The organism is Rothia aeria (assembly GCF_016726365.1).
Lineage (GTDB): Bacteria > Actinomycetota > Actinomycetes > Actinomycetales > Micrococcaceae > Rothia > Rothia aeria.
In genome coordinates this window covers 115,343-576,715 of the sequence record NZ_CP068102.1, presented here as the reverse complement: position 1 = coordinate 576,715, position 461,373 = coordinate 115,343, and the positions used below count along the sequence as shown (strand labels likewise).

Annotated in this window: 376 protein-coding genes, 9 tRNA genes, 1 other RNA gene, 3 pseudogenes, 1 CRISPR repeat array and 2 riboswitches (1 of these 392 running past the window's edge); of the genes and pseudogenes, 219 read left to right on the top strand and 170 right to left on the bottom strand. The window is 55.8% G+C overall.

The window, feature by feature from the left end; all coding sequences use genetic code 11:
• The first annotated feature begins 154 nt into the window (after window positions 1-154).
• On the top strand, window positions 155-715 hold the full coding sequence (gene nrdR / locus I6I94_RS02410; RefSeq protein ID WP_201620838.1) for a transcriptional regulator NrdR: 561 nt from the start codon (window positions 155-157) through the stop codon (window positions 713-715).
• A gap of 101 nt (window positions 716-816) precedes the next feature.
• Here the strand turns inward: nrdR and ppgK are convergent, their stop codons facing one another.
• Window positions 817-1,608 (bottom strand): polyphosphate--glucose phosphotransferase, encoded by a 792-nt coding sequence (gene ppgK, locus I6I94_RS02405; RefSeq protein ID WP_006888834.1) that lies wholly within the window; start codon window positions 1,606-1,608, stop codon window positions 817-819.
• 131 nt (window positions 1,609-1,739) lie between these two features.
• Window positions 1,740-2,636: a type I methionyl aminopeptidase gene (gene map, locus I6I94_RS02400; protein WP_037235648.1), complete on the bottom strand. Its 897-nt coding sequence runs from the start codon at window positions 2,634-2,636 to the stop codon at window positions 1,740-1,742.
• 223 nt (window positions 2,637-2,859) lie between these two features.
• Between map and I6I94_RS02395 the strand changes: the two genes are divergently transcribed.
• Window positions 2,860-3,042, top strand: a complete 183-nt coding sequence (locus I6I94_RS02395) for a hypothetical protein (protein WP_023134599.1) — start codon at window positions 2,860-2,862, stop codon at window positions 3,040-3,042.
• Window positions 3,043-3,155: 113 nt separating this feature from the next.
• On the opposite strand, the gene panB is transcribed toward I6I94_RS02395, so the two are convergent.
• The 5 genes from panB to I6I94_RS02370 all read right to left on the bottom strand — a co-directional run bounded on the left by panB (window position 3,156) and on the right by I6I94_RS02370 (window position 8,863).
• Entirely contained in the window at window positions 3,156-4,052 is an 897-nt protein-coding gene (gene panB, locus I6I94_RS02390; RefSeq protein WP_128087638.1) for a 3-methyl-2-oxobutanoate hydroxymethyltransferase, read from the bottom strand.
• A gap of 43 nt (window positions 4,053-4,095) precedes the next feature.
• Window positions 4,096-5,604 carry a hypothetical protein gene (locus tag I6I94_RS02385; RefSeq protein WP_201620836.1) on the bottom strand — a complete coding sequence of 503 codons (1,509 nt, stop codon included), beginning with the start codon at window positions 5,602-5,604 and terminating at the stop codon, window positions 4,096-4,098.
• 282 nt (window positions 5,605-5,886) lie between these two features.
• A complete protein-coding gene (locus I6I94_RS02380) occupies window positions 5,887-6,864 on the bottom strand; it encodes a TPM domain-containing protein (protein ID WP_128087640.1) in 978 nt (325 codons plus the stop codon).
• Complete coding sequence (locus I6I94_RS02375; RefSeq protein ID WP_128087641.1) at window positions 6,857-8,233, bottom strand: TPM domain-containing protein; 1,377 nt, start codon at window positions 8,231-8,233, stop codon at window positions 6,857-6,859. Before I6I94_RS02375 ends, I6I94_RS02380 begins: the two co-directional genes overlap by 8 nt.
• A gap of 183 nt (window positions 8,234-8,416) precedes the next feature.
• Window positions 8,417-8,863 (bottom strand): hypothetical protein, encoded by a 447-nt coding sequence (locus I6I94_RS02370; protein ID WP_128087642.1) that lies wholly within the window; start codon window positions 8,861-8,863, stop codon window positions 8,417-8,419.
• Window positions 8,864-9,278: 415 nt separating this feature from the next.
• Here I6I94_RS02370 and I6I94_RS02365 point away from each other — a divergent pair, with 415 nt between their 5' ends.
• The 7 genes from I6I94_RS02365 to I6I94_RS02335 all read left to right on the top strand — a co-directional run bounded on the left by I6I94_RS02365 (window position 9,279) and on the right by I6I94_RS02335 (window position 16,988).
• Window positions 9,279-10,619: a glutamine synthetase family protein gene (locus I6I94_RS02365; RefSeq protein WP_006888867.1), complete on the top strand. Its 1,341-nt coding sequence runs from the start codon at window positions 9,279-9,281 to the stop codon at window positions 10,617-10,619.
• Window positions 10,620-10,678: 59 nt separating this feature from the next.
• Window positions 10,679-14,098, top strand: coding sequence for a bifunctional [glutamine synthetase] adenylyltransferase/[glutamine synthetase]-adenylyl-L-tyrosine phosphorylase (locus I6I94_RS02360; RefSeq protein ID WP_236588903.1), 3,420 nt, complete (start codon window positions 10,679-10,681; stop codon window positions 14,096-14,098).
• Window positions 14,099-14,130: 32 nt separating this feature from the next.
• Window positions 14,131-15,267, top strand: coding sequence for a hypothetical protein (locus I6I94_RS02355; RefSeq protein WP_201620835.1), 1,137 nt, complete (start codon window positions 14,131-14,133; stop codon window positions 15,265-15,267).
• A 287-nt stretch (window positions 15,268-15,554) separates the two neighbouring features.
• The gene (locus I6I94_RS02350; RefSeq protein ID WP_128087645.1) at window positions 15,555-15,854 is read left to right on the top strand and encodes a hypothetical protein; all 300 of its coding nucleotides are present in this window, start codon (window positions 15,555-15,557) and stop codon (window positions 15,852-15,854) included.
• A 124-nt stretch (window positions 15,855-15,978) separates the two neighbouring features.
• Complete coding sequence (locus I6I94_RS02345) at window positions 15,979-16,302, top strand: DUF5713 family protein (RefSeq protein ID WP_094758003.1); 324 nt, start codon at window positions 15,979-15,981, stop codon at window positions 16,300-16,302.
• 168 nt (window positions 16,303-16,470) lie between these two features.
• Window positions 16,471-16,725, top strand: coding sequence for a type II toxin-antitoxin system Phd/YefM family antitoxin (locus I6I94_RS02340; RefSeq protein WP_128087646.1), 255 nt, complete (start codon window positions 16,471-16,473; stop codon window positions 16,723-16,725).
• A gap of 2 nt (window positions 16,726-16,727) precedes the next feature.
• Window positions 16,728-16,988 (top strand): Txe/YoeB family addiction module toxin, encoded by a 261-nt coding sequence (locus I6I94_RS02335; protein WP_128087647.1) that lies wholly within the window; start codon window positions 16,728-16,730, stop codon window positions 16,986-16,988.
• Window positions 16,989-17,081: 93 nt separating this feature from the next.
• Here the strand turns inward: I6I94_RS02335 and hrpA are convergent, their stop codons facing one another.
• Complete coding sequence (hrpA, locus tag I6I94_RS02330) at window positions 17,082-21,521, bottom strand: ATP-dependent RNA helicase HrpA (RefSeq protein WP_128087648.1); 4,440 nt, start codon at window positions 21,519-21,521, stop codon at window positions 17,082-17,084.
• Between the two features lie 253 nt (window positions 21,522-21,774).
• Here hrpA and I6I94_RS02325 point away from each other — a divergent pair, with 253 nt between their 5' ends.
• Window positions 21,775-22,638 (top strand): N-acyl homoserine lactonase family protein, encoded by an 864-nt coding sequence (locus I6I94_RS02325; protein ID WP_128087649.1) that lies wholly within the window; start codon window positions 21,775-21,777, stop codon window positions 22,636-22,638.
• A 75-nt stretch (window positions 22,639-22,713) separates the two neighbouring features.
• Window positions 22,714-23,190, top strand: coding sequence for a helix-turn-helix domain-containing protein (locus I6I94_RS02320; RefSeq protein WP_236588902.1), 477 nt, complete (start codon window positions 22,714-22,716; stop codon window positions 23,188-23,190).
• A 24-nt stretch (window positions 23,191-23,214) separates the two neighbouring features.
• Here I6I94_RS02320 and I6I94_RS02315 read toward each other — a convergent pair whose 3' ends face one another.
• A complete protein-coding gene (locus I6I94_RS02315) occupies window positions 23,215-24,201 on the bottom strand; it encodes an alpha/beta hydrolase (protein WP_236588901.1) in 987 nt (328 codons plus the stop codon).
• 91 nt (window positions 24,202-24,292) lie between these two features.
• Complete coding sequence (locus tag I6I94_RS02310; RefSeq protein WP_236588900.1) at window positions 24,293-25,270, bottom strand: NADP-dependent oxidoreductase; 978 nt, start codon at window positions 25,268-25,270, stop codon at window positions 24,293-24,295.
• Window positions 25,271-25,569: 299 nt separating this feature from the next.
• Between I6I94_RS02310 and I6I94_RS02305 the strand changes: the two genes are divergently transcribed.
• The 3 genes from I6I94_RS02305 to I6I94_RS02295 are packed head-to-tail and all read left to right on the top strand — an operon-like array spanning window position 25,570 to window position 33,628.
• The gene (locus I6I94_RS02305) at window positions 25,570-28,209 is read left to right on the top strand and encodes a DUF6493 family protein (protein WP_128087652.1); all 2,640 of its coding nucleotides are present in this window, start codon (window positions 25,570-25,572) and stop codon (window positions 28,207-28,209) included.
• On the top strand, window positions 28,210-30,867 hold the full coding sequence (locus I6I94_RS02300) for a DUF6493 family protein (RefSeq protein WP_201620834.1): 2,658 nt from the start codon (window positions 28,210-28,212) through the stop codon (window positions 30,865-30,867).
• A gap of 49 nt (window positions 30,868-30,916) precedes the next feature.
• Entirely contained in the window at window positions 30,917-33,628 is a 2,712-nt protein-coding gene (locus tag I6I94_RS02295; RefSeq protein WP_201620833.1) for a DUF6493 family protein, read from the top strand.
• A gap of 64 nt (window positions 33,629-33,692) precedes the next feature.
• Here the strand turns inward: I6I94_RS02295 and I6I94_RS02290 are convergent, their stop codons facing one another.
• Complete coding sequence (locus tag I6I94_RS02290; RefSeq protein ID WP_094758010.1) at window positions 33,693-34,310, bottom strand: TetR/AcrR family transcriptional regulator; 618 nt, start codon at window positions 34,308-34,310, stop codon at window positions 33,693-33,695.
• Window positions 34,311-34,411: 101 nt separating this feature from the next.
• Window positions 34,412-34,915 carry an HXXEE domain-containing protein gene (locus tag I6I94_RS02285; protein ID WP_236588899.1) on the bottom strand — a complete coding sequence of 168 codons (504 nt, stop codon included), beginning with the start codon at window positions 34,913-34,915 and terminating at the stop codon, window positions 34,412-34,414.
• A gap of 220 nt (window positions 34,916-35,135) precedes the next feature.
• Between I6I94_RS02285 and I6I94_RS02280 the strand changes: the two genes are divergently transcribed.
• Complete coding sequence (locus I6I94_RS02280; protein WP_037235596.1) at window positions 35,136-36,377, top strand: ABC transporter permease; 1,242 nt, start codon at window positions 35,136-35,138, stop codon at window positions 36,375-36,377.
• Window positions 36,377-38,161 carry an ATP-binding cassette domain-containing protein gene (locus I6I94_RS02275; RefSeq protein ID WP_201620832.1) on the top strand — a complete coding sequence of 595 codons (1,785 nt, stop codon included), beginning with the start codon at window positions 36,377-36,379 and terminating at the stop codon, window positions 38,159-38,161. Before I6I94_RS02280 ends, I6I94_RS02275 begins: the two co-directional genes overlap by 1 nt.
• 70 nt (window positions 38,162-38,231) lie before the next feature.
• Here I6I94_RS02275 and I6I94_RS02270 read toward each other — a convergent pair.
• A tRNA-Arg gene (locus I6I94_RS02270) sits at window positions 38,232-38,304 on the bottom strand.
• Window positions 38,305-38,347: 43 nt separating this feature from the next.
• On the opposite strand from I6I94_RS02270, the gene argS reads away from it, so the two are divergent.
• The 9 genes from argS to I6I94_RS02225 all read left to right on the top strand — a co-directional run bounded on the left by argS (window position 38,348) and on the right by I6I94_RS02225 (window position 51,437).
• Complete coding sequence (argS, locus tag I6I94_RS02265) at window positions 38,348-40,012, top strand: arginine--tRNA ligase (protein WP_201620831.1); 1,665 nt, start codon at window positions 38,348-38,350, stop codon at window positions 40,010-40,012.
• 181 nt (window positions 40,013-40,193) lie between these two features.
• The gene (gene lysA / locus I6I94_RS02260) at window positions 40,194-41,708 is read left to right on the top strand and encodes a diaminopimelate decarboxylase (protein WP_201620830.1); all 1,515 of its coding nucleotides are present in this window, start codon (window positions 40,194-40,196) and stop codon (window positions 41,706-41,708) included.
• Between the two features lie 205 nt (window positions 41,709-41,913).
• Window positions 41,914-43,197 (top strand): homoserine dehydrogenase, encoded by a 1,284-nt coding sequence (locus I6I94_RS02255; protein WP_023134621.1) that lies wholly within the window; start codon window positions 41,914-41,916, stop codon window positions 43,195-43,197.
• Between the two features lie 79 nt (window positions 43,198-43,276).
• A complete protein-coding gene (gene thrC, locus I6I94_RS02250; protein ID WP_023134622.1) occupies window positions 43,277-44,377 on the top strand; it encodes a threonine synthase in 1,101 nt (366 codons plus the stop codon).
• Between the two features lie 174 nt (window positions 44,378-44,551).
• Window positions 44,552-45,532 carry a homoserine kinase gene (thrB, locus tag I6I94_RS02245; protein WP_128087659.1) on the top strand — a complete coding sequence of 327 codons (981 nt, stop codon included), beginning with the start codon at window positions 44,552-44,554 and terminating at the stop codon, window positions 45,530-45,532.
• Window positions 45,533-45,920: 388 nt separating this feature from the next.
• Complete coding sequence (gene rho, locus I6I94_RS02240) at window positions 45,921-47,894, top strand: transcription termination factor Rho (RefSeq protein ID WP_128087660.1); 1,974 nt, start codon at window positions 45,921-45,923, stop codon at window positions 47,892-47,894.
• A gap of 170 nt (window positions 47,895-48,064) precedes the next feature.
• Window positions 48,065-49,147 carry a peptide chain release factor 1 gene (gene prfA, locus I6I94_RS02235; RefSeq protein ID WP_128087661.1) on the top strand — a complete coding sequence of 361 codons (1,083 nt, stop codon included), beginning with the start codon at window positions 48,065-48,067 and terminating at the stop codon, window positions 49,145-49,147.
• Window positions 49,148-49,198: 51 nt separating this feature from the next.
• Window positions 49,199-50,149, top strand: a complete 951-nt coding sequence (gene prmC, locus I6I94_RS02230; protein WP_201620829.1) for a peptide chain release factor N(5)-glutamine methyltransferase — start codon at window positions 49,199-49,201, stop codon at window positions 50,147-50,149.
• A 76-nt stretch (window positions 50,150-50,225) separates the two neighbouring features.
• Window positions 50,226-51,437, top strand: coding sequence for an L-threonylcarbamoyladenylate synthase (locus I6I94_RS02225; RefSeq protein WP_201620828.1), 1,212 nt, complete (start codon window positions 50,226-50,228; stop codon window positions 51,435-51,437).
• A gap of 128 nt (window positions 51,438-51,565) precedes the next feature.
• Here I6I94_RS02225 and I6I94_RS02220 read toward each other — a convergent pair whose 3' ends face one another.
• On the bottom strand, window positions 51,566-52,636 hold the full coding sequence (locus I6I94_RS02220) for an NAD-dependent epimerase/dehydratase family protein (protein WP_006888890.1): 1,071 nt from the start codon (window positions 52,634-52,636) through the stop codon (window positions 51,566-51,568).
• A gap of 227 nt (window positions 52,637-52,863) precedes the next feature.
• Here I6I94_RS02220 and I6I94_RS02215 point away from each other — a divergent pair, with 227 nt between their 5' ends.
• The 13 genes from I6I94_RS02215 to I6I94_RS02155 all read left to right on the top strand — a co-directional run bounded on the left by I6I94_RS02215 (window position 52,864) and on the right by I6I94_RS02155 (window position 65,885).
• Window positions 52,864-54,807 (top strand): glycosyltransferase, encoded by a 1,944-nt coding sequence (locus tag I6I94_RS02215; protein WP_201620827.1) that lies wholly within the window; start codon window positions 52,864-52,866, stop codon window positions 54,805-54,807.
• Window positions 54,807-56,711, top strand: a complete 1,905-nt coding sequence (locus I6I94_RS02210) for a polysaccharide biosynthesis protein (RefSeq protein WP_126499863.1) — start codon at window positions 54,807-54,809, stop codon at window positions 56,709-56,711. Before I6I94_RS02215 ends, I6I94_RS02210 begins: the two co-directional genes overlap by 1 nt.
• Before the next feature lie 51 nt (window positions 56,712-56,762).
• On the top strand, window positions 56,763-57,869 hold the full coding sequence (locus I6I94_RS02205) for an MraY family glycosyltransferase (protein WP_236588898.1): 1,107 nt from the start codon (window positions 56,763-56,765) through the stop codon (window positions 57,867-57,869).
• 299 nt (window positions 57,870-58,168) lie between these two features.
• The gene (locus I6I94_RS02200; RefSeq protein WP_153269372.1) at window positions 58,169-58,339 is read left to right on the top strand and encodes a hypothetical protein; all 171 of its coding nucleotides are present in this window, start codon (window positions 58,169-58,171) and stop codon (window positions 58,337-58,339) included.
• Window positions 58,340-58,381: 42 nt separating this feature from the next.
• On the top strand, window positions 58,382-58,636 hold the full coding sequence (locus I6I94_RS02195) for a hypothetical protein (RefSeq protein WP_006888914.1): 255 nt from the start codon (window positions 58,382-58,384) through the stop codon (window positions 58,634-58,636).
• A gap of 97 nt (window positions 58,637-58,733) precedes the next feature.
• Window positions 58,734-59,525 carry a F0F1 ATP synthase subunit A gene (gene atpB / locus I6I94_RS02190; protein WP_006888864.1) on the top strand — a complete coding sequence of 264 codons (792 nt, stop codon included), beginning with the start codon at window positions 58,734-58,736 and terminating at the stop codon, window positions 59,523-59,525.
• 130 nt (window positions 59,526-59,655) lie between these two features.
• On the top strand, window positions 59,656-59,865 hold the full coding sequence (atpE, locus tag I6I94_RS02185; RefSeq protein ID WP_006888883.1) for an ATP synthase F0 subunit C: 210 nt from the start codon (window positions 59,656-59,658) through the stop codon (window positions 59,863-59,865).
• A gap of 49 nt (window positions 59,866-59,914) precedes the next feature.
• Complete coding sequence (locus tag I6I94_RS02180; RefSeq protein ID WP_023134631.1) at window positions 59,915-60,475, top strand: F0F1 ATP synthase subunit B; 561 nt, start codon at window positions 59,915-59,917, stop codon at window positions 60,473-60,475.
• Window positions 60,475-61,287 carry a F0F1 ATP synthase subunit delta gene (locus tag I6I94_RS02175; protein ID WP_126926524.1) on the top strand — a complete coding sequence of 271 codons (813 nt, stop codon included), beginning with the start codon at window positions 60,475-60,477 and terminating at the stop codon, window positions 61,285-61,287. The genes I6I94_RS02180 and I6I94_RS02175 overlap by 1 nt, the downstream gene beginning before the upstream one ends.
• A 145-nt stretch (window positions 61,288-61,432) precedes the next feature.
• Entirely contained in the window at window positions 61,433-63,058 is a 1,626-nt protein-coding gene (gene atpA / locus I6I94_RS02170; RefSeq protein ID WP_037288058.1) for a F0F1 ATP synthase subunit alpha, read from the top strand.
• 81 nt (window positions 63,059-63,139) lie between these two features.
• Window positions 63,140-64,084 carry a F0F1 ATP synthase subunit gamma gene (locus I6I94_RS02165; RefSeq protein ID WP_006888889.1) on the top strand — a complete coding sequence of 315 codons (945 nt, stop codon included), beginning with the start codon at window positions 63,140-63,142 and terminating at the stop codon, window positions 64,082-64,084.
• Between the two features lie 62 nt (window positions 64,085-64,146).
• A complete protein-coding gene (gene atpD / locus I6I94_RS02160) occupies window positions 64,147-65,610 on the top strand; it encodes a F0F1 ATP synthase subunit beta (RefSeq protein ID WP_128087663.1) in 1,464 nt (487 codons plus the stop codon).
• 2 nt (window positions 65,611-65,612) lie between these two features.
• Window positions 65,613-65,885: a F0F1 ATP synthase subunit epsilon gene (locus tag I6I94_RS02155; RefSeq protein WP_128087664.1), complete on the top strand. Its 273-nt coding sequence runs from the start codon at window positions 65,613-65,615 to the stop codon at window positions 65,883-65,885.
• Between the two features lie 197 nt (window positions 65,886-66,082).
• On the opposite strand, the gene nucS is transcribed toward I6I94_RS02155, so the two are convergent.
• Together nucS and I6I94_RS02145 are read right to left on the bottom strand one after the other, a co-directional pair.
• Window positions 66,083-66,796, bottom strand: a complete 714-nt coding sequence (gene nucS, locus I6I94_RS02150) for an endonuclease NucS (protein WP_128087665.1) — start codon at window positions 66,794-66,796, stop codon at window positions 66,083-66,085.
• 56 nt (window positions 66,797-66,852) lie between these two features.
• Entirely contained in the window at window positions 66,853-67,260 is a 408-nt protein-coding gene (locus I6I94_RS02145; RefSeq protein ID WP_126926522.1) for a hypothetical protein, read from the bottom strand.
• A gap of 135 nt (window positions 67,261-67,395) precedes the next feature.
• Between I6I94_RS02145 and I6I94_RS02140 the strand changes: the two genes are divergently transcribed.
• From I6I94_RS02140 to I6I94_RS02130, 3 genes are all read left to right on the top strand, one after another.
• Window positions 67,396-67,869 (top strand): hypothetical protein, encoded by a 474-nt coding sequence (locus I6I94_RS02140; protein WP_201620826.1) that lies wholly within the window; start codon window positions 67,396-67,398, stop codon window positions 67,867-67,869.
• 46 nt (window positions 67,870-67,915) lie between these two features.
• Window positions 67,916-68,245: an ATP/GTP-binding protein gene (locus I6I94_RS02135; RefSeq protein ID WP_126853834.1), complete on the top strand. Its 330-nt coding sequence runs from the start codon at window positions 67,916-67,918 to the stop codon at window positions 68,243-68,245.
• 71 nt (window positions 68,246-68,316) lie between these two features.
• Window positions 68,317-69,123 carry an alpha/beta hydrolase gene (locus I6I94_RS02130; RefSeq protein ID WP_201620825.1) on the top strand — a complete coding sequence of 269 codons (807 nt, stop codon included), beginning with the start codon at window positions 68,317-68,319 and terminating at the stop codon, window positions 69,121-69,123.
• Window positions 69,124-69,246: 123 nt separating this feature from the next.
• On the opposite strand, the gene I6I94_RS02125 is transcribed toward I6I94_RS02130, so the two are convergent.
• Window positions 69,247-70,608 (bottom strand): AI-2E family transporter, encoded by a 1,362-nt coding sequence (locus I6I94_RS02125; protein ID WP_201620824.1) that lies wholly within the window; start codon window positions 70,606-70,608, stop codon window positions 69,247-69,249.
• Between the two features lie 188 nt (window positions 70,609-70,796).
• Here I6I94_RS02125 and I6I94_RS02120 point away from each other — a divergent pair, with 188 nt between their 5' ends.
• From I6I94_RS02120 to I6I94_RS02100, 5 genes are all read left to right on the top strand, one after another.
• A complete protein-coding gene (locus I6I94_RS02120) occupies window positions 70,797-71,783 on the top strand; it encodes a tetratricopeptide repeat protein (protein ID WP_128087668.1) in 987 nt (328 codons plus the stop codon).
• A gap of 195 nt (window positions 71,784-71,978) precedes the next feature.
• Window positions 71,979-72,878: an ABC transporter ATP-binding protein gene (locus tag I6I94_RS02115; RefSeq protein WP_126853832.1), complete on the top strand. Its 900-nt coding sequence runs from the start codon at window positions 71,979-71,981 to the stop codon at window positions 72,876-72,878.
• A complete protein-coding gene (locus tag I6I94_RS02110; protein ID WP_128087669.1) occupies window positions 72,854-74,506 on the top strand; it encodes a transporter in 1,653 nt (550 codons plus the stop codon). The genes I6I94_RS02115 and I6I94_RS02110 overlap by 25 nt, the downstream gene beginning before the upstream one ends.
• A gap of 201 nt (window positions 74,507-74,707) precedes the next feature.
• Window positions 74,708-75,010, top strand: a complete 303-nt coding sequence (locus I6I94_RS02105) for a DUF3039 domain-containing protein (RefSeq protein WP_037235529.1) — start codon at window positions 74,708-74,710, stop codon at window positions 75,008-75,010.
• Window positions 75,011-75,271: 261 nt separating this feature from the next.
• A complete protein-coding gene (locus I6I94_RS02100; RefSeq protein WP_006888849.1) occupies window positions 75,272-77,059 on the top strand; it encodes a DEAD/DEAH box helicase in 1,788 nt (595 codons plus the stop codon).
• 24 nt (window positions 77,060-77,083) lie between these two features.
• Here the strand turns inward: I6I94_RS02100 and I6I94_RS02095 are convergent, their stop codons facing one another.
• The 3 genes from I6I94_RS02095 to I6I94_RS02085 form a co-directional block, all read right to left on the bottom strand.
• Complete coding sequence (locus I6I94_RS02095; protein ID WP_131555866.1) at window positions 77,084-77,746, bottom strand: hypothetical protein; 663 nt, start codon at window positions 77,744-77,746, stop codon at window positions 77,084-77,086.
• A 161-nt stretch (window positions 77,747-77,907) separates the two neighbouring features.
• Window positions 77,908-78,636, bottom strand: coding sequence for a DUF6891 domain-containing protein (locus tag I6I94_RS02090; protein ID WP_037235520.1), 729 nt, complete (start codon window positions 78,634-78,636; stop codon window positions 77,908-77,910).
• Between the two features lie 180 nt (window positions 78,637-78,816).
• Complete coding sequence (locus tag I6I94_RS02085; RefSeq protein WP_006888887.1) at window positions 78,817-79,488, bottom strand: hypothetical protein; 672 nt, start codon at window positions 79,486-79,488, stop codon at window positions 78,817-78,819.
• A 457-nt stretch (window positions 79,489-79,945) separates the two neighbouring features.
• On the opposite strand from I6I94_RS02085, the gene I6I94_RS02080 reads away from it, so the two are divergent.
• On the top strand, window positions 79,946-80,416 hold the full coding sequence (locus tag I6I94_RS02080; protein WP_201620823.1) for a hypothetical protein: 471 nt from the start codon (window positions 79,946-79,948) through the stop codon (window positions 80,414-80,416).
• A gap of 90 nt (window positions 80,417-80,506) precedes the next feature.
• On the opposite strand, the gene I6I94_RS02075 is transcribed toward I6I94_RS02080, so the two are convergent.
• Both I6I94_RS02075 and I6I94_RS02070 read right to left on the bottom strand, forming a co-directional pair.
• Complete coding sequence (locus I6I94_RS02075; RefSeq protein WP_201620822.1) at window positions 80,507-81,082, bottom strand: hypothetical protein; 576 nt, start codon at window positions 81,080-81,082, stop codon at window positions 80,507-80,509.
• A 60-nt stretch (window positions 81,083-81,142) separates the two neighbouring features.
• Window positions 81,143-81,853 (bottom strand): DUF6891 domain-containing protein, encoded by a 711-nt coding sequence (locus tag I6I94_RS02070; RefSeq protein WP_128087672.1) that lies wholly within the window; start codon window positions 81,851-81,853, stop codon window positions 81,143-81,145.
• Window positions 81,854-82,607: 754 nt separating this feature from the next.
• On the opposite strand from I6I94_RS02070, the gene I6I94_RS11380 reads away from it, so the two are divergent.
• Together I6I94_RS11380 and I6I94_RS02060 are read left to right on the top strand one after the other, a co-directional pair.
• Complete coding sequence (locus tag I6I94_RS11380; protein WP_236588897.1) at window positions 82,608-84,098, top strand: S8 family serine peptidase; 1,491 nt, start codon at window positions 82,608-82,610, stop codon at window positions 84,096-84,098.
• Window positions 84,099-84,336: 238 nt separating this feature from the next.
• Window positions 84,337-85,203 carry an S-layer homology domain-containing protein gene (locus tag I6I94_RS02060; RefSeq protein WP_006888950.1) on the top strand — a complete coding sequence of 289 codons (867 nt, stop codon included), beginning with the start codon at window positions 84,337-84,339 and terminating at the stop codon, window positions 85,201-85,203.
• Window positions 85,204-85,316: 113 nt separating this feature from the next.
• Here the strand turns inward: I6I94_RS02060 and I6I94_RS02055 are convergent, their stop codons facing one another.
• Complete coding sequence (locus I6I94_RS02055) at window positions 85,317-85,943, bottom strand: isochorismatase family protein (protein WP_094758035.1); 627 nt, start codon at window positions 85,941-85,943, stop codon at window positions 85,317-85,319.
• A gap of 58 nt (window positions 85,944-86,001) precedes the next feature.
• On the bottom strand, window positions 86,002-87,300 hold the full coding sequence (locus I6I94_RS02050) for a nicotinate phosphoribosyltransferase (RefSeq protein ID WP_037235502.1): 1,299 nt from the start codon (window positions 87,298-87,300) through the stop codon (window positions 86,002-86,004).
• A gap of 151 nt (window positions 87,301-87,451) precedes the next feature.
• Here I6I94_RS02050 and clpS point away from each other — a divergent pair, with 151 nt between their 5' ends.
• The 11 genes from clpS to I6I94_RS01995 all read left to right on the top strand — a co-directional run bounded on the left by clpS (window position 87,452) and on the right by I6I94_RS01995 (window position 100,545).
• Window positions 87,452-87,793 (top strand): ATP-dependent Clp protease adapter ClpS, encoded by a 342-nt coding sequence (gene clpS / locus I6I94_RS02045; protein ID WP_128087674.1) that lies wholly within the window; start codon window positions 87,452-87,454, stop codon window positions 87,791-87,793.
• Window positions 87,793-88,353, top strand: coding sequence for a DUF2017 domain-containing protein (locus I6I94_RS02040; protein ID WP_006888872.1), 561 nt, complete (start codon window positions 87,793-87,795; stop codon window positions 88,351-88,353). Before clpS ends, I6I94_RS02040 begins: the two co-directional genes overlap by 1 nt.
• A gap of 221 nt (window positions 88,354-88,574) precedes the next feature.
• Window positions 88,575-89,597 carry a glutamate racemase gene (gene murI, locus I6I94_RS02035; protein ID WP_128087676.1) on the top strand — a complete coding sequence of 341 codons (1,023 nt, stop codon included), beginning with the start codon at window positions 88,575-88,577 and terminating at the stop codon, window positions 89,595-89,597.
• A 4-nt stretch (window positions 89,598-89,601) separates the two neighbouring features.
• The gene (locus I6I94_RS02030; protein WP_006888911.1) at window positions 89,602-90,495 is read left to right on the top strand and encodes an MBL fold metallo-hydrolase; all 894 of its coding nucleotides are present in this window, start codon (window positions 89,602-89,604) and stop codon (window positions 90,493-90,495) included.
• A 39-nt stretch (window positions 90,496-90,534) separates the two neighbouring features.
• Complete coding sequence (gene rph, locus I6I94_RS02025) at window positions 90,535-91,272, top strand: ribonuclease PH (protein ID WP_006888939.1); 738 nt, start codon at window positions 90,535-90,537, stop codon at window positions 91,270-91,272.
• Window positions 91,273-91,314: 42 nt separating this feature from the next.
• Window positions 91,315-91,983, top strand: a complete 669-nt coding sequence (locus I6I94_RS02020) for a non-canonical purine NTP pyrophosphatase (RefSeq protein WP_094758039.1) — start codon at window positions 91,315-91,317, stop codon at window positions 91,981-91,983.
• A 139-nt stretch (window positions 91,984-92,122) separates the two neighbouring features.
• Window positions 92,123-93,352, top strand: coding sequence for a peptidase E (locus I6I94_RS02015; RefSeq protein WP_201620821.1), 1,230 nt, complete (start codon window positions 92,123-92,125; stop codon window positions 93,350-93,352).
• A gap of 37 nt (window positions 93,353-93,389) precedes the next feature.
• On the top strand, window positions 93,390-94,496 hold the full coding sequence (locus I6I94_RS02010; RefSeq protein WP_128087677.1) for an ADP-ribosylglycohydrolase family protein: 1,107 nt from the start codon (window positions 93,390-93,392) through the stop codon (window positions 94,494-94,496).
• A gap of 77 nt (window positions 94,497-94,573) precedes the next feature.
• A complete protein-coding gene (locus I6I94_RS02005; RefSeq protein ID WP_128087678.1) occupies window positions 94,574-95,833 on the top strand; it encodes an exonuclease SbcCD subunit D in 1,260 nt (419 codons plus the stop codon).
• On the top strand, window positions 95,815-99,030 hold the full coding sequence (locus tag I6I94_RS02000; RefSeq protein WP_128087679.1) for an AAA family ATPase: 3,216 nt from the start codon (window positions 95,815-95,817) through the stop codon (window positions 99,028-99,030). The genes I6I94_RS02005 and I6I94_RS02000 overlap by 19 nt, the downstream gene beginning before the upstream one ends.
• 42 nt (window positions 99,031-99,072) lie before the next feature.
• Complete coding sequence (locus tag I6I94_RS01995; RefSeq protein WP_201620820.1) at window positions 99,073-100,545, top strand: hypothetical protein; 1,473 nt, start codon at window positions 99,073-99,075, stop codon at window positions 100,543-100,545.
• A gap of 142 nt (window positions 100,546-100,687) precedes the next feature.
• Here I6I94_RS01995 and I6I94_RS01990 read toward each other — a convergent pair whose 3' ends face one another.
• The 8 genes from I6I94_RS01990 to bcp form a co-directional block, all read right to left on the bottom strand.
• Window positions 100,688-101,335: an MBL fold metallo-hydrolase gene (locus I6I94_RS01990; RefSeq protein WP_128087682.1), complete on the bottom strand. Its 648-nt coding sequence runs from the start codon at window positions 101,333-101,335 to the stop codon at window positions 100,688-100,690.
• A 20-nt stretch (window positions 101,336-101,355) separates the two neighbouring features.
• Complete coding sequence (locus tag I6I94_RS01985; protein ID WP_201620819.1) at window positions 101,356-102,447, bottom strand: S-(hydroxymethyl)mycothiol dehydrogenase; 1,092 nt, start codon at window positions 102,445-102,447, stop codon at window positions 101,356-101,358.
• Window positions 102,448-102,599: 152 nt separating this feature from the next.
• A complete protein-coding gene (locus I6I94_RS01980; protein ID WP_128087683.1) occupies window positions 102,600-103,475 on the bottom strand; it encodes an alpha/beta fold hydrolase in 876 nt (291 codons plus the stop codon).
• A gap of 215 nt (window positions 103,476-103,690) precedes the next feature.
• Entirely contained in the window at window positions 103,691-104,977 is a 1,287-nt protein-coding gene (locus I6I94_RS01975; protein ID WP_201620818.1) for a YihY/virulence factor BrkB family protein, read from the bottom strand.
• A gap of 166 nt (window positions 104,978-105,143) precedes the next feature.
• Window positions 105,144-106,625 (bottom strand): malate:quinone oxidoreductase, encoded by a 1,482-nt coding sequence (locus tag I6I94_RS01970; RefSeq protein ID WP_037287148.1) that lies wholly within the window; start codon window positions 106,623-106,625, stop codon window positions 105,144-105,146.
• Window positions 106,626-106,791: 166 nt separating this feature from the next.
• Window positions 106,792-108,849, bottom strand: a complete 2,058-nt coding sequence (locus tag I6I94_RS01965; RefSeq protein WP_201620817.1) for an ABC transporter substrate-binding protein — start codon at window positions 108,847-108,849, stop codon at window positions 106,792-106,794.
• 381 nt (window positions 108,850-109,230) lie between these two features.
• Window positions 109,231-109,315 (bottom strand) — tRNA-Leu (locus I6I94_RS01960).
• Between the two features lie 114 nt (window positions 109,316-109,429).
• Window positions 109,430-109,906, bottom strand: coding sequence for a thioredoxin-dependent thiol peroxidase (bcp, locus tag I6I94_RS01955; RefSeq protein ID WP_037235465.1), 477 nt, complete (start codon window positions 109,904-109,906; stop codon window positions 109,430-109,432).
• Window positions 109,907-110,131: 225 nt separating this feature from the next.
• Between bcp and I6I94_RS01950 the strand changes: the two genes are divergently transcribed.
• Window positions 110,132-110,204: transfer RNA gene (locus I6I94_RS01950), tRNA-Lys, on the top strand.
• 164 nt (window positions 110,205-110,368) lie between these two features.
• On the opposite strand, the gene I6I94_RS01945 is transcribed toward I6I94_RS01950, so the two are convergent.
• Window positions 110,369-110,881 (bottom strand): hypothetical protein, encoded by a 513-nt coding sequence (locus I6I94_RS01945; RefSeq protein ID WP_023134655.1) that lies wholly within the window; start codon window positions 110,879-110,881, stop codon window positions 110,369-110,371.
• Window positions 110,882-111,335: 454 nt separating this feature from the next.
• Here I6I94_RS01945 and I6I94_RS01940 point away from each other — a divergent pair, with 454 nt between their 5' ends.
• The 6 genes from I6I94_RS01940 (at window position 111,336) to metG (ending at window position 118,798) form a co-directional block, all read left to right on the top strand.
• A complete protein-coding gene (locus tag I6I94_RS01940; protein WP_006888665.1) occupies window positions 111,336-113,156 on the top strand; it encodes an acetolactate synthase large subunit in 1,821 nt (606 codons plus the stop codon).
• Window positions 113,156-113,656: an acetolactate synthase small subunit gene (ilvN, locus tag I6I94_RS01935; RefSeq protein ID WP_006888652.1), complete on the top strand. Its 501-nt coding sequence runs from the start codon at window positions 113,156-113,158 to the stop codon at window positions 113,654-113,656. Before I6I94_RS01940 ends, ilvN begins: the two co-directional genes overlap by 1 nt.
• A gap of 194 nt (window positions 113,657-113,850) precedes the next feature.
• A complete protein-coding gene (ilvC, locus tag I6I94_RS01930) occupies window positions 113,851-114,879 on the top strand; it encodes a ketol-acid reductoisomerase (protein ID WP_006888679.1) in 1,029 nt (342 codons plus the stop codon).
• Between the two features lie 308 nt (window positions 114,880-115,187).
• Window positions 115,188-116,021: a YwqG family protein gene (locus tag I6I94_RS01925; RefSeq protein WP_006888660.1), complete on the top strand. Its 834-nt coding sequence runs from the start codon at window positions 115,188-115,190 to the stop codon at window positions 116,019-116,021.
• Window positions 116,022-116,233: 212 nt separating this feature from the next.
• Entirely contained in the window at window positions 116,234-117,043 is an 810-nt protein-coding gene (locus I6I94_RS01920; RefSeq protein ID WP_006888685.1) for a YwqG family protein, read from the top strand.
• Between the two features lie 207 nt (window positions 117,044-117,250).
• Complete coding sequence (gene metG, locus I6I94_RS01915; RefSeq protein WP_006888672.1) at window positions 117,251-118,798, top strand: methionine--tRNA ligase; 1,548 nt, start codon at window positions 117,251-117,253, stop codon at window positions 118,796-118,798.
• A gap of 161 nt (window positions 118,799-118,959) precedes the next feature.
• On the opposite strand, the gene I6I94_RS01910 is transcribed toward metG, so the two are convergent.
• The 7 genes from I6I94_RS01910 to I6I94_RS01880 form a co-directional block, all read right to left on the bottom strand.
• Window positions 118,960-121,692 carry an FtsX-like permease family protein gene (locus tag I6I94_RS01910; RefSeq protein ID WP_006888684.1) on the bottom strand — a complete coding sequence of 911 codons (2,733 nt, stop codon included), beginning with the start codon at window positions 121,690-121,692 and terminating at the stop codon, window positions 118,960-118,962.
• Between the two features lie 2 nt (window positions 121,693-121,694).
• Complete coding sequence (locus I6I94_RS01905) at window positions 121,695-122,456, bottom strand: ABC transporter ATP-binding protein (RefSeq protein ID WP_006888653.1); 762 nt, start codon at window positions 122,454-122,456, stop codon at window positions 121,695-121,697.
• A gap of 435 nt (window positions 122,457-122,891) precedes the next feature.
• Window positions 122,892-125,774, bottom strand: a complete 2,883-nt coding sequence (locus I6I94_RS01900; protein WP_006888661.1) for an ABC transporter permease — start codon at window positions 125,772-125,774, stop codon at window positions 122,892-122,894.
• Complete coding sequence (locus I6I94_RS01895; RefSeq protein ID WP_006888662.1) at window positions 125,774-126,535, bottom strand: ABC transporter ATP-binding protein; 762 nt, start codon at window positions 126,533-126,535, stop codon at window positions 125,774-125,776. Before I6I94_RS01895 ends, I6I94_RS01900 begins: the two co-directional genes overlap by 1 nt.
• Before the next feature lie 199 nt (window positions 126,536-126,734).
• Window positions 126,735-129,524 carry an ABC transporter permease gene (locus I6I94_RS01890; RefSeq protein ID WP_006888668.1) on the bottom strand — a complete coding sequence of 930 codons (2,790 nt, stop codon included), beginning with the start codon at window positions 129,522-129,524 and terminating at the stop codon, window positions 126,735-126,737.
• A gap of 112 nt (window positions 129,525-129,636) precedes the next feature.
• Window positions 129,637-130,356: a response regulator gene (locus tag I6I94_RS01885; protein WP_006888659.1), complete on the bottom strand. Its 720-nt coding sequence runs from the start codon at window positions 130,354-130,356 to the stop codon at window positions 129,637-129,639.
• A 42-nt stretch (window positions 130,357-130,398) separates the two neighbouring features.
• Window positions 130,399-131,673, bottom strand: a complete 1,275-nt coding sequence (locus tag I6I94_RS01880; protein WP_006888683.1) for a sensor histidine kinase — start codon at window positions 131,671-131,673, stop codon at window positions 130,399-130,401.
• A 157-nt stretch (window positions 131,674-131,830) separates the two neighbouring features.
• Between I6I94_RS01880 and I6I94_RS01875 the strand changes: the two genes are divergently transcribed.
• The 8 genes from I6I94_RS01875 (at window position 131,831) to I6I94_RS01840 (ending at window position 138,774) form a co-directional block, all read left to right on the top strand.
• Window positions 131,831-132,895 (top strand): 3-isopropylmalate dehydrogenase, encoded by a 1,065-nt coding sequence (locus I6I94_RS01875; protein ID WP_006888682.1) that lies wholly within the window; start codon window positions 131,831-131,833, stop codon window positions 132,893-132,895.
• A gap of 245 nt (window positions 132,896-133,140) precedes the next feature.
• Window positions 133,141-134,238: a branched-chain amino acid aminotransferase gene (locus tag I6I94_RS01870; protein WP_006888658.1), complete on the top strand. Its 1,098-nt coding sequence runs from the start codon at window positions 133,141-133,143 to the stop codon at window positions 134,236-134,238.
• Between the two features lie 185 nt (window positions 134,239-134,423).
• Entirely contained in the window at window positions 134,424-135,221 is a 798-nt protein-coding gene (locus I6I94_RS01865) for a glycosyltransferase (RefSeq protein ID WP_006888686.1), read from the top strand.
• A gap of 64 nt (window positions 135,222-135,285) precedes the next feature.
• Entirely contained in the window at window positions 135,286-136,041 is a 756-nt protein-coding gene (locus I6I94_RS01860) for a fumarylacetoacetate hydrolase family protein (protein ID WP_006888677.1), read from the top strand.
• Between the two features lie 85 nt (window positions 136,042-136,126).
• Entirely contained in the window at window positions 136,127-137,635 is a 1,509-nt protein-coding gene (gene gltX, locus I6I94_RS01855; RefSeq protein WP_006888664.1) for a glutamate--tRNA ligase, read from the top strand.
• A 177-nt stretch (window positions 137,636-137,812) separates the two neighbouring features.
• Window positions 137,813-138,097 carry a hypothetical protein gene (locus tag I6I94_RS01850; protein ID WP_006888663.1) on the top strand — a complete coding sequence of 95 codons (285 nt, stop codon included), beginning with the start codon at window positions 137,813-137,815 and terminating at the stop codon, window positions 138,095-138,097.
• A 2-nt stretch (window positions 138,098-138,099) separates the two neighbouring features.
• On the top strand, window positions 138,100-138,432 hold the full coding sequence (locus tag I6I94_RS01845) for a hypothetical protein (RefSeq protein WP_006888675.1): 333 nt from the start codon (window positions 138,100-138,102) through the stop codon (window positions 138,430-138,432).
• Between the two features lie 266 nt (window positions 138,433-138,698).
• A tRNA-Gly gene (locus I6I94_RS01840) sits at window positions 138,699-138,774 on the top strand.
• 166 nt (window positions 138,775-138,940) lie between these two features.
• On the opposite strand, the gene I6I94_RS01835 is transcribed toward I6I94_RS01840, so the two are convergent.
• Window positions 138,941-141,925, bottom strand: coding sequence for a CRISPR-associated helicase/endonuclease Cas3 (locus I6I94_RS01835; RefSeq protein WP_006888657.1), 2,985 nt, complete (start codon window positions 141,923-141,925; stop codon window positions 138,941-138,943).
• Window positions 141,926-142,269: 344 nt separating this feature from the next.
• Between I6I94_RS01835 and casA the strand changes: the two genes are divergently transcribed.
• The 9 genes from casA to I6I94_RS01790 all read left to right on the top strand — a co-directional run bounded on the left by casA (window position 142,270) and on the right by I6I94_RS01790 (window position 157,330).
• Window positions 142,270-143,985, top strand: coding sequence for a type I-E CRISPR-associated protein Cse1/CasA (gene casA, locus I6I94_RS01830; RefSeq protein ID WP_006888655.1), 1,716 nt, complete (start codon window positions 142,270-142,272; stop codon window positions 143,983-143,985).
• Complete coding sequence (gene casB / locus I6I94_RS01825) at window positions 143,978-144,601, top strand: type I-E CRISPR-associated protein Cse2/CasB (RefSeq protein ID WP_051122103.1); 624 nt, start codon at window positions 143,978-143,980, stop codon at window positions 144,599-144,601. The genes casA and casB overlap by 8 nt, the downstream gene beginning before the upstream one ends.
• Window positions 144,602-144,618: 17 nt before the next feature.
• Window positions 144,619-145,752 carry a type I-E CRISPR-associated protein Cas7/Cse4/CasC gene (gene cas7e / locus I6I94_RS01820; protein WP_006888673.1) on the top strand — a complete coding sequence of 378 codons (1,134 nt, stop codon included), beginning with the start codon at window positions 144,619-144,621 and terminating at the stop codon, window positions 145,750-145,752.
• 2 nt (window positions 145,753-145,754) lie between these two features.
• Window positions 145,755-146,459: a type I-E CRISPR-associated protein Cas5/CasD gene (gene cas5e / locus I6I94_RS01815; RefSeq protein ID WP_039955221.1), complete on the top strand. Its 705-nt coding sequence runs from the start codon at window positions 145,755-145,757 to the stop codon at window positions 146,457-146,459.
• Window positions 146,456-147,121, top strand: coding sequence for a type I-E CRISPR-associated protein Cas6/Cse3/CasE (gene cas6e / locus I6I94_RS01810; protein WP_006888676.1), 666 nt, complete (start codon window positions 146,456-146,458; stop codon window positions 147,119-147,121). The genes cas5e and cas6e overlap by 4 nt, the downstream gene beginning before the upstream one ends.
• A gap of 120 nt (window positions 147,122-147,241) precedes the next feature.
• Window positions 147,242-148,165, top strand: coding sequence for a type I-E CRISPR-associated endonuclease Cas1e (cas1e, locus tag I6I94_RS01805; protein ID WP_408015302.1), 924 nt, complete (start codon window positions 147,242-147,244; stop codon window positions 148,163-148,165).
• The gene (gene cas2e, locus I6I94_RS01800) at window positions 148,162-148,509 is read left to right on the top strand and encodes a type I-E CRISPR-associated endoribonuclease Cas2e (RefSeq protein WP_052186548.1); all 348 of its coding nucleotides are present in this window, start codon (window positions 148,162-148,164) and stop codon (window positions 148,507-148,509) included. Before cas1e ends, cas2e begins: the two co-directional genes overlap by 4 nt.
• Window positions 148,510-148,600: 91 nt before the next feature.
• Window positions 148,601-154,244: direct repeats of the CRISPR family, unit length 29 nt; unit sequence GTGTTCCCCGCATACGTGGGGATGAGCCC.
• Between the two features lie 602 nt (window positions 154,245-154,846).
• Window positions 154,847-156,988 (top strand): YncE family protein, encoded by a 2,142-nt coding sequence (locus tag I6I94_RS01795; protein WP_201620816.1) that lies wholly within the window; start codon window positions 154,847-154,849, stop codon window positions 156,986-156,988.
• Window positions 156,989-157,257: 269 nt separating this feature from the next.
• A tRNA-Glu gene (locus I6I94_RS01790) sits at window positions 157,258-157,330 on the top strand.
• 64 nt (window positions 157,331-157,394) lie between these two features.
• Here the strand turns inward: I6I94_RS01790 and msrA are convergent.
• Entirely contained in the window at window positions 157,395-157,916 is a 522-nt protein-coding gene (msrA, locus tag I6I94_RS01785; RefSeq protein WP_023134692.1) for a peptide-methionine (S)-S-oxide reductase MsrA, read from the bottom strand.
• 102 nt (window positions 157,917-158,018) lie between these two features.
• On the opposite strand from msrA, the gene I6I94_RS01780 reads away from it, so the two are divergent.
• Complete coding sequence (locus tag I6I94_RS01780) at window positions 158,019-158,915, top strand: Nif3-like dinuclear metal center hexameric protein (protein WP_128087697.1); 897 nt, start codon at window positions 158,019-158,021, stop codon at window positions 158,913-158,915.
• Between the two features lie 168 nt (window positions 158,916-159,083).
• Here I6I94_RS01780 and I6I94_RS01775 read toward each other — a convergent pair whose 3' ends face one another.
• From I6I94_RS01775 to I6I94_RS01760, 4 genes are all read right to left on the bottom strand, one after another.
• Window positions 159,084-160,862 carry an S-layer homology domain-containing protein gene (locus tag I6I94_RS01775; protein WP_128087698.1) on the bottom strand — a complete coding sequence of 593 codons (1,779 nt, stop codon included), beginning with the start codon at window positions 160,860-160,862 and terminating at the stop codon, window positions 159,084-159,086.
• A gap of 497 nt (window positions 160,863-161,359) precedes the next feature.
• The gene (locus I6I94_RS11375; protein ID WP_236588895.1) at window positions 161,360-165,028 is read right to left on the bottom strand and encodes an S-layer homology domain-containing protein; all 3,669 of its coding nucleotides are present in this window, start codon (window positions 165,026-165,028) and stop codon (window positions 161,360-161,362) included.
• A 387-nt stretch (window positions 165,029-165,415) separates the two neighbouring features.
• A complete protein-coding gene (locus tag I6I94_RS01765) occupies window positions 165,416-167,836 on the bottom strand; it encodes an HtaA domain-containing protein (RefSeq protein WP_201620815.1) in 2,421 nt (806 codons plus the stop codon).
• Between the two features lie 373 nt (window positions 167,837-168,209).
• On the bottom strand, window positions 168,210-168,998 hold the full coding sequence (locus I6I94_RS01760) for a YaaA family protein (protein WP_201620814.1): 789 nt from the start codon (window positions 168,996-168,998) through the stop codon (window positions 168,210-168,212).
• A gap of 53 nt (window positions 168,999-169,051) precedes the next feature.
• On the opposite strand from I6I94_RS01760, the gene rnpB reads away from it, so the two are divergent.
• Window positions 169,052-169,472, top strand: an RNA gene (rnpB, locus tag I6I94_RS01755) — RNase P RNA component class A.
• Between the two features lie 29 nt (window positions 169,473-169,501).
• Here the strand turns inward: rnpB and def are convergent.
• The 4 genes from def to orn form a co-directional block, all read right to left on the bottom strand.
• Window positions 169,502-170,074 carry a peptide deformylase gene (gene def, locus I6I94_RS01750; protein WP_094758069.1) on the bottom strand — a complete coding sequence of 191 codons (573 nt, stop codon included), beginning with the start codon at window positions 170,072-170,074 and terminating at the stop codon, window positions 169,502-169,504.
• Window positions 170,075-170,110: 36 nt separating this feature from the next.
• Complete coding sequence (locus tag I6I94_RS01745) at window positions 170,111-171,268, bottom strand: acyl-CoA dehydrogenase family protein (protein ID WP_128087699.1); 1,158 nt, start codon at window positions 171,266-171,268, stop codon at window positions 170,111-170,113.
• Window positions 171,269-171,359: 91 nt separating this feature from the next.
• Window positions 171,360-171,432: transfer RNA gene (locus I6I94_RS01740), tRNA-His, on the bottom strand.
• 109 nt (window positions 171,433-171,541) lie between these two features.
• On the bottom strand, window positions 171,542-172,180 hold the full coding sequence (orn, locus tag I6I94_RS01735; protein ID WP_037237428.1) for an oligoribonuclease: 639 nt from the start codon (window positions 172,178-172,180) through the stop codon (window positions 171,542-171,544).
• A 170-nt stretch (window positions 172,181-172,350) separates the two neighbouring features.
• Between orn and mptB the strand changes: the two genes are divergently transcribed.
• Both mptB and I6I94_RS01725 read left to right on the top strand, forming a co-directional pair.
• Window positions 172,351-174,135 carry a polyprenol phosphomannose-dependent alpha 1,6 mannosyltransferase MptB gene (mptB, locus tag I6I94_RS01730; RefSeq protein WP_201620813.1) on the top strand — a complete coding sequence of 595 codons (1,785 nt, stop codon included), beginning with the start codon at window positions 172,351-172,353 and terminating at the stop codon, window positions 174,133-174,135.
• Window positions 174,136-174,447: 312 nt separating this feature from the next.
• Window positions 174,448-174,520: transfer RNA gene (locus tag I6I94_RS01725), tRNA-Arg, on the top strand.
• A 144-nt stretch (window positions 174,521-174,664) separates the two neighbouring features.
• Here the strand turns inward: I6I94_RS01725 and I6I94_RS01720 are convergent.
• Complete coding sequence (locus I6I94_RS01720; RefSeq protein ID WP_006887900.1) at window positions 174,665-175,501, bottom strand: HNH endonuclease family protein; 837 nt, start codon at window positions 175,499-175,501, stop codon at window positions 174,665-174,667.
• 437 nt (window positions 175,502-175,938) lie between these two features.
• On the opposite strand from I6I94_RS01720, the gene I6I94_RS01715 reads away from it, so the two are divergent.
• The 27 genes and pseudogenes from I6I94_RS01715 to lgt all read left to right on the top strand — a co-directional run bounded on the left by I6I94_RS01715 (window position 175,939) and on the right by lgt (window position 204,452).
• Window positions 175,939-176,550 (top strand): single-stranded DNA-binding protein, encoded by a 612-nt coding sequence (locus I6I94_RS01715; RefSeq protein ID WP_128087701.1) that lies wholly within the window; start codon window positions 175,939-175,941, stop codon window positions 176,548-176,550.
• A gap of 257 nt (window positions 176,551-176,807) precedes the next feature.
• The gene (gene rplS, locus I6I94_RS01710; protein WP_006887925.1) at window positions 176,808-177,155 is read left to right on the top strand and encodes a 50S ribosomal protein L19; all 348 of its coding nucleotides are present in this window, start codon (window positions 176,808-176,810) and stop codon (window positions 177,153-177,155) included.
• Window positions 177,156-177,178: 23 nt separating this feature from the next.
• The gene (gene lepB / locus I6I94_RS01705; RefSeq protein WP_201620812.1) at window positions 177,179-177,811 is read left to right on the top strand and encodes a signal peptidase I; all 633 of its coding nucleotides are present in this window, start codon (window positions 177,179-177,181) and stop codon (window positions 177,809-177,811) included.
• A 112-nt stretch (window positions 177,812-177,923) separates the two neighbouring features.
• Complete coding sequence (gene lepB / locus I6I94_RS11370; protein ID WP_236588894.1) at window positions 177,924-179,675, top strand: signal peptidase I; 1,752 nt, start codon at window positions 177,924-177,926, stop codon at window positions 179,673-179,675.
• A 9-nt stretch (window positions 179,676-179,684) separates the two neighbouring features.
• Window positions 179,685-180,476: a ribonuclease HII gene (locus tag I6I94_RS01695; RefSeq protein WP_128087703.1), complete on the top strand. Its 792-nt coding sequence runs from the start codon at window positions 179,685-179,687 to the stop codon at window positions 180,474-180,476.
• Window positions 180,466-180,768: pseudogene (locus I6I94_RS01690) on the top strand (DUF2469 domain-containing protein); the annotation flags it as partial. The gene I6I94_RS01695 and the pseudogene I6I94_RS01690, both read left to right, overlap by 11 nt.
• Window positions 180,769-181,274: 506 nt before the next feature.
• Window positions 181,275-181,706, top strand: coding sequence for a YraN family protein (locus I6I94_RS01685; RefSeq protein ID WP_201620811.1), 432 nt, complete (start codon window positions 181,275-181,277; stop codon window positions 181,704-181,706).
• Complete coding sequence (locus tag I6I94_RS01680) at window positions 181,706-183,247, top strand: YifB family Mg chelatase-like AAA ATPase (protein ID WP_128088197.1); 1,542 nt, start codon at window positions 181,706-181,708, stop codon at window positions 183,245-183,247. The genes I6I94_RS01685 and I6I94_RS01680 overlap by 1 nt, the downstream gene beginning before the upstream one ends.
• 62 nt (window positions 183,248-183,309) lie before the next feature.
• Window positions 183,310-184,863: a DNA-processing protein DprA gene (dprA, locus tag I6I94_RS01675; protein WP_128087705.1), complete on the top strand. Its 1,554-nt coding sequence runs from the start codon at window positions 183,310-183,312 to the stop codon at window positions 184,861-184,863.
• 144 nt (window positions 184,864-185,007) lie between these two features.
• Window positions 185,008-186,075 carry a tyrosine recombinase XerC gene (locus I6I94_RS01670; protein ID WP_128087706.1) on the top strand — a complete coding sequence of 356 codons (1,068 nt, stop codon included), beginning with the start codon at window positions 185,008-185,010 and terminating at the stop codon, window positions 186,073-186,075.
• A 213-nt stretch (window positions 186,076-186,288) separates the two neighbouring features.
• Window positions 186,289-187,188 carry an ACP S-malonyltransferase gene (locus I6I94_RS01665; protein ID WP_201620810.1) on the top strand — a complete coding sequence of 300 codons (900 nt, stop codon included), beginning with the start codon at window positions 186,289-186,291 and terminating at the stop codon, window positions 187,186-187,188.
• A gap of 40 nt (window positions 187,189-187,228) precedes the next feature.
• A complete protein-coding gene (locus I6I94_RS01660; RefSeq protein WP_128087707.1) occupies window positions 187,229-188,254 on the top strand; it encodes a beta-ketoacyl-ACP synthase III in 1,026 nt (341 codons plus the stop codon).
• 232 nt (window positions 188,255-188,486) lie between these two features.
• Window positions 188,487-188,729, top strand: a complete 243-nt coding sequence (locus I6I94_RS01655) for an acyl carrier protein (protein WP_006887911.1) — start codon at window positions 188,487-188,489, stop codon at window positions 188,727-188,729.
• A gap of 95 nt (window positions 188,730-188,824) precedes the next feature.
• Window positions 188,825-190,096 carry a beta-ketoacyl-ACP synthase II gene (fabF, locus tag I6I94_RS01650; RefSeq protein ID WP_128087708.1) on the top strand — a complete coding sequence of 424 codons (1,272 nt, stop codon included), beginning with the start codon at window positions 188,825-188,827 and terminating at the stop codon, window positions 190,094-190,096.
• A 338-nt stretch (window positions 190,097-190,434) separates the two neighbouring features.
• Window positions 190,435-192,294, top strand: coding sequence for a YncE family protein (locus tag I6I94_RS01645; protein ID WP_201620809.1), 1,860 nt, complete (start codon window positions 190,435-190,437; stop codon window positions 192,292-192,294).
• A 7-nt stretch (window positions 192,295-192,301) separates the two neighbouring features.
• A riboswitch (FMN riboswitch) is annotated at window positions 192,302-192,440 on the top strand.
• Window positions 192,441-192,587: 147 nt separating this feature from the next.
• Window positions 192,588-193,307 (top strand): nicotinamide riboside transporter PnuC, encoded by a 720-nt coding sequence (pnuC, locus tag I6I94_RS01640; RefSeq protein WP_201620808.1) that lies wholly within the window; start codon window positions 192,588-192,590, stop codon window positions 193,305-193,307.
• Window positions 193,307-194,557: a bifunctional diaminohydroxyphosphoribosylaminopyrimidine deaminase/5-amino-6-(5-phosphoribosylamino)uracil reductase RibD gene (gene ribD / locus I6I94_RS01635; protein WP_201620807.1), complete on the top strand. Its 1,251-nt coding sequence runs from the start codon at window positions 193,307-193,309 to the stop codon at window positions 194,555-194,557. Before pnuC ends, ribD begins: the two co-directional genes overlap by 1 nt.
• A gap of 120 nt (window positions 194,558-194,677) precedes the next feature.
• Window positions 194,678-195,964, top strand: coding sequence for a 3,4-dihydroxy-2-butanone-4-phosphate synthase (gene ribB, locus I6I94_RS01630; RefSeq protein ID WP_128087712.1), 1,287 nt, complete (start codon window positions 194,678-194,680; stop codon window positions 195,962-195,964).
• On the top strand, window positions 195,961-196,758 hold the full coding sequence (locus I6I94_RS01625; protein ID WP_006887888.1) for a GTP cyclohydrolase II: 798 nt from the start codon (window positions 195,961-195,963) through the stop codon (window positions 196,756-196,758). Before ribB ends, I6I94_RS01625 begins: the two co-directional genes overlap by 4 nt.
• Window positions 196,759-196,815: 57 nt before the next feature.
• The gene (ribH, locus tag I6I94_RS01620) at window positions 196,816-197,289 is read left to right on the top strand and encodes a 6,7-dimethyl-8-ribityllumazine synthase (protein WP_037237396.1); all 474 of its coding nucleotides are present in this window, start codon (window positions 196,816-196,818) and stop codon (window positions 197,287-197,289) included.
• A 91-nt stretch (window positions 197,290-197,380) separates the two neighbouring features.
• Window positions 197,381-198,970, top strand: coding sequence for an anthranilate synthase component I (locus I6I94_RS01615; protein WP_128087713.1), 1,590 nt, complete (start codon window positions 197,381-197,383; stop codon window positions 198,968-198,970).
• Window positions 198,971-198,979: 9 nt separating this feature from the next.
• Window positions 198,980-199,681: a Trp biosynthesis-associated membrane protein gene (locus tag I6I94_RS01610; RefSeq protein WP_128087714.1), complete on the top strand. Its 702-nt coding sequence runs from the start codon at window positions 198,980-198,982 to the stop codon at window positions 199,679-199,681.
• A gap of 131 nt (window positions 199,682-199,812) precedes the next feature.
• Window positions 199,813-200,067, top strand: coding sequence for an HGxxPAAW family protein (locus I6I94_RS01605; protein WP_037237388.1), 255 nt, complete (start codon window positions 199,813-199,815; stop codon window positions 200,065-200,067).
• Between the two features lie 98 nt (window positions 200,068-200,165).
• The gene (trpC, locus tag I6I94_RS01600) at window positions 200,166-200,969 is read left to right on the top strand and encodes an indole-3-glycerol phosphate synthase TrpC (protein WP_201620806.1); all 804 of its coding nucleotides are present in this window, start codon (window positions 200,166-200,168) and stop codon (window positions 200,967-200,969) included.
• Window positions 200,970-201,093: 124 nt separating this feature from the next.
• On the top strand, window positions 201,094-202,434 hold the full coding sequence (gene trpB / locus I6I94_RS01595; protein ID WP_128087716.1) for a tryptophan synthase subunit beta: 1,341 nt from the start codon (window positions 201,094-201,096) through the stop codon (window positions 202,432-202,434).
• Window positions 202,435-202,437: 3 nt separating this feature from the next.
• Complete coding sequence (gene trpA, locus I6I94_RS01590; RefSeq protein WP_126499942.1) at window positions 202,438-203,289, top strand: tryptophan synthase subunit alpha; 852 nt, start codon at window positions 202,438-202,440, stop codon at window positions 203,287-203,289.
• A gap of 11 nt (window positions 203,290-203,300) precedes the next feature.
• The gene (gene lgt / locus I6I94_RS01585) at window positions 203,301-204,452 is read left to right on the top strand and encodes a prolipoprotein diacylglyceryl transferase (RefSeq protein ID WP_236588893.1); all 1,152 of its coding nucleotides are present in this window, start codon (window positions 203,301-203,303) and stop codon (window positions 204,450-204,452) included.
• Window positions 204,453-204,769: 317 nt separating this feature from the next.
• On the opposite strand, the gene I6I94_RS01580 is transcribed toward lgt, so the two are convergent.
• The 3 genes from I6I94_RS01580 to I6I94_RS01570 all read right to left on the bottom strand — a co-directional run bounded on the left by I6I94_RS01580 (window position 204,770) and on the right by I6I94_RS01570 (window position 206,498).
• On the bottom strand, window positions 204,770-205,060 hold the full coding sequence (locus I6I94_RS01580) for a hypothetical protein (RefSeq protein WP_201620805.1): 291 nt from the start codon (window positions 205,058-205,060) through the stop codon (window positions 204,770-204,772).
• 40 nt (window positions 205,061-205,100) lie between these two features.
• Complete coding sequence (locus I6I94_RS01575) at window positions 205,101-205,691, bottom strand: hypothetical protein (RefSeq protein ID WP_201620804.1); 591 nt, start codon at window positions 205,689-205,691, stop codon at window positions 205,101-205,103.
• 279 nt (window positions 205,692-205,970) lie between these two features.
• Window positions 205,971-206,498, bottom strand: a complete 528-nt coding sequence (locus I6I94_RS01570; RefSeq protein ID WP_094758091.1) for a hypothetical protein — start codon at window positions 206,496-206,498, stop codon at window positions 205,971-205,973.
• 674 nt (window positions 206,499-207,172) lie between these two features.
• On the opposite strand from I6I94_RS01570, the gene I6I94_RS01565 reads away from it, so the two are divergent.
• From I6I94_RS01565 to I6I94_RS01545, 5 genes are all read left to right on the top strand, one after another.
• Window positions 207,173-207,541: a hypothetical protein gene (locus I6I94_RS01565; protein ID WP_128087720.1), complete on the top strand. Its 369-nt coding sequence runs from the start codon at window positions 207,173-207,175 to the stop codon at window positions 207,539-207,541.
• 22 nt (window positions 207,542-207,563) lie between these two features.
• A complete protein-coding gene (locus I6I94_RS01560) occupies window positions 207,564-208,013 on the top strand; it encodes a hypothetical protein (protein ID WP_201620803.1) in 450 nt (149 codons plus the stop codon).
• A gap of 16 nt (window positions 208,014-208,029) precedes the next feature.
• Entirely contained in the window at window positions 208,030-208,191 is a 162-nt protein-coding gene (locus I6I94_RS01555) for a hypothetical protein (protein WP_201620802.1), read from the top strand.
• A gap of 9 nt (window positions 208,192-208,200) precedes the next feature.
• Window positions 208,201-208,824: an SMI1/KNR4 family protein gene (locus I6I94_RS01550; RefSeq protein ID WP_201620801.1), complete on the top strand. Its 624-nt coding sequence runs from the start codon at window positions 208,201-208,203 to the stop codon at window positions 208,822-208,824.
• 436 nt (window positions 208,825-209,260) lie between these two features.
• Window positions 209,261-209,569 (top strand): hypothetical protein, encoded by a 309-nt coding sequence (locus tag I6I94_RS01545; RefSeq protein WP_201620800.1) that lies wholly within the window; start codon window positions 209,261-209,263, stop codon window positions 209,567-209,569.
• Here I6I94_RS01545 and I6I94_RS01540 read toward each other — a convergent pair.
• Entirely contained in the window at window positions 209,566-209,868 is a 303-nt protein-coding gene (locus I6I94_RS01540) for a hypothetical protein (protein ID WP_201620799.1), read from the bottom strand. The genes I6I94_RS01545 and I6I94_RS01540 overlap by 4 nt on opposite strands.
• Window positions 209,869-210,187: 319 nt before the next feature.
• Between I6I94_RS01540 and I6I94_RS01535 the strand changes: the two genes are divergently transcribed.
• The 13 genes and pseudogenes from I6I94_RS01535 (at window position 210,188) to I6I94_RS01480 (ending at window position 215,689) form a co-directional block, all read left to right on the top strand.
• Entirely contained in the window at window positions 210,188-210,505 is a 318-nt protein-coding gene (locus tag I6I94_RS01535; protein ID WP_197702296.1) for an RHS repeat-associated core domain-containing protein, read from the top strand.
• 113 nt (window positions 210,506-210,618) lie between these two features.
• Window positions 210,619-211,029, top strand: a complete 411-nt coding sequence (locus I6I94_RS01530) for a hypothetical protein (protein ID WP_201620798.1) — start codon at window positions 210,619-210,621, stop codon at window positions 211,027-211,029.
• Between the two features lie 138 nt (window positions 211,030-211,167).
• Window positions 211,168-211,377 (top strand): hypothetical protein, encoded by a 210-nt coding sequence (locus I6I94_RS01525; RefSeq protein WP_201620797.1) that lies wholly within the window; start codon window positions 211,168-211,170, stop codon window positions 211,375-211,377.
• A 421-nt stretch (window positions 211,378-211,798) separates the two neighbouring features.
• Window positions 211,799-211,879 carry an HNH endonuclease gene (locus I6I94_RS11570; protein ID WP_371518427.1) on the top strand — a complete coding sequence of 27 codons (81 nt, stop codon included), beginning with the start codon at window positions 211,799-211,801 and terminating at the stop codon, window positions 211,877-211,879.
• Between the two features lie 117 nt (window positions 211,880-211,996).
• On the top strand, window positions 211,997-212,308 hold the full coding sequence (locus I6I94_RS01515) for a DUF7716 domain-containing protein (RefSeq protein WP_201620796.1): 312 nt from the start codon (window positions 211,997-211,999) through the stop codon (window positions 212,306-212,308).
• A gap of 242 nt (window positions 212,309-212,550) precedes the next feature.
• Complete coding sequence (locus I6I94_RS01510; protein ID WP_201620795.1) at window positions 212,551-212,754, top strand: hypothetical protein; 204 nt, start codon at window positions 212,551-212,553, stop codon at window positions 212,752-212,754.
• Window positions 212,755-213,024: 270 nt separating this feature from the next.
• Window positions 213,025-213,294: an RHS repeat domain-containing protein gene (locus I6I94_RS01505; protein ID WP_279756226.1), complete on the top strand. Its 270-nt coding sequence runs from the start codon at window positions 213,025-213,027 to the stop codon at window positions 213,292-213,294.
• A 352-nt stretch (window positions 213,295-213,646) separates the two neighbouring features.
• Window positions 213,647-213,949, top strand: coding sequence for a hypothetical protein (locus I6I94_RS01495; RefSeq protein WP_201620794.1), 303 nt, complete (start codon window positions 213,647-213,649; stop codon window positions 213,947-213,949).
• Between the two features lie 17 nt (window positions 213,950-213,966).
• Window positions 213,967-214,098 carry a hypothetical protein gene (locus I6I94_RS11515; protein WP_269090146.1) on the top strand — a complete coding sequence of 44 codons (132 nt, stop codon included), beginning with the start codon at window positions 213,967-213,969 and terminating at the stop codon, window positions 214,096-214,098.
• 78 nt (window positions 214,099-214,176) lie between these two features.
• Window positions 214,177-214,482 (top strand): annotated as a pseudogene (locus I6I94_RS11565) (PAAR-like domain-containing protein); the annotation flags it as partial.
• A gap of 106 nt (window positions 214,483-214,588) precedes the next feature.
• A pseudogene (locus tag I6I94_RS11560) lies at window positions 214,589-214,669 on the top strand (DUF6531 domain-containing protein); the annotation flags it as partial.
• Between the two features lie 30 nt (window positions 214,670-214,699).
• Window positions 214,700-215,098, top strand: a complete 399-nt coding sequence (locus I6I94_RS01485) for a hypothetical protein (protein WP_201620792.1) — start codon at window positions 214,700-214,702, stop codon at window positions 215,096-215,098.
• A gap of 252 nt (window positions 215,099-215,350) precedes the next feature.
• The gene (locus tag I6I94_RS01480) at window positions 215,351-215,689 is read left to right on the top strand and encodes a hypothetical protein (protein WP_023134258.1); all 339 of its coding nucleotides are present in this window, start codon (window positions 215,351-215,353) and stop codon (window positions 215,687-215,689) included.
• Between the two features lie 61 nt (window positions 215,690-215,750).
• On the opposite strand, the gene I6I94_RS11360 is transcribed toward I6I94_RS01480, so the two are convergent.
• Window positions 215,751-215,888, bottom strand: coding sequence for a hypothetical protein (locus tag I6I94_RS11360; RefSeq protein WP_236588892.1), 138 nt, complete (start codon window positions 215,886-215,888; stop codon window positions 215,751-215,753).
• A gap of 72 nt (window positions 215,889-215,960) precedes the next feature.
• On the opposite strand from I6I94_RS11360, the gene I6I94_RS01470 reads away from it, so the two are divergent.
• The 9 genes from I6I94_RS01470 (at window position 215,961) to I6I94_RS01430 (ending at window position 222,115) form a co-directional block, all read left to right on the top strand.
• On the top strand, window positions 215,961-216,500 hold the full coding sequence (locus I6I94_RS01470; RefSeq protein WP_197702300.1) for an RHS repeat-associated core domain-containing protein: 540 nt from the start codon (window positions 215,961-215,963) through the stop codon (window positions 216,498-216,500).
• A gap of 27 nt (window positions 216,501-216,527) precedes the next feature.
• Complete coding sequence (locus I6I94_RS01465; protein WP_126853757.1) at window positions 216,528-216,866, top strand: hypothetical protein; 339 nt, start codon at window positions 216,528-216,530, stop codon at window positions 216,864-216,866.
• 44 nt (window positions 216,867-216,910) lie between these two features.
• Window positions 216,911-217,348 carry a hypothetical protein gene (locus I6I94_RS01460; RefSeq protein WP_051344439.1) on the top strand — a complete coding sequence of 146 codons (438 nt, stop codon included), beginning with the start codon at window positions 216,911-216,913 and terminating at the stop codon, window positions 217,346-217,348.
• Between the two features lie 152 nt (window positions 217,349-217,500).
• Window positions 217,501-218,442 (top strand): DUF6531 domain-containing protein, encoded by a 942-nt coding sequence (locus I6I94_RS01455; protein ID WP_197702301.1) that lies wholly within the window; start codon window positions 217,501-217,503, stop codon window positions 218,440-218,442.
• Window positions 218,443-219,012: 570 nt separating this feature from the next.
• Window positions 219,013-219,627 (top strand): DUF6707 family protein, encoded by a 615-nt coding sequence (locus I6I94_RS01450; RefSeq protein WP_128087724.1) that lies wholly within the window; start codon window positions 219,013-219,015, stop codon window positions 219,625-219,627.
• A 462-nt stretch (window positions 219,628-220,089) separates the two neighbouring features.
• Window positions 220,090-220,416, top strand: coding sequence for a hypothetical protein (locus I6I94_RS01445; RefSeq protein ID WP_126926482.1), 327 nt, complete (start codon window positions 220,090-220,092; stop codon window positions 220,414-220,416).
• Window positions 220,417-220,713: 297 nt separating this feature from the next.
• Complete coding sequence (locus I6I94_RS01440) at window positions 220,714-221,007, top strand: hypothetical protein (RefSeq protein WP_126926481.1); 294 nt, start codon at window positions 220,714-220,716, stop codon at window positions 221,005-221,007.
• A gap of 406 nt (window positions 221,008-221,413) precedes the next feature.
• Window positions 221,414-221,713 carry a hypothetical protein gene (locus I6I94_RS01435; protein ID WP_126926480.1) on the top strand — a complete coding sequence of 100 codons (300 nt, stop codon included), beginning with the start codon at window positions 221,414-221,416 and terminating at the stop codon, window positions 221,711-221,713.
• Window positions 221,714-221,854: 141 nt separating this feature from the next.
• Window positions 221,855-222,115: a hypothetical protein gene (locus tag I6I94_RS01430; protein WP_126926479.1), complete on the top strand. Its 261-nt coding sequence runs from the start codon at window positions 221,855-221,857 to the stop codon at window positions 222,113-222,115.
• Window positions 222,116-222,122: 7 nt separating this feature from the next.
• On the opposite strand, the gene I6I94_RS01425 is transcribed toward I6I94_RS01430, so the two are convergent.
• Complete coding sequence (locus I6I94_RS01425) at window positions 222,123-222,482, bottom strand: hypothetical protein (protein ID WP_126926478.1); 360 nt, start codon at window positions 222,480-222,482, stop codon at window positions 222,123-222,125.
• A gap of 180 nt (window positions 222,483-222,662) precedes the next feature.
• On the opposite strand from I6I94_RS01425, the gene adhP reads away from it, so the two are divergent.
• Window positions 222,663-223,691 (top strand): alcohol dehydrogenase AdhP, encoded by a 1,029-nt coding sequence (adhP, locus tag I6I94_RS01420; protein WP_126926477.1) that lies wholly within the window; start codon window positions 222,663-222,665, stop codon window positions 223,689-223,691.
• A gap of 85 nt (window positions 223,692-223,776) precedes the next feature.
• Here the strand turns inward: adhP and I6I94_RS01415 are convergent, their stop codons facing one another.
• Window positions 223,777-225,291 (bottom strand): GH25 family lysozyme, encoded by a 1,515-nt coding sequence (locus tag I6I94_RS01415; protein ID WP_126926476.1) that lies wholly within the window; start codon window positions 225,289-225,291, stop codon window positions 223,777-223,779.
• Between the two features lie 1,326 nt (window positions 225,292-226,617).
• Entirely contained in the window at window positions 226,618-227,193 is a 576-nt protein-coding gene (locus tag I6I94_RS01410; RefSeq protein ID WP_037289029.1) for a flavodoxin domain-containing protein, read from the bottom strand.
• A gap of 343 nt (window positions 227,194-227,536) precedes the next feature.
• On the opposite strand from I6I94_RS01410, the gene pyk reads away from it, so the two are divergent.
• Complete coding sequence (gene pyk, locus I6I94_RS01405; protein WP_126499968.1) at window positions 227,537-229,018, top strand: pyruvate kinase; 1,482 nt, start codon at window positions 227,537-227,539, stop codon at window positions 229,016-229,018.
• A gap of 167 nt (window positions 229,019-229,185) precedes the next feature.
• Here the strand turns inward: pyk and I6I94_RS01400 are convergent.
• A tRNA-Leu gene (locus I6I94_RS01400) sits at window positions 229,186-229,265 on the bottom strand.
• 183 nt (window positions 229,266-229,448) lie between these two features.
• On the opposite strand from I6I94_RS01400, the gene I6I94_RS01395 reads away from it, so the two are divergent.
• The gene (locus I6I94_RS01395) at window positions 229,449-230,063 is read left to right on the top strand and encodes an ANTAR domain-containing response regulator (RefSeq protein ID WP_006888011.1); all 615 of its coding nucleotides are present in this window, start codon (window positions 229,449-229,451) and stop codon (window positions 230,061-230,063) included.
• 76 nt (window positions 230,064-230,139) lie between these two features.
• Here I6I94_RS01395 and I6I94_RS01390 read toward each other — a convergent pair whose 3' ends face one another.
• Together I6I94_RS01390 and I6I94_RS01385 are read right to left on the bottom strand one after the other, a co-directional pair.
• Window positions 230,140-230,367, bottom strand: a complete 228-nt coding sequence (locus I6I94_RS01390; RefSeq protein ID WP_006888017.1) for a hypothetical protein — start codon at window positions 230,365-230,367, stop codon at window positions 230,140-230,142.
• A 25-nt stretch (window positions 230,368-230,392) separates the two neighbouring features.
• The gene (locus I6I94_RS01385) at window positions 230,393-230,863 is read right to left on the bottom strand and encodes a hotdog fold thioesterase (protein ID WP_023133349.1); all 471 of its coding nucleotides are present in this window, start codon (window positions 230,861-230,863) and stop codon (window positions 230,393-230,395) included.
• 134 nt (window positions 230,864-230,997) lie between these two features.
• On the opposite strand from I6I94_RS01385, the gene I6I94_RS01380 reads away from it, so the two are divergent.
• The gene (locus I6I94_RS01380) at window positions 230,998-231,429 is read left to right on the top strand and encodes a nuclear transport factor 2 family protein (protein WP_236588891.1); all 432 of its coding nucleotides are present in this window, start codon (window positions 230,998-231,000) and stop codon (window positions 231,427-231,429) included.
• Window positions 231,430-231,513: 84 nt separating this feature from the next.
• On the opposite strand, the gene I6I94_RS01375 is transcribed toward I6I94_RS01380, so the two are convergent.
• The gene (locus I6I94_RS01375; RefSeq protein ID WP_233129282.1) at window positions 231,514-232,836 is read right to left on the bottom strand and encodes a dicarboxylate/amino acid:cation symporter; all 1,323 of its coding nucleotides are present in this window, start codon (window positions 232,834-232,836) and stop codon (window positions 231,514-231,516) included.
• Window positions 232,837-233,136: 300 nt separating this feature from the next.
• On the opposite strand from I6I94_RS01375, the gene I6I94_RS01370 reads away from it, so the two are divergent.
• The 3 genes from I6I94_RS01370 to rpsA all read left to right on the top strand — a co-directional run bounded on the left by I6I94_RS01370 (window position 233,137) and on the right by rpsA (window position 239,300).
• Window positions 233,137-234,348, top strand: a complete 1,212-nt coding sequence (locus tag I6I94_RS01370; protein WP_128087727.1) for a YncE family protein — start codon at window positions 233,137-233,139, stop codon at window positions 234,346-234,348.
• Between the two features lie 162 nt (window positions 234,349-234,510).
• Window positions 234,511-237,492 carry a DNA polymerase I gene (gene polA, locus I6I94_RS01365; RefSeq protein WP_201620791.1) on the top strand — a complete coding sequence of 994 codons (2,982 nt, stop codon included), beginning with the start codon at window positions 234,511-234,513 and terminating at the stop codon, window positions 237,490-237,492.
• 353 nt (window positions 237,493-237,845) lie between these two features.
• Window positions 237,846-239,300 carry a 30S ribosomal protein S1 gene (gene rpsA / locus I6I94_RS01360; RefSeq protein ID WP_006887293.1) on the top strand — a complete coding sequence of 485 codons (1,455 nt, stop codon included), beginning with the start codon at window positions 237,846-237,848 and terminating at the stop codon, window positions 239,298-239,300.
• Window positions 239,301-239,406: 106 nt separating this feature from the next.
• Here rpsA and coaE read toward each other — a convergent pair whose 3' ends face one another.
• The gene (gene coaE / locus I6I94_RS01355; RefSeq protein WP_128087728.1) at window positions 239,407-240,024 is read right to left on the bottom strand and encodes a dephospho-CoA kinase; all 618 of its coding nucleotides are present in this window, start codon (window positions 240,022-240,024) and stop codon (window positions 239,407-239,409) included.
• A gap of 40 nt (window positions 240,025-240,064) precedes the next feature.
• Between coaE and I6I94_RS01350 the strand changes: the two genes are divergently transcribed.
• The 5 genes from I6I94_RS01350 to I6I94_RS01330 all read left to right on the top strand — a co-directional run bounded on the left by I6I94_RS01350 (window position 240,065) and on the right by I6I94_RS01330 (window position 246,273).
• Window positions 240,065-240,754, top strand: coding sequence for an IMPACT family protein (locus I6I94_RS01350; RefSeq protein WP_128088198.1), 690 nt, complete (start codon window positions 240,065-240,067; stop codon window positions 240,752-240,754).
• Window positions 240,755-240,892: 138 nt separating this feature from the next.
• Window positions 240,893-242,110, top strand: coding sequence for a hypothetical protein (locus I6I94_RS01345; protein ID WP_128087729.1), 1,218 nt, complete (start codon window positions 240,893-240,895; stop codon window positions 242,108-242,110).
• Between the two features lie 285 nt (window positions 242,111-242,395).
• Window positions 242,396-244,567 (top strand): excinuclease ABC subunit UvrB, encoded by a 2,172-nt coding sequence (gene uvrB, locus I6I94_RS01340; protein WP_128087730.1) that lies wholly within the window; start codon window positions 242,396-242,398, stop codon window positions 244,565-244,567.
• Between the two features lie 208 nt (window positions 244,568-244,775).
• Window positions 244,776-245,519 carry a hypothetical protein gene (locus I6I94_RS01335; protein ID WP_023133300.1) on the top strand — a complete coding sequence of 248 codons (744 nt, stop codon included), beginning with the start codon at window positions 244,776-244,778 and terminating at the stop codon, window positions 245,517-245,519.
• A gap of 76 nt (window positions 245,520-245,595) precedes the next feature.
• A complete protein-coding gene (locus I6I94_RS01330) occupies window positions 245,596-246,273 on the top strand; it encodes a hypothetical protein (protein WP_037287612.1) in 678 nt (225 codons plus the stop codon).
• Between the two features lie 26 nt (window positions 246,274-246,299).
• Here I6I94_RS01330 and I6I94_RS01325 read toward each other — a convergent pair whose 3' ends face one another.
• Window positions 246,300-246,698 carry a winged helix-turn-helix transcriptional regulator gene (locus I6I94_RS01325; protein WP_037234289.1) on the bottom strand — a complete coding sequence of 133 codons (399 nt, stop codon included), beginning with the start codon at window positions 246,696-246,698 and terminating at the stop codon, window positions 246,300-246,302.
• A 205-nt stretch (window positions 246,699-246,903) separates the two neighbouring features.
• Between I6I94_RS01325 and I6I94_RS01320 the strand changes: the two genes are divergently transcribed.
• Window positions 246,904-247,506, top strand: a complete 603-nt coding sequence (locus I6I94_RS01320) for an NAD(P)-dependent oxidoreductase (RefSeq protein ID WP_037234293.1) — start codon at window positions 246,904-246,906, stop codon at window positions 247,504-247,506.
• A 139-nt stretch (window positions 247,507-247,645) separates the two neighbouring features.
• On the opposite strand, the gene I6I94_RS01315 is transcribed toward I6I94_RS01320, so the two are convergent.
• From I6I94_RS01315 to I6I94_RS01305, 3 genes are all read right to left on the bottom strand, one after another.
• Window positions 247,646-249,079, bottom strand: a complete 1,434-nt coding sequence (locus tag I6I94_RS01315) for an alpha/beta fold hydrolase (protein WP_238693465.1) — start codon at window positions 249,077-249,079, stop codon at window positions 247,646-247,648.
• A 160-nt stretch (window positions 249,080-249,239) separates the two neighbouring features.
• On the bottom strand, window positions 249,240-250,547 hold the full coding sequence (locus I6I94_RS01310) for a hypothetical protein (RefSeq protein ID WP_201620790.1): 1,308 nt from the start codon (window positions 250,545-250,547) through the stop codon (window positions 249,240-249,242).
• A 926-nt stretch (window positions 250,548-251,473) separates the two neighbouring features.
• On the bottom strand, window positions 251,474-254,080 hold the full coding sequence (locus I6I94_RS01305; RefSeq protein WP_201620789.1) for a DEAD/DEAH box helicase: 2,607 nt from the start codon (window positions 254,078-254,080) through the stop codon (window positions 251,474-251,476).
• A gap of 222 nt (window positions 254,081-254,302) precedes the next feature.
• Here I6I94_RS01305 and I6I94_RS01300 point away from each other — a divergent pair, with 222 nt between their 5' ends.
• Window positions 254,303-255,028, top strand: a complete 726-nt coding sequence (locus tag I6I94_RS01300; protein WP_128088199.1) for a hypothetical protein — start codon at window positions 254,303-254,305, stop codon at window positions 255,026-255,028.
• 26 nt (window positions 255,029-255,054) lie between these two features.
• On the opposite strand, the gene I6I94_RS01295 is transcribed toward I6I94_RS01300, so the two are convergent.
• On the bottom strand, window positions 255,055-256,335 hold the full coding sequence (locus I6I94_RS01295) for a metallophosphoesterase (RefSeq protein ID WP_037234307.1): 1,281 nt from the start codon (window positions 256,333-256,335) through the stop codon (window positions 255,055-255,057).
• Between the two features lie 158 nt (window positions 256,336-256,493).
• Here I6I94_RS01295 and I6I94_RS01290 point away from each other — a divergent pair, with 158 nt between their 5' ends.
• From I6I94_RS01290 to I6I94_RS01280, 3 genes are all read left to right on the top strand, one after another.
• Entirely contained in the window at window positions 256,494-258,350 is a 1,857-nt protein-coding gene (locus I6I94_RS01290) for an ABC transporter ATP-binding protein (RefSeq protein WP_128087731.1), read from the top strand.
• The gene (locus I6I94_RS01285; protein ID WP_172425666.1) at window positions 258,343-260,133 is read left to right on the top strand and encodes an ABC transporter ATP-binding protein; all 1,791 of its coding nucleotides are present in this window, start codon (window positions 258,343-258,345) and stop codon (window positions 260,131-260,133) included. The genes I6I94_RS01290 and I6I94_RS01285 overlap by 8 nt, the downstream gene beginning before the upstream one ends.
• A gap of 91 nt (window positions 260,134-260,224) precedes the next feature.
• A riboswitch (TPP riboswitch) is annotated at window positions 260,225-260,348 on the top strand.
• 97 nt (window positions 260,349-260,445) lie between these two features.
• Complete coding sequence (locus I6I94_RS01280; RefSeq protein ID WP_128087732.1) at window positions 260,446-262,089, top strand: bifunctional hydroxymethylpyrimidine kinase/phosphomethylpyrimidine kinase; 1,644 nt, start codon at window positions 260,446-260,448, stop codon at window positions 262,087-262,089.
• A gap of 122 nt (window positions 262,090-262,211) precedes the next feature.
• On the opposite strand, the gene I6I94_RS01275 is transcribed toward I6I94_RS01280, so the two are convergent.
• The 9 genes from I6I94_RS01275 to I6I94_RS01235 form a co-directional block, all read right to left on the bottom strand.
• Window positions 262,212-265,628 carry a DEAD/DEAH box helicase family protein gene (locus I6I94_RS01275; protein WP_201620788.1) on the bottom strand — a complete coding sequence of 1,139 codons (3,417 nt, stop codon included), beginning with the start codon at window positions 265,626-265,628 and terminating at the stop codon, window positions 262,212-262,214.
• Between the two features lie 117 nt (window positions 265,629-265,745).
• Complete coding sequence (locus I6I94_RS01270; protein WP_128087735.1) at window positions 265,746-266,309, bottom strand: PIN domain-containing protein; 564 nt, start codon at window positions 266,307-266,309, stop codon at window positions 265,746-265,748.
• Between the two features lie 12 nt (window positions 266,310-266,321).
• Window positions 266,322-266,759, bottom strand: a complete 438-nt coding sequence (locus I6I94_RS01265) for a helix-turn-helix domain-containing protein (RefSeq protein ID WP_128087736.1) — start codon at window positions 266,757-266,759, stop codon at window positions 266,322-266,324.
• 334 nt (window positions 266,760-267,093) lie between these two features.
• Window positions 267,094-268,284 (bottom strand): restriction endonuclease subunit S, encoded by a 1,191-nt coding sequence (locus I6I94_RS01260; protein ID WP_201620787.1) that lies wholly within the window; start codon window positions 268,282-268,284, stop codon window positions 267,094-267,096.
• Window positions 268,284-269,792, bottom strand: coding sequence for a type I restriction-modification system subunit M (locus I6I94_RS01255; protein ID WP_128088201.1), 1,509 nt, complete (start codon window positions 269,790-269,792; stop codon window positions 268,284-268,286). The genes I6I94_RS01260 and I6I94_RS01255 overlap by 1 nt, the downstream gene beginning before the upstream one ends.
• A 217-nt stretch (window positions 269,793-270,009) precedes the next feature.
• Window positions 270,010-270,567 (bottom strand): NAD(P)H-dependent oxidoreductase, encoded by a 558-nt coding sequence (locus I6I94_RS01250; protein WP_023133314.1) that lies wholly within the window; start codon window positions 270,565-270,567, stop codon window positions 270,010-270,012.
• A 190-nt stretch (window positions 270,568-270,757) separates the two neighbouring features.
• Entirely contained in the window at window positions 270,758-271,552 is a 795-nt protein-coding gene (locus I6I94_RS01245) for a slipin family protein (RefSeq protein ID WP_006887346.1), read from the bottom strand.
• Between the two features lie 268 nt (window positions 271,553-271,820).
• Window positions 271,821-272,633, bottom strand: coding sequence for a transposase (locus tag I6I94_RS01240; RefSeq protein ID WP_037234512.1), 813 nt, complete (start codon window positions 272,631-272,633; stop codon window positions 271,821-271,823).
• A gap of 2 nt (window positions 272,634-272,635) precedes the next feature.
• Complete coding sequence (locus I6I94_RS01235) at window positions 272,636-275,047, bottom strand: nitric-oxide reductase large subunit (protein ID WP_006887179.1); 2,412 nt, start codon at window positions 275,045-275,047, stop codon at window positions 272,636-272,638.
• Between the two features lie 444 nt (window positions 275,048-275,491).
• Between I6I94_RS01235 and I6I94_RS01230 the strand changes: the two genes are divergently transcribed.
• From I6I94_RS01230 to I6I94_RS01125, 22 genes are all read left to right on the top strand, one after another.
• On the top strand, window positions 275,492-276,172 hold the full coding sequence (locus I6I94_RS01230; protein ID WP_128087739.1) for a lysophospholipid acyltransferase family protein: 681 nt from the start codon (window positions 275,492-275,494) through the stop codon (window positions 276,170-276,172).
• Window positions 276,173-276,262: 90 nt separating this feature from the next.
• Window positions 276,263-278,242, top strand: a complete 1,980-nt coding sequence (uvrC, locus tag I6I94_RS01225; RefSeq protein WP_201620786.1) for an excinuclease ABC subunit UvrC — start codon at window positions 276,263-276,265, stop codon at window positions 278,240-278,242.
• 71 nt (window positions 278,243-278,313) lie between these two features.
• Window positions 278,314-279,198 (top strand): RNase adapter RapZ, encoded by an 885-nt coding sequence (gene rapZ, locus I6I94_RS01220; RefSeq protein ID WP_201620785.1) that lies wholly within the window; start codon window positions 278,314-278,316, stop codon window positions 279,196-279,198.
• Complete coding sequence (locus I6I94_RS01215; RefSeq protein ID WP_128087740.1) at window positions 279,198-280,262, top strand: gluconeogenesis factor YvcK family protein; 1,065 nt, start codon at window positions 279,198-279,200, stop codon at window positions 280,260-280,262. The genes rapZ and I6I94_RS01215 overlap by 1 nt, the downstream gene beginning before the upstream one ends.
• 124 nt (window positions 280,263-280,386) lie before the next feature.
• Window positions 280,387-281,403: a DNA-binding protein WhiA gene (gene whiA, locus I6I94_RS01210; protein ID WP_128087741.1), complete on the top strand. Its 1,017-nt coding sequence runs from the start codon at window positions 280,387-280,389 to the stop codon at window positions 281,401-281,403.
• Window positions 281,404-281,815: 412 nt separating this feature from the next.
• Complete coding sequence (gene gap, locus I6I94_RS01205; protein ID WP_006887191.1) at window positions 281,816-282,820, top strand: type I glyceraldehyde-3-phosphate dehydrogenase; 1,005 nt, start codon at window positions 281,816-281,818, stop codon at window positions 282,818-282,820.
• A gap of 129 nt (window positions 282,821-282,949) precedes the next feature.
• Entirely contained in the window at window positions 282,950-284,173 is a 1,224-nt protein-coding gene (locus I6I94_RS01200; RefSeq protein ID WP_128087742.1) for a phosphoglycerate kinase, read from the top strand.
• A 275-nt stretch (window positions 284,174-284,448) separates the two neighbouring features.
• Window positions 284,449-285,225, top strand: coding sequence for a triose-phosphate isomerase (tpiA, locus tag I6I94_RS01195; RefSeq protein WP_006887348.1), 777 nt, complete (start codon window positions 284,449-284,451; stop codon window positions 285,223-285,225).
• Window positions 285,226-285,569: 344 nt separating this feature from the next.
• Complete coding sequence (locus I6I94_RS01190; RefSeq protein ID WP_006887200.1) at window positions 285,570-287,225, top strand: BCCT family transporter; 1,656 nt, start codon at window positions 285,570-285,572, stop codon at window positions 287,223-287,225.
• Window positions 287,226-287,551: 326 nt separating this feature from the next.
• Window positions 287,552-287,977, top strand: a complete 426-nt coding sequence (locus tag I6I94_RS01185; RefSeq protein WP_006887308.1) for a hypothetical protein — start codon at window positions 287,552-287,554, stop codon at window positions 287,975-287,977.
• Between the two features lie 152 nt (window positions 287,978-288,129).
• Window positions 288,130-288,378, top strand: a complete 249-nt coding sequence (gene secG, locus I6I94_RS01180; protein WP_280928063.1) for a preprotein translocase subunit SecG — start codon at window positions 288,130-288,132, stop codon at window positions 288,376-288,378.
• Between the two features lie 199 nt (window positions 288,379-288,577).
• On the top strand, window positions 288,578-289,957 hold the full coding sequence (locus I6I94_RS01175) for an SWIM zinc finger family protein (protein ID WP_201620784.1): 1,380 nt from the start codon (window positions 288,578-288,580) through the stop codon (window positions 289,955-289,957).
• Window positions 289,958-290,022: 65 nt separating this feature from the next.
• Window positions 290,023-292,539, top strand: coding sequence for a DUF6493 family protein (locus tag I6I94_RS01170; protein ID WP_201620783.1), 2,517 nt, complete (start codon window positions 290,023-290,025; stop codon window positions 292,537-292,539).
• Window positions 292,540-292,583: 44 nt separating this feature from the next.
• Window positions 292,584-295,247, top strand: coding sequence for a DUF6493 family protein (locus tag I6I94_RS01165; RefSeq protein WP_201620782.1), 2,664 nt, complete (start codon window positions 292,584-292,586; stop codon window positions 295,245-295,247).
• A gap of 22 nt (window positions 295,248-295,269) precedes the next feature.
• Window positions 295,270-297,936 (top strand): DUF6493 family protein, encoded by a 2,667-nt coding sequence (locus tag I6I94_RS01160; protein ID WP_201620781.1) that lies wholly within the window; start codon window positions 295,270-295,272, stop codon window positions 297,934-297,936.
• Window positions 297,926-300,568 carry a DUF6493 family protein gene (locus I6I94_RS01155; protein ID WP_201620780.1) on the top strand — a complete coding sequence of 881 codons (2,643 nt, stop codon included), beginning with the start codon at window positions 297,926-297,928 and terminating at the stop codon, window positions 300,566-300,568. The genes I6I94_RS01160 and I6I94_RS01155 overlap by 11 nt, the downstream gene beginning before the upstream one ends.
• Window positions 300,569-300,618: 50 nt before the next feature.
• Window positions 300,619-303,234 carry a DUF6493 family protein gene (locus I6I94_RS01150; protein ID WP_201620779.1) on the top strand — a complete coding sequence of 872 codons (2,616 nt, stop codon included), beginning with the start codon at window positions 300,619-300,621 and terminating at the stop codon, window positions 303,232-303,234.
• 83 nt (window positions 303,235-303,317) lie between these two features.
• Window positions 303,318-305,729 (top strand): DUF6493 family protein, encoded by a 2,412-nt coding sequence (locus tag I6I94_RS01145; protein ID WP_201620778.1) that lies wholly within the window; start codon window positions 303,318-303,320, stop codon window positions 305,727-305,729.
• 77 nt (window positions 305,730-305,806) lie between these two features.
• The gene (locus I6I94_RS01140; RefSeq protein ID WP_201620777.1) at window positions 305,807-308,281 is read left to right on the top strand and encodes a DUF6493 family protein; all 2,475 of its coding nucleotides are present in this window, start codon (window positions 305,807-305,809) and stop codon (window positions 308,279-308,281) included.
• A gap of 42 nt (window positions 308,282-308,323) precedes the next feature.
• Window positions 308,324-310,906 (top strand): DUF6493 family protein, encoded by a 2,583-nt coding sequence (locus I6I94_RS01135; protein WP_126926458.1) that lies wholly within the window; start codon window positions 308,324-308,326, stop codon window positions 310,904-310,906.
• A 17-nt stretch (window positions 310,907-310,923) separates the two neighbouring features.
• The gene (locus I6I94_RS01130; protein WP_126926457.1) at window positions 310,924-313,461 is read left to right on the top strand and encodes a DUF7825 domain-containing protein; all 2,538 of its coding nucleotides are present in this window, start codon (window positions 310,924-310,926) and stop codon (window positions 313,459-313,461) included.
• A gap of 328 nt (window positions 313,462-313,789) precedes the next feature.
• Window positions 313,790-316,054, top strand: a complete 2,265-nt coding sequence (locus I6I94_RS01125) for a TerD family protein (protein WP_126926456.1) — start codon at window positions 313,790-313,792, stop codon at window positions 316,052-316,054.
• 136 nt (window positions 316,055-316,190) lie between these two features.
• Here the strand turns inward: I6I94_RS01125 and I6I94_RS01120 are convergent, their stop codons facing one another.
• The 5 genes from I6I94_RS01120 to tkt form a co-directional block, all read right to left on the bottom strand.
• Window positions 316,191-317,165 (bottom strand): 6-phosphogluconolactonase, encoded by a 975-nt coding sequence (locus I6I94_RS01120; RefSeq protein ID WP_126926455.1) that lies wholly within the window; start codon window positions 317,163-317,165, stop codon window positions 316,191-316,193.
• Window positions 317,158-318,144: a glucose-6-phosphate dehydrogenase assembly protein OpcA gene (locus I6I94_RS01115; protein WP_126926454.1), complete on the bottom strand. Its 987-nt coding sequence runs from the start codon at window positions 318,142-318,144 to the stop codon at window positions 317,158-317,160. Before I6I94_RS01115 ends, I6I94_RS01120 begins: the two co-directional genes overlap by 8 nt.
• Window positions 318,141-319,694, bottom strand: coding sequence for a glucose-6-phosphate dehydrogenase (zwf, locus tag I6I94_RS01110; protein WP_037234360.1), 1,554 nt, complete (start codon window positions 319,692-319,694; stop codon window positions 318,141-318,143). Before zwf ends, I6I94_RS01115 begins: the two co-directional genes overlap by 4 nt.
• Window positions 319,695-319,832: 138 nt before the next feature.
• A complete protein-coding gene (gene tal, locus I6I94_RS01105; RefSeq protein WP_201620776.1) occupies window positions 319,833-320,939 on the bottom strand; it encodes a transaldolase in 1,107 nt (368 codons plus the stop codon).
• Between the two features lie 143 nt (window positions 320,940-321,082).
• On the bottom strand, window positions 321,083-323,188 hold the full coding sequence (gene tkt / locus I6I94_RS01100; RefSeq protein ID WP_201620775.1) for a transketolase: 2,106 nt from the start codon (window positions 323,186-323,188) through the stop codon (window positions 321,083-321,085).
• Window positions 323,189-323,621: 433 nt separating this feature from the next.
• On the opposite strand from tkt, the gene I6I94_RS01095 reads away from it, so the two are divergent.
• Window positions 323,622-324,608 (top strand): heme o synthase, encoded by a 987-nt coding sequence (locus I6I94_RS01095; RefSeq protein WP_037287433.1) that lies wholly within the window; start codon window positions 323,622-323,624, stop codon window positions 324,606-324,608.
• A 75-nt stretch (window positions 324,609-324,683) separates the two neighbouring features.
• Here the strand turns inward: I6I94_RS01095 and I6I94_RS01090 are convergent, their stop codons facing one another.
• The 3 genes from I6I94_RS01090 to I6I94_RS01080 all read right to left on the bottom strand — a co-directional run bounded on the left by I6I94_RS01090 (window position 324,684) and on the right by I6I94_RS01080 (window position 327,701).
• Entirely contained in the window at window positions 324,684-325,739 is a 1,056-nt protein-coding gene (locus I6I94_RS01090) for a COX15/CtaA family protein (protein WP_128087756.1), read from the bottom strand.
• A gap of 106 nt (window positions 325,740-325,845) precedes the next feature.
• Window positions 325,846-326,667, bottom strand: a complete 822-nt coding sequence (locus I6I94_RS01085) for an ABC transporter permease (protein WP_128087757.1) — start codon at window positions 326,665-326,667, stop codon at window positions 325,846-325,848.
• On the bottom strand, window positions 326,664-327,701 hold the full coding sequence (locus I6I94_RS01080) for an ABC transporter ATP-binding protein (protein ID WP_128087758.1): 1,038 nt from the start codon (window positions 327,699-327,701) through the stop codon (window positions 326,664-326,666). Before I6I94_RS01080 ends, I6I94_RS01085 begins: the two co-directional genes overlap by 4 nt.
• A gap of 305 nt (window positions 327,702-328,006) precedes the next feature.
• Here I6I94_RS01080 and I6I94_RS01075 point away from each other — a divergent pair, with 305 nt between their 5' ends.
• From I6I94_RS01075 to I6I94_RS01055, 5 genes are all read left to right on the top strand, one after another.
• Entirely contained in the window at window positions 328,007-328,867 is an 861-nt protein-coding gene (locus I6I94_RS01075; protein ID WP_006887202.1) for a helix-turn-helix transcriptional regulator, read from the top strand.
• Between the two features lie 127 nt (window positions 328,868-328,994).
• Window positions 328,995-330,452: a Fe-S cluster assembly protein SufB gene (gene sufB / locus I6I94_RS01070; RefSeq protein ID WP_006887152.1), complete on the top strand. Its 1,458-nt coding sequence runs from the start codon at window positions 328,995-328,997 to the stop codon at window positions 330,450-330,452.
• A complete protein-coding gene (sufD, locus tag I6I94_RS01065; protein WP_006887205.1) occupies window positions 330,452-331,726 on the top strand; it encodes a Fe-S cluster assembly protein SufD in 1,275 nt (424 codons plus the stop codon). Before sufB ends, sufD begins: the two co-directional genes overlap by 1 nt.
• 22 nt (window positions 331,727-331,748) lie before the next feature.
• Entirely contained in the window at window positions 331,749-332,507 is a 759-nt protein-coding gene (gene sufC / locus I6I94_RS01060; RefSeq protein WP_006887263.1) for a Fe-S cluster assembly ATPase SufC, read from the top strand.
• 39 nt (window positions 332,508-332,546) lie between these two features.
• On the top strand, window positions 332,547-332,876 hold the full coding sequence (locus I6I94_RS01055; RefSeq protein ID WP_006887140.1) for a metal-sulfur cluster assembly factor: 330 nt from the start codon (window positions 332,547-332,549) through the stop codon (window positions 332,874-332,876).
• A 134-nt stretch (window positions 332,877-333,010) separates the two neighbouring features.
• On the opposite strand, the gene I6I94_RS01050 is transcribed toward I6I94_RS01055, so the two are convergent.
• Window positions 333,011-333,475 (bottom strand): HD domain-containing protein, encoded by a 465-nt coding sequence (locus I6I94_RS01050; RefSeq protein ID WP_081481231.1) that lies wholly within the window; start codon window positions 333,473-333,475, stop codon window positions 333,011-333,013.
• A gap of 174 nt (window positions 333,476-333,649) precedes the next feature.
• Between I6I94_RS01050 and I6I94_RS01045 the strand changes: the two genes are divergently transcribed.
• From I6I94_RS01045 to I6I94_RS01035, 3 genes are all read left to right on the top strand, one after another.
• A complete protein-coding gene (locus I6I94_RS01045; RefSeq protein WP_128087760.1) occupies window positions 333,650-334,480 on the top strand; it encodes a DUF4253 domain-containing protein in 831 nt (276 codons plus the stop codon).
• Between the two features lie 78 nt (window positions 334,481-334,558).
• Complete coding sequence (locus I6I94_RS01040; protein ID WP_201620774.1) at window positions 334,559-335,386, top strand: DUF4253 domain-containing protein; 828 nt, start codon at window positions 334,559-334,561, stop codon at window positions 335,384-335,386.
• A gap of 74 nt (window positions 335,387-335,460) precedes the next feature.
• Window positions 335,461-336,303, top strand: a complete 843-nt coding sequence (locus I6I94_RS01035; RefSeq protein ID WP_128087763.1) for a DUF4253 domain-containing protein — start codon at window positions 335,461-335,463, stop codon at window positions 336,301-336,303.
• Window positions 336,304-336,426: 123 nt separating this feature from the next.
• On the opposite strand, the gene I6I94_RS01030 is transcribed toward I6I94_RS01035, so the two are convergent.
• Window positions 336,427-337,428 carry a GNAT family N-acetyltransferase gene (locus tag I6I94_RS01030; protein ID WP_128087764.1) on the bottom strand — a complete coding sequence of 334 codons (1,002 nt, stop codon included), beginning with the start codon at window positions 337,426-337,428 and terminating at the stop codon, window positions 336,427-336,429.
• A 245-nt stretch (window positions 337,429-337,673) separates the two neighbouring features.
• On the opposite strand from I6I94_RS01030, the gene I6I94_RS01025 reads away from it, so the two are divergent.
• Window positions 337,674-338,504 carry a DUF4253 domain-containing protein gene (locus I6I94_RS01025; protein WP_128087765.1) on the top strand — a complete coding sequence of 277 codons (831 nt, stop codon included), beginning with the start codon at window positions 337,674-337,676 and terminating at the stop codon, window positions 338,502-338,504.
• Between the two features lie 34 nt (window positions 338,505-338,538).
• On the opposite strand, the gene I6I94_RS01020 is transcribed toward I6I94_RS01025, so the two are convergent.
• From I6I94_RS01020 to I6I94_RS01010, 3 genes are read right to left on the bottom strand one after another with little or no spacing between them, the layout of a single operon-like run.
• Complete coding sequence (locus tag I6I94_RS01020) at window positions 338,539-339,201, bottom strand: energy-coupling factor transporter transmembrane component T family protein (RefSeq protein ID WP_128087766.1); 663 nt, start codon at window positions 339,199-339,201, stop codon at window positions 338,539-338,541.
• Entirely contained in the window at window positions 339,194-340,012 is an 819-nt protein-coding gene (locus I6I94_RS01015) for an energy-coupling factor ABC transporter ATP-binding protein (RefSeq protein ID WP_128087767.1), read from the bottom strand. Before I6I94_RS01015 ends, I6I94_RS01020 begins: the two co-directional genes overlap by 8 nt.
• 5 nt (window positions 340,013-340,017) lie before the next feature.
• Window positions 340,018-340,620, bottom strand: a complete 603-nt coding sequence (locus tag I6I94_RS01010; RefSeq protein ID WP_201620773.1) for a biotin transporter BioY — start codon at window positions 340,618-340,620, stop codon at window positions 340,018-340,020.
• 259 nt (window positions 340,621-340,879) lie between these two features.
• Between I6I94_RS01010 and I6I94_RS01005 the strand changes: the two genes are divergently transcribed.
• On the top strand, window positions 340,880-342,478 hold the full coding sequence (locus I6I94_RS01005) for an ABC-F family ATP-binding cassette domain-containing protein (RefSeq protein ID WP_006887339.1): 1,599 nt from the start codon (window positions 340,880-340,882) through the stop codon (window positions 342,476-342,478).
• 704 nt (window positions 342,479-343,182) lie between these two features.
• On the opposite strand, the gene I6I94_RS01000 is transcribed toward I6I94_RS01005, so the two are convergent.
• The 4 genes from I6I94_RS01000 to I6I94_RS00985 form a co-directional block, all read right to left on the bottom strand.
• A complete protein-coding gene (locus tag I6I94_RS01000) occupies window positions 343,183-343,908 on the bottom strand; it encodes a metal-dependent hydrolase (protein ID WP_128087768.1) in 726 nt (241 codons plus the stop codon).
• Window positions 343,909-344,264: 356 nt separating this feature from the next.
• The gene (locus I6I94_RS00995; RefSeq protein WP_128087769.1) at window positions 344,265-345,227 is read right to left on the bottom strand and encodes an SURF1 family cytochrome oxidase biogenesis protein; all 963 of its coding nucleotides are present in this window, start codon (window positions 345,225-345,227) and stop codon (window positions 344,265-344,267) included.
• Between the two features lie 67 nt (window positions 345,228-345,294).
• Window positions 345,295-345,522, bottom strand: a complete 228-nt coding sequence (locus I6I94_RS00990; protein WP_006887165.1) for a hypothetical protein — start codon at window positions 345,520-345,522, stop codon at window positions 345,295-345,297.
• 31 nt (window positions 345,523-345,553) lie between these two features.
• Window positions 345,554-345,997, bottom strand: coding sequence for a DUF3099 domain-containing protein (locus I6I94_RS00985; protein ID WP_052029820.1), 444 nt, complete (start codon window positions 345,995-345,997; stop codon window positions 345,554-345,556).
• A gap of 241 nt (window positions 345,998-346,238) precedes the next feature.
• On the opposite strand from I6I94_RS00985, the gene fabG reads away from it, so the two are divergent.
• The 6 genes from fabG to I6I94_RS00955 all read left to right on the top strand — a co-directional run bounded on the left by fabG (window position 346,239) and on the right by I6I94_RS00955 (window position 351,353).
• Complete coding sequence (gene fabG / locus I6I94_RS00980; RefSeq protein ID WP_006887323.1) at window positions 346,239-346,955, top strand: beta-ketoacyl-ACP reductase; 717 nt, start codon at window positions 346,239-346,241, stop codon at window positions 346,953-346,955.
• Window positions 346,956-347,007: 52 nt separating this feature from the next.
• Window positions 347,008-347,751 (top strand): SDR family oxidoreductase, encoded by a 744-nt coding sequence (locus I6I94_RS00975; RefSeq protein ID WP_006887106.1) that lies wholly within the window; start codon window positions 347,008-347,010, stop codon window positions 347,749-347,751.
• A 116-nt stretch (window positions 347,752-347,867) separates the two neighbouring features.
• Window positions 347,868-348,653, top strand: coding sequence for an ABC transporter ATP-binding protein (locus I6I94_RS00970; RefSeq protein ID WP_128087771.1), 786 nt, complete (start codon window positions 347,868-347,870; stop codon window positions 348,651-348,653).
• 73 nt (window positions 348,654-348,726) lie between these two features.
• Window positions 348,727-349,596 carry a TrmH family RNA methyltransferase gene (locus tag I6I94_RS00965; protein WP_128087772.1) on the top strand — a complete coding sequence of 290 codons (870 nt, stop codon included), beginning with the start codon at window positions 348,727-348,729 and terminating at the stop codon, window positions 349,594-349,596.
• Window positions 349,597-349,769: 173 nt separating this feature from the next.
• Entirely contained in the window at window positions 349,770-350,030 is a 261-nt protein-coding gene (locus tag I6I94_RS00960; RefSeq protein ID WP_006887159.1) for a type B 50S ribosomal protein L31, read from the top strand.
• Between the two features lie 174 nt (window positions 350,031-350,204).
• Window positions 350,205-351,353, top strand: coding sequence for an LCP family protein (locus I6I94_RS00955; protein ID WP_201620772.1), 1,149 nt, complete (start codon window positions 350,205-350,207; stop codon window positions 351,351-351,353).
• 115 nt (window positions 351,354-351,468) lie between these two features.
• On the opposite strand, the gene I6I94_RS00950 is transcribed toward I6I94_RS00955, so the two are convergent.
• Window positions 351,469-352,731 (bottom strand): hypothetical protein, encoded by a 1,263-nt coding sequence (locus tag I6I94_RS00950; RefSeq protein ID WP_128087773.1) that lies wholly within the window; start codon window positions 352,729-352,731, stop codon window positions 351,469-351,471.
• 268 nt (window positions 352,732-352,999) lie between these two features.
• Window positions 353,000-355,663, bottom strand: coding sequence for an aminopeptidase N (gene pepN, locus I6I94_RS00945; RefSeq protein ID WP_201620771.1), 2,664 nt, complete (start codon window positions 355,661-355,663; stop codon window positions 353,000-353,002).
• Window positions 355,664-355,904: 241 nt separating this feature from the next.
• On the opposite strand from pepN, the gene I6I94_RS00940 reads away from it, so the two are divergent.
• The 8 genes from I6I94_RS00940 (at window position 355,905) to I6I94_RS00905 (ending at window position 362,908) form a co-directional block, all read left to right on the top strand.
• Window positions 355,905-355,993, top strand: a tRNA-Leu gene (locus I6I94_RS00940).
• A gap of 248 nt (window positions 355,994-356,241) precedes the next feature.
• Window positions 356,242-357,090: a hypothetical protein gene (locus I6I94_RS00935; RefSeq protein WP_128087774.1), complete on the top strand. Its 849-nt coding sequence runs from the start codon at window positions 356,242-356,244 to the stop codon at window positions 357,088-357,090.
• 93 nt (window positions 357,091-357,183) lie between these two features.
• Complete coding sequence (locus I6I94_RS00930) at window positions 357,184-358,584, top strand: amidohydrolase (protein WP_201620770.1); 1,401 nt, start codon at window positions 357,184-357,186, stop codon at window positions 358,582-358,584.
• Window positions 358,585-358,853: 269 nt separating this feature from the next.
• On the top strand, window positions 358,854-359,813 hold the full coding sequence (locus tag I6I94_RS00925) for an L-lactate dehydrogenase (RefSeq protein WP_037234409.1): 960 nt from the start codon (window positions 358,854-358,856) through the stop codon (window positions 359,811-359,813).
• Between the two features lie 104 nt (window positions 359,814-359,917).
• Window positions 359,918-360,199, top strand: coding sequence for a hypothetical protein (locus I6I94_RS00920; protein WP_023133090.1), 282 nt, complete (start codon window positions 359,918-359,920; stop codon window positions 360,197-360,199).
• 7 nt (window positions 360,200-360,206) lie between these two features.
• Complete coding sequence (gene recO / locus I6I94_RS00915; protein WP_201620769.1) at window positions 360,207-360,962, top strand: DNA repair protein RecO; 756 nt, start codon at window positions 360,207-360,209, stop codon at window positions 360,960-360,962.
• Window positions 360,963-361,014: 52 nt separating this feature from the next.
• Window positions 361,015-361,800: an isoprenyl transferase gene (locus I6I94_RS00910; RefSeq protein ID WP_201620768.1), complete on the top strand. Its 786-nt coding sequence runs from the start codon at window positions 361,015-361,017 to the stop codon at window positions 361,798-361,800.
• A 19-nt stretch (window positions 361,801-361,819) separates the two neighbouring features.
• On the top strand, window positions 361,820-362,908 hold the full coding sequence (locus tag I6I94_RS00905) for a quinone-dependent dihydroorotate dehydrogenase (protein ID WP_201620767.1): 1,089 nt from the start codon (window positions 361,820-361,822) through the stop codon (window positions 362,906-362,908).
• 63 nt (window positions 362,909-362,971) lie between these two features.
• On the opposite strand, the gene I6I94_RS00900 is transcribed toward I6I94_RS00905, so the two are convergent.
• Window positions 362,972-363,613 carry a DUF3043 domain-containing protein gene (locus tag I6I94_RS00900; protein ID WP_006887204.1) on the bottom strand — a complete coding sequence of 214 codons (642 nt, stop codon included), beginning with the start codon at window positions 363,611-363,613 and terminating at the stop codon, window positions 362,972-362,974.
• Window positions 363,614-363,712: 99 nt separating this feature from the next.
• Between I6I94_RS00900 and I6I94_RS00895 the strand changes: the two genes are divergently transcribed.
• The 5 genes from I6I94_RS00895 to I6I94_RS00875 all read left to right on the top strand — a co-directional run bounded on the left by I6I94_RS00895 (window position 363,713) and on the right by I6I94_RS00875 (window position 368,945).
• A complete protein-coding gene (locus tag I6I94_RS00895; protein ID WP_201620766.1) occupies window positions 363,713-365,119 on the top strand; it encodes a M20/M25/M40 family metallo-hydrolase in 1,407 nt (468 codons plus the stop codon).
• Between the two features lie 212 nt (window positions 365,120-365,331).
• On the top strand, window positions 365,332-365,688 hold the full coding sequence (locus tag I6I94_RS00890; protein ID WP_006887213.1) for a HesB/IscA family protein: 357 nt from the start codon (window positions 365,332-365,334) through the stop codon (window positions 365,686-365,688).
• A 245-nt stretch (window positions 365,689-365,933) separates the two neighbouring features.
• Window positions 365,934-366,824: an aa3-type cytochrome oxidase subunit II gene (ctaC, locus tag I6I94_RS00885; RefSeq protein WP_037234421.1), complete on the top strand. Its 891-nt coding sequence runs from the start codon at window positions 365,934-365,936 to the stop codon at window positions 366,822-366,824.
• A 12-nt stretch (window positions 366,825-366,836) separates the two neighbouring features.
• On the top strand, window positions 366,837-368,540 hold the full coding sequence (gene ctaD, locus I6I94_RS00880) for an aa3-type cytochrome oxidase subunit I (protein ID WP_006887357.1): 1,704 nt from the start codon (window positions 366,837-366,839) through the stop codon (window positions 368,538-368,540).
• A gap of 3 nt (window positions 368,541-368,543) precedes the next feature.
• Complete coding sequence (locus I6I94_RS00875; protein ID WP_006887290.1) at window positions 368,544-368,945, top strand: cytochrome c oxidase subunit 4; 402 nt, start codon at window positions 368,544-368,546, stop codon at window positions 368,943-368,945.
• 472 nt (window positions 368,946-369,417) lie between these two features.
• Here I6I94_RS00875 and qcrB read toward each other — a convergent pair whose 3' ends face one another.
• The 4 genes from qcrB to ctaE are packed head-to-tail and all read right to left on the bottom strand — an operon-like array spanning window position 369,418 to window position 373,715.
• A complete protein-coding gene (gene qcrB / locus I6I94_RS00870) occupies window positions 369,418-371,079 on the bottom strand; it encodes a cytochrome bc1 complex cytochrome b subunit (protein ID WP_006887101.1) in 1,662 nt (553 codons plus the stop codon).
• Window positions 371,079-372,188: a cytochrome bc1 complex Rieske iron-sulfur subunit gene (gene qcrA / locus I6I94_RS00865; protein ID WP_006887145.1), complete on the bottom strand. Its 1,110-nt coding sequence runs from the start codon at window positions 372,186-372,188 to the stop codon at window positions 371,079-371,081. Before qcrA ends, qcrB begins: the two co-directional genes overlap by 1 nt.
• A 44-nt stretch (window positions 372,189-372,232) precedes the next feature.
• Window positions 372,233-373,027 (bottom strand): cytochrome bc1 complex diheme cytochrome c subunit, encoded by a 795-nt coding sequence (gene qcrC, locus I6I94_RS00860; RefSeq protein ID WP_006887239.1) that lies wholly within the window; start codon window positions 373,025-373,027, stop codon window positions 372,233-372,235.
• 49 nt (window positions 373,028-373,076) lie between these two features.
• Window positions 373,077-373,715, bottom strand: a complete 639-nt coding sequence (gene ctaE, locus I6I94_RS00855; protein ID WP_006887270.1) for an aa3-type cytochrome oxidase subunit III — start codon at window positions 373,713-373,715, stop codon at window positions 373,077-373,079.
• A 241-nt stretch (window positions 373,716-373,956) separates the two neighbouring features.
• Here ctaE and trpD point away from each other — a divergent pair, with 241 nt between their 5' ends.
• Window positions 373,957-375,033: an anthranilate phosphoribosyltransferase gene (gene trpD / locus I6I94_RS00850; protein ID WP_128087778.1), complete on the top strand. Its 1,077-nt coding sequence runs from the start codon at window positions 373,957-373,959 to the stop codon at window positions 375,031-375,033.
• Window positions 375,034-375,139: 106 nt separating this feature from the next.
• Here the strand turns inward: trpD and I6I94_RS00845 are convergent, their stop codons facing one another.
• Window positions 375,140-375,487 carry a DUF3054 domain-containing protein gene (locus I6I94_RS00845; protein WP_201620765.1) on the bottom strand — a complete coding sequence of 116 codons (348 nt, stop codon included), beginning with the start codon at window positions 375,485-375,487 and terminating at the stop codon, window positions 375,140-375,142.
• A gap of 292 nt (window positions 375,488-375,779) precedes the next feature.
• Here I6I94_RS00845 and I6I94_RS00840 point away from each other — a divergent pair, with 292 nt between their 5' ends.
• The 3 genes from I6I94_RS00840 to I6I94_RS00830 all read left to right on the top strand — a co-directional run bounded on the left by I6I94_RS00840 (window position 375,780) and on the right by I6I94_RS00830 (window position 378,004).
• Window positions 375,780-376,430 carry an NfeD family protein gene (locus tag I6I94_RS00840; RefSeq protein WP_236588888.1) on the top strand — a complete coding sequence of 217 codons (651 nt, stop codon included), beginning with the start codon at window positions 375,780-375,782 and terminating at the stop codon, window positions 376,428-376,430.
• An 89-nt stretch (window positions 376,431-376,519) separates the two neighbouring features.
• On the top strand, window positions 376,520-377,500 hold the full coding sequence (locus I6I94_RS00835; RefSeq protein WP_051121976.1) for an SPFH domain-containing protein: 981 nt from the start codon (window positions 376,520-376,522) through the stop codon (window positions 377,498-377,500).
• Between the two features lie 162 nt (window positions 377,501-377,662).
• Window positions 377,663-378,004, top strand: coding sequence for an RNA polymerase-binding protein RbpA (locus tag I6I94_RS00830; protein ID WP_006887345.1), 342 nt, complete (start codon window positions 377,663-377,665; stop codon window positions 378,002-378,004).
• Between the two features lie 100 nt (window positions 378,005-378,104).
• Here I6I94_RS00830 and I6I94_RS00825 read toward each other — a convergent pair whose 3' ends face one another.
• The 6 genes from I6I94_RS00825 to I6I94_RS00800 form a co-directional block, all read right to left on the bottom strand.
• Window positions 378,105-379,697 carry an APC family permease gene (locus I6I94_RS00825; RefSeq protein ID WP_201620764.1) on the bottom strand — a complete coding sequence of 531 codons (1,593 nt, stop codon included), beginning with the start codon at window positions 379,695-379,697 and terminating at the stop codon, window positions 378,105-378,107.
• A 286-nt stretch (window positions 379,698-379,983) separates the two neighbouring features.
• Window positions 379,984-381,324, bottom strand: a complete 1,341-nt coding sequence (gene gabT, locus I6I94_RS00820) for a 4-aminobutyrate--2-oxoglutarate transaminase (RefSeq protein WP_201620763.1) — start codon at window positions 381,322-381,324, stop codon at window positions 379,984-379,986.
• A 177-nt stretch (window positions 381,325-381,501) separates the two neighbouring features.
• On the bottom strand, window positions 381,502-382,929 hold the full coding sequence (locus I6I94_RS00815) for a gamma-aminobutyraldehyde dehydrogenase (protein ID WP_201620762.1): 1,428 nt from the start codon (window positions 382,927-382,929) through the stop codon (window positions 381,502-381,504).
• A 127-nt stretch (window positions 382,930-383,056) separates the two neighbouring features.
• Window positions 383,057-384,529 carry an NAD-dependent succinate-semialdehyde dehydrogenase gene (locus tag I6I94_RS00810; RefSeq protein ID WP_201620761.1) on the bottom strand — a complete coding sequence of 491 codons (1,473 nt, stop codon included), beginning with the start codon at window positions 384,527-384,529 and terminating at the stop codon, window positions 383,057-383,059.
• A gap of 55 nt (window positions 384,530-384,584) precedes the next feature.
• Window positions 384,585-385,475, bottom strand: coding sequence for a universal stress protein (locus I6I94_RS00805; protein WP_128087780.1), 891 nt, complete (start codon window positions 385,473-385,475; stop codon window positions 384,585-384,587).
• A 93-nt stretch (window positions 385,476-385,568) separates the two neighbouring features.
• Complete coding sequence (locus tag I6I94_RS00800; RefSeq protein ID WP_201620760.1) at window positions 385,569-387,011, bottom strand: flavin monoamine oxidase family protein; 1,443 nt, start codon at window positions 387,009-387,011, stop codon at window positions 385,569-385,571.
• Window positions 387,012-387,200: 189 nt separating this feature from the next.
• On the opposite strand from I6I94_RS00800, the gene I6I94_RS00795 reads away from it, so the two are divergent.
• Entirely contained in the window at window positions 387,201-387,893 is a 693-nt protein-coding gene (locus tag I6I94_RS00795) for a TetR/AcrR family transcriptional regulator (protein WP_236588887.1), read from the top strand.
• Window positions 387,894-387,996: 103 nt separating this feature from the next.
• Here the strand turns inward: I6I94_RS00795 and I6I94_RS00790 are convergent, their stop codons facing one another.
• From I6I94_RS00790 to leuS, 22 genes are all read right to left on the bottom strand, one after another.
• Entirely contained in the window at window positions 387,997-388,731 is a 735-nt protein-coding gene (locus I6I94_RS00790) for a polyprenol monophosphomannose synthase (RefSeq protein WP_023133068.1), read from the bottom strand.
• A 174-nt stretch (window positions 388,732-388,905) separates the two neighbouring features.
• Window positions 388,906-389,991 carry an amidohydrolase gene (locus I6I94_RS00785; protein WP_201620759.1) on the bottom strand — a complete coding sequence of 362 codons (1,086 nt, stop codon included), beginning with the start codon at window positions 389,989-389,991 and terminating at the stop codon, window positions 388,906-388,908.
• A gap of 39 nt (window positions 389,992-390,030) precedes the next feature.
• The gene (locus I6I94_RS00780) at window positions 390,031-392,931 is read right to left on the bottom strand and encodes a DEAD/DEAH box helicase (RefSeq protein ID WP_201620758.1); all 2,901 of its coding nucleotides are present in this window, start codon (window positions 392,929-392,931) and stop codon (window positions 390,031-390,033) included.
• 140 nt (window positions 392,932-393,071) lie between these two features.
• The gene (gene tatC / locus I6I94_RS00775) at window positions 393,072-393,956 is read right to left on the bottom strand and encodes a twin-arginine translocase subunit TatC (protein WP_006887189.1); all 885 of its coding nucleotides are present in this window, start codon (window positions 393,954-393,956) and stop codon (window positions 393,072-393,074) included.
• A gap of 198 nt (window positions 393,957-394,154) precedes the next feature.
• Window positions 394,155-394,397 (bottom strand): Sec-independent protein translocase subunit TatA, encoded by a 243-nt coding sequence (gene tatA / locus I6I94_RS00770; RefSeq protein ID WP_006887266.1) that lies wholly within the window; start codon window positions 394,395-394,397, stop codon window positions 394,155-394,157.
• A gap of 20 nt (window positions 394,398-394,417) precedes the next feature.
• Complete coding sequence (locus I6I94_RS00765; protein ID WP_006887286.1) at window positions 394,418-394,756, bottom strand: hypothetical protein; 339 nt, start codon at window positions 394,754-394,756, stop codon at window positions 394,418-394,420.
• 38 nt (window positions 394,757-394,794) lie between these two features.
• On the bottom strand, window positions 394,795-396,849 hold the full coding sequence (locus I6I94_RS00760; RefSeq protein ID WP_201620757.1) for a helix-turn-helix transcriptional regulator: 2,055 nt from the start codon (window positions 396,847-396,849) through the stop codon (window positions 394,795-394,797).
• Between the two features lie 130 nt (window positions 396,850-396,979).
• Window positions 396,980-397,375, bottom strand: a complete 396-nt coding sequence (locus I6I94_RS00755) for an FKBP-type peptidyl-prolyl cis-trans isomerase (RefSeq protein ID WP_006887121.1) — start codon at window positions 397,373-397,375, stop codon at window positions 396,980-396,982.
• A gap of 106 nt (window positions 397,376-397,481) precedes the next feature.
• Window positions 397,482-398,651, bottom strand: coding sequence for an FKBP-type peptidyl-prolyl cis-trans isomerase (locus tag I6I94_RS00750; protein ID WP_006887258.1), 1,170 nt, complete (start codon window positions 398,649-398,651; stop codon window positions 397,482-397,484).
• 145 nt (window positions 398,652-398,796) lie between these two features.
• Complete coding sequence (gene pafA / locus I6I94_RS00745; RefSeq protein WP_023133061.1) at window positions 398,797-400,263, bottom strand: Pup--protein ligase; 1,467 nt, start codon at window positions 400,261-400,263, stop codon at window positions 398,797-398,799.
• 66 nt (window positions 400,264-400,329) lie between these two features.
• The gene (locus I6I94_RS00740; RefSeq protein WP_006887166.1) at window positions 400,330-400,524 is read right to left on the bottom strand and encodes a ubiquitin-like protein Pup; all 195 of its coding nucleotides are present in this window, start codon (window positions 400,522-400,524) and stop codon (window positions 400,330-400,332) included.
• A 61-nt stretch (window positions 400,525-400,585) separates the two neighbouring features.
• A complete protein-coding gene (dop, locus tag I6I94_RS00735; RefSeq protein ID WP_128087787.1) occupies window positions 400,586-402,292 on the bottom strand; it encodes a depupylase/deamidase Dop in 1,707 nt (568 codons plus the stop codon).
• Window positions 402,293-402,299: 7 nt separating this feature from the next.
• Entirely contained in the window at window positions 402,300-404,171 is a 1,872-nt protein-coding gene (gene arc / locus I6I94_RS00730) for a proteasome ATPase (protein WP_201620756.1), read from the bottom strand.
• A 94-nt stretch (window positions 404,172-404,265) separates the two neighbouring features.
• Window positions 404,266-405,297 carry a tRNA (adenine-N1)-methyltransferase gene (locus I6I94_RS00725; RefSeq protein WP_126500045.1) on the bottom strand — a complete coding sequence of 344 codons (1,032 nt, stop codon included), beginning with the start codon at window positions 405,295-405,297 and terminating at the stop codon, window positions 404,266-404,268.
• Between the two features lie 54 nt (window positions 405,298-405,351).
• A complete protein-coding gene (locus I6I94_RS00720) occupies window positions 405,352-406,326 on the bottom strand; it encodes a PAC2 family protein (protein WP_201620755.1) in 975 nt (324 codons plus the stop codon).
• Window positions 406,327-406,612: 286 nt separating this feature from the next.
• Window positions 406,613-406,876 carry a 30S ribosomal protein S20 gene (gene rpsT, locus I6I94_RS00715; RefSeq protein WP_023133056.1) on the bottom strand — a complete coding sequence of 88 codons (264 nt, stop codon included), beginning with the start codon at window positions 406,874-406,876 and terminating at the stop codon, window positions 406,613-406,615.
• A 193-nt stretch (window positions 406,877-407,069) separates the two neighbouring features.
• On the bottom strand, window positions 407,070-407,732 hold the full coding sequence (locus I6I94_RS00710; protein WP_023133055.1) for a type II toxin-antitoxin system PemK/MazF family toxin: 663 nt from the start codon (window positions 407,730-407,732) through the stop codon (window positions 407,070-407,072).
• A gap of 42 nt (window positions 407,733-407,774) precedes the next feature.
• Window positions 407,775-408,782, bottom strand: coding sequence for a DNA polymerase III subunit delta (gene holA, locus I6I94_RS00705; RefSeq protein ID WP_201620754.1), 1,008 nt, complete (start codon window positions 408,780-408,782; stop codon window positions 407,775-407,777).
• Between the two features lie 88 nt (window positions 408,783-408,870).
• On the bottom strand, window positions 408,871-410,703 hold the full coding sequence (locus tag I6I94_RS00700) for a ComEC/Rec2 family competence protein (RefSeq protein ID WP_201620753.1): 1,833 nt from the start codon (window positions 410,701-410,703) through the stop codon (window positions 408,871-408,873).
• 119 nt (window positions 410,704-410,822) lie between these two features.
• The gene (locus tag I6I94_RS00695; RefSeq protein WP_128087791.1) at window positions 410,823-412,196 is read right to left on the bottom strand and encodes a helix-hairpin-helix domain-containing protein; all 1,374 of its coding nucleotides are present in this window, start codon (window positions 412,194-412,196) and stop codon (window positions 410,823-410,825) included.
• 179 nt (window positions 412,197-412,375) lie between these two features.
• Window positions 412,376-413,323 carry a DegV family protein gene (locus I6I94_RS00690; RefSeq protein WP_128087792.1) on the bottom strand — a complete coding sequence of 316 codons (948 nt, stop codon included), beginning with the start codon at window positions 413,321-413,323 and terminating at the stop codon, window positions 412,376-412,378.
• Window positions 413,324-413,478: 155 nt separating this feature from the next.
• Entirely contained in the window at window positions 413,479-415,980 is a 2,502-nt protein-coding gene (gene leuS, locus I6I94_RS00685) for a leucine--tRNA ligase (protein WP_371518431.1), read from the bottom strand.
• A 257-nt stretch (window positions 415,981-416,237) separates the two neighbouring features.
• Between leuS and I6I94_RS00680 the strand changes: the two genes are divergently transcribed.
• Window positions 416,238-417,191, top strand: coding sequence for an alpha/beta fold hydrolase (locus tag I6I94_RS00680; RefSeq protein WP_172425674.1), 954 nt, complete (start codon window positions 416,238-416,240; stop codon window positions 417,189-417,191).
• Window positions 417,192-417,239: 48 nt separating this feature from the next.
• Window positions 417,240-418,406: a glycosyltransferase family 4 protein gene (locus I6I94_RS00675; RefSeq protein WP_128087794.1), complete on the top strand. Its 1,167-nt coding sequence runs from the start codon at window positions 417,240-417,242 to the stop codon at window positions 418,404-418,406.
• Here I6I94_RS00675 and I6I94_RS00670 read toward each other — a convergent pair.
• The 19 genes from I6I94_RS00670 to pyrR form a co-directional block, all read right to left on the bottom strand.
• A complete protein-coding gene (locus I6I94_RS00670) occupies window positions 418,403-420,295 on the bottom strand; it encodes an ATP-dependent nuclease (protein WP_201620752.1) in 1,893 nt (630 codons plus the stop codon). The two genes, I6I94_RS00675 and I6I94_RS00670, sit on opposite strands and share 4 nt — an antisense overlap.
• Window positions 420,292-421,341 (bottom strand): DNA cytosine methyltransferase, encoded by a 1,050-nt coding sequence (locus I6I94_RS00665; protein WP_201620751.1) that lies wholly within the window; start codon window positions 421,339-421,341, stop codon window positions 420,292-420,294. The genes I6I94_RS00670 and I6I94_RS00665 overlap by 4 nt, the downstream gene beginning before the upstream one ends.
• A gap of 79 nt (window positions 421,342-421,420) precedes the next feature.
• Entirely contained in the window at window positions 421,421-421,762 is a 342-nt protein-coding gene (locus tag I6I94_RS00660) for a hypothetical protein (protein ID WP_236588886.1), read from the bottom strand.
• A 329-nt stretch (window positions 421,763-422,091) separates the two neighbouring features.
• Window positions 422,092-423,360 carry an AAA family ATPase gene (locus I6I94_RS00655; RefSeq protein ID WP_236588885.1) on the bottom strand — a complete coding sequence of 423 codons (1,269 nt, stop codon included), beginning with the start codon at window positions 423,358-423,360 and terminating at the stop codon, window positions 422,092-422,094.
• Window positions 423,305-424,396, bottom strand: coding sequence for a leucine-rich repeat domain-containing protein (locus I6I94_RS00650; protein WP_126926430.1), 1,092 nt, complete (start codon window positions 424,394-424,396; stop codon window positions 423,305-423,307). Before I6I94_RS00650 ends, I6I94_RS00655 begins: the two co-directional genes overlap by 56 nt.
• A 60-nt stretch (window positions 424,397-424,456) precedes the next feature.
• Complete coding sequence (locus I6I94_RS00645) at window positions 424,457-425,263, bottom strand: RNA ligase family protein (RefSeq protein WP_128087798.1); 807 nt, start codon at window positions 425,261-425,263, stop codon at window positions 424,457-424,459.
• A gap of 307 nt (window positions 425,264-425,570) precedes the next feature.
• Complete coding sequence (locus I6I94_RS00640) at window positions 425,571-427,961, bottom strand: primosomal protein N' family DNA-binding protein (RefSeq protein ID WP_201620750.1); 2,391 nt, start codon at window positions 427,959-427,961, stop codon at window positions 425,571-425,573.
• Entirely contained in the window at window positions 427,961-429,169 is a 1,209-nt protein-coding gene (gene metK, locus I6I94_RS00635) for a methionine adenosyltransferase (RefSeq protein ID WP_128087799.1), read from the bottom strand. Before metK ends, I6I94_RS00640 begins: the two co-directional genes overlap by 1 nt.
• A 104-nt stretch (window positions 429,170-429,273) precedes the next feature.
• Window positions 429,274-430,596, bottom strand: a complete 1,323-nt coding sequence (locus tag I6I94_RS00630; protein ID WP_201620749.1) for a bifunctional phosphopantothenoylcysteine decarboxylase/phosphopantothenate synthase — start codon at window positions 430,594-430,596, stop codon at window positions 429,274-429,276.
• A gap of 17 nt (window positions 430,597-430,613) precedes the next feature.
• Window positions 430,614-431,072: a DNA-directed RNA polymerase subunit omega gene (rpoZ, locus tag I6I94_RS00625; protein ID WP_128087801.1), complete on the bottom strand. Its 459-nt coding sequence runs from the start codon at window positions 431,070-431,072 to the stop codon at window positions 430,614-430,616.
• Window positions 431,073-431,257: 185 nt separating this feature from the next.
• Window positions 431,258-431,827, bottom strand: coding sequence for a guanylate kinase (gmk, locus tag I6I94_RS00620; RefSeq protein WP_128087802.1), 570 nt, complete (start codon window positions 431,825-431,827; stop codon window positions 431,258-431,260).
• A complete protein-coding gene (mihF, locus tag I6I94_RS00615; protein WP_006887219.1) occupies window positions 431,827-432,186 on the bottom strand; it encodes an integration host factor, actinobacterial type in 360 nt (119 codons plus the stop codon). Before mihF ends, gmk begins: the two co-directional genes overlap by 1 nt.
• A gap of 841 nt (window positions 432,187-433,027) precedes the next feature.
• Window positions 433,028-433,879, bottom strand: coding sequence for an orotidine-5'-phosphate decarboxylase (pyrF, locus tag I6I94_RS00610; protein ID WP_128087803.1), 852 nt, complete (start codon window positions 433,877-433,879; stop codon window positions 433,028-433,030).
• The gene (gene carB / locus I6I94_RS00605) at window positions 433,876-437,214 is read right to left on the bottom strand and encodes a carbamoyl-phosphate synthase large subunit (protein ID WP_128087804.1); all 3,339 of its coding nucleotides are present in this window, start codon (window positions 437,212-437,214) and stop codon (window positions 433,876-433,878) included. The genes pyrF and carB overlap by 4 nt, the downstream gene beginning before the upstream one ends.
• Window positions 437,215-438,408 carry a glutamine-hydrolyzing carbamoyl-phosphate synthase small subunit gene (gene carA / locus I6I94_RS00600; RefSeq protein ID WP_126853601.1) on the bottom strand — a complete coding sequence of 398 codons (1,194 nt, stop codon included), beginning with the start codon at window positions 438,406-438,408 and terminating at the stop codon, window positions 437,215-437,217. It lies immediately after the preceding gene.
• A gap of 110 nt (window positions 438,409-438,518) precedes the next feature.
• On the bottom strand, window positions 438,519-439,064 hold the full coding sequence (locus tag I6I94_RS00595; protein ID WP_128087805.1) for a PH-like domain-containing protein: 546 nt from the start codon (window positions 439,062-439,064) through the stop codon (window positions 438,519-438,521).
• Between the two features lie 64 nt (window positions 439,065-439,128).
• Window positions 439,129-440,430, bottom strand: coding sequence for a dihydroorotase (locus I6I94_RS00590; protein WP_128087806.1), 1,302 nt, complete (start codon window positions 440,428-440,430; stop codon window positions 439,129-439,131).
• Window positions 440,431-440,454: 24 nt separating this feature from the next.
• Window positions 440,455-441,456, bottom strand: a complete 1,002-nt coding sequence (locus tag I6I94_RS00585) for an aspartate carbamoyltransferase catalytic subunit (RefSeq protein WP_037234497.1) — start codon at window positions 441,454-441,456, stop codon at window positions 440,455-440,457.
• Window positions 441,453-442,067 (bottom strand): bifunctional pyr operon transcriptional regulator/uracil phosphoribosyltransferase PyrR, encoded by a 615-nt coding sequence (gene pyrR, locus I6I94_RS00580; protein ID WP_128087807.1) that lies wholly within the window; start codon window positions 442,065-442,067, stop codon window positions 441,453-441,455. The genes I6I94_RS00585 and pyrR overlap by 4 nt, the downstream gene beginning before the upstream one ends.
• 187 nt (window positions 442,068-442,254) lie before the next feature.
• Between pyrR and I6I94_RS00575 the strand changes: the two genes are divergently transcribed.
• Complete coding sequence (locus tag I6I94_RS00575) at window positions 442,255-443,100, top strand: hypothetical protein (protein WP_128087808.1); 846 nt, start codon at window positions 442,255-442,257, stop codon at window positions 443,098-443,100.
• 62 nt (window positions 443,101-443,162) lie between these two features.
• On the opposite strand, the gene nusB is transcribed toward I6I94_RS00575, so the two are convergent.
• The 20 genes from nusB to hisS form a co-directional block, all read right to left on the bottom strand.
• Window positions 443,163-443,573 carry a transcription antitermination factor NusB gene (gene nusB, locus I6I94_RS00570; RefSeq protein ID WP_006887232.1) on the bottom strand — a complete coding sequence of 137 codons (411 nt, stop codon included), beginning with the start codon at window positions 443,571-443,573 and terminating at the stop codon, window positions 443,163-443,165.
• Window positions 443,573-444,136, bottom strand: a complete 564-nt coding sequence (gene efp / locus I6I94_RS00565) for an elongation factor P (protein WP_006887304.1) — start codon at window positions 444,134-444,136, stop codon at window positions 443,573-443,575. Before efp ends, nusB begins: the two co-directional genes overlap by 1 nt.
• Before the next feature lie 116 nt (window positions 444,137-444,252).
• Window positions 444,253-445,380 (bottom strand): 3-dehydroquinate synthase, encoded by a 1,128-nt coding sequence (aroB, locus tag I6I94_RS00560; protein WP_128087809.1) that lies wholly within the window; start codon window positions 445,378-445,380, stop codon window positions 444,253-444,255.
• Complete coding sequence (locus tag I6I94_RS00555) at window positions 445,367-446,482, bottom strand: shikimate kinase (RefSeq protein ID WP_236588884.1); 1,116 nt, start codon at window positions 446,480-446,482, stop codon at window positions 445,367-445,369. Before I6I94_RS00555 ends, aroB begins: the two co-directional genes overlap by 14 nt.
• On the bottom strand, window positions 446,470-447,687 hold the full coding sequence (aroC, locus tag I6I94_RS00550; RefSeq protein ID WP_037233519.1) for a chorismate synthase: 1,218 nt from the start codon (window positions 447,685-447,687) through the stop codon (window positions 446,470-446,472). The genes I6I94_RS00555 and aroC overlap by 13 nt, the downstream gene beginning before the upstream one ends.
• A 90-nt stretch (window positions 447,688-447,777) precedes the next feature.
• The gene (locus I6I94_RS00545) at window positions 447,778-448,704 is read right to left on the bottom strand and encodes a shikimate dehydrogenase family protein (RefSeq protein ID WP_094757831.1); all 927 of its coding nucleotides are present in this window, start codon (window positions 448,702-448,704) and stop codon (window positions 447,778-447,780) included.
• A gap of 192 nt (window positions 448,705-448,896) precedes the next feature.
• Window positions 448,897-450,117 (bottom strand): endolytic transglycosylase MltG, encoded by a 1,221-nt coding sequence (gene mltG, locus I6I94_RS00540; RefSeq protein ID WP_023133020.1) that lies wholly within the window; start codon window positions 450,115-450,117, stop codon window positions 448,897-448,899.
• On the bottom strand, window positions 450,114-450,674 hold the full coding sequence (ruvX, locus tag I6I94_RS00535) for a Holliday junction resolvase RuvX (protein ID WP_128087810.1): 561 nt from the start codon (window positions 450,672-450,674) through the stop codon (window positions 450,114-450,116). Before ruvX ends, mltG begins: the two co-directional genes overlap by 4 nt.
• A gap of 6 nt (window positions 450,675-450,680) precedes the next feature.
• Window positions 450,681-453,362, bottom strand: a complete 2,682-nt coding sequence (alaS, locus tag I6I94_RS00530) for an alanine--tRNA ligase (RefSeq protein WP_128087811.1) — start codon at window positions 453,360-453,362, stop codon at window positions 450,681-450,683.
• Window positions 453,363-453,465: 103 nt separating this feature from the next.
• A complete protein-coding gene (locus I6I94_RS00525; RefSeq protein WP_006887176.1) occupies window positions 453,466-453,945 on the bottom strand; it encodes a hypothetical protein in 480 nt (159 codons plus the stop codon).
• Window positions 453,945-454,352: a DUF948 domain-containing protein gene (locus I6I94_RS00520; protein ID WP_006887336.1), complete on the bottom strand. Its 408-nt coding sequence runs from the start codon at window positions 454,350-454,352 to the stop codon at window positions 453,945-453,947. Before I6I94_RS00520 ends, I6I94_RS00525 begins: the two co-directional genes overlap by 1 nt.
• A 298-nt stretch (window positions 454,353-454,650) precedes the next feature.
• The gene (gene rpsD, locus I6I94_RS00515; protein ID WP_037233535.1) at window positions 454,651-455,283 is read right to left on the bottom strand and encodes a 30S ribosomal protein S4; all 633 of its coding nucleotides are present in this window, start codon (window positions 455,281-455,283) and stop codon (window positions 454,651-454,653) included.
• Between the two features lie 259 nt (window positions 455,284-455,542).
• Window positions 455,543-456,190, bottom strand: coding sequence for a hypothetical protein (locus tag I6I94_RS00510; protein WP_201620748.1), 648 nt, complete (start codon window positions 456,188-456,190; stop codon window positions 455,543-455,545).
• A gap of 20 nt (window positions 456,191-456,210) precedes the next feature.
• Entirely contained in the window at window positions 456,211-457,665 is a 1,455-nt protein-coding gene (locus tag I6I94_RS00505) for a replication-associated recombination protein A (protein WP_128087813.1), read from the bottom strand.
• A 58-nt stretch (window positions 457,666-457,723) separates the two neighbouring features.
• Window positions 457,724-457,945, bottom strand: a complete 222-nt coding sequence (locus tag I6I94_RS11555) for a type II toxin-antitoxin system RelE family toxin (protein WP_408015308.1) — start codon at window positions 457,943-457,945, stop codon at window positions 457,724-457,726.
• A gap of 43 nt (window positions 457,946-457,988) precedes the next feature.
• Window positions 457,989-458,201 carry a type II toxin-antitoxin system RelB family antitoxin gene (gene relB / locus I6I94_RS00495; RefSeq protein ID WP_128087815.1) on the bottom strand — a complete coding sequence of 71 codons (213 nt, stop codon included), beginning with the start codon at window positions 458,199-458,201 and terminating at the stop codon, window positions 457,989-457,991.
• A 71-nt stretch (window positions 458,202-458,272) separates the two neighbouring features.
• On the bottom strand, window positions 458,273-458,707 hold the full coding sequence (dtd, locus tag I6I94_RS00490; protein WP_128087816.1) for a D-aminoacyl-tRNA deacylase: 435 nt from the start codon (window positions 458,705-458,707) through the stop codon (window positions 458,273-458,275).
• A 33-nt stretch (window positions 458,708-458,740) separates the two neighbouring features.
• Window positions 458,741-459,268, bottom strand: a complete 528-nt coding sequence (locus I6I94_RS00485) for a P-loop NTPase family protein (RefSeq protein WP_128087817.1) — start codon at window positions 459,266-459,268, stop codon at window positions 458,741-458,743.
• 153 nt (window positions 459,269-459,421) lie between these two features.
• Window positions 459,422-461,200, bottom strand: a complete 1,779-nt coding sequence (aspS, locus tag I6I94_RS00480; RefSeq protein ID WP_201620747.1) for an aspartate--tRNA ligase — start codon at window positions 461,198-461,200, stop codon at window positions 459,422-459,424.
• Window positions 461,201-461,342: 142 nt separating this feature from the next.
• Window positions 461,343-461,373, bottom strand: the final stretch of a protein-coding gene (gene hisS, locus I6I94_RS00475; RefSeq protein WP_128087818.1) for a histidine--tRNA ligase. 1,337 nt of this gene lie beyond the right edge of the window; 31 of the gene's 1,368 nt are visible here — the last part of the coding sequence; the start codon falls outside the window, past its right edge — the gene reads right to left on this strand; it ends in the stop codon at window positions 461,343-461,345.

Sequence of the window (461,373 nt, the reverse complement as noted above, 5' to 3'; positions counted from 1 at the left end):
ATGAGGTCGGCAGGGGCTTGGCTCTGCTCAAGCGGATGCGTTCAGGGCATATATACAGCAAACTATGCGGTTAGGGTCCCCTGTAGCGGGGTACACTGGGAATAAGTATGCTCACAGTGGGCGGTTATACCCCGTCCGACCGAGGAGGCTCCCTGTGTATTGCCCCTACTGCAAACACACCGATTCCCGAGTGGTTGACTCCCGCACCACCGATGACGGTGCCGCAATCCGCCGCCGCCGTCAGTGCACCGACTGCGGGCGCCGGTTTACCACGGTCGAAACAACCAGTATTTCTGTTATTAAACGCTCCGGGGTTACCGAGCCGTTCGACCGCGCTAAAATCGCTTCGGGTGTGCGTAAAGCCTGCCAGGGCAGGCCGGTCGGTGAGGATGACCTGGCGAAGCTCGCCCAGGAGGTAGAGGAACGTATCCGCGCCAAGGGGCTTGCCGAAATTAACGCGCATGAGGTGGGGCTGACTATTCTAGAGCCGCTATCGAAGCTGGATGCGGTGGCGTACCTGCGGTTCGCCAGTGTGTATCAGGCGTTTGAAAACCTTGAAGATTTTGAGGGGGCCATTGCTTTGCTCCGTAAAGATGCTGTGGGGGATGCGCTGCCCGAGGCTGAAGCACCTGCACCGAAACCCCGCAAGGCCAAGACGGAGACGGCCAGCACCAAAAAACCTAAAGAGGTTCCTCTGCAGGATACCCTGTTATAGGGCCACCCTACACCACGTATACTAATGTGCCCTACCGGTTGGAACTTGAACACCGGTAGGGCACACCTCTTTCTTATTGGCAGGTTTTCTCGGCGGGCTCTTTACGCCTCCCCGCGGCGTTGACGTTCGGGCAGCATACCGCCAGCCCACAGTGCCGCCCCCACAATACCGGCATTATTGCGCAGGGTTGCCATGACCATGGGGGTGCGAATCTCGTCCTCAAAATAAGGCATGAACTTTTCGGGGTTCTTCGAGATACCACCGCCGATAATGAAAAGGTCGGGGGAGAACAGTGCCTCAACATGCTGGAAGTACCGGCGCAGACGTTTACTTGCGTACTTCTTCCAGGAAAGTTCATGGACTTCGCGTGCCCGGGCGGACGCGCGGGATTCTGCATCGTGCCCGTCAATTTCAAGGTGCCCAAGTTCGGTGTTCGGCACCAGCACACCGTTATTAATGAGGGCGGAACCAATACCGGTCCCCAGGGTGATAACGGCGATGAGCCCCATCTTGTCTCGCCCCTGCCCGTAGGTGGCTTCGGCAAGACCTGCAGCATCGGCATCATTAATGCCGTAGACAGCTCTTGAATCCAGGGCGTCACTGATGAGCTGCTCAAGGTTAGTGTTAATCCAGGTCGGATCAACATTCGCGGCGGAGAACACCACACCGTTCTTCACCACAGCGGGGAAATCAACGCCAATAGCCGAGTGAGGTTCAGGCGCTAAATCGCGGGATTGAAGCTCATCAACAATCTGACGCGCCACCTGGGCAATGGCCTGCGGGGTTGCCGGTTGCGGGGTGGGGATGCGGAAACGCTCAGACACCAGGTTGCCGGTGCGCAGATCAACGATCCCGCCTTTCATCCCGGTGCCGCCAATATCAATACCGATCATTAGGTCTTTCGGCGTGGGCGCCGGGATATCGACATACTCTACTGACTCTTCGGCTGCGGAATTTGCCGCTGTACTCTTGCTCATGGGTTTCTCTTTCCTTGTTGTGTCTGCGTTATGAAGGGAATGCTGAATTAAGGCAGGGTGAGAACATCCACGCCGTCTGATGTGACAACCATGGTGTGCTCAAACTGGGCGGTACGTTTACGGTCACGGGTGACCACGGTCCAATTGTCGTCCCACAAATCCCACTCAATGGTGCCTAGGGTCAGCATGGGCTCAATAGTGAAGATCATGCCTTCTTTAATCTCGGTGTCGTAGGCGGGCGCCGCATCGTAGTGGGGAATAATAAGGCCTGAATGGAATTCGCGGCCTACACCGTGCCCGGTGTAGTCACGCACCACACCGTACCCAAAACGCGCCGCATATTTTTCAATCACGCGGCCAATAACGTTAATCTGACGGCCCGGTTTAACTGCTTTCATCGCACGGTTAAGGGCCTCTTCGGTGCGTTCAACCAACAGGCGGGACTCCTCATCAACGTTGCCCACCAGCAAAGTCTTATTGGTATCGCCGTGCATTCCGTCAAGGTAGGCGGTGACGTCAAGATTCAGAATGTCGCCGTCCTCAAGCACCGTAGAATCGGGAATGCCGTGGCAGATCACCTCATTCAGCGAGGTACACACCGACTTCGGGTAGCCGCGGTAGTCCACGGTGGAGGGGTAGGCGCCGTGATCACAAATATACTCATGAACCAGCACATCAATCTGGTCGGTTGTTGTCCCCGGGACGGCAATCTTCGCCGCTTCCACAATGGCACCGGCGGCGACCTTACCGGCTGCACGCACCCTCTCAACCTCTTCAGGGGTGTACATATTTGAATCGTTGCCCTCATTGGCGGTGGGTTTCCCCACGTACTCGGGACGAACAATGTCTGCCGGTACTTTACGCATGGGGGTGATGGTGCCGGGGGCCAAGCACCCTACGGGTGCGGTACCCGGTTCTGCGGGAAGATTATGAGAAGTAGCCATACCTAATATTTTAGCGGCGCCCACCCGCACTGGGACCGGGCAGACACCCAAATCCTGAACCTTTTGCCAACTGGTGTATTATTTTCCGCGCTGTTTTCAGCGGTGCGGGGGTAAACACATGCGAAGCGAGCACGGATAAGATACCGTGAAAGGTACATACCGTACATATAGATACACTCATGTAGTGTGAGACTAAGGAGAGACTGTGAGCCTGAAAAATGATATGACCCCCGGCCCCCACGAGACCGAATACTGGTACAACACCTCCACTGGGGAGGTTGAAGAAGGGCAGCAGAGCAAGATCACTCACCTGTGGGGCCCTTATAAGACCCGTGAAGAGGCGGAACACGCTATGGAAACCGCCCAGAAACGCAACGAAGAATGGGATAACCAGTGGAAGGACTAGACCCCACCAGCGGTAGGGGTGTCCCTCAATGATGCGTTAAATATTTCCGGCTGGCCCATACACATGATGCGTACGGAACCAGCCGGAAAAAACATGCTGGCTGTGGGCTGGCCTTAGTTGAATGTGTGCTCATCGGCCGGGAATGAGCCAGCCCGTACCTCAGAGCGGTAAGCGCGAGCTGCATCCTCCAGCAGCTGCCCCACTTGGGCGAACTGCTTCACGAAAGTAGGCATCCGCCCTTGACGCACGCCCATGGCGTCCTGCCACACCAGCACCTGCCCGTCAGCAGTATTACCCGCACCAATGCCGATGGTGGGTACCGCACCCACTGCCTGGTTAACACGTTCAGCAGTTTCTGCGGTTACCATCTCCATGAGGATGCAGAAAGCGCCAGCAGCGGCGAGTGCCCGGGCGTCTTCAACTACCCGGTCGGCGGTACCGTGACGGCCCTGAACCCTGAAACCGCCCAGGGCGTGCTCAGCCTGCGGGGTGAACCCCACGTGCGCAACTACCGGGATGCCAGCGGTTACGAGGGCTTGCACCCAGTCGGCCATGCGCGCATCGGCCTCAATTTTTACGGCGTGCGCCCCGCCTTCTTTCATGAGGCGCGCCGCAGAAGCAACCGCCTGCTGCGGCGACTGCTCGTAGGTGCCAAACGGCAGATCGGCGACCACCATTGCCCGTTTCGCCCCGCGTGATACTGCGGCCACCATCGGGATTATCTCATCAAGGGTGATGGCTAGGGTGGAGTCGTAACCAAGCATCACATTCGCGGCCGAGTCACCAATAAGAAGCATCTCAATGCCTGCGCGGTCAAAAACCTGCGCTGTGGAAAAGTCGTAGCAGGTGAGCATTGAGAACTTCTCACCCTCAGCCTTAGCCCGCTCCAGGTGGATGGTGCGGATTTTTTTCACCGTATCAAGGCTAAAGGGCGTTTGGGCCATGCCGGGTGTCTCGGCAGTGTTCGTTACAGTGGACGTTGCATAGGGTGCGTTTTCGTTCTCACTCATGCCTATAGTTTATCCTGCCTAACCCCTGGCACCGGTACCTGCGTTAGCGTTTAGTGAACGCCGCGCGTGCCGCCTCTAGGGCACTGGTAGAACGCTGGTATCGTTCTGCCAGCGGTTTCTTGCGTGTCGATAGAGGCTGAGTAGCTCTCTGGTACAGCCACTGAGCGCGTTCCAAGCGGTTTGCTGAGGCAGGTTTTGTCTTCTGCTTATCTTGCACGGGTTGCGTTTTGGTGCTTATGCGCGCGCATGCGATATACTGCTCGGCCAGCGCCACATGTGCACCTATTAGGTTTTCCTGGGTTTTTGTGCGCGCCTTTGAACCGATGAGTTTCTGCTCCTGGGCCAGCAGGGAGGCGGTGTCCTCCAGAACGCGGAACATATAGTCTAGCGGCGCGAAATCTTCGGTTTCTAAACGGTCGCGCAGGGTGCGGCGAAGCGCCGCCCGCTGTTGTTCGGCAACCGAAAAATTATGGGAAACTTCCTCAGATAAGAAAGCATCCAGCAGGGTATTTGCCGCCGTCTCACATTCGCGCACGGCCAGAGGCAAACGCCCCAAAACTTCCAGAGATTCAAAGAGAGAATCGAGAAGATCATTCGCCTCATCCACCCAAGAGCGTAGCTCTTTGAGCTTCTTCCGGGTCTTGGGGGTATTCACCGGCTGGTCGGTTGTGGAGGATGCTTCTGCCAATTCTGTGTGCTCATTGCTGGCACGTTTCAGCAGCTTTTCAGCACGGTTATTCATGGCTTGCAGATCGTTAAGTGGCAGGCCCCGGTACGCCAGCAGGGCACGTTCTATGAGCGCAGCAGCTTGGGTGCGGCGGTTGTGGGCCGCGGCAATAGCTGCGCCTAGGGTATCTACCTCATCCTTCACTACGGAACCTTTAGGTGTGGGCCCACGCTTTGAGGGTGCTTTTGACGTATCCTCATGTTTTTGCGTCTTGTGCGTGCGCTGTTTTCTTCTCGCCCAGAGGTAGCGGAAGATAATCCATGCGCCGTAGGGAGCAAAAAGTATGGCTAGTGCGGTGAGGATAATCCCTACCTTCCGGGATTCGTTCCCGGAGGATTGTGAGGAAGTACCTGGTTTTACACCGATATCGGCTTCAGCCGATGCTTTAGCGGAGGCCTCTTGATCCCTCTGATAACGGGCGAGCTGGGGAGGCTCTTCCCTGCCGGGGGAGCCAAAAAGAGTTGAAGCATTTATTCCTGCCTGCTCGATGGCGTCACTATTTCTATGATGCCGTGCCCAATCGGCGGCAGATTTATCGATCTCCGCATACTTGTACAGGTATTGCGCATCCTCATCACTGAGCCACGAGGGGTCTTTAGCCACCAGAGAGATCTGATAGTTATCGGCGGTTGCTATCAGTAGTACTGCATGATCGGGGGCGTTATTACGCTGCAGAAAATCACGCCCCCACCGTATGCGTTCCGCCTGCAACTCTTCATCACTGCGTTGCTGGCCGGACTGTTGTTTGGGGCTGCCGCCGTCAGTATTATCGATCACCACAATATACAGGTGACCGTTGTACTTGGTGGCAATTTTTTGCGTCATACTCTCAAGATATTTAAGGTCATTGTCGGTGAGAATAAGACCGGTGCGGTCAATAACTGCGTGCTGAGAATCCAGTGGGGCGGAGAAAACCTCTGTCGCCTGTGCAACACCGGGGGACAATACACCAGCGGCTACAGTACAGGTGGCACCTAAAAGCACTGTGAGCACAGCAGAAAAGAGCAGACGCAATAACTTTAACCCTGTTCTTACCACGGGTACCTCACTATCAGGCTGCGGTTACAAAACCTACGAATACGAGACATAGCTATGGCCACCCGCATACTAGTCTTCCGGTTTGTTGCGCCTGCGACGACGCATCCACACGTAGCCAATAACCCCTGCCGCAGCTACAGCGCCGAGAACCGCAAGAATCACTGCACTGTTTGGTGAATCTTGTGAAGAACTTCTCTGCGCCGCCTCAGCACTGGGGTTGGGGCTCCACTTACCGCCCGCGCCCGGGCCCTCCCCGAAACCCGGGTTATACGCGGGGCCGAACGCGTGCGGGGAGGGCCGTGCCGCAATAATGCGGTCGTACAGGCCGTCTTTCTGAAGTGCAGCTTCGAGGCTGGTAAGAGTTGCATCCCACTTTCCCTCATGTACAGTGCTCTCAATGGAGGGCACCCCGTCTGCCGGGTGCTCGGAGTATAGTTTTTGAGCTTCATCATTCTGCAAAGGACCGTGTGGAGAATGGTAGAGGCTCGCTTGATGGGTGTCCGTTTCTACCACCAGCAGCGCATCATAGGCGTCAAGATGATTCTTCTGAGTAAACTGATACGCCCACAGCATCCGTTTCTTATCTTCCGGGGTTTGACCCGCAGGCTTCGGGGCGGCATTGGGGGATGCACTCGAGGGAGCCGAGGGAACCTCTGTAGGGGAAGCATCCGGCACCGCAGTTTTTACAAACACAATATAAAAACGGAACGGGCGTTTTGAATGAATATTTGTCAGCTTTTGTGAGGCCTCCTGTACCTGCTGCTGGCTCAGCACGTCCGCCTTATCAACAATAGGGTGCGAGGGGTCAAACCGGTGCTCGAAAACGCTTTCAGCATGGGCGGCAGGTGCTGCGGGAGAGGGGAGGAACAGTGGGGCGCCTGATCCACCCAGCCCAAGAGCCACAGCTAAGGCAATTTGAGTGATTCGCTGTGACCACCGGGAACGGCACACGCTGCCCGCGCCCGCACGCGTACATGTGAGCGGGGCGTCCTGCGGATTGCGGTGGGAAGAATAGTGAGCAATAACTCTGTTCAATAAGCTACTCATTAAGACTGTATTTCTCCCAGTTTTCTATGGCCAATTTGTCGATATTCGGAATATTAGTGCGTGATTGGTCGGGCTTGTTGCTATCTTCCAGTGTGTTACTTTTTGGTGTGCCAGCAAAAATACGGGATAAGCCGCGATATACCTTAATAATAAAATTGCCGAACCCTATAATAGCGGCGCATATAAACGCGATAAAAAGACCAATAATTAAAAATACTAATACGGTATCTAAAAATCCGTTACTTTCTTTAGGAGCAGCTTTTGTCTTGGCGTCCAGCGATTCTTTTCTGATGCCTTCTAAGGCGGCTCTTATAATACCCCCGAAATCGTTGTAGTTTGATTTCTCTTTAACGTAGTCATTATTAATCTTATGTAATGAGTTATCGCTGATGAAGCCGCTGTCATTAGTGGTTACCAAGCATTTTCGCGGATCATCACGTGTCCCATCTCCCTGGCAGACAAGCACCGCAGTGCGTGCGGGGGCGTTATTAACGCGTAAGAACTCTTTGCCCCACTCCTGTAAATCTGATGGGTTTTCTGGTTTGGTCAGCAGCACAACATACAGCTGGGCGTCGTTGTTTTTATTAAAACTTATAAGTTCGGGCCATAATTTCGGGTCGGTGAGTGAGTACGATGTGAGACTAAAGACTGGGTCTTCAGGATTAAGCTCTGTTTTCATAACAGACTGGCCCGCTGCTGTGGGCGAAGGTGTAGGTGATGGGGTAGGCGTGGCTGTTTGCGGAGCGGGCTGAATATTATATTTATCTGGGTACCCTGTGCTATTGTCAAAAGCTTTAGCCATAGCCTGTGCTATACCCGTAAAATCACGTTTTTCAAGGAGCGGGTTTATTATTTTATTTCTTATTTCAGAGCCCTCAGTGGCACCCAGATAATGCATATTAAGAGAGTGGAAACTGGCTTCTGGGGTGGCGTTTTTATCACCAGTACCCTGCGGGTCCAGCTCTATGAGAAGCAGCGCAGTTTTATCATCGGGGCCTGCACCATTCTGCCGCAAAAATTTATGCCCCCAGTTGTCAGCCCATTCCGGGGCGGCCCTGTCAATCACCACAACCTGCAACGAGACCCCGCGTCGCGCGGAGACATCCGCAAGAGGAACACTCATCTGTTGGATTTGTTCCGTACTGAGCACACCTGTTTTATCAACGACTGGATGCGCGGGATCCAGCCGTGAGTCAAAAGTGCGGGTGCCTACTACAGCAGAAGAAGCAGACGGAAGAACAACACTGGTCACCACGGTATGCCCAACACCTAGTACAGCAGCGAGCGCCATTGCCAGAAAGGTGCGGTGCGTCCTGCGGAATGTGCGGCGGATGCGCTCAGTGCACGTGTGGGTAGGGAAAGTATTCACTAGCGCTTGTTCCTCACAAAAGTTCGGAGAATAAATACTTTAAATAAGTATAAAGTACGTTGATTCTGCGTTGGTTGCGAGGGTTACCCCCCCCGCGTGCTGTCTGCAAAGTAGTGCTGGGTCTGCGGTGCAGCTCTGGCGGGCGGCACCCTCCCGCTATTCCTAGAAGAAATGAGTGCGTGGCTATGCGGCGAAACCTTCTCGTGTGGCCTCGGAGAGCACATACTCCAGCTCTTGCAGGATCGTATGGTTCTTATACCCCAAATGAGGCAGCAGCTCCCGGCACCAGTCAAAGTGATCCCAAATATCCGTATTTGCTTTATCCCAGAAGAGCTGGTGCATGAACCGGATGGCCGCTGATTTGCGAAGAGGAGCATATGTTAGGTTGTGTGAATCTAGATATTTCCAGATAAGCACCCGGGCGTTCTCAAGGGCTTGAGGTGATACGTTTCCTGCGTGCCAGTACCCTTCGGCAGCCTCAAGATGTGCCCTGAGTTTTTCGGGGATTTTATGCTCGATTCGGGGGATAAAACGGAAGCAGAACTCAATGTAGATTCTGTATGCTTCCTGCTCCGTAAAGTTCCCTTCTAGGCCATCAATAATATCTAAGATACGCTGCTCGTCAGCCACGGGTTCCCTCTTTTTCCTCGTTTAGTGCGGGAGCTTAGTAGTGTATGGGTATGAGGATTTAGCGCATTTTCCAGACTGAGTTTTCCTAGAGCTCCGCGCACGTTCCGCATATTCTACAGGCCCTATTGTATGCGCATCAGAGAAGAAACCCGGGGCGGACAGTTGCGCACGAATTGAGGTGGCGGGAATTAGAAACGTGAACTGGTGGCTGTGGCTGCCTGCGCAACGATGGGAACCTGCACACCGCAGAGGCAACACGGGCGCACAGAATTTACATAAACGAAACCTGTACCCTGGGCGTTCCGCCGCAGAACCCGATAGGCTAGAGGAGAGACAAAACCGTGACAGCGCACGCGTGTGCGCCCGGTACCGCTCACCGCCGACTCAACGACCGCCCGGATCGAGGGAGAAACATATGGACCGTCAGCAGGAATTCGTGATGCGCACCATTGAGGAGCGTGACATCCGCTTTATTCGCCTCTGGTTCACCGATGTGGTTGGCACCCTCAAATCTGTGGCGCTCGCCCCCGCCGAGGTTGAAAGCGCCTTTGAGGAAGGGCTGGGGTTTGATGGCTCGTCCATTGAGGGCCTCTCCCGGGTGTACGAGTCAGACATGCTGCTGCAGCCTGACCCCTCAACATTCCAGATCCTGCCGTGGCGCGGCGCCGAATCCCACACCTCCCGCATGTTCTGCGACATCCTCACCCCAGATGGGGAAGCGAGCGCATCCGACACCCGCGGCGTTCTTAAACGCACCCTGAACCGTGCCGCCGAAATGGGGTTCACCTGCTACACCTCACCCGAGATCGAGTTCTACCTCCTTAAATCCACGGAGCTGGGGGCTGACGGGTTCCCCGTCCCGGTGGACTACGAGTCGTATTTCGACCACACACCCGGCGGGATTGTGCAGGATTTCCGCCGTAATGCGGTGACCATGCTGGAAGAGGTCGGCATTTCGGTGGAGTTCAGCCACCACGAAACCGGCCCCGGGCAGAACGAGATCGACCTGCGTCACGCCGACGCCCTGCAAACCGCCGATAATGTAATGACATTCCGCACCGTCATTAAAGAGGTGGCGTTTACCCGAAACATGTACGCCACATTCATGCCCAAGCCTTTCACCAAATATGCTGGCAGTGGGATGCACACCCATTTCTCCCTGTTTGAGGGGGACACCAACGCATTCTTCGAGGCGGGTGCCGAATACCGGCTCTCAAAAACGGGGCGGCATTTTATTGCCGGGGTACTCAAGCATGCCCCCGAATTCACGGCGGTCACCAACCAGTTCATTAACTCGTATAAGCGCCTGTGGGGCGGCGGGGAAGCACCCAGCTACGTTTCGTGGGGGCACAATAACCGGTCTGCGCTGGTGCGGGTTCCGCTGTATAAACCAAACAAGATGCAGTCGGCCCGCATTGAATACCGCGGCCTTGACTCGGCCTCTAACCCGTACCTGGCGTATGCGGTGATTCTTTCTGCCGGGCTGAAAGGCATTGAAAACGAGTATGAGCTGATGCCAGCGGTGACCGAAGATTTGGCGGCAATGACAACCGCTGAACGCCGCGCCATGGGGTACCACCCGCTGCCAGCGTCGCTGCGGGAAGCCATTAACCTGACCGAGGACTCCGAGTTCATGGCTGAGGTGCTGGGGGAGCAGGTGTTTGAGCATTTCCTGCGGAATAAGCGGGCCGACTGGGAAGACTACCGGGCACAGGTGACCCCGTACGAGCTTAAACACAACCTGGGCATCCTCTAACGCTGCTTGCGGGCAGGCTATGAGGGATGCGTCGGGTACTACGTACCGGGAAGGTGAGTATGAATCAAGCGGAACCAGAGCATACACCCCAGAACGGGCGGGAAACGCACCCCAGAGGCACCGCATCTGGCACCGAGAGCCACCTCACCGGTGCTGCCCATGCGGTGGGAGCGGCAGATGCAGCCGACGCTGATTTATCTAAACCCGCTGATACCGAGCAGGCTGAGGAGCAGCGCCGCACCCGCACACGGTTGCGGGCGCAAATGGTCAGTGCGGGTTTCTATGACTCCGGCAAAAGCGAACGCTGGCTAGAGGCCCCTGAGCTTGCCTCCGTGGACCGGGTAAACCTGTTCGCGGGGCTGCGGTACGCGCCTTCACCGGATACCGCCCTACCAGCGTTAGTGCGGCTGATTGAGAAACACCCGCCGGTTGCTGAACGGGCTAACTGCGGCGAAAAACAGATGGGTCTGTTCCGGCTGCTGGGCGCATCCCAGGCGGTGGGAGATTTTCTGTACCGCCACCCGCAGACGATCGACCCGCTCTTTGACACTGATACGGTGCGCGGCGAGACGGAGCTGGTGGCGACTGAACACCCGAAAACGGTACTAGATACCCCCGAAACAGACACGCCGAATAAAACACCGGAACGGGCGCAGAAGAGCCCCCTTCCCCAGAGCGCCCCGCTTAATACCCCGTACCGGTCCCGTCTGCTACACGCCGTCGGTGCCGACCCGGACGCTGAACGCCCGCGCGCCCGTGCAGAGCTCACCGGCAAAGACGGGTACGTGGCTTTACGGGTGGCCTACCGTGCGGAGCTGGCAAAAATAGCGCTGATTGATGTGTGCTCACCCGACCCGGTGGAGCTCATGCCCACCATTGGACGGCACCTTGCTGACCTTGCCGCCGCCGCCCTAGAGGGGGCGCTCGCTATCGCCCGCACCGAAGTCGCTGAAGGCGCTGGCGGGGGGCTGTGCGCCGCCCCCGCGCGTGGCGCATCCGTGGATGCCCTGGATCTGGCAATTATTGGCATGGGCAAGTGCGGGGCACGTGAACTGAACTATATTTCTGACGTGGACGTGGTGTACGTGATCGCCCCCGCACCCGCCAGTGACCTGCCCGAGGGGGTGGAGCCGCTCACCGAGCAGGAGTGCGCGCAGATCGGCACGGAACTGGTGCACACCCTCACGAAAGTAATCATGGCCCCAGCCCCGGAGCCGCCCCTGTGGGAGGTGGACGCGAACCTGCGCCCCGAAGGTAAGGACGGGCCGCTGGTGCGCACCGTCGAATCCTACGTGAGCTACTACAAGCGGTGGGCGGAGAACTGGGAGTTCCAGGCGCTGCTGAAAGCCCGCCCGGTTGCAGGTTCGGCGCACCTGGGGCGGCGTTTCGCCCACGCGATCGACCCGTTCGTGTGGGACTCAGCGGCGCGGGAGTCCTTCGTTGAGTCGGTGCAGGCGATGCGCGCCCGCGTGACCGACAATATCCCCTCAGCGCAGGTGGAACAGCAGATAAAGCTCGGCCCCGGCGGGCTGCGTGATATTGAGTTCACGGTTCAGCTGCTGCAGCTGGTGCACGGGCGCACCGACCCCACGGTACGCACCAAATCCACCATCGAATCTTTAGAAGCGCTGACCGGTTCAAGCTACATTAGCCGCGCCGACGCGCAGACATTCGCACTCTACTACAAGAAACTGCGCCTGCTGGAGCACCGCATCCAGCTGTCCCAGCTGCGCCGCACCCACCTGATGCCCGCCAAAGAGCACGAGAGGCGCGCCTTGGCCCGTTCGCTTGTTTCCCCGGAGAGGCTGGGTACTCTCTCGGCGGAGCAAATGTATAAGGCGTGGCAGAAACTCAAACGGAACGTGCGTTCCCTCCACGAGCGTGTCTTCTTCCGCCCGCTGCTGGCGGCGGTCTCAACCTTGAGCCGTGACGAAGTGGTGCTCACAGAATCAGCTGCCCAAGACCGCCTGGCTGCGCTCGGGTACCGCGACCCACGCGGAGCTATGCGGCATATTCAGGCGCTCACCAGCGGGGTGAGCCGCCGCGCCGAAATTCAGCGGCACCTGATGCCCGTGCTCCTGGGGTGGTTTGCTGACGGGGTGGACGCGGACGCCGGGCTGCTGGGGTTCCGCATTGTTTCTGAGTCGCTGGGAACCACCAGCTGGTACCTGCGCATGCTGCGCGATTCACCTGCCGCTGCGGAGCGGTTGTGCCACATACTTTCAAGCTCCCGGTACATCACCGACCTGTTGGAGGATGCGCCCACCTCCATCACCTGGCTCGATAAGGTTGCCGACCTGCAGCCGCTGGGTGCGGCCGCGCTCAAAGCCGAGATAGCCTCGCTGCTGTCGCGGCATGACGACTCCGCGGAGGCGATGCGCGCCGTACGGTACCTGCGCCGCCGCGAAATTCTGCGCATCGCCATGGGGGACGCCCTGAACCTGCTGGGCGTGCAGCAGGTGTGCACCGGGCTTGCGACCGTGGACGAGTGCACCATCGGCGCGGCGCTCGCCCTAGCCGAGCGTGAGGAAATAACGGCGAAAGAACGTGAAGAAGCCGCCGGGATTAGGGAAATCCCCGAGGAGGAACCGGAGAACCCGCTGCTGACTGAGATCACGGTGATCGCCATGGGCCGCCTGGGTGGCGCCGAGAACGGCTTCGGTTCCGACGCGGACGTGATGTTTGTGCACCGCCCCGTGGAAGGAGCCGGTGAAGAGGAAGCCCAGTCGCAGGCGAACCGTATTGTAAACAGGCTGATGCAGCTGATTAAACAGCCGGTACGCCCGGCAATCCGGGCCGAACGCCCGCTTGAGGTAGACGCAGATTTGCGCCCGGAAGGTAAGCAGGGGGCGATGGTGCGCTCGCTGGATTCGTACCGCGCCTACTATGAGCGCTGGGCGGAGACTTGGGAGTTTCAGGCGCTTCTGCGGGCGCGCCCGATTGCTGGTTCTGAGGAGCTGGGGCGTGCGTTTATTGAGCTGATTGACCCGTACCGGTACCCGCGTGAGTTCACGGCTGAGCAGGCGCAGCAGGTGCGGCGCATGAAGGCGCGCGTGGAGCATGAGCGCATGCCGCACGGGGCAGACCGCACCCGGCAGCTGAAACTGGGGCGCGGCGGGCTCTCTGACGTGGAGTGGCTGGTTCAGCTGATTCAGCTGCAGCACGCCCATGAGGTGCAGGGGCTGCGCACCACCTCAACCCTGGAGGCGCTGAACGCCGCCGTGGAAGCAAACCTGGTGGCTGCCGAAGACGCCGAAGTACTGCGGGACGCTTGGCTGCTGGCGACCAAGATTCGCGGCGGCAATGTGCTGCGTGGCGTGCGCCAGTCTGATTTGCTGCCCACCCTGCGCGATGCCCTGGAGGCGGTCGCCCGCTGGAGCGGCTACTCCCCAGGCAGCGCCCGCCAACTGGAAGAAGACTATTTACGAGTTACCCGAAATGCCAGGAAAGTTTACGAAAGGCTTTTCTTTGAAGGGTAAGAACAGAACCTAAGAAGAAAATGAGGAGAGAAATGTTTGGACGTAACCGAGAAACTGAGAAGCAGTTAGCAGAGATTGTTAGAACTTTAAAAGACATGAATGATAATATCAGAGGTGCTTCGGGATACCAAGATACCTATTTAGAGCTAATAGATTGTGAGGAAAATAAAGATGAAGATAGGGATGAGGAAAATAATTCACCCGAGAAGTCTATGAAGAAAAAATATAATGTTAATGATATTTTAGAGAGGTTGGTGAAAATTTCTGGTCTTTTTATTGCAGTGTCTGCTGTAATTTCAGTTATAAATATTGCAGTATGGTCGTTGATATCATCAGGGTTTAATGTAAATACAAGTTTTTACCTACTGTCAAAAGGTGTTGGAGGCGCATTTAATTTTCAATCCATAGCTATCTTCCCTGCTCTTACGACTATATTTATTCTCCTAAATGTTTATTTATTTAATAAGAGTGTAGATGGTAACCGTGGCCTGAAGGCCAATCTCCTTTTCTTATGGTTTGCAAGCGGAGTCTTCAATATATTGTTGGTTGCTGGAATATTTTTAAAAACACCGAATCTTTTTAAAGAGGGTATTTTGGATCTAGAAACGTCATGGGGTAGAATCTTGCTAGCTTTTGGTTTACTAGCTATACCTTTCTCTTCTGCGTATGTCATGTATGCTTTGTTTTTTGGAGATTTAGAATCTGAAGATAAAACGTACCAATCTGATAAACCTATAGATCTTTCAAAAATTATTTGTTATTCCGGTAGCATTGTAATTATTCTATCATTTATGTGGCCAGTGCATTTATACTATAAAGGTTATGGGTCTGAATGCTTTGAGGTTTCAAATAATTCAGTAAGTGATAGAGTTTTGAGAAACATTCCTGAAAATAATCTTACAGATGATCAAAAGAATAAAATTCGAGAATCTTTAAAAGAATCCTGGTCTGTGCTTGGTGAAGAGGGGGAGAAATTTTCTATTTTTGTTACCCGTGAAGATAAAGATACTATTGACGGGGTATTATTTAAAAGGTTTGCTGAGACAAAAGATGAAGAAGGTCAAGTTGTGAAAAAATGGCTTGAAGAACGTTCCAGTGGGAAAATTATTACTATAAATCGGAAAGCTATTAAATCCCGTAATCCTCAGGTTTGCTCATCGGAAACTTAACGATCTCGTAGATTCTGTTGCCCGTTTTGAAACGCAGAAGGGTACAATACAGTAACTTTTTGAAGGCCCAGTTCAGGGTATTGCTAACAATGCGGGCGTAGGAGTGCAAACAGCCTTAACGTACCTCTCCCACCCATCAGGAACTCGGTCTCCCAGAGCAGAAGCTTCCTCTGCGTCTGCGTGCCGTATCCTTAATAGACACGTTCTGTGGCGCCGTCCAGCCGTTGGGTTGCCGCCTCGAACATGCCTAAATTATTCACCAAATATGTTGATAGGAAGGCGCTGTTATGGATACGAATATTGAGCACATCATCAAAGTAGATGAGATTATCCACAGCATGGGCGCATTGCAGGCCCTCAAGCGTAAGCTCCAGGACGGGGAACGCGACTCCGAGAAGCTGGGGGAGGCATGCGACCGTATCGTGGCCGCCACCCAGAAGGTTATTAGCGAGTCTGGGGAAGAAGGGGAGGCTATCGCCGAGCTGCTGCGTGACTCCGTTTCAGACACCGTCTACTTCTTCCTGGAAGAGCACAACCTTGACGACGATTTCGATATCCGTGCATTCGTCACAGCCCGCAACTGGTAGGTTGCCCGCCCCTCACAGAACCCGTGATGACCGAGCCGGTTGCCCGCCGCATTTAGCGCATGGGATTATAAAGCTCAGCCCCGGTAACCGCCGGGGCCACACCTCACAATTTTGAAGGAAAACTATGCTGAAAAATGATGACTACGTCTACGATATGCGCGACGACGACTATTACCCGCCCCACCTGGTGCAGAAAGTCGCTGACGAGCTGCGGAAATTTGATGAGCTTTTGGACGCGGGCGAACGTGACCCGCAGAAAATCCAGGCCCGCGCCGACGAAGTCACCAAGAACATTAACACCCTCGCAGATGAGTTCGATGAGGCAGACAGCGAGATTGAGACCGTTGCACGCGAGTCTATCGCTGAGACCTTCTACCTCATCCTCAAAGAGTACGGGCTTGAGGAAGACTTCGATATTGAAGAGCTCATCGCAGAGCGTGACTGGTAAATTACACGTACTTTACAGATAGGGCCTCGTCGTCTCAGAGGTTGCTCAAGGGCAGTAACCTGAGCGGCGAGGCTTCGGGCTGCCTCAACCCTAGCGAGCACAGTTTTCTTCCTTGCACTATATCTCTATTAAAAGTACGCTATCCTGTACATAAAAGGAGATGAGCTTATGAAAACCATGTCTTACACCGAGTCTCGGGCTCGGTATGCTGAAGTACTTAACCACGTTGAGGACCACCGCGAAGAGGTTGTTATTACTCGATCGGGGCACGAGCCGGCAGTTATACTCTCCTTGTCTGAATATGAATCTCTTCAAGAGACTGCCTACCTTATGCGTTCCCCTGCTAATGCACGTCGTCTTATGGAATCCATCTCTCGTCTTGAAGCTGGTCTTGGGGCTGAACATCAGCTGATTGAGGAATAGTTGTGAGAATTATTTTTGACGATTCAGCGTGGAGTGACTATCTCTGGTGGCAGGTGCAAGATCGGAAGGTTCTCAAGCGCATTAATCTACTGATCAAAGATGTTGAACGAAATGGTAATGAAGGTATAGGGAAGCCTGAAGCTCTCAGACATCAATTTTCAGGCTGGTGGTCACGCAGAATTACTGATGAACACCGTCTCGTATACAAGCTTACTGACGATTCTATTGTCATAGCTTCATGCCGATACCACTATGGGGTATAGGTTCTATCTCGGAAGGGGCTGTGCGCATTCAGAAGCGATATTTTCTGAATGCGCACAGCCCTTCTAGATAGGATTCGCGAGGCAGACGGGAACCTATTTCTTCACCTGCTCCAGCGCCTCACGTTGAGCCTTGGCGATGCGCTTCTCTGAGACCGTGTACGCCGTGCCGAGTTCCTGGGCGAAGAAGCTCACACGCAGCTCCTCAAGCATCCAGTTCACGCGGGCGAGCGCATCGGGAATAAGAGTCCCCTCGGGCAGCGACTTGACGGCGGAATCGTAGGAGTCCTCCAAATCCTGCACCGTGAGCATGAGCTGATTGTCTCGGTTTAGGTTCGGCCCCAGCTTGGTCAGACGGATCTGCGCGGCCTTCAGGTAGCGCGGCAGGTGAACCAGCTGATCGTACCCGGTGTTCGCCACGAATTCGGGGTACACCAGGTTATCAAGCTGCCCCTTTACGTCTGAGACGGCGTGCATGGTGCTCAATGAGGTTGCTTTCTTAATGGCTTTGCGCAGCGCCGCCGCCTCTGAGAGGATTTCGGCAACCAGTTTGGTGACCTCAAAGACGGTATCGATCAGCTCGGCGCGCACATGCTCGAACAGCTCCCGGTATTCGGCGCGTGTGAACACGGGCGTGTGCGGCACCAGCTTGTCGAGCGCGGCAACCGTGCAGTCCCGAATCAGTTCGTCAATCGAGCCGTGCGGGTTCTGTGTGAACACGATCTTCTCTTTATTTGACAGGTGATCGCTCACGTACCGTTCGGGGGAGGGCACCTGCAGCTGCAGAAGACGAATAATACCGCGCCGCTGCGAATGTACCTGCTCGGCTTCGGTGGGGAAAATACGGATGCCCACACTCGTTTTTTCGTCCACCAGCGCCGGGTATCCGCTGACCGCCTGGGTTGCAATAATGCGCTGCACCTTGCGCGGAATCTCCTCGCCAGGAAAGTCGGTCAGACCCGTGGTTTCACGGATAGAATCTTGAGAGCCTGCGCCCTGAGCGGCGGTTTTCCCAGGTTTTGCGCCCGAGCCTGTGCTGTTTTTCTTCGCGCCCTGATGCGCCGAACCGGTCTGCGATGAGGCACTCTGTGCGGAGTTCCCGCCCGCGAGCGCCGCCATCTTCGCCACCGTATCCTCCGAAGCGCCCAGCGAATCCGCTAGGGCTGAGCGAATCTGCGCATGGAGTTTTTGCTGCAGTTCACGGATATCTTTGCTTTCGCCCAGAATCTTATTGCGGGCATCGCGCACCTGGAACGTGAACTTCAGATGATCCGGCACGGAGTCCCAGTCGAATGCATCCGGCTCAACCACCACGCCGCGCAGACGACGCAGCACCAGCGCGAACGAGGGCAAAAGCTCGTCAGTCGCGGGGGAGTAGTCCGCCTCTAGAGACTCCAGTGCCATGCGTGCAACATCCGGGGCGGGCACAAAATTACGGCGAATCGCCTTCGGCAGCGATTTAATGAGTGCCGTTAAAAGTTCATGGCGCATTCCCGGAATCTGCCAGCGGAACGGCTCGGGGGTCAGCTGGTTCAAGAACAGAATCGGTACCTGAACCGCCACGCCGTCGCGTTTTGCCGCATCCGTGCGGGCACCGCCCACCCCTGCCCCCGGGGCGTATTCGTACCGCAAATCCAGGGTGAGTTCGCCGCCGTCGGTACGCTGCACCCACTGGCGCGGGAACTGCGAATCGTCATAATCGGCGGCATCCTCATTAATAAGGTTTTCCGGGTTGAAATCGAGCAGGTTATCGTTCTCTAAACGCGCGTGCTTCCACCATTTATCGAAGGAACGAACGTCCGTCACATGCTCGGGGATGCGCGCATTATAGAACTCGAAAAGCACGGCGTCATCCACTCGCAGATCGCGGCGGCGCAGGCGGGCCTCAAGCTCCTCAACCTCAGCCAGGGCACGCAGGTTGCGCTTGTAGAACTTGTGCTGGGTGCGCCAGTCGCCCTCCACCAGGGCGGAACGAATAAAAATCTCACGTGCAGCGGCGGCATCTACCCGGGAATACTGCACGGGACGGTCGGCATAAATCGTCAGCCCGTACAGGGTGCCCTTCGTATACGCCACGGCGGCACCTCGGCTTGCCGACCAATGCGGCTCGGAATACTGCTTTTTCAACAGGTGCCCGCCCACTTCTTCAACCCACTGCGGCTCAACCGCGGCGTTTGTGCGTGCCCACAGCCGGGAAGTCTCCACAAGCTCGGCAGAGAGCACCCAGTCAGGGTTCTGTTTGAAAAGCCCGGAACCTGGGAAGATAGCGAATTTTGTGCCACGCGCCCCCAGATATTCGCGCGGACCACGCGGGGCTTTGCCGTAGGTTTTCTCACGCTCCTCTTTAGCGCCCACATGCGAGAGCAGACCCGAAAGCAGGCTCTTATGAATCTCAACCTCACGCCCCGACGCGTCAATATCGCGCCCGTTCGACACGCGGATATTCGCGGTGCGCCCCATCTCACGCAGCTGAGCGAAAAGATCCTGCCACTCACGAATACGCAAAAAGTTAATAAACTCGCGGTGGCACATTTTTCGCAACTGCGAAGAGGAAAGCTCAGCCTGGCGCTCATTAATGTACTGCCACAGCAGCAGGAACGACGAAAAATCAGATGTATCGTCCGTGAAACGGGCATGCATCTCATCGGCGGTGCCACGCACCTCAGCTGGGCGTTCACGCGGATCCTGAATCGTCAAAGCGGCAGCAAGAACCATCATCTCTTTAGCACAGTCACGGCGCGAACCCTCAATAATCATGCGCGCCAAACGCGGATCGACCGGGAACGCACTCATTGCACGCCCCGTAGCGGTCAGCGTCGAGGCAGCACGATGATGCTTCCCCCTCTTATCCGTGCGCGCCGGTTTTTCAGAAAGCGCCCCAAGCTCACGCAGCAGATTCACGCCGTCATTAATCGCGCGTGATGCGGGTGGCTGCACAAACGGGAAACGTGCAATATCGCCGGGCTCACGCACCACGCCGATCGCAATCATCTGCAAAATAACGGCCGCCAGGTTCGTGCGCAGAATCTCCGGGTCGGTAAACTCGCTGCGCGACGCGAAATCCTCCTCAGAATACAGCCGAATCGCAATACCATCGCTCACACGGCCGCACCGCCCCGAGCGCTGGTTCGCGCTCGCCTGAGAAATCCGCTCAATCGGCAGGCGCTGCACCTTCGTGCGCGCCGAATACCGCGAAATGCGGGCGGTACCGGTATCGATCACATACTTGATACCCGGTACCGTCAGCGAAGTTTCTGCAACGTTCGTCGCCAGCACGATGCGCGGCCGACTCCCCGGCGTAAACACACGATGCTGCTCCGCGAGAGACAGACGCGCGTACAGCGGCAGGACCTCGTAGTTCATACGTGGGGACTTAGCGACCAAAGACTCCAAAGCATCGTGAGCATCGCGAATTTCGCGCTCGCCCGAGAAGAAAATCAGGATATCGCCAGGTGCTTCCTTCGACAGCTCCTCGACGGCGGCAAGGATTCCATCGGTTGGGTCACGGTCTTCGTCGCCTTCATCTTCATCAGCGTAGCCGTCCCCATCGAGTGGTCGGTAGCGAATCTCCACCGGGTAGGTGCGCCCCGAAACCTCAATAATCGGGGGAGCATCATCGGGAAGAATCTGCTCGGCAATCTCACGCTCCTCATCGCTAAGAGAATCGTCTACCACACCCTTACCGGGCACGAAACTCGGTGCGAAATGCCTCGCAAACCGTTCAGGGTCAATGGTTGCGGAGGTAATAATGACCTTCAAATCCGGGCGCTGCGGCAGAATACGCTTCAGGTACCCCAGAATAAAATCAATATTTAGGCTGCGCTCATGCGCCTCGTCAATAATGAGCGTGGAGTACTTGCGCAGCAGCTTATCGTGCTGAATTTCGGCGAGCAGAATACCGTCGGTCATGAGTTTGATAGCGCTGTTCTCGCCCACCTCAGAGGTGAAACGCACCTGGTAACCCACGGTCTCACCAATTTTCTGCCCCAGCTCTTCAGCGATGCGCTCCGCCACCGAACGTGCGGCAAGGCGTCGCGGCTGGGTGTGCCCAATCATGCCTTTTTCAGCAAGACCGAGTTCCAGGCACATCTTGGGCAGCTGCGTGGTCTTACCCGAGCCGGTCTCGCCAGCCACAATGATGACCTGGTGATCACGAATGGCCGCCTTAATGTCTTCGCGGCGCTCGCTGACGGGCAGCTCTTCGGGATAGGTGATTACGGCGGGAATCAGCGGGTTATAGGGGCGCTGTTCGGCCCGGTCCCGGTGGTTCTTGCGGCGCTCATGTTTGTGTGGATTTTTGGGGCGTGAAGCGTTATTTTTACGCGAAGAATTCTTGTGGGCATTACGCCGTTTTGAGCTTGGCTCTGTTGTGGAAGCATCGCCGGGTTTCTCATCGGATGTTTGGGATGTGCGCGCGGGCTTTTGAGGTGCGCGCATCGGCGCCGCATGAATAGTAGCCGCCCTGCTCGCCATACTGGGCGCGGTTCGAGTGGTCTTAGGAGTATCTGTGTGTTCGGTGGGTTTCTGCTCAGACATATCGTTACTAGTTTACTCTTCTGCCGCCAACCGTAAATCAGCGCACCTTCACAGCATCGTGCCCCTCTCGCCGCCCTTTAAGAACGGAGCTTGGGCGCATCAATGAGTCTTAGGTGCCCTGCCGATTGTGAAGAAGCAGAAAACTGCAACTGTTTTCAACCGACTTTGGTATGTTTCGCCCATCGGAATACCCGCCGCCGAACAGGCCAAAAACGCCCCGTATGGGTAGGGGTTACGCGTAGCATATGGGGCTATGACTGAGGTTCAACTAACTATTCTGCATACCGGTACCGTGCTCGTCGATCAAGCGCTGCCGTACCACCGCGACACTGACCCGCCACTGGCATGGACCCACCTGCTGCGGCCTCAAAGCGCCCTGGTGGACATTCCGGTCAGTTGCTACTTGATTGAAAACCAGCACGGGCTGACGCTCATTGATACCGGCTGGCACACCGATAACCGCACCCGCTGGGGCCAGATGAAGAATCTGCGTCACCAGTACCCCGTGAATAAAGCAAACCTGCCTGCTGGCCAAGCTATTCATGAACAGCTTGAAGAGCGCGGAATCCGCCCACACGACCTTGACCTTGTGCTCATGAGCCACCTGTACTGCGACCACGCGGATGGGCTTCGTCTGGTCAAAGAAGCCCCGCGCATTCTGGTGTCTGAGGCTGAGTTCCGAGCCGCTCAGAAAGACCGTATACGATACCTGCCGCACCAGTGGAAGGGCGTTAACCTGCAAACCTATACATGGAATTCTCGCGTAGGGGAGAGGCAGGCGTACGACCCGTACGGTGACGGTTCGGTGGTGATGGTGTCCGCGCCGGGGCACAGCCCCGGGCTGACGGCTACACTCGTGCGCGGTACCGACACCGTACCTAATGCGGAACCGGGTGTTATTGGCAACGACTTACGCAAATATATTCTGCTGACTTCGAATGTGGGATTTGGCCGTCCCTCTTTTGAGGAGCGTCTGCGTCCTGGGGTTGTGACCGATGCCAAGGCGGCGTTTAGTTCCCTCGACTGGGCGTGTGCCGCCGGTGCCGACCCGCGATGCATCGCCATGTACGCCAACCACGACCCGGAGGTTGACCCCGGTACTCGGGTGCTGAGGTAATAGTGGGCGCAGCATCTGCATAATAAATATTGAAGGTATCATCCCATATTTCGAAAATTTCGAATATATGATAAAGTGGAGGCACAGAAATATCGTAAATTGGCGAGAGAGTGTGATCGTATGAGCACCAGAGGGCAGGGGCGATATTACGAAGAGGAGCCCGATCCAGCTGGCCAGCACAGCACACCTAGCGAACTATTCGACATGCTTTTAAACGCCCAGCGTAAACGGGACGCTGAGCACCACACAGAAGAAACCGATACCCTCTACATTGCAAATAGCAAAGGGGAAAAAATACCCCTGAGCCCTGATATGTACGCGCCGCTGGAAACCATTCTGCGGGCACAGCTGGAACACAAAGCAGTCACGCTTGTACAACAGGATAGAATGATGACCACCCAGGAAGCCGCCGATTATCTGGGAATGTCACGCCCCACGCTTGTTCGGCTTCTTGAAGATGGGAAAATCCCCTTCGAAAAACTGAAAAAACACCGCCGTGTAGCGTTTGCCGACGTAGAAACATACCGGGCGCACCGGATGAATAAAAAGTAGGGCATAACCCTGCTCGTACCTTAATTATTTCACCCGGTTAAGGCGGCTTACGCTGACTCCGTGGGACGTTTCGGTACTGTCTGTGGGCATATGCTGTTGCAGAAACTCCAAAAACTGTGCGGTAATCCTCGGGCTGAAACAGCCCGGGTCCGCATGCTCCGCACCGGGAACTAGCACCAGATTGGTGGGTATTCCGTGCGCCTTTAAAGCGTTAAAGACGCGCACCGACTGCTGATACGGCACGCACGAATCGGCTATGCCATGCGCCAAAAACAGGGGCACGCGCGGGCACCGCTGGCCCGCAGCCCGCACCATATCAAGAGGATGCGCCCGCGCCCAGTTCACCCGGGCTGGAGCATCCGCCGCAGTATCAGCCGGAACCGGATACACACTACCCAGCAGGCGCCACTCAGCGCCATCATCATCACGATGCGCCAGTCGGCACCCCGCCAACGGCCTATCGCTAAAAATCGTGCGCACATCACTCACCCCGTAGAACGACCCCGCACACACCACCGACGCTGAAACATCAGGGTAGGCGCTAGAGCCAAAACCCAGATAATACTCGGCCAGCTCAGCATCCAGAAAACCTGATGCGGCGCTATCGGCTGCGAACGCGCAGAGCATCGCCAAATGCCCGCCCGCACTGCCCCCAGCGATAGCGATACGCCCAGCATCCACCCCAAACTGGGCCGCATTCGCCCGGAAAAACCGAACCGCCTCAGCCACATCATGCAACGGGGCAGGGAACAAACCCTGATGCGAATACCGGTAATTCACCGAAGCAACCGCCCACCCCGCCCGCTGAAACAGCGCCCTCATGGCACCCTGGGCGCGAGAAATATCGCGTAAACCATGGTTATCACCAAACCGCCAGGCACCGCCGTGCACCCACACCAAAAGGGCAGAGCGAGCGTCGGAAGCCGCGGGTGAGACAGCGGGGAAGAAATCGTAGGCAAACGCTTGCCGCTGCTCAAAAGGGAACGAATCCGGGCGGTAAAAACCAGTCACATAATCAGGCATACCACCATTAAACGGCCTCCAAGCCTTAACCACCCAACCGTTCACCCACACCGGAGCGTACAAGCACTAGCCGCAGCGCCTACGGAACGAGCACCACCTTACCGCGCGCGTGCCGTTGTTCAATATACTCGTGGGCCGCCGCAGCCTCAGCCAGTGGAAACACCCGGTCAAGGTGAACCCGCAGTGTGCCCTCCTGCAGATAATGCGCGATCTTAGTAAGCTGCCCGGCATCAGGGTGTACCGTCAGCCACTGTGCCGTGAAACCGCGCTCCCTCGCCGCCTCCAAAGGGTCGGGGCTGGTGAGCGTCACAATACGCCCCGCCGGTGCGAAAATACGGTCGGCGGGGGCCAGCACATCCAACGAGTCCAGGAACGTCTGCGCGCCGGTTGAATTCAGCACCACATCAATATGCTCACCATCGTCGGCAAGAGCTTCACGAAAATCTTCCGAGGTGTAGTCAATACACACCGCACCCAGGGACTCCACGAATTCACGGTTCCGCGCAGATGCGGTGGTGTACACCTGAGCCCCGGCAGCTGCCGCCAGCTGAATCGCCATATGGCCCACCCCGCCAGTGCCAGCATGAATGAGGATGCGCTCGCCTGCAGCAAGGCGCGCCACCTCAAAAAGCGCCTGGTATGCGGTGAGGGCGGCAAGGGGAGCGGCCCCCAACTGCTCCATTGGAACATTATCTGGGGCATGAGCCAGCTGGTAGGCGGGAACCAGGGCGTACTGCGCGTAGGTGTTCCCCAGAACCGGGAAATTCACCATCCCGAACACTCGATCACCCACTGCGAACCCGGTGTAGTCACCCGCAACGGCGGTTACCACCCCGGCAATATCCCAGCCCAGAACTACCGGTTTGCTGGTATCTGCCAGCTGCGCGGCGGGGCCCAGCCCTTTACGGGTGGTGGTATCAATCGGGTTCACACCCGCCGCCTGAACCCGTACCACCACATGCCCGCGCACCGGCTCGGGGACGGGAACCTCCGCAAGGTGCAGCACCTCAGGCCCACCCCACTCCACGAGCTGCACCTGCTGCATGGTATCTGTCACGGTTACCTCCCTAGATGTTCTGTTACTGAACCTATTACCCAATTCTCTCAGCGTCACAGCGGTAAGAGCCAGCAGAACCATGAGAAAAATAGACAAGAGCCGTGCCGCCGTCGCGTATTAAACGCTCGGATACAAGCAGCAATAATACGCCGACTAGGGGCTTTAGAAAGGGCTGTGATTAGTGGCGGCTAGACCCGGCGCATCCGCAGCTAAAAGGCCGTACTATTGGTGTACAACAACCAACCACCAGGGAGCGAGAATTGCCTGAAAGACCATCTGAAACGGCGAATGCAACAGCTATGAGCGTTAAGGAGCGCACTGCCGCGATCCGCATGATTCTCACCGGCTCAGATACCGAGAACTGGCATATGCTAGAGACCTACTTGACTGAGACAATGGAAAAAGACCGAACCGCTATCGCCCGCAGTCTTGGTGGGATGTACGGGCTGTATGAGGCTGAAGGCCCCACCCTGCGGATGCTGTACCTGTGGGCGGCGCTGGCTTCCAACCCTGAGTATCTTGCCGGGGGCGGCTGGGCAGATACCCTGGATTACTGGGGGAAACAACGTAGAAAAACCGCCTACCCCGTATACACACCCGCCGTCATGCGCGCTGATGAGCAAGCCCTCAACCGTGCGGTACACGCCTACACTGCTGGTCTTATATCGCGAGGGGACATTGCGAAACGATTAGAGACGATCTGCGCGTCTGTGTGGAACAGACGCGAATGGGTGTGGCGGGTATGCCGCACGCTCGCTGGGCACCTCACCCCGGACCGGTACCCGCTGCCTTATTTGCGGATGGTGCGTAACTATATATCTGGTGACGGGCTGAACCTGCAGCCGCAGCCCATGGCGGAGCGTATTGTGCGTATACTCACGGACGATGAGGCGCTGCGTGAGAAAGAATTCTGGGCGTTTTTTACCGTCGAAGGGATGGGTGATGAGCAGTCCCTTGAGCATCGCAACGATACGGCACTCATCTGGGATGCTGCGCGTGCGAAAGAAGCCCGAGAGAAGATTAAAAACGCCTACCTGTGTGCGTTGAGTGAGCTGTGTGAGCGTATTCCCGGGTTCCGTGACCGCCTGCTGGAGGCCACTCTCACGGGAATACTCAGCGACTTTTCGGCCCGCAACGTCGCGTGGTACGTAAATATTCACCGTTACCTAAAGCCCACCAGCACTGAGATTTCGGTGCGAGAACCACGCTACGCGGCGCTTCTTACTGTGCCCTCCGGGGCGGCTGTTGCCCTGGGGCAGAACGCCTATAAAACCCTCATGAAAACCGGGGAGCTGGGGGAGGTAAACGGGCTGATAGAAGCAAGCCGAACAGTACTTGCCCGCACCGATAAGAAAAGCGTTAAAGCGCAGCTGAGCCTGCTCCGCTCACTTAATAATTATGCAAAGAAAAATGGGCTTTCTGAGGTTCCCCAGAAAGTATCTGCACTAGTGAACGAGTTTCTGCCATCGTTTCCGGTAGATACGGCTGAGTCCGCTAAAAGACTCATCATAGCCGCCGATAATAGCCCCGCAGATAGCGAAACAGAGGCTCCTGGCACAGAGAATGCCCCGGCTGAAGCCCCTATTGTTCCCGGACCACGTACCGTACCGCTACCGGATAACTATGCGCCTGAAGCCCCTGTTACTGACGCCGCCGAACTCAACGAACTAATGATTGAACACCTGCTTAATGCTGGCAACGGGGCAGATCTGCCGCGTATTCTCGACGCGATCATCACCTTAGGCATTGACGCAATAAGCGCACCAACTCTGACCCGCATTAAACGCCTAGCAGGAACCGGGCAGACAACAGGCCAGTGGGAGCTCGTCCCGTACGGAACGCTCCTAGCGTGCGCGCTCGCTACAGTGACCGTGAACGCTAGCGAACCTGAGCACGCTAGCTGGGGTGCTCTAATAGCTGCCATGACTTCAGGCCGGGGAAAGACGCTAACCGCCGCATCTCATCTGCCGGATCGTGCAGCAAGCACCCTGCTCATCCGCGAACTAGACCGGTTCACCCGTCAGGTCGCTGGCGGGCAGGCAACAGTACCGTTCATGCGGCAAGTTCCCCAGCAGCAGCGCCAATGGACGCGTAAACGGTATAAATTATCGTCGCTGGCGCGTGCCTGGGAAGGGCACGGGTGGAAAGCCCCGCTGTGGTTTGCCCCAGCCATTAAAGCCGGAAAAAATATTAGCCCCGTGGAGTCCGCTCTTCTGGGCGGCCCGTTCACCCGCACCAACGGCAATTTCGGGGTGGCCGACTACGTTGATTTTAAAGGCGAGCAGCGGGTGTATGAGTGGATGGTGTGGGCCCTGCACCATAACCTAGACACCCTCGCGGCGCACGCACATATGAGCCTCATCGCTGGGATGAACTACCCGCACCGCCCTGAGATTCGGCTTTTTCTGAATACTTTTGAACGCACCAGGTGCATACCGGGTGAGCCTGTATATTCGGCCTTGGGGTACGCCTGTCGGGCTAAAAACGATGCCGACCGTGCTGCTGCCGCGGAGGCGATTGCTGGGCTGTGCGCCTCGAACCTGCTTGACCCGCACGTGTTTGCCGAACAGCTCAAACTGCTCATGGCTGATGGGGCGATGATTGTGGGGCGCCTTGCCAAAACCCTCGACGATGCGGCGCAGCTGAACGAGCTGGCCGGGTACCGGGTGCTTCAAACCCTGCACGCTATGCTGCAGGAATCCACCGACGTGGTAAATGAGTACCCGCTGGTTGCTCTTCTGGCCCAGTTGTGCGTGCAGTACGGTGTGAGCGTGCCAATACCCGATCGTCTGATCCCGGCACCGAAATCCCGCGGCACGGTGGCAACAGCGCTGCGTACCATTCTGGCTCTTGAACCGCACCCCACCGAACTATTGGTGAAAGCGGCGCAGCAAGCAGAGGCAGCGAACAGGCTGCAATACGATGATGAGGACAAATAAATGACCGGCCCCGTGCATCTGCCGCCGCATACCTCACAAGTAAAAAGCCTGGCCGAGATGATTCGTGCAATCCTTGCTGCACCAAAGACCGGGAACTGGCTGGGCCTAGACGAGATCCTGGCGGGGACGGGCGAGAAAGAACGCTCCGCTGTGCTGCGCACCCTAGGTGGGTTTACCGCAGTGTATGAGAGGGAAGGGCCAACCCCGCGTATGTTCTATCTGCGGGCGGCTTTGGCGGGGCGTAAGAAAGTGGGTGAAATATTCACGTGGCCCTCCGCCAACGACCCATGCACTTCGTGGATTGCCCGGCACCCAGGCACTAATTACCCGGTATACTCCGGGGAACAGCTATGCACAGATGCGTCAGTACGGGAAGCAGCAGTTGAAGCATTCGCTGCGGGTATTCTGCATCGTGGGGGCGCGTGGGTTCAGCGAGTAATGGACGATATGCTCGGGGTGAGAAACCTGTGGGCACTGCACATCATGCGCCTGCTCATGCGGGACGTACCAGCCGAACGGTACCACCCCAACTATTTACCAACAATCCGCGATTATCTGCGTCGCCCCTACTATGGGGAACCCAAAAAACGTGAGTCCCGCCCGGAACGTATCGCCCGCATCCTTACCACAGATGAGCGGCTGTACCAGCGGGAATTCTGGGAATTTTTCTCCGTTGAAGGTATGGGAGATACGCGCCGGTTCGCAGAGATCGGTTCAGATGTTCGTGGTATGAACGCGCGAAAACGCGCCGAGGCGTGCAGCAGGGTCGAGCACGACTTCATGGCCGCATTCGATATTCTGTACCATCAGGTGCCGGGTTTCCGTGACCGTCTCTTAGATGCCGCGCTCGCCGGGATGCTCAGTGACTTCTCGGCGCGAAACATCACGTGGTACGTGAATATTCATCGGCACCTGAACCCCGATAGCCGTGAGCTTTCCCAGCGGGAAGGAAGCTATGCGGCGCTTTTAGCAGCACCGTCTGCGGTAACGGTGAGTGTGGGACAAAACGCCTATAAGAGCCTCATACAATCAGGGAGCCTAGAGAATATGAGCGGGCTCCTTACAGCGAGCGAAGCGGTACTGAGCCGAGCCGATAAAAAGAGCGTCACAACCCAGCTGAGCCTGCTCCACACCCTGAATAGCTATGCAAAAAAGCACGGCTATGCAGAGGTACCTGAGAAAGTCAGCGCACTAGTGGCAGGACATCTGCCAACATTCCCCGTAGACCTCGCCGAGAAGGCACAAAAACTTATAATACCGGGGGAGGCGCAGAGTGCAGGCATCACGGGTGCTATAAAAACAGATGCTGATTCACTGGAAATACCCGCCCCACGCACCACACCAATACTGCATTATTATGCACAAAAGGCGGCTGTCCCATGTGTAGCCGAGCTGAACGAGCTTATCGCTGAACACCTCATTGATGCCGGAAACGGGGCGGATCTGCCGCGCATCATTGACGGAGTTATTACGCACGGTATAGGCGCGGTAGACGCGCAGAATCTTGACCGTATTCGGCAGCTGGCCCGCCAAGAATACGTGGGCAGCTACCGTGAGCACAACAACCGTGCAGACGAATGGGCCGAAGCTCACCTGTGGGATAACATTCCGTACAGCTCCCTGATGGCGCTTGCCCTCGCCAAAATCGCGGGGCTGCCCATGCCAGCGGGTACCGCATGGGATAGGCTCATAGCCCATATGGCAGTCGGCGGGGACACCGGGCTGTTCCTGCCCAACCGCGCCCTCAGCACCGTGCTCATCCACGAGCTCAACCGGTTCGTTGAATGCAGCATCGCAGGCGAAGAAGGCGCCCCGTTAATGGTTGCGGTACCCCCGCAACAGCGGTCGTGGGAACGCAGACGCTACCGGATCCCCTCATTAGGGTACGGCAGGGATGAGAACCGCGAAGCCGCATGGTGGTTTGCCCCAGTACCGCAGGCCTACCGCAAAGACCCAGTCGTGAATGCGCTCCTGGCGGGTACCGCAGATCGTAGAGACGGTAACTTCGGGATCCACGACGCTATGGTTTTTAATGGCCGCCAGCGGGTGCGCGAATGGGCGGGGTGGATGCTTCAGCACAATATTGATACCTACGCGGCCCACGCCCACATGGAGCTGGCCCACGGTATGCAGCCAGTATTGTTTCTACGCTCTCTTGAACACACCGGACGGGTGCTGCAGGAACCCGTTTATTCTGCATTAGCGCACGCCTGCGGGGCGGCGGAGGCCGAAGGAAGAGCCGCCGCTGCTGAGGCACTTGCCGGGCTGTGTGCTTCGAACCTGTTTGACCCGCAGTTTCTCGCGAAAGAGCTGATACTCCTTTTTGATGAGAAGGCGATTATTGCATCTCGTATCGCGAAAACCCTTGACGATACGGCGCAGCTGAGCGCCCTAGCCGGGTACCGGGTGCTTCAGACTCTAGCTGCGGTAGTAACGGGGGAAACTACGATTCCTAGAGGGCATCAGCTGACCGTTCTGCTGGCTCAATTGTGTACGCAGTACGGTGTGAGCGTGCCAATACCTGATCGTCTGATTCCCGCGCCGAAAGCCCGCGGCACGGCTGCAGCGGCGCTGCGTACTATTCTGGCTCTTGAACCGCACCCCACCGAACTATTGGCGGAGGCGGTGCATCAGGCAGAGGCAGCGAACAAGCTATAACTAGCACCAGCCCAGCCCCAAGTACCACTGAATAAATATGAGGAAGATTATGGCCGGTAATACCACCGCAGAACCGGGTCTTGTCACCCCACCTAGCCAGAGCCGCTTCGAGGCGTTACGTACCGCTCTAACCAATAAAAACACCGAAGACTGGCACACGCTCGATAGCATCCTAGCTGACGCAGACGAAAAAGAACGCGCCGCCATCATGCGTGCCCTAGGCGGGTTTGCTGCGGTGTACGAGGCTGAAGGGCCAACCCTGCGCATGGTTTATCTGCGTGCAGCCGTTGCACGCCGCGACCACGTGACATACCCGAAAGGGATATTCGCGCGCTCTACCGGGCAGGAAGCCACAGACGACCGTTGGGTGAAACACCACCCAGACCCCGGGTACCCACTCTACCCCCAGGAGAGCTTTCACACCGACGCAGCGGCACGGCAGAAAGCGGGTGAAGCGTTTGCGGCGGGGATTATGAGCCGCGGCGGAACCTGGGTTAATAAAGTTTTTGAGGACATCCACTGGTGCCACGACCTGTGGAGCCTGCACATTATGCGCCGCCTCATGCGGGATGTACCGCCCGAACAGTACCACCCGGAGTATCTGCGTGAGATCAGGTACTACCTGTGCCGCCCCTACCAGGATGAACCGTTCACCCGTGAATCACACGCGGAACGTATAGTGCGTATTCTCACGGAGGATGAGGGGCTGCGTGAGAAGGAATTCTGGGCATTCTTTACCGCCGAAGGGATGGGGGACACTCAGGCAATACTCACCTCTTCCACCGGCACCCGCGCCGGCGATGCACAAGAAAACCAGCTGCTCGAAAGCCAGCTCGTGGCTGCCTTCGATAGTCTCTGTGCGAGGCTGCCGGGGTTCCGTGACCGCCTCTTAGACTCCACACTGACGGGGATGCTCAGCGATTTCTCGGCACGTCATATTGCCTGGTACCTGAATATTCAGAAGCATCTTGCCCCCACCGTGGGCGAGATACTTGCCCGCAAAGATAACTACCTGAGCTTGCTCAGCACCGAACCTGGAGCAGCTGTCGCCTGGGGCCAAGCCGCCTATAAAACCCTCCTAGCTGAGGGTGCACTCGATAACCCGTATGAGCTGATAAGCGCCAGCGGGGCCGTGCTGAGCCGCGCCGATAAGAAAAGCGTCAAAGCCCAGCTGAGTCTGCTCCGCACCCTGAATAACTATGCCAATAAGCACGATTACTTAGAGGTGCCTCAGAAAGTGTCTGAGCTGGTGCGGGGGTCTCTTCCGTCGTACCCAGCGGATATTGCTCAGAGTGCCCAAAAACTCATACTTGAGAAGCCTTCGGGGGAGGTGCCGAACCATACGCAGGGCAGGTGCAAGGCGGCACCACGGGGCGCTGAAATCCCTCATATTCCTGCCCCACGCACCGCACCGTTACCGGATAACTATGCGTCCGGTGAGCCTATTACCGCCCCGGTGGAACTTAACCGGCTTCTTACGGAGCACCTCAGCGAAGCATCCGGGGAAACACACGGCATGGGCGCAGGTGAAGAGCTGGCGCGTATCCTTGACGGAATTATTGTCCTGGGGGCAGAGGCGATTGATAAGCAGAACCGGGAGCTCATGCGCCGCACAATACGTGAGATTCAGGATATTCACACCCCGGAGGCGAACTGGAGTGTTAGCTCGTGGGGGTTTCTCTGCCGGTACAACGTGATTCTTGGGCTCGCGCTCGCCGAGCTGGCTGAGGTTAAAGATAATGACGGCGCCCTTTGGCAGGAGCTTATTGCTACTATTACCGGCGGCACCATGACAATTACCCGACATGCCCGTCTTGAAAACCGGCGGGTGAGCCTGCTGCTGATCTTTGAGATGATGCGTTTTATTGACGAAATGCGCTCAGGCTCCGCAGCCGCCCCGTTCATGCGCCCCATACCTGCACAGTCCCGTCCCTGGACGCGGATACACTACCCGCAGGCGCATCTGGACATATGGTGGGACTCAACGCGGGATGAACAGGAGCTGCCCATCTGGGAAGCCCCCATGATGACCGAAGAGCAGGGGGTAGGAGCCATGCAGTCGGCGGCCCTTGGCGGCCCGTGCACCCGCATTGACGGCAGCTGCGATACGCACGAGAGGGAAGAATGGACGCACACCCAGCACGTGCCTGAATGGTTCGCCTGGCTTATGCAGCATAACCCGGATACCTATGCCGCTCACTCTCACATTCGCTTAATGCGCGCCCTGACCCAGAACCGGGTGCCAGAGGTTCAGCGAACCATGTGGCTGCTTGAAGCTAGCCGCCAAGTGCCAACGGCTCCGGTGTACTCCGCGTTGGCTCTTGCCTGCAGTGCGAAGAGTGTCGAAAACCGGGCGGCTGCGGCGGAGGCGATTGCAGGCTTATGCGCCTCGAACCTTTTTGACCCCGCCGGGTTTGCGCACCAGGTGCGGCTGCTGCTGGCGGAGAAGCTGCTGACGGCCGGGCGCCTTGCTAAAACCCTTGAGGATGCGGCGCATATGAGTGCCCTGAGCGGGTACCGGGTGCTGCACGTTTTGGCTGAGCTGCTGAATGAGATAAAGCCCGCCCACCAGCTCCTTGATCTGCTGGGGAAGCTCTGCGTGCATTACGGGGTGGCGGTGCCGGTTCCTGAGCATCTTACCCCCGCACCGAAAGCACGTGGTGTTGCAGCATCCGCCCTGCGTACTATTGCTGCCGTTGAGCCGCATGCTACGGATTCCCTCATAGCTGCCGCTGACGAGGCTGCTGCGGCAGAAGCATAGAAAACACAGAATAGGGTAACCGCCACGAAGCGGCACTAGCTGTGCTTCGTGGCGGTACAGCCATCTATTCCAAGGGGCCGCGCATATATGTATCGAGAGTGGGGCCAATGAGCCGCGCCGTCTGCTCAATAGAGAGCTCGGTCAGGGGCGGAATCTTCAAAATGTACCGGGTGTAAATCAGCCCAAAAATCTGGGTCCCTGCGAGGGCAAGCCGCGTTGTGGCGTTTTCCACCGGAAGCTGCGGGGCGAGGCGCTCTAAAAGTTCTTCGTTAACAAAGCGGAGGAAAACCTTTTGCGATTCTTCGTGGGTGCCAAGGCTGCGCAGCAGCCCGGTGAAGGCGGGCCCTATGGTGGGGGTTTCGAGGGTGGTGAGTACGGCGCGTATATAGTGCGTGCCGGGTGAGTCGGTTGCCTCCGGGCGGTATTCCGAGAGAATATCGGGTAGCCCGCGGGAGCGGAATACCTCAGAAATAGCGGCGGTGAAGAGGTCTTCTTTGGTGCCGAAATAGTAGTGGATGAGCTTCGCATCAACACCTGCGGCTGTGCCGATTTTACGCATAGTGGTGGCCTGGTACCCGTGTTCGCTAAAAAGCTCGGTGGCGACCTGCAGAATGTGCTTTCGTTCAACCCCTCCCGCTCTGGGGCCGCGGCGGGGCTTGGGATTCTTCTTAGGTGAACTCACGGCTTGACCTTCCCGCTCTTGTGTGGTGGTTTGAGCCTAACAGCGGGGGAGCGCTTGCGCAACCAGAAAGAGCGGTTAAGCGTATTACGCAATTTTTTGGATTAACGTTTCAATCTTTCCCGAGAGCCGGTAAAGCATCTGTAGGTTAATAAGAACCCCAGAGTGCTCAAGACCACGGTCAAAATAACTAATGCGAGGTAATCGATATGCTGGGTAGCAAAGATAGCGTATAAGGTAATAGCGTTAAACGGCATGGTAAATACTGCGGTCCTGCTGCCCGGCGCCCACCCCGGGAAGACTATTGCCTCACGAATATGGATGACGAGGTGCAATGTGTAGGCGATAAACATAGCTGCCACGACCTCAGCAGAATCAAGGATGATCCCGGTACAAAGGATGAGGCAGGCAACAACGAATTCTTCAGCGATCATGGCCGCAATAGCCGCGGTTGAGGGGTAATGATCTTGCCCTGCCACGAAAAGCTCGTCGTGATACCGGTTATTATCGGCATGTTTATCAATATAGCGGCGCACAAAAATAATCTCTTCAAATTCGTGCACCATAAACAGCACAAGGGTGATTAAAGCAAAACCGCTAATAGTCATTGCAGCCTCCCGAGTTTCCCGTGTAATTTCATGCTACAACCATGGGCGCACGGGGGAGAAGGGGACAGCGGGTGCTGCTCTGTGCCTCAAGCCGTGGTTTTACATGTTGTCTTCTTTGCTGCTCTGGTGGTTTGGGTATTACTGCGAGGGTACTTGCGCAATGGGATGGGGCAGCTGTAGGGTTAATTTCATCAACTGATGAAATAGGGAGGTGGGGGTAATGACAGCCCTCATTGTGAAAGAATTTCGGGAGTTGGCACGTGACCGCCGCACCCTGGCGATGCTGGTGATTTTGCCGGTAATCCTACTGATTATTTTCGGTTACGCGGCAAACCTATCCGTCGATAAGGTGTCGGTGGCTGTCATTGGTTCGCAGGCAGAATCTTTCGCCCATAAACTCGACACCTACAGTGCCGCACGGGATAAGCTTGACATCACCCAGATAGAACACACCCGCGGCGGGGAAGACGCAGAGCAATTACTGCGCGACCGAAAAGCCGACGTTGTGGTTGTTGCCGACCGGCCGGACACCTCGGACAAACCCATCTCAGAGCAGATGCGGGTCTACACCGACGGCAGTAACCTCTTTGTTGCGCAGACGGCGCAGGGTGCCTTCGTGCAGATATCGGCTGAGGACGCGCAAAACCGCATAACGGAAGCAAAATCCGCGTACCGCAATGCAGCCGCACAAGCACAAAAAGCGCAGCGTGACCACACAGCCTCACCCGCGCAAGGGCCCTCAGCAGCCCCAGCGGGGCCAGGGGCAGCACCATCAGACTTTACGAGCATGGAGAGCCCTAAACTAGACCCAGATGACCTCGTGACGGTACTGTTCAACCCGGAACTAAAAACATCCTGGGTGATGGTGCCAGGGCTTATTGGGCTGATTCTATTGTTCATCGGTACGGTCATTACCAGTATCGGGTTAGTGCGTGAGCGAGAAACCGGCACACTGGAACAACTGGCGGTCATGCCGCTTCGGCCCTCCTCCATTATTCTGGGCAAAATCGTCCCCTATTTTATGGTTGCCGTAGTCGATATGGCGGTGGTGACCATGCTCGGTGTGTGGCTTTTCGGGGTGCCCTTCAACGGCAGCCTGTGGCTGTTCAGCCTTGCCGCCCTCATATTCCTCTTCGTGGTGCTCGGTATTGGTGTGTTTATCTCCTCCATCTCCCAGAACACCGGGCAGGCCATCCAAATGGCGATTCTTTTTATGGTCCCGCAGGTGCTGCTCTCGGGACTGATTTTTCCCTTGACCTCCATGCCGCTAGGCGTGCGGTGGATAGGCTACGCCCTGCCTCTGACCTGGTTCCGTGAAATTGCTCAGGGCATTATGCTCCGCTCCGTAACCCTAGAAGGTATCTGGCTACCTTTTGTCATTCTGGCGGCTATGGCGGTGGTTGTTTTCGGTGCCGCAACGGCCCGGATGCGGTACATTCTCACCCACGGAGGGGCACGCTAATGGAACCCGTGACTATCAACCTTGAACAAGCCACAGTGCGTTTTGGAGACAAAACAGCTCTTGATAATTTCACGGGCGAGTTCACTCCCGGAACGGTAACAGCGCTGATCGGCGGGGACGGTGCCGGTAAAACCACGCTCCTTAAACTGCTCGCCGGAAGGCTGAGGACGCACAGCGGGAACAACAGCGGGTATGCCGTTGACCGGCACAACGTGGGGTACCAGCCCGCAGACTCTGGCGTGTGGCGTCATCTCTCAGTTGCTGAGAATATCGAGTTCGTAGCGCGTACCTACGGGCTCAGCCCAGATAAGGCCCGCACCCGCTCCGAAGAACTGCTCACAAAAGCCGGGCTAGACCACGTACCCAACCGGCTGGCTGGGCGGCTCTCGGGCGGGATGCGGCAAAAACTCGGGGTGGTGCTTGCAACACTGCACCAGCCCGGCCTGGTGCTGCTTGATGAACCAACTACGGGCGTGGACCCCATCAGCAGGGCAGAACTGTGGAGCCTGATCGCGGCCACTGCTGCGGAGGGGGCAACCGTCATCTTCGCCACCACCTACCTTGATGAAGCCGAACGCGCCACACGGCTGTTCCTGCTGGATCATGGGACCCTGCTGGGTGTTGGGACCCCCGACGAAGTGATAGCAGATGTACCCGGCTCAATCTGGCAGGCACCGGTGAGCCTGGAGCCCGCGCAGCAAGTACTTGCCCACCCATCCGCATGGCGCCGGGCACATACCGTCTACTGTTGGAGTGAAGACGCGCACCCCGCCCATCCTAAGGGTTTCACCCCCGCCCCTAAAGATTTAGAGAACGCAAGCATTGCGTTGCTGCTGGGAAAGACTTCGGGTGATCATGATTTAAATACCCTACCTACCGGGGTTGAGCGCAGCGGAAACCCCCAAATAGCAGAAAGTTTCGACAGCGGCGATACCCTCGTGCTGGCGGATCATATAGTCCGCGACTATGGATCTTTCAGGGCGCTTAACGGAGTATCACTGAGTGTGCGTCCCGGTGAAATTGTCGGGCTCCTCGGGGGCAACGGAGCCGGTAAAACCACGCTCATGCGGATTCTGCTCGGTCTGGAAACCGCCACCGCAGGTGAGGCGACACTCTTTGGGCAGAGCCCATCACTTGGCAGCCGCAGGCGCATCGGGTACGTGGCGCAGGGGTTGGGGCTGTACCCCTCACTGTCAGCCCTGGAAAACCTGGAATTCGCGGCTTCAGTTCAAGGGGTCGCCGTGAGCAAACAGGCCCGCAGCTTCGCAGAACGCTACGGCCACGCTCCCGTGACTACTCTGCCGTTAGGCGCTAAACGCACTCTCGCGTATCTTGCCGCTATAGGGCACAACCCCAAACTTCTCGTGCTTGATGAGCCCACCTCCGGTATGGACGCGCTCACCCGCGCCCGCCTCTGGGAAAACCTACGTGCCCTGGCTGATAACGGTACGGGCATTCTGGTAACAACCCACTACATGCAGGAAGCCGCCCAATGTGACCGCCTTGTCATGCTTGCTGCCGGCAAGGTAACTGGCACCGGAACCGTTGACGAGATCACCGCCGGGCACAGCTCGCTCGTGGTGAGCGCCAAACGCTGGGAAGAAGCCTTTAAACTGCTTCAGGATGCAGGCATTCCCGCACTCTTGGACGGCCGCACCCTACGCCTACCCGGTGCTGGGCGCGGCCCCGTCACCACGGCCCTTCAGCCGCTCGGGGAACAGGTTCATCTGCAAGAAGGCACCGCAACCCTTGAAGAAACCATGCTGCTAGATGCGGAGCCCTAACGACAGGCAGCTTTTAACGCTTAAAACAAATGCGGTCTGTCTAAATTACTGTTTAGACAGACCGTTTTTGTGCCCTTGAAAGGATTCGAACCTTCGACTTCTTGCTCCGGAGGCAAGCGCTCTATCCACTGAGCTACAAGGGCGAACCTCATCTATCCTAGCAGAGTATTGCTAAACTATTAACTTATGACTCCAGAAGAACTCTCAGACGCTATCACTCACGTTCTTAAAGACACCATTGCCGCCGGTCAGCTGACCCTCGTTGATGGTGCCGACCTGCCACAGGTTCGTGTGGAGCGCCCCAAATCGCGTGAGCACGGCGACTGGGCCACCAACCTCGCGCTGCAGCTTGCTAAAAAAGTCGGGAAAAACCCGCGTGAAGTAGCCGTCATCCTCGCAGAGAAAATCGCCCATACCCCTGGAGTTCTGCGGGTAGATATTGCTGGCCCCGGCTTCCTCAATATCACCCTGGATGCGGCAGCGGCAGGCACACTAGCCGCAACTATCGTAGAAGCAGGCGAATCCTACGGTACGAGCGATAAGTTCGCGGGGAAAACCATTAACCTCGAGTTCGTTTCGGCTAACCCCACCGGCCCCATCCACCTGGGCGGAACCCGCTGGGCGGCTGTGGGTGACGCGTTGGCGCGTATGCTCAACGCCGAAGGGGCGAACGTGGTGCGCGAATACTACTTCAACGACCACGGAACCCAAATTGACCGGTTCGTCAACTCACTATTGGCCGCCGCCAAGGGAGAGCCTACCCCTGAAGACGGCTACGCGGGCGACTATATTACCGATATTAAAGATCAGATTCTCGCCCAACGCCCAGATGCGCTTGATGCCGAGAATCCCGCAGAGATTTTCCGTGAAATCGGAACCGAGCTCATGTTCGCGCAGATTAAAGAGTCCCTGCACCGTTTCGGCACCGACTTTGATGTCTTCTTCCACGAAAACTCGGTATTTGAGTCTGGTGAAGCCGACCGCATCATTGAGCAGATGAAACAGGACGGTCAGCTTTTTGAAGCTGAAGGCGCCTGGTGGATGCGCACCACCGACTACGGCGACGACAAAGACCGTGTGGTCATTAAATCTGACGGCAACCACGCCTATGTGGCTGGCGATATCGCCTACTATAAAAACAAAATGACCCGCTCCGAAAACCCCGCCGACGTGGCTATTTATATGCTTGGCGCAGACCATAGCGGCTATGTGGGGCGGCTGAAAGCTATCGCCCAGATCCTTGGGTACCAGCCCGAGCAGATTGAGGTCATGATTGGGCAGCTGGTGAACCTCGTTAAAGACGGTAAACCCGTGCGCATGTCAAAACGTGCCGGTAATGTCGTCACCCTCGAAGACCTAGTAGAGGCTGTGGGGGTGGATGCGGCACGCTATGAGCTCACCCGCTACTCAGTGGACAGCACTATCGACATTGACCTAGACCTGCTGGTGCAGAAAAGTAACGATAACCCGGTCTACTATGTGCAGTACGCGCACGCCCGCGCATGCGCCGTTGCACGTAACGCCGCCGATGCCGGGGTGGATACCGCAGCCGGGGTGGATACCGCGCTGCTGGATTCCCCTGCGGACACGGAACTGCTTGCAGCACTGGGGCAGTACCCTGCGGCCGTGCGCACCGCCGCCGAATTCTATGAGCCGCACCGTGTTAACCGTTATCTCGAAAACCTGGCAACCGCATACCACCGCTGGTACGGTATCTCGCGTGTGGCCCCGAAGAGCGATGAGCCGGTGACCGATCTGCACCGCACCCGTTTGCTTCTCAACAATGCAGCCCGGCAGGTGCTCGCCAACGGATTGGGTCTGCTGGGGGTCACCGCCCCCGAACGTATGTAACGCCAACCGACCAGAAGCTGCGTACCCCGCCAACACGATGACGGGGCACGCGGCTTTTGTATATTGGTTTATCCGCTATCTGAACACCGCCCATCAGCAGCATCGTGGCGGCGCGGCGTTCCGATATAGTGGTGATGGCATCACGAATCTGTGACCGTGACATAAGACCTGAGGACTATGCATGAGCGACGCGCAATCCCTGTACGCCCCCAACTGGCTTACCTGCCCTGACCATCCCGCCGAGCTGAACCGCACCATCTGGACTGACTCATTTCAGCGTAATTACGGGGGAGAGCTCACCATCGACGGCATTGCAGCGAGTGAGCTTGTCGAAGAGTTCGATACCCCGCAGTACGTATTTTCGGAAGACACATTCCGTGCCAGGGCACGCGGGTACCGCCGGGCATTCGAGGATGCCTTCGCCCGGCACGGGGCGCAGGCGAGTGTCTACTACGCGGGAAAGTCATTTTTGTGCACCGCCGTGGCGCGGTGGGCGCATGAGGAAGGCTTGTGTCTTGATACGGCGTCGGGCGGGGAACTGGCGATTGCCCTGCGGGCGCAGGTTCCCGGGCAAGATATTGCGCTGCACGGTAATAACAAGTCGTATGACGAGATTAAACGCGCTATTAAACACGGGGTAGGCCGCGTGGTGGTGGACTCCATTGATGAGCTCAAACTCATCACAGATGTGTACGCTGAGCTGTGCGCAGAAAGTGTCGCAGAGGGGCTGGAGCCGTATCCGGCGGTTCCCGTGCTCATCCGGATTACGCCCGGTGTGCACGCCTCCACCCACGAATCTATTGCCACGGCGCATGAAGACCAGAAATTCGGGATGTCGCTTCAGCCGGGAACCGCACGTCTGGCCGGGTTGGAGGCCGACGAACTTGAGTATTGGTCAACCACCGAGGACGAATCCTACGCGATGCTCGCCGCCGGTATTCTCGCCGTCACGGATTCCCTGGAATTCCGGGGTATTCACTGCCATATAGGTTCGCAGATTTTTGAGGCTCAGGGTTTCGAGCAGGCGGCAGATACTGCCCTCACTTTTATGCATGCTGTGAACCAGAAATACGGTCTTAGCCTGCCTGAGCTTGACCTGGGCGGCGGCTACGGTATCGGTTATACCGAGGCCGATACCCCGCGCAGTATTGAGCAGATTACTGTCTCGATTGCGGATGCAGTCGCGGCAACCTGCGTACGTCTTGGCCTGGCGATTCCGCATATGTCTTTTGAGCCTGGCCGCTCGATTTCCGGTCCCTCGGGGGTGACGCTCTACACCGTCGGGACCATTAAAAACGTGAGTATTGAGGATGAGCACGGTCAGATTCGAGTGCGCCGGTATGTCTCGGTGGACGGCGGTATGAGCGATAATGCGCGCCCGGTTCTCTACGACGCCGACTACACGGTTACCCTGGCAAACCGCGCCCCGGCGGGAGAGCAGGTGCTTTCACGTGTGGTAGGTAAACACTGCGAATCGGGTGATATTGTGGTGCGGTACTGCTATCTTCCTGCTGACCTTCAGGCGGGGGATATTCTCGCGGTGCCAGCTACCGGGGCGTACTGTTATGTGCTGGGATCGAACTATAACTACCTGAGCCGCCCGCCGGTTATTGCTACGTCGGCGGGGGAGGCGGCGCATCCTATTATTCGTCGACAAAGCGAAGATGAGATGCTCGCTCTGGACACGGGCTTCTAGCGCGGGCGCCGCAAATCTTTTCCGTGCGATGACCCCGCAATCGCGAGTTCGGCCAGGAAGCCGCGTAATATAACGACACCCCCGTAAATGGCGGTAATGTTGGCGTCTTGACCGCGCCCAGGTGCCGCTCTCTTGATACAGTTGATGATGACGTTGCCCGTTTGTACAGGCGCGTTCACCACTCGGTCAAAATGTAGGAGATAACGTGACTGACACCATTAAGGTTGCTCTGCTCGGCGCTGGGAATGTGGGTTCCCAGGTAGCGCGTATTTTCAGTGAGGATAGCGCGGTTCTCAAAGAACGGATAGGCGCGCCTGTTGAGCTGATTGGTATTGCCGTGCGTGATACTGCGGCTAAACGCCACTGGGATGCCGACCCAGGGCTGTATACCACCGACGCAGACGCCCTGATTGATGCCGCCGATGTGGTGATCGAGCTGACCGGCGGTATTGAGCCCGCACGAACCCGAATTCTGCGTGCCCTAGAGGCCGGTAAATCGGTGGTTTCGGGTAATAAAGCGCTTCTGGCAAAACACGGTGTTGAGCTTCAGGCTGCTGCCGATAAGTCCGGTGCACAGCTTTCTTATGAGGCAGCGGTCGCCGGTGCGATTCCGATTCTGCGTCCCCTGCGTGATTCTTTGGCAGGCGATACCGTCACACGTGTGCTGGGCATTATGAACGGCACCACCAACTACATCCTGGATCAGATGGATACCACCGGCGCAACCTTTGCCGATGCGCTCAAAGACGCCCAGGAACTTGGCTACGCCGAAGCAGACCCCACCGCCGACGTTGAAGGCCACGATGCCGCATCAAAGGCGGCTATCGTAGCCTCATTGGCGTTCCATTCTGATTTCACCATTGATGACGTTCACGTTGAGGGTATTACCGCTGTAAGCGCCGATGACGTTGCCGCCGCAGATGCCGACGGCTATGTGATTAAACTTCTGTCCGTTTGCGAACGCGATGGTGAGGGGGTCAATATCCGCGTGGCTCCTACGCTTATTCCGCGGCAGCATCCGCTGGCGGGTGTTCATGGTGCGTTTAATGCCGTGTTTGTGCAAGCACAGAACGCAGGCGAGCTGATGTTCTACGGCCCCGGCGCCGGTGGGGCACCGACCGCTTCCGCCGTTCTGGGTGATTTTGTATCGTTAGCGCGCCGCCTGGTACTGGGCGGTCCGGGTGTGCCCGAGTCCTCTTACGCGCAGCTGCCCGCTACCGGATTGGGCGACATTATCTCCCGCTACTCGGTAGGCATGCTGGTTGACGACAAACTGGGCGTGCTCGCAAACATTTCCCGTATTTTCGCCGAACACGGCATTTCGGTGGATTCTTTGCGTCAGTCTACTCCGCAGGACGGTGCCGCACAGATTCGCCTAGTAACGCACTCCGCCAAAGACTCTGACCTGCGCCGCGCGATCGCGGTGATCGACGGCTTAGACACCGTGCGCGAGATTATTTCCGTGATTCGCGTCGAGTCCGGTAAATAGATCAGGAAGACTAGAATTTCAGCGCGGAAATTCGCAAGTCCGCGCGAGTAACACCACCAGCAGAAAGTAGGAGAATCCCATGGCACATGTGTGGCAGGGCGTCATTAACGAATACCGCGACCGTCTCCCGTTCGGGGACGACGTAAAACCGGTAACTCTAGGCGAAGGCGGAACCCCGCTGATTCACGCACCGGCACTATCAGCGCAAACCGGCAATACGGTATACCTCAAATTTGAGGGGATGAACCCCACCGGGTCTTTCAAAGACCGCGGCATGACGAGCGCTATTACCGCCGCTAAACACGAAGGCGCGAAAGCTGTCGTGTGCGCTTCGACCGGTAATACCTCAGCGTCGGCAGCGGCATATGCGCTTCAAGCGGGGATGCGCTGCGCGGTACTCGTGCCGGACGGCAAGATTTCAATGGGCAAACTCTCGCAGGCCATCGCCCACGGCGCCGATATTATTCAGATCGACGGAAACTTCGATAACTGCCTCGAAATTGCCCGTAAACTCAGCGAGAATTACCCGGTATTCTTGGTGAACTCGGTGAACCCCTACCGCATTGAGGGGCAGAAGACCGGCTCTTTTGAGGTCGTCGACACCCTGGGAGACGCCCCCGACTATCACCTGCTCCCGGTAGGTAATGCGGGCAATATTACCGCTTATTGGAAGGGATACAAGGAGTACTCAGAACCCTACACGAACCGTGACGGCAAGATCCTGGAGCCGGTCGCCACCAAGCGACCCATCATGTGGGGTTTCCAGGCAGCCGGCGCGGCGCCGATTGTTGCAGGGCACCCGATTGACACTCCCGAAACGATTGCGACCGCGATCCGCATCGGCAACCCCGCCTCATGGGAGAAAGCTGAGGCGGCACGTGATGAATCCGGTGGTGTGATTGAGGCTGTCACCGATGAGGAGATTCTTGAGGCGCACCGCTGGCTCTCTTCCCGCGAGGGCGTTTTCGTTGAGCCCGCATCAGCCGCTGGCGTTGCAGGTCTGCTCAAGAAACACCGCGCGGGTGAGGCCCCCGAAGGCAAGACCATTGTCATTACGGTGACGGGTCACGGCTTGAAGGACCCGCAGTGGGCATTGGAACCGGTCAATGGTGCGAAAGTCGAACCGACCAAGGCAGCCTTCGACGTTGTGGCTGTGGCAGATATTCTTGACCTGAATTAGACCACCGCCCCCTTGAGGAAGGCGCCTCCAGTATCCGCATAGCGGATACGGCGGGGCGCTTTTCTATACCGCATTACATGCAATGCTAGGATAAAATCCGTAATACACCACAATGTTTGTGTTCGGGACAGAAACCCCTAACACACCCCACAACGCCCCGAGTACGAGGTCCCCATGTCACTCAATTCGATACCCCTTACTCTCACCGACATTCCGGTGGGTAAAACCGTCACCGTCAAGGTTCCCGCTTCAAGCGCCAATCTCGGCCCCGGGTACGACACCCTGGGACTTGCCTTAGGGTACTATGACGAGCTGACGGTTGAGCGTATCGCCGAAGGGCTGGAATTCGAGCTGTCGGGCGAAGGTAGCGATACGGTGCCACGCAACGAAAACCATCTGGTGGTTCGGTCAATGCGCACCGTCTTCGAAAAGGTCGGGCTGGATGAGCTTCCTGCCCTTAGACTGACGGCGCACAACCGTATTCCGCACTCGCGCGGCATGGGATCATCCGCCTCCGCTATTGTTGCGGGTGTTGCGGCGGCCTCAGCGCTACTGCCGGAGTATGCTCGGTTAAGCCGCGACCAGATTTTCCAGATCGCCTCGGATGTAGAGGGGCACCCCGATAATGTTGCCCCGTCGGTGTACGGTTCGCTGTCAATATCCTGGGGTGAGCTGGGGGACTGGCACTCACTGATCGTGCCGGTGCATCCCACCATTGTGCCTGTGGTTGCGGTGCCTGATTATGAGGTCTCCACCAAACTTGCGCGCTCGCTGATTCCCGCTGAGATTCCGCATGGGCAGGCGGCGGCCAACTCTGGCCGGGCGGCACTGCTGATTCAGTCGCTTGCGCAGGCGCCGGAGCATCTCATGGACGCGACTGTGGACTACCTGCACCAGGGGTACCGTGTGCCCGCGATGCAGCCGAGCGCGGCTCTGGTGGCGTATCTGCGTGAGCAGCAACTTCCTGCTGTCATCTCGGGTGCTGGGCCCACCGTTCTCACGTTTGCGCACGGTGCCAAGGAGGCCAGCCGGGTGTGTGAATTCGTTGAGAAGTTCATGGCGGAGCATCCCGGAAATATTTTTGAAAATCGTCATCTGTCATGGCGCGTCATGCCGCTTGAAATCGATGGCGAAGGTGTTATAGTTACACAGTAGGCACATACAGCCGAGTCACCGATTGGCGTGTCTAAAGCTTCCGGGATCTGTTTCAGTAGCGGCCTTGACCGCGTCGGAAGTGTCAAAAAATCACCGGTGGTTTCTCCACCAAAACTCCGTGTTCTTCGTGGGTGCCGCTTGTGGTTTTTAGACGTAAAAATGGCGCCGTTCAGGGTTGTCGCTTCTTATCGTAGGGTTCTTCCTTTACGGCAAATGCGGTAGCTTAGCGAACGAATGCTCCAAGAACTTTGAAAGGATTCCCCCGTAAAAGTACGCGTCGAACTCTACCCGAGTTCGGCGGGGGCCGCGCTCAATAGTGAGAAACCCGATCCTTAAGTTTCTGTAGGGATTTTCTGGGTGTTTTAAAACAAATATAAGGAAATATTTAGTGGCAAAAAATATTGTCGTGACTGAAGACGAAAACGCGTCGGGCACACTCGTAACGAGCTCGAAGCTTGGCGAGCTGAAAGTCGCTCAGCTACGCACCCTAGCCCAGCAGTTGGGCATTAAAGGGTACCTGCGTCTGAAGAAGGCGGATCTGGTTGAGGCTGTGGCGTCTCACCAGCGCGGAGGCGTGGTGGCTGAACGCGATGAGACCGACGCTGAGAAAAAGAGCGAAAAGACCGAAAAAACTCCTTCCTCTAAGGCTGAAAAGTCCGAAAAGAGTGAGGGCGAGAAGGCACCCGCAAAGCGAACCCGCGCCACGCGTACCCGTAAAACGCAGGAGGCTAAGAAAGCCGAAAAGACCGCTAAGGCGGATGCGGACCTTCCTCCCCTGGACGTGAAGGCAGAGCTGGCTTCCGAGAAAATTCGTGAGCGCCGCGAACAGCGTGAACTCCCCGAGAACTCCGCCGATTTGAAGGCCGAAACCGCAGACGGGGCAACCAGCCTGGATTCCATTACCGCCGCCTTGGATATGACGTTCGGTACCGACCCGGAGAAACCGGTGAAACGCACCCGCACCCGTGAACGCACCAATAACCGCCGTAAGAGCGAAGAGGCTGAAAGCACCGAGCAGAACGAGCGCACCTACCGCCGCACCAATAAGCGCGAACGGTACGAGAAAAACGAGCGGTACGAGAAGAATAATGACCGCCAGGCCAAGGCCGATCGTTCTAACTCTAACGACGATGAGCGCCGTAACCGCCGCAATAAGCGCACTAATGAGCAGCGGGAGCGCCGCAATAACCGCGGGTTCGATAATAAAGTCAGCGAAAACGATGTGCTGGCACCGATCTCCGGCATCCTCGAAATCCTCGATAATTATGCATTTGTGCGCACCTCAGGCTATTTGCCGGGCCCGGATGACGTGTACGTTTCGCTGGCTCAGGTGAAGCATTTCCGCCTGCGTAAAGGCGACCATATTCTGGGTGCTATCCGGGTGCCGCGTGAAGGGGAGCAGAACTCCCGCCAGCGGTTCAACGCACTGGTTCAGATTGAGGCGATTAACGGTCAGAGCGTTGAAGACTCGACGCGCCGCCGTGAATTCTCAAAGCTCACCCCGCTGTACCCCAAGGAGCGTTTGCGCCTTGAGACCGATAAGAAGAAACTGGGCCCGCGCGTAGTGGACCTGGTGTCCCCGATCGGTAAGGGCCAGCGCGGCCTGATTGTTTCACCCCCGAAGGCGGGTAAGACTCTTATGCTCCAGTCGATCGCGAATGCGATCACGGAGAATAACCCCGAAGTGTACCTCATGATGGTGCTGGTGGATGAGCGCCCCGAAGAGGTGACCGATATGCAGCGCACGGTTAAGGGTGAGGTGATCGCCTCAACCTTCGACCGTCCCGCTGAAGACCACACCACGGTCGCGGAGCTCGCTATTGAGCGCGCGAAGCGTATGGTTGAGCTCGGCTACGACGTGGTGGTGCTGCTGGATTCGATGACCCGTCTGGGGCGTGCCTACAACCTGGCGGCGCCCGCATCCGGCCGTATCCTCTCCGGCGGTGTGGATTCTGCCGCGCTGTATCCTCCGAAGAAGTTCTTCGGTGCGGCCCGCAACATTGAAGAGGGCGGTTCGCTGACTATTCTGGCGACGGCTCTGGTGGAGACCGGTTCGAAGATGGACGAGGTGATCTTTGAGGAGTTCAAGGGCACCGGCAATATGGAGCTGCGCCTGTCGCGCCAGCTGGCGGATAAGCGTATCTTCCCCGCAGTCGATGTGACCGCCTCCGGTACCCGCCGTGAGGAGAACCTGCTCAGCGGCGAAGAGGTGAAGATCATGTGGGGTCTGCGCCGCGTGCTGGCTGGTATGGAGCCGGAGCAGGCGCTGAGCGTGCTGACGAACCAGCTGCGAAAGACCGAAACGAACGCCGAGTTCTTAATGACCGTGCAGAAGAACGGCCTTAGGATGAGCCCCAACTAGTCGCGGTGCTTCTATCGCCCGCCCCGTGCGTTTAATAGCGCAGCAGGGGCGGGCGATATTCGGCGTTTAGCGCCGGTAGCGTGGTGCGTTCTGCGGTTCGCACGGCATAATTGGCTTTGAGGATGCGCACCGGGTGGGTGCGTTCATGAATTGTAAGAGAGTAATAGACAATGTTTGAATCTATCCAGGTGCTACTGGATGAGCACGCTGATTTGCAGGCGCAGCTGGCGGATCCTGCGGTGCAGGCAAACCAGGGTAAGGCGCGCCGTGTGGGCCGTCGATACGCCGAGCTGACCGGTATCGTGAGTGCTTATAACAAGTACAAGGGTTTCAGCGATGACCTTGAGGCAGCCCGTGAGATGGCGGCCGAAGACCCCGAGTTTGCCGCCGAAGTACCCGTTTTAGAGGCTGAACTTGAAGCGGCGGGGGAGAAACTGCGCCGCCTGCTCATCCCGCGTGACCCGGATGATGGCCGTAACGTGATTCTTGAGGTAAAAGCTGGCGCGGGCGGCGACGAGGCGGCGCTGTTTGCGGGCGACCTGCTGCGCATGTACGTGCGGTACGCCGAGCACAAAGGCTGGAAAACCGAGATTATTTCCTCCACCAGCACCGATGTGGGCGGTTATAAGGATGCACAGATCGCGATTAAAGGCACCTCTAATGAGCCCGCCGAAGGCGTGTGGGCGCACCTGAAATATGAGGGCGGTGTGCACCGTGTGCAGCGCGTTCCGGCAACCGAATCGCAGGGACGTATTCACACCTCCGCGGCGGGTGTGCTGGTTTTCCCTGAGGTGGATGAGCCCGAAGAGATTGAGATTAGCCAGAACGACTTGAAGATTGACGTCTACCGTTCCTCCGGTCCCGGCGGTCAGTCCGTGAACACGACTGACTCTGCTGTGCGCATCACCCACCTTCCAACGGGTATTGTGGTGGCGATGCAGAACGAAAAGTCGCAGCTGCAGAACCGTGAAGCCGCGATGCGTGTGCTGCGTGCGAGGCTGCTGGCGCATCAGCAGGAGCAGATTGAGGCAGAGAACGCTGCGCATCGTGCCTCTCAGGTGCGCACTATGGACCGGTCGGAACGTATCCGCACCTATAACTTCCCCGAGAACCGTATCGCTGATCACCGTACCGGCTACAAAGCGTATAACTTGGATGCGGTACTGGGCGGGGACCTTGAACCGGTGGTGCAGTCCGCTATTGAGATGGATGAGGCGCACCGCCTATCCCAGGTGGGTCAAGAGCAGAAATAACCGGTGCCACGGCAATGCTGGCAGGTGGATGCGATGACGCGGAACATGGACATGACCGATACGACAGGAACATCCCTTACCCCGACGCAATGTGAAGGGGTGAGCCTTGCGCAGGCGCTGCGCCAAGGCGCCGCCACGCTGCGGCAGGCAGGGGTGCCGAGCCCGGTGGCTGATGCTGAGCTTTTAGCGGCGCATCTGCTGGGTACCGATGCCGAAGGTAACCGGCGCGGTACCGCCCGTGAGGGGTACACGCGCGGCGCGGTGCAGCAGCGGGCGCTTCTGGGGGACGCTCTCACCGCGCAGGATATGCAACGGTATGAGTCGCTTATCGCCCGCCGTGCCCGCCGCATACCCCTGCAGCATATTACGGGTGTGGCGGCGTTTCACCGTATCCAGGTGCGGGTTGGTCCGGGAGTGTTCGTGCCCCGGCCCGAGACGGAGCTGCTGGTGGAAGAGGCACTTAACGCACTCCGAGCGTACCCCCAGCGGCGCCTGCGGGTTGTTGATTTGTGTGCCGGTTCGGGCGCGATTGCAGCTGCAATAAAAAATGCCCTGCCGAATGATGCCCTGGTGACGGCAGTGGAGCTTTCGGAACATGCCGAGCCCTGGGCCCGCATTAACTGCGAAACATACGGCGTGAACTTCGTACACGGCGATGCGCTCAGTGCCCTTGAGGGATTGGGCGGGTACTTCGATGCAGTCGTGTCGAACCCGCCGTATATCCCGCAGGGGCGGGTGCCCGCAGAACCCGAGGCCGCCCAGCACGACCCGGATATGGCGCTCTATGGGGGGTCAGCGGATGGGATGCGGATACCGGCAGCGGTTGCTGCCAGGGCCGCATACCTTGTGAAACCGGGTGGGTTTTTTATTATGGAACATGATGAAACCCAGCAGGAGGCGGTGGCTGAGGTGTTCAACGAGCTGGGGTTTGTGAGAGTGCGGTGCGTGCACGATTTAACCGGCAGGCCCCGCCATACGTGCGGTTACAGGCCAACCGCGTAGGCGGTAAGAAGGCCCGCAGCATTTTGTGGCCTTGGGCTGAACCAACACAACCTAAAAACATGAGAGAATAGGGCACGTGAAAGCTAAGCTGTACCCCGTATCGAGTGAGACTGAGGTTTCGGAGGCCATTACGGCCGCCCGTGAAGCCTTGAACTCGCACGAGACTATCGTTATTCCCACCGACACCGTTTACGGCATCGCCTGCGACGCCTTTTCGCATGAGGGCGTGGCGAAGCTGCTCTCCGATAAGGGCCGTTCACGCACCATGCCGCCGCCGGTCATGATTTTTGATCAGGCGTCGCTGTCCGGTGTGGCGGATGAGATTCCTGATGAGGTGTACGAGCTGGGCCGTAAATTCTGGCCGGGTGCACTCACCGTTATCCTGTACTCTTACCCGTCACTTAACTGGGATTTGGGAGATACCCAGGGCACGGTGGCCGTGCGTGTACCCAATGATGAGTTCGCGTTGAAGCTCCTGACGGAGCACGGCCCGCTGGCTGTTTCTTCGGCGAATAAAACGGGGCAGCAGGCGGCGGTGAACGCGCAGCAGGCAGCCGATCAGCTGGGGGAGAACGTGAGCCTGATCGTGGATGCTGGTGACCGGCCAGCATCTGCTGGCAGCACAAAAGAGTCCACGGCCGCCTCGGACAGTAAATCTCAAGCACCGGATACCGATGCGCCAGGCTCAGAGGACACAGAGACCGCAGATTCGGTGGCTGAGAGTGCCCCCGCCGCTGAAACCACCAAGGATACCCCCACCGAAACGGCGGAAGGTACCGGAAGTGATGACGCACCGGCACAGGCTCTGCCTTCAACAATCCTGGACTGCACCTGCACCCCGTTTGTGGTGGTGCGTGAGGGCGCTATTTCCGTAGAGGCGCTGCGTGAGGTGGTTCCCTCAATCGTGACCCGCGCCGAGCTGGATGAGCGTAACGAGCTAAAAGCGAAGGAACGTGCCGCTGAGGGTGAGACTCATGCCGCCGCCGGGCAGGAAGATTTAGACGAAGCATACGAGCAGTGGGATAAAGAACATTCGCAGGGTTCGGAGTCCGCTCGCCGTGCTGGCGCACCAGCTGAGGGGTCTATCGCCTCGGCGCTCATGGGTGCGGTAGGGGTGCTGGGGGAGGTGTCTGCCTCAGCGGGTATCGATCAGCAGCGTACCCGACAGTACCGCAATAACACCCCGACACCTGTTAAGCGGGATGAGGCGCAGGCGCAGCCATTCTCCGCTCAGCAGGCCCGTGCTCTCGTTTTCGGTGAGCAGACGGAGAGCGCTTCCACAGATTAGCGGGGTGAGCTTTCTTTCCCTATTAAGTCCCACAAGTACAAGTGCGCAGTTTCTGCGGTGTATGGCCGGTTTATCCCGGACCTCGCAGAAACTGCGCACTGTGTGCTTAAACGAGCTGTGTGTTCGTGCTAGCGGAATCGTTTGTCTTTTTTCTTACCCAGTGCCGTGTGGGCGTTGCGCAGCACCTCGCGCACGCGCGGCTCGGGCACCAGGTTATTGGCACGCGCCCACGAGTCGTCAAGCTCCTGACCGAACCACATGAGCTCCACTTTACGCACCGACCCCTGAAACTTATCGTTCAGCAGCTCCGAGACGGTGTAGCCAGCTTTAATAGCGCCACGGCACAACCACTCCGGCAGGTGTTTGGGAGCGCGGCGGCCCGCATCGGTCATGATTGAGTTAACCGTAGCTCCCTCCCAGGGCTGTAAGACAATAGGCGGCAGCTGACCCGGGAAACGGCCCAGTTTGACGGTAAATTCAGCTAGGGCGTATGAGCTGGAGACGGGCGATTTGCGGTTTCCTGCCCCCGCCACCGAGGCGAACGGGGAGGAAGCCATCTTTGCGAACAGCTCGGTGGTGCGGCGCCCACGCCCCTGTACGCTGGTGGCGCGTAGGATACACAGCTCAACCGCGTGATCGGGGGCTACATAGGCGGGAGCGTGGGACGGCGCGGCGGGGTAGGGGGAATTTGCTGAACCGGGTGCCCGCCCCTGTGCCGCCGTTTCTTCTATTAAGTCGTATAGGTCAAGCAGGCACTCTTCACCGAGCGCTTTCGAGAACGAATAAGCACTGAATGGTTCGGTGTATTCGGTCGCATCCAGCACGGGTTTAGCACCCTGCACGGCGGCGGAGCTGAGGTGAATCATGCGGCGCACCCCGGTGCGCTGGGCGGCGATAGCAATGACGGCCGGTAAGAGGGCGTTCGCGCCCACAAGCGCTGGCAGGTCCTGCATATTGGGGGCTGCCAGCCCAGCGGCGTTGACGATCACGTGCGCCCCCGCGAATGCGTCGGCGAGAGAGTCGATAATACCTTCGAGACGGCGTGCCTCGTCAATGATGATTTCGGGGTCGGTTGCTCGGGTCGCCAAACGCGGCGCTTCGATGGGGTCTGCGCTGATACCCTCGGCGTTGAGCCGGGCTACGATGGAGGAGCCGACGAAGCCGCTGGCGCCGATTACTTTCCACTGGGGGTCGGACACGTCATTCACCTTTCTTATCCCCGAACCTTTACGGGGCTCACTCCAACTTTCGCACATGTGCACGGGTTTTGGAAACGAAACGCGCCTGTATATTCAGGCGGCTAAATATGGGGTGCGACATATTTACCGTGAGTGCCTTTTCTGGGGGTAAAATAGAGAGTCTGAATTCTAGTATTCTTTCGGTGAATCACGGTATTTTCTTTGAGCAATGTGGGAGGGAGCTGTTCGTGAACGCAGAGGATGCACGTACTATTGTGGCGCCCAATAATGCTCAACACTCCGATACGCTGTACCGCACGGTGGCGGTGGTGGTGACCTATAACCGTAAAGACCTGCTGCCGTTGACATTAGCCGGTATCGCCAGGGGAGAGGCCCAGCCAGCTGCGGTGGTTGTTGTCGATAACGCCTCCACTGACGGCACCGCGCAGTACCTTGCGGACCTTCACTACCCGCTCCCGCTGGATGTCATAACCCTGCCCCGCAATATGGGCGGAGCTGGCGGGTTCGCGGCAGGAATTGACCGGGCACTTGCGCAGCATGACCCGGATCTGGTGTGGGTCATGGACGATGATACTGAACCCACCGAAAACACCCTCTATGAGGCGGTAAAAGCCTGGGAGGGGTACTCGCCGGTACGGGCTTTACGCCCCGCCCTTGTCGCGTCCAAAGTTGTGTGGGACGACGGGCGGGATCACCCCATGAATACGATGCGCACTATGTTTGCGGCAGGCGCTGAGCGTCACGCCCGTGCCAAGTCGGTGGGTGCCCGGCCTATCCGCAGCGCCTCGTTCGTGTCAATCCTGATGGATGCACAGGTGATGCGTCAGAACGGCGGGCTGCCGCTGACGGAGTTTTTCATCTGGAATGACGATTTTGAGTTTTCTACACGTCTGGCACACCACCGTGACGCTATCGCGGTACCATCCTCGGTGGCGGTGCACCACACGAAAACCTTCGGTACCACCGACGCTAAACCAGGGCCGCGGTTTTACAATGATGTACGCAATAAGCTGTGGGTTTTTACCCGGTGCCGCACTCTCAGCCCCCTGGAAAAGCTCCTCTACGGCGTATCCAGTGCCCGCCTGTGGGTTTCCACCGTGGTGCGTACCGATGAGAAAAGAACCTATTTCGGGTACTTTGTGAATGGCATAAGGGACGCAGTACGCCCGCCCCGACCTAATGCCGAGGTCATGGCGGGGGTGTATCCCCTGCACTTCCCGGGGCGTTACGGTTCGTCACAGGCACCTGTCATTGTGCCAGATACGGATAAAACCCCCGATTTTTCGGTTCTCATGAGCGTATACGCTGAGGAAATCCCCGAGTACCTGGACGCTGCGTTGGCTTCGAATGCGCGTGAACAGTCGCTTCGGCCAACTGAGCTGGTGCTGGTGCTGGATGGGCCGCTCACCCCAGAACTTAATACCGTGATTGAACGGTGGGTTGCAGAAGGGCAGGCGGGCCGGTGTGCACCTATTCGTACGGTGCCGCTGCCGCAGAACGCTGGCCTTGCTGCCGCTCTCAACGAGGGGCTGGCAGCGTGCACCCACGAGCTGGTGGCTCGCGCAGATTCCGACGATATTTCAGAGCCCTCCCGGTTTGAGAGGCTTATCCCAGCACTGGCCGCTAGCGATTGTGCGGTACTTGGTTCGGCCATGCACGAGGTGGATGCGCAGAACACGGTGTGTGAAGCGAAGCGCTCCACCGTTCTGGGCGCAGAACGGGTTCAGGCAGCAATGCCGTCCCGGAACCCGCTGTACCACCCCACCGTGGCGTTCCGAAAAACCCCGGTGCAGCAGGTGGGCGGTTACGAATATGTGCCCGGGGCCGAGGACTGGTGGCTGTGGTCCCGGTTGGCTGCCGCTGGGTACAAGCTCGATAACCTTTCTGAGGCTCTGGTGCGGTACCGGGTGGGTGCGGGAGCCTACACCCGACGCGGGGGTCTTGTAGCATGGAAACAGGATTGGGCGATTCAGCATCGTCTGTACACTGGGCACGCCATCACCAAGGCGGGGTGGGTGAAAAATATGGGGGTGCGCACCGTTTACCGGTTTATCCCCGAGTCCGTGCGCCGCACCGCTTTTAGGGCTCTTGTAGGTGCTAAAAGCATAAACCAACCACATACATCTCAGCGGCTCTTTAGCATCCGCTCACAGTTTCGAAAGGGGACTTAGTGACCTCTGAACCCACTAAGCGGTCTGAGACACAGACTGATATTCCAACATATTATGAACGTAAGCTCTCCTGGATGCTGGGGCGGATGTTCTTAGATTCCATCGCGTGGGCTTTAGCCCTCGTGGTGGCGTTCATGTTGCGTTACAGTGTGCTGCTGAATCAGCGTAGCGTGCTTGATGTGATTGACGCTCAAGCTCTGGCAATAAACATTGCGTTGGCGGCTGTCTTACAAGTGGGCTTTGGCCTGTGGTACAAGGTGTACCGTCGGGATCACGAGTACGGCTCATTTGAAGAGATCCTTCTAGCGGGCGCCGCCGTGGTGGCCACCGGGCTGGGGCTATTTGCCTGGAGCTACCTTGATGAGCTGCTGCACTGGCCGCATCTGCCGCATTCTGTGCCGCTGATCAGCATGGCGTTTGCCCTCATGCTGATGGCCGGTATGCGCATGGCTAAACGCACCTATGTTGAGTGGCGTCTGAAGAAGCGGCAGGACGGCGAACCTGTCATTATTTATGGTGCTGGTTTGGCGGGCCGTTTGGTGATTCAGTCGATGATACAAGACCGCCGTTCAAAGGTTTTCCCGGTAGCTATTATTGACGACAACCCGCGCCTATTAGGGGCGAAGGTGCACGGTATTCCGGTGCGCGGCAATATTGATAATCTGGATCAGCTTATTGATGAGCTGCACCCGAAGAAAGTGATTGTTGCGATCTCAAAGTACCCTAAAGACACCTTCGACGTGCTGTGGGAACGGATGCGGGAGAGGGGTATCGAAGCCCGTCGCATTGCAAGCACCACCCAGCGCCTAGTGGGTGACGATACAGTGTATGAGACGGACGATAGCGAAATCATGCAGCTGGTGCGCGGCGAGATTAACTATGAGGTGGACGACCAGCTGCTTAGCTCGTATATTACGGGGAAACGCGTGCTGGTCACCGGAGCCGGTGGTTCTATCGGTTCGGAATTGTGCCGCCAGATTCACCGTTTTAACCCGCAGCTGCTCATGATGCTTGACCGGGATGAGACCCTGCTGATGGACACTAAGCTGTCGATCACCGGCGAGTCGAGCCTGGATGATGAGCGCATTATTCTGGCTGATATCCGTGAGGGCGAGAACCTGCGCAAAATCTTTATGGAACGCAAACCCGATATTGTGTTCCACGCAGCTGCCCTGAAACACGTCTCAGCATTAGAGGCGTACCCCGAGGAGGCGTGGAAGACTAATACCCTGGGCACTCTTAACGTGCTGCGTGCCGCGGAAGCTTCGGGTGTTGGGACTCTAGTGAATGTCTCAACAGATAAGGCGGCTGACCCGACCACGGCCTTGGGGCAGTCGAAACGTGCGGCAGAGTGTCTGACCGCCTGGTTCGGGCACCAGACCGGACGGAAGTACGTTTCGGTGCGCTTCGGCAACGTGTTTGGTTCCCGCGGCTCCATTAAGCCGCTATTTACCCGCCAGATTGAGAGCGGCGGGCCTATTACGCTCACCCATAAGGACGCCACCCGCTACTTTATGCTGATCCCGGACGCTTGCCTGCTGGTGATGCTCGCCGGTAAAATCGGCCGGCCGGGGGACGTGATGGTACTCGATATGGGCGACCCCGTGCATATTTATGATGTTGCACGGGAGATGCGTAAGGCATATGGCCGTTACGATGTGGAGATTGTACTCACCGGCCTGCGCAAGGGCGAGAAACTAGGTGAGGTGCTGTTTGGGCACGGGGAACACTATGAGCGTAGCGCCGAGAACCGGTACATTTCGCACTCGACTGCCCCCGCCCTAGACCCGGATACGCTGGACTACGATACGTGGCTGCGTGACTATGAGGAACACCGCGGCTATGAGCGGCACGGCTTGGAGCGAGCACCTGATCTGGGTACAGCCCGACGTATTACGCGTTAGGTGCGGTTACGAACAGAAGTAAAGGACACCCCGATGCTACCGATAATCACTGTGGCCCTGACCGCTACCATCCTAGGCGGTGTGCTCCCGTTCCTGGTGCGTCCGCTATTGCACACACTGAATATGGTGGATTTACCAAATGAGCGTTCCTCCCATACCACCCCCACCTACCGGGGGATGGGATTGGCAACCGCCTTGGCGGTGTGCGCAAGTTTTGGGGTGGCAACTGCTGCGGGATGGACGGTGAATACCGGTATTTCGGTAACCCTATTGGCGGGTATGGCTGCCGCACTGCTGCTGGGCTGGATTGAGGATGTAAGCGGCATTGGAATCGCTATACGGGCCGGGGTGCAGTTGCTGATTGGTGCGGGGGTTGCCGGGGTTTTGTCGGTGCTTATGAATGTGCCGATATTCTGGGCAGTACCGGCAGCTATTTTCGTGGCCGCGTACATTAACGTGGCGAATTTTATGGACGGTATTAACGGTATTTCCGGCTGCCACGGTTTGGCAGCTGGATTGTGCTACTCCTTCACGGGATACCTGACGGAACTGCCGTGGCTGACCCTGGGCGGTCTGGCAATCGCGGGTGCATTCGCGGCATTTTTGCCGTGGAACGTACGCAGCGGTCGTAATGTTTTCTTAGGTGATGCCGGTTCGTACCTGCTGGGGGCGGGGCTGTCGATACTTGCGGTGGGCACCTGGTTTGCGAATGTGAATCCGCTGGTGGCTTTGGCCCCGCTGCTGGTGTACTTGGCTGATTCGGGTACCACCTTATTGCGTCGTATGGCTGCGGGGGAGCAGTGGTATAAGCCGCATCGGACGCATGTGTACCAGCGTTTGACTGATGTGGGCTTCACACATTTAGGGTCTGCAATGGTGGTGACTGGACTAACAGTGCTGGTGTGGGCTCTCATACTTAACGGCCTTAACTTTTGGAGTAGCGACCTTCCTATTCTGGGTGTGGCGTTGCTCGCATTTGCGGTGTTAGTTGTGCTGCTATATTTATCTCTGCCCACACTTATTGCGCGTCAGAAGACCGCAGCGCCGTCAGAGAATAACACCGCGGCCCCCGAAGACGGCACAGGGGGTAGTTTGGGGAGCTCACAGGCGTCCTTCCGCGGAGGTCAAAACCCTCATGATTCGGGAGAAGTTCAATGATTCTGCAGAGGGTTAAAAACCTGCTGTGGTATCCGCCATCAGAACGAAAAGGGCAGCCTCTGGGCTCCTATTCGCGCACCTTCCCGTGGAAGACTCTTTACTACCGGGTGAGTGTCTGCTCCGTCCCGCCATTATTGCTGGGTGTAACAGGCGCGTTAATTGTACGCGGACCCTCTGGTTTGGCGGGATTTATGCTCGGGTTTCTGATAATCTATATATGTTTCACCTTAGGCGTATTAACGGTGTTGGGAGCCACCCGATTAAGGGTTGGAATACCCCAGGCCCTAGTATGTGCCTACGTGGTGAAAGCAAGCTTGATGGGGGTGGTGCTCCTGACGGTGCCTATCCCCGAAAACATAAAACACGGGTGGACACTCGCCGGAGCCATTATTGGGGCTGTACTCTGGCTGAGTATTGAGGCCATCACCATTAACAACATACGGATTCTATACTTTGACTCCGAACCATAAAAGCACACATTTTTGGTTTGGAGAAAAACGACAGGAAGATTTTTGGCCGAACCTGAGAAGAAATGGTGGCGTGGAGACAGGGAACTCCGAACCACCGGGGAACTGGTATCTGGCGGGGGCCTCTCCGGCGCCGTCATGACCATTCTTTATCTACTCATCGGCGCCGCCGTCTGGGGGCTTATCGGCTTTGGGCTCGATAGTCTTCTAGGCACCTCCTGGATCGTGTGGGTCGGCGTACTGGTAGGGGTCTGCGGAGGCTTATACCTTGTATATATCCACATGAGTCAGGAAAAATAACTAGGGTCGCAAGACCCCGCGCACACCAATCCCCCATAGTTAGTTGAGTAAATGCTCGCCCGGCGGGCAGCCAACTAGCAGCAAGAAAGGACTTGCTTTGATCGAGAACGGGTCTGTACTCGCGGAAGGCTACGTGCCGCCGACCCCGGATGAAATGCACCTTCCCGACCTATTCGCTATTGGGTCTTTTGGCGTGGGCAAGCAGATGCTTCTGGTGCTTCTCTCCGTCGTCATTATCGCGGGCTTTTTCCTGTGGGCCGGACGCAAACGCGCCATGGTTCCTTCCAGGACACAGTTCGTAGCTGAGTCGGGGTACCTTTTTGCCCGTAATTCACTGGCCAAGGAACTTATTGGTGCGCATCACTTCAAGCCCTTCATCCCTCTGCTGTTTGCGTCGTTCTATTTCGTGCTGGTGAACAACCTGTACGGTTCAATTCCGCTACTGCAGCTGCCTTCGTTCTCACACCCCGGCAGTGCCTACGCATTGGCCGCTATTGCCTACCTGAGCTGGGTAGGTGTCGGTATTAAGCGCAAAGGCTTGGGCGGCTTCTTTAAAGATTTGACAATGCCTTCGGGGGTTCCTGTTTGGGTGTACCCGATTCTAATCCCCATTGAGCTGCTCTCCAATATGGTGATTCGCCCCGTGACGCACTCCCTGCGTCTTTTCGCCACCATGTTCGGCGGGCACATGGCAATGATGGTTGCCGCATCTTTGGCGCAGTACATGATTGACTCAATGGGCGGGGTTGGTTATGCAGCTGCTATCGCCCCCGGGGCGCTCGGTATGTTCCTCTACTTCCTGGAGCTTATGATCCAGGTTATTCAGGCCTACGTGTTCGCGTTGCTACTGGCCGTGTACATGCAGGGCTCGGTCTCCGAAGGCCACTAAATAAGGTTTTCGTTCCCAAGCTTTTGGGTAACGAATAAAGCAACCCGTTGCAAGCGGGCTTAGCACACTACAAAAGACTCTGTTCGGCGGAGGAAGGGTTCCTTCCCGGGCACTGTTGAAAGGAAAAATAATGGAAATTACCGGTTCGATCACCGCAGTTGGCTACGGTCTGGCAGCAATCGGCGGCGGTATCGGCGTGGGTCTGATCTTCGCGGCTTATATGACCAGCGTGGCACGTCAGCCTGAGTCTCGCAAAGCCCTGCAGCCGATGCTGTTCATGGGTTTCGCACTGGTTGAGGCGCTGGCCGTGCTGGGCCTGGTGCTTGCGTTCATTAAGTAACCGGCCCCGATACGTCCCAACGACCAACCCATAGAACAGGATTCCTTCCATGACTTATCTGGCAAATGATGGGGGTGCGGAGCACGCCGCGTCTAACCCCCTGATCCCCGCGACCGGGGAAGTCATCATGACCGCCATCGGATTCCTGATCCTCCTCTTCATTGTCATCAAGTACATCGCCCCGGCATTCGAGAAGATCTACCAGGATCGTAAGGAAGCCATTGAAGGCGGCCTCGCCAAAGCTAAGAAGGTTCAGGCAGAGGCGGCAGCGGCTCGCGAAGAGTACAGCCAGCAGCTCGATAGTGCTCGACTGGAGGCACAGCAGATTCGTGAGGAAGCCCGCGCTGAAGGCGAAGCGATTATCGCTAAAGCCCGTGAGCGTGCGACCGCCGAGGCCCAGCGTATCACTGAGAATGCGCAGAAAACCATTGAGGCTGAGCGTGCGGCAGCGGCTGTTTCGCTTCGTAGCGAGGTGGGCAGCCTGGCAACCGCTTTGGCCGGGAAGATTGTGGGCGAAGCTCTCACCGATGATGCACGATCGGCCCGTGTGGTAGATCGTTTTCTTGCTGACCTTGAAACCGAGCAGCAGAACGCAGGTGCAACTCGGTAATGGCAGGAGTATCTACTGAATCACTGAGCAAGGTGGAGGCGGCCCTCGACGCGAACGCGTCGCTCAACCCGCTGCATCTAGCGAGCGAGCTTTTCGCAGTGGTCGATGTTATTGACCGCGATGGTGGTCTGCGCCGTGGGCTGACTGACACCTCCCGTGTGGAGGCTGCGCGTCAGAACATTGCCAGCACCGTATTCGGCAGCAAAGTTTCGTCCCAGACCTTATCTGTACTGACCGTCGCTGTTTCTCAGCGCTGGTCTGCAGAACGAGATCTGGCGGACGCGCTTGAGAAGTGCGCCGTACTCGCCGCCATTGTGTCTACCCATTCACATGGTGGTGTTGAGGCACTCGATACCCTCATTAATGAACTTCTCACGTTCGTCCGAAACGTTGATGGCACCGCCCAAGCACAGACGGCACTGTCTAACAATCTGGCAAGCAAAGAAGCAAAGCAGAAACTCGCGGTAGCGTTGGGCGGCCCCGCCCGCAGCGCTGAAGGCGTGCTTCTGCTGGAACGGATCGGTAGCGAAACTCGCGGCATGCACGCTGCGCGTCTGGCCGACGAGTTCGTAGAAATCATCGTCAAGCGACAAAACCGCTACATTGCAAAGGTAACCTCAGCTGTAGCTCTTTCGCAGGCGCAGCTGAACCGCCTGGGGCACGCCCTCAGCAGGGTGTATAACCGCAAGTTAAAGCTGGACATTTCGGTGGATCCGACGGTTCTGGGCGGTCTGCGCGTTCAGGTTGGTGACGAGGTAATTGACGGTACTGTTATCGCTCGCCTCGACGAACTGGAACGTAACCTTGGCTAGGCCACCCCTAACCAGCGATTCGTCGCAACGGTGATTTAGAAGATACCCCGGGCGATGGGGTGGACACCCCGATTTTTCGCCCCGGACAACAAGTTTCGGTTAGCCCCTGAGGGGCCAGCCACAAGAAGGAGAGCAGGGACACAAGATGGCCGATTTGACCATCAATGCCGACGACGTCCGTAATGCGCTGAATGAGTTCGCGGCGTCTTACGAACCCGGCAATGCAGAACGTGTTGAGGTAGGCCGAGTGGTATCGGCCTCCGATGGTATTGCGCGTGTTGAGGGTCTTCCCTCAGTCATGGCGAATGAGCTGCTTCGTTTTGAAGACGGCACCCTCGGTCTTGCACAGAACCTAGATACCCGCGATATTGGTGTGATCATCCTGGGTGATTTTACCGGTATTGAGGAAGGCCAGCAGGTACACCGCACTGGTGAGGTGCTGTCGGTACCCGTTGGTGACAAGTACTTGGGCCGCGTCGTTGACCCCCTCGGTAACCCCATTGACGATCTGGGGCCTATTGAGGCTGAAGGCCGCCGCGCACTGGAGCTGCAAGCACCCGGTGTGACGCAGCGTAAGTCGGTGCATGAGCCGCTGCAGACCGGCCTGAAAGCTATTGACGCGATGATCCCGATTGGCCGTGGCCAGCGTCAGCTGATTATCGGTGACCGTCAGACCGGTAAAACCGCGATTGCGGTCGATACCATTCTGAACCAGAAGACGAACTGGGAGAGCGGTGACCCCTCCAAGCAGGTTCGATGCGTGTACGTTGCGGTCGGGCAGAAAGCCTCGACCATTGCGGCAGTGCGTCATACCTTGGAGACTAAGGGCGCACTGGAGTACACCACCATTGTTGCTGCTCCTGCATCGGATGCCGCAGGCTTTAAATACTTGGCACCGTACACTGGTTCAGCGATTGGCCAGCACTGGATGTACGGCGGCAAGCATGTGCTGATTATCTTTGATGACCTTTCAAAGCAGGCAGAAGCATACCGCGCCGTGTCGCTGTTGCTGCGCCGCCCGCCGGGACGTGAAGCATACCCCGGTGACGTCTTCTACCTGCACTCCCGCTTGCTGGAGCGTTGCGCTAAGCTCTCCGATGAGCTGGGCGCCGGGTCGATGACCGGGTTCCCCATTATTGAGACGAAGGCGAACGATGTGTCTGCCTTCATTCCCACCAACGTCATTTCGATTACCGACGGTCAGATCTTCCTGCAGTCCGACCTGTTCAACGCTAACCAGCGCCCCGCAGTGGACGTGGGTATTTCCGTCTCCCGCGTGGGTGGTGCGGCGCAGACTAAGGCGATGAAGAAGGTCTCCGGTACTTTGAAGCTGGAACTGGCGCAGTACCGCGCAATGGAAGCGTTCGCAATGTTCGCATCCGACCTGGATGAGGCTTCGAAGGCGCAGCTGACCCGCGGCGCCCGCCTGACCGAGCTGCTGCGCCAGCCGCAGTACACCCCGTACGCGGTGGAGGAGCAGGTTGTCTCTATCTGGTGCGGTACTAACGGGTACCTGGATGACCTTGAAGTTTCTGACATTCTTCGTTTCGAAGCTGAGTTCATTGATTATCTGCGTCACCGCACCTCAGTACTGACCGATATCGCTGCCTCAGGGAAGCTGGAGGACGATGTTGTGGAAGCCCTGAAGTCTGCTGTGACAGAGTTCAAGAAGGGTTTCCGCTCTGAGGGCACCAGCCACCTTGTTGATGCCGGTCATGAGGAGTATCAAGCTGCCAAGGACCAGGACATCACCCAGGAAACCATCGGTTAGCGATTATTCCTAGCCCGCTTTCAGCCGTGCACCCTACACCGGGTGCACGGTGGGGGAGAAGGGCAGGAGAAAGGAAGCTCTATGGGAGCCCAGATTAGGGTTTACCGGCAGAAGATTGCTTCGACATCGTCTATGAAGAAAATCTTCAAGGCGATGGAGATGATCGCGACCTCCCGCATTAATAAGGCACGCCGTAGCGCGCAGGCGGCAGGCCCGTACGCGAACGCACTCACCCGCGTGGTGACGGCCCTGGCAACCCAGCAGAGCGTGCAGCATCCGCTGATCCACGGCCCAGGGGCGATTGGGAAAAGCAAACATAAGCGTTCGGCGGTGCTGGTAGTTACTAGCGACCGCGGTTTGGCGGGCTCGTACTCTTCATCGGTTTTGAAGAAAACCGAGTCGCTGATCGAAAAGTTGCGCGGCGAAGGCCGTGAAGTGAACCTGTACCTAGTGGGGCGTAAGGCGAAGTCTTATTTCGAGTTCCGTGAACGCCCTTACGTTCGGGCCTGGGAGGGGCATACTGACAGCCCGCGCATCGATACTGCGGTTGAGATTCGGGACGTGTTTTTGGAAGCGTACTCTAAGCCTTTTGAAGAAGGCGGGGTGGACGACCTTCACGTGGTCTACACCGAGTTCAAATCCATGGTCACCCAGGAGACCAAGATTCTGCGGCTGCTGCCCATTCATGTGGCTGAGGCCCAGCATCTTGGGGAGGAAATCGTGCCCGATGAGGAACTCACCCAGGCTGACTACGTACAGCCAGCAGTGTTTGAGTTTGAGCCTTCCCCGCAGGAGGTTCTGGATGCGCTGCTACCGCGCTATATTGCCTCCCGTCTGTTTGCCTGCCTGCTTCAGGCGGCCGCCAGCGAGCTTGCCTCGCGCCAGCGGGCCATGAAGACCGCGGGCGATAACGCCGAGACGCTCATTAATAAGTACACCCGCTTGATGAATAACGCTCGCCAGGCGGAGATTACGCAGGAGCTTTCAGAGATTGTGGGCGGCGCTGACGCCCTCGCCTCGTCGTAGCCTGACGCTACAGCATCGAAACCGCCTACTGTTCCAAACTTTTTATAGGTAAGTGAGAGAATATGACTGCCACCTACAACGAATCGGTCTCAGCACCGACTCAGGGCGCAACGGGCCGTATTGCCCGCGTGATTGGCCCCGTGGTCGACGTTGAGTTCCCCGCCGGCCAGGTACCGGATATTTATAACGCGCTGACCACCGAACTCACCCTCGACGGTCGCACCCGTACTATCACCTTCGAGACCGCCCAGCACCTCGGCGACTCCCTTGTGCGCGCTATTTCGCTGCAGCAGACCGACGGGCTGGTGCGCGGCCAAGCCGTGATTGACACCGGCGCACCCATCTCTGTGCCTGTGGGCGATGGCGTGAAAGGTCATCTGTTTAACGTGCTCGGTGACGCGCTGGATGTGCCTAACTCCGAGATTACTGCGGATGCATACTGGCCCATTCACCGTGCCGCTCCCGGTTTCGCGGAGCTGGAGGGGTCGACCGAGATGCTGGAGACCGGTATTAAGTCGATTGACCTGCTCACCCCCTACATTAAGGGCGGTAAGATCGGCCTGTTCGGTGGCGCTGGTGTTGGTAAGACCGTGCTGATTCAGGAAATGATTACCCGTGTGGCACGTAACTTCGGCGGTACCTCGGTGTTCACCGGTGTTGGTGAGCGCACCCGTGAGGGTAACGACCTGTGGGTTGAGATGGAAGAAGCAGGGGTTCTGAAGGACACCGCCCTTGTCTTTGGCCAGATGGATGAGCCCCCGGGAACCCGTCTGCGTGTGGCCCTGACCGGTTTGACCATGGCGGAGTACTTCCGTGATGTGAAGAACCAGGACGTGCTGCTCTTTATCGATAATATTTTCCGTTTTACCCAGGCTGGTTCTGAAGTTTCGACTCTGCTGGGCCGTATGCCCTCTGCTGTGGGCTACCAGCCTAACCTGGCGGATGAGATGGGTCTGCTGCAGGAGCGTATTACCTCAACTCGCGGTCACTCCATTACCTCGATGCAGGCGATTTATGTTCCTGCGGATGACTACACCGACCCCGCACCGGCAACGACCTTCGCGCACCTGGATGCGACCACTGAGCTTTCGCGTGAGATCGCATCGCGTGGCCTGTACCCGGCAATCGACCCGCTGACCTCCACCTCCCGTATTCTTGACCCGCAGTATATTGGCCAGGAACACTACGACACGGCTATCCGTGTGAAGGCTATTCTGCAGGAGAACAAGGAACTGCAGGATATTATCGCAATTCTGGGTGTGGACGAGCTGTCCGAGGAGCAGAAGGTTGTTGTCGCGCGCGCCCGCCGTATCGAGCAGTTCCTCTCACAGAACACCTACACCGCGAAGCAGTTCACCGGTGTTGAGGGGTCCACCGTTCCGTTGAAGGACACTATCGAGTCCTTCCAGATGATCTGCAACGGCGACGTGGACCACATCCCGGAGCAGGCGTTCTACAACATCGGCGGTATGGACGATGTGATGCGCCAGTACGAGGAAATCAAGGCACAGACTGGAGCCAAGTAATTATGGCACTAACGGTTGAAGTTGTTTCCCGCGAACGCGTGGTGTGGACCGGTGAGGCATCCTACGTGCGTGTGCGTACCGTTGAGGGCGATCTGGGTATCTCACCCGGGCTTATCCCCACGTGCGCGCTGCTGGCGGAGGACGGCGAAATGCTGCTGCGCCCGGTGGGCGGGCAGGATTTGAAGACCCGCCTGCACCAGGGGTTTATGACCGTCTCGAATGATAAGGTCACAATCGCGGCTAAACACGCGGACTTCACAGTTCCCGCCACATAGCGCGGCCTGTAATAACAACGAACCGGCGTGTCCTCTTTACGAGGATGCGCCGGTTCGTGCGTGTTTATATCGGTTCTCGTGCAGGTTCACCGGGTGGTACGTGGGATAGGGGCGTGAGCGCCTCCGCCAGAAGCACGGGGGAGCGCAGACTGGTCTAGCTTTATGGGCTGAGCGCGTAAAACTAACGCGGCAGAGAGCTAGAAAAGCCTGTCTGCGGCGTCGTCTACGCCGCGCATTGCATCGTAGTCAAGGGCGATACACCTAATACCGCGGTCTTGGGCGAGTGTGCGGGCCTGCGGCTTGATTTTTTGGGCCGCGAATACTCCTTTGACAGGCGCTAGCAGCGGGTCTCGGTTCAGCAGCTCCAAGTAGCGGGTGAGCTGCTCCACGCCGTCAATGTCGCCTACTCGTTTAAGCTCCACGGCAACGCTTGCCCCGTTGGGGTCTTTTGCCATAATATCTACCGGGCCGATAGCGGTCGGATATTCACGGCGCACCAGCGAGTATCCCGAGCCCAGTGTCTCAATTTGTTCGGCAAGCAGACGCTGCAGGTCGGCTTCCACACCATCCTTAATGAGCCCCGGGTCTGTGCCAAGCGAATGCTCATGCTCGTGGATGACCTCAAAAACTTTAATGAGCAGCCGGTCGTCACTTTTAGCGGCCTGCACCGTCCACAGCTGCTGTACTTCCTCTTCCAGCTCTTCTAGGGTGGCGGCGGGGATGCTATCACGTGCGGCCACAGCCAGGGTGCAGGGCGGGCTCATCCAGTTCAGCGGCTTATAGGAGCCGCCATCGGAGTGGATCAGCACCGAACCGTCCCCTTTAACCATGAGCAGACGGGTGGCGCGGGGCAGGTGAGCCCGTAGGCGGCCTTCGTAATCGACGGAACATTCAGCTATAACAACTCGCACCCATCCACTCTACCAGCAGCAGGTCATTGTGCACACGCCATCTGCGGGTTGGTTATTTATAGTCTCTCCCATGTGTAGGGCAGGCCCACGTGGGAGATACGCCCAGTCTTGAAATACTGTACCGCACACTCAAAAGCCTGCTCTTGAGTCACTAATTCGTGTTCCGTGAAGAGGCTCAGCTGCCCACCCACCAGTATCTTAACTGTTGCTGTGTCACTCATCTGCGGGTTTCTGACGTTTAGAATGGTGCCCTCTTCACACCCGGTGAGCACATACCGTTGGGGACCTCCGCCGATCATGAGGTGGTTGTTATCGGGGTCTTTACTGGGATGATACAGGCTGAGCAGGGTGTGGTGGTTGGTGCCGAGACGTTTCAGCAAGGCCAGCAGTTCCCCCGTTGATACGATGGTGTGCTCTGTATCCTCGCTGCGGTTTCCAACCCAGTGATCAAGAATAGCTTTCATGCGGCATTCTCCTCGGTGCGCTCATCATGATGAGGGTGATACACGAGTGTATTTTATAGTGTATGCGGGGGTAGCGTTGTTTCTTGGCCGCTGATAGCCCGGTGAGAAAAACCGAATACTTGAAACAATAAGAAAGTGCAGGCTGTGAAAGATTTTGCGTATGGTCAGCCATTAGAAGCGACCGAGGCGGAAAAAGTAGTGCAGCGTCTTATCCGTTCCTTTTTCAGAGGACATATGCTCTGCTCAACACCTAATAACTCAAACGAAAATACAGTGAGTTTCTCGTATAAGCGACCATTCGGGTGCGAAAGCGGCCAGCCTCAGCTGGTTCGCCCCCACCGGCTGGGTGAGCTTTTTCCTCACCAAATGCTTTATGTGCTGCGGCATTATGTGTATGACGGTCTTCAGCTGCCTGTCTTCACTGCCCTCAGCGGCGAGATCCAGCACGATTTAGAAGACGTGGACTCTATTGATTTCCACGAGCACGCCTATATTTTTGATAAAAATTTTTCGCGCTGTTTTTACGTTATGGATTCTTGCAATCTTCACGGCAATACGTATGAGGCTATCCTCACCGAGTATGCTCCTTTAGAAGAGACCCCGGTATAACCTTTAAAATCTGGAATGGGTAGTAGCTAGGGATAAAATAGTGAGCATGGCACGTAAGAATCACCCCGGTAAACGCCCTTCGGGCACCACCTCCAGCAAATGGTTACGCACCACCGCAGGTGGCGGGCGTGATATTTCACGTATTCTTGACCCGGCGCCAACCGTTGAGAGCGACCGGTACGGAGACTGGTTCGTGCAGTATATCCCGGCTGTTAATGCCAGAAAAACTTACACCTGCCCCGAATGTTACCGTCCCATACCGCCCGGAACTGCGCACCTGGTGGTGTGGCAAGAAAGCCACGTGCTGGGCAGAGAACGTGCCATTGATGAACGCCGCCACTGGCACCAGCACTGTTGGCGCAGCCGCCGAAAATAACAGCAGAATCCTATGCGCATCACCCCCATTTTTGGGCTTGAGATACACCTACCCCGATTGAAAGACACACTATGAGCGAAGAAACCCGCACAGAATTCGACCCGTCCCGCTATATTTTTACCGACCCCGGGGTGCCAACCGCGATCCGTTCCCGCACGGTGCTTCCTGCGCGTCGTGAGAACTTTGAGGTCACGACAGCCGATGGAAAACGCCTCGTGGGTGAACTGGCGCTTCCTGAGGGGGACAGTAAAGCGACTCTCGTAACTTTTCATCCGCTTCCAACGCATGGCGGGTATATGGATTCGCACGTGTACAAGAAAGCGTCGTTCCGTCTGCCCGCGCTTGCCAATATAGCCGTACTTCGCTTCAATACCCGCGGCACCTCCTCCATTCGAGGCACCAGCGACGGGGTCTTCGACGGCGGATTTGCTGAGAAGAAAGATTTCGATGCGATTCTTGACTACGTCTTAGGGCGTGCCCTGCCTAACCCGTGGCTTATTGGCTGGTCATTCGGTACAGAGCTGGTGCTCAAATATGGACCCGCGCGCGCCAACGAATTCACCGGTGCGGTCCTCCTATCCCCGCCGCTTCACCGGGTACACCCGGCGGAGATGGCTGAATGGAATACGATCAGCAACCCCCTGTACGCACTTATCCCTGAACACGACGACTACTTACAGCCCGCTCAGGCGCGTGAACGGTTTAGTGCCATTAACCGTGCCCAGGTAATCCCCTTTGAGGGATGTAAGCACCTGTGGGTGGGCGAGAAGTCTGTGAACGCGGTGCTGAACTCTATAGCGAGCATTGTACTGGGGGAGCAGACCGTGCTGCCGAGCGAGTATAGCGGTCCGGTCGCAGAAGAGATTACTGAGCCCTAAAGCCCTCTCTGGCACCACCGGGTAAATTATTTCAGACAGCAATCGGCGGCTACATCACCATATGGGGTGCAGCCGCCGATTAGTGTATGACCAGGTGCCGTAAACCTTCCGGTTCGTCGCAGGCTACTTCGTGTCTTGGTAAGGGATAAATACTTCTTTCACCAGAATGAGCAGGGAAGCCGCCACCGGTATGGCGATAAGCGCACCCAACACGCCCCACAGAGCACCACCTGCGGCCACCGCAATAATTGCCACGCCACCGGGCACCGAAACCGCCCGGGACATAATGCGCGGCGAGATAACGTACGCCTCAACCTGCAGGTAAATGAAGTACACGATGGCGAAGGTGAGCGCCATCTGCCACCCCGAAATCAGCAGGATGAGCGACACTACTACGAGCGCCACCACGCCGCCGACCAATGGGATAAACGCCAGGATCAGCACGAATAGCGCCAACAGCTGGGGGAACGAAAACCCCAGGATACTCATCGTAATCAGGGCGAAGGTGGCGTTAAGAATAGCCACCAGCGCCTGCCCCATCACATAACTGCCAACCGATCCGGTGATACGTTCCACCAAGTAGGAGACACGCTCACGCTGGGACGCCGGTGCTAGGCGCACCCCCCACGCCTTAATCGTGTTCATAGACGAGAGGAAGTACAGGGACAAGAACAACACAATCACGGTGCCGGTGAGCACCTGAGCGATTGTGGATCCTGCTGTAACCAAGTTCCCCATGAACCCGCTAATCGCGTTGCTGGATGTAATAGACTCAATGAACGCGGGCACATTCTTATCGACCCAGTCGCGGATGTGCACCATATCGTCAAAGTTTTTGAACGCCTCTGACTCCAGGAAATCCTGAAAAATGGCGGGGGAGCGGTAGATAAAACTATTCGCCTGTTCACTAATAATGGGCACAATCCACAGGGTGAGGCCGGTAACCGTACCAGCAAATACAGTTACTACCAGCAGCACACCAACGCCTCGGCGGATACCCCACTTCTCCAGGCGCCGCACGGCGGGGTCAAGGCCCAGCGCAATGAACACGGCCCCGGTCACCCACCCCGCGAGTGCCCCAACGTTCGTAAACGCATAGTAGGCCAGCAGCGCCAACCCCACACCCACGGTACCTAAGAAACCGAGTTTTACCGGGTTGGTCACAAGCGAGACTTTCTGAACATCGCTGTTCTCCGGGGACTCAACCGGGGGCACCACATCGGTGGGGGCGGTTGGGGGAGGCATTGACGCCTGTTTCCGTTTATCGCGGGCCTGTAGAACCGATCCGCTGAATTCGGTAATTGTTTCGGTGAGGTGCTCAGTGAATGGGCGCCGCGCCCCTCGCGACTCGTGGGCTTCTCTGGGTGAGGCGCCGCTTTCATCCGGTTGGGGGCGGGCGGAAGAGTCCTGCTGCGGCTGCGTATGAGCGTTGGAACGCCGAGGCCTAGGCGGCGTCGGCTGGGCAGGGGGGCGGTGATCGGTCATGTAACTGCCTTTCGACGAAGCATTTACTTTTTAGTCTACCGGGCGGTTGGGGGATAACGCCGGTGCAGACGTATTGGTGGTGCTACGCCAGCAGTAAAATAGCGGCCGAAGCGGCGCACCTCGGGTGAAAAAACCCCGGGGAGTTGAGATAATCAAGGGGAACTATCAGCCTGAGCAGGAGAGGGCGCATGTCAGAGAACAGTCATGAACTACAGTGGGGCAACCCGGCAGCGGCAGGGAAGCAGCCGGAGGCTGCGCAGATTCCAGCTTCGGTACGGAATGTCCCCGATTTGGGGAGTTTAGCGGCATCTGCTGGTGTGCCGCCGCAGCCGGGCAACACTGACCCTCATGCTGCTGCCCAGGGCACCCCTACGTGGCGTGTTGAGGTAAACACGCCCGAGGATTTCCAGAAATATGTGCAGGAATCCAGCCGGGGTGCTGTTATTTTTGCGCTCTATGCTGAGCACTCTCCCTCGTCGGTGCAGATGGTCGATGCGGTGCAAAAACTGGTTGATTCCGCCGCTGGGAGTCTGCTGTTGGCAGCGGTAGATATCGCGAAACTTCCTGAGGCCGCACAGGCTTTTGGGGTGAGCGGTGTGCCCGCTGGGGTGGCGGTGCTTGCGGGTCGGCCCGCACCTATTTACAACGGTACTGTGGGTGAGCAGGAACTTGCCGATGTGCTCGGGCAGCTTATACAACTGGCGGCGCAGTACCAGCTGCCGGGAGGTTTTGAGCCCATCTACGCGGAGGAAGAGAAACCGGTACCTCCGCTGCATGCTAAGGCCGTTGAGGCACTGGACGCTGGGGACTATGAGGGCGCTCGCGCCGCCTACAAGCAGGCTATTTCTGATAACCCGGGCGATAAAGAGGCCAAACTTGGCTTGGAACAGGTGGAGCTTTTGGTGCGCGTGAAGAACCTTGATATGGCTGCCGAGCGTGCCGCTGCGGCGGCTGATCCGCTGAATATTGAGGCGGCCTTTAACGTGGCTGATTTGGATGTGGTTGGTGGGCATGTGGAAGATGCGTACGCCCGTTTGCTGCGCTTATTTAAGGCCGTGCCTGCGGATGAGAAAACTCGTGTGCGTGAGCGTCTTGTTCAGCTTTTTGATGTGGTGGGTACTGCCGATGCGCGTACTGTAAAGGCCCGCGCGGAGCTGACGGTGGCGCTTTTCTAAAGGCTGGTTTCTGCAGGAATCTGTGTAAAGCTAAGAAATAAAATACAGAATATTTATTCTTTATGTGTTCCCCATGTGGTGTTATTGCCGTCACGGGGAACACGTATCTTATAGTTATGCTTAGGGGTGAGTAAAAGCTACGCGAACGGGGCAAAAATAAGGGCATACTATGCTCATACTTGTTACCGTTAATCTATGGAAGATAAAAACTCTCTCAATAACTTGTATCCCTCACCACCTGTCCCCGGGGCAGAAGCAGAGCACCCGAATCCGGAGGTTCACCTGCCCACCTCGGTGCAGCAGAACATAGCCCCGCAACGGGGGGCCGCAACCACCAGAAACGCGATTGAAGTTCGCGGGCTCACCAAAGCTTTCGGGCAGACCGTGGCCGTGGATCGTATTAATTTAGGCATCCCAACCGGCTCATTTTATGGGCTGGTGGGGCGTAATGGTGCTGGTAAGACCACCACCATTTCGATGGTCTCGGGTATGCTGCAACCCACCGAAGGTATGGCGTTTATTAACGGGGTAGACATGTGGCAGGCCCCCTTAGAAGCCAAGAAACACCTGGGGGTGCTCCCTGACGGCGTGCATCTTTTTGATAGGCTCACGGGTGAACAGCTCATCACATACTCCGGGTACCTGCATGGGCTTGATAAGGCAACTGTTGCCGAACGCACCGCTGATCTGCTGCGCGCTATGGACCTCACCGAGGCAGCGGGGCGAACTGTTGCCGACTACTCCGCCGGTATGACGAAGAAAATCGCGCTTGCCGCCGCGCTCATCCACGCCCCTTCTGTGCTTATCCTTGATGAACCATTTGAGGCTGTTGACCCTGTCTCAGCGGCGAATATTCAGGACATTCTTAAGGGATTCGTCGGCTCGGGGGGAACCGTCGTGCTCTCATCCCACGTGATGGACTTGGTACAGCGTTTGTGTGACCACGTGGCCATTATGAACGAAGGCCATATTCTTGCCGCCGGAACCGTCTCTGAGGTACGCGGAAACACCAGCCTAGAAGAACGTTTCGTGCAGCTCGTGGGTGGGCGCACCAGCTCGGAAGGATTGTCATGGTTGGGCACCTCGTCTCACTAAAATGGCGGTATGTGATTGCCTCACTCAAACGGAGCGTGTGGGCCCTGATTGGGATAATCCTCGGTGTCCTATACCTGGTGGGGATTCTGATAGGGTTGGGATTCCTCTACAGTTTTCTGGCTTTTGAATCCCCTGAGGGGGCGGCCTCGCTTGCCCTGCTGATAGGGACGCTGCTGTGTCTGGGGTGGATGCTGGTACCTATCTTCGTCAGCGGCCTTGACGGAACCCTGGATGAGAGCCGTTTCGTGCTTTTCCCCATAGAACCAAAAACCCTGCAGAAGGGCCAATTTCTTGGTGGGTTTATTGGCATACCCGGTATCGCAACCATAACTATGGTGCTGATCGGTGCCCTTGGCTACCTTACTAACCCGTTGGGGCTTCTCCTGTATCTTCTCTGCGCCCTGCTGGGGTTGGCCACCCTCATGTGCATAGCTCGTATCGGTAATCAGGTCGGTGTGTACCTGAACGCTAACCCGCGCATTAACCTCATCCTCATGCTCACTGCGGGGATCCTGCTCATGAGCTCCGGTTTTATTTTTGCGGGTGCAACAGCTTACATTGGAGAGAACTTTGAGCAAATAGCGCCCTACGTTGTATGGCTTGGGTATACCCCGTTTGGTGCTGCGTTTGCTGTTCCCCTGCATGCTGCGGCGGGTAACTGGATTCTTGCGGCTGTGTGCCTGGTGCTTGCACTTGTTTACTTGGCGGGCACCTGGTGGCTGTGGGGGCGTCAGCTGGAACGCTCCATCCGTAACGTGAGTGGGCAGACTCAGCGCGGGACAGCTAAGGCATTGTCCGTTGGTAATATTGGGGTGTTCGCTAAATTCCCCAGCACCCCGGTCGGTGCGGTAGCGGCACGCACCCTTCACAGCTACCTGAAAGATGCGCGCATGAGTGTATCGGCGGCCACGTTAGCCATGATGTACGTGCTGCTGGGAATATTTTTACCGATGGCCAATAGCGGGTTTTTTAGGACCGGTAGGATTCAGCTTGGTATGGATACCAGCACCGCTGGTATTGAGGCGGCTTTTAGCTTCTGGGTGTACTTCAGCACCATCTCTGCGGGGTACTACATTATGTACTCGGTCTCATACGATAACACCGCCTTTAGCCTGCACGTGCTCTCGCCGCTGCGTGGGCGTGATGACAGGCTGGGCCGTGCCCTGGGGTACTCTGTTTTGATGGTGCCTGTGGTGGTTATTATGACCTTCGCTGTGTGTCTTATTCATGGTGTTGTGGGGATGTACCCGGCGGTGCTCCTGCACCAGTTGGGCACCTATGCGGCGGCTCTGGGCGTGGGCCTGTATGCCGATACCCTGCTATCTCCACCGGCTCCGGCACCCGGGTCGAACCCGCTCAAAACCCCGAAACAAACGGACGGCATGGCCAAGAACCTCTTGACGATGGTGGTGATGCTGATTTGCATGGCTGCAACGATCCCGGCATTTATCTGTGTACTTATTTATATGTTCAGCTCCCATGAACCCATGCTCCTATGGGTGGGGGGAATCATTCAAATGGTTGTGGGCGGCATTCTTCTGGCCCTTGGCGTTGTGATTGGCGGTAAGTCTTACGACCGTAATAGCCACGCCATGCTTCAGCGAGTGGCTAAGTTCACCGCAGCCTAACCTACCGGCCAACCACGGCGCACAGAGGCGGCGGATCAGAATATGTTCTGTATGAGGTATTCTGCTCCGTCGCTTTTTGCTGTGCTTGTACTGCTGCCTGGTTTCGGTGAACGGGACAATACCCGGTACCCGCCACTACAATGGGAAGAGTTATCTACACAACCGCAGAATGCCCATGCGGCATTGTCTAAGGAGAGAACTATGAGCTCCATTGAAGGTATTGAGGATCCGTTTGGCACCAAGCCCGCAGGTGGCACCAGCCTGCTGGAGCGTGAGGAAACTCAGCTTTCTGAGCCCGGTGACCACGAACGCTTCTCGCACTATGTGCGGAAAGAAAAGATTATGGAGTCCGCGCTGACCGGTGAGCCGGTTCGCGCCCTGTGCGGTAAAGTCTGGACTCCTGGGCGTGACCCGCAGAAGTTCCCGGTCTGCCCCACCTGCAAAGAAATTTATGAGGGTCTTAAGCCCGGTAAAGACGGTGGCGATAATGGCGGCGACAACTAGCCGCAGCTGACTGGCAGGCCTCAGCAGGCCCACGGCAGCCAACACCAGCAGACAGGGCGCATCCGAATAAGTATGCATAGTACTGGATGCGCCCTTCTTTCGCGTTCGGCGTAGCCACCGTACAGTACTGGGGGTACCGTTGAGCCGGGCAGCGTGCAAGGCGGTACACTCTTAAGGCGTCCGCACCGCACCGGCCACTTACGCCCGTGCGAGCTGCAGCGGGGGCATGACGTATAGAAATGATTAAGGGGTAGGGGAAGAATGAGCGAACACGAAGAACCCACACTGTTTGAAGGCGCCATTAAGCCTAAACTTTCCCCGGCCTACCCCGGCCGTGCCCCGTGGGGAACCTCCGTCAGTTTACGTGCTTGGCAGACGGAGGCTATGAAAAAATATTTTGAAACCAACCCGCGTGACTTTATGGCGGTGGCAACCCCAGGGGCCGGTAAAACCACCTTTGCCCTCACCCTGGCTCGTGAACTTTTTAGCCGCGGTGTGGTGCGTAAGCTCACCGTGGTAGCGCCCACCGACCACCTGAAAAAGCAGTGGGCGGATGCCGCCGCTAAGGTAGGCATACCGATCGATCCGAATTTTAAAAATGCCGACGTTCATGTGGGCCGCCAGTACAAAGGGGTGGCACTTACCTACTCCCAGGTGGCGAATAAGCCGCAGCTGCACGCCCGTAACACCGAGAACGACAAAACTCTGGTTATTTTTGACGAGATTCATCACGCCGGTGACGCGCTCTCGTGGGGAGACGGACTGCGGGAGGCTTTTGACGACGCCACTCGACGCCTCGCCTTGACCGGCACCCCGTTCCGCTCCGATGCTGCACCTATCCCGTTTGTCAACTACGAAGAAGACCACGAAGGGATCCGCCGATCCCGCGCCGACTACTCTTACGGATACGGTCCCGCTCTCAAAGACCATGTGGTGCGGCCGGTGATTTTCATGGCGTACTCGGGACAGATGCGGTGGCGTACCTCCGCCGGGGAGGAAATGGCAGCAAATCTGGGGGAGGGATTCACCAAGGATGTGACCGCCCAGGCGTGGCGCACCGCCCTTGATGCGAACGGTGAATGGATACCCACTGTTTTGGCTGCTGCCGATAAGCGCCTCACCGAGGTGCGCCGTACCGTACCTGATGCCGGGGCGCTCGTGATCGCCACCGACCATGCTGACGCTAAAGCATACGCCGAAAAACTGCATGCTATCACGGGAGAGAAGCCAACTGTGGTGCTCTCAGATGACCGCGAAGCCTCCGCAAAAATTGACGAATTCCGTGAGAGTAAAAAGCGGTGGATGGTGGCGGTCCGCATGGTCTCTGAGGGCGTGGATGTGCCGCGCCTTGCGGTGGGTGTGTACGCCACCAGCACCAGCACACCTCTCTTTTTTGCTCAGGCAATCGGGCGTTTTGTGCGGGCCCGCAAGCGTGGGGAGACCGCCTCCGTGTTCCTGCCGTCGGTTCCGCAGCTGATGATGCTCGCTAACGATATGGAGCTAGAACGCGATCACGCCCTCGACCGCGGCGCCACCCAGGAAGAGATCGACCCCATGGTTGAGGGGCTGGATGATGCGGCGCTTGAAGAAGCAAACCGTGAAGAGCGAGCCTCGGAGCAGCTGGCTCGCGGTAAGTTTGAGGCAATAGGCTCGCAGGCCTCTTTCCACGGGGTGCTTTTTGATGGGGCGGAGTTCGCGTCGGGCGGGCTGGAAGTCGGTTCGGAAGAGGAACAGGATTTTCTGGGCATCCCGGGCCTGCTTGACGCTGAACAGGTCGGTACTTTGCTGCGGGCCCGTCAGCAGGAACATGCTGCCCGCCGCCCGGCCACCGCAGCCCCGGCGGTGGTGGACCACCGCCAGCTCAAAGAAATGCGTAATAAGTTGGCGAAAAACGTGTCGGCCTATTCGCTGAAAAGCGGTAAACCGCACGGGGTGATCCATAATGAGCTGCGTAAAATCTGCGGCGGCCCGGCGGTGGCTCAAGCATCAGCGGAGCAGATTCAGGCACGCCTTGATAAGCTCGCGGACTGGTTTGTCGGCAGGAGGTAATGGCCCGGCTCGGTCTGTGAACGGTTAGGGGATGGCAAAAAATCCAGTGTTCGTCACGAGCGGGAAGTCAACCGCCGTGCCATTCCATTTAACCTCAACGCCGTGGCCTTCGAGCACCGGGATAATGCGGTTTTGGATAATCGCGCAGTCTGCATCGTGAATCTCTTGGTCGCTTACTTCCCCAGTGTCGCTGAAGGTGCCGCAGTGCAGTTGGGCGGCGTCGTAGAGCAGTAGGGCCTCCGCACTTTCTGCACTGAGCGATACATACCCGTATCGGGTGGTACCGTCTTCGGGCCCTTCCTCGGGGATGCCGCACCAGTTGCCGTCCGGGTAAGCAATAATCCCCGTTCGTTCCAGCGCCTCGAAGGCACACACCAGGTTGCCTCGGCACCCTTCAATACCGATCTCTTTAGCATAGGCACGGCGGGAGGCAAGGAGCGCCTGAGCGTACTCTTCTAGCTTTTGGGGCGGGATGAGAATATGCCCTTCACCGTCGTCAAGGAACGGTTCAAAAACCTCCGTGTAGCACGCAATATCTGATTCGCCAACCAGCAGGCATGCCATGAGCCTGCGTTCTACGGTAGGCCGATCCATCTCTGGGATTGGCCAGCTGCGGGGTATAGGTGGGTCAATACGCGGTGCGCGCCATAGTTTTAGCTGTTCTGCAGTCACGTGAGGGCTACTCATGCTCCCAGTGTAACCGGGATACACAACCATCATCCACGCATGGAAGGAATAATATTGTGCATAAAAGGCTGATTTATGGGGGCAAATATGCAAACTTATGCTATGGGGGTATGTCGGTACTGGGTAAGCGTATGGTACCCGCAAGACCATTGTGCAGCCTGTTAGGGGATAGCAATGTATTTTATGTTCATGACATTAGGACAATAGGTAGTATCACCGCCCCACCGTACCTGCAGTCCGTGACGTTCAAGTACCGGAATAACGCGCTCTTGCAGAAATTGCTCCGTAACCCGGTGATGAGCTGCACTGCGTTCCTCTTGACTCATTGACTCCCACTGCTGCTCAGAATACTGTTGGCGCAATGCTGGCGGGAAAATGCCGTGTTGAAGGTACACGCTTGCTGTTTCTGAAATATCAGCTGCACACTGCTCGCTAAAAAATACATACCCGTACCAGTCGCGGGAGTCATCTGCCTCGTCGTAAATACTCCACGAACCGCACCTGCTGCAGCAGGAGAACGCCTCACGCGCTACAACACCCTGACGATTGAGCTCTTTAAAAGCGAGAGAGATATTGCCCCAGCACTTTTCGATCCCCAGTTCCTGGGCATAGGCACGGCGGGAGGCGATGAGAGCACGGGCGTAATCGTCGAACTCCTCCATATGTTTCTCATCGCAATCCCACTTATCGCTCTCAGCAATAGTGCTGTCGTTCAAAATATCAACATAGGAAAATGGATCACTGTCACCCCTGAAAAGCGTACCCCACAGAACCTCACCCACGAATTCACTCACCTCATCAGGCATGCCCCAGTGGGCCGGAAGGGGCGGATCAATGCGCTGGGTGTACCAAAGTTTGAGCTGCTCATCAGTAATGCTAGGTGTAGTCATGGGGTTAACCTTAGACCACAAATGCATACTTGTCGTTGCACACGGTCAGTCACAAAACCGGTGATCCGCAGACCCTATAAGGAAGGAAAAGACAACACAACACCCGCACGGGGGGGGCAACGCCCGTGCTATAGGTGCATTACGAATAAGGATGGGCAGGCGCTCTACCTACCACAGGGGCTAAGGTGCAGCGAAAAACTCCGCGTTTTTCAGCACGGGAAGCTCAATGTACGTGCCGTCCCAATCTATCTCAACACCGTGGCGCTCAAAAACCGGGAGGATGTGCTGGCGGATCACAGCACTATTAATGCGGTTATACTCCGCATCACTCATCTCTTCGAGCTCTTCGCCCGTTACAAAAGCCCCGCAGCTGAGACGGGTCTCGCCATTTTTAATGAGTTCTTCGGCCTCTTCGGGGCCGAGCGACACATACCCGTACCAGGTATGCCCATCTTGCGGAGCCTCATGCGGTATGCCGCAACACCCGAAATCGGGGTTCATCTTAACACCCTGACGTTCGAGCTCAGCAAGTGAAAGGTTCAGGGGAGTGCCCGGCACCCCGCCTAAGGCGGCAATATAGGCACGGCGGGAATCAATGAGCTGCCTAATATAGGCGCGAACTTCCCCGTCCCAGTCAGCGGAACCATAGGCATCCCTGAGTGAGGGAGTCTCCCAGAAGTAATACTCATAACGGGCCGTATCAGACTCACCGGTGCTGAGCAGGCGCCAGAGGGCATCTTCTAAGGTGCCACGCTCTTCACCGGTCACAGGCCAGTGCGCCGGGATAGGCGGATCGATACGCGGTGCGTACCAGCTGTCACGGAATTCTGTGGTGATGATATCGGTGGTCATAGTTTCAGTGTAACCGGATATTTAATGCATGAAAAGCGTATATTTCTATAGAAACTTTAGCTAAATAAAAACTTTTTACAGAAATAAATGCTTCTCGAACCAAAAGAGGTCTTTAAAACTATAGACGGTTATTCATTGAGGATATCCTGCCACCAGATTATGAGCCAACATTTTGCGGCTGCAGCACCGACATCTGCCGGTATTGCTCTTCCGCTAAGGCTGGTGGAGCGCATCGTGCCGCTCTTGCCGAATAGATGCTGTAATATCCAGTGTGATAAATTCCTGTTATTGCCTCAGTCAGCCTGTGGTGTCCTCCCGATCAAGTGGGGTGGTATGACGATAAGGCACCGAGCTGGTCTTTAGCTAGTCATATAATGACGTTTGTTCGCTGTAGTTTTGCTCCAGTAAAATTGTAGTAAATAATAAACATTATTATAATTTTTGCAGGAGATGAAATATGAGCGATAAAAATAATATAAAATACTACGAAAAAATTATTATGTTGGAAGATGAAATATATGATTCTGATGCCCTGGGTAACTATGATGCTTTTATTTTAAAATGTATAAAATTCGCCGAGAAAAATATTATTCCATTAAGCCAGTACAGGAAAGAACTGGAAGGTGTAATTAAACAATGCACAGACTTTTTAGAAGGCAGAATTGGTAGATCTGAACTGGAAAAATATTATATCCAACTAGGTAGAAAGATTCGCTTGTCAGGAAGCTTAGATAAAAAAGAAAAAGAAATACATATTTTTATGTCTATTTTTCTTGACTCCAATTTCTTGCAAAATACGGCACCCGAGGAACAGCAAGATAGCGATATTTGTTATCTGTTATGTAACCTGTATAGGATAAAAGATGATCTTGAATTATGCAATACATTCTATAGCAGTATTTGTTCGGTAGGGGCAGATGACGCATAAGTGAATATATAACTATCGGTACCCACAGGGAAACCAGTGCCCAACTGACGCAATAATCGGATCTGCTCGCCAGCACGCCTGCGCCCTATTTTATTGAGGGATAAAATGCCTGCCGGTCGTAACGTAATCCATGGGGGTGAAATGTGTGGGAAGCTCCGCATTTTCAATAGCAAAAATATAGTTTCGATAAAATAGGCTATGCACTGAACGGTCATCTATTTTTAAAATATCTTCTTCAAAGTTTCTGGCAAGTTTCAACTGTGCGTTTTCCTTGTCAATATCCTTCCCAAGAGCGTAAAAAAAGACCGATAATAATAAACAATAGCAACACCTAAATTGGTGCAATGATGAGTTTATAAACAGTGGTTCTTGAATATCTGAATAATGAAACGGGATAAGCCATACTTCTTTGTTTTTATTGACAGCAAAGAAACCATTGCTATTCTTTCCAAAAACAATAAATTTATCTTTATTACTGTTTTCGACAATAACTTCTTCATCTTTGAAATTTATGAATTCAAATTTATCTTTATAGTAATTCTCCAACCTTGAATATTCGTTGCTTGCCATATCATTTAACAACTCGGAAAATGAATAAATTTGCTTATTGAAACTTTTTGAAATCTTATAGTCCGTACCTTTTAAATCACTCTCATTAATAATCATCAAATATTCCTTATTGGGCAGATTCCTTCTGCAGATTTGCGGCTCATATCTGGTAAATTGCTACGGGATATGGCTAAACTGCGATGAGAATACCTGTGGCCGTACAGAATAAGAGCCTTCCCAATCTACCCATAATCCGTGCTGCTCGAACACCGGAAGTACCTTTTCGCGCAATAGTTTTACACTCAAACTCTCGTACTGCTGCTCTTGGGTTTGGGCATCAAGTGCGTCCCACTGCGGCTCAGTAAAATATGCATCCAGAAAAACCCCATAATTGAGGCCTACCGATCCGCTCTCGTATGCTGATTCAGCATCCTGTTCGTGGTAGAAAACGTACCCGTACCAAGTGCGTGAATCATCTCTCTCATCCCAGATTTCGGCTGAACCACACGAACCGCAACAGGTAAAACACTCCCGTGCCACCACGCCCTCATGCGCTAAAGCGTCAAATGCCAACGTTAAATCATTATTCCGAGGCTCCAGTCCAATAGCTGCAGCATAGGCGCGGCGTGCGTTAATAAGCTGCTGGGCGTACTCTGTTATCTCTTCCCTGTATTTTTCACCCAAGCCAGCGTTCTCATCGGGCAAAACATAATCAAATACTTCCACATACGCTTCCGGGGTAGATGCGCCGTGCAGAAGCATCTCCCACAGAAGCTCTTCAAGCTCGGTGCGGCTCTGGTCGTTGAGCCCCCAATGTTCTGGGAGAGGCGGGTCAAGACGCGGGGTATACCAAAGACTGAGCTGATGATCGTCACACTGCTTATTCATACCCATATATTAGCTGTTGTGCCGGGGCGCTGCGCTGCTAGGTCCAGCAGCACTGGCGGCACCTGGTGACAATGCGGGGTACTCCGGTCCGTACTGCACGCCATTCGAACATGCAGATATGTACCACCAGCTCCCCTAGCGTAGCTATTGAGCCGGGCGGCAGGTAGCACTGGGAGAGATTTTACTGTTAGCTTTCGTATGATGTATAATTTTCGTCAGATAGATGTATCTATATATATTCACTCAAGTTTTGAAAGGCTAATGATGGTCTTTGCGTTAATCAGTGATAAAAAGTTAAGTATTAGAAAGCTAGTTTCTGTAACTACTTTAGGATTTTTTGTTTGGGACGTCATATGTGCCTGCTCTTAGTTTTGAGTCATCTAGTGCCAGTAGCTCACTAACAAATATCAAGTACAGTTTTTCTGACTCATCACAGGGTTTATATAACCAATTTATTGTGACGTTTTCACATGGCTTTGTTGCCCAGCATGCTCCTAATACGGATACGTTGCTAAGCAACATTGAGTCTAATAATATGGTGGATGCAATTAAGTATAATTTTGCCGATAAATTTGGCTACACTGTTTCCTATAGTCATACGATTGCTATAAAAAACTCTGTAGTAATTAATATATAAAATTATATTAGTTCAGACAATATTGATTCTTTTATAGAATCAGCTAAAGATATCTCTGGTGTTGAAGATATTTTTCCAGACTATAATATAGATTATCAGGGAATCTCTGACCCTGAGATGAACGAGTCTTCTCAGAATCAACAAGAAGATACTCCTGTACCTGATCTTTCTGCATATTCAAAAAACTATGTCACTCCAAATGATGAATACTTTGATAAGCAATGGGATTTACATGGTGAATATGGAATTAATGTAAAGTCCGCATGGCAACGCTCCCTGGGTGATAACGTTACAGTTGCAGTTATCGATACTGGTGTCAATCATCATCCTGATCTGGTTAATAATATTGTTCCGGGTTACGACTTTTTATCTGATGCTATACAAGCAGACGATGGTGATGGGCGCGACTCAGATCCTTCGGATAGTGCGATGGTGCCTAAAAATGGAATCTGTTCTAATGGGCGAAAAGCAGAAAGTTATATGCGTTGGCATGGTACTCATATTGCGGGTACTATCGCAGCTTCAGCAAATAATAAAATTGGTATATCTGGGATTTCTCCCAATGCGAAGATTCTGCCTGTACGTGCTTTTGGGCCTTGTGGAACTAGGTTCTCGGATGTTACTGATGCGATAAAATGGGCTGGGGGTCTGAAGGTGCAAGATACTCCAGAAAATAGGTATCCTGCTCAAGTTATTAACCTGTCGTTTGGCTCATATTTAAATTCTGGCAGTAAATGTTTTAAAGGATATCAGGACATATTTGATGAATTGCATGCTAAGGGTATCGTGGTTGTAGCATCTGCTGGTAATAAGAACCTTGACGTCAAATATTTTACCCCTGCAAATTGTAATCATGTTATTTCTGTAAGTTCTACTACTCGAATGGGTGAGCGGCCTGTTGCCTCATACGGTTCTAGCGTTAGCATAAGTGCTCCTGGAGGGACTCATGCTCCTAATCAAGGTATATTTTCTACTTTTAATACAGGAATGATTTCTGTTGGAGAGCATAACTACAGCGAGAACGCGGGTACTTCTATGGCTGCTCCTCATATTAGTGCTATTGCTGCTTTGGCTAAATCAGTCAACCCAGATGCTACTCCTGATCGTATACTTTCTGCGATGCAGAAAAGTGCTCAAAACCGTCCTATACAAAACTGTGATCAGTATAGCTGTGGTCCTGGTATTGTAGATGCGGGCAAGACACTGGAATATCTGGACAATCCTGTAAAGAACCCTGATCCATGGAATAATGGTCCAATATTTTACGATATACATAAAAACATGCCATTTTATCAAGAGATTCAGTGGATAGGAGCGCAGGGTATTACTACTGGATACCCTGATGGCACATTCCACCCAGCAGATAATGTAGAACGTGGCGCAATGGCAGCGTTTTTCTACCGATATGCAGGACAGCCAGAGTATGTGATGCCAAGCACTTCTCCATTCAGGGATGTTTCGGTTGGCAGCAGTTTCTATCGAGAGATTACCTGGTTGCATTCTACTGGTATAGCTAATGGGTGGCAGGATGGGACGTACCGTCCTGTAGACCCCATCCGCCGTGATGCAATGGCAGCTTTTATTTATCGCTACGCTCACAAGAAGTAAATACGCAGTGTGCGCGGTGTATCTAAAGGTCAAAATACGTTAGGGGTGTGCCGCACGCGCTATGGTGAAAGAGATAACAATGAAAAAAGTAACTACTCGTAGAACCTCTCAGGCAGTAGGTACTGCCATGTGCGCTGTTGCACTGGGAGCTACGCTGCTAGGCCCAGCAGCACTGGCAGCACCTGGTGACAATGCGGGGTACTCCGGTCCGTACTGTGCGCCATTCGAACATGCAGATATGTACTACCAGCTTTTCCCCATCACGTTCACCGCTGCGGCTATTGAGGATGCGAAAGCCCAAACCGAGCATCGTGGGTGGAACAATGAGCAGATACACCAGTACTTGGTGGCCCAGCTGAGTCAGAAACTCACCGAGGATAACTATCCTGTGAATATCCAGTACTACAGCTACATACAATCTGGAGACAGAAACTATGCTGAAGTAGAAGTATCCCACTTTGTCACCGCCGCGCAGGGCAAGGGACTTCTGCAGAAACTGCTCTCATACCCCACCGTTCAAGAAGCTCAGGTGCAGCCTGTCCCACACCCAACCGTTGACGGCCCCTGCCGATTTAGTGATGTGCCCCAAAATCATCCGTTCTACGAAGAAATCACGTGGCTAGAGTACCGAAATATCACCACCGGCTGGGCCGATGGTACCTACCGACCGCTGAATAATATTGAGCGCGGGGCGGTTGCTGCTTTCTTCTACCGGCTGGCGGGTTCGCCGGAGGTTACCTTGCCCGCCGCCTCACCTTTTACCGATGTGAACCCCTCGCACCAGTTTTACCATGAGATTGTGTGGATGCATCAGCAGGGTCTTACTACCGGCTGGGCCGATGGCACCTACCGACCGCAAGACGCGGTTACTCGCGAGGCAATGGCCGCATTCTTCTACCGTTACGCTGGTAAACCTGACTATGTAGTGGTTGGGCCAGTTTTTAAGGACGTGCCTCATGATGGCGCATTCTACCGCGAAATTAACTGGCTACGTTCAAGCGGCATTACTACCGGCTGGGCCGATGGCACCTACCGCCCTAGTGAGCCGATTCACCGTGACGCAATGGCTGCGTTTATCTACCGCTACGCGCATCTTGACACCTAAATCATCCGCATATTACACGTGCAGAGGCGACATTCTTACCGGGGCATACTACAGGGAACCCACTAAGAATGTCGCCTCGTACTCTAAAAGCGCTCACGATGAGCGGGACGCGCTTACAGCGCCTGCTTGACCGTGATGCCCTCGTCCTCCATCTCGGCGATTATTTCGTCGAGCTTATTCTCGTGCACGGGGGCCGTCAGGTCGATCAGCACACGGGTCTCATACCCGGCATCCACCGCATCCTTAGCGGTTGCCAGCACACAGTAGTCGGTGGCGATACCCACAATATCGACATCCTGTATCTCGTGTTCATCCAGCCAGTCTGCCAGCGGGGTTTTCGGGCCTTCGTCATCCAGTGTGGCGCCTGGCTCATGCTCACCGGTCATGACCGATTCCTCGGGGGCCTGTAGCCCCTCGAACCCTGAATATGCAGCCTCATACCGGCCCTTACGGAAATACGCTTCGATGTAGTCGGTATCAAGATTCGGGTGAATCTCGGCTCCTTCGGTATTCGCCACGCAGTGCACCGGCCAGGAATCCACAAAATCCGGGGTGTCAGAGAAATGCGCGCCCGGGTCAATATGCCAGTCCTGGGTGGCCACAACCGCCTCGTACCGGTGGTGGTTATCCTCAACGTATTCGCTAATGAGCGAGGCAACCTTGGCTCCCCGGTCGGTTGCCAACGCCCCACCGGCGCAGAAATCGTTCTGAACATCAACAATAATGAGTGCTTTTGCCATGAGACTATCCTAGAAAATCCTTGGGGCTCAGTGAAAGGGGGGGACAGTTGCTAAAGAACTATATGAACTCGGTGGGGATCACCGGCTCACCCTCCGAGAGACGGCGGGCCGCCTCGGGGAGCTCTGCCAGTGAACGCTGATGCCGTGCGGCGGCGGCACGTACCGCATCCTCGCCCGTAAAACCAGGCAGGTGTTCACCATCCACCACAAAATCCACCATGAGCGGGCGGGTATTCTCGACCTGTGCCGGATCCTCGGTGATGCTCAGTAGCTCTGCACTGGCTATTCCCATGGGGGAGAGCTTACGCGCGGCGCGTTTAGCACCGCCCACCGATGCCTTACCGGCGGAGGCCTTTGCCACGGGCTCCATCTCGCCCGCCGAGTTCTCGCGCGCCACCACCTTATACACCATGGAAGAGGTCGGTGCCCCGGAGCCGGTCACCAGTTTGGTTCCCACCCCGTATGAATCCACGGGGGCCGCCGCTAGGGAGGCGATGGCGTACTCGTCAAGGTCGCTGGTGACCGTAATCTTTGTGTGCTCGTTCCCTAAAGAATCGAGCAGCTCACGCACTCGCTGCGCGGTTGCCACCAGGTCACCGGAATCCAGGCGTACCCCGCCGAGCTCCTCGCCCGCTAGTTCAACGGCGGTGCGTACCGCATTATCCACATCGTAAGTATCGACTAGCAAGGTGGTGCGTGCACCCAGCGAACGCAGCTGAGCTTCGAACGCTTCCCGCTCCGAGTCGTGAAGCAGGGTAAAGGCGTGGGCGCTGGTACCGACGGTTTCAAGCCCGTACCGGCGGCCTGCCTCAAGGTTGGAGGTTGCGGCAAATCCTGCAATAGCGGCGGCGCGGGCAGCAGATACCGCGGCGCGTTCATGGGCTCGTCGCGAACCCATCTCAATGCAGGGGCGGGTTCCGGCGGCGGCGCTCATGCGCGAAGCGGCAGAGGCGACCGCTGAGTCGTAATTTAGGATCGACAGCAGATAGGTTTCAAGGACGCACGCCTGCGCGAACGTTGCCTCAACCTGCAGCACGGGGGAGTGGGGGAAGAATAACTCGCCCTCAGCGTAGCCGCGTACTGTGCCGGTGAACTCAAAATTTTCGAGATATTTCAGGGTTTGGGTGTTCACAATATTGCGGGCCGCCAAGAACGATAGCTCTTCGTCATCGAAACGGAACTTATCGAGTCCTTCAAGAAAACGCCCTGTTCCAGCGAGCACCCCGTAGCGGCGGCCTGCTGGCAGTCGCCGGGTGAACACTTCGAAGGTGCACATGCGGTGAGCCGCCCCTGAGGCGAGCGCGGCCTGCAGCATAGTTAATTCATAATGGTCGGTGAGCAGTGAGGTTGTTGCCATACACCTCATTCTAGAGGGGTGGGCGGCTCAAAACAGCATTGTGAAGGTGTGTTGTCCATGACATACGGTAAAAATGACCATAAGAGTTCGCTGTGAACCGAAACCCATAAAAAATAAGGGAAGCAGGCAGATTATGCGGTACAATCGGCCCATGAGTAGCACGCCCGTCCACACCATCATCACCCCGCCAGTGCTGTCTGCACACACACTCGGTGAAACCGATCTTGATACCCACTTGAGTGACTCACTTGAACTCAATACGCCGTGGCAAGTGATCGTGTGGAACGACCCCGTGAACCTCATGACCTATGTGTCCTATGTTTTCCGTTCACACTTTGGGTTCAGCCGTGCTCGCGCTGAAGAACTTATGCTCCAGGTGCACCATAACGGTAAAGCCATAGTATTTACCGGCAGTCGTGAAGAAGCCGAAAAACATACCCACGCCATGCACGGCTGGGGGCTGCAGGCAACCTTCGAGAAAGTTGATAACTAATGGCGCGCGGCTTCAAAAACACCCCGCGCGGGTACACTGCGTATTTCGAAAAACCCGAGCTGCTTCTCATTCGCGACCTCGCTGAAGACATTGTTGCCCTGCTGCAGCCCGAAACCGGGCAAGACGCCGACCCGCTGGATGCACTTATCGGTATCACCGACAACCCGCAGGTGCCCACCGACCCCGCCGTATCCCGTCTGCTGCCGGTCGGCAGCAGTGACGAAGAAGCAGCCGCAGAATACCGCCGTTACACCGAACGTGACCTGCGTGAACGTAAAATCGCGAACCTTTCGATGCTCGCCTTCGATATCGAATCCGCCGACCTGCTCCTTGACGAAGAACACGCGCGCGCTTGGGCATCGGCCCTCTCCGATATCCGCCTGGTGCTGGCCACCCGCCTCGACATTACCGACGATGCGCGAGCTGAAGAAATCCACCGGTACGTCGACTGGTCGCAGATAGAAACCGAAGACGAATACCTGGCGATGGTGTACAACTTCATTAGTTGGGTGCAGGAATCGCTCATGAGCGCGCTGATGGACGGGCTGCACACCCCCTAACCCGGTGCACCCCGGTCGGTGCTGCTCTGTTATGCAACGCCACAGGTGAACACGGCGCCCGCAGGTAGAAAAACGGGGAAAACACCCCGTAATATCCGTAATATAAAACCGCGCACCCGAGCGGAATACGTTTTAAGGCACCCAAACCGTAGAATGGGTTACGGCGCCTAAAACGGTACAACCACACAAAACCCCAAAACTCGATCTGGCCCTCAAACCGTATGTTTGAAGGCAACAACAAAAGTGCAGGTAAAACCACAGTGAGCGAAAGCCACAATACGACCGAGCAAACCCACGCTCGCACCCCCTGGGGAACTCTCGCCCCCATCACCCCGAGTGCTTCCGCCCCTATCGGCGTCTTCGACTCCGGTGTGGGTGGGCTCACCGTGGCCCGCGCCATTATGGACCAGCTGCCGTATGAACGCATTATCTATGTGGGAGACACCGCCCACGGACCCTACGGGCCCCTCAAAATAGCGCAAGTGCGGGCCAACGCCCTACGCATTATGGACGAGCTCGTGGACTCCGGTGTGAAAATGCTTGTCATTGCCTGCAACACCGCCTCGGCAGCCGTGCTCAGAGACGCCCGTGAACGGTACACCCGTCAGTATCATATCCCCGTGATTGAGGTGATTCAGCCCGCCGCGCGCCGCGCGCTCGCAGCAACCCGCAACCGCACCATCGGGGTAATCGCAACAGAAGCAACCGTCACCTCCCGCGCCTATGAAGACACCTTCGCCATCGCCCCCAACCTGCGCGTGCACTCGGTGGCCTGTCCCCGCTTCGTCGAATTCGTAGAGCGCGGCATCACCTCCGGACCCGAACTGCTGCAAACCGCCCAAGAATACTTACAGCCCCTCAAAGATGCGGGAGTAGACACCCTGGTGCTTGGGTGCACCCACTACCCGCTGCTGACCGGCGTCATCTCGTACATTATGGGTGAAGACGTCACCCTCGTCTCCTCCGCCGATGAAACCGCTAAAGACGTATACCGTGAACTGCTCACCGGCGGGCTCGAAACCCCGGTACTGAACAACCAGTTTGAACACGAATTCCTTGCAACTGGCCAGTCAGAAACCTTCGAACACCTAGCCCGCAGGTTCCTCGGCCCTGAAGTCACCAACGTGCGCCACACCTCCTCTGTCGCTGAACGGTTCCCCACCGGCTCACTCACCGCCCTCACCCCCGACATGATGAGCACCCACACCCGTATTGACCCGCAACTTACCCCCACGAAGGACTAACCCCATGCGCCTGACCGTCATCGGATGCACCGGCTCGTTCCCGGGACCAAACTCCCCGGCGAGCTGCTACCTGCTGACCGCAACCGACCGCCACGGCCGCACCTGGCGGGTACTCATGGACATGGGCAACGGGGCGCTCGGGGTGCTGCAGCGACATATAAACCTCGCCGATATTGATGCGATCCTCATCTCCCACCTGCACCCCGACCACTGCATCGACCTCTCCGGGCTGCACGTGGCCGTCAAATGGGACCCGCGCGGCTGGCCCGCCGGGCGCATCCCCCTCTACGGTCCAGCGGATATTAACGAATACCTCTCAGCCACCCACGGGCTCGACCCCGACCCCGGCATGAGCACCGAATTTGAATACCACACCTGGACCGAAGGGCAGAAAGTGCGCATTGGTCCCTTCACCGTAGAACCGTTCCGGGTGATACACCCTGCCAAAGACCCCTACGCCCTACGCATTGAATGCAACACCGCCACAGAAAATATTCTGTTCGCCTACTCCGGCGACACCGACCTGTGCGACGGACTCATTGAGGCGGCACGCGGCGCCGATCTGTTCCTCTGCGAAGCCGCCTACCAGGAAGGGCGTGACGACGCGCTGCGCGGCATCCACCTGACCGGCAAACGTGCCGGGCAGGCGGCCCAAGCTGCAGGGGTACGCAACCTGCTGTTAACCCACCTGCCCGTCTGGAACGACCCAGATATTGCCCGTGCTGAAGCGAAAAGCGTGTTCACTGGATCCGTGGGGGTAGCCGAAGTCGCGGCAAGTTACCGCATCCACCCCCGGCCAAAACCCACCAACCCGCCCACCAGCACCCTGAACGTCATCGAACGGTTCGACTCGCACACCTCAAATATTGAGCTGCCACCCACCATGGACGACAACTAAACACCCCGCCCCACCGTACAAGACAGCGAAGGAGACACCATGAGTGAAAACACTCGCGAAGACGGCCGCGCCTGCAACGAACTGCGCCCCATCACCATAACCCGCGGCTGGTCACTTAACGCTGAAGGCTCAGCCCTGATCGAATTCGGCAACACCCGGGTGCTGTGCACCGCATCCTTCACTGAAGGCGTGCCCCGCTGGCTCAAGGGCGAAGGCAAAGGGTGGGTGAGCGCCGAGTACGCCATGCTGCCGCGCGCCACCGGAACCCGCTCATCCCGTGAATCCGTCAAAGGTAAAATCGGTGGGCGCACCCACGAAATTTCCCGTCTTATTGGACGCTCCCTCCGCGCCGTTATTGATATGGATGCCCTTGGAGAAAACACCATTGTGCTTGACTGCGACGTACTCCAGGCAGATGGGGGCACCCGCACCGCCTCCATTACCGGGGCATATGTGGCGCTCGCTGACGCCATTGGGTGGGCTAAAAAGAACGGCCTGATCGCATCCGGTGCGAATCCTCTCACCGACTCCGTCTCGGCGATCTCGGTCGGTATTATCGACGGCACCCCCATGCTTGACTTGCCGTACACCGAAGATGTTCGCGCTGAAACCGACATGAATGTGGTGGTCACCGGATCGGGTAAATTTGTTGAGGTTCAGGGCACCGCCGAAGGTGCCCCGTTCGACCGGGACGAACTGAACGCGCTCCTTGACTTGGCGTTGGAAGGCACCGCCGAGCTTGCACAGATTCAGCGTGAAGTGCTTGGTACCGCATAAACTGGCTCACACCATTCGGCAACTAACCAGGGGAGAAGACGCATGGCAAAAATCGTTCTAGCAAGCCATAACCAGGGTAAACTGCGTGAGCTGCGCGAGATCCTGCGCGGGCGGATCGACGGGCTTAACGTAGAGACGGACGTGGTAGACGCCTCGGCTGTGCACGCCCCTGACGTACCTGAAACCGGGGTGAGCTTCGCAGAGAACTCCCTCATAAAGGCCCGCGCTATTGCAGAAGCAACCGGGCTCATCGCCGTAGCCGACGACTCTGGGCTGAGCGTGGACGTGCTGGGCGGGGCACCCGGTATTTTCTCGGCGCGCTGGTCTGGGGTGCACGGGGACGACACCGCGAACCTTAACCTGCTGCTGCACCAATTAAGCGATATTGCCGATGAGCACCGGGCCGCGAAATTCTGCTGCGCCGCTTCCTTGGCCGTGCCGGAAGCTGACGGCGGGTATGAGGCCGTCGAATACGGGGAACTGCCCGGGGTGCTCCTGCACGCCCCGCAGGGTGACGGCGGGTTCGGGTACGACCCGATCCTGCAGCCCACAGAACTTAACGGCGATAACGCCCTCTACGGCGGCGACTATGCCGGGCAATCGTGCGCACAAATACCGGCCGAGATTAAAAACTCCATAAGCCACCGGGCTCGCGCATTTGCCGCGCTCGTACCACACCTTGAAAAAGCCCTTACGCACAAGACCGTCTAGCCTTGTGCACTGCCCACAGCGCGGTAATATGCCACCCGCACCAATAATTAGCGCAATGCTATGGTTTTCATGCGAAACGGGCCGAAAAGGCGCACAATAGGTAGTACAAGCCAACCACTCAACCTTCCTAAGGGCATTGATGATTGTACTGCTCATACTCATGCTTCTGCTGCTTGCGCCCGCCCTGTGGGCCTACATCTACATTTGGCGTGGGCTCAACCGGCGGGTTATAGCCGCCGTAAAAGTTGTTGACCCCATCATCACCCTGGGACCCTACGCGATGGGGGCGTGGGCGGCGCTGAGCGCGTGCGTGGCAGTCAATATATGGTGTGAAGGGACCGCCCGTCTTATTGGTAATATCATCACCCTCACTATCGCGGTGGGTTGTGCCCTGTGGGCCGGGTTCTGGCTTTTAATGCACTGCCTCGGCGGGCAGACCCCCGGCAAACGGCCCACCTGGTGGCGTGAGGCGGTGGCCGCAAAATTCGCTTGGCGCAACCTGGAGTCCATGCCCGCCTACCTGGGGGTGCGCACCAGTATCCTGCCGGTGGCAAACCCGCGCATCGTCAAACCTTACAGCGGCTCGTGGACGCGCCCGATCGGGGCCACCATGGAAGGGTACCTGCCGGATGGCTCCCACACCGAAGGTTTCGACGAGCACGGGCGTAAAATGCCACGCATCTACCCGGTAGGCCCCGAACCGACAGCATTCGAGGTGGCACGCTGGGGAAAATCTGTCAGCTCCGACCTGCTGCTGCACACTTTCCTCCCCACAGCCCCATTTGAGCGGCTGCGCATGGCCGGGACCATCACCGGGCCCTTCACATTCGCCGGTGCCGTACCGCACGGGGCCGTCACCAAATGGCCGCGACGCTCCGGGGCGAACCGGGCATTCGGCAACTATGCGCGGCTCGGCGACATTACGCAGCGGCGCGTCGAACTGCTCGTAGACTACCGGCTAGTTGCCGCGTTACAGACCACCCGCGAAAGCTACGAGAGGCGGCACAGCTGGGTGCTGGCCTTTACTGATATCACCGCGGATGACCTCACCTTCGACACCAGCAACGACGGTAAACTGCAAATAGTGTTCGGGCAGGTCGGGGAAGACTACCCCACCCCCTGGGTGTTTACCGCCACCGTGAATGACACCCCCAGGCTACGCCGAAAAATTATGCGCGCCATGCGTGAACGTAAAATCCTCAAACAAACCAGTGCCGAACTCATGGACTGGCATTTCCGGCCAAAACTTAGCGAATTCCCGCACGGGCCCATCCAGAATGAACTGCCTGAAGAGTTCTACTTTAAATCAAACCGGCTGATTGTGAGCCACCGCGAAACCTCCGCAAAAGGCGAAGGAGAGGCGCACTGACCCCGTGCGGTAGCTTCCGCTGGGTAGAATAAACGGTATGGCTGAATTCACCCGAACCCCCGATGCATCCAGCGAAAAATACCCGCTCGCGGTGCGCACCGCCCTGCTATGCGCCGCTATGGGGGATGCCCTGGGGTACCCACTGGAGCTGCTGAGCGCCAAAGAGATCGCAGCCCGCGGCCCCCTAACGGGTGAGAACGAACTCATCTTCAGCGACGACACGCAGCTAAGCTGCTACACCCTTGATGCGCTCACCGAAGTTCTGGAGTGGAATAATCAAGGCACCCCCGCCGACGAACTGGCGTGCCTGTGGCTGGCGTATCTACGCTGGTACCGGGGGATGGGGTTCACACCCGCAGCGCACGCACCGTTTTCCCTCGACCGCGAAATCGACGCGAGCGCACCCCTGACAGCCCGCGAAGGGCCGGGGCAAGCGACTCTGAGGGCTTTAGAGAGCGGCGAAATGCAGACGGTGGCACAAAATATTAACCCCGATGCGCTTGGGACGGGGGCGCTGGTGCGTTCCTGCGCTTTCGGTTTCCTGCCGGTAGCCCCCGAACGCACCGTAGTGTTACTGGCGGCGCGGGCGGCGGCACTGACCCACGGGCACCCGGAGGCCCTGGCATCAGCGGCGGCCTATGCGTTACTGACCCGTGATGTTCTAGCGGGTGCCTGCGGGTCTGAACAGGGCAAAAAGAACAGCATAGCCGATTCGGTGCGGCGCGTCATCGACTGGTGCGGCAGCATCCCCGCGGAGGAGGCTTTCCCCGCCGATGCGGCGCACACTCGCGAGGCGCTGGTGAAGGCGCTCGCCCTGCAGGAGACTGAACCAACACCCGAAGCAGTCGCAGAGCACTTCGGTACCGACTGGTTATGTTACACAGTGCTGGGTATTGCTGTGTGGAACACTCTGTACTGTTCAGCCCGCATAAGCGCCTCGGGGGAAGGGCTTCAGGCGGGTCTTATGCGGGCGGTTTCGGCAGATTCCGACTCTGACTCGATTGGTGCTATTACCGGCGCCCTGCTGGGTGCACACGTGGGTACACTCGGGGACACGCAGCCGCTACTTGAGACGCTACGCGGGGCCGCGGATGTGCGGGCGGTTGCCGACCGCTATATCGCGCAGCTGGGGCAGAGACCTTAAAACGGACGCATGAGACACACGCGCCTGGTGACCGTGCAAGATGCGTACCTATTGCTGCCGGTGCGATACTGGGAGGCATGAAAATACTGCACACCTCCGACTGGCATTTGGGCCGTACGTTCCACGGCACCTCGCTGCATGATGTGAGTGAGCGGTTCATTGATGAGCTGATCGCCACCGTAGCCGAAGAAAACATCGATGCTGTGCTCATTAGCGGAGACGTGTACGATAACGCCACCCCCTCCACGGAAACCATTCAGCTGCTCAACCGGGCACTCACCGGCCTGGTGGCTGTCGGGGCACAGGTTATTTTCAGCAGCGGCAACCACGACTCACCGCGCCGCCTGGGATTCGGGGCCGAACTGTTCGCCACAGCCGGGGTGCATATTATGACCCGGTGTGAGCAGGCCTGGCAGCACCCGGTGATCCTCAGCAAAGACGGGGTGCGTGTGGGCGTATACGCCATCCCATACCTGAACCCGCGCTATCACGGCCCTGTTCTTGGGGTGGAACCCACGCACGCGGGAGTGCTGGGCGCCGTGACTGAGCGCATCCGTGAAAATATTGCGGAACTCCGTAAGGAGGGCAATTTAGACTACAGTATTGTGCTCGCCCACGCCTTTATAACCCGCGCCCCCGCCGCACGGGAACAAGAGGACACCGGCGGGGAGCAGGCCGCCCTAACGGAGCCAGACCGCTCTGATTCGGAGCGGGATATTAGCATCGGCGGGGTGGAAGCGGCACCCGCCAGCCTTTTTGACGGTATAGACTACACGGCGCTGGGGCACCTGCACGGGCGGCAGCGGGTCAGCGACACCATACGCTACAGCGGCTCACCGCTGGCGTTCTCCTTCTCGGAAGAGAACCATGTTAAGGGTGCCTGGCTGCTCACCCTCACCCGCGACGCCGGTGGGGTCAGCGCCAGCATCGACCCCATCAACTGGGATACCACGCTACACCTAAAAACCCTGCGCGGAACCCTCACCGAGCTTTTGAACAACCCCGCGTTTGAGCCCTATGAGGACGCTTTCTGCCGTATCTACCTGGAGCAGGAGAACCGGCCACTGAACCCTGTTGAGCAGCTTCGCAAACGGTTCCCGCATATTGCGTCCTTCGAATTTCGCAGCACCGTCGAACAGTTACAGCGCAGCCCCTACCACCGCACCCGTGAAAATATTACCCCGCAGGTGATGTGCCGCGAGTTCTACGCCTACGTGCGTGGGGCTCCTTTGAGCGAGCGTGAAGAAGAAATACTCACCGCAATCATCGAAGAAGCCACCGAACCCGGCGGTGACGCCGCAGACAGTAAGGCATCCGTATGCTCATCCACCGACTAGAGTTCCGCGCCTTCATGGCGTACCCCCACCACGAAAAAATCGATTTTGAGCGGCTTAACGACGCCGGTATATTCCTGCTGAACGGTCCCACCGGCGCCGGTAAAACCACGGTGCTGGACGCCATCTGTTACGCGATCTACGGCACTGTCTCGTCTCAACGGGCCGAAAGCGAGCTGCGTTCCATTTTCGCTGGCCGTGATGTGGCGCCTTTTGTGGAACTGGAACTGACGGTGCAGGGGCGGCGGTTACGTATTCACCGCACCCCCGCCTGGATGCGCCCCAAAAAACGCGGCACCGGGCTAACACAGGAGAAAGCCACCCACCATGTGAGCAGGCTGCGCCCCGGGGCAGACCCGCTGGAGGCCGCCAGCTGGGAGGAAGTCGGCAACCGCCACCGTGAAAGCGCGGAGTACGTGCAGACCCTGATTGGGCTCACCCGTGAACAATTTCTGAAGGTTATGCTGCTGCCGCAGGGGGACTTCTCGAAGTTTCTGCGCACCGTGGGGCGAGAACGCCAAGAACTACTCAAGAAACTGTTCCCCATCGAAACGTATGAACGTATTGTGGAGCGCTTGAATGAGCTTGCGCGTCAGGCACACGATGGGGCTCATGACGCCGCCCAGGCGCTGGATACATTACGGGATGAGGGGGTGAACTCTCTAGCACGTTTAAAACAGCAGCTACCGCCGCTTGACGAAGAACCCGCAGCCGCACCCGAGGAAGAAGCAGCCCGGGCGGTAACGGACGGTCATAAGCCGCACGAGCAGGGGCAAGAGCCGCCCGCGATTGACCCGCTGCAGCTTCCCGCCGCAGAGTTTACGGACTGGGTGCGGCACCAGCTGACACTCACCCTGCGGGGTGGGGAGGCGGAAGATACCCGCCGCGCCAGCATTGAACAGCGTATTGCTGCACAGCGTGAGAAACTGCATGAACTAACGGCTCTGAGCCGTGACTGGGCGGAATATGAGAGCCTCACCGCCGATAAGGAACGCCTCGAAGAACAGAAACAGGACCGCCACGCCGATAAAACCACTCTTGAGACAGCCCGCGCCGCCGAACCCGTGCACAGCGCCATCACCCGCGCTGAAGCCGATCAGGCAGCGAACGAGCAGGAGCTCACCGGCGCCGTCGAAAAACACCGTGCGGCACATGACATCGCCGAAACCCAACTGGGGATCCTAAAGCCTGGCCCCGGCGGGAAGGAGCCCTTAGAGGCCCGCGCCTACCGGCTCACCGCAGCAGCGACGCAGCCCCACAACGTGGAATATGAGGAACTAGCCACGCTCATTAGCTCCTGCCTGTCGGAGCTCAAAGGGTACCGTAAAGACGACCAGGCGCTCACCGCGGCCCGCGCTGAACAGCGCAGCGCCGAAGAGACGTACACCACCGCCTGCGCGGCCGTCACTACGCTGACCGAAGAGACGCATCAGGCGGTTACCGCAAAGGAGAAGGCCGGGCAAGATCTTGACGCCTTCGCCGGGGTGGAGGAGGCCCTAGCCCGGGCACAAACCGCCGCCGCTGCTGCGCGGGAAACGCTGGAACAGGCGCAGCGGCACGCCCAGCGCCTTGCCGAGGCGTCAGCGGAGGTGCAGCGCACAGAAACCCTGTACGCAGCCGCCCATGCTGCCGCTAATACGGCACGTCAGCGCGTTACCGAGCTCAGCAGTGCACGCATGAGCCAGGCGGCGCTGAGCTTGGCGAAGAACCTGCAGCAGGGTCAGGAGTGTATGGTGTGCGGTTCGCTCCAGCACCCCAACCCCGCCACCGGTGCCCCCAACGAAACCCTCATCGAACAGGCTGATATTGATGCGGCCTGTGAGGCGTCGGATACGGCGAACGCAGCTGAATCCGCCGCGCACTCGGCACACACTAAGGCGCGCACAGTGCTGGAGCAGCTCACCGAAACCCGCGCCGTAACCCCTCAGGCTGCTGCTACACGCCTGAGCGAGGCGGAGCACGCCCTCACCTCCGCCGAACAGGCGCACACCGCAAAACAAGCTGCGCAGCAAAAACTCAAGGCCTTAGAACAGCAGCTTGAGGTGCTCGCTAAGAAAAATACTGAGGCTGCCCGGATGCAAGCCGCAGCCCGCGCTCAGGCTGAGGCCGCCCAGGAGCGTGTTATGGCGCTGGAAGCATCCCTGGAACCGGTGCGTGCCCGGGCTGATTTCACCCAACGCATTGAGGCCCTCGAACGCTACTTTAGCGCCGTGCGGGCAGCCGAAACTGCTGTCACCCGTGCGGAAGAAGCCGCTAAACGCGCCGCGCAGAGCACCGCTGGGGCACAGGCCGCACTGGAAGATTCCCCCTTTGACACAGTTGAGACTGTGCGCGCTGCCGTGCTGTCGGGTACCGAGCAGAAGGCTATTCAGGAGCGCCTTACCGAGTATGAGCGGCAGCTGACCCGAGTCTCTTCGGCTCTTGAGCGTGAGGCTATGCGCGATATTGCGCGGCGTGCAGCCGCCGGGCAGAGCGCCCCTGAAGCGGCAGAACGTGAGAAAGTGGGTGAGCGTATTAGCGGTTTGGAGAAAACCCGTGATGAGTTGCTGGCTCGCCACACGCTGCGTGAGAGTGGTGAAGAGCATCTTAAGGAGTTCATTGTACGGTTTGAGAAGCAGCATGCCCGCAGCGCCCAGGCTATCGCACGTCATGAGCTGTACGGTTCGTTGGCGGCGGTGGCGAGCGCATCCTCCGCGAATAATACCCGCCGGATCGACTTGGTGAATTATGTGCTTGCGGGCGAGTTTCAGGCGGTGGTGCGGGCCGCTTCGGCGCATTTGAAGCAGATGAGCGGCGGCAGGTTTACCCTGGTGCATAGTGAAGATAAGGAAGCTAAAGAGCGAACCAGCCTGGGGCTGGGGGTGCGTGTTTTTGATACGTGGCAGGGCACCGACCGCCGTACCGCCTCGCTCTCGGGGGGTGAGACGTTCATGGCCTCACTCGCTCTTGCATTGGGGCTGGCCGAGATTGTGCAGGAAAACAATGGCGGGGTTGAGATTGACACTCTGTTTATTGACGAAGGTTTTGGTACTCTTGACGGTGAAACCCTAGAGCAAGTGATGTCCACTATTGATGGTTTACGTGAGAATGGCCGCACTATCGGGCTGATTTCGCATGTTGAAGAGATGAAGAATCGTATCCAGGCGCAGGTTGTGGTGAGTAAAGGGCAGGGCGGCTCAACTTTACGGGTAGACTTCTAGTAGCGGTTTTTCCGCTCTGTCCTACTGCACGGAAGGCATCCTATGCATAATTTTTCTGGCCCGGAACTCGGCAAGAGCGCCGGTGTTCTTCGGTCCTATTCCAGACCGAGTTTTACGGAGCCTGTCGATTTTGTATTAGATGATTATCCGCGTAGTTCAATGATGTGGGGCAGTATCCGTTTTACACTGCGTAAGCAGTGGCGGAATTTTCGCCGTAGTCACCGTGTGGGCAGGGCGCTTCTGTGGCGGCAGCTGCGGTCGGATGGTTTTGCGAGACTCCTGCTTGATGTGCTCATGCACCTGCCCGTTGTGCTGGTCGGTATTTCTCTTTTTATTATTGTCACTAATCATAGTTTTAGCGTTCACCTGAGTGGCTACTCGGTGGGCGCGGCTGTTTTTGCTTTTGCGTGCACTAGCCTCATGACCTCGGTCATGACACGGTTTATTGGTATCCGCTGGCTGCTGGGCATGTATGCGGTGGTTAATATTCCCGCGCTCGTGTACCTGTCACATTTGTCGGGGGGTGGGGGGAGCATCGGCACCACCGAGTATGCGCTCATGTGTTTGGCGGTGGGGGTTACGATACCGCCGTGGTCGGTGCTGAGTCAGCGGCACCGTGCGCATAACACCGAGTTTGCGGGTAATGGGCCGGTGGTGATGGCCTGGTCAAATATGCTGAACCTGTCGATGTACCCTCTGGCTGCGCTTTTAACTCTTCCCGCAATGTACTATGGCGGCGGCCGTGCTGGCCTGTGGGTTACCGCCGCTTTGGATGTGCTTCTAATCGCTGCAGTGCTTTTCACCCCGTCGCTGCTGCCGGGGTCTTGGCCCCGAGCGGCCGTTACCGCCGCACCGACTCCTTCGGCAGCTTCGGCGCTGCTGCAGCACCCTGAGACTCAGCTCCCGCATACCGGGCGGGGTGTGCATGTTAATGTGCTGAAGCTGCTGCTGGTGTTGGGTACGGCGATGCTTGGGGCGTGCCTGGGGTCGGCGGCCACCGGCCTTCTGGGTATGGTGATGTCCTATGATTCGCTGTACCTGTACCCGGTCATGATTGCGGTGGGTACGGGCGTTATAGTGGTGGTGGCTGTGCCTATTCTGCTGGGCGGGTTTAGGATTGTGCCGTGGCAGGGCTGGCTGGTAAGTGGCGTGACACTGGTTTTCGCGGCGATGCTGCTGCCTGCCTCCAGCAGCATTGAGGGCACTACTGGGGCGCTGGTGCTATTTGGTGCGGCGTTGGGGGCGTCGCTGGCGGGGCAGTCGTTGAGTCTGTCGATGCTCATGGGGCATTCGCCCGATTCCCAGGTTAGTTTTATTGCCCGGTCAATGTCTGCGGTGGGTATTACGATGGGCAGCATGTGGGGCGGTTTCTTGGGTGATTCGCCGTACTACCGTAATGCTTTTATGGTGCCGATTATTGCGGCGTGCCTATACCTGGCGCTTGGGCACGTGTTTGGGTATGTGTGGCGTCTTGACTATGAGGAGCATTTGGAGCCGCTGCCTGAAGCTGATTAGTGCCCGCAACCGGCTGGTGTTTACATCAAATGTTTGTTCCCCGCTCACCCGCAATATGCGGTGTGGCGGGGAACAAACTGTGTGAGGGGGCGCTGGCCGGCGGCGCTTTGGTTTTACAGTTTCTTACACTGCCAGCGTTGCTTTAGTGCCCGCGTTTCTTCCAAGCGTCGAGGTCGGGTGCCTCCACGCCGATGCCTGTGGAATCTCCGTGACCGGTGAGAACCGCAGTGGATTCGGGCAGGGTGAGCAGCTTCGACTCGATGGAGTCGATAATAGTGTCGAAGTCGCTGTAGGAACGCCCCGTCGCTCCAGGGCCGCCCTTGAAGAGGGTATCACCCGAAAAGAGTACGCCTTCGCTGTTCTCCCAGCTGAGTTCAGGTGCATAGAAGCAGACCGAGCCGGGGGAGTGCCCGGGTGTGGCGAGCACCTGCAGCTCGGTAGCGCCAACACTGACTTTCTGCCCGTCATGCAGGGGCTCGTCGAAGTCCCAGGAGGGGTACACCATCTCCCAGAGCACCCGATCCTCAGGGTTCAGGTAGACAGGTGCTTTGAAGCGCTCGGCGGCTTCCTTCGCGGAACGAATATGGTCGTCGTGGGCGTGGGTCAGCAGAATCCTCTCAACCGTGCGCCCGGCAACCTTTGTTGCGATTTTATCGACGTCATGCGCGGGGTCAATGATTGTCACATGCTGGTCATCGCCAATAATCCACACATTATTATCGACTTCCCAGGTGCCGCCGTCGAGTGAGAACGTCCCGTGGGTAACAACCCGTTCAATAGCTTCAGTCATTAGGGGTTCCTTTCCCGGTTTTAAAGTTCCACCACGGAACGCAGCACACGACCGGTTTTCATGGTTTCAAAGGCATCATTGACGTCTTCCAGCTTAATACGCTCGGAGACAAAGCCGTCCAGATCGAGGCGACCGAGCAGGTACTGGTCCACGAATTCGGGGAAGTCACGTGAAGGCAGGGTGTCACCATACCAGGCGCTCTTAATAGAGCCGCCGCGCCCGAAAACCTCATCCAGGGGAATATCCCAGGTGGTGCCAGGTTCCGGAACCCCCACAAGTACCACGCGCCCGGCAAGGTCGCGCGCCTCAAAAGCCTGTTTGAAGGTGGGGGCGATACCTACTGCATCTATTACCAGATCCGCACCAAACCCGCCGGTCAGCTCCCGGATAGCCTCGATTGGGTCTACCTTGGCGGAGTTCACGGTGTGTGTTGCACCCTGCTGACGTGCGCGTTCAAGTTTATCGTCATCAATATCAACGGCGATAATGGTCGTTGCCCCGCCCAGCTGCGCCCCGGCAATTGCAGCGGTACCCACACCGCCGCACCCAATAACGGCCACAGATTCTCCGCGCTTGAGCGCACCCGTATTGAGAACGGCACCCAGGCCTGCGGTCACACCGCACCCGAGCAGCCCAATAGCGGCGTACTGTTCGGGGGAAATATCGGCGGTAATTTTGGTGCACTGGCCCGCAGCGACCAGGGTTTTTTCGGCGAAAGAGCCAATACCTAAAGCAGGAGTGAGCTCGGTGCCGTCCTCCAGGGTCATCTTCTGGGTAGCGTTATGGGTCGCAAAGCAGTACTGCGGCTCGCCCTTACGGCATGCACGGCATTCACCGCAGACCGCACGCCAGTTCAGGATGACTAAGTCTCCGGGAGCAATATCGGTGACATCTTCTCCCACTGCCTCTACGACAGCGGCAGATTCATGCCCCAGCAGGTAGGGGAATTCATCGCCTACACCACCGGCAACATAGTGATGATCTGTCTGGCAAACACCGCAGGTAAGAACCTTCACGAGAGCCTCCCCCTGGCCGGGGTCTGGCACATTAATGGTGGTCACGGTGACGGGTTCGTTCTTAGCGAGCGCTACAACTGCTTTAACTTTGTGCATGTTGTTCCTTAGGGGTTGGGCTTCTACCACAACGGCAGATAAAAGAATGTTTATACGTTTATTCTAAGGTCTGTGCCCTTGCCGCAACAGGTAGACTCGCATTCGGCGAACACATCCCCCGCTGTGTGGGGTCTTCCTCAGATCGGGGAGGACTATACCTTGGCGGCTGCTTCCGAGCCTTGGGAGAACGCCAGGGCCGCCCGGCGGAAAACACCGGCAGTGAGGGCGTTCACGTGGTCCCTTCCAGGTAAGAGAAGCAGCTCGTTTCGGGGGTTGTCGGATGCAACCATATCGTAGAGTTCGTGGGCGTCTGCAGCCACGTTGTCTTCGGTACCTACGGCCATGAGAATGGGGCAGCGTGGGCGTTGTCCGCCCCGTATGGCGTCCGGGTCGAAGGGGGCGAAGGAGAGGGCCACAAATCGGTGGAGCGCCTCCTGGCGGATGGGGGAGGAACTAATGATGTTGGTGAACGCCTGCAGCGTTTCGGTGTCATCAATGGTGCCTCCGTCAAAGAGCACCTTTAAGTCCTGAAGATGGTCGCACAGCGGCAGCCCGCCCAGCACGAGGGAAGCTACCAGGTGCGGGTGAGCGACCGCTAAATCCCACCCCAGGTGCGCCCCGAAGGAGAATCCCACCACGTGCACGGGGTGCCGTTGCGAGGTGGTGTTGCCGCTTTCTTGGAGGCCATCCAGCAGACGGGTGAGCGCTTCGACGAGCGCTCCCATCGCATCGGTGGTGTCTGCCCCATCAGGCGCAGGGGCCAGGGTTCCCACCTGCACGGCTGTTTCTGGCGGCAGTTTGGCCGCTACGGAGAACGAGGGGTCTTTGAGCCAGCCCCGGCCGTGGTACGGCAGATCAACGGCGATCACGGTGTACCCTGCACGCAGGTATTGGCGCACCCACCCGGTACCGCCCCAGAGCTGGTCACCGCGGGTGGCGAACCCGTGAATCATGAGCACCAGCGCCTGCTGCGTGGGGTGCTCGGGCGTGTAGACGGTGTATTCAAAGTTGGGGATCGTGTGGGTCATAATCCCTATTTTCGCATTCTTTGGGACAGCCCATGATCACCCCCGTAGTGGCTTCCAGAAACCCGTTACGGGTGCGTCGGCAGCAGAATTCACAGGCGCCAGGCCGCCGTTTTGTGATTGCCCCGTGTACGTCCCAGGGCCTGGGGGGGGGAGGCGGTACTTACGCGGCATATGAATCCGTCCGTCCCCCAGACCCTGTACCGGAGAAGCGGACACTAGAAAAGCGTGGGCTGGTTGGGGTCTTCATCGGGTCCGTCGGGGTTATCCGTCTGGGTATCTGCCTCGGATAATGTGGCAGAGTCGGAGGGTTGGCTGGTGTTTTGGGAATTATCAAACATGCCGCGCACCTGGTCTGCTTTGCCCTGTACCTGTTCGAATGTTGCGGTGACTTTCTGCGATACCTGCTGGGCCAGCGACGGTCCTTTGGGCTTGGGCATGATTTGCTGTCCCCCGGACTTGCGCTGCAGCATATTGGCCTGCGATATGAGCGTCTCATTCTTATGATCTAGTATTTTGAGGGCGCGGTCATCACGCACCTCTACTCGAATAATGTCTTCTGAGCGCTCCCCGGCAACTAACTGCCGCATCCGCTCAATTTCGGCGTCTAGGTGCGCGCCATAGAGGAGCATATTGTTCATAATCCAGGTGAAGAGCAGCATAACGATCACACCACCGATCAGGCCATAGGTGGCGTTATATTTACTGAAATTATCGGTGTAGAGGGTAAAGCCGAAGCTGCCTAGGGCCATACCAGTCAGAGCCACGAACGCCCCGGGACTCATCCGGCGCATTTTTTCGTGGCGAATATTTGGGGTGGCCGTGTACAGCATGGCGATAAGCCCTACAGCCGCCAGGAAGATGAGTACCCAGCGCCCATTGAGCCAGAGCACTTTCACCAGTTCTATGTCAACGTGAGGCGGCAGGTGAGAACCAATAATGTTCAGCACATCCACCCCCAGCAGCAGCATGAGCATCATCAGCACCGCCAGTACCACTACGGCCGTGGTGATGAGTATATTGAACGGTATAAGAACCCACACGGGGCGGCCTTCACGCACCCCATAGATGCGGTTAATGGCGCGCCCGAAGGAACTAATATAGCCCGAGGCAGACCAGAGGGCGCTCAGAATACCGATAAGAAGCGCAATACCTGCGCCCTGGCCGTTGGTGAGCTGCCGGATAGGGTTTTCGACGATACTGTACATCTGCTGCGGCGCGTTTTCTTGCAGAAATTCCAGGATGACCGTGGCACTTTCCTGGCCCTGCCCGACAATACCGAGAAGAGAGACGAAGGCCAGCAGCCCCGGGAAGATAGACAGCACCGTGAAGTAGGTGAGTGCGGCCGCCGAATCAGTTCCGTTGCTGCTCAGGAAGTTAAAACCTGCACGTCGAAAAATATGGCTGATGCTTCCCCGGGGGAAATCTTTCAGACGCACCTGCGCGGTTTTTGCCGGGTGCTGGTCAAACTCTAAAGCTGTTTCTGTATTCGTACCGTTATCCATAACGGAAAGGGGCCCTTCGTGTGTGCGGGTTCGTTTCCCACATCATACCTGAGAGCAGGCCCCGCTGTGGCAGCCGTAGCCCTGGTGCCTGAGCGGGGGCAGTAGGTAAGCCCCCGGGGACAGGTTCGCCCTGTCCTCCGGGGGCGTGCGTGGTAGTTAGCGGAATCTAGTTGTAGATGCCCAGAACCTTCGCAGTGTATCCCATGAGCTCATCGGCTAGAGACGGGTTATCATTGAGCTTCATCCCGTACCCGGGCACCAGCTCACGGATACGCGGCTCCCATGCGGCCATACGGGAGGGGAAGCAGCGGTTGAGCAGGTTCAGCATAATCGGTGCCGCAGTTGATGCGCCAGGGGAAGCACCCAGCAGTGCCGCCAGTGAACCGTCGGAAGCTGAAACAACCTCGGTACCGAACTGCAGCACACCGCCTTTCTTCGCGTCACGCTTCATAATCTGCACACGCTGACCGGCGGTAATGAGCTCCCAGTCGTCCCCCACGGCTTCGGGGTAGTAGCGGTGCAGCGCACCCAGCCGTGCCTCACGGCTCTTGAACAGTTCAGTGACCAGGTACTTCACCAACGAAGTGTTCGCGGCACCGGCACGAGTCATGGGGTACACGTTATTCAGCCGTACCGACAGCGGCAGGTCGAAGTATGAGCCCTGCTTGAGGAAGTTCGGTTTGAACCCCGCGTAAGGGCCGAACAGGAGGGAGCGTTTGCCGTCCACGTAGCGGGTATCAAGGTGCGGCACTGACATGGGCGGCGCACCTACCGACGCCTGACCGTACACCTTCGCATTGTGCTGGGAGGCGGTTGCCTCGTTGGTGCTGCGCAGGAACAGGCCAGAGACCGGGAAGCCGCCGTACCCTTTGCCTTCTTCGATCCCAGACTTCTGAAGCAGGTGCAGGGCGCCGCCACCGGCACCGAGGAACACGAACTTCGTGTGAACCGTCAGCGGCTCTTCCTTATTGATGCGGTTCTTAGCCTGAATAGTCCACGAACCATCGGATTCGCGGGACACATCAGTCACCTGGTAGCCGTAACGCACCTCAACACCGTGGGTTTGCAGGTAATCCACCATGCTCTTGGTGAGGGCCCCGAAATCAACATCGGTGCCTTCGGGCGCCCACGTGGCGGCAATCGGTTCGTCAGCGGCTCGGCCCGCAACGGTCAGCGGCGCCCACTCAGCGATCTTGTCCCGCTCGGTTGAGAATTCCATCCGTTCAAAGAGCTTCTGGGTGCGGAACGCCTCATAACGGGCCGCCAGGTACTTTGAGTGCTCATCCCCGAATACCAGCGACATGTGCGGCACCGGGTTAATGAACGAGTTATCCGGCAGGATGCCCTCATTCACCAGGGAAGCCCAGAACTGGCGGGACACCTGGAACTGCTCGTTAATGCCCAGCGCCTTAGCGGGGTTTACGGTGCCGTCGGGTCCTGCGGGTGCGTAGTTCAGCTCGCACAGGGCGGAGTGGCCGGTACCCGCGTTATTCCAGGGGTTTGTTGACTCCTGCGCCACTTTATCTAGACGCTCAAGAAGAATGATGTTCCAGGAAGGCTCAAGTTCCTTCAAAAAAACGCCTAAAGTGGCGCTCATAATACCGCCGCCTACGAGGACGACATCGGTGCGTTCAGTACGTGCTCCCACAGATACTCCCAAATCTCGGTGTTTCCCACCGTCAGTGGTGGTTAACAAGCGCTTGCCAATACTTCTAGGGTACTCCTCTTTCACCATTTAGCGGCTACCGGCAAGAACCATGAAGTAGTGATACAGCTCTCGCGCGAGCCGTGAGGTAGGCATGGAAGAGTCGCCTCTAGGCCACCGTAATCTTCGTAAAATACTCAATAGCGTTCTGCTCGGTCACATACCCCCGCACGTCACGGCTAAGAGCCACGTTCGAGGTCACATTCATGAGCGGAACCCCCGGCATGTACTGAGCCAGTAGCGTGCTCACCTGCCGATACTTAGAGCGCTGATCTTCCACGTTCTCCGCAGAATCGGCATCTCGAATATCGCGCATAATCTGCTCAAGCGAGGGGGCCGGGTCAATATGCGCGGGCTTAACCGTTGGTGTTGGTGACGGGGTCGGTGAGGGCTGCCCCTGCTCACCTTCGGCAGGTGATGCACTGGGGCTCGCCGACTCGCTCTCAGAGGCGGAGGGGGAAGCCGATGCACTCGCTGAGGCCGAAGGCTGCGGGCTCGCGGAAGCCGTGGCGGAAGAAACAGGGTTTTGCGCGGTCTGGGGGAGAGACTTAGCCCGGTTGGGGTCTTTTTCGTTGAGCCACTGTGCTACCAGCAGGGGCGCGAGCACGGGCCCCAGAAAAGCGTACGGGTCGCGGTAGGCGCCGTAGAAACCGCCCAGAACCATGCCGCGTTCGGCCCCGTTGCTGCGGGCCTTCTCACAGTATTCTGCCCACCCAAGCGGAACGGGTTTAATGTTCAGACCCACCTCAATGAGCGAGCCGATCAGCTGCGAATAGATCACCTGCGGGGTGCTCATCCACGGCAGTGAAACATCTACCGGGTAGTAGCATTCGATCGCCTCGTTTTTGTAGTTTGCGGCGGCCAGCAGCGATTGGGCGGTACCGGTATCACGGCGGTAGTAGGGGTTCAACAAGTCTTCGTCGCGGGTGCGGAATAGTGCGGGGAGGTACCCCAGAGCATCACTGGTGCCTTGTAGATAGTAGGGGACAATGGTGCCGCGCTCTACGGCTCGGGCAATAGCGCGGCGCACCGAAATGTTTTTGAGCACCGGGTGCTCAAGGTTAAAGTCAAAATACACCAGCGAGAACGGGTCACGGGTGGGGGTCAGGTACCCCTCACGCACCAGCGGTGCCAAGTCGTTCCTGCTCACCTGATCGCAGGCATCGATTTTACTGGCAACCAGCGAGTAGTAGCGTTTGTCAGATGATGAGAGCGTGTGGAACTGTATTTCGTCCAGCTCAACCTTGGTGTTATCTCGTTTAAAGTGTTCGTTACGCACCAGCACGGTGCGCGCCTGTTCGAAGGACTGCACCTTAAAAGCGCCAGTGCCTACAGGGTGGTCTTTAATCCGTGAATTCTCGTCCAGGCAGTTGGGGGAGAGGATACCGAAGGCGGGCTGGGTGAGCATCCGCAAAAATGCGAGAGAGGGACGGCTGAGCGTCATGACGATTTTGCCCTCACGCTCCTCAACTGACTGCAGCAGCGGCTGGTGGCGGTATGTGGCGTGTTCTTTCTGCGTCGAGTCGTGAGGTGCCGCCCCGGAGGCGCTGGCGCTCGGCTCGGCGGATGCGCTCGCTGTGGGGTCTGCGGTGGGCTGCGGGGATTCGGCGGGGGAGGCGCTGCCTGTTGCCGTGGGCGTTGGTGTGGCAGAGGGGCTTTGCTGTTTCGTCTCTACCTTTTCAGCGGTCCCAAAACCCCACCCGTAGAGCGGAAAGAGCGGTACGCACAGGTGCGCGGTGTCGGTATTGGTGGCTAGGGCACGCCAACGGTCGGCGTTGCGCAGCACCGCACCGGTGTTGAGTGCAGCACCGTCACTGAATTTCACGTTCTCACGGAGGGTGAAGGTGTAGGTGCGTCGGTCGTCGGAGATGTCCCATGAGGTAGCTAACGCCGGTTCGGGTTCGCCCGTATAATGGTTCGCCGCCACGAGCGGTTCCAGGATTTGGGAGGTGATACGGGTGGTGCTGGTAACCGGCGTCAAGGCCGGGTCGAGGGACACGGCCGGGGCGCCTTGGGCGAAACGGAAAACACGGTGTTCACCGTCCTGACCCCCGCTTCCTTTGCGCGAGTCGCAGGCTGCGAGCGTATACCCACATGTGAGTAGGGCACCCAAGCGCAGTGCATCGCGGCGGCTGACCCGGGTTGGGGGTAGCGGTGCTGTGGGCATCGGGTGCGTCCTTTCGGTTATATGGGTTGGGGCGCCCGGTGCGGGCACTGCGGTACCGATAGATGTCTGCGGTGAGAAATTCTTTAGTCGGAACTTTCAGCATACCGCTTACAGGTTCGCCGTATAGAAGATTAACCGTGTGCTGCGTTGAATCCTCAGACAATCTTCAGGTTCGAAAGTGGCGGCAGATACATCCGTGGGCTGGTACTGCCAGAGGGAACCTCTCGGGGTGGGCAGTTCTTTAAAATATGTGGTTTGTGTTACCGGGCTGAAAATTATTGTCGCTATGTTCCTATTGTTTGATAGCACTATGCGCTGCGTTCAAGGAGCTCACGTAAAGAGCCTCCGACCATTGCGGACGGAGGCTCTGAATAAAGAATATGGTGCGCGAGGGGGGACTTGAACCCCCACGCCGTAAGGCACAGGAACCTAAATCCTGCGTGTCTGCCAATTTCACCACTCGCGCGTGATGCCAGTGCTAAACCAACGTATGCAAGTCTACACTAGCGGCAAAAGGGTTCACAAATAGCGTGAGCGGTGGCGCAGCGGGGCGCCTCCCCCGCAATAGGGGATGCTGGTGCTATTTGGGGTCAATGCCCATATCGCGCCGTAGTTTTGCTACGTGCCCGGTGGCTCGCACATTGTACTGGGCAATCTTAATGGTGCCCTGCTCATCAATGACGAAGGTTGAGCGAATAAGCCCTTCGTACACTTTCCCGTAGTTCTTCTTCTCACCCCACGCGCCGTATGCTTCGGCCACGGCGTGGTCGGCGTCGGACAGCAGCGGGAAGGTGAGCTCTTCGTTCTGGGTAAATTTCTTGAGGGCGGGCAGCTTATCGGGTGAGACACCCAGCACCGTGTACCCGAGTGAGGAGAACGACGCCAGGTTATCCCGAAAGTCACATGCTTCTTTAGTGCACCCGGGGGTGGACGCCTTGGGGTAGAAGTAGAGGATGACGTTCTGCCCCCGATAGTCGCTGAGGGAGCGGGCGGTTCCATCCTGGTCTTGTAGTGTGAAGTCGGGTGCGGCGGTGCCGGGTTCCAAACGAGTGCTCACGGTGTGCCTTTCGGGTTATCGGGGCCAGAAGTGTCTTTAATACAAACCATCATGGCACGGCCTCAGGTGCGCCTCAAGATGAACGGGTCGAAGCTGTTTTCACTAATGGCCCCACGCACCCCAGCTTTAGAGTGGCGAGTATCACCCCAACTGGATTTGCGAGGGTGAAGCAAGTGCCGTATAGTTTTTATCTGTCGCCAGCGGTGCTGGTGGATAAGTAAATAAGCGCCTCTAGCTCAATTGGCAGAGCAATTGACTCTTAATCAATGGGTTCTGGGTTCGAGTCCCAGGGGGCGCACACTATAGCAAGAACCCCGCCAATATCGGCGGGGTTCTCGCCTATTTTTACTCTGTACCCGCGCCCTCGCAGCCAAGCGCGGTACCGGGTACATGCGGGTAACCTGCTAAAAAGGCGCACCCCCCAAGCCGCGGGGTGCGCCATGAACCGGTAGCCGCACAGGACTAAAGCACGGGCCAGATAGTGGTCACGAACGTCCGGAAATCTTGCACATCCAGCGTCTGATCAATAGTGCCCGTACCAGCGTGCGTGGTAATCTCGGGCTTATCTAATAGCGTGAGCCTGAACCGGCTCCCATTAATAGACTCAAGCATAATAGTCAGATTGTCATTCGTCAGGTGCGCATGCAGAGCGTTTGTGTTGTCGATGGTTGTTGCCGCACCTGCCGGGGTCACCTCAGGCATATGAATAGGTGCAATAATCACCTCATCGGGTGAATCCTGATAACCTACCAGAAAGCACTCTTGGTGATCCTCCTGAAGAGCCGCAATATCGGGGTTGCGGTAGGTCGCGGAACCGGTCGCATACACCAGGTTGTAGGCGCCATAATTAATGATCTGATTATCAAAAGCAGGGTGCAGTACTCGGATTACTTGCTCTCCGGTTAGTTGTTGTGTGCCCTGCTGTTGATTGGCCTGCGCTACATCGGTATCGGCCGTATTTTTCACATCGGTCATACCCCCAATTCTACCGGCAGGCGCGTTCTACGTCACCGTTTTATGTCACATAAACGCATTTATGTCACATAAACGCACTAATTTACTGGTGAAATACTCCGGTAGTGGTCGGCAGATAACACTTGCATCCCGTTCACAAGCCAACTTCTCAAAAAATACTGCAAAAAAATTCGTTAAAACGGCACGGGAGATTTGACTCACGCACGCCAGCGCGCGAACATAGAAGGGTGCAAAAGCAACAGATGCAGCTGATTCTTAGCCTCGTAGTCGTCGCCTAGGGCGCCGCAGGACGAGGCTTTGATGCTGTCTACGTAAGCGCCCTTCGCTACCACCACCAGCGGAGGGTATTTTTTGTAGCTACGGAACCACCGGGGCGTACGCGCGAAAGGCACACCAGCTTATCGCACCTCACCTCAGATTACAGAGAACTGAAGAACCGATAAGAGGCATTAATATGACCACGGGATACTCGGCTAAGACCGCCCCCGAAACTTCGGCGGCGGGCGAAACACACACCACCGAGCGCATGACCGGCTCCCAGGCGATCATCCGCTCCCTTGAAATGCTTGGCGTCACCGACGTTTTTGGTTTGCCCGGCGGGGCAATCCTGCCCACCTATGACCCGCTCATGGATTCCTCCAAGATTAACCACATCCTGGTGCGCCACGAGCAAGGTGCAGGGCACGCCGCTCAAGGGTATGCGACCTCCACCGGCAAAGTAGGTGTGTGTATTGCAACCAGCGGGCCCGGTGCCACCAACCTGCTCACCCCCATCGCGGACGCAAACATGGACTCGGTGCCCATCGTCGCTATCACCGGGCAGGTGTCCACGAAGCTGCTCGGCACCGACGCCTTCCAAGAAGCAGACATTGTGGGCATGACCATGCCGATCACCAAGCACTCCTTCATGATCTCTGACCCGCAGGAAATCCCGCGGTGCATCGCCACCGCCTTCCATCTCGCCGCAACCGGACGCCCCGGCCCCGTGCTGGTAGACATCACCAAGGACGCGCAGGTGGGCATGATGGACTTCAGCTGGCCCCCGAAGATTGAGGTGCGCGGCTACACACCCGTCACCCGCGGGCACTCCAAGCAGATCCGTGAAGCGGCTAAGCTCATTACCGAGTCCAAACGTCCCGTACTGTACGTGGGCGGCGGCGTGGTGCGTGCGGGCGCCTCCGAAGAGCTGGCTAAACTCGCAGAACTCACTGGCGCACCTGTGGTTACCACCCTCAACGCCCGCGGCGCCCTGCCCGACTCGAACCCCCAGAACTTGGGGATGCCCGGCATGCACGGCACCGTTCCCGCCGTGGCAGCCATGCAGAAGTCAGACTTGCTGATTACTCTCGGAGCCCGCTTCGACGACCGTGTGACCGGTAAAGTCGATTCATTCGCCCCCGATGCGAAGGTCATCCATATTGACGTTGACCCGGCGGAGATCTCAAAAATCCGTTTCGCAAACGTGCCGATCGTGGGGGATCTGCGGTACGTGCTGCCCGAACTGAACGAGCTGCTCGCCACCGAGTTCGCTCCGCACATGCCCTCACTGGCCGAATGGTGGGTTGAGCTGGACAAGATTAAGGCGGACTACCCGCTGGGGTACGTTAAAACAGATGACGGGCTGGGCTCACCCCAGTACGTGCTGGAACGCATCAGCGCCCTCACCGGCCCAGACGCATTCTACGTGGCTGGCGTGGGCCAGCACCAGATGTGGGGTGCGCACTTTGTGGGGCACGAGAACCCGCGTCACTTCCTCAGCTCCTCCGGTCTGGGCACTATGGGCTACTCCGTGCCCGCCGCAATGGGTGCACAGGTAGCAAACCCCAACTCCGTGGTGTGGGCGATTGACGGCGACGGCTGTTTCCAGATGACTAACCAGGAGCTGGCCACCTGCGCGCAGAACAATATCCCCATTAAGGTTGCGATCATTAATAACTCGTCCCTGGGTATGGTGCGCCAGTGGCAGACCCTTTTCTACGACGGCCGCTACTCCAACACGCACCTGCGTACCGGGCACGGCACCGACCGCATCCCCGATTTCGTGAAGCTCGGCGACGCGTACGGCTGCGCCACGTTCAGGTGCGAACGTGACGAGGACGTGGACGAAACCATTAAGCAGGCGCTCGCGATTAACGACCGCCCCGTGGTGATTGATTTCACCGTTAGCCCGGATGCGATGGTGTGGCCGATGGTGCCCGCTGGCGTGTCGAATGATTTGATTCAGATTGCGAAGAACACCTCGCCCGATTTCGGTCGAGAAGAGGGGGAGAACTAATGAGCCTGCATACCCTTTCAGTACTGGTAGAAGACAAGCCCGGCGTGCTCTCACGCGTTTCTGGGCTGTTCTCCCGCCGCATGTTTAATATTGCCTCCCTCGCGGTGGGCCCCACGGAGGTTCCCAAGGTTTCACGCATCACGATTGTTGCGGATGGCGATTCTGAAACTCTGGAGCAGCTCACTAAACAGCTGAATAAGCTGATCCATGTTCTTAAAGTGGTGGAGCTGCTGCCGGAAACCTCAACGCAGCGCGACCACATTATGGTGAAGGTTAAGGCGGACCCGGCGGTGCGTCTGCAGGTGGTTCAGGCCGCCGATCTTTTCCGTGCTTCGGTAATTGACGTCTCTACGGAGTCGGTAGTGATTGAGGCGACCGGTTCGGCTGAGAAGCTTAACGCCCTGCTGGATGTGCTCGAGCCCTACGGCATCCGTGAGATTGTGCGTGCTGGCACTATTGCGCTTTCTCGCGGGCCGCGGTCGATGAGCGAACGCATTTAGCGCCCTCTTTCGGCGGAAGAAGCCGCTGGCAACCGTGGGTGGAGCCACTATCGTTGGGTGCGGGTATGCGGTGCCGTGTGGTGCTGGTGCCCGCATCCTGAGAAGAGGCGTTTAAACCTTCTGCACGGTACCGCATCTAGTAAACTTATTCACTGAGCCCTTAGCGGGTAAACACCAAAATATTAGGAGAAGAAATGGCAGCAACCATTTTCTACAACGACGATGCAGATCTTTCCCTGGTCCAGGGCCGTACCGTCGCGATTATCGGTTACGGTTCGCAGGGTCACGCCCACGCATTGAACCTGCGTGATTCTGGCGTGAAGGTTATTGTTGGCTTGGCTGAGGGCTCCAAGTCCCGCGCCAAGGCTGAGGCTGAAGGGCTGCGTGTGGCGACCGTTGCCGAGGCCGCCGCTGAGGCAGATGTCATTATGATTCTGACCCCGGATCAGGTGCAGGCTAAGGTCTACGCTGAGAGCATCGAACCTAACTTGAAGCCCGGCAATGCGCTGTTCTTCGCGCACGGTTTCAATATCCGCTTTGGCTACATTACCGCACCCGAGGGTGTGGATGTCGCTATGGTCGCCCCGAAGGGTCCGGGGCACACGGTGCGCCGCGAGTACGAGGCAGGCCGTGGTGTTCCCGCTCTTGTTGCCGTTGAGAAGGACGCCTCGGGTGAGGCCCTGGCCTTGGCCCTGTCGTATGCTAAGGCGCTGGGTGCTACCCGTGCGGGCGTTATTAAGACCACTTTCACTGAAGAGACCGAGTCTGACCTGTTCGGTGAGCAGGCTGTGCTGTGCGGGTCTACCTCGCAGCTGGTACAGTACGGTTTTGAGGTGCTGACTGAGGCAGGGTACCAGCCTGAGATTGCGTACTTTGAGGTGCTGCACGAGCTGAAGCTGATCGTGGATCTGATGATTGAAGGCGGTATTGCTAAGCAGCGCTGGTCGATTTCTGACACCGCCGAGTACGGTGACTATGTTTCTGGCCCGCGCGTGATTTCTCCCGAGGTTAAGGAGAACATGAAGGCTGTGCTGGCTGATATTCAGAGCGGCGCATTCGCTAAGCGTTTCATGGACGACCAGGCTGCTGGTGCCCCCGAGTTCAAGGCTCTGCGCGCTCAGGGCGAGTCGCACCCGATTGAGGCTACCGGCCGTAAGCTGCGTGAGTTGTTCTCGTGGAACACCGTGGATGATGACTACACCGAAGGTTCGGTGGCTCGCTAAGCACTGAGCTAATAGCGTTACAGGGGTGCCTGCCATTATGGCGGGCACCCCTTTGTATGCGCTTGGTCTTTGAAGCGTTTATCGCGGCTCATGTAGTACCCTAAAATTTTCTGCCAGCAGCTTGGTGGTTCGGAACTAGGTAATGCTGTGCCAATCCTGGTGAGGGGTACATTAGGTGAGGAAAAACGGGCAATGACGAAACCAATTGTGTGTTGGTTTAGGAAGGTGCTCTAATTAATGCGGGGAACACAGGCGGTGACGCCTGTAACCCCTAACTACCGTAGCTCAGAGCCATCGAAGGAGTTCCTATGAGCAGCACTGCCGAGAAAGCTATTGCCCTTATTAAACAGCTCAATGCTGAAAATCCGTTACCCGTTATTGAGATTAAGGTATCTAAGGCTGCTGAGCCGCTGCCGGTGACCGTTTCAAAGTTCGGGGGAGTGCCGTATCTGCCCGCTGGGGTGGAGGCACCCACCGACTCAGATGGGAACCCAATGGCCATGATCGCGCAGATTAACTGTGCTGAACTGCCCGAGAACCCCATTTACCCGCCTACCGGTATGGTGCAGTTCTGGATAGGGGGCGGTGACGATTGGGGATTAGGCGGCGAAAATGACCGCCGCGTTATCTATTACCCTCAGCTGGGTGAGGCGAACCCGGAAGCGACAGCAACTATGAATGACGATGAACATGATATTTGTCTGCCGGTGGAACACGAATGCGCACTCGAATTTGTGGTGTTGGAGCATGAAATATTCTCCCCATGCAAGGATTCAGTGAACCACCCGCTGATTGAGAAGTGGAACCAGGCATACCCGGAACAGACCATTAAGTCTCTTTTTGACCTTGACGACTTTGAGGACGGCGATGTTCTGGAAGAGATTGAGAAGTTCACCGGTTCACGGGATTACTCGAAGATCGGCGGTTTACCAGACTTTGTGCAGGGCGACCCGCGTTACTACCATGAGAATGCTGAGGAGCATGGGTGCACCGTGAACCTGCTGACGATGGACTCAGTCTGGGATGGCGAAGAATATTTGGTGATCTGGGGTGACGGCGGTACGGCGAACTGGCTGATTGCTCCGGACCGGTTGGCAGCACGTGACTTCTCACAGGTCTTCTATGAGTGGTCATGCGGCTAGCGGTCTCTGTAAAAACACGGGCTGACCTCCTGGCACATTCTGGTGCCGAGCGCTGCCCCTAACCGGGGTTTGTCAGATGAGGAAAAGCGGGTAATAACGAAATCGGTTGTGTATTGGCTCGGGAGAGTGCTCTCATTAAACCAGGGCGCAGGTGGAAACACCTGCACAACCCAGCAATGACCATAGATAGAACCGTTGAAGGAGAGCTTCCTGTGAGTGATATTGTTGAGAAAGCTGCTGCCCTTGTTGAAGAGCTCTATGCTGAAAACCCATTACCTGCTATTGGGATTAAGCCCTCTGAGGCTGCTGAGCCGCTGCCGGTGACCGTCTCGAAGTTCGGGGGAGTGCCGTATCTGCCCGCTGGGGTGGAAGCACCCACCGACTCGGACGGGATACCAATGGGCATGATTGCGCAGATTAATTGTGCTGAGCTGCCGGAGAATCCTATTTATCCGCCCACCGGCATGGTGCAGTTCTGGGTGAGCACAAACTCAGGGTGGGGGATAGATAAGGAAGAGGACCACCGTGTGATCTACTATCCTCAGCTGGGTGAAGCGAACCCGGATGCGGTAGCGACCTGTGAGGATCGTGAGCGAGACTTCTGGTGGCCTATCAAACATGAGTGTGCACTCGAATTTACGACACTTGGGCGGGAAATATTTGCCCCGAACGATTCGATAAATCACCCGCTGATTGAGAAGTGGAACCAGGCATACCCGGAACAGGCTATTACGAGTCTTTTTGACCTTGATGTATATGATGTGGAAGAAATTGAGGAAATTACTGGTTCAGGGGACTACTCAAAGCTTGGCGGTTTACCGCACTTCATGCAGGGCGATCCACGCCGCGAAGAGCCTGAAAACTCTGATATCCGCAGGCGTACCGTGAACCTGTTAACGATGGATTCGTATGGGAACACGGTGCTCTGGGGCGATGTTGGTACGGCGAACTGGCTGATTGCTCCGGACCGGTTGGCAGCACGTGACTTCTCGCAGGTCTTCTATGAGTGGTCATGCGGCTAGCGGGCCCGGCCTACAGCGCACTGCTGTAAACGCAGGCGGCCCCTTCGCACATGCTGCGTGCCGAGCACCGTCACGGTGTGCAGCGCGCAACATGTGCGAGGGGGTCTGCTGCTGCAGCTGGGGTTGTGTGTGGGTACATGACGACGGGCTTGTCGCATTACTGTTTCGCCGCATCCAGCGCCAGAAACTGGGGTAAGATTAATAATTATGACTGCTACCCCGTACTACATCACTACAGCGATTTCATACCCCAACGGCAACCCCCACATTGGGCACGCCTATGAGACCATTGCCGCAGACGTTATGGCGCGTTTCAAACGGCTCGATGGGTTCGATGTGCGGTTTATGACCGGCACCGATGAGCACGGGCAGAAGATGCAGACCACCGCCGAGAAGCAGGGCGTGACCGCCAAGGAACTCGCCGACGAGAATTCCGCTCGTTTCAAGGCGATGAATGATGCCCTCGGTATTAGCTACGACCGTTTTATCCGCACCACAGACCCCGACCATTATGAGGCGTCGCAGGCGATCTGGAAGCGTATGGAAGAGAACGGGGATATTTACCTCGATAAATACGCTGGCTGGTACTCCGTACGCGATGAAGCCTACTATGCTGAGGACGAGACAGAAGAACGTGATGGGCAGCGTTACGCTATTGCCACCGGAACGGAAGTCGAATGGACTGAGGAAGAGTCGTATTTCTTCCGCCTCTCAAAGTATGCCGATAAGCTGCTGGAGCTTTACGCAACCCAGGGCTACATTTACCCCGAGTCGCGCCGCAATGAGCTGACTTCGTTCGTCAAGGGCGGGCTGAATGACCTCTCAATTTCGCGCACCACCTTCGACTGGGGCGTGCCCGTACCCGGTAATGATAAGCACGTTATGTACGTGTGGGTGGATGCGCTGACTAACTACCTGACTGGCCTGGGCTACCCGAACACTGAGGGGGAGCTTTTCACCAAATACTGGCCAGCAGACCTGCACCTGATTGGTAAGGACATTACCCGTTTCCATTCTATCTACTGGCCTGCGTTCCTCTGGTCTGCCGGTCTTGAGCTGCCCAAACGCGTATTTGGGCACGGGTTCCTGCTGGTTAATGGCGAGAAAATGTCGAAATCGGTGGGCAACGTGGTGGATCCTGCCGACCTGGTGGCGGCCTTCGGGCTGGACCAGGTGCGGTTCTTCCTGATGCGTGAGGTCTCGTTCGGGCAGGACGGCTCGTATTCCGCCGAGGCGATTAAGAACCGTATTAATTCGGATTTGGCGAATAACCTCGGGAACTTGGCGCAGCGTTCACTGTCGATGGTGGCGAAGAACTGTGACGGTAGGGTGCCTACCCCCGGCGAATTGACTGAGGCTGATCGTAAGATTTTGGCTGATGCTGCCGCCCTGTATGAGCCGGTTCGCGCGGACTATGATGAGCAGGCATTCCACCGTGCCCTAGAGCGCATCTGGACGGTGCTTGCCGATACGAACGCCTATTTCGCGGAGCAGCAGCCGTGGGCTTTGCGTAAGAACGGTGAGCTGGAGCGCATGGGCACAGTGCTGTATGTGACCCTTGAGGTGGTGCGCCAGGTTGCTATCCTCATGCAGCCGGTGATGCCCGCCTCCATGGCGAAGCTGCTGGATCTGCTGGGTGTTGCTGAAGGTGATGCGCGCCAGTTTACCGCGCTGGGTGATGCCCTGGTCGCCGGTGCTGAGCTTCCGGCCCCGTCGCCGGTGTTCCCCCGGTATGAGGAGCCGAAAGAGGCGTAACCGATACGTTAAAAGTCCCGGAAGCAACGAATACCGTTGCCTCCGGGACTTTCTGTTGCTCGTAATGTTAGCGGGCTACTGCTGTGAGGGCAGGAAGAAGCCCCCGGCTCCAACCGACAAAAGCACCGGGGGCTTTTCCCCTTCCGGGGATCCTTATGAGGTTAGCGGGACCTTAACCCCTCCACTGGGGATTGCCGTGCCGACCGGAAGGCCGGGATGGCTGACGCCGCGAATGCGGCGAATAGGCCCACTACCAACACGAGTACCATGCCAGTAATTGGCAGGGCCGGTACCATTTCCATGGATTCACGCATGGCCCGCACCAGTACTCGTGAAAGAACTAAACCAATGAGTACACCTGAGACGATGCCCATCGCCAGCGCTCCGAGGGTGATCATGACGGCTTCGGTCGAGACCATGCGGCGCAGCTGCTTGCGGGACAGGCCCAGCGAGCGGAGCATCGCGTTCTCGCGGCGGCGCTCGTTCACCGACAGGGTCATAGTGTTTGCCACACCAATCACCGCAATAACGACTGCCAGTGCCAGCAGGATCAGGGACGCATTGAGCATAATACTCAGAGTCTGATCGTTACTCTTACGAATCCTCAGCCCGCCTTGGAACTCGGTGCCGTCATTTGCCTTAGCAAGCTCGCTCTGCAGCTGGCTATTATCGGAGCTGATGAGCGGGGTCTTTGCCCGCATGAGCACCATAGTTGCGGTACCGCGTGCCGCAAAGCTGCGTGCCAGGGCCGGGTTTTCCTGAGCAGCCTTCATGAGCGCTTCCTGTGCGGCGGGGTCTTCCGGCATAGCCTGCTCACTAGTGGCTGGCTGCGGGTTGGAGGCATCCTGCACCTTAGCACCGGTTGCCGGGTTCACCACGAAGAACGGCTCTTTGGTCTCTGCCTTAATGGGTTTGGCCTCAACCGTCCCCAGCGGCCCGGTAATCTTCAGACGGGTGTTGTTATCGAACTTGCCCAAGTCCCAAATATCCTGGGGCACGAGCACCTCGTCGTCCTTCAGGTTAATGTTGGACTCGCCGGTGGATACCTTGTGCAGGTCATCATTGCTCAGAGACATCACATTGTCTTTGAGATTGGTGGAGCCTGCATTATCGGGCTTTGCGGTGTACTCAATCACGCCCGCAGCTGAGCCAACGCTGACGGCTTCAACGTTTTTAAGGCCCTTAATCTTATCGGCCACATTCTTTGCCTTGGTCACGCTCGCACTGCTATTGGTCACGGAGGACTCACCGAACGGTGCGTACGCTGTTACCGGGTATAGCCTATCCAGCTCTTTGGCGATGGATGTGCTCAAAACCGAGTGGCCAGTTAGCACGATGCCAATCACCAGGGTTCCCACCAGCACGGCGCGCCCGGTTGAAACGGTGCGTTTGGGCGAGCGCAGAGAGTTCGCTAGTGCGAGTTTACCGGTCTGCCCGCGCAGTACCGACCCAATAATCCGAACGAGCGGCAGCAGGATCCACGGGGTGAGCAGGAATACCGCCAACGCGTAGAGGAGGCATGCCCACATGATGGTGGTAATGGCAGTGCCGCCGTTATTATCCTTCAGCGCGGCGGTGGTGAGAATACCGCCCGCAATGGCGAGGACGACGCCGATGATTCCCCCAATGATGCTGGGCTTCTTCACTGCCTGCTCGGTGTTTGCGCTCATGGCGCTAATGGGGGAGATGCGCAGGGCAGTACGGGCCGGGGCGAGCGAGGCGAGTACGGTCACAACAGTGCACATGAGCACACCCACAATAAACGCCACGGGGGAGAAACTGACAATGAACGTGCTGAACATTGCGTTCAAAATCCCGCCGACTGCATACACCGCCGCCGAACCAATAATGGAGAAGAACAGGCCAATCACCAGCGACTCCATAAGCAGCATTCGCACCAGTGAACCACCGCGGGCACCAAGGGTGCGCAGCAAGGCGAGCTCACGAGTCCGTTGGCCCACCAGCACCGCGAAGGTGTTCGAAATGACGAATGAGGAAACCAGCAGAGCCAGGATTGCGAAGGCAACGAGGATAGTACCCAGTGCGTCGAAGAGCGATGAGAGCTGCTTCTTGAGGTGGTCCATCATCTGCGTGTTAGAGAACACCTTGGGGGTGGTGTTCTTATCGCCGGTGTTCAGCTCTTTCTGCAGGGCATCGCGCGATTCCTGGGTATTATTCTTGAGCTTAATGAAGGCCTGAGGCGCCATAGGTTTGGAGGGGTCTGAGACGATCCCGCCCTCTTCATCGGCAAGCTGACGCGCGATATCCGCAAGGCTGGTGCCGCCAATGAAAACGTTGTCGCTCATCTGCGAATCTGAGATACCGGTGCTGAAGGTAGCCGTGAGGGTATACTCGGTGTCTTTCGCATTGTCCTTATCGGTAGCTGAGGTGACAACATTGGGCATGGTCACCTTATCACCGATTTTCAGATTGTGTTTCTCGGCGAAACTCTTAGCAACCAGAAGCTCGGTATCTTTAGACGGGAGATTCCCCTCAATATCGAAGGGCGCAAGGTCCTTTGACGGCGGTGTAGAAGCGTATGTTACCTTCTCTTTATCGGCCCCGTAGGTGCCAGAAAAACTATACAGAATCCAGGATGAGCTAACCTCCGGGGACTCCTGAAGCTTCTTAATCGTGTCATTGGACATCGGGAACTTAGCGGTGGAGTTCGCGTCGTCTTGGTTCGCCACACCCGCAGAAATCACCACGTTTTGGGAGTTAGCGTAGATATCGCCAATGGTCGCATCCAGCGTCGCCTGAAGCGAGGAGGTAAGCATTAGCACCGCCGAAATGAAGAACGACGAAATGGCAATACCAATACCCGTGAGAATATATTTCTTCTTGGAGGCGCGCAGGTTCGCCCGCGCCACCGTACTTAGTGTAGTAGTAGCCATTTTTACTTACCTTCCAACTGTCCCATGGCCTGCAGGACGGCGTCGTGGGTGGGGTTGAGCATCTCGCCAGCAATCATGCCGTCTTTGAGGAAGACCACGCGGTCTGCGTACGAGGCGGCGTGCGCATCGTGCGTGACCATGAGGATGGTCTGCTGGTGCTCAGTCGCCGCATCACGCAGCAGCCGCAAAACCTCAGACCCCGAGTTGGAGTCGAGGTTACCGGTCGGCTCGTCAGCAAATACGACCTCCGGGCGAGCCAGCAGAGCGCGCACAATGGCAACGCGCTGCTGCTGGCCGCCGGAGAGCTGTTCGGGGCGGTGATCCAGGCGGTTCTGCAGCCCCAAAGTCTGAACAAGATAGTCACGCCACACCGGGTCGGGTTTTTTGCTGGCCAGCCCCAGTGGCAGGTCGATGTTTTGCCCGGCAGTGAGGGTGGGTACGAGGTTAAAGGCCTGGAAGATGAACCCTACGTGTTCGCGGCGGAATTCGGTGAGCTGGTTGTCTTTCTGACCGTATAGTTCGGTACCGCCGATACGGATAATAGTCTGGGGGTTACGGTCGGGCGCATCAAGGGTAGCGAGCGTCTGCATCAGCGTGGACTTGCCAGAGCCGGAAGGCCCCATAATGGCGGTGAACTTACCGTGCTCGAAGTCAACGCTCACATTGTTCAGGGCATGAACGGTTGCTTCGCCCTTGCCGTAGGTTTTGAACAGGTTCCGTGTGGCTACCGCAGGAGTGCCTGCGGGGATGGTTGAAGTAGTCATGATTTAATTGTTTCAGGAATTGAAAGCGATATCCCCTGACATTTGTCATCCTTTGGGGTGAAGTTTTTGAAGGCCCCCAAAAACGGTTCTCATACTTTCGGATGATATACGGCCCTGACCAGGGTTTAAGGTGGCACGGCGGGGAACGGTGTGGTAAAAGTGGTAGATACGCTGCATTTAAGCTGCATTCAAAGAGTATGAGGTAATGTATACCCTAAGTGGCGTATGTGATATATGACACTGTGTCTAATAAAAGGAAAATAAAGATTTAATAACATGCCGCCGTGTAAGGATTATAGGCAGAATAGTACACCCTCAACACGTTTCGGCAGACAAACTGTATTAACTTCAGCGGGCACAATAAAAACACAGGGCGGGTTCCCCACACCGGAGAACCCGCCCTATGACGGTTCAGAACCGACAGCGAATCAGCGGCTAGCTGCGCATCCCCTCCACGGGAGACATACGCGCTGAACGTATCGCCGGCAGCGCCGAGGCGACCAGCGCTGACAGCAAACCAACCAGCACCACAAAGGCCAGCCCCAAGAACGGCAGCTCAACCACAATCTCAGCGGAACTATTGGACGCCGTGAAAATAACCTTCGCCGCGAGCAGCCCAATCCCAATACCGCCTAAGATGCCCAGCAGCACCGCGCCTAGGGTAATAAGAATTGCCTCAGCCGAAATCATGCGACGCAGCTGCTTGCGGGACAGGCCCAGCGAGCGGAGCATTGCGTTCTCACGGCGGCGCTCGTTCACCGACAGGGTCATAGTGTTCGCCACGCCAATCACAGCGATCACAATTGCCAGAGCCAACAGTGCCAGGGTGCAGCCCAGCAGAATAGTCAGTATCTGGTCAATCTGTTTCCGCGACTGCAAACCGCCCACAAAATCAACGCCGTCATTAGCTTTAGTCAGCTCATCCTGCAAAGCGGCGTTATCGGAGGACGACAGCGGAGAAGCCGCACGCACCAGAACCATCGTCTGGTTACCGCGCGCTACGGTTCCCAGCTCCTGCTGCCCGGCACCATCCTGGCCCGGCTGCTGGGCACTCCCAGCAGATGCACCCGCAGCAGAGCCTTGAGCGCCGCCACCGGCAGGGGCGCTGGCACCCTCAGAACCGGCACCGGTAGCGCCGGGAGATGCGTCGCCCTCAGCCCCAGCGGCAGGAGCCTGGTGCTCACCACCCTGGGCGGGCTGCCCCTGTGCACCCTGCTGTTCTGGTGCGTTTGCAACAGCAATCGGTTTCGGGTCGGAGGCATCCTGCAGCTTGGCCCCGGTTGCCGTATTCACGATGAAGAGGGTCTGCTGGGTCTGCGACTTAATCGGTTTCAGCTCCACAGTCCCGCGCGGGCCGGTTGCCTTGAGTCGGGTTGAATCGTTATACGAGCTGGCCTCATAAATCTTGGTGGGAACCAGCACCGTATTATCGGCAAGCTGCTGCGAAGCCTCACCCGGGATGACCTTCCCCAGCTCGTCTTGGCTCAGCGCCACCAGGTTACTGGCGTGATCCACCGACTTGTCAGTATCTTTGACGGGGATCGTGTACTCCACAGCACCCGCAGCAGAGGCCACAGTTGCTGCTTCCACATTCTTCAAACCCCGCGCCTTATCGGCAACGCTGCGGGCTTTCTCCACGCCCTTGGCACCGGCCGATGAGCCATCACCGTATACGGCCATCGCTGAGATCGGGAAGGTCTTATCCATTGCCTTTGCCAGCGAGGCGTTCATGACGCTGTAACCGGTCAGCACGGTAGCGACCACCAGTGCACCCACCAGTACTGCACGGCCCGTTGAGACCGTACGTTTGGGGGAGCGCAGGGCGTTAGCGACCGCCAATTTACCGGTCTGGGTGCGGAACATTGTGCCCAACCCCCGCACCAGCGGCAGCAGAATCCAGGGGGTGAGCAGGAAGATCGCCACACCGAGCAGCAGGGCAGCCAGCATCACCAGCAGCACAGCCTGTTCGGAGTCCTTCTTGTCGCTGGTCATCCCGATGGCAATACTGACCAGTACGGCACCGCCAATACCCACCAGCACGCCCGCGATCATCCCAATAATGCTGGGCTTCTTCACAGCCTGGGCGGTGGTCTCACCCATTGCACTAATGGGGGAGATGCGCAGGGCGGTGCGGGCCGGGGCCAGCGAAGCCAACACTGTGACGATGGTGCACAGTGCCACACCAGCAACGAACGCCATGGGGTCGTACGTGATCAGAATATTGTTAAACAACAGTGACAGCAGGCCCGCGACGGCATACACCGCCAACGCACCGATCGCTGAGAATACAATACCCACTACAAGGGCCTCAATGATAAGCATGAGCACCAGTGACGAGCCACGCGCACCCAGGGTACGCAGCAAGGCAAGCTCACGCACTCGCTGCCCAATCAGCACCGCGAACGTATTAGAAATGACGAAGGACGAGACCAGCAGGGCCAGTGCCGCGAAAGCACCCAGGATCGTGCCAATAAACGCGAACCCAGCCGAGATTTGGTCCTGTATCTTCTTCAGGTACTCTTTCCCGGTTGTTACCTTCGGCTCGGTATTTTTGTCCCCGGTGTTGAGCTTGTTCTGCAGCTCGGTACGGGCAGCGGCCTGGTCATCACCCTTGAATTTAACGAACGCCATGGTAGCGCCCGGATACATGTACTCGGGTGCCCCAGCAGGCCTGTTCTTAAGGGCCTTGGTGGCGGCTTCCCCGTAGGCGGTACCGCCGATAAAGACTGCATTATTCGAGCTGGCGCCTGAGAACCCGCCGTCGAACAGGCCACTGACCGTGTACTCCTTGGTGTCGGTGGTGCTCGGATCGGAGGCGGAAGCCACAATATCCTGCGAGGTGACCTTATCACCGGTTTTCAGGTTGTGTTTTTGCGCGAAGATTTTAGAGAGCATAATCTCTGAATCATTCGCGGGCAACTTACCGTCAATGCTGAAGGGGAATGCGTCGGTGCTGGTGGGGGCCTGGTTGTAGTAGGCCGTGGTCTTATCGGCACCGAACTTGCCCGAACCCTGGTAATCAATCCAGGCTGAGGCTACCGACGGGTCTTCCTGAATTTTCTTAATGGTCTCCTCATCCAGGTAAATATTCGCGCTATTGTTAGACTGGTCGTTTGCCCCGGCAGAGATCACAATATTATCGGCCTTGGTCAGCACATCGCCGATTGAGGCGCTAACGGTGCCTTGCAGCGAGCTGATCAGCACAATCACGGCCGCAATGAAGAACGACGAAATGGCAATACCAAGACCCGTGAGAATATATTTGCCTTTGGACGCACGCAGGTTCGCGCGCGCCACTGTATTTAGATTACTAGACACTACTTACCCTCCAACTGCCCCATGGCCTGCAGGACGGCGTCGTGGGTGGGGTTGAGCATTTCGCCAGCGATCATGCCGTCTTTGAGGAAGACCACGCGGTCTGCGTACGAGGCGGCGTGCGCATCGTGCGTGACCATCAGAATTGTTTGTTTCTGTTCGGTGGCTGCATCCCGCAGAAGTTTAAGCACCTCAGTACCCGAGTTGGAGTCGAGGTTACCGGTCGGCTCATCCGCAAAAACCACCTCGGGCCGGGACAGTAGCGCACGCACAATCGCCACACGCTGCTGCTGACCACCCGAAAGCTGCTCGGGCCTGTGGTTCAGACGTTCGGCAAGACCCAGGGTTTTCACCAGGTAATCGCGCCATACCGGGTCGGGTTTTTTGCCGGCCAGTCCCAGTGGCAGGTCGATGTTTTGCCCGGCGGTGAGGGTTGGTACGAGGTTAAAGGCCTGGAAGATGAACCCTACGTGTTCGCGGCGGAATTCGGTGAGCTGGTTGTCTTTCTGACCGTACAGCTCGGTGCCGCCGATCTGGATGCTTGTTTCAGGGTTTCGATCCGGGGTGTCGAGGGTCGCTAAGGTTTGCATGAGCGTGGATTTACCTGAGCCGGAAGGCCCCATAATGGCGGTAAATTTACCGCGCTCAAAGTCAATGGTCACATTATTCAGGGCATGAACGGTTGCTTCGCCCCTACCGTAGGTTTTGAACAGGTTTCGTGTGGCTACCGCAGGTGCAGCTGCGGCAATAGTCGTAGTACTCATGCCCTCAATTGTTGCAGATGATACCCTCAAATACCTGTTATATCCCTCATCCTTTAGGATGATTTTTAGGGAAACACCGCAGTGGGGAGTCAGAGCGGGCTAAAAAGTAGCCTTACATGCGTTAGTGCTTTACATAGCAACTAATTTATTTACAAGGTAATAAATAATCCGTCATGTGTGCACCCGCCCAAGACATTATTTAGTCGGTCCGCAGCCCCTCCACCGGGGAACGCCGCGAAACGCGCACCGCCGGGATAAACGAGCAGAGGATAGCCGCCACGAGAGAGGCGAGAAGCGTGAAACCGTACCCCACCCACGGTATGGTGTACACCAGCTCGTACTGCTCCGGAACCATTGCCCGGGCGCCTACGAAACCGATGATGGTACCGCCAGCAAGCCCAATGGTGACGGTTGCGAATGTAATCAGCACCGCTTCCATGATCACTACCGAACGCAGCTGTGTGCGCGAGAGCCCCAACACCCGTAAGAGCGCGTTTTCATGTGCCCGCTCGTACCCTGAAAGCGCGATAGTGTTCGCCACCCCCAGCATTGAAATCAGCAGCGTGAGCGACAGCAGCGCCATATAAATATACACGGTATAATCCATACTTTGGGTGAGAGCAGCGCGCGTGTCAACGGTGCCAAGCACGTAATGCCCCTGATGCTTCGAGGCAATATGCTGCAGGTTTTCGCGTAGTTCTTTAGCTTTATTGCCGGTAAGCGGTTTGGTCTGCATGATCAGCTGGGAGCCGCCCCCAGTGCTTCCTTCAACCGTGCGGGGGTGCTCAAGGTCTTGTACTTTTGCGGCCGTTGCACGGGAGACATACGGGGAGTGGTTGTCAAGGTTTGACGGTACAGGTTTAAGCTTGATCTCCCCGGTGGGGCCAACAAACCGGAATTCGCCGGTTTCGCCAGCCCGGTAGGATTCCCAGTCCTGCCGGGAGAGTGCCACCGTGTCCCCATCCAGCAGATGAGAGTCAGCTCCGGGAAGTACCGTAGTAATATCTGCGGTATCAACCGCATACGTATTCGCCAGGGATGCGGTAGATTCTTCGGCGCGCAGACGCTGGTATTCCTGCTCGCTCATGCGGTTCTGAACGAACCTGTGGTACGGCTCAGTCTCCAGATAGTCGAACCCGCCAGCATACTCCACCAGAGAAACCGAGGATACATCCGCTATGCTGCGCACCTGTTGGGCTGCTTCACGTGCCTGACGCAGCGATGTCTCAGCGGCAGAAGGATCAGAAGCATCAGCGCGCTGCTGCGGCTGTTGCTCGGCAGTATGTTGCGCATCGGATGGTGCAGAGCGTGTGGGCAGCGCAGAGGGCGCACCAAAATACAGGGATGCTGCCGCAGCCTTCTGCTGGTCAACGGTGTGCATCGCCATTGACTCCAGCGTGGCCCGGCCAGAGAGCACAACACCCACCAGAACCGCCCCCACCAGCAGGGCACGCCCGGTCGCCACTGTACGTTTGGGGGAGCGCAACGCGTTCGCTCGGGCAATCTCACCCGTTAATGTGCGGGCAATAAGCGCCGCCCACCCGCGTACCAGCAGCGGTATAAACCGATAAGCAAGGAACACCAGCGCCACCAGCAGGCACGCTATCCCAAGTGCCGAGAATATGAACCGTTTCTGCCATCCTGTATCAGTAATATCTTCTATACCTATTGAATGGAACAACCCCCAGGCTACTAAGCCCGTAGCAAGCAGGAAAAACACGGTTCCTAGGATGGTCTGCACCCGACCACCGGCATGTACCGCGATCTTTGTGCCTTGCCGCAGACCCTGTACCGGAGAAATACGCATCGCCGTCACCGCTGGCAGAAGTGCCGCAATGAGCGTGGTGGTACAACATACGGCTAGGGTTATTGCCGCTGGCATGAGCGATGAACTGAACACGAGCTTGGTAATAGCCTGCACAGTTGAGATGGTTATTGAGAAACGGGAGGAACGATCCAGCAGCAAGGTGCCCACCGCGAACAAGATATAGGCTAAGACAATACCAGCCAGTGAAGATACCACACCCATAATTGCCGCTTCCCCCAGCCCCAGGGCAAGGAGCGAGCGTTTATTCATCCCCACTGTTCGCAGCAGTGACAGTTCGCGGGTGCGTTGAGCCATGAGCACATTCAGGGTATTAGAGATAACAAATGCGGAAACCAACACCGCCAGTATGGCGAAGCTGAGCATTGAGCTGGTCAGCACCACTAGAACTATATGCTGGATTCCGCGCATAGCATCAGCATATTGGTGGGGAGTTATTACTGCGAGTGCGTGCCCACCGGGATTGGCCCCGCCGAACCCGTTCAGTCCCGTTGACTCGATCAAGTCCCGGAGACTAGACCCGGGTTTAAGCTTAATGGCTAAACCCTGAATGGCGTCTGAGGACGCTCCCGGCCGGGTTAGCGACAAACCGCCAGCGTATACAGAGATCATTTCGTCAGACTGCTGCATCGCTGGCTTAAACGTACCCACAATACGGTATTCACCCAGCGTATGGCGGGTTGTACTGTTGCCCCTGAGCGTATCACCAATATTTAGATGTAAATCAGCGGCTACGTGCTCAGAGACCACCACTTCCCGTTCGTTAACTGGCATGCGGCCATTCACCGCATAGGGGAACATATCGGTGCGAGTAGGAACCTCTCGGAGTACAAAATACTTATCAGTTGTTCCGGTGGCGATGTAGGATTCTTCCACCAGTTCCCAGGCGGCCTCAACATGGGGGTCATTCCTGACGCGCTGCACCTGCTCAGTGGTCAGAGTGTCTGGGCCGTTGTTGGGACTTGGCGACATTAACAGCGTTTGCGGCACCACAACGGCGTCACTGCGTGAGACCCTATCCTCATAGTGGGCATCAAAAGCGGCGTTGAATGACAGGCTCAGCAGAATTACCATGGCTAAGAAAAACGCCGAGATCCCCACAGCTGCCCCCGTGAGCGCGTATTTACGCCATGAGGCGCGCGCATTTGCGCGAACCAGCGTCACTAACGGTGCCCTCATCGTTGCCTTTTTCGCCAATTTTCCCACTACTTTTATCGTCCAGCTTTACCGTTTCAGTCGTACACGCCCGCACCCACCGCCGTGGGTTTCCCGCCTTTTAGCTCACGATCCCCGCCTCGTACGCCATGATGACCGCCTGCACACGATCCCGTGCGTCCAATTTATTCAACACATGCGACACGTGTGTTTTAATGGTCGCCTCGGAAAGCACCAGCTCCCGACCGATCTCAGAGTTCGACAGGCCCTCAGCCACCAGTTTCAGCACCTCATACTCGCGCGGGGTCAGCTGCTCAATAAGTTCCTGATGCTGCAGCACCGGCTGCTCCTGTGGTGGCGCTTCGGCTGCAGCATTTTCCCTGGAGGTATCCAGTACCGGGATCATGTGCTTGAGCAGGCGGCGCGTGGCCGAAGGCGCGATCACCGCATCCCCCCGGTACACTGTGCGCACCGCCCCCAGCAGCTCCTCCGGCGGGGCGTCTTTGAGCAGAAACCCGCTCGCACCGGCCCGTACCGCCGAGTACACGTACTCATCCAAATCGAAGGTGGTCAGCATAATTACGTGCGATTGGGGGGCGTGCATTTCAAGGATGCGCGTGGCCGCCTGCAGCCCGTCTAGTACCGGCATGCGCACATCCATGAGCACAATGTTCGGTGCGTGCCCCTGCTCCGCCAGGCGCGCATAACTATCCACAGCGGCGGCGCCGTCATCGGCTTCCATCACCACCTGCAAATCGGGTTGAGAGTCCACGAGCATCTTCAGCCCGCCACGCACCAGCTGCTGATCATCAACCAGCATTACCGTAATCTTTTCATCCACTATTACGCTCCTTCACGAATAATTAACCAAAACCTACACTGACTAAATTTCTCGGTATGGCAGGTGCGCCCGCACCGTGTAACCGCCCTGAACGTCCGGGCCGTAGCTCAGCTCACCCTCATACATGTTCACACGCTCCGCCATGCCGCGCAGCCCGTTACCTGACCCCGGCACCGGGGAAAACTTACCCTGCGGGGCGCTATTGTGTGCACTAATGCCCAGCCCCGCCCTGTCCCAGGCCACCACCAGCTGCACCTGCTGCGCGTCACGGGCGTGCTTAAGGATGTTCGTCAGCGCCTCCTGCACCACCCGGTACGCTGCCAGCTCAGCCCCCTGCGGCAGGGTGCCTCGCGGCACCCCGCTAATACCCGAGAACTCGATTGGAACCCCCGAATCGCGTGTCTGCTCCACCAGCATCGGCACCTCACCCAGGCTGGGGGCGGGGGTGTACATGGTCACCTCGTCGGTGCGCAGTATTCCAAGCAGTGAACGCATCTGTGCAAGAGAACCACGCGCCGTTGTGGCGATCGTATCGAGTGTTTGCTCCGCAATTTTTTGAGATGTTTCCGGCTGTGAGCCATCTGCGTCGGTGGCTTCTTCGCTAGCCTGCCGTGCCGCCGCTGAGGCATACCGCGCCCCATCGGCCTGCGTAATAATACTGGAGAGTGAATGCGCCACAATATCGTGCATTTCCCGGGCAATACGGGTGCGTTCGTCCTGAGCCGCCAGCCGCCGCTCCTGCTGCTGCTCAAATTCTAGACGCATGGCGCGCTCACGGATTTCGTCTTGCAGCAGCACACGCATACGCCGTGAAGCACCAAAAAACCAGAAGAACGAGAACGTGAGCCCGCAAAAGAAGAGGGCGAAGAGCGCTATGAAAGCTGCACCGGCGGCATTAAGCACCGGTTCATTCGGGCTGAGGCTATGAAGCAGCGCTATAAAACTACGGACTCCCACCAGGAATGAGATAACCCACCCGCCAATAAATGCGCGTGCTCGTCCTTTTTGGTTCCAATGCCGGCCGGTATGGTACGCGGCCAATAACACCGGCAGGTAGGAGTAAATAACGACGGTGGGGGCGAAAAGCGAAAGGAGCAGCGCCACCGTAAAAACATAGATGCTGCCGTAGGGGTTGCGGTACCGGTAGTACAGGCTGGTGGTAGTCACACCCGCAGTAATAAAGGCGACGCCCGCATCACGGTCAGCGGTTCCTAAACAGATCAGCAGGGTGAGCATCTGAATGCTCAGAACAGCCGCGGCATTACCCCACCGGTGGTGTTTGTCGAGGAAGTTATTAACGCGGCTAGTGAAGTCCATGGGTTAAGTTTATCGGTGGGTAGCTACTACTCAGGTATGAGAAGGCCATGTGCGCCAGCTGCATCATGATAAGTGCTGGGGTTCTCAGGCTGCCCACACTGTGAGATTCGCGGGGTTGTGTGTGGGCGTGGTTCCGCACCAGCAGTAGGGTAGTAGCATGACTGAACAGCACCTCACCAACAGTATTGACCTCGCCGTGATCGCTGGCGACGGTATCGGCCCCGAAATTATTGCTCAGGCCCGGCGCGTACTTGACCGTGTATGCGAGCTCGATAGCATCGCCGTGACCTCAACCGACTACTCGCTTGGGGCTGAGCACTGGCTAAAAACTGGTGAGACCCTGCCCGAGAGCACCATGGATGCGCTGAAAAAGCACGACGCTATTCTTTTCGGCGCTATTGGTGCCGACCCGCGCAGCGGTGATATCCCCTCGGGCCTGATTGAGCGTGAGATGCTTCTGAAACTACGCTTCGCGTTTGACCACTACATTAACCTGCGCCCCGCGCGGCTGTACCCGGGGGCGGTGTCGCCGCTGAGCAGCCCCGGCGAGATCGACTTCGTGGTGGTACGTGAAGGCACCGAAGGCCCCTATGCGGGTAACGGCGGTACCCTGCGTGAGGGCACGCAGGAGCAGATAGCGACTGAAGTGTCGCTCAACACCGCACACGGGGTCAGCCGCCTGATCCGGTACGCCTTTGAGCTGGCACAAGCCCGCCGCAAGAAGCTGACCCTCATCCACAAAACGAATGTGCTGGTGCATGCTGGCCGCCTGTACACCCGCCTTTTTGAGGAGATCGGGCGTGAATTCCCCGATGTGCAGACCGACTACCTGCACATTGATGCGGCAACAATTTTCATGACCACTAACCCCTCACGGTTCGACGTGATCGTAACCGATAACCTATTCGGTGACATCCTGACCGACCAAGCCGGTGCAGTAACCGGCGGTATCGGGTACGCCGCCTCCGGCAATATTAATGCGGTGGGGAAGTTCCCCTCAATGTTCGAGCCCGTGCACGGTTCAGCCCCCGATATTGCGGGGCAGAATAAGGCAAACCCGACCGCCACAATCCTCGCAGCGGCCCTGCTGCTGCGGCACCTGGGCTATGAGTCGACCGCCGTGCGCATTGAGGAAGCAGTCGAGGCCGACATGCGCGCCAATGGCGCTCGCACCCGCACTACCGTTGAGGTTGGTGACGACGTGCTGGGCTTTATCGGCTAACCACCACCAGCGGGGCGCCCGCACCCCAGCACGGGTGTGCGGTGCCCGGCAGTAATATGCGCGGTGCCCCCATATCGGGTACCCTAAAACAGGGTGCGGCGAGCACACACGGTTTGCCCACCGCTGGCGTGGTCACGAACCACAGCATCCCCACGCGCCACCCGCGCAGTTTAACGATGCGCACCGCTCACCTTCATTCGCGGGCGGCACACCAAGTAACGAACTCTCACGGAAGAAGAACCTCGATGGCCATCGAATTCAGCCACGAAACGAACCAAAACCCCGCCAGCGACGCCCTCCGCGCCGAGATCCTAGCCGACCCCGGGTTTGGCGACTATTTTACGGATCATATGGTTAGCATCGACTGGAACGGTGATTATAAGACCGGCGGTGAATGGTCGAACGCGCGGGTGCACGCCTACGGTCCGCTCAGCTTAGATCCCGCCGCCGCAGTTTTTCACTATGGCCAGGAAATCTTCGAGGGTATTAAGGGCTACCGCCACGCGGACGGCTCGGTGTGGACATTCCGGCCCGAGAAGAACGCGGCGCGCCTGAACCGATCAGCGCATCGTATGGCGCTGCCTCAGCTGCCCGAAGAGACCTTCATCGAATCCCTGAAACAGCTGGTGCAGGCAGACGAAAAATGGGTTCCCAGCGGTGAGGGAGAGGCGTTTTACTTCCGTCCGTTTATGATTGCGACCGAGGCGTACCTGGGGGTCCGCCCCGCACGTCACGTGGAGTACCACGTGATTGGGTCGCCTGCTGGCAACTACTTCGGCACCCCCGAGCCGGTGGATATCTGGCTGTCCACGAAGTACGCCCGCGCTGGTGAAGGCGGTACTGGCACTGCAAAATGCGGCGGTAACTATGCTGCCGCCATGATCGCCCAGCTTGAAGGCGAAGAAAACGGCTGCAAACAGGTGATCTTCAAAGACCCGCACCGCAACGATGCGCTCGAAGAGCTGGGCGGCATGAACGTATTCTTCATCTACGGCAAAGAGAACAAGCTGGTCACCCCCGAACTGACCGGAACAATCCTAGAAGGCGTTACTCGCTCCTCAATTCTGCAGCTGGCCAAAGACCGCGGAATAACCGTTGAGGAACGCCCCATCACCCTGAACGAGTGGCGTGACGGCGTGGCCTCCGGCGATATTACAGAGGTGTGCGCCTGCGGCACCGCAGCGGTCATCGCCCCCATCGGCAAGCTCAAAGCCGCTGATTTTGAGATTCCCGCAGCCTCCGAAGGGTTCGGTGAGATCTCCAAGAGCCTGCGTGAAGAGCTCGTGGGTATTCAGACCGGCACGGTAGAAGACCGCCACGGCTGGATGACCCGCCTCGTCTAAAAAGCTCACCCCCGCACGTGGCTTTTCGACCGAAACGCACCTCATAGAGGCAGCCCCGGCCGGAAAGCCACGTTTCGCGCTTAAAATCCGTGCCGATTCCCTACCCGCCACCACCGCGCCGGGGTACACTTGAGACAAGCAGAAGGGAGGTTCTGAACCGGGTCACACCCGTGCAGGGCCTCCTTTTGCGCACTCAAAACCACACGGTGCGGGTGCGCGCCACCGATACATCAGGTTCAACCGAGGGAGACCCCATGCACAAGCTGGCCATTATTACCGCCGTAGCCCCCGACCGCGCCGACCACCTGCACGAAACCGCCCAATCCGTGGCCCAAACCCGCAACCACCTCAACATCCAGTGGATCGTGGTGTGGGACGGCGTGAGCACCCAACCCGTCGAACACGCAGACGCACAACTAACCACCGGCAAACTCTGCAGCGGCGCCTCCGTGGCCCGCAACACCGCACTCCCTACGGTCGAGGCCGAATACCTGCTCAAACTCGACGCCGACGACGTGCTCAACCCCGAAGGCGTGGCCGCCACCATCCACCAGCTTGAGAAAAACCCAGACGCCGGGTGGGCCGCCGCAAACATGCTCATCCACGGCACCGGCGAACGCACCGAACACTGGGCCAACACCCCAGAAACCTACCCCGAAGGCGCCCTCGCCGGGCTCTGGACCGTGCCCTTCCCGCTACACCCCGGCGCCGTCATCTACCGTACCGACCGCGTACTCCAAGCCGCAGGCTGGCCCGCCCTCAACAGCGCCGAAAACCTGGGGCTGCTCCTGCACGTCGCAGAAGACACCCAAGGGCTGCGGGTACCCGACGTACTCGTCTACCACCGCCAATGGGATGCCCAAGAAAGCCAACAAGAATACGCCCCCCAACGCGAAGAGCAAGCCCTCAAAACCATCCGCGCCACCATTAACGCCCGCCGCGGACGCACCGGCCGCGAACCCGTGTACTTCCGCGCCCGCTAAACCCCACCGCAGCCGCAGACAACCCGGCGGCTGACACCACCGCCGGGCTGGTACCCTAGAGGGTATGCGTATTGCACGATTTACCGTAGATGACGAACTACACTTCGGCCTCGTCGAAGGCGAAGAAGGCGCCGAAACCCTGCGCGTTCTCGCCGGTGACCCGTTCTACAACGGCATAGAACCAACCGGTGCAACCCACCGGCTAGATGATGTGCGCCTGCTCGCGCCCATCATCCCACGCTCAAAAGTAATCGGCGCTATCGCCAACTGGGCGGGCACACCGGCACCGGCCGCACCACAGTTCTTCACCAAACCCAACACCACCGTGGTAGGCCCCGGCGACCCCGTCACCCTCCCTGACTACTCCGAAGCGGTCAGCCCCGAAGGTGAACTCGCCGTCGTCATCGGGCGCATCGCAAAATCCGTGCCGCTAGAACGCGTACCCGAAGTCGTGTTCGGCTACACCGTAGCCAACGACCTCACCGCCCGCGACGTCATGGACACCGACGCCCAATGGACACGCGCTAAAAGCTTCGACGGCTCAACCCCGCTCGGGCCCTGGATCGAAACCCAGCTCGACACCGACTCGCTGAACATCACCACCTGGGTAGACGGTGACACCCTCCAAGAAGGCAACACCTCCGAGATGCACTACAGCGTGGCTGAACTGGTCGCCGCCGCATCAGAAGTCTTCACCCTCTTACCGGGCGACATTATCCTCACCGGAACCCCCGCAGGAACCACCGTGCTGCACGAAGGCAACGAGGTCGAGGTGGAAGTTGAAGGAATCGGCGCGCTCGTCACCCGAATCCGCAGCTAACCCCCACCCGGCACCAGGTAAGCGGGTACCGAACAGCACCCCGCCCCGTCACCGAAACCTCTGACACATATATAGGAGAACAACAATGACCGAATACCGCGGCCCCGCGCTCGCAGACGCGAGCCAGACCCGCGTCCGTTTCTGCCCCTCACCGACCGGAACCCCGCATGTGGGTATGGTACGCACCGCCCTGTTCAACTGGGCGTACGCGCACCACACCGGCGGAAAACTGGTGTTCCGTATCGAAGACACCGACGCGGCCCGCGATTCGGAAGAGTCGTTCAACCAGGTGCTTGAAGGCCTGCACTGGCTGGGCATTGACTGGGACGAAGGGGTGGGCGTGGGCGGCCCCCACGAGCCGTACCGGCAGTCGCAGCGCATGGACCTGTACGCCGAGGTCATTCAGAAACTCAAAGACGGCGGCTACATTTACGAAGATTTCTCAACCCCCGATGAGGTGCGTGAACGCCGTAAAGCTAAAGGCGAAGACCCGCAGTTAGGGTACGACAACTATGACCGCACCCTAACCGAGCAGCAGAAAGAGGCGTTCCGCGCCGAAGGCCGCCAGCCCGTGTGGCGCCTGCGCATGCCTGAGGAAGACATTACGTTTAACGACCTGGTGCGCGGCGAAATCACGTTCCGGGCCGGTTCGGTACCGGACTATGTGGTGGTGCGCGCAAACGGCAAGCCGCTGTACACTCTCGTGAACCCGGTGGATGATGCGCTCATGGGTATCACCCACGTGCTGCGCGGTGAAGACCTGCTCTCGTCAACCCCGCGCCAGATCGCCCTGTACCGTGCCCTCATTGATGTGGGTGTTACCGAGTTCATCCCCGAATTTGGGCACCTGCCCTATGTGATGGGGCAGGGTAATAAGAAGCTTTCAAAGCGTGACCCCGAATCGAACCTGTTTTTGCTGCGTGAGGCCGGGTTCATTAAAGAGGGTCTGCTGAATTACCTCTCACTGCTGGGCTGGTCGCTCTCAGCAGACCAAGACGTGTTCACGGTGGATGAGCTGGTGCAGCATTTCGATGTGCACGATGTGGTGGGTAACCCGGCACGTTTCGACGTGAAAAAAGCCGAAGCCATTAACGGCGACCACATTCGCCGCCTGGATGCCGCCGATTTCCGGGGCCGCCTGGTGCCGTACCTGCAGGCGGCGGGCGTGCTGGGGGAGCCGCTGAGCGAACAGCAGGAGCAGGTGCTCACGCAGGCCGCCCCGCTGGTGCAGGAGCGCATGCAGCTTCTGGGCGAGGCACCTAAACTTCTGGCGTTCCTCTTCACCGCTGATGAAGATATTACGGTGGCTGATGATGCGCGTAAGCAGCTGAAAGAATCCGCCCCGCAGGTTCTTGCCGCCGCCATTGAGGCGCTCGAACCCATCACCGAGTGGGATTCTTCTCACATTGAGGCGGCGCTGCGTTCGGCGATCGTTGAGGGTCTGGACATCAAGCCACGCCTGGCATTCGGGCCTGTACGCATCGCAGTTTCAGGTGAGCGTATCTCCCCGCCGCTGTTCGAATCTATGCAGATTCTGGGGAAGGAATCATCGCTGAAGAGGCTGCGTAAACTAGCAGCCGATTTGGGGGAGTAGAATATTACTTAGCCCCTTTCTGAAAGTGCCGCCCGACCCGCCGTCTGCCACGCGCAGGGCGGGCCGGGCGGTTCTCTTATACCCCCGTACACAACCGGTAGAGTGGTGCGCGCACTATGGGCGCAGGGTGCGTACAGCTTATGCTTATAGCAGTGCAGGAACCGCTGAGAGGCTACGATGCTGGAGATTTTTAGCAGTAAAAAACGCGTGTGGCGTGCCGTCCGTAAAGGCACGGTGATGGCGTTCGCAAACGCATCGATCATTATGCTCATTGCAACCGTTGCCGATGCGCTGCGGTCTGTGTGGACTATTGTGGCGATTATGGTGGCAAGCCTGCTGGCGTATTTCGCCGCCTACCAAGAGGCACGTTTTGACGACGAACAAGACGCCTGGGAGGCGCAGCAGAAAGCCCATGCTGAAGCCGCTGACACCAGCAGCACTGAGCTGGAGAAAGGACAATAAGGATGACCCGCAAAGATGTGGCGCTGGCACTGACGATTTCCGTTGCCGCCCTGCTGCTGTATGTGGGGGTAAAACAGGTGCTGGGCGGGCACTGGGACTGGGTGACGTTCGTGATCTGGGTGCTGGGTGCGCTGCTGTTCGGGTTCGGCATGGTGTACGCAAAATCGTTCCTAATGCGCCTGGTAGATGAGATGAACGAGGACGGCGTGGCCCCCGAAACGCAGCGCAAACGCCAGCCCTCCACCGGTGCTGAGAGCAGCACGAACAGCGACAGCGAACCAGAAACCGGGAAGACCGCAAACGAGCACCCAAGCACGGACAGGAACGGTGCTTAATGCAGCAGGCAAAGGCACGGTATTCGTCGTGACCTGGAGTAACCGTCGGGCCTTGCGCACCCGCCCAGAACCGTAACCATCGCTGAGGCACAGCAGCACCCCGATGAGAAAAACCTCAGAAAAATATTGGCCATGCTCACCAGTGTTTGTGCTTGTCAGAGCGTTCTATGGGATAGTTTTCCGGGTTCAGAGGCGGAATTTCACGCCCACAAAGCCTATGAAGACTTGCAGGGTGCCCAACAGTTCGGTATAGTATTCTTCGTTGCGCGGTTGTAGCTCAGTTGGTAGAGCACCACCTTGCCAAGGTGGATGTCGCGAGTTCAAGTCTCGTCAACCGCTCCACCAAGCCCCCAAAGGTAAAACCTTCGGGGGCTTTCGCTTTGCTGAACTTCAGTGGTTCCCTGCCTTACCCCGGCTTATAGACGCATATTCTCGTCTATAAGCCTTGAGGGAATAAGGCCCCAATGGGTTTATACCGCCTAAGGGAATATCAAATAGTTTTCTCTCGCTATTCGTCATCTAGCTTTATGGATTGCAGGCCCAGCTCCGCAGAGTAGCGCAGGTGGTAGTCGCATAACGTCACCTCGTAGAAGCCGGAGTCTTGCAGCTCAAAAGGTAAGATAAGCTCACCGGCAAGCATAAAGTTCTTCTGCCATGAGTCGATGCGTTCACCCTCCAGCTCATCAAGAGCTGCCTCAAAGCGGACCCTGTTCTTTGGAGAGTCTGAGTACTGGTAGGGCAGACGTATAGTCGATGCTAATAGCTCAAAGGCTAGCGAATTGGCTGGCTCATTTGGGTCTTTCGCATTGTGCCAGTCAATCTCTTGGGTTTTCTGCAGGGTACTAGGGATTGTACGATAACGGTCAATGCGGCCGTCTCCGTCACGCTCAACTACGATGGCGATCACCTCAAGCGAAGCGTCGCCATCACGAACACGTGCCTCACCAATCTGATCTTCTGAGAGCGTTCCATCCTTTTTGCCAAGGTAACTATTCATCACGTCTGCCATGACTGTTTGTTGATTTTGCGGGCGTTTCAAGAGGAACGACTCTGCCATTACTGAAGCGCATTTTTGATGTTTATCAGACTCTTCACGGGCTTCTTTGTAAACACCATCCCAAGCCTCCGGGTACTCAGGACATTCTTTGTAAGCCTCCTGAACAAGCCCGCTCATATCAGCCGGAATGCGCAGAGTTTTTCCGGCAAAATAGGGGAGTAACCGTGCATAGCTGCTGAGCAGGATAGCGGGCTCGTAGACCAAACGTGAACCTTTGGGAAACTCTGGAACTTGGGCTTCAGAACCAAAGGTCTCAATACCACGAACGTAGCAGATGGGTGAAAGATATTCCTTAGGCCGTTCTGAATCATCACGCTCATGGCGGTGCAGACGCCCCAGCCTCTGAAGCACTAAATCTACCGGGGCGAAGTCGGTCACCATGACATCAAAATCAAGATCCAGGGACTGTTCAATGACCTGTGTTCCCACCACGATTAAACGTTCGGGGCGGCCATCGCCTCGGTGGGAGTCCTTGCCAAGCAGCGAAACTAAAGCGGCTTCTTTTTCAGCACGATGTTTAGCAGTAAAACGGGAGTGAGCCAGCATGACATCATTACCAAACTTCGCCCGAAGATGCTCGTAGGCTTCCTGCGCTCGGCCCACAGTATTACAGATAACCGCGGCACAGCCGTGCCCATTGTCTAAGGGTGCTAGTACCTTATCAAGGTCGGTGAACTCATCGCTTATCTGACGAATGGAGATCGTTACCTGCTCTTCGGGTGCTGCTACCTGCCATTTACGCGGGGTATAACCATCCTCGGCGGTGAGTGTATGAATAACAGGGTAATCTAGGTCGAGAGAAGGCTCAGTAACATCCTCTAGAGCGAAACCATCATCAAAGTCCCAATCAGTAGAATCCTGAATTTCAAGACCTTCCGCGTAACTCTCCATCAAAGAGGTGCGAACATGCGCAGGTAAAGTAGCCGACATGAGAATAACAGGTGCGTTCATCTGACCCAGCCAGTAGAGTGCCTCCTTGAGGTAAACACCCATATAGGCATCGTAGGCGTGCACCTCGTCGATGATGACGACTTTAGAACCCAGTCCAAGGTGGCGAAGCATCACATGGCGTGACTGTAGAGCCATCATAAGAATCTGGTCGATAGTACACACGACGAAGGTCGAAAGAATGCCGCGTTTTCGACCGCCTATCCAGCTGTGGCGTGCTACTGAAGTATTAGGGCGTATACTCTGTTTCCCTTCAATGTCGGCTTCTGAATCGAAAATATCAGCTCGCTGTAGGTAGCGGAAAGAATCTTGCTGTTGGTTTTTTGCATGGCCTAAAAACATAGTGTGCGGTTCAAAACCGCCAGCAGGCCCTTGCGCCCATGCTTTGACCCGATCAAACAGTGCGTTTGACGTCGCTTGAGTAGGGGCGGCAAAGGCGAGCCCGCTGCGTCCTGTTTCTTGGGCTAGAATTTCGGCAGCGATGAGTCCAGCCTCAGTTTTACCCTGTCCCATGGGGGCCTCAATACACATCATGCCGCCGCCCTTCATAGCACGTGCAGCATTAGCCACTACCTCCTGCATTGGTCGTAGAGTGGGATTTTTCCACCCAAACCGTGAGCTGTATAGGTCAGAAGCGGCAGCGTCCCCAGTATATGCACCCCAAGGATGCTCAAGACCAAGGGTATCCCAGCCTTGATTGAGGCGTTTGCGCTGAGCCTCAACATCAAAAGTTCCCATAGGGAAAAACGTTGGGTTAGAAGCGATCCAATCCGCCATAATCACCAGGCCCGTAAGATAAAGCTGCACGGCAACAGGGATTTTGGTACCTGACATGAGTTTCTGAAGAACCTGATCTGCGCCAGTTTGCTCCAGCGTCATCTCGAAAAGTTCATGCCACGCTTGATGCCACTTGTCGTTGAGGGCCTCAAAGATAGCAAAATCTTGTCCGGGTGTTCCTGGAGTGTATGCGGCGGGTACACCATGGTGAGCCCCCGCGATACTTGCGATTGTCCCAGCGGTCTCTGCGTCGTCTGTGTAATGTTCTGTAAGCAGCTTAATAAGGATGCTCTGGCTATAGGTTGAATGAGGGCATCGTGTTCCTGCGGGTGGAGTGGTGAGGTGATTGGGAAAATTAAACTTGTGTTCTTCAATCCTGTCTCGAAACACGCGGAGTTCTTCTCTGCCGCGTGAGTCTAGCTGTCCTGCAAACTCTGGGGTCGCTTTGCCTATATCGTGGGTGGCGGCAACCCAACAGGCGAAAGACTTGGCCTCATCCTGTGTGAGATTGAGCATCTTCATAATGCGTTGTTTAGCGCCAGGGGAGAGCCACTTATCCCATAGTTCGGCGGCTACAGATCCTGCATCTGTCATGTGTTGAGGTAGGGAAAGACCAATGCTTGGGGTTTCGTCCGTTCCGGTTTTTGCCCAGAGGGATGATGTCTCTGCTGTAGCAAGCTGACTAGGGTGTTTAGTATTTTCGACTGTCATTCTAACCTCTTATTGGCTATAGTTATAAGTCACTGTTCCCGCGAGGCGAGAAGCGCGGGATGAGCCTTTTGTACGGTTTCTTCTTAAAGTGTTCCCCAGATTTCTCTGGGGATCTTCTCGCTTTAAGTTTATTTCAAAACTTTGTACGTTTCCTTCTTGACTTAATATTTCATGCGGGTCTACACTGAACCTGTACTCAGCTGATCCTTTATGAGGCGGCAAAGTGCTCGTGAAGCCCATACCTCCCATTTTGGGGTATGGGAAGAAAATACGCCCAGAATTTCGTCATCGTGCGACAAATTTGGGTGTGTGAATTCCATCAATGCTGAAAGGAGTAGTGGGCCATGTCTGATGATCAGTCGGTGCAAAGTAACACTAGCCCCGACTTCAACTTGTGTAATGAACCATGGATTCCAGTTCTTTATGTATCAGGGCAGACCCAGGAAGTTTCCTTAAAACAACTGTTCGATGAGAGCAACTCAATCCGTAAAATTCACTCGGGTGATGCAACGACTGATGTTGCAATTCTCGGGGTTGCTGTTGCCATATTCTTCCGTGCGGTTCTGGAAAATACAGAGGAATACGGGGAACTGTACCGTGAACCCAAGAAGTGGATTCAAAATATTTCCTCGGGTGGATCTGAACAGTTGTACTTCGTACAGGACTACCTAAAGAAATATCAGGATCGTTTCAATCTTTTTGATGCCGAGCGTCCCTTTATGCAGGTCGCTGATCTGCACACGAGTAAAGGTGAGGTAAAACCTGTATCGCGTCTGGTGCTTGACTCCGAGAGCGAGTACTTCTCAATGCGTGCTGAACAGGCATTGACGTCGCTGAGCTACGCCGAAGCGGCACGGTACCTGGTGACTGTGCAGGCATACGATTATTCGGGCATTAAATCTGGTGCTGTAGGAGATCCTCGTGTTAAGGGAGGTAGGGGATACCCTATCGGCGTAGGTTGGTATGGAACTACAGGGAAGATTATTATTCATGGTGAGAACCTAATCGAAACCTTGCTGTATTGCATTGATTATGAGCAGCTTCTCAACGTCGAAAAGGTGAAAGGTAAGAGTCACCGGATCGCTTTACAAGACAAGCCTGTTTGGGAACGAGAGCTTCCCGATACCGCCGCCCCTCGTGCATATAAGGGTGGTGACCCCACCAAGTATAAAGATGAGCCTGCGCCCGCAGCTGGTATGTGTGAAATTCTGACCTGGCAGTCGCGCCGTGTTCGTCTTTTCCCTGAAAATGGGCGAGTCACTGGGGTGCTTGTATCGAATGGTGATAAGTGGCTTGACAGGAATACTTATACAGACCCGTTAACCGCCTACCGCTTTAGCAAAAATCAGTCTACTCAAACTCACTATGTCTGGATGCCTCAAACACACAGCGCCGAACGCACTTTATGGCGAGGAGCAGATGCGCTACTAACCAGGTTGTCTTCTTCTCAAGAAAAGCAGAACAAACCTGCTACTGTTATCCGTCAAATCTCCAGCGGTAAGTATTTTTCACCTGATACAAAAACTAAAATTCAGCTGGTGGGCATGGTGTATGGTACTCAAAGTTCTATCGTTGAAGAAACTATTGATGAGTCTGTGACCTTAGAACTAGGTATTCTCACGGAACAAGGTGCCGAAATTTCTGCAATGGTGCGTGACAATATTCAGCTAACCATGGACGCGTCCATTGCGCTTGGGCAGTATGCAGGAAACCTGCTTCGTGCTGCTGGTAAGGAATACGAATTCCGTCCTTCCGTAACGGAAAGTATTTTGCACCGTATGGAAGATGAATTCCGCAGCTGGCTTGCAGATCTGAGCGTTTCTGACGATGTCTCTGCACAAGCCGCTAAATGGCAGTCAAAAGTACGTCGCATCCTTGAGAGTGAGGCTGACCAGCTTGCTGTGAGTGCTGGCCCTAAAGCTGCCATAGGAACTATCTACGATGAGCAGCTCTACAATACGGCTAAAGCACGCCGTCAGTTTGGCGGCCGACTGTATAAGCTTCTGCCTCTCGCGTATTCTTCAACAATTACCCGTGTTCAGGAGGAAAATCATGCATGATGTGGGGAACCATAATACTTTGCGGATATATGTTACCCGCAAAGTCACGTGGCTCTACGAACAGAAAGAAAAACAGGGTAGCCCTCTTGCTACTGCCCAATTGGCACAGCTACGTCGTGGTGCAGGTGACGATCCCGCAAACCATCCAGGGCTTTGGGAAATTATCTTCGGGAATAATACAGACATACCCCAATTCCCCAAACGATACTTGGGATACAACGATGCCGTTAGCCATGGGGAACAAGCAACCTATGCCGCTGTCACGTTATTTGCTTTGCATCAACAATCACGGTCACAACCAATGCATGTGCCAAACTTTAGGTTTGGTACGGCAGTGGGACAACTTGTTCTGCAGACCAGCGAATCCATGAAAAAACGATTCGACGCATTGTTAAAAGCACGAAGTGAATCGGCACGCAGGCATTATTTGCGTAGTCTCATAACACTTCTACGGTCAGAAGAAATTGCTTTTGACTATGGGCAATTTGCTCAGGATTACATGCAGTTACTAAATCCTGAAAAACGCGATGCGGTTATTCTGCGCTGGAGCCGTGACTTTTTGTATGGCTACGAACCCAAGAAATCTAAAACCTCAGAGGAAACCTCTAATAACTAATTGAAAGGATAAGAACTATGTCGTTCTTTGTTGATATTCACGCTCTGCAAACTCTTCCCCCGTCAAACATTAACCGTGACGATACCGGAAGCCCGAAATCTGCTATTTTTGGCGGTGTGAGCCGCCAGCGTGTCTCTAGCCAGGCATGGAAATCAGTCATCCGCCGTAACTTTGAAGAACACTTAGACCGCTCTGAAATCGGTGTTCGCACCCGCCAGGTTGCCGACATGATTGTAGACCGCATCACCAATATCAGCCCTGATTTTGACCCAGATAAAGCCGAATCAGCTGTTGTGGATGCTTTCAAAGCGGCCAAAATCAAACTTGAGAAACCTAAAGCCAAGAAGGGAGAAGAAAATACTGGCCGCGCTGTATCAGGTTACCTTCTCTTCCTGAGCAACCAGCAGATTACCCGTCTTGCCAACGCCATCATAGAGGCTAACGGCGAGAAAATCCCCGCTAAAGAAGTCAAAGACATTCTGGATACTAAACATAGTGTTGATATTGCACTCTTTGGCCGTATGCTGGCCGACGCCCCAGATTTCAACGTGGATGCCGCTTGCCAGGTGGCACATGCCCTTGGGGTACATGGTTCGGAACCTGATTTTGACTACTACACTGCCGTCGACGACGTAATCCGGGAGTCTGAGGATGAAACCGGTGCCGGAATGATCGGCACCATCGAGATGGCCTCCAGTACCCTTTACCGTTACGCCAACATCAACGTGGACGCTCTGAAAACTAACCTAGGCGGTTCAGCAGCTGCCACCGTTGAAGCTACCCTCGCTTTTATCCGTGCTTTCATTGACTCGATGCCCACCGGGAAACAGAATACGTTTGCTGCACGTACTCTGCCTGAGGCAGTAATTGTAACGGTGCGTGAGGATCGCCCGATCTCTTACATTAATGCATTCGAAAAGCCTGTTACAGAGAAATCATCCGAAGGACGCCGTCTCGCAGCCGCCCATGCGTTAGCGACGGAAGCAGCAAATATCCGTGAAGCCTACGGATATGAGCCTAAGGTTTCATACGTGGTAGCGCTTGGCGAGCTACGTGAAGCACTGTCAAATATGGGAGAAACTGTCACCTTAAAGGAACTTCTAGCTTCCCTTGAAAGTCAGCTGACCGAGCTGGTTGGTCAGGAGTCATAGTCATGCCTAGTCTGCTCCTTAAACTGAGCGGGCCAATGCAGTCCTGGGGTACACAAAGCCGATACCGCCGTCGAGATTCCGGGCATGAACCCAGCAAATCTGGCGTTATTGGCTTGATAGCTGCAGCTTTAGGACGTGCACGGACGGAGCCCGTAGATGACCTCGCTCGGCTTAACTTTGCGGTGCGTGTGGACGCGCCGGGCACTTTACTGCGCGACTACCAGACCGCGAAGGACTGGGCGACAGACCCGAATGGTGCGGCATCGCTGTCCACTCGTTATTATCTTTCAGATGCAGTTTTTGTGGCTGCTGTAGAAGGAGACCAAGAGGTCCTCAAGAATATCGAGTCAGCGCTTAAGAAACCGGTGTACCCGTTATATTTAGGGCGGCGTTCCTGCCCAGCAGGGTATGACCTTGTACTTGGTATTCGTGAAGAATCTGCTGAAGAAGCCTTGCGGAATGAAGAGTGGCATGTGCCTGAGCACCGCCGCGCTGAGTTCCCCGATCCTGTACAGCTGCGTATTCTGCGGGATGCAAAATCTGGTGAGCAGGGAGATCTAGTACAGGATGTTCCGGTGAGCTTTAACCAGGAACATCGGCAATACGCAGTACGGGCTGTAGTTTCTGCCGAACCTAAGACAGTTGAGAACCCCAAAGGCAAACGTCACAGCGACGTTAACTTTATGAGGACGGTGACCGAAGCATGACATACTTCTCAAAATTCCTCATTAATCCACAGCGCCGGGGCGCTCGCAAACTGTTAAGCAGCCCGCAGGCTCTGCACGCAGCCGTCATGGCAACCAACCCGCCAGACATAAAAAACGAAGATGGGCGCATACTATGGCGTCTAGACATCACCGGTCACCAGTATGTGCTGTATGTGCTAAGCCCGGAAAAGCCTGACTTCTCGGCTCTGGTTGAGCAGGCAGGATGGAATACCCGGCCAGGGGAAAGCGCCCACTACGGGCGCCTACTCGCGAAACTGGAGAACGGGCAGGAATGGGGGTTCAGGCTTGCTGCCAATCCGGTAAAACGCCAGGTTAAAAGCGGTAAGACATGGCCACATGTAACACCGGTTCAGCAAAGTGCTTGGTTGCGTGAGCGCGCTTCACAATGGGGGTTCGAGATCATCCCGGCGGAAGGCCAGGAGCTTGAGGACGCCCCTACTGTGACGGGCCGTCACGATCTTTCCTTCAGCCGCCGTGATACCGGTGGGCACGTAGGACGGGTCACCTTGCGTAAAGCGCAATTTGATGGTGCTCTGCGTATCACTAATGTTGAGCAGTTCCGCGAGGCACTGGTTAACGGTATGGGTCGAGGTAAAGCTTATGGTATGGGTCTTATGACTTTAGCGCCACTTGCCCAGTAAAATCTCTACCTTGTTTAGGCGGGGCGCTGTTTAGCGCCCCGCCTGCTGCATAAGTAGACAGGTATTATCGACTTGTTCATTCTTCAAGGAGGAAAAATGATTGGTGCTACCCCGCCAAGCGTGAGCGAACTGACGAGGAGCTCTGAACGTCTTTCGTATATCTATGTGGAACATGCAACAATTCACCGTGCTGATAATGCTATTACTGTCACAGAAGAGCGAGGGGTAACACATATCCCTGCGGCGTCATTAAGCGCTTTATTGTTAGGGCCTGGCACCCGTGTAACCCATCAGGCAATGGCTCTACTTGGTGAGTGCGGTACCTCTGCTATCTGGGTTGGGGAACAAGGGGTACGTTACTATGCACATGGCCGATCTTTAGCGCGTTCATCTCGACTGCTAATAGCACAGGCAGAAAAAGTTTCAAATACTCGTTCCCGTTTAGAGGTTGCACGCGCCATGTATGCGTGGCGTTTCCCTGGGGAAGATACCAGCCAGTTAACGATGCAGCAGCTTCGCGGGCGTGAAGGCGCTCGCGTGCGGCGTGTATATAGGTACTGGTCTGATAAGACCGGTGTTCCGTGGTCCCGGCGTGACTATAACCCGAACGACTTTGGGGATAGCGACCCCATTAATCAGGCGCTTTCAGCCGGTCATGCGTGTCTCTACGGAATAGTGCATGCGGCAATTGTGGCTCTTGGGTGTGCACCTGGTTTAGGGTTTGTACACACGGGACACGCCTGGTCTTTCGTATATGATATTGCGGATTTGTATAAGGCTGACATTACTATTCCTGTTGCTTTTCAGGTGGCTGCTGCGCATGAGGAAGGCCAAGACATTGGGTCTATTACTCGTCGTGCTGTTCGTGACCGTATTCGTGGTGAAAAGATTATGCAGCGGGTAGCGCGGGATATTCAGCGTTTACTGGTACCTGATGAAATTAGTGACGATACATTAGAGGCTGATGTTGTAGCTTTATGGAATGAACGCGGTGGGGATCAAAAAAGCGGACATAATTACAGTGATGATGAGGGGGAACTATGATTGTGGTTGTCCTTTCAGCTTGCCCTGTTGGCTTACGCGGGGATTTAACACGCTGGCTTCTTGAAATTAGTGCCGGGGTATTCGTAGGAAAGGTGAGCGCCCGCGTGCGTGAGCACCTGTGGAACCGTATTACTACAACGTGTAGTGATGGTAGCGCGCTTATGGTGTATTCGGCTGATAATGAGCAGCGTCTTGAGTTTAAAGTGCACCGTCATCCGTGGGAGCCTGTCGACTTTGAAGGGGTAAAACTTATGATGCGCCCGTCTGCACCGAAAGAGGACCTTGGGCCACGAAAAGGGTGGAGCAAAGCTAGCAGGTATAGGCGTGCTTCCCGGCGGCGATAAGCTCGAAAATCGTGTAGGGTTAATACTGGCTTTGGGCTCCAAACTAATTCTAAAACTTGGTGTGTGGGGATAAAACCCCATGTCAGCAAGTGTGTTCCCCGCATACGTGGGGATGAGCCACTGAGCTTTTGAACGCGGCCCGCGCGCCATATGGTGTTCCCCGCATACGTGGGGATGAGCCCCGACGTGGCATGACTACAAAAAGCTACAGCAGGTGTTCCCCGCATACGTGGGGATGAGCCCATTCTCTTCACCCACAATGCTCTTGAGGGTAGGTGTTCCCCGCATACGTGGGGATGAGCCCTCTTCGATTGTCATGTACTCGCCATTGTTTTCGTGTTCCCCGCATACGTGGGGATGAGCCCCTGAGTGGCAACAGACTTGGGAACAGGTCATGGTGTTCCCCGCATACGTGGGGATGAGCCCGCAATGGGCGAGGCAAAAAAATTTTTTTGCCTGTGTTCCCCGCATACGTGGGGATGAGCCCTTTCAATGAGACCGGCTTCAGCGATGATTTGGGTGTTCCCCGCATACGTGGGGATGAGCCCACCTCGAAGCCATCGACTGGGAATCCATGAGCGTGTTCCCCGCATACGTGGGGATGAGCCCGTTTTCGGGTCACTCTCCAAAAAATTATCCGCGTGTTCCCCGCATACGTGGGGATGAGCCCCAATGCCGCAGCTGGTGCGGTGTGCGGCCAGGGTGTTCCCCGCATACGTGGGGATGAGCCCACTTTTATCCCGGCGTGGAATTTCGCCATGAAGTGTTCCCCGCATACGTGGGGATGAGCCCCCTAGCGTGTCAAGTTCGTATTCGTCTTCCAGGTGTTCCCCGCATACGTGGGGATGAGCCCGACTACACCGCCTAACGTACCGTCTGACGGTGGTGTTCCCCGCATACGTGGGGATGAGCCCCCCCCTCAGCTAAGAAGCGCCTGCACCAGACAGGTGTTCCCCGCATACGTGGGGATGAGCCCATGGACAAGGCCTACAACGACGGCGGTCTGGAGTGTTCCCCGCATACGTGGGGATGAGCCCACGCCTGCTTTAGCCGTGGGTGTGTAGAGGGTGTGTTCCCCGCATACGTGGGGATGAGCCCGAGTGTTCGGAGCCATGAGAAGCTAAAATCGGGTGTTCCCCGCATACGTGGGGATGAGCCCCCTGCGCGGGGTGACGCCGAATGCCAGTCACGGTGTTCCCCGCATACGTGGGGATGAGCCCTCAAGCTTTTCGAGGTTTCTGTTGTGCCCGTGGTGTTCCCCGCATACGTGGGGATGAGCCCTCAAGCTTTTCGAGGTTTCTGTTGTGCCCGTGGTGTTCCCCGCATACGTGGGGATGAGCCCCCGATCGAGGCCGGGTAGAAATACCGCTGTCGGTGTTCCCCGCATACGTGGGGATGAGCCCTGCCTCTTCGTACGGCACATGGAACATTCGACGTGTTCCCCGCATACGTGGGGATGAGCCCGCCGTGGATCGGTGCGTACCGTTCTGTGTTTTGTGTTCCCCGCATACGTGGGGATGAGCCCCCATTAGAAAGGGTACGCCCGCCCGGCGACTGGTGTTCCCCGCATACGTGGGGATGAGCCCGACGCGAAAGACTCACTCGTGCTGGCCTGCAGGTGTTCCCCGCATACGTGGGGATGAGCCCTTGACGACACCCCCTACGAACCCCAGAGCAGCGTGTTCCCCGCATACGTGGGGATGAGCCCACTCCTCCATGGCCGCTAATCCCAGCGTCCTAGTGTTCCCCGCATACGTGGGGATGAGCCCGACTTCGTCTCTCCCTTCCTCTCCTCCGACATGTGTTCCCCGCATACGTGGGGATGAGCCCGATGCCGTATTTCTGCGCCGCGACAATGAGTAGTGTTCCCCGCATACGTGGGGATGAGCCCGCTGATGCTGACACGGGCCTGGCAAGCCTGCGGTGTTCCCCGCATACGTGGGGATGAGCCCATCCCCTACCAGATGATAACTTTATCAAGCAGGTGTTCCCCGCATACGTGGGGATGAGCCCGACTGGGGTACTGCGATCCGCACAATCTACACGTGTTCCCCGCATACGTGGGGATGAGCCCTTCCTCTTCCGGGTCAATGAGAACATTGGTCGGTGTTCCCCGCATACGTGGGGATGAGCCCTTTTGGACAGTGTTCACGATTTCAGGTACTACGTGTTCCCCGCATACGTGGGGATGAGCCCGGCTTCATCTACGGTCATAATGACCCCGTAGGAGTGTTCCCCGCATACGTGGGGATGAGCCCTACGACTCTTTTTCTTCACGACGCGCTATCCGGTGTTCCCCGCATACGTGGGGATGAGCCCATTACCGGCCTCAAGCCGGTTGATACGTCCAAGTGTTCCCCGCATACGTGGGGATGAGCCCATTCCGTATCGCTGAGGACGACGTAAAGAACCGTGTTCCCCGCATACGTGGGGATGAGCCCGCATCTACGATTTCGGCTAGGAGCCGCCCGCCGTGTTCCCCGCATACGTGGGGATGAGCCCGAAAAGCTTCGTCGCCCCCTTCGGCGTGCGAAGTGTTCCCCGCATACGTGGGGATGAGCCCGGCGGTGTGATGCGCTGGCGTGATACGGTTGTGTGTTCCCCGCATACGTGGGGATGAGCCCTACTATATCCCGGCTTTCCAGGCTAATATTCAGTGTTCCCCGCATACGTGGGGATGAGCCCCGCCTACGGCTGGGAGTTAAGCAAGATAAGTGGTGTTCCCCGCATACGTGGGGATGAGCCCTTCGGTGCCCTAGAAACCTCCATGAGGGTAGTGTGTTCCCCGCATACGTGGGGATGAGCCCGAAGGCACCCGGGAGGTTCTAGTGTGGGGCATGTGTTCCCCGCATACGTGGGGATGAGCCCTGTTCGTACCGGTCGAGTGTGACAAGGCTGTTGTGTTCCCCGCATACGTGGGGATGAGCCCAAAACCTGCAGCCGGTGCGGCACCCCATACGAGTGTTCCCCGCATACGTGGGGATGAGCCCGGGTGAATCTCAATCTCGCCGTTCTCACCGGTGTGTTCCCCGCATACGTGGGGATGAGCCCTGCCCGTGCCGGTACGGTGCGAGCGCTTTCGCGGTGTTCCCCGCATACGTGGGGATGAGCCCGGCGGCGGTGCGGGTGTTATAAGCGCCGCGGCGTGTTCCCCGCATACGTGGGGATGAGCCCGTCGGGAACGGTATGCCTTCGCCCGTGGGGACGTGTTCCCCGCATACGTGGGGATGAGCCCACGCTCGGGCCTGTACTACGCAAAATCGAAGAGTGTTCCCCGCATACGTGGGGATGAGCCCACATAACCGACTCAGCACCTATGCCGCAGTGCGTGTTCCCCGCATACGTGGGGATGAGCCCCACCCCCGCCAAATCCCAGAAAGTCGTACAGCGTGTTCCCCGCATACGTGGGGATGAGCCCCAATCATCTAGCGAGGCACTGGGGCTGGGCAAGTGTTCCCCGCATACGTGGGGATGAGCCCATAGCACAGACAGCACATTATCTACATTATGGGTGTTCCCCGCATACGTGGGGATGAGCCCGGCTTCCGTCCGGGCACCATCCTGGTATCCCCGTGTTCCCCGCATACGTGGGGATGAGCCCTGCGAGATTCTGGAGTTCTTCTTCACGCGCAGGTGTTCCCCGCATACGTGGGGATGAGCCCAAACTTATCGCCGACTGGGAACTCACCGATGAGTGTTCCCCGCATACGTGGGGATGAGCCCTCGAAATAACCGCCCAAGGTTATAGTGCGGCCGTGTTCCCCGCATACGTGGGGATGAGTCATCTGTAATGACGTCATAAAAAACCCGCAGGCCGTGTTCCCCGCATACGTGGGGATGAGCCCTAGCGCCCACTTTGTGGTGGAAGCTGGTAAGTGTGTTCCCCGCATACGTGGGGATGAGCCCCGGGGCAGCGGCAGCGAAACGGTTATCGTGTAGTGTTCCCCGCATACGTGGGGATGAGCCCGATGGCACCGGGGAATTTACCTGTGTAATCCCGTGTTCCCCGCATACGTGGGGATGAGCCCGGCGGGGCCGACGGCACTATTATCACCGGCTGGTGTTCCCCGCATACGTGGGGATGAGCCCAGAACAGATGATCAGCGGTTGTTCGTTTGCGTGTGTTCCCCGCATACGTGGGGATGAGCCCAGCACCACCCTCGACCTCGAATCAATCGGGATGTGTTCCCCGCATACGTGGGGATGAGCCCCACGCATCAGATTTCACCAAGCCCCACACGGGGTGTTCCCCGCATACGTGGGGATGAGCCCTTCAACGGCTTCGACGATTTCGACACCGAAGAGTGTTCCCCGCATACGTGGGGATGAGCCCCATGAGAATGCGCTCGCTCGCATTAAGTGGGTGTGTTCCCCGCATACGTGGGGATGAGCCCTCATGCCGTGGGTGCAGAAAGGCGACCAGGCGGTGTTCCCCGCATACGTGGGGATGAGCCCCCGATAGTGCCGCCCGCGACATGCACCTGGTTGTGTTCCCCGCATACGTGGGGATGAGCCCTCCCCAGCTAGGCACGCTCGCCGTTCTACGGCGTGTTCCCCGCATACGTGGGGATGAGCCCGATACTTTCCCACTCATACACGCGCTCCTTCCGTGTTCCCCGCATACGTGGGGATGAGCCCTCCAAAACCTAGCACGCGATTCAGCGAAAACCGTGTTCCCCGCATACGTGGGGATGAGCCCTGACGGGTAGGGTTCGGGTTGTGGCGCTCTCTGTGTTCCCCGCATACGTGGGGATGAGCCCCTCGACATCATCTTCCTGGCCCTCACCCTCTGGTGTTCCCCGCATACGTGGGGATGAGCCCGAGTTCCCGAAGCTCTGGTTCATAGCGGCCTCGTGTTCCCCGCATACGTGGGGATGAGCCCAGCGAGACGACTACATCCAGGCCCGCGACCGTGTGTTCCCCGCATACGTGGGGATGAGCCCTCGCCCGGCTTCGCGTCCTTCTTCACCGTACCGTGTTCCCCGCATACGTGGGGATGAGCCCTGACGTAGCAGCTCAAGATTCTTACTCATGTTGTGTTCCCCGCATACGTGGGGATGAGCCCGGCATCTGCTACAGGGATCTTAAGCCGGAGAAGTGTTCCCCGCATACGTGGGGATGAGCCCGCGATGCCGCGCTTATGTAGTTCCCAGCAGAAGTGTTCCCCGCATACGTGGGGATGAGCCCGGCCAGCAGGGCAAGAATGTCACAGGCATGATGTGTTCCCCGCATACGTGGGGATGAGCCCGACGCGATGGTGAAAATCGCAGGCGCCGTATCGTGTTCCCCGCATACGTGGGGATGAGCCCCACTCTGCCACTCAGTGGCACAGGCTTACCATGTGTTCCCCGCATACGTGGGGATGAGCCCGAGCCTTTGGAGCCAACGATGTTGTTCACCATGTGTTCCCCGCATACGTGGGGATGAGCCCCAGAGCATCGCAATCCGCAGGGGCCTGTAGGTGTGTTCCCCGCATACGTGGGGATGAACCCTTTGGTGGGGAACCTGCAGCGCGGCGGGGAAAGTGTTCCCCGCATACGTGGGGATGAGCCCTGGCATGCGAACACTGCGAAGGTTGCTATTAGGTGTTCCCCGCATACGTGGGGATGAGGAATAATCCCCACGGACCATTCCGACCGTACAGAGGTGTTCCCCGCATACGTGGGGATGAGCCCGGCGATTTCAAGACCGTGCGGAGGGCGGCGAGTGGTCCCCACACACGTGGGGATGGGCTCCGCAGAACAGTCGCAACCGCACGGAAATAATCGTTTTTCCCACAATATGTGGAGATGAACCGACGTTTACTAGGGTATGTACCCTGCGGTTTTTGCGTTCCCCACATATAGACAGTCCGAGCGACTGCTGGCTGGGTATGATGTAGCTCCTCGTATTTTTCTATTCCTTACCTCACTGGTTTTATTAAAATATTTTGCAGATTCCGCCCTCAGCATGTGCTGTGCACCTGCGGGGAGGGGGGTCTATACTCTACAGTTAATAGAGAAGGCTCCTGATCGTTCCCTGCACCCGTAGGGTCTGCTAGAAAACGGCTTGCCTGCCCGAAATTTTTTTGGGTGGGTTGGCCGCTTTCTTTTATTTAATTTTCTTTTGCTGTGTTTTCTAACCGTCAGCTTCGCGTCTACTGTTTTTTCATGGGTTGCGGGGATAAAAGTAATTTTTTGTGTATTTTCGGTATTCGGTTTGTAAAACCCTGGGAGTTCGCTAAAAATTATGGGTAGAGCATTATTGAGGATGCTTTTGGATGCGTGCCCTGTTTCTTCCGGTTAAGAGTGGTCTTCCCGGTGGTGCGCGGCGCGTTTTTTGTTTCGAAAGGAAACCAATGAACCTGACTCTCGCTTCCGGCAAGGTTACAAAGTCTTTCGTGGCTGGGGCCTTGGCCCTGAGTGTTTCTGGGGTTGCTGTTCCCGCATCGTTCGCTGCCCCTAGCGCACCAGAATCGCAGAACGCACCTGCTGCCACGTCTCGCACCTTAGATGCGGCGGCAACTAAAGCTAAGATCACGCAGGGCCTACCGGGCCAGTTCCAGGTCTCGTATTCTAAGAAGAACCATAAGCTGTGGGTGGCGGGAACCGCTGACGGGGACATGCATGTCTCTACTCTCGCCCGCCTTGATGCTGACTCGTTGAAGGTTGAGGCCGTGGCCGAACTGCCCATCATTAAGGGCGAGAGAGGCTACAATTTTGCGGCCGCCTACGGGGTGGAAGTTGATGATGTTGAGGGAACCGTGTGGGTTACGAACACCCGCGATAACTCCATTTCGGTGTACGACCAGGCCACGATGAAGCTTGTGTGGACTAACCACGGGCTTGATAAGAACGACGCGAACTGGATTGAGCACCCGCGTGAGGTGCGCGTTGACCACGCCTCAGGGAAGGCGTTCGTGTCGGGCCGGTTCTATGTCTCGGCTATTGACTTGAAAACTAAGCAGGTTCAGAAGCTGCAGCTTGCGGGGGCCCCTGACGGCGGGGTGCGGTATGTGGGCATGAACATGCACATCGATTCTCAGGATCACCTGCTGTATGTGCCGGAGCGCACCAGCGGCAAACTGTTCGTGGTAGACACGAACACCCTCAAAACTGTGCGCACCATTGATGTTCACGCAGATACTGAGGGCACTGAGGTTCGCCCTTCTGATGTTGCCATCGATAAGTCTTTGAACGAAATCTATGTTTCTTCCCAGGGCGTGAACGGTGTTAATTCGGGGGTGACCGTGTATGACTTCACCACCGGCGAGTACAAGAAAACGATTGCTTTCGGCACCCAGGCCCTGGCCATGGAGCACGATGAAGAGCGCGACCTGGTGTATGTGAGTGATTTCGGCACCGGCAAAGTTGGTGTGATTGACGGTGCCACCAGCAAAGTCATTGGTGAGGTCGCCATGAACGGTGCGAAAGCTAATGATTTGACCATGCTCAATAACGGCTCGATCGTGGCTGTAGACAAGCAGGATCTGCCCGGCACAGCCCGTGTGCCGTACGTGCTGAACGGTGCCACCGGTGAGGTGAAAACCTCAGATAAGACCACCTCGAAGGCGAAGAAAGACAAGGACGGCAGCGAGATCCCCGCCGCCGAGTCAGAGATTCACCCGAACTCCATTATGAAGTTCAAGGCTGAGGTGAAAGCAGGGGATGAGGCGGCCGTTCAGATCACCCCGCAGCAGCGCGAATTTCAGGGGTACCCCACCGAGGCCACCCGCACCGTAAGCTACGCCAGCCCGGTGATTGAGTTCCCCGACGGGAAGATCGACATCACCGCAGACTATAAGCTCCACATTAAAGGCAGCGGCTACGTGGGGGAGGGCGCTGCGAAGGGCGTGTACGTGTTCCTCGTCCCTGAGGGGACCTGGAAACCCGGGCAGAGCATTGACCGTGAGCAGGCCATGAACCTGTCAAAGAACGCCGTGTGGGTGCGCCCCGAGCAGCTGAAGGACGGCTCGTTTGAGATTGACCTGCCCATCCTCGCGAACACCCTAGAATACGGTAAGAAGTACACGGTCGGCACCATTGCTGCGCACGACTTGTCGGTGACTGACCGCAGCCTGGACTACTCCGCAATGTTTGAAATCACCAAGGACGGGCAGACCAGCTCTAGCGTGTCCGGCCCGAAAACTGAGCAGAACCAGGGCGGCGGGAGCACCCCGGCACAGCCCACCGAAGCTGCGGCTGTGACCGCGCCTTCACCCACCCCCGCCCCCACCGAGTCGGCATCTGCGCAACCCTCAGCAACGGGAGGCACCACCGGTGAGGCGAAGCCCGAGGCCACTCAGGAAAGCGTATCCGTGACCGTTGCTAACGGTAACCACCCCGGCGGTGACTCCGCACCCCAGGGGACCCGCGGCTCCACATCCCGCAGCCTGGCGAATACCGGCGCGAACGGCGTGATCATGCTGGCGGGTATGGGCGCTTTGGCTATCGTGACCGGTGCGGTGGTGCTGGTTGTACGCCGCCGCAGTAAATCCTAGCCGCCACCTGGTGTGCTAACCGGCAGGCTGCGTGAAAAACCGCAGGGGCACCCCGTAAAACAGGGGTGCCCTTCCCTGGTGGGTGATGCGTAAAACCGCCGCAGTACGGTGCCTGAACGGGCAGGAAACCCCGGCGAGAGCCACCCCAAACACCACCCTGTGGACGTGTCGTAAAACACTGATAGCTGATTTGGTGGTGGGGTACCCGAACTGTATAGTTATATCTGTTGCCGAAACACCCACGGCACACAACGAGAAGAAATTCTCACGGCCCCATCGTATAGCGGCCTAGTACTCCGCCCTCTCACGGCGGCAACACCGGTTCAAATCCGGTTGGGGTCACGCTAAGACTAAAGAATCCCCGGCTCTCAAAAGCCGGGGATTTTCTATTGCCACAGTGCCAAAGCTACTTCAGAAGATGCGCGTACTTACGGCGGGCCGCCGCAACCTTCGGGCTGATCACCACAGAGCAGTACCCCTGGTACGGGTTCAGCGCGTAGTAGTCCTGGTGGTAGTCTTCCGCCTCCCAGAACGTCTCAAGAGGCTTTATTTCCGTCACCACCTGAGCATCGAAAAGAGCCTGCGCCCGCACCTTCGCCGCCTCAAAAACCTTCCGCTGCTGCTCGTCGGCATACAGCAGCACCGAACGGTACTGCGACCCGGTATCTGCCCCCTGGCGATCCCAGCTTGTGGGGTCGTGAGAGGCGAAGAAAATATCCAGCACCGCGTCCTCACCGATCACGTTCTCATCAAAATCAACGCGCACCACCTCGTGATGCCCCGTCGCCCCCGAGCACACCGACCGGTAATCCGGGTTCGGCACGGTGCCGCCAGCGTAGCCGCACACGCTCGCGCTCACACCCTTAAACTGGCGGAACACCGCATCAATACACCAAAAACAGCCGCCGCCAACCACAAAACTACGCATCGTCCCGCTCCTTCACGAAAACCACTGTCTCACCTGACACCCCGTTAAACGCCCCGCACCTTCCGAATATTCCCCGCCGGGTGCTCATGCCACAATAGAGACATGACTGAAACCACCACACCAAACCTAGCGCAGGTTGTTGCCGCCTTCCACGACCTCTACCCGCCGCAGCTGGCCGCCGGGTGGGACGCATCCGGGCTGGTCTGCGGGCGCACCGCCGCCCCCGTGAGGCACGTGCACTTCGCCGTTGATGCCCTCGCCGCCACAGCTGACGAAGCCGTAGAACACGGCGCGGGGCTGCTCATCACCCACCACCCGCTGCTGCTGCGCGGGGCGCAGTTCATCCCCGACACAGACTATAAAGGGCACGTGCTGCACACCCTCATCGAAGGACAATGCGGCCTGCTCGGGGCGCACACTAACGCCGATGCCGCCATTGCGGGCGTGAACGAGGCACTCTGCGACGCCCTGCACCTCACCGACCGCACCGCACTGGCCGAATCTCAAACCCAAGAACTTGGGGGAGAGGAACACCTCGTCGGAACCGGGCGCGTGGGCACACTGTCTGAACCGCTCACCCTGCGTGCCCTCTCCGAACGCTTAGCGGATGCGCTACCGGCAACCGCTGGTGGGCTGCGTATCGCCGGGCGCCCAGAGCAGCGCGTTAGCCGTGTGGCACTGTGCGGCGGGGCGGGCGATTCCCTGTTCGAGGCGGTACGTTCCGTTGGGGCAGATGTGTACATTACCGCCGACTTGCGGCACCACCCCGCCAGCGAATTCCGTGAACAAGAACTCGTGCGCGGCACCGGGTGCGCGCTGATTGACTGCTCCCACGCGGCCAGCGAATCGCTCTGGCTGCAGCGCGCCGGTGAGAGGCTGCAGGCGCTACTGGCCGAACGTGGCCACAGCATTACCTTCACCGTCTCATCACTGAACACCGACCCGTGGGACTTCACCGTACCCACCGGCAGCGCGGCGGGCTCAGCATCCACCCGGTAATTCGCCGTAAAGCCCAAACACCTCAGCCCACACAAACCCACATTGCGGCGGTTTGCGGGGTATAAAATGTGCGGCGTCTAGAAACGGGAAGGCCCCGGGAAACCCACCACGGGTCCCGGGGCCTTCCACCTTTAGCTGACTACCTCTGCAGGCAGAGAACAGTCGGTGCTATCGCGTCCTCGTAGCATTCGCGTACTGGTACAGGAACTGAGCGGCCTCAGCACGGCTCACCTGAGCGCGCGGGTTGAACTCCTTAGACTGTGCATCAAGCACCACGCCCTTCTGCTGCGCCCACACCATGTCGCGGTAGTAAATGTTGCTGCCAGCGCGCACATCGGTGAACGGTGAATACTTCGGGAGGGTCACGTTCGGCTTACCGGCGGCGCGATACATGAACGAGACAAGGGTCTGCCGGTTCACGCTATCATCCGCGTGGAATGAGCCGTCCCCATAATCATTACCAATATTCTGCTGACGAGCCCACACAATCGCCTTATACCGCGGGTTGCTGGTGGAAATATCGCGGTAGGGTGACTGGGCTGGGAGCTGTATATCAGGGGAGCCAGCCATACGGTACAGCGCCTCCACCAGCTGTCCGCGCGTTACACGCTCTGACGGGGAGAAACGGCCATCACGGGCTTCCAGCACATTCTGATCCACCGCCCACGTGGCGCTCTGGTAGTAGCGTTGCGAGGACTCCATATCAACAAACCGGGACTTCTGCTTCCGAACCTCCTGCTGTGAGGTAACCGCAGGAACATCAATGGTGCGGCTAATCGCGCGGGACGGATCCTGCGACTTCACCGACACGGTAACTTCGTACTGCTTAGATGCACTTACCTGCGACCCGTTGACTCCCATTGCCACAATAGCGCCTGAACCATCACCGAACATTGCAGTCTGCAAATCCTGCTCCACCCGCTTCACCACGGTGCCGGTACCCTTTTCACGAAGCACCAGCTCGAAGGAATCGCCCTCATCTAACCGGAAATTTGTGGCCCACACCGATACTCGGTTGTATGACTTGGTGGTATTGATCGTCTCGCCGTTGTACTTGACCCTTGGCTGGGCATCCTTCACCGGCAGATTTGCCCGCGCAATCTCATTCACCTGGCCGTTATGCCGGTTGTACACAATGTAGGCGTAACGCTTCGAAGCATCAACCTTGAACCCCGAGTACTCCAGGGTGGACGTAAAACTGCTGGTGTTTTTACCGTCCTGCGCGGCAAAGGTAATGTCTTTGGAAGCGAGAGGCTCACCCTGAGGCTTCCCGTTCGCGTCCACCTCAACGATCTGCGCGTACGAGGTTGAACCTGCGGGAATATTTGAGAAGTTCAGCCCCTCAACTGTCAGGCTGGCCTGTTTATCCACAGGATTCAGCTGGTTATTGCGAATGGACAGGCGCTGCACCTCACCCGTGACGGTATTGAGCGGAACGCTCACACCCGTCATGGTGCCGTAAAAATACTCGGAGTCCACATCCAGCTTAAAGGTGCCAATGCTGTACGGGCCTTTCGCCGGGTCTATAGCATTGCCGGGGACGTTGAGCTGAATTTCGAAGGAACCGTCAGCGTTAATCTTGTCTTTCGGAATTACAGTAGTGTAAAGGTTCGGAACGCGCTGCATCTTCTGCCGCGACCCTTCAACAAACATGGACCGCGGGCCGAATGCAATGGCGAGCGAACCGTCCTGTTCACGGTGCTGCTCGGTGAACCCGGTGCCGCGCACCGTAATGGTTCCGCCCTCAATCAGGTCAAGGTTTGGGGTATCGACGGTCAGCTTGGGGCCGCTGGCTGCGGGCTGCCCAGTGACTTGTGCGGCGGCCGGAGTTTCGGCTGCTAATGCTGCCGGTGCTAGGGCGGCACCGAGCGGCAGAGCAAGAGCCCCGGCAAGAGTCAGAGCGCATGCGCGCTTGGGCAGGTTGTGCGGTGAGAATGAATTACCCATCAGATTACTCCACTCGTAAAGTAATTTATCGATACCTTCACGGTAGCAAAACGCCTAGTGGGAGTCGAGGAAAACCGCAAAATTACCCCGAAAAGCATTAACTGTAAAGTAAAGGTGTAGAAAAACTATTCATAGATTAATATTCATTAAATGGCTTATTCGCACTTTAGTGTCATTAAAAATAGATATGTATGTTTATATGCTTTAATTCTCTGTATATATATGTTTCATGCGTAAAGTATCTGGGGTGGTCTTAGTATCGTGCAGCACAGTCAAAGACCTATGACCCCCTACACATGCCCCATGGGCCACATTATTGGTGTGCAAACAGGGGAGTGGGACACAGAGGAGAAAATGTTGAATCCGCAGACGCCCCAGAAAACACGGCGCACAATCACGATGCATTAATACAGCGCAGAAAAGAACCCCCGCGCCGCACAATCAGAGGAGATGATGACTGTGCGTCACGGGGGAGACTCAAAAGCCTGAACCGTTGATTACTTCTTACCGTAAATACGGTGGTAACGGTACAGGAAGGCCGCCATTGCGTCACGGGTAATGGCCTGGCCCGGGCGGTAAGTACGGTCGTCCCAGCCGCGGCTAATACCGCGATCGGCCAGCCAGCTGATCTCGGTGTAGAACAGGTTATCCCCGTTCACATCAACAAATGACGTGTGCCGCGGAGCGTAGAACCGGTAGTCCCTCGCCTGACGGTAGAAGAACGCCGCCATGGCCTCACGGCTGACCGAATCATTCGGGCGGAACGTACCGTCCGGGTAACCGGTAGTAATACCCTGCTGGTACATCCACACGATTTCCTTATAGAACGGGTACGAGGCATCCACATCCTTAAACGGAGACCGGTACGGCATCATCACACGGGGGCTGCCCGCCATACGGTAGAAGAACGCCGCCATTGCACCGCGCTCAATATTATTCTGCGGGCGATAGGTATTATCAGGCCAGCCGGTGGTGATCCCCGTGGAAGCAAGCCACTCAATCTCAGTGTAGAACTGATCCGTGGGGTGCACATCCTTAAACCGCTGAGCTGGTTTGGGCGGCTCAGGCGCCGGAGGCTGCGGTTTTGGCTTTTCCGGTGTGGGCTTAGGGCTTGGCTTAGGCTGTTCCGGGGTAGGTGTCGGGTCCGGTTTAGGCTTTTCGGGCGTAGGCGTTGGACTCGGCTTGGGTTGCTCCGGGGTGGGTGTCGGGTCCGGTTTGGGCTTTTCGGGCGTAGGTTTTGGACTCGGCTTAGGCTGTTCCGGAGTGGGAGTAGGCTGCGGAGTCGGCTTTTCCGGTGAGGGCGTTGGACTCGGCTTGGGTTGCTCCGGGGTGGGTGTCGGGTCCGGTTTGGGCTTTTCCGGCGTAGGTTTTGGACTCGGCTTAGGCTGTTCCGGAGTGGGAGTTGGCTGCGGAGTCGGCTTTTCCGGTGAGGGCGTTGGACTCGGCTTGGGTTGCTCCGGGGTGGGTGTCGGGTCCGGTTTGGGCTTTTCCGGCGTAGGTGTCGGGCTTGGCTTGGGTTGCTCCGGCGTAGGCGTTGGACTCGGTGAAGGCTCGGGGGCCTTGGGAGAGGGTTCCGGGGTAGGAGCCGGCGTTGGGCTTGGGCTCGGCTTAGGCTGCTCCGGAGTAGGAGTAGGCTGCGGAGTCGGCTTTTCCGGTGAGGGTGTTGGACTCGGCGAAGGCTCAGGGGCCTTGGGAGAGGGTTCCGGGGTAGGAGCCGGCGTCGGGCTTGGGCTCGGCTTAGGCTGCTCCGGAGTAGGGGTTGGGCTGGGCTCAGGCGTTGGACTTGGTTTAGGCGACTCGGGCACCTTGAGCGTAATCTCGGCTGTAGTGTCCAATGAACGGTCGCTCTTGTTGAGCTCCGGCGACGCGAAAGAAACAATCAGGTACTTCTTCGAAGCATCCAATGCACCTGCGGCAATGTTGAGGGTCGCACGGAACTGCCCATCGTGCACATCCTCAGCTGCAATACGAGTCATCGCAGCAACAGAATGCGTATCCGGGGTGTTGCCTTCCTGCCATTTCTCAGCCTCCACCACGGCAACATACACGCCGTTCTGGGCGGCAGCACCCACATAGCCGGAACCCGAAACGGTCACAGCATTATCCTGAGTGGGGTCAAGCTCACTCTTGTCAATGCTCAGCTTTGGATCAGCCACCGGCTGCGCGGGCTTGACAGTCACCGGGGAAAGCGCCACCAGTTTCACACCCTCATTCTCAGCTTTTGCGGCCACCACATACTTTTTCGACGCATCCAACAGCGAGCCGGGCACGGTGACAGAGGCGGCAAAGCCTCCATCGTGCAGATCGTTCGCATGCACCAGGGCCTCATTACCAACCGGATTACCGGTAGGCTGGCCCTGCTCATCAGCCTCGTACACGCCAACGCTCACGCCCTTAGCCGCGCCTTGGCCGTGGAACCCGGTGCCGTTCACCAGCACCTCATTCGATTCTGCGTCCACCTTAAGCTCGGTGGCAGAGAGAGTGATCTTCGGGTCTGCCTGCTTTTGCGGCTCGGTTACCTTCACGGGGGCTGATGCCTGTAAAAGCCCCGCTTTCAGGGCGGCACCATCATCCTGTGCCGCACCCGTCGCACCGGTTGCTACCACGTACTCTGCGGCGGGGTCGAGTGTGTTCCCGGGGACATTAAGAACAGCGGTAAACGCACCATCCTGAATATCTGCACCCTTCACGAAGGCGACTGCAGCCACAGCGGGGTCACGCTCATCAGCACTGTGAGCGGGGAATGCATCCTTACGCACCAGGTATACGTACACACCGTGCTGCGCCTGCTCACCGTAGAAGCCGGTACCCGAAACGGTCACCGAGGCGCCCTCATCCGATTTAATCTTATCGGTGCTTAAAGTGATCTGAGGGTTCGCCTGTTTTTCAGGTTCGGGGGCGGGCTGCTGTTCCGGCTGAGCGCTCACCAGGCGGTTCATCTGTACCACGGTGGTGAACTCTTGCGGATCCTCAGCAGTGCTCGGGAAAACAATATCCCCATTGGGCAGTGCCACAGCATTGAGTGAGCCGCGGTTTGTGTTTTTAACGCTCACACCGGTCAGACTGATGCTTCGCTCAACGTTCATATCCTTATCGAGGATAACGATGCGGTTATTCACGGAATCCAGAACGCCAAGCTTATCGCCCACCGTAAATAGCTCACCAATGCTCTCCAGGCCCTTCGCGTGAATCGAGGTTTTGCCATTGAGCACAGTAAACTGCCCGTCGGTGTATGAGAGAACCTGGTATGAGGAATTATGCAGGTAGCTCCAACGGTATACGCGACCGTCGTCGGTGGTGGTTACGCGGCCGTATGAGACGCGCTCAGCAATAGCTGTGCCATCGTCAAAAACCTTCACCGCATCTTTGCTGAAATGGAGCAGATAACCGCGCTGTACCTCCCCCTGCTCATTTGAGATAGTCGTTCCCGAGTCATACACAAATGACCCGTCGGGCAGCGGGGCAAGCACGTTCGCCGTATGCGTGTATTGGGTGCCGTAATACTCCGAGGTATCGGTATCGGGCGCATTGGCCAAAGCCGGATCTAGGGTTTTCGGGTCGGGCAGCGGCATGCTGCTGACCTGTCCTGAGGAATCAACCGTAATGTAGTTTTTAGAGGTAAGCACACCCCAGGAGTGGGTGAACTTGTTGTACCCCGTTGCCAGGGTTTCCTCTGCGGGGTCAAAGTTGAAGCCGGCAACCGGTTGGGCGGGGCTTAGCTGCCCGTCCTCAGTAACGGTGTACCGTTCCAGCTGGTTGGTGTCTGTGGCAGCGATTAGGATTTCACCCGTCTCGGAATTAGCAGCAAAATGCGCGCCGCCCCCAGCCTGCAGCTGCCCGGTTGATACCGTCTGCATGGTTTCGGGGTTAATAATGGTGTAGGTTGAAGCCTCTTTGCCCAAAGCAGAGGCGGCAGCGAGGTGAATAATATATTTACCAACTCGCGCACTCTGTGCAGGTGAGCTATCAATGGTCTTAGTAATAACGTTCTTATTAAAAAGATTGTAATCTGCGGCGGTCTTAGTGTTTTGATCAGTGGGTGCTAACCGGGCAGCTGGCTGAACGGGGGTTGCAAGGACGGGTGTGAGAGGCATAGCGACAGAGCTTACAAGAGCGATTGCGCAGATACCCTTCTTCAACCCCTTGCGGGAGTAAAAGGTAGACATGTGTGTATCCAATGCTTAACGGTACATTGTTGCTAGAACATATTTAAGGTACCAAAATGCGGGGATGTTAAAAGACAAAAACAGCTAATATTTATGAATATTATGCACATCACTTATAGTGCGCTTGAAATAAAATTCAACTATTACTCTAGTGAAGTTAGGAATATATTCCTGGATATTGCAGATTCAATTTAATATTTATGTTTTCTGCATGTAATAGTTACCCGCTGCGGGGTGGCGTGGGTGTAAAAGTCAGGTTGTTGACACACCCGGTATTTACACACCAGCCACCCCGTGAGGCAGCCCCATCTTTACGCCGCTGCGGGCAGTAATGGCACGGGGCCACCTCGGTTATCACTCATTGGACGCTACAGCCTGTCGGCGGTATTACCCCTGATGCCTGTATCGGTAAATAAACGCGGCCATTGCATCACGGTGAATAGGCTCACCTGGGCGGTAAGTGCCATCACTCCACCCCTTCGTAACACCCTTCGCTGCCAGCCAGGTAATCTCCCGGTAGAACATCGTGCCGGGGCGCACATCGTTAAACGGTGAGTTCACCGGAGCCGTATACGCCGGAGCACCAGCATAACGGTAGAAAAACGCCGCCATCGCATCACGATTCACCGGATCATGCGGACGGAACGTACCATCCCAATAACCAGTAGTAATACCCCTCTGATGCATCCACACAATCTCCTTATAGAACGGGAACGACGGATCCACATCCTTAAACGGAGACTCCTTCGGCAAAGTAACCTCGGGTGAGCCAGCCATACGGTAGAAATACGCAGCCATCGCAGCACGCTCAACATTCTGACCAGGACGGAACGTACCATCCGGGTAACCGGTAGTGATGTTCTGAGAACCCAACCACTGCACTTCGGAGTAGAACTGGTCGGTCGCAGGTACATCACTAAAACGCTGCGGTTGAGGCTGAGGCTCCTGCGGTTTCTGAGGCTCCTCAGATCGGGGCTGATTGGGGGTGCTCTTCACCAGGCGGTTAAGCCACAGGTTTGTGGATAACCCGTCATTTTTCTCAAGCATCGTGGGGTAAATAATATCCCCGTTTGGCAGCTCCAGGGCATTGGCGGAACCGGTCTTATCGGTCTTCTTCAGGCCCGTGAGCGGAAGTTCTTTTTCAACGGACAGATCTTTAGACAGCCACACGAGGCGGCCATTTGCCGCATCAACGGCCACAATTTTATCGCCTGCCGGCAGGAGTGAGGCAAGCTCACCTATACCCTGCGGGGCCTTCGCGGTAGCACGCACTGTTCTGAACGACGAACCATCATATGCGAGCACCTGAACGGCACTCACCGCAGGAGCATAGTTATTCCACCGGTACACGTACCCGTCAGGGGTAGTCATTAGCCCGTTCATATACGCCTTAGCGGTGGCATCGTCCGTTGAACCTGCCGCCACCGAGAAGCCCTTGGTGCTCAGGTGCACCAGCTGTCCGCCCTGAACCTGCTTGTCCGCCGCATCGCGTATCACCTTATTGGGGGCGTACACGAACGAACCATCCGGTAAAGCAGCTAGGGTGCGGGTGTCGCCGGTGAAAGTATCCCCGTAGTACTCGCTCACATCGTTCACTGCGGATATGGCGGTATCGTAGTCCTTGGGCGAGTCTGCTTTCTGGACAGTGACCGCACCGTTGGAATCGACACTTATAAAACGAGCCTGGGCGGAGCCGGTGACCGCAAGAACACCCCACGTTTTGGATGCCCCGTTATAGCCCAGCGCCATCACATTCTCACCCTTGGCGAGGCTCAGACCCGCAACGGCACCGCGAGATACAAGCTCACCCTGCTCATTCACGGCATACCGTTCTACCGTCCCTGCGCTCTCATGAGCGAAGATAATCTCACCGCTATCCGGGTTTGCGGCGAATCGGGCACTTTTACCCATCGGCAGGGTACCTGAGCTGACCTCACGCAGAGTATCGGCCTTCAGTACCGAGTAGCGGGCCTGCTCATCAGAACCGAAGCGGGCACCCGAAGCGTGGAACAGGTACGAACCTACCCGCACAGTGTTCTGCGGGTCGGCAATATCGGCCCCAGAATCCCAGCTTTGTCCCAGGCGGTAGCCGCTTCCTGTAAACCCCTGGGCGCTTTTACCTGCATAGGAGAAAGTGAGTGCGTCAAGGCCCTCACCGTCACTATAGAAATTCGAGAAAGCATGGTTTCCTTCGGGGGTGAGGTTAGCTGCCACATTTGTCCAGGTGACCACGCCGTTATTTTCCTGCTGCTGTGCCGTCAACAGTGAGAGAGCGGCCACCGGGATCTCATGCGGGCCTTCCCACTGCCCGGAGGCGTAGTTTTTGGTGCGCACCGTCATGTACAGGGTGCCGCTGCCTTTAACCGCATCAAACTCAATGCGCGGGTTCGAGAGGGTAAGGTTCAGGGCGCACCCAGTTTCGGGGTTATTGCGGTCGGTACAGTGCGAAATGTAGTGGACTTTACCGGAGCCCTGCAGCGATACCTGATTACCATCATTGGAAACGACGGCATGATGTGCTGGGAACGAGAAAAGGTCTTTGGTGTTGTACGATGCGCCTTCACCCACCGCATAAGGTTCACCAATATAACTGCGGAATGATGCTTTGATCCCCCAGTTAATGGTGCCAGAAACGGCGGCTGGGGTGTCATTTTGCGCGGGTGCCTGCCCGGCGGCGGGTAATGCGGCGGCCTGCGTATTGGGGGAGGGCGCAGAGAATGCAGGGGCTGAAGTAAACGTGAGTGAGCCAACTAGCGCCACCGCGCATACGCTCTTCTTTACACCTTTGCTAGAAGAAAAAGTAGACATGGGGTCCGTCCGATGTTAGTAGTGTGTTAGGACGTGCTTAGCTTACCAAAAAGCAACCCTATTCATGAAGGGAAGCATGTAATAGTTATGAGTATTACGGTGGGCTCTACAGGTATAGTGAGTGAATTTTTTAGAGGAGTATTTTGGGGTAAAGTGCCTTATCGAACCGCATTTTATTGTTTTTATACTGCTATACAAGGGGAGCAGGTAATAAGAGGTGTGAGCGGGGCTTGTTGGGTGGGACTGCGCCAAAAAAGTATTTAACGACACACTGTCTGCATATACTGCCTTGAGGGGGAGTAATTATGAATAAACACTTGAGGCCATGAGCGCACACGCCAAAAGCGAAGCACTGTCGAGAAACAGCGCAGCGTCACTGCCGTATCAGTACGGTGAGCGTGCCAGCCTTCCGCTCGGTTCCGGCCACCCACTCAACATCCCAATTTGCCCCCAAAGCCTCCACCAGCGCAGCGGCCCCGTCGGCATCGGCCGTAAAATCACGCTCGGCCAGACCACTGCGCACCAGGTACCGGGCCAGCTCACCCCGGTAATGCTTCGCCATATGCGACACCACCTTACGGGTGCCATCGGCGCTCACCCTCTCAACGCGCACCGCTAAAGTCTGCGCGCCAGGGGTCACCCACGACTTCGCGTAAGCTGCCGAACGGCAGTCCAGCACCAGCTCACCTGCCACCACAGGCGCCAAAGCCGAGCTAAGCGCACCACGCCAAAAATTAGCCAGCTGCCCCAACTCACCCAGCTTCACACCCATGGAAAGGCGGTACGCAGGAATCGCATCCTCAGGGCGCACCACGCCCCATAGCGCAGACGAAATCAGAATAGTACGCTGCGCTAACTGCCGCTCGGCGGGGGAGAAACTGCCGTAGTCCAGCGCCTCAAACAGCACACCCGTGTATGTTTGAATTGCCGCGTGCGCAGGTTCATGAAGCAGACGCGTATTGCGCCGCACCTCAGCCTCTAAGGACGCCCCCACCTTCAGCTGCTCCAACGCCGTTTCCTGCGCCGAAACAGCAGCCAGCTGCTCCAGTACGGTCTCCCGCTCGCCCGTGAGTTCGGGAAACGACAGATCCGCAAACTGCACGGGAGCGTTCGTGGCCTCAGCGGCGGTTTTACCTTCAGACGGTGGCAGAAGAATCAGCATAATACCCAGTGTAAACCGTGCCGCCGCCGGTTTCGGTAGAATACTCTATGAGGCAGGATGCCCAGGCAATCGCGCGGCACGCACCGTTAGCCGGTGTGCGCTTCGAGGAAAGTCCGGGCTCCACAGCACAGGATGGTGGATAACGTCCACTCGGGGTAACCCGCAGGCCAGTGCCACAGAAAACAGACCGCCGTCCCAGCTTGGGGCGGTAAGGGTGAAACGGTGGTGTAAGAGACCACCAGTGGGTGCGGTGACGTGCCCAGCTTGGTAAACCCCATCCGGAGCAAGGTCAAACAGAACACGCCATGATAGGGTAGTGCGCCCGAACCACTGCGCCAGCTGCGCGCGGGGGTGCGTGTTCGGGTAGACTGCTTGAGGCTCACGGCAACGCGAGTCCTAGATAGATGATTGCCCCGGGCACCCGGTAGAACCAGGCGCCTATGACAGAACCCGGCTCATAGGGCATCCTGCCTCACCTCTAAACCCCGTGACAGCACCACACCCTAGTGACCGAAAGGATCGGGGTCCACGCCCGGCATCCAGCTATTGCCCTCCACGGTCCACCCCTCCTTTTTCACCACTTTTTTCATGCGGGAGGTCCACTTCTTATTCAGACGGTTCACGTACAGTTTGCCGTCCAAATGGTCGGTCTCATGTTGCATGCACCGGGCAAACCAGCCGGTCGCCTCAAAGCGCAGCGGATTACCCTCGCCGTCGAACCCGGTGACCGTCACCCACTCGGCGCGTTTGAGCGGGAACCCGTACCCGGGGAATGAGAGGCACCCTTCTTCTTCAGTATCCGGGTCAGGATCTGCCCCAGAGATTTTCCCGAGAGTTAACACCGGGTTCACGACCACCCCGCGCGGCGGCACCCCATCCTCATTCTCCATCTGGTAGGTGAATAAACGCAGACCCACACCAATCTGCGGTGCGGCGAGCCCTACCCCGTGGGAGGCGTCCATTGTCTCGTACATGTCGGCGATGAGCTCTTTGAGCTGTTCATCGAACGCGGTGACAGGGGCAGCCGGGCGGTGAAGTACAGGGTTGCCGTGAATAACGATGGGGTGAACAGTCATACGGTGATACCTTTCGTAGTGTGGTGATTGGGCGGGTTAATCCAGCAGATCGAAACCAATAGTATCGCGCAGCACCTCGTTCGTACCCCCAAAAATTGGGAGCAGACGTGCGGCAAGAAAAGCCTGCGCCACGGGATGCTCATTAATATAGGCGTAGCCGCCAAAAAGCTGCAGGCACGTATCGGTGATACGGCAGGCGTTCTCTGAGGCGAAAACCTTCACCTTTGCGGCTTCGGCAGCGCTTAAAGCGCCCGCATTAAACGCGTCAATGGCACGGCTCACGTACAGCTCGGTGGTCTCGGCGGCCATGAGCGCATCCACCAGTTTGAACCGGGTGTTCTGAAAATCAGCCACACGGGAGCCAAAAACCTGCCGTTCCTTCACATAAGAAACGGTTGCCTCAACGGTGGTTCGGGCAATCACGGCGGATGCGGCGGCAATTGCCAGGCGAGCCTGCGGCAGCTGCTCCTTCACATACCGCAGCCCTTCCCCGAGCTCACCCACAAGGTTCTGGGCGGGGATCCGAACATTATCAAAAAATAATTCGGCAGTATCGGAGGCACGCAGCCCCAGCTTATCGAGCTGGTTGCCTGCCGTGTACCCCGAAGATTTCTCCACCATAAACAGCGAGAACGAACCTGACCCGCCGCGGGTGCTGCCGGTTTCGGTACGGGCCAGCACAAGCGCCGCATCTGCCGAGATACCCGAACCAATAAATGTCTTCTGCCCATTAAGAATGAACTCGTCGCCCTCACGCACGGCGGTGGTGCGGCAGGCGCGCAGATCCGATCCGGCACCCGGCTCCGTAAAAGCACACGAAGTGACCAGCTCACCGGTGACCATCGCCGGAAGCCACTGCTGCTTCTGCTCCTTGGTACCGTATGCCAGAAGGTAAGGCAGTACCAAGTCCTGCTGCAGGTGCACGGCAAGAGCGAACCCGTGGCACCCTTTGGCCGCAAGTTCTTGGGTAAGCACCAGCTGGTAGCGGTAATCAGGCATACCCGCCCCGCCGTACTCTTCGGGCACTGCAAGGCCCAGCAGCCCGGCCTCCCCGGCGGCAGTCCAGACAGTACGCGGCATCATGTGCTCACGCTCCCACTGCGGGTAGTGGGCGGCCACTTCGTGAGTAATAAACTCGCGTGCCGCCTCACGGAAAAGCTCGTGGTCTTCGGTGAATTCGATCGTGGGTCGCATGGGGTCCTCGGGTGCTAGATGTAGGCTCGGGAGGGGATAGGATATAGCGAAGGGCCGTTACGGCTACTGCCATAACGACCCTTTCATTCGGGGTGATCGACGGGGGTTGAACCCGCGACCTCCTGGACCACAACCAGGCGCTCTGCCAACTGAGCTACGACCACCATGCTTGCTCGCAAGGGATACCTCGCGTTTGCAGCGAGTTCCACTTTACAGGAGTTTGAAACTCTTGTCCAAATTTATTCTCAGTGATACGCAGCACAGGTTTTGAGGCTAATTTGATGCGTTCAGTTCAGCCCTTTCCCTCTCAATATCACTCGCAATACGGGCCGCTGTTGTCGCATCCGGGCCATCCTGCACAAAAATTGTGCGGCGATAGTACTTCAACTCGTCAATAGAATCCACAATATCGCCCAACGCCCGGTGGTTACCGGTCTTCGCTGGGGCACTGTAACGGGCAGCCGGGAACCACCGTGCGGCCAACTCCTTAATAGTGGAAACATCAATCACACGGTAGTGCAGGTGCGCCATAAGCTCGGGCATATAACGCTCTAAAAAGCGCTTATCCATACCTACTGAGTTGCCGCCCAGCTGAGCCTTACCCGCCACCGGCACATACTTTTTCACGTATTTCAGTACCGCCTCCTGCGCGTGATCCATGCTCACCCCGTGCTCAATATCAGCTAACAGGCCCGAAGACTCGTGCATGGTGCGCACATAACTATTCATGTTTTCCAGAGCGCCCGCTGGTGCCTCAGGGCCGGGTTTAATAACCAGCTCAACCCCTTGCCCCAGAACATTCAGATCAGAATCTGTGACCAACACCCCCACCTCAATGAGCGCGTCATTGGCCACATCAAGGCCGGTCATTTCGCAGTCAATCCACACAATACGTTCACTTGAAATACTCACCCCTTAACTCTACCCCCTGCACTCCAGAACAGGGCGTATGCCCCGAGGCAGAACACTAAATACCAGGTGGGAACAGTGCGCTGTACAGGGGAGTGCACGCCCGAAGAAGTATGCCTCATTTGGGTATCATGGAAACAGGTATGCCCACAACAGGAACGCGGAGGTGATTCATGTCGCGCACTAAGCGCACGCAGCGGGGTCGTCGCACCGAGTTAAGCGAGCATCAAACGCTCGAAACCCGGTTAGAGCACTACCGGCGCGAAGGCAAAGAACACCGGATGCGCACCCTCATTTGGGGTACCGTCGGGTCCATTATGATCATGCTCGGCTCCTATGGGTCCGGGTGGCTCGCCGATAGTTCAGACTTCTGGCGAAGCTCCATTATTAGGACCATCCGCTATGACCCTTCGTGGATTATTGCATGCGTGGTACTGGTGGCGGCAGGCGGCATGATTATGTGTCGCGAATGGCTGCGCATCTATCAGAAAGTTGGGACCGACGCCTCATCAAGACGATGGATCTACGCCGTCATTGCCTGCTGGAGCACCCCGCAGCTTTTTGCCTTCACGCTTTTTAGCCGTGATATGTTCTCCTACTACGGTCAGGGACAGGTGATCGCCAATGGCCTTGACCCGTATAAGCACGGCGTATCTGAGATCACCAACTTCTTCCAAAACGGAGCCGACCCCCTGTGGGCGCAGTCGCCCCCGCCGTATGGGCCCGTCTTCATTAAGATCGAACAGTTTATTGTTTGGGTGGCCGACGGTAATATTGACGCCGCCCTGTTTATGTTCCGTTTAGTCAGCGCGCTGAGCTTTTTGGGCATTATGTACTATGCTGTGGGCCTTGCCGGCGAACATGGTTACAGCCGCACCCGCACGCTGTGGCAGGTGGGCGCGAACCCCCTGTTTATTGCTTCGTTCGTCTCAAGTGGACACAACGACTCAATGATGACTCTTTTTATGGTCGCCAGCCTGTACATTGCTAAACGGCACCGAACTTTTTGGGGCGGTATGGCCGCTGTGACCGTGTTGGCGTTAGGGGTTGCCGTGAAACCTCTCGCTCTTGTGGTGCTTCCTTTTGTTGGTTTGTTATGGGCTGGGGAATATGCCAGCTGGCCGCGCCGGTTTGTGTACTGGGCGTTATCGCTGGTGGTGCTATTTACCGAGATGTGGCTCATGGGTGCGGTAACCGGGCTAGGCTTTGGGTGGGTGAGTGCGCTGTCAACCACCGCCGGGCAGTTTATCTGGTTTACCCCGCTGGGGCTCGTTATTGGGGCTGTCGTAACCGCGCCCGGTGTTTCTCCCGAGACCGCCGATCACTACAAGCATATTATTGAGTACATCGGTAAAGGGCTCGGTATGGCAGGGGCGATACTTTTTGCCTTCTTCGGGCGTGACCGCGAGATTGTGCGCCGTGCCGGCCTGGCTATTATTGTGATGCTGGTGCTGAGCCCCATGATCCAGCCCTGGTACCTGTTGTGGGCCTTGCCAATGATCGCCGCCACCGGTATTCGCACAAATTTTCAGCTCATGTGGTACTTCGCAACCACGGTGTTCTTTATGGCATTATCGGTGAGCGATCAGCTGGCAATATCCCCGTACCTGCTCGACTTTGATAAACACATGGCACAGCTGATTGCTGGGCTGGTATGCCTCGGGTACGTGCTGTACCTGCTGCTGCTTGATCCCGGCACCCACGCCCTCACCCGTAACACCCTCATGCCTAAGATGCTTCTGGCTCATATTCCGCGATGGAGCATGCGCACCCGCATGAACCTCAAACGGGCAAAAGCCGAATACGCAGCGGCCAAACTATTACGGTCCGAACAGAAAAAGCAGCGTGTCGCCAAGGCCCCCTCAGCATCGCAGCAGGCGCACAAAGCTGACGCTTCCGGAAAACAACAGGAAGGCCAAGCTGATACCTCCGTGCACAATAACAATTCGGGGGAGTAGCCCTCCGTAGGGTACTGCAGCTCAAAAACCCGCAGCGTATTCCTTGAGGAATACATGCCGGGTATTTGCCGTAGTGAGCAGGATGCCGGTGTGGCCGGGCGCAGCGTCACATAGTTCCCGTTTCGGTGCTGTAACTGCTGATGCGTGTCTTAAAAAATGTAGGGTTGCTCACGACAGGCGCCGTTTGGGGTGTAGTGTTCCTAACGTTTTCGTGTTTTATGCTGTGTTCTGAAAATTTAGGTGTAATCTATAAATATCACTTGGCACGATCGCCGTGTACGAGTGAACTAGGCTAAGTATCACTTGCCATGCGCCTCAGTAGCTCAGAGGATAGAGCAGGAGCCTTCTAATCTCTTGGTCGGGGGTTCGATTCCCTCCTGGGGTACACAACAGCGCCCGCTTGGTTCCACATATTTGTGCGGAACCAAGCGGGCTTTATGATTGCACAGGCACCAGTGTGCGGGTCACAAGCTGGGGCAGATCAGGGATGTGACCTCTGCCCCCGTCGGTTGGCAGGAGCATCACCCGATCACTTACCTGCGGCTTTTTGCTTGCCGGGGTTAGTGCTCTTGCATGAGTTGAGCACGTTCTCCATTGCCCTTTTCTCATCGGGGGTTACCCATAGCTTGTATTTAGCTTTCACATGCACCTGCCGCGCAACATAGGTGCACCGATACGCTGTGTTGCCCGGCAGCCATTCTGAGGCGTCAGAATCAGACTTCTGCATATTTGCGGGGCCATCTGAGGCTACCAGGTTCTCGGGGTCATTAGCGAGCTCGCGGCGTTTTTGCTCATCAATATCCTGCGCCCCGGTCTGCCACGCATCAGACAGCGCCACCACATGGTCAATTTGTACGGCGCTGGAGGTTTTCTTGCCGCGCTTAAAATCAATAGTTTTACCGGTGTATGGGTCAGCCAGTTTTCCGGTGATCACGGTGCAGGCGCGTGTTCCAGCCTTAAAACGAACATCCGTCAGGTCTCGGCGTAAAATATCGTCGCGCGTGTTGCACCCGTTTTTGTCTACGTCTTCCCAAGCGGCACCAAACTGCTCCCGGGAATACCCGTTCTTTGAGGCCCTTTCTTTAACGGGCAGGGAGGAGAGTTCCTTCTTAACGGTCGCTAAATCGGGGGCGAGTGCAGTGGTGGGATCGACCGCGTCGTAGGGGTTCTTGACCTCTTGCAGGGTTTCTGTTTTGACGTCTGGCTCGTCCTCTTCACCGGTGTTCGGTGATGAGGAAGCACTGGGGTTCGCCTCAAACAACCCGCCGGTACCGTGCCTGCCCACATAGATGACCGCAATAATCAGAAGAATAACCACGGCGATAGCGATCAGTGTATACAGCAGACGCCGCTTTTTGGGGTCCATGGTGGAGGGATGTAGTCCTTTGGGAAGGGTGGGTAGGCTCAACGGGGTTCTCCAGGGTGGGTGGTGGCGGGATAAATTGTGGGCGATGCTATAGCGCTCACGGCGTCGTCGGGTGCGTGCTTTTAACACGTGCACACGACGTTGCCGTATATAGCATAGGGGCTGGAGCATCGTAGCGGAAACCGGGCGGTTGTCTGGTGAGTGCTTGGGCTTTATAGGGGATATGTCATAAAACTAAATATTATGCACGTAATGCGAATATTTTTTAAATATTATGGATAGTATTTCAAGAGATTGTCCACATATTCTAATTTTTCTGCAATCCTTCAGGAAAAAGATAGGAATATCCACACTATTTGCGGTGCGCATTAGTTTTAGCGGTTTTTCTTTGCAACTCTAAGGGGACTTCTCACCCCACTACATTTAGGAGTTGCACTATGAGTGACATTGTGACAATCCGCGGGTTTGCGGCCACTCGCCCCGAGCTGCGGGCTCTACCCAGCGGGGTTCCGGTGGCAAGTTTCCGGGTGGCAAGTACGCCCCGCTGGTTCGACGCGGCTTCTGGGACATGGCAGCAGGGGCGTACAAACTGGTACACGGTGACAGCATTCCGCAGGCTGGCGAAGAATATCGCGGCCTCAATCGATAAAGGGCACCCGGTGCTGCTAACCGGCCGGTTGCAGATCAAACAGTTCACCCATAAAGACGGCAGCAGCGGTTCCTCCGCTGAAATCGACGCGCAGTCGATTGGGGTGGACCTGGGGTATGGCACATGCATATTCGAACGCGGTGTGGAACGGCGGGATCTTGCACCACAGAATCAGAATGAGCAGCATCCCGAACACGCCGAGCCCATTACGAGGAACAGTATTGTGCGGATGCACCCTGAAACCGCACCTGAAACCGAGGGTGACGGCCCCGTCCGCAATAACGCGGCATACGATAACAACGGGGTGCACTGTGACAATGATGGGACCTTCGAACATGCAGATACGCGGACCCGTCCTGCTGCAGCCGGTACCGATTCTAAGGTACAGGCTGCCGCGTAGAGGCCGGAACTGCTGAGACTATCGAGCGTGCCTCTTGTACTGTAGGTGCCTTATCTTGCGTGTTGCTGGGGAATCTGCGATAATTCACAACTGTGTTCACGCTGGGCACGCCCCTGCCGCAGGGGGAAGAGCGACCGTAACAGCGTGAACCGTGGGGCACCAATCCTGCCCCACGCAGTGAGTACCCCTCCATGAATCTTATGGGTGGGCAACCGAGCCTATTTGACCTGCGGCAGGTGGCTCAGGAGATCTAATCAATGCAGACTCTCGACTTTATCGACAAGAAGTCCCTTCGTGACGACATTCCCGAGTTCGCCCCCGGCGACACTCTCAACGTTCACGTGAACATTGTTGAAGGTAAGAACCGCCGTGTGCAGGTTTTCAAGGGCTTCGTTGTTGGCCGCCAGGGCGCGGGCGTGCGCGAGACCTTCACCGTTCGCAAGATTTCGTTCGGTATTGGTGTTGAGCGTACCTTCCCGGTTCACTCTCCGGTGATCGAGAAGATTGAGGTTGTCAGCCGCGGCGATGTGCGCCGTGCAAAGCTGTACTACATGCGCAACCGTCACGGTAAAGCTGCTCGCATTCGCGAGAAGCGCGAGTTCTAATTCTTCTCTAGGGTTTAGAACCTGTGGATTCGGCCGAGAACTCGGCGGTTCCCAGCACCAGGCGTCACCTCAAACGGGGGTGGCGCCTGGTTGCTGTAGCCCTGGGCATAGCGGTGGTGACGTTATTGTGCGTTCGCACGTTTTTAGTGGACGTGTACTACATCCCGTCGGAATCAATGGAGCCCGCATATACCCCAGGCGACCGGGTGCTTGTCTCCAAGCTGGAGGGAGCAGGTGCGGTGCAACGCGGAGATGTGGTGGTTTTCGACGGTACGGGCTCGTTCGCACCGTATGAATCGGGCAGTAGTTTCTGGAAAGACCCGGCTAAAAGTATTGGGCAGTGGCTGGGGTTTGTCCCCACGGATACGGTGTACATTAAGCGCGTCATTGCGGTAGCAGGGGATCGTCTTTCATGCTGCTCCGATAACGGTAAACTAGTGTTGAACGGGCAGGAACTGGATGAGCCATACCTGTACCCGCAGGATAGCCCTTCCGAGACGCGGTTTGATGTTGTTATACCGCACTCCAGGGTTTGGGTGATGGGGGATCATCGTTCGGCATCGGTCGATTCTCGCTCCCTGCTGGGAGCACCCGGTGGTGGCATGATTCACACCAATAAAATTATTGGTCGAACCGTCTGGCGTATTCATTTTTAGGTTTTATATATACACTATGGTTTCTTTGTAAACCAATTATTTTGTCTACCCGGTGGTTAACACCCTTTACAATGGCATGTGAACCATATGTCCTCTCAGAAAGGTCTTTGGCATGGCTGAACAGAATGAGCCTCAGGGAACGGACGCGGAGTACCAGCCGCGCACGCGCCGTGAGCGTCGTGAACTTGAGAAGCGGTCCCGTAAAGCCGTTCGCGCCCAGAATAGCGAGAACGTTGCTGACGCTACGGGTGCGCCCTCCGGCAGGCGTTTCGGCCGCCACGCCAAGTACTCCAGCGACGCTTCGGGAACTGAGTCTCAGCCAGCCAACGTAACGGGGGCATCGGGCAATGCGCACTCCCAAGAGGCGGAAACATCACAAGCGGCACAATCAGGCTCGTCGCGGCGGTTCAGGTTCGGCCGCCATGCTGCCCCTGAACAGCCCGTTGAAGCGGACACGCCGCAGCCCCAGCCAGAACCAGAACCTCAGCAGCAGACCCCTGAGACTCAGGAAAAACCACAAGAACCCGTAGCAAACTTCTGGGATAACGTCAGCGCGCCCACTAAATCAAATGTTTTTACGGAGCGCAGCACCCACGCCTCAGAAAATGATAACGACTCCGCTAACACTGGTGAGCAGTCCGACGGTTCAACCCATGTAGCCACCTCCAAATGGCTCAATAGCCTCAAAAAAGCACAGGGCGCAGACTCCGCGCCGCAGACCGGCATTATTGAGACGCAGCCCCTTAAACTCAAAAAGAGCTTCCTCAAAAACGGGTACCTGGGGTACAGCACTATGGGCGAAAACGCGCCCCAGCAGAGCTCAGAAGCTCTCGACGCAGGCTACAGTGCCCCCAACGAGCCGCAGAGCAACAACAACAGCAACGGGTCCGTCACCGAGCCCGCAACAGATACAGACCCGGACCGCACCGTCAGCATTAACCGCGTGAAACGCAGCAGGCCCTCACGGAAACCTGTCTCCCGCGATACACGCTCTATTTCGCGCACCACGCGCCCCGCATCCCGTAACACGGCCCCGCAACAGACCCTCTACGAAAACCCCGTGCGGCCTAAACACCTGGGGACGGGGGCGTACTCCTCAGACGACTACGACTATGAGTATGAGGACGAGCGCAGCACCAAGAAGTCCAAGAAAAAAGACAAAAAGCCCGAACTAACCCTCAAACAGGCTCGTGAAGAAGGCCGGATGGGTGAGTGGGCATGGACCACGTTCCGTGAATCGGCCATGGTGGTGGTGTACGCGCTAGTGATCGCGTTCATCATTAAAACGTTCCTGGTACGCGGCTACTACATTCCCTCCGGGTCGATGGAGAACACCCTACAGGTGAACGACCGGGTCTTTATCAACGCCGCCGGGTCATATTTCGGTAGCCCGAACCGTGGCGACGTGGTAGTGTTCAAAGACTCCCAAGGGTGGATCGACTCAGCCCAGAAGAAGAGCAACCCCATTAATGACGCCCTCACATTCGTGGGCATACTACCGGACACCTCCTCAAATTACCTCGTTAAACGCGTCATCGGTAAGCCCGGTGACCGTGTTGAAGGTGACGGGAAAGGCAAAATCAAGGTGAACGGTGTAGAAATCAGCGAGCCCTACCTGCACCCGGGCTCCAACCCGTCCGATGTGCCGTTCTCGGTCACTGTTCCCAACGACTCATACTTCGTGCTGGGTGATCACCGTGACCACTCCGCTGACTCGCGCTACCACATTGGGGATGGGCACGCATTCGTCAAACGCGGCGATATTCAGGGCAACGTGTTCGTTATCGCCTGGCCGATCAACCGCGTTGGCCTAATGACGAACCAGTCCGATGTTTTCAAATCAGTGCCCGAACCCTCCAAGTAGGGCAGCGGCATGACTGGCTCACAGGCACCGGCCGCCACTTTAGAGCACGAACATGACCTGTTCGCGGCCGGCTACCAGCTTGTGGCTGGGGTGGACGAAGTAGGCCGCGGCTCTCTTGCCGGTGTCCTCAGCGTTGGGGTGGCCGTTATTGGGGCCCAGGCGCAGCTGCAGGTGGCGGGGCTGATCGACTCCAAAGCCCTCTCACCTGCGCGCCGAGAAAAAATGGTGCCCGAGATCCGACGGTGGTGCCTCAACGCCGTGGGGCACGTGAGTCCCGCAGAGATTGACGAACTGGGCATGACCCTCTCCCTGCGTTTAGCGGCACAGCGGGCACTCGCGTGCTTAGGGCGTGAGGGGACAACACCTGAAGTGGTGCTCCTGGACGGTAAACACGACTGGCTCAGTGCCCCCGCCCCCGACCTTTTCGGGCATCAGGATCCCGCGCACCAGCGGTACGAAGAGCTTCTGCAACAGGCGTGGGGGCGCAGAAATACGCCCTGGCAGGGGCCGGTTCACACCATTATTAAGGGAGATTACCGGTGCGCCTCCATTGCGGCCGCATCTGTATTAGCTAAAGTGGAACGAGACGGGCTGATGCGTGACCTTTCCACCCGCTACCCGGAATACGGGTGGGAGAATAATAAAGGCTACGGGTCTGCGGCACACCGCGCCGCTATTAGCGAGCACGGGCCCAGCCCGCTGCACAGGCTCACGTGGGCGCTACCGGCAGACGAACAACAGGTACGGATGGCTTATCAACGGCGTCACGCCGAGAACGGGGTAAACGAGAATGAGCGCTGAAGAACTTGAAAACTACGAGACCGATGCGCAGCTGGCGCTATACCGGGAATACCGCGACGTCATGTCGCTTTTCACCCACGCGGTTGATACTGACCGCCGTTTCTACCTGGCAAACCATGTTGAGGTCATTCCCCGGGTGAGCGATGGAACCGTCTACTTTGAGGTGCTCATGAGCGACGTGTGGGTGTGGGATGTGTTCCGCACCAACCGGTTTGTGAAGACCGTGCGGGTTCTCTCAACGCACGACGTGAACGTGGAAGAACGCCTGCCGAACCAGGAATTTTCAATCCCCGATATGGGGGTGCGCACACTTTTTGACGCGGCAGAAAACACCGGTATGGTGAGCGAGGCTGAGCACCGGCCAGAAAGTAACACGCAGCCGCAGGATGCCTCCGATGCCCGGCGGCGCGGCCCCGAAACCGACGGGTAATATCACGACTCCAACGGGTACTAGGGGAGCTCAAAAGCCTGCGGTATCTGCTGGCTTAAACACACTTTGAAAGTTTCGGGCAGACCGTGTGTCTGCCCGAAACTTTTTATACCCGCGTGAGGTGCCTGTAACGGGCCGCTCATGAAAACGTCACATTTCTTCACAATAAGAGTCTTAAACCACATTTTGAAGCACGAAATAGCATAAAACGCCTGTGGATACGACATCTGGCCCCGCACCGGGTGAGTTATCCACAGGCCCCGCTGTCTCTCTAGCGAATATCCGCGTACTTCAGGCACAGTACACGTACCCGCACGGTGCGCAACACCGGGCGGGCCTGCCCCGGTACGCCAACGAAAAGAGAGACCATGACACCCCCGAAGAAACCCACCCGCGCCGCTACCTGCGCGCGCAGCCAGCCCAAGGCACACGCCGTAGGCCGCTGGGGCGAAGATCTTGCCGCTCGCATCCTCGAAACCAACGGGTACCGGCTGCTCGACCGGAATTGGCGTCTTCCTGCGGGATACGAAGGGGAACGCACCCACGGCGAGATCGACGCCATCGCTATCGACCCCGACGATGAACTGGTCTTCATAGAAATCAAAACCCGCACCGACAGCGGCTTCGGGCACCCCCTGGAAGCCATCGGTAAAGACAAAGCACGCCGCACCCGTGAGCTTGCCATCCTCTGGTGCCGCCAGCGCGAGACCCTGGACTTCGGGCACTTCCGCATAGACGCAGTCAGCATACTAGGAACCCCCGAACAGTTCACTTTCGAACACCTCAAGGGGGTGGCATGATGGGGTTCGCCCGTACCTACTCCGTGGCGCTTGTGGGGCTGCGGGGGCACATCGTCGAAGTAGAGGCGGACGTATCCTCAGCCCTGCCGTCTTTCGTACTCCTTGGGCTGCCGGATACCGCACTGAACGAGTCAAAAGAACGGGTGCGCTCAGCCACCAAAAACTCCGGGATTGGACTCACCCAACACCGGCTCACCATTAACCTCACCCCCGCAACCCTGCCTAAGAAAGGCTCCGGGTTTGATGTGGCGATGGTGGTCGCGGCCCTGCAAGCCGAGAAAAAACTCAAACCCAGCGGTGACTGCGTTTTCCTTGGCGAAGTCGGGCTAGACGGGTCGATCCGACCCATACCCGGCATACTGCCCGCTGTTAAAGCCGCAGCTGATGCCGGGCACTCTCGAGTAGTGGTACCCGCCCAGAATATGCACGAGGCAGCGCTCATTCCCGGGATACAGGTCAGTGGGTTTAGGTGCCTCGCCGAAATATTTGTGGCCCTGGGCGCCTCGGCTGAGAACCTCAAATACCCGCCCGAGAGCGTGCGGGAGCAGCCCACCGCCGAAATCCCCGAACACGGTATCCCCTCAGATATGTCGGACGTTGCCGGGCAAGCCCAGGGGAGGTTCGCCCTCGAAATCGCCGCCGCCGGAGGGCACCACCTGCTCTTTACGGGGCCACCCGGGTCTGGAAAGACCATGCTCGCAGAACGTCTGCCGAGCATCCTGCCACCACTTGATGATGACGCAGCCATGGAAGTAACCGCCATCCGCTCCCTCACAGCAGGTGGCACGCCGCTGCGTGAACTGGTACGCACCCCACCGTTTGAGGCACCACACCACAGCGCCTCCGCCCCGGCGATCCTTGGGGGAGGCAGCGGCATTCCCCGCCCCGGATGCGTCTCAAAAGCCCACCGCGGCGTGCTGTTCCTGGATGAGGCACCGGAATTTAAACGTACCGTACTCGACTCGCTACGCCAGCCGCTAGAGAACGGTGAAATCGTGCTCGACCGTTCAGCGGCCTCAGCAACCTACCCGGCACGGTTTCAGCTGATACTCGCCGCGAACCCCTGCCCATGCGGCATGAACGTAGGAACCGGAACCGAGTGCACCTGCACCCCGCGTGAACGACGCGGCTACTTCGGGAAACTCTCAGGCCCGCTGCTGGACCGCATTGACCTGAACCTGTCAGTACCCAAAGTCTCTTCAGTGGAACTAGCCAGCGGCGAGCGCGGTGAGGCGTCGGCCCTCATCAGGGAACGAGTGATGACCGCCCGAGCCGCCCAACGCGAACGCCTGAGCCGTTTCGGGCTGCGGGTGAACGCTGAAGCAAACGGGAAGATTCTGCGCGGTCCTCTGCGGCTGGATGCCCCACTCACCCGAGAGCTTAACCGGGCAGTCGATCGGGGCGTGCTCACCGCCAGGGGTTACGACCGGGTGCTGCGTACCGCGTGGACACTGAGCGACCTTGACGGGACCGTCAGCCCCCAGCGTGAGCATATGGAGCTTGCACTGTTCCTGCGGCAGCAGGGCAGCGGGGCAATCTAGGGGCCCGGCAGGGTATAACGCAGGTCAGCAGTCAGATAGTTATTCTTCGGAAAGGACGAACAATGCATACAAATAACCGTGCGGTTCAGCAGGAAACCCGTGACCACAATACTGAGACGCAGCCCTCCACCGGTGTACCAGCACCGCAGGAACCAGCCCTGAACATTTCCGGTCTTGATACCACCGCCCTCATGCGCCTCTGTGTGCACCGGCGGAGGCTGCTCCAAGAACTGGGCGGGCGGCGCATCCCCGACGGGGTGCAGGAGGACCCCTGGCGCTGGGCGCTTCACCCGCAGGCTGAGGCCGAGCCCCCGCAGCTCTTCGACCCGCACCTTCCCGCCGAAGCCCTTGAAAAGCAGGGGATTGAGTACCTGCGCCTGTGCAGGGCGCTCATGATGCGTCTAGCGGAACCAGCCGATAACATTGTGGCGCAGGCGCTTACCGCATTCGGCCCAGCCTTTACCGCGCATGTACTCGCCAGCGGAGGCCGCATTCCGCATAGCGTATGGGAAAACGGTGAACCCGACCCGGTACTGCACGCCATTCTGATGCAGCGTTCACCCAGGTACCGCCCGGGAGAACACGAAACAACCCGTGAAGAGCTTGAGAAAGCGCTCGCGGCCCGCAGCAAACGTTGGGCTCGGCGTGCCCTGAACCCGGTGCGTGAATACGAACTGGCGCTTGCGTGCGGTGCGTGGCTGGCGATCCCTGAAGACGATGACTACCCTCGCTCTCTTGACGATTTGGGGCCCGCAGCCCCTTACGGCCTGTGGGGCAAGGGGGAGCGCAGTAAACTTCGGGTGCTGGCGGATCATCATCACAGCAGTATCGCCCTGGTGGGCTCACGGGACGCCACCCAGTATGGGCAGGCGATTACCGCGCATCTGAGCTCTGAACTTGCCGAGCACGGGTGCACTATTATTTCGGGAGGCGCATACGGTGTTGATATTGCCGCGCACCGTGCAGCTTTGGGGGCGGGCACGGGGAAGCTGCCCACCGTTGCCCTCATGGCTGGCGGACTTGATCATTTTTATCCGGCGCAAAACACAGCCACCCTGCAAGTGATTGCCCGTGATGCCCTGGTACTTAGCGAGGTTTCGATTGGTAACACCCCCACGCGGTGGCGGTTTTTGGAACGTAACCGGCTGATCGCGGCGTTAGCGGCGCACACTGTGGTTGCTGAGGCCCGGTGGCGTTCGGGCGCACTCAACACGGCGCATCACGCCCTGGAAATAGGGCGGGAGGTGTGGGCTGTGCCAGGGCAGATTGACGCCCCGAACTCGGTGGGGTGTAACCGGCTCATAAGAGATGCCCACGCGCAGATCCTCACCGAAGCGCAAGACCTGCTTGAGGCCGGGGCCGGGTTCGACGCTGAACGTGAAGACGCTGCCCAGGACGCTGGCGAGCAGTATCTGACAGATTCTCTCACTGAGGCACAGAACAGGCTGTGGGATTCGCTGGCGGTCACCGCCTACCGTACTGTGGACGATATTGCGGTGCGGGTTGGGTTGGACGCCCGCACGGTCATGCTGCAGTTGGGGGCACTCGACCGTTTGGGTCTTGCCCAGAGTAACGGGCAGGGGTGGCGGAAGGTACGCCTTAAAACCGCCGCATAACCTCCCTCTGGTGTGCGGCGGCTACAATGGGGAAAGCAACGGGGTCAGCCGTTTTAGCCCTTTCATACCGCACCATTGGGGGCGTTGTGTGAGTGAGAAGAAGCAAGGCCCCGCACCTAGTCGGCTAAACCATGAGGGGAGGATATGGGCAGTAACCAGGAATCACCAACCGGTCCCGACGCGCTCCGGGACAGCACCACCTTGCTTCTGACCACCAGGCGCCTTCCTCACCTGCTCCAAACCCCCGGTGTTGCGCCCGGTTCGCCGGTGCCGGGTGCATCCGCCCCCACCCTTGAGGTGTACCGTCCCCATCTGCAACAGTTTGAACGCTACCTGCGCTATGAGAAGCACCGCTCTGAGCAGACCGTGCGCTCCTACATTTCCGATCTTGAAGGGTTTTTAGGGTTCGCTGCGCGGCGGGGCGTGAGCACGCTCGAAGCTATTGATATTACGCTGATCCGCGAATGGCTGGGAGCGATGCACCTGAGGCAGAACTCCAAAGCCACGGTGGCCCGGCGCGGCTCAACCCTGCGCACCTTCTTCACCTGGGCGCAGGATGAAGAACTGATTATTGATAACCCCACCCGCGGGATGAGCACCCCAAAACGTGACCGTCACCTGCCGTCCGTGCTGTCTCAGGCACAAATGAACCAGCTGCTGGACGAGCTGCAGCAGCGGCACCGCCAAACCCCCACTGATGCCCGTCTGCTGCGCCTGTGGGCTGTGGTTGAGGTGCTGTACGCCTCTGGGATGCGTATCTCGGAGCTGACGGGGCTTGACCTGAACAGCGTGGATCGAGCCAATAGGACGGTGCGGGTGCTTGGCAAAGGCAATAAGGAACGCATCGTGCCGCTGGGTGTTCCGGCAATGAAAGCACTCAATAGGTGGGTGGCGCACGGGCGGCCCCAGTGGATTCCTGAAGGGTCCCGCAACGTAACCGCCCTCTTCATTGGCCCGCGCGGGCGGCGCGCCAACCCCCGGCAGGTGCGTGAAGACCTCAGCCGGTTACTGCGCACCCTTGAGAATTCGGAAGCCTCCGGTGCGCACGTGCTGCGTCATTCCGCGGCAACGCACCTGGTTGATGGCGGCGCCGATATCCGCACCGTGCAGGAACTATTGGGGCATTCCTCACTTGCCACCACACAGATCTACACTCATGTCTCCATGAAACGGCTGGCCGAAACCTACGCCCGGGCGCACCCCCGCGCTTGAGCTGCCTCGCATCACAATCCAGTCCCGCCCTTTAGACCCGGAGTCTAAAAATATGTGCTGCGGGTAAAATATTCTGCCGGAAAACCCCGTAAAACCATCCCGGAAGTTTATGCACAGGCTGAACGCGCGGTAGCATAGTATGCGAACACTTACCCAGGCGTACCATTACAAGGCGCCGCAGACTGATATGACACAAAGACAGAGAGGCGAGCGATGCGTGCACTCGTATGCCCCGGTCAGGGCTCCCAGAAGAAGAGCTTTTTGAGCCCCTGGCTCGAAATAGACGGGGTGCGTGAGCATCTGCAGCGGCTCTCTGACGCGGCGGGTATTGACCTGATCCACTACGGCACTGAAGCCGAAGAAGAAACCATTAAAGACACCGCCATCGCGCAGCCGCTCATTGTTGCTGCAGGTATTGTTACCGGGCGCAAAGTGCTACAGAAGCTGGGGGAGTCCAAGCTCATTCTCGCCGGGCATTCCGTAGGTGAAATTACCGCCGCCGCGCTGGCGGGCGTGCTCACCGAAGAAGACGCCATGCGTTTTGTGCGGGTGCGAGCTACCGGCATGGCACAGGCCGCCGCCGCATCACCCACCGGTATGGCCGCGGTGCTTGGCGGTGTTGAGCAGGATGTGCGGCAAGCTATTGATGAGGCTGCGCTGGTAGCCGCCAACTCTAACGGGGCGGGGCAGATCGTCGCTGCAGGCCCCCTTGAAGCTATTGAGGCGTTCGCCGCCAACCCGCCCGCCCGAACCCGTGTGATCCCGCTGAAAGTAGCAGGCGCATTCCACACCCAGGCGATGGCCCCCGCCGTGGAGCCGCTGGCCGCTTTCGCCGCAGAGCTGACCGTGAACGATCCCGCCTACGAGCTGCTGAGCAACCGTGACGGCGAGCGCATTAGCACGGGCCGGGAATTCGTAGATAGCCTTGTTTCGCAGGTCACTAGCCCCGTGCGCTGGGACCGGTGCATGAGCACGCTCATGGCCGCCGAGGTAGACAGTATTATTGAGGTGGCTCCCGCTGGCACCCTGGTGGGTCTCGCTAAACGGGCCATGCGCGGGGTACCGTCGGCAGCGGTGAACACCCCTGAAGATCTTGAAGCTGTTACCGTTTAGATTCCGGTTGCTACCACATAGGACGTGAAGGAAAACCTCTTTGACTACTCTCAAACAGAACGAGATGAACCGCTACTCCCGCATCCTCGGCTACGGTGCCGCCCGCGGCGAGGTACTGGTGCACAATAACGACATTGTTGAGGCCATTAACTCTTCGGATGAGTGGATTACCCAGCGCACCGGTATCTCAACCCGTCACCGCGCAAGCGAGAACCAGTCTGTGGCGGATTTGGCGTTTGGCTCCGCACATGATGCGCTCGCCGCTGCGGGGGTTGACGGCGCGGATATTGGTGCGGTGATTGTTTCAACCATCTCGCACCCCTACGCAACTCCTTCTTTGGCGACTTTGGTTGCGGAGGAGATCGGGTCAAAATGCCCCGCCTACGATATTTCGGCGGCGTGCGCCGGTTTCTGCTACGGGATCGCGCAGGCGGACGCGTTGGTGCGTTCGGGTGCGGCGCAGAACGTGCTGGTGATTGGCGTGGAGAAGCTGTCCGATTTTATTGATAATACCGAGCGCTCCATTTCGTTCCTGCTGGGTGACGGCGCGGGTGCGGCGGTTGTGGGTGTTTCGGATGAGCCAGGGATCGCCCCGACCGTGTGGGGCTCTGACGGCTCCCGGTGGGGAACCGTGGGGATGACTCACTCTTTGCTGGATATCCGTAACCGTGATTTTGTGCAGAACCCCGTGGGTGAGGGCGAGAAGATCTGGCCCACGCTGCGTCAGGATGGCCCGTCGGTGTTCCGCTGGGCGGTGTGGGAGATGGCGAAGGTTGCCCAGCAGGCCCTTGAGGCTGCGGGTATTACCGCCGACGAGCTGGGGGCGCTTATCCCGCATCAGGCGAATGCGCGTATTATCGACCAGATGGCGAAGACGCTGAAGCTTCCCGAGAGCGTGGCTATTGCCCGAGATATTGCGGATGCGGGGAATACCTCTGCGGCGTCTGTGCCGTTGGCGGCGCACCGTCTGCTGCGGGAAAACCCTGAGCTGTCGGGTACATTTGCTTTGCAGATCGGCTTTGGTGCCGGTTTGGCGTTTGCTGCTCAGGTGGTTGTCTTACCGTAGACTGTGCCGCTGTGAAGCTGGGCCGGAAACGGTGCGGTGAAGGCGGTGAACCTAAAACTTTCCGCGTTCTGGACGCCCCGTGTGCGGCGGCCAGGATTTTCGGGAAAACACCGGGTTTATCGTGTGCATTGAGCGCACAGACACGATAAACTCATGTAGTATGTGTGCGCCTGTTGGGCGTGCCAGGGAAAAGCGGTCTTGCGGCCGTGTTGAACAATAAAGGAGCCCCTCAATGGCTAACAAAGAAGAGATCCTTGCTGGTCTGGCAGAAATCGTGAACGAAGAGACCGGCGTTGAGGTTGAGGACGTTCAGCTGGATAAGTCCTTTACCGAGGACTTGGACATCGACTCCATCTCAATGATGACTATCGTTGTGAACGCCGAAGAGAAGTTCGAGGTGACCATCCCGGACGAAGAGGTGAAGAACCTTAAGACCGTTGGTGACGCTGTCGAGTTTATCGAGAACGCCTCCTAAAACAGAAACTGCAGGCGATGGGCGCGGGCCGCACACGCACCGCGCCCATACGTTTATTTCTCTCACCCACCGATATACATGAAGAAAGTGTGAAGATGTCTCGAAAAGTGCTGGTGACCGGCCTCGGCGCGACCACCCCCATTGGCGGCGACGTCCCCACCACTTGGGCGAACGCCCTTAAAGGTGTTTCGGGTATTACGACGATCGACGAGCCCTGGGTTGAAGAATATGATCTTCCGGTCTACATTGCAGGCCGTGTGGCTGTCCCCGCGCAGGAGTCCGAGAGGCTGAGTAAGGTTGAGGCGAAACGCCTTGACCCTTCGGGGCAGCTCGCCCTCATTGCTGCACGTGAGGCGTGGGAAGACGCCGGGTTCTCCGGCCCTGACGCCGAATCTGCTAAGGAAACAGATCCTGTGCGCACCGGTGTTGCTTTCGGCACCGGTATCGGTGGCGTGTGGACTCTGCTGGATGCATGGGATACCCTGCGGGAGAAAGGGCCGCGTCGTGTGCTGCCGATGACCGTGCCGATGCTCATGCCTAACGGGAATGCTGCAGCGGTTTCCATGAGTTTGAAGGCTCGCGCGGCGGCGCAGACCGTGGTGTCGGCGTGTGCGTCGTCGACGGAGGCCATGGAGCTGGGCGTTGAGATGATCCGCACCGGCAAGGCCGATGTTGTGGTGGTGGGCGGCTCTGAGGCCGCTATTCACCCGCTGCCGATGGCAGCATTCGCTAAAATGCAGGCGCTTTCTTCCCGCAATGATGAGCCGCAGAAGGCATCCCGTCCTTACGATACAGACCGTGACGGGTTCGTCATGGGTGAGGGCGCGGCGGCAATGGTGCTGGAGTCACAGGAGCACGCTCAGGCGCGTGGCGCTCGGGTATATGCGGAATTGGCAGGTACCGGCGTCTCAGCTGACTCGTACCATATTACCGCCCCGGACCCGGATGCTTTGGGGGCTACGCGTGCCCTGCGGGAGGCTCTTGAGGATGGGCAAATCGACCCGCAGTCTGTGGTGCATATTAACGCGCACGCAACCTCAACACCGGCCGGTGACCTTCCCGAAGCCACGGCAATGCACGCGGCGTTTGGGGAGCATACGAAGAACATTGCGGTCTCGGCCACGAAGTCAATGACCGGGCATCTGCTGGGCGGAGCGGGCGCGCTGGAGGCGGTGCTGACCGTGCTGGCCCTGCACCACCGCAAGGCGCCCCGCACGATTAACCTGGAGAATAAGGACCCGCAGATCGACCTGGATGTGGTGACCGACGCTAGGGACCTTCCCGCAGGTGAGATTGTGGGCTTGTCGAATTCTTTCGGGTTTGGCGGACATAACGCTGTGGTGGCGTTCCGTTCGGTCGAAAACTAACCGGGGATAGTTCTGGTGCGGACAGGTGGGCGCGGGCAACCGTGCGCACCCGCCAAGGAAGTCTAGCACCAGTGTGCCCCTGATACACGGAGATATTCTTACACTACGAATGTGATGGTGCGCGGTTTCTCTGCCGTTCGGTGGGGTAGCCGCGCACCTTGTTCTGCTTTTTGCGGCCTGTTGCCGCACTATACGGGGGTAATAATCTTTGGGGAATGTCTGGTGCCGGGTGGGTTTGTGCTGGTAGGGTGAAGAACCACCATTGCACTGAAAAATTATCACCGCACTGAGAAATCACCATTGCGCTGAGAACGTCATAGCGCTGAGGAGCCCTGACTGTGGTCGAGGGTACCCACCGGGTGATAGTGCCCGAACATGCTGAGGATAAATACCATGCCGCTGCCCACTACCCCTCCGAAGCATCCGCCCCTGCTGAATATTCGGGCGGGTTTGAGACTCCCGATGAACACTCCGCTGCCGCAGCATGCTCGTACCGTTCGGTGCGGGTGCACGCCCAGCAGACCCAGGGGCTGCCTGGGCAGTATTTGGCCGCATACTCGGCAAAGACTCATAAGCTGTATGTGAGCAGCATCTTTAATTTCACCCCCGCTCACGGTTCGACCGTGGCCACTATTGCCCGGGTGAACCCGCAGACACTGCAGATTGAGGCGACCGCTAAAATGCCGGTCACCGAAGAGATCCGCGCTGAACTTGCGGGGCAGTACCAGTTTCGGGGCGCCTTCGGTATTGATATTGATGACGAGCACGGCACCATCTGGGTGAGCGACGCTAGCTCCTATGCCGTGACCGTGTACCGCCAGGACGCCTTAAAGCAGGGCACCCTGCAACCAGTATGGACCAGCTATGACCCCGCGAAGGGGCTGTTCGAGCAGGATATTAAGCACCCCCGTGAGGTGTATGTGGATGCAGCTAACGGCAAAGCGTTCGTGACCGGGATGGGCGGTTTCTGGGTGATTGACACCGCCACCTTTGAGGTTCAGAAAGTGGACCCGGCGCCCGGTGTGCTCTCGCACCCGATGACAATCGCCCGGGATGCTCACAGCGGGAACCTTTACATGGGAGACTACTACCTGGATCAGGTGTATGAGGTAGACCCCACCAGCCATACGGTGGTTCGCACCCTACCCGTACCAGCGGGGGACGTTACGCATTTTGGGCGGGTAAAAGTGCACGGTGTGGTAACCGACCACGCCCTGGGCGAAATATATGTATCAACGCAGGGGCATGAGGGGAAGAACACCGGGGTGCACGTGCTGGATAAGACCACCGGCGAGCTGAAGCATTTTATCCGGTACGGGGTGACCCCCACCGATATGGTGATTGATGAGAAACGGCACCTGATCTACCTGGGGGATTTCGGGGCGGCCCACGCCGCAGAATCCAGCGGCGGGACAGTTGCGGTGATTGATGCGTGCGCCGGTATCGTGGTCGGGCAGGTGCAGGTGGCATCGGCAAAAATTAACCACCTGACCCTGCTGCCGGACGGCTCGGTGGTGGTACTCGATAAGGCGGGTGATCATAGGGGCGTCACGGTTGATTTCCATATTGATGCGCTCACCGGCGAGTTCGTGCCCTCGTCCGTTGATACCCATTCGGGGGAACAGACCCGTATTGACGCCGATAGCCTCACAAAAATCTCGGTGCAGGATACCGGGACGAAACCTGGGACGGTGCGCTCTCACCGCGTGATACCCCTGGTGACGGGAACCAGCGGCGACGGCTCCACGGTGGGGATGCCCGCAGAGGTGACCCCCGGGCAGACCGTGGAGATTTCCGGGCTCGGCTGGGCTGCTGGCGAGAAACGCCACCCGGATCTGCCACCCACCTTCCCGGCCCTTAAAATCCCCGCCCAGCTGAGGGTGAAGGCCGACGGGGAAGTAGTGCACGAGCTCCAGGCAAAACAGCTGGCCCTTGATACGTACTTCATCACCGATTTTCGGATTCCTACAGCCTGGAAGCCCGGTCAGGAACACACCATCACCGTCGAACCCGCCACCGAGCCGAGGCGGTCCGTGTCCGTCACGGTGCGTGTGGCCGAGCACCCCCGGGAGCAGACGGTCCACGAATGCGTCGCCTGTGAGCAGCCGGATACGCACCCCACCGTGACCCCGTTCGCAGGGTACCCGGCTGCGGGCGGGCACCGTGAGAATCCTCGCGTTCAGGTGTGCGATAATTGAGGCGTTCAATCGTGCTCCGGGGTCGGTGAAATTCCGAACCGGCGGTGATAGTCCGCGAACCGCACCTGCTGTGAGAAGGCATGGCGCGGCCGAACCGGTGAAATTCCGGTGCCGACAGTACAGTCTGGATGGTAGGCAGCACGAGCAAAAATAGTGGAGGACGCGCCCACACTCGCCGCCTGGCTCGGCGGCAGTGCCGTGCGTATCCGGTACCGCCGGGCAGCAAAGGCTCGGTCGGGGCATGTTTTTGTTCTCCCCGGAGCCGCCGCGATCTGCAGCTCGAAAGGGAGAAAATGGAATTTCTGCGGTGGCTCTTCGACGCACAGATCCATGTAGGGGACCAGTCCCTGCTGGTGCGCGAAGTTCTCGGTAACGCGTTTGGCCTGGCATCGGCGCTGGGCGGGATGCGGCGTAAGGTGTGGGCGTGGCCGGTGGGTATTATCGGTAACCTGCTGCTATTCACCGTTTTTATGGGGGCGTTTTTTGGCAGCCCCAACCCCGTGAACATGCTGGGCCAGGCGGGACGGCAGCTCATGTTCATCACCGTATCGGTGTGGGGCTGGTACCGGTGGCGGCAAACCCGCGTAACAGGCGGTGCACACGCTCAAGGTACGGCGGTCATACCGCAGTGGGCCTCCGGGTGGGAACGGGCGGGACTAATCACTGTGATGGCCGCAGGGACTGTGGGTCTCACCCCGGTATTTCGGGCAATGGGCTCGTATGAGCCGGTGTGGTCTGACGCCTGGATTTTTACCGGTTCGCTGCTGGCAACCTACGGTATGGCACGCGGCTGGGTCGAATTCTGGCTCATCTGGGTGGCTGTAGACCTGGTGGGTGTGCCGCTGCTGTGGGGCGCCGGGTATTACGCCACCTCGCTCATGTACGTGTTTTATGGGTGTTTCACCCTTGTCGGGTTTTTTGTGTGGTGGCGTACCCGCAACCGGGAAACGCAGCGTACCCGTGTGCAAACGCAGTTCCCGGATATTACGGTCAAGGTGGAGGCGAGTAAATAATGGTTTCGGTAATGCACACTCCAGTGAATGATCTTGACTATTCCGCTGCGGAGTACGGGCATGTGGACGGCATACCCTCCCCATACACGTTCAGCATCCCAGATGGGCCCCTCACCGATGAGCAGGCGATGCGTTTGGCGTTAGACGCTGCACGGTGCGGTATTCGCGGGGCGAACCCGCTGGTGGGTGCGGTTATTACGGGCACGGACGGGCGGGTGCTGTATGTGGGCTGGCACCGCGGGGCAGGTACCCCTCACGCTGAAGCGGATGCACTGGCACAGGCACGGGCTGCAGGTACCGACCCGAGGGGTGCAAGTATGTATGTGAGCCTTGAGCCGTGCAACCACACCGGGCGCACCGGGCCCTGCTCACACGCGATTGTGGCCGCAGGGGTGCGGCGTGTGCGCTACGCTTACCCCGATACTACCTCCGCCGCCGGGGGAGCGGCGCATCTGCGCAGTAACGGTGTGGATGCGCAGCTGATGGAAGGGTTTTCAGCTGACTCGTACCTGCTGAATGAGCGCTGGTTTATTGCCGCCGCCGAGCGCCGCCCGTTTATTACGGCTAAATCGGCTTCCACCCTGGATGGGTTTATTGCTGCTGCTGATGGCACCAGCAAGTGGATTACCGGCCCCGCCGCCCGCATTGATGGGCACCTGGTGCGGCACCGTGCCGATGCGGTCATGATCGGGACCCGCACCGCCCTTACGGACGACCCTTCCTTGGATGCCCGCCGCAGCGACGGGAGCCGTTTTACGAAGCAGCCTCTGCGGGTGGTGATGGGCCGACGCGAAATCCCTGAATCCTACCGTATTCGCGGGCTTGCAGCAGAAGGCCCGTACGACCCGGACCCTGACCGGTTTTTGCAGGTGTTCACCCACGACCCGTTTGAGCTGCTGAGCACCCTGTACGATCGCGGGGTGCGGCACCTTATGATTGAGGGCGGCCCCGGCATGGTGGGGTTATTCGCGGGTGAAGATCTGGTTGATGAGATGATCTGGTACCGCGCGCCCCTGCTGCTGGGGCACGGCAAGAGCGCCGTGTACCGTCTTAGCACCGGCACCCTGGCCAATGCCCCACGGCTGCACCTGGACGATCTGGGGATGTTCCCGGCTGTGCGGGTGCTGGGGGCAGATACTGCAACTCACCTGGTTCCGGTTCCGCGCGGCGACTACCAGAACCCCGGGGCCAGGCGGGTACTGGAACGGTGCACAGAGTGCTACGCCCCCGAGCCCCGCGAGGACGGGTGAGGGCTGCATCATAAGAGGGCGCATCCGCAGAGTGAAAAGTTAGCCGGAACGGGAATAAACCGGCGCGTGTGCGCCGTTAGAATGGATTGGGTGCCACTAGCTGGCGTGACGAGGAGAGAAATGTTTACAGGAATTATTGGTGCTTTAGGCACTGTAGAGTCGGTGACGCCGGTTCTGGACGCTCAGGGTAGAGATACTGGTGCCGCGCACATCACCATTAACGCTGGTGATATTGTTGCCGATCTGGGGCACGGCGGTTCGCTGGCCGTTAACGGTGTGTGCCTGACCGCCATTGACCTTCCCCACCTGAGCGAAGGGCAGTTTAGGGCCTACGCCATGGGTGAGACTCTGGCCCGCACCAACCTGGGGGCTCTCGTACCCGGTTCGCACGTGAACCTTGAACGGTGCATGCCCGCAGGCGGCCGTTTTGACGGGCACGTGGTACAGGGGCACGTTGATGGAACCGCAACCGTCGTCTCGGTGACGGATCATGATGCGTGGCGTACTGTCCGCTTCGCCGTGCCCGCCGAGTTCGCCCCATATTTGGTGCAGAAGGGGTCAATTACGGTCTCGGGTGTTTCGCTGACCGTCACCGCCGTCTCCGATCCTGCCCAGAAGCAGCACTGGTTCGAAGTTGGGCTGATCCCCGAAACCCTCGCCGCCACTAACCTGGGGGAGCTCACCGTGGGGGACACCGTGAACCTGGAAACTGATGCACTAGCCAAGTATGTGGGACGCCTGCTGGCATTCGACACCCCGCAGGCGCGGGAGCACACCACCGCGAACGGGCCCGGCCGGACACTCGATACGGTTCAGAGCGCAGTCGATGCGATTGCCGCCGGGGGCGCAGTGGTCGTGGTAGATGATGAGAGCCGCGAGAATGAGGGCGATATTATTTTTGCGGCCGAACACGCCACCAAGCAGCTGATGGGTTTCACGGTGCGGTACACCTCCGGGGTGATTTGCGCCCCGATGAGCGCCTCCCGCGCCGATAAGCTGAACCTGCCCCCGATGCTCGCCCATAATGAAGACCCGAAAGGTACCGCCTACACTGTCTCATGTGACGCGCGTATGGGGGTCAGCACCGGTATTAGCGCCGCCGACCGTGCCCGTACCGTCCGGGTACTGGCCGACCCGTCTGCAACCCCAACCGATATTACCCGTCCAGGACATATTTTCCCGCTCCGCGCGGTAGCAGGCGGTGTGGCCCAGCGCCCCGGGCATACCGAAGCAGCCGTGGAACTGTGCCGTGCCGCGGGGCTTTCGGGGGTGGGCGTTATCGCCGAGCTGGTGCACGATGACGGCTCAATGATGCGTTTCGACGCGCTGCGGGCTTTCGCTACCGAACACAGCCTGCCGATGGTCTCCATCGAAGATCTCATCGCCTACCTGAAGGAGGGCGCATGAGCCCAGAACCGAAACCTGCCGCCTCCACGGGGCAGGGCTGGGAGGGCCTGAACCTTCCCCCGGAGCAGGAGCAGGCCGTCGCGGACGCCGCCGCATCCTACATCGCCTCACCCCTGGATACGGTACCGATGCCCAGCCCGCAGCTGATCGAAACCACCTACGAGGTGCCGGTTCCAACCCCGCACGGTGTATTTGGTGTGCGCGCCTGGCTTTTCGCCGACGGCGCCGAACATATTACCGCCCGCGCCCTCAACGATGACGGAACCCCCACCCCGTTCACCGGCACCGGCACGGAGCCGCCAGCACCCGCAGTGCGCATCCACTCGGAGTGCGCCACCGGCGACATTTTTGGTTCGTACCGGTGCGATTGCGGTCCGCAGCTTGAAAACGGCCTGCGCATTATCGCCCAGCAGGGCGGCTGGCTCGTGTACACCCGCAACCATGAGGGGCGCGGCATTGGGCTGGTCAATAAACTGCGGGCCTACCGGCTGCAGGACGCTGGCCTTGATACGGTAGACGCGAACCTGGCGCTTGGCCTGGACGCCGACATGCGCGACTATACGCAGGCGTCAGTGATTTTGCAGGAGTTGGGCGCCGAACGTATCCGGCTGGTGTCAAATAACCCGGCGAAGGTGCAGGCGCTCGCCGAACTGGGGGTTGAGGTTCTTGAGATGATACCCGATGAGGTGCCCGCCCGTGCCGAGAACACCCGGTATTTAGCGACTAAACGCGACCGGATGCGGCACCAACTGGGCCCCAGGAATACACACCCCAACCACCCCCACAACCACTAATACCCTGAAAACACCAGAACTACACGTAGGTTCTGAAACAACCCGAAGGAGAACACCATGAGCGGCGCAGGCGCGGCAGATACCACCCTCACCCCCGAAGACTACCGGGGTTTTAAACTCGCTATTGTGGCAGCCAGCTGGCACACCCAGGTTATGGACGGGCTGCTGGACGGTGCCCGGCGGGCCGCAGCGGATGCCGGTGTAGAACCCACTATTGTGCGTGTTCCGGGCACATTCGAACTACCTGTGGCGGCCACCCGCCTGGCTGAGAAGTACGACGCGATTGTGGCGTTGGGTGTTGTGATCCGCGGCGGCACCCCGCACTTTGACTACGTGTGCCAGGGCGCTACCAGCGGCCTGACCGATGTGTCTGTGCTCACTGGCCGCCCTGTGGGGTTTGGTGTTCTCACCTGCGATAATGAGCAGCAGGCACTGGACCGCGCGGGCCTGCCCGGCTCCTCCGAGGACAAAGGGTATGAGGCCACAGCGGCGGCGCTGCAGACCGCCGCCACCCTGAAAAACCTCCCGTAAAGCTGCCCGCCCCGCCCCGGCGGAGCAGCTTTGGGGCGGGACTACACTGGATGTGTACACCACCGAATCAAAGAACTGAAGGAACACCCCCATGCAGGATTTGGGCATTATTTCCCCCTCGCTTGACGAATTCCGTGCGTTAGCGGCGCAGCGGCGCGTCATCCCGGTGCGTCTTAAAGTGCTGGCGGATGCGCTCACCCCCATCGGTATTTACCGCTCACTTGCCCTTCAGGACGATGGCACAGCAGCCCCGGGCACGTTCCTGCTGGAATCGGCGAAGGTCACCGCCGAAGGGGAGTCTGCCGCCTGGGACAGGTACTCGTTTATTGGTGCCTCATCCCGCTCGACCCTTACCACCGTGGACGGGAAAGTGCACTGGCAGGGCGAAACCCCGGCCGGGGCGCCCACCGAGGGAGACCCGGTGGAGGCCATCGCCAAAACCCTGCATATGCTGCACACCGAGCCGCTGCCGGGGCTTCCTCCGCTGACATCGGGGCTGGTGGGGTACCTGGGGTGGGACGTGGTGCGCCGCTGGGAGCACCTGCCATTCCCTCCCGCCGATGATGTGCACCTGCCGGAGTTCGCGCTGAATATGGTCTCTGATATGGCGATCCACGATAACACCGACGGAACGGTTCTGCTGGTAGCTAATGCCATTAATTTCAACGGCACTGACGAGAACGTAGATGCCGCCTACGCCGATGCCCGCGTCCGGCTAAACCGCATGGTAGAGCGTCTTGCCCGCGGCGCATCCGATATGGTCTCAGTGCTTTCGGACGTTTCGCGGGTGGATGAGCGTGTCCGTCATGAGGTCACCGAAACCTGGTCTGAACAGGGGTACATGGACGCCATTGACAAGGCGAAGAAAAACATTGTTGACGGTGATGTCTTCCAGATCGTACCCTCACGCCGGTTCGAGGTCGCCACCAAAGCTAACCCCTTGGACGTGTACCGGATGCTGCGCCAGTCAAACCCGTCCCCGTACATGTACCTGTTTAATTTTGCGGATCCGGCAGGCACTCCGTTCCATATTGTAGGGTCCTCACCGGAGGCACTGGTGACCCTCAAGGACGGGAAAGCAACCACCCACCCGATCGCTGGTTCCCGACCGCGCGGGGCCACCCGGGAGCAGGATATTGCGCTCGCTCAGGAGCTGCTGGCGGATCAGAAGGAGCTTTCGGAGCACTTGATGCTGGTGGATTTGGCCCGTAATGACCTTTCCCGCATTGCTAAGCCTGGTACTGTGTCGGTGGATGAATTTATGATCATTGAACGGTTCAGCCACATTATGCATATTTCTTCGACGGTGAGCGCCGACCTTGACCCGCAATTTGGTGCCTATGATGTGTTGAGGGCGGCTTTCCCGGCGGGCACTTTATCGGGGGCGCCCAAGCCGCGTGCGTTGCAGCTGATTGATGAGTATGAGCCTACCCGGCGTGGCGTGTACGGTGGTGTGTGCGGGTATTTTGATTTTGCCGGGGACATGGATATGGCGATTGCGATCCGCACCGCTGTTCTTAAGGACGGTAAAGCCTATGTGCAGGCTGGTGCTGGTATTGTCATGGATTCTGTGCCCACTTCCGAAACGCAGGAGACCGTAAATAAGGCGGCGGCCCCATTACGGGCTGTACTGAGCGCCTCTGGTTTGGCGCCTTTGAACTCGCAGAACGCAACCTCTTAGGAGGCTCCAATGAGTGATGAACCCGACAGCGGGCGGGCAGACGGGCAAAACCCCCACGAAAACACCGGTGCCCAAGAGTCGAGCATGGAACGTGAACCTGCCACACCGGATGCCATCGCCTCCGAACAGCAGGCTAAGGAGCGCAGCACCCGCCCGGGACTGGTGATGCTCTCCGGACTGCTGGTGGCGGCCGCAGCGTTCGGTACCACTCTTCTCACGTGGGTGGATGCGCGAATCACCGGTGCTTTCGGTGAGCAGTCTTTAGCGGTTTCCGGCTCAAAAGCCGCTCCGGCGGTGAGCGCGCTTGCGTTGGTGGCGTTGGCGGCCCCGCTTGCTGGGCGTATCGCCCCGCGCCTGTTGCGGTATGTGGTGTACGGTGTTGCCGCAGCTGCGGGGGTTGGTATCGTCTTGAGTGTTATTGCGGTGACAAGTAACCCTGCTGCAGCTGTGGTGACAGAGACCAGCCGCCTAACAGGCACAATTTCTCCGGCAGGCGAGTATGCGCTGAGCCCGTGGCCGTGGGTGTCGGCGGCGTGCGGTGTGCTGATTATCGTGGTCGCGCTGTGGGCTGCGTTCACTTCCCGCACCTGGGATGCTGGGCGCAGGTATGAGCGTTCAGCCGCGCGTAGTGTCCATACGGAGGACGGGCACATGGATGAGATGGACGCTTGGGATTCGCTCAGCAGGGGAGAGGACCCCACCACCCGGTGACCCGGTGTGCCCCCTGTTTTTTCGTGTTTGGTGTCTTAAATTCAGCCTTAGCCCGCGATATGTCATAGAATCGTGTTAACAAGTGGCGGATTGTTCGGTGAGCATCCGCTGGCACACACTGAGGAGTTTTCGTGGCTGAAGAGAAAATTGTTATTGTTCCTGAACGCCCGTACGCTAACCACGGCAACACGGTTGCCGCGTGGGTTATGGTCGCCATTATGACAGTTGGTGTTCTGGTGGGTTCCATTGCTTACGACTTGGGCAGTCAACCGGTGGTTTTCGTCGGCGCGGGCATTATTGTGATTGGCCTGTTGGTTGGGTTTTTCCTGAAGCAGGCTGGCTATGGCCAGGGCGGGGCGAAGACGAAGAACACCGCACGCCACTAGGGCTTGCTGGTAGAGGCGTTCCGCGAATGTGCGGGGCGCCTTTTCTCTACCTGCCACGAAGGGCACCTTTGCGGGCGAGTGAACTGAAGGAGTGAACCATGAGTACCAGTACCGTACTGGATGAGATTATTGTTGGCGTGCGTGAGGATGTAACGCAGCGTATGGAGCAGGTTCCGTTGGAGCGCGTGAAGGAGCTGGCCCTTGCAGCTGAGCCTGCCCGGGACGCGCTTGCGGCGTTACACGGTGATGGTGCGAAGGTACGTATTATTTCTGAGGTGAAGCGTTCTTCCCCGTCGAAGGGTGCCTTGGGGGACATCCCGGATCCGGCGGTGCTTGCGGCTAAATATCAGGCTGGTGGTGCGGCGGCTATTTCTGTGTTGACTGAGCAGCGTCGTTTTGGCGGCTCGTTGGCTGATTTGGATGCTGTGCGTGCTGCCGTGGATATCCCGGTGCTTCGTAAAGATTTTACAGTTGATGAGTACCAGATTTGGGAGGCCCGGGCACATGGGGCGGATATGGTGCTACTTATTGTGGCGGCTTTACCGGAGAAGACTTTGCGGTATTTTTTGGAGTTAACGGAGCTGCTGGGGATGAACGCTCTTGTTGAGACACATACACCGGATGAGATTGAGACAGCCCAGCGGGTTGGCGCGAAGATTATGGGTATTAATGTGCGTAATCTAAAGACTCTTGAGGTGAATAATGAGCATTACGCGTCCTTGGCGGCTAATCTGCCGCAGAGCGTCATTAAGGTGGCGGAGTCTGGGGTGTCCGGTATTGAGGACGTGACAGGCTACGCTAATGCCGGGGCGGATGCGGTGCTCATCGGCGAGGCTTTGGTAAAGTCAGGCGACCCTGAGGCGGCGGTACGTGCGTTTTCGGCGGTGCCTCGTTCGCAGTAGCTTTATTGTGCGTTGAGTATGCTCAGCGGGTGGCGCCGGTTGTGCGGGCCGCCCCGTAGAATATTAAGGATGCGGGTGTTTTGTCTGCCCGCACCCCAGTAGAATCACCCCAGGAAGGACAACAATGAGCGAAAACCTGGCAGAGACATTCCTTAAGAGCCGCACTCTTAAGGACGCACCCGGCCCTTATTTCGGACAATATGGTGGCCGGTGGATGCCTGAGTCTCTCATTGCTGCCATGGATGAGCTGGAACAGACTTTTAACGAGGCGAAAAATGACCCCGAGTTTATTGCGCAGTTTCAGCGTCTTTCTCGCGAGTATTCAAACCGGCCTTCACTGCTGACTGAGGTGCCGCGGTTTTCGGAGCACGCGGGGGCCCGAGTCTTCCTCAAGCGTGAGGATCTTAACCATACCGGGAGCCACAAGATCAACAATGTGATCGGGCAGGCGTTACTGGCTCAGCGGATGGGCAAAACCCGTTTGATCGCTGAGACCGGTGCGGGCCAGCACGGTGTAGCTACCGCAACTGCCGCTGCCTTGTTCGGCATGGAGTGCGTTGTGTACATGGGGGAGGAGGACACCGAGCGGCAGGCTTTGAACGTGGCTCGTATGCAGCTGCTGGGGGCGAAAGTTATTGCCGTACAGAACGGTTCTCGAACTCTTAAAGACGCTATTAATGAGGCGTTGCGTGACTGGGTCGCTAACGTTGAGAACACCCACTACCTGTTGGGTACGGCTGCGGGTGCGCACCCGTTCCCGGCGATGGTTCGGTTTTTCCATGACGCTATTGGCTCAGAGACGCGGGAGCAGATTCAGTCTCTTACGGGGCGCCTGCCTGATGGGGTGGCTGCCTGTGTGGGTGGTGGGTCGAACGCTATTGGTATTTTCCATGCCTTCCTTGACGATAGGGACGTTGAAATATACGGGTTTGAGGCTGGTGGTGATGGCGTCGAGACTGGGCGCCATGCGGCGACTATTACCTTGGGCCGCCCCGGTATGCTTCACGGCGCGGTAACGTATCTGATGCAGGATGAGGACGGGCAGACTATCGAATCTCATTCCATTTCGGCGGGGTTGGACTATCCGGGGGTCGGCCCGGAACATTCGTACCTTTCGGATATTGGCCGCGTGAGCTACCAGCCGGTGACCGATACTGAGGCCATGGAGGCGTTCCGCCTCTTGTGCCGCACTGAAGGAATTATCCCCGCTATCGAGTCTGCTCACGCGCTTGCTGGTGCGCTGCGTGTTTGCCAGCAGTGGGCGGCACAGGATCCTGCGGCCGCTCGGGAGAAGATTATGGTGGTGTGTCTGTCTGGCCGTGGTGATAAGGACATGGAGACTGCCCTGAAATGGTTCGACCTGGGGAAGGCCATCCCGTCTTCTACATTAATGACTGGTAATAAAGAGGCCGCCGCGCAGGGGGCTGCTGAGAACCTCAAGCAGGCAGAAAGCGAGAAAAACTAACTTATGAGCTACCAGGATGCACAGCCGCATGCCGCCACGTACTCCGTGCTTGACGGCGCTTTCCCGCCCGCTAACCCGGGGTCGGCATTAGCTGCCCGCCTGCGTGAATGCCAGCAGGCCGGTCGCGCCGCCCTGATCGGTTATTTACCAGCCGGGTTCCCCACTGTGGATGAGTCGGTTGCTGCCGCCATTGAGCTGGGTAATAATGGGGCGGATATTATTGAGCTTGGTGTGCCGTACTCTGACCCTGTCATGGACGGCCCGGTGATTCAGCAGGCTACAGGCACTGCTTTGGATAACGGGTTTAAGCTCACTCAGTTGTTTGATGCGGTGCGCCGTATTACTGAGGCAACTAACGCCGTTGTGGTGGTGATGACGTACTGGAACCCGGTTCTCGCGTATGGGGTGGATCGGTTTGCCAGTGATCTTGCTGCTGCCGGGGGTGCGGGGATTATTACCCCCGATCTGGTGCCGGATGAGGCTTCTGAGTGGTTTGAAGCGTCCGAGAAACACGGGCTGGATCGTATTTTCTTGGCGGCGCTGTCGTCGTCCCAGGATCGTCTTAAGACTATTGCGAAGGCGTCTAGTGGTTTTGTGTATGCAGTGTCGGTGATGGGTGTTACGGGTGCCCGTGCCTCGGTCTCTGAGGCTGCTCGGTCGCTGGTGGATGATATTCGTGCCGCCGGTGCCAAGCATGCGTGTGTTGGGTTGGGGGTGTCTACCCGCGCTCATGTGGAGGAGATTGGTGCCTACGCGGATGGGGTGATTGTTGGTACCGCACTGGTGAAGGCGCTGCAGCAGGGCGGGCCTGAGGCTGTGGGGACGTTGACCCGTGAATTGGCAGGTCGTGCATAATGTTGAGTTTGGTGTCTTCAGCTGCCGTGTCGGCTGTTTCTAGTGTTCCTTTGGCGTCTATCCCTTCTCCTGATGTTTCGTATATTCAGGTTGGGCCGCTGCGGATCCATTTTTATGCGCTGTGTATCCTCGCCGGGATTGCGGTGTGCCTGTGGCTTAGCGGCAGGCGGTGGGCGCAGATGGGGGGTACCCGTGAGCGTGTGTATGATGTGGCGATGTGGGCTATTCCTGCCGGTATTGTGGGTGCCCGAGCCTATCATGTGCTCATTACCGACCCAGGCAGCTATTTTGGCCCGAAGGCAAGTGGCGATCCGCTGGCCTTTTTAAAGATCTGGGAGGGCGGTATCGGTATTATGGGCGCGGTTTCTGTGGGCGCTCTTGGTGCCTGGTATGCGTGCCGCCGTTACCGCATGAATTTCGCGGCGTTTGCGGATGCTGTGGCGCCGGGTATTATTTTGGCGCAGGCGTTTGGTCGTTGGGGTAACTGGTTTAATCAGGAGCTTTTCGGTAAGCCTACGACTCTTCCGTGGGGTCTGCAGATTGATGCGAATAGTCCAAATTTCCCGAGCCAGTACCCGGCGGGTACACTGTTCCACCCCACCTTCTTGTATGAGTCGCTATGGAATCTGCTGGGCGCGTTCTTGCTGATTTACCTGGGTAAGAAGGGCGTTTTGAAGCTGGGGCAGACCCTGTGGCTGTATGTTTTGTATTACGGTGTGGGCCGCTTGTTCATTGAGGCTTTCTTGCGTATTGATACTTCCGAGATGCTGCTGGGGCTGCGTATTCACGTGTGGACCGCCGGGTTGCTGGTGGTGCTGGGGTTGACCGGCTTTATTGTTGCGGGTGTGCGCGCCTCGGCGAAGGCTGCTGCTGGTGTGACGGATGGCCCTGTTGAGGAACGCGGGACAGCTGAGAACCCGTCGGATGTACTCGAGACGGGTTCAAAGGATGCTGCGGAGGACGATGCAGCCTCGACAGGGGAGAAGGCTGACGACAAGAAGAAGGCTGTGAAGAAAACCGAGAACACCAGTAATGTTTCTTTGGCGAAGGGTATGTCGAAGGCTAAAGCTGTATATAATTCTGCGGCTGAAACATCTGGCGAAGCTCAGGGCCGTCCCTCTCAACCGAAGAAAGAGACAACAGACGATTCTGACGGATCGTAGCCTCACCACCAGTATGGAAAGGTGGGTACCCTGTGTGCTGCCGATAGTTTGAGATCTTCCCGAGGGACTGCGCTGTGCTTGCAGTAGGTGGCAGCGTATAGTCTTCGGGGTTGTATGTTTCAGCTGTGGCGATGCAGGAGTGGCGGTGAAGTGTGGGTGAAGAGCTCAAAAGGGTAGTAGCTTATAAGCTTTTATCTGCTGACCGGGATACGGTGATTGATGGGCTTATGGAAATGGTCTTTGCCGTGGGTGATGTTACCTGGGTGTCTGAGCGGCTTTGCGAACAGGCTGACAGTGCCGATACCGGGGTGAGCTCACTAGCTATTACCTGCTTTGTTCTTTGCCGCTGCCACAATGCTGTTCAGTGTTTCCAGGGAATTTGTATCGACCTCATCTGCTAGCTCTTCCACGGGCAGAACTTCACCGTTGGTGGTTCTGTAGGCGACGAAAAAGTCAGTATCGATAAATGAGACCCCAAAATCTTTGAAAGCTGGGCATCCAGAACGTGAGTCTTCCAGGCCGTGGGTGTATGCACTAAATTCTTCTATCGTTTGATGGGATATCCCCAGCCACACAGATATTATTCCCCGAACGGTTGTATCAATCATTCTTGTGTCCTCCCTGTTAACGAGTAGCCATCAGAGCTTTCTAAAAAAGATATAAAGTACCGGATGAATAATCGAAAGATTTCACATGTGTTTTTAAATTTTCTTTCGAAGAATTATCAAGATGCACCACTAAATTATTAGGGTGATTTTTCCATATGGGTGAGTATTTCCAGCCGCAGGGTAAATAACCAAGATTTAGCAGAGATATGAGATTTCTATTAAAATTAATAAGCATATTTTTGTGGAGTTTTGATACATAGAATTCTTGAAAACCTCTCACTAAAGCGGGTATTAAAATATAATCAGCAACATTTTCATTTATTTTGTAGGATATTAACCTATGGGTTAGATAAGTTTTATTTTCGTCAAATATATTCTTACCTTCTGCCGCTAGATCATTGATGATACTTCCATCCATGGAATGCATTTCAAGAAATTCAAGAATTTCATTAAAAACATCAATATCAATATTCGTCCAAGCATCAGCTTTCATGCACCTGTATGCCCGGTCTTTCTCTGTAATGAACTGGATATTAAAAGGTGATGATATGCTGCCACCATAATCTTGATGGTTTCCAATATTGTTCAACCAGTTATTAATCTGGAGTGTTTGTCTAAACTCTTGAGACACGATTTGTATGTCTAAATTCATGATTTTCCTATGGTTATTAGTGTATCCTGTTTGACAGCACCTTCTGGTTTATCTCATCCGGGAGTGTACTCTCAGAAGAAAATTATACTCTGTCGGAGCGCCTGGATTCGGGCAGGGCGCCAACCTATACTCGCTTGCTTGCTAATGTAGTTGATCGTCTGTATGAGGAGCTTTCAGACGATCAATATCGAGGAGTAAAATATTTTATGTAAGTAAAAGCTCATTCGAAAAAGATTAATTTACTTAAGTTATTAATTTCTAACAAATTGAAGAGAATCCCTCAAATATTTTTGGCCAAGGCTTTGTGTTAAAACATTTTTGCAAGATTTCGGTAGTATTAGTTAGATTATAAAAAACTTCGAAAAGATCTTTTCCTAGAAGATATATATCTCCCACAAAATCAGTTGCGTATATATCAAATTCATCAGCTAGATTTTCGCTATATATATCCCAAAATAAATAATATCCTGATTCGCTTCTGGCAAATGGCTCCATACGTTCCATTAAACTTAATAAATCATTTGGATAATAGCCGATGTATTCATCAATATTATTTATATATGTCGACCTAATGTCTTCACGTGCTTGTTGCCAGGAGTCGTGAAACTTAGGGTTTGAAGGGATATAGATTAAGTAATTGTTCAATGCTCTGCCCCAACCGAACTGATCCACAAAAATTTGGTAAGAATAAGGAAAAGGTTTTCCATTTGCGAATCTAAATTCTTTCAAGTATTTTGAATCGGCAAATACTTGAGAATAACTGATTATTTCTAGATTATAATTCATAATTCTATTTTCCTATTTTATTAATTAAACTGAATATATTTTAGCATTAGTATTTAATATTTTGATGCATTCTATTTTCTATATCATTATTAATATAATACCTGTTTTATCCTAAGCGAGCATTTTACCTTGGAAGGCACTAAACTGCTGCCTTCATAAAGGGCTACTACTATTATATAAAACAGTACTCCTTCGTGATAACACGCTGACCCGAGAAGAGTATGAACCTTTGGCACAGGTTTAAAGCCACATTGACGCTGAAGGTGAAAGTCAACAAAAGATCTATGTCATGTGACAAAATCAGTATCCAAGGGCGTTGCGCATAGTTTGTACATTATATGGTGGGACACGAATAAAATAAAAGGAGCAGCACCAGTTGCGATACAGGTAAGAAATGGAAAGCTGATATCAGCATGTAAATCGTGTGGTAAATTTTTAGATAAGCTAGGCATCATTGATGGTGTAGCAGCCCAGGATTATTAAAAATATTTTAAATATTGAGGTGAAAATGAAACAACCATATGAAATAAATTCTGATTTTTTTAAAAAGATGATTTCTTCCGGTTGGTATCCGGAAAGGGACATTATACTTGAAAAGCTGCCATCTCATATAGAGGACTTACCCAGCGTGGTTAAGAAATTTTTGGTATATTTCAGTAACTAAAGATTTTTACATGCAAGATAATTATAAAAAATATATATTTAGTAATGATGTTTATACTTTTGGGGAAACAACCCAAAAATTAATAGATTATTCATCAGAAGAAGAAAGTTCATATTTTTGTACATATTTGACAAATAAGAAAATAAGAAATTTTGGTTTTAAGAGCGGTCGAGAAATTTTGATTGATGAATCAGGGGGAATTTATGAAATCCCTGACTCGGGGGATATCTATTATGTTGGAGGGAAATTTTATGAAGGACTCTATAATTTAATATTTACAAGAGGAACCTCTTATCTTATAAACGATACTGGCTCATTGTTTATAGAGAGTAAGGAAGGGCTAATTTCAGCAAATATTAATATTGAAGATATTATATAAGGTTTAAAAGAAATAAATAATTATGAGCTATAAAAAAGTGTCTAAATCAAAAATTATTAATGCATATGATAAAATTAGAGAATTAAAATTAATTGAATCAATTCCGTACACAGAGTTAATTAAATTTTTGATTCTATTTACTGAGATAGAAATAGCTCCTCTTAGTAATGGAAATGACCCCAAAATAGATTTAGATTACGCTAAGAGATTTTTATCTGGAAAAATTACTGCCAAAAAATTACATACTCGTGAAAAGTATGCTTGGGCTAATTATGAAATATTGGAAGGTAAAGAAAAAAGTATTCAACGTATAACGGTAAGCTTTTTGTATCCAAGGGTAGCAGAGAAAAATCGTTTATTAGGAGATATATATGAGGAATTGTTTCTTTACCTTGAGCTGCTATATGAAATTGAGGATGTTTTGTGTGATAGGTTCATTGCCGCACTGGAAAACTTCATATCAAGTTCTTAATTAGACAAAATATTGGATGAAGGTAAAACAATTGAGTGGATTATCTCCTCGTGATAGGTGTGAAATCGGCATGGAAAATTTTGCTAAAAATGAAGTGACCATAGAATTTTCATGGGCAGATAGAAATTCTGGTAATCTCATAAAAAGAACAGAGGGACCAGGCGGTGAAATATTATAGTGAGGAAAAATGTTAGATAAAATTAAAATAAAAATCAAAAAAATTCAGAGTGGTAATTATGTCATTACTAAAAGATTTGAAAAGCTAACTTTCAATCCAATTATAGATAAAGAAGCTATTCAACATTTTGAAGATGTTAATAATGTTGTCCTCCCTGAGGATTATAAAGAATTTATACAAATCATTGGAAATGGAGGAGTCGGTCCTGGTATAGGAATATTACCATTGGATAATGATAAAAGTATTATAGATCCAAGAATCCTGTCAGAAGAAGGAGAAGACAAAATTTTATTGTCTGAAAATTTTCCTTACTGTAAAGCTTGGAACGATGATTCCTTTTATGATGCGTTAGAAATTAATGCTAATAATTTAGATGTCCTAAGTAGAAATTATTTTTCAACGAAACATATTAGTGGTTCAATTTGTGTCTGTGACTTAGGATGTGGTGAACTATTTTTGCTCGTCTTGACAGGACCAGAAGCTGGTAATGTTTGGTATGATGGGCGAGGTAATTATGGTGGAATTTTTCCATATTCATATAAAGAAAAGGGAAGAGTTAGTTTTTTAGAGTGGTATGATATTTGGCTTACTGAAATTCTAGATAAAGTTCCTATTGTAGAAAGAGATTTTTGATAACAAACATGAACCTGTGCTGTATAGTAACTGCATTTTTCGTTAAAAATTTTTGCTACCACAAAAAGCAAATAAAATGCAGCTTAAAGTTTTTGGCGAATATTTTTACGCAACATGCGTTTAGAATGATCAGCAGGCTGTGGAGATATATAATATATTTATTTAACGTGTGGTGTAGCGTCGTGGATGCTAACTGCACGTGCGCTTCTGTCTAATTACCTGCAAAAAAATAATAGACAACTATATGGAATCGCAGACCAGATTATTATTGAAGTTAATTTAAGTCAAATTTAGAGAGATATTTATTGATTTACCTAGTAGTTGTTCTCGATTAAAAGGTAATACAGTTAAAAATAGGGCATCTAAATCACAAGAGATATTAGTAACAGGTAGTATCCCCACAAGTGCAATTAAAAAAGTAGATTAAGGGCATAATATGGAAGAAGATAAAATTCAAATATTTACTAAAAATTTTTTGAATGTTTCACATCAAGCAGAAACGCGAAAAGGTATAACAAACTATGATTGTGAGAATTTAATTAACTCATTACTTGAATTAAAAAAAGAATATTCTGGCGCGGATGCTTTACCTATTAGTTTAGTAAATATATTTATTGATATGACTTCTGTTCTTTTGACATGTGGAAATAGGCAACATGAAGTATATACTAATGAAGAACAAGCAAATAAAATTTTTCATTTAATGGATGCGCTACATGAAATTGCAATGGAAATGACTAGCTAAAACCTGCCTGGCCGATGATGCATTCTTCTTCGGTTAAAATCCGCAAGCGCCACATCATACGCGTTGGCGATATGTTCTATATGAACAACAAGTTCAAAGGAAAGCTGTTGCCTAAACCCCTGTATTTCCTGTAAGGCCGCTGCTGCTGCCGGCCGTCCGGTCAATCCGATATACGGGCTGAAGTTTTTGGAGAGTGAAACCGACTTTGCTTTTGAAGGCATCCTGCCGCCCTGACGGGTAGTAGCGGACGGTTCGGGCGAAGACTGTACCATCTTCCTGCTGGTGGCGGTGGAAGACACCAACGGCAACCTACAGTACCGACCAGCGGACGGGAACGACCCACTTCGAGTATGACAAACTGGGCAGGATCACCAAAGCGGGCAGCGAACTGTTCGTCTTTGACCTGCGCACAATATCTTTTCAGAGGAACCTCGAGGATAAAACCGGATTCGTTCGGGACGGCAGCCACCTACTGCAGGAAATTCACTCAGACGGCAGATATACCTACCTGAACAGCTATAAACCGCTTGCGCAAGTCCGCGATGGGCAACCGACGAAGGAGAAAGCTGATACCAAATCCACTACTTCCACTGTGAGCATATCGGCATCCCACGTGAGATGACCGATAAGGATGGCAATCTCTTGTGGTTTGGGGATTATTACGGTTGGGGCAAACTAAAGAGCGAAACCAAAGTAACGGATACCGTTTACCAGCCATTCCAGTTACAGAACCAGTATGCCGACCGCAAGGCAGGACTGCATTACAACTTCTTCAGGTATTATGAACCTGATACAGATCGGTTTGTGCGTCAGGATCCGATTGGGTTGATAGGAGGAGGTAACTTATATCTATTTGCACTAAATGTTCATTGTTGGATTGATTCTTTGGGATGGAAAACTTGGGTCAAGTATAAAGAAAAATCTGAAATGTTTTGATCAAGTCGTATATCATACAAATAGCAAGGAATTTGTGATAATTACTCAAAAGTTTTGCCCAAGAAAGTCTAACAAATATTATTTTATAATTACGAAAGTATAAGAATTATTAAATGAAAAAAGCTAACCATAAAATTAATGTAATAAAGCAAATAGAAGATGCTGTAAATATCGTTGGTAATCATCCCCACCAAAATCCTGATAGGGTGTTTTTATATATTAACTATGATATGCATAGTTTTGAAGATTCATTTGATGAAATTTTCAGTATTTCTGAATTGGAATCGGAGGATTTTTGTTTGATTTCGTCCAATTGTGAGATTACTTTACCTAATGGGGAAAAATTTTGTGGGGTATCTTTCAAAAGTAACTCAAATAAGACATTAATTCTGCAAAAGATTAAAAATCATTTTGAGAGAAAAGGATATCAGTATGGGGTTATTAGAAACAATAATTTAATATTAAGCACAAATAATGTGATTAATTTAGATGACTGCTCTGCTATCCTTTATGACTATGATTAATATTCGAGGGATTTAACAACTGTAGCAAAAGTTACACCGGCTGCTGACGGAGAAGCCTTACCTTCTTGTGAATCTTATTCTTTTGTCTTGAATCTCTTAGTAAGGAAATTCTACTTTAATAGTTCTTAGGAGTATGATATGCCTATTAATTCAAAAGAAAAAAGGGAAAGAGAAGATATTTATATAGGAAATAAAATAGATAGTAAAAATCTTTTAGAAAATTTATCCTATGAAGAGTTCATAATAATATGTATTTCATTTACAGAGAAATTTATTGTTACTCTTAGTAAAAACCTTTCTTTTAAGGAAGATATATATTATGTCAGCTTGTTTACCAAGGGAAAATAAATCAAGAAGTGCTAAGAAAGAGGAGAATAGATGCTTGGTCCAGATATGATTTACTAGAAGGTAAAGATAAATACATACAGCGTGTAATCATTTGCTTTTTATATCCTGATATAATTAATTCAAATAATGAAAGAATAGATGATTTTCAGGAATTATTTTTAAATTTATTACTTGATATTAAAGATAGTTTATGTATCATGTTTTTTGATTTTCTATCTAATCACGCAGGTTAATTAAAATATAACAAATTTTGTGATACATATGTAGCCATATAGGTGACAGTACCGGTAGCCTTCAGATAAGCATCAGGCATGGATGGTACCGCAGGTGTTAATGAGGGGTAGAAGTGATGTTTCAACCGTGGCGATGATCCGGCTGATAGTGGTTGCCAGGCTCCGAAGTTTTCAGTGAGTTCTTCGGTATGGGGTGCCGCAGGTATCGTACTGGATTAACTTGGCATCATCACAATAGCCCAGGTAAATTAGAATTAGTTGATCGATAAGATTATAGAAAGTATCACAAGATATACCACCCTGATGGTAGCGGTAGTCGTGAAAAATGGGGCGGCGGAAAGAAATATCGTAATAAATGTAGATAACTTATGAAAGGAAATTACTCTATGATTAAATTTATTGGAATTAAAAACTTAATTGATTCAAAAGAAAGCCTTTTAGACTATGGTTTTCTTTATACATTAAAAAATGATGACGTAGAAACCGCAGAAGGATTACTCAAGTGTACTTTTTTGTTACCAGAAACTGAAAGCGATGAGTTTTTTATAGAAAATAATAAAGATTATCGAAACTGGCTTGAATCTCCAACATTTATTGACATAATTGAGAATTATACAGAAACCCATTCTGATGCTACGATAAATTCCTTAATTAATGCAGTTTTACATTATTGGGATCATGATGATTTTTTAGATTAATTGTTTAATTATCAAAAATTTAAAAACCATCAAAAAACAACTTATTAAAAGCGAGCAAGCCGTAGCTTGTATGTAGGGCGTGTACCCAAAGGCACGAATGTGGTTTTTAGTTCAATGATTGCTTAGGCCGTCTGAAAAACCTTCCCACAGCCCTTGCCTGCTTCGATTACAACGAAAATAGCCAACTCATCGCCCAGCACCAATGGAAAGTACCGTCCAAAGAAGAGAATTCCCGAAACGGTTTGCCCGAAACCGACTGGCGCGATGCACAGTACGATATGCTGCACCTGCCCGTTACCGAAACCGTCCGCTACCGCTACGAATTCAACGGTAACCGCGCCGCCACCATCCTGTCCGACGGCGAAGTGCAGAACTATTTCTACAATTTGCACGACCAACTAGTTAAATTGGAAATATTCAAAAAAGACGGCACGAAAGAAGCGTAGGCTTACCGCTACGATGCCTTGGGCAGACGGATAAGCAAAGCCCGGCTGAAAGCAAACGCTAACGAAGTTTCAGACAGGCATTCAGCAGACCATACCTGTCTGAATACACCAAACAGCAAAGATATTTTAGATAGCGAAATTGCCTGCATCTACACCGATGCAGACAGCTATGAGCCGCTGGCTTAAATCCGCAATTGCACAGATACAGAAGATAGCAACAAACAGCAGACCGACTACTTCCACCGCGATCACATCGGCATCCCGCGTAAGATGACCGATAAGGACGGCAAGCTCTTGTGGTTTGGGGATTATTACGGCTGGGGTCGTCTGGAAGAGGAAACCAAGGTAACGGATAGCGCTTACCAACCCTTCCGCCTGCAGAACCAGTATGCCGACCGTGAGACGGGGCTGCATGACAACTTCTTCAGGTATTATGAGCCTGATGCGGGTTGGTTTGTGAGTCAGGATCCGATTGGGTTGCTTGGTGGAGATAATTTTTATTTACTGCTCCTAATGTTCAAGAATGGATTGACCCATTAGGGCTATCAAAAAAAGGAGGTAAGGCTATTCTAAAAACAATATCTGGAATTATTTCTGAAGGATTTAGCACAAAAGCAAAAGGTAAAAGAGGAAAAATACATCCTGTCGTACAAAAAGCTTATGATAAAGTTTCTGCCCGAAAAAGGTCTGCTTTTCATTGCAAATGTGGGGAAGTCGATGCTCTTAGCAGAATCGCAGAAGATGCAGATGCTCGGACAATTTCTGATTTAAGAAAAATCGTTAAAAACGGAACATCAGAAGCTTATGATCTTGCTGATGATACACTTAAAGCACTGTGTAGTAGTTGTGCATGGGTATTAAAATTCTTAAGAATGAAAGGTAAAAAATAGTCATGGATGATATAAATGAAATTATGGATAATATTTCTGAGTTTTTAGAAAAAACCCAGAAAAATAAAAATTTTTTAATTAATAAGTTAAGAGATTTCCTAAAAAAATTTTATGAAAATAATTCACAGATTAACATTAAAGAAAAAATATTTTTGAACAATAAAAATACTGATGTATCATTAAGTTTTTTATTGGCAAGTGAAAATTATTATAATGGCTCCATATCATTAAATTCATTAATAAATGAACGTTCCCAAGCATGGAAGTTATTTGATTCAAGCTCAGAAAGTTTTAGATTTTTTTAAATCTTATTATCTATACTATGTACGATTACGAGAAGGAAGAAATTGCAAAAGAAGGAGGAGATATTGATGACTTAATTTCAATTATAATTATTGATTTACATGATATTCATCCCTCTTTGCCAATGCAGTTTGAAGAGTTCCTTATTTAGCAAGCGTAGGTTGAGTCAAGACCCAACAAATGCCAAAGGTCGTCTGAAACCGCCGAACGGCGTTTTCAGACGACCCCCATGGCCTTCAATAAAATCGCCCGTAAAAGCAGTGACTTCAATGTCGTCTTTACCCTCCCCGATTTCTGCTGGCCGCCTCCTCCTGCTCCGCCTGTCACACCCCCTATTCCCTTCCCGCTCTTCGCCGATCTGGGCAGCGCCAAAACCGTTGCCAAAGACGTCCGCCTCAACCGCAAGCCCGCCTTCGTCTTCAATGCCAGTAAAACCAACCGCACCACCGGCGACGAACCCGCCCTTCCGGGCCGCAAGGGGGTGTTGTCGCGTACCGCCACCAAACCTGCCTGGCCGATGATGCACTCCTCTTCGGTTAAAATCCGCAAGCGCTACATCATACGCGCCGGCGATATGTTCCACATGAACAACAAGTTCAAGAAAAAACTGCCGCCCAAACCCTGTATTTCCTGTCAGGCCGCTGCCGCTGGTCTGGAACCGCAGCTATTATTCCGACCAAGACGGTACCGGTTGGCTCGGCGAGGGCTGGAGTGTGCCGGGTTGCCAACGCATCATCCGCGATGCGGCGGGATTGGCCTATATCGACGATCAGGGCCGTCTGTTCCCGCTGCCGGAAGTCGATGAAGATGATGAGGAACCGGTATTGTTCGAGAGCGAACAGATTTGGTTCAGTAAGAATCCGGACGGGCATTATGTCATTGCTTCGCTGGACGGTTCGATAGCGCTGCGTTTTGCGCCTTTGGTGATCGCGGAAGACGGCTCGGACGAAGACAGTACCCTCTTCCCGCTGGTGGCGGTGGAAGACGCCAACGGCAACCACCAGCGTTTCGTCTATCATCCGCTGACCGGTCTGCCGCAATACGTCATCGACGGCAACGGCTGGGTGTTCTCGCTGAACTTTGGCAATGTGGCGGACGAGCAATATCATTACGACGACAACAAACGAGTTGACCAAACGGGTGTTTGCTGACGACAACACCAATCTGATGGAACGCGACGGTTTGGGCCGTCTGCTCAGCCACACCGATGCGCTGGGGCAGCACACCGATACCACTACGAGGCCAAATAGAGTTAAAGTATATGATGCTGGAAAAATTATTGGTGCATCAGACGGTGTAGATACACCATACATACGAGCTGAATGTTCTCAGGGGGGAGGGGTAATACATAGATATCCAATTACAAAAAGAAGAACACTTGATGAGAATAGGGGCAAATTGAAATGGAACATGACATTGATTTTAAAGATGGCATTATTACTTATGAAAATTTATTTTGGCTATTTAATAACACTAATGAATTAATCTACAAACTTGAATTTGAGGAAGATTTATTACAAGTACAGTTCTTTAATGAAAAATATATTTTAGATGTTGGATGGTATTCCACTACCGGTAAAAATGGAAAATTCAAAGTTTATGTAATTAAAAATTATGATTGGGAAAATCCATTATTTACTAAATCTAATAAAAAAATTAGTGGTTTAATTGCCACTATAAAACAAGGAATCAAATGCATATATTCTCATGAGCATCTTCTCATTAACCGTAGCAAGCCGTAGCCCGCATGAAACCTCCAATCCCGACGTAGCGTGGGTGCGGTAATCATGCTGTTTCTGCTTCTCAGACGATCTCAATGCCGTCACCGACAACCGCCTGAAAACCTACAACGGCACGACCTATTACTACGACGGCCTCGGCAACCTCATCCACCGCGAACTGCCGAACGGCGAAGTACAGAACTATTTCTACGACCTGCACGACCAACTGGTTAAAGCCGAAATCTTTAAAAAAGACGGCACAAAAGAAACTTGGGCGTACAGCTACGATGCCTTGGGCAGAAGGATAGGCAAAGGTCGTCTGAAAGACGGAGAAGTTTCAGGCAGCCTCGAAAACCAAACCCGCTTCGTTTGGGACGGCAGCCATCTCTTGCAGGAAATCCAGCCGGACGGCAGATATACCTATATCTACGCAGACCAAGACTCCTACGAACCGCTGGCGCAAGTCCAAGACTTGACAACTGAAGACGGCGAAAGCTGCCAACAAACCCACTACTTCCACTGCGACCAAATCGGCATCCCGCGCGAGATGACCGATAAGGACGGCAAGCTCTTGTGGTTCGGCAATTACACCGGCTGGGGTCGTCTGAAAGAGGAAACCAAGGTAACGGATAGCGCATACCAACCCTTCCGCCTGCAAAACCAATATGCCGACCGTGAAACAGGGCTGCATTACAACTTCTTTAGGTATTATGAACCTGATGCAGGTCGGTTTGTGAATCAGGATCCGATTGGGTTAGAAGGTGGAAAAAATTTCTATTCTTATTCTAGTAATACTACTAAATGGATTGATATACATAGGATTATGTGTTAAAGAGGCTGAAAAAAATTAAATGAAACTATGGCTCCTCATAAAGGAAAGCGTAATGCCCCTTCTATTATGGTGGCTGCCTATACAGCGACAGGCCTCATTGAAGTCGCATCTAACGGAGATATACCAGGTAAAATTGCGCCAGAATTACAAGAGCTTGCAGATAGACATGGTGGGGTAGGAGCAAAAACTGAGTGTGGTAATACTATAGGTAGATGTGCAGAATTTAGAGCTGCTAATAAGCTACTTTTAGATAATCCTGATTTAAAATTAAAAGACATTAAATTTACTAAAGCTAAGCGCCCTAGAACTGGCCAAGCAAGACCATATTGTGATAACTGCGTCAATATATTTGGTGTAACAAATTAAACACTATTAACTATTAATTAGTATGATCAAAAAGGATTAAATCAATGATTATGTCAGAATTATTTATCGAGTCTCACGATTTAGATTGGTTCGCAATTAATGATAAAAATTTTATTGCTCATTTTGCAACTGGAGGCACTGATAAATTACCAAGCAAATTAAAGACATCTAAGTCATTATGGGAACAGCAATTTAACTTTTTTAATAATCTACCTGATATTACGGAACCTGTATTTTGTGAGAATAATTTACCAATATTTGATAGCTTAAAAGAGAAAGAAGAATATTTAGAATCCTTTGCAGGTTACGCAAAAAAAGGGATTTTTAGTTATGATATAGATTTTGATAGTTTAGTGTATAAACTAATAGCATTTCCTAAAAACCCCACCAAGCTAAATGAATTGCCCATAGCGCATTATGGCAGAAATGATTTAACATTAATTAATCATAATTATGATTGTTCTTCAATAATTACTATCTAAAACAGCAAGTATAGATTGGTGCGAGCCCCAACCAAACCAAAAGGCCGTCTGAAACACAAATCCTTTCAGACGGCCTACTATGCTCTTTAACAATCTAATTTCTACCGACCGCTGCCGGCCGTCCGGTCAATCCGATACACGGGCTGAAGTTTTTGGAGGGTGAAACCGACTTTGCTTTTGAAGGCATTCTGCCGCTGGTCTGGAGCCGCAGCTATTATTCCGACCAAGACGGTACCGGTTGGCTCGGCGAGGGCTGGAGTGTGCCGGGTTGCCAACGCATCATCCGCGATGCGGCGGGATTGGCCTATATCGACGATCAGGGCCGTCTGTTCCCGCTGCCGGAAGTCGATGAAGATGATGAGGAACCGGTATTGTTCGAGAGCGAACAGATTTGGTTCAGTAAGAATCCGGACGGGCATTATGTCATTGCTTCGCTGGACGGTTCGATAGCGCTGCGTTTTGCGCCTTTGGTGATCGCGGAAGACGGCTCGGACGAAGACAGTACCCTCTTCCCGCTGGTGGCGGTGGAAGACGCCAACGGCAACCACCAGCGTTTCGTCTATCATCCGCTGACCGGTCTGCCGCAATACGTCATCGACGGCAACGGCTGGGTGTTCTCGCTGAACTTCGGCTATGTGGCGGACGAGCAGTCGCCTAAAATGCGGCTGCTGTCGGTGTCGTTGTTGGAAGGTTTGCCCGTCTTCGGCGAAGCTGTCCGGGTCGGTAGTCCGCTGGTCCGCTACGAATACAATAATAGTGGCGATCTGCTGCGCGTCATCGGCCGCGACGGCAACGTCAAACGCAGCTTCGGCTATAAAAACGATCTGATGGTGTCGCACACGGATGCGGCAGGATTGGTATCGGAATACGAATACGACCATTACACCCCGACCGGCAAGGTGTTGCGCAACTGGACTTCCTTGGGCGAGGAATGGCGTTTTACCTATCACGACGGTTATACCGAGGTAACCGACGTGTTGGGCCGTACCGAGCAATATCATTACGATTACAACAACGAGTTGACCAAACGGGTGTTTTGCCGACGGCAGCACCAATCTGGTGGAATGCGACAAGCTACGCCGTGGTATCTATAAGACTCAGAGTAAATTTGTCATCCGTTACGAATTCGGCCTCTTTTGTCGTCTGAAAAGCCGCGTAGGTTTATTGGAATTCGCACAGCTGTTCAGATTTTCAGATTATAGAACCAGTATTTTGATGAAGGGAACGGCTGCATTACGAACTGATGTGGTACTATGAGCTTTAAAATAGGTTGTTTGTAAATCAGGACCCATTTGGGGTGCTGGGTGGAGAGAATCTTTATCAGTTTGATCCGAACTCTTTGAAATGGACTGATATGTAGGGCTATAATTTCTTTCCGAAGTTCAGCAAAAGTAAATTCTATATAATTTTAAAGGAGAAAATGTGAGATTTATGATTTTCAAAACTCGCGAATTAGAAGATTTAGCAAGAAAAGGCGATGGTCAAAAACAATTAGGTAAGTATTTTTAGAGAGCGCAAGTTATGGAATGCTATAAAATATTTAGTATTGTTCTAACAGATGATATTAGTTTTGAGGATATGTTGTGCGTCAGTCAGCTAATTAACAACACTTGCCTAACGGATTAAAATTTAAACTCTTAATTACATAAACAATTGGAGAACTAATGGACCATATTGAACTGATCAACTTAATTAAAAACAACTGTAAAACAGCAGAGCAAGAAAAGTATATCGACAGACTGGAAAAGAAATTTTCTATTAGGTCAAAAAGAACACTTGGAACACTGAAAGATTTGTATTCTAGCCTATTGGTAAACAAACAACACCAACTCTTGATAGACACATTACCTTATTTCCTGACAATAAAATTTGAAGGAAATTACAATCACTGGTATTGCATAGAACATATTTTAGAAGATATTTATTTTGCCATCTTGGCAATGGGCGGAAATGAAGTATTGGAAAACCAGATATTCTGCCATTATAAAACGGTGTATGATTTTATAAATAAAGACGGAAGCAGTAATAGATACGCCATTGATCTTGAATGGAATAATTCTCACCAAGCTATTAATAAATTTAACGATGAAATCCGTTCTTGCGAAGAATATAAAGGTGTTCTATATGAAACTTCTATTAGGTCAAGTTTAGTCAGGAGAGTTGTTTCCATAATTCTTTTGTGCAAAATCAAATCTTTAGAGTTTGATGATTCGCTACTGGAATTAGCTAATGAGCAATTAGAAATATTGAACAATGCTAAATATAAAAGGTATATTTAATATATGTGCTTGTTTGTTTAGCGAGTAAGCTGGGTTGCCAAACCCAATAGTTCTTCAGGTAGCCTTACTTCCACCGTTCAGATTACCTGAAAGCATGGCACAGGTCTTGCGGGTGGGGAAGAGTCTTTATGGATATGCGCCGAAAGCGATGAGGTAAGCTGATATGTTTAGGGGTTGGTATATAGTGCTCCAAAAAATGGGTTCAGATCCAGCTGTAGCAGACAAAATAGAAGGCTATAGTAAACGTATTAAGTCCATGTAAAGGTATCAAGACGATGTTAGCTTTGGCTAGAGGGTAATTATGGAGAAATGAAGAAGAGAAGCAGAGCGAAAATCGCTCTACAGTAGTGCCATAACCCATGCGTCAGAAAAGTCAAAATGTGCATGTAAAATGAAATTTTTATACATACAAAATTTTTAATGCAAAAGTTATTTTATTAAATTACAAATAAAGAATTTAAAATGGAACCAATAATATTAAATAATATATCCGATGAAGTCTTTCTTGATGATATTAAAGAATTAACGCAAGAATTTCCTATCGAGTTTCCAAATTTATTTAAACAAATAAAAGACTATTTAAATGTAGATACACAAAATATTTATATTACAGATTTTGTTGAAGATGAAAATAATAGTGACTATTTCTATGGCTATTTCTTCGATATTTTAAGTAGGAAGATGTACAAATATTCATTTGAGAAAGATAAATCAAAAATTGAAGAAGTTAATATAAGCTCTTTAACATTAAAAGATACATTCAGCATTAAGGTATTACATTTATTGTAGCGGCTATTGGAAATTAGCAAATAGTAGCCTGCTCAGGTAGGGTATGTTCTCTACGCTCAGAAGGTTTCGGCTTTCATCCGTTTCAGGCTATCGGAAATATGCACTGTTTTTCGTTAAAGACTCCAAAAAGCCACCTGAAGAATATTCACACCACAAATCAGTATCCCTCCATGAAGTGGCCGATTGGAGCGGCAAATGAACAAATGCGATAATGGTGGTGGAACGCGATATTATAATCCCAGCAAGGCGTAAATTGACTTAATGCCAAGTAATATAATTAATATATAGAGAGATTTTATGAAGAATTATAATATATTTAAATTATGTGAAGAGCTGCAATCTATTCTAGATAAAGAAATAACAGCAGGGAATGTTATAACTGAGCTTTCACGCTGTACGAACTGGCCTCAGGAAGGAAGTATTTTTGTTTCATTAAAAAATAGACTAACTGCAGGTAAGAAAGTTTTAACAGATGATGTTTATTATTCTATTAATAATGATATTCATTATGGTTGGATTGATGAATGTGTATGCAAAATTCACCATAATTTATTGGTTGCAGGTAACTTAATTAAAAGTAAATATGAATGATTTATTTTAACCTTTATAAGGGAACTATTTTCCCGACTCATAGGTCAGCGTAATACATTAGAACTTTTCAATCGGGTGAACGATGTTCTTTAATCCCCAGTGCTAGGAAGAATAACAGTAGTTCTTCTCCAGTTTGTGGTGGGCAGTGACTTCCTTCGCAAGGTATGATAGATGGAAAATGGTTTATTGAGTCTTTTAGACTATGTTCGATTATGCTAAAAAGTTTCGTATATGGACAGTTTGATAAAATTTTATTATTAATTGAGTTTAGAAGAATCCAGGGTTTTATTTTCTGTAGGTATGGTTGATAAGAACCAGTTCCTCAAAATCAGTTGGCACAAACACGTTAACCGAAAATAGTGTAGAATCTTAAAATGTCGATATTAGAGCTCTGGGAGATGTAGTAATGAATGCTGATAATACTGTTAACGTTCAAATTTATTGGAGATCTCGAGAAGAAGGCGGTAGGAAGACGATTCCCCCTATTGGTCTTTTTTATCCTGTAAGTGAATTTGAAGATGGAGTTTTTCAAGAGAATTTTCCTAGGAGTATAGTCTTAGATATTTACGAGCACTTACCAAGTAAAAATATGAGTTATGCAAGAGCTCGGTTTCTTATAAGAAAAAATGACAAAATACCGCTGGGTACGAAATTTAAAATTTTTGATGGAGCGAGATGTATTGCGGATGTTATGTCAACTTTTTAAATAAACATGGGCTGGGGCTTGGAATAACAACACAATAAGGCCGTCAGCAATATAAACCCTTTTAGAGGTAAGGGCATGCACCCATAATGAATAACGGTTATCTTGCCAAAGTTTTGTTACTGAGGGGCGGGAGAAGGAATAGTGGATGCAGTAGGTTACACTGAAAAGGATGGGGACTGCACGATCCGATTCAGCAATGATGAGCTGCTGGTTATCTTTGACTGGATCGCCCAGTCTAACCAGCACGAAAATAATGAGTTGGATTCTGCCACGCAGCTAATATTTGAAGAATTTGAATGTTTACTGGAATCTATATTGGCAGAACCTTTTGATAATGACTATAGGCTACTCGTGCGAGCGGCGAAGTCAAGAATTATCCGGGAAGCACAGCGGGGATTTTAAATAGGCTCTACTCCATCGTGTAGGGCTTGAGGTTATTATCATTTCTGTATTTTTCCTCCCAGTCATAGTAGTCTTGTGGCTGATCCACTGTGTGGCCCTTGTGCCAGTACCCTTCGCCGTAGGCTAGTATCATAGCCCAGTGGTATTCTTCGTCGTGGCAGAGCATGCCCACAGAATGGTAGTTAATACCTGCGTCAGAGCATAGTGGGGCATTCTTTATCATGTCATATGCCAGTTCAGGGGTAAAGCCAAGGTAACGGGTTAGTATTCCGTGTATCGTGCACAGCCAAGTTTTTCTATGAAAAATAAGTTGATCTCCGGTTTCTGGATCGGTGAATACCATATTGTCATGAGCATCTTCAAACATGTGTTTTTCGTTTCAGTTTAAGTTTCTAATACTTTGCACAAGAGTACCCTAAACACATATAAAAATGGTAAATATTGTCATGTGGTTAGTGGAATAGTTCACTGTATTATAGAAAATTTGTTATGTGCGTTTTATGGTTAAAACTACATCTTATAGTGAGCTAAAACACTGGAGGTTCTCATGAAGGCAGTTGTTGTTCCTGAACACATTGATGGCTCAGTAGTCGTTACTGATGTTCCCGTACCCGAGGTGGGGTACGGCCAGGCACTCGTAAAGCTAGAGTATTCCGGCGTCTGTCACACCGACTTGCACGTTGCAGCTGGCGATTTTGGTAAGGTTCCGGGACGCATCTTGGGGCATGAAGGTATTGGTATTGTCACCGAAGTTGGTGAAGGCGTTGAATCTCTCAAGCCCGGCGATCGAGTCTCTATTGCCTGGTTCTTCCAAGGATGCGGGCACTGCGAATACTGCACCTCCGGCCGGGAGACGCTGTGCCGTACCGTCAAGAATGCGGGCTACACCGTGGACGGCGCCATGAGTGAGTATGCCCTCGTTACGGCGGACTATGCCGTGAAGGTCCCCGAAGGTTTGGATGCTGCACAGGCAAGCTCGATTACTTGCGCGGGCGTAACCACCTATAAGGCGACGAAGGAATCTCAGGTGCGGCCGGGACAGTGGTTGGTCGCCTACGGTGCTGGCGGGCTGGGCAACCTGGCGGTGCAGTACGCCAAGAAGGTTTTCGGCGCCAAGGTTATTGCCGTCGATATTAATGATGACAAGCTGAAGTTTGCCGCTGAAACCGGTGCCGACGTCACGATTAACGGTCGTGAGGTTGAGGATGTGCCAGCGAAGATTCGTGAGGTGACTGGCGGGGGAGCACAAGCCGCCGTAGTGACTGCGGTATCGAAGGTCGCTTTTAACCAGGCGGTTGAAAGCGTGCGTGCCGGGGGCAGCGTAGTAGCTGTGGGGCTTCCGCCCGAGAAGATGGAACTGTCTATCGCGAAGATTGTTCTTGATGGGATTCGCGTGCTCGGTTCGCTGGTTGGTACTCGCCAGGATCTTGCTGAGGCGTTCCAGTTCGGCGCCGATGGGCTCGTTGTTCCGCTGGTTCAGCTGCGTAAGGTTGAAGAGGCTCCGCAGGTATTCGAGGAGATGGGCGCAGGTAAGATTACCGGGCGTATGGTGCTCGATTTCGCAAGTATCTGGTAAATCCTCCTTACTAGAGAAAAGGGTGTTCCCCCTACCCACATGGGTAGGGGGAACACCCTTTCAGTTATGCATACCTAGCAGGTGGTTAGCGCATGCGGTACAAGAATGCTGCCATAGCTCCGCGGCTAACAGAATCGTACGGGCGGAAAGTGCCATCACCGTAACCTGCGGTGATCTTCCGGGACTCAAGCCAGATGATTTCGCGGTAGAAGGAGTTATTGGCGCGAACATCCTTAAACCCGGAACCGTGAACTGCCGGGATGGCGGGGCTGCCGCTGTAACGGTACAAGAATGCTGCAGTTGCTTCACGGCTGACGGCATCGTTCGGGCGGAAAGTACCATCACCGTAACCGGTGGTGATACCGCGCTGGTGCATCCACACGATTTCCTTATAGAAGGGATGGTTGGTGGGCACATCCGAGAAGGGGGACGTTTTCGGCAGGTTTACAGCGGGAGAGCCAGCCATCCGGTAGAAGTATGCTGCCATTGCGCCGCGTTCTACGCTTTGATCCGGGCGGAAAGTACCATCACCGTAACCGGTGGTGATATTCCGTGAAGCAAGCCACTCAATTTCAGTGTAGAAAGCCGCGTGAGTAGGAACATCGCTGAAACGGGTCTTTACTGCGGGCTTAGGAGCCGGTGCGGGCGTAGCCGGGTGCCATGAGCGGTTGGTTGCCTGCGGGTTGGAGGCTAAAGCCTTCAGATCATTGAAGGAACCAGGGAAGAAATTGGAGTCACCAACAAACGGGCCGTCGGCTGAGAACTGCCAAATATCGTAGGACTTCCACCCGTTGGGAGTGGGACCGGGAACATAGTTATAGTTCGCCAGGTGAAGCAGAGTCTTACCGAACTCGCCGGTTCCTACACACTGGCTCCACCAAGAGTTAGCGGTATAGACCATAGGGTAGCGTCCGGTGAGTGAGCGGTAGGTTTCGTTAAAATCACGAATCCAGTTAGTCAGCTGGGCAGGGCTCAGGTTGTAGCAGGTATTGCCATACTGGGAGTAGGGGTTGAACTCAATGTCGAGTAGACCAGGAAGGGTGCGGCCGTCATTGCTCCAGCCCCCACCATGGTTCACAAAGTAGCGAGCCTGGTCGGCACCTGAGGAGGTGCGGGGGTTGGCAAAGTGGTAGGCTCCGCGGATCATACCAACATCGGCTGATCCAACATACTGCTGTGCGAAGTAAGGGTTGGTGTAGTAGGTGCCCTCAGTTGCTTTGGTGTACGCAAAGCGTGCACCGCCGTTGTATGCTTCCTGCCAACGCACATTGCCTTGGTGAGAGGAGACATCCATACCGAGGGTGCCGCCGCTGGGCGTCCAGGTTGCTGCAGGGCCAACTCCTTTGGCACGCCCGTGCCCGCCCGGTGCCTCGGTAGCGCCTTCAGCTGGTAGGCCAAGACGTTTACGCTCACCAGCACCCATGGCGGTGTTCATGTCTTCGGTGGGCGGGGGAACATCCTCATAAGATATCGTGGCGGAGGGGTCAGTGACGGGTTCTTCAGCCGCGGCAGCTGGGGCGAAAGAACCTGCCAGCATGGAGAGAGCACCTAGCGAGACCAGGCATTTAGATAGTTTCTGATTCCGAGAGAAGAGGCTCATAGTATAAGTAACCTGCAATCTTCAAATAGACTTGTGTTTGAGTGTGAATAAACGTGAAGTTGAGTGACATCTACGCATTAGTGCTTTCGGGGTCTTTTAATGCCCCTGGATTATTTTGCATCTTTACTGAGAGCTCACAATAAAGATGCACCCTTGCACGCATCTCATTGTAGGGAAAGATTTTGTTAATTTTCAAGATAGATACTCAGTTAACGGGCCCCTTCAGGTAGGGGTAGAATTTGTTGGACTAAAGCCTTAAGGAACGAATACATAAAGGTAAGAGTATTCTAGTATCTGATTGAACATAACATAAAGTGTGTGCGATGGTTGAGGTGGTTAGTTGAAGCTAAAGGTTCATAGAGCGTTGTATAAAGATTGAATTTTTATGCTAATCCGTGCACGCATATTCTTCAACTGGAAAGTAATTTTTCTTCTAATTGGAGATGATTTGTGCCACAATCCCTTGCATCTTGAGTTGCCTTCTTCGATTTCTGTGGTGCTGACGCTTAGGTAAGGCCTTGACCGTCTCTTTAAGGAGGATGTGGATGTTCTGCAGGGAGTGAAGGCTGGGGGAGTGATTGGTTACTGGTACGGCTGACGCTCGTATAGGTCAGGCAAAAATACTCGCATACCTATGCAGGTTGTTATTACAGTATGTTCCTTAGGTGATCGAGGTGGGAAGAATAAAGATGTGGTGTATATCGAAAGGTAGTGTATAGGTATGCCCTTGTCTTCTTAGGGTTATTATTACGTATAAGGTGCAACCATTATCTGCTTTTTGCCACCCATAAAAATACCCATGAGATATGTCACGTTCAATGATTGATGGTGTTCTGTGGGATCGTGGGAGCGGTCCACGGCTTACAGAGACTACCTGCTAATCTATGCACATCTGTGAAGGTGCAGACCTGCTGCCCTTGCCCCTCTTAGTTACCTTCTTTGGTAAGGGGGCGTGTGCCTGTGTGCGGTATGGGTCTGAAGTCGCCACCTTATCCAGCGGGCTTGAGTGACACACTATGAGTGCAAGGTCTGTCTCGGTCTTTTTTCTGGCGGGGTGATCTGTAGTTTTGCTGCGAGGAATGTGGTTCTGGGGCCAGGTGGGAAATGCGTATGTGTAGGTGAGAATAATGTGTGTGTATTTTGAGAATAAAAAAGGAGGTGGGCCGCACACACAAGACCCACCTCCAGCTCTCCAAATACAGTTAACGCGGCCTCGCATCCGCTGTACTCGGAAACCTACGGTCGGAGGAGGAGAGAAAAACCTCCGACCGTGTATCTATTGCCCTCGTTGGTATGGGGCAAGTTTGTAGGGAAGTGCTCTTTGAATTAGATAAGCTTTGCTACTTCCTGTGCAAATGGCTCAAGGGATGCGCGGTTGGTGTAGTCTGCTCCCTCGGTACCATAGCAATCAAGCATCTGTTGGATGCCCTCATTTGGGTTGGGCTTAGCGGCAAGCCAGGCACGAACAGGGCCTTTGAGGGCTGCCTTATGGGTTAAGGATAGCTCTGACCATTTAATGCCGCCGCGTAAGTGAGCAACAGGCTGTCCTTCGGTGAGCTCAGCAGTGTAACTCTTGGCGACAGCTTTATTTAAGAGGTCCTTGGAATACTCACCAGTAAATGAAACGGTGAAAAAGGCGGTGCGTTTGCGCTTGGGCAGTAAGAGGGGAACAATCTTTTTGCGTAATGAGGGTGCTCCGGTCAGGAATCCACCGTAGTCACTCCCACCAATTACTACAACGTCAGCAGCTTCTGCCTGTTCGGGGGTTACCTTAGCGGCGGGAACCGTTTCGACCTCGGGTGCCTGAGGCAAAGCTCGTAGATCTTCAGCGAGCCATGTGGCGTACTGCTCTGTGTAGCCATAGACTGAGCCGTAGATAATAAGTGCGCGTGTGGTGGACACCGGCAACCTCCAGGGCAAATTTGCATAAAAGATACTAATTATTGATTCAAGTCTAGGGCAGGTGCCCCTAAATGTGAAATCACCTCAAGGGTGACTCTATTCACAATAGAAGACTTGTGGGTATTAACCCTCCAAAAATGGTTGACAACTATGAGACTATCACCCCTTTTCTCTCCCAATCTGCGGGCAAAAGTCCTATACTTGAAGGCAGGATATTCATAATACAGCACGTTGTGAACGTGCGGTTTTCTGTGGATACATGTGGGAGTTTCCCCGTGTGCTCCCGCACAAACAATGGGTCTTAGCCCTAAGGCCCGCGCCACAACTCACGAAGGTTAGGTACATGAGGCGAGCAAAAATCGTTGCAACAATCGGTCCCTCCATCTCCGCACCCGACAAAATCGCCGCGGCAATCAATGCGGGCATGAATGTGTCCCGTTTGAACATGAGCCACGGTGACCATGATGTTCACACCAACTCTTACAACACTATTCGCGAACAGTCCGCAAAGCTCGGTAAGGAAGTTGCAATTCTTGCCGATTTGCAGGGGCCGAAGATCCGCTTGGAGCGTTTTAAGAACGAGAAAGAAATCCTTGAGCCCGGTGCCGACTTCACCATTACCTCTGAAGAGGTAGAAGGTACTCAGGAAATCTGCGGTACCACTTATAAGGGGCTGCCCGGCGACGTGAAGCCTGGCGATAAACTATTGCTGGACGACGGCAAGATTCAGCTTGAAGCTGTTGAAGTTACCCCAACCCGTGTTCGTACCCGTGTTATCGTGGGTGGCCCGATCTCAAACAACAAGGGCATTAACTTGCCTGGTGCGGCTGTTTCGCTACCCGCGTTGACCGAGAAGGACGAAAATGACCTGCGTTTTGCACTGCGCTTAGGCGTAGACATTATTGCGCTTTCCTTCGTCCGGTCCGGCAAAGATGTTGAGCGTGTGCACGAGATCATGGAGGAAGAAGGGCTGCGCATCCCCGTGATCGCCAAGATCGAAAAGCCGCAGGCGGTGGAGAACCTGCAGGACATTATTGATAAGTTCGACGGCATTATGGTTGCACGCGGCGATCTGGGTGTTGAGCTGCCGTTCTCTGAAGTTCCGTTGGTGCAGAAGCAAGCTATTCAAATGGCTCGCCGCTGGGCTAAGCCTGTGATTGTAGCTACCCAGGTGCTTGAGTCGATGATTAGCAACCCAACCCCCACTCGCGCGGAGGTCTCTGACTGCGCCAACGCAATTCTTGACGGTGCTGATGCGGTCATGCTGTCCGGTGAGACCTCAGTGGGTAAGTACCCGATTATTACGATCTCAGCGATGGCCTCCATTATTAGTGATACCGAGAAGAAGGGCCTGTACCGTGTGCCCGAACTCGACCGTAAGCCGCGTACCCGCGGCGGCGCTATTACCCGGGCAGCAGTAAATATTGCTGAGCAGCTGGATGTTGATTACATCAGCACTTTCACCCAGTCGGGTGACTCCGCCCGCCGTTTGGCTCGTTTGCGTCCCAAGAAGCCTGTGCTTGCGTTTACCCCGAACCCGAAGGTCCGTGCCTTTATCTCGCTGCTGTGGGGTGTTGAAGCAGCCCACGCGCAGCTCACTGCTGATACTGATGGTATGACCAAGATTGTGGACGACTACCTAATGGAGCATAACTTGGCAGAGAAGGGCGACCTGATCGTCATGACTGCCGGTTCGCCTCCCGGTGTTGCTGGCTCGACCAATACGGTCAGGGTGCACCGCATCGGTGACCGTGACGAGACCGGGGCTAAGCTGCCAGAGGAACGTGAAGCAGTGCGTCCTTACGCCGACGAAGATCACGACTAATACTCGGGTAGGCCCAGATTCTCTAGATTTTCGAGTTTATGAAAAGGTTGAGCCCCAAGGAGATTTCCTTGGGGCTCAACCTTTTCATGAAGGTAGCGGGTGATAATGTGCCCGCCAATAAAATCGGTGATTGTGATTCAGAGCTGATGAATCCCAGATGTGTGGGGTGCCCGAGGTGGGACTCGAACCCACACTCCGTAGAACCTGATTTTGAGTCAGGCGCGTCTGCCAATTCCGCCACTCGGGCGCACACGCAATGTGTACGGCATTGATTCTACATCATACGGCGCCGCAAAATCGAATTTAGGGGAAAACAACGCCCAACCGTGCTCTACCCTAAATTTCTGAATGAAACAAGTGTGTACTGTAGATGAAGAAATATGAACTGCTGTAGACTTGAGACGAGAAGAAATTGCAAAAGGAGAGAGTTTTGTCAGAGCAGACCACTCATGACCACGAGGGAGACGCAGACGCTCCGGCACGCACCGTTGTTGTTGCCGAAGACGAAGCGCTGATCCGTCTCGACATCGTGGAAATCCTACGGGAACGCGGTTACGAAGTCGTTGCTGAGACCGATAACGGGAAAACCGCCATTGAGCTCGCCCAAAAGCACCGGCCTAATCTGGTGCTCATGGACGTGAAGATGCCCATTATGGACGGCATTACCGCCGCCGAAGAGATCGGTAAGGAACAAATTGCCCCCGTAGTACTTTTAACCGCATTCAGCCAGAAGGAGCTGGTGGACCGCGCGGTTGAGGCTGGGGCCATGGCATATGTGGTAAAACCGTTCACTCCCAATGACCTGTTCCCTGCCATTGAAGTGGCTATTGCCAGGTACGAGCAAATTCGTGCCCTTGAAAAAGAAGTGGGCACTATCCGCGACCAGTTCGAAACCCGTAAACTAGTGGACCGCGCAAAGTCATTGCTCATTACCAAAATGAGCCTGACCGAACCTGAAGCATTCCGCTGGATTCAAAAAACTTCGATGGATCGTCGTCTTTCAATGCGCGAAGTTTCAGACACCATCATTAAGCAGTTGTCATAGGAACATAGAGAACTGTAGCAGAAGGTGTGTGCCCCCATAACGTAACGTTATGGGGGGGGCACACACCTTAATCTTTTTAACGTTTAGAGAAGGTTGCCTCATCATCATGTTTTAGCGGGGGAGCGGTTGGCGAGCTGGCCCATAGGGCCCCGACTGTCACAACTAACAGTGCTGGCCACCATAGGCCGCCCAGGTTGTATGCAGCAATAAAACAGACAATAACAGCCCCAATCAGAATAGGCATCGCAATGCGTTTGGCCCGTTTAATCTTGGGATACCGCTGATAATAGGGAGCGCGTGGCATGAGGCTCCTTTCCATGGATGGTACTTTAGCGGGCGGTGCGGGGGATAAGCATATTAGTGATGCGCGCCGAACATACGCCTCTGCCAGCCTCATCGGTAATTTCTATGGTGTGAACGCAGACGGTGCGTCCCAGCTTAACGGCGGTGCACACAGCGGTTACATATCCTGCAGTTGCTGGGCGCAGATGGGTTGCGTTAACATCCACCCCCACAGCCATGCGTTCTATGCCCCCGTGCACTCCGGAGGCTAGGGAGCCAAGGGTTTCAGCAAGAACCACGGACGCCCCACCGTGCAGGAGCCCCGCAGGCTGGGTGTTTGGTGCGACGGGCATCGTGGCTACCGCACGTTCGGCGGATAACTCGCTCAGGCGAATACCCATAGCGGGGATAAGCCCGCCAAGACCATGCGGGAAAAGAGGATGTAATTTCTCAGGAACACCGTGCGCGGTCAGTTCCGCGATGACGGTGGGGGAAAGCTCAAGGCTGGAATCAGTCATGCCTATAAGTGTACTCCTGCCCCACCGCCCCTTGAGAAACCCGAATAAGAATACTACCGTTGGGTGAGAGACATCTTCGACTAAAACTAATATGCCGGTTTCTAGTGCTACAGGGCCGGTATTGACTGGGAGACATGATGAACACCGTAGAACAGATTTTTGAGCTGTGGCACAGCTACGCTCAAGAACGGAACACAGAAGGGCTGCTGAGTCTCTACGCTGAAGATGCTGTGTTTGAAAGTCCGCTGGTTCCGGCAATCCTTGATGATGCCCGCAGCGGGGTGCTACATGGTAAAAAAGAGATTGAGCGGTTCCTGAGTGAAGGCACTCAACGCCGCCCCGACGAGCTGGTGAAATGGTACCGAACCGGTGAATACCTGACGGACGGCAGGATGCTCGTATGGGAATACCCGCGCGAAACCCCAGACGGTGAGCAGATCGATATTTTAGAGTTCATGATCATTGAGCAGGGCCTGATTGCCCAGCACCGTATCTACTGGGGATGGAAAGGGTGCCAGCACATTAGCGGGGCCCTTGCCAGCAGTGTGGCACGCGTCCGTCCATAATATAGAGGATGCGCCCACCGCCGTGTAGCAGGCGGTGGGCGCATCCTCTATAAGAATGAGTAGCCGGGCTGCGGCCGGTAGGCGCTAAGCCGATATAGACTCAGCTTTCTCAATATCTTCATCACGGATTTCGGAGTCGGGGTTAATGCCCATGAGCTTAGAAAACCGCTCGGTAAATGTTGCGATGGTTGCGTCCCCAGTCACGTTGGTAGCGGTGCCAAAGGAATCCTGCGCCAGGTACAGGGCGATCATGAGCGCAATCATTGACTCGTTAAAGCCCAGCATTGATTCCAGCAGCCCGATAGCGGTCATCACGCCACCACCGGGTACACCAGGGGCTGCCACCATCATAATGCCCAGCATCAGCACGACTGGGGTGACAGAGGCGAAACTTGGGTTCTGCCCCGTCATGTATAGTACCGCCACAGCGCATGAGGTGATGGTAATCATTGACCCCGACAGGTGGATGGTGGCGCACAACGGGATAGCAAAATCAACCACTCGGGACGCAATACCAGCTTTTTTAGCGGAACGCACCGTAACAGGGATAGTAGCCGCCGAGGACTGGGTGCCGATTGCAGTGAAATACGCCGGGAGCATGGTTTTGAGCATCTTCGCCGGGTTGCGTTTAGAGACTGCACCGGCCGCCGTGTACTGAATACACAGGGTGAACCAGTGCAGAAGAATAACCATAATGAACACCATGCCGAAAACTGACAGGATCTTCACCACCTGGCCTGCGAGGGTCATATTCGCAAACACCCCCACAATGTGCACCGGCAGCAGGGGAATAATCACATAGCCGAGCATTTTCTCGACGATCACCTGAAAATCTTCGAAAAGGTTCAGCATCGACCTGCTTTTGAGCGCTGTGATACCCAGACCGAGGATGAATGAAAGTATGAGGGCGCTCATCACACTCATAATGGGCTCAAGTTTAAACGTGACGTACCCGCTGGAAAGCGCGTTCTCGGGGTTATCGAACGATTCAAGCTGCTGACCCTTGAGGAGAATCGGGTACAGGAAAAGGGCTGCGGTAAGCGCTAAGAACCCCGCGACAATACTTGACAGGTACGACAGGCCTACCGTCACCCCCAGCATCTTCCCTGCGCCCTGGGCCAAGGAACCAATACCCGGGACGATGAAACCGATAATGATGAGCGGGATAGCGAAACTCAAAAACGCACTAAAAATAGTGGAGAACGACACAAAAATTTGCACCACAACGTCGGTGGGAATGGAAATTTTCGCAGCGGAGTTAATGCCGCTAATAAGCCCTGGTGTGAGCGAACCGATGAGCACGCCGCCAAGGATGGCGATAACAATCCACGCCAGAAGCGGGATTTTCTGAAGCACTTTCATGATGTCCTCAAAGTTGTGAATCCGTGTGTTTATTTCTGGTTCCACGGCTATCGTGTAACTATAAGGTTTTATCGTAACCTGAGTACCGCCGCTTATTCCAGCAGTGCAACCACAAAACCGCGGCAATACACCATGTACAGGCTGCGGCGTGGGCGTTACGGGCGTGGAAGCTGCAAACAGTATAGGTGCAGCCTTGGAGCAGCTGCACAATAAACGTTTACCTCCATAATTTATGTGGCACGAAGCAACATTTAAAGCGCACGGAAACCCTTTTTGATAGGGTGAGAAAACTACCGTGAGAAAACCCGTCGCGCCCCAGCCAGTGCAGATGAAACGGAGAGAAACATGTCTAAAAACCCGCCCCCTAGCGCTCCCCGTACCCTTGAGATAATCGCTGAACAGAACCAGGGATTGCCAGGGCAGTTCCTCGCCGCCTACTCACCGAAAACCCAGAAAATATATATCGCAGGAACCTTCAACGCCGCCTCACACCGCGGTTCCTGCGTGGCCACTATCGCCCGCGTTGACCCGCAGACCTTGGCCATTGAAGCAACCGCGCAGCTACCCGTCATTGATGAGGCACACCCTAACCTGATCGGTGAATACCAGTTGTGCGGCGCATTCGGCTTGAGTGTTGATGATACGCGCGGCACTATCTGGGTGACTGACCCGACCACCTCCTCCGTGGCCGTATACGACCGTGATACGTTCGCCCCTATCTGGAGCAGCTACCAGCCCGACGTATCGCTAGAACAACAGCCTGTGAATCACCCGCGTGAAGTGCTGGTGCTAGAGGACATCGGTAAAGCCGTAGTGACCGGCCCCGGCGGGTACTGGTTTATTGATACCGGAACCTACGCAATCACCGCCCACAACCCAGTACCTGGCTCCCTGCCGCACACCCTCACTGTTACCCGTGATACCCTCGGCGGGAATATCTACCTCAGCGACTACAACCTAGACAAAGTGTATGAGGTAAGCCCCGCTATTGGGGAGGCAGTACGCACCATTAATGTTCCTGCCGGAGAGACCTCCGACTTCTCACGCGTCAATACCCACGGGGTGGCAATCAATAACTCGCTCAACGAAATATATGTCTCAACTCAGGGCGAGAACGGCAAGAACTCCGGGGTTCAGGTGCTTGATAAAATCAGCGGCTCGTTTAAACAGTTCATCCCCTATGGGATAACTCCCACAGACATTATCGCGGACGAAACCCGGGACTTGGTGTACCTCACCGACTTCGGCCCCACCTCGGTGCACCCGGCAGATAGTGGCGGGGGAACGGTCGCTGTTATTGATGCGCGCACCAAAAGTGTGGTGGCTGAGGTGCACATTGCTTCGGGGAAAGCGAATCATCTCACCCTGCTGCCGGACGGCATGGTTATTGCACTTGATAAGGCCGGAACCCACAAAAACGTTGAGGTGGGGTTCCATATTGATCCGGTCACCGGTAAACACGTGAACTCCGCGATAGATGTGCATGCCAGCGGTACCACCCCCATTAATGCCGATTCCATCACCAAAATTACGGTGGCGCTAAACAACGCTGGCTAATACCGCAACTGCGGTCCGTGGGTGCGCCGAAACCGCGCGGGGTGTATTCCCTATACGTTAAGGCGCGCTCACCGTGGCGGCTCCTGAGCCGTATGACGCTGCAGAGCACTTGCGATCACCACCGCCTCAACATCCCTAGACCTCAACGGTAAACTAGAGTAGATGAGTACTTCTGATAAGACCCTCCTTCTGATTGATGGCCATTCCCTAGCCCTGCGCTCCTTCTTCGGTATCTACACGATGGCCGAGAAAACCGGGCAGCACGTCTTTGTGCGTAGCGATGGGCAGCATACCGAAGCTGTGCACGCCTTCCTCTCAACCTTGCTCAACATCATTAAGGACTACCGCCCCAGCCACATTGCGGTTGCTTTTGACCTGCCTGGCGGCACGTTCCGTACCGCAGAATACAGTGACTACAAGGGTGGTCGAACCGAGATCCCGCAGGCATTTGATGGGCAGATCGACCTGATTAAGAAGATGCTCACCGCCTTGCGTATCCCCGCGCTCACGCAGGAGAACTACGAGGCCGACGACATTGTCGCCACCCTTACCCGCCGCGGAACCGAAGAGAACTACCGAGTATTTATCCTCTCGGGCGACCGCGATATTTTTCAGCTGGTTACCGACAAAGTGACCCTGTTGTACCCCGTCACCACAGGCCCCTCCAAGGGTATCCAGCTGATGGATCCTGCCGCCGTAGAGAAAAAAACTAAAGTACCCCCGCGCCTATACCCCGACCTTGCAGCGCTCACTGGTGAACAAGCCGATAACCTGCCTGGCGTTCCCGGTGTGGGGCCCGGGTTCGCTGCAAAATGGTTAACCGAATACGGCGACCTTGACGGGGTGATCGCCAACCAAGACAGCATTAAAGGCAAAAAAGGGGAGGCCCTTCGCGAAAATATTGAGAACGTGCGCCGTAACCGTCGCCTCAACCAGCTGGTGGATGACCTCAACATACCACTGGACCTGGGGGAAGACACCAGGTTCCTTCCCGACCTTGACGCACTGGATTCCTTCTTCGATGAGGTTCAATTCCGCACCATCCGCAAACGCGCCCATGACACGTTAGGCCCGGTAGTGCGTGCTGCTGGGGCTGCCACGCGCACTGCAGCAGCAACCGCTGGGGGTGGTGAGGTTGATGAATTCGGGCAGGGGACGCTCTTTGCCGTGCCGGGGCAGCAACCCGCCGCCCCGAAAACGTTACCTTCTGGGCCTGTCTTTGAGCCTATCGCAACGGATAAACCGGTCACCGCGCAAACCGCCGCGCAGTTTCGCCATTGGTGCACCCAGGCTGCTACCGAAGGCTACGGTCAAGGCCTTGATGTGCCTGAACGTCTTAAAGGCGCCGTAACCCTCCTGCCGGTTATTGATGTGCCTGTGGCCCGTGAAGGCGTGAAAACCACAAAAACTAAAATCCGCTCGGCCGAAGAGAATCCCGTGCTTCGGGGGTTAATCCTCACCAGCAAAAGCTCTTCCCTGTGGGTGGATACCGTCACTATCGGAGAAGAGCTCAATAGCGCACTCGCGGCGTGGCTCTCCGATAGGAACGCGCACAAAATCGTGATGGACTTAAAGATTCAGCGGAAGCTTCTGCACGAAAACGGGTACGAGTTAGAAGGTGCCGTGGAGGATCCCGCTCTTTCGTCGTACATGTGCGGGCATATTCCCGCTACTACACGCCGTCTTTTCGCGGAACGTATTGAAGACTTGGCGGAGAAATACCTGTGGATTCCCACCGAAGACTACGGTGAGCTCGTATTCTTGCCGGAGGACATTATGGGACCCGAAAACCTGCGTTATTTCACCCAGGTATCCCGGGTTATTCGTGAACTGGCGCGGCAGCTCCACTTTGAGATGGCAGAACAGGGGCAGCTGAAAATCTATGAGGATATTGAACTGCCGCTACTGTATGTGCTCGCCGATATGGAACGTGCTGGCATTGCCGTCTCTGATGCCCTGCTTGAGGAACTCAACGGAACATTCGCCTCGCGTGCGAGCGCCGCTGAGGAACAGGCGAAGGCCGTGGTGGGGTCACACATCGACGGCGAAGAGCTGAACTTGGCCTCGGTGAAACAGCTGCAGACTGTACTATTCGAGAAACTGGGGTTGCCAAAGACCCGCAAAATAAAAACCGGGTACTCGACTGATTCAGAGTCAATGACTGACCTGCTGGGTAAGATCTCTCCCGAATCTGACGGGGCTCAGTTCTTAGTATCTTTGCAGGGGTACCGCGATAATGTGAAACTCAAACAGACCGTTGAGGGGCTGCAGAAAGCGGCACGTATTGACGGCCGTGTGCACACCACCTTCCAGCAGGGGGCAGCATCCACGGGGCGTCTTTCTTCAACCGCGCCAAATCTGCAGAACATTCCGGTGCGTTCTGAGGCGGGGCGGCGCATCCGTGATGCGTTTATTGTGGCGCCTCATCCTATTGACGGTGTGGAGTATGAGGGGCTGCTAACCGCCGACTACTCGCAGATTGAGATGCGTATTATGGTGCATCTTGCAAAGGACGAGAAGCTTATTGCCGCTTACCAAGAAGGCGAAGACCTGCACCGTTTCGTGGGGTCTGAAGTGTTCGGTGTGGCTCCTGAGGACGTGACCTCGCAGATGCGCTCGAAGGTGAAGGCGATGTCGTACGGGCTGGCGTATGGGTTGTCTCGTTTCGGGCTGGCGAAGCAGCTGAACATTAGCTCTGATGAGGCGGGCCAGCTGCGCACGAACTACTTTAAACGGTTCGGGCGCGTGGGACGTTTCTTGCGCGGCGTGCTGAAACAGGCCCACGCTGACGGCTACACGCAGACTATTTTTGGCCGCCGCCGCCAGCTCCCTGATTTAGACTCGCCCAACCGCACCCGGCGTGAGGCGGCTGAACGGGCCGCGCTGAACGCCCCAATTCAGGGTACTGCAGCAGACATTATTAAAATCGCGATGATTAATATTCACCGACGCCTGCGCGACGAAAACCTGAAAACCCGTATGCTCTTGCAGGTGCACGATGAGATCATCCTTGAGGTTGCACAAGGGGAACGGGAAACTGCACAGCGTATCCTGGTGGAAGAGATGAGCGGTGCAGCGCAGCTGTCGGTTCCGTTGGATGTGCAGGTCGGCTGGGGTAAATCCTGGCAGGAAGCCGGGCATTAAGGAAGTCCTGGCTGCTGTCACGGCAGTACATTAGCGGGGGTAAAGTACGATGTGTGGCGGCTACACGCCGTTGCATTCGCCTTAGATGCGTGTTGTTCATTGACGACACGCCCGAGATTCGCATACACTAGTAATTGCGTGTATTGGCACTTCTGTGCGCCCTCACCACTGGTGGGGGCTTTACTAGACGGTTCGCCGAATAGTCTGGTTATTACGGTATGCGCGGTAAGTATCCGTCAGACTCGACGCATCCTTCCGGGATGAGCGCTTCACAGCGTATTACCGGAGGCCGAGGCATACCTGCCATGGTGGATGCGCCGACCTATAAGTAATCCAATTGGAGCCCTAACTATATGAGCACCAACATCCCTCAGGTCGCAATCAACGACATTGGCAACGAGGAAGAATTCCTCAAGGCAGTTGACGAGACCATCAAGTACTTCAACGATGGCGATCTCGTCTCCGGTCAGGTTGTTAAGGTTGATCACGATGAGGTTCTGCTCGACATCGGTTACAAGACCGAAGGCGTCATTCCCTCCCGCGAGCTCTCCATCAAGCATGACGTTGACCCCGGCGAAGTCGTAACCGTCGGCGACGAAATTGAGGCTCTCGTCCTCACCAAGGAGGACAAGGAAGGCCGCCTAATTCTCTCCAAGAAGCGTGCACAGTACGAGCGCGCATGGGGCGACATCGAAAAGATCAAGGAAAACGACGGTGTTGTCACCGGTACCGTCATTGAGGTTGTCAAGGGCGGCCTTATCCTCGACATTGGGCTGCGTGGCTTCCTGCCCGCGTCACTGGTTGAGATGCGACGCGTCCGTGACCTCGCACCCTACATTGGTCAGCAGCTTGAAGCGAAGATCATTGAGCTTGATAAGAACCGCAACAACGTGGTGCTCTCCCGCCGTGCATGGCTTGAGCAGACCCAGTCTGAGGTTCGCTCCACCTTCCTCAACCAGCTCGAAAAGGGCCAGGTGCGCGATGGTGTGGTTTCCTCCATCGTCAACTTCGGTGCTTTCGTGGATCTGGGCGGTGTGGACGGCCTGGTGCACGTCTCCGAGCTGTCCTGGAAGCACATCGACCACCCCTCCGAGGTTGTCGAGGTTGGCCAGAAGGTCACCGTCGAGGTGCTAGAGGTAGACCTGGATCGCGAGCGTGTCTCGCTGTCTCTGAAGGCCACCCAGGAAGACCCGTGGCAGGCATTCGCCCGTACCCACGCCTTAGGCCAGATCGTTCCCGGCAAGGTCACCAAGCTTGTTCCCTTCGGCGCGTTCGTCCGCGTGGAAGACGGCATCGAGGGCCTGGTTCACATCTCCGAGCTGGCTGTACGCCACGTGGATTTGGCAGACCAGGTTGTCTCGGTTGGCGAAGAACTGTTCGTGAAGATCATCGACATCGACATGGACCGCCGCCGCATCTCGCTGTCCCTCAAGCAGGCTAATGAGGGTATTGACCCCAACGCCACCGAGTTCGACCCCGCACTGTACGGCATGGCCGCAGAGTACGACGAGAACGGCGAGTACAAGTACCCCGAGGGCTTCGACCCCGAGAAGGGCGAATGGCTCGAAGGTTACGAGGCACAGCGCGAGGCATGGGAAGCTCAGTACGCCGAGGCCCAGGCTCGTTTCGAGGCACACAAGGTGCAGGTCGCCAAGGCCCTGGAGGCTGACGCGGAAGCCGCTGCATCCGCACCGGTTGCTGCGGAGCCCGCACCGACTTCCTACTCCTCCGACGATAAGTCTTCGGCAGGCACCTTAGCTTCTGATGAGGCGCTGGCTGAGCTCCGTAAGAAGCTGACCGGCAACTAAGCCTAGTTTCACGCTCCTGTAACTGATTGAGCGCATAGGGGAGGGGCTTCCACCGCACAGGTTGGTGGGAGCCCCTCCTTTGCTGCGTTTATGACGGCCTGGATCGTTAGTGGTTGGTCATGAGTGCCCAGATACGTTCCACTTGGGTTTGTGTGTTTTCTGCGGAGCCGTCGTTGTCGATAATCCAAGTGGCAATGGCGGCGCGTTGGGTATCTGTGGCTTGGGCTGCGATACGGGCCCGTGCGTCTTCTTCAGCCATGCCCCGTGTCTCCATGAGGCGGGTGAGTCGCTTCTCCAGGCTGGTACGTACCACAATGACACCGTCGAACTCTGCGGCACGGTTTGTCTCGGCTAGAAGCGGAATGTCGTCAATAATAATGCCTGAGAACCCGGGGGCACGCCAAGCCTGCTCCACCAAAGCATCCGCACGGGCGCGTACGGCCGGGTGCACAATATTGTTCAGACGGGTGCGGGCGTCCTCATCGGAGAACACCAAAGCCGCTAAGGCTGGACGGTTGAGCGTGCCGTCCGGGTGCAGGATATCGGGGCCGAATTCTGCAACAACGGCATTGAGCGTGTTTTCTGTAGGGCGCATGAGGTCTCGTGAGATAGCATCCGCATCAATGATGACCGCCCCCAGATGGGCAAACATTGCGGCTACTGTGCTTTTGCCGCTGCCGATACCGCCGGTGATTGCGTACCGTCGAAGTGTTTTTTCTGTCATGCGACCGCCTAAAATAGGTAGGGTGAATAGTCCCCAGGATATTGCCGTTCAGACCCGTGCTAACCGGTATACCGTTCCGCACGGTACCGAAGAGTACGAGCATCTGCTTGAGATTAAGCGTAGCGAGTTTATTGGGCATATCAAACAGGTGAGTTCTCAAGATGAGGCCCGGGATTATATTGAGTCGCTGCGCAAAACCTACCATGATGCACGGCATGTGTGTTCGGCATTTGTGGTGGGTGCTGATAGGGATGTGCAGCGTTCTTCTGATGATGGTGAACCAGCTGGTACGGCGGGTATTCCAATGCTTCAGGCTCTTTTAGCGCGGCAGAGCCGACCGGATGGCACCACTGATCTTTCGGATACGGTGGCGGTGGTGGTGCGCTATTTCGGCGGTATTAAATTGGGCGCCTCAGGGCTGGTGCGTGCCTATACAGATGCGGTGGCACAGACTCTAGATGCGGCCAGCTTCGATTCGCGGGAGCGTGTGCGGGTGGGGGTTGTCGCGGCGTCTCATGCGGATGCGGGCCGTTTGGAGAATGAGATGAGGGCGTGTGGGCTGAACGTTTTGGGTACTGACTATTTAGCGGATGGGGCTCAGATTTCTATGGGCGTATTTGATTGCACCGAGGATTTGGAGCGCGCCAACGAGCAGGTTGTGACGATAACTGCCGGGGCTGGGACGGTGCTCTGGGGAGATACCCGCTGGGTTGATATACCGTTTAATTAGTTCAAGCAACCTAGTATAAAAGTTATACCTAAATATTAAATCAGGGTGAGCATAGTATCTGGTGTGTGTTTGTGGTACGTTGAATACGGCGCGGCGTTACCTGCCGCGTTAAGTCAACCGAGAGCCGAGAGTTTTCTAGTGCGCTTTCCCGATTATGAACACAGCACACAAACCAATACCCCGCCAGAGGCTGACACCGCAACCGTTGAGCAGATTCTTGAGGCCTACAACAAAGGCAACCTGGATACACTGTTAAACGTTTTGGCGAGGCGCCCGCGTGAACTCGCTCAACAGCTGAACCGTATTTGCAGGGCTTTCCCCGCAGAGCTTGAGCGTGTCGCGGTGGTTCTTCAGCAGGTCGGGGATCAGCTGCCGGTAGAAACCTTGGTTCGTTTGCACAATCAGTATGCGAATGCCGCCCGTGGGGTGGGTGAGTGTCTATCAATGGATAACCTCCGAATGGTGCACCTGATTCAGGCGCCCATGATAACCCGCAGCCACGCTGCGCGCCTGCTGTTGGCTATTGAAATGTGCCTGGTGGGTAGGATGGAAGGCTTCAGCGTTGAGATGCCTCCCCAAGACTATTACCGCCCTATGAAGGCTGAGCCTGCACCTACCTCATGCAACCCCGCGCTGGACGGGGCGATTAACCCGTTTACACCAGCGTTGTGGGAGCCATTCCGGCTTGGCGGCAGCGATGAGGCAGTGGCATTGAGCGCTACAGGCGTGCGGGAGGTTCCTAACGGTTATGAGCTTTCGGTGCTCCTGCTGGATGACGACTATACCCAGGTGAAAACCATTGAACGGGGTGTTGAGGATACCTGTTTTTCCTGCTTCTGGGATGAGGAAGGCGTGGACTCGGAGAACGATATACGATGCGGGCTCACGCTTGGGTACCGTATCGAAGAATACGCCGAGGTTAATGTGCACCGCGCTATGGCCTTGGGTGTGCGGTACGTAGTGGTAACCGCGCGGGTAGGGGAGCGCTTCCCACAGTTTGGTAGTGCAGACAACCCAGGGAAAGCCCCGCAGGGCTCGCCCGTGCACCCTGACACACCACGCTTTACCTCACAGGTGGCTCCCGATATAAGGTCTTTGACGATAACCCCGGAGGCGACTATCCGCCCGGTGGAACATCGGGGTAATTTTCATGTGCTTGATGCGCCTGGCCGCACCGTGTGCGCTGTCCTGGATTTGTATAAGCAGCGCATTAGCACCCCTGCTGTGGGTATCCCTGAAGGGGCAGATGAGGATACCACCCTCACTGCTATTATGGGCGTGCTTAACGGGTACCTGCCCATGACCGTTCGGGAATTCATGCGGTTATCGGGTGCTGCTGTGCGCAAACCCGACTAGTTAGCCCAAAACATAAGGCGGGTGGGCCGCAAGGTACAGTAACCTTTTGGCGGCCCACCCTTTCGGATTCCGCTGCCCCTAAGAAGCACACTGGAGCGTCGCTGATAACGGCTAACGCTGTAGGGCAATTGACATTTGAGCAAGTGGAGCAGTAAGAACGTGACGGAGACTATCTTCTGTCGTCAAATTTATATAATTTATGTCACTCTGCGAGAAATGGTGGGGAATGTGCGCCCGTGACGAACCAGTGCGTACTAGGGCGTGGGCGGTTATTAGAATGAATATATGAGTCTTGCGCAGGAAATTAACCGAGTCGTCGCCCCGTTTGAGGTTGTTAGCCAGTACAAACCTGCCGGGGATCAGCCAAAAGCCATCGCGGAGCTGACTGAGCGGGTGGAGAATGGCGAAAAAGATATTGTGCTCATGGGCGCTACCGGTACCGGTAAGTCTGCCACGGCGGCGTGGCTCATTGAGTCGGTGCAGCGTCCCACCCTGGTGATGGTTCAGAATAAGACTCTTGCCGCGCAGTTGGCGAATGAGCTGCGTGAGCTGCTGCCGCATAATGCAGTCGAATATTTCGTTTCGTACTACGACTACTATCAGCCTGAGGCTTATGTGCCGCAGACTGATACGTTCATTGAAAAGGACTCCTCTATTAACGAGGAGGTGGAGCGTCTGCGTCACTCCGCTACAAACTCCCTGCTGACCCGCCGCGATGTTGTTGTGGTCTCAACCGTTTCGTGTATCTACGGTTTGGGTACTCCTGAGGAGTATGTGGAGCAGATGGTAACCCTCAAACGAGGGGATGAGATTGACCGGGATGATCTGCTGCGTCAGTTTGTGGCTATGCAGTACGCCCGTAATGATATGGATTTTCACCGCGGAACGTTCCGCGTTCGGGGAGACACCGTCGAGATTATTCCCATGTATGAGGAGCACGCTATTCGCATTGAGTTCTTCGGGGATGAGATTGAGGCAATCTACACGCTGCACCCACTCACAGGTGAGGTTATTCGAGAAGAAACCGAGATGTATGTTTTCCCGGCAAGCCATTATGTTGCCGGTGCCGAGCGTATGGCCCGGGCCATCGCTTCCATTGAAGATGAGCTTCAGGAGCGCCTGCAGGTCCTGGAGTCTCAGGGGAAACTTTTGGAGGCTCAACGGCTACGAATGCGCACCACCTATGACCTTGAGATGATGGAGCAGATGGGGTTCTGCAACGGTATCGAGAACTATTCACGCCACATTGATGGACGCGCGGCCGGTAGCGCACCGCACTGTCTGCTGGATTATTTTCCGGATGATTTTTTGCTCATTATTGATGAGTCTCACGTGACGGTTCCTCAGATTGGGTCCATGTATGAGGGCGATATGTCGCGTAAACGCACCCTAGTGGAGCACGGTTTCAGGCTGCCGTCTGCGATGGATAACCGCCCGCTGAAATGGGATGAGTTTTTGGAGCGCATTGGGCAGACCGTGTACCTGTCGGCAACTCCGGGTAAGTATGAGCTTTCGCAGGCTGACGGGTATGTGGAGCAGATTATTCGACCAACTGGCCTAGTGGATCCCGAGGTGGTGGTGAAACCCACGAAGGGTCAGATTGATGATTTGTTGGAGCAGATCCGTGAACGTACCGAACGCGATGAGCGCGTGCTGGTAACCACGTTAACGAAGCGTATGGCGGAGGACTTGACTGAGTACCTGGTGCAGCACGGAGTGAAGGTACAGTATTTGCATTCCGACGTGGACACGCTCAAACGCGTAGAGCTTCTGCGTGAGCTACGGCTGGGGACATTCGATGTGCTGGTGGGTATTAACCTGCTCCGTGAGGGGCTGGACCTGCCGGAGGTGTCGCTGGTGGCGATCCTTGACGCAGATAAAGAGGGGTTCCTTCGCTCGACGACATCGTTGATTCAGACGATTGGGCGCGCGGCGCGTAACGTCTCGGGGCAGGTACATATGTATGCAGATAAGATGACGGATTCGATGCGCACTGCCATTGATGAAACGAATCGTCGCCGTGAGATTCAGCAGGCGTATAACCGTGAGCATGGTCTGGACCCGCAGCCTTTGCGGAAGAAGATTGCCGATATTACGGATGTGCTCGCCCGTGAAGAAGAAGATACTCGCGAACTGCTGCAGCTGCGTAAGGCGGGTAAGAGTGGTGCCCGCAGTGTTGAGAGCGGTAAGAAAGCCACGAAGGGTGGTGCGGGTGCCAAGATTGCAACGAGCACCCCGGAGTCAGATGCCCTCTTGGCAAAAGCTCAGGAGCGTGTACGTGCGGACGGCCTGGCGGCTGAGCCTGCAGAGGACCTGCTGGATCTGATTGAGCAGATGAATGAGCAGATGCGCCTTGCTGCCGAGAACCTGCAGTTTGAGCTGGCGGCACGTCTGCGTGATGAGCTGTCTGAGCTGAAGAAGGAGCTTCGTCAGATGCAGCAGGCGGGGCATGCCTAAAAAGGGCTTGCTTTACCAGTAAACCTATGCGGTAAAAATACCTCTGCTGATAGTTGAGAGTTTTATTTGGGGTTGGACTACGTGTAAACTTATCGAAGCGGTTGTATTTTTGCGCATATGCGTTGCCGCTTGTGGAGGGTTCAGCATTAGCTCTCTACATACTCAGCTCTCAGACACGCATTCACTCACAGACCTACGGAGGACTTATATGTCACATATCCCCGCGCGTACTTTTAACAGGCGTACTTTCGCTAAAGGTGTTGGCTGGGCGGCGCCTGCCGTCGTGGCTTCAGCAGCGGTACCAGCCTACGCCAGTTCGGTGTGCGAGACAAAACCTCCGCTGAAGTTTAATGAGAAGAGCCGGTGGGTGTTTCAAAATACCGGTTCTGCGAACCTGTACTCTCGTAACGGGTTTAGGGCCATCACGTACCAGCAGCAAGAGTTTTTCACATCTTTATCAACCGTGGATTACGATAAGTCCCAGACAGATAAACCTCAGATAGCTGTGGTGCGTGGCAGCTACGAAGCGTCCAGTACGGGGGACGCAGCCTTTAATCCGCGGTGCGGTAAGTACAGATTTAAAGTTGATCTGATATCGATGCGGGGTGCTGCCCCCACAGAGAACACCAGGTTATACCCCACTCTGGAGATTCGGCTCATTGGCCCTGACGGGCTCACTGTTCCCGGTACCGAACAGAAATTTACTACCGATCCGAAGTCCACAGAAACGGGCGTGAAAATTCTGCCCGCCACAGACGCGAAACCGCCGAGGCCCCAGTACGTGACTGCTGCAACTCCAGTCACGTTTACCCCTAAAGCTGGCACGTACTATTTTGAAGCTAAGCTTACTGCACCGGTTAACTATAACCATGGAACTGGTGTGCGTGATAGGAATATGCAGGCTGACGGGATTGGCGTCACTGCCCCAACCTTTGAATTTATTGGGCAGTAACCTCAGCGATTAATCACATAAACCAGAGCAAAATAAGCGCATAAACATACGTAACTAGTGAGCAGACAGAACCCCGTTGAGCATACAGAAGCATTCGAGAATAAACCGCCGCACCCTCACGAAAGGCGTAGCGTGGGCGGTACCGGCGGTGCTAGCATCTGCCGCCGTACCTGCTTTCGCGGCGTCTCGGTGTCAAACAGCTGAAGGGCACGGGTTCGCCCGATCCAGTCGATGGGCTATCGCTAACCCCGCAACGGGGGCTTTGGCATCACCTGCATCTAATGGGCCAGCAGTCATTAACGGTAAAGAATACTGGATATCACAGACAACGGCTTTGGGCGATGAGAAAGCGGTCATTACCCTCACGACAAGCTACCTTGCCAGTGATGATGGTGAAGGGGAGCTGAAACCGGGGTGTAAATACACTTTTAGGTACTTTGTAGTAGCCTCAGATACGAACCACGGTGGCCGTAAAGGGGACGTGAAGCTGGACATTCAGCTGCGTAACCCCAGCGGGGTTTTGGTGCGCAATACCGGCCACTCGTACACAACAAAATCAGGTCAGAATACTAATAAAACAACGTCCGTGCCGTTTAATACCGAGGTTGCGGCCCGCGGGGTGAACTTCACTGCACGGGAGGGGCTGTACCATCTGGAGATTACGATAACGGTTGCAGCAGAGGGAAACCGGCGAGAGAAGGTTGCTGCTCGCGGCATCGGCATCACCTCACCTTATTTCGAGTTTTCTGGATAACCTGCACCAGGTGCTGGGTCAGCTCGTTAGAGGGCGTTTTTCTGGTCGTATTTTTCTCGGGCGGCGAGTACTTCAACCATATGGTCTTGGGCCCAGCGGCGTAGCGCATTCATGGGTGCGGTAAGGGTGGTGCCCAGGGGTGTGAGTGCGTAATCAACACGTGGCGGCATAGCGGCCGTTACTTTTCGCGTCACCAGACCATCCCGCTCCATAGAGCGCAAGGTCTGGGTGAGCACCTTGGGGGAGACACCTTGAATACGGTCTTTAAGCTCACTAAACCGCGCGGTGGGTTCTTCTGAAAGGGCCGCAACAATCATTGGGGTCCAGCGGTCGGTGAGATGCCGCATCACGGTTCGTGAGGGGCATGCGCTGGCGAGGATATTAGCGGGGGAGTCAGTGTGAGGCGTCTCTGTGTTGGTGCTCATCGTTCTATGCTCTCCTTATGTGTAGAGGGTGAAGTTTTGCCCGCGGTAGGCTGCGGAAGACACTTTAAAAACTTCCCAATAGTTACCTTGAGGTACTTAGTATCTAAAGAATACTATATATTGTGTTGGCGCAACACATGAACCGCCCACAGAAAGAACACCCTCGAACCTATAGGTATTCCGGGGAACACGAAAGGACATATGAATGAATATTGCAGTCATTGGTGCAACTGGGATGGTTGGTGAACGTACCGTAACCGAAGCCACCGCACGGGGCCACCAGGTGGAGGGCTACAGCCGTTCTGGTCAGGCCGTTGCGGGAGCAGAAGGGACGGCTGTAGATCTGAGCAATACTGGAGAACTCGTTACTATCATCAATAGCCATGATGTAACCATTATTGCTGTCTCGGCAGGGCGCGGCGTATCAGCCGAGCCGGTCATCCAAGCACACAAGGCACTTATTGCAGCAAAACCCTCCGGCCGTTTGCTTATTGTAGGTGGTGCGGGTTCTCTCGAAGATGCCAAGGGACAGCGGTTTGTCAATAGCGCCGGATTCCCCGAAGAGTATAAGGCCGAGGCACTGGCCTTCTGCCAAATCCTTGACGAATACCGTGCATCTGCAGGACTAACGTGGACCATGCTCTCACCCGCATTCAATATTGCCCCTGGCAAGCGCACCGGCGCATACAATACCGCGCTTGACAACCCCGCAGGCGAAGCGATCAGCGCAGAAGACTTTGCGGTGGCCCTCGTTGACGAAGCTGAAACCCCCAAGCACATTGGACGCCGTTTTACCGTCGCCAACTAGGAGCAAATCAGCCGGTAAACCTATACCAAGGAGCAAATGAAGAAGCGGCGAACCTGTCGAGGTACTCACGCCGCCACGCAGAAAACCCCTCGTTACCACCCGGAGGGTAACGAGGGGTTTTCTGCGCCCAATATGGTTCTTACTGGTTGTGAACCTCAGCTAACATATTCTTCAAATGTCCCAGAATAGTCAGCGGGTCAGAGCCAAAACCATCATGGTGATGAGTCTTCGACGTCCACACATGGGTGTTACCCACCCACCGGGCGGTCTCCATGGAATTCTCATAATCCACATAAATATCCGGAGTATAAGCCGCCGCGACCACAGGAACCTCATTCCGGTGAAGCTGCTCATGATCGTAGAGACGACCCCAATCTTTCTTCTCCGCGAGCAGCTGCGCCACTTCAGCAAGCGGCCGTAGTGCCGGATCCTCCTCGTAGTACCAGGGGAAAATATGCTCGCCCGTGAAGAAAAGCGTCTCAGCATCAGGGGCAAATTCGGGGCGCTTAGCTGCAACACGTGCCGCCGCCCAGTTCGTAGGCGCCGGAGAAGGTGAAACAGTGAAACCAGGTATACCCGGCAGATTACCGTCAGCCGGACCATCCGCGTAAATCGTTTCGTGCATAAGAGCGTACAGCGGGTTCGCCAAGAACGACACCTCACCGCTCATGCTCGATAGGAATTGGTCTGAAAGATGGTCATCCCCTTCAGCAAACGCAGTTTCCAGGAAATAGTGCAGTCCGCGTTCACGCCAGCGTCCACCCAGGTAATGCCCCGCCATCTGGAACCGGTGATCGGTGAGGCGCTCGCCGGTGGGCAGGAACTCCTCATGGGTACGCAAATGCTCGGCGATGCGGGTAGCCAGCGCAGCATCTTCCGGGAACCAGCTGTAGTATTCCTTATTACGTTCAGCCATGCGGTCGAAGGTGTGCTCATACACGTTATCGACAGTGGTGCGGATCGGGGCCAGGCCTGCGGTAATCCGCGAATCACGTAGGGACTGTGGCGCGAACGAAAGGTAGGAAAGAGTGAGGAACCCGCCGAAGGACTGGCCAACTGTAGACCAGCGCTTATCGGTTCGGTCAGCTAGAAGAACCTCACGCACAGCCTCGGCATCTGCAATGATGGAGTCCGCACGGAACAGCTCCACATACTCTGCCTGTAGCTGCGCGTCACCAACGGCGGTGATATTACGGGCAGATAGCGGGGAAGACATGCCGGTACCGCGCTGATCCAGCAGGATGACACGGTGCGTTTTGGCTAGTTCAGCAATCCAACCGCCGATCGAACCGGTCTTTGGAGAACCGAACCCGGGCCCGCCCTGCAGGTACACAATATAGGGGCGTTTCTCAACGGGAAGAGTCAGCGTATCTGAGGTATTAATAACCTCACGTGCAAAAATCTTAATGCTCTGATCCGCAAACCGTGAAGAGAGAGCAGCATCTTTGCCACGAGAAAAAATAAGACCGTGGGTTAACGGTACCTCAAACCAGTGATCAATAATCTCGTGCTGATCGACCTTGGTGGTTGCGCCCTTACGGTACTGAACCTGGGGAAGCTTAGCGACGGCCAACGTTGAACCTTCTTTCTGTAGTGAATACACTGCTTTCAGTCTACCTCTCATTATCCCCAAAAACCGTACAGTGCAGGTGAAAAATAGGGACAATCTAAAGTGCGAGGAACACGCCTTAACCTCCCATGTTGGTAGCGTATCCCTCGCGCTCATAGGCTGCCTAGTCTTGTATCTCGCAGACGGTGGCGAACGATGTGCCATTCACCCGGCTACCGGCAACACCCGGTGAGGTTCCGGTAGCTATATATCCGCTATACACCCGCTGGTTGTCAAGATACGACCCTCCCGCACCACCGGCCCCAGAGAACGCAGCTGAGCCCACGGGGGACCAGTAGTCTCCTGCCTGGTATTCGCCATTAACGTACGTGTATTCCCCAGCCCACCGCTGGTCGGTGGCGTAGCCAGCAGCGGTCGTTACCGAGCCTGAACCGCCGCCACCGTACCCTCCGCCTCCGGTTGATCCGTGCAGTACGGAGCATTGGTTGCGGTCTGCGTGTGTGGAACCTATGGTTACCACCATGCCGATACCTACCACACCTTTACCTCCGGTACCTCCTGTAGGGGTAGTCAGATACCCGTTATCACCTGCATTGCCTGCCAAGCTCTGCCGGTATGTGTAGTACGTGGAATTGTTCTTGAAGGAAAGCGAGGAGTTGCTGGTGGGGTTGAGGAGGTTTCCAGCTTCGCCGCCAGCCCCGGCCCACCCGTTGTACCCGCCTTTACCACCGTTCATATGCAGGCTGGGGCCGGGGAAATACTCATAGGTTTCGTCATACCCTTCACCGCCGGTGTATGAAGGTCCTCCGGTGCCGCCATTAGCTATATTGCCGTGATTAAAGCGCAGTCCTTTAAATCCGCTGGGGCGTTCGCCGTAAATTTTACTCCAGGTGGTCCGGGAAATTTGGCGGGCACCGCCGCCGCCTCCGCCGCCCGCAATGGCGAGAGGTGTTCCGTTAAGCAATACGGCGGATGCGCCTCCGCCAGTGGGACCATAGAGCTCGGTGACACGGCCGGGACCTTCTTGGAATGCATTAGTGTAGCTGTTAGTCCCGATGTAGGCGGCTTCATGGGAGCCCCCGTCAGCCCAGCCGCGTCCGGGGGCTTCAGCTGATCCGGAGTAGGGGCCGCCACCGCCAGCAGTAATGAAGGTGACGGTGTCACCCTCGGTGAGGTCAATAGTTCCCGTAATATATGCTCCGGCCCCGCCAAAACCCTGGTACGAATCCCCTTGGTATGAACCGCCCGCGCCGCCGGTAATCGTGAAGGTTAGCGATTGGGTTTTATCGGTTGCTGTGAAGGTGTGCGTGAGTGAGCTGCCGTCGGTGGAAGTATTGGTAGGAATAGGGACAACGATACCGGGTTGGCAGTGCGATGCTGCAAGAGCAGGCACAGCAGTACTCGCGAGAACTACAGGTACAGCCCATGCTGTACCTTTGACCAGTCCTCGTCTAGAGATATTTCCTTTCATGAATGTTCTTTCTCCCTGTGGTTTAAATAATCTTCAAATGTGTTCGATATAAGCCGCTGTGCGGTATTCAGTAGTGTGATGACGACACGCTGAAGTCTCAGCTAGTAAGTGAATAAATTTTCTGTAAATAGAATAATACAACACTCTGTGCGAAAGGTAGGGGTGCTCAGAATGTCGTGTTTTACTAAACGTGTAGTCTAGATATAGATGAATCTATATCTTGAGGGAGTGTATATACTTTCACTCAGGGGTGGGGTGGAAACTGTTGGTATACAGTTGGCTTTAGGTGTTAAAAGAACAACCCCGCCGCGGGGTGACGACGGGGTTGGTGGCATTCAGGAAAGCTCGGATAAAATATCCGGTGTTCGCGTGCTTTCCTTGTGCTGATACCTAGTGTGCATCACAAAAAGATAATTTCCAACTCTCGTAAATCCCCTGAAAGATCTGTCAATTATGAATGTTTATCTTGAAGTATTCATGGGATTTTCTGGAAAAACAGGCATATTTTGTTTAACTGTTGAGTAAATATAAAGATATTTATATGACCTGCATAACACAAAAGGGTCTAATACTCGAAGAATATAGCACTATTTATGTGTTGCATATCACTAAAATTGAGGTGGTGAATGACTGTACAACGGTCATAAAACTGTTGGGAAAGCCCCGGCTATTCAACAAAAACCCAAGTATATGCCGAGTATATCCTCCGGCTACAGTTCAACCTGCACCAGGTTCATTACCGGAAAAACAGGGAAAGGGAGCATAAGAACCAAACCGCCACCCAATGAGTCATGAGAAACACAAAAAGAGCACGTCAGGAAGGTGCGAGAGCGGATACATCCTTCCCTTTCATCACATGTTTAAAATTTCATTTACTTATAGTAAGACATGCAACAAATGCCTATTTAGATACATTATTGCTAAATCTAGAATTCACCCACGCTTAAAATCTTCAAAACTGGGTAACCGGCATCATCGGAAGCAGCAAGATCCACCTCCGCCCGAATACCCCAGTCGAAGTTGTCCTCAGGATCAGCAAAGGTCTGCTGTACTTTCCATATACCAGGATGCTCCCGCACATTATCGTCAATCTGAACGAGCTTAGGGGAGCGGGCCTCAGCATCCGTATAAATATCGTCGTAAGCGTCAAAATAGTCGTCCATCGCATCTGCCCATGCGTCAGCATCCCACCCTGAAACCTCATCTAGCTCCCCAAGTATGCGATCTCGCTCATCAGCGAAAAGCTCCACACGGCGGAAGAGAGCATTGCGCACCATCACCCGGAACGCGCGTACATTCTTCGTGACGGCTGGGGGAGTATCATCCTCAAGCTCGGCGGCGGCACGATCAGCTGCCAAGGATGCAGCATCTTCGCCAGCGGCAAGTTTCTCCCACTCGTCCACCAGCGATGAGTCGGTTTGGCGCACTAGTTCACCCAGCCACTCAATAATCTCTGCAAGATCATCGTTGACGGCCGACTCGGGTACCGTTTGCCGCAGCGCCTTATATGCATCCGAAAGGTAACGCAGCAACACACCCTCGCCACGTTCTAACGCATAGTACTGTACAAAGTCGTTGAAACCCATAGCGCGCTCGTACATATCACGCACCACAGATTTCGGGTGAGGTTCAAAGCGCGCCACCCAGGGGGCCGACTGCTGATACGTACTGTACGCCTGCTCGATCAACTCTGCGAGAGGCTGAGGGTAGGTTACCTGATCGAGCTCATACATACGCTCGTTATACTCCACACCGTCTGCCTTCAGCTGCGCTGAAAGCTCGTTCTTAGCCTTACGCTCCTGCGCGTATAACACCAGGTGCGGTGGCTCCAAAGTTGCCTCAATCAGTGAAAGAACATCCAAAGCATAGCTGGAGGAATCGGGATCCAAAAGTTCAATAGCTGCCACTGCGAATGCCGAAAGCGGCTGATTCAACGCAAAGTTATCCTGCAAATCCTCGGTCAGCCGCAGGTATGAACCATGCTCATCCGGGGTATCTGTACGCTCAATAACCCCGCCAGTCAGCAGCTCCTTATAAATACCAACGGCTTTACGCAAAAGTTCCCGACGACGCTGCGGCGGCTCATGATTCTCCTGAAGAATGCGGTAGGCTGCAACCACCGGATTCTGCGGGCGCTGCATCAGGTTCAAAAGCATTGAGTGGGTGATATCGAACGAAGAGGTCAGCGGCTCAGGCTCTGCTGCGACCAGCTGATCGAAGGTCTTCTCCGACCACCCCACAAAACCTTCCGGCGCTTTCTTGCGCTTAGACGACAGTGACTGATTAATCTTCTTCGTATCGTCACCGAACTTCGCCTGCGCTTTAGCCAACAGACGCGCATTTTCTATATCGTGTTCGGGCGCCTGCACCACCACGGTACCGGCGGTATCAAAACCAGCTCGACCGGCACGCCCCGCGATCTGGTGAAACTCACGTGCGCGCAGACGGCGGTTCTTCGACCCATCAAACTTCGACAAGGCCGTAATAAGTACAGTGCGAATAGGCACGTTAATGCCCACGCCCAAAGTATCGGTACCGCAAATCACCTTTAACAACCCAGCCTGCGCAAGCTGCTCCACAAGGCGACGATATTTAGGGAGCATTCCCGCATGGTGAATACCAATACCAGCCCGCACCAGTTTATTCAGCACCTTGCCGAAGCCCGGGCCGAACCTGAACTTCGCAATAAGCTGCGCGATCCGCTCTTTCTCCTCCTTCGAAGCAATAGCTACCGGCAACAGCGCGTTTGCCTGCTCCAAGGCGGCCTTCTGCGAGAAATGAACAATGTAGACGGGGGTTTGTTTAGTCTGCACAAGCTCCTGAACCGCCTCCTGAATGGGATCGGTCGAGTAGTAGAAATGAAGCGGAATCGGGCGCTCGCTACTGGCAACCAGCACGCTTTCACGACCGGTGAGTGCCGTCATCTCTTCCTGGAAGCGTGTAGTGTCGCCCAGGGTCGCGCTCATGAGCAAGAATTGCGCCTGCGGAAGCTCCAAAAGCGGCAGCTGCCACGCCCAGCCGCGTTGCGGGTCAGAGTAGAAATGAAACTCATCCATAATAACCTGACAGACATCCGCAGTCTTACCCTCGCGCAGAGTAATATTCGCCAGGATCTCGGCGGTACAGCAGATAATGGGGGCATCCGCATTAATAGCCGAATCCCCGGTAATCATACCGACATTTTCGGCACCAAAAATCTCGATAAGATCAAAGAACTTCTCGGAAACAAGCGCTTTAATGGGTGCGGTGTAGTAGGAACGCTGCCCAGTTGCCAAACCGGTAAAATGCGCCGCCACCGCCACCGTAGATTTACCAGAACCGGTGGGGGTAGCCAGCACCACATTATGCCCCGCCGCAATTTCCAAGACAGCTTCATCTTGAGCCGGGTAAAGCGTCATGCCTCGACTGGAGATCCACCCGGTGAACGCCTCATAGATTTCATCCGGGGTGAGCGGATTGCCGGTGTAGTCGCGCCGGTTGTAACCGCCGGGATTCTCCGCGAGTTTGGGGGAAAGGTATTCAAGAATGCTCATGGTGCTTCAATTTTACCGAGTCTAGGGGCAGAGAATTAGCAGAATCCGTCAAAATCAGCGATGCGCACAATATTGGCGGCTGTCGCAGCATACAAAGTAGATAGGCCACAGAAAACTTGGGCGTATGGTCGATCTACGCTAGCCGAAATCCGCCGACTGTTAGACTTGCGTATAGCGACGTGTGGTTATTTTCTTTTCCGACAAGGAGCGCACAATATAGTGATGGACATATCCCTGAAGGATACAAAAATAGCAGGATACTGGGCGACCGCAAGGGAAAATACTCTTGATGATTGCGTGTCAGAACTTCACCATTTTATGACCTCACTTGAGGGACTGTACCCGGGTGGACACTGGTGTATTATGCGTGAAGCTCCTCAGCGGTTAGGGGCCAATGTTGAAAATTCTACTCCCGGACTGACCGATCTGCTATTGGGCCAGCTAGAGGGCGCGAAAACTCCAGATGCAGACGCCTCATTTGGGTACTACTTTAACCTGGAATATCTGGGGCCGCTCCCAATAATTGTCCAAGGATGCGTAGGAATACAAACAGACAATAAGAATTATAAAAACTTTGTCCTGATCAAATTTTGGCGAGACCCCGAAGTACCAGAATCTTCACAGGGAGAACTCACTCTTGAATCCGGTCACCAGCTGCTTGAAGCAATTATTCGTTGCTGGTCACCGCACTTAGCGACATGGACAACAACTGCCTGGTTACGTGCTGTACCGAAGAGAGAGGCGTACACACCCTCTCTAGGGTGGAAGACCTATTTCAGTGAACCAGCGGTATGCGAACTAATCAGCGACTTAGGCAAACCCCTGCATCAGGGAATACTCCTTGAAACCGCAACGGATATTCACGACGTAACCCCGGAAAAAATTGCGGCGCTAGCGCAAGAACTCGCTGACCGGGGAGTAGAGGATACGCTGTACCGTGGTGCATAGCAGGATACTGACCCTGGCAGAAGATGCTAGCGGAACGGCTTGACCGTAGAAGTAGAAGGCACACGGATGAGTGTTTCGACTGCGCCATTATTGCTTAGCATAACTGCCGTGAGAAACCCTCCGCGATGCTCCACACCGGACTCCAGGGGACGGATTGCCTCAAAATCTAGGGGTGACATACCCTCCATGCGTTTCTCATGCCGGTGACCGAACCACTGCACAATACCGCGGCGAGCGCAGGCCGTATCCAGTTCGTCTGCGAACACCCGGTAATTCGTTTTGCCGTACAGCGCCCGCTCCGTATTATTCGTACCACGGCACAACACCTCGTCGGCGAGCAGCCCCGTCACATACCGGCCAGGTGCCGCCGTCACCGCATCCAGCACAGCGGGAATAACACCACCGTGGCTCACCCAATGCTCCCGGGCGCCCACGGTAAATGCGAAGAACGGCACCGAACGGTTAATAAGCTCTTCACGCACTGCTCGTTTGGTAATGCCAGCTTCTTCAAGCTGCCGCAGAGTCTCGATCGTGTCATCTGGTTTATCGTAATTAAAAGTACCTAATGAGGCACGCCGCACCGCGATCTCGTGGTTACCCTGTACAATCACCACATTCTTGCGTTCAGGCAGCAGAGTGTTATACACCGTCACCGGGGTGGTGCCCCGGTCGAACAGATCACCCACAAATATCCAGAAATTGTGAGGGCTATCTAACCCTCCCGGAACTTTGGCAATAAGCTCTTGAAGCTCATCACCTGCACCTTGAATATCGCCTACAAGGACAATGCGTTCATACTCTGAAAGGTCGTGCGGCGTTACGGTGAGTATCTGAGCAATGTCGTGCATATTCACCCAGCCACGCATAATCTTACGGTCTGGTTTTTGTTCCCATACACCATCAAAGGCACTATTAGTATCCGTGGGGTTTGGGGAATTTTTATGGTGCGCATCTACTAGATGAACGGTGTAATCGTAGGCCCTAGCCAGTCTGATGACACCTTTAACGTCTTTAGTGGTGAGTGTATCGGGGGAGTCGATAGTTGAGAGCCCCGTCAAATCTCCGCGCAGAAAAATTGTTTCACCCATCGTCATTTTTGATTCAATAGCACCGTAAATAGCCGTCATGGCGAGTTTGCGGGCACGATCGGTCAGCGTGGTTAGCCTGCCCTCGAAAGAAAAACCAACACTTCCATAGAGGGAACGGAAATCTCCCATGTCAATGATGTAAGAGCGCCAATCTAGTATGGGGCTGGGAAAAATACTGTCTATAGCCTGGTGGCCGAAGATAACAAAAAGTCTGCGCATGTTCTAATCCTTTCACGCTGCTGGTAAGTGCAGTATCTGCTGTAAAGCGTAGAAACCCCGTACACTGTAGTGTAATATACAACACATATAGAATAAATATGTTACCATCTGTATTTACTGAATGTATACAGAGGGGACGGCAGATAGCGAATACGATAATGACAGAAACAGCGGAACCAGCAGAACGAAACACCACAGAAAAAACAGTACACACCCACACAGACGCAGAAAACACACCCCAGCATCCCGCAAAAGCCCCCGCCGCAGATGAGCTGAAAAACAGGGTGTCATTACGGGTAACCCCGCCAGGGTACCGCTACCCCTGGCACCGCTGGGTGATTCCCATGGTAGGCGAAACCACGGCGGGTGTGGGCGCCATCCTTATACCCGTTATTGTGGGCGTTTTCATTAACCAGCAGATCGTTGGCAACACCGCAGTCGCATGGCCGCTTTTCTGGGTGGTTGTAGCATCTATCATGGTGATTGCAGCCAACGAGTACTTCGGGTGGGGCGCTTCCCTCAGATTTGGATCGGAACTCGACCGGGACTGGCGCACCTATGTGAATAGTCTGCTGGGGCGTTCCCTCGCGAAAGCAGACCCTGGCGAGATGGTCACCGTTATGACGAAAGACATCCGGCGCGTCACTAACCTCTTTTTCTCCGTGCCGCTCTTCGCCAACGCTATTATTGTTGCCGCAATGGGTGCGGTAATGCTGTGGCTCATTAGTCCGCTCACTGCCATTATTACCTTCGTCGGAACTTTCATCGTGGTTGGTGTGCTCATCCAGTACTCTAAATTCCTGGAGAACAGGGTGGGTGTATACCGCACTAAAGATGGAGAGAACTCATCCCGTGCCTCAGACATCGCCACCGGGTTACGCACTATCACCGGTTTAGGGGCCGAACAACAAATGCGGGCACGCTACCGTGAAGGTGCCAACGCAGTGTTTGACTCCCTCATGGCTTATGAACGTATCCGCCGCTGGATGTTTTTCGTACGTGTACTCCTCACCGGCATAGTCACCCTGCTTGGTGTGGGGTTCGCGCTTACCGGCCATGTTGAAGAAGGACGCTGGGTACCCGACGTGCACGCCGCATCCCTGGTGACTGTTGCCTCCATTATCTCCATGATGGGCGGCCCCATCTGGATCTCCCAAAACTTCATCACAGAATGGCGGTACGCAAAAATTGGTCTGGCAAAAATAGCTCGGCTTGAAGGGTATGCGGGTGTTCGAAAAGGTGTGCTGAAAAAACCGCGCACAGATGCCGAAATGGAGGAACTACAGGCAGAGGCCAACGCCCACGAAAGCACCACCCGTGTGCGGGTGCGAGAAGTATCAGCGCAAGCAGCCAACCAGCACATCATCTACATTAACCCGCGTGCGCACAATATGACCGCCCAAGACTATGCGCAGGCGCTTACCGCAGCACTACGAACCGGCAATAGCGTTGAGACACCCACCCCGCACAACACTCAAACGGAAGAGCGTGTGCTTCTGAGCGAATCAAACCCCATGATCTTCGCCGGAACCCTGCAAGAGCACCTACGACTAGGGACCGTGCCGCCCGACACCGCAGAAGCCGCCCGTGCAAAAGACGAATTTTTGCTCAAGATCACCGATTCCCGGGAAATTGCGCACCGGTTAGGCGGGCTCGACCCCGACGACTACTATGCTGCCCGCATCACCAGTGAAGGGGCTAACCTCTCGGGCGGGCAGCGCCAACGTTTAGCACTAGCCCGCGCTCTCGCCCAAGACGCCCAGATTCTCGTACTCACCGAACCCCTCAACTCAGTTGATGAGCCCAGCCAACGCTACATCTACGACCATTTAGAGCAGCACGTGGGCCAACCGGGGCTGCTCGAAAAAATAGCAAAAATATACATCGTCTCAACCACCGCCGAAGTGGTGCGCCGTATTGAACGCGACGGGTACGTGGTTGTAGAAGACGATGGCACCATCAAACCTTCAAGCACCACCGACAAACCCAAGAAACAGGAGGTGAACCGTGGCTAAACTACCCACCGAACCGCCCGAAGTAGTAGCCCGCATGATGGGCGCATATATTATCCACCACAAGGGCAGGGCAGCTTTCACCTTCTGCATATACCTATTCGCCAGTGTGATGGGCGCGGTCGTGCCCCTGCAGATCGGGGCTGTAGTCGATGAGGTGGTCGCTGGGAAATACACGGAATACCCGTGGAAGCCGCTAATGATTATTTTCGCGGCAACCTTTGCGGAGGCAATACTAATCTGCATCGCCATGTACAGTGCATCCCTGCTAGGTGCGCTCGTCACCCGAGAAGCCAGCATCGACACTATTGACGCCGCCCTTGACCTTGACGCGCGCACCGTCGAAGAATCCGGCAGCGGCGATCTGCTCACCCGTGTAACCGACGATCTCTCCTCGGCCTCCAACGCGGTCAGCTTCGATCTACTCGAAATCCTGTTCGTGGTGCTCTACTTTGTTGTTTCAATGGCCTCACTCGCAACACTGAGCATACCCATGAGCCTTATTTTCCTCCCCATGATTGTGGGGCTCGCGGTGCTCATGCGCCACTACCTGCCGCGTATGGCGCAGAAAAACCAGGTCGTACAAGAAAACACGAGTGAACTCAATAGTGTGCTCACCGAAAACGTGCGCGGTGCCGCCACCATCCGTGAACTCGGGGTGCACTCAAGCCGTGAGAAAGTCTTCGATGACGGGAACAGGCACCGGTTCGAGGCGACCCTCCAAATGCAGCGCCTACGCCAAAGGTTCTACGTACTTGATGCCCTCAACGCCTGGTTTCCCACCATTGTGTGCCTGCTGTGGGGCAGCTTCTGCGTCATGCAAGGCTGGGCCAGTTGGGGTGCGGTGGCCACCGCCTCCATTATGGTGTTTAGCCTGCGCGTTATGGCAGATATTCTGGGGCATCACACCAACAATATTCGTCTGATGCTGGTGAACATGGGGCGCGTCTTCGGCGTGGTCAACCTGGCGAAAGCACAACGCGAAAAACGCACCGCAGAACGCAACGCAGCCCGCGAGAAGCTGCGCTCCAACCCGAATGAGGCGCCCGTCGATACGCACCTTATCGAACGAGCCGAAGCCGCCGGACACTTCTCACACGCCATCGAATGCCGTGGGGTGTCGTACGGGTACTCCTCCCAGGCGCTTGTGCTGGAAAACATTAACGTCACCATCTCACGCGGGGAGTGCCTGGCCTTGGTGGGCCGCTCCGGGTCAGGAAAAACCACCCTGGCACGGCTGATCGGCGGCTCGCTCACCGCACGAGAGGGCACCATCAGGGTGCTCGGCAAGCCCGTAGGGAACGGTGATTTCCCCACTGATGCGCATGTGGATGGCCGTCCCCGTCTGCTTGTATGCACCCAAGAGGCCCACATCTTTTTCGGTACGGTCGCCGATAATTTCACCGCCGTAGCCCCAGAAGCCACCGAGCAGCAGATCGGCCACACCCTAGATGCGGTGGGTGCCCGCTGGTGGCGCACCCTCCCTAAGGGGTTGAACACGCAGATCAGCGGCGGCGATTTTGAGCTGACCCGTGACCAGGTGCAGCAGCTGGCGCTGGCACGCATCGTACTGGCAAACCCGCACGCGGTGATCCTTGATGAATCGACCACGCAGCTTGAGCTGGTAGATGCGACCGAATCTTTACGCGCGGTCTTAGCTGACCGTGCCGTACTGATTATTTCCCATGATGCGCGTATCGCCTCCCTCGCTGACCGTGCTGTGCTGCTGGAGGATGGGAAAAGCACTGCCGAAGGCACCCCAACCGAGATTTTTGAGCTGACCTAGCGGCGCGACCAAACAATAAGGCCCACATATACCCTGCGCCCATATATTACGGTGCACCTGCGGCACCCCAGTAGTGGGTGTGTTAGAGTGAAGAAGCGATATGGGGTGCCCCGAACCCACCGGTATACACGATATGATGCCGTGGCGCGGGCTGAGAAATACCCATTGAACCTGCTCTAGTTAGAACTAGCGAAGGGATATCGAACCATGGCAGAGCAGCCTTAAATCTTATTTCTCAAACACCGAACAACCATTCTTTTATACTGTGGTGCGCCAGCAGCGATGCCGTGCCGCCCCAAGGAGACTATAGCTATGACGCTACTAGACACATCGATACCTCGTGTGCTTTCCATTGCCGGAACCGACCCCACAGGCGGTGCTGGAATCCAGGCTGACCTCAAATCTATTGCCGCAAGCGGCGGTTACGGTATGTGCGCCACAACCGCGCTTGTCGCCCAGAATACACGAGGGGTTCGCAGCATTTTTGCTCCACCTACCAAATTTTTAGAGGAACAGCTCGCGGCAGTTTTCGACGATGTGACTGTGGATGCCGTTAAAATCGGTATGCTCGGCGATGTCGAAACCATCACCACCGTCAAGACCTGGCTTGCAGAGCACCCTGTACCGGTGGTGGTACTTGACCCGGTGATGGTTGCCTCCAGTGGTGACCGCCTGATTAGTCAAGACGCCGAGCAGGCACTGCGTGAATTGGTGGCGCAGGCAGATGTTATCACCCCGAATATCGCCGAACTCGCGGTGCTCTGTGAGAGCAACCCTGCCCAGACTTTGGAGGAGGCTCACAACCAGGCGGCCCAGCTTGCCGGGAGCACTGGCACGATCGTGATTGTTAAGGGCGGCCATTTGACGGGGGAGGACGCCGGAAACTCGGCTGTTTTCCCTGATGGAACTCATACACATGTGGCTGTTGCCCGCATTCAGACGAAGAACACCCACGGCACCGGGTGCTCGCTCTCATCAAGCCTCGCTACCCGCCTTGGACTTGCCCTTGTGAACGGCAATAAAGAACTGAACGCGCGAGTACTCACGAATGCGCTGGCATGGAGCACCCGGTGGCTCAACGAAGCTATTATCGCGGGTGAGGCACTGCACGTGGGCAACGGGCAGGGCCACGGGCCGGTTGATCATCAGGCACGCGCTCGCCGTTTTGAGCGTGCAGCCGATACGAAACCGTGGGAACACTTGTATGCTGCTGAAGAGCTTACAGGTGAGAACCCCAAAAACTTGGTGAAACCCGCGCAGCAGAAATCCCCAGAGCCGATGGTAACTCCGGCGGGCCCGTGGACCGCCGCCCTGTGGGAAGCCACCGGTGATATTTGGCGAGACATTCTCGATTTGCCGTTTATTCACGGGCTGGGCGACGGCACGCTTGACGAGGATTTGTTCGGCTTCTACCTTGACCAGGATGCGCAGTATCTTGCCCAGTATTCTCGCGCCTTAGCTACTCTTTCGGCACGTGCCAGCTCATCGCAGGGGCAGGTACACTGGGCTGCGGGCGCTCAGGCGGCGATTGTTGAGGAATCGCTTTTGCACGATGAATGGTTAGCGGCGCACCCCGCTATTCCTGCGGAGCAGGGCGGTATTCGGCGCGGTGCACCTTCGGCAGTGACAATGGGGTACACGAACTTTTTACGTGCTACTGCCGCTGGCGAGGATTATGTGGTGGGCGCAGCTGCGGCGCTTCCATGCTACTGGCTGTACCTTGAAATCGGTTACCGGCTCTTGGAGAAAACCCACGAGGAACACCCGTATAATGCCTGGATTTCGGTGTATGGCGGCGAAGAGTTCGCTGCGGATGTGCGCCGCTGCGTGGCGGTTGTTGAGGAAGCATTCGAGCAGGCTTCCCCAAACCAGCGTGTTGCCGCTGCCCGAGCGTATATGAGCGCATGTCTGTACGAGCGTGACTTCTTCGACCAGGCACACCGGGCGTTACGGTAATAGCTGAACCCCTGCAATACACCCGAAGAACATAAACATGTTGCCCACCCGGTCTGCAGAATCCGGGTGGGCAACATGTTTATGTGAATAAAACCATGTATTTAAGCGGATTACATGTATTTTTATGTATTTTGAGGTATGCCCTGGTTGAGAGCTTGCACAGTTGCTGCAATATCTCCTAGCCACGTGTAATCTGGCTGGCGGGTATCCACATAGGGTTCCCCGAAGATTGAGGCAGGCTCAACGGTACCATGCTTAACAAGTGCATCTGTCAGCATGGTGACGAGGCGTATTTGTTCTTCTGTTGCATCTTCTTGGATAAAAACTTTGAGGTGTTCTTGAACTGCTTCAAGGCTCATTCCCATTATTGACCGCAGGAATAGCCCAAGGTTCGGGTGGGATTCATGCATCGTAAGAATGTCGGTAACTGTGAACTCACCGGATGCCACGAACGCGGCGTCTAGTTCTTGTTCGTCTTCTTCGGTGAGGGCATATCCGTCCCGAGCTTTTTGCACCACAGCCATGCCCATAAGTGTCCGCATACGGTGAGCTATTTTTGCTTCGAACTCTGTGGGATCCACAGTGCTGGTGGTATTAGTCTGGATCTGGGCTTCTACACTTTCGAACGTGGTGTCAGCAAAATCTGTGTAGAACACTTTTCGCTCGTGCTTGGGCAGCAGGTGAATGATGCCGCGTACGTCTTCACGGATAGCTTCAAGGCGCGCCAGGGACACTTGTTCGTTCCATGCTTCTGAGAGCACATAGTCAAGGTGCGCTTTCTGCTTTTCAATGGCGGGAACCCTGTCAATCAATTCGGTGAGCGCCACCGCAATATCGCGGATACGCTCTAGACGTTTAGCGGCCGCAGCACTATTTCCTTCGACCAGATCTAACTGTAGAGTACGTACCGTGAGGTCGAAAGTGCGTGCTTCAGGGCTACCATCACCAATGTTGCCGCCGAGCTCTGCAAGGGAGAGCATATGTGCCTGACTCTGCGCATCTAGCTTAGTTGACCACACGTTTTCACTACTGAGGGCCTGAACAGCGGTAAGGTGTTTACGAATGAACGGACTTTCAGTATTTAACGAGCAGACAAACCCGCGCAACTGCTGTACCACTGCGGACCGTAGCACCTGGTAGTCGGCTTCTGCCACCTGACTATTCCCGGGGGAGTCGAGAGCGGTTAATAACGCCAGCGTGGTTTCGAGGGTGCGGGCCGCCTGCGATTTTTGGATGGTTCCTTCGGCGGTGGCAAGCTCATTGTTGAAGAACTCAATGTTTCGGCAGCAGTCGAATACCAGGAAGTCTTGCTTATGTGCGCCGGGCCCGAATATATCGGGGCATAGGCGAGTTCCACGCCCGATCATCTGCCAGTATTTGGCGTACGAACGCACTGCTTTGAAGAACACTAGGTTCAATACCTCAGGCACATCGACACCGGTGTCTAGCATGTCTACGCTAATGGCTACCTGTGGCATTTTCTGCGGGTCTGAGAAATCATCAATCAGCGCCTGCGCACGTTCAGTACTGTGCGTGATTACGCGCGCGAATGAGCCTCCGTAGTGTGGGTAGAGTGCATCAAACCGGGCTTTTAGGTATTGGGCGTGGTTCTGGTTGTGAGCAAAAATAATCGTTTTGCCCAGTTTATTACCGTTTTCAACCCTGTGTCCGCGTGTCATGAGCTCGTTAATCACATGGTCTACGGTTTGCTGGTTGAACAGGTAGGTATTAAGTAGCTGGGGTTCAATGTGGGTGGGTTTTTCGTCTGTTTCTTCGTCCCAGTCGATGAGGTCCCATTTTTCTTTTTCCTCATCGGTGAGGGAGTCGTAGCGGATCCCTTCGGTGAGGAACTCGGTGCCTAGGCTAATACCTCGTGGCGGCACCAGGTACCCTTCAGCCACGGCGGTTTCGAGCGGGTAATGGTCGGTTGGTTCGCCTTTATTCAGCTCGAATAGGGCGTAAGTATCCCTGTCTACTTCGTCTTTGGGGGTGGCGGTGAGTCCAACCACGAGTGAGTCGAAGTATTCGAAGATTTGCCGGTATTTGGCGTAGACAGAGCGGTGTGCCTCGTCCACAATAATTAGGTCAAAGAACCCGGGCGAAAATTTACGCTGGTCAATGAGGGACATGATAGTTGGGTAGGTGCACCCATACACGCGCCCACTGGCGTTTTTATCAGTGAGCAGGTTGACCACGCTCAGCTCGGTTTTGAATTGTCCACGGAATGCGTTCACTGCCTGGGTGACTAGGTAAATACGGTCAGCCAGGAATAGCGTATTTTTAACCCACCCGGCGTCTGAGAGCATTTTGACGATTGCCATGGAAGTGCGGGTTTTACCGGTTCCAGTTGCCATAACCAGCAGAGCACGACGGCGGTTTTCTTCATCAAAGGCGTTACCGACAGCTCGAACAGCACGAATCTGGTAGGGGCGGTCAACAAGGGCTTCGCTGATGGGAGCGTTTTTGAGGGACTTGGCGTTGCGGCGCGCGTGCATGCGCTCCAGGTCGTCGCGGGTGGGGAACGCCAGGATAGCACGCGGTGGGTAGCCGGGTTTGCCATTGGGGTTGTGCTCCCATTTGTCCCAGAGGGTGTGGTCTGCGCCGTTGGTGGTGATAATGACGGGGTACACCCCGTACTGAGCGTACAGGCCACGCGCATAGAGTTCGGCCTGGTATTGCCCTTCGCTCGGGTCTCGTTTAGTGCGTTTTGCTTCGATGACTGCCAACGGTTTACCGTCAACACCCCAGAGCACATAGTCTGCGCTTCCTGTCCCGAGTGTGCCGTCTTTGCGGATGGGGATGTCGGGTACGGGTACTTCTCGCAGGTTTTTAGCGGCGATATCCCACCCTGCGGCTTCAAGCTCATAGTCGATGAGTGCGGCGCGGGTTTGTGCCTCGTCGTAGTCACGGATGTCTGTGGAGGCGGTGCCCGTGAAGGTGTGTTTGAGCCGTTCTTCGAGCTGGGCTAGGCGTTCTTGTAGGGCTTTGTTCTCTGCGTCTTTTTGGGCGAGTTGAGCCTGATGGGTTTTGCGGGTTTCTTCAAGTTCTTCAGCGAGCTGGATGAGCTCTTTTGACGTTTTAGGTTTAGGCGCGGTGCCTTGTATGTGCGGCACCTTGGCGAGGTCGAATACGGTGCGGGGGTCAATGTTTATTTCGTGGGGGCAGTGGTAGCGCACCGCCCAGATGAGTAGATGGTGCAGGTCTAGTACGGCTTGGGCGGCGGCCTGTGGAGTGATGCGTTTGCCGTGTGCGGCGTCGTTGCCGATTCGGCGGATTAGGTGCATCTTAGTGGTGAGAGCCGGTACGGTGATGAGACGCAAGAACTCGGGGTTGCGTAATCTTTCGTTGAGGGTTGCATCGACCTTACCGTAGGGTAGTGGGATACTGCGTACCCGGTACAGATAGTCAATGAGCTGTTCTAGCGTGATGCGCGAGTAGATTGCAGCCATAGGCGCATCAATGCGCAGGGCGCTTTCTGCTTTAAGAGCGTTCTGGTGCACCTCTGGGATGCTGACGGTGAGGAAATCAAAGTTGCTCATGGTGTGGCTTTGTTAGGTTGTTGGGCTGAGTTGTCGGTGGCGTGCTTGTCGCTTCTTACGTGTTTGATTGTATAATAGCTGAGCTATCACCGTGCCCGTTATATGGTTATGGAATAACTATTCATAATAGCCTATTTTCCCCATTAGGTTGTGAATATACCGGGAGAAATTGGGGCAACCAGCTCGCTCTAGGTAAATATCGAGGCGATGACTTTTACCCTTTTGGCGCATATAGTCAACTTGGAGTTTAATAATCTCGGTTAGCTGATTCGTGTTTTGAGCATCTGTGGCGACTTCCATGAAGAAGATATCCGGGGTGAGTACCTCGTAATGGCGTGGGGGTGGGAAATCTTTTGTATTGTGTGTAAGCAGCACATCGACCTGTCCATCAACAGCAGCCGCATGTACGTGTAGGTCTCCTACGTCTGGTACACCCGTGTTGTGCCCCTGGAATTCAACAAGTTCATCAATACACATCTTAATTTTAGAGATCCGGTGGTTGACGGTAGCACTACTTGCGGAGGGGTAGCGTTTTCGAAGATGGTATCTTGTCTCGGCTAGGATATCTTCTGTGCATATGAGCGTGAATGAGGTGTCCATATAAGCATGGATAAAGAATAGCCAATCCGTTAGGACTTGGCTGTAGAAGATATTAGCGTCTACGAGTACACGGCGAGTCATAGAACAGCCAGCTTACTCATCATCAATTTCGGGGTGAGCAATTTGGAACTTGAGAAGGTCATGGAGTGCTGCACGCTTCTGAGCGCGCTGTTGCTCACGGAATACTAGTACATCCTCCCGTTTGAACCGGCGATGTGTTCCTGCTTTGTGGGAGGGTAAGCGCCCTTCATCCGCCCATTTAGCCAAGGTAGGGCGTGACAGCCCCAGAAGCTCAGCCGCTTCACTAGTGGTTAGAACGTCGGGGGTAAAGTTCACTGCAATATTCTGGTGGTTTAGTAGTGCAGTGAGCTGAGCACGGATAAAATCAGTAACCTTTTCAGGGGCCTGGACTGTTTGCCCATTTGGCAGAGTTCCTTGCACGGTAAGGCTTTGAACAAACTCTTCTGTGAGATCCGGTGCCTGTTCTATAAGAGGCTCCGCAGCGAAAACTTGAGTGTGCTGCACAGACATAGCCTACCTCCTCATGAAGCCTGCGGGTACTGCCTGCATCCATTCTACCTGTTTTCGTTTGTAAACAAAAACAGGGGTGGTGTGCCTTAATAAATGAGCTGATAAGCCTGTTTTTAGCTACTCAGCTCCAAGTTTTAGATGAATACATCTAAAGTCTCGCTGTATGAGGTGATCGTATGTACTTATTTATTGACGGGGGTATGCCTTCGTCTGAAGATGGCTTGTTCTCTGCTTGCCTTACGGGGCACTATTAGGTATCACAAGTATGCTCGTGAACGATTGCTGAAAACGGGAGGTAGAAAATTTCTAATGAACGACTTTCCTTAAGGGAATATTAATTATTATTATTGCCTCCTATGAAATTGTATAAATAATATTGTAGTGAATTATAAAGTACTTCATTATCCTTTAGTGTTTTATATATATAATTTCGGAACTTTTCAATTTTATTTATTTTATAGGAGAAATTGGAAAGTATTTCTTTAGGGATACTAGGAATGGGGATATTTTTTAGCTCTGTGGCATTTATATTTGCTTGATTGACTGCTGATTTTGCCATTTTTTGACGTAGGGATTTTCCGTAGGTGCTATTTAAATACGTAGCTACAAACTCTGCATAGTGCGGATTTTTATAGCGAACCCGTATTAGATATCCAGCATAAGCTAAAGGAATGTTAGATTTAATTACTGCTGATTTTCCCACTTTTTCCTTACTGTTCGTTCGATTAAAGAGCATATCATTGATTGCAACAGTATATTTAGGGATTTCAGACTCTTTTATATCTTGATATTTTAAATCTGTTAAATCTAGATGGCCATTATCTGTTATGTTCCCCATGCGAAGTACAGGATATTTCCCAGTATCTCCAGATTTGGTGGAGGTTCCGTACTGGGTTGAGAGTGCAATATCTCCAATAGTTGTCATTGGATATTTCTTGCTCCACTTATCTGGAGATCCGAAAAAATCAACAAAAATAGAATAGGATAGCTCATCAAGGGCGGCGAGCTGGCGTTCGCGTGCCTCTTGGATCGATTTTGCCTTATCTAGAATAGAAACAATACGCTTTTGCTCTTCCAATGGGGGAAGTGGAAGTACAATACTCTCAACAACCTTTTTAGATATTTCCTTAAATGTTGCCCCATTGCCCATAGATTGAATATAATATTTATTTGCGGATAGCCAGTAATATAGATATTTTGGGATTACATCATTAGTGGGAATAATACTTTTGAAACCTTGATTCGTCGCCATAGGAGTAGTATTAATAGCAACATGCCCAATAGGAGCGCGTGAAGATAATAGAACTGAATTCTCCGGCAATATTGATGTTGCACAGCTTGCCTTGCCGGACTCGGTAATAGTTCGTTCGGTTGAATCTATATAGGCTGATTCTAACCTGCTTAAATCTTTAGGCGTCGCCCAATATATATCGCCGCCCCAATATTCAGGAACACTGGTTTTAGGTGTTGCACCAGAAATAACTTGCCCAATATCCCCTAGCTTCACCATACGTACGTCGCTCATTAGCTCAACAACTCCTTTAGCTCCGCCATAGAAACACGAATCTGTTCATCCAGCTCCTCTAGCTCGGCAATAATTTCGGCGGGGGAGCGGTACTCCACCTCTTCGTACTGTATCTCCTTGTACCGATTCAGCGACAGGTCATAACCTTGCTCCGCAATCTCGCTTTTCGGCACGCAGAATGACTGCTCGGTGCGTGCACGCTCACGCTCAGCCTTAGCCGCCTGCTCATCGTCCCCACGTAGCGTATTCCACCGCTTCAAAACATCAGGCAGATCGTTTGCCTTTACGGGTGCACGCTTATCATCCAGGCTAAACCCGTCAGCCTGCACATCATAAAACCACACATCATCCGTGCCGCCCGAATTCGTTTTTGTGAAAAACAAAATCGCTGTAGAGACACCCGCATACGGCTTAAAAACGCCCGACGGCAGGCTCACCACCGCATCCAGCTTCTGATCCTCAACCAGCATCTTCCGCAGCTTCTTATGCGCCGTTGATGAGCCAAACAGCACACCATCCGGCACAATCACCGCCGCCCGGCCACCCGGCTTAAGTAACCGCAAAAACAGCGCCAAAAACAACAGCTCCGTCTTCTTCGTCTTCACCGTGGACTGCAAATCACGTGCCGTCTGCTCATAATCCAGAGACCCTGTAAACGGAGGATTAGCCAAAATTAACGAATACTTCTCAGACTCACCCGCTGCCCCTTCGGACAGCGAATCCCGGTACTCCACCAGCGGGTTCTTCACCCCGTGCATCAGCAGATTCATACTCGCAATACGCAGCATCGTCGAATCGAAATCAAAACCATGGAACATGTCATGGTGGTAGTGGCGTAACACCGCTGCATCCGTCAACTCCTGAGCAGAATGCTTACGCACATACTCATTTGCCGCCACCAAGAACCCAGCCGTACCACATGCCGGGTCACAAATTGTATCAGCCGCTGCAGGGGCCACCATATCAACCATCAGGTGAATAATATGGCGGGGCGTACGAAACTGCCCATTCGTCCCAGAGGCAGCAATCTTCGAAAGCATATACTCATAAATATCGCCATTCGTATCCCGATCATCCATCGGAATAGCAGAAAGCGGATCAACCACCTTCGCCAACAGCGCCGGGGTAGGAATCGTAAAACGAGCCTCACGCATATGCTGGGTGTAGCTCGAAGACTCACCACCAAGGCGGGCCCCCAACCCCTTAATAAACGGGAACACCCCGTTTGCCACCGTCTCATACATAGTCGTCGGAGACTCATTCTTAAAATTATGCCAACGCAGATGCTCCTCACTCGACCGGAACACGGGATCCTTGAGAGCATAATCAGGGTTAACTCTTCTCATAGCAGACACCTGCTCCTCCTGGCGCAGCTGCTCATCATCGAGAAAACGCACAAAAAGAAGGTAGGTGATCTGCTCCATCACCTCAAGCGGATTAGAAATACCACCCGACCAGAACGAATCCCAGATCCGGTCAATCTTGCTCTTAATATCTCCGGTAATCACAGAAACTAATTGTACCGTCACCCAACCCGAAACACCCCCGCCGCCGTCGCCACCGTGCTTATACAATACCCCAGTCGCGCACTTGCCGTATTAGGTTTATTGCTTTGGGTAAACGAAAGAAGCCCCTTCGCCCGAATCAAACAGCGGAACGTGTGTACCGTTTGGATTCGGGGGAAGAGGCTTCTTTCCCCTCAATACCACAGGGGAGAGGCTGCTACTAACCCTGCTGCAGGGTCTCCAGCACAGCTATCAGCTTCTTACCGTGCTCAACACCAATAGCATGAACAGCCTCAGTGTTACCCGGGTCGCTCGTGGTGCCGTAGCTAAACAGCGGCTCAAGCAGCTGCATACCAGTGAACGCCGCAGTGTTCGCGTAGTCGGCAAAGGCCGGGGGCAGCTCGCTCGGCAGCATGTTCTGGTAAATATCTTCAGCGGCGCCAGCAGTTGCCGAGAGCAGGAACTTCTTACCCTGCAAAGCGGTACCATCAGTGCCGTATGCAAAACCGTACTCGAACACGTCATCAATCCACTGCTTCAACAGTGAAGGCACCGAATACCAGAACACCGGGAACTGCAGCACCAGAACATCATGCTCCACTAGAGCCTTCTGCTCAGCTGCAATATCAAACTTGCCGTTCACACGAGTTTTATCCAACTCACGCACAGTCACAGCATCACCAAAACGCGCTTTAACTGCTTCAAGGGCTGTTTTGTTCGCGGTGGACTCTGGCAGGTTAGGGTGGCCCGAGACGATGAGGATCTTAGACATGTTCATTCCAATCTAGAGAGAAGTAAACAGAAGTAAAAAACTTCTGACGTTAAGCATAACCTGCAATAGTTACTTTTATATTGCTGCATCTACGCTCACAGTGGAACCGCGCAAAAAGCCCGAGGCGGTTCGGTCCACCCTATCAAGAAACAGGGCAGAAAACCACTTCGGGCTTCAACGGAATAACTGCAGAAAGCTACTTCTTATCCGTAGAATTCTCGCCTGTGGCACCCTTTAAGGCGCCCATAAGCGGCCCCACAATATCCAGCGGAAGCGGGAACACCACCGTCGAGTTCTGGTCGGCGCCCAGCTCCAGCAGGGTCTGCAAATATCGCAGCTGCAAGGAGGCAGGAGAGGCGCTCAGAATATCGGATGCCTCCTTCAGCTGTGAGGAAGCCTCAAGCTCACCACGAGCCGAAATGATCTTTGCGCGGCGCTCACGCTCAGCCTCAGCCTCACGAGCCATTGCGCGCTGCATGGCCTCAGGAATCTCAATATCCTTGATCTCAACCAGCTCGACTTTAATACCCCACGGGCGGGTGCGTGAATCAATAATGCTCTGCAAATCCGCGTTCAAATCATCGCGGTGCGCCAGCAGCGTATCAAGGTCCACGCGGCCCAGCAGCGAACGCAGCGTAGTCTGAGCAATCTGCGAGGTGGCAATCGGGTAGTTCTCCACCTTCAGCACAGCATCTTTCGCGTCGACCACACGGAACAGCACCACAGCATTCACACGGGCCGGAACGTTATCTTTAGTGATAACCTCCTGCGGGGGAATAGTAAGAGTAATCACACGCATATCTACACGCTGCAACGAGTCAATCAGCGGGATCACCATATTAATACCGGGCTTCAGCTCAGAACGCAGATGGCCGAAACGGAACGAAATGCCGCGCTGATATTCAGGAATTACCCGAAGCGTGCGAATAATCAAAAACGCAAGAATCAGGATAATCGGGATAACGATCGAAAGAATAGTGAGAGAATCCATGGTGTCCTCTAAAAATTGTGTCTAACAAGGCCGCAGGAATGGCCCGCATAGGTGCTTTAGACAATGTGTTGAGTTGTTAATAATCGCAGGATACAACCACCGGTGGGTGCACCTCAAACCTGTTTTAACCATACCGGCCACAATCACAGAACGTAAGGGCGCCCACTCCCATATGTTCAAGCTTTAGCCCGGAAATAAGAGGATGCGCTTCCCGGCCTGCGCGTCGCATGCAACAGCACGCGCAGGCCGGGGTGCACATCCAGTCAACCTAACTATTTGCTTCTTCGAGGTTTTGCTCCTGAATAACCTCAGCTGTGGTCTTATGCAGACGCGGGGTAGAAGTTCCCTCGCCGCTCCAAGCTGGCCGATCAGGATCAATAGTTGATGACGGACGCACCGGCAGCTGGGCCGAAGCGATCATCTGTTTACGGGCGTCATCGGTGCGGCGTTTGCGCTCATTGCCCACGCCGCCCCACTTCGCAGCGAACCGGTCAATCTTTGTAGCAACCGATTCGTCCGCGCTTGAACCCGGAATATGCTTCGGGTCGGCCGCGAAGTTCTCGGGTGAGCGGATGAGCTTAATCGCCAGCGGGTACGTCAACGACAGACAGACTACCACCGCAGCCAGCTCAATGAGCAGCTCAATGGGGGAGTGCCATCCGAAAGCAGCCGCAACCATAATGACCGGGCCGAATAATGCCACCGCAACCGCCAGACCACGGTGGAATTTCCCCGACTCCGAATACGGCCACTCATCAACCTCGCGGGTGAGTTCACGCCCGTTCGATGAGACAGTGCAGGTGTCCTTAATGGGGCAGGTGTTGCATACGCTGGGCTTAGCCCGGTAGCGCATCACACGGTTATCCGTGTCAAACGCTACCGGCCACAGCCACTGGTCTTCCGGGCACAGCCAAGCGTCATTACTTTCGTGGTAGGTGAACCCGAACGTTCGGGACGCCACAAAACGCTGACTGGTGCGTTTCGCGAGGATATCGAAACCCCAGCCGACGGCGACCAGACCCAGCGCGTACACGCAGGCCAGCCACACCATCATCGAAACCCCGGCAAACTGTTCAGGCATCATCAGCCTCGGCGATCACTACGGTAGGGGCTGGTCTGCTCGGGCAGCTCGTCGGCAGCTTTAGCGCCAGCGAACTCGGCGATACGAGCGTCATCAACCATCTCGTACAGCGGCGGCTCGGGCAGCTCAAGCACAGTCTCCTTATTCTTCGGTGCGAAGTAGGAGGTGATGCCCAGCCACGCCAGCTTAATCAGCGGCAGAATACCAGCCAGGAAAATCACATCGCCCGGCATGCGCAGCCAGTCCATGATCAGGTTGGCATCGGACTGAATGTACGCCAGCGAACGAGCCTCATAGTAGCCCTGACCAACCGAGTGGTACAGCTGAGCCACGCCCAGCGGCAGCAGCGAAATGAACACCATCCAGATCAGGCCGATATTCAATGCCCAGAATGAGAACTTCACGCCCTTCTCAGGCCACTTGTTCTCGGGGATCAGGTACCGCAACGCAAACACTGCGAAGGCCAGCGCCAGCATGCCGTACACACCCATCATGGAGCCGTGTGCGTGGTTTGCGGTCAGCGCCGTACCAATCTCGAAGTACGAAACGATCGGCAGGTTGATCAGGAAGCCAAACACACCAGCACCCAGGAAGTTCCAGAAGCCCACGGCGATCAGGAACATCACAGCCCAACGGTGCGGGAACGGCTTGGTGCGGTTGGAGTACTGGCGAGCACCCAGCTGCATGAAGCCCCACGCCTCAACGGTCAGGAAGGTCAGCGGAATAACCTCTGCTGCTGAGAAGAACGCACCGAATGCCATCTGCTCAGACGGGGTACCCGCAAAGTAGGTGTGGTGCATGGTGCCGACCACACCACCGGCGGAGTAAAGCACAGCGTCCATCATGATGATGGAGATTGCGATACGCTCACGCACCACGCCCAACAACACGAAGATGTAGGCGACCATCACAGTGGTGAAGAGCTCAAGGAAATCCTCAACCCACAGGTGCACCACCCAGAAACGCCAGAACTCGGCGACTGAGAAATGGGTGCGCTGACCAGCGAGCATACCCACAGCGTAGAACATGGGGATTGCCAGGCCTGAGAAGAGGAACAGCCACGGCATGGAGGTCTTCTTCCCGGTCTTCAAACGCGAGCTGAGGGTACGCCACACGATCACAATCCAGATGAACATGCCTGCGGTGAGCAGAATCTGGAAGAAGCGCGGCAAATCAAGGTATTCCCACTGCTGCGAGAAGATTGAATTCTCAGGCACCCAGCCCTTTTGCGAAAGCCACTCGTTCAGCAGCGAGCCGAGCACCACGAACACCACTGCCACGAACAGGATAACGGTCAGCAACCCCTGTTTCTTCGGCTCTTTGCGGGTAATGAGCGGGGCGATAAAGATACCGCCTGCCAAGAACGCCGCAGCAGTCCAGAAGAGGGAGAGCTGCACGTGCCATGTTCGGGAGACGGTGTAGGGGATAAGCTGCCCCATATCAATCCCGAAGAAGCCTGTGAGCTCCACACGGTAGTGCTCGGTAAGAGCACCCACAAGAGCTTGTAGCAGGAACAGCACCAAAATAGTAATGAAGAACAGCCCGGCCGCCTTCTGCGAGGGGGTCAGGCGCACCTCGTCGGGCTGGCGGAAGTCCAGCACGGGTGCCTCCTCACCATGCCAGCCGATGGTGCGGGACCAGCGGCCATAGATGGCGAACATTAAGCCGGTACCGCCCACCAGTGCGATCAGCGACAGCGCCGACCAGACCATCAGGTCTGCGGTGGGTTTGTTGTCTACATTGGCTTCTGCGGGCCAGTTATTGGTGTAAGTGTAATCCTGGTTGGGACGCTCAGCGGCTGAAGCCCACGCGGTCCAGCCAAAGAACGCTACAAGGTCATGCAATTCTTCTTCGCTCTTAATAGCGTTGGGGAACAAGCCCTGAGAGGTATTATCCTTGGTGAGCGTATCCCTATAGTGGTTGACCATCTGGTCAAACCCCTTGGTCTGCCCCGCCGTCCAGTTCAGAGTCTTGCTGGACTCGTCGTACTTGTTTTCCTTGCGCCACTCGTTTTTAACGAGCTCACGGGGCTCTTGCTTACCCTCTTCCCTGTATTGTTTGACGGCAGCGTCCGTAGTCAGGCGCAGGTATTCCGCCGTGAAGTCCGGGCCGATGTATGCACCGTGGCCGAGAACCGATCCGTACTGCTGCAGGCCGCGGCTCTGGTAGAGCTCCTGACCGTGCTGGATCTGTTCTGCGGTGGCGATTACCTTGCCGTCGTTGCCGATGATTTTATCAGGCAGCGGCATGGAGAGCGCATAGGTGCGCATCGCCAGGATTGCCATAATGGTAAAGCCCAGGAGCATCACAAATGCAACGGCCTGTACCCAGCCTTTACCGGCGTAGGCACCGACCGCGTCCGTGCGGCGGGTGACCTTGGCAATCTCCTCGCGCGTTACGGGTTTCTTAGCCATATTGTATGTCTCCAGTGTGCGTATATTTTTGTGATTCGAGTGGGCTCGTTTGGAGAGGCTCGACAGGCGAGCACAACTAGTCCACCCGTTTTTATTCTTGCATTACAAATACTTATTTAGAAAATTTTAGTGACACTATGTCGAGAATGTGAAGTTAATTGCATAATAACCTTTAGAGATGCTGTGGGCTAAATTATTACGCTCATTAGGCAGCGTTGGACGCCCCTAAGTACACAGCCTGCAGTGCCCAGCCAACAGCTGACAAAGTTCTGTAGGGAGCCCCCAATATAGCCCCATTTTTCAATATAAACGTATCCGGCACAGGGTCCCCATCGAAAACATGTCACTAAACGTCATAATAACCCCATGAACGTACTGAAAAGCTGCGGCACTGTGGAATAATGAGAAGGCAGGTAGGAGGCATCCCCTAGGAGTCACACATTTATGGTTTTCTACAAACTCAGCCAAAAAACCGTTACCGGGCTATTACGCTCGGTTTTTCGTGCACGAGTCACAGGCCTTGACCGCTTCCCCAAAACCGGCCCCGTGATTGTTGCCTCCAACCACCTATCGTTCCTAGACTCCATCATTATTTCCGCAATGATGCCCCGCCGCGTGGCTTTCCTCGCCAAAGCCGAGTACGTTAACACCCCCGGTATCCGTGGTAAAGCCATGAAAGCATTCTTTGAGACCGTCGATATTATCCCGGTGAACCGGTCAGACCGTTCAGAATCCCTCAAAGCACTTGATATTGCGCTAGAGAAACTGAACGAAGGCAAAGTTTTTGGCATCTACCCTGAAGGCACACGCTCCCGTGACGGCTACCTCTACAGAGGGAAAATTGGTGTGGCCTGGCTGGCCCATATGACGGGTGCGCCCGTAGTCCCGGTAGGGCTGATCGGCACCGACCGGCTTCAGAAACCTGGGTCAAACATGGTGTACCCGCACCGGTTCACGATCCGCGTGGGTGAACCCATGTGGTTCGAAAAAACAGGGGAGCAGATGACCGGTAAACAACGCCGCCAAACCACCAACCAGATTATGGACGAAATCGCCCAACTTTCGGGGCAAGCACGAAAGGACGAATACAATATTTCGCCCTCTGCTGAGCGTGACGCCGGGTAAGGTACCCTGCGCCAAAGGCGAGTAAACTTAACCGCGCATCCGCAAAACCCGGCGGATGCGCGGCTTAACGTTTAAGCAACAGGAGGCTATGTGGCAGACCCGCGTTCGTACCGCCCCGCAGCGGGTGATATCCCCACGGAGCCGGGAGTGTACCGTTTTCGGGACGAACACGGCCGTGTAGTGTACGTGGGGAAAGCAAAAAATCTGCGTAACCGCCTCAATAGTTATTTCGCTGCCCCTGAACGCTTAGCCCCTAAAACCTACGCCATGGTGCACACCGCCACCAGCGTAGAGTGGACGGTAGTCGGCAGCGAACTGGAATCGCTGCAGCTTGAATACACCTGGATTAAGGAATATAAGCCACGTTTTAATATCGCCTTCCGTGACGATAAATCCTACCCCTACCTTGCGGTCACCATGCGCGATAAGTTCCCGCGTGCACAAGTAATGCGTGGCGACCGTAAAAAAGGCGTGCGGTACTTCGGACCCTACTCGCAGGTGTGGGCAATCCGTGAGACGCTGGATGCGCTACTGCGGGTGTTCCCGGTGCGTACCTGCTCACCAGGAGTATTTAAACGTGCCGAAGCATCAGGGCGCCCCTGCCTGCTGGGATATATCGATAAATGCTCCGCACCCTGCGTAGGGCGCATTAGTCCCGAAGAGCACCGCAACCTAGCGGACGGGTTGTGCCGTTTCATGGCCGGTGGAGCCGAAAAATTTATTGCAGAGCTCACCACGGACATGAAAGATGCTGCAGCCAATATGGACTTTGAACGTGCAGCCGTACTGCGTGATGACATCGTGGCACTTACCAAAGCTTTTGAACGTAACGCGGTGGTTCTGAGCGACTCAACAGACGCTGACCTGTTCGCCTTCGTACAAGACGAACTGGAAGCGGCAGTGCAGGTGTTCTTCGTGCGTGGCGGGCGTATCCGCGGTCAACGCGGCTGGATTGTTGAAAAAGTAAACGACGGCAGCGAAGGTGAACTCATTGAACAGCTTCTCGTCCGGTTATATGGTGAAGCCGCCGCACACGTGGCGAGCGCATCCAGCACCCTGGCCGAAGAGACAGACGCGAACCGTCACGAGATTCCCCGCCAAATCCTGGTGCCGGTACTGCCGGATAACACCGAGCAGCTGCGTGAGTGGCTTTCTGGTGTGCGCGGGGCGAAGGTAAGTATTGCGGTGCCGCAACGCGGCGATAAGGCCGAGCTGATGAAAACTGTTGCCGAGAACGCCCGCCACTCACTGGCTCTGCATAAGAGCCGCCGGGCTGGGGATATTACCACCCGCTCCGCTTCGCTCGTTGAGCTGCAGGAAGCTCTGGAACTTCCCGAACCTCTGATGCGCATTGAGTGCTACGACATTTCGCACGTGCAAGGAACGAACGTGGTGGCCTCTATGGTGGTGTTTGAGGATGGCCTGCCCGCTAAAAGTGCTTACCGTAAATTCTCGGTTAGTGGGGATGCCGCACGGGATGATACCGCCAGCATGTATGACGTAATAACTCGCCGTTTTAAGAGGTATCTCACCGAGCAGCAGCAGCGTGCGCAAGCAGGCCCGCAGCGTTCGGGGGAGGTAGCTTCAGATGCGCATGCGCAGGAGCCAGCGAAGTTCGCGTACCCCCCGAACCTGGTGTTGGTTGATGGCGGCCCGCCGCAGGTGGCGGCCGCCCAGGCTGCGCTGAGCGATTTAGGCGTGGTGGATGTGCACGTTGCCGGTATCGCTAAACGCCTAGAGGAACTGTGGCTGCCGGATGATGATTTTCCGGTGATTCTGCCGCGTAATTCTCAGGCGCTGTTTTTGGTGCAGCGTATCCGGGATGAGGCGCATCGGTTTGCGATTACGTTCCATCGTTCTAAACGCGGTAAGGCGATGGTTGCCTCCGCGTTGGATGCTGTGCCGGGGCTGGGCCCTGCTAAGCGTGAGGCGCTTATTAAACACTTCGGGTCGTTAAAGAATCTGAAGGCGGCCAGCGCCGATGAACTGACACAGGTGCAGGGGGTTGGGCCGTCGCTGGCTTCGAAGATTAGGGAGCATTTTGACGCGGAGGCTGCTGCCTCAGGATGATGCGGTGACCGTCTAATGCCTGTCTAGTATTATTGGATTACCAACTTACTCGCATCAAAGGGGAACGTAATATGAGCGTTGAGTTACAAGAGCAGAAACCGCAGATTTTGGTGATTACAGGTATATCTGGGGCGGGGCGCAGCACCGTAGCTAACGTACTTGAGGACGAGGGCTGGTATGTGATTGATAATATTCCGCCGCAGATGCTTGAATCGCTGGCGGAACTGGTAACTCGTGACGGTGCTCGTGTGCCGAGGGTGGCTTTGGGTATTGATGTTCGTGCCCGCGCCCTGTTTGATGATCTCCCGGCTGCTATCGACACCCTTCGAAAATCCGATGTAGATTTTTCGATGCTTTTTTTGGATGCTAAAGACGAGACGATTGTGGCCCGGTATGAGGCGCAGCGCCGCCCGCACCCGTTGCAGGGGGAGGGGCGCGTCCTTGATGGTATTCGCGCGGAGCGCACCCTGTTCGAGGTGTTGCGAACAGCATCCGATCATACGATTGACACAACCGGGATGAACGTTCATGAGCTGGCTCGTACAGTACGTGAAATGTTTGCTGAAGGCGCTGACAAAAAGCTGAATCTGAGCGTGATGAGTTTCGGATTTAAATACGGAGCACCCGCAGATGCGAACTATATGGCGGATATGCGGTTCATCCCGAACCCGCACTGGATTCCTGAGCTTCGCCCGCTCACCGGCCTAGACGCACCGGTACGTGACTATGTGCTGCAGAACACCGGTACGGAGGAGTTCATTAGCAACTATCTTGCGGCTTTGCGCCCGGTGCTGGAAGGGTACCGCCGTGAAGGGAAATACTATGCGACTCTTGCGATTGGGTGCACAGGGGGTAAGCATCGGTCGGTTGCCGTGACTGAGGAGATTGCTCGAAGGCTCGGGGAACTGCCCGAAGTAAACGTTAACGTACTGCATCGTGATAAGGGCCGCGAATAATGTCTGAAGGAACGAATACGCCCAGCCACTCTTCGGGTAGCAGCAAGAACGTTCCGAAACTACCGCCGCTTCCCACCCAGGCGTTGCGTCTGCTGAAGACTACCCGCCGGGTGCCTAAAGTGACGGCGCTTGGTGGCGGGCACGGATTGTACGGGTCGCTTTCTGCACTGCGGCACGTTACAACGGATGTGACAGCTATTGTGACGGTTGCCGATGACGGCGGATCGTCAGGTCGGCTGCGGAATGAGATGGGTGTACTCCCGCCTGGGGATTTGCGTATGGCTCTTTCGGCGCTGTGTGATGACACCGATTGGGGGCGTACGTGGAGCGATGTGCTTCAGCATCGGTTCAGCGCCCCGGAGGGGCACACCGGTGAGTTCCCGTTAGACTATCACGCCCTCGGTAACCTGCTGATTGTTACGCTCTGGGAGTTGCTGGGCGATCCTGTGGCTGGCCTGGACTGGGTGGGCGCGCTTCTGAACGCGCGCGGCAGGGTGCTTCCGATGGCTTTGGAGCCGCTGGTGATTCAAGGTATTGTGCTTCGTGAGCACGGCGGAGCTTTTGAGCGGGTGCAGGTGCGCGGGCAGGTGAACCTGGCCCATGAGCCGCAGGTGCATAATATCGAGCTGGTTCCTGCCCAGGCGCGTGCCTGCCCTGAGGCGTTGGCCTCAATTGAGGAGGCAGACTGGGTGGTTCTTGGCCCCGGCTCGTGGCGTACTTCCGTGCTACCACACCTACTACTGCGCGAACAGTGTGAGGCGTTAAGCACAACAAACGCTAAACGGTGCGTGGTCATGAACCTGGCATTGGACGATAAAGAATCCAATGGCCTGGACGCATCCGCTCACCTGAAGCTACTGCAGCAGTATGCCCCCAATCTGCGCCTTGACGTGGTGATCGCTGACCCGAGCAATATGGGTGTGCAAAGCGAATTTGAGGACGCGGCCAGAGAGCTGGGCGCGAAGGTGCTGTGGGCGTCCGTGCGTTCAACCACAAACCCGAATGTGCACGACCCGCTCAAGCTGGCTTCAGCGTACAATGATATGTTTGCTATGCGTTTATAAAACTTTAAGGACGCAGTTAAGACACACACGAGACACACATGCACACGAACGCGGCTATTTGCCGTGTCCCCCGCTTCGAGCGGGTTAGGGCATTGCCCTAATTCTGTTTTGTAAGGAGAGAACAATGGCTCTGACCGCCCTGGTGAAAGAAGAACTTGCCCAATACGAGGCGAGCAAGGCGTCGGTGCGTAAGGCCGAGGTTTCCACTATTTTGCGGTTCACCGGTGCCCTGCATATTGTGGCAGGCCGCATCGTTATTGAATCTGAGGTGGATACCGAGCAGACCGCGCAGCGTATGCAGCAGACTATTGCCGAGATTTACGGACATGAGTCGGAGCTGACGAGTGTTACCGGTGGGGGATTGCGCCGTGGCGGACGCTATATTGTTCGTGTTGACTCCGGGGGAGAGGCACTGGCTCGGCAGACCGGGCTGCTGGATTTGCGGGGCAGGCCGGTGCGTGGTTTACCCCCCGCTGTGCTGAACGGTTCACTGCAGGATGCTGAGGCCGTTATGCGCGGCGCATTCTTGGCGCACGGATCGTTAACGGAGCCTGGCCGTTCATCCGCGATTGAGTTCACCTGCCCCGGCCCGGAGGCGGCGCTCGCGTTGGTGGGCGCGGCCCGGCGTCTTGATGTGATGGCGAAGGCCCGCGAGGTGCGTGGCGTGGACCGGGTGGTGGTGCGTGACGGCGAGACTATCGCCCATCTGCTGGAACGGATGGGTGCCTCGGAGTCGCTGCGTACGTGGCGTGAGCAGCGCACCCGCAAGGAGGTGCGAGCCACGGCGAACCGGCTGGCAAATTTTGATGACGCAAACCTGCGCCGTTCCGCGCAGGCTGCTGTGGCTGCGGGCGCACGGGTGGAACGGGCTCTGCATATTTTGGGTGATGATGTTCCTGAACATCTGAGGTACGCTGGGCAGCTTCGGGTGGCTAATAAGCAGGCGTCGTTGGATGAGTTGGGTCGGTTAGCGGATCCGCCATTGACGAAAGATGCTATTGCCGGGCGTATTCGCCGTTTGCTGGTGATGGCGGATAAGCGTGCACAGGAACTGGGTATCCCCGGTACGGAGCTAAAAGAAGACATTCAGGGAGCAGAGGCCGCTAGGGGTGTCTCTTCTGCCGCCCCCACCGGAGCATAAAACACATGTGCGCACACCGTGGTGCGTGTTTGTTTCCTGCTGCAATGGTGTTTTACTTGTGGTGTTTTACCCGTGGGATTGTGCCCTGATAACCCTAACGGTGATGAGGCTGTGCAGACCTATCACACCCTCATTGTGTTTGTGTTGGAATGCAATTATCCCAACGTGGAGGGCAGGTATAATCCATATAAAACAACAGAAAACAATGGAAAAACAGTCTAAAAGTGACTTGATTCACTAAAAAATCCTACATGAACACACCCAAACACACACGAACTAAGGTATGATTATTACCAACATCAGGCGGTACGCAACCGCGCACCACAGAGCACGGTATGCCTTTGCCATAACCGACCACAAGTCCCGGTGAATGCTGCGGCCGCCGCCCAACGCACTGACAAGGAGAACTTCAGTGACTGTACGTGTAGCAATCAACGGCTTTGGTCGCATCGGCCGCACCTTCTTCCGCGCAGCACGCGAGGAAGGCGTAGGTTTCGAAATCGTCGCCATTAACGACCTTACCAACGTTGATACCCTAGCTCACCTGCTCAAGTACGATTCGATCATGGGTCGTCTGGACGCAGAGGTGGAGGTCAAGGAAAATGCGCTGGTAGTAGATGGCAAGGAAATCAAAATCCTGGCTGAGCGCAACCCTGCTGACCTTCCCTGGAAGGATCTCGGCGTTGACGTAGTGCTCGAATCCACCGGTTTCTTCACCGAGGGCTCCAAAGCGCAGGCGCATATTGACGCTGGTGCAAAGAAAGTTATTATTTCCGCCCCCGGTAAGAACATTGACGGCACCTTCGTGATGGGCGTGAACGACGACCAGTACGACCCCGCCACCCAGCATATTGTTTCGAACGCATCCTGCACCACCAACTGCTTGGCTCCGCTGGCGAAAGTCCTCAACGACTCCTTCGGCATTGAGCGTGGCCTGATGACCACCATCCACGCATACACCGCTGACCAGCGCCTGCAGGATGCCCCTCACTCCGACCTGCGCCGCGCCCGCGCAGCAGCCGTGAACATGGTTCCCACCTCCACCGGTGCGGCAGCCGCTGTTGGCATTGTGCTGCCTGAGCTCAAGGGTAAGCTGGACGGTTTCGCGGTGCGTGTTCCCACCATTACCGGTTCCATCACCGACCTGACTTTCACCACTAACCGCGAGGTTACCAAGGAAGAGGTTAATGCGGCTCTGAAGGCAGCAGCCGAGGGTCCGATGAAGGGCATCATTAAGTACAGCGAAGATCCGATCGTCTCGAAGGATATTGAGGGCGAAGGCATCTCCACCATTTTTGATGCACCGCTGACCAAGGTTATCGGCAACCAGGTGAAGGTTATCGCTTGGTACGACAACGAGTACGGCTACGTAGCACGCCTGGTGATGTTCACCAATAAGGTTGTGGCATCGCTCTAATGCGTCCGCGTGTAAACGTGTAGAGAGAACCCCGGATTCACCGCGTGATTGAGGCGGAGAACCGGGGTTTTCCCATAACAGTCGCTATTATTAAAAGTATCTAAAACCCATTATTAGGAGGATTATCCTATGGCTAAGGCACTGGCAGAACTGCTCGAAGAAGGCGTCGCAGGCCGCCACGTTCTCGTTCGCTCCGACTTGAACGTTCCCCTTAAAGATGGCGTGGTGACCGACGACGGTCGCGTGCGTGCTTCCCTGCCCGTTATTGAAAAACTTGCTAAGGCTGGCGCTCGCGTGATCGTAACCGCACACCTCGGACGCCCCAAGGGCCAAGTGGATCCGCAGTATTCCATCGCTCCTGCCGCTGCACGTTTAGCCGAGCTGGCTTCCGTACCCGTACAGGTGGCTACCGATCTGGTGGGTGAAGATGCAAAGGCTAAATCAGCAGCCCTGAAAGACGGCGAAGTGCTGGTACTGGAAAATGTGCGTTATGACGCCCGCGAAACCTCGAAGGATGATGCAGAACGTGGCGCATTTGCCGATGAGCTAGTGGCGCTGACCGGGCAGAACGGCGCATATGTTGATGACGCGTTCGGGGCGGTACACCGTAAGCACGCCTCCGTGTACGACGTAGCCAAGCGTCTGCCTGCCTACTTGGGCGATCTGGTGAAGAAAGAAGTGGACGTTTTGGCGAAAACTTTGAACAACCCCGAGCGTCCCTTCGTGGTTGTCATGGGTGGTGCGAAGGTATCCGATAAGCTTGCTGTTATCGACAACCTTATCGGCAAGGCCGACGCTATTCTCATTGGTGGCGGCATGGGCTACACCTTCGCTTACGCGCAGGGATACAAGGTCGGTAAGTCGCTGCTGGAGAAAGATCAGGTAGAGACCGTGCGGCGTTACCTTGAGACCGCCCCTGCGCAGGGTACTGAGATCGTAACTGCCGTAGACGTGGTGTGGGCCGATGATTTCTCAGCAGACGCTAAGACCGAGATCCGCCCCATTGAAGACCTGGAAGGTGGCGAGCTGGGCGCCGAGGGTGAGGGCCTGGATATTGGCCCGAAGAGCCGTGAACTGTTCGCGGAGAAGATTGAGGCAGCTAAAACCGTCTTCTGGAACGGCCCGGTGGGCGTATTCGAGATTGCCCCCTTCGCGGGTGGTACTGAGGCTGTTGCGAAGGCTCTTGCTGAATCGGATGCTTTCTCCATTATTGGTGGCGGGGACTCGGCATCGGCGATCCGCAACCTAGGGTTCGCTGACGAGCAGTTCGGGCACATTTCCACCGGCGGCGGGGCCTCCCTCGAATACATTGAGGGTAAGACCCTGCCCGGTCTGGACGCACTGGGTGCCTAATCCTCTGCCTCTTGTCTAATATGCCCCGGCTTATTCGCGCGATAGCGAATGGGCCGGGGTTATCTATAGGGCTTAAGCCTTCGGCGGTTCACGGCGTGTATCTGGTAATAGGACAGTCCAGTAATGACCGCTAAGTGCCGACCGGGCAGAAACGCCGCAGTGGTATATTCGGCGGTGAAAATTCGCGATAAACCGTGTATTTACGCGCCAGAAGCACTAAAATAGAGAGTGAACTTTTCCGTAGCTATGCCCTCTTTGGGGATTGGAGCGAATATATGTCGCGTAAGCCGCTTATTGCTGGTAACTGGAAGATGAATCTGAACCATATTGAGGCCGTGACCCTAGTTCAGAAACTAGCCTGGACCCTTGACGACGCGAACTTTGACTTTGATAAGACTGAGGTGGCGGTTTTCCCGCCGTTCACCGACATTCGCTCCGTACAGTCTCTCATTGAAGGCGACAAGTTTAGGATCGAGTATGGTGGGCAGGATATTTCGGCTCACGACTCGGGTGCATACACCGGTGAAATCTCCGGGTCGTTCCTCGCCAAGCTCAACGCCGCATACGTGCTAGTGGGCCACTCTGAGCGCCGTACCTACCATGGTGAAACCGACGAGGTATGCGCTGCCAAAGTGCAGGCTGCGTACCGGCATGAAATCACCCCCGTACTGTGCGTGGGAGAGGGACTTGATATCCGCGAAGCCGGTAACCATGTGACCTACACCCTGGAACAGCTGCGTGGCTCAATTTCTGGTCTGACCGCCGAACAGGCGAAGAGCCTTGTTATTGCCTATGAGCCGGTATGGGCTATCGGTACCGGTAAGGTTGCCACCGCAGAAGATGCACAGGAAATGGCCGCCGCTATCCGCGCGGAGCTGACCAAGCTCTACTCGGCCGATGTTGCCAACCAGGTACGTGTGCTTTACGGTGGGTCGGTCAAGTCCTCCTCAGCTCCTTCGATTATGGAGCAGGCAGACGTTGACGGTGTGCTTGTTGGTGGGGCGTCGCTACAGGCCGATGAGTTTGCGGCTATTGCGCGGTTTGACGCGTAACATCTAAGACAATATCGCCGGTTATCCTCCGCATTCTGCGCGGCGGGGTAACCGGCGATTTTTTATGCCGCACCGGGCAGTGTGGTATAGAAAACACGGAGAAGACCCCGATGATGTCGCGGAAACCTTAAAACGTGGGGTAGAATTCAAATATAAAGATTTCATAAAGAAAAGACTCATACATTCCTTCTTCTCGAAAAAATTTAATATCTAAAATCCCTTTAAAATATTATTTCGTATATTTTGAAGTATTTTCGTGTGCTTTGATTATCTACAATAATTTGGTTTTACAGATGATTTAGCATTTGTTATACTTTTTCTGGAATGTTTTGAGAAGGTGAGATATGAAGTCGCGCAAATATACGTCTGTTTTTATTGGTTCGTTAATTGTTTCATTAATATTGGTGGCTCTGGGTTTTGTCCCAGGTTACGGAGAAGTTTCTAAAAACTGGAGGGCACTGATCGGAACTGACTTCGGTTGGTTTTACCTCCTGCTTGTAACTCTTATCGTATTGGTCTGCGGGTTTTTTGTTTTAAGCCCCATGGGACAAATTAAACTTGGAGAGCCTGACTCAAAACCCGAGTATTCCACCGGTTCATGGATTGCCATGCTTTTCTCGGCTGGTATGGGCATTGGTCTAGTTTTCTATGGTGCTGCCGAGCCGCTTTCACACTTTGCTAACAAAACTCCCCATGCTGCGCCGGGGTCACAGCAAGCAATGGCGGATTCCTTTCAGTTTACGTTCTTCCACTGGGGTATTCACGCCTGGGCTGTGTACGGTATTGTTGCTATGGCTCTGGCATATTTCGGCTTCCGTAAAGAAGAGAAATATCTTCTTTCTGTCACCCTTAAGCCGCTTTTCGGTAAAAAAACCGATGGCTGGCTGGGATATATTATAGATATTGTTACTGTGGTGGCAACTGTTATTGGTGTGGCAACCACGCTTGGTTTCGGCGCTATTCAGATTAATGGTGGATTGAGCTACCTTACTGATAATGCCATTCCTAATAACATGGAAGTACGCACTGTTATTATCGTAGTAACCACTGCTCTCTTTGTGCTCTCAGCTCTTTCGGGACTGGGTAAAGGTATTAAAATCCTTTCAAATCTTAATATGATTCTGGCTATCGCACTTCTGGCGATTGCTATTGCGGTTGGGCCCACTGTCAAAATTTTTGACAATATGACGGAATCCGTCGGCCTGTACATGCAGAACTTTTTCGAGATGAGTTTCCGAACCGCCGCATTTAACGGTGACGAACGCGCCTGGATTGATACCTGGACCGTGTTCTACTGGGCATGGTGGATTTCCTGGTCACCCTTCGTGGGCCTCTTCATCGCCCGCATCTCCAAAGGCCGTTCAATACGTGAGTTTATTACTGTAGTACTTCTGATACCTACCGTCTTAAGCTTCATCTGGTTCTCCGTTTTCGGTACGATGGCTAATACGGTACAGCAGAACGGTCTGGAGAATCTGACGAAACTAGAGGATGAGCAGCTACTGTTCGGCACATTCAAACACTACCCGCTGGGCATGTTAATGTCGATCATCGCAATCATCCTGATCTTCACCTTCTTCATTACCTCGGCAGACTCAGCAACCTATGTGCTCTCAATGCTTTCCGAAGATGGGCGTCTTATCCCCACTAACGGAAAGAAAGTCGTGTGGGGCGTTATCGTCGCGGGTATTGCAACCGTGCTGCTGTACGCTGGCGGGCTAGACGCTCTGCGGAATACGCTGATTATTATTGCGTTACCGTTCGCCGTTGTGATTGCGTTAATCGTGGTGGCGCTAATAGTTGAGGTGTACCACGAGAAGGTACAGATGGGCTTGTCGATCTCGCCTGACCGCTACCCCGAAAAGGGACAGCCGTTCAAGTCGTACGAATCGTACGAAAGCGAAGACGAAGCTGAGAAGTCTATTGAGGATGAGGCGGATACATCTGCTCAGCAGGTAAAACAGGGGAAGAAAACCTCTGAACCTGCGAAGCAGGAATAACCTGCCTTTCGGCTGAGACGTAAAAACATAAAGAGCCCCTGCTCGCTCTGTATTTGACGGGATGTCGTGAAGCGTCCCAATGGTACAGATAGCGGGCAGGGGCTCTTAGCGCAGTAGGTGGGTTCTTGAAATGATCCGGTAATCATAATTATCTCCGCAAGGACAGCTCCACGGTCAAACCAGATACCATAAGCCTAGATAAGGTAGTGCTGCTTCCCCTGCACCCGCTGTTGCGCATCCATCCTATGAGGGAAAGCTGCTCGCGGGTAGCCAAAAAACGGGCGCTGTCCTAAATAACGAGCCGAACACTGGGTAGACTTAAGATCATGGATTCCCTTCTCGCGCCCATTATGATCACCCTCCTGTGCGTCATAGTGTTCATGATTATTCGCAACCGCAAAGTCCCCGCTCCCACTATGCCCGGAGAACCCGGTGCGAGCTACGACCCAACCACACACTATTACGACAGTAAACGTGACGATTTCCTTAACTGGCTTCACGCCCGCACCAGCTCCCCAGAAATCCCGGTGCAGGTGAAACTGCGGGACTGGGTAGACCAGGGATTCTACGCCGAAGACAGCGGCAACTACTGGGGCATCGCCCAGCAGTTCACCTATTACCTGCTAGAAGGCGGGTATGTGCGCGCCTACGACACCGAAGGGAAAGAACTGACCGCCCAGCGTGTGCTGATCGACCGGCCGGATACGCTGCAGCTGACCCCCAGCGAATATCAGCGCCGCACCGCCCGTTAAACTTTTCACCCCCGTACTGTTCAGCTATGCGCAGCATTAGGGGTGACCAATCCGCTAAGGTGGCGTATAGTTAATACGGTATGCCAAACGGCAGATACGAAAATTATTAGTAACCGCCAATCCCAACAGGAAGGTCCACTGTGGAGACCCTCATGACTGTACTCATGGTAATCATCGCGATTACCAGCGTTATTGCCGTGCTTTTGGTGCTCTTAAACCGCGGCCAGGGCGGCGGCCTCTCAGATATGTTCGGCGGCGGCATGACCAGCTCCCTCAACTCCTCAGGTATGGCATCGAAGAACCTGATCCGTCTGACCGTCACCGTCTCCATCATCTGGGTAGCAGCGATTGTGCTCTACGGATTGGCACTACGCTTTAACGGCCAGTATGTGCTCTTCTAACGCTTCAAAGTTTTTTATCCTTAAGCCCCGGCAGGTGAACCAACCCCGCCGGGGCTTCTTCTATGCCAAATCGTTGCCAACACCCACCGCCAGGTAACCGGCGATTATAGTAAGAATGACGAAACCCTGCTTAAAATGTCAGGACGTTCAGGCATAGTAGTATCGTAAAGCTTCTGCACCACCCCTCGGAGGAACCCTCATGGCATACGAACTGGACTACAACTATCTAGGAGCCTCAACGCTGCTGGAACGTGACGGACACCCCGAACTGGCCCTAGCAACCAGCGGCGGCAGCACACCGGAAGGCGCAGCGGCACACCCTTACTTCTTCTCAGGATTCATGGAACGCCCCGACGTGATCGCGGCATCACTGCTGGTGGTCGCACGCGTGGCCCGCACCCGCTACTACACCCCGCCCGGCATGGTCGCCGCCATTTTGCGGGCCGCAGACCCGGTAGTGACCAGCACCCGTGAAGGCCTACGGTTTGAATCCTTTAGCGCCTGCTGCGGTGTCTACGCCCGACTTGACGTAGACTCCTCCGCCCTAGACGCCAGCCACAGCGCCGTGGGCGTGACGAATGTGGACGTGAATCCGCCGCTTCGCACCGCCTTAGCTTCCCTCCGGGCTGGTGAGCCTCTCCACATGGATGTGGGTGATGAGGGGCTGCTGACCACCACTCTAGACGGTGAAGTAATGGAAGATAAAGTGCCCCTGCCAGTGCGCTGGCTCAAAGGGTTCGCCGAAACACAGATGCTCTCATCCCTGATGAAACCCACCCATTCTCTGGACGCGGCAGCAGCCCGCACCTTCATCCAGGGGCTGCCGCGCCAATCCGCCACGAAAAGCGTCATGTGGGCCACCCAGGCAGTGCGTTCACTGAGGCTGGCCACCCGAGCCACCGCCGGGTCGGTGTGCGTGGCCGGGCCGGAGCGGCTGCGGGTGCTTGAACCGCTCATCCGCTTCATGACCCGCCTGGAAGCATACAGTGAACCGGTCACCTCAGGTAACGCCCCGGTAGCGAGCGTGTGGGTGGCCCACTTGCCGGGTGCGCGCCTGAGCATCGGGTTAAGCCCCGAAAAATCACGCGGATTCTCGGGGGAAGGCTCTGTGCTGCAGGCGCTCTCCGACCCGTCAGTTGCTGAAAACGCGGATATGCTCAGCGTGCTTCTCTCCTTTGAGCCGCGTATTGAAGTGCCCGTTATGTCTGCACGCAGCGGACTGAACGAGACGCAAGTACGCGACGCTCTCGCGTTACTGGCATCCTCCGGGCAGGTCGGTTTTGATGTGCAGGCGGGGGAGTACTTCCACCGGCCGCTGCCCGTGCAGGCGGATGCCCTGCAGGCTATGCATCCGCGGCTGGTGGGTGCGCAGAAACTGGTGGACTCCGGCGCGGTGCGGGATGACGAAGGCGGAACGTACCGTGTGCAGTCGCGGGACACGTTCTATACGGTAACCCCCGCCGAGAAAATCGAAGAATACCGGTGCACCTGCCCGTGGTGGGTGAAATACCGGGGCACCCGAGGCCCCTGCAAACATGTACTGGCGGTAAGCATTAAACGTCGTGGCGGGCTGAATTAGCCCGACACCGAACCGTATCCGCAAAAGTCGTGTTTTCCTTGCACACCCGAATACACAAATAGGCAATGATGGACGAGAAGAACTATCCGCAGCGCATGAGCCTTGAAGAACGACGCGCCCGCCTGCGTGAACTCATGAAACGTGACGACGCCACCGTTGAGGAGTATCACGCCATCATAGGCGGGGCTACCGAAGAAGAACGTGTGTCTCTGGCGAAAACCCTTAAACCCGCACAGGTGGTGGACGTCAAAAACTACACCCCGCTCGCTGCTTATGTAGCGGGTGCTCTCATCCGCAAACCTGACGGGTTTACGGGAGCAGAGCGACCTACCCAAAACGCCAGCGCCGCATTCCACCAACTCCTGTGGAATAACCGTAAGGGTGGACAACATCAGGATATTAGGAAATATTTTGTGCTGGGAGCATCCAAACGAAGCGAGGACTGGATTCTAGCGTTTGTGGAATCTATCGCCGAAAGCTGGGCGTACGGGGAGGAAAGCTGGCCTGTATCTCACCAACTGCTGCGGGAACGAAACATCATCTGCGAATCTCCGCAGTATCTTGGGCAGCTCATCAGGAATATTCCACCGGTGCGTGAGGATTCAGCCTACAATCGTGTGGCCGCTCTTAACTTCTTCAAAGATGACCCGCTGTTGCTGGAGCAAGAATTCTGGGCGCTTTTTCGTGTTGAAGGAACAATGCGCGACCACTACTGGACGCTGCTCGGGCCTACCGGCAGTATGCTTACCCTCATGCGTCACATGCAGGACTTCTATGAGGGGTTCCGGGAAAGGGTGCTGGACGAATCGCTACAGTCGCTGACCCGTGATTTCTCGGCCGCGAACAGTAGGGTGTTTCAACAGATCTACCGGGGTATGGAACCCACCGAAGCAGAGAACCTGGAACGAGCCCACGCTCTTATGGCACTGTTGGGGTCTGCACCCTCAACTACTGTAGGTTTGGCGCAAGAAACACTAATGCCTCTGGTAGCTTTGCTGAGCGGTGAACAGGCAGCCCAGCTGGTGGAGGCATCGCAACCGGTGCTGTTCCGGACCGAGAAGAAAGTACTACGCGCCCACCTGAAACTACTGAAGCTACTGGTCAAACACCATCCCGAACTGGCCGGGAAGGTGAGTTTAACAGTCAGTGGGGCGGCCGAAACCATGCCTGTCGATGTGCAGGATACCGCCCGCAAACTTATACTCGCGCACCATAGAAACAATAGTGAGGACGTGAAGCACAAACCAGGCCGAAGCATTAGTATCCCGGATATTACCCCGCACGATGGTGAACCAGGCGAATACTTCACCACCTGCAAACCCCTCACAAGCGATACGGAATTCTTGGAAATCCTTATTGAGCATCTGGAAGGCAACACAGACGGGTTTGACTACCCGCCTCTGCTGTCTTACCTGCAGAAGAACCACACCATTGAGCTGGATAAGGCACAACGGCAGTACGTATACACCAAATACAAGACCCTCCTTGCTAACTCTGCGCTACGGTGCCTAACATATCTTGTTCTCAAGCCGTATCAGCAGGAAGACGGTTTAGACCTGCAGCACACGTACTTTCGGGGATACTACACATCTTCCTTTTACCAGAGGACTGTAACGGGGGAACTGGTTCGAACAGTTCGCACGGCACATAATTACCGTGGGCCGAAGGCTCTCCTTGCAGAGCAAATCGCCAGCCTAGACCCCGATGAAGAAAACCGCACACCATTGGTTGTGGTTCCTCTTCCCGCCCGGAAGGACATATCGTGGGCGCGATCCGAACAGAGGGTCTGCTGGGAGGAAAAAGACGCAACTCCTAAAACCCCCGAAACCCCGTTCGAGCAGGCGGCGCTTAACACCCACGGAACCGTCGAAGAGTATCTGGACCGCAGCGGAGACGGGGAATCCTGGAACATCTGGAATGACGAGGTGGTGCGGTGGTACGCGTGGCTGACCCAGAACAACCCGGATGTGCTGGCGGTACAGTTTCTCCCGCTTGCCTTCGGCGCCGTCTATCAGCCACAGCAGATAGGGCTGCCGAGTCTGTTACAGGCTCTGGGGCATTCCCACCGAGTACTAGGGGCACCCTCGTACACGGTGATCGGGCAGGCTATGGGGGCTCAGCGTCGCGAGTACCGCACTATTGCTGCCGAAGCCATAGCGCTTCTAGCCGAACGGGGCATGCTGGATACTGCCGCGTTCTCGGCAGAACTGTCGTGGCTTCTTACGCAGAAGCACCTGATGACGAATCGTGCAGTTGAAACGCTCACAGATGCGGCATCCATTAGCCCGTTAACGGGGTGGCGCGTCCTGCAAATCCTTGCGGAGATACTGCCTGTGGCAGGTGAGGTTAATCGCGGTGGCTCCCTCGTGCAGCTAGCGGGTCAGCTAGCGGAGGAATACGGTGTAACCATTGAGATACCCGAGGTATTGCGGCCCAAAATGAAAGGTTCGACCGTGCTGGCGAAAAGTCTGCGTGTGCTTGATACATTGCAGCCGCATCCAACGGAGCTTGCGGAGCAGGCCCGAAACCAAGCGCGAGAGATTGTGACGAAGAACGGTGCGGGGCACGCCGAAAAACTTTAGACTGGGAAGAAAACCAGTAATCTATATCACCGATAGGGGTTTTAATGACCGCACAGCATCACACACAACCAGCTTTACCGGCACAGCCAACCTTACAGGAGCGTCGTGCCCACCTTCGGGAACTCATGAAACATGACGACGCAACCGTTGAGGATTATCACACGGTGATTAGCGGGGCGACAGAGGAAGAACGCGCGTCGTTGGCCAGGACGTTATCGCCCACGAAACTTGCGAAAGCCCGAGGGGAGAAAGCAGCTTTGGCCGCATATGCAGTAGGGGCTTTAACCTCGTCGGTTCCGCGTGCGGTGAGGCTTATAAGTGAACTTTTTTGTCCTCTTCGAGATGAGGATTTTAATATTATTCCCGAGCCGCCTATGCCTGCTACTGGGCAGCTCTGGGAATTCTTAACTCAAGGGGCGGTAGAACGGTCCGATGAGTGGGTCCTGCACTTTGTTGAAGAATGTTCAGATGATTGGTACATAGATTCCTGGACACGCCTCAATAAACTTATGCGCGAACATTCGCTGACGAGCTTATCGCCAGGGTATCTTTGCATGATGATGAATGCCGTCCCACACGTGAGGGAAAAGTCTGCCAGAGAGTATCGGAATATAGAACAGTTCTTCCGCAACGATCCTGTGCTGCTGGAACGAGAGTTTTGGGATGCTTTCACAGTTGAAGGGGTAATAGCACAGTCTAAGTGGGATCCCGCCTTACAGCCTGAATATCGAAGCCCATCATTTTCGGCCCTCGCTCAGGTGATGTGCGAAACTTTTCCGGAGATTCGCCCTAGGTTCCTGGATGAAACGCTCAAAGGTCTTCTGCGAGACTACTCAGCCCACCACGTGCGGCATTTCTATAGGGCCCATGCTGCTCTGCAGCCAACGCCTCAAGAAATTACGGAGCGTTTTGTGCTCTACCTTTCGGTGCTGGGAACAGCGTATAGCCCTGTTATCGCCATGGCGCAAGATCTGCTGGAGCAGGCAGTCTATGAGCTTTCCGACACACAAGCACGTGAGCTTATTGAAGTTTCGGCAACAGTGCTGACGCGCACCGAAAAGAAAGTTTTGCGCGCCCAGATACGGCTTCTTTCTTCACTGCTTGAAGTCCACCCCGAATGCACTGAACAAGTAAGCCAGACAGTACAGGATGCCTTCAAGTCTATGCCCCTGGACCTTCAAGATGAGGCCCAGAAGCTCATCAATGATCCGGTGCGAGAAACACCCACGCACCAGGACGCAGCGGGGAGCATCACGGTACCGGATAACACCCCGAAGGATTGTGAACCGCAGGGGTGCTTGACGCCTCGACCGCCTATCGCCACGGACCGGGAACTCATGGAATGCTTGGCAGCAACCTTCCAGGGAGGCGATGGCACCGATATTCCGCGTATCCTGGAGTACTTGGAACATGCCGAGAGTCTGGAAATAAACGATGCAGAGCAGAAGCTTCTCTGGGAAACTCGTAACCTTCTCATAGAAAGCCCATCCAGTATTTATACCCTCTCCAGTCCCAATATCCCGTACCTTGCCATTGCGGCACTTATCAAAAGCGGGCAGATACAACACGCTGATATTGCTAAAATACCGATCATTCCCACCTGGTATACAGAACGTCTCTACCTCAGCGATGAGCACGGAAACCCGGTGACAGTAGATGAACAGACGCTTAAGGAGCATCAGTCTCGTCCCATTAATGTAAAAGCTACTGGGACAGAAATTCGTCTCAATGAGCGCGGACCTCATATGCTGCTGATGGAGCAGCTGTTCTCCCTGATTTTTGCGGATCAAGACGCAGAAACCAACATAGTGACCGCGCCTTTTGCACCCCAGTGTGTAGCCCTTGAACGTACTACGGGTACAGTCCTCACCCAGTATTGGAAATCGCTATATATTGCTTGGAGGTACAGCTTCCCTTTGCAATTCCCGCTGTGGGTTGGAACAGATACACCCGATGCTGCCGCACTCTCCGTTGAATCTGCCGCGTTTAACACCAACAGCACGCAAATCGAGTATGTGCACCGTATGCTGGAATCAAAATACTATCCTTCGTACCGCACGGTCATGGGGTGGTACGGCTGGCTCATGCAGAATAACCCAGATATTTTTAGCGCACAGACCATGCCTATTCTTGTGGCAGCTATCCATGCTCATAATGCTTATGGTGTCGATATCATCATACGAATACTAGGTGATACACATCGAATACTGGGCGCCGTCTCCTACAGCGCACTCGGGCTTGGGGCCAGCGCTAAAACTACCGAAGTGCGCGCCAACGCTGCGGAGGCGCTCGCCTCCCTGGCGGATCGGGGTATGGTCGATACCGCTTTATTCGCCGAAGAACTGTGTTGGCTGTTGAGCCAGCACCACGTGAAGGCTCAACGAATTGAGCAAACATTTAGGGATGCTGCGTCGATTAGCCCCTTGGTGGGCTGGCGGATTATGCAGCTATTAGAGGGCATACTGCCTGTCGTGGGCGAGGTATATCGTGGTGGCGCGCTGGTGCAGCTCTTGGTACAACTGGCGGGGGAGTACGGCGTGAGCGTCGAGATTCCTGAGGTTTTGCGGCCAAAAATGAAAGGCTCAACTGTGCTGGCCAAAAGTCTGCGGGCGCTTGAAAAGCTGCAGCCGCATCCGACTGAGCTTGCGGAGCAGGCCCGAGACCAAGCCCAAGAACTGCTGGACCAACACCGCTGCGCACAACCATAAGCGCAGAAACTGAGAGCCCGTTATGACCCCAAAAGTACCGCAACCTAGTCTTACGGAACGTCGCGCACGTCTGCGGGAGCTACTGAAACGTGACGATGCCACCTTCTGGCAGTACCATGAAGTTCTCACCGGCGCCACCGAGGATGAACGCAAGGGCCTTGCACGCACACTCTCCATTAAAAAGCTCATAGACCGCTACAGCCGTGAAGGAACGACCGAGCAGCGGCTTGTGTGCATCTACACGGCGGCTGCACTGGGCGGAACCTTCAAACACGTGGGTGTTGAGCTCTTAAACCTTATCGACAGGGGATTACCCGGCGAGGCGAACTGGAAGTTTTCAACCGCTGAATCGGAACAATACCTTAGCCAACGCACAGAAGCCATGATGCTTGGACTCAGCGAACGTGATAACACCTGGATAACCGGGTTCGTTAACGAGCGTGGCTATGGCAGGTTTGGTTACGACTTGCCCACGCTCTGGGTGCAGATACATCAGCTTCTTCACGAACGCGGACTTACCAATACCACGCGCTCCTACCTCTGGGGGTTCGTGACGGCCGTTCCTGACATGCACATTGGCTCATCCGAGAATCGGGAAGAGGTTATCTCCTTCTTCAAGAACAACCCCCAGACGTTAGAACACGAAATGTGGGCGTGTTTCACAGATGAAGGGCTTCTGCGGAAAGACTGGTCAGGGCGCGAAAACGCAGACATCCTGGCTCTCTTCCACACGCTGCAGGAGAATTTTGACGGATTCCGTGACCGCCTGCTTACTGAATGCCTGAAGGCGATGCTCCGCGACTTTTCTGCCAAGAACACCAGTATCTTTCACCACGTCTATCGGGGGATGAACCCCACCCCAGACGAGAACCTTGGTAACACCAATCTGCTCACCTCAGTGCTCACTACCGTTCCCTCAACCTCCGTGGGGTTAGCTCAAGAAAAGCTGATGTCATGCGTCGACAAGCTGACCGAACCCCAGATTCATGACTTACTTAATGCCTCTCACACCGTGTTGCTTCGCACCGAGAAGAAAATACTCCGGGCGCAGATCGCACTCCTTAGCGCTATTGCTAAAATGCACCCAGAGCATACTCAAGATGTGAGCGGTTTGATGAGGGAAACCGCAGATTCTCTCCCGCCTGATCTGCAGCCTGCAGCGCAAACACTCCTGTCTCCTGCTGAAGCCGCGACGGATAAAACTAGCGCACCGTCTCACTCAGAGCAAATAATGGGCGGTGTCATGATTCCTGAGACCCGTCCGCAGCTTCTAGAGCAGCACGTTTCAACCCCACAGGTGCATATTTATACGAGTGATGCTGAGTTTATGGATGATCTTATTCCCTGTCTCCAAGGCACAGGTGACGGTTCGCAGCTCCCGCGGCTCATTGATTATTTAGCGCATAATCCTCGCATTACTCTTGATACAGCCCAGCAGGACTTTCTGGCTGAACGATGCGTGAATTCCGGTATTCGCTCGGGTACTCATGCGTTAGGCAACTATCTGACGTACCGGGTGATTACCCCGCACCGAAAACTTTTTAAAAAACTGCCGCAAGGTTTTACCGGGTACCGGCATGAATTCCATACCGACCCCCAGACTGGCGAAACCATCCAGCCCTACCAGGTTGAACACACTGGGTCTCTGGGGCGTCAAAAACCCCGTATAGAGAAAACGACCACAAATTATCGTGGACCGGCGGGGCTCTGCCAAGAGCAGATTGACTGTTTAGAACATCCAGAAAACCTTGTATTTGAGCCTATACCTCACGCAGAAGAGAGCACTTGGACACGCCGCGTTGAGCCTCTCACATACCGCCCGCGTCCTCACAATATGTACGACCAAGCCTACGCGGAAGCCCCCAATGACAGCCTAATGATGTGGCTTATTGAAGATCACGAACTGCCGACCGCACAGATGCCTTTCGCGCAGGCGGCTCTGAACACGGCAGGTATTCCCGAAGAGTTTATGCACCGTGCTGTTCAGGCAATCGACGATTTTCACCGTACCCTCATGCAATGGTATGCGTGGCTTCTGCAGAATAACCCCAATACATTGGCGGCGCAGAGCATGCCGTTCGTCACTACAGCGGGGTTCCAAAAACATGTGAAAGGGCTTGAGACCATACTGGATACCATCACCCACACACATCAGGTTCTGCAAGAACCCGCCTATTCCGTGTTGGGCTGGCTAACTGGTGCAGCAGCAGCTGAGCACAGGGCTCTCACCGCCGAATCTATTGCTGCTCTTGCGGGTCGCGGAATGCTCGATGCTTCTTTACTTGCGGATGAACTGGCCTACCTGCTCCGAGGGGGATGGGTTAAACCGGCCCGGGCAGCCAGCTGTTTACAGGACGCCGCATCTATCAGCCCATTGGCGGGGTGGCGTATTGTGCAGGTGCTAGAGAACATGTTGCCAGCTGTAAGCGATATTAATCGTGGTGGTTCCTTCGTGCAGCTCTTGGTGCAATTAGCGGGGGAGTACGGCGTGAGCGTCGAGATTCCTGAGGTTTTGCGGCCCAAAATGAAAGGCTCAACCGTGCTCGCGAAGAACCTGCGTGCGCTCGAAGGATTGCGACCGCATCCGACCGAGCTTGCGGAAAAGGCGCGGCAGCATGCTCAGAATCTTCTAGATAAGCGCCTAAGCAGGGATATTACCGTGAAAAAGGAGGAGAGGAATGCAAACTAACCCCGTTATGACGCTTAATAAGCGGCGAGAAGCACTTAAAAAGCTGGCTAAAAATCCGGAAGCACCTCTCAAAGAATTTCATGCTCTTTTAGAGGACGCTACAGAGGATGAACGTGCCGTGCTGGCTAAAACTCTGCCTCCAGCCAAGGTTTTAGGGCGGGGGAACCGGGCTGTTTTGAGTCCTGTAGGCGGCTATCTTTTAGCAGCTTTGGGGACAAACCCTCGCAGGACACATAAGCGTTTCGTGGATTTATATACAGACAGTTCATGGGCGGCGCGCCGAAGCGACACTGACTCTTTCAATAACCCTCATGACGCTATCATGCGCGGTTTATACTTGGGGCTCTCCGGACGCAGCGATACGTGGATTCTGGATTATATAGCGGCAACCCCCGCTATGGAGGATAACGACGCCTACGGAATATGGCGCATACTACACACGCTCGTACGGGAACGGGACCTCCACTGTGAAACCCCTTCTTATCTTTGGAGAGCCTTACGTACCATATTCCCAGAAGAAAACAGAGCTGAAGAACACCCGGAGATACCCGCCACCTACCAAGAGGCACTTGAGCATATCCGCCAGGATCCTCTCCTGATTGAACGGGAACTGTGGACCTGCTTCCGCGTCGGAACAGCACTAGGTGCGGCAGCAGATTTCAAGTTTTTAGATTATCTAGATTGTCACCTTGACGGGTTTCGCGACCGTTTTCTCACCGAATGTTTGCGCTCAATGCTCAGAGATTTTACGCCCAGGAAAACACGGGTCTTCCATATGCTTTACCGCGGCATGAAACCAACTACCGCGGAGAACCTGGCATGCATTCCGCTACTGACCGCTATTTTACAGACGCAGCTATCCACGTCGGTAGGCCTAGCACAAGAGATGCTTACCCCCATTGTGGAGCAACTTTCTACGGAACAGCTCGATGCCCTGTTAGACGCATCAGCAGCAGTACTCCTCCGTACTGAGAAGAAGCTGGTGAAGGCCCAGCTAAACATCCTACAACAGCTGATTAAACATCACCCTGAATACACGCACCGGGTGCACAGCATGATTGCTGGGGTCGAGCGAACTCTACCCTTGGAACTTCAAGAGCTGGTGCAAAACGTAGGATCTAAAGATAGTACGAAGCCTACCCGACGCGGTGTAAAGAAAATACTGGAGCCCCAGGAAGTACAGTCGGTAGAAGCACTACAGGCGCAGGAACCTATTCTGATACCAGATGTCAACCCACGCCCACGGGCTCCGGGGGAACTCTTCATGGCGGATGCCCCTATTTCCAGCGACACGGAACTTTTTGATGCGCTGGTTGCCATGGTGACCGGTACAGCCCCCGAGACGGAACTGGTGCGTGCTCTCGCATATCTTAACCAGACAGAAAGTATCCGCTTTAACAAGGCACAGATAAAATACCTTGAGTCCGTCAACCTGAATTGGGGACGACATATCCACGAGTTTGAGACCGCGGGAGAGGATATAGCTTTTCTGATCCTAGCGATATACATACGATGTGCAGGTACGCGGCCAATAGAATTGCCACCAATTACGATGGGTTACCGCGACTTTCTGTGGCTCGATAGGAACGGCCAGCCTATTATCACAAACAGTATGGAGTACCGCCCCTTAGGGGCGAAAACCAAGCAGGATCTTGTGGTCAACACTCGCGGGTTGACGGGCCTTTTACAAGAGCAACTTCTCTCACTGATTCCCTCCAGCGGATATGCTGAAAAAATTTATACAGAACCTTTTGAAACACGAAATCATGCCATGCGACGCACCACATGGTCGACGGGATTAACACAGTACGCAAAACAAAGAATTATCAACAGCGATAGCGAGATACCCTATAACAGGAAACTCCTTCTGTGGGAAGACCCAAACGATACTTCTGCCCCCAATGACCTAGGTTTTGAAGATGCCGCTTTTAATACTGGCAGTGTGCGAGAAGATTACGGTCACCGCATCCATACGTCAAAACGTTATACCTATACCTCGCAGAAATACGCTGTCGGTTGGTATGCCTGGCTCATGCAGAATAATCTGGATTATGCGGCAGCGCAGATGATGCCTGCCCTGGTGACAGCCCTCTACACGCGCACCGTTTTCGGGCTGAACGCGCTCCTCTATGCTCTTGGCAGTACCCCGTGCCCTCTGGGTGCGCCTTCGTATAGCGCCTTGGGAATTGCGGCATCTGCGCTAGCACAAGATATTCGGGCCTTAACAGCTGAGTCTCTTGCCCACCTGGCAGAGCGTGGAATGCTAGATCCTGCACAATTCGCTGAAGAAGTAACGTGGCTTCTGCTACACCAGGATGTTCTGACTAACCGTGTACTCGGGACTCTTCAAGACGCCGCATCTATCAGCCCATTGGCGGGGTGGCGTATTGTGCAGGTGCTAGAGAACATGTTGCCAGCTGTAAGCGATATTAATCGTGGTGGTTCCTTCGTGCAGCTCTTGGTGCAATTAGCGGGGGAGTACGGCGTGAGCGTCGAGATTCCTGAGGTTTTGCGGCCCAAAATGAAAGGCTCAACCGTGCTCGCGAAGAACCTGCGTGCGCTCGAAAAGCTACAGCCGCATCCGACCGAGCTTGCGGAAAAAGCGCGGCAACACGCTATGGAGCTACTATAAGTACACCCAACTTTTTTTGGACAGCAATCACTAAAAAGGAATAGCCACCTATGACAGCCGCCGCTTCCACACTTGCGCAACGCCGCGCCACCCTCAAAAAGCTCATGGCAGACCCCAAGGCCACTTTCGACCAGTACCGGGGGATTATTAACGGGGCCACCGAGAAAGAACGGGCATCCCTGGCACGAACCCTGAACGCTGAAAAAGCCGCCGCATCAGATCTTCCAAAGAGCATAAAAGCCTACCTGGCGGCCGCTCTCACCGCAAAACCAGCACGTGCCGCACAACAACTGCATCAACTTACACACCTCACCGAGGCGGGACGCATTGGTCAGCGGCGTGAAATACGTGATCACTTCATGTGGGGAACTGAAGAAAGAAGAGACGAGTGGGTACTCGAATTTGCTGATCAATATGCATCTACCAGGGCGTCACTCTACGGGCAGTGGGAACTTAGCAACACAATCCTAAGAAACCGCGGCCTCAGCTGCTCTACTCCGCGGTACCTGGCAATGTTCCTCGCTAATATCCCACCGGTATATGACGACTCACCTAAGAACCACGCTGAAACCACCCAATTTTTCCGTACCAACCCACACTGCCTTGAACAGCAGTTCTGGGACGTTTTCACCGTCGAAGGGGCCCTGAGACAGCACCCATCCACATGGGCGCCCCGCACCCGCCGCGGTGAGCCTTCCTTCGGTGCCCTCACCCGTCTGCTAAGCGAAGAATTCGAGGGTGTTCGCCCCCGGTGCCTTACCGAAACCCTCCAGGCTCTACTGCGAGACTTCGGCCCCGCCGACTCACGGTATTTTTATACAGCACACGAGGGGCTAACCCCCACAGACACCGAAATTATAGAACGACTACCCCTGTACACCGCCGTGCTTGCCAGCCCTTATTCACCCGCAGTTGGGATGGCACAAACTATGCTGCGGCAGGTAGTGACAGCTCTCACCAGCGAGCAAGCAACCCAACTGGTGGATGCTTCTTCACCGGTACTTTTCCGTACCGAGAAAAAAGTGCTCCGCGCCCACCTGAGACTGCTGGCTCAGACCCTCACAACACACCCCGAGCTTGCGGAACGGGTAAGCCAAAAAGTGGCCGAGGCGGTACAGAACATGCCTGCAGACGTTCAGGCGCAGGCACAGCAGCTAGTAGTCCTTCCCAGTCCACGCATGGTTCCACCGGCAGAACCCGCCGAACCGGTCCAGCTTGTGCGCATCCCCACCATAGTGCCGCAAAACTGCGCACCACAAGGGAACCTCACGCCCGGTTCCGTGCGCGATGACGAAGACTTCACGCAACGACTCATCCCTCTACTGGGCGGTGAAGGCCACGGCGCCAACATACCGCCCCTGCTGGAATACCTGGGTAAACACCCGCGAGTGCAGCTGAACGAAACACACCTGAAAATAGTGCGGGAACACAACTCCCAGTGGGTCATACCTCCCTGGGTGCAAAACATCTACCTCACCCACCTGATTCTGCGCGCCCACGACTCAGAAAGCTTCTCCAAACGCTTTGACGGGTACGTGAACTATTTGCTCCACAACCCCGAAACGGGGCAGCCCATGCTTCCCCACCGCGACTACGCGCCCTCCTGGGCAGAAACCTACGAACTGTACTGGGAGCTTACCCGCCACGACGAGCACCACGACAACTACGGCGGCACCGCCACCCTCATAAACTACCGTGGCCCCGCCGCGCTTTTCCAAGAACAGCTTAACCGTGTCGGCGAACCCCACGAAACGCACTGGGCGCCCCTAGCAACCGAACCAATACCCGCTAAAACCTTCGACTGGTACCGGCACGTGGAAGCCCTTGAGGCACGCGCTCGCCCCAGTAACGAATCAGGGATCTATAAACATGCACCGCATGACTCACTCATGATGTGGCTTGCCGTCGGGCAAGAACTCAACCCGGAGGGAGAGACATTCGAGAACGCCGCAGTAAACGTTATGGGCCTGCTGGAAGAATTCACGCACCGCACCGACGATGCAGAAAACTACCCATTTACCGGTGCGATAATGCAGTGGTATGCATGGTTAATGCAGCACAACCCGGATGTTCTGGCAGCCCAAGCGATGCCGCTGGCACTGGCCGCGTCCCACCAGAAAACCGTGTATGGGCTACCGGAAACACTCACATCTTTAGCAGATACACACCGGGTACTGGGAGCCCCATCCTACTCGGTACTGGGGTGGGCGCTCGGGGCGAAAAACAATGAATACCGCGTGCAGGCAGCCGAAACCGTCGCCCAGCTTGCCGAGTGCGGCATGCTGGACACTCAACTTCTAGGTGAGGAACTGGCATACCTCCTCAAAAACCAGTGGGTGCCAACAAACCGTGTGGTGCAGGCATTGAAAGATACCGCCTCCATTAGCCCGCTGGCGGGGTGGCGTACCCTGCAGGTACTCGTAGAGGTTCTGCCGGTGGTAGGAAGAGTGAACCGCGGTGGTGTGCTCGTGCAGCTGCTGGCGGAGCTGGCGGGGGAGTACGGGGTAAGCGTCTCACTGCCCGAAAGTTTACAGCCAGTGCTGAAAGGTACAACCCTACTGGCGAAAAACCTGCGGGCGCTTAGCGCACTTAATACACACCCCAGCGGGCTCGCTGAGCAGGCTAACCAGCAGGCGCTCGCCCTCATGACCGAAGGCGGAGCATAAAACAGCAGCCGCACCCTACACTAGTACTACTGCCATCGGCGGCTGCCGTCGAGGTGCCGCCGCCTCACCGATGAAAGAACCCCATGCAAGATTCGCAACAGAATACGTTCACCTCCGCTCAGCGCCTCACCCAGCTGGCGGTGCTAGTGGACTATGACGCCCCAATGGAAGAACTGCAGAAGACCGTGGGCGGGGCTGATGAAAAAGAACGGGCCATATTGGCAAAAGTTCTGGAACGCACTGAACTCCTGGATAGCCACGGCGCACCCCGGCCCGGTGCGTTCTATATCTTGGGCGCGCTGGGTACTGCGGAGCAGGCCGCTTATATACTGCGCTGCACACTGTGGCATCTTGAGCATGAAAAGTTCTCAACAGCCCTTAGTTCCTTCACCACCGGTGCGCGGGAACGCCCCGATGAGTGGGTGCTGGGGTTTAGCAATAATCCGCTGACTATAAACTATTGGGACGCCATACGCCCTATCTTGCGGGAGCGTGGGCTCAAAAATACTTCCGTCTCTGCCCTGCTGGGTTTCCGAGAATCCATCCCCGTAGTCACTGGCGAATCCTCGCGGGGGCAGAAAGATGTTTTAGAGTTTTTCGCCCGGAACCCCGAGCTGCTAGAGCATGATTTCTGGGAGCTTTTCTGGGTGGACGGGCTGCTCTATGAGACATACGGGCACGGCCGAGGCGACACTGTGGCCCTGGTACGCCTGCTGACGAGCCACTATGCGGGGTTCCGTGACCGTGTTCTTGACGAGTGCCTGGCCGCTATGCGCCGTGATTTTCGCGAAACCCGTATTTTTTGGGTGCTCTACCGTGGGCTGGAGCCCACCACTGCCGAGAACCTGCGGCGCCTGCCACAGTTATTGGCCGTATTGGAGGCACCGCAGTCGGCTCTTATCAGTTTTGCTTTGGATACGTTGGCGGGAACAGTGCCAGCAATGAATACCGAGCAAGCCGCCTCATTGGTGGATGCGTCCCATGCGGTGCTGTACCGTACCGAGAAGAAGGTTCTTCGCGCCCAATTGCGTGTTTTGCGGAAAGTTGTAAAAACACACCCGGAATTTACGCAACAGGTGAGTGGGATAATGGCCGAGACCGTAGAAGCCCTGCCCCTGGATCTGCAGGATACGGCGCGTAAACTTATGACCCCCGATGATACGGTGCCCCCTGAACCCACTGGCCGTACCGTGAGTATCCCAGATATTATTCCGCAGGATCGTGCCCCCGGTGAAAACCTCACACCACTGCCCCCAATAGATAATGAGGCTGAGTTTCTAGATGTTCTCTTCGGCCAGCTGGAGGGGGAAGAACACGGCAAGAACCTGCAGCGGCTGCTCGTTTACCTCCATGAGCACCCGCGTGTTGAGCTGGATACGGCAACCCGTAAACGTATCCACACGCACAACAGGACACGGACCTCTGATACCCCTTCGGCCCAGGCGCTGTATCTGAGTTACCTGGTTCTGAAGCATCACCTCAACCAAAACGTACTGCAGCCCGGCACCTTCCCCGGTTATCGGGAGAATACTTATGCAAGTCCCTACGGGGTACTCCACCGGCAGTTGGTAGCCCTTGACACCGGCGCTGAGGCGCCTCTGCCGCCGGTTCCACTTCCCTCCGTTGAACGCATCTGGGAGAGGAACGTGGGCAAAAGCTACGGAACACCACAAGGCTGGTATGAGCTTTGCTATGAGGGCCTCGGCAGAGAGTTCATTACCTGGAACGCGGTTGGAGAAACCGAAGAAGACGCTGATTTGCCGCTTGAGCAGGCGGCTCGTCTGACACCCGCTAATATACGTCTTGCGGTTTCGGACCGTGCCCAGGATGCGTTGAGTAATCCGCAGCACCGTGCGGTAGTGCAATGGTACGCGTGGCTTATGCAGAATAACCCCGATATTTTAGCAGCCCACTACATGCCTTTAGCTATTGCCGCCTCACTGTATAAGAAGTCGTATGGGTTAGATACTGTGCTCGGTGCCCTTGCAGAAAGCTGGCGGGTGCTGACAGAACCATCCCACTCGCTGCTGGCCATTGCCTGTAATGCGGCCGGTCCCGATAACCGTGCGGCAGCAGCCGAGACCCTAGCGTGCCTTGCCGACCGGGGAATGCTGGACACCAATGCGTACGCAGCCGAGCTGCGCAGGTTACTGGAACGGAACAACCTCAAAGCGCCTCGCATAGCCCAAACCTTGGCAGATGCCGCCTCCATTAGCCCGCTGGCGGGGTGGCGTACCCTGCAGATACTCGTAGAGGTTCTGCCGGTGGTAGGAAGAGTGAACCGCGGTGGTGTGCTCGTGCAGCTATTGGTGCAGCTAGCCAAAGAATACGGGGTGAGCGTTACTATTCCGGATGAGCTGCTTCCCAAGATGAAAGGCTCAACGGTGCTGGCAAAAAACCTGCGAGTGTTGCATAAACTTACCGAGCACCCGAGTGATTTAGCAGCCCAAGCCGCCGAACAGGCCCAACAAGTAGCAGCCGGTAACGCCTGCTAATACCTAGGAGGCATAGCAGAATGCCGTTAGCGGCCTATACAGCACGAACACCCCGCCATATATGAGAAAGAAATACTATGACCACCTCAGAACATAAGACTCTCACACTCACCGAGCGCCGCACCCGCCTGAAGCAGCTGATCGCTGAGCACAAGCCGGTTGAGGAATACCAGAAAGTGCTTTCTGGGGCTACCGAGGAGGAACGCGCCTCACTAGTGCGTACCCTCTCGCCCACTAAATTGAAAGAACCCAAAAACCGGTTTACCCCGTTGGGGACGTACGCGGTTACTGCCCTCACTAAAAAACCTGCCCGAGCCGCGCAGCTTATTCTGCAACTGTGCTGGGATAACTATAAACACCGGGACGCCATCGCCCGGTACGCGGCCGCAGGCGCCTCCGAACGCCCTAACGACTGGGTGCTGGAATACGTGGCGGAAACCTGTTTCATGGATGAACTATGGCCTCTCAGTCAGACATTACTGCGGGAACGCGGGCTCATTTGTGAAGACGAAGAGTACCTGAAAGGATTCCAGGCGCGTATTCCCGCAGTGAACACTGCCTCGACCCACAACCACCAGGAAGCCCTGGAATTTTTTGCAGAAGATCCTGCCCGCTTTGAGGAGTTCTGGGCACTTTTCCGGGTGGAGGGCGCCATGCTGGAGGAATACACCTACGGATTTTTCCACCCCAACGGCAGCATGCTAGCCCTCACTAAACTGCTGAGCGACAACTACAGCGGGTTCCGTGACCGGGTTCTTACCGAATGTTTGCAGGCGATGCTCCGTGATTTCTCCCCGGCTAACACGCGGATATTCCACGCGCTTTACCGCGGGATGCACCCTACCGAAGCTGAGAACCTCAGCCGCTTCGGTACCCTTGTGTCCGTACTGGGCGCGTCCCCTTCAACCTCCGTGGGCCTAGCCCAAGACATGCTCACCCCACTTATCCCGCAGCTGGACCAGGAGCAGGCGGCGGAGCTCATGGACGCCTCTGCCACTGTGCTTTTGCGCACCGAGAAGAAAGTGCTTCGCGCCCAACTGCGGTTACTGACGAAACTGGTGAAAACCCGCCCCGAATGTGCAGCCCAAGTCAGTGCCCTCGTGGCGGACGCCGCCAACACCCTGCCGTTAGATGTGCAAAGTACCGCCCGTAAACTCATAATTGATGAGCCTGTCACTGCCCCGAACACCCCCGACACTGAGGGCGAGACGGGAAGCATTATTATTCCCGAGGCGACCCCGCGTGACCGTGAACCGGAGCGGGAGGCGGAACCGCTTACCCCTATCGCGGATGACGCTGAATGCGTAGAAGTTCTTCTCAAAGTTTTGGAAGAAGAGACGCAAGAGACACAGCTGCCGCGCCTGCTCGCCTATATGGTGCAGAGCCGGAAAGCCAACCGAAGCATTGAGATGGATAAGGCCGCCCAAGAACGCATATATAGCCACAATAAGAATTTGCGTTACTGGGATGCGGTGAAGGACGAGCTGCGGGTCAGCCTCAGCTACCTGGCTCTCAAATCCTACCGGTTAAAGCTCACCCACTGTGATTTTATGCAGAAATATCGGGAAAACTATCTGTTCTCGCGCGCGAAGTCACGCGGGCCGCAGGTACTTTTGCAGGAGCAGTTCGCGTACGCCGATAAACCCTATAAAAAGGAACTGGAGCCTGTGGTCACAACCCCGCTTCCGGCCGCGCAGTGCGTGTGGGAACGCGTTGCGGTGGACTGGTCAAAGCGGCGGAACGTGTATGTTGCGGGCAGGATCGTAGAGGGCTTCCCCGGGTATGTTGGGTGGCGCAAACTGGGTGTTACCCGGCAGCCAAAAGACGCCTCGTTTGCTGAGGCAGCACTCACGGCCGTTGTGATTTCTGCCGACTACAGCGAGAATATGGACAAAGCTAGTACCTGCCGCTGGTACCGGCTGGTGGTGCAGTGGTGCGCATGGCTTCTATACAATAACCCGGATATTTTTGCGGCCCATATGATGCCTCTGATGACGGCGGCCTTATATGAGAAGAAAGTGTACGGGCTAGAAATTGTGCTCACCGCCCTTGCACAGAGCTGGCGTTCTCTTGGCGCACCCGCATACTGTGCACTGGGGTTCGCTACTGCCGCTAAAGACACCGGCTACCGCGCCCTCGCGGCGGAAACACTCGCCACTCTCGCAGACCGCGACATGTTTGATACCTACGCGTTTTCTGCTGAATTAATGCAGCTTTTAAAAGATAAATATGTGCCAGCAAACCGTGTTGTTGAGACTCTGCAGGATGCTGCTTCTATTAGCCCGTTGGTGGGGTGGCGTGTCTGTCAGGTGCTGCAGGGGCTGCTGCCGGTGGTGGGGGAGATTAATCGGGGTGGTGCGCTCGTGCAGTTACTTGCTCATTTGGCGGGGGAGTATGGTGTGAGTGTTGAAATTCCTGAGGTTTTGCGTCCGAAGATGAAGGGTTCGACTGTGTTGGCGAAGAATCTGCGGGCGTTGAGCGCGCTGGGTCCGTGTTCGACGGAGCTTGCCCGCCAAGCACAAGAACAGGCTAACAACACCAACCCTGCGTAACCGCAAGCGCCAGCACCGACACCATACCCCAGGAGATACCCCATGCCCCAGCCAATCACGCTCACTGAGCGCCGTGCCCGCCTCAAAACCATGCTTAAAAGCACCGGCCCCATTAATATGGAGGCCTACCGGGAGGCTATCCGCGGAGCCACCGAAGAGGAACGCGCCTCGTTGGCACGCACCGTACAACCCGCAAAAATACTTGGAAGTGAACGGGAAGCAGCCCAAGCCCCCGAAGCCCTTACCAGTTTAGGGTTCTACCTGCTGGGTGCTCTGACGAGCAGCCCCGCCACCGCAATCCGTACCTGGTGTACGGTGGGGTACATTTCGCGTACACGGTGCAGCGCCGATACCCACAGGGAACACCTGGGATGGTTCATAGCGGGCCTGACCGAGCGGAGCGACGAATGGGTTCTGCAGCTTGCCGCAGTGGAGCACGACCCGTGGACGGAAGCCCAAGACGCATGGGAACCGGTTCATACGGTGCTTCGGAACCGCCACCTCGTGAGTGAATCCCCAGCCTACCTGGAGCTTTTGACCCACATGATTCCGCCGATGCGCGCCAATGAGGAAGCATTCAAACGGTACAACCCCCACAAGCTAACAATTGAAAAGTTCTTCCGGTCAGACCCGCTTCTGCTGGAGCACGACTTTTGGGCACTTTTTAGAAGTGAAGGGCTGCTGCGCGGCCGGCTTGGTCAACGTGATGCCGCCATAGCTTTCATGCGGTATATGTGTGAGCGTTTTGAGGGCGTGCGTGAGCGTGCGCTGGAGGAAACTCTGCGGGCGCTACTGCGTGATTTTTCGGCTGCGAACAGCGCTATTTTCGGTCACCTTCACCGTGCTCTGCAGCCAAGCAGAGAAGAAATTTTGGGGCTTTTCCAGCTGTACGTATCGGTGCTGGGGGCAGCCCCCTCACCCAGTGTTTCACTGGCGCAAGATATGTTGAATACCGCAGTTGATAAGGCTTCCGGTGAACAGGCGCTAGCTGTGGTAGATGCATCGGCAGCCGTGCTATTTCGCACCGAGAAGAAGGTGCTGCGCGCCCAGCTGCGGTTACTGACGAAACTGGTGAAGGCCCACCCTGAGTGTGCTGCCCAGGTCAGCACCCTAGTGGCGGATGCCGTGGAGTCTATGCCGCTGGATGTGCAGCCGGGTGCCCGCAAGCTTATCGCCCCCGCAGCAGTATCTACAAGCACTGTTGAGGGGACAGACAAGGGTATAACGGATGCGGGTAAAACCGCCGCGAGTATACACATTCCCGATATAACACCACAGAAACAAGAACCCGTCGGGTTCTTCGCCCCGCGTGCGCCCATTACAAATGATCACGAGTTTCGGCACCTATTCTGTGACGGGTACGATGGTGCGGACATTCCCCGGATGCTCGCCTACCTCATGCAGCACCCGATGGTCGAACTAGGCCCTGAAGCCCTCGCGCCGCATCAACTCATGCAGGGGTTTAACACCGGACCACGTGATGCCGACCCGGGCGCATACATGAGGTACCTCACCATGCGGCCTCATCTTAAAGATGCGGACAACTATAAGGCTCCAGTGCTTAAGTTTCAGAAGTACGAGAAAACTAAACATCATCCTCTCTCATCTCGTCCAGCTGATGTGCTGGTGCAGCAGTTCAAATGGGTGCACGCACACCAGACGGAGCAGCAGCCGGTTGTTGAAGGCTCTCAAGAGCTGTGGCCATACCGTACGGAGCTTATTGCGCTTATTACCGAGCCGCTACCGGCTGAAAACTATGAATGGGCACGCAGCTGGGCGGTATTCCAACATATATCAGCCTGGATCTGGCTGGACGCGAAGAAAGTCCCCGGCGGCCGCCTACCGCAGTGGCGGCAAGTCTTCTACCCGCACGCTGCACCTGAAAAGTCCCCGTTTGCGTGGCGGGTGCTGAACGTGCACCGGGTGGCTGGCGAGTACCAGCGTCGCATAGAGGAGGCCCAGTACGGTACCGGCATGGAACTGGTTGTTCAATGGTATGCGTGGCTGACCCAGAACACCCCGGATGTGCTGGCTGCCCAGTTCGCGCCCGCATGTTTCGCGGTGGTGTATGAGACGCAATCGGCAGGTGCCGAGGTGCAGGTGCTGCGGGCTCTTGCGGATACGCACAGTGTGCTGGGCGCCCCATCGTACTGTGCAATAGCGGCGTGTGCCAGCGCGCGGCAGGAACAGGTTCGTGCCCATGCGGCCGAGTGCATCGCTGCCCTAGCGGGGCGCGGCATGCTGGATCCTGATGCGTTCTCAGCGGAGCTTTCGTGGCTGCTGAGTCACCAATATGTGCAGGCGCAGAGGTTAGTTCGCACCCTCACAGATGCCGCTTCCATTAGCCCGTTGGCGGGGTGGCGTGTCTGTCAGGTTTTGCAGGGGCTGCTGCCGGTGGTGGGGGAACTGAACCGGGGCGGTGCGCTCGTGCAGTTACTTGCTCAGTTGGCCCAGCAGTACGGAGCGGTCATTAATATCCCGGAGTGTTTGCAGCCAAAGATGAAAGGCTCCACTGTGCTGGCGAAGAATCTGCGGGCGTTGAGCGCGCTGAGTCCGCACCCGACGGAGCTTGCCCATCAAGCACAAGAACAAGCGCTCACAATACTAAAGAACAACCCGTCATAAAAACGCACGGAGAAACTATGCCCAGCAACAATATGCCGTCTTCTTTCGCTCAACGGCGCGCGCTCGTGAAAAAACTATTGGATAATAATGCACCCGTGGCAGAGTTCCGCCGCGCTTTAGCGGGAGCCGGAGAAGAGGAACGTGCAGCCCTGTACCGTGTTCTTTCGCCCACCCGGCTTATGGGCAAGGACTACACCTACCACCCGGTTGCGCTCTACGCTATTGGGGCGCTCACCGAAAAGCCCAGCCGGGCTGCCTCGCTGCTGCGGCAATTTAACCGGCATACCGGGTGGCAAGACAATATTGCGCAGCAGGCGGGGCGTTATTTTGAAATGGGGCTCAATGAGCGCCCTGATGCATGGGGGCTGGAATTTATTGACCAGTATGTGCAGCTTGCAGAAGGTAAAATATATTTCGAGATTGCGCACCGTTTTCTGCGTAGCCGCCAGCTGCGCTGCGTCAGTGTCGGGTACCTGTATGCGTATAAGAATTACGTTATACGAGATAACTCTGTATCATCCCGAGGATTTGCCCCGCTTCTTGACATATTTAATAATGATCCGCTGCTTTTAACACAGGAGTTTTGGGATCTTTTCAGCAACGGAGTGGGAGATGAATTTTATGTTGCCCCGGGGCGCCACCTAAAAACCATTGAGTTGCTGCTTTTTCTGCAGGAGCATTATGAGGGGTTTCGGGAGCGCGTGTTTGCGGAGTCTCTTAAAGGGCTGCTGGCCGCAGATACTAACCCCGACGCCACAACATACCGCTCCTTCTACTTGGGTATGCAGCCAAACGGGCAAGAAATCACAGAGCATGCCACCGAACTTATCGCGCTGCTGTGCTCTCAACCATCAACCGTAGTGGGGCTTGCCCAAAAGCAGCTGCTACCTATACTGGGGGAGCTGACCGATCACCAAGTGCATACACTGGTGGATGCCTCGCAGGCTGTTCTAATGCGTACCGAAAAGAAAATCCTGAAGAGCCAGCTGCGCATACTCGCTGAACTAGTGAAAGCCCGCCCGCACCTGTGCGAACAGATCACCCGCATCGTTGGGCAAGCAGCCAGTACCCTCCCTGTAGAGTTGAGGGACCAAGCCGGTCATATCACCGGGAAGCTCCTCAGCCATGCTGCGGATAACACGGATACGAACGCTCCCACAGCTCAACCCGGCAGTATTCCCGATGCGGTACCCCAGCACCGGGAACCAGATGATTTCTTTACCTCCCGGCCACCGATCGATAGCGCTGCGCAGGCGCAAGAAATACTTTTCGAGCTCCTCAACAATACCGGTGACGGGGCTGATATTCCGCGGTTATTAGCCTATATTGCAGAGTACCGCAATATTGACTTAGATAAAGCGCAGCAGGAATATCTGAAAAAATATCTCGAAAATAGTGACGGAAATACCTACAATAACCTCGAATACCTTGTAGGAATAATTCTTAAATTATGTGCCAAAGAGGGGGATAGTGTTGCCCCGCAAAAATTCCCAGGATACGAATATGACCGTCGCATCAGTAGTATTACTGGGGAATATTTAGAGGACGGACAATACTATTCCGACGAAGAATACTGGGATGCTGAGTGCACGGTAGAGATAAGGAATAGCCGCGGCCCGGTTGCCCTGCTGAGCGAACAAATATCGCGCATACTCACCCCCGACACCTGCGGCAGCGGCATCGTGTGTGAACCGCTGCCAGCGGTACAACGCACATGGCGGCGTATTACCGTGCCCCAGAAACCACTCAACGCCGACTTTGAACGGATCTACGGAAACTACTATGTGGCCTGGGCCGTTCACGAAGAACAGCCTGTTACCACCGAAACCCCGTTTGAGCAGGCCGCCCTGCTGGTCGATAGCGTCAGGGCAGAGTATGAGAGCCGGGACACTGAGCAGCGCGAACTGCCAGCGATGCGCGCCGTCATCCAGTGGTACGCGTGGCTAACTCAGAACAACCCAGATATATTCGCAGCCCATATGATGCCCGCCGTTAAAGGCGCCAAATTTGCGAAAGTCATACACGGTATGGAGCCTGCACTTGAAGCTTTCGAACACGCCCACCAGGTGCTGGGCGAGCCTTCATACTCGTTCCTAGCCTACGCCGCCTCCGCAGCTGAACGGCAGTACCGTTCCGCCACGGCACAGGCGCTTGCAGCCCTCGCGGACCGCGATATGCTTGACACCGGCATGTTTGCCGCAGAGCTGGGGTGGATGCTGCAGGGGGAGTACGTGATAGTTGGGAGGGTTATCGAGACCTTGCAGGATGCTGCTTCTATTAGCCCTCTGGCGGGGTGGCGTGTCTGTCAGGTTTTGCAGGGGCTGCTGCCGGTGGTGGGGGAGCTGAACCGGGGTGGTGCGCTCGTGCAGTTACTTGCTCAGTTGGCGGGGGAGTATGGTGTGAGTGTTGAGATTCCTGAGGTTTTGCGTCCGAAGATGAAGGGTTCGACTGTGTTGGCGAAGAATCTGCGGGCGTTGAGCGCGCTGAGTCCGTGCTCGACGGAGCTTGCCCGTCAAGCACAAGAACAAGCACTAGCTATATCTGACGAAGAATAGCCATTGAAAATTGACAATACTACATGTCGCGCATATATTGGAACCTGAAAATCACAGAGTGGACGATTCGTCTTCATCAACAGTGGCTGCTATGACAGCACCGCTGTACGGGATGTAGCGGGTTCGAATCCCGTAGAAGGCTCAATCGCGGATCATGCATTCTCTTACTTTCTCTTGCCTGGTTACGCAATTTCAGAGAATGCGCTTACCGCGAGCACTTTATTGATGACGGGTGGATATAATCCACCCGTCATTTTGTACCCCAACCACACACCGTCGGCAGGATCTCGGCTAGCCTCTAACGGGAATTATTAGAAAAGAGAAAAACGTGGCAACGCTGCACCAAGTCATTCTCCGCCGCACCGGGGTCTATATCCTGCCCGGTGAACCCGCCAACCGCTGGATCATAGAAACACCCACCATCACTGAAGGGCTGCGCCACCGTGTGCGGAGAATTCTGGGTCCGCGCATTGAAGAACTGACGGAGCTCGGGGTGGCTATTGCCCAAGATTCCCGTGCCGTACTGGCCACCATGAGCTACACAGAATTTGATGAGTTCACCGCCGACTGGAAACACCTGCGCGGCGCCCGGGGAGGGCGGGCCTTCCGCCGAGACTTTGATATGCGCCAACTTCACCTAAGCGACAGGCAACGCTACACGGAACAGATTCTGCACTATATCACCCGTTCCATCGCCACAGGTGACCTGTTGGATGCATTCGCCCCGCGTGAGGACCGAGAGTTCTACACCCCCATCTACGGGCATCTCAAGCACCCGCTACTTCCATACGACACTCAAGACCCCCGCCCCCGCACCACCTATAGACGCGGAGAACGCGACCAGAACCAGGTGATACTGCTGCGCGGGAACACGCCATGCGCAGCCTTAGCGCAGGAACTTTTTACCGCTATCGCCGCGCAGAACCAGGTGTACAGTGAGACCGACCGCGCCGATCTGCTCACCCTCGCCGATTACCTGCGTGCGTACCATAAGCTGCCCGCACTAGAACACGCGAGTGCGTACCGCGAGAACCTGGCGTTTCTCACAGTGCACATTGATCGTTGTTATGTTCAGCAGATGAGAACCCTCAACGAGGTGCTGCGTCTAGCTGTTGCCTTCAGCGGAGCAAACGGGAACGAGGCCGACCTCAGCCTGAGCACGCCCACCCGGCTACGCTTGCGCCGCAGCGAACGCACCCTCATTGCGCGCCTCATCAATAGACTGTGCGAACGTGACTATGCGGCCGCCCGCTACGACACCGCCAGTCGCTCCGAACAGTTCAAACGGCTGGCACGCACCATACACCCCGGTGACTACCCCTCACTTAAGCATTTACAGCGGTGGGCCGATGACCTGTACCGGGGGCGGATGCGCAGCTTCGAATCGGAGGTGGACGCCGCCTACCGCAGCAAAAACGCAGAACAGGTGGTGCGTCTGCTGAGCAGCAGGCCCGGGGTTTTTGCCCGGCAGCTCAGCCGGGCCTTCCGGGCGTTCCCGGATGAGGAACAGGTCATAGCGGACGGGTTCGCCCGTATAGCACCCCGTGTTGCGCTGCCTGTGCTGGTACAGCTGTACAACCTGTACACCAATCTGAGGCGGGGCAGCACACAGCACCGCCTAGTGATTGATAAGGCTGGCATGGGGACGGTAACCGACGCGAGCAGGCATACACGCACACAGGTGCAGCTCGGGTTGCAGGCTATTGAAAATGGTTTCGCAGCACGCCTTGAAAACACTAAAATATACACCCCCGACGGTATGGATATTTATACCCCCACCGGGGCGGGAAAACTCATCATGCCGCTAGGGAACCGGAACAGCAGCCAGTCCCTTGACGGGTTGTGCCGGTTCAGCCGTGTTCCGCTTCATGAGGGGGCACACAAGATTATTAGGCTATTCGTATACTGGGATTCGCCAGCGGATATAGACCTCTCACTGATGCTGTACGACGCGAAAGGTGAGCCGCTTGGTGGCGTCTGGTACGGGGACCAGCAGGTGGACGACTACGCCTACCACAGTGGAGACGTCACCGATGGAACCGGCGGCGCCTGGGAGTTCATCGACCTTAATATTGCTGAAGCTCTCGCTCAGAAGGTACGCTACGCTATCCCCACCGTGCACCTCTACGCCGGGTACGGAGGCACCCATGTACACGGGCCGCAAGAGTGTCCCTGCCAAAAACTATACCGGCAGGAGCGCACACTGGCGGATGTCAACGACCTATTCGTGGGGTTTACGATGGTGCCGCGAGCAGGAGCTGGCAAGGACGTGCACGAGGTCAGCCAGGTACGCACTAAATTTATGCTCACCAGTGCAGGCCGCGGGTCGCTGCCGCTCATCTTTGACCTGCGCGAACGCGTTGTAACCGTCACCGATGCAGGGCTGCGCGGCTACATTAATATTGTGGAGTCAGCCCGGACTGTGCAGGCGATGCTCGAAACATTCAGGCACCACAGACCCATGACCGTTGCCGACTACTTGGCGCTCACCTGGGCCAACGTAGTGGAAGCCCCCGATGAGGCAGATATCTGTCTAGAGCCGACAGTTGCTTCACTGAGCCAGCTGTACCTGCAGAACACCAGCCCGCAGTGACCTCACACGTTTTTCGCCCCGGTGGCAGCAGACAGAAAAGCCCCTCCGCCAAGCATCTGTGCAGCGCAACTGCCGACTGCACAATATGCTGGAGCGGAGGGGAACTCCACTTTTTGAGACACCGGCAAAGCCGCAGCTAAGCCAGCGACTCCTCAGTAGCAAAAATCAGGGTTTGTTTCTGCCCGCGGGCACCCACAGCGGGAGTTGCCAGTAACAGGTCGGCGGTTAGCTGCTCCGCAGGAATCTGCGCCCCCTGCAAAAGGCGAGTCGTCGCCTCCTGTTTATCGCCGCCGGTGATGAGGAAGAAAATATGGCGTGAACTATTAATCACCGGAAGGGTCACCGAAACCCGCTCGCTGGGGGGCTTGGGGGAGTCCTTCACCATCACCGTCACTGCTTTCGCACCATCCACCGGGTCTTCGGGCAGCCCCGTACCCAGCAGAACCTGCTGACGCCCCGGAAAGAGGGAAGCAATATGCCCATCCGGGCCCATCCCCAGCAGGGTCACATCAAACACCGGCACCGGCCAACTATCCGACCCAGACCCGCCGCCGCAACCGCAGCCCCCGCAGCCGCAGCCTCCGCCGGAAGGCTCAGAATCGGCAGCCCCACCGTGGCCGCCCACTAGCGGAAGCTCGGAGGCGCCCTCGGGCATTTCAACCCGCACCGGATCGGCTGAACCAGCGAATTTACGCATCTCGTAGGCGTAATGTTCGGCGGCAGCCTCCACATCAATCATCACGTCTGAAGGGCCTATCCGGTGTGCGTTCTCCACCGGGAAGCCGTAATCAGTGAGGTCAGCGAGCAGCGCCTCAATCGCCTGCCCATCGTTACGCTCGGCATCCCGCTCAGGCACAAACCGCTCATCCGAGAACCAGAAATGCACACGCGACCAGTCGATATCTTTCACGCGAGCAGAGGCCGCCCACGCCCGGAGCGTCGCAATACCCATGGTGCCGCCAGTGAGCGAAACATGCGCCACCGTACGTTCCGTGAGCACATGCTCCAGAATGTCAAAAATACGTCCCACGGCGTCAGCCGCCAACGCCTCACGGGTAGGATGAGCTACCAGAGTCGGGGTGCTCTCACCAATATTGTTAATCTTAGGCATCAAAAACCTCCGGGTATTCCCGCTCGTCAAGAAGCGGCTCAGAGTCACAGCGGGTGGGGTGCATCTCGATCGTGGGGAACGCCGACTTCAGCACTTCCCCGTATGTGTCATCAGGGTCAAGGCGACGCAGTTCCTCAGAAATGCACTCCGCCAGGGTGCGCACCGGCAGCGCAATCTGCTGCTGCGGGGCGTGCGGGGTTTCCAAGATCGCAATGCTCTTGCCCGGGCGGAACATCACAGTCTGCCCGTCCTCACGCTCAATGGCCACACGGTACAGGCCGCGCTCCGCCGCGCCAATAGTGGCCAAACTAACCTCGGCCTGCAGCTTCCAGCCCAGCCAGGCACCCAGCAGAACCACCGACGGGGACTTCTCAGAACCCCACACCACCACCCGTTTGACCGGGGAGTACGGCATCTGTTCCATGAGCGCCGCCAGCTGGGTGCGCCACAGCGTCAGGCGGGTCCACGCCAGGTCAGTATCCCCGGCCTGGTATACCTGCGACAGGTGGGTTAACACAGCCATCGGGTCATATGCGCGCGCGGAATCGGTAATGCGGCGCTGCGCAATCTTCCCAAGTGAATCCTCGGCCGGGTTATCGGGCACATAATGGGGCCACCACACCACAATCGGCGCGTCCGGCAGAAGCAGCCCGGAGATCAGCGCCTCCGTCGGTTTGGAGGCACTGCCCCAGCCGCGCAGAATAATGAGTTCTGAGGCGCCAGCCTCACCACCCACATGGATCTCGGCATCCAGCTGGTCGGGGTCGGTCTCACTGTGCGCGATGTGCACAATAATGCGGCTGGGGTGCTCATGGGAGGCACGAATCGCGGCATTCAGTGCCTCACGGGAATGTCCCTTCTCAGCCAGTACCACCAGAGTCAGCACACGGCCGCTGCTGAGGCTGCCGTTAGCCGCCAGCTGTTGGGAAAGTTCCTTGGAAATAGCAGAAACATTCGTGTGGTGCAGATGCGAAATCACGGGCGCCTCCAGGCACGGTTATCGCGTTCAAGCATCTGATGCGCCGAACGCGGGCCCCACGAACCGGACTCGTAAGGCTCAGGTTTAATCTTGTGCTCTTCCCAGTACTCCTCAAACGGGTCAAGGATCTTCCACGAAAGCTCAACCTCCTCATGGCGGGGGAACAGCGGCGGCTCACCCAAGAGCACATCCAGAATCAGGCGCTCATACGCCTCCGGCGACTCCTCAGTGAAAGAATGCCCGTACCCAAAGTCCATGTTCACGTCACGGATCTCCATCTGAGTGCCGGGAACCTTCGCCGCAAAACGTATGGTCATGCCCTCATTGGGCTGCACCCGGATCACGATTGCATTCTGGCCCGCAGGAACTTCCGTTTCCTTACCGAATAAGCGATCCGCTGACTTCTTAAACAGCACCGCAATCTCAGTCACGCGGCGCCCCAAGCGCTTACCGGCGCGCAGGTAGAACGGGGTGCCCGCCCAGCGGCGGTTATCAATACTGACCTTCAACGCCGCGAACGTCTCGGTACGGGAATCAGCCGGGATGTCCTTCTCATCAAAGAACCCGTTCACATGCTCGCCGCCCTGATACCCGGGAGCGTACTGGCCCAGCGCGTACGAATTCTCAAGGTCATCAACACGCACCGCCTCAAGCACCTTCGCCTTCTCAGCCCGCAGGTGCTTAGAGTCCAGACTCAGGGGCTCCTCCATGGCGGTCAGCGCAAGCAGCTGCAGCAGGTGATTCTGAATCACGTCGCGGGCTGCACCTACCCCGTCATAGTATCCCGCGCGGGAGCCGATACCAATATCTTCAGCCATCGTGATCTGCACATGATCCACGTAGTTAGCATTCCATACCGGCTCAAACATCTGGTTCGAAAACCGCATCGCCAAAATATTCTGCACCGTCTCTTTACCCAAATAATGGTCGATGCGGAACACTGAATCCGGCGGGAACACCCGCTCAACGATAGCGTTCAACTCACGGGCCGACTCAAGGTCATGCCCGAACGGCTTCTCCACCACCACACGCCGCCACCCAGTGCCAGCATGCGTTGTGCGCGCATCTTCCTCACGGCTGGCCAGCCCATGCTCGGCAAGCTTCGACAGCACCTGCTCGAAAGCCTTCGGGGGGATCGACAGGTAGAATGCGTGATTACCCTGGGCACCGCGCTCATCCAGCTCCGCCAGAGTGCCTTTGAGACGCTCATAAGCGGCATCATCATCGAACGCACCCTGCACAAAACGCATACCCTTCTGGAACTGGTTCCACACGTCTTCACGGAACGAAGTGCGCGCATGCGCCTGCACCGACTCCCGCACATAGGCACGGAAATCGTCGTCGCTCCACTCACGGCGGCCATACCCAACCAGCCCAAAACTGGGCGGAAGCAGGCCCCTGTTCATCAGATCGTAGACAGCAGGAAGCAGCTTCTTACGGGCGAGATCACCCGTGACGCCGAAGAAAACCAGGGCAGAAGGGCCCGCAATACGCGCCAAACGCCGGTCGCGTGAATCCCGCAGCGGGTTCGACTCGTGGCCGATAGTCACAATAAAAATCCTTTGGTTGCCTCTATGCTGGCGCAATACACCCCGCCTCAGAAATCACGGCGGGGTGCATGCACCATCAAGGTTTATGCCTTGCCAATTGTACCGTTCGGGAAAGCCCGCCGGCACCCCACACTGCCGCTATTTCGCGTTCTGAAGAGCACCGCGGACAGTGTCTAGTAGTTCCTCCCAAGAGGCATCAAACTTTGAAAGTCCCTCGGCCTCAAGCTTCTCAACCACCTCACGGTACGAAACACCGGCGCGCTCAATAGCATCCAGCACCTCGTTAGACTCCGCATACGAGGCACGTACCGTATCCCCAACAACTTCACCGTGATCCGCCACGGCGTTCAAGGTCGCCTCGGGCATAGTGTTCACAGTGTGCGGGGCCACCAGCCCAGTCACGTACAGGGTGTCAGGCAGCGCAGGGTCCTTCACACCGGTCGAAGCCCACAGCGGACGCTGCACATTCGCACCCTTCCGCTCCAGACGCTTCCACCGTTCGGAGGAGAACATCTCCTCAAACACCTCATACGCCAGGCGAGCATTCGCCACCCCAGCCTTACCCTTGAGCGCCAGCGCCTCATCGGTGCCAAGCGCGCTTAGCTGAGCATCCACCTCGGTATCAACCCGGGAGACAAAGAACGAAGCCACCGAGTGGATCTTCGACAGGTCCTTGCCGTTCTCCAAGGCTTCCTCAAGGCCGAGCATATAGGCGTTAATAACCTCACGGTACCGGGTCAGTGAGAAAATCAGGGTCACGTTCACGCTAATACCAGCCGCCAAGGTTTTCGCAATCGGCTCTAGGCCCTCAACGGTTGCGGGGATCTTAATCATGACGTTTTCACGGCTCACCCGCTCGTACAGCTCCCGAGCCATTTTCTTCGTACCCTCGGCATCGCGCGCCAAACGGGGGTCCACCTCAATCGATACACGGCCGTCAAAACCCTGTGATGCCTCAAAAATCGGTTTGAACACGTCGCATGCGGCGCGCACATCATCGGTTGTGGCTGCGAACACGGCTTCTTCAACATCCGCACCGGATGCCGCCAAGTCGCTCATCTGCCCGGCGTACGCGGCCCCTTTTGAGAGCGCACCGGCGAAAATAGTGGGGTTAGTGGTCACACCCACCACGTTTTTGCTCTTTATCAGCTCAACAAGGTTGCCGCTGGTCAGGCGCTCGCGGGAGAGATCATCAAGCCAGATCGAAACGCCTGCGTCTGAGAGTTTCTGGGTGGATTCGCTCATTACAAATAACCTTCTATCTACAGTCTAAAAATCAGATAAGAAAATATGGGGTGCGGTTGTGGAGACACTACAACACGCACGCTGCTGGGGCGGCGGGGTATCTAGCCATTGGACGCCCCACCGCCGCAGCTCTAGGCATGGGGTTACTGGGCCGCCTTGATCGACTCCTGTGCCGCAGCCACGACGGCCTGGGGGGTAATACCAAACTCGCGGTACAGGGTCTTCGCATCAGCTGAAGCCCCAAAATGCTCGATTGATACAGCACGCCCGGCCGACCCCAGAAGGTCGTGCCAGCTCATTGCCACACCAGCCTCAACCGATACGCGTGCCGCCACAGAAGAGGGCAGCACCGATTCGCGGTACTGTTCGCTCTGCTCATCAAACCATTCACGGCACGGCATCGACACCACCCGGGCGAAGACGCCCTGCTGGGCCAGCTGCTGGCGGGCCTCAATAGCAACCTCAACTTCTGAGCCGGTGGCAATAATAATAACGTCTGGGGTGCCCTCCGCATCTGCCATTACGTACCCGCCGCGTGCTGCACCTTCAGCGGAGGCGTACTTCTCTCCCTCACCGGGTACATCCTCACGCGTCCACACGGGCAGGTTCTGGCGGGAAAGCACCAGGCCGGCCGGGCGCTCTTGGCGCTCTAAGACAGTGCGCCATGCAACAGCGGTCTCGTTCGCGTCCGCCGGGCGAACAACATCAAACCCGGGGATGGCGCGAAGTGAGCTCAGGTGCTCAATGGGCTGGTGGGTGGGTCCGTCCTCGCCCACACCAATCGAGTCGTGGGTCCATACATACAGCGCCGGGATGCCCATCAGGGCGGACAGGCGAACCGCCGGGCGCTGGTAGTCGGAGAAAACGAAGAACGTGCCTGAGAACGCGCGGGTGGGGGAGGAAAGCACAATACCGTTCACGATCGCTGCCGCTGCCTGCTCGCGAATACCGAAATGCAGCACACGCCCGTACGGGTTACCCGTCCAGTCGTCGGTGGTACGTGCTACCGGGTTAAAGGAATCTGCGCCGGTAATAGTAGTCAGATTCGACCCCGCCAGATCTGCCGACCCGCCCCACAGCTCGGGGAAGGTTCCTGCAATGGCGTTAATGACTTTGCCGGATGCGGCACGGGTCGCGAGCGATGATCCTGCCTCAAAAACGGGGAAAGCTTCCCGGTAGTCTGCAGGAAGCTGGCCACCGATCAGACGGTCGTACAGTTTCGCGGCTTCGGGGTTAGCCGCACGCCACGCGGTCATCTTCTGATCCCATGCCTCGTGCGCTTTAGCGCCACGCTCACGCAGGGTGCGGGTGTGATCCAGCACCTGCTGGTCAATGAAGAAGCTCTTGGCGGGGTCGAACCCTAAAAGCTCCTTCGTGGCGGCGACCTCTTCAGCCCCCAGCTTGGCGCCGTGAACCGCGCCGGTGTTCTGCTTATTCGGGGCCGGGTAACCAATAATAGTGCGCAGCTCAATGAACGAGGGCTTATCGGTTACGGCTTTTGCGCGCTCAATAGCGGCGTACAGTTCTGCGACGTCTTCAACATAGTTGCCGGTGCGCGTCCAATCTACGCTCTGAACATCCCAGCCGTATGATGCGAACCGGGCGGGAACATCTTCGGTGAAGGCGACATCAGTGTCTTCTTCGATGGAGATGTGGTTGCGATCCCACACCACAATCAGGCTGCCCAACTGCTGATGCCCGGCGAGCGCACACGCTTCGGCGGTGACGCCTTCCTGCACATCCCCTTCGGAGGCAATGCAGAACACGTGATGGTCAAAGGGTGACTGCCCGGCTGGGGCCTTGGGGTCAAAAAGCCCACGCATGTAACGCTGAGCGTAGGCGAAACCAACGGCGGATGCCAGCCCCTGGCCGAGCGGGCCGGTGGTGATCTCCACGCCCCTAGTGTGCTTGTATTCGGGGTGCCCGGGGGTTAACGCCCCCCAGGTACGCAGCGATTCGAGGTCGCCCATCTCAAGGCCGTACCCGCCGAGGAAGAGCTGGGTATAGAGGGTGAGGGAGGTGTGCCCGGGGGAGAGGATGAAACGGTCACGTCCCTGCCAGCGGTCGTCGCCTGGGTCTTGGTTCATGACTTTCTGGAAGAGTAGGTAGGCGACCGGTGCTAGGCTCATGGCGGTACCGGGATGCCCTGAGCCTACCTTTTCAACAGCGTCGGCGGCGAGTATGCGGGCGGTATCGACCGCACGCTGATCAACGTCGGTCCACTCCAGCTTCTCGTTTAGGTTTGGCACGTGATTTTCCCTTCATTATCTGTACGATGCGCGCCCGCGCAGTGTGCCGTGCGCGCCTCTGAACGGTATAACCCAATGACGCATGCGTTATTCCCGACCCCCATTGGTTGGGCTGCTGCCTGTGGTGGGCGGACCGGGAACGGTTGATGACGCGAGGCTACCAGCTTCATCTATAAGGATAGTCCACGATGAAGTCTCTCCAAGGTTATTGAAGCGGTGAATGGGAGAGAAACCGGGGCTGGAACGCTATCCGCTTAAAGTCATCCACGTTGTAAGCGGATGCACACGGGCCTACAATATAGGTAGCCATGCCTGTAACTCCACCGTGTATGGGCGCCTCGGTCGGCGGTTTGTCCGCTGCTGGTTGCGCCTTGGGAAAGTCCCTAGCCACGCGGAATACGGGTGCACACACGCACACACCAAGGAGCCCACAGTGAAGGGTCATACTATTCAACAGGCGCGCGCCTGCGCGCCTGCTGCCCCTGCCGGGGATACAGTTGAGGGGCCCGTTGGCCTCAGGCGCAAAATAAAGGCGTATATTCACCTGACGAAACCTCAGGTGATTGAGCTGTTGTTGGTCACCACTGCGCCAACGATGATGTTTGCTGCACACGGTATGCCCAGTTTCTGGCTCATGATGAACACCCTTATTGGTGGTGCTATGGCGGCAGGGGCGTCGGGGGCGTTTAACTGTTATATTGACCGCGATATTGACCGTAAGATGAAGCGCACCGAGAAGCGGCCTCTGGTGACTGGGGAGCTGAGCGACCGGGAAGCTATCGTGTTTGCCTGGGTGTTAGCAGTGGTTTCGGTGGCATACCTGTGGTTTATGGTGAACCCGCTCTCGGGCGTGCTGGGTGTGGTCGCTATCCTGCTGTACGTGGTTTTCTACTCACTGTATTTGAAGAAGCGCACTACCCAGAATATTGTGTGGGGCGGTATCGCCGGGTGCATGCCGGTGTTTATTGCGTGGGCGGCCGTGAGGGAAACCATTGAGTGGCCAGCCCTGGTGCTGTTCACGGTGATTTTCTTGTGGACGCCGCCGCACTATTGGCCGTTATCCATGAAATATGCCGAGGACTATAAGGCGGCAGGGGTGCCGATGCTTGGGGCGATTGCCCCAGCGCATTCGGTCTCAGTCCAGGTGGTGCTGTACGGGTGGGCTATGGTGATCTGCTCGCTGTTGCTGGTCCCTGTAGGAGGCGCGGGCTGGGTGTATGGTCTTAGTGCCGCGGCGGTGGGTGCCTGGTTCCTGTACCAGTGCCATAAACTGCACCTGCTGGCTTTGGCCCAGAAGGCTACGAGCCGAACCGCGATGGTGGTGTTTCACGGCTCAATCACATATCTGACAATCCTGTTTATTGCGTTGGCGATCGACCCATTTGTGGGCGGCCCTATTATGGAGTCATTTATTTTCTAGGTGCCCACATGCGCGTCTTATAGAGTTCAGGGGCGTCCCTCACCGGGGTAATAGGTGAGGGACGCCCCTTACGTTTTACTGTGGTGAGGTGTGCTGCACCCTGCGGCTTAGCGCCAGTTCACGCGCTGTGCGTGAGGTGAGCGTCAGCTGCCGTTCAATAAGGGATATGGCGGCCCACGTAAACAGTCCGGAGCCGAGCATGTGGGCTTCCACTAAGAGGGCAGGCAGGCCGGTGTTGTACTGGATGTACCCGATGGTTCCCTGGCAGGCAATAACACCTGTCAGCACCGCAAGGGAGAACTTATACGCCTTAGGTAGAGCATATGCGCGTACTATCAGGTACAGGGTCATGAGGGATACCAGGTATACCCACACCGCCCAGGCGTGCAAACGGGCTATAACTATTGGATTGAAATCGTGGCGGTGGGTGCGTGGGTCTCCCGCATGCGGCCCTGTCCCGGTTACTACCGTACCCATAAACACAAGAAACACGACCAGCACCAAGCCGAACCACCCGAGCACTTGGACAGAAACACGGCCTTTTTCGCTGAACGCGCTGTCAAGGTTTTCGGCTGCAGCCGTGGCGGGCTTAAAGTAGCGGCGCACCCTATTAATCAGCACGGCGGCCAGACCAATCATGACGGCAGAGGCCATATAGTGGGCGGTCACCATCCACGGGTTTAGCCGCTGCCACACGGTAATACCGCCGATAACCGCCTGAAGGGGGATGCCCCAGAGCAGCAATAGCGTCAGGTTAAACAGGTCACTGTACCGCGAATTTTGGGTGCGCAGACCGGTAAAAAGCTTGGGAAGTACGGAACGTACTGTAGCCTGCGGCAGGGCTAACCGTAGTACCGCAAAGAACGCGAGCACCGTAATGACCATGAGCACAAATGTGAGCATCCGGTTACCAAATTCGACGAAGCCGTGGATTCCCTGAGCCGGGGTGGTGGTCCATTGTTCATCGGTACAGCGCGGCCACGTGTCGCACCCCAACCCCGAACCAGTAAGGCGTACCACGGCACCGGTGACGATCAGTAACAGGTTAGCCAGTGCGGTGCCCACCGCCGTGTACAGCACCCAGGGGGTGTATTCGGTGGGGGAGAGCTTATCTTTAAGCGTGGTAATCATGATGACCTTTTCCGACGGTGTGTGAGCGTCTCATGCTGCAAGGGCACGGCCTGCTGAGAGCGGCAGGATACCTGCGGCGGGGTTGCGTAGTCCAGAATATCAGTGGCTAATCGGACCACTTAAATTTGCGGGAGGCAATGAACCCCACAATGAGTGCCCACCCCAGCAGCACTAGATGCGGCAGCGGCAGGAACACATCTTTCAGGTAGTCGCCACGCATGGCTTCACCAAGCGCCCCCGAAGGCAGCAGTGAAACAATAACGCGGTACACTTCAGGGAAACTATCAATGGGGATCAGTACACCTCCGGCACCGGCAAGGATAACCCACGCAATGTTAACAATGGCGAGGGTCGCCTCCGCCCGCACGGTGCCAGCAATAAACAGACCCAGGGCGGTAAACGCCGCAGCACCAAGCAGCAGCGTGCTCAACGAGCGGTACATCTGAAAAATATCGGGCCGCCAGCCGAGCCCAAAACCCACGATGCTCACAAGCACAAACTGGATAGCAAGCACCGTCAGAACCGCAATCACTTTGCCAATAATCAGGCCGTTGCGCCCCAGAGGGGTGGTGGAAAGAAACCTCAGCACACCGTACCGCCGGTCGAAACCGGTGGCGATACCCTGCCCCGAGAGCGCAGTCGAAATCACGCACAGCGCGAGCACCCCGGGAACAGCCACGTTCATGCGGGTCGTGCCCATACCCTCGGCGTAAGAATCAAGGAAGCTCGTGTAACGCAACGCAAAGAGCGCCATGACGGGGAAGGCAATATTAAGCATGAGCTGCTCGCCGTTTTTAAGCATGGCCAGCGTCTCATAACCGCCCTGAGCAAGCACACGCTGCACTCCGGATGCCGCGCGCGGTTCGGTGAACGTATCAGCCTCGGCGGGCGACTCGGAGGCGGGGCCGGTTGGTGCGGTCTGAGTCATCGAATATCACGTCCCGAAATGTCGAGGAATACGTCTTCTAGGGTTTTAGGTTCCATCTTCAAGCTGATGGGCATTATATAGTGCGCAGTGAGCGCAGCTGTGAATGCTGAAAGGTGCTCCGGGGTGAGCGGCCCGCGTAACTCGTACTCACCCGGTGTCCCCGGCGTGTAGTGGGTGTGCTCAATAAGTTCCACACCGCCGCGCAAACCTACCGGCAGCAGCTCTTCCCGGGCAGGAGTGTGCGCGTTGAGGGTGTAATGTAACCGTGCGGTGCCGTCCCCGGCGACCAGTTCGGGGACGGTACCTTCAAGAACAGTTTTGCCTTTTTCAATAATGTACACATAATCGGCAAGTTTCTGCGCGTCATCAATCAGGTGGGTGGTGAGAATAATTGCCACTCCGGCTTTTCGCTGCTCCCGGATAATATCAAACACTACGTTGCGGGACTGCGGGTCAAGCCCGGCCGAGGGCTCGTCCAGGAACAGTACGCTGGGGCGCCCAATAAGTGCGGCAGCTAATGAGACCCGTTGCTTCTGCCCGCCGGAGAGACGGCGAATAGTGGTGCCGTTAAAAGATGCAATGCCGAGCCTTTCTACCAGCTCATCAACGGAGGCAGGATGAGTGTACATTTTCGCCACATGGTGCAGCAGCGGGATGGGCCGCATAGCGTTGGGGAGCCCGCCATCTTGCAGCATAATACCAACGGCGGCACGTAACTCCGGTGAGGCGTGAAGCGGGTTCTCGCCAAGAAGTTTCACAGTTCCGCAGTCGGGGGCCAGAAGCCCTTGGGCACAGGCTAGGGTGGTGGTTTTCCCTGCCCCATTTGCCCCTAAGAGCACCGTCACCTCTTCGGGGTACACCTGCAGGCTCACCCCGTCTACGGCGCGGTGCATGCCACGCTCAGTGAGACGCTCGGGGTTTTTCTCACGGAAAGAACGCGAAGGTTTGAACTCTTTAACGAGGTCGGCGATTTCCAGCGCTGCCCCATCGCCATTACCGCGTGCAGTCTTGCCGGATACATCTTCTTTAGCCACCCCTCTATCTTAAGCCCTGAGAGAGACTATCTTAAGTCGAGCGCGTGCGTGTCGGTTCTGCGGCGAGGACACCCCGTCTCAGCGGCGTGCGAATCCCTGACGCGGGCGCATTCTGGGGGTATATGAGCGTTGTCCGAGGCTGAATAGCGGTGGGCTAAGGGTGCACAGGTGGACGCGGGATTCTTTCCCCAAAAACACTGGTGTGTGTCATATATGCTTACCTTTCTACCCATTTAATGCACTAATTTATGCGAGAAGGAGCACCTTACTAGCCAGCCGGGAAGTAATTAGGACATACTTTAGTTGTGTATTCCGTGAACAAGACATCTGCGAAGGGGACAAGCTCCCCACATTCGAAGAAGTCGAGCTCCGGCGCACGCAAGGCAGAGGCTGAAGAACGTACCCGCGACCGAGTCCTCCGCGGGGTTCTCAACCACGGTCCCGTTTCTGCGGCTAATCTGGGTGAGCTTCTGAGCCTCACCCCAGCCGCTGTGCGTCGCCATCTCGACGCACTTGAGCAGGCCAACATGATCGAAGTTGCCCCGCTCAAACAGTATGGTGCGGGCGCAGGGCGCCCCGCCCGGCGCTACGTCATCGCCCCTCAAGGGCACGAGCGCCTAGGAAACGACTATCTACTCATTGCGCGAAACGCCCTCGAAATGCTGCGCGACACCGTCGGTGAAAGCGCACTTGAAGCATTCGCATCCGCCCGAGCCGCCGAAATGGAAGCCCGCTACCGCCCCGTAGTGGAAGCAGCTGGTGATGATGTTGCAGCCCGGGCTAAAGCGCTCGCCGAGGCTATGAGCCGTGACGGTTTCGTGGCGACCGCGCAGTTCACCGAACCGCCTGCCGGGCGGAAGGTGCCAGAACACTTCCTCGCCAGCATACAGCTGTGCCAGGGGCACTGTCCCGTACGTGATCTCGCCGAAGACTTTCAGGTCTTTTGCGAGCAAGAGACCTGGATTATTTCCGATCTTTTGGGCGTTGACGTACGGAGGCTTTCGACCATGGCAGGGGGAGCACACGTGTGCACCACACACGTTCCGCTTAACCGGGTTCCCGAGACGGCCGAGCCGGAGACATCCGCTGCGCCGCATCCCGAGGCCACGGAAAGCACACCCGATGCAGCGACCGCCGCATCCGACCCCGTGAAACGCTCCCGCTAAGGAGCCCAGTATCGGGGTGTGAGGATGCGCCTAGCGCGCTGAGCGAGAACCTCACACGAACACCGCACCCACATGAATCACGGGTGGCGGGACAGAAATTTTATTCACCCATCGAAGAAAGGCCGTAATGACCGAGAAAGTTGAGCGCGAAGCCAACGACACCGTCATTTCAGAGATCCTGGAGATGAACCCCGAACTCGAAGGCATTGGTAACTACGAGTACGGCTGGGCAGACTCTGACGTGGCGGGTCAGGCGGCAAAGCGCGGCCTCGACGAGGCCGTTGTGCGCGATATTTCCATGAAAAAGAACGAACCCGAGTGGATGCTGAATATGCGTTTGAAGGCGCTGAAGTTCTTCGAACGCAAGCCCATGCCCACTTGGGGAGCTGACCTCTCAGAGATTGACTTCGACAATATTAAGTACTTTGTGCGCTCAACTGAAGGGCAGGCGGAGTCGTGGGAGGAGCTTCCCGAAGATATCCGCATCACCTATGAGCGTCTGGGCATTCCCGAGGCAGAACGTAACTCGCTGGTCGCTGGTGTGGCCGCACAGTACGAGTCTGAGGTTGTGTACCACCAGATCCGTGAAGATCTGGAAGCGCAGGGCGTGATCTTCGTCGATACCGACACCGGTTTGCGGGACTACCCGGAGCTTTTCAAGGAGTACTTCGGCTCAATCATCCCCATCGGCGATAATAAGTTCTCTGCATTGAACACCGCCGTGTGGTCCGGTGGGTCGTTTGTGTACGTCCCCCCGGGGGTGCACGTGGAAATCCCGCTGCAGGCGTATTTCCGTATTAATACTGAGAACATGGGCCAGTTTGAGCGCACCCTCATTATCGCGGATGAGGGGTCCTATGTGCATTACATTGAGGGCTGCACCGCCCCCATCTACAAGTCTGACTCGCTGCACTCGGCGGTCGTTGAGATTGTGGTGAAGAAGAACGCACGTGTTCGCTACACCACCATCCAGAACTGGTCGAATAACGTGTACAACCTGGTGACTAAGCGCGCTGTCGCCCACGAGGGCGCCACCATGGAATGGGTGGATGGGAACATCGGCTCGAAGGTTACCCAGAAGTACCCCGCAGTGTACATGGTGGGGGAGCACGCTAAGGGCGAGACCCTGTCGATCGCTTTCGCGGGTGAGGGACAACACCAGGACACCGGCTCTAAGATGGTGCATATTGCCCCGAATACCTCCTCAACGATTGTGTCGAAGTCGGTGGCACGTAATGGCGGGCGCAGCGCATACCGCGGCCTGGTGCAGGTACGTGAAGGCGCTAAACACTCCAAATCCTCGGTGGTCTGCGACGCCTTACTGGTGGACACCGTCTCCCGTTCGGACACCTACCCTTATGTGGATGTGCGCGAGGACGATGTGACAATGGGCCACGAGGCGACCGTCTCCCGCGTCTCTGAGGAGCAGATGTTTTACCTCATGCAGCGCGGCCTAGCTGAGGACGAGGCAATGGCGATGATCGTGCGCGGCTTCGTTGAGCCGATCGCCCGTGAGCTGCCGATGGAGTACGCGCTCGAACTTAACCGCCTCATCGAACTTCAGATGGAAGGATCTGTGGGCTAATGCCGAACACCGAAGAAACCCTGGGCTATCACGCCCCGATCATCCCCGGCATGGACCAGGAAGGTGAGAAGCTCGCCAGCGAGCTTGTGCACGATGACACCATCCTGCGCGCCACCGAGGAACACCACCAGGGGTCGAACCCCAATAACGTGCAGAAAACCCTTGATGCTTCCCGTGCTGAGCGCATGACCTCGTACAAGGTGGAGGACTTCAGCCCCCTCACCGGCCGTGAAGAGGACTGGCGTTTCACCCCGCTTAAGCGTTTAGGCGGGCTGCACACCGATTCACTGGAACACTCCGCACCCGCGCCGAAAATTACCGCTCCCTCTGCGGTAGTAGTTGAGGAGGTGCAGCGTGAGGATGAGCGTATCGGTCTGGCAGGTGTACCTGAGGACCGTGTTGCCGCAAACGCCTGGAGCCACTTCAAAACCGCAACCGTGGTGACTATCCCTGCAGAGGCTGAGCTGAACGAGCAGGTTGAGATCGCTATTGTCGGCACCCACCGGGATCCTGCCGCGCAGCACCTGGTGGTTGAGGCTAAACCGTTCTCGAAATCGGTTGTGGTGATTCGTCACACCGGTTCAGCGACCCTGGCTCAGAATATTGAGTTCTTGGTGGGCGACTCCGCGCAGCTGAGCGTCATCTGCGTGCAGCAGTGGGACGATGACGCTGTGCACGCTTCCGCACAGTACGCGAAGCTGGGCCGCGATTCACGGTTCAAACATGTGTGCATTTCCCTCGGCGGCGACCTGGTGCGCGTCACCCCCTCCACCAAGTTCACGCAGCCCGGGGCGGAAACCGAAATGTACGGCCTCTACTTTGTGGACGCTGGTCAGCATATCGAATCCCGCCTGTTCGTGGATCACTCCGTACCGAACTGTAAATCGCGTGTGACCTATAAGGGCGCGTTGCAGGGTAAGGGTGCACACTCCGTATGGGTGGGTGATGTCCTGATCGGTAAGGATGCGGAAGGCACCGACACTTACGAACTGAACCGTAACCTGCTTCTTGAGGTTGGCCCCCGCGCAGACTCGGTGCCGAACCTTGAGATCGAGACCGGACGTATTGAGGGCGCGGGCCACGCGTCGACTACCGGTCAGCTGGATGATGAGCACCTGTGGTACCTGCAGGCGCGCGGTATTCCTGAGGCTGAGGCGCGCCGTCTGGTGGTGCGCGGCTTCCTCAACGAAGTGATCCAGCAGATCCGTGTGCCCGAACTTGAAGAGCAGCTCACCGATGCGCTCGAAGAAGAGCTCGCCCTCAGCAACAACTAAGCATCCCCCACTAGGAGAAATAATGTCTACCCTTGAAATCAAGGACCTGCACGTCTCGGTCATCCTGGACGACGAAAACACTAAGCCCATCCTCAAGGGCGTGAACCTGACCATTAAATCCGGCGAGATTCACGCCATTATGGGTCCCAACGGCTCGGGCAAATCTACACTGGCTTCCACCATCGCGGGGCACCCGAAGTATCAGATTGACTCCGGCCAGATTCTGCTTGATGGTGAAGACATCACCGAGATGAGCGTGGATGAGCGTGCCCGCGCCGGCCTGTTCCTGGCGATGCAGTACCCGGTGGAAATTCCCGGTGTCACCATGTCCAACTTCCTGCGTTCGGCCAAGACTGCGGTGGACGGGAAAGCCCCGAACCTGCGCACCTGGACTAAGGACGTGAAAGCGGCCATGGAGCAGCTGAAGATTGACCCAACGTTCGTGTCCCGCAACGTGAACGAGGGCTTCTCCGGCGGTGAGAAGAAACGCCACGAAATTCTGCAGCTTGAACTGCTCAAGCCCAAGTTCGGCATCCTGGATGAGACCGACTCCGGCTTGGACGTGGACGCGTTGAAGGTTGTTTCTGAGGGCGTGAACCGTGCCCACGAGTCGAACGACATGGGCGTTATGCTCATCACCCACTACACCCGTATCCTGCGGTACATTAAGCCGCAGTTCGTGCATGTTTTTGTGGATGGGAAGATGGCCGACCAGGGCGGCCCCGAGCTGGCTGACCGTCTGGAAGAAGAAGGCTACGTAGCCTACACTGGCAAGAAGTAGTTTTTACCACTACCTCTCTCTTTCGAAAGAAGGTGCATCATGACTGAAACGGTGCAGGCACGCCCCTCCCAGGAGGACATCGAAGAGGCGCTCAAAGAAGTTATCGACCCGGAGCTCGGCGTGAACATCGTCGACCTTGGGCTGCTGTACGGTATGCGCTGGGACGATAACGGCACCCTCATCCTTGATCTGACGCTCACCACGGCTGCATGTCCGCTGCAGGACGTCATTGAGGAGCAGGTGCAGGCAAACCTCGATAACGTGGTCGCCGAGTGGCGCGTGAACTGGGTGTGGATGCCCCCGTGGGGTCCCGAACGGATTACTGAAGACGGGCGCGATATGATGCGCGCGCTCGGGTTCAATATCTAAAAGCCCACGTACAATCTGTGCACCAGATAACGTGAGCTTCTCCTTAAAACTAACGGCATCGCCCGATACTCTCACAGTAGAAGGCGATGCCGTTAGCTTATTAAACTATGGGATAGTTTGAGAGTGCTGCCTCATTATTCTCCGAGGCTGAGCAGGGTGAGGCTTTTCGCGTATTTTTTCGCTAGGCGCTCCCGGGTTTCCTCATCTAAGAGGGCGGTACGTTCCGGGTCAGTGTTATCGGCAATATCGGCGTGCTTCACCAGTCGGGCAAGCTCATTTGCCCGTACCCGCGCTATGGACTGTTCTAAGGTCTCGCCCTTGCGTTTGGTGAGGGCGTCCACCGCATCCACAATACTGACTGAGAAGTAGCGTGCTAAATAATCGAGTGTCACACCTGTGTCTTCAACTGTGTCGTGCAGAAGTGCCACAATCTGCGCCTCAACCCGCATATTCTCGGGGGCCAGCTTACGTACCGCAAACGCCACACGGCGCGGGTGAGTAATATAAGGGCGCCCAATCTTATCAGTCTGCCCTGAGTGTGCCTGATCCGCGATGCTGTCGGCCAGGCGAATCATTTCCTTGAAGTAGTTATTCGTCATCATTGAACTCCTTCAATAGCGTTTTTTCTACTCTACGCCGCTTTGGGCAAATGCGCATCTTAAAACACCCATCCCGCAGCGCGGCGCGACCCCGTAATACGTCGTAAACTGAGGTATAGCCGGTGTGGTTTTGTCTCTTCATCGCCTAATACCCAGAACGGATGGGAAGAATATATGCGAGGAACACTTTACGAACGATTCACACACCTGTACCCGTACCATCATCAAGTGCTAACCGCCGGGCTTACCTGGGACGAAGTGGAATCCCTCTATGGTGAAGCGAGCGGGGATGAGCTGACGAGGCATAATACCTACCCGGTGATCCTCGCCGTTGATGAGGGGTTACTTACCCGCATCGAGCAGAACGTCACCGATTTTATGCGCTACACCGGCCGGGAACCGAGACCGGTTACAGCCCGCAGCTTGGGGGAGTATGCGGGGAATATTATTGGGGAATATGAGGCGCGCACGCTTGATACGACTACCAGTGAAGTGGCCGAAAAGATATTCCAACAGCTTGAACGGCACCCTAGGGTGAGCACCTACAAAAGGCGTACCGATAAGATCACGGAACTCTTCAGCCCAGGATTTACCCCTGTGGATGTACCCTACTGTGTTCCCGAGGCGCTGGTATCTGCCTCCGCCACGTGGGGAGCTGACACACTGCTTGTTCTTGTAGATTTCCCGGTGGAACAACCAGCCGATATACTCGCACACGTACCCTGTGTACCCGCAGAAGCACCCTTAGATACGCCTGCGTTCTACGCCCTCACCCGCTACTGGCAGGAGTACACCTACGCCACGCTCGCCTACATTGACCGGTACGGCATCATACTGTACCGCCAGTTCCCTCCCGAGTCTCACGAAGCCATGCAGTTAGCCGCCGAACACGACCTAGTCAGTGTGGGGGAGTGCCGTCAGGCAAACGGAACTCTTGATGAGCTCGCCCAAAGCCTTCACACCCAAAACTATGGGCGAGTATACTGGGGCGGCGGCCTGCAATAATAAAGCAACGCTGCGACTGTTACGAGTAAAACTTCGGTAGGGTAGTGTCATGCCCGCACAACTGACGAAAGGCTCACCATGGCGGCAGGCATATACAAGAAGTTCGTTGAGCTTTTACCCTACCCGCTGCGTCTCATAGAGAACCCTACCCGAACGCAGGATGTAATGGGCCCCTACCGCGAACTTCTCAGTGAAGGAGCCCGTGAAGGGTTCACACCCGTGATCCTAACCCTCACCGAGGCACTGCTAGAAGCAATGCGGATGAACCTCGCAGACTGGGCGGGCTGCTCCCAAGAGCAGACAGACGCCTGCGCCCTTACCGCCTACACGCAACAGCTGGTTGAGAAGTACCGTTCGGCGCTGCGGGGCACCACCACGATGGATATAGCGCAGCAAGCTTTCACCGATACTCACCCCGCCGCGGCTGCCGCGCTTTTTCAGGGGGCCGGTGGGGGACTAGCTGATTTCTACGATCACCCCGATTTCACACTCCATAATGACGCCTCGGGTAGTGAACCGGTTTTCTTCGCAGCCCACCAGGTTGAAGACGGCATGGCGCAGCCAGGTTCCTTAATCGTCATAGCAAAAATACCCGCCCAGCATCCCGCCGATATACCCGCCTACCTGCCTACCGGCGGCTGGAATAACTGCCCCAGCACCGATACCCAATTGGCTATCGCCCACTACTGGTACGAGAAATACGGGGCGTACATAGCAGCGGTAGGAGGCGATAAAGAGCTGGAATTCAACGTCACCCGACCCAGTACCAACCCCGAAGCCACAAAACGGTTAGCGGCAGAACAGTATATTTTCTGCCCCGAACTAGTTGGGCCTATCTGCAGCAGTTTTGAGGAACTGGCACAGGGGATATACTGCAACCGCCAATGGTACTTTTGGTGGGAATAACCAGACGTGTAGCACAGGGCTGCAACATTCTGTAGGGTTTTAGTAGCAATAATCGTTATTGGAAGGAAAGAACAGTGCCTGAACAAACTCCCACTGAGGTATACGAACAATATACCCGCATCTTCCCCTACCCGCACGAGCGTATCACCGAAGGTACTTCGGCCGAGCAGATCATGGGCCGCTACTACACGCTGCTGGCTCAAGGGAAAGAACAGGGGTATGTGCCCGTATTTGTTCGCACCACCGACACCTTGCTTGAAGACATTCTTTTCAAGCTTGCAGATGAGCATAACCTGCCGGACGAGCTGGACCTCATAACCCCAGATCACGCCCGAGCATACACCCACAATATGCTTGAGAAATACCGTGCCTCCCTCAAGGATTTATCTGTTGAAGAGCGTGGGAAGAAGGAAATTGCGGAAAACCTTGACCTGTTTCTTGAGGACGAAGAAGCCTTTTTCCGAAACATGGTGGAAACTTTCAAAGAACCCTCGTTCCTGCCTGACGGTATAGAGCACACTGAACAGCCGGTATTCGTTACCATCAACTCGTTTGAAGGCGGCGATAACATAACTGAAGGTGAGCTTCTGCTGGTTCAGGTTCCAGCCGATAACCCTGCGGATATTCCCGCTTACCTGCCCTTTGGCGGGTGGAATGACTGCCCCGACACCGAAAGCCAGCTGGCATTCACTCATTACTGGTACCAAAAATACGGTGCGATACCCGGACTGCTGGACGGGCACGACACGCTGGAATTCTATGTTGAACGCCCCGTGACCGACCCTAATGAGACAAAACAGCTGGCGGTTGAACAATTTGCGTTCTGCAGCGACGCCCCGACGCAGGTTTTTGACAGTTTTGAGACGCTAGCGACCGCTATCCACCACAGCAAACAATGGTACTTCTGGTGGGACTAAGACCCCACCCAACGGTAGCTGCCATGAAAGCAGTTTCGGCGGGGCGGCCAGTACGAAAATATCGTATTTCGTGCCGATAGCCGCCCCGCACGGGGGCTTTGGCGGCTGAATGGAAGAGGACGGCTAGAAAGCGCGTTCACCCACCCACACGTAGGAACCTACAATAGTGCGCCCCACCCCTAACGCGTTACGGAGTGAGGGCGCATTGTGCGGGTGGATCGTCCCCCAAAGTGCGCTGCCTTGGTTTATGGCAGTGCTGTGACTGATGCTGTTCATGCCGTGCCACAGTACCGTATTCGCCAGTTTCTGCCCCAGAAACGGTGCATCCAGGCAGATCTCCTCAACACTGTACCCGTGCACGCCCTGTTCGCCGCGTGCCGCGAACGCCAGCACACCCGCCTGCGTCTCATCCACCAGCACCTGCCGTAAGAGGCCATCGGAGGCCGCATCGGCTAAAGACTGGGCGTCTTGTGGGGTGGCCCATTCCGGTAAGTCTGGTTTAACCTCGGCAATATCCGCGTAAATACGCGTGCATAAGGCGGCGGCTTCCCCTGAGCTGATTGGGGCCAACTGTACCCGCGCCACATTTTTCGGTGCGGGGCGCTCAAGTAGCATCTTCAGCTCACCAGAGACAAGGTGCATATCAAAAGCTGAGCCTTGCGCACCGGTCGTTTTCCGCAATTCAGACAGCAGATGATCCGTGCTGCCCGGAACGAAAAACCGCGCACATACAGGCCTGAATTGTGCATATTCGCTCAGCACTAGGCGTGTAAGGCGGGTGATACTGTGCGCATCGCACGGGATATTGGTGGCCACCACATCCACGAAAGGCCGTTCCAGATTTTGCCCCCGGTACCGGATACCCGTTAAGGCCTGGTACTCGTTTACCCCGGTATCAGTGGGGAGCTCAATGACTCGATTAGCCCACGCCTGCGGGTCCTTAGGGGCCTCATACTCTAGGTTCGGGGCGACTGCGTCCCGGTACTGCTCACCGAACGTTAGGGAGGTACGCTCGTGAACCTCGGCGGCAAAATGCTCAGACCGCCTTGAACGTAGAAGGTCTGGTTCGGAGGTGGCGATGCTCCAAGCGCCCGGGATTAGCTCATCTATGGTAGTTTCTGACACCTTCCCAGCATACCCGTAGGCACACCGCAGAACAGAACCGGGCGAATAACCAGTTACTTAGCCAGCAGCGTACTAGAATTATGCGCCAAATAACTCCCAAAAATTAGGTTATTTAGAGAGGTTTGGGGTGGGACAAGGAGCGTATAAAGCCGTCTAAAAATACCCCAAATAGGCAGGACCTTGAAAACAGCGCCGAAACCCTAAAAACCGGGGTAGACTAGGGAGAACCAATCATCGGAGAAACCATGCCTGAGCCCTACGATCGTTTCATAGCTTTATATCCTTACCCCCACGAACGTATCCGACGCGGCGAACCGCACGAAGAGCTCAACCGGCGTTATCTTAACCGTTGCGAGAAAGGCCGTGAGGAGGGGTTCACCCCCGTTGTGGTGGCCCTCGACCAGACCCTACTCGGCACCATGCTCAACAACATTTCCGTGCGTACCGGAGTCCCCTCAGAATCTGTAACCGCTGAGCAGGTGCGGCAGCACGCGCACACCATTATTGAGGAGTACCACAGTGCGCTAGCTGGTGCTTCGGTTGAATCTCTCGCCCACGCAGCTTTTGAACGGCTCAGCCCCGACACGTTTAAGGGCAGCTACCATGAGCTTGTTGAGGGGGAAGCGCTTATTATACCCGGCGAGTACGGTACGGAGGCTACCGCCATGCAGCCCAAACCGCTGACCCTTATGAGCGCCTACATTAATGAGGAAGCAGACACCCAAAATAGTGACGCGGCGGGGGAGCTCATACTTCTTGATATGCCGGTCACTGAACCAGCTGAGGCCTTAGCATACCTGCCCTTCGGGGGGTGGGTTGGGTGCCCTGATGCTGCTGACTTTATGGCGATCGCCCACTACTGGCAGGAGCGGGACGAAGCGGTACCGGCTGTAGTTGCCGCCCAATACACAGAGTTCTACACACCTGAACCCGTTAACACCACACTAGACGCCGCTATTTTGGCAGCAGAACAGTGCATGCTCAGCCCCGCCATGCTCACCGACGTATACCGTGGGTTCAGTAAGCTCTCTGAAAGCCTGTACGGCAGCCACAACTGGTACATTTGGTGGCGCTAAACACCTGGGACGTGCACGCCTCCTAGCAGCGGGGTTACTCATCTAACCCGCGTGCGGCAAGAGCATCACCGGTTTTTTGCGCATAATCAACGGTCTGCACGACGAGGGGAGTAATCAGCCGCCACGTGGATTTAGCCGGTAACCCGCGTGCGGCAGCGGCTTTTAGCAACGTTCCCCAACGGTCCATAATCGCCGGAATTGACCGTATCATAAGCCCAATTGCTAGACCCAGTCGTTCGGACCGCACCCCCACAAACCGCAGGGGTGCGCAGAACGTTACAACCCCATCAATAAGTACTGGCAGCGGGGTACTGGTGAGAATAATCCGTGAAGCGAGCGTGGCCGCTAGGAGCGTGGCAAGCACATCCGCGCCAAGGTCCCACCCGCCCCACAGGGCATAGTAGAACGCCAGGAGTATGAGAAGCCACCGCATGGCGTACAGCATCCGCAGCAGCTCCATTGTTTTTATACCCGCACTGTAGGCCAGTATGAGGCACACCGCGCATACCCCGAAGGCTACCTGCCACCCGGTGAGCGCAAGCAGGAACATAAAAGCTGCGAAAAGGCACGCCTTGAGCCACAGCGGTACCCGGTGCACCGGTGTCGCTAAAGGACGGTATGAACCTATGAGCGCGGCACCCGGGGAGAATTTAGCCTGAAAACTACCGTCGCGTTTGGGGCGTGTGCGTTTACTCATCGTCGCTTCCTAATGTATCAGCGGCACCTCCGCGGGTGTGCTCATGGGGGAAGCCGTGGGAGCACCAGTTACGGTATGTGCGCACGGTGTCTGCGGCGGCACCGTGCGCCATGAGCCGTCCTTCGTGAAGGATAATCGCCTCATCACAGGCGGCGGCAGCCAAGTCAAGGTCGTGGGTGCTAATCACCAGCATCTGGTTCAGCGTATTAAAGTGGCGCATGAGGTTCAGTCGATTCCGCAGGTCTAAAAGTGTTGTCGGCTCGTCAAGGAGCAGCACCCGCGGATCGGTGGCCAATACGCTGGTGAGCGCTACCAACTGTTTTTCCCCGCCGGAGAGCGAGAACACGCTCTGATCCTGCTTGTCCTCTATTCCGCGCTGCGCCAAAAGCTCGTGGGCTTTATGCAGTCGCTGCTTGCGGGTCAGAGTGGGGTTCCGGCGCAGGCTCAGCTCAATATCTTCACGCACGGTGGGCATAATAAGCTGCGCGGCGGGGTCCGAGAAGATCATACCCACCTGTTGCCGTGCTTTGTGCGGGTGGGCGAGCGCATCCACCCCATTGACCTCCACCGTTCCTTCTGAGGGGTGCACCAGTCCATTAAAGAGGCCCAGAAATGTTGATTTTCCGCTCCCGTTAAGCCCTAATACCGCGGTGCGGGGTGCCTCAAGGCGCACTGTCACCGAGTCGAGGATGCGCTGGTTCCCACCGTCGGGGAGGTCAACGGTAACGGTTACCTGGTGAGTGCGAAGATAGCAGGGGGTATCTGCGGCTTCCTGCGAAGTCTCTGCTACGCGTCGTCGTGAGAAGAACACCGGTGTTACCTAGCTGTTTTGGCGGATGCGCGCCCAGCCAGTGCGGGGAACGCTCGGTGAACCGCCGCCGCCGCGAGAGCCGCTACGATCGCTTTGGCGGAATCAGGCAGCGCGAAAGATATGACGATGCCAGCTGCTTTTTCGAAGGACATGCGCCCGTTGAATATGAGACCGATGAGGCCACCGGTTGAAAGCGTCACGAACCCGATCATCGCTGCTGCCGCAAGTAGTATCACGGTAAGTGCCGGGTTGAGGCGGCGGCGCACTACCAGGTAGGCCACCATCCCGGCAGCGAGTGCCCCAAAAGGGTAGCCGATGAGGTATCCGCCGGTGGGGCCAGCTAGTGAGCCGAAGCCTGAGCCGCCCTGCGCAAAAATAGGCAGGCCCAGGCACCCCATAAGAACGTAGAGGCTGGTCGCTGCGAAGGCACGGATCCCGCCTAGAACGAGGGCGGTCACGTAGATCGCTAGCGGGCCTAACGATAGTGGTACGGGTACGCCTGCGATCGGTATGGAAAGCGGCCCAAGTACCGCTATGAAAGCTGCGAAAACGGCTACTAGGGCAAGGCTACGGGCTGAGGATGGGCGGTACGGGGTGGCTGCAGACATGCGTTGGGGTCCTTAACACTTAGTGGATAGAAATTTATTTGAACACTGTTCAAATTATAGGGGTAGTACTAGAGCCTTTGTGCATAGGCCTGTAAAAACATGTCATATAACGGTGCCTTATAGAGCCTAGTTCGTACTGAGCACCGTCGTACCGCCATGCGAGTCTGAAATAGCCCGCATGGTGCGCCATCGCGTAAACTTGAGAGGTTGCCGCCATAGTTGGCATCTGTCGCATACCCCACCCGAAAGATCCTGCATCGTGATTTCCGTACAGAACCTTGAACTTCGTGCTGGCGCCCGCCTGCTCATGGAAGAGGTCACTTTCCGTATTGATAAAGGCGATAAGATTGGGCTTGTAGGCCGCAACGGAGCCGGTAAAACCACTATGACTAAGGTGTTGGCCGGGCTTAATCTACCGGCGGATGGCACCATTACCCGTTCCGGTTCAATCGGCTACCTGCCACAGGACCCCAAAGTGGATGATATGAGCCAGCTCGCCAAGGATCGTATTCTTTCGGCCCGGGCATTGGATGGTGTAGCGCGGAAGATGCGCCAGGCTCAAGATGATATGGCCAGCGAAGACCCGACGGTGCGCGCTAAAGGTATGCGCCGCTACGATAGGTTAGAAGCCGAGTTTATTGCTGGCGGCGGTTACGCGGCGGAGTCTGAGGCTGCGGTCATTACATCCAACCTTGACCTTCCCGAACGGGTACTTTCCCAACCCTTGTCGACCCTTTCGGGCGGGCAGCGCCGCCGCGTGGAGTTGGCGCGCATCCTCTTCTCAAACGCGGACACGATGTTACTTGATGAGCCCACCAACCACCTGGATGCTGATTCTATCCTGTGGCTGCGAGATTTTTTGAAGAACTTTTCGGGTGCTCTGCTGGTGATTAGCCACGACGTGGAGCTCATGGAACTGGTGGTAAACCGGGTGTTTTATCTTGACGCAAACCGGTGCGTGATTGACCAGTACAACATGGGGTGGAAAAATTATCTGATGCAGCGTGAGCAGGATGAACACCGCCGTAAACGCGAGCGCGCCAACGCCCAGAAGAAGGCGAACGCGCTTTTAGAACAGGCCAATAAGATGCGTGCGAAGGCCACGAAAGCGGTGGCTGCTCAGCAGATGATTAAGCGCGCGGAGCGTCTTATGCGTGGGGTTCAGGAAGAGCGTCAGGTCGATAAGGTTGCGGCGATTCGTTTCCCTGACCCCGCTCCCTGCGGTAAAACCCCGCTTTCTGCCCGGGGGCTGTCGAAATCCTATGGTTCACTTGAGATTTTTACAGACGTTGATTTGGCCATTGACCGGGGTTCACGGGTGGTGGTGCTGGGACTCAACGGTGCGGGTAAGACCACCCTGTTGCGTATGCTGGCGGGTGCGACTCAGCCGGATACAGGTGAGGTGGTGTATGGTCACGGGGCGAAGCTGGGGTATTTCGCGCAGGAGCATGAAATTCTTGAGGGTGAGCGCACTGTTTTTGAGAATATGAAATCCGCTGCGCCGGATCTGGATGATACGCGGGTGCGCACTATCCTTGGCTCGTTTCTTTTCTCAGGTGATGATGTTGATAAACCGGCCGGGGTGCTTTCGGGTGGGGAGAAGACCCGTCTGTCACTGGCTACACTGGTAGCCTCTAGTGCGAATGTGCTGCTGCTTGATGAGCCGACGAATAACCTTGACCCGGCTTCTCGGGAGGAGATCCTGAATGCTTTGAAAGCGTACACTGGTGCCATTGTGATGGTCTCGCATGATGAGGGGGCCGTTGAGGCGCTGAACCCCGAGCGGGTTTTGCTGCTGCCGGACGCGGTGGAAGATCTCTGGTCGAAGGACTATCAGGATTTAATTTCGTTGGCGTAGTACGCCGAAAACGGAACCACATTATACCCGCCCACCCTGGTTTTCCACTGGGGTGGGCGGCATCTGTATATCGTGTGTGTCTCTGAAATACGGGGTGCACCACGAGGCGGGTATTGGTGCAGTTGAGCTGCGCGAGAGGGGTTGTGTTTCTACGATTTAGTGTTGCTTTGTGCCCGTATCACCGTATTTTTGAGAGTTTTGCTATGGGGTTTGCCGGAGAGAGTATTGGTTTTGAGATATTGGCTGCGGTAGTGATGGAAAAACCGCTTGCGATTGTGGGTTTTCCGTATAAAAATCCGTTGTATTGTCGTTATATTGCGGACAGTAATGTGGGTTTCTAGAAATATCGGTGTGTGCCTGCCTACATTTTGGGTTTTTGGCTGGAAAACCAATACTGCACGGGTCTACACTGGATGTGTTCCCGCTGATGCGAGGACGCAAAAGCAAAAGAAGGGGCTTGTCCTTGTAGGTCAAGCAAGCATATTGGGACAGGATTCCTTGTGCTGACAAAAGGAGAACATATGCACAACACTGAGTACGAGAAGTACCCCACCTCCGGTGAAGAGAACGTCGAGGTTGACGTCCACTGGCCCATCCAGGACGCATAAGCCGGAGAAGCTATAAAGGATTCGACGCCCCGCCCATCGTTTTGATGAGGCGGGGCGCTCCTGTGTCTTCTTGTGTCTGTGCAACGTTCCCAAAGGTTATTGATGTATGCCCAGCCCGGCTGTCTGTAGGGGGTAGGGGATGAGGCCACCAAGTGCGGCCGCATACCAGCCGATATAGAGGGTCAGTAACAGCACCAATCCTTTTTCGCGGGCGCTGCCAGCATCACCCAGAAGCGGTAAGGCCATGTAGCCACTTTTCTTCCAAAGTGCCGAAGCAACCGGAGGTTTAAGGATGATGGGGTATAACGGCAGAATTCCTCTGGTGGTCAGGGCATCTCCTATGAGGTGTATGGTTGCCCCTACTGAAATAGCCCAGGGGAGTAGGCTGAGCGAGCCGGTGGTGTAAGCGGCGTACCCCAGGATAATAGCCCCAATCCAGCCGCCCGGTGCACCGAGAACACGCAGAGCTAACCCACCAGAGAACCCCGCAAGTATGAGCGAAACCCAGGGGACACCCTGGTAGGTGAGCTGAATACTGAAGTATGCGATAGCCCAGAAAGCGATGAGTCCTATCAGCGAATGGGTGCCTTTTCGGTGCCCACCGCTTATAGCGCCCACCACGCGTGCAAGCCAGCGTGAAAGTGGCGGTATGGAGTTGGCGATACTGCCGTTATGGTGATCAATATCGGGTAGCATACCCGCGCCAGCGCAGGCAAGAGTGGTAACGATCAGGGTGAGTGTATCGGGCACCTGCACCATACCGGTTTCAGCAAGTATGAGCCACCCGGCGGCCGCGCTCACGGTGTGCGAGTAACCCATCATAGGCGAAACCTCTTCGAAAATACTTTGCAAAAATCTTTTCTAAACAGGACTAACTATAGCAGGTTTTCGAAGTAAAATTCGATACAAATATATGCATGACTATCCGCGGCAGGAACGGTTAGAAAATACGTTTTACTAGGACAGTCAGCGCCGGGAATAAACGGAAAGAACATATAGCAGGGGAACGCTGCAGGGTGGCTGAGTATCTTCAGGCGGCATTGACGCAGACACCTCATACCCTACCGCAGCAGCCTGCTGGGCAGGTGGTTCGTCAGCGACAGAAAAGGTGTTTACGCCTTCCTGCGGACCCTCGCAACACGCCGCCGCCGGGTGTTGACCGGTTGGGCTTGCAGTTCTTACGAGAGCCCATCCAAAAACGCGTCTTCCTCTTCTTCATCGGTGGGCCGGGAACGTTTCCTTGCGGGCCTGGGGCGTACGATCGACTTCATATGCGAGGGCATATCATCAATCATCTCCATTTTGCGAAGCACCACAGCCTCGTCTTCCTCACCCACGTAGGTGCCGTCCTCGTTGTAGAACTGCCCGTAGTAACGTTCCAGCTCCGCCGCCACCTGGGCATCCAGCTCATCGTTGCGCACTTTCTGCCGTGCACTCCAGAAATACACCACATAGATCAGTACCGCGAAAGCATACCACTGTAACGAGTAGGAAAGGTTCGGCCCATTATCTAACTCGGGCTGCGCTTTCTGCTGCGGGCGGCTGGCAGCGGCTGGGTTCTCAGCATCAAGCAGCCCGTAGGCGCCAGCGCTAACTGGCAGTGAGGTGCGTTCGGCGATTTCCTTCAAATCAATAGAGGCCACCTGCCCCTGTGGTGCTTCTTTCCCCGTGGCAGATTCCCCATTATGCACGCGTGCAACAATACTCATCTGCCCCTGCGGCGGGGCGGGCACTTCCTCGCGCGGGGCTGCGGCATCCGATGAGCTGGCAGGTAACCAGCCGCGGTTTATCACAATCACCTGCCCGTCATCGGTGCGGAAAGGAACCAGCACCTCAAAACCGTTTTGCCCCTCATAGGGCCGGTTGCGGGCCAATAGGGTCTTCTCGGGAAGATACTGTCCACGCATCTGAACCGGATGCCATTGAGTATTAGGGTCGTAGTCTGTAAAGATCCGGGGCTTATCCTCCAGCCGGTAGGGGTCGGCATGGTAGTTCTGCACGATCAGAGAATTACGCCAGTCAAGAGCCTCCTTACGGCTCATCTGCCACCCCGCCAGGTACACGCACAGCACGGAAAACAGCACACACAGGATGAAAGCTAATATCCATTTGCTGGTGAGCAGAAAACGGTATGCGCGCATGAATCCTTCCGGACGGTGATAGAACAGAAACAGAGTTAACAGTACAGTGCCGCTGAGTGGGTGTCAGCTACTGTGGAAACGGCAGGGTCTGCTTCCAGAACTGGCGTTCTTTAAGATAATTCTCTAACCATGCCGTATGCTCGTCGCAGGCAAGCCAGATTTTACGCCGCTGTGGGGTATGGATTTTTGGATTATTCCACAGGATCTGGTGGGTAGCCTCGGTAGTGCACCCTTTACGGGAACAGATATCCCCAGTGGGTGCTGCATCGCCTGAGAGCGAACCTAATAAGTCCACTGCTAGCCTCTCCTCACACTTTACTCTGCGACTAGGCCCGGTCAGGTCCAGCCGGGTGTGCCTGTAAATCAATGACCTCGGAGGTATTGTACGACGGCTTCCCAGAATCTTGTCCCTGCATGCTGGCGGTTAATGCCAACTGGGGGACATTATGCTTGTAGGGAACGAAACCGCTATTGCGGTTTTTAGCTTCCCCATTGGCGATTACAACAGCCGCCCACGGCAGCACTGCTGAACCGGCTACAAACGCCCACCGCATCCACCCGTCCACCAGTACCGCACAGACAATACACACCACTCGCAGCGACATTTTAAAAATGTACTCGCGGGAGCGTTTATTAACCCGTTGCGAAAGCGGCTCATCCGCACCGGTAATACAGTATGCGTCATCTTGCTCCGCCTGATCTTCGGGGGCCTGTTCTAGTCGGTACCCGTGGTCGGCAAGGTCTTCAGCTGTCCAGTATTTTTCGGACACAGAATCCCTCCCCTTTAGCGCGTTGTGTGTGCTGTATCCATCTGTTGGTATGGGTGCGCCACACCCCGCTGCAACAGTTCGGTGCGGCCTTCAAAAGCCACCTTATCTTCCAGTGTAGACCCCGTGGAACACTTTCAGTGTAGACCTGCAGAATATGAAGCGTTAAGAGTCACGCCCGGCAGGCTGGGCATAAACGGCGTAAAATATTAGAAGACCAATAAGCCTACCTGTAGGGAAAATAATGAGCGAAACCACCCCCAAAACTGTTCTCGTGACCGGCGGTAACCGTGGCATCGGCTACGAAATCGCTAAAGAATTCAAAGCGGCGGGGCACAACGTATGCGTAACCTACCGTAGCGGGGACGCCCCCGAAGAGTTTTTCGCCGTCAAAGCCGACGTGCGTGACAGTTCAAGCATCACCGAGGCGTTTAAAACCATTGAGGAGCAGTTCGGCCCGGTGGAGGTTCTTATCGCCAACGCGGGTATCACCCGTGACACCCTGTTACTGCGCATGAAGGAAGAAGACTTTACCGACGTCATCGACACGAACCTCACCGGCTCCTTCCGGGTAGTTCAGCGCGCCATCAAGGGGATGCTTAAAATTAAGCGGGGGCGTATCATCCTGGTGTCTTCCGTGGTGGGCCTGTACGGTTCACCGGGGCAGGTGAACTACTCCTCCTCGAAGGCTGCACTGGTAGGAATGGCACGTTCCATCACCCGTGAGTTGGGCGGGCGTAATATCACTGCGAACGTGGTTGCCCCCGGATTTATTAACACCGCAATGACCGAGGTGCTGCCAGAAGAGACCAAACAGAACTACCTCGATACCATCCCAGCCAAGCGCTTCGCCGAACCGGAAGAAGTTGCGCGCGTGATTCGCTGGCTCGCATCCGATGAGGCAAACTACATCTCTGGTGCGGTTATCCCCGTGGATGGCGGTCTGGGAATGGGCCACTAGCACACCACACATCATTAACCACCGTTTTCGTTCAGCAAAGGACTCATAAGCTATGGCACAACTGACCGGCAAAACCGTTATCGTCACCGGCTCCTCCCGCGGGGTGGGCGCAGACACCGCACAGATTCTCGCAGCCGAAGGGGCGAACGTGGTGGTGAATTACCGCTCCAAAGCACCACGCGCCGCGAAGATCGTCACCTCCATTGAGGAAGCTGGCGGTAAAGCAATCGCCGTGCAGGCTGACGTCACCAACACCGCCGACTTGCAGAACCTGGTGCAGACGGCGGTAGACACCTACGGTTCCCTTGACTACCTGGTGCTTAACGCATCCGGCGGCATGGAGAGCGGCATGGGCGAAGACTACGCGATGCGTCTCAACCGTGACGCGCAGCTTGAACTGGCGCGCCTAGCAGCCCAGAAAATGCCTGCGGGCGGGCGTATCGTGTTTGTCACCAGCCATCAGGCGCACTTCATCCGGGAAGTTCAGACCATGGCAGAATACCAGCCGGTCGCCGAGTCAAAACGGGCGGGGGAGGATGCCCTCGTCGCAGAAATCCCGGCACTTGCGCAGAAAGGCATCTCCCTCGTTATTGTCTCTGCCGACATGATTGAGGGCACCGTTACAGCGACCTTACTCAACCGTCTGCACCCCGGCGCCATTGAGGCCCGCCGCGAAACCGCTGGGAAGCTCTACACGGTTAACGAGTTCGCCCACGAGGTCGCCAAAATGGTCACCGCAGAGGTTGAGAGCGGCCATGTGGAACTTGTCGGCGGGGCACGCGGGTTCATCGACTAGCCCATACCACGCACCCGCCCAGTACCGTGTACGGGTGGAAGATACACCGGCCGGTTCGTGGCGGGGCCACCTGAGATCATCCACACTATCTAGAAATTCACAGCAGAGAAGAAAACATGAGCACCGTACTTAATCTTCACAACGTTAACGTAGTACGCGGCGGGCGCAACATTCTGCGGGATGTTAGCTGGTCCGTGAACGAAGGCGAACGCTGGGTTGTCCTAGGCCCTAACGGGGCCGGTAAGTCCACCCTCTTATCGATTGCTGCAGCCCGGCTGCATCCCAGCGGCGGAGAGGTCGAGATCCTGGACGAGACCCTCGGGGCGGTAGACGTCTTCGAATTACGCCCCCGTATTGGCATCTCCTCAGCAGCATCTGCCACGCAGATCCCCGGACACGAGAAAGTGTCCGACGTGGTGGTGACCGCCGCCTATGCTGTTTCGGGCCGGTGGAAAGAAGAATACGAGGCGATGGATGATGCCCGCGCTACCGAGCTGCTGGCTGATTGGGGTGTTGAGACCCTCGCTGAGCGCACTTTTGGTTCTCTCTCCGATGGTGAACGTAAACGTACCCTCATCGCCCGTGCCCTCATGACCGACCCGGAGCTGCTGCTGCTGGATGAGCCCGGGGCGGGTATGGACATTTCCGGCCGTGAGGATCTCGTGGAACGCCTGAGTGCGCTAGCTGCCGATCCTTATGCCCCGGCAACTGTGCTGATTACGCACCACCTCGAAGAAATCCCCGCAGGGTTCACCCACGCTTTGCTGCTGCGTGAGGGGCAGCTGGTGGCTGCCGGGCCGATCGCGCAGACTATTACTGAGGAGAACCTGGCGCGCACCTACGGTATGGACCTGGCCTTAACCACTACCGCCACCGGGCGTTACAGCGCCTTTAAACGCTAAATAGCAGCCCTGTCGCTGGGTGTTCCCGTCGTACGACGGGAACACCCAGCGACAGGTGCAGCATATAAAAAGCATGAGAAAGAAACAACTATCCGCAGCCGATATTGCCGCCCGAACAGAGCGGGTACACGCTATTTCTTCCGTGGTTCCGTTGGAGCAGGCCCCCGAACAGGCCCTGCAGTACTACACCCACCTGACCGATGTGAAATTACGTTCGGTACTGGAACCCCAGTGGGGTATTTATATTGCTGAGTCTTCCAAGGTAGTGCGTCGGGCGCTCGACGCAGGGCACCAGCCGCTCTCATTCCTCATGAGTGAAAAATGGGCCGATGATCTTGCGGACGTGCTGCGGGCACACCCCGAAGTTCCTGCCTATGTAGGTCCGGAACAGGCGTTAGAGGGTGTCACTGGGTTTCATCTGCACCGCGGGGCGCTGGCGGTGATGGCCCGCCCCGCCCCGGTTCCTTTAGAGCAGCTGGTGGCTGAGGCCTTTCGGGTGGCTATCCTTGAGGACATTGTGGATCACACCAATGTCGGGGCTATTTTCCGTTCCGCTGCCGCCCTTAACGTGGATGCGGTACTCGTAAGCCCCCGCTGCGCTGACCCGCTGTACCGTCGTTCCATTCGTGTTTCAATGGGGACCGTTTTTCAGGTTCCCTGGGGGCGCTTAACCAGCTGGCCGGATGACCTTGAACTGTTGCACAGCATGGGGTATGAGACCGCCGCCCTAGCATTACACCATGATTCTCTCACCCTTGAGGAACTATCGAGCAGGCGCTACCCGAAACTGGCGCTTATTATGGGCACTGAAGGGCATGGGCTGTCGGCGCGGACTCTTGCTGCCGCGAAACACACGGTCATGATCCCCATGTCTCACGGGGTAGATTCGCTCAATGTGGCTGCCGCCTCGGCTGTAGCGTTCTGGGAGACCCGCCCGCGCTAGTGAGTGAAGCGATAAAACCTGGGTGTGCGCACCCGTCTGAAAAGTGATACCCTTGATGCTGGTTGTGTGCGCATCAGCGCCCGAGAACAACCGTTTGATGCGCTCAAGCACATCATACCTACCCCATCCATATAAGGGCTGCTGGCAAAATCCAGTGGCAGAAGAAGGTAAAAATGAAGGCAGATATTCACCCGGAATACGGTCCGGTGTTGTTCCGAGACCTCGCATCCGGCAAGGTTTTCCTCACCCGTTCCACCATGACCTCCGCTAAGACTGAGAAGTGGGAAGACGGCAATGAGTACCCCATTGTAGAGGTCGAGATTTCCTCCGAATCTCACCCGTTCTACACTGGTAAGCAGCGCATCATGGACTCCGCAGGCCGCGTCGAGCGCTTCAACGCACGCTTCGCGAATTTCGGCAAGAAGTCCTCCTAAATTTTTCGTTGCACTAAATAATTTCTCATGCACCCCGTAGCCGCAGACGTCGCGGGTACGGGGTGCCTTTTCACATACACATCCCCACACTGTGGGGCAGGCACATCAGCTATGCGCCCGAGCCGATGGAGGCATTTGCAGGCGCCATAAAATTTCAGCACATAAAGGAATATCATGAGCGGAACACTCACTCAGGCTCTTCGCACCACACCCAGGAAAAAATGGGTTAAACGCTCCCTTATAGCTTTGCTTATTATTATTCTGGCCCTACTCTTGGGGGTCGGGTTTTATATCTGGAGTATCGGGCACACTTGGGATAGCCAGACTCAGAAGTTTGACTCGATCACTGACTCTCAGGACGGTCTTGATAACCTCAAAAAAACCCTTGGTGACCCCCCAGCAACCCCCACCTTCACCGGGCCCGAAGGTAAGGACACCAAATCTCTCGCCAGCGAAAAAGATCAGAATGGTGACGGCATCCTTGACACTGTTGAAGGCGGCAAAACCCGAGATATCGTTGATAGCCCCGGCACAGATATCCTGCTTCTAGGGAGCGATTCCCGCGCTGGCTCAGCCGATGCCGCGAAAGTCAGCGGACAGCGTGCCGATACTATTATGCTCATGCATATCCCCAAAGACGGTTCAGGGGTGTACCTGATCTCCATTATGCGTGATAGCTGGGTGAATATCCCCGGGTACGGCAGCGCAAAGGTAAACGCCGCCCTGAACTACGGTGGTATTGGGCTGCAGGTAGCTACCATTGAGCAGCTGCTGGGGATCAAAATCGACCATGTAGCTGAGATCGACTTCACCGGGTTCAAAGACCTGACCAACGCCGTCGGCGGGGTAGACGTTCAAGTACCCGTCGCCTTTAAAACCGGGGTGTGGTCGTACACCCCCGGCACCATGCACATGGACGGCAGTACGGCACTGGCGTTCGTACGTGAACGCTATTCTTTCGCCGCCGGCGACTACCAGCGTGTACGTAACCAGCGTGCCTACCTGCGGGGCCTGTACAACACCCTTAAAGCTCAGGGAGCGCTGAGCAGCATCGGGAAGTTCAAGACGGTCGTAGATTCCCTCAGCGGCTACCTGACCGTCGATAAGGGACTGGACTCCTCACAGGTCGCTAACCTGGCGGCCCCGGTGATTACAAACGGATCCACCGCAATGCACATGATGAGCCTACCCAACGCAGGGCCCGGGTGGTCTATGGACGGGCAGTCTATTGTTCTGGTGGATCAGAAAGCGAACGCTGATCTTACCCGTGCGCTGCAGAACGATAAGATCACCGATTTCACCTCCGTATACGGTGAAGACTAGCCGCGCAGCGGAAGGCTAACGCTCAGCTGGTGCCTAGCTACGGCATACGTGAAGGCCCCCACCCCGGTATACAACCGGGGTGGGGGCCTTCACCCACATAGAACCACAACAGAATTTAGCGGCGCGCCGTATTAAGTGGCTTCTCCGGTTTCTCCTGTTGTTGTTGTTGGGCCTCTTTCTGAGCCTCATAATCGGCGTATCGGATAACTGATGGGCTTACCGCCATCTGACGCCCAACATACAGGGTGGCTAAGACCAGCACCGCCCCCAGCGCCATAATAATGAAGCCCACCACCAGGTACGAGAACGCCACGATCAAGCCGATTAACAGCGCAGCCAAACCGGTGACGCTCATAAGAGTCAGCAGACGGCGGCGCTCGCCCCGTACGACGGCTTCGGTACTGTCCTCCTGCAGCCCCTCAGCCCTGAGAGTTTCAGGAGCAGCGGTCTCAGCGGGGGCACCTCCACCGGTGAGCGCGCTCATGAACCCGCGTCGCTTCTTCGTTGTTGATTCCTCAATAGCGGAGCGGTTATTCTCACCCTCAGTGGCAACATATGCGTCAGGAACCTCATAGGCCACCCCTTCGGGGAGCAGCTCAGGAACATTATTCGGCAGGGTGCGGTACCATTCCGCCGGGATCTCGCTGGCTCGCAGTGCTTGAACCGTCAGCGAAAGCTCCAAGCTATTGCCACGGATAGTACCCCAGGCGCTTGTGAGGCGGTTACGGTCATAGGCATACTTCACCACGGGAGCTAGCTGCGCGGACATTTGTGTGCTTAGCCGGCCCACCAACTTACGGTCGTGGAGCACCTCAACTGTGTCGATAAGACGCCCATCTGAGAGCTTCATCTGGTTCGCCTCAAGGGTCAGAATCACACGCCCTTCACCATTGGGGGGCAGGATACTGTGCAGGTACTCTGAATGGTCTTTCTCATCAAGAACCTTCATTGACTGCCCCTGCGGAAGCAGGGCCGCTCGCGCGGGGGCCTGGTTAATGGGGAAGAGCGAACCTGGTGCTGAAAGCGACAACACACCGTAACTTTCGATGCGGGTGCCCTCACCGACACGGCGCGCAATAGCTGAGAGCTGCAGGTGAACTACCGGAACGTAACCTGAAGCAACTACTCGCGTTATTGGCTCCCAGTATGCGGCTGAATCCTTAACACTCATCCGGCCAACTTTGAGCTCGTCAATGTACACGGCGATACTCTTAGGCTCATAAGGATTATCTGGTTCAGGTACGAGGTGGGCCTCTCCGAACCAGATGCGCTCGCGGTCAATGTGGAGTTCTTCAAAGACTTGAAGGGTTTCGGCCTCGTAGTAGCCATCGGTAACAATCTCGACGCTTCCGCGGTCACCGAGGATGTAGTCGACCAAAGTAAACTCCTTATATTTATGTGGATACATTTATCGGGTGACAGATAATGCTTCTATTCTCTCATGTTTTTGAGACTGAGCCGAACAGAGGTACAGCAAAAACTAGCGATTCTCTGACCCAAAAACTTTTTGCGGTTTTAACACCTGTGACGAGTCGTGGGGTACCCGGTGTGCCGTGTAAACACCGGCAGTACGCAGGTGCCCGGCCCTCGCCCCGGTGGGATGCGCCGGGCGCCTGCGTCCATGAGGTGAGCGAATACACAGGCGTTTAGTGTGTCGCGTTGAACTTCTGTGCGTTCAGGTTACGCCGGGTGAGGTCTTGGGCCTCAAGGATGAGGCGACGTAACGCTGAGGGCGCTTCGGGGTGCTCCTGCAGCCAGCGTTCGGCGAGGGCTACCGGGGCGGTATCGTCCACGTCTAATCCTGCGGCTGATCCGTGGCCGTAGGAGATGCGCGGGTAGAGCCCACGTACGATACGGGTAGCCATCCCAATGGACCGGGACTCCCAAATATCGCTCAGCGCCGCGAAGTAGCTCTCGAAGTATGGTTCACGCAACTCATCGGGGCCGAGGCGGAATCCGTTGGCGGTTGAGGAGAGGGCGTCGTTTGAGAGGGTGCTGTCTTCCATAACTGTACGGTATGCCTCTGCCTTGTGCTCGGCCTGCGGTAATGCCGCGAGCGCGTAAGCGTAACCATTGGCTGAGATGGAGGAGGGGTTGTAACGGGCAGCCTGCTCCAGCTCAGTGACGCTCACAAGGTTCCGTTCGGCGAGGGCACCAAGGGCGGCCCAGCCGAGGTTCTGGTCGTAGGGTATGCCTGTGGCCACTGCAATGTCTCCGGTGGTGTCTTCAAAGGCCCCGCGGGCGATGTCGCGGCATGTTTCTTCGCCTTGGGTGGCGACGCCGCTCACCGTGATGAGGGCGCGGAGCAGGATGAGCTGCGCATCCGATCCGGGGGAGGCGGCTGCGAGGGCGGTGCTGAATGCATCATGGAGTGCGTTGTAGAGGTTTTCCCGTTCTGTTTGGGAGGCATAGTTCGCTACCGCTGCTTGGGCGTGGGAGACCATGCTGCCAAGCAGGGAGGCGCTGGGTTCGAGGGACACGTTGCGCACTACTGCATCTACGAAGGTGCTGACCGGCAGGCGGGCATCGCGCACATTCTCCCAGAGGGCGCCCCAGATCAGCCCGCGAGATAGCGTGGATTCGAGGGTGGATACACCAGTGATTGCAGCCTGCAGCCCATCGTCGTTAGTGAGTGCCACTTTTGCGTAGGTGTGGTCTTGGGCGTTGAGCATGAGCAGGTCGGCTTCACCCACTTGCTTTTTGTGCTCATCGGTGAGCTCAACCCGGTGTTCTGTGATGGGCTCACTGGGGTATTCCAGGGAGAGCACCCCCGTTGAGACCAGCCGGTTCTCATGCTGGCGGAAGGTCTCTAGTTTGACCACATGCGGGCGCCCGACCCCTGCAGGTATGCCTTCGGGGAGCTGCTGGGTGAGGTACAGGTCGGTGAGTTGCCCGTCGGTGCTGTAGATGCGGCGGGTTCCCAAAGTTGAGAGACCTGAGGTTTGCAGCCAGGCCCGTGACCACGCCTGCATATCCCTGCCGGATACTTCGTTGAGTACGGACAGGAAATCGTTGAGGGTGGTGTTCGCCCATTCGTGGCGTTTGAAGTACACGCGGGCTGCTTCGATGAAGGTGTCGAAGCCCACGTAGGCGACCAGCTGTTTGAGGGTGGAGGCCCCTTTAGCGTAGGTAATGCCGTCAAAGTTTTGGCTTGCCGCCTCAAGGTGCGCAATGTCGGCCACGATCGGGTGGGTGGTGGGCAGCTGGTCCTGCTGGTACGCCCATGCTTTGCGCTGGTTGTCGAAGGTGACCCAGGCGTCTTTGAACCCGTTGGCTTCGATAGCGCCGAGAGTGCCCATGAAATCGGCGAATGATTCTTTGAGCCAGAGATCGTCCCACCATTTCATGGTGACTAGATCGCCGAACCACATGTGCGCCATCTCGTGGCAGATGGTGTTGGTGCGCCCTTCCAAGTCATCCTCGGTGGCACCAGAAACAAAAATGTAGTCTTCGGTGAAGGTCACCATGCCCGGGTTTTCCATGGCGCCAATATTGTATTCGGGCACGAATGCCTGCTCATATTTGGGGTATGGGTAGGGGTAGTCGAAGAGGTCTTGGAAGAAGTCCAGCCCGTTTTTGGTGACCCGGAAAATATTGTCGTAGTCGAAATGTGGTTTGAGGGAGTATCGGCAGTAAGCAACCAACGGCACGTCTCCACTATTGACGGTGCTCTTGGGGCGGTAGGTGTCGGTTGCGGTGAAGTATTCTCCGGCAAGAATCGCGGTGATGTAGGTGGAGATACGTTCAGTGGGGGCAAAAACACGTTTGGTGATACCCGAATCGGTGGGGTCGGGTACTTCCGTGTCAAGCACCCCGTTAGAGCTGACCACCCATTCTTTGGGGGCGGTGACCCGGAAATTGAAGACAGCTTTCAGGTCGGGCTGCTCAAAGTTCGGGAAGACTCGGCGGCAGTCGGCGGGCTCGTACTGGGTATAGAGGTATACGCGCTGATCGGAGGGATCGATGTAGCGGTGTAGGCCCTCCCCGGAGCGCGAGTAGTAGGAGCGCCCATGAATGGTGAGTTCGTTGTGTTTGGCCAGGTTCGGCAGTTTAATACGGGATCCGTCAATGACTTCGGCGAGGTTCAGGTGGGTGCCGTTGAGCCTGACTGAGTCAATGGAGTGGTGAATGTAATCGATGAATGTTTCGGCTCCAGCTTTGGCGTCAAACCGTACGGTGGTGACGGTGGGGTAGGATTCTCGGGTCTCGTCCTTGGCGTGGGTGAGATCCAAATGCACGTGGTATGACTCTACGGTGAGTAGCTCTGAGCGGTGCGCGGCTTCTTCGCGGGTAAGGTTCTCATTCTTCATAGTCTCTATTCTAAGCTTCTGTGCGGGGAGGAAATGAGCGTGTCGAGACGGCGTGGCGCGGTACGGGTTAGAGTACGCCATAAACGGTGCGGGAAATTCGGGGCGGTCATGAAACCGCCCCGCAACACCCCGCAAACAGTGGTGTATAACACGTCTATTTGATTTGCGCGGGTGCGGTAAAGCCCGTAAAGTATTACATGTTGCTGTGGGCGGCCACTCTGTGAAGGCCCACAAGTCACCTGCGCGGGTGGCGGAATAGGCAGACGCGCTAGCTTGAGGTGCTAGTCCTCGTATTAGAGGGTGGGGGTTCAAGTCCCCCCTCGCGCACCAAGACCTTGAATAGTTAAGGCAGAAAAGGGCCCCAGTAGTTACACTGGGGCTCTTTCTTATAGACCATGTTTTTATACCTGCTCACCTTGTGCGCCTCAACCCCAATACATAACCCTAAGGTTAAACTGCATAGTTTGCGGTGGGAATTATTGTCATGGATGCTTAAAAGTAGTTCTGACGAGAATCCAGAATTTCAGGCATATATCAGTTGCTAACCTGACAAACCACTAAAGATAGGGGTATCCCCGGTGAAAGCTTACGATATAACGTTTGATATTACACCTCAGGAGCCCACACGCACCTGGTCCTACGACCCCCAGGAAAAAACACTAGTTACAGAGCAGGCGGCGGTGACCGAAGCAGGCTGGTTAGGCTCTCGCGGTCCAGGCATTAGTGACGAACAGTGGCCGCGAAGCCCCCACACAGGGCTTCCCATGCAACACATCTTCACCCTGCACCTACCGGAACCATACCGCAGGCGCGGCCCCGAATACGTGGCGGTATCTTTCTTCGCGGGAGACTCGTGGGAAATCATCCAAGAAATACCCCCACTATTGCTGAAAGAACACAGCGACACCCCGCTCACAACGCAGCTGCGACAGTACCAGCCGCACCCAATGTTTCAAGAACTACACGACTCCTTAGACGGTGTTTTCGGGCTCCTTTACCTAACCCGCGAAGAGTTCTCGGCCCGCAGCAACGGCCCCACCAACCCGTACCGGGAAGGTGAACAATTCATTGTTCTTCCGCTGCGTCAGCGCACCCGGCTCTTCACCCAGTGGGGCGCCGCCCACCCCACCCAAGCGCTCGGACTGGTATACCGCCCCGACCCGAATGCGGGAGTCCCGCCTGCCGATGACGGAGTGAACGGGTACGAAGACCCCTGGGACGAAGAAACCGGTGATTTTCGAAACTGGGCCGACCCGCTCTTCTCCAAATGCCACCTAGGCGGCACCGCCTTACCCGGACAGTTCCTACCGTCAGGGCTCAGCGCCTACTACCTGGAGATCACTGAGATGGGTGTTCTTGAATTCGGAGACTGCGGCAGTGCCCAAATCGATCTCGATAACAATGTTTTTGACTGGACCTGCGGCTAGAAGAACACCCAAAAGCCTCCAACCTTCTGAAATCACACATCCCGCACCCCACCCGCCCAACCTGCCGGAGGAATCATCCGGTAGCGTAGAACTATGAACAGCAACCCACACCCTAACCTGAGCACACAATCCGCCGCACAAAAAACAGCACACCCCGGAAGCGAATTCCTCACCGCACTCACCGCCGAAACAGAACACCGTAAAGCAACAGCGCAGCACAACATCACCCAGCGCCCCATAGACGAAGACTGCGGGTACGCGAACCTCAAACACGACATCGCCAAAGCCATCGCCGGGCGTAAAGAACAGCTCATACAACTGCTGCACGCCATCCATCAGAATCCCGAAACCGCCTACCAAGAACGGTACGCCTGCGCAGAGCTCACCCGAGCAGTACACGATGCTGGAATCAACGTGGAAACCCCCGTCTACGGGCTGGACACCGCATTTGCCGCCACACTCCAATCCGCCAACTATGACCCCCACAAACACCGCACCATCGCCATCCTCTCCGAATACGACGCCTTACCCGGTATCGGCCACGGCTGCGGACACAACGTGATCGCAGCCGCGGGCCTTGGTGCCTTTCTCGCGCTCGCCGACACCCTACGGAAAACCCCGGAGGCGTTCAGCGGACGCATTATCTACCTGGGAACCCCCGCCGAAGAATCCGACGCCGGCAAAGAAAACATGGCACGTGCCGGAGCATTCGACACGGCGGATGCAGCCATTATGGTGCACCCGTATTTCATCGATGTAGCGGATCAGGCATGGCTAGGGCGACGTGAATGCCGCGTCACTTACCGCGGAATCAGCGCCCACGCCTCCTCCCACCCTTTTATGGGCCGCAACGCCCTAGACGCCGCAGCACTGGCCTACCAGGGGCTGGGGCTGTTACGCCAACAGCTGCCGGTCAGCGACCGTATCCACGCCATTATCGACAGCGGGGGACAGACCCCCAACCTCATCCCGCAGACGGCAAGCCTGCACATTAATATCCGCTCCCGATACGCCCCCACCCTACGGGCACTCTCACACCGAATAGAAGACGTACTTCACGGCGCAGCACTCATGGCGGGCGTACAGGCCGATATCCGCTGGGATTCCTCACCTATGACCATGCCAGTACGCTCCAACCAAACACTAGGGCAACGATGGGTACTGGCTCAACGCGAGATAGGGCGCAACCCATACCCGGCTGGAACCATCAGCGACACCCTAGCAGCATCCACCGACTTCGGGAACATTAGCCTGCGCCTACCAGGAATCCACCCACTCATCCAGATAGCACCCGAAGGAACCGGCCTACACACCGCAGAATTCGCCGCCGCCGCACAATCACCCCGCGCCGAAGAAGCAGCACTTGACGGCGCCTACGGCCTAGCGGTGGTAGCACTTGATTTCCTCACAGATGATGCGCTCGCCGCCGACGTGCAGGCAGAATTTGAAAAGGCCGGGGGAGCGGTGCAGGTGCAAACATACTTCGACAGCTAAGAACCGTCACAAAACTGCCATCACCTAACTCCACCCCACACAGGCGATCACCACAACACGCCAGCAGATTGTCGCTTCTGTGACCTGCATGAAAAAGTCAATCCGCCCTTATATGGTTTTATGAGAGAAAAATCGGTTGTAGCACCATAAAGCCGCTACAAATCTCTAAAAAATCAAAAATAAAACCACACAAACCCTCAAAAATAGGGCATAATAGAACACAGGGAAACCCCCGCACTAACCCCTCACATCAACCGAGAGGAAAACCCATGAACGGCGAAACTCGACCCACCAAACTCGGCATCATCGGCGCAGGCGGCGTTGGTAGCGCAACCGCATACGCAGCCACCCTTCGCGGCTCAGCCAGTGAAATCGTACTCTACGACATCGACGGCAAACGCGCCCACGCAGAAGCCCTTGACATCGCCCACGGCTCCATGTTCGCCCACGAAGCAAACATCATCGGCGGAAGCGAACTCGAAACCCTCAAAGACGCCGACATGATCATCATCACCGCCGGCGCACGCCAAGAACCCAACCAGCCCCGCATGGAACTCGCCGGAGCCAACGTCCGCATCCTCGAAAAACTCCTCCCAGACCTCATGAGCGTCGCCCCCGGCGCCATCTACATGCTCGTCACCAACCCCTGCGACGTCCTCACCGTCGTCACCCAAAAAATCACCGGCCTACCCGCCAACCGAGTACTCTCCTCCGGCACCGTCCTCGACTCCTCCCGCCTACGCTGGCTCATCGCCGCCAAAGCAGGAGTATCCATTAAAAGCGTCCACGCCAACATCGTCGGCGAACACGGCGACTCCGAATTCCCCGTCTGGTCCGCCGCAAACATCGGCATGGTCCCCCTCACCGAATGGGAACACAACGGCCAGAAACTCTTCACCCAAGACGTACGCGACTCCCTCGCCCACGACGCAATGCGCGCCGCCTACAACGTCATCGCAGGCAAAGGCTCCACCAACTACGCCATCGGCGTTTCAGCCTCCCGCATCGCCGAAGCCTTCCTCCAAGGCCAAAACGCAGTACTACCCGTCTCCACCACCATGGCAGGAAAAATGTACGGCTTCAACAACGTCGCACTCTCCCTACCCTCCATCGTCAGCCGCGACGGCGTACAACGCGTCCTAGAAGTCCCCATGGACGACAACGAACACGCAAAACTACGCGCCTCCGCAGAAGCAATCCGAGCATCCCTCGACACCCTCGGATACTAACCACCCCATAACACCCCACCAGGCGCGCACCCACACCACAACGGGTGCGCGCCTGAACACACCACCCACACCACAACCCAAGACCAGTGGGATACAATAACACCATGAACAACAACCCCCACACCGAACTTGACCGCCTCATCACCGCACTCAAAAACCACCTCACCGCCGTCACTAACCGCAACGGCGAACATGACCCCGCCATCGACGAAGCCTACGTAGAAATCGCCAATGCCTTCGAAACCTACGAAAACGCCCTCTTCGAAGAACACAACGAAGTCACCCCCCTCGCCGTCTACGGAGATGACGACGACGAAGACCTCGAAGAACTCCTCACCAACGATGACAACACCTTCACCCCCGAAGACGACATCGACTACGAATAAACCCACAGTGAGCACCCCCAAAACCTACACCGACCACGCACTCATCCTCCGCACCCAAAACCTCGGCGAAGCAGACCGCATCATCATCATGCTCACCCGCAACAACGGCATCACCCACGCCGTTGCAAAATCAATCCGCAAACCCAACTCAAAATTCGGCGCCCGCCTCGAACCCTACATGCACGTAGCCCTCTCCCTCACCCAAGGGCGCGGCACACTCCGCACCATCACCCAAACCACCACACTCCACGCCTACACCGCCCCCATCATGGGCGACTACACCGCCTACACCACCGCAGCAGTCATCGCCGAAACCTGCGAAACCCTCACCACCAACACGCCCCCCGAAGAAACCCCACCCCACTACACCCTCACCCACGGTGCGCTCGCAACTCTCGCCCACAAAAAACACCACCCGCACCACATCCTCGCACGCTACCTCACCCAAGCCATGCAACTAGCCGGATGGCCCCTCACCACCAACACCTGCATCCACTGCGGAACCCCAACCCCCACCAGCTACCACACCCCCCACGGCACACTCTGCCCCACCTGCGCCCACACCGCCACAACACCCCTAACCCCACTCAACACCCAAGAAACCACCTACCTCAACGCCCTCACCACCGGCCACTGGGACACCATCGACAAAACCCCCACCCACACCACCCAAAAAATCCTCAACCTCATCCTCAACACCACCCAATACCACCTCGAAACCCCCCTCAAAACCCTCACCCACCTCGAAACCAAAACACCATAACCCCACACGGTACAATAACCCCAAGAAACCACCCCCAACCTGAAAGACCCCAATGCCCATCAAACCCCCACCACACCCCACCGGAACAACCCCACCACCCATCCCCAAAAAATTCATCCCCCAACACGTCGCCATCGTCATGGACGGCAACGGACGCTGGGCCAACGAACGCGGACTCCCACGCAACGAAGGACACCGCGCAGGAGAAACCGCCCTACTCGACGTCGTCGCCGGAGCCATAGAAATGGGCATCCCCTACATCAGCGCCTACGCCTTCTCCACAGAAAACTGGAAACGCTCACCCAGCGAAGTCGCCTTCATCATGCGATTCTCCACCGAAGTCCTCAACCGCCAACTCGAAACCCTCAAATCCTGGGGAGTACGCATCCGCTGGGCAGGCCGCCGCCCCAAACTCTGGAAAAACGTCATCGAACAACTCGAACAATGCGAACGCGAAACCCGTAACAACACCATCTGCACCCTCACCATGTGCGTCAACTACGGCGGACGCGCCGAAATTGCAGACGCCGCCGCAGCCATCGCCCGCGACGTACAAGCAGGCACCCTCAAACCCAACGCCATCACCGAAAAAACCTTCCAAAAATACCTCGACGAACCAGACCTACCCGATGTAGACCTCTTCCTCCGCTCCTCCGGAGAACAACGCATCTCCAACTTCCTCCTCTGGCAAAGCGCCTACGCCGAAATGGTCTTCATGAACGTACTCTGGCCAGACGTAGACCGCCGCACCCTCTACAAAGCCGTCGAAGAATACGCCCACCGCGACCGCCGATACGGAGGCGCCACCGACAAAATACCCGCACAAACCGCCAACTAACCACCCCAAGGAGCACACCATGCGACTCTACCCAACCTTCTTCAAACTCTTCTTCGCAAGCATGGACCCAGAAAAAGCCCACCACATCGGCCTCTGGGGCATCCAAACCCTCAAAAACACCGGCATCACCCGAGTCCTCAAACACTACCTCCAACCCCACCCCGACCTACAAACCACCGCCATGGGACTCACCTTCCCCTCACCCTTCGGCATCGCCGCAGGCTTCGACAAAGGCGGCAAAGCAATCCCTGCGCTCGCTGCCCTCGGATTCGGTCACATTGAAATCGGAACCGTCACTGCACAAGCCCAACCTGGGAACCCTCAGCCCCGCCTCTTCCGCCTCATCGAAGATAAAGCTGTCATTAACCGCATGGGATTTAACAACGATGGCGCCGCAGCAGTAGGGCCCCGCGTCGCAGCTGCCCGTGCCGACCTCGAAACCGAATACCCCGCCCAAACCCGGCCCCTCATCGGTGTCAATATCGGCAAAACCAAAACCGTAGAACTCGATAACGCTATCGACGACTACCTCATCTCTACCCGCACCCTCGCACCCCAAGCCGACTACCTTGCCGTCAACGTCAGCTCACCCAACACCCCAGGACTGCGCACCCTACAGTCTATTGAGGCACTCCGTCCGCTCCTACAATCCGTACGAGAAGAAGCTGACCGTGTCTCACCCCACCGCCACATACCGCTCACCGTCAAAATCGCGCCCGACCTGGCAGACGAAGACATTATCGCAGTCGCCCAACTTGCTCAAGAACTACAACTTGACGGCATTATCGCCACCAACACCACCATCGCCCGCGATGGACTCGGCCTACGCAGCCCCAAAACCAAAATCAACACTATTGGTGCAGGCGGACTTTCCGGTGAACCGCTTAAAACCCGTTCCCTCGAAGTACTACGTCTGCTCAAACAGGAGCTTGGTGACACCATCACCATTATCTCTGTTGGCGGAGTCACCACCGCCCGCGACGTCCAAGACCGCCTCAATGCTGGCGCGAACCTCGTCCAAGGCTACACTGCTTTTCTCTACGAAGGCCCCCTCTGGGCAGCCCACATTAATCGCGGACTTCTCAAACTCCGCCGCAAAAACTCCTAAACTAATACACAAAAGGCTCCCGCCATCACCGGCGGGAGCCTCACATATCATCCAATAAAAACTCTAAAACTTTGGGTATTCACCATACTTGACCCGAGGCGCGGGCTGACGCAGACGACGGATCATGCTAACCCGCCCAAAAATATACGACACACTACCGCGCTGGGCCTCACCAAACTTACCTACCAAAATACCTTTCAGCTTGCGCCACAAAAACCACAGGTCCAACGCAAAAAGAAAAAGATAACCATACATGATATACACTGTGGCCGTGTACACCTGCGGTGCGAAACTCAACTGTGTCCCCGCAAAAATAAGCCCAATCAGCAGGCACCCGCCCAGCACATATAACATATAGTCACCAACATTACGTCGAGCATCTACATAATCCCGTACAAACCGCCGCTGCCTGCCCTGATGCTGCGCCGGTAAATATTTCTCATACTTCTCATCACCAGTACGCAATGCATGAGCGTGCAACTTACGGTCCTGCGCCCGCTGCTCCCGCTGCGCCTCCTTAGCGGCCTGACGATCACCACCAACAATAGGTTTACGGCGAGCAGCCTCACGCTCCTTACGCGACGGCGTAGGACGCCCCTTCGGAGCGGTGTAACCAGAATTCTTTGAAACCTGAGGTTCTGCCTCTTCAACCGGTTCAACAGCCTCAATAGGAGACTTCTCAACTTTACTTTTACGACCAAACACCCTACCAGAATATCGAAAATTCGGGCCCCTGCCGAATACTCCATAACCCAGCCTCAAAAAAATCAACAACACAAGCTCCACAGGCGTATGGTTAGAAACATGAACACTACAACCCATATCTTCCCCCACCGGGCAGCCCTCGAAACCGCGATCACCACACGATTCAACGAAACCCTCAACGAGCTCACCAGCCTCGTTGCCATACCCTCCATCGCCTGGGAAGCATACGATTTATCCCAAGTACACCGCAGTGCCGAAGCCGTGCGTGAACTGGCGCTTGCCGCTGGGTTCGACGAAGCGCACGTTCTGAGCGCCACATATGACGATGAGACCGGTACACAACGCGAGGGGATGCCCGCAGTCATCGCCTCGAAACCAGCAGCGCCCGGATACCCAACGATTCTGTTATACGCTCACCATGATGTACAACCCACTGGGGAGCGTAAGCTGTGGCAGACAGACCCTTTCGTGGCAACCCGTAAAGGGGAGAGGCTATACGGACGCGGGGCTGCTGACGACAAAGCTGGGGTGCTGTTGCACCTAGCTGCATTCCGAGCCGTTCGTGAAGTTTTAGGAGAGCATTTTAAAGCAGGGGTGAAACTCTTCATAGAAGGGGAGGAAGAAGCAGGGTCCCCTTCTTTCACGTCTTTTATCAGCACCTATCGTGAGCAGCTCGCTGCAGACTATATTATCGTTGCCGATTCCGCGAACTGGCGTGCGGGAATCCCTGCGCTGACCACATCACTGCGGGGTGTCGCCAGCGGCGATATCGAAGTGCGCACGGGGAGCCATGCAGTACACTCCGGTATCTTCGGCGGCCCCTACCTTGACGCCCACACCGTTCTGGCCCGTCTTATCGCTACGCTGCACACCGATGACGGTACAGTGGCGGTGAATGGGCTAGTGCGCCTCAACGACTCTGCTTTAGAATACGCTGAAGAAGACTTCCGAGCCGATTCTGGGATTCTGGACAGTGTTTCTCTGGCTGGGCACGGGCCGATAACGTCGCGGCTGTGGCATCAGCCCGCGATCTCTGTAATCGGTATGGACATACCGTCTATCGCCGAATCCTCAAACACTCTCGCAGCACTCTCCCGGGCCCGGATCAGCACACGCCTTGCACCAGGGGATACTCCCGAGCATGCGCATCAGATGCTGGCGGAGCATCTGGCGGCGCACGCCCCCTTTGGTGCTGAAGTGAACTACACTCCGGTGGATTCCGGATTACCATTTGCTGCAGACACCCAACAGGAAGGGGCGCAACTGGCTTTGGCGGCTATGCGCAGCGCTTGGGAAGAGGAGCCTGTGCAGACTGGTATGGGCGGCTCTATCCCGTTTATCTCAGACCTAAAATCGGTATTCCCAGAGTCTCAGATTCTTATTACAGGAGTTGAAGACCCCGATACACGGGCACACAGCGCTAATGAGTCGCTGTATATACCTGATTTCAAGTGCGGTATCCTTGCGGAAGCACTCATGATAAGCGAGTTATGCTCCGCTAAATAAGCCCGCAGATCGCTGTGAGCCTGGGGGAGCGGGGAGCATTCTGTTGTTTTCCTCACCCTCCTCGGCGTTGGTGTTGACAATATTGGTATCCTGAGAGCGTATGCAATCTCACGCCCCCGGCGAACTTGGGATGCCCTATGTTGTCGGACGAAGGCAGCGGGCGTAACGTTATCCCTAAATATGCCTTATCTGGGCAGAGGAAAGGACAGGAAATGACTGAAGCTGTAGCAACTGAGCTTCCCACCCACGGCGTGAACCTCACCGAAGTCGCACAGAACAAGGTGCGTACGCTCCTAGAGCAGGAAGGCCGCACTGACTTGCGTCTGCGCATAGCTGTTCAGCCTGGTGGCTGCTCAGGCCTTATCTACCAGCTGTACTTTGACGAGCGTGTGCTCGACGGCGATGCCGTACGCGACTATGAGGGCGTGCAGGTTATCGTTGATAAAATGAGTGCTCCATACTTGGATGGCTCAACTATTGATTTTGAAGATACGATTGAGAAGCAGGGTTTTTCCATCGACAACCCGAACGCGGCTGGCTCATGTGCCTGTGGCGATTCATTCCACTAGAACTCTGCTCGTATCGTGCTTAATTTTATAAAGTCATAATAGGTTCCCGTACCGAGTGTACGGGGGCCTATTGACGTTAAAATTCTGTAATTTTTCAGGAAACTCACAAATTCACTGACAGAGTGTCAGCGTATCGGGGAAAATCGCGGTAAGCTCTAAGAGACAAGTTTTTATGAAAACTGCCGAAATCCATCATCTGGTGGGCTTCGGCTTAGCACACACCGTAAGAACAGGAAGGGCCGTCTGTGAGTTCGCAGCATCGAACCGGCAGTCACACACCAAAGAGCCTCAGCCTTTTCGGGCTTGGGACTTCAATGGTGCTGCTTGTGACTGGTTGTTCAATGGATAGGGCATCTGTCGGTTGGCTGCCGGTAAAACCTGGCCAGCCGGCAACCGATAATGCCGAGAACCTTATGCATCTTTGGGTTGGGACCTGGGCAGCTGCTCTTGTCGTTGGCCTTATAACTTGGGGCCTGATGCTATGGTGTATCATCGCCTACCGCCGCCGGAAGAATGAAACCGGCTACCCGCGTCAGCTTAGTTATCATCTGCCGTTGGAGGTTTTCTACACCTTCGTCCCGGTTGTTTTGATCGTGAGTATGTTTACTTTCTCAGACCGGGTGGAGCGTCAGGTGACCGCACCCAAATCCGGTTCGGATCGCCAGGTAAGTGTTGAAGTCTACGGTAAACAGTGGGCGTGGGATTTCAACTATACCGATGCGAATGTGCATGTTACCGGTGTACAGGCACACCTGGACGGTAGTGAAGGCAAAGAGGCTGCCCTGCCCACCCTGTATTTGCCTGCTAATTCCAACGTTGATATCACTCTTAAATCCCGTGATGTTATTCACTCATTCTGGGTGCCTGCATTCCTTGAGAAGCGAGACACTATTCCTGGGATGACGAACCACATCTATATCACCACTAAGGAGCCTGGCGACTACAAGGGTAAGTGCGCTGAGCTTTGTGGTGAGTACCACTCTGAGATGCTTTTTAATGTGAAGGTTGTTTCCCGAGAGGACTACGATAAGTACATTGAGTCCTTGAAACAAAACCCGGAAAACCAGGGTGTTGTTGGTGACGAATACAACCGTAACCCCAACCAGAACGCGACTCCGCGTCCCGCAGACAAGTAAATGAGGTGAACCGTGACTACCCTCGAGTATTCAACTGAGAGTGCGACTACCGTTGCGCCGCGTGTGGTTCCGAAGTCCAAGGGGCGCATCTTCGTCAATTGGATTACCTCCACCGACCACAAGACCATCGGGTACATGTACCTGATTGCCGCCTTTATTTTCTTCTGCATGGGCGGCACCATGGCGTTGCTAATGCGCATTGAGCTTTTCGAACCTGGTATGCAGATTCTGCAGACCAAGGAACAGTTCAACCAGCTTTTCACAATGCACGGCACGCTGATGCTGCTCATGTTCGGCACCCCACTTTTTACTGGGTTGGCTAATGTGCTTATCCCACTGCAAATTGGCGCTCCGGATGTTGCGTTTCCGCGGCTGAATGCCTTGGCCTTCTGGTTCTTCCTGTTTGGCTCATTGGTTGCTATCGCGGGCTTTATTACCCCACAGGGTGCAGCGTCCTTCGGCTGGTTCGCGTATGTTCCGTTGAACAGCACCACTTACAGCCCATCTGTAGGCGGTGACCTATGGGTCTTTGGCCTGGCACTGCAAGGCTTTGGCACCATTATGGGTGCGGTGAACTTCATTACCACTATTGTGGCAATGCGCGCACCCGGCATGACCATGTGGCGCATGTCTGTGTTTACGTGGACAACGCTGATTACCTCCATCTTGATTATTATGATCTTCCCGCCGCTGGCCTCAGCGCTGTTCGCGCTTGGTATGGATCGCCGTTTTGGTGGCCATATCTTCGATCCCGAGAACGGGGGAGCGGTCCTCTGGCAGCACCTCTTCTGGTTCTTCGGGCACCCAGAAGTGTATGTGCTTGCCCTGCCGTTCTTTGGCGTGACCTCAGAGATTATTCCGGTGTTCTCCCGTAAGCCAATCTTTGGGTACAAGGGTCTGGTTACAGCAACGATCGCCATTGCGGGCCTGTCTGTGACTGTGTGGGCCCACCACATGTATGTGACCGGTGCGATTATGCTCCCGTTCTTCTCATTCATGACCATGATGATTGGTGTTCCAACCGGTGTGAAGTTTTTCAACTGGATTGGGACTATGTGGCAGGGGTCTATTACTTTCGAAACTCCGCTGCTGTGGATTTTCGGATTCTTGGTTACCTTCCTGTATGGCGGTCTCACCGGCATTATCCTTGCCACCCCGCCGTTGGATTTCCACATCTCCGACACTTACTTCGTGGTTGCACACTTCCACTACGTGATTTTTGGAACCATTGTTTTTGGTATGTTTGGTGCATTCTACTTCTGGTGGCCAAAATTCACTGGCAAGATGCTCAACGAACGGATCGGTAAGATTCACTTCTGGCTGGTATTCTTCGGGTTCCACGCGACCTTCTTGATTCAGCACTGGGTTGGCGTTGATGGTATGCCTCGTCGATACGCTGACTATCTGCCCGAAGACGGTTTCACCTGGATGAACCAGTTCTCAACTGTTGGATCCATGATTCTTGCCGTTTCAATGATTCCCTGGTTCTGGAATGTTTACATTACTGCTCGGTATGCTCCGAAAGTCGAGGTAGACGATCCCTGGGGATTCGGCGGATCTCTCGAATGGGCGACTTCTTGTCCTCCGCCCCGCCACAACTTTACTGCATTGCCTCGTATCCGTTCCGAACGCCCGGCTCTAGACCTACATCATCCCGAGCTTTCAACGAATCATGATGTTGCCGCTGCAGCTCTTGCAGCACAGAAGGGAGAGTAAACCGTGAAAGTTCTCGGGAAGGTCTTCCTGTACCTTGGTATATTCTTTATTCCTGTTGGAATTATTTATGGGTTTATGACCAATTTTGATGAGTGGGCCGGGTTTCCCGCGCTCCTCGTGACGGGGCTCATGTGCTTCTTCTTGGCTTTCTTCCTCATGTTTACTGAAAAGAAGCTAGGAAGCCAACCCATGGATAACTACACGGGTGAAATCGCTGAGAGTGCTGGTGAGTATGGGTTCTACTCACCGTGGTCGTGGTGGCCCTTCGCCATTGGTGTTGCCTGTATGTTTGTTGTGCTGGGTGCCGCCATTGCCTGGTGGGTTGTACTCATTGCCATCCCGTTTGCTGCAGCAGCAGTAATCGGCTGGGTCTACGAGTATAGCCGTGGTGACCACGCACACTAAATAATAACCGCGCGCCTTTTATACCGAAGGACTGCCGCAGCTTAGAACCCCCGGAAGCGTTCAGAAAGCTCTGAGCCTACCCGGGGGTTTACCTGTTAACAACGATGGATGCGTCTATTCTTTAAGAACCAATGCGGGCACACTAAAGAAAGGATGTGGGGCTACGGGATCATGTAGAACCTCTGCAGAAGCCCGCAGCAGGTCAGCAGAACGGGCAAGGAGATCTCTTCCATCTCCTGAGAACGGCTTCAGAGAGTACATCCTGGGTGTGTATTAGAAACTGGTTTCTAGGCCTTGTACAGAGATAATAACGGCCCGCTGAGATATTCTTGTATAAGGCTTTACAATAAACCCGCTGAGCCTTAATCCCACCCCTGCTATAAGGGGAGAGGATAAGCAAACATAGGGGGTATACAAACGTGGGGTTCCTGCCTTTACAGCAGGAACCCCACGTTCGGTATGTGAACCGTACTTATTGGTTCAATTCAGACTTAGGCGAGCTACCCTCCACCTCGCGTTCATTATGCTCATGGTGAGCACTTTCTAGCTCTTGCGGGGTAACCGGCAGAACTCGGTCGGTGAAGAAGAACTTAGAAAGACCACCGCGTAGTTTCTCAACAGGGGTAACCTTACCCTTGGCGTTTGGCTGAGCCGGTAGAACAGCGGGGGACTCGAAGCTCACCAGCTTGTACCGGCGGTACTCGTCCAGAGGCTTATGAACCTCAATAAACTCACCGTGAGGAAGCTGAACTACCTGGCCCGTCTCAATACCGTGCAGAACAAGTTCACGGTCCTTACGCTGCAGCGAGAGGCAGATACGGCGAGTAATCTCAAATCCAAGCACCGGTCCCACAAAGAATAGGGCACGCAGAACGTACGCCACGTCATTGAGAGAAACATGGAAGTGAGTTGCGATCAGATCCGAGGAAGCCGCGATCATAAGCACCGAATAATAGATGATACCCGCAACACCAGCTGCGGTACGGAATGGCGCGTTACGTGGGCGATCCAGGATATTGTGGACGCGGTCATCCTTCGTCACCCAACGCTCAATCCAAGGCCAAGTGAACAGGAAACCCATCAGCAGGCCCGCCAACGCAAACGGTAGAAGCACGTTCAGTACCCAGGTTCCTCCTGCCTGGATTTCCCACGGGAACGGCCACACACCGGGCCATAAACGTAATGCACCATCACCGAAACCAACATACCAGTCAGGCTGAGTACCCGCCTGCACTGGTGAGGGGTCATACGGTCCGTAGTTCCAGATAGCGTTAATGGTGAATGTTGAGGCCAAGAACGCAATAATGCCGAACACAATAAAGAAGAAACCACCGGCTTTAGCAGCGTAAACTGGGCCAACCGGGAAGCCAACAACATTATCATTAGTGCGGCCCGGCCCCGGGTACTGGGTGTGCTTGTGGAGCACAACCATGAACATATGAATACCCACGCACAACAGAAGGGTGGCGGGGATAATCATAATGTGCAGGGTGTAGAGGCGCCCAATAATATGCTCACCAGGGAACTCTCCACCGAAGAAGAAGAGCGATGCATAGGTGCCAATAAGCGGAATTGACTTCATAATACCGTCAATAATGCGCAAACCGTTGCCAGAGAGCACATCATCCGGCAGGGAATAGCCGGTGAAACCAGCCAAGATACCCACCACAAAAAGCACGCATCCCACAACCCAGTTCAGCTCACGGGGGCGACGGAAAGCACCTGTGAAGAAAACACGGAGCATATGGATGCAGATGGCCAGCATGAACATGAGCGCTGCCCAGTGGTGGATCTGCCGTAGCAGTAATCCGCCTCGCACATCAAAAGAAATGTCGAGGGTGGAGGCAAACGCCACCGACATTTCTGTACCCTTCATCGGAACATAGGAGCCATCATAGGTGACAGCAGCCGTGGAAGGATTAAACCAGAAAGTAAGAAAAGTGCCGGAGATAAGCAGAATGACGAGGCTGTACAGGGCAACCTCACCAAACATAAATGACCAGTGGTCGGGGAAGATTTTTCGACCAAATTCTTTCACAACGCCTGAGAGACCAACACGGGTATCTACGAAGTTAGCGATGCGCCCGGTACCGGTTTTAGCTTTATATTCGTAGCCGGTCTGAGTAGCAGACATTACTTCTGTCCCTCCTTCTCACGTTCGGTGCGCATCTGCTCAATTTGTGCGCCACGTTCCCAGTACGCGGGACCAACCGGCTCGTGGAAGTCGCTTTGGGCGACAAGGTAGCCGTTGCTGTCAACAGTAATGGGAAGCTGAGGAAGCGCATGGCCTGCAGGGCCAAAAACGACCTTGCATTCATCCGCAGCATCAAAAGTTGACTGGTGGCACGGGCACAACAGGTGGTGAGTGCGCTGCTCGTACAGGGCGATAGGGCAACCCACATGGGTGCACACCTTGGAGTAGGCGACGATACCATCCACATGCCAGTTTTTACGTTCCTCAGAGATTTTCATCTCCTGCGGGTCAAGACGCATGAGTAGAACCACTGCTTTTGCTTTCTCCTCCAGGTAGCCGTTTTCGTGGCTAAGCGAGGACAAAGTCTCGGGGAGCACATGGTACGCGGAACCGATGGTCACATCCGCTGCTTTAATGGGGGTTCCGGATGGGTCTCGAACCAACCGCACGCCCTTATCCCACATGGTGCGTTTGAGTACCGAAGGATCCGCAGGCCCTAGGTCACGGAAGAACGTCACGAAAGTTAACGGTGCCAGAATAACCGAACCAATGAGTGTGTTACGCAGAAGCGGGCGGCGTTTAATGCCAGATTCATCTACGATCGTTTCAACAATTTCGGTGGCCTCAGCCCGATCCTCTTCGGGGCGCAGATCGTGACGTTCTTCGACAAGCTCATGGTCAGGCATGAGGGTACGGGCCCAATGGACCACACCAATACCAATACCAAACATTGCAAAGGCAATACCAAGACCTAGCAGCAGGTTCTGCAACTGCAATTTGCTGGTGGGCTCGGTGTTGTTAACATCGTAAAAATTACCTTCAGCTGAGATGCCGAAGTATGCGACCCAAAAGAGCAAAGAGCCAAGCATCGACAGTACGAAGAGAAGGATGACTTGACGTTCTGCGCCTTTAGCACGCTTAGGGTCTACGTCTGTTAGACGTGGACGGTGAGGAGGCAGCCCCGGGTTGCGAAACTGCTCCTCTGATTCCTCTGAAGAGGTAACTACGGCTGAGCCTTGGGCTTTTGTGCCGTCACTATGGTTTCCCATTGTGTTGCCTCAAATCTTTTTCTGTACGAATAGTGTGTGCGTACCTACGCTGAACGGGAAGTCAGCCAGATGACGAAGACGATTACAATACCTAAGCCGACGGTCCAAATGAGCAGACCCTCAGAAACAGGGCCCAACGACCCAAGTTTCATGCCGCCGGGGGAGACGTTCTTCTCCTGGGCTTTTAGGTAGGTAATAACGTCTCGTTTTTCTTCCGGGGTAAGGTTTGCATCGTTGAAGACGGGCATGTTTTGCGGGCCGGTCTCCATGGCTTCATAGATGTGCTGCTCCTTCACGCCCATCAGGGTGGGGGCGAACTTACCGCGGGTTAGTGCCCCACCAGCGCCTGCTGCGTTGTGGCACATTGCGCAGTTGGCAAGAAAGACACGTGCCCCATTGGCAGCATCACCTTGGGTGGTATCAAGGTACGCTGTCTCGGGGATAGTTGGCCCAGCCCCAAGTGAAGCAACATATGCAGAGAGCTGCCTGGTCTGCTCCTCGTTGAACTGGCCTGGTTTAATCTGTGCCTGCGTGCCCTGCATCTGCATGGGCATACGACCGGTACCGACCTGGAAGTCAACAGCGGCCGCACCGACACCAATCAGCGAAGGACCATCGGCGGTACCTTCGGCGTTTGTGCCGTGGCAGGTTGCGCAGTTTGCCTGAAACAGTTTCTGTCCTGCTTCTACATCCTGTTGGGTGTATGCATGGTTTGACTCAGCCTTAGCCTGATTGGTGGCAGTGGCAACTGTATATAGGCCACCAGTGAGGATGAGGGCTAAAGCCAGCAACACGACGGCTGCAAGCGGGTGACGCCGCTTTTGGGAAAGTGCCTTCACGTCGTTTTCCTTGTGTGTGCTAGATGGGGTAAGGACGGGGCGCTTGTCGCTACTTCACGAAGTAGACAACAAAGAAAAGAGCGATCCACACAACATCGACAAAGTGCCAGTAGTACGAGACCACAATGGCACTGGTCGCTTCGTAATGGCCGAAGCGTTTAGCGACGTAGGCGCGACCAATAATCAGGAGGAAAGCCACCAGACCGGCGGTCACGTGGAGAGCGTGGAAACCTGTGGTGATGTAGAAGGCAGAACCATATGCGCTGGATGCAATAGTGACGCCTTCGGATACCAAGGTTGCATATTCGTAAGCCTGACCGGCCACGAAGATAGCGCCCATAATGAAGGTCAACACGAACCACTCGGCCATGCCCCATGCCTTGACATTTAACAAGGAACCAGTGCGGCGGGGCTTGAGCTGCTCGGCAGCAAAAACGCCCATTTGGCAGGCGACGGAGCTAAGCACAAGAATGATGGTGTTGATCAGTGCGAAAGTCACGTTCAGCTTGTGCACGTTATCTTCCCAAATATCTGGGCGTGACGCGCGGAGCGTGAAGTACATGGCAAAAAGACCAGCGAAGAACATCAGCTCAGAGGCGAGCCACACCACGGTGCCAATAGCCACCGTGTTGGGCCTGTTCAGAGCCGGATGTGCTGGTTTCTTGGGGTTAACGGTTACAGTTGTCACATAGACATTATGTCGCTAAAACCGGCTTGGAACCAAAGACATATGCCTTAAAACCCTAAATACGTTAAAAATTACCTAGAAAAACCCCATGAATTCGGGGATTTTGGCTTCCGCGACGACTCTGCAATTTTTGTAATGTTCCGGTTAGTTGCCAGGCGCCGGTGAATCTTTGGGCTGTGTAGAGCGATAGGGGACATGCACAAAACCTGTCGTTTTGTATGTAGGGCTTAGAATCGAGAGTATGAAAGCTACTGTATCTGAGCCTTTGAGCTGGAAGCAGATCCTCAACCAGCTGATAAAAAACATTGACCTCACCGTGGACCAGATTGACTGGGCCATGAATCAGATAATGACCGGAGCAACCCCCGAACCGGTGTTAGCCTCTTTTCTGACGGCGCTGCATATGAAAGGGGAGACCCCTGCCGAATTAGGGGCTTTGGCGCGCGGTATGCTTGCCAAAGCCGAAAAGGTGAACATTGGCCCGGACGCTGTCGATATTGTTGGCACCGGGGGAGACCAGCAGAATACCGTAAACATCTCAACAATGGCAGCTCTCGTTATTGCTGGCACTGGAGCCACCGTGGTTAAGCATGGAAACCGTGCATCCACTTCTAAATCTGGTTCTGCTGATGTTTTGGAGGCCTTGGGAATCCGCCTTGATATGCCCATCGAGTCTGTTGCGGAATGCGCTCAGAAGACGGGTATTACGTTCCTTTTCGCTATGACTTTTCATCCAGCAATGCGTTTTGTGGGGCCAACCCGCCGTGCGCTGGGTATTCCTACTGCGTTTAACTACCTGGGCCCCATGACAAACCCGGCTCGGGTGCGGTCCTCAGCTATTGGGGTTGCGCACCAGGAGATGGCCCCTAAGATAGCCCAGGTTTTTGCTGACCGAGGAGATCACGCCATAATTTTCCGTGGTAATGATGGGTTGGATGAGTTAAGCATCGCCACATCCTCACAGTTGTGGGAAGCCTCTGCAGGCGAACTTAAAGAATATACGTTCACCCCAAGCGACTACGGAGTGCGCCATGCCCCACTGGAGGCTTTACGGGGCGGGGACGCCCAATATAACGCCACAATTTTTCGGGCCATTCTAGCTGGGGAAGGTGGAAACGGGGGAGAACTGGGTCCTATCCGTGATGCGGTACTGATTAATGCGGCGGCTGGTTTAACAGCCTACCGGGACTCCGATGAAGGCGCTTTCGACGAGCGCTATACTCAGGCACTTGCAGACGTACGGGAATCCATTGACTCTGGCGCGGCTGACAGCGTCTTGAATCGATGGATCGATTTTAGTCGTGCAGCAGCGGAATAGAATAAGTAGCATATTCGTCAGCTAAATATTTTGAAGGTGCGAAAGACTTGCCGGTCTTTTGCACCTTCACGTTAAGGTTGAATGTTTATGTTCAGGGGGAGTAGGGTTATTTCTTTTTTCGGGTATTTAGTTTAAGCACCAGAGCTGCGACCGCCCGCCAGGTGAAAAATAACACGCCCAAAGCGCAGATAGAGACAATAATAAAGCTAATCTGCGCAATCTCACCGGTGGCCACCGCCCGTAGGATATGGCCGATGACAAGAGTTCCACACCAAACACACAAGCCCTGAACCCACAGGTTTTTAGGACGCTTACCGGTCTTGAAAACAGACATAAAAATAAAGACAAACCATACGCAGGCCACACCAATCAGAAATGGTCGAGCGGCTTCAAAAACATGATCAAGGGAGTACCCATGATTCTTTACACCGATGAAGGCAAAGAGAATCACCACGACAAAATCTATGAGTGCAGAGACCGCAATAGGAACGCCCCGAGACGCCGTGGCATTCTTGAGAGTATCGCGGCTTAACTGAGGATCACGGGAGCGCATAAGGAACATCTTTCTAGGGAAGAAACTGGAAAATCCTGATACATCGATTGTATCGGTTATGTTCTCGTGCAGGTGCTGAATTCGCAGTCACGTAAAGGCCAACCTCTATAGAAGCGGAACCAGGATTTAATGGCGTTGGGTGAGTACGGTGTGTTCCACAGGTGCTAGGCAGGACGCACCGAGAAGGTTGGGAATGCGTAGATATCAGCTTGATGGGGTAGTGAATTTTAACTTTACTTTACATAATGTATATTATCGGCTTTATAGGAACCTTGGTATTGGCTGTAAATCATTGATTGGTGATATTGCTCATGGGATAATGCTTCCAGTGGGCTCCTACTCAAAGCCCATCATTGAACCTGCAATGAGGAGGAAATCAATGCTTGACTGGTTCATAGATACACCATGGGCTTTGTGGCTTGTGATAGCCATTTTGCTAGCGCTGATTGAAGTTCTCTCACTGGACTTAGTGTTCCTAATGTTCTCTGTTGCGGCATTGGTCACAAGCGCATCAACTCCCATTAACCAGACATTCATCGGCCAATGCATAGTTTTCTGCGTTGTTGGTGTGCTCTTAGTTTTTATACTCCGACCCCGTTTGCTGGCGCGGTTGAATAAAAATACTCCTGAAAACACTACTAATGTTGCTGCACTGTTAGGCCAGGAAGTTGAAGTTGTACAGGCTGTCACCGCTGATGGCGGATTGGTGCGCCTTGAAGGCGATATATGGAGTGCCCGTTCAACTCTAGGGACTATACCCGCCGGAGGCAAAGCACGTGTTGTAGAGATTGACGGTGCTACCGCCATCGTTGGAACTATTCAGGAGCAGCCTCTACTCCCCTAGCTAACCCTATTTAATCACCGCCCCAAAATTCGATAATATATTCGAAAATTTGGATTTTGCTCTAAGGAGGAATATCTAGAGTGTTTAACATTCTAACCATTATTGGTATAGCACTGGTGATCTTTGTGGTCATCGCTTTAATACGAACTATCAGGGTGATCCCTCAGGCTCGTGCTGGTATCGTTGAGCGCTTGGGTAGGTACCACACTACTTTCCATCCTGGTTTACATATTGTGATCCCTTTCTTGGATCGGCTGCTGCCGCTAATCGATTTGCGTGAACAGGTTGTTTCATTCCCCGCACAGTCTGTGATTACCGAAGACAACCTCGTGGTTGGCATCGACACCGTGGTCTACTTCCAGGTGACCGATCCTAAAGCCGCGACCTACGAGATTACTAACTACATTCGTGCGGTAGATGAACTAACGAGCGCAACCCTGCGTAACGTGGTGGGTGGGCTAAACCTCGAACAGGCTCTCACCTCCCGCGATCAGATTAACACCGAGCTGCGTGGCGTTCTCGATTCAACCACTGGTCGCTGGGGCCTGCGTATCTCCCGCGTCGATATTAAAGAGATCCAGCCGCCGCACTCCATCCAAGACTCGATGGAGAAGCAGATGCGTGCAGAACGTGACCGTCGTGCCGCTATTCTTACTGCAGAAGGTAAGAAACAGTCCGATATCCTCACGGCAGAGGGTGAATCCCGTGCCGCAATTCTGCGTGCAGAAGGTGAAAAACAAGCGCAGATTCTTCGTGCAGAAGGTGACGCACAGTCGACTGTGCTCAGGGCAGATGGTGAAGCTGACGCTGTGCGCAAGGTGTTCGAGGCTATTCACCAGTCGAACCCCAGCCAGCAGCTGCTGACATACCAGTACCTGCAGACGCTGCCTAAGCTGGCTGACGGGCAGGCCAATAAGCTCTGGTTTATTCCGACCGAGCTTGGTGATGCACTGCGCGGATTGGGTAATGCTTTCGGGACCCTGCCGGTATCTGATCTTAAGGACGCACCCGTAAATATCACCAAACCTAAGCATGCCGGTGATGATCTCAATGGTGGTTCCGGTTTCTAAAAAATAGCCGTTTAAAACGCCTATAGTGAACTGCAGGCGGGTGGAGACAAGATTTCCCGATATAATGGATGTTTCAAACGTTCGAGGGAAACTCTCTCCCCCGCCTGACGTTATGCACGGATGCCTATAAGCATCAAACCACACCGGCTATTGGAGGAATAAGTGAGCGATCGTAGCCTGCGCGGTATGCGCCTTGGCTCCCAGTCCATGGAAACCGAATCGAACGTACAGCCTGCACCTCGTCAGCGTGTTGAATACCGTACCGCCGACGGCGACCGGGTATTTGTGACCTTCGCGGCCGAAGCTGAAATCCCCCAGACTTGGACTGCTAAATCTGGTAAAGAAGCGTTCCTTGTAAATGGCGACAGCGGTTCCTCCGCAGAGGACGAGAAACCGGTTCGTACCCACTGGGATATGCTCATGGAACGCCGTAGCATTGAAGAGCTGGAGAAAACCCTAGAAGACCGGCTGCAGTACTATCGGTCTCACTTCGCAATCTCGTAATAGATTTTATGGGAAATAGCTAAGGCAGTAACCCGCGTGTATGCGGGTTACCGCCTTAGCTATTTAAGCTTGAAAGGACAGTTTCAAACTGCCTGTAATCCTATTCGATCATGTGCTCAACTTCCATAGGGATCTTTCCTTTAAAGAACGCTGGGCGAACACACCGCTGATATGTCATAACACACAGCCCCAGAATAAATATTGCTACGCTCAAGCAGAAAACAAGCCCGACTCCCCCAATCTCGGAACCTGACCCGTATCCGGGATCCATCGAATCGTAGCTGGTTCGTGCAAAGAACACTAGAAGCATAATGCCGCCCAGCATCGGGAAAAGGAACTTATTCAAGAATTCCTTAACCCCTGAAGAAAACGAAACTTTACGGAAATACCATACGCATGCGAACGCCGTAATCCCGTAGTACAGGCATACCATGAGGCTCAGTGCAGAGATTGTATCCCACAGGACAGATGTAGAGATAAAACGCATAAGAACGTAAAACAGTGTAGCGATTAAACAGGAAGCAAGTGTTGCGTAGCTTGGGGACTGGAATTTAGGGCTAATATTCGCGAACTTGGGCCCCAGAGCCTTGTAATAGCCCATTGCCAACAGTGTGCGGGCTGGCGACACAGCGGTTGATTGCAAAGAGGCAAGGGCAGAAATCAGCACTGCAAACGACATCATAATGCCAAGAGCCCCCAAGACGGGGCCGGAGAGAGCAGCAAAAATATTCTCCTGGTTGTCAGGGTTGCCCAGCCCCAGCCCTTCCGATGAGGTGCCTGCGAAAGCTAGGGTGCCGACTGAGATAAGCAGATAGAGAAGAACCACAGTCAAAATGGTTCCCACCGCAGCCTGCCCGCTGGTGGTGTGCTCCCCTTCTGTCTCCTCATTCATGGTGAGCACCGCGTCCCAGCCCCAGTAAATAAAGAACACAAGAGAAATACCGGATGAAAAAGCTGAGAAAGATTCAACTCCAAACGGGTTAAACCATTCAAAGGTTGGGGATAAATTAGCGAAACCCCCTCCAGTGATGGCCTTATAGAGAGCAACGATAGCAAAGATAGCGAGAACTACAAGCTGGAAAATAATAAATACGGTTTGGATTTTCTGGGTGGCATCTAGGCCGCGGTAGGTGATATAGCACCCGAAAGCCATAAATGCTAAGAAAGTTCCAATATTAATGAGGTTATTGCTGGATAGAGTAGCCAGATCAGGGTTTGAGAAAACCTGTGAAAGGGCTAGGTAGAAGAAATCAACAGCGATCCCTGCCAAGTTCGAGAGAACCAAGATAGTAGCAGCAAGAAGCGCCCAGCCCCCAATCCATCCGACCCACGGGCCAAATGCTTTGGTGGTCCATGTGAAGGTGGTTCCTGCATCGGGCATAGCAGCATTGAGCTCTCGGTACCCGATGGCCACTAAAAGCATGGGGATGAAACCGATCAGGAAGATAGCAGGCATATGCTCACCTGCAACGGCCCCTACAGGCCCTAGCGCCCCGGACAAAGAATATGCTGGGGCAACCACAGAAATACCAATAATAATAGACCCAAAGAGAGAAACGGATCCGGAAGAAAGCCCCTTCTTATTGGCGGCGCTGGTATCTATAGCGCCATGGGGGTGCGCTGGTGCAGCGTCCTGAATATGGACCTGCCCGTGAGGATTAGACTGTTTATGAGACTGACTATTCTGAGTCAAGGTGCCTCTCCTTTCGGAGCTATCTCATCGCTAGATGGGTGTGTGCTCATAGCGACCTGCTCAATATGTGATTCAGCTTATGGAGTTAAGATTATACTAGAAATTTTAAACTGTAAGTGACATCACTAGTGATTGTTTTATTTTATACATAAAATATATGAGGCAAGATATCGCGGTAAATGATACGTAATCTGCAAACTAAATATTGGTATATGTGACGCAAAATAAATTAGGTATGGTAAAGCCCCGGCCGCGAAAAATACCCGGGGCTTTACCAATAAACGTACTAGGCTACATCACGAATTCCTGCCACAAGGATATCCATAGCCTGTTCTAATAGCTCATCAGGCATCGCCAAAGGCGGTAGGAGTCGCACCACATTACCGTACGTGCCGCAGGTAAGAATCAATACACCACGATCCCGGCAATAAGCTGCCACGTCCTTAGCTGCCGTAGGATGCGGGGCTTTAGAAATGGAATCAGCCACAAACTCTAAGGCCAGCATGGCACCACGGCCGCGGAAATCACCTACGATATCTAACTCCTCAACCAAAGGAGTCAGCTTTGCCGTCACAATTTCCTCAATACGTAGCGCGCGGGCATTCAAATCCCACTCCTGCATAGTTTCAATAGCGGCAAGAGCCGCAGCACATGACACCGGGTTTCCGCCGTAGGTGCCGCCCAAACCGCCCGGCTGAACCTTCTCAAAAAGCTCCGCACGGCCAGTTACTGCTGAAAGCGGCATACCACCAGCAATCCCTTTGGCGGTTGTTACCAGATCAGGTTCAACCCCATCATACTCGCTGGCAAACCATTTGCCAGTACGACAGAAACCGGACTGAACCTCATCCGCGATGAACACGATGCCCTTCTCACGAGCCCACGAAACCAGGGCAGGCATGAACCCCTCCGCAGGTACGATGAAACCGCCTTCACCCTGAATCGGCTCTAACACAATAGCGGCAACATACTCTGAACCAATCTGCTTTTCGATCACATCAATCGTGCGCTGTGCCGCTTCTTTACCGTCCATTGTCGGCTCGTCACGGTACGGGTAGCTCATTGGGGCACGGTAGATCTCCGGAGCGAACGGGCCAAACCCCTTCTTATAGGGGGCAGCTTTAGCGGTCAGCGCCATTGTCAGGTTGGTGCGCCCGTGGTATGCGTGATCAAAAACCACCACAGCGTTACGGCCGGTGGCCGCACGGGCAATCTTGACAGCGTTCTCCACGGCCTCGGCGCCGGAATTAAAAAGTACAGAGCGCTTCTCAAAATTGCCAGGGGTTAACTCATTCAGCTTCTCAGCAACAGCTACATACCCCTCATACGGGGTCACCATAAAACAGGTGTGCGTGAAATGGGCAACCGCCTCCTGAACAGCCTGAACAACCTTCGGGGCTGAAGCGCCGACGCTTGTAACGGCAATACCGGAGCCCAGATCAGCCCAAGAATTACCATCTGCGTCAACGATAACGCCGCCATCCGCATCCACCGCATACACCGGCATACCAGAAGCCACCGAGGCCGGAACCGCCGCAGAACGGCGCTGTCCCAAGGCACGTGAAACAGGCCCGGGAAATTCACCTGTAAGTTTAATATCTTGCGGAAGACGATACATCTCTACCATGAGAACACCTTTCATAGGTGGCGCGCAGAACATATTGCGCGCACTAATATTTATGGATGCAGCCAACCCTGCGGCGCAGGCGCTAATACGCCCGCACCGCTTCGGATTAACACGCTGAAGGGATAGAAGGCGCCAGCACCCCGCCCGAAGGTGCAAGAGGCTGGCAAAAGGGTGGGGTTACGCGCTCAAATCGCTCATGACATGCTTCACACGGGTGTACTCCTCCACCGAATACAGCGAAAGATCCTTGCCATAGCCGGAGAACTTAAACCCACCATGAGGCATTTCAGCGGTCAGCAACACGTGCGTGTTAATCCATACGGCTCCGAAATCCAGGTCCCGGGACACACGCATTGCCGTACCATGGTTCGAAGTCCACACCGAAGAAGCCAGCGCATAATCCACATCATTCGCCAGATTAATAGCCTCCTGCTCAGTCGTAAACGGCTGAAGAGTGAGCACCGGGCCGAAAGTTTCCTCCTGCACGATGGCATCGTCCTGGTGTACACCACTCAATACAGTGGGCTCAATAAAGAACCCGCGGGTGCCGCACTGCTTACCGCCCGTCTCGACCGTCACATGCCCAGGCAGGCCCTTGAGCTTACCCATCACAGTATTGAAATGGTTCACGTTATTTAACGGCCCATAGAAATTCTTCGAATCGTCCTCGTTGCCAGTGACTGTATCCCGAGCGGCAGCGACCAGAAGATCGCGGAACTGCTCATAAACGCTATCCTGAACCAGCACACGAGTGACAGCAGTACAATCCTGGCCAGCGTTAAAATACCCGAAATCAGCCAGCATACGGGCGGTGCGCGGCAAATCTGCATCCGCAAAAACAACCGCCGGGGCCTTACCACCCAGCTCAAGATGCGAACGCTTCAACCCAGCAGCCGCACCGGTAGCCACCGCCCGGCCTGCCCGCACCGACCCGGTGATAGACACCATCGCGGGGGCAGGATGATTAACCATCGCAGCGCCCGTAGCGCCAGTACCGAGCACAACATTAAAAACCCCAGCTGGGAAAATATCGGCGATAAGCTTCGCCAGCTCTAACGTAGACTCTGGGGTGGTATCCGAAGGCTTCAGCACCACCGTATTACCAGCGGCTAAGGCGGGGCCGATTTTCCACAGTGCCATCATCAGCGGATAATTCCATGGGGTGACTTGGGCTACAACGCCCACGGGTTCCCTCCGCACATACGACGTATGCCCCTCCATATACTCGGCAGCAGCCTTACCCTCTAAGGTGCGGGCTGCGCCAGCGAAGAAACGAACCTGGTTTGCCCCGGCCAGCACCTCCTCGTCCCGAATCATCTCACGCGGCTGGCCGGTATTACGATGCTGTGCTTCAACCAGGGCATCCGCGTTCTTTTCCAACGCGTCTGCAAGCTTCAGAAGCATTAGCTGACGATCGGCTGGAGTGGTATGTTTCCATGTCTTAAACGCCTCCTGCGCCGCCCGCATGGCTGCATCCACTTCATCCGCAGTAGAAACCGGGGCAAGAGCCACCGTCTCACCGGTAACCGGATAAACAACCTCCAGCTCCTCAGCCGAGGCCGAATCAACGAACTCGCCATTTATAAAATTCTTCAAGCGCTTCATAACGTCTCTCCTTCGGGTTGTTAGAGCAACCGCGCCTTAACGCGATAGCTTTTTGTGTGTGCCCGCCACACCAACCAGAGTGCGGCGAACCCTAAAAGAAATATGAGGTACTTGTGCCGATACGAAACTATCCCACGTACGGGTCCCTCACCCCAATGTACTGGGTGTAGGTGTACTCAGCGATACCTTCGGCGGCACCTTCACGACCCAAACCGGAATGCTTCACCCCACCGAACGGGGCCGCAGCATTCGACATCACCCCCACGTTCAGCCCCATCATGCCGAACTCTAGACAGTCAGCCATCCGCAGGGCACGGGACGTATCACTTGTGAACACATAGGAAGCCAAACCATACTCGGTGCTATTCGCCAACTGCACCGCCTCCCGTTCGGTCGTAAACGTCAGCACAGGAGCTACCGGGCCAAAAATTTCCTCACGGATCACACGGGCATCCCGGGGAACATCCACCAGTACTGTAGGTGCATAGAAGTATCCCGAACCGTTTATAGTGTGTCCCCCCACTATCGCACGTGCGCCGCGTTCCAGCGCATCCTGCACAAGTTCAGATACAGAATCCACCGCTTTCTGCTCAATGAGCGGCCCGCACGTGGTGTCCGAATCAAGACCGTTTCCTACCTTAAGAGCCCCAATTTTAGCGGCTAACCGGGCGGAGAATTCCTCAGCTACCGACTCATGCACCAAGAACCGGTTGGCGGCAGTGCACGCCTCCCCCATATTGCGCATCTTGGCGCCCATAGCACCCTCAACGGCTTCAGCAATATTCGCGTCCTCAAAGACAATAAACGGTGCATTACCGCCCAGCTCCATCGAAGTACGCAAAACATTCTGAGCTGCCGCAGCCAAAAGCGCCTTACCAACAGGGGTGGACCCGGTAAACGAGAGCTTACGCAGCCGCTGATCAGCCAACAAAGGCTCCGAAATAGCCGAAGCTGAGGCTGAAGGCACCACATTAAGCACCCCCGCGGGTAAACCGGCATCCAGCATAGTCTGTGCGAAATACTGGGACGTTAGCGGAGTAAGACGTGCAGGCTTAAGAACTATGGTGCACCCGGCAGCAATCGCTGCACCCGCCTTACGAGTAGCCATTGCCAACGGAAAATTCCACGGAGTGATCAGCAGGCACGGACCAACAGGTTTGCGGGCTACCAGGACGCGGTTCTTACCCTCTGGAGTGGGGTGGTATCGGCCATAATCACGTACAGCTTCCTCCGAGAACCAGCGCAAAAACTCGGCACCGTAGACAACCTCCCCGTGAGATTCCGCCAGAGGCTTACCCATCTCAAGGGTCATTAAGGTAGCGAAATCGTCGGCGCGTGCAATGACTAGCTCATATGCGCGGCGCAGAATCTCGGCGCGTTCACGTGGCGATGTAGCAGCCCACTGCTGCTGTACCGCACACGCGGCATCCAGAGCAGCAACCGCATCCTCACTCGTGGCCGAAGATACCGCGGCAAGTTTCTCTTCCGTTGCCGGGTTAATAACATCGAATACTTCATCCGATGAGCTGGGCCGCCACGAGCTGCCAATCAGCAAACCTGTAGGCACCTTCGCCACCAGTGCCTCAACATTTACGCTCATATATTCTCTCCTTTTAGCAATAAATGCGCTACCGAAATATAACAATGCCCTGCGGCTACTCAATGACCGGTATGGAACCCGTCCACGGCTGCTGCTGCGACCCTTTACGCCCTGGATGGTAATCGCGTGGGACAACCACCAGCGGGATAGGCAGCTTAGTCATAATCTTCGCGGTTGTAGAACTCAGGAACAACTCGCCGCGCTGAGCCAGTTTGGAAGAACCCGCCATTAAAATAGCGTTCTCATCCCAGTGCACAGAATCCACTGCCTCCACGATCGTGGTCCCAGCACCCACTGCAATACTTAGCTGCTGCGGGTTATGCGGTGCAACGTTTGACTGTTCCACCAAATCTTCAATACTGGCCCGGTACAACTCGTCATCCGCTGCCCCGTTTTGCTCATACAACGAAACTAAACGCACCGGTAAACCCGTTCGATTCTGAGTGGCGATAGCCTCTTCCACGAGGTTAATCGAATCAATATCAGGAGAAATTGCACAATCAATCTGATTAATGACGTGATCCGCGCTGTAATCACGCGGCGCTAAGGCAACAGGCACACGGGAACGGTGTAAAAGCGCGTTCCCCACTGCCCCCAAAGAGTGCCATAACCAATTGCCGCTATTGCCGCCGCCCACAATAATCAGCCCTGCGTCAATAGCTCCGGCTAACTCCATAAGACCCGCAACCGCAGAATCAGCGCGACGCAAATGAAAACGCGCTTTCACATCGGTGGGCACCAAATATTGCGCCTCTTCCAGCCAACCCACCGCCTGCTCCTGAAGTAGGTCACCAAAGTTTGATTTGGGAGCTGCAAGGCGAGGGTTCTGCGGCTTAATAACGTACACAACGTTTAACTCGGCCCCCAAAGAGCGGGCTAAGACCGTGCCTAAATTCAACGCGGCACGACCACGCGCATCAGGAGAATACCCTACAACGTACTTCATATTTCCCATCCGTAAATTCAGTAGCTCTACTGGGCGCACCCTAGTATTCAGATGCACCCAGTAAAGCTACCCGTGTGTGCTCTTACGAGGTGACTATTTGAGCTTCGCATCCAGCGTGGCTGCGGTCTTCTCCCCCATTCGTACCGCACCATCTACATGCTGGTAGCCATCAGAAGCAATATCAGAGCATGACCAGTAAATCGGCCCAACCGGGGTGAGCTGATCAGCACCATACCGGTGCAAACCACCCAAATCGTAGCTAGCAGCATATGCCCCGCGGGTCCACTCCTCGGCGCCCCAGTCAGATTCGTAGTACACGATGGGGTTTTTCGTTTCCTCCCCCAGCATCTGAGCCATAGAATCAAGAATCCGAGCCTTACGCTCCTCAGCACTGATAGTGAACATTTTGTCGGCTGCCTCATCTGAGACGAAACCTACGAGCGTGCCGCGTGACTCTTCCTGGTCGGTCTGCGGGTCATAGTTGGTGTTATCGTAAATCTCCTGCACCAGGTTATTAGCGGCGAAACAGGTACCTGAAAGACCCTTATCACGCCAGAAAGGAGTGGGGTACACGGCGTGCACCTTAATAACAAGCCCCAGCGACTGGTGCTGATGCATCTGATGCTGACGGCGATCCAACGCGGGTACGAAATGAACACGGGAATACAGGTTCGGCGGAACCGCCACCACCACATATTTAGCGCGCACGATAACGTTATCAGCAGGGGAAGCCACGCCGTCTTCCGAGAATGCCTCAGCCTCAACACGCACCGGGTACTCCCCCGGCTCCTGCCACCGCAGAACACGTGCCGGATGACCCAAGATAATATTCTCAGCCCCTACCTTCTGCGCAAGAGTCAAAGAGACGGATTGCATACCGCCCACCACACGCTTATCCAGAATAAAATCTTCATCAACAAGATTCGAGAACGACCCAGCTGAAGCTGCCATCAGCACCGCCTGCAGCGCCGAGAATGCGTGAGCCGGTTTGGTGAGCATGCCTCCGGCAATAAAAAGCCCAATATTATTGCAGGCTTCTTCGTCATCCGACTGCGTGCGGAGCCAATGGTGAAAACTGATGGTGTCAAGCTCACGGGCCTTGGGGTGGGCCCACGGCTGCTGCGCCCCAATCTCAGCGGCGAGCGCATCTAGTTTTTCAATGAGGCGCACCATTTCCTGTTGGGTTTTTTCATTGGCGGGGAACATGTCTCCCGTGTAGCGGTGCATGGTGCCGTTGGGGTCGCGGTAGAGGTTTTCGCCATCACGGTAGCGGGAGAAGGTTTTGAGGCCTAGTTCGCTAATGAGGGAGATTAGGGCGGTCTGGTCGGGTGAGACCCATTGGCCGCCGATTTCCAGGAATGCGCCGTTGATGTGGTTGCTCCAGGTGCGGCCGCCTACACGTTCGCGTGCTTCGATGACGGCTACGGTGTGGCCTGCTTGTTGCAGGCGGTATGCGGCGGTTAGTCCGGAGGGGCCCGCGCCGATGATTGCGACGTCGCGGGTTAGTTCGGTCGTGGTTGCATCTTTGGGTATCACGGTTCTTACACCTTTCGCTTGGCGAATTCTAAAAACGAATTCTGTTCGTTTTAGTGTATCCCAGAACACAAATAAATTGAAGTTGGTGATTTCTTGGGGCGTAAAATCTGTGGGTTTTACCTGTGTGTTTCGGTTATTGGGAGGGTTTTTGAGATTAAAATTTATAGCGAAAGATATGTGGGGTGTAGTGTGAGTTTTTCTTCTTCTCGGCGTGTGGGGCGTCCGTCTTCTACGGTGTTGAGTGCTTCAAAGATCGCTCGTCAAGCTCGTCGGCTTCTTGCGCGGGATGGGAATTTTACGATGGGTGCGTTGGCGCGGGAGTTGAGAGTGGCGCCGTCGTCTCTTTATAACCATTTCCAGTCTCGTGATGAGGTTTTGGGGGCTGTTAGTGATGCGGTGGTTAGTGAAATTCGGGTGGATTCTTTGCGGGAGGCTATTGTGGTTCTTGCTGAGCGGGAGCTTACGGTGCAGGCGAAGACTGAGTTGTGGGTTTCTGCTTTTGGTGCCTGGGGTGTTTCTTATCGGGATGCTTTTAGTGAGAGCGCGGAGTTGGTGGCGGCTTTGGCGTTGACTCCGGTGGGGTGGGCTCCGCAGACTTTGCGGATGTATGAGCTGGTGTTGGAGGCGCTGGCGGCGTTTGGGTGTCCGCAGGAGCGGGCGCTGAGTGTGGTTGAGGCGTTGGAGGCGTTTCTTTTGGGGGCCGCTTTGGATGCGAACGCGCCTGATCACGTTTTTGATCCTGCTGTTGCTGGGGGCGATTATCCGCGTTTGCAGGAGGCGTATCGGATGTTGCGGGGTGGGGCTGTTGCCCCGGCGGAGGATGCTTTTGTGGTGGGTTTGGAGGCGATGTTGTATGGGTTGGCTCGGCGGGTGATTTCGTGAGGGTGTGGTGGTTCTTCTCCCCTGCTGGATGGTGTGTGGGGTGGGGAAACACGTAGGGTGCCCGGCCTGTGTGGTTTCGGGCACCCTATTGAGGTGTGGGGCTTTATTTGCCGAATTTTTTCTTGAGTGTGTTTACTCGGTTTGTGAGGCCCCAGCTGGTGACTTTGCGCATTGAGTCGAAGATGATGTTGCCGGTCATTTTTGAGGCCCCGATTTCGCGTTCGACGAAGGTGATGGGTACTTCGACGATTTTGAGTCCGGCTTGTTCTGAACGCCAGGCGAGGTCAACTTGGAAGACGTAGCCTTTGGAGTCGATGCCGTCGAGGTTGAGCCGCTGGAGTGCGTCGCGGCGGTAGGCGCGGAAGCCTGCGGTGATGTCTTTGACTTTGGTGCCGAGGATCGTGCGGGTGTAGAGGTTCGCGCCGCGGGAGAGGATCTGGCGGTGGATGGGCCAGTTTTTGGTTTTGCCGCCGGGCACGTACCGGGATCCGATGGCTAGGTCTGCACCGGCTTCTACGGCGCGCACGAGTGAGGGCAGCTGCTCGGGCTGGTGGGAGCAGTCGGCATCCATTTCGATGAGTATTTCGTAGCCTTCGGCGAGGCCCCAGTCGAATCCTGCGAGGTATGCGCCGCCGAGGCCGTCTTTGACGGTGCGGTGCAGTACGTGGATTTGGGGGTCTTTGGCTGCCATGTCGTCGGCGATTTGTCCGGTGCCGTCGGGACTGTTGTCGTCGACAACGAGGATATCGACTTCGGGGGCTGCCTTGCGCAGGCGCTCCACTACGACTGGAAGGTTTTCTTTTTCATTGTATGTGGGAATAACGGTGAGTACGCGCATAAATCTCCCTGAGTCCTTAAATGCGAGTGGGATTGTAAAAACTTTCTCCTAGGGGTCAAGTATACCGGTTGTGGTGTGGGGCGCTGCTATTGGGTGTTTGATGCGGGGGTGTTTTAGGTAAATTTTCAGTTTGTTCACATGTATTTCGGGGTGTTGGTGGGGCTGGGGCGGGTTTTATTGTTCCTGAGTGTAGAGGCGCTCTAGTGTGGGTAACGGTACGTCGAGGGCTGGCAGCAGCGGGATGCGGGCGCGGGGGTCGGTGCTCCATGAGGCTACGCGTGAGTCGGGGGCTTGTACCATGAGCTCGGTGACATTCCAGATGGCGAGGTTGGCGGGGGTGTCGGGGGCGAGCTGACCGGCGAAGGGGTTAGCGTCGGCGAGCGCACGGTGGGGGCTGCGGGTGAGTGCGGCGAAGGCGGAGCGTGCGGAGATTCCGCGGGGGGCGGTGGCGAATATTTTGACTGCTTGCCAGCCTAGTGGCGCGTCGAGTGTGGGGTCTGAGCCGATGCTGATGGGGGTCCCGATGGTGTTTGCGTGGCGGGCGAGGTCTGCGTTCTCTGCGGTGGTTTGCAGGCCGAGGCTGATACGTGAGTTAGCGAGCGCCTGAAGTTCTTGGTCGTTGAGGGTTTCTTCGGGTGTGGTTTTTATGGTGTCGAGGCGTAGGGTGAGGTGCGGGTGGGTGCGGCGGATGGTTTGTGCGGTGGCTGCTGCTTGGGTGAGGTGGGAGTGTGCGTTGATGCAGAGCGTTAGCTGTGTTTGGGCTGCGGTGTCAGCGAGGTGTTGGGCTTCTGCTGGGGTGTTGGCGTGTAGGCCGGCGAGGGTTAGTGGGGTGCCGTTGAGGGTTTCGCGGGTGTGGGTAATGGTTTCTGTGAGGGCGTGCGGTGGGGTGTTGGTGAGGAGGATCCGCAGGTCGGCGGTGGTGTGGGTGCTGGTGAATTGTTGGGCTGCTTCGATGAGCGGCTGTAGGGTGTTGGGGTCGGTGGTGAGGGTGTGGGTGTGGTATCCGGCGTGGTGTGCGGTGGTGAGGTAGGTGAGGATTTCGGCGGTGGTTTTTCCCGTGACGGGTGCGAGGGCGCGGGTGAAGGTGGGGGTGACGAGTCGGCCGTTGAGGTCGATGGTTTCCATGGTGTTGTCGGTGATGGAGCGTGCCCCGGCGTCGGAGCCTGCCCAGCGGACGGTTCCGTGTTCGGTGAGTATGGCGGTGGCGTAGGGGTCTGCTGGGGTGTAGATGCTGCCGTTGAGGAGTACACGTATGGTCATGGTGTTTGTCCTTAGGGTTCGCTGGTGGGGTGGTTTAGGTTAGATGTCGAGGGCGATGACGCCGCGGCGGATGAGGATGATGGCTTTTTCGCAGCGGGCGCGTAAATCGGCGTTGATGCCGTTGATGTGGGTGATCTGGTCGAGGGAGTCGATGACTTGTTTTGCCCAGCGGACGAAGTCGCCTGCGGTGAGGTCAGTGTTTTCGAGGGCTTTGGCGAGGTGTGCGCCGCGTGCCCAGGCGTAGATGGGTTCTACGAGCCCGAAGTCGCAGGCGGGTGTTTGGGGGAGTTTGTGTTCTTCTTCTGAGGCGTTTAGCCGTGCAAGTTCACGGTTTATGGTGGTGATGCTTTCGCGTAGGGAGGGGTGGGGGTAGCGGGGCAGGTGTTCGATGGTGTCGCGTTTTCCTTGGTAGGTGAGGGCGGCGATGGTTGCGGCGATGGCGGCGGGGTCGAGGGTGTTGAGGAATCCTGCTTCGAGGCAGAGGCAGGTGAGAAGGTCTTTGTCGCCGTAGATGCGCCGTAGGCTTTGGCCGGTGCTGGTGAGGGTGAGCTCGCCGTCGGTGGCGCGGTTGACGTACCCGTAGCTGGTCAGTAGTTGTGCGATGCGGTTGAAGACGTGGGCGATGGTGTTGGTGCGGCGGGCTATTTGGCGGCGGAGCCCGTCGGTATCAGAGTTGAGCTTGTACCAGCGTTCGGCCCAGCGTGCGTGGGTTTCCCTCTCGGAACACCCGTGGCAGGGGTGGTTGCGCATTTTGGTGCGTAGGGTTTCTAGCTGTTCTTGTAGCCCGTTGGGGCGTTCGGTGATGGTGCGGTGTTTGGTTTCGCGTGGGGGTTTGTGGTCGATGAGGGCTTGGCGCATGCGCGAGGCGGTGTCGCGGCGTTCTTTGGGGGTTTTGAGGGTGAGCCGTTTGGGGAGCTTGATGCGTGAGACGGGGTCGATAATACCTTCGAAGTCGCGGGGGGTTGCGGTGCGGGTGTGGGCGTCTTCGGTGAGTATTCCGATGCGGGGGTCGGTGTTGGATTCGGCGCGGGTGGTGACCACGGCGTATCCGCGCAGGCGCCCGGTGGGGATGTGGATGATGTCTCCGGGCAGTAGTTCTTGGATACTCTGGTGCGCTTGGGTGCGGGCGTGGCGCTGGTTTGTTTTTTCTGCTTTCTTTTCGAGGGCGCTGATGTCTCGGCGTAATGCGAAGTATTCGGCGAAGTCGCCGAGGCGGCAGCGCATGGATTCGTGGTATCCGGTGAGGGCGTTTTCGTTTTTGCGTACGCGGGCTGCGACGCCGACGACGGATTTGTCGGCCTGGAATTGGGCGAAGGAGGATTCGAGGATTTTCCGGGTGCGTTCTGCCCCGTAGGCTGCGATGAGGTTTGCCACCATGTTGTAGGTGGGCCGGAATGAGGAGTTCAGCGGGTAGGTACGGGTGGAGGCGAGGGATGCGACGTGCGCTGCGGTGGTGTTGGGGCGCCAGGCGATGACGGCGTGGCCTTCAATGTCGATGCCGCGCCGGCCTGCGCGTCCGGTGAGCTGGGTGTATTCGCCGGGGGTGATATCTACGTGGGTTTCACCATTGTATTTGGTGAGTTTTTCGAGGATGACGGTGCGGGCGGGCATGTTAATGCCAAGGGCGAGGGTTTCGGTGGCGAAGACAAGTTTAATGAGGCCGGTGGTAAAAAGCGTTTCGACGGTTTCTTTGAAGAGCGGCAGCATCCCGGCGTGGTGTGCGGCGATGCCGCGAAGGAGCCCTTCTCGCCATTCATAGTAGCCGAGAGTGTTGAGGTCTCGGGGGTCAAGGTGCGCGGTGGCTTCGGCGATGTATGCGCGGATGGTTCGCTGCTGCTCGTCGGTGGTGAGCATCAGATCGGCGTCGATGCACTGGGTGACGGCACCGTCGCACCCGGCGCGGGAGAAGATGAAGCAGATGGCCGGAAGGAGCCCTGCTTTATCGAGGGTGCGTACCATCTCCGGGCGGGAAATACGGTGCGGGCGCAGGGAGTTGTCCTGTGCGGCGTGGGGTGTGCGGCGGCTGTCCTCGAACGTTTGGGCGGTGCTGTGGTGTTTGCGGGTGCGGCGGAACCGTTCACGTTTGCCGCCGCGGCCACGGTAACCCCGGTCAGCCCCGTAACCGGGCCGGAGCTGTTTGAGCTGCGGGTTCAGACGCATCCCGGCGGGTGCGGTGTGCTCGTCGGCGTCTTTTTTGGGGCGTTTCGTGGCGCGGCGGGCACCCGATGCCCTCTTCTCCTCCGGGTCGGGGGTGAAAAGATCCACGATTTGGTTGCCGACTAGCATGTGCTGCCATAGAGGCACAGGCCGGTGCTCCGAGACGATGACGTCGGTGCCGCCGCGCACCGTATCGAGCCAAGCCCCGAACTCTTCGACGTTAGAGACGGTCGCGGAGAGGGAGATAACAGTGACGTGTTCGGGAAGGTGGATGATCGCCTCTTCCCAGACAGCGCCGCGGAACCGGTCGGCAAGGTAGTGCACCTCGTCCAGGATGACGTACCCGAGCCCCTCAAGGGTGGGCGAATCGGCGTAGAGCATATTGCGCAGCACCTCGGTGGTCATCACAAGGACAGGGGCCTCGGCGTTAATGCTCGTATCCCCGGTAAGTAACCCCACGGTCTCTTCACCGTACTCTCGCACAAAATCGTGGTACTTCTGGTTGCTGAGCGCCTTGATGGGGGTAGTGTAGAAAGCTTTGAGACGTTTGCGCAGCGCCAGGTAGATACCGAACTCCCCCACCACGGTTTTACCGGCACCGGTGGGGGCAGCCACCAGCACCGCCCGACCGGACTCTACACTGCGGCATGCGCTTTGCTGAAAATCATCCAGCGGGAACCCCAGGTTTTTCTCGAAGGCCGCCAGGGCGGTTTTTGCGTGGGCGGCGCGTTGTTGAGCCGCCTGGTACTGTGCGGCGTAACTGGTGTTCTCGTTATTCGGCATGGTTCTATTCTACCGGTGCACCAACCCCCAAAAACCGGGTATCCGCCGGGGCGTATGTAAAGCCCGGGGTGGTAAAACTGGTGCAGTGAAGCCCCGGAAAACGTGCAGGTTATCCGGGGCTGTGTGTGCAATGGAGCGGGCTAGTTTTTCGCCTCATCCTTTTCGAAATGGCCCATCGCGGCGAGGTCTTCGGCACTGGTTGCGGTCTTGATCGATTCTTCGGTCATGCCCTTGGCAAGTTTCGCCTCACGACGGTCGCGGCGCTTGTCATTAATGAGGCAGATGCCGATGGCGATGAAGAAGAACGCCAGCAGCGGTGCCATGAGGTAGAACATCATCATAATGTCGGTGCCTGGGGCGGTCATGGCGGCGATAACAGCCACGAGCACCACCACCCACCGCCAGGATTTCAGCACGGTTTTACCGCGGATCAGCCCAAGCATATTAATACCCACCAGGATCACGGGGATCACGAACGCTAAGGAGAAGAAGAACATGAACTTAACCACGAACGCGATGTAGTCGTTGGCGGCAATAATGTTTTCGGCCCGGCTGGGGGTGAACATGGTCAGCGCTCGCACAACCCCCGGCAGCGTCCACCAGGAGATCGCCACACCGCAGGCGAAAGCGAACAGTGAACCGGAAAGGAACCCGAACAGGTACTTTTTCTCTTTCGCGTGCAGCGCCGGCAGCAGGTACCGCAGCCCCTGGTACAGCCACACCGGGGAAGCCAGCACCAAACCAATGTACATGCCCACGCGCATGAGCTGATCGAACGGGGACGCGATGGTTGAGTAGTTCAGGGTGGCGTGGCGGCCTTGCTGCTCGTTGATTTCGATCAGCGGCTGGGAGATGGCGTTAATGAACGGCTGGTAAAGGAAAATAACCGATAATATTGCCGCGATAAGGGTGGCGATAGCTGCTTTAATGAGACGGTCCCGGAACTCACGCAGATGCTCCTTAAGTTCCATGCGCGCCTCGGGATTGCTTTTGCGGCTGCGCACATCCTGATCAGGCTTTGCCATCGTGTCCTCGCTACTTCAGATTTTCTGGCCTCTGTACGGGCACTACCGGTGCCCTGCACGTACAGCGTTGAGCATGTTCTACCTCATGCGGGGTGGCCGGTAACCCGGGCGCCCCGAAACTACTTTAGATTACCACTAACCCGCACCCGTTAAACAGGGGTTTAACAAGTGCGGGCCGAACGGTTCTAAAGTTTTCAGCTACTTGGCGTCGGACTTACCGTTGTCCACAACCTCGGCGGTGACGGTTTCGTCTTTCTTTCCTTCACCATCTTTTTTGGCTTCTTTACCGTCACTCTTCATACCCTCAACTTCAGACTTGAAGATACGCATCGACTGGCCTAGGCTACGCGCCATACCGGGCAGTTTCGGGGCGCCAAAAAGCAGGACAATGAGGAGGATAACAACGATAATGGTCGCCGGATGGCTAAAAATCTGACCCATAAGGTGTGAACCTTTCTGTGTTAGAGCAGGTCTCCGATATTTTGAGGTTGGCCGAGTCGATCTCGTCGGGAGACCCGTCGCTTGATCCGCTCAGACCTGCGTGTCTGTTTACCTTGTTCATAGTTATTGTATGCCGCAGATACCGGGGTGAAAATCCCCAAGGTTTGCTCGGCGGGTATTTTGCGGCGCACATTCGCCTCGGCGTCGTCAAAACTTTGTTCAATTGATTCGGCCCACGTGGTCACATCATCAAGGAGAGTAAACCCCCTCACGAGCGCCCTATACCCAAGAAACGCCAAAAACAGTAGGGCGGTAATACTCAGCGCACCCCACAGCAGAACCCAGAACCACCACGGCATGCTTAATATTATACAAGCTCGCGTGCAGAAAGAACGGCCTACGACTCAGCGTCCGGCGAACCTTCCTCAACCATCAGCACATCAATGCGCTCCAATAATTCGGCCCGTAACTGCTGGGGGCCCAGCAGCTCCAGGGCCCCGCCGCCGTCAATGACCGTATCAAGAATACGCCTCATACCCTGCCGCCGCTCCCCCGGAAAATAATGCACCCGATGAAATACTTTAGGGCTGTTCGGTTTAGCCGCATCAAGCGCAACAGCGTGCGAACTGACCCTCAGCAGACGGTGGCAGGCCTCCTTCACCGCAGAAGAACCGGGGCTGCCCAGCGCCTCCACCCGCACCCGCAAAAGAGCGAACGGGTTATCTTCGTCGAACTGCTGGGCCCGACTCCACTGCTCCGGGGTGTGCGCGTGAGCAGGCGGGGTTCGCGGGTGCGCCGGGCCAGCATCCTCAAGATGCGTGATACTGCTGAGCCTAAAATTACGCCACGCATCCCGCTGCCCCACACGCCCGGCAGAAGTTCGGCAGAACGCATACAGGTAGAACTGGTTATACATGAACACCAGCCCATACGGGTCGATCACCCGCTCAAAATCCTGATCCCCGTACCGGATGCGTAACGCCCGGGACGATGCGAGCGCCTCCAGGATCTCGGTACGCCACGGTGCGTCCGGGCGGAAACTTAAAGCGCGGGAAAGCTCACCGGCGCGGTCACCATAACTGTTGGCGATAGTATCCCGTAACCTGCTCAGCTGTTCGCTGCGGCCCAGAATATGCTGTGCCGCATCCAAGCTGAACACTAACAGGGCAAGTTCCACGTCCGAGAAAGCAACCCCCGCATACAGCTGGTGCCCCGCCTCCAACGGCAGGTACTCCACCAGGTGCGCGCCCTTGTGATTGGTCTGCGGGTCGTCAAACCCCCGCTCAAACGGTAAAAAATCCTCCGGTACGTGACGGTCGTAGTGCGCCTCAACCGCCCGGAATGCATCAAGAAGTTTCTTCGGTTTGCCGGTATCTACCGCCAGGGCGGCACCAATAGTTTTCAGGCTCTGCTCACCGGTGGCCTGCACACAGTGCAACGCTAAAAGCGCGTCAATCAGCTTATCTACCGCATCAGGCCTATCGCGGGTTGTGTTTTTCTTCCACCCGCTTGGGGTCTTAGCAGGGTGCTCATGCGCCTGCTGCAGCTCACGCAGGATACGCTGCTGCACCTGCCGAACCGTGCGCTGGTGCTCATTATCCTCCGCATGCGGTATACGCCAGCCGTTGCTGATAGCGTCGGTGGCGGTCTCAACTGTCCCGTAAGAAGGCACCGTAAACTGCTGCCCGGTGCGGGCGTCCTCAACGGTAAGGGTGCTGTTCTGCCACCGGCCCAGCCGGTCAAGAGAATCAGCCATGCTGAACTGCACAGGCGCCGCCGTGAACGCCTTCGGCCCGGTCTTAAGAACCGTTAAAGACCCCATGCGGGAGAGCCGGTATGTGAAACCCTGCTGCTGGGCTCGCGGCTGTGCCTTCGAGGAGTCAAAACCCACGAAATACCAGTTGCCGTAACGGTGCCCCACACCCCACACCGAAAGGGTACTCTGACGCCGGGCACCACTGTAATTCTGGTAGGAGACTGAGACGTTTTTATGTTCGGCCAGCGCCGAAAAAATCTCTTCCAGGTACGGGTCATCCTGAAAACGGATGCGGGTCAGCGGCTCAGCGTGGGAGTGCAGCTTTTTAACATGCTGCAGGTTCGGCACGCTCGCGGCCACCTTCCGCAGGATGCGGCGGGCGCTGTCTTCCAGGTCCGTACCGTACCAGCCTTTGCACAGAGTATCGAGCACCCGGTAATCCTCAACGGTCATATCCCACCCGGTGAGCGGGTTCGGCCCCACCTGTAACCGGTACCCGCCGGTTTCTGTATTCACCAGCGGAATACCCGCATCACGCAGCGCCTTCTTCGCGCGCTCAAACTCCTGCTCCTGCGATGGGCTGAGCGCATCATCACGCCCCACCCTAATACCGAGCGCACCCAAAAATTCGGTGCGTGAAATACCGTAACGGGGGCTGCACGCCAGCAGATGGTACACCCTGAAGAGTTCTTCCATACCCACCATTCTACGGTTTCCACCCGAAAGGGCAGGGGCGAGCGCCTATAAAAGGCTGCGTCCCGCCGAAGCCGGTTGGCTCAGGCAGGACGCAGCAGCGAAAACACCTTTACTTTTAGACGGACTGTGGTTAACGAACCTCTAATAGGTCAACCACGAAAATCAGGGACTCTCCCGGGGCGATAGCACTGCCGGCACCGCGATCACCATAGGCCATATCAGCCGGGATTTCGAGGCGGCGGCGGCCACCGGCCTTCATCCCGATCAGGCCCTCATCCCAGCCGCGGATCACCTGGCCCACACCCACCTGGAACGGCAGCGGCTCATTCCGGTTCCACGAGGCGTCAAACTCCTCACCGGTTGAGAACGCCACCCCCACATAGTGGGCGAGTACGCGGGAGCCGGGCACAACCTGCGCGCCGTGCCCCTCAATTAAATCCTTCACCACAAGCTCGGTGGGGGCCCCATTTTCGGGGAACTCGATTTCGGGCTTCTGCCGGTCGAGGTTACGCTGACCAAATGACATGTGTCTCCTTAGAATACTAATTTCAGTGATGTGAATGAGTGCGCGGGCCGCACACCCGCGACAGCGCGCCCTCAAAGCGCGGGTACCGCACAAAACTGCGGGCTACCTACTTGGTGGATGCGCTCTCACTAGGTTTCTGCTCGGTCGCAGCCGGGCTGGCAGAAGCGGAAGCTGAACCATCACCGGAGGGCGCCGGGGTCTGCGAAGGAGCCGCACCACCAGAAGGATTAGCGGAGGCGGAAGCCGCCTTCTCAGCTGCTTGCTTCTTCAAAGCGTCCGTCTGTTCCTTAGCCTTGACCGCCGAATGGTTAGTCTTAGCATCGATAATATCGATCACGAACACCAAGGCGCCCTTCGTATTTTCGGGTGCCTGCTCACCGTATGCAAGGTTGGCAGGGATGATGAGCTCCACACGGGAACCGACAGTCTTACCTACCAGTCCCTTCTGCCACCCCTGGATCACCTGCTGCAGAGGGAACCCGACCACTGGCTGTGTGGAATCAGCATTGTAGTGGTTTTCAAATTCCTTACCGTCCGACCAGCGCACACCCATGTACCTGGCGTATACGTTATCGGTCTCCTTAACCTTTTCGCCCGAGCCGACAATCAGATCCTTAGAGACTAGCTCCTTCGGCTCCTCACCCTTATCTTCCGGCAGCTTAATTTCAGCCTTACCGCTTTTCTCATCCAGAGTAAACTTGGGAAGCTTCGGGTCTTCCGCCTCAGCCTTACCCGAGACAAGGTTGTTAATCTTCTGCTTCACGGTAATGACCTGAACATTGGTGGGAGTGCCCGGTGAGACAGTCTTAGCCGGAGCCCCCGGTGAAGGCTGAACGCGAGGATCCCGGTTAGAACTCATCATGAATGAGCCGCCGACCTTCAGCTTCTTAACCGTCTCATATGCCTCGGGGTCTTCTTCTTTCAACTGCTCATTAACCGTGATGTTGAAAGGGGCGGATGCGTAGGTGGTCTGTTCCCTGCCCTGTGCATCCTTTGAACTTCCATCAGTCCCATTGAACTGAGTGATTTCGACGAGAATATTATCGCCATCCTGGATAGCTTCACCGCTGCCTTCTTCGATGACACGTGACACGTTACGATCCACCGAAAAAGGCGTTGAAAAAGAGGCTGAAGGGGCTGCCGTGGCCCCATTCATATCGACCTGCACCTTATCAAGGGGGTTATCGGCGTTATTAGTATTATTACCACAGGCGCTCAGCAGTAAGCTCAGACACAACACAGACGCGGCCGCTGCTTTTTTATGATGCTTCAGCACGAAGGCTTCCTTTCGGTTGGTTGGTGATTTGAATCGACACTCAAAAACCCATGCTACCGCCACAAGGGGCGGAAGGTCACACGCAGTACGCTGTGAGTGATGAAACCACCATCTAAGGGGCTGCACCCGGGCTCAAGAGCAAAAACTAGATTAACGGCGGTGCGGGCGGTTCGGGGTGTTTATGCCCCAGCATAGCGACCACCTCATCCACCTGTTCACTGTGTGTTTGGAACGGATCTTTACACACCACAGTATGCTGCGGGTAGGCGTTTAACCGCATGTGCACCCAGTCCACCGTGAACTGCTCCCCTGCTGCCTTTGCCGCCTTAACGAACTGCGAACGCAACCGGGCGCGAGTCGCTGGAGGCTCATCAATTGCGTGCTCGGCGGCTCCGGCAGGTAACACAGTTTTTACCGCCTGACGGCGCACCAGCGCATGGTACACCCCACGATCCGGGTCAATATCATGGTACGCCAAATCCAGCTGTCGTATGCGTGCGCTCGCGTAACTGGTCTCTTGCCCCGCAGCCTGCGCCCGGGAAATATAGGCGTCTAACAGTTTCTTCTTAATAGCCCAGTCAATCTCGGTATCAATACTGCTGTAGTCGCCGCTGTGCACCGCATCCAGGGTACGCTGCCACAAATCGAGGGCGTAACCCACGTGCTGATGATGCTCCCCATGCCAGTCCACGTACTTGCGGGCGGCATCCAGGTAGTGGCGCTGCACACTCAAGGCCGTATACCGCTGCCCGTCAGCAGTCTCAAATGCGGCGGACCCGCTCATATCGTGGCTAATAGCACGCAACGCCTGAGGCACTGAAACAATATTCAGGCTGGTCAGCGGGAAACGATCTTCCAGCATGCGCAGCACCAGATCCGTACTCACAATCTTGAGCAGCACGGTCGGCTCAGCCATATTTGAGTCCCCATTAATCACGTGCATCCGCCGGTATTTTGAGGCATCCGCGTGCGGCTCATCACGAGTATTAATCAGTGGACGCACCCGCGAGGTGGAGGTGCTGGCCGCCTCCCAAATATGGTCCGCCCGCTGAGAGAACGAAAACGAGGGCACACCGGTCGCTGAAGCCGGGTCAGTCGAACCAGACACCGGCCCGCCTTTCGGATGGGTTTTACCGGCGCCCACCAGAATCTGACGCGTAACTAAAAACGGCACCAGCTGCTCAATAAGCGTGGGGAACGCCAGTTTACGGCTAATCAGGTAGTTCTCGTGACTGCCGTAGGAATTACCCGCAGAGTCCACATTATTTTTCAACAGGTAGAACGACCCTTCAAGCGGCGTCCCGTGTGCCCCTTCGGTGCGCAGACGCTGCTGGGCCTGCCGCGCTAAACGCGCCAACAGCAGCTCACCGGCCCGCTCCTGCGCTAACAGCTCCTCAATACTGGCGCACTCGGCGCTGGCGTACTCGGGGTGCGAGCCCACATCCAGGTACAGGCGACCACCATTTGGCAGGAATACGTTTGTGGAGCGCCACTCATCCAGCACCGGCTTAAACAAAGCCGCTGCCGCCTCCTCATTACTAAGCCTGCCAAGGCCCTTGGGCACGTAGCTAAGACCAAACTCGGTTTCAATACCAACGATGCGTTGCTGCACTACTCTTCTTCCTCACCGGCACTACTACGGTGCGGAGCGCTTCAGCTATTACCGCGCCCCCGCGTCCTACTGGCCGCCCTTTTGCACAAAACCGGTCACAAAATCTTCGGCGTTTTCAGCCAGCAGCCCATCAATCTCGTCCAGCAGGTCATCGACCTCGCTCACATCCTGCACCGCCGAATGGGAAGCTAGCGTCAGCTCCTGCTCCTGGGCCTGCTCCTGCCCCAGCGGCTCCGAGGCACTCATACGTTCACGTGACATAATCAACTCTCTCCTTCACCTAAAAGCGGCGGCCTTGCTGAACCGCCGCCAACGAACGGGTTTATGAGGCGGCAGTACCGCGCGCCAATAACTGTAACAGCTCATCCGAATGCCGCGCCCGCTCCAGCAGCGGCTCAACCTCCGAACGGTTATAGCGGGTCGGCTCAGGCATCACCAGCCGGGTCAGCTCCCGCGAGTACTTACCCCGGCACGCAACCGTATCCCAGTTCATACTGATCACCTCATCCGGCCAGCGGCTCATGAGAGTGCCGCGTAAATAGGCGCGGGTCTGCTCCGGTGGGGTACGCCCCGCCCGCGCAATACGCTCCGGAGTGAACAGGGTGCGCATACGCCCGCGCGCAACCAGCCGATGGTACAGCCCGCGCTGAGGGTCAATATCAGCGTACTGCAAATCGAGCGCCTTCAGCTTGGGGTCGCTGTAGGCAACACCTTTAGCCACATAGCCGCGCACCAACGCATACTTCGCCACCCAATCCAGGCGGTCGGCAAGCTCCATCGGGTCCCGTCCCAGCGCATCCAGCACCTGCCCCCACAGGATAAGGATCTGCCGGGTCGGCTCATCCACGCCGGCGGGGCTGCTCTCTTCATGAGCCAGCGCAGCCTTCAGGTAAGTGCGCTGCACCTCCAAGGCTGTGGCGGTTGCAGCACCACCGGGATACTGCGCCACAGGAAGCTGTGCGCTGAGGGTCGTATCGTGGCTGACCGTGTGCATCGCCGCCACCGGGTCGGTGAGCTGGATGCACGGTACCCGCCCCGACTCGATCAGGTTTAACACCAGCGCCGCAGTACCGAACTTCAGCAGGTTCGAGTAGTGAGAAAGGTTAGCATCAGCCGGGATAACATGCAGACGCCGGTACCTCTCAGAATCGGCGTGCGGCTCGTCACGGGTATTAATAATAGGCCGCCGGATAGTGGTCTCAAGCCCCACGGTGCGTTCAAAAAAGTCGGCGCGGGAACTAATCTGAAAACCCGGTTTCTCACCATTGACGCCAATACCCACACGCCCGGCGCCCGTGAAAATTATGCGGGTTGCAAAAAATGGCAGAAGCCCCTGCGCCACCTCATCAAAAGGCACCGTACGATCCACCAGGTAATTCTCGTGGGCACCGTACGACTGGCCCTTAGAATCAGTGTTATTTTTATACAGCTTCACGGCGGGCAAGCGGTCCTCGGCGTGGCAGGCGATCTCAGCAAGAGCCTCATACGCGATAGCATCACCTGCCGCGTCGTAGAGCACCGCCTGGGCGGGTGTGAGCGTCTCCGGGGACGAATACTCGGGGTGCGCATGATCCACATAAAGACGTGCCCCATTGGGCAGGATCGTGTTCATCGTAACCCGGTCCCAGTCCAGCCGCTCCGGGTAGCCGCCACGGCCGTGAATCATCTGCTGATCCCCATCAATACCGGCCTCACGCAGCGCCTCTAAAGCAATATCTTCGCTGGTGAGCTCACGGCGGGTATGGGTCAGCTGCGACACATGTGCCTGCGCCTCGCTCATCGTTCCCCCCAGCGCATCGGTGAGCGGGGACTCAGACTCCGCAGACCATAGGGCCCGCTGCGCTTGGGCCGCACGGGACTCAACCTCTCCCCGCAGCGCAGCCTCCCGAGCAGCCACCAGCTTAGAGTAGGTGTTTACCACCATTGCCGACAGGATGGTGGGGTTCGTCCCGGGCGCGGCGGGGGCAATCACCCCGTACTCGGTTTCCGCACCCATCACGCGGGACACCCCATACCGTGGTGTACGCATCTGACTGCTACTCCTTCGACTCGTCAGGGACAGCACGGGCAGCGGTGTGGGCCGGTTCCACCGAAACAATCCGCCCGCGCACCCCGGCCATGGCGAGCGCATCCTCAATATCCGGCAGCGGAGGCAACTCCACCTGATCTTCGAACTCGGCGCGTACCGCCTCCAGCAGGTGACGGGTGCCGATACCTCCAGTGATTTCTCCCGCCGCAGGGGGCACACCGGGGGCTGTGATGAGGGTGTCCAGCTGCTCTTTAATGGCCTGTTTTTTGGCGCGGTCCACAATATTGCGGATGACCGCACCCGACGCGAAATCCCCGCGGTACAGCGTGTGCCCCGTCAATGCTGCCCCCGATTTGGCGTGTGCTGAGTCTACGCGGGCTATGGCGTAGGCGTTGGCGGGGGTACGCGAGTACAGCTGCTGCACTGCTGCCGAAATCATCGCCTGAACCGCGGCGTCCACCGAGCTGTGGCGGTCCACTTCGGCGGTATCAAACGGCAGGTCGTCGGTGAGGTACAGCGCAAAAATTTCGGCTGCCCCAGCGGCGTCCGGGCGGTTAATACGGATTTTTAGGTCTAGGCGGCCCGGGCGCATCACGGCCGCGTCAATGAGGTCTTCACGGTTGGTTGCACCAATAACAATTACGTTTTTGAGTGATTCCACACCATCAATTTCGGCAAGCAGCTGCGGCACGATTGTGGTCTCAATATCGGAGGAGCGGCCGGTGCCGCGCGTACGGAAAAGGGACTCCATCTCGTCGAAGAACACCACCACGGGGTGCCCTGCCTGCGCTTTTTCGCGGGCCGCAGTAAAAATATCCCGGATCTGCCGTTCGGTTTCGCCCACGAACTTATCGAGAAGTTCAGGGCCTTTAATATTGAGGAAGTACCCGCGAGTATTAGCCCCGGGGTTTAGCGCGGCGGCGCGTTCGGCCAGCGCGTGCGCTACTGCCTTAGCGATCATGGTTTTACCGTTGCCGGGCGGGCCGTACAGCAGGATACCTTTGGGCGGCGCCAGGTGGTAGCGTTCAAAAATTTCGGGGTGCAAATAGGGCAGCTCAACCGCATCACGGATCTGCTCCAGCTGGGTGGTGAGGCCACCAATCTGTGCGTACGAGATGTCCGGAATTTCTTCAAGTACCAGCTCTTGGGAGCGTGATGCCGGTACTTTCGCGGTGATCATGCGGGTGCGGGTATCGAGTGTCACAGCATCCCCGGTTCGCAGCGTTTCAGAGGCTAGGGCGCCGCCGATGCGCGCCACCTGCTGCGCCCCGGAAGCGGTATCAATGAGCACCTTAGCGTCGGTGAGCACCTCACGCACCGTCACCACATCACCGTAGCCCTCATAGCCGAGTGAGAGTACCGCCTCGGACTGCTCGTTCAGCAGCACGGTCATGCCCGGGGCCAGGTCGCTGCGTTCAAGCAGCGGTGATATGGGGACACGCACCAGCCGACCCCCAGCCTGCACATCCAGGTAGTCTTCGGTCTCTGCCGGGGTTTTACCGTCGGCCAGCTGCGTGTAGGTGGTGCGGCCGGTGCCTACCGCAAGAATAAGCGCCGAATTCAGCGGCGGCATCACCTGCTGAGCAAGGGAAACCCTCAGCCGCTCAATTTCGGCTTTGGCGCGGGTCAGCGCCTCCACCAGTTTGCGGTTTTTCTCCCCGGCGCTGCGGATGTTCCTCTCCATATTGGTGCGGGTGCTTTCGGCGGCGCTGAGCCGCCTGAGCAGCGCATCATACTCTTGGGGGCTGACAGCCCGCGCTGAGGGCATGGGCCCGGGCGTAGCACCGGGGGTTTGAGCATAGGACGCGGAATAGTGCGGCGCCGGGCTGGGCTGCTGGCCTTGCGTTTCCGTGTGCTGTGCAGGTTCTGAACCGCTCATCAATCCTCGCTCCCCGTAAGAAAACCAGTAAAAACCACTACACCACACGTGCTGCGTGGTGGGGTACCCGCCGTGCAGGGCGTGTGCTGACTGTTTATTCGTCCCCGCCTTGGCGGCTTTCCTCAACCGCGATCTGGTGCGCGGCGGCCGCATTCTGCGCCAGGTTTTTTGCGTCCCGTACGGCGCGGCGAACCTTCTTATCGGTCACCTCACGCTCCCCCACGTTCATGGGAATCCACGCGTCCATGTCCGCATCCGAAAAATCGCTCTTTGAGGCGCGGCGTTTCGGTGCCAGCCGGGCCGACCCATCCGCTAGGCGGCGGGCAACCACCAAAAACGCGGTGTGCGCCACCATCCGGTGATCCGGGCGGACCGCCAGCCCTTCCACATGCCAGCCGCGCACCATCGTCTCATCGCATTCCGGCTCGGTAAACCGCCCATCTAGGCGCAGCCCCTCCACCAGGCGGGACATCTGGGTAACAGTTGCCACGTAGCAGACCAGCACCCCGCCGGGGGCAAGCGCCTGAGCCACCGCATCCAGGCACTCCCAGGGGGCGAGCATATCAAGCACCACACGGTCCACGCTACCGGGCTGCTCAGCTTCGGGCAGCGTATCCTGCAGGTCCCCGATGCTTAGCGCCCAGGCCGGGTGCGGCCCGCCGAACATGGTCTCAATATTCGCCTGGGCAACCTCAGCAAATTCTGCGCGACGCTCAAAAGAGTGCACGCGGCCGTCATCTCCTACAGCCCGCAGCAGCGCAATGGACAGCGCCCCCGAACCTACCCCGGCCTCGACCACGCGGGCGCCCGGGAAAATATCGCCCTTGACAATAATCTGTGCCGCGTCCTTCGGGTACACCACGGCGGCACCGCGCGGCATGGACAACACAAAATCCTTGTACAGCGGCCGCAGCGCCTGGTACTGCACCCCGTGCGTATTGGTCACGACCGTGCCTTCGGGGGCACCGATCAAATCGTCATGTTTCAAAAAGCCACGGTGCGAATGGTACTCGCCGCCTTCGGCGAGAGTGATAGTGGTGATGCGGCCGCGCTCATCAGTGATTTGAACGCGCTCGCCGGGGCGGAACGGGCCACGTCGGTTAACGGCGCCGGTGGGGGTGCTCATGGGGTGTGTGTCTCCTGGTGACGATGTAAATACCAGCACCTATTCTACCGGGAGCTACTGTGAGTGACCATCAGCACCGCCGGAGGTGTCGTCGGTGAGAGTACCAAGGAACTCCTCAATATCGTTGGCCAGCTCTTCCCCGGAGACCGACTGTAGGGATTCGTCCACGCGCTGTTCGTATTCGCGCACAATCTCAACTTTCTCGAAGTCATCAGCCATCTCATCTGCAAGTTCCTGCTCCCACGAGTCTGCTTTGGCTTGCAGCTCGGTGTACTCTTCCGAATCGACGGTAATACCCAGAATCTTCTCCAGGGCCTTAATCATATCGACGACAGCGCGCGGGTTCTGCGCCTCGGCTGAGAGGTACCCGGGGATGCCCACCCGCAGGGTGAGGGAACGCCCCAGCCCCGCCTGCTGGGCCTGGTGCGCCAGTATAGTCGTTGGGGATACCGGGCCGGTGTGCATCTCAACACCGATGCCGGGTACCGCAGTCAGCTGCTCGTCGTAGCTGGTGAGGGCCAGTGGGTAGCGGCGGGTATGCGGAACCTGCGCCTCATGTGTCTCAACAAAAACGGCGTGCTGAATGCCCTGTTTGAGCACGTACCGGAAGAACTTGTCCGTAAATTTTTTCAGGTGCAGCGTGGGTGAGGGGCCGGTGACAATCAGCAGGCGTAGTTTCTGCTCGGGTACTTCGATGCTGTTAAAAAATAGTTTTGGGAACACCAGCTGGCTGGCGGATTCCCCGTCCGAGTATAGGTGCGCGGGCGCAAGGGTGTAGTCGAAGAACGGGTCCATGTCGATACCTGGCAGTTCCTCGCACGGGTCGAAGGCGCGGTGGATAATGTCAAGGGCATCTTCGCCGTTACCTGCCGGGTCGATTCGTGAACGCATCCCCACCAGCATGATGGTGGTGTAGTCGCCACTGGCGGAGGCAGCATTAAAGAAACTGCGAATACCTCGCGGGCGTTCAGTATTTTCTTTTGCGAATGTCTCAAAGACTCGGGCGGGCGGGAAGTTGTGCTGACCCATAGATTGCTCTTTTCGGTATCGGCGAATACGGTAGTACCGCTCATTGTATACCGGCTATCCACCGTGGCATGGACCCGGCGGTCATCCGAGCTAAATTATGAAGATGAGCCGGTGCCGGCCCTGACGAAATAAAACACCTGCGGGGAGCCTAGATAGTCCGATGCGGGTGCTGAGCCTGCACCGGGTAGCATTCGGCTGGTAGGGTGCAGAAAATCCCCCGCCGGAGAGGAACCGACGGGGGATTAACTCACTTCACAAAAGACACGCCCAATACGAGCGGTTTTGCTTAGAAAGCCTTGTTTACCAGCTTGGCAAGACCGGACTTCTTGTTAGCAGCGTTCTTCTTGTGCAGAACGCCCTTCGAAGCAGCCTTGTCCAGCTTACGGCTCACAAAGCGCAGGGCCTCTTCAGCGGCTTCTTTGTTCTGTGCCTCAACCGCTTCCTTAACCTTGCGGGTTGCGGTCTTCAGCTCAGACTTAATGGCGTTATTACGCAGGCGAGCCTTCTCGTTGGTGAGGATACGCTTCTTCTGGGACTTAATATTAGCCACGGTTAAACTTTCTGTTTGTCTTATTGGTCGGTGAGGGCGACGCTGACCGATCATTGACTGAGCGGCGTGGGGATGCCTATGGCAACCGGCCAGCAGTGCCCGATGACCATCGGACACTCAACCACATATCATAGCAGATAAACTGCGCTTTCGGCGGTGCGGGTTGGGCACCTGCACCCCTCTGCGCCGGAGCCTAACCGTTACGGCGGGTGTACGCATCCTGAATCTGCTTGAACGTGCCCTGAGGCATGATCGCACCCTCACGGCGCATCTGCTCCGGGCGCACCCGAATCACCCGGTTCAGCTTCACCTCGGAGGGGCGGCCCTGCGCATCCCAGGGGCCCGTACCAATATCAAGATAGTCACGGTCGGCGTGCTCACGGTTATTGTGGTCCTTGCTGGTCATCATGAGCGCCAGCAGGTACTGCCCGTCACGGCCCACCAAAACCACCGGGCGGTCTTTACCCTGGGAGTGGTCCTCTTCGAAAGGAACCCAGGTCCACACAATTTCTCCGGGGTCGGCGTCCCCATCCAGTGAGGGCGTGTACTCAAAATCGATGGCGCCACGGTAATCACCGGGGTAATCCGACCCAGAAGAAGCGGAACCCCCAGCTGGTTCGGGGCGTGCGGGCGAGCCCTGCTTCTGCGCCGTATCTTTGGCGGGGCGTTTCTTCGCAACGGTGGCCGGGCTTGGCGCCTGCGAACGCCCGGCGTCGTCACTGGTGGTGTGGTTGGAGGCGGGCTGATCGGCAGCGGACTGCTGCTTATTCCCGGAAGCATTCTCAAAGGCATCGGTTGCGGCCTTCCGCAAAAACGGTAGGGCGGCATAAAACATTTTCTTCAAAGTTTCGCGCATCCAACCATTATGCCGCACCCGCCCGGGTGCCTTCACCCGGCCCTACCTGCCGCCGGGCATAGCGATACTCAGAACGGCACGCTCTATCGCGTACACCGGGTCCTGCCCTTCACCTTTGAGCTGCGCATCTGCTTCAGCGAGCATCCGCACAATATGCGCCAGCTGGGCGGGGCTGAACCGCCGAGCATCACGGATCGCCTGCTCAGCCTGCCAGGGGGCCATCCCCAGCTGCTGCGCCAGCTCAGTGGAGCTTGCCCGCGCCCCGTGCGCGCGCGAAATATTACGCACCCGCATCGCTAAGGCGCCCAGCATAGGGATAGGTTCGGTGCCGGTAGAGAGCGAATGACGCAGCAGGCGCATCGCCTCGGGAGCGTTACCCGCGATCGCCGCATCCGCCACCCTGAACGCGGTCACCTCGGTGCGCCCGCTATAGTAGCGGTTCACCGCGTCTTCGGTAATATCCCCGGGGATATCGGCAATCAGCTGGGCGCATGCGGAGGCCAGTTCGGCGGTATCGGCTGCGGCAGCAGCGAGCAGGGTAACCGCCGCCGGTGCGATGCGCCGCTTTGCCGAGGAAAACTCGCTGTGAATGAACTCTGTTTTCTCCCGGTCGGTTTTTAGCGGTTTGCAGTTCACCAGCGTGAACTGAGTGCGCACCGTATCGATCAGCTTCTTACCGCGGTTCCCTCCCGAGTGGTGCATAACCAGCATAATCCCGGGTTCGGGGGCGCTAAGGTAAGCGAGTGCGTCGGTGAGAAAATCGTCGTTCATGGCCCCTAATGCCTCAACCTCAATGAGCTTGGTGGAGCCAAACAGTGAGGGGCTTGCCTGAATCGTCAGGTCCCCGCGCGTGTAGGAGGAGGCGTTCATCCGCACTATTTCAAGGTCGGGGTGGGTGCTGCCGTACAAACCCCGCAGGCGCTGCCTGGCGCGGGACGCAAAGTATTCTTCGGCCCCGTACAGGAGCACAGCGGGTGCCGGTTCAACGGTGCGCCACGCGTTATCGAGTGCGCCGCCTCGGCCGCGCCGCCCATTTGCCCGCTGTGCCATAGTGTCCTTTCCGTGGTGCGCGGTGGGCGCACGGTAGTGTCTGAATCTGGCGGTTATCCCACACGGTGCGGCGGGATAAAACCGTGCTTTACCCATCATACCGGGGCGGGGTTCGGCGGGCGATGCGGGTGGGGCTTTTCAGCCCCGGTGGAAGGGGCCGAGGTGGCGCGGATTGGGCAGAAGCCTCCGGGTGAGCGTGGGTGTGTGCCCGTATCAGTCGGGCGCTGTTTTGCGGGGTGTGTACCCTATCCTGCACCGAGTGTTCGTTCGGTATTCTAGTATTTTCTCTCGCCCACTGCCCGTGGTGGCTCCGGCAGTACTGCCACGCATCACCCGCCCAGAACAGCACACTCACCCCAAAAACCACCGCAGACGCCACCGCTACGGCTGCAGCGGAGGCCTCAACCTGCCACGGGTTCCCCGGGGCTTTGGCAAAGAACGTACTGACCCGTTCAATCAGCCCCGCCGGTAGGGCCGCCACCGTCAGACACGCATCCGCAAGCGGGGTGAACCCCGCCGCCCACGCCCCAAACGCCGCCAAACCGGCGAACATGGTCAGCGGCACCAACGGTGCAGCCAATAGGTTCGCAGCCACCCCGTACAGAGGCACATTGCCGCTCATCCCCACAATAAGCGGGGCGCACCACAGGGACGCGCTGGTAGCCGCAGCCATCAGCTCCGCCAAAGTATGCGGCAGCACAGCCGATAGCAGCCGCGTGAGGGAAGGAGCCACAAGAACCAGGGATGCGGTGGCCACCGCCGACAGGGCAAACCCCATATCAAGCACAAGCGAAGGCGAGAACACCAGACACAGAAGCAGCGCCGTCGTCAAGGCGCTCAGTGTATTACGCCCCGTGCCGCGAATGAGCGCCAGCGCACCAAGCGCACCCATCGTCAGTGACCGCACCACCGACCCCTCAAACCCCAGCAGCATAGTGTACGCCGCGACCGCCCCGGCGCCCGCAAACACAAGGGAACGACGCGGCAACCTCAGCAGCAGCCCCACGCGGTAACCGAGCAGAAACATAATGGCAATATTCGCCCCCGACACCGCCGTAAGATGACTAAGCCCGCTAAGTTTATAGTTCTCCCGCGTGGTTTTAGGCATTGCCGAATCATCGCCGTAGGCCATCCCCAGGGTAAGCGCGGCGGGCTCAGCACCGATACGGGCCACAGCGTGCTCCCGCAACGTGGTGCGCAGAATCGCGATGTTTGAGGGGTTCACCACCTCCCCCGGAGCATACACATACGCCTCTTTAAGGTAGGCGGCAGCTCCCCTGTTTTCGACCGTTCCAATTACCGTTACTCGCGTCCCCGGGGTGGGGGTGGCCTTCCCAGATCCGGCGGCAGAACGAGTATTTTTCCGTGCCGCAGCCTGATACACACGCACCGTCTCCCCTAAGGGCACCACCTCGTGACCCAGCTGCGCAGTCTCTGCCTTGAGCAGGATGAGGGAAGTACGGGCATCAGCCGCCCGCACCTCAGAAACCGTGCCGGTAATACGCACAGAAGCCCCCTGAACCTGGCGCAACGTAGAACGGTCCGTATCAATTCCACGTGCTGTCAGCAGAACCGACTGCGCCACCAGCACCAACACGATAAGGCACAGATGCGCTACCGCCTGCGGAGCCGCCCCCCGCACCCACACGCCCATAAACACAACGTAAGGCCGGGCCGAACGCCACACCCGCCGCACCCCCGTCCGCTGCACCCCAGAATGACCCGGGCATTCTGCCACACTAATGCCGCCACCTTCGGGAAGATAAAGCGCCCCAACCGCAACCGCCAAAGCCGCAATGCACAGCACCGCGGCCACCTTAACCGTCTCAAAAGTGCCGCCCAATAAAGCAAAAGCCGTAAACACCCACAGGGCGGCCACCGCCGGGATAAGACGCGCATCCAACCGAATCAGCGCACTCACCGACCGGTCGTGGCGCCGACGGTACCCGGTACGGTAGCTCTCCCATCCCCGGCGGGCTCTCCCCCTCAGCCGCCCCACCGCAGAAGGCCCAACGCTATTCCTCACGCCCCGGTGCGCCATTACACCGTCACCAGCGGACGAAGCGAAGTCATCATCGCCGGGCCAATACCGGGAACAGCGTCCAGCTCGTCCACGCTCTTGAACCCGCCGTGCTCATCACGCCACGCAATAATCCGGGCAGCCAAAGCCGGGCCAATACGCGGAAGAGTCTGCAACTGCTCGGCGGTGGCCGTATTCAGGTTCACCTGCCCGCCCGACGCCGCACTTGCCGAACCCTTAGCCCCAGCAGAGGCACTCGCAGACGCCCCACCGGCAGCCGGTTTAGACGCGCCCTGACTAGCCCCAGCCGTACCGGAACCACCGGCACCCCCGTTTGCGGGCGCCTGCGGAATTTCCTCGCCCTCCTTCGGAATATACAGCTGCACCCCGTCGGAGAGGGAACCCGCCAGGTTCACCCGGTTCAAATCTGCCTCACCGGTGGCCCCACCGGCGGCGGTGAGCGCATCAACAGCCCGCGCATCCGCAGGGAGCGTATGCACCCCCGGAGCCTTCACCGCACCGGCCACATGCACCCGGATCGTACCTTTACTCGGCTCAGGGTTCGGTGCCGCACTCCCCTGCGCCGTATGGGAGGGCTCAGCCGAAGCGGATGCGCTGCGCTGCGGAGTGGGCTGGGACTGCTCCACCCCACCGTGTGGAGCCGTCGGCTCAGAGGCCTCTGACGCCCTCGGCGCGGCCCCCATCTGAAAAATAGCCCACACCGTGATCACGCACGCCACCACCCCCAACGCAATAAGAGCTTTGGGGCTAACATAGCTGCGGATCGACCGGTTACCCCTTGGGGCGTACTCTTCCCACTCGTCCGGGAAATAGTCACGGCGCGTAATCAGCCCGGAGGGGTCTTGATCCCTATAGGGATCTTCCGGTTCTTCTCGCACAGAAACCCGGCGGAGGCGTGCATATTCCTCCAAATAATCCGGGTACTCATCAAGGCTCCTGGCGTAGGTGGTGCGGTAGCCGCCGGGTTCTTCACGAGCTAGCTCGTCATCTTCATCCTCAGGCGGCGTTGTGGCGTGGGGATCGGGGTCGTCGTGCGGCGCCGTGTAGTGCGCTGTTTCAGCCGGTGGGGTGCTGCGCTCGCGGATGCGGTCAAGGTAGTGGGCGGCCGCGTCCCGCTGCTTTTCTTCTGGCTCAGGCTCTGGGGGCAGTTCTTGCGGCTCTTTCGCTTCGGGGCCCGCAGCGTGTGGGATGAGCTGTTCCCGGTTGAGGGCGAGGGTTGGATCGTCGTCCTGTTCCGTTGGGGTGCCATCACCGGGTGCAGTCGTATCGGGGCGGGGTGTTTTCTGCTCACGGTACGCTGTGCCCGGGGCGGTTTCGGGCGGGATGTTCGTCTCACCGTTAGGGTGTGCTGTGGTGTGGTTAGGCTCGTTCATGTGCCCAGGTTACTGCTTTATAAGGCATTAAAATTAGGCAAATAGTAAATATGTGGATAAAAACCTGATTTTAGTTATCAAAAATAGTTATTCACATCTGAAAGCTGCACTTATACACAGCCAAGAACCGCGCACACCCTGAATATGACGGTTTATGACCCTACGAACCGGTAATGGGCTTAGTACACGATTGCCGCTAGAGCACCCGGGCCTGAATGCGCGGCCAACACGGGCGGCAGGGGGCTAAGAGCCGCATCCAAAGCGTACGCACCCAAGGAATCTTGCAGGGTTTTAGCTTCTGCAAGGTTGCCCATATGGTGCAGCGCCACCACGTGACCGGTTGGCCGCACGCCGTGTTTCGCCGCCGCATCCGCAGGCGGTTTTTTCACTGAGCGGTGTTTTGCGCAGGCTTCACGAATAATCTGCGTGAGACGTTCTTTCGCACGTGTTGCGGTGCGGGGCCGCTCAACATAGGTCAGCTTTCCATCTGCAACCGTACCAATGGGCTTAATCTGGAACATCTGCCCGACCATCGCTAAGGCAGGCGAGACACGGCCCCCGCGGCGGAGCGCATCAAGAGTGGGAATGTAGAAATAAATATCGGTTGCGGCGCATATGCTGGTGACTATTTCGGCGAGCTCCTCAGGAGTGTCGCAGGTATCGGCCACCTTGTGGGCGTGCAGTGCCGCGTGCCCGTAGGCCCCAGCAATAGTGCGGGAATCGAGCACGGTCACTCGCGCTTTAGAAAGCTGCGCACCTACCCGAGCGGCTTCAACGGTTCCAGAGAGCTCTCCTGAAAGGTGTATCGACAGAATATGCTCGTACCCTTCGTCAACGAGAGCGTCGTAGGTATCGGCAAAAACACCGGGTGCGGGGCCGGAGGTATTGACCGTGTTCCCCAGAACATGCGCCATGAGGATGGCTTCGTCCATCTCTTCGGGGCCCAGGCCAGTCACATCGCGGGTGTTTGTCTCGGTTCGGGGCCCCCGGATTCCTGCGCGCACGGTTGCTTCTTGGATGGCTACCGGCATGGGTACCACGGCAAAGCCGCCGCGTTTTTGCCGCTCCTTAAGATTTTCAGGGGCAATGGCGGCGGCTGAGTCTGTCACAATGGCGATGCGTCCCATAGAGCACCCTCCTGAATCTTGAAAATGCGGTGTTTTCTGCGCTGACCGACTTTCTCATCATAGCTAAAAAGACACGGCTAAAAAGAACGGTGCCGCCGGAAGAAAACACTTTTCGGGTTTTCTTCCGGCGGCACCGCATTAACGTTCTGAAAACGCTAGATGACGATATTCACCAGCTTAGGGGCTCGCACAATCACCTTACGGATTTCGGAGCCTTCCACCAGCTTCGCGATGGTCTCATCCTTCAGGGCTTGTTTTTCGAGCTCAGCCTCAGAAATATCCTTGGATACCTCAAGACGCGCCTTCACTTTACCCTTGATCTGCACGATTGCGGTGACGGTATCATCCACCAGCAGGGACTCGTCCACCTGCGGGAAACCTGCGGTCAGCACCGGGTTATCGTGCCCCAGGGCGTGCCACATGTCCTCGGCGGTGTACGGCGCGTAGAGCGACAACAAGATCGCAATAGTCTCGGCGGCCTCGCGCACGGCGGGGTCCGCTCCCCCGGCGCCCGAATCGATCGCCTTACGGGTAGCGTTCACCAGCTCCATAGTCTTGGCGACCACCACATTGAACTTGCCCGCATCAAGAAGCTGCTTCACATCGTGTACGGTACGCGCCACCAGCTTGTGCAAGTTCGCATCGCCAGATGCCGCATCCACACCAGGTTCGGAGGTAACGTCTTGAGCAACACGCCATGCGCGCGCCAAGAACTTCTGCGAACCGGCGGGCGAAACATCTGCCCAGTCCACATCATCTTCGGGCGGGGATGCGAAGATCATGGTGGTGCGCACCGCATCCACACCGAACTGATCAAGCTGCTCACCCAGGTTTACGCCATTGCCGAGCGATTTCGACATGGCCTTACCGCCGTTGAGAACCTGCCCCTGATTCATGAGGGCTTTGAACGGCTCGCCGTGCTCAATCAGCCCCAGATCGCGAATAACCTTGGTGAAGAAACGTGCGTACAGCAGGTGCAGAATGGCGTGTTCCACACCGCCCACGTACATATCGACTGCGCCCCATTCCTTGATCGCCTGCGGATCGAAGGGGCCATCAGCGTAACGGGGTGAAACATAGCGCAGGAAGTACCAGGAGGAATCCACGAAGGTATCCATGGTGTCGGAATCGCGGCGGGCACTCTTACCGCACTGCGGGCAGGGAACCACAGCCCAATCGTCGGCGGCAGCAAGGGGTGACTGTCCCTTGGGTGCTAACTGTTCACCACGCAGATTATCCGGCAGCAGAACCGGCAACTGTTCCTCAGGAACCAGTACCTCGCCGCAGTCCTCACAGTGAATCACGGGAATAGGCGTGCCCCAGAAACGCTGGCGCGAGAGCAACCAGTCACGCAGGCGGTAAATAACTTTACCTTCCCCGGTGCCGGCGGCCTCAACCAGCTCGGTGGCCTTCGCAATAGCCTCTGCCTTAGGAAGGCCGGTCAGCTCACCAGAATTAATGAGCACCCCATCGCCCGCAGTAGCGATACCCGACTCAGCGGGGTCTTCCGCACCCTCAACATCGAGCACCGTCACGATCGGCAGGTCAAATTTCTTGGCAAAGTCAAGGTCACGCTGATCGTGCGCAGGCACCGCCATAATAGCGCCGGTACCATAATCGGCAAGCACGTAATCGGAGGCCCACACCGGCAGTTTCGCACCGTTTAGCGGGTTGATTGTGTATCGCCCGGTGAACATGCCGGTCTTCTCACGCTCAGATGACTGGCGGTCAATATCGCTGAGGGCCTTAATCTGCTCACGGTAGTCCTCTAGCGCCTGCGCCTGCTCGGGGACCACAATCTGCTCGGCGAAGGCAGAGTCTGCGGCAACAACAATAAAGGTTGAACCGTAGAGGGTATCCGGTCGGGTGGTGAAGACCGTGAAGGATTCGGCAGGCTGCGCCTCAGTAGCCTCAATTTCGAAACGAACCTCGGCACCTTCGGAACGCCCAATCCAGTTGCGCTGCATCAGCAGCACACGCTCGGGCCATTTACCCTCAAGCTGCTCCATATCGTCAAGAAGCTGCTGGGCGTAGTCAGTGATCTTGAAGTACCACTGGTTCAACGACTTTTTGGTGACCGTGGTGCCGCATCGTTCGCAGGCACCGTTAACCACCTGCTCGTTCGCGAGCACAGTCTGGTCTTTGGGGCACCAGTTAACCATCGAGTCTTTGCGGTACGCCAGGCCTTTCTTATAGAACTGCTCGAAAAGCCACTGGGTCCACTTGTAGTATTCGGGGTCTGAGGTGTGCAGGCGGCGGTCCCAGTCCACGGCGATAGCGTAACGTTTGAAGGATTCTGCCTGCGTGTCAATATTCTTGTAGGTCCACTCTTTCGGGTGGGTGCCGTTTTTAATAGCAGCGTTTTCTGCGGGCAGGCCGAAGGAGTCCCAGCCGATGGGGTGCAGAACGTCGTAGCCGCATTGCTTGTAGTAGCGGGCGTTCATGTCTCCAATGGCGAATGCCTCTGCGTGGCCCATATGCAGGTCGCCTGAGGGGTACGGGAACATGTCTAGCACGTAGCGGCGGCCTTTGGGGGCGTTGCCGGTGGGCTTGTACACGCCTGTTTTCTCCCAGTAGGGGCGCCATTTTGCTTCCTGCGCCCGGAAGTCGTACGCGTTTTCGGTGCGTTCGGTCTCTACCTCAGCAGACACTGCGATTCCTTCGTGTGTTGGTTCCGTACTGTGCTGGCGCTCTGCACCCGGCGGGTTCGCGGGGGATCGTCCGGGCTGGCACCAACCTAACCTGTCTATTTTAGCGTGAACCGAGAAACGTTTCTTTATATGTGCCGCTCCGTCTCGGTTTTCAGAAAATGGGCGCGGGCGGTGGCGGGGTTTTCGTGTTATTCAGCACATACACAGCTACATCCCGTAGGATGAAGGGTATTCCTGTTTTCTTTCGGCCGGAAGGTTTTTCTGTGACTACTCCCGCGACTGTGCTTGAAGGTGTGCCTGGCCCCCTGATTCCCGGCACCTGCCATGAGGCTGTTTTGGCGGGGGTCCGCACCCGCTACTGGCAGTACGGGCTGGGTATGAATACGGGTGTTTTTTATTCGAAGGATTTTCCGAAGGTTCTGATGGTGCACGGGTTCCGCGGGGATCATCATGGGCTTGAGATTATTGCGAACCGGCTATTGGCGCTCATGCCTGGGGCGGATGTTATTAGCCCGGATCTGCCGGGTTTTGGCCGCTCTGATGAGCTGAGCGGGCAGGTGAGTATTGAGAGCTATGTGCAGTGGCTTCACGCTTTGATTGAGCGGGTTGCCTCTGGGCAGAAGGTTCTTCTGGTGGGCCACTCGTTCGGGTCGATTGTGGCTGCCGCCTATGCGGCTGCGCACCCTGAGACACTGGACAGGCTGTGCCTGATTAACCCTATTAGTGAGCCAGCCCTTGAGGGGAAACATCAGGCTGGCCCCGCGTTGGCGTCGTTCTACTACTGGGTGGGTGCGTCTTTGCCGGAGCGGATGGGCTATGCGCTGCTGCGGTCGCAGCTGATTACGCGCGCTACCAGTGAGGTGATGATGCGTTCGAAAGACCCGCTGATGCGCCGGTTCATTAATGGGCAGCATGCCGCGTATTTTGGGTCTTTTGCGTCCCGGAGGGGCGTGCTTGAGGCGTACCGGGTGTCGATTTCGAAAACTGCGGCGCAGTACGCCCCGCAGATTAGGGTGCCGGTGCAGATGCTGGTGGCTGAGGATGATGACCTTGGCACGGTGGAGACGGCGGACGCCATGTTTGAGGCCCTTGAGGGCCGCCCACAGTCCCCGGGTCAGCGTTTTGATTTGATCCCTGAGGTTGGGCACCTGATTCATTATGAGACCCCTACCCTGGCGGCACGGCTAATCGCCGATTTTGTGCGTGAAGAGTTTTAGCCGCTAACTGCACCGCCCCGTTATTGACTGCCTGAAGGAGGCTCCTCTGTGAAGCTTATGGTTGATGCCCGGTACACGCGCATTGGTTTTCATGATGGTATTAGCCGGTACACTGCCTCGCTGCTGGGGGCGTTAAAGGGCCTGATGGATTCCGGTGCCCCTGAGGTTGCCGATGTGCAGCTGGTGATGGTGATTAGTGATGAACGGCAGCTGCAGATGCTGCCTGATCTGCCGCATGTGAAGATTTGTTCGCCGACCGGCCCCCTGGAGCCAACGGCGGCGCTTCAGTTGAATAAGTATAAGCCGGATGTGGTGTTTTCGCCTATGCAGACGATCGGGTCTGTGGGGCGTAAGTTCAAGCTGGTGCTGACCCTGCATGACCTGATTTATTACGACCACCCGACCCCTCCGGGTTTTTTGCCTGCGCCGGTGCGGGCGGGGTGGCGGCTGTTCCATAAGAGCTACACACCGCAGCGTATGCTGCTGAACCGGGCCGATGCCGTGGTGACGGTTTCGGAGTCTACGGCACGGCTGATTCGTGAGCACCGGCTGACGGAGAAGCCGCTGCACGTGGTGCCGAACGCCCCGCAGCCGGGGTCTGTGGTGAGCGAGGACGAGGCTCTGCACCGTGCAAAGTCACGGGCTGAGGGCGCGAGCAGGCACCTGGTGTATATGGGCTCGTTCATGCCGTATAAGAATGTGGAGACTCTGCTGTACGCCATGCGTGAGCTGCCGGGGTACACGCTGCATCTGCTGTCGAAAATGCCGGATGCGCGCCGTGCCGAGCTCGAAGAGCAGGGGCTGCTCTCTCCCCTGGCGGCGGGTTCGAACGTGGTGGTGCACAACGGGGTTTCCGATGAAGAGTATGCGGAACTGTTGGAGTCTGCGCACGCACTGGTGACGGCTTCACGAGCCGAGGGCTACGGCCTGCCTGTGGTGGAGGCTCAGGCGGCGGGCTGCCCCGCCGTGATTAGCGATATCGATATTTTCCGCGAGATCGCCCCACACTCTGTCTTTGCTTCCGTCACCGAGGATCCACAGGCAGATGCGCCCGCCTGGGTTGAAGCGATCCGCTCCCTCGAAAACGACACGGTACGTGACCGCGTGATCCTTGAAGGCTTGCAGGATGCTTCCCACTATTCCTGGCGCGACTCAGCGTTGAAGCTGATAAGAATTGTGAGGGGAATAAATATAATAAAAAGGGATTGTATTTAGTCGTTTGTAGAAAGTATCTGAGACACTTCTTCATATATTTCTTTCCAAATGCTACAATCTTCAGGAATTTTATTAGCGTATGTTTTCTGCTCCTGAAATATATCAGCAGCACTAACCTCACTACTAAATGATGATTTCTCTGCCTTTTGTTTAAAAAAATCTTTAGCGTCGTCGTTGTTCATCATTTCTATATTTATATCATCATCTAGCAAGTTGTTATCTGCAAGACATGAAAGTATTAGGTGCTCTGGGTTTTTAGTGCCAGGTAAATATCCAACATGAGAATCAATCCATTGGAGCAGTTGTTCTATGACTTCATCTTCCCGAATGGTTCCAGAATCATTGCTATTAAGAAGTAAGGCTTTGGAATTATTTCCTAATTTATTCAATAACTTATCTTTTCGTTGCTTGCGTATTTCATCCAAAGCAATATGACTATCTTGTGACCCTTTTGCCGATATTTTGTAAGGAACCTCGATATTTTTTCGTTGGTCACCATCTAATACTATTCTAAGCGTATTGGCATTTAAAGTGGAGAATATTGGAATAACTTTCTCATATAGTGTGGATACTCCTCCTGGTAGAATATTTATATTAATCACATCTAGTGTCTTACTATTTCCACAAATGTGAATAGCTCTTTTGATTAGATGTTCTGCCAGTTTATCTTCTACAATAAGATTGGATTTACATAAATCTTCATACAAAATTCCTCCTAGTGCGGCAAATGTAAGCTTATGAGGAGAATTAGGATAAGGAACTACCTTGTTATCGCTATCAGAAGCTATTTCTAAGCGAACTCGACATTCATCTGGAAGTCTCTCAGATATGTAAGGTGAATGAGTAGAAATAACAAACTGAGTATTTCGTTCATAACATATAAAAAGTATATATTTGAGAAGTTTGCTTTGAGCTCCAGGATGCAGAGAGGTTTCGGGTTCATCCATAATTATCAAGGATGAATTACTAGCCCTCCACATCTTATGAACCATCATAATTACTGCATACTCTCCACTTCCAGCATATGCTTCAGAATATGTAGAACTGCTATCAATTAATACTGTGTATCCAGGAACTTCAAAAAATGAGTGTTTAATAATTTTGATATTTTTATATTTTTTGTCAAGAATGTAGCTAATCCAGGAAATCTCTTCGCTCGACAAATTTATTAAAGGTTCAATTACTCTATTTTTCTGATGCCAAATCTCATATTTTTCACCTTTGCATCCATCAAAAAGATTTTTAAGTTTATGTGAAGTATTTCGAATCCTTGTTTTTATATTAGATGTATTTTTAGTCGAAACACCAAAAAACATATTAATGTCATATGCTGGGACCTCTTGCCTGAAATCAATATATAATACCGGCTTATCCAAAGGAATCCACCGGGTTCTATTTGCATAAGGTTTCTCGGCCGCGGTTAACTTTGAATACTCTGGCATCGGGGACATTCCATCACTTTTGTGAGGTCTAGTTGTTTCGAAATAATCTGGACTCCTTTTAGATTTTTTAGATTTTAGTATCCGCATTTTTTTAACTTCTGCAACATGAGATGAATTTGGTATATCATATTGGTATATGTAGCGAGGTCGATTAGAGTTCGGAATTATATCCAAATCAGTATCAAACCAATAATCCCCTAAACTTTTTTTACCAGGACATGCTTCAACAGCTCGTAATATCGATGTCTTATTTGTCCCATTTTCTCCTACTAGTAAAGTTATAGGAGAATTAAACTCTATAACACTATTATCTAATATATTTTTATACGAGAAAAAACGGATATTTTTTATTAGAGGTATATATTTCTTCGCTTGATGTTTTCCCTGTATACGTTGGATGTATGTCTCATGTGGCGTGTCCCAAGGAGCATTTTTTCTACTGGTCATTTTAATATCTCTTTCAAAATAGCTGATACTAATATTCGGGCCATATCTACAGGAACAGCATTGCCAATTTGTCGTGCAATAGAGGCCTTACTACCATACCACATAAAGTCATCCGGAAATCCTTGTAGACGAGCAGCCTCAAAATGTGTTATAGCACGATTTTCAGTAGGATGTAGGTATCGTCCTTTCTCTGGCTTAAAAAATTCTGTTCTGATCGTTACTGATGGGCTATCCCAACGGAGCCTCCCCATTACATCAGTTGAGCCATTAGTATGTTTTTTCCAACAAGGTGATAAGAGCTCTTCAGGAATGTCAAAACGATTTCCTCCAGAAGGTATGGAAGCAAAACGCTTAAGGGATAGTTTGCTATAATTCCTACCAAGATGTAACTCTTTTGAAGAAAAATATTTTCTCCCTTTAGGAAGGTCTATACCATCAGTTTTTTGTGGAATTCCTTGAAATACTTCACGAATTGTTTTTGGTGTTGTAATTAAAGGAGATATTTTTATTTCAGATAAGGTTTTTAGCCTTCCGATTAAAATAGCTCGTTTTCTATTCTGTGCAACTCCAAAGTCGGAAGCATTTAATATATAACTGTCTATAGTATATGATTCAAGGATTCCACCTTCCTCTGTTAAATCTCGCAACTCTTTATATTCCCTAGACTTTAGAAATGGTGGCACGTTTTCTAGTATAAAATATTTTGGTTTTGACCTACATATTGTTTTTACATAATCTTTCCATAATATGTTCCTTGGATCCTTTTCTTCTTGTTTTCCCAAACTTGAGAATCCTTGACAAGGGGGGCCACCTATTATTAAGTCAGATTGTGGCACAGATTCTAACTTTAACCAATCACAAATATCCCCAATGTACTGCCGTAGAGGGTTAAAATTTTCTTTATAGGTGAAGGCAGAGTCTGGATCTATCTCTACAGATGCGACTATATTTAGTTTCAACTTTAGTTCCGAAGCTGCATAATGAGCTCCTGCTGTTAGGCCACCTGCTCCTGTAAAAAGGTCAATTACTTCTATCTCCCTCACCATATCTCCATCCTGTCGCTTGATTTCTAGCTTTATATTACCTTACACGCAATCTTCAATATACCTGGTAGAACTTCGTCAACTACACCACATCCAACCCATCACAACGAACCTGCACCGCCCCGACACGCTTGAGCGCCGAGAGCGCCGCGCGCACGGAACGCAGTTCATGGGTAACCTGCGGTGCCTGCGCATAGGTGAAGAAGAGAATAGCGCGCCAGTCCCCAGGTACTGCATCCTCGGCCCCTGACGGTGAAGGCTCAGATATATCGCCCTCTCCCCCGCTCTCGACACCGGCAGGCGCGGAATGTTGGTGCGCGAAGAAATCTTCATCCAGCGGCACAGGCCCGGTCACGCGAACACCCTCCGGCAGATTCAGCTCCGCCAGGAACGCCTGAACATCAGCCTCAGCACCCGCCAGCATATGAAGTGCACCATACGCTCGATGATGAGGCGGTGGTGGTTGATCTGACGGCGGCTCAGGTGCTTGTCATCTTTATAACGTCGGACTGAGCTGGCTGCTGCCCTCAACGGTCGGCTTTGTTTTAGGACGCGTCCTGAAAGCCGCACTCAAGAAAAAGCATAAGGCTTAAATCTAGACAAAGGTCGTCTGAAAATTTTCAGACGACCTTTTATATTCAATTCAGGAAACATCAATGAAGTCGCAGACGGTAATCGATTTACGCGAAAATCATTTGCTGTGAATTTAGATAGAGTAGGGCATGACAAACGATTCTTCTGCTTTTTGTATTTTTACTCAGAAACTACAAAATCCACTGTATTCGCTTCGCCGTAATCGGGAATTTCCAGTTTGTTGATCATACGGTGTATCACATCATTCGGCACGGAATGTTCGCGGTTACGGTTTTGCGACAGTAATTGCGTGTAAGGCACTTCCAAATAAATCAGGTGTACCCGCGCGCCGTAGTCGGCGAACATAGGCAGCCACTTGCTGCGCAGGTCGCGGTTGAGGTTGGTGGCGTTGAAGACAAATGACGTGCGGGCGCGCAGGTATTCTTTTGCCTGCTCTTTACCCAAACGCACGGCTTCTGCGCTGTGTTTCGGGTTAGCGGGGTCGAGTTTGCGCTCGCGGCGGATGTCGTCCAGCGACAGTATGGGCAGATTGGCAAGGTGTTGCCTGATGTAACTGTCTTTGCCACTGCCTGCTATGGCACACATGGCGTATACGTCAAAGGTTCGGTCGTCAAACGGCTGGTAATCGGGCATGTCTCTGCGGCCGTTGAGATAGAGATAGCGGCCGTAATCGCTGGCGAAATTACGTGCTTTGCCCCAGCAGCCGTTTTCTTCGCACAGCTCGCGGAACAAGTCGATGCGCAACAGGATATCCTGTTGGTCGCGGCAGATGCGACCTAGAACGTCGGCTTTGGCAAGCATAGCGAGGTGAGCGGTATTGACCTGCAAAGAAGCGGCGATGACGGCGCGTTCCGGACTCGGTTTGTCGATTGCCCACAGAGGCAGTCCATGCAGACGCACGAGTTTGGCTATCGCTTCGCGCACAGCAAACGGCGTGGCAAGTTCGGTGTAAAGCAGGGAGCGGGCAGTGTATTCACCTTTTTTGGCATGGTTCGGCGACACAATCCGCTCTTTGCCGCCTTGGATCTCACGTTTAGTAGTGCTGCGTTTTTCTACATCATGCAGCATAGCGGCGGCAAACAAGATATGTTGCTCCTGCTCGCTGAGTGTTTGGAATTCAGGCAGTTGCAGCAGGGCTTCGCACACCATTTTAGTATGGACGAATACATCACCCTCGGCGTGCCATTCAGGATCCTGCGGCACGTTTTTCATGTCGGCAAACCAGCTGAAACGGTGTTCCAAGGCTTGCCAGTTAGGAAGTTTGCCGGGTGGATAATGGGGAAATGTCCACATGGTGGTCTTTCTTGTTATTGGATGACTTGACTTCAGGTCGTCTGAAAACAATGCTTGGGCAATGATGTCTGGTATCAAATTACTCAAATACGAACTGTTCGAAATCTGGATACATGCAAACTGTGATTTGTTCACGACCATGTTTTTGCGCAAGTGCTTGCATTTCCTTTTGTATGGCTGCTTTTTCATGACCGATACCCAAATTTTCGATGTGCTGGTTTTCGATAATCGGGATATAGATATCCAAATTCGGCTGCGTAGCATTTTGCACAGCAAACTCTCGAATAGAGTGGCTGTACGCTACTTCGCTAAAATCAGTTAGGTTTTTACACGAAGCAATCTTCACTCTGCGTAAATGTTTTAAGCCAGCCACTTTGGGAAAACGGGTAATGCCGTTAAGGGTTTCCACGAACAAAAACTGTAACCCCTGCATCTGGGATACAAAGTCCAAGTTTTCCAGTTTGGGTAGCCTCCACAATTGTAGATATTTCAATTTGAGCAGTTGCGCGGCAGCATCTATGTTTTCAAAGCTACATAGTTGCAGAGTGAGAAATTGGAGATTTTTCAACCCGTTTATGAAGTCAATGTGCTGTGGCTTGGAAATGCTGCGTAGCGTAAGTTTTTCCAGCGCGCTCAGGCTAGAAACAGCTTTGTCTAGATTTTTTTCCAAGTTGAGTAGTGAAAGCGTTTCCAAATGCTGAAAGCTGGTTAAAACGCTTAAATCTGATTTGGCGGATTTTGTTTTGGAACACAAATACAGTTCTTGCAGTTTTGGATTCACGCCGTTTAGGAAATTCAGGTTGCCGAAGCCGTTGTCGGCACTCAGTACCAAACTTTTCAGGCTTTGAAATTCTGCCAGTTTTTCCAAATTGCGGATGATGCTGTTGTTACCGCCGACTTCAATTGAAAGGTTTTCTAAGTCAGTAAAACTGGCAATCCAATCTACATCGAAATTTGAATACGCATAAAAGCGTAGATGGATGGACGGATGGTGTTGTAGCACTTCTTCCCATAGAACAGGGAAAATCGTCTGTAAATTTGCACCTTCGCTAAATTGAATACGATCCAGTTCATGGACTTTGTTTTTGTACTGGTGCAAATCTTGGAGAAATTCGGCAAAGTTGCTGTTGATTTCCCAAAACTTCGGGAGACCATAGATATATCCGCCCATGCTTTCCTTTCTTTTTATTTAAGTTATCGAATTATAATATTTTTCATTTAAATACGGGTTTCAGGCCGTCTGAAACTGCCAGCTTTGCCAATGGTATTTATCATAATCGATAAGGCGGGCGGGCTTCCAAGTTTTTGTCCAATGCACATCGGTTTTAACGTGTTTGGCGCGAACAAGTTTAAAGAGGTTGTCAAACTCGTTGGACTGTACGGGCAGGTTACCGTTGTTAGTGGCAAAATCAGCGGCATTGCGGATGACGAAGCCTTCACTGCATGCTTCGCCTGTTTTCGGGTCGTAGCCGCCGAGTTTGCCTGCGGTTTGCACGCTGTCTGTCCATGTTGCACCTAAATTGGCGAGCAGCCATTGCTCCAAAGCGATGTCTTCGTCGGTGTATTTTTGGGTGAAGTCGGCAAGCGGATGCACGATGGGAAGTTCGGGAACTGTGGGGAAATCGAACAGCTGGGCATAGAATTTAACTTCTTCCCACGACAGCCAATGTCCGCCGCGGCGGACGGCAAACAGGTAAAAATAGCTTTCCAACTGCGAATAGGCGATGGAGTGGATGCCGTACATGTTTTCGCCGAAAAGTTCGAGGTCACCCAAGTCGTCTTTGATGTGCTGCCAGCGTTGCAGCAGCGGTTTGTCCCACGGATGTTGGGTAGGGGCGGCATGGCTGCGGGCATAGAGACCGTGGGCGGCGAAGCAGTTGTTTTGCCCGTCCAGCTTTTCGGTCAATACCAATTGCTGCAGAGTAGCGAAATGCGCGAGGTAGCCGCGAGGCATAAAGCGGTCGTCTGAAGTTGTGCCCAAGCTGATGGGTGCGTGCAGGCTGCGGGCGTATTTTTGTGGTTCGGTATTCGCTATCATGATTTGTCCTTGAAATTTATTTTTAAGTTTTTCGGATGGTTTCTGCGGCTGATTATATTTTTTCTACTGTATCGCTTTGTTTAGACGCCAAAAGTTGATCAACCTAAAGCCGACGATGGTTTCGTAGTTTTCCGAATCGGGAAACTCTTCGATGTCCAGCGCGCGTTACGTCGGCGAGCGGTGTGGCACCGTCCACCAGCTACGTATCTTCGGTATGGCACCTTCTTCGAGAAAAACTCATATATGTATGAAATATTTCTATAACTTTTAGAGTAAAGTAAATGGCAGCTAGAATGAAGCTTAGTGATTAGACAACATCCAAACCATCACAACGAACCTGAACCGCCCCGACACGCTTGAGCGCCGAGAGCGCTGCACGCACGGAGCGCAGTTCATGGGTAACCTGCGGCGCCTGCGCATAGGTGAAGAAGAGAATAGCGCGCCAGTCCCCGGGTACCGCATCCTCGGCCCCTGACGGTGAAGGCTCAGATATATCGCCCTCTCCCCCGCCCTCGACGCCGGCAGGCGCGGAATGCTGGTGCGCGAAGAAATCTTCATCCAGCGGCACAGGCCCGGTCACGCGTACACCCTCCGGCAGGTTCAGCTCCGTCAGGAACGCCTGCACATCATTCTCAGCACCCGTAATAGCAGCCGTGCGTACAGCCGGGGGCAGCCCAATCTGTGACCGCTCATCCAGCTCAAACCGGGCGAACCCGGCAGGGTCCCACCGCACCAGCGCCTGCTCCACTGGTGAGGGTGACGCCGTTGTCACCACGACCCCGCCCTGCGCCGCAGAACGCACCAGCGCCGCCGCATTAAACCATCGCCGCAACGCGGCCTCTGGGGCGCGCAAAGAATCAAAACGCAGCATCGCATCCGCATCCAGCAGCAGCGCCGCAGCATAGCCGCCCTCGGCAACCGGCTCAGCCCCGGGGGTGGCCACCACTAGCGCAGGCTCAGCCCCCACAGAGGCACGCACATGATCCCCCGCCGAAGAAACCACCGGAACGTTCGGGAACGCCCGCCCCAGCTCCTCCGCTGTGCGCAGCGCACCCACAGCACCAGAACGCCACCGTTCACAACCGCACTCCGTGCACCGCCACTGCTGCGCCAGATGCCCGCACCAGGCGCACCCCGGCACCGCCGAACCATGCGAAAGCGCCAGCGGGCCACGGCACACCGTGCACCTGGCAGGCATACGGCACCGTTGGCACGAAAACGACGGCACATACCCGGCGCGTGCAACCTGCACCAGCACCGGGCCACGCTGCAAAGCCTTACGAGCCTCAATAAACGCCAACTGCGGAATACGCGCCACCGCCGCCAACGGGTCACGGGCCAACTGGTACTCATCCCCCGTTGAATGTACCCGCGGCGAAAACTCACGCACCACCTGCCGCGGCGCCACCAAGTGAGACGCCCAGCGGGTACGCACCAGCCGCGCCGCCTCACTACTGACGGCATATCCCGCGAACAGGGCCGCTGCCCCCGCTGCTTGCGCCCGCAGCAACAGTACATCACGCGCATGGCAGTACGGGGCGCGGCGCTCCACCAGCGAGAAATCCCCATCATCCCAGCACACCACCAGCCCCAGGTGAGCCACCGGCGCATACGCAGCCGCGCGTGTACCAATCACAATAGGAACCAGCCCCAGCCGTGCCTTCACATAGGCGTGATACCTGCTGTGCGGCCCCTCCCCAGAGCTCAACCGTGCAAACAAACCCGTCGGGGCGCGTTCACTCAGCGCCGCCTCAAGACGGTCAAGGCTTTTCTGATCGGGCACCACCGCAATAGCGCCACGGCCACCCGCCGCGCACGCCACCAGTGCAACCGCCAACAGATCAGCCCAATCATTCTCAGGATGCGCCGGCAGCACACTCAACACCGCGCGTGCTGGCTCCCCATCCGCCAGATCGGCCATAAACTCCGGGCCGTTCTCATAGTCGTCAAAAGCCGACGTATCACACAGCCCGGGCGGATCCGCAGTAAACGGGGCGAACCCGCCCAGCAGAAACGCACGCACCGCCTCAACCTGGGCAGCATCGGCGCTACCCGTCGTCTCGGGTGTGTTGGGCGCTTCTTCAGCACCATCTGCATAATTATTCGTATCCGGGGCGTTCTCCCCCGCAGGCTCACCATTGCCCAAACCGGCCAGCTCAGAGAACCCCGGCAGGTGCCCCTCATAACGTTTATCCAGTGCGGCAATACGCGGCGCCACCGCCAACCGAAGCACATTCGCCACCGTTGAAGCGTACCGGTCAGCCAGCGCCTCAGCCAGCTCAAAAACCTCGGGCGCAACCACCGGAACCCGCGAAAGCACCGCTAGTAGGGGCAACAGGCGCTGCGGATAATCTGTAGATTCGGCACGTTCCGTAATAAAGCCGCTCACCCGCTGCCCATTAAAATGCACGCGCACCCGCGCACCCGGCACCGCATCCTCACTCATCTTCTCAGGCACCCGGTAATCAAACACCCTATCAAGATGCGGCAACGTACTATCAACCCGCACCCGCGCCACCGGGAACGGCACACCACTAGCCGCAAGAGCCTCATGAGGGTCCTGCGGCGGCTTGGGGGCAGAAGCGTACAGCGCATCAGCAATGGCAGGAAATCCCTGCAACAGATCAGGCTGCTGCAGGGATTGCTGCTCACGCGCACCAGAAGTGGCGTTTAACCGCTCGTCAGCGGGGTACGGCATTACGAGGCTGACACCGCCGAACGTAGAGCCTCAACACGGTCAAGACGCTCCCACGTGAACTCCGGTTCGGTGCGCCCAAAATGGCCGTGCGCGGCGGTCTTCTTATAGATGGGGCGGCGCAGATCAAGGTCATTAATAATAGCCAGCGGCCGCAAATCAAAGACCTCACGAATAGCTTTCTCAATCTTCGCCGGATCAACCTTCTCAGTGCCGAACGTCTCAACGTACAGGCCCACCGGGGATGCCTGGCCAATAGCGTACGCCACCTGAACCTCAGCCCGATCCGCCAGCCCGGCCGCGACCACGTTCTTGGCTACCCAGCGCATGGCGTACGCTGCCGAGCGGTCCACCTTCGACGGGTCCTTCCCCGAGAAGGCACCGCCGCCGTGCCGCGCCGAACCGCCGTAGGTATCAACAATAATCTTACGGCCGGTCAAGCCTGCGTCCCCCACGGGGCCGCCCTGCACAAAACGGCCCGCCGGGTTAATAATGAACTTCGTGTTCGAGGTATCAAGTTCCAGCCCAGATAGCACCGGCACAATCACCTGGTTCTTCACATCAGCCGCCAAATCGGCAAGATCATAGTCAGCTGTGTGCTGTGTAGAGACCACAATCGTATCCACCGAAACCGGGGTGTTATTACCGTCATACCCCAGCGTTACCTGGGTTTTACCGTCGGGTCGAAGATTCACCAGGGTGCCGTTCTTACGCACCTTTGTCAGCTTCTCAGAGAGCCGATGCGCCAGCCACACCGGGGCGGGCATGAACACGTTCGTCTCGTTCGATGCATACCCAAACATGATGCCCTGATCCCCCGCGCCCTGCCGGTCATAGTCGTCAACGGCTACACCGGTACGGGCCTCAAGCGACTCATACACGCCCGCGTTAATATCGGGTGACTGCTCGCCGATCGATACCGAGACACCGCAGAACTCACCATCAAAACCACGGGTTGAAGAGTCATAACCAATACCCAAGATTGTTTCACGCACAATCGCTGGAATCTCAACGTAACTAGAAGTGGTTACCTCACCGGCAACATGAACCTGACCGGTTGTCACCATTGTTTCAACGGCAACGTTCGCCACCGGGTCCTGGGCAATAATGCCGTCAAGAATAGCATCTGAAATCTGGTCACAAATCTTATCTGGGTGGCCCTCAGTCACCGACTCACTGGTGAACAGGCGCAAATGGGAATTAGTGCTCATGGTCTTTACTCTACTCTGTTTCTCAGGCACGAGGAGTGCACGGGGCCGTTATGAAGTCTTGTCACAAATATTACGGACTGTGACGCTCAACCGCGCACAGAAGCTCATAAATATGTTGCAAGGGTGGTGAGGATATCCCGTGATATTTCCCCCTTAGACCCCGAAAAAACGGGGGCTTCATCAGTGAGGGAAGAAATCAGCGTCACAGTGTTCTCATCAGTTCCGAACCCCTGACTGATACCCACCGTGTTCACCGCCAAAAAATCGCAGCCTTTACGGGTAAGCTTCTCACGCCCCAGCTCAAGCGGGGTTTTATCGGGTGAACCGGTCTCGGCGGCAAACCCAACAATCAGGCGCGGCCCGCCCCCCAGCTGCTGGCGGCGCTGAACCACCTCACGCAGAATATCAGGGTTACGCACCAGGCGAATTACCGGGTTATCGTCGGGGTCAGCAGTTTTCTTAATCTTGTACTCGGCGTAATCCGCCGGGCGAAAATCGGCCACCGCCGCGGACATCACCAACGCATCCGCCCCGGAGATAGACTTCAGCACCGCCCGCTGCAGGTCGGCGGCACTCACCACACGGGTCAGTTCAACACCGTCGGGGGCGGATACCTCAAGGTTCGCACCAATCAGGTGCACCGAAGCGCCCATATCGCGGGCAGCCTGTGCCAAGGCTACACCCTGTTTACCGGTTGAACGGTTCCCCAAAAAACGTACCGGATCCAGCGCCTCCCGGGTGCCCCCGGCGGTAATAACGATGCGTTTACCCGCCAGAATCCCAGGCTCAGGTTCTATGCTTGGCGCAGATAAACTGTCAGAGTCTTCCGTTGAACCAGCGTGCACCGGGTGCGTTGGCGCGTACCCCGGAGTTTGCGAAGGATGCTCCTTCCCTTTCGGGAACTCTGCAATTACACGCTGTGCCGCCTCAAAGATATCTTCAGGCTCCGGCAGGCGCCCCACACCAGAATCTGGCCCCGTTAAACGGCCCACGGCAGGCTCAATCAGGTGATACCCGTACCCACGCAGAATACGCACATTCTCCCGTGTGGCCGGATGCTCCCACATCTGCGTGTGCATTGCCGGGGCAAGAATCACCGGGGCATGCGTGGTCAGCACCGTAGCAGACAGCAAATCATCAGCCCGCCCAGAAGCTAACCGCGCCAATAAATCGGCGGTTGCCGGGGCAATAACCACCGCATCCGCAAGCTCGGCCTGGCGCACATGATTCACCTGCGGAACCTGCTCAAAGACGCTTGTATGCACAGGGTTGCCGCTGAGAGCCTCAAGGGTTGGTTTACCCACAAACTCAAGGGCGGTATTGGTGGGCATAGCAATTACTTCGTGCCCGGCTTTACCGAAAAGACGAAGGAGCATCGCCGCCTTATATGCGGCGATGCCCCCTCCAATACCAACGATAATGCGCATGGTATTAAATAAAATCCTTACTCAGCGGAGTCGTCGAGAACAACCTCTTCAATCGCAATGACTTCTTCGGTGCCCGCAGGAATGTACTCTTCCTCAACGGCGGTGCTCATGAAGTCAGCCTCATCAATACCGAGCATAGCTGCCGAGAAGTCCTCGTGTACCAGCTGGCCGTTCTCATCAAAACGACCGTCGGGGATGTGCTCAGCAACAATCTGATCGCTCATAATCTCGCGCATGGCAACCGACAGGGCCTTATCATTCGGTTCGGAATCAACCAGCGGGCCAACATGCTCACCGGTGTTCTCCTGCAGGTTTGCGTAGTATGCATTAATCTGGCGGGCACGGCGGGCACCGAAAATCACCAGGCCGTACTTAGACTCCGCCTTCTCAATCAGTGCATCGGCACTGGGGTTCACAATACCCTCAGGCGCGGTGCCATCGACGAAGTTGTAGTCCTCTTTGGTTTCGTTTGCCACAGAAACTCCAATATATGTTGTGTTCTTCTTCAGTGCCGACACCCATGTGATGCGGGTTCAGCCAAAACTAAAGAACTATTCTACCCTGTCACAACCCAAAAATCACGTACAGGCTGTACCTGGCACGGTTAGCTTGAGCACGCCACGGCAGCAGGTACACCCACTCTATCAGGGCAGCAGATGGGCTACTGTGCGGGCTCGGCCCCAATGAGCTGGGCAATTTCATGTGCCGCCCGCTCAACCGTATCGTTTACCACGGTCACATCAAACTCGCTTTCGGCGGCAAGCTCAACTTTTGCGGTCTCAAGACGGCGCTGTTGCTCCTGCTCTGACTCGGTGCCGCGCCCCGTCAAGCGGGACACCAGCTCCTCCCAGCTTGGTGGCGCTAGGAAAACCAGCTGCGCCTGCGGCATAGATTTACGGATCTGACGTGCACCCTGCAGGTCAATCTCAAGAATCACCGGGCGGCCAGCATCCAACGCCTGCTGCACTTTAGTGCGGGGGGTGCCGTATTTATTTTTACCGTGCACCACCGCGTACTCCAGCATTTGCCCCTCATCAATCATACGGTCAAACTCATCCATAGAGACGAAGTAGTAGTGCACGCCCTCCTCTTCACCCGGCCGCGGTTCCCGCGTGGTTGCCGATACAGAGAACCACACCTGCGGGTAGTGTTCACGAATGTACTGGCATACGGTGCCTTTGCCCACAGCGGTGGGTCCGGCCAAGACGGTAAGAGTAGGCTTAGCGGTCATTAGTTATCCTTTTTGACCCGTCGAGCGCGGTCAAAGTAGCGTGTGTGACGATTAAAATACTCAACCATTTTACGCCGCTGGTGCACGCCTAAACCACCTAGGCGGCGTGTTGGTGCAATCTCTAGTTCAGAAATAATCTTTGTAGCCCGCACGGCCCCAATACCGGGTAGCGCACGAAGCATCTGCCCCACCGGCATTTTAGCCAGGGCAGGGTCAGTGTCGATCATGTCAAGAACCTGACGTACGGTAAGTTCACGATTAGTAAGTGCTTGCTTAATTTCTTGACGGTGTGTACGAGCTAAGAGTGCTTTCTCACGCGCGTCTGCGCGCGCCTGCTCGGTTAACGGAGATAGCGGCACGAAGGGCTCCCATCTGCGGAAGAAGTAATATCTATGCCTATAAGTTAGCACGCCGGAACGACTCATTTTTACCAAAACGTTATTTTAGGGATTACGGTTTATAAAGATTTGGTGTAGTTTTGGCGGAAATACGCGGAAAAATCGGTGCAGAAAAAATATTTATAAATCTTTGAAATAGTTGGTCACAGAAACTCCACGCCAGAAAAACGGCCTGTTTGGGCCTTTCGAGTGTGCCATAGTTCACACACTTTAGTAGGTGGAGAGCCTCACACTGCACAACTACTCACTCCATCCACTAATCACACTAACAAACGCCTGCGAACGCGGGGCAGCGCCACGCCGCACCAGCGACAAGTTTCGGTACCTCAACCTCCACAAAAACCCGACGAGAGTACCGTTCCGCGATGTTCCAAAGATTAAAACCCTGGTACGGATAGAACCAATCAAGAAGCTTCAAGTTAACCGCGCGGATAGCGCGAGTATAAATAAAAACATACTGTGGAATCGAAGCTGCCGAAGGCCGCTTCACGATAGCTTAAAGACTATAAAAGTGGCGGTTTCCACTATCTCTATGCCGGAAGGCTTCATCGATTGAAACTATAGAGAATGTATTACTTTTGTTGAATATGCCAAAGGTTCTTATTGTACGGGTGAATAAACAGAGTGAAATATTGAATATTTATGAGGTTTTGAGCTGAGGATTAAGATTGTTTACCCATATCAGAGTGTTATAGTTTCTTGAACACTATGTGAATAATTTTTCAAAATAAAAGCGCCCCGATACAGTTGGTGCCCGGTGTTCTAAAACCACCGGGCACCAACTGTATATGAGGGCAGCTGTCTATCCGCGCGCTGCCACAAGATCCGCACGAGCCATTTGCGCTGCCTGTGCCAGATCGGCAACCTGTGGGCCTGCTGAGAGCACCCCACGGCTGGAATTCACCAATACCTGGGATTCAACACCCGCAAACACCCGGTACAGGTCTTTAGCATTCGCGCCCTGGGCACCGTACCCCGGCGAAAGAATAGGGCCGTTAAAGGCGCTCAAATCTATCGCCAAATCGTGGAGGGCCTCCCCCACGGTAGCGCCCACCACCAGGCCGCACGAGCCCATACGCTCCCATGTCTGCGCGGTATTTTCAGCTGTGGCTGCGGCAATAATCTGCTTCGCTACAGCACCGGTATCTTCCGTCTTACCCACATGCTGCACGCTCTTACCCTCAGGGTTCGAGGTCAGCGCCAGCACAAAAGTTCCGCGCTGGTTCGCGGCTGCTGCATCCAGTGCGGGGCGAAGCGACTCAAACCCCAAATAAGGGCTTAAAGTGACCGAATCCGTACCCAACGGTGAGCAGGTGCTAAGCCAGGCATCCGCGTAGGCTTTCATGGTCGAGCCAATATCGCCGCGTTTTGCATCCGCCACGATCAGAACCCGGTCTTCGGCGGCGCGAGCAAAAAGCTCTTCCAACACAGCCAAGCCCGCAGAGCCGTGACGCTCAAACAAGGCAACCTGGGGTTTAAGCGCTGCGGCGTAGGGGGCGCATCCCTCATAGACAGCCGTGGTGAAGGTACGCAGAGACTCTGCAGAATCTTCCAAACCCCACGCCTGCAGCAGCTTCGGGTGCGGGTCAATGCCCACACACAGCGGGCCGCGCTCATCCATCGCAGCGGCAAGACGATCGCCGAATGGGATCATGAGAGCTCCCCCTCACGCACCTGGTTGTTGTCTTCTTGCTCGCCAGAGCTAGCGGTGTGCAGGTACTCGTTATGTTCCTGCAAGCTAATAATTCCCCAACTGTGCTCACGCAGCGCGGTAATGGCCTGAACAGCAGCCGCAAACTCCGAAATCGTGGTCATCATGGGGCATCCTACACTGACCGCTGCGGCACGGATCTCGTAGCCGTCGCTGCGAGCCGCACCACCGGCGGGCGTATTCAAAATCAGATCGATTTCACCATTGCGCACCATATCAACAATTGAATGCTGACCGTTTGCCTCCGCAAATTTGGAAGCAACCGTAGAGTTCACGCCATTGCGGCGAAGCACATCTGCGGTGCCACCGGTCGAGACAATCTCAAAGCCCAGCTGTTCCAGCATCTTGGCGTAAATAATCACATTGCGCTTATCGTGGTTAGCCACCGACACGAAAACTTTACCCTCGGTCGGCAGCGGCGAACCCGCACCCGCCTGGGCCTTCGCAAAGGCGGTATCGTAATGGGTATCAAGACCCATAACCTCGCCGGTCGAGCGCATTTCTGGGCTGAGCAGAGAATCAACCACCACACCCTCAGGGGTGCGGAAGCGGCTAAACGGCAGAACCGCAGCCTTAACCGCGATCGCGGTGTTCTGCGGCAAAGACGCGCCATCCATGCTATTCGGCAGATGTCCCTCCGCTTTCAGCTCGGCAATGCTCTTCCCCAAACCGATCATCACGGCCGCCTTCGCCAGCTGCACGCCGGTTGCCTTCGAAACAAACGGAACGGTGCGGGAAGCACGCGGGTTCGCCTCAATCACGAACAGATTCTCAGAGACGTAAGCAAACTGAATATTAATCAGGCCCCGCACACCGGTGCCGCGCGCAATAGCCTCAGTTGCTTCCTTAACCTTGGCGATCACATCGGGACCCAAGGTAATTGGCGGCAAGGTACAGGAGGAATCGCCGGAGTGAATGCCGGCCTCCTCAATATGCTCCATCACACCGCCCAGGTAGAGCTCGGTGCCGTCGAAGAGCGCATCCACATCAATCTCGATAGCGTCTTCCAGGAACTTATCAATGAGCGCGGGCTGAGAAGGCGAAACCTCGGTCGCGTTTTCAAGGTAGCGTGCAAGGTTCGCTTCATCATAGACGATCTCCATGCCGCGCCCGCCCAGCACATAGGAGGGACGAACCAGCACCGGGTAGCCAATCTCGTCGGCAACACGTTTGGCGCCCTCGAAGGTGTATGCGGTACCGTTCTTTGGCGAAATCAGGCCGCCTTCCTCCAGCACGCGCGCGAACTCACCGCGGTCCTCAGCCAGGTCAATAGCCTCGGGAGTAGTACCCAAAATCGGGACCCCGGCATCTTTGAGGGCCTTCGCAAGCTTCAGCGGGGTCTGGCCACCCAGCTGCACAAAAACACCCAACAAACCGCCCGTGCGGCGCTCTGATTCAACAATTTCGAGCACATCCTCCAACGTCAGCGGCTCAAAATACAGGCGAGTCGAAACATCGTAGTCAGTCGAAACGGTCTCCGGGTTACAGTTCACCATCACCGTCTCGTACCCCAGCGAACGCAGCACCAGTGAAGCGTGCACGCAGGAATAATCGAACTCAATACCCTGGCCGATACGGTTCGGCCCCGACCCCAGAATCATAATAGAGGGGGTCTCGTGGTCTGCGACCTCATCCTCAGCATCATAGCTGGAATAATGGTACGGGGTAAATGCCTCAAACTCGGCGGCACAAGTATCAACGGTTTTGAACACAGGACGAATACCCAAAGCGTGGCGCACACCGCGCACAACATCCTCAGAAGAACCAATGATCTCCGCAATCTGAGCATCAGAGAAGCCGTGGCGCTTTGCCAACTGCAAGATTTCAGGGTCAAGGTGGTCACGATGCTCGCGCACCAACTGAGCCACCTCATTCAGCAGAACCAGCTGATCCAAGAACCACGGGTCAATCTTCGTTGCCTCAAACAGCTGCTCAACCGTGGCACCGGCCAAAAGCGCCTGCTGCACCTGGTAGATGCGCTCGGTGGTGGGTACCTTAGTCTTCTCGATCAGCTCGGCAAGCTCCTCTTCGGTCCTCTCCACCGCAGTGAACGAGAAAGAAGACCCCTTCTGCTCCAGCGAGCGCATGGCCTTCTGAAGTGCTTCGGTGAAGTTACGGCCCAGCGCCATTGCCTCACCCACAGATTTCATGGTGGTGGTGAGGGTTGGATCAGCGGCGGGGAACTTCTCGAACGCGAAACGCGGCACCTTAACGACCACATAGTCGAGGGTCGGCTCGAAAGATGCAGGCGTCTTCTGGGTAATGTCGTTCGGAATCTCATCCAGGGTGTAGCCCAGCGAGAGTTTAGTTGCGATCTTAGCGATCGGGAACCCGGTTGCTTTGGAAGCAAGCGCTGAGGAGCGTGAAACACGTGGGTTCATTTCGATCACGATAATGCGCCCGGTCTTGGGGTCTACGGCGAACTGGATATTGCAGCCGCCGGTATCAACCCCGACTTCGCGGATCACGTTAATGGCGATGTCACGCAGTTTCTGGTATTCGCGGTCGGTGAGGGTGAGGGCGGGTGCTACGGTGATGGAGTCGCCGGTGTGCACGCCGACCGGGTCGAAGTTTTCGATGGAACACACGACCACGACGTTGTCATTCTTGTCGCGCATCATTTCGAGTTCGTATTCTTTCCACCCGAGAATGGATTCTTCGAGCAGCACCTCGGAGGTGGGTGAATACTGGATGCCCGCGCCAGCGATGCGGTGCAGGTCTTCTTCGTTGTAGGCCATGCCGGAGCCGAGCCCGCCCATGGTGAAGGAGGGGCGCACAACCATGGGGTAGCCCAGCTCTTGAGCTGCTTCTAGCGCTTCTTCCATGGAGTGCACAATAATGGAGCGGGCCGATTCGCCGCCTGCGCGTTCAACGACGCCTTTGAACGCTTCGCGGTCTTCGCCAAGGTTAATGGCGGCAATATTAGCGCCAATAAGTTCTACCCCGTATTTTTTGAGGATGCCCCGCTCATCCAGGGAGATGGCCGCGTTGAGTGCGGTCTGTCCGCCCAGGGTGGGCAGGATCGCGTCGGGGCGTTCTTTATCGATAATTTTTTCGATGACCTCGGGGGTGATCGGCTCGATGTAGGTGGCGTCGGCGAACTCGGGGTCGGTCATGATGGTGGCGGGGTTGGAGTTCACGAGGATGACGCGCACCCCTTCTTCCTGGAGCACCCGCAGAGCTTGGGTGCCGGAGTAGTCGAACTCTGCCGCCTGGCCGATGACGATCGGGCCGGAGCCGATGACGAGAACGCTGTTAAGGTCGGTACGACGTGGCATTTAGGCTTCCTTTGCGGTCTGGTGTTCGGTGGCGGTCATGAGCTCAATGAAGCGGTCAAAAAGGTAGGCGGCATCGTGCGGGCCTGCCGCCGCTTCCGGGTGGTATTGGACGGAGAACGCGGGGATGTCGAGGCAGCGGATGCCTTCTACTACGTTGTCGTTGAGGCCAACATGGGATACTTCTACGCGCCCAAATTCTTCAACGGGGGCTTGGACTGGCCCGTCAAGGGGCGCATCGACGGCGAACCCGTGGTTTTGGGCGGTGATTTCAACTTTCCCGGTGGTTTTGTCCATGACGGGCTGGTTAATGCCGCGGTGCCCGAAGGGCAGCTTGTAGGTGCCGAACCCGAGGGCGCGTCCCAGAAGCTGGTTGCCGAAGCAGATGCCAAAGAACGGGGTGCCTTTACGCAGAACCTCCCTGAGCAGTTCTACTTGTTCGTCGGCGGTTGCGGGGTCGCCGGGGCCGTTGGAGAAAAACACACCTTGGGGGTTGTGGGCGTAAATGTCGTTCAGGGTGGCGTTGGCAGGCAGCACGTGCACACGCACACCGCGTTCTGCGAAACGCTGGGGTGTCATGGCTTTAATGCCTAAGTCGAGGGCGACAATTGAGGCGATGGGCGGTGCGAACCATCCGTGCTCGTGCGGTTCGATTGTGTAGGCTTTGTCGATGGTGACCGAATCGGCTAGTTTACGGCCAGCCATGGGTTCGGATGCGCGTACTTCGCTGAGGAGTTCTTCGTCGGGTCGGTTGGCTTGGCGTCCTGAGAAGACTCCGGCGCGCATTGACCCGTGTGAGCGGAGGCGGCGGGTGAGGGCGCGGGTGTCGATCCCCTGAATGCCAACGATACCCTGTTCGATGAGTTCTTCTTCGAGGGTGCGTTCGGAGCGCCAGTTGGAGGCGACACGTGCGGCGTCGCGCACCACGTACCCGGCGACCCAGATTTTGCGGGATTCGGCGTCGGTGGTGTTCACTCCGGTGTTGCCGATGTGCGGGGCGGTTTGTGCCACGATTTGGCCTGCGTAGGAGGGGTCGGTGAGGGTTTCTTGGTAGCCGGTCATGCCGGTGGAGAATACTGCCTCGCCGAGAGATGCGCCGGTTGCCCCGTACCCGTACCCTCGGTAGATGGTGCCGTCTTCCAGGACGAGCAGGGCGCGGTCTGTGCGTAACGCGCCGGAGCGTGTCGATACTGTCATGCTCTTCTTCCTCTTATTCTCGTGGACTCCCCCGCTGGTTCTGCACTGGCGCCACAGGGGAATATTTATTCTTTTGATTGTATATGCGTGTGGTGGGTGAACGCGGGCCCTTACGAAACACTATCCTTAGCGGCTGACCAGCCCGCCAACGTATCAACGGCTTCCGGGGCGATCCCACGCAGCCGTGCAAGCGCCTCTGCCTTCTGGCTGGCGTAGCGGGTGCGGAACCCGGTTTGCACGCGGTGCCCATCAAGCGTCCACCCAATCAGCAGCAGCCCGTCACGCTCAACCACTTTGCCCGCAATACCCTGGCCTGTAGTAATCACCGCAAGTTTCTTCGCGGGAATCCACAGGTCTTTAGCACCATTGCGGGTGAAAATAATGCCGTCCGAGTAGATCAGGAGCGTGGATTTTGTTTTGAACCCCAGCTGGTCGAACCCCACACGGTTCAGTGCGTCACCGAACATCGTAGTGCTCACATACTCCCCCTCGAACGCCGCATCGGCTTCAAGCCCGTCGTAGCGTTCGGGGACGTCTTTGAGCGAACCGAACATTGTGGACTGCCGCTTGAGCCGGGATTTCCAGCCGCGCCAAATACCGAAGAAGCACAGCGCCACCACGGCAACGCAGATGAGGGTGGGAATGAGTTTTTCCACGGTTCTTCTTTCTTCTCGGTGTACTGTGGTGGTTTTGCCCCGAATATAGTGCGAACGTTCAAACCTACCGGCGCGGGCTTGCAAGCTCGCCGTTCAAAACGGTCGGATGCCCCGCATAGAAGGTTGCGCGCACGGCACCGGGAACCTCCATCCCGCGATACGGGTTGTTCTTGCCCTTCGTAGCCTGCTCCTCAGGCTTAATCACACGGGTAGCCTTCGGATCAACCAACACGATATTTGCTGGTTCACCTTCGGCAAGCGGACGGCCCTGCTCAGCATCCAGGCTGCCAATTTTCGCCGGAGTTTCGCTCATAATCCGTGCCACATCGGCCCAGGTAATATGCCCCGGCTCCACAAGGGTCATCTGAATAATCGAGAGAGCCTGCTCAAGACCGGTCATACCATTTGCAGCACACGCCCACTCGCATTCTTTGCTTTCTGCCGGATGCGGTGCGTGGTCGGTACCAATAACATCAATAATGCCGTCGGCAACAGCCTGACGCAGCGCAAGCACATCCTCTTCGGTGCGTAACGGCGGGTTCACCTTAAAAATCGGATCGTAGGTGCGCGCCTTTTCATCGGTCAGAATCAGGTGGTGCGGGGTAACCTCGGCGGTCACCTGCACGCCGCGAGACTTAGCCCAGCGCACAACCTCGACCGAGCCTTTAGTCGAGAGGTGGCAAATATGCAGACGCGAGTTCAAATGCTCAGCCAGCAGAACATCGCGGGCGATAATAGCTTCTTCCGCCACAGCGGGCCAGCCGGTAAGCCCCAGATCGGCGGAAACCTTGCCCTCGTTCATCTGAGCGCCCTCAGTGAGGCGGGGCTCCTGCGCGTGCTGGGCGATCACACCGTCAAAAGTCTTTACATATTCAAGGGCGCGGCGCATAATCGCCGGATCGTAAACGCACATGCCGTCATCCGAGAACACACGAACCTTCGCCTCAGAGGTCGCCATAGAACCAATGTCTGAGAGGAATTCACCTTTCAGCCCAACGGTCACCGAGCCGATAGGCTGCACACGGCACCAACCGGACTCTTTACCCAGCCGGTCAACCTGCTCAACTACGGCTGCGGTATCTGCAACGGGAAGCGAGTTCGCCATCGCAAAAACAGCCGTGTAGCCGCCTAAAGCCGCCGCGCGAGTACCGGTCTCAACGGTTTCAGAAGCCTCATATCCGGGCTGGCGCAGGTGAGTATGAATATCGACCAGACCCGGAAGTGCAATCTGACCGGAGGCATCAACGACCTGGGCGTCTGCGGTCTCTAAATCCTGGCCGATACGTGCAATTTTGCCGTCCTCAATCAGGATATCGGCAACGCGCTCACCCAGTAGGGAGGCGCCTTTAATAAGGTACGTGCTCATGTATATTCCTTCTTTCGGATAGCGTTAGGATTCGTCGCCGGAGTATAATTTCTCGCTTGACCCGTCGGTCAAGAGCAGGTACAGCACCGCCATGCGAACCGCCACGCCGTTACTGACCTGGCGCAGCACCCAAGCGTTCTGAGAATCAGCGGCTTCGGCACACAGCTCCAGCCCGCGGTTCATGGGGCCGGGATGCAGAATTGCGACTTCCTGAGGCTGCGCCAGCAGATTCTCGAAACGTTCTTTGGTGAGTCCCCACAGGGCGGTATATTCCTCTGCTGAGGGAAAATAGGCGGCGTTCATACGCTCTTTTTGAATGCGCAGCATCATCACCGCGTCAGGTTTTGTGGCGATTGCGTCATCGAAATCGTGGAAAACCTCAAGTCCCCAATCCTGCTTCCACCGCTCGGTATGCACCGGCAGCAGCGTGGGTGGAGCCACAAAAGCGACATCGGCCCCCAGGTTTTTCAGCAGCCACAGATTCGACCGCGCCACCCGAGAGTGCAGAATATCCCCCACAATCAGCACGCGCATACCGCTTAAATCGGTTCCTCGCGGCGAGTCCAGACCATCACGCTGGGCCTTGAACTGGCGCAGCGAAACCGCATCCAAAAGAGCCTGCGTTGGATGCGCATGCGTACCGTCCCCCGCGTTCAGCACGGGAATATCGGTCCACCCGGCCTCGGCAAGACGCTGCGGAGCACCCGAGGCTGAATGACGAATCACGAAGGCATCCGCACTAATCGCTTTGAGAGTCTGAGCAGTGTCTTTGAGAGATTCTCCTTTAGAAACCGATGAACCACGCGCCGCAAAATTGGTAATATCGGCGCCCAGACGTTTCTCGGCGGATTCAAAGGACAGCCTGGTACGTGTTGAATCTTCAAAGAAAAGATTGACTACAGTCTTACCGGCGAGCACATTGAGCTTCCGGTTTTCTGCCTTAACCTGTGCCATATAGTCAGCAACATCGAGAATTTCGATGGCCTGAGTTCGTGTGAGATCGCGGGTGTCAAGCAGATGTTTCATGAAAGCTGTCCTTCCAGCTGAATAATATCAACGCGGTCTGTGGCGTGATCCGTTTCTTCAAGCACCACGCGAACCTTCTCAGCGGCACTGGTTGGAAGGTTCTTCCCCACGTGGTCGGCGCGAATTGGGAGTTGCCGGTGCCCGCGATCCACCAACACGGCAAGACGCACCAGGGCCGGACGCCCGTATTCGTTAAGAGCATCCAAAGCGGCTCGGACGGTGCGACCAGAGTACAGAACATCATCAACAAGAACCACATGTTTGCCGTCGAGACCACCCGCCGGGATCAGGGACTCCCCCGCGCTGCGGTTTTCGTATTCCTCATCGGTGAGGTCATCACGGTACGGGGTAATATCAAGGGCGCCCAAGCCATCTTCGAGATCAAAATTTGAGTCATTGGCCTGGATGCGCTGCGCCAGGCGCCGTGCCAAGGGGTAGCCGCGAGAGCGAATACCTATAAGCACCAGGTGATCGGTGCCTTTATTGGACTCAAGAATTTCAAAAGCAATACGTGTCAGAGCGCGACGGATCTCATCGTCGTTAAGGATAGTACGCCCAACATTGGACGTATTATGCGCGCTACTGCCAGCGGGTACACCTGTCCCGTTCATAGCCGACTCCTTCCCCGCCTCACGGGACGGATTTAAAGGTTTCTTGCCTCAGTACAGCCTACCACACTCCCACCGCCCGATTAGGTTCTTCTGCCGGGCGCACCGCAGCTAACCAATACCGGCTCTGCATAGACAACCTCAGGGTATTTAGTAAGCTGTAAATGCATTCCTTGACGAAAGGCGCCCCGTGGATAGTCTCCTAGAACCGCTGTTTGCTGCCATCTTTAAAGCTCTCGCGGTGGTGGCACGCATGATTATCAGCGTGATCCTTGAAGTATTCGTCGAATTCCTTCTAGAGCTTCTTATTAAGGCACCCATTAGATGGGTAGCCAGCCGCTTCCACAAACGACGTAACCGGCGCAGAACCCGCGCTCTCACCGCACTGTACACCCCCTCCGCGACGGAAAGCATTCAACAAACAATTACCAAAGTGCAGCGTGACTCATACCTCTCGGTACTAGCGGCAATCCTGCTGGGCGTCCTCACCATCCTGTGCATCCTACTGTGGATCGCATCAGATTACACGATTTTCCTCATGGTTTTCTGGGGCGTCCTGGTGCTGCTAACGGCGTGGGCCATCTGGTACTACCGCCGGTCCTACGTGAGCTTTGAGCTGTATGAATTTACCTATTCCGAGCTTGGTGACGGCATAAAAACCACCCTCTACGCAGCAATAGACTCATACGTTTTCACCTACGACGGTTTTGCGAGCACCCTAAAAATTACCACCATTAATGATGAAACATTCTGCCTCAATCCCGCGGTACAAGACTGCCGGTATCTGTGCTCCATGCTGGCGGTGCGCGTCCAGACCGGTCGCTGGGTGAACCCCACCGCAGAACGTGACGCAGCAACGGTGCTGCACATGATGCGGTCCAATGACTGGCTAGAATTCATGCTCCGGGTGGAACAGGCGAAAAACCTGGCACGCACCAACCTGGAGGTCATGCACCGCACCCAGAACATGAGCCGTGAAGAAGCAGCTGCCGAAGCTGAAACAGCAAAGGCGACCCTTGGGTTCACGGGTAAATAAATGAGGTTCTGATGGCTGAAAACTTAGAGTTTTCAGCCATCAGAACCTCAGCGAGTCAAGAGTTACGCCAGTAAGGTTGGTTTGACCCTGCGCAGCTTATCAAGCAGGCCGTTCACAAACTTCGGCGAATCATTTGTTGAGAGCACACGCGCCAAACCGGTTGCCTCAGAAATAGCCACCGCATCGGGAATATCATCATTAAACAGCAGCTCCCAGGCGCCAATCAGAAGCACCACCCGGTCAGTTGCGGGCATACGCTCCAGCGACCAGTCCCGAGCATACGTGTTCAGATACTCGTTCAGCTCTTCACGCCTATCACGCACCCCTCGCACAATCTGCTCAGAGTACGACGAAATCTGCGCTGCGGTGTGCAGGCGGCGGCGTTGCAGAACCTCCACCGGGTCCTCCCCACGCTGATCCGCCTCAAACAGAGATTCGACGGCGCGCAGCCGGGCTTTCGTACGGGAATTCATTAGTCGTTCACGCGGCCAAGATAGTCGCCGGTGCGTGTATCAACCTTGATCTTGGTGCCGGTCTCAAGGAACAGAGGAACCTGGATTTCGTAGCCGGTTTCAACCGTGGCAGGCTTCGTGCCACCGGTGGAACGGTCACCCTGCAAACCCGGCTCCGTGTAGGTAATCTCAAGCACCACCGAAGCGGGAAGCTCAATGTACAGCGGGTTTCCCTCGTTCATGGCGATAGTAGCGGTCTGGGACTCCAACATGTAGTTCGCGGCATCCCCCACCACTGTGGCGGGCACATTAATCTGGTCGTACGTCTTCATGTCCATGAACACATAGTCCTCACCATCCTGGTACAGGTACTGGTAGTCGGAACGGTCCACGGTAGCGGTCTCAATCTTAGCGCCAGCGTTAAAGGTGCGGTCAACGACCTTGCCGGAGGTAATATTACGGAGCTTAGTGCGAACGAACGCACCGCCCTTACCGGGCTTCACATGCTGGAACTCAACAACGGACCACAGGTTACCGTCGATCTTTAGGACTGCGCCGTTCTTAATGTCAGTGGTAGTAGCCAAAAGGGGCTCTCCTTCATGTCGTCGACACCCACACGGGAGTTCCCGCCCGGGCGCTAAATTATCAATGAGCAAAATATACCGCCATCCAGTCTACACCAGATATGCCCACTGCGGCGTTATTCGGCGATCTCCTGGTACGTCATGTACAGAATCGACTCGTCAGGAACCTCATACACTCGCGGCCTTGCCAGTCCCTCCAACACAATAAACCGCAGGATCGCCCCACGCGACTTCTTATCACGCCGCATCGTATCCAACAGATCCTTCCACCGGTCCCCACGGTACGAAACCGGCAAATCCAGTGACGTGAGAATACTGCGGGTACGGTCCACGAGGGCCTCATCCGCGTACCCGGCCGCAAGCGACAGCTCCGCCGCGAATACCATACCCACCGCAACCGCTGCGCCGTGACGCCACTGGTACCGTTCTGCATGCTCAACCGCGTGTCCCAGCGTATGCCCATAGTTGAGTATTTCTCGCCGACCAGATTCACGTAGATCCTCAGAAACAACCTCGGCTTTCACCCGGATTGCGCGCTCTATCAGTTCCCGCACTACCGCAGACTGTGAATCACGGATCTTCTCAGGGTTACCCTCAATAATGTCGAGAATCTGCGGGTCAGCGATAAAACCGCATTTCACCACCTCAGCCATGCCTGTGAGCAGCTCATGCTCAGGTAGGGTCCGTAACGTCCCAATCTCACACAGCACAGCGGCCGGCGGCCAAAAAGCGCCCACCAGGTTCTTACCTTCGGCAGTATTAATGCCTGTTTTCCCGCCCACGGCCGCATCCACCATACCCAGCAGCGTGGTCGGAATATGAATCACCCGCACACCCCGCAGCCAGGTTGCCGCCACGAACCCGGCAACATCGGTAATAGCCCCGCCGCCCACCGAAATAATCGCATCGGTACGCGTAAAATCGTTCTGCCCTAAAACTTGCCAGCAGAATGCCGCCACCTGGTGGTGTTTTGCCTCCTCCGCATCCGGAATTTCGGCGCTAAACGACTGGTACCCGACCTTCCGCAGATCCTCCATCACAAGCTCCCCGGTGGAACGCAGCGCCCGGGGATGAATCACCAGGATTTTCTTCGCCTGATTTCCCAGAATCTCCGGGATTTTGCTCAGCAGATTGTGCCCCACCAGCACGTCATAGTTCTCGCGGGGTGCGTTGCCGGTCACCGAAATGTAGGTGATATCTTGCCCACCTGAAGCTCCGAAAGCAGCAGTGTTAGCCTCGGTCATGTTTAAGGTTTTCCTTTCGAGATGCAAGAACAAAACTCTGGATTTCTGCCGCCATCACCCCAATAGGCCGAGCGCCGCGCGCATCAAGCGTGTACGTCGCCAACGACTCATAGCGTTCCCGGCGGTGCTCAAAAATCTCACTCCACCGCTGCACGGGGTTAGGCTGCAGCAGCGGGCGGGTTTTTGAACCGGTAATGCGCGGCTCAACGGTTGGGGCGTCCACCAGAATATATACCACGTTTTGCCCGCGCAGCAGCTGCGCCACGGCGTCGGTCATGGGTGCCCCGCCGCCTAAAGAAAATACGGTATTACGGTATGCCGGGGAGGTGAGAACCTCCTCAATAACCTTCACCTCTAGCTCCCGAAAATGTGCCTCACCGAAAATCTCGAAAATCTCGGAGACCTCCCCGTAACGCTCCACAATCAGCTGGTCGGCATCTAAAAATTCGTATCCGTAAAACCGCGCCAGGTGCGTGCCAATATAGGTTTTCCCGGCAGCCATAGGTCCAATAAGCACAATTGGCCTGGTCATTTCAGCGAAACTTTCCTGCATTTCGCGCACCTGCTGAGGGTGGATCATCCCGTCAGCATCTTTGTGCTCCACACCGGGGGTTTTGTGCGCTTGTTCCTCGGAAAGAGCCGGTTGTGCGCTGTTCACGGCTGGTTCCGGTTTCTGCCGAGAAGCCGCAGCGACACGCGCCGCAATAGCCGCGAACGAAGGAGCGGTCTTGGGTGTCTGCGCAACAGTGGGGGGTGTCTTAGCGGATGCCGCCCCAGTTTCCTGGGCGGGAGCGTTCTCAGCTGAGGTTTTTTCCTCACCGCCAGCGGGTGAAGAGTCTGCCGGGTTCTCTGCGGCCTGAGAGAAGCCACGGTTTAGCCAGGAACCCGGCCGGGGCACTGCGGATGGGGCTTCTTCCTGCACCTGCTGAACCTGGTGGTGCGGCTCAGGAGGCTGCGGCTGCTTCTGTGTTGCCGCTGCAATACGCGCTAACGGGCTGGAAGGAATAACCCGCGCCGTGGCAGAAGATGCGGCAGAGCCCCCCGCGAAGCCACTCTTCGCGGGGGTGTTCTGCTCGCGCTCAGACACGGCTATGCGTCCCATCCGGCCACATTAGACTCCCACGCCAATGACTCGGGAATGGCAGCCAAATAAGCGTCCATATTGCGGCGGGTTTCGCCCATGGAATCGCCGCCGAACTTCTCAAGTGCCGCCTGCGCCAGCACAAGCGCAACCATTGCCTCAGCAACCACCCCCGCAGCGGGCACGGCACATACATCTGAACGCTGATGGTGCGCTGTCGCAGGCTCGCCTGTGGAGGTGTCGATGGTCTTGAGGGCCTTCGGTACGGTTGCGATCGGTTTCATGGCCGCACGAACCCGCAGCAGATCGCCAATGCTCATACCGCCCTCAATGCCGCCTGCCCGGTTCGTATCCCGCTTCACCCCGTGCTCCCCCACCGAGATCTCATCGTGGGCAGCAGTACCGGGGCGGTCGGCGGTTGCAAAACCATCGCCCACCTCAACACCTTTAATCGCCTGAATACCCATGAGGGCAGCAGCAAGACGCGCATCCAAACGACGATCCCAGTGCACATACGACCCTAACCCGGGAGGCATACCGTACGCGAGTACCTCAACCACACCGCCGAGAGTCTCACCATCCTTATGCGCCTCATCAACACGCGCCACCATGGCCTGCGATGTTGCGGCGTCAAAACAACGAAGCGGGTCAGCATCAAGGCTCTGCACATTGTTTGGGGTGGGAACAGGCGCCCCGTCGGGGGCGTGCACGCCGCCAACAGCGACAGTATGCGAGACCAGCTCAACCCCCAACGCTTTAAGCACCTGCGCCGCAACAACCCCCAACGCCACGCGGGCTGCGGTCTCCCGTGCTGAGGCGCGCTCAAGCACCGGGCGGGCCTCAGCAAAGTTGTATTTCTGCATGCCCGTAAAATCTGCGTGCCCAGGGCGGGGGCGGGTGAGCGCTGCGTTACGTGCCCGCCCCTCGATGAGGGCCGGATCCACCGGGTCTGAGCTCATCACATCAACCCACTTAGGCCACTCGGTGTTGGCGATTTCGAGGGCGATCGGGCCGCCCTGCGTCACCCCGTGGCGCACCCCACCGAGGATACGCACCTTATCTTCCTCAAATTTCATGCGGGCACCACGCCCGTAACCAAGGCGACGGCGAGCTAACGCGTCACGCACCATCTCGCTCGTCAGTTCAACACCGGCAGGAACGCCCTCAATAATGCCGACGAGCGCCTCACCATGAGATTCTCCGGCGGTGAGCCAGCGCAGAGCCATAAGGTTTACCTCTTTTCAATCACCCGCACCGGTGTGTTGAGGTGCGCGGCATAACTATTAGTGCTTTAAGTGTATAAAGTCGAACGGGTATTAGACGAATGTCTGCGGCAGATGTTCACGCGGGGCAAGCCCCACGGCGGCGCACATGGCGTTCAGCATCCCAAGTTTCTCCGTATCGTTTGGGGTGCGCCGCGTGAAAATAAGAACCTGCTCCACAGCCTGGTAGAGAAGCATCTCCAAACCGGAAACCACCGTACCACCGCGTTTTTCCCACTCGCTGGCAAGCAGTGAAGGCCACGGGTCGTAGGCAACATCAAGCAGGAGGGAACCCGCAGTAAGCTCTCCCATATCCTGCGCCCACGCATCTGCCGCGTGTGCGGGTAAAGTCGAGATGACGGGGTTATAAGCCGATGCTGCAGCCGGGAACTGCGCCAAAGGCTGAGGGGCCACCTGAACCCCCAAGCGGTCGGCCACCGTGTGCACATCGGCGAGTTTATGCAAAGAACGCGCATACAGATCCACACCACCGTACCCCAGCCGGTGCAGGGCTGTCAGCGCCGAAATGGCCGTCGCTCCCCCACCCACAACCGCGGGCCGCTCACGTTGTGGAGCGGGGTCAAGCCCAGCCTGAAGCAGAGCGTTCACAATACCAGCCACGTCAGTGTTATGCCCAATAACTTTCAACCCGTTGACGTACACCGTATTCACCGCCCCGGTGATACGCGCCAACTCCGTCAGCTCGTCACAGTACTCAATCACGGCAGTTTTGAGCGGCATTGTCACCGACAACCCAGCAATGTAAGGAGCCTCGGGCGTGCCAGCGGGGTGATTGACCTCAGTAAAAATCCCGGGAAGATCCTCACGGACGGTGTCCCGGCGCTGATATTCAAGGTCATCATCGCCCACATAGCGGTAAGCCGCACGGTGCAGGGCGGGTGAGAGAGAATGCCCAATAGGGTGCCCCAACACGTAGGCTCGACGCGCGTAAGGGGCTTCCCGGTACGGTTCTTGTTTCACGTAAACTGCGCCTCTCCACGTTCTCCCGCCTGAACACCCCTGATCTGCGCGGGGTGCACCTCCATTTTAGTGGAAGATAAGCCCGTTTCTATAGCTGGGACACAACAACCACAGGGCAGCAAAAAGCGGGTGCCGCCTCCACCACAGTGGAAACAGCACCCGCCGCAGGCCCAAACGCGAGGCCTTCAGAACCTAGCTACAGCGGCCCTTATGGTTCGAGCACCACTGGTTGTACTCTTCAACGTACCGCTGGTGTTCCTCATAGGTCTTCGAGTACTTCGTCTCACCCGAGTCAAGGTCCACCGTCACCCAGTAGTAGTACGGGTTCTTCTCGGGGCTTGCGGTTGCCCGAATAGACGCCAAAGTCGGCGAATCAATCGGGCCGGCAGGAAGACCCTGATGCGCGTACGTGTTGTACTTATTGCCCTTATCGGCCTTCTGCTCCTCCGTCAGGTGGTATGAGCGGATACCCAGCCCGTAGGTGACCGTCGCATCCGACTGGATCAGCCCGCTCGTCTCCCCATCCGTGTGGCTCAGACGGTTCTCGATAATACCAGCAACCGCGTTGTAGTCCTTCGGCTGAGCCTCCAGCTCCACAATGGAAGCCTTCGTCAGAACCTCAAAGGCACGCTTATCGGTGGTGACACCCACAGACTTCAAGTCTTCCTTAGTCTTATCGACCATGGCCTGAATCATCTTCTTAGTGTCCGTTCCCTTCGGGAAACGGTACTCACCCGGGTGCAGCCAGCCTTCAATCGAGGGGAAATTACTGGGCACGCCGTACTGCTCGTAGTTCTTAACAGCTTCTTCAAGCTCACTACGATTCAGCTCACCCTGCTTAGCAATAATGTCCAGGGTCTCCCCCACACGCTTACCCTGCGGCACAGCAAAGTAGATAACATTGCTGGTGGCGCCAATCAGCGTGGACACAACAGCCGAACTGCTCATCTCTTTCTGCAGGTCGTACCGGCCCGGCACCAGGAACTTACCCTTGCTTTCAGACTGGTACACTTCCACAAACTTATCAGCGTCAGCAATAATGCCCTGCTGCTGAAGAGACTCGGCAATCTGCTGCGGGGTTTCGCCCTGTTCAATAACGAACGTGACAGCGGTGCCGTTTCCGTCACCGGCGAAGTCACGTTTTTTAAACGGATCCAAACGGGCGATAAGCAGCGACGACAGAACAATTACCGTCACCAAGAAAATGATCGTTGCGACCCCCATGATGGCGGTGCGGCGGCGCTTACGAGCCTTCAGCTCCTCAACGCTCACCACTTCCTGCTCCAAGGTGATGCCCCGAATACCGGCGCGTGCCTCCTCGTAGCTTGGGGACAGCAGATCTCTTAAGCCCGTTTTGCGGGGCTGTTTATTCTTAGGTGTGCGGTTTACCCGCTTTTTCGAATCTTCGGTCACTGAAGGGTCTCCGTTTCGTTGACGGGCTTGCCGTCTAAGGGGCATTCCTCAGAGTGGGCTTCTTCGTAGGCTGGACTGCTCAGTTTATACCCGGCTATAGCATACCCTGACTTCAGAGTGTCTAAGCAATACTGCAAAATGTTAACCGCAGCAGCCTGATCCACTATAGCCTTGAAATCACGGGACGAAACGCCTGCCTCATGCAACGAGCGCTGCGCGCTCACCGTGGTTAGCCTCTCATCAACCAGCCATATATGTATATGCTCCCTGCCCTCTGCATCAAGTTCAGACCGCAAATTTTCTGCATATTCTTTCGCCATAACAGTTGATGCGGACTCGCCACCGCGCATGGTTTTGGGCAGTCCAACAAAAATCTCAACTACATCATTAACCTCCGCGAGTTTACGCAATACGCGACGATCAGAATTCTTTTTATGATCTCGGCGGAGCGTCTTGAGCGGGGTGGCAAGAATACCATCCGGGTCGCTCAGGGCGGTGCCGACACGGGCATTGCCCACATCGACACCCATCCGCACTCCTGGCTGAAAACCGCTCATCTGAATCTATGCCTGCGCAATCGTGGTGCGGATCGTGTCCAACGCCTCGTTTACCTTCGTAGCATCCTGACCACCGCCCTGGGCAATATCGTCTTTACCGCCGCCGCCGCCGCCAAGAACACCGGCAGCAACACGCACCAGCGCACCAGCTTTCACCCCGGCCTCACGGGCACCCTCATTGGTGGCAACAATAACTACCGGGCGGTTATTCGCAACACCGGTCACCGCAACCACGGCGGGCTCAGAACCGAAGCGGGAACGCAGATCCAGCGCCAGTGAACGCACCCCGTTAGCATCCAGCTCCCCGGCGTGATGCGCAAGCACACGCACCTGACCGATAGTCTGAGCGGTCTCAATAAGCTTCGCAGCCTCAGCCTGAAGCTTTTCGCGCCGCAGCTTCTCAAGCTCCTTTTCGGCGGACTTCAGCTTGGTGAGGGTCTGATTAATTTTTTCGGGCAGCTCAGCGGAGGACTGCACCTTAAGCAGGCTGGTCAGCTGGTTCACGAGGGTGCGTTCAGCAGCCAAATGGTTAAAGGAGTCCAATCCGACAAGCGCCTCAACACGACGGTTCCCCGAACCGACGGACTGCTCGGTGAGCAGGGACAGCGAACCAACCTCTGCGGAAGAGCCCACATGGGTGCCGCCGCAGAGCTCGCGGGAGAACTCGCCGCCGATCTCGACCACACGCACAGTATCGCCGTATTTTTCGCCGAAGAGGCTCATCGCCCCCATAGCCTTGGCCTCAGCCAGAGGCATTTCACGGGTGATCACCTCAAAGTTATCGCGGATCGCACGGTTCGATACTTCCTCAACCTCACGCTTGGCGGATTCGCTCAGCCCCTCACCCCAGGCGAAGTCAAAACGCAGGTAGCCTTCCTTATTGAACGACCCACGCTGGGTGGCTTCTTTACCCAGCACCTGGTGCAGTGCGGCGTGAATAATGTGGGTACCGGAGTGTGCTTTCTCGCCGTCCTTACGGCGCTGCACATCCACCTGAGCCACCACCGGGACACCGGGGTGGGCCTCACCCTCACGAATTACCGCCCGGTGCACGCTCAGACCCTTCACCGGCTGCTGCACGTCCTGAACATCAATGACGAAACCGTCACCGGTAATGGTGCCGGTGTCGGCAGCCTGCCCGCCGGCTTCAGCATAGAACGGGGTCTCGTCAAGAACAACCTCAACTTTATCCCCGGCCTTGGCTACGGGCACGGAAACGCCGTCCACCAGGATTGCGCGCAGCTGCGTCTCGGTGCGCAGCTCAGTGTAACCAGTGAAGATGGAGCCGCGCTCATCCAGCAGCCTGCGCAGTTCAGACAGGTCAGCGAATGCGCCTTTCTTGGCCTTAGCGTCGGCCTGGGCGCGCTCCCGCTGCTGGGTCATGAGCTCACGGAACGCCTTCTCGTCCACCTTCACCCCGGCCTCAGCAGCCATTTCAAGGGTGAGGTCGATGGGGAAGCCGTAGGTGTCGTGGAGCGTGAACGCCTCAGCCCCGGAGACGGAGTTAGAGCCGTTCTTCTTGGCGCTGGCCACTGCTTCTTCCAGCCGCTCAGTCCCTGTTTCGATGGTGTGCAGGAACGCTTTCTCTTCGGCGTAGGCAATGCGTGAAATACGCTCAAAATCGTCTGCGACGTACGGGAATGCACCGGCCATTGCATCGCGGGAGGCAGGGAACAGAACCGGCAGGCACGGTTCAGATACACCCAGTAGGCGCATCGCACGGATTGCACGGCGCATGAGCCGACGCAGAATATAGCCGCGTCCTTCGTTTGAAGGGGTCACCCCGTCAGCGATGAGCATGAGTGAAGAGCGGATATGGTCAGCGACCACACGCATCCGCACATCGTCAACATACCCTTCATCCTGGGGGGATTCAGACCCATGATATTTTTTACCGGATAGTTTCGATGCCGCATCAAGTACCGGGCGTACCTGGTCGGTCTCATAGAAGTTCTCGACCCCCTGCAGCAGCATCGCAAGACGCTCAACGCCCAGGCCGGTATCAATATTTTTCTGAGGGAGTTCACCCAGGATCTCGAAGTCGTCCTTGCCGGTGCCTTCGCCACGCTGGTACTGCATGAACACCAGGTTCCAGATCTCAATGTAGCGGTCGTCGTCAACAGCCGGGCCGCCTTCCTTACCGTAGGCCGGGCCGCGGTCATAGAAAATCTCGGAGTCCGGACCCGCTGGCCCGGGCTGGCCGGTTGACCAGTAGTTCTCTTTCATCCCCATGCGTTGGATACGCTCTTCGGGGAAGCCAACGATCTTGGTCCACACGTCAAACGCCTGATCGTCGCCTTCGTAAATGGTCACCCACAGCCGCTCAGGGTCTAGGCCGTAGCCGCCTTCGTCCTGGCTGGTGGTGAGTAGTTCATAGGCGAACGGTATTGCCTGCTCTTTGAAGTAGTCGCCGAATGAGAAGTTTCCGGCCATCTGGAAGAATGTGCCGTGTCGGGCGGTTTTGCCTACCTCATCAATATCAAGGGTTCGGATGCACTTCTGGACGCTGGTTGCGCGGCTAAACGGCGGTGTTTCACGTCCCAAAAAATACGGGATAAACGGAACCATGCCCGCAATTGTGAACATAGCGCCGGGTTCATTTGAGATAAGCGATGTTGAGGGGACCACGGTGTGCCCGCGTTTAGCAAAAAAATCAACCCAGCGCTTTGAAATTTCCTGTGAGAGCATTTTTTCCTCTGAAGTGAATACGTGTGTTTAGTAGGTCTTGTATACAATAAATCTTTGGTTAGCGCGTTAACTACATCATACGACATGAAATAGTATTACGCTTTTAGTTGAAGAAATCTTCACCAAGTTCCCGGTCACGGCGCAGGCGAGCTTGACGCGCTTCCTCAAGGTGGGCTATTTCGCTTTCAACCTCAATGAGCTCACGCTCGGCAACGGCTCGACGCAGCTCGGACGCCTCATTCGGGCTCATATCCCGGTCCCACAGATCGAGAGAGCCGGGGCGTGCGTCCTGTTTTTGCCGCTCAACTTTGGCGTGCAGTTCGGCTTCTTTCTCCTGCATGCCTTGGCGTACCCGTGCGGCGAACTCAACCGCCCGCAGGGCGTAAGGCTGCAGCGGCTTACCCAGGGATGAATCAAAAAACTTTCCCATCTGAGACTCCGGGTTTAACTCCAGCGCACCGGACTGGTATTTAATGAGGGAGGCGCTGGACGGGTTTGCTTTGACGTAGGCGGCACGCCTGGAGGCGAGGTAGCCGACAGCTGCGCCGGCACCTAGAAGTAGAGCTGAGCGTAAAATACCCACTAGTTTTCACCACCCTGTTGAGGTTTCTCGGGGCCGGGGGTTTTCGGGTTCTGGGCGTTGGTTGAGCCGCCGCGGAATGCTTGACGCACACCGTACGAGAACGAGGCAACTTTAATGAGCGGCTGACCCACAGTTGAGGTCACCAGAGAAGACAGCGCCGAAACGTTCGCTGAAGCGTCTGAAACGTTTGAGGTGATGTCGTCCATCTTTTCCAGCTGCTCGTTGGTGCTTACCACCGTTTTGGTGACTTCTTCAATGAGCGGATTGGTGCTCTGGTTGAGGGAGCGGATGGTAACAATGAGCTCATCGAAAACCTTGGTGAGACGAAGAATTGGTACGGCTAACAGGGCCACCAGGATTGCGAAAACCCCTGCGGCGATGAGACCCGCGATGTCTCCACCGGTCATAGATACCTCGTTTCTTCTTGGTTGGGTGCTCCCTTAGCGGTCAAGGCGGCCGCAGGTGCGCGGTAAAGGAACCGAACGTGCGGCCACTTCCCTATTCTAAATGAAATTAGGCGCCTCGTCCGCCTGCGCCCTGTGCACATGTAGATTTTTCGGGCTGCCCAAGGCGGCCTTAACGCGCTCTATCTGGATCGATACCTATAAGTCGCGCCCTAAAATTTATTGCCCGGTTCGCTTAAAACGGGACGACCCGCCCGTGGTATAAACCACGGCGCGGGCCGACTCTCGAAAAATATCGAGATTATGCCAGGCGTGAGTAGTACTCAACGACCAGCTGCTCGTCGCAGACCACGGGAATCTCCTCGCGCTTGGGGGCGCGTTCAAGCTTCGCGTGCAGCTTCTCAATTTCGACGTTCAAGTATGCCGGAACCTCGGGCAGAACAGCCTGGTTCTCGCCCGCAGCAGCCACCTGGAAGGGGGTGGTCTTCTCGGACTTCGGGTGAACGTGGATCAGCTGGCCGGGCTTAACGCGGAACGACGGGCGGTCCACGCGAACACCATCAACCATAATGTGGCGGTGTACAACCATCTGGCGAGCCTGCGCAATGGTGCGAGCAAAGCCCGAACGCAGAACCAGGGCATCAAGACGGGTTTCGAGGTGCTCAACCAGGTTCTTACCGGTCTGACCCTCAACACGCTTTGCCTCAAGGTATGCGCGGCGCATCTGTGCCTCGCGGATGTTGTACTGAGCGCGCAGACGCTGCTTTTCCTTCAGCTGGGTTGCGTAGTTGGAGTCAGCCTTCTTGCGGGCGCGGCCGTGCTGACCGGGGCCGTAAGGACGGCGCTCAAGGTACTTTTCTGCCTTCGGGGTCAGTGCGATGCCCAAAGCACGGGACTGACGCACGGTACGGCGGGTGCGGTTGTGTTTAGCCACAATCTACCTTTCATAGTGCGGGGCGCAACTGTTTTACGAGCTGGCCCCTTTGATCGTTTGGTTCTGGCCTCCTCGGTTTACCCGCACCAGGTGGTGGGGCGGAGAGCTCGGGGCAGAGTACCCCGGTGCTACATTTCTGGCGCACGCCTGCACCTGATATAGCTGCAGGTGGATGCGGTCACAGAAATTGCCAGACCCATCAAGTGTACCGGTATTACCATGTTTAATCTAGCGTGCGGTTCCGGCTCAACAGCAAAAGCTACACCGTAAATGTGTACCTGTTTAATGCGGCGGCCGTACCTGGGCTCGGGTGAAGAAGTTCAGCTGTTACCTCTTCTGGGGTTAGCGAGGCAGAACCATCATCCTGACCAGTATCGAACACGAATAGTGCTATTTCTTCTAAGGGAACGCTGAACATCTCTATAACGGTCGGCAAGCTGCGGAAAACCCCAACCATATTATCTGTCACATCCACATGGAGTATCTTGTGGGCGAGTAGCTCCTGATCGACCATCTCACCCCAGACAGTCCACCCGTCGGGGGCCGTGGGGTGAAGTAACGAGTACGGGGTAAAAACATGAGTGTGCGGGCCAAAAACCACCTTTAATGTGGATACCTGACCGGTGGCCGTATACCTTAGAGGGCTGCTAGTAATATGCCACCCCACATATTCCTGGTGCAGAAGATCCACGGTCGCCTCATATGTTCCGTCGCTTACCGTTATGAGAAGTCCAGCTGCCGGGTGTATCTCTGGTTCGCCCCTAAAGTAGAGTGCTGGCCGGTGGGCCAGACAGTAGGCTCTCCGCCCAGCATAAGTATTTTGATATTCATCCCATATGCTGGCCCCATTAGAGTCGTTAATGAGCTCGTAGGCGGTAACAGGGGGTAGCGGCAGCGACAGTTTCATGCATTTATTATAGGCGTATCTTATGCGCCTGCACCGTTTGCCCGGTCAAGGATTTCACGGATACGTTCACGCCGTTCAGTCAGAGTTCGCTCAAACCCGTGCGGTGTGGGCTCATAGTAGACCTTGCCCCGCAAAGTATCCGGCATATACTGCTGAGCCGCCACATGCCCCGGCTCATCGTGCGCATAAATATATCCGTCACCGTGTCCCAAGTCGGCTGCGGCCGCATAGTGGGCGTCCCTCAGATGAACCGGAACCTGCCCCGAAAGCCCGGCGCGCACATCCGCTATTGCCTTATTAATAGCCACATATGCCGCATTCGATTTGGGCGCTAAAGCACAGTAGATCACCGCCTGCGACAGAATAATGCGCGCCTCTGGCATACCAACCAGCGCCACCGACTGGGCAGCGGCGGTCGCCACTTGAAGCGCCTGCGGATCGGCAAGACCAATATCTTCACTCGCCGCAATCATAATGCGCCGCGCCACAAAGCGCGGGTCTTCGCCGCCTTCGAGCATGCGCGCCAGGTAGTGGACGGCGGCATCAGCATCGGAACCGCGTATAGATTTAATGAAGGCGCTAATCACGTCGTAGTGCTGATCGCCGTCTTTATCGTAGCGAACGGCAGCACGATCAACGGCTTCCTGGGCATGTGCCAGAGTGATGCGTACAGGCTTGCTGGGGGTGGTCTCTCCCCCAGGATCTGTGTTCTCGTCCGGGGATTCGGCCTGCTCATTCTCGCTGAAGGCTATGGCGGCTGCGGCCTCTAAAGATGTTAGCGAGCGGCGCGCATCGCCACCGGATACTGCGGCAAGGTGGGCACGGGCATCTTCATCAATTACTGCGGCACCGTTGAACCCGCGGGGGTCTTCGAGCGCTCGGTTAATTAAAGACTCAATGTCGGCTGGCTCCAAAGAATGCACTCGAAGCAAAAGCGAACGTGACAGAAGAGGCGAAATCACGCTGAACGAGGGGTTTTCCGTCGTCGCCGCCACAAGAATAACCCAGCGGTTTTCAACCCCAGGCAGCAGCGCATCTTGCTGGGCCTTCGTAAACCGGTGGATCTCGTCAAGGAAAAGCACTGTTGTGGTGCCGTACATGTCACGGTCTAAAAGGGCTTGGTCCATAACAGCGCGAACGTCTTTAACTCCGGCGGTAATAGCGGAAAGTTCGACGAATTTACGCCCCGGTGCGCGTGCGATGACATGCGCCAGTGTGGTTTTTCCGGTGCCGGGAGGGCCGTACAGAATAACGGATGCGGGCCCGGCTGGCCCGGCATGATCTGCTCCGGCGAGTACCCGCAGAGGCGACCCAGGGTTCAGCAGATGCGCCTGCCCGAGCACCTCATCCACGTTCTGCGGACGCATCCGCACCGCCAGTGGGGCACTAGAGCGCGCGCTGGCGGGGGTGGGTGCTATAAACTTGACGCGGTCCTCGTCATCGGGAAGGCCAAGGTCAAAAAGCGAATCTGCCATGCTTCAACTCTACCGGTTATCCGATGTGCCTGCCTCAGCACCAAAGTTTGCCCCATTTCTATGAATAAATAGAAGACCTGTGCCCCACATCTGTAAGTACAATCACCAACTGATTTCGTTCAAAGTACATCATCAACCGATAATCCCCTACCCGACGTCGCCAGTACCCGGCGAGAGGTCCGGAAAGGGCTTTGCATGCCCTCCATGGTTCCTCCATTGTTCGTAATTGGTTAATATCTTTACGAATACGGCGAAGAACTTGTGGGTCTAGTTTTTTCATCGTCTTCGCGGCAGTAGGTAGAACTTGTACGTCCCAGTTCTGATTAGTCGTCAAGTAGATGCCCCATTAGATCGTCAAACGGTATGGCCGCTACCTTGCCCGCGCGGTAATCTTCGACCTCTTGTTTCATCAGGTATATGTGCTCGTACTCTGCAATTTTTTCTTCCATCGCAAGCCGCATGTAGTACGAAGCTGGACGATCAGTATGGCGCGCCAACGCCTCATAACGTTCTTTGAGCTCGGGGCTGAGTCGCATTACTGCTGTTTTTGTTTTAGATTGTATCTGTGTAGACATGTAATACATTGTATTACATTATGTCAAGTATCTTAGAGGGTTTCGCTATCGAGAATGAGGGTTACTGGTCCGTCATTAACGAGTTCAACCTGCATATCGGCGCCGAAAATTCCCGTCTCAACACGCAGCCCGGTATTACGGAGCTTCTGAACAAAAGCCTCAAAAAGCGGCTCGCTGACAGCGCCCGGAGCCGCTTTCGACCACGACGGGCGCCTGCCTTTTTTCGCATCTCCGTAGAGCGTGAACTGACTAACGGCAAGAATGGGCGCATCGACCTCAAGTGCGGATTTTTCACCCTCAAAAAGGCGCAGGTTAGCGGTCTTATCCGCCATTTTAGCCAGCTGGGTCTCGCCGTCCTCATGGGTAATACCGACGAGTGCAAGATACCCGGTTTCTTCAATCGCCCCAACGATCTTATTCTCTACACGCACGGATGCGCGGCTTACACGCTGCAAAATAACTCGCATGGGTTGCTCTGCCTTTCGGTATTTCTAAAATATTCAGATATTTCCGCGAAGCTGTACCGCTTGCAGAAATTTCTCTGCTTCGCGGGGTGTCCGGAATTCGATATATCGTTTGTCAGGATGTTTCCTGCGTGCTTCGGCCATCAGAGGCTCATATTTAGGGTAGCTGCTCCAGGTGTAGCGAATCATATTTTCGGGATCAGTAAAAACGCTCCACAGGGGCGGCTCAGTATTTCCGGCCCAAAGTTCTTCACGAGTCACTGCTCGGTGCAGGGTTCTTCGAATAACCCGCTGCTCAACAAACCATCTCGGATAATGCAGGTAAATGACGGTATCAGCACGTTCTAGAAGACGCTCACGTACCTGAGAGTACTGCCATTCTGTAATCCACGAATCCTGCGCCGCGAGTTCATCCACATCTGCTTCAAAACTGGGGCGGGGCGTCCAGTTCGCACCCCAGTACAAAGAATCCATTTCGGTATGCGGTATGCCTAAAATCGCGCCGAGTCTTTGGGCAAATGTAGTTTTACCGCTGCCGCTTGTGCCAGCGATGAGGATGCGCATAGCTCCTGCCTTTCGTGCGGGGACTTTTCCCAGAATAACTAACCCATACACGAATACGCACCGAAACGACGAAAGCGGGCTGCGCATACACCCGTGTGTAGCTGCAGCCCGCTCTCCCCTCAGCGCTCACGCGCGGGGATTTTCAGACAAGAATTACTTCTCGTCTTCGTCCTTCTTCTTCGGCTTGAAATCAACGCCTGCTTCCTTACGCTGCTGCGGCGTGATCGGCGCGGGTGCGGCAGTCAGCGGGTCATAGCCGTTACCGGTCTTCGGGAAGGCAATAACCTCGCGAATCGAATCAACCCCCGCAAGAAGCGAGATAATGCGATCCCATCCAAATGCGATACCGCCCATCGGAGGTGCGCCGTACTTGAAGGCGTCCAGCAAGAAGCCGAACTTCTCCTGTGCTTCTTCCTCACCAATTCCCATGACCGCAAAAACACGTTCCTGCACGTCACGGCGGTGGATACGGATAGAACCGCCACCGATCTCGTTACCATTGCAGACAATATCGTAGGCGTATGCCAGCGCCGAACCTGGATCCTTGTCAAAGGTATCCAAGAACTCGGGTTTTGGCGCCGTGAAGGCGTGGTGCACGGCAGTCCATGCGGAGTGCCCCAGCGCGACATCTCCTGACTCGGTGGCCTCTGCGGCAGACTCGAAAAGAGGCGCATCTACTACCCACAGGAACGACCACTCGCCGTCCTTAATAAGACCGGTACGGTGGCCGATCTCAACACGGGCAGCGCCCAGCAGAGCACGCGCCTGCTTAGCTTCACCGGCGGCGAAGAAGATGCAGTCCCCCGGGTTGGCCCCGGTTGCTGCGGCAAGACCCGCGCGTTCTTCATCGGTGATGTTCTTCGCAACAGGGCCGGTCAGTTCGCCGTCTTCCTGCACGAGGACATAGGCCAGGCCCTTCGCACCACGCTGCTTTGCCCATTCCTGCCATGCATCCAGGGTGCGGCGCGGCTGAGAAGCACCACCGGGCATCACCACGGCACCCACGTAGGGAGCCTTAAACACACGGAACGTGGTGTTGGCAAAGTAATCGGTAAGTTCGGTCAGCTCAAGACCAAAACGCAGATCTGGCTTGTCGGTACCGTATTTCTCCATCGCTTCGGCATAGGTCATACGGCGAATAGGACGGGGAACCTGCACATCAATCAGGTTCCAGACGGCCTCAATAATGCGTTCGCCCAGGTCAATAATGTCGTCTTGGTCTACGAAGGATGCCTCAATATCGAGCTGAGTGAACTCAGGCTGACGGTCCGCACGGAAGTCCTCATCGCGGTAGCATCGAGCAATCTGGTAGTACTTCTCAATGCCGCCCACCTGCAGGAGCTGTTTAAACAGCTGAGGTGACTGCGGCAACGCATACCAAGAACCAGGTGCCAAACGCGCAGGAACCAGGAAGTCACGGGCACCTTCGGGTGTCGAACGGGTAAGAGTGGGGGTTTCAACCTCAAGGTAGCCGTCATCAGCAAGCAGGTTGCGTGCCGCGCGGTTAGCATCAGAACGCAGGCGCATGATGCGAGCAGGTTCGGGGCGGCGAAGATCGAGATAACGGTAACGCAGACGCGCCTCTTCACCAACCTCAACATGCTCGTCAATCTGGAATGGAAGCGGTGCCGCAGTATTGAGAACCTCAACCGCAGAAACTTCAACCTCAATTTCGCCGGTTGCAAGATTCGGGTTTTCATTTCCCTCGGGGCGCTTGGTCACCTGACCGGTTACACGCAGAACGTACTCATTACGCAGGTGCTCAAAATCATCTTCGTTATGGAACACGCACTGGGTAACGCCCGCGCGATCACGCAAATCGACGAAAGCCACGCCGCCGTGGTCACGACGACGAGCTACCCAGCCGGTGAGGGTTACGGTTTCTCCGATGTTGGCGGCGGTGAGCTCGCCATTGGTATGGGTGCGAAGCACTGCATTCCTTTCATTGCAGGCACCTCACGACTATAGACAGTAGCCGGGTGCATGCGCTTGATTTTTAAGATACGCACACTGCGTGCGCATTGTCCCATTGTAATGCCGCCACGCACTATAGTGTGGCGACATCCGCAATATTTTATGAGCCGATGCTCTCGGCAGGCACTACA

Bases quoted from the DNA above. Each gene is read 5' to 3' on its own strand.
- ppgK (WP_006888834.1), bottom strand. From the start codon at position 1,608: ATGATCGGTATTGATATTGGCGGCACCGGGATGAAAGGCGGGATCGTT.
- map (WP_037235648.1), bottom strand. From the start codon at position 2,636: ATGGCTACTTCTCATAATCTTCCCGCAGAACCGGGTACCGCACCCGTA.
- I6I94_RS02395 (WP_023134599.1), top strand. From the start codon at position 2,860: ATGACCCCCGGCCCCCACGAGACCGAATACTGGTACAACACCTCCACT.
- panB (WP_128087638.1), bottom strand. From the start codon at position 4,052: ATGAGTGAGAACGAAAACGCACCCTATGCAACGTCCACTGTAACGAAC.
- I6I94_RS02385 (WP_201620836.1), bottom strand. From the start codon at position 5,604: ATGACGCAAAAAATTGCCACCAAGTACAACGGTCACCTGTATATTGTG.
- I6I94_RS02380 (WP_128087640.1), bottom strand. From the start codon at position 6,864: ATGAGTAGCTTATTGAACAGAGTTATTGCTCACTATTCTTCCCACCGC.
- I6I94_RS02365 (WP_006888867.1), top strand. From the start codon at position 9,279: ATGGACCGTCAGCAGGAATTCGTGATGCGCACCATTGAGGAGCGTGAC.
- I6I94_RS02360 (WP_236588903.1), top strand. From the start codon at position 10,679: ATGAATCAAGCGGAACCAGAGCATACACCCCAGAACGGGCGGGAAACG.
- I6I94_RS02355 (WP_201620835.1), top strand. From the start codon at position 14,131: ATGTTTGGACGTAACCGAGAAACTGAGAAGCAGTTAGCAGAGATTGTT.
- I6I94_RS02350 (WP_128087645.1), top strand. From the start codon at position 15,555: ATGGATACGAATATTGAGCACATCATCAAAGTAGATGAGATTATCCAC.
- I6I94_RS02345 (WP_094758003.1), top strand. From the start codon at position 15,979: ATGCTGAAAAATGATGACTACGTCTACGATATGCGCGACGACGACTAT.
- I6I94_RS02340 (WP_128087646.1), top strand. From the start codon at position 16,471: ATGAAAACCATGTCTTACACCGAGTCTCGGGCTCGGTATGCTGAAGTA.
- hrpA (WP_128087648.1), bottom strand. From the start codon at position 21,521: ATGTCTGAGCAGAAACCCACCGAACACACAGATACTCCTAAGACCACT.
- I6I94_RS02325 (WP_128087649.1), top strand. From the start codon at position 21,775: ATGACTGAGGTTCAACTAACTATTCTGCATACCGGTACCGTGCTCGTC.
- I6I94_RS02305 (WP_128087652.1), top strand. From the start codon at position 25,570: ATGAGCGTTAAGGAGCGCACTGCCGCGATCCGCATGATTCTCACCGGC.
- I6I94_RS02300 (WP_201620834.1), top strand. From the start codon at position 28,210: ATGACCGGCCCCGTGCATCTGCCGCCGCATACCTCACAAGTAAAAAGC.
- I6I94_RS02295 (WP_201620833.1), top strand. From the start codon at position 30,917: ATGGCCGGTAATACCACCGCAGAACCGGGTCTTGTCACCCCACCTAGC.
- I6I94_RS02285 (WP_236588899.1), bottom strand. From the start codon at position 34,915: ATGACTATTAGCGGTTTTGCTTTAATCACCCTTGTGCTGTTTATGGTG.
- I6I94_RS02280 (WP_037235596.1), top strand. From the start codon at position 35,136: ATGACAGCCCTCATTGTGAAAGAATTTCGGGAGTTGGCACGTGACCGC.
- I6I94_RS02275 (WP_201620832.1), top strand. From the start codon at position 36,377: ATGGAACCCGTGACTATCAACCTTGAACAAGCCACAGTGCGTTTTGGA.
- argS (WP_201620831.1), top strand. From the start codon at position 38,348: ATGACTCCAGAAGAACTCTCAGACGCTATCACTCACGTTCTTAAAGAC.
- lysA (WP_201620830.1), top strand. From the start codon at position 40,194: ATGAGCGACGCGCAATCCCTGTACGCCCCCAACTGGCTTACCTGCCCT.
- thrC (WP_023134622.1), top strand. From the start codon at position 43,277: ATGGCACATGTGTGGCAGGGCGTCATTAACGAATACCGCGACCGTCTC.
- thrB (WP_128087659.1), top strand. From the start codon at position 44,552: ATGTCACTCAATTCGATACCCCTTACTCTCACCGACATTCCGGTGGGT.
- prfA (WP_128087661.1), top strand. From the start codon at position 48,065: ATGTTTGAATCTATCCAGGTGCTACTGGATGAGCACGCTGATTTGCAG.
- prmC (WP_201620829.1), top strand. From the start codon at position 49,199: ATGACCGATACGACAGGAACATCCCTTACCCCGACGCAATGTGAAGGG.
- atpE (WP_006888883.1), top strand. From the start codon at position 59,656: ATGGAAATTACCGGTTCGATCACCGCAGTTGGCTACGGTCTGGCAGCA.
- I6I94_RS02180 (WP_023134631.1), top strand. From the start codon at position 59,915: ATGACTTATCTGGCAAATGATGGGGGTGCGGAGCACGCCGCGTCTAAC.
- I6I94_RS02175 (WP_126926524.1), top strand. From the start codon at position 60,475: ATGGCAGGAGTATCTACTGAATCACTGAGCAAGGTGGAGGCGGCCCTC.
- atpA (WP_037288058.1), top strand. From the start codon at position 61,433: ATGGCCGATTTGACCATCAATGCCGACGACGTCCGTAATGCGCTGAAT.
- I6I94_RS02165 (WP_006888889.1), top strand. From the start codon at position 63,140: ATGGGAGCCCAGATTAGGGTTTACCGGCAGAAGATTGCTTCGACATCG.
- atpD (WP_128087663.1), top strand. From the start codon at position 64,147: ATGACTGCCACCTACAACGAATCGGTCTCAGCACCGACTCAGGGCGCA.
- I6I94_RS02155 (WP_128087664.1), top strand. From the start codon at position 65,613: ATGGCACTAACGGTTGAAGTTGTTTCCCGCGAACGCGTGGTGTGGACC.
- I6I94_RS02145 (WP_126926522.1), bottom strand. From the start codon at position 67,260: ATGAAAGCTATTCTTGATCACTGGGTTGGAAACCGCAGCGAGGATACA.
- I6I94_RS02135 (WP_126853834.1), top strand. From the start codon at position 67,916: ATGGCACGTAAGAATCACCCCGGTAAACGCCCTTCGGGCACCACCTCC.
- I6I94_RS02130 (WP_201620825.1), top strand. From the start codon at position 68,317: ATGAGCGAAGAAACCCGCACAGAATTCGACCCGTCCCGCTATATTTTT.
- I6I94_RS02125 (WP_201620824.1), bottom strand. From the start codon at position 70,608: ATGACCGATCACCGCCCCCCTGCCCAGCCGACGCCGCCTAGGCCTCGG.
- I6I94_RS02120 (WP_128087668.1), top strand. From the start codon at position 70,797: ATGTCAGAGAACAGTCATGAACTACAGTGGGGCAACCCGGCAGCGGCA.
- I6I94_RS02115 (WP_126853832.1), top strand. From the start codon at position 71,979: ATGGAAGATAAAAACTCTCTCAATAACTTGTATCCCTCACCACCTGTC.
- I6I94_RS02110 (WP_128087669.1), top strand. From the start codon at position 72,854: ATGGTTGGGCACCTCGTCTCACTAAAATGGCGGTATGTGATTGCCTCA.
- I6I94_RS02105 (WP_037235529.1), top strand. From the start codon at position 74,708: ATGAGCTCCATTGAAGGTATTGAGGATCCGTTTGGCACCAAGCCCGCA.
- I6I94_RS02100 (WP_006888849.1), top strand. From the start codon at position 75,272: ATGAGCGAACACGAAGAACCCACACTGTTTGAAGGCGCCATTAAGCCT.
- I6I94_RS02095 (WP_131555866.1), bottom strand. From the start codon at position 77,746: ATGAGTAGCCCTCACGTGACTGCAGAACAGCTAAAACTATGGCGCGCA.
- I6I94_RS02090 (WP_037235520.1), bottom strand. From the start codon at position 78,636: ATGACTACACCTAGCATTACTGATGAGCAGCTCAAACTTTGGTACACC.
- I6I94_RS02085 (WP_006888887.1), bottom strand. From the start codon at position 79,488: ATGACCACCGATATCATCACCACAGAATTCCGTGACAGCTGGTACGCA.
- I6I94_RS02080 (WP_201620823.1), top strand. From the start codon at position 79,946: ATGAGCGATAAAAATAATATAAAATACTACGAAAAAATTATTATGTTG.
- I6I94_RS02075 (WP_201620822.1), bottom strand. From the start codon at position 81,082: ATGATTATTAATGAGAGTGATTTAAAAGGTACGGACTATAAGATTTCA.
- I6I94_RS02070 (WP_128087672.1), bottom strand. From the start codon at position 81,853: ATGAATAAGCAGTGTGACGATCATCAGCTCAGTCTTTGGTATACCCCG.
- I6I94_RS11380 (WP_236588897.1), top strand. From the start codon at position 82,608: ATGAACGAGTCTTCTCAGAATCAACAAGAAGATACTCCTGTACCTGAT.
- I6I94_RS02060 (WP_006888950.1), top strand. From the start codon at position 84,337: ATGTACTACCAGCTTTTCCCCATCACGTTCACCGCTGCGGCTATTGAG.
- I6I94_RS02055 (WP_094758035.1), bottom strand. From the start codon at position 85,943: ATGGCAAAAGCACTCATTATTGTTGATGTTCAGAACGATTTCTGCGCC.
- I6I94_RS02050 (WP_037235502.1), bottom strand. From the start codon at position 87,300: ATGGCAACAACCTCACTGCTCACCGACCATTATGAATTAACTATGCTG.
- clpS (WP_128087674.1), top strand. From the start codon at position 87,452: ATGAGTAGCACGCCCGTCCACACCATCATCACCCCGCCAGTGCTGTCT.
- I6I94_RS02040 (WP_006888872.1), top strand. From the start codon at position 87,793: ATGGCGCGCGGCTTCAAAAACACCCCGCGCGGGTACACTGCGTATTTC.
- murI (WP_128087676.1), top strand. From the start codon at position 88,575: ATGTTTGAAGGCAACAACAAAAGTGCAGGTAAAACCACAGTGAGCGAA.
- I6I94_RS02030 (WP_006888911.1), top strand. From the start codon at position 89,602: ATGCGCCTGACCGTCATCGGATGCACCGGCTCGTTCCCGGGACCAAAC.
- rph (WP_006888939.1), top strand. From the start codon at position 90,535: ATGAGTGAAAACACTCGCGAAGACGGCCGCGCCTGCAACGAACTGCGC.
- I6I94_RS02020 (WP_094758039.1), top strand. From the start codon at position 91,315: ATGGCAAAAATCGTTCTAGCAAGCCATAACCAGGGTAAACTGCGTGAG.
- I6I94_RS02015 (WP_201620821.1), top strand. From the start codon at position 92,123: ATGATTGTACTGCTCATACTCATGCTTCTGCTGCTTGCGCCCGCCCTG.
- I6I94_RS02010 (WP_128087677.1), top strand. From the start codon at position 93,390: ATGGCTGAATTCACCCGAACCCCCGATGCATCCAGCGAAAAATACCCG.
- I6I94_RS02005 (WP_128087678.1), top strand. From the start codon at position 94,574: ATGAAAATACTGCACACCTCCGACTGGCATTTGGGCCGTACGTTCCAC.
- I6I94_RS02000 (WP_128087679.1), top strand. From the start codon at position 95,815: ATGCTCATCCACCGACTAGAGTTCCGCGCCTTCATGGCGTACCCCCAC.
- I6I94_RS01995 (WP_201620820.1), top strand. From the start codon at position 99,073: ATGCATAATTTTTCTGGCCCGGAACTCGGCAAGAGCGCCGGTGTTCTT.
- I6I94_RS01990 (WP_128087682.1), bottom strand. From the start codon at position 101,335: ATGACTGAAGCTATTGAACGGGTTGTTACCCACGGGACGTTCTCACTC.
- I6I94_RS01985 (WP_201620819.1), bottom strand. From the start codon at position 102,447: ATGCACAAAGTTAAAGCAGTTGTAGCGCTCGCTAAGAACGAACCCGTC.
- I6I94_RS01980 (WP_128087683.1), bottom strand. From the start codon at position 103,475: ATGACCCACACGATCCCCAACTTTGAATACACCGTCTACACGCCCGAG.
- I6I94_RS01975 (WP_201620818.1), bottom strand. From the start codon at position 104,977: ATGGATAACGGTACGAATACAGAAACAGCTTTAGAGTTTGACCAGCAC.
- I6I94_RS01965 (WP_201620817.1), bottom strand. From the start codon at position 108,849: ATGCCCACAGCACCGCTACCCCCAACCCGGGTCAGCCGCCGCGATGCA.
- I6I94_RS01945 (WP_023134655.1), bottom strand. From the start codon at position 110,881: ATGACCGATGTGAAAAATACGGCCGATACCGATGTAGCGCAGGCCAAT.
- I6I94_RS01940 (WP_006888665.1), top strand. From the start codon at position 111,336: ATGACCACGGGATACTCGGCTAAGACCGCCCCCGAAACTTCGGCGGCG.
- ilvN (WP_006888652.1), top strand. From the start codon at position 113,156: ATGAGCCTGCATACCCTTTCAGTACTGGTAGAAGACAAGCCCGGCGTG.
- ilvC (WP_006888679.1), top strand. From the start codon at position 113,851: ATGGCAGCAACCATTTTCTACAACGACGATGCAGATCTTTCCCTGGTC.
- I6I94_RS01925 (WP_006888660.1), top strand. From the start codon at position 115,188: ATGAGCAGCACTGCCGAGAAAGCTATTGCCCTTATTAAACAGCTCAAT.
- metG (WP_006888672.1), top strand. From the start codon at position 117,251: ATGACTGCTACCCCGTACTACATCACTACAGCGATTTCATACCCCAAC.
- I6I94_RS01910 (WP_006888684.1), bottom strand. From the start codon at position 121,692: ATGGCTACTACTACACTAAGTACGGTGGCGCGGGCGAACCTGCGCGCC.
- I6I94_RS01905 (WP_006888653.1), bottom strand. From the start codon at position 122,456: ATGACTACTTCAACCATCCCCGCAGGCACTCCTGCGGTAGCCACACGG.
- I6I94_RS01895 (WP_006888662.1), bottom strand. From the start codon at position 126,535: ATGAGTACTACGACTATTGCCGCAGCTGCACCTGCGGTAGCCACACGA.
- I6I94_RS01880 (WP_006888683.1), bottom strand. From the start codon at position 131,673: ATGGACTTCACTAGCCGCGTTAATAACTTCCTCGACAAACACCACCGG.
- I6I94_RS01875 (WP_006888682.1), top strand. From the start codon at position 131,831: ATGACTGAACAGCACCTCACCAACAGTATTGACCTCGCCGTGATCGCT.
- I6I94_RS01870 (WP_006888658.1), top strand. From the start codon at position 133,141: ATGGCCATCGAATTCAGCCACGAAACGAACCAAAACCCCGCCAGCGAC.
- I6I94_RS01860 (WP_006888677.1), top strand. From the start codon at position 135,286: ATGCGTATTGCACGATTTACCGTAGATGACGAACTACACTTCGGCCTC.
- gltX (WP_006888664.1), top strand. From the start codon at position 136,127: ATGACCGAATACCGCGGCCCCGCGCTCGCAGACGCGAGCCAGACCCGC.
- I6I94_RS01850 (WP_006888663.1), top strand. From the start codon at position 137,813: ATGCTGGAGATTTTTAGCAGTAAAAAACGCGTGTGGCGTGCCGTCCGT.
- I6I94_RS01845 (WP_006888675.1), top strand. From the start codon at position 138,100: ATGACCCGCAAAGATGTGGCGCTGGCACTGACGATTTCCGTTGCCGCC.
- I6I94_RS01835 (WP_006888657.1), bottom strand. From the start codon at position 141,925: ATGACAGTCGAAAATACTAAACACCCTAGTCAGCTTGCTACAGCAGAG.
- casA (WP_006888655.1), top strand. From the start codon at position 142,270: ATGTCTGATGATCAGTCGGTGCAAAGTAACACTAGCCCCGACTTCAAC.
- casB (WP_051122103.1), top strand. From the start codon at position 143,978: ATGCATGATGTGGGGAACCATAATACTTTGCGGATATATGTTACCCGC.
- cas7e (WP_006888673.1), top strand. From the start codon at position 144,619: ATGTCGTTCTTTGTTGATATTCACGCTCTGCAAACTCTTCCCCCGTCA.
- cas5e (WP_039955221.1), top strand. From the start codon at position 145,755: ATGCCTAGTCTGCTCCTTAAACTGAGCGGGCCAATGCAGTCCTGGGGT.
- cas6e (WP_006888676.1), top strand. From the start codon at position 146,456: ATGACATACTTCTCAAAATTCCTCATTAATCCACAGCGCCGGGGCGCT.
- cas2e (WP_052186548.1), top strand. From the start codon at position 148,162: ATGATTGTGGTTGTCCTTTCAGCTTGCCCTGTTGGCTTACGCGGGGAT.
- I6I94_RS01795 (WP_201620816.1), top strand. From the start codon at position 154,847: ATGAACCTGACTCTCGCTTCCGGCAAGGTTACAAAGTCTTTCGTGGCT.
- msrA (WP_023134692.1), bottom strand. From the start codon at position 157,916: ATGCGTAGTTTTGTGGTTGGCGGCGGCTGTTTTTGGTGTATTGATGCG.
- I6I94_RS01780 (WP_128087697.1), top strand. From the start codon at position 158,019: ATGACTGAAACCACCACACCAAACCTAGCGCAGGTTGTTGCCGCCTTC.
- I6I94_RS01775 (WP_128087698.1), bottom strand. From the start codon at position 160,862: ATGGGTAATTCATTCTCACCGCACAACCTGCCCAAGCGCGCATGCGCT.
- I6I94_RS11375 (WP_236588895.1), bottom strand. From the start codon at position 165,028: ATGTCTACCTTTTACTCCCGCAAGGGGTTGAAGAAGGGTATCTGCGCA.
- I6I94_RS01765 (WP_201620815.1), bottom strand. From the start codon at position 167,836: ATGTCTACTTTTTCTTCTAGCAAAGGTGTAAAGAAGAGCGTATGCGCG.
- I6I94_RS01760 (WP_201620814.1), bottom strand. From the start codon at position 168,998: ATGCTGATTCTTCTGCCACCGTCTGAAGGTAAAACCGCCGCTGAGGCC.
- def (WP_094758069.1), bottom strand. From the start codon at position 170,074: ATGACTGTTCACCCCATCGTTATTCACGGCAACCCTGTACTTCACCGC.
- I6I94_RS01745 (WP_128087699.1), bottom strand. From the start codon at position 171,268: ATGCGACCCACGATCGAATTCACCGAAGACCACGAGCTTTTCCGTGAG.
- mptB (WP_201620813.1), top strand. From the start codon at position 172,351: ATGTCGCGCACTAAGCGCACGCAGCGGGGTCGTCGCACCGAGTTAAGC.
- I6I94_RS01720 (WP_006887900.1), bottom strand. From the start codon at position 175,501: ATGGACCCCAAAAAGCGGCGTCTGCTGTATACACTGATCGCTATCGCC.
- I6I94_RS01715 (WP_128087701.1), top strand. From the start codon at position 175,939: ATGAGTGACATTGTGACAATCCGCGGGTTTGCGGCCACTCGCCCCGAG.
- rplS (WP_006887925.1), top strand. From the start codon at position 176,808: ATGCAGACTCTCGACTTTATCGACAAGAAGTCCCTTCGTGACGACATT.
- lepB (WP_236588894.1), top strand. From the start codon at position 177,924: ATGGCTGAACAGAATGAGCCTCAGGGAACGGACGCGGAGTACCAGCCG.
- I6I94_RS01695 (WP_128087703.1), top strand. From the start codon at position 179,685: ATGACTGGCTCACAGGCACCGGCCGCCACTTTAGAGCACGAACATGAC.
- I6I94_RS01685 (WP_201620811.1), top strand. From the start codon at position 181,275: ATGACACCCCCGAAGAAACCCACCCGCGCCGCTACCTGCGCGCGCAGC.
- I6I94_RS01680 (WP_128088197.1), top strand. From the start codon at position 181,706: ATGGGGTTCGCCCGTACCTACTCCGTGGCGCTTGTGGGGCTGCGGGGG.
- dprA (WP_128087705.1), top strand. From the start codon at position 183,310: ATGCATACAAATAACCGTGCGGTTCAGCAGGAAACCCGTGACCACAAT.
- I6I94_RS01670 (WP_128087706.1), top strand. From the start codon at position 185,008: ATGGGCAGTAACCAGGAATCACCAACCGGTCCCGACGCGCTCCGGGAC.
- I6I94_RS01665 (WP_201620810.1), top strand. From the start codon at position 186,289: ATGCGTGCACTCGTATGCCCCGGTCAGGGCTCCCAGAAGAAGAGCTTT.
- I6I94_RS01655 (WP_006887911.1), top strand. From the start codon at position 188,487: ATGGCTAACAAAGAAGAGATCCTTGCTGGTCTGGCAGAAATCGTGAAC.
- fabF (WP_128087708.1), top strand. From the start codon at position 188,825: ATGTCTCGAAAAGTGCTGGTGACCGGCCTCGGCGCGACCACCCCCATT.
- pnuC (WP_201620808.1), top strand. From the start codon at position 192,588: ATGGAATTTCTGCGGTGGCTCTTCGACGCACAGATCCATGTAGGGGAC.
- ribD (WP_201620807.1), top strand. From the start codon at position 193,307: ATGGTTTCGGTAATGCACACTCCAGTGAATGATCTTGACTATTCCGCT.
- ribB (WP_128087712.1), top strand. From the start codon at position 194,678: ATGTTTACAGGAATTATTGGTGCTTTAGGCACTGTAGAGTCGGTGACG.
- I6I94_RS01625 (WP_006887888.1), top strand. From the start codon at position 195,961: ATGAGCCCAGAACCGAAACCTGCCGCCTCCACGGGGCAGGGCTGGGAG.
- ribH (WP_037237396.1), top strand. From the start codon at position 196,816: ATGAGCGGCGCAGGCGCGGCAGATACCACCCTCACCCCCGAAGACTAC.
- I6I94_RS01615 (WP_128087713.1), top strand. From the start codon at position 197,381: ATGCAGGATTTGGGCATTATTTCCCCCTCGCTTGACGAATTCCGTGCG.
- I6I94_RS01610 (WP_128087714.1), top strand. From the start codon at position 198,980: ATGAGTGATGAACCCGACAGCGGGCGGGCAGACGGGCAAAACCCCCAC.
- trpC (WP_201620806.1), top strand. From the start codon at position 200,166: ATGAGTACCAGTACCGTACTGGATGAGATTATTGTTGGCGTGCGTGAG.
- trpB (WP_128087716.1), top strand. From the start codon at position 201,094: ATGAGCGAAAACCTGGCAGAGACATTCCTTAAGAGCCGCACTCTTAAG.
- trpA (WP_126499942.1), top strand. From the start codon at position 202,438: ATGAGCTACCAGGATGCACAGCCGCATGCCGCCACGTACTCCGTGCTT.
- I6I94_RS01580 (WP_201620805.1), bottom strand. From the start codon at position 205,060: ATGATTGATACAACCGTTCGGGGAATAATATCTGTGTGGCTGGGGATA.
- I6I94_RS01570 (WP_094758091.1), bottom strand. From the start codon at position 206,498: ATGAATTATAATCTAGAAATAATCAGTTATTCTCAAGTATTTGCCGAT.
- I6I94_RS01565 (WP_128087720.1), top strand. From the start codon at position 207,173: ATGCAAGATAATTATAAAAAATATATATTTAGTAATGATGTTTATACT.
- I6I94_RS01560 (WP_201620803.1), top strand. From the start codon at position 207,564: ATGAGCTATAAAAAAGTGTCTAAATCAAAAATTATTAATGCATATGAT.
- I6I94_RS01555 (WP_201620802.1), top strand. From the start codon at position 208,030: ATGAAGGTAAAACAATTGAGTGGATTATCTCCTCGTGATAGGTGTGAA.
- I6I94_RS01550 (WP_201620801.1), top strand. From the start codon at position 208,201: ATGTTAGATAAAATTAAAATAAAAATCAAAAAAATTCAGAGTGGTAAT.
- I6I94_RS01545 (WP_201620800.1), top strand. From the start codon at position 209,261: ATGGAAGAAGATAAAATTCAAATATTTACTAAAAATTTTTTGAATGTT.
- I6I94_RS01535 (WP_197702296.1), top strand. From the start codon at position 210,188: ATGACCGATAAGGATGGCAATCTCTTGTGGTTTGGGGATTATTACGGT.
- I6I94_RS01530 (WP_201620798.1), top strand. From the start codon at position 210,619: ATGAAAAAAGCTAACCATAAAATTAATGTAATAAAGCAAATAGAAGAT.
- I6I94_RS01525 (WP_201620797.1), top strand. From the start codon at position 211,168: ATGCCTATTAATTCAAAAGAAAAAAGGGAAAGAGAAGATATTTATATA.
- I6I94_RS11570 (WP_371518427.1), top strand. From the start codon at position 211,799: ATGGGGTGCCGCAGGTATCGTACTGGATTAACTTGGCATCATCACAAT.
- I6I94_RS01515 (WP_201620796.1), top strand. From the start codon at position 211,997: ATGATTAAATTTATTGGAATTAAAAACTTAATTGATTCAAAAGAAAGC.
- I6I94_RS01505 (WP_279756226.1), top strand. From the start codon at position 213,025: ATGACCGATAAGGACGGCAAGCTCTTGTGGTTTGGGGATTATTACGGC.
- I6I94_RS01495 (WP_201620794.1), top strand. From the start codon at position 213,647: ATGGATGATATAAATGAAATTATGGATAATATTTCTGAGTTTTTAGAA.
- I6I94_RS11515 (WP_269090146.1), top strand. From the start codon at position 213,967: ATGTACGATTACGAGAAGGAAGAAATTGCAAAAGAAGGAGGAGATATT.
- I6I94_RS01480 (WP_023134258.1), top strand. From the start codon at position 215,351: ATGGAACATGACATTGATTTTAAAGATGGCATTATTACTTATGAAAAT.
- I6I94_RS01465 (WP_126853757.1), top strand. From the start codon at position 216,528: ATGGCTCCTCATAAAGGAAAGCGTAATGCCCCTTCTATTATGGTGGCT.
- I6I94_RS01460 (WP_051344439.1), top strand. From the start codon at position 216,911: ATGATTATGTCAGAATTATTTATCGAGTCTCACGATTTAGATTGGTTC.
- I6I94_RS01450 (WP_128087724.1), top strand. From the start codon at position 219,013: ATGGACCATATTGAACTGATCAACTTAATTAAAAACAACTGTAAAACA.
- I6I94_RS01445 (WP_126926482.1), top strand. From the start codon at position 220,090: ATGGAACCAATAATATTAAATAATATATCCGATGAAGTCTTTCTTGAT.
- I6I94_RS01440 (WP_126926481.1), top strand. From the start codon at position 220,714: ATGAAGAATTATAATATATTTAAATTATGTGAAGAGCTGCAATCTATT.
- I6I94_RS01435 (WP_126926480.1), top strand. From the start codon at position 221,414: ATGAATGCTGATAATACTGTTAACGTTCAAATTTATTGGAGATCTCGA.
- I6I94_RS01425 (WP_126926478.1), bottom strand. From the start codon at position 222,482: ATGTTTGAAGATGCTCATGACAATATGGTATTCACCGATCCAGAAACC.
- adhP (WP_126926477.1), top strand. From the start codon at position 222,663: ATGAAGGCAGTTGTTGTTCCTGAACACATTGATGGCTCAGTAGTCGTT.
- I6I94_RS01415 (WP_126926476.1), bottom strand. From the start codon at position 225,291: ATGAGCCTCTTCTCTCGGAATCAGAAACTATCTAAATGCCTGGTCTCG.
- pyk (WP_126499968.1), top strand. From the start codon at position 227,537: ATGAGGCGAGCAAAAATCGTTGCAACAATCGGTCCCTCCATCTCCGCA.
- I6I94_RS01390 (WP_006888017.1), bottom strand. From the start codon at position 230,367: ATGCCACGCGCTCCCTATTATCAGCGGTATCCCAAGATTAAACGGGCC.
- I6I94_RS01385 (WP_023133349.1), bottom strand. From the start codon at position 230,863: ATGACTGATTCCAGCCTTGAGCTTTCCCCCACCGTCATCGCGGAACTG.
- I6I94_RS01380 (WP_236588891.1), top strand. From the start codon at position 230,998: ATGATGAACACCGTAGAACAGATTTTTGAGCTGTGGCACAGCTACGCT.
- I6I94_RS01370 (WP_128087727.1), top strand. From the start codon at position 233,137: ATGTCTAAAAACCCGCCCCCTAGCGCTCCCCGTACCCTTGAGATAATC.
- polA (WP_201620791.1), top strand. From the start codon at position 234,511: ATGAGTACTTCTGATAAGACCCTCCTTCTGATTGATGGCCATTCCCTA.
- rpsA (WP_006887293.1), top strand. From the start codon at position 237,846: ATGAGCACCAACATCCCTCAGGTCGCAATCAACGACATTGGCAACGAG.
- coaE (WP_128087728.1), bottom strand. From the start codon at position 240,024: ATGACAGAAAAAACACTTCGACGGTACGCAATCACCGGCGGTATCGGC.
- uvrB (WP_128087730.1), top strand. From the start codon at position 242,396: ATGAGTCTTGCGCAGGAAATTAACCGAGTCGTCGCCCCGTTTGAGGTT.
- I6I94_RS01335 (WP_023133300.1), top strand. From the start codon at position 244,776: ATGTCACATATCCCCGCGCGTACTTTTAACAGGCGTACTTTCGCTAAA.
- I6I94_RS01325 (WP_037234289.1), bottom strand. From the start codon at position 246,698: ATGAGCACCAACACAGAGACGCCTCACACTGACTCCCCCGCTAATATC.
- I6I94_RS01320 (WP_037234293.1), top strand. From the start codon at position 246,904: ATGAATATTGCAGTCATTGGTGCAACTGGGATGGTTGGTGAACGTACC.
- I6I94_RS01310 (WP_201620790.1), bottom strand. From the start codon at position 250,547: ATGAAAGGAAATATCTCTAGACGAGGACTGGTCAAAGGTACAGCATGG.
- I6I94_RS01305 (WP_201620789.1), bottom strand. From the start codon at position 254,080: ATGAGCATTCTTGAATACCTTTCCCCCAAACTCGCGGAGAATCCCGGC.
- I6I94_RS01300 (WP_128088199.1), top strand. From the start codon at position 254,303: ATGGACATATCCCTGAAGGATACAAAAATAGCAGGATACTGGGCGACC.
- I6I94_RS01295 (WP_037234307.1), bottom strand. From the start codon at position 256,335: ATGCGCAGACTTTTTGTTATCTTCGGCCACCAGGCTATAGACAGTATT.
- I6I94_RS01290 (WP_128087731.1), top strand. From the start codon at position 256,494: ATGACAGAAACAGCGGAACCAGCAGAACGAAACACCACAGAAAAAACA.
- I6I94_RS01280 (WP_128087732.1), top strand. From the start codon at position 260,446: ATGACGCTACTAGACACATCGATACCTCGTGTGCTTTCCATTGCCGGA.
- I6I94_RS01275 (WP_201620788.1), bottom strand. From the start codon at position 265,628: ATGAGCAACTTTGATTTCCTCACCGTCAGCATCCCAGAGGTGCACCAG.
- I6I94_RS01270 (WP_128087735.1), bottom strand. From the start codon at position 266,309: ATGACTCGCCGTGTACTCGTAGACGCTAATATCTTCTACAGCCAAGTC.
- I6I94_RS01265 (WP_128087736.1), bottom strand. From the start codon at position 266,759: ATGTCTGTGCAGCACACTCAAGTTTTCGCTGCGGAGCCTCTTATAGAA.
- I6I94_RS01260 (WP_201620787.1), bottom strand. From the start codon at position 268,284: ATGAGCGACGTACGTATGGTGAAGCTAGGGGATATTGGGCAAGTTATT.
- I6I94_RS01250 (WP_023133314.1), bottom strand. From the start codon at position 270,567: ATGAACATGTCTAAGATCCTCATCGTCTCGGGCCACCCTAACCTGCCA.
- I6I94_RS01245 (WP_006887346.1), bottom strand. From the start codon at position 271,552: ATGGATTCTCTCACTATTCTTTCGATCGTTATCCCGATTATCCTGATT.
- I6I94_RS01240 (WP_037234512.1), bottom strand. From the start codon at position 272,633: ATGCCTGAACAGTTTGCCGGGGTTTCGATGATGGTGTGGCTGGCCTGC.
- I6I94_RS01235 (WP_006887179.1), bottom strand. From the start codon at position 275,047: ATGGCTAAGAAACCCGTAACGCGCGAGGAGATTGCCAAGGTCACCCGC.
- I6I94_RS01230 (WP_128087739.1), top strand. From the start codon at position 275,492: ATGGTTTTCTACAAACTCAGCCAAAAAACCGTTACCGGGCTATTACGC.
- rapZ (WP_201620785.1), top strand. From the start codon at position 278,314: ATGAGCGTTGAGTTACAAGAGCAGAAACCGCAGATTTTGGTGATTACA.
- I6I94_RS01215 (WP_128087740.1), top strand. From the start codon at position 279,198: ATGTCTGAAGGAACGAATACGCCCAGCCACTCTTCGGGTAGCAGCAAG.
- whiA (WP_128087741.1), top strand. From the start codon at position 280,387: ATGGCTCTGACCGCCCTGGTGAAAGAAGAACTTGCCCAATACGAGGCG.
- I6I94_RS01200 (WP_128087742.1), top strand. From the start codon at position 282,950: ATGGCTAAGGCACTGGCAGAACTGCTCGAAGAAGGCGTCGCAGGCCGC.
- tpiA (WP_006887348.1), top strand. From the start codon at position 284,449: ATGTCGCGTAAGCCGCTTATTGCTGGTAACTGGAAGATGAATCTGAAC.
- I6I94_RS01190 (WP_006887200.1), top strand. From the start codon at position 285,570: ATGAAGTCGCGCAAATATACGTCTGTTTTTATTGGTTCGTTAATTGTT.
- I6I94_RS01185 (WP_006887308.1), top strand. From the start codon at position 287,552: ATGGATTCCCTTCTCGCGCCCATTATGATCACCCTCCTGTGCGTCATA.
- secG (WP_280928063.1), top strand. From the start codon at position 288,130: ATGACTGTACTCATGGTAATCATCGCGATTACCAGCGTTATTGCCGTG.
- I6I94_RS01175 (WP_201620784.1), top strand. From the start codon at position 288,578: ATGGCATACGAACTGGACTACAACTATCTAGGAGCCTCAACGCTGCTG.
- I6I94_RS01170 (WP_201620783.1), top strand. From the start codon at position 290,023: ATGATGGACGAGAAGAACTATCCGCAGCGCATGAGCCTTGAAGAACGA.
- I6I94_RS01165 (WP_201620782.1), top strand. From the start codon at position 292,584: ATGACCGCACAGCATCACACACAACCAGCTTTACCGGCACAGCCAACC.
- I6I94_RS01160 (WP_201620781.1), top strand. From the start codon at position 295,270: ATGACCCCAAAAGTACCGCAACCTAGTCTTACGGAACGTCGCGCACGT.
- I6I94_RS01155 (WP_201620780.1), top strand. From the start codon at position 297,926: ATGCAAACTAACCCCGTTATGACGCTTAATAAGCGGCGAGAAGCACTT.
- I6I94_RS01150 (WP_201620779.1), top strand. From the start codon at position 300,619: ATGACAGCCGCCGCTTCCACACTTGCGCAACGCCGCGCCACCCTCAAA.
- I6I94_RS01145 (WP_201620778.1), top strand. From the start codon at position 303,318: ATGCAAGATTCGCAACAGAATACGTTCACCTCCGCTCAGCGCCTCACC.
- I6I94_RS01140 (WP_201620777.1), top strand. From the start codon at position 305,807: ATGACCACCTCAGAACATAAGACTCTCACACTCACCGAGCGCCGCACC.
- I6I94_RS01135 (WP_126926458.1), top strand. From the start codon at position 308,324: ATGCCCCAGCCAATCACGCTCACTGAGCGCCGTGCCCGCCTCAAAACC.
- I6I94_RS01130 (WP_126926457.1), top strand. From the start codon at position 310,924: ATGCCCAGCAACAATATGCCGTCTTCTTTCGCTCAACGGCGCGCGCTC.
- I6I94_RS01120 (WP_126926455.1), bottom strand. From the start codon at position 317,165: ATGCCTAAGATTAACAATATTGGTGAGAGCACCCCGACTCTGGTAGCT.
- tal (WP_201620776.1), bottom strand. From the start codon at position 320,939: ATGAGCGAATCCACCCAGAAACTCTCAGACGCAGGCGTTTCGATCTGG.
- I6I94_RS01090 (WP_128087756.1), bottom strand. From the start codon at position 325,739: ATGATTACCACGCTTAAAGATAAGCTCTCCCCCACCGAATACACCCCC.
- I6I94_RS01085 (WP_128087757.1), bottom strand. From the start codon at position 326,667: ATGACTCAGACCGCACCAACCGGCCCCGCCTCCGAGTCGCCCGCCGAG.
- sufB (WP_006887152.1), top strand. From the start codon at position 328,995: ATGACCGAGAAAGTTGAGCGCGAAGCCAACGACACCGTCATTTCAGAG.
- sufD (WP_006887205.1), top strand. From the start codon at position 330,452: ATGCCGAACACCGAAGAAACCCTGGGCTATCACGCCCCGATCATCCCC.
- sufC (WP_006887263.1), top strand. From the start codon at position 331,749: ATGTCTACCCTTGAAATCAAGGACCTGCACGTCTCGGTCATCCTGGAC.
- I6I94_RS01055 (WP_006887140.1), top strand. From the start codon at position 332,547: ATGACTGAAACGGTGCAGGCACGCCCCTCCCAGGAGGACATCGAAGAG.
- I6I94_RS01050 (WP_081481231.1), bottom strand. From the start codon at position 333,475: ATGACGAATAACTACTTCAAGGAAATGATTCGCCTGGCCGACAGCATC.
- I6I94_RS01045 (WP_128087760.1), top strand. From the start codon at position 333,650: ATGCGAGGAACACTTTACGAACGATTCACACACCTGTACCCGTACCAT.
- I6I94_RS01040 (WP_201620774.1), top strand. From the start codon at position 334,559: ATGGCGGCAGGCATATACAAGAAGTTCGTTGAGCTTTTACCCTACCCG.
- I6I94_RS01025 (WP_128087765.1), top strand. From the start codon at position 337,674: ATGCCTGAGCCCTACGATCGTTTCATAGCTTTATATCCTTACCCCCAC.
- I6I94_RS01020 (WP_128087766.1), bottom strand. From the start codon at position 339,201: ATGAGTAAACGCACACGCCCCAAACGCGACGGTAGTTTTCAGGCTAAA.
- I6I94_RS01010 (WP_201620773.1), bottom strand. From the start codon at position 340,620: ATGTCTGCAGCCACCCCGTACCGCCCATCCTCAGCCCGTAGCCTTGCC.
- I6I94_RS01000 (WP_128087768.1), bottom strand. From the start codon at position 343,908: ATGATGGGTTACTCGCACACCGTGAGCGCGGCCGCCGGGTGGCTCATA.
- I6I94_RS00995 (WP_128087769.1), bottom strand. From the start codon at position 345,227: ATGCGCGCATACCGTTTTCTGCTCACCAGCAAATGGATATTAGCTTTC.
- fabG (WP_006887323.1), top strand. From the start codon at position 346,239: ATGAGCGAAACCACCCCCAAAACTGTTCTCGTGACCGGCGGTAACCGT.
- I6I94_RS00975 (WP_006887106.1), top strand. From the start codon at position 347,008: ATGGCACAACTGACCGGCAAAACCGTTATCGTCACCGGCTCCTCCCGC.
- I6I94_RS00970 (WP_128087771.1), top strand. From the start codon at position 347,868: ATGAGCACCGTACTTAATCTTCACAACGTTAACGTAGTACGCGGCGGG.
- I6I94_RS00965 (WP_128087772.1), top strand. From the start codon at position 348,727: ATGAGAAAGAAACAACTATCCGCAGCCGATATTGCCGCCCGAACAGAG.
- I6I94_RS00960 (WP_006887159.1), top strand. From the start codon at position 349,770: ATGAAGGCAGATATTCACCCGGAATACGGTCCGGTGTTGTTCCGAGAC.
- I6I94_RS00955 (WP_201620772.1), top strand. From the start codon at position 350,205: ATGAGCGGAACACTCACTCAGGCTCTTCGCACCACACCCAGGAAAAAA.
- pepN (WP_201620771.1), bottom strand. From the start codon at position 355,663: ATGAAGAATGAGAACCTTACCCGCGAAGAAGCCGCGCACCGCTCAGAG.
- I6I94_RS00930 (WP_201620770.1), top strand. From the start codon at position 357,184: ATGAACAGCAACCCACACCCTAACCTGAGCACACAATCCGCCGCACAA.
- I6I94_RS00925 (WP_037234409.1), top strand. From the start codon at position 358,854: ATGAACGGCGAAACTCGACCCACCAAACTCGGCATCATCGGCGCAGGC.
- I6I94_RS00920 (WP_023133090.1), top strand. From the start codon at position 359,918: ATGAACAACAACCCCCACACCGAACTTGACCGCCTCATCACCGCACTC.
- I6I94_RS00910 (WP_201620768.1), top strand. From the start codon at position 361,015: ATGCCCATCAAACCCCCACCACACCCCACCGGAACAACCCCACCACCC.
- I6I94_RS00905 (WP_201620767.1), top strand. From the start codon at position 361,820: ATGCGACTCTACCCAACCTTCTTCAAACTCTTCTTCGCAAGCATGGAC.
- I6I94_RS00895 (WP_201620766.1), top strand. From the start codon at position 363,713: ATGAACACTACAACCCATATCTTCCCCCACCGGGCAGCCCTCGAAACC.
- I6I94_RS00890 (WP_006887213.1), top strand. From the start codon at position 365,332: ATGACTGAAGCTGTAGCAACTGAGCTTCCCACCCACGGCGTGAACCTC.
- qcrB (WP_006887101.1), bottom strand. From the start codon at position 371,079: ATGTCTGCTACTCAGACCGGCTACGAATATAAAGCTAAAACCGGTACC.
- qcrA (WP_006887145.1), bottom strand. From the start codon at position 372,188: ATGGGAAACCATAGTGACGGCACAAAAGCCCAAGGCTCAGCCGTAGTT.
- trpD (WP_128087778.1), top strand. From the start codon at position 373,957: ATGAAAGCTACTGTATCTGAGCCTTTGAGCTGGAAGCAGATCCTCAAC.
- I6I94_RS00840 (WP_236588888.1), top strand. From the start codon at position 375,780: ATGCGTAGATATCAGCTTGATGGGGTAGTGAATTTTAACTTTACTTTA.
- gabT (WP_201620763.1), bottom strand. From the start codon at position 381,324: ATGGTAGAGATGTATCGTCTTCCGCAAGATATTAAACTTACAGGTGAA.
- I6I94_RS00815 (WP_201620762.1), bottom strand. From the start codon at position 382,929: ATGAAGCGCTTGAAGAATTTTATAAATGGCGAGTTCGTTGATTCGGCC.
- I6I94_RS00810 (WP_201620761.1), bottom strand. From the start codon at position 384,529: ATGAGCGTAAATGTTGAGGCACTGGTGGCGAAGGTGCCTACAGGTTTG.
- I6I94_RS00805 (WP_128087780.1), bottom strand. From the start codon at position 385,475: ATGAAGTACGTTGTAGGGTATTCTCCTGATGCGCGTGGTCGTGCCGCG.
- I6I94_RS00790 (WP_023133068.1), bottom strand. From the start codon at position 388,731: ATGCGCGTACTCACCGTTATTCCCACATACAATGAAAAAGAAAACCTT.
- I6I94_RS00785 (WP_201620759.1), bottom strand. From the start codon at position 389,991: ATGACCATACGTGTACTCCTCAACGGCAGCATCTACACCCCAGCAGAC.
- I6I94_RS00780 (WP_201620758.1), bottom strand. From the start codon at position 392,931: ATGCCGAATAACGAGAACACCAGTTACGCCGCACAGTACCAGGCGGCT.
- tatC (WP_006887189.1), bottom strand. From the start codon at position 393,956: ATGGCAAAGCCTGATCAGGATGTGCGCAGCCGCAAAAGCAATCCCGAG.
- tatA (WP_006887266.1), bottom strand. From the start codon at position 394,397: ATGGGTCAGATTTTTAGCCATCCGGCGACCATTATCGTTGTTATCCTC.
- I6I94_RS00765 (WP_006887286.1), bottom strand. From the start codon at position 394,756: ATGCCGTGGTGGTTCTGGGTTCTGCTGTGGGGTGCGCTGAGTATTACC.
- I6I94_RS00760 (WP_201620757.1), bottom strand. From the start codon at position 396,849: ATGGAAGAACTCTTCAGGGTGTACCATCTGCTGGCGTGCAGCCCCCGT.
- I6I94_RS00755 (WP_006887121.1), bottom strand. From the start codon at position 397,375: ATGTCATTTGGTCAGCGTAACCTCGACCGGCAGAAGCCCGAAATCGAG.
- I6I94_RS00740 (WP_006887166.1), bottom strand. From the start codon at position 400,524: ATGTCACGTGAACGTATGAGTGCCTCGGAGCCGCTGGGGCAGGAGCAG.
- dop (WP_128087787.1), bottom strand. From the start codon at position 402,292: ATGCGTACACCACGGTATGGGGTGTCCCGCGTGATGGGTGCGGAAACC.
- arc (WP_201620756.1), bottom strand. From the start codon at position 404,171: ATGAGCGGTTCAGAACCTGCACAGCACACGGAAACGCAAGGCCAGCAG.
- I6I94_RS00725 (WP_126500045.1), bottom strand. From the start codon at position 405,297: ATGAGCACCCCCACCGGCGCCGTTAACCGACGTGGCCCGTTCCGCCCC.
- I6I94_RS00720 (WP_201620755.1), bottom strand. From the start codon at position 406,326: ATGGGTCAGCACAACTTCCCGCCCGCCCGAGTCTTTGAGACATTCGCA.
- I6I94_RS00710 (WP_023133055.1), bottom strand. From the start codon at position 407,732: ATGCGCGAAACTTTGAAGAAAATGTTTTATGCCGCCCTACCGTTTTTG.
- holA (WP_201620754.1), bottom strand. From the start codon at position 408,782: ATGGCACAGCGGGCAAATGGGCGGCGCGGCCGAGGCGGCGCACTCGAT.
- I6I94_RS00695 (WP_128087791.1), bottom strand. From the start codon at position 412,196: ATGAACGAGCCTAACCACACCACAGCACACCCTAACGGTGAGACGAAC.
- I6I94_RS00690 (WP_128087792.1), bottom strand. From the start codon at position 413,323: ATGGGACGCATCGCCATTGTGACAGACTCAGCCGCCGCCATTGCCCCT.
- I6I94_RS00670 (WP_201620752.1), bottom strand. From the start codon at position 420,295: ATGACCAGTAGAAAAAATGCTCCTTGGGACACGCCACATGAGACATAC.
- I6I94_RS00665 (WP_201620751.1), bottom strand. From the start codon at position 421,341: ATGGTGAGGGAGATAGAAGTAATTGACCTTTTTACAGGAGCAGGTGGC.
- I6I94_RS00660 (WP_236588886.1), bottom strand. From the start codon at position 421,762: ATGCTGGCGGGTGCTGAGGCTGATGTTCAGGCGTTCCTGGCGGAGCTG.
- I6I94_RS00650 (WP_126926430.1), bottom strand. From the start codon at position 424,396: ATGGGCGGATATATCTATGGTCTCCCGAAGTTTTGGGAAATCAACAGC.
- I6I94_RS00645 (WP_128087798.1), bottom strand. From the start codon at position 425,263: ATGATAGCGAATACCGAACCACAAAAATACGCCCGCAGCCTGCACGCA.
- I6I94_RS00640 (WP_201620750.1), bottom strand. From the start codon at position 427,961: ATGCCGTACCCCGCTGACGAGCGGTTAAACGCCACTTCTGGTGCGCGT.
- metK (WP_128087799.1), bottom strand. From the start codon at position 429,169: ATGAGCACTAATTCCCATTTGCGCCTGTTCACCAGTGAGTCGGTGACT.
- I6I94_RS00630 (WP_201620749.1), bottom strand. From the start codon at position 430,596: ATGCGCATTATCGTTGGTATTGGAGGGGGCATCGCCGCATATAAGGCG.
- gmk (WP_128087802.1), bottom strand. From the start codon at position 431,827: ATGACCGCTAAGCCTACTCTTACCGTCTTGGCCGGACCCACCGCTGTG.
- pyrF (WP_128087803.1), bottom strand. From the start codon at position 433,879: ATGATCCCATTCGGCGATCGTCTTGCCGCTGCGATGGATGAGCGCGGC.
- carB (WP_128087804.1), bottom strand. From the start codon at position 437,214: ATGCCACGTCGTACCGACCTTAACAGCGTTCTCGTCATCGGCTCCGGC.
- carA (WP_126853601.1), bottom strand. From the start codon at position 438,408: ATGACAGTATCGACACGCTCCGGCGCGTTACGCACAGACCGCGCCCTG.
- I6I94_RS00590 (WP_128087806.1), bottom strand. From the start codon at position 440,430: ATGAGCACGTACCTTATTAAAGGCGCCTCCCTACTGGGTGAGCGCGTT.
- I6I94_RS00585 (WP_037234497.1), bottom strand. From the start codon at position 441,456: ATGAAACATCTGCTTGACACCCGCGATCTCACACGAACTCAGGCCATC.
- pyrR (WP_128087807.1), bottom strand. From the start codon at position 442,067: ATGAACGGGACAGGTGTACCCGCTGGCAGTAGCGCGCATAATACGTCC.
- nusB (WP_006887232.1), bottom strand. From the start codon at position 443,573: ATGAATTCCCGTACGAAAGCCCGGCTGCGCGCCGTCGAATCTCTGTTT.
- aroB (WP_128087809.1), bottom strand. From the start codon at position 445,380: ATGACCGAGGCTAACACTGCTGCTTTCGGAGCTTCAGGTGGGCAAGAT.
- I6I94_RS00555 (WP_236588884.1), bottom strand. From the start codon at position 446,482: ATGGGACGCATAGCCGTGTCTGAGCGCGAGCAGAACACCCCCGCGAAG.
- aroC (WP_037233519.1), bottom strand. From the start codon at position 447,687: ATGGCTCTGCGCTGGCTCACCGCCGGAGAATCTCATGGTGAGGCGCTC.
- ruvX (WP_128087810.1), bottom strand. From the start codon at position 450,674: ATGAGCGGTTTTCAGCCAGGAGTGCGGATGGGTGTCGATGTGGGCAAT.
- alaS (WP_128087811.1), bottom strand. From the start codon at position 453,362: ATGCTCTCACAGGAAATTTCAAAGCGCTGGGTTGATTTTTTTGCTAAA.
- I6I94_RS00520 (WP_006887336.1), bottom strand. From the start codon at position 454,352: ATGACCGGTGGAGACATCGCGGGTCTCATCGCCGCAGGGGTTTTCGCA.
- I6I94_RS00510 (WP_201620748.1), bottom strand. From the start codon at position 456,190: ATGAAACTGTCGCTGCCGCTACCCCCTGTTACCGCCTACGAGCTCATT.
- I6I94_RS00505 (WP_128087813.1), bottom strand. From the start codon at position 457,665: ATGGCAGATTCGCTTTTTGACCTTGGCCTTCCCGATGACGAGGACCGC.
- I6I94_RS11555 (WP_408015308.1), bottom strand. From the start codon at position 457,945: ATGAAAAAACTAGACCCACAAGTTCTTCGCCGTATTCGTAAAGATATT.
- relB (WP_128087815.1), bottom strand. From the start codon at position 458,201: ATGCGACTCAGCCCCGAGCTCAAAGAACGTTATGAGGCGTTGGCGCGC.
- dtd (WP_128087816.1), bottom strand. From the start codon at position 458,707: ATGCGAGTTATTTTGCAGCGTGTAAGCCGCGCATCCGTGCGTGTAGAG.
- I6I94_RS00485 (WP_128087817.1), bottom strand. From the start codon at position 459,268: ATGCGCATCCTCATCGCTGGCACAAGCGGCAGCGGTAAAACTACATTT.